Source organism: Echinicola strongylocentroti (genome assembly GCF_003260975.1).
Classification (GTDB): domain Bacteria; phylum Bacteroidota; class Bacteroidia; order Cytophagales; family Cyclobacteriaceae; genus Echinicola; species Echinicola strongylocentroti.
In genome coordinates, this window is the sequence record NZ_CP030041.1 from 1,845,001 (window position 1) to 2,306,373 (window position 461,373).

Below are 461,373 nucleotides of genomic sequence, written 5' to 3' on the forward strand. Positions count from 1 at the left end.
GATATAACCAATCCTTTAAAAGGCCGACCAGATCTTAAAGGAGACTTGTTTCTGGATTTTGGCTTTAATATGCTAAATAATAGACCGGAGGAAATGAACTCACGTTTTTTCCCTTCAAAGACTGTTAACATCTATTTTCAGCGTCCTATCAATTTAGGAGAAAAGTCTGGCTTCACCTTGAACCCCGGTATAGGGTTTGGCTTGGACAAACTTGCTTTTAAGAATGACATGATGTTAGTCAATGATCCCGACAAAGGAACAAACTCCAGTATGTTGGTAGATGTAGACGACGTCTATGGAGAAGGCATCTCTATTGAGAAAAACACAACAGCACTAAACTACATTGATGTCCCTATCGAATTGCGTTATCACTTTAATAGGAGTGATTACCAGCAAGGTTTCAGGATAGCATTGGGAGGAAAAGTAGGAATGCTATATGAAGCACATACTAAGGTGAAATATACAGATGCCGATGGATTGACCCAAAAAGTAAAAACATCTGGAGATCTTGGACTAAACAAATTCCGCTATGGGGTATACACGAGAGTAGGTCTCGGAGGATTTAACCTATGGGCTTATTACGGGCTAAATGAAGTCTTTAAAACTGGCCAAGGACCTTTCGAAACAGAGACAAAGCAATTCAACTTTGGAATGTCTGTAGCGCTGTTCTAAGCACACACCTCAAACTCATAAAAAAAGTCCTCAATTTTGATTGAGGACTTTTTTTTATGAGTTGAACCTTGGTTTTCTTTTTTCAATAAATGCGGTGATTCCTTCTATAAAATCCTGATGCTTGCCCGCTTTATGCTGATAGACCATTTCCATATCCAACACTTCTTGCAGCGACATCCCCGCAGATTCGTGGAGCATCTCTTTAATCAAGCCTACTGCATGGGCAGATGCATTCACATAAATCTCCACATATTGACTTATTGCGGCATCCAACTGGTCATGTTCTACAGCTTTATTGACCAATCCTATCTTTTCAGCCTCTTCGGCATACACTTTTCTACCGGTAGTTGCCAATTCAAATGCAAGTGGATACCCAATCCTCTTTGGCAAAAAGTAATTACCACCAGCATCCATCACTAATCCAATATGGGCAAAAATTTCGGGAAGATATGCTTCTTTGGACGCAACGATTACATCACTTGCCAAGGCCAGGGAACACCCCGCCCCTGCAGCCAATCCATTTAACTTACAAATAATGGGCTTCTGAAGAGCCTGCATCTTCAAAATAAGTGGATTATAATAATCTCTAATTATTTCCCTAAATGGAATGGCTTCCAAATCCTGCCCTACGGCCTTTAAGTCCTGTCCGCTACAAAATGCAGCCCCCATTCCTGTCAACACAACACATCGTATTTCACTACTCTTACCTGCTTTCTCAAAAGCAGCAAACAATTCCTTCAGTACCTCAAGGTTCAAAGCGTTATACACTTCGGGTCGGTTAATAACAATTTCCACCCAATACTCCTGTAAGGTGTAATTGATGTGTTTAAACTCCATACCAAATCACAATAGAAAGTAATAAAACGAGATAAAGCAAGTAGCAAATCCCAAACAAAAACCAGCAATTAACTCTCCCGGTCTATGGGCATTTAAATACAGCCTGCACGATCCGACAATACCGCAAAGCATTACCGTAAAGATCATGGGATATAGCAACTGGCTGGAAGGATACTTCCAGCTCATCACGATCGTAATAGCCAGTAAACCCGATAGTCCTGTCAAATGTGCACTGATTTTCCAAAAAAAAGTCACCAAGGTCAACAGGATAATGGTCCCTGTAATGGCTATGAGACTGTAGACAATCAACTCGTCGTAGTTGAGCCGGGCATAAAAGAAATACGTTACCATTACATAGAAAACGCTCACCATGACAAAAGGCACAAAGCGATCTTTTTTACCCGCCATATGGATACTAGGAATAGCGCTCATGTACCGTAAGCCAAATACGCTGAGCATCGGGATAAGCCATGTAGTCACCACTACCATCAGCAACATGGAGCCCTTTATTTCATCAGGAACATGCGTGGCATCAGGAATCAGGTACAAGACCAAGGCAAACACCATAGTAGGCACTACCAATGGCTGAAACAAAACAGAAAGGATAAGTGCTATCTTTCGGTACACTATAGTTCTTTTCTTAGTCTGGCCACCGGAATTTGTAGCTGTTCTCTATATTTTGCTACTGTCCTACGGGCAATATTATAACTTTTTTCATTTAATAGTTTTACGAGTTTATCATCTGAAAGCGGTTTTCGTTTATCTTCATTGTCCACCAGTTTTTGGAGTACGCTTTTCACCTCTCGGTTACTTACATCCTCTCCTCCTTCTGTGGAAATCCCCTCTGAGAAAAAGTATTTAAGTGGAAACACCCCAAACTCGGTTTGAATAGCCTTACTATTGGCCACCCTGGAGACTGTAGAAATATCCATATCGATCCGTTCAGCAATATCCTTTAGGATCATTGGTCTAAGCTTAGTCTCGTCACCTTCTTCAAAAAACTCCTCTTGGTATTCCAAAATCGCATGCATGGTCTTTAGCAGCGTCTGTTGTCGCTGTTTGATGGCATCAATAAACCACTTGGCTGCGTCTAGTTTTTGCTTCACAAAACTAACCGTATCCTTTAGCTTCTTATCTTTCTTATCGCTCTTATCATAGGCCTCGAACATCTCTGAATATGATCTACTAACCCGAAGTTCTGGTGCATTTCGGGAATTTAATGTGATCTCAGGTTTTCCGTTGACCATATTAAGCAGGAAATCAGGAATAATATACTGTGTCCGCATCAAGCCATCAGAACCTCCTCCCGGTTTGGGGTTAAGCCGGGTAATCATCTGGATAACTTCTTTGAGGTCATGTTCATTCAGATTACACTTCTTCAAGATTTTATCGTAATGCTTCTTGGTAAATTCGTCAAAGCAATCATTCACCACCTTGATTGCTTTTTGTACCACTTCATCTTCTTGGTGCTCTTTTCGTTCGAGTTGGATAATCAGGCACTCCTGCAGACTTCTCGCAGCAATTCCTGCTGGATCAAAGTTCTGTATCTTCCTGAGCACTTCCTCAACCTCGTCCAAATCAGTCTCCACATTTTGGCTAAAGGCGAGGTCATTAATTATAGCCTCTAAATCACGCCGGATATAACCATCACTTTCAATACTACCAATCAATTGTTTACCGATCAGTTTCTGATGGCCATCCAACCTCAAAAAACTAAGCTGGGAAAGCAACTGCTCGTGCAAGGACGTACCACTAGATAGGGGCATTTCCCGCTCTTCCTCATCTGGCGAATAGTTTCCATCCCCCTGCATCTTATAACCTCCATAATCATCCGATAGATAATCATCCAAGTTGATATCTTTATCCTCCTTACTTTCTTCTTCGTAGTTATCTGGCAACACCTCTTCCTGCCTGTCATCCGTCTCCTCTTTACCTTCTTCCAGTGCCGGATTTATTTCCAACTCTTCTTCCACTCTCGCTTCCAATTCGGCTGTAGGCACTTGCAGCAATTTGATGAACTGAATCTGTTGGGGACTCAGCTTTTGGGAAAGCACCTGATTTAAATTTAATTTTTGCATATATCGCTTCTACAATCGTTCCTTTAAGATAAAAACTTGAGTCTAGCCGGGCTCCGTTAATAAACCCAATTCACATATTCAAATTTAGGAAATTACAGCAAAATTTTGACAAAAAGGTGATTATATCGTTTTTTTGCATTCCATTTTAAAACATTGATTAGCTTTAAATCTTGAAAACTAAGATTTAATGTTTCAAACCTTCGATTCCTATGGCATTCAACAAACGATCAAAGATAAAATTATTGCTTGAAAGCAACAAAATAGGTGAAAAAATCACCATCATGGGCTGGGTGCGCACTAAAAGAGGCAATAAAAACGTCTCTTTTATTGCCGTAAACGACGGATCCACCATAAGTAATTATCAGGTTGTTGCTGACCCTAATATCATCAATGAAGACATCCTTAAGCGGATCTCTACTGGCGCCTGTATAAAAGTTTCGGGAGAAGTGGTAGCCTCACAAGGGTCCGGACAAGACTCTGAAGTGATCGCTGAAAACATAGAAGTACTTGGAGAAGCTGATCCGGAAAAATACCCTCTTCAACCCAAAAAACACTCCATGGAGTTTCTTAGGGATATTGCCCATCTTAGGATGCGAACCAATACATTTGGAGCAGTTTTTCGTGTACGACATGCCTTGGCCTTTGCGGTACATCACTACTTTAATAAAAAAGGTTTTTTTTACATCCATACACCTATCATCACAGCATCAGATGCTGAAGGAGCAGGCGAGACGTTTAAAGTAACGACATTGGATCTCAAAAAAACTCCACTTACTGATAACGGGGCCATTGACTATTCCAAGGATTTCTTTGAAAGGGAAACCAACCTTACGGTATCTGGTCAACTGGAAGGTGAATTGGCGGCCATGGCGCTGGCTGAGATCTACACTTTCGGGCCTACATTCCGTGCAGAAAATTCCAATACGACCCGCCACTTGGCTGAATTTTGGATGATCGAACCCGAAATGGCCTTTTATGACGCTGAAGATAACCAAGACCTGGCAGAAGACTTCCTGAAGTCCATCATTACTTATGCCATGGAGCACTGCAAAGCTGACTTAGAGTTCCTTGATAAAAGAGCTGCCGAGGAAAATGCCAAAAAACCTGTCAATGAACGAACTGACCTTGGCCTACTGGATCGCCTTAGGTTTGTGGCCGAGCATGCTTTTGAGCGTGTCACATACACTGAAGCCATTGATATTCTCAGAAATTCCAAGCCAAATAAAAAGAAAAAATTCAATTACCTCATTGAAGAGTGGGGCACTGACCTCCAATCTGAACATGAGCGATTCTTGGTAGAAAAGCACTTCAAAAAGCCCGTTATCCTTACCGACTATCCTAAAGACATCAAGGCTTTTTACATGAAGCAAAATGATGATGGAAAAACGGTCGCAGCCATGGACATTCTATTCCCTGGCATTGGTGAGATCGTTGGCGGCTCACAGCGAGAAGAAAACATGGAAAAACTCACTGGCAGAATGGATGAAATGGGCATAAGTCAGGAAGAACTTTACTGGTACTTGGACACCAGGAGATTTGGCGCCACACCTCATTCTGGTTTTGGTCTTGGTTTTGAAAGAATGGTGCAATTTGTCACTGGAATGGGTAATATCCGAGATGTAATTGCCTTCCCAAGGACTCCTGGAAACGCAGAGTTTTAACCCAAATCAATCCTGTGTATAGCGAATAAAATCAATAAAGCCTGAAGACACTCCACTTCAGGCTTTATTGATTTTATTCTATCCCGGATAATAAAACACCTCACTCGGAAGAGTAGATTTAACCCGGATTATGCGTTAGGAATCGTAGTGAGAGCTGAAATTGCAAGAAAATCAGTTAGTTTGGAGGCATTAGCGTAGCACCGCTACGGTTATGCCAAAAACTAAAGTGAAACGGCTGGTTTTGAAGCAGTTTAAGGTCGCAACAGATAGGCTAATGCATATTCCGGGTTTAATATTGATCCTCTTTAGCCTATATTACAATCAGTCAATCTTAAGTACCAAGTAACTTTTAGGAATAGCTCTGACAATGTCAGTGGCAATCGTCCCTCTTTTTTTGTAAACTGAAGCGATTTCTCCAGCCAGGCCGTGCTGGTAGACTCCACACAAAGTGGCGTTCTCTACAGAATACCCTTGCCCCAAAAAAGAAGTGATCATCCCAGTAAGAACATCCCCCGCCCCACCTGTTGCCATATGTTTGTTTCCTGTAGAGTTGAAAAATTGCCTGCCATCTGGAAAAGAAATGCACGTATGAGCACCTTTAAGAACGACTATACAGCGGTATTTTTTAGAAAAAACCATCGATTTGGACAAACGCTCCTTATGATTGGTGCAAGCCCCTACCAATCGTTCAAATTCTTTTAAATGTGGTGTTAAAACACAATTCTCGTCCAATTCATTCAACAGCTCTTTTTCCTTGGCCAATATGTTGATGGCGTCCGCATCAATCACCTTTGGTCCGTGATACCGGGTAAAAAAATCTTTTAAAAATGATACCGCATCCGAATTGGTTCCCATACCAGGGCCTACCCCTATTGCATCAAACCGTTTTAGTGAATCCTGTGGATAAGACTTACCCAGGTTATTTTCTGATTCAGCAGAAAGAACTTGTGCTTCCGGCAAGGCAATTTGAATGATATTCACTCCACATTGAGGAACTAAACAGGCAGCCAAACCACTCCCTGTACGTAAAGCCGCCTCAGCTGACATTTTGATTGCACCCATTGACCCGTAACTTCCTCCAGCTAACAGCACCCTTCCAAAATCTCCTTTATGCGAAAACCTACTAAAACTAATATGCCTATCTACAACATCCTTCTTTTGCAAATAGAATTTGTTTTCTGAAAACTGACTTAAAAAATTACGGTCAATGCCTATATTCACCACATGTAATTTACCTACGAAAGCAGCATGCTCTGGAAACATGAGGGAAAACTTTGGAAACTGAAAACTTACCGTAACATCTGCCCGAAAAGCCTCACCTTTCAGGCATTCATCGGAAGGTAATCCAGTAGGAATATCCACGGCAACCTTACTTACTTCAGAAAGCCCATTGAGCTTGGTGATCATATGAAGAATATTTCCTTCCAAGGGTCTGTTTACACCTATCCCCAACACGGCATCGATCACAACATTAAGATCAAACTCCATGTGCTTAATATCCTCATCATTCATGGTAATAGCGGGCAATTTATCAGGCAATAGCTCTCGGTTTAGCCTACAGTCTGCTGAAGCACGATCAAAGTCACCAACCAAAAAAACGATGATATCGTAACCTTTTCTCCACAGCAACCTACCAATTGCCAATCCATCACCTCCATTATTACCATGACCACAAAAAATCCCCACCTTGTCATTTCGATGATACTTCTTTTCAAACCATCCACAAAATGCCTGTGCGGCATTTTCCATTAGACGGTGAGAGGAAATCCCCCTATCCGCAATAAAATCTGCATCGAGCTTTTTGACTGACGATCCGGAGATTATTTCTAGCATCTTATTTTTATTAAGCTTTCACTAATTTATATTCGGGAAAGGTCACCCTAAACAGGAACAACATACCAATAATAAAAAAAATACCAAGAACTAGCGAGCTATCCCTCATACTTCCGGTATATTTCTCAATAAAACCATACGAAAATGTTCCAAACACAATAGCTATCTTTTCAGTAACATCATAAAAACTAAAATATGAGGCATTATCCTGACTTCCTTCTGGTATTAATTTGGAATAAGATGACCTGGAAATAGCCTGAATACCTCCCATCACCAAACCCACTACAAATGCCAGGCCATAAAATTCAACTTCGGTAGTCACAAAATAGGCTGATAGGCAAATCCCTACCCAAATAAAAACCATACTCATCAAGGAAAGTTTATTCCCCCTGGTCTTAGCTAACCAACCAAACAAATAACTTCCCGCTATCGCCACTACCTGGATGATCAAGATAGTTACAATCAACTTATCTCCTGCCAAATTCAACTCTTTATCTCCAAAAGAAGCAGCCATATACATGACCGTTTGTACTCCCATACTATAAAAAAGAAAAGCCAACAAGAACTGCTTAAGTTCTGTCCGTTTGGATACAAGCCCAAAAACTTTACGAATCCCCTTATATCCAGACCAAAAAAGTGACTGTTCCGTAAGATTACTTTTGGTATGCTTAGGCAAGTACTTAAATGGAATCGATGCAAAACCTAGCCACCAAATACCGGTGATCAAAAATGACCACCTGGCAGCAGAACTCCCATCTTCTAACATAAACCATGAAGGTTGCTGAATCATCACTAAATTAATGACCAGAAGAATAACACTCCCTATATACCCAAGCGCAAAACCACGGGCACTCAAAATATCATACTCTTCAAAAGTACTGATCTCCGGAAGGAAGGCATTGTAAAAAACAATACTTCCTGCATAGCCAACACTTGCCAAAACACTAAAAATAATACCAAGCTCTAAGTTGCTTCCATCGAAAAAAAATAACCCCATGCATGATGACGCCCCTAAAATGGCAAATATTTTCATAAACAATAACTTCCTACCGCCCGAATCAGCCATACCCGACAGAAGCGGAGACAAAAAAGCTATAACCAAAAACGAAAAAGAAATGGACCATGAATACAGTACCGTATTCACTATCTCAACTCCAAAAAATGTAACTACATCTCCCATTTCTTGCGAAGAAGTGGCATTATTAAAATAAACCGGAAAGATAGTTGAAGTAATGACCAAGCTATATACAGAGTTTGCCCAATCATACATCGCCCATGCAAATTGGACCTTCTTTTTATTTGGTACCATCGTATACAATGCTGTTTAAAACCAAAAAAAGCTATCCGCTTTTGCGGATAGCTTTTTTTCACTAATCAATATTTTTATTAATCTTATTGATCAACTTTCCCTACAGAAGCATACAGGATTTTCCTGGCATCAGCTTCTCTCAGTTCTGACTGAATATCACCTATAGGTCCCATTTTCACGTCCCTATCAGCTTTTAAAGATACATAAATTTGATCTCTCTCAGCTTCTGATAATTTATCCTTTTCTTGGTTTACCCAAAGGACAATATCATTGGTAGTGATCAATGCATCATTAGCTTGTATCCTAGGCTCTGTACCATAGACACTGGGATTTTTGGGTTTTCCTATAAACAAATAAGAAATCAACGATTTTTTCTCAAGCTTCTGAAGCTGCGATGCCTGTGGCAACTTTTGCTCTACTAAAAGCTCTTGCTCTCTCAAAACGGTCGTTACCATGAAGAAGAATAAGAGCATAAAGATGATATCTGGCAATGCAGAAGTCGGGATATTTTCTTCGGTCTTGGTTTTTTTCTTAAACTTTGCCATAATTATTCTCCTCCTTTATCTGGTTCTGCAATTGAAATCGCCATAGGAATATTTTCCTTACCTCTATCCATAAGCTCTTTTTCAGCAGCAGTTCTACTGGACAGTGCCCTGTATTCATCTGCTGTAAGGCCTACTCTTTCGGCATAGATTTCATAATACGCTTTCTTCACTTTGTCAAGTACCTCCAAGTAGAGGTCATAACTTGTACCACGATTTGTCTTAATGGACACTACTGCCTCATTTGGATGGTCGGAAGATTCAGGATCTCTATTTGCCTGCCCTTTAAGAACGGGTGGCAAGCTATTGAACAAATCAATATTCTCCTGATCCGGCTCACCGAAGTTCATCACAAATTCTTTGACTTCCTGATCCAGACCATCTGAGTTGTCCCTGAAATCATCCTCTACCAAGAGTTGGTCATTTGAGTTGATCAATATCTTAAAGATATTTCGCTCATTTTTATCAACTTCTGGTGGTGGTTGATTAGGATCAAGCTTTGGCGGTAGTACGTTGGTAATACCTTTGTCAGAAGCAATTGTCGTAGTTACAAGAAAGAAGATAAGTAGCAAGAAGGCGATATCCGCCATGGATCCTGCATTTACCTCCTGACTCATTCGGCTTTTCTTTCTTGGCATACTAAATTACTTTATAAGTTTATTAAGTTCTGTCGCTACAATACCGACAAGCGCTAGGGCGAACAATGCATAGGTAGTGAATAATATACCACCTACAGCCTTAGAGCTTGATTCGGTGATATTAAAAGGTGCCACGGCATATTTCGGAGCCACTTCATCACTTGCTAGAGAGTAAGCAAGGAAGAACAGTACGGCCACACCGATCACACCAACACCTATCTTAAGCAAACTTTTAGGATTATCAATTGATTTAACCAAAGGCATTAGAATTGCTGCTAGAGCGCCCAAGCCAATCAAAAGATATCCTACATATAACATTATATCGTAAGAATCCATATTGTTAAGTTCTTTGGTTGGTTGTATTTAATTAATCAATTTTTTAAAGCAACTGGCGACCTATTACTTAGTCAGCTTGTGCTTCACAAGGATATCAACCAAAGTAATGGAAGCATCCTCCATATCGTTTACCAAAGAATCGATCTTCGCTACACAATAGTTATAGAAAAGCTGAAGGATAATCGCAACGATCAAACCAGCAACAGTGGTCAAAAGGGCGATTTTAATACCACCTGCTACAAGGGATGGGGAGATATCACCGGCTGCCTCAATAGAGTCAAATGCACCGATCATACCAATTACCGTACCCATGAAACCAAGCATTGGTGCAAGGGAGATAAATAGGGAGATCCATACCAATCCTTTTTCCAAACGGCCCATTTCAACAGAACCATAGGCAATGATTGATTTCTCTACCATTTCGATACCTTCTGAGTATCTCATCAAGCCTTGGGTAAAGATGGAGGCTACTGGACCTTTTGTGCTCTTAGTCACGTCCTTAGCAGCTTCGATACCACCTTGATCAAGTGCATCTTCTACTTTAGCAAGAAGCTTTTTAGTGTTGGTAGTAGCAAGGTTCAGGGTAATGATTCTTTCCAATGCTACTGCAAGACCCAAAATCAAACAGATCAATACAGGAGTCATGAAAGTAGGATCACCTTCGATGAACTTGTCTTTGATTATTTGGTGAAATGGCTGTTCTTCAACTACAACTTCATCATCTGTAACTACAGGAGCAGGGTCAGGAGCCGGAGCTGCTGCTTCCTCCATCATTTCAGTAGTGTCTCCTGCAGAAGCTTCTTCTGAGGCGTCTTGTGCTTTTGTAATAACCGGAGAAATAAGCATTCCGGTAAGCATGAACAAAGCGATTAACTTTTTCATAATTTAGTTTTTAATAGACTTTAAATAAAGGTTAAACGGTTTCTAACTTTAATATTGAGCTTTTAAAGATATAATTTTTTCAATTCAAATAACAAGGGATAATGTTATAATTTTTTTCACCTCGCCTTTTTAATAAATGTTCTTACAAGGTAACTATCTTTTTATGAACTAAAAAAGCTTTACTTAATAAGAATGATTAGTGGTAATATATAAGAGATGGAGTAGTGGAAAGAAAGAACTTTTTTAACAATGGGCAATTAAGGGGATTTCAAAATATCTTTTCTTCAAGCTTTACGGCTTCAGCTAACCTCCCTAATATTAATTCTATAAATCTTCCGTTGGTCAATTGAAACCTTTAAAAGACGCCATAGAGGAGGGGGCTATTCGTGCCCGCTTGCCATGCTATACCACCTCTCGTGAATCTCCCGATGGTCGATTTCAAACCCGAGGGTTCTCATCCCTTCCATTTTACTGGAACCGGATATCAAAACCTATTGTGATTTCGCATCGCCAAAGGCAGAATTTACGTTGCAGAGAGGAAGGGATTCGAACCCTCGATACCCTTTAGGGGTATACACGCTTTCCAGGCGTGCTCCTTCGACCGCTCGGACACCTCTCTGTGTTTTTTTGGTCTCAATTGAGGCGACAAATAAATATATAATATTTAGTTCCTGCAAGGAAAACAGTGCTTAATTTCCCCCTTAACATTTGCTATTTTTCTTTTACGGCCTTCCAAACCCCACTACACTACTGAAAATCAAAAGATTGCTTTTACTAAATGTTTTTCCATTTTAAGCACCCAAAACAGGAACCATTTTGTCATTATTTGCTAGTTAAGGACATCTCACCAGCCAGAGGTGTAATCAATTTCCTTCTGATTTCATCTTCATCCGTTTCGTTGGCCAATAGAAACATCATCTTACATATAGCGGCTTCGGAGGTAATATCCCCTCCACTGAGCACCCCCAGTCGTTTAAGTTCCTTGCTTGTTTCATACCTCCCTTGGATCACTCGGCCACCATTGCACTGGGACACGTTCAGGATGATGATCCCTTTGTCCACTGCCTTCTGGATAGTATCTATAAACCAAGGCTCAGTAGGGCTATTACCTGAGCCATATGTCTCCAAAACCACTCCCCTCAAGTCTTTTATATTAAAGATGCTATCGATTACCTCTGCTGTAATCCCTGGAAACAACTTCAAGATCATCACCCGTTTGTCCAGCTTATTGAGGTACCTTAACTGCACTCCTTCCTTATAGGGTTTGATCGCAGCATAATTATAATCAATAACAATCCCTGACTCTGCCAAAGGAGGGTAATTCTCTGATTCAAACGCATCAAAGTGGACACTCTGCATCTTTTTGGCACGATTGCCCCGTAGCAGCATATGGTTAAAGAAAATACATACTTCAGGCACTATAGGCTTCCCGTTGGCTTTGCTAATGGCTATCTCCAATGAGGTCATCAGGTTTTCCCGTGCATCCGATCTCATTGCACTGATCGGAAGTTGAGCTCCGGTAAAAATCACCGGTTTGGTCAGGCCTTTTAACATAAAACTCAGCATGGAGGCAGAATAAGCCATCGTATCCGTCCCGTGAAGCACCACAAAACCATCGTAGGTATCGTAGTTTTCATAAACAATATAGGCCATATCTACCCAATGCTGCATATTGACATTCGAACTGTCAATCGGTTCAGGAAATGAGATGACCGTAATGGCAATGTTAAGGTTACCTAAATTGGGTATTTTTTCTAGGATTTGGCCAAAATTAAACGGAACCAGTGCTCCTGATTCGTCATAAGCCATTCCCAATGTCCCTCCCGTATAAATAATCAGCACTGAGGACTTAATCTCACTTTTTGCCGCTGTATTTAATCTTACGATTTTATAATTCATCCTTCAGGCCGGTTAAAGAGTTGATTTGCATTTACGTTCGTGGTTTTGGCGACCTTATCCATGGTGGATTCAGTAAGGTCCCCTACCCGTTCGGCAATAATCGGAATATACTCTGGTGAATTTCTTTTGCCCCTGTAGGGAACCGGCGCCAAATAAGGCCCATCTGTCTCCAACACTAAATGATCCAGGCCAATTTCAGGCAGCACCTTATCCAGCCCTCCGTTCTTGAAAGTGGAAACTCCTCCAATCCCCAACAAAAAACCCATTTCTATAATTTCCTTTGCTTGCTTCACTGTACCCGTAAAGCAATGGAAAATACCAGTGAGACGGGCATCGTTCATCTCGCGGATAATGGCTATGGTTTCATCGATTGATTCTCGACAGTGAAGCACGATAGGAATTTGTTTTTCTTTCGCCCAGCCCACTTGGATCTTGAGCGCTTCCTTTTGTATATCAAAAGAGCTCTTATCCCAGTACAGGTCAGTCCCGATCTCGCCGATAGCAACAAACGGACGCTTAGAAAGCCAATCCTCCATCACGTATAATTGCTTTTCAAAATCCTTATCCACATCACAGGGATGAAGCCCCATCATGGGTACGCACACAGCCGGATAACGCTGTTCGGCCTCCAACATGGCGTCGATCGATTCCACATCTACATTGGGCATGTAGATTTTATTCACCCCATTTGCTTTGCACCTTTCAATGACCTCATCTCTGTCATCGTCATACTTCTTGGAATAAATATGGGCATGGGTATCAATAAATTGCATCAGTATCTCCTCTCTTTCCAGTTAATTTTCGAAGGCCAAAAATAATACACTATTGTTGACCATGAAATTACTAGATAATAAACTTCAAAAATAAATAATTCCCAAACAGGAATAGAAATACTTGCTTTTTTTGCCAGAAACCACACAAAACATACCTGCAAAAAGACTTTACCCCCCCAAATAACCAGCCCCAAGCTTGGATCAAAAAAGATTATGCTTAGCACAAATGGAAAAAACAGTGCCTGTAGTGCCAATAATGCCTGCCAGTACCACCCAAGACTCAAAGCCCCCTTCATCCAGCGCTTGCGTTGCTTTAATAAATCTGCCACCCCTGTCTCCGCTTTGGTGGTCACAAGACTCTCTTCTACAAACTCAAATACCGGACGATACCCGGCCTCTTTGATGGCTTTGCCCATGGCAAAATCTTCGGTTACCGAAAATGACAACCCTTCAAATCCCCCTACCTTATGATAAGCCTTTTTACTGATCAGCATATTATTCCCTACTGCAGTAAGTAAATTTCCCCTGTCTGAAGTCACCTTTATCATTCCTAGGGTCAACCACCAATCTTGTCCTTGCATCTTGGCTAAAAGCCCCCTGCGCCTCACGTGTGTCACCCCCACCACCAGCCCGTACACTGGTTTATAGGCACTCACCATTCTTCTAACCCACTTTGGATTGACTTGACAGTCTGCATCTGTAAACAGCAACAAGTCTCCAGTAGCCACATGGGCCATTTGAGCCAAGGCATTGGCCTTACCGTTAAGATGTGAAAACATCGGCTCCACCCCTACTTTTACTCGATTGGGGGCTTGGCTTACCCACTGATCAATGATCGCTCCGGTACGGTCACTGCTTTGATCATCAGCTAATATGATTTGTATTTTCCGGGGTGGATAATCCAGTTCTTCCAAGGCAGTAAGGCATGCTGGCAGTGTATGCTCTTCATTACGGGAAGGGATAAGAAGGCTTACAGCAGGCCATATAGTCACTGTATCTGGTCTCCCATGCTCCTTGAATGAGCTTAGAAAATAATACACCAATAAGCAATCTTGAAAAATCAACAACAATACCACTGTACAGGAAAACCACCATATCATAATAATCCCGATTCAAATCCTTTAGCCTTAATAAAGGTCAAATACTCCGGCAATACCTCTTTGATAATTCCTTGGGTCTTCTTCTGGTCATGAAACAATACAATCGCTCCATTCTTAGTATGTGCCTTGGTTTTTTGAAGACAGGTTTTGGCTGATTGTCGTCGGTCATAGTCACCTGATAGGACATCCCACATTATCACTTCATAGTACTCAGCAAGCTGCACTACTTGTTTTTTTTTGATCCTGCCATATGGGGGGCGAAAAAAGCGGGGAAAATCTCCTGTCACCTCAAAAATAACATCACTGCACTCTTGCACATTCTTATAGTATCGGCGATCCTCAGTAGCAGTACCCTTTAGGTGATTAAAAGTATGGTTCCCGATCTGATGACCTTCTGAAATAATCCTTTTAGCCAATTCTGGATGCTTTCGCACATTATCTCCCACACAGAAAAAGGTCGCCTTCACTTGGTGCTTTTTCAATTCATCCAATACAAAATCAGTCACTCCCGGCACTGGCCCATCATCAAATGTCAGGTAAATGACCGGTTCTTTGCGGCTTCTGTTCCATGTAAGGTTAGGGAGAAGCCATTTTACTATTTTTGGCACATGATGAACGACCATAATATTATGCTCATTTAAACCGCATACTCAACAGTGTAATATCATCTCTTCTAGGGGCACCATCGGCAAATACATTCCACTCTTTAAAAAACTCCTTATGAAACTGTTCTGGCTCCTCACATAGATTTCGGTTTACAAAGTCCACAAATCGCTCATCACCATATTCCTCATCTTGTTGATTGAACACCTCCGTAAGGCCATCGGTAAAAAGATGGATGGTAAACCGGCTCAGCCCATACCTCTTTCCCACCTCCAGAAAGGGGAGCTCGCGAAAAGCCCCCAAAATGGTGGTCCCTGCATCCAGCAACTCGCTCTTTCCCTCATCCTCTCTGCAAAGCACCGGGGGATTATGGCCTGCGTTGATATACCGTAAGGTCTGTGTCTTATAATTATAGTATCCTAGAAAAAAGGTAATAAACCGTTCTCCATTGGTATTTTCAAATATGGTGTAATTCAGCTGATCCGCAATCATTTTCAGATCGGATGAACTTCGTAGCAGTGTCCTCAGTGCTGCCTGAAAATTAGACATCAAAAGTGCTGCTGGCATCCCCTTGCCCGACACATCGGCAATACAGAAAAAGACTTCGTTTTCGGATTTGCGAATAAGGTCATAATAATCCCCTCCCACGGTACTATGGGGAAAATAGGTGACAGTGGCATTCAGCCGCTCTGTCTCGGGAAGCTCTGCCGGAAACAACATCCGCTGCACATTACTGGCGATTTCTACTTCCTTTTTGAGCCGCTCTTGTTCCAGCTGCCTTCTGGCAAACCGCTTATTCTCCAAAGCCACCACCAGGATATTGGTCAATGCCTGGGTAAAATCCAAGTCTAGGTTTTTATCACTGTCCTTGGTCTTCAGCAGCAAAATGGCCAGCATTTTATCTTTATGGTACACAGGGACATAAATATCCAGTTCTGTAAAAGAATACTCTGGTGGCATAACCAGATTGAGCTTGCCTATATCCCTGTTATCATCTACATCACCATGAGGGATCATAGCCGGAATATTCTGCTTTACCCCATGCTTCACACGCTCTTCAAAACCATTTTGGTCGGCCACATAAAGTACCAATGCCTTGATATTCAAATGCACCAAACATGTAAACTTGAATATAGTGAACAACACCTCCTCATTCTTGTTTTCATTGATCGCCTGGGTGATCTCCAAGAGTGCTTTCAGCTCTAGTTCCTTTCTTTGGTATTTTACTGTCTCAGTAGTCAAAACCTTTCCTGTTATTTATAATGTATTGTGCTCCATCAAGCCCTTCTTCGTGGCCAAATAATAATAAAGTGTACCACTCTTCATGACCTCGACCTGATCAAAAATCTCTTGGTCAGGCACCAACAGACACTTGATCAATCTCCTCTCGTATAACCCCTGCAAGGTAGTCAAAAGGACTTCATCTTCCCAGTCAAGCACCTCTTTTAAGTAGCTATATGGCTGTACAAAATACAGCTCATCCATCAGCTCAAACTCTTCTTCTGACATTATTTATGATTGTTTTTGGTTAATTAAGCACCCACTGTAGACCTTCTTCCTCTCCACTTGGACGGGACAAAAAAGGAGGCAAATGCCACCCCTAATACATAAACTGGGTGACAAAAACTGGCAAACACAAAACTAGTCATTGGTGGTTTTACCTGATAAGTCTTTAATACTTTGTTCAGGCTAAAATACTCAAATATTATTTTCAAAAACCAATATATCGCAAACATCACCACAAAGCCCCCACCTCCAAAAAGCAATATTACAGTACCTATACTGACCAATGAAAACCCAATACTAGCCACAGCTCCAATGGCATTCCCCAAAAACTGGTGCTTGTTCCACTTGCTCGCCCAGCGGGATCGCTGGTTCAAAAACACCCGCCAACCACTGGACGGCTTGGTCTTCACCAACACCTTGCTTGCCGTCACATACCTAATAGACTGATGTCCAAACCGCTTCAACATTTTTTCCAAGAGATACGAGTCATCTCCTGACATTTGCCCACTGTTTCCCTGGTATCCGCCGAGGTGATAGAATGCCTCCTTTCGGTACCCCATATTCGCCGCACTACACATAATGGGTTTTCTTGTCCGAAAAAAGAAATTGGTCATCAAAAGAATACTCGCCCATTCTATTTGTTGAAAGTACTCAAAAACACCTCCGTTGGCACTGGAGACCACTGGGCCAGCCACCATTTGTACTTTCGGGTCATCAAATGCCCTGAGCATATTCTGCACCCAATCTGCCGGCAATGCACAATCTGCATCAGTAGTAAGGATAATGTTTGCATTGGCCATGACCACTCCATGCTCCATCGCCGCCTTTTTCCCCACACCTTGGCTATCGACCAGTTTAAAATTACTTTTCTTTTCTGCTTCGATCCATTGCCTCGCCAGCGTATCGCTTCCATCTTCACTATGATCATTAATAAGGATCACCTGGAGATTTGGGTAGCTGAGATTGGCCAAGTTTTGTAATAAGCCGGGTAGGTTTTCTTTTTCATTCCGAAAAGGCACCAATAAGCTCACCGGATAGTCCACTCCTCCTTCCACAGCCATTTTGGTGGCCTTTGGCCGCTTCCACTTCGACGACAATAATACCAAAACCAGCAGATAGACTGCCAGTGCAGCAAAAAAGAAAATTGGCAAAAGGTTCATGTCGATGGAAGGATTTCTAGTAAATTGCGCTAATGAGCAAAATAGCGAAAAAGGAGGTGAAAGAGCAAATCATTTTGGGAATAGATCCTGGAACGAATGTCATGGGCTATGGCTTGATACTGGTGAGAGGCAATAAGTATGAACCGCTCCAGTTTGGCGTGATCCATCTGAAAAAATACGGCTCTCACGAATTAAAGCTCAAGAAAATCTTCGAAAGGGTAACGGGCATCATCGATGAGTTCTTACCGGACAAGGTTGCCCTAGAAGCCCCTTTTTATGGTCAAAACGTCCAATCCATGCTCAAACTGGGCCGAGCTCAGGGAGTGGCCATGGCGGCGGCTCTGGCCAGGGACATCCCCATCGCTGAATATTCCCCGAAGAAAGTCAAACAATCCGTCACGGGCAATGGAAATGCTTCCAAAGAACAAGTGGCCGAGATGCTCAAAACCCTGCTGCATATCGATGTCCCCAAACTCTTGGATGCCACCGACGCCTTGGCCGTAGCGCTTTGCCACCATTTTCACGATGGACGCCTGCAGACCAGAGGCCGATCAGCTGGCTGGAAAGCCTTTCTGGATGAAAATCCCGGCCGAATTAAATAGAACTAAAGTCTCAGAAAGCGCTAGTTTCGTCAAAAAACCAGCTCCGCTTTCTGAGACTTTAGCCATTTTGATTACTTGGAATCACCCGGAAAATGCACCCACCCCTGGGCTTTCAGTTCCACGGCAGTTTCGCTTTTGGTTACCATAAACTTACCGCTTTCCTCTTTGGTGACATGACCGATGAAGTGGATGTCAGGATGTTTTTCCAATTTGCCAAAATCCTTTTGGTCAATCGTAAAAACCAACTCATAATCTTCTCCACCGTTCAGCACGCAGGTAATTGGATCCATATTGAATTCCACGGCCGTGTCGTAAGTCTGCTTATCGATCGGCAGCTTATCCTCGTAAATGGTTACGCCTACTTTTGATTGTTTACAGATATGAAAAAGCTCCGAGGCCAGCCCATCTGACACGTCCAACATGGAGGTAGGCACCACTCCAAGCTCTCTTAACTCATGAATGATATCCATTCTGGCATCTGGCTTTAGCTGCCTGCCCGTAACCAGGGTATATTGATCCAGCTGCGGCTGCATGTTGGGGTTGGCCATAAAGACTTCCTTCTCCCGCTCCAAGACCTGCAAGCCCATCAATGCTCCCCCGAGATCACCGGTCACACAGACAATATCATTCTCCTTGGCGCCTGAGCGGTACACTTCTTTGCCTTTTTCCACTTCGCCGATTGCTGTAATCGAAATCACCAATCCAGATCGGCTGGAAGTGGTATCGCCACCGATCACATCAATATTGTAGTGCTCAGCAGCGGCATTGATCCCGGCATATAAGGCTTCCACTGCCTCCACGGCAAACCTGTTGCTGATCGCAATGCTCACGGTGATCTGCTTTGGGATCGCGTTCATCGCTGCGATGTCCGAAATATTCACCGCGACGGCCTTAAAACCCAAATGGTGCAAAGGCGCATACGAAAGGTCAAAATGGACTCCTTCCAGCAATAAGTCGGTGGTCACCACCTTCACCTTATCGCCGGCATCCAGCACTGCTGCATCGTCTCCGATTCCTTTTAGCGTATCTTCGTGGCGAACTTTTATTTTTTCATTGAGCCGATCGATCAGCCCAAACTCGCCTATTTCTCCTATTTCCGTTCTCTTCTCGCTCATAAACTTATAGTCTCTAATCTATTATCTCTTTTCTCTTTGTCTTACGCTGATCTTACTATTTTGCTATTATCGGTCTAGTAATAAGGATAGTAGCGGATTTACACGCAGTAAACCTTCGGTTAAACACAGATCTTTTTTATAATTACTTACTTTTATTTTAGCGATTAAACCGCAATTATTTTTTACACATTGTTGTAAGCAGTGCTTTTTTATTCACTTACTTAATTTCAATATTCTAAACGCTCCTTGAATTACCAAAACAAAAACGACTGTTCCGATAATCAAATCAGGTTTACTTGAACTCAACCAATTTACCAAAAGTCCAGCGATTATTACTCCTAAATTGATAATCACGTCATTCGAGGTGAAAATCATACTCGCTTTCATATGTGCCTCTTCTTTACTCTTTGACTTTTGCAAAATGTAAAGACAAATTCCATTCGCAATAAGGGCAAAAATCGAAACGATAATCATTGTCGAAAAATCGGGAAGTTTCTCTTCTCCAAAAAATCTTCTTAAAACTTCTACAAATCCAATAATTGCAAGTGTGATTTGAAAATATCCAGCAAGTTTTGCAATCCGTTTTTTTTTAGTTAATGTTCCGCCAACCGCAAACAAGCTAATTCCGTAAACGAAACTGTCGGCAAGCATATCCAAACTGTCGGCAACAAGCCCCATTGATTTTGAGATTATCCCCGTTGTCATTTCGATAAGGAAAAAGGCAAAATTAATTGCAAGTACAGACCAAAGTAGTTTTTTTTGGTTTACATTTTCTTTAAATTCTGTTTGATCGGTTTGTTCAGTTGATATTATCTTACCGCCTAAATTCAGTTCGATAACGGACTTTTCGATTTGGTCGGATTCTCCGCGGTGAAATACAGTCAATTTTCGGTTCGGAATATCAAAGTCCAAATTCGCAATACATGAAATTCCGTCCAATTTCATTCGGATTAGATTTTCCTCTGAAGGACAGTCCATTTTGGTAATTTCAAATATCGTTTTATTCATTCAGTTTCAGGGTTTTTCGGTATTACTTACAACTTGGCACAATTCCACCAATACCCCATTGGTACTTCGGGGATGCAAAAATACAACTAATTTGTGATCTGCCCCTTTTTTTGGCACATCATTGAGCAATTCGAAGCCTTCTTCCTGCAGCCTCTCCATTTCAGCATGAATATCATCCACTGCAAAGGCCACATGATGGATACCCTCTGACCTTTTATCGATAAATTTGGCAATAGCACTATCATCCGAAGTAGCTTCCAATAACTCTACCTTGACCTCTCCCATTTGGAAAAATGAAGTCACCACGGCCTCTCCTTCCACTTTTTCTTCCTTATAGGCTTCCCGACCAAACAACCTGGAAAACAATTCATTGGATTTTTTCAGGTCTTTTACCGCTATTCCCAAATGTTCGATTTTTCTCATGGCTGAATTTTGTGTAATTTTGTATGTGGAATTAATTTTAAGGTAAGTATGTTTACGTTAAAACAGTTCCCAATTGATTAAAATTCCAGCACTAAGTCTCAAAGAACACTAAAATTCCCTTTTTTGGATTGTGTTCTTTTTATCGCTTAGTTAGTAAAATCTACATAAAAAAACATAAACATTAAGCAATATGATCATCGTTTCAGACCAAGCAAAAGAGCGGATTCAAGAATTGAGACAGGAAGAGGGCCGAAAGGAAAATGAAAATATCCGGGTCTCTGTCAAAGGCGGTGGCTGCTCAGGATTGATGTACGACCTGGGTTTTGATGAAAGCATCAAGGATAGCGACCAGGTATTTGAGGACCAAGGTGTCAAAATCGTCGTGGACAGAAAAAGCCTGCTCTATCTGGCCGGCACTACCTTGGAATTTTCTGACGGCCTCAACGGAAAAGGCTTCCAGTTTGTCAATCCCAATGCTTCCAGAACCTGTGGCTGCGGAGAAAGCTTCTCGATTTAGTCATAAGCTATATTAAGACGTTGATATTACAAGTAAAAGACCGGACAATCCGGTCTTTTTTTATGGATCAAGAAGTAGTGAGGACTGAAAGTGCACTAGACAGGGATCAAGCAATATTTCTGGGGGGAATAAATTTCGACACACTTTCTTGAATTTTTTCCCTATCGATTATTGGAATAAATCGCTATTGGTCTGTAATGGGTTTTAGCGTGAATTTATAAGCGCTAGGAAGATAATTGCTGCTAAAACAATGAAATCATTTTTGATGTTTACCATGGGCGTTGCCCATGGCTATGGATGTTACGCCCTTTCAGGGCTTTTTTATGCTACTTGGCTATTCCAATTTAAGAAAGAAATCAGCGCAAATCATAATCATCTGTGTCATCAGCGTTCCATCAGCCCCCAGATTTTCCGCTTGATCCATAGATAGGCCAATGCACAAATCGGGGTAAAGTGCCAGCGGCACGGATGATCACTATGCCTACACGAAAATTGTTTTCTTTCAACCCGGATTATGCGTTAGGAATCGTAGTGAGAGCTGAAATTGCAAGAAAATCAGTTAGTTTGGAGGTATTAGCGTAGCACCGCTACGGTTATGCCGAAAACTAAAGTGAAACGGCTGATTTTGAAGCAGTTTAAGGTCGCAACAGATAGGCTAATGCATATTCCGGGTTCCATATACTAAATGCGTTTGCCCTGCTTTTTCCCCAGGCCATTCGCTATGTTAGCAGGCTTTTACTACCTTTGCCAAAACTGAAATTAAACCCAGATATATGGAAAATACGATTAAAAAAATCGCGTTAAACGACAAGCACATTGAATTGGGCGGAAAGATGGTGCCTTTTGCAGGATATAATATGCCTGTACGCTATTCATCCGACAAAGAAGAACACAACACCGTACGGAATGGCGTAGGTGTCTTTGATGTTTCGCACATGGGAGAATTTATGGTCACTGGCTCCAATGCTTTGGCACTGATCCAAAAAGTCACTTCCAATGATGCTGCCAAACTGGTCATTGGCCAAGCGCAATACTCCTGTCTTCCCAACGAAACAGGAGGAATCGTAGATGACCTGCTCGTGTACAAAATGGATGAAGAAAAGTACCTACTCGTGGTCAACGCTTCCAATATCGAAAAAGACTGGGACTGGATCAATAAACATAATGACATGCGGGCTGAGCTGGAAAATATCTCAGATGAGATGTCCCTATTTGCCGTCCAAGGCCCAAAGGCAGTGGAAACACTCCAGAAAATAACCCCAGTAAACTTAGACGAGGTGAAATTTTATCATTTTACCGTTGGTGAATTTGCGGGCAAAAAAGACGTCATCATCTCTGGCACAGGATATACAGGTGCTGGAGGATTTGAAATATATGTCAAAAATGAAGATGCCGTGGATGTATGGAATGCCATCTTCGAAGCTGGTGCAACTGCTGATATCAAGCCCATAGGATTGGGCGCTCGTGACACTTTGCGAATGGAAATGGGCTATTGCCTTTATGGCAATGACATCAACGACACCACTTCTCCACTAGAAGCTGGCCTTGGCTGGATCACCAAATTCACCAAGGACTTCATCAACAGTGAAAACCTGAAAAAGCAGAAAGAAGAAGGCGTCAGTAAAAAACTGGTAGGCTTTAAGTTTAAAGACAAAGGCATCCCAAGGGCCCATTACCCAATTGTCAATGAATCAGGCAGACAAATTGGCGAAGTGACCTCCGGCACCATGTCTCCGAGCATGAACATCGGCATTGGTCTTGGCTATGTAGAGAAGGAATATGCCAAAGCAGGTACTGAAATTGCTATTACCATAAGAAACAAAAACCTAGCGGCTGTGGTAGAAAAGCTCCCACTGCTAAAGAAATAAAGTATAAATCAAACCAAGGCTGTCTCAAAAGCCCACGTCGTAGCGATAGTGAAGAGAAGTACCCTCTTCCTTTGTGCAACAAAAGGATGTCAGGACCACTTCGCTTCGCTCGCGATAGTTGATACCGAAAGCTCTCGGAGACGTAATTCACCTTTTGAGACAGCCTCTTCATACAATAATGAACAAAATCGAAATCTGTCTGAGTCCAGAACTGATCCATCTCCATGACCTAAAGGGTAAAATCGTGGTAGTGGTGGATATTTTTCGTGCCACTTCCACTATGGTCACCGGGCTGGCCAACAAAGTAAAATCCATTACCCCCGTTGCTGGACTGGAAGCCTGTCGGGCCATGAAAGAAAAAGGCTATATCATCGCTGGCGAGCGAAATGGCCAAACGGCAGCAGGTTTCGAATTGGGAAACTCCCCCCTCAGCTACCTTAACAATGCCTTCGAAGACAAAAAAATCGCCGTCACTACCACCAACGGTACCCTCACTATCGAAAAATCCAAAAAAGATGCTGCGGAAGTGCTGATTGGTGCTTTCTTAAACCTTAAGGCTACCGCCGATTACCTTATCCAGCAAGGCAAGGATGTCGTCATCCACTGCGCTGGCTGGAAAGGAATGTTTAACCTCGAAGATTCATTGTATGCCGGTGCTTTGGTAAACGTGTTGGCAGGCCACTTTGGCTATGATTGTGATGGTGCCATCGCCATGAAAGCCCTGTATGAACAACATCAAGATGATCTCAAAGACTTCCTCAGCCAAGCCTCCCACGCCAAACGACTCCAAAACCACAATATTGAAGCGGACATCGACTTCTGCCTTACCTTGGACAAATTTGACTTTATCGCCAAGCTTCAGGGAGAAGCGCTTGTGAAAGTAGACCTGCAGGTCGTTTAGAGCCACAGGAAGAACCTCCAAAGTCCAAAATTAAGGATATTTCATTTTCACATATAACCATAACTTATCAAAAGAATCTTGGTGATCTTTTGTGGAAATATTTTGGCAATTCACCCTTCTACACGATCAGGACAGAAATCAGGAACAGCTTTATTTGTCTCAACGACTCAATGCTTGCCAGTGCTTGCTGGGGCAGAGAGACATAACCCAGATGTATTTACAATGAGGGCTAAGCTTTGACATATCGGAAAATTGAGGTAAAACCTCAATGCTCATCGTACCGGGGCACAGCCCTCGGTACAACCGTGAATTGACTAATGATGTTAAGGATTTCAAATCAGGAAAACGAAGGGTATTTGAACCTAGGGATATACAACGCTCATTTGTCTCAAGACTCACGTCTCAGTACTCTTGTCTCAAGTCTCACATCTCACTACTAGCTCCTTGCTCCTTGCCACTTTTCAATTTACCTTTGTGCCCCATGGAAAAGCACCACCTATTTATCCAGGCCAAATTGGACCAAGCCTCCGCTTACAATCGGCTGAGGACGCTAAAAACTGCGCCTAGGGAAAATACCGATTTCTTTTCCAATGACTATCTGGGCTATGCTACCAAAGGCCTTTTGGAGCAGCAGACTTCCCCGCTCGCTCCTTCGCACTGGTCAGGGTCCACAGGCTCCAGGCTGATCAGCGGAAACCACCCAGAAATGGAACAACTCGAAAGAGACTTTGCCAGTTTCATGGACAGTCCTGCTGCTTTGCTGTACAATTCAGGCTATATGGCCAATACAGGATTACTCTCCTCGCTAGGAGAAAAGGATAGCCTATTTATCTTCGATGAGCACGTTCATGCCAGTATCAAAGAAGGCATGCGGCTTGGCTTTGGTCAGAAAACGGCCTTCAAGCACAATGATCTCAGGGATTTGGAGAAGAAATTGGCATTCCATGCGCAAAAAGACAAAAGGCTAATGGTGCTAACAGAAGGCCTTTTCTCCATGCATGGCGACAGCCCTGACATCGGTCAAATCCTCGGTATCTGTCAACAACATGGAGCAGCGCTGATCATCGATGAAGCACATTCCCTGGGCACTATAGGTGAAGAAAACAAAGGAGCTTCCTTTGGTTTTGCGCAGCATCCCAATTTACTGGCCAGGGTGATTACATTCGGAAAAGCTGCCGGTGGACATGGCGCTATGGTATTGGGAAATAACGATCTCAGAAGCTTTCTGATCAATTACAGCAGGGCCTTCATCTACACCACTGCCCCATCTTGGGATCAGCTGTGCAGTATTGGAGCAGCATTGAAACTATTGGCTTCCAAAAGCAATTTTGATGCGCTGGCGAAGGCGGTGGAGATTTATCTGGAAGTCGCTCCTGCCAGTTCCCCCAGCTTTTCCAATAACCAAAGCCCCATACAATACTGGCGATGCGACGACGTACCACTACTGAAAGAAAAGGTGGGGCAATTGCAAAAATCAGGCATTAATTGCTACCCAATTCTTTCTCCAACCGTAAAAACAGGCGAAGAAAGGATACGGATCGTATTGCATGCTTTCAACACAAAAGAAGAAATTACCCAATTGATCAATCTACTCAATGCATAAAATGAAGGATAAGGTTTTTGTCACAGGTATAGGCACGGGCATCGGCAAGACCGTCTGTGCAGCAGCACTCTGCAAGACCTTTGGACATGCGTACTGGAAACCGGTTCAGTGCGGTGATCTAGAGCAGTCGGACGCTATGTTTGTAAAACAGCATAGTCCACACACCGACATCTTACCGGAAGCCTATCGGCTAAAAACACCACAGTCACCACACCTGGCAGCCAAAATGGAAAATACCACGATCCAGTTGACCCGCCAGCTTATCCCAGACCATCCAAAATGCTGCATCGAAGGAGCTGGTGGGCTGATGGTCCCACTGAATGATGAAGAGACTTTTTTGGATTTTCTGGTTTCGAGTCGCCTTCATCCGGTGATCGTCATACGGCATTATCTAGGCAGTATAAACCATAGTCTTCTTACCTTGCAGGTTTTAATGCAAGCAGGTATTGAGGATTTTACGGTCATTTGGAACGGGACAGAAAACACTTCATCCGAAAGTGCTATCCTTGGCCGTTTCACTCCTACCGCACAGTTTCGTATGCCTGAATGGGATGATCAACAAAGCGGACTCCCCTTATTAAATCCTTTGGACTAACTCCTAAAACCGACACATTTACATGGGCAACAGTCATATCAGCATCACCAAGGCCATGGGCATCAATCCCCTTGGATTTTACGCTTCTGAAGAAAACGACCGATATACTTCTTCTCATCATGCACTTGATCAAAACGAACGAGGCGACTGGAAAGGAAGCATTTCTGATGAAATCTGGCGCGACATCAATGGCTACATAACTAGCCTCGGCCATAAGTCAGAGCGTTTTCCGGAAGAGGCTAAGCTGCTTTCATTTTTGATCCATCACATGCACCTGCAGCCCCATGAAAAGCAACTGATCAACGCCGCTACTTCGAGGGGAAGCATTGATTTTCTCAGCCAAATGCAAGTGGATCACCACAGTTTGCCAGTATGGACTTCTCCCCATTCCACCTTGGGTTTTCCCAGCAGCTGGCCAGCCTTGTTGCATGAAGCTGATGCTCCTTTGTTCTTTCAGTCATCAACCTGTAGCAGTTTTGGACTGACGCTCCAAAATGCCTTTGCCTGGCTCAACAGCGGAATGGCGGATAATTTTATCGCCGCAGCCGTAGAATGCCCCACTGCTGGACTGACTATTGACCAGATGAAGGCCATTAGGATCTATGCCAAAGATGAGGCAATACCCTATCCTTGCCAATCCATGGATTTTGAAAAAGCCACTAACACCATGGTCCTCGGCGAAGGTGCCTATGCTTTTCAATTAGAAAAAAACAACCCCAACGAATTGGCCCAGCTCAAAAGTGTAGGATCCGGAATGGAAAAAATCAACCATAGCACTGACCTTTCACCAACAGGAGATTGCATTGTTTCAGCTGCAGAAAATGTTTTTGGGGAATTTCATAAAGGAAAAATCGACCTGATCATCGGACATTTCCCAGGGACAAAGCTGGGTGATTTGGCGGAAAAAACCGCCTATGAAAGGATCTTTGATAACGTACCTTTTACCATCTCCAACAAATGGAAGATCGGCCACTCCCTTGGCTCCAGCCTAGCAGCCAATCTGGACTTGGCCATTAACGTCCTCCATCATCAGGAGCTGCCCAAACTCCCCGCCTACATCCAACAGGAAATTGCCCCTCCCACAGCAATCAATAATGTCCTCATCACGGCACTGGGCTTCGGCGGACAGGCCATTTGCGCTGTGGTAGGAAGGTAAGAGATTAGATAAAAGAAATTAGAAGCAAGATACTAGCAGCCGGAGTTGTGCGCCCTTAATTCGTGTTAGCCGGATTAATTATTGGTTTCATTGTCAAAAATTGCAATAACGGATCAAGCGGAAAAGTGGGAGGATTACGTAATAACCTGAGCTCGACTTATTTTTAGTATAAAAAACGTCATAGCGAACCCTTTTTAGGAGGATGTGGGTTGGAAAAGGGTGTGGCAATCCCCAAATACGAAGACTGCCACGGCTTCCACCCCTCAAACCTCCCCCTAAGCCTCGCAGTGACGGTTTTATAATCGAACTGAGGTTAATAGCCCGGATAGAACACTGATTTACTTCAGCGGGTCAGGTGGTGCAGCTGATTAAGATTTGTACTGGTTTTTTCTTAAACCCGCATTATGCCTTAGCCTATCTATTGCAACTTGCAAACTACTTTAAAACTGGCAAGTTCCCCCTTGGACTCGCTCGGGGATCGTATGTCGGTGCCTACTTCAGCTTATCATTGTTTCTATGGCGGTCCTTATCCCGGATATTTTTCTTTTCGAAGTTCTTTTCCAGTGCTTTGGTAAGGTCCACGCCAGTTTGGTTGGCCAGGCACATTAGCACCCACAGTACATCGGCCATTTCATCGCCAAGGTCAGCATCCTTATCGCTTTCCTTGAATGACTGCTCACCATACTTTCTGGCAATGATCCTGGCCAGCTCCCCCACTTCTTCTGTAAGAATGGCCATGTTGGTGAGTTCATTAAAATACCGGACGCCAACGGTATTGATCCAGTGATCCACTTGCTGCTGTGCTTCTTCTATTGTCATGGGTAGCTATTGATTATTGTGTTATTAGTTAAGCATTTATACATTCCAACATAAAACATTCAACCCGGATTATGCGTTAGGAATCGTAGTGAGAGCTGAAATTGCAAGAAAATCAGTTAGTTTGGAGGTATTAGCGTAGCACCGCTACGGTTATGCCGAAAACTAAAGTGAAACGGCTGATTTTGAAGCAGTTTCAGGTCGCAACAGATAGGCTAATGCATATTCCGGGTTCAACCTTCTAAGCTTTCTTAACCACTTTTCCCTCTTCCAAGACCAGTTCATGGTCCACCACGTTGGGAATATCCTGATCATAGTGACTGACATAGATCATGGACACCGCTGGATGACTGCCAATATGGGCGACCGTTTCTCTAAAAAGCAGTCGCTGCTCATCATCCATACCCTGCGCTGCTTCGTCCAACACCAGCAAAGCGGGTGACTTGATCATGGCCCTGGCAAGCAAACAAAAGCGTTGGTTTTCGAGAGGGATCTGTGTCAAACGCATCTGGGCAACATGCTCGATCCGAAATAGCCGCAACCAGTCCATCGCCTGCTTTTCCTGCTCCGCTGTCACTTTCTTAAACAGCCCTATGGTATCAAAAAGCCCTGAGAGCACCACTTTCAGACAGGTCTGATTAGCCGGAAAGTACCTGGCCAGCTCTGGCGATACAAAACCAATCGGGCGCTTGATATCCCAAATCGTCTCTCCAGTCCCTCTTTTCCGGTCAAAAAGCACTATATCATTAGCATAGGCCTGTGGATTCTCACCATTGATCAGACTTAGCAAGGTGGATTTTCCAGCGCCGTTATGGCCGCGGAGCACCCAGCATTCACCCTGCTTTACCTGCCAGTTGACATCATCCAAGATCACTTTTCCATTGTACTGGATATGTACATGGTTCATCTGGATCAGGGTCTCAAACTTCGCCACTGGCTTTAGCTTTATCAGTTCGTCCAGCTTCTTATGATCAAACTGGCTCAAAGCAGCATGATTGACCAAGTCCACTTGGTGAAAATCCTCTCGTTTGGCTACTTCAGTGACCTTCCCTCCGTCCAAAATAGCCACATGGGAAATGGCTTCTGGAATTTCATCTGGGGAAGTGGTCATGATCACCTGAATACCGGAATCGGTGATCGCCGTTAATACCTCCCCAAAATGTGCCCGTGTGTCCACATCCAATCCTGTCATGGGCTGGTCCATCAGAAACAATCGCGGATTGCGAAGTAGTGCACAGGCAATCGCCAACCTTCGGGACTCACCATTTGATAGCTTGATCAGGGATTTATCCTTAAGCTCCTCAAGTTCCAGCAATTCCATCACATTGTTCACCTTCCAATGGCCACGTTGTTTTGCTTGCACTCCTTCTAGTTCCTCCTTAACGGTGGCTGCTTCTTCTGATTCAGAAGAATTGAACCGCTGCTGGTAATAGAAGTTCTGGAGGTTGGACTTGTTGGTAAAGGTGTACTTTTGGGAAACCACTGCGATCAGGTCCCGAAAGCTATTGATCTTCCCTGCTGCAGTCATCTCTTGCTGATAATCCACCGCAAAATCACGCGTCACCCTTCCTGCAGACAAAATGGTCTTGCCAAGGATCGTCTCTAGGAAAGCGGTTTTCTCCGCCCCCGAAGCACTTAGGATGGCCCAGTTTTCCCCGGTGCTCATCGCAAAGTCCAGCCCTTGAAAAATCGTCCTGTCAAGGTACTTTACATTTGCGCTTTCTATGGAAAGAAATATATCCTGTGTCATTTATTTACTTGTTTCATGCCAACACCAATTAATCCCGATGTGGTATTCAGATAATGTACTTGTTACTTATAACTCCAAAATAACCTCGCCGAACCTTTTTGCTACGGCTGGGAAGAAAATCACTCCTTCGTACCTCGCCCTTTGTGCCTCATACTTCCAATACCTTCCTACACTTTATTTTTGGTATCGATCGTAATGGTCACAGGGCCGTCATTGACCAAGGCCACTTTCATATCTGCCCCAAACTCGCCCGTCTGAATCGGTTTCCCAAGGTCCTTCTCCACGGTAGCGATAAACTGTCTATACAGTGGAATGGCCACATCAGGCTTGGCCGCTTTGATATAAGAAGGGCGATTGCCTTTTTTGGTACTGGCATGAAGGGTAAATTGGCTGATCAGCAGTATATCACCGCCTATATCAATCAGGCTTTTGTTCATCACACCATTATCATCGCCAAAAATCCGGAGATTGACCATTTTTTTGCTTAGCCAAGCAATGTCCTCTTCGCTATCGGCATCTTCAATCCCCAACAGGACCATAAGCCCTTGGCCTATTTGCCCCTTGATATGGCCATCAATTTTAACCGAAGATTCAGAAACTCGCTGAATAACTGCTATCATTGTATTCCTGTGTTTAATAAAAAGTTGAAGATAGTTGAAATCAGGCAAGATATACAGTTTTACCGATGTCATTTTGGCAATGGCCCTTACACTGGGTGGCTTTATGATCTTCAGCGGACTACAAGCTCCCCTACAGCATGAGCTCAACCCACTCTTTGATGCCAATCAATACGAAAAGGCTTATGGGTATTTTACTGGAAAGGCAGATGACTACCTTGTAAACTATCCCTTTAGCGTCCGTATTCTGGTACCTTGGCTTGCAGTCCAATTACCATTCGGTGACATCACCAATAACTTCAAGGCCATCAACCTGTTGTTTTCCCTGGCTTGGGTTCCATTATGGTTTTTGGTTTCGGACAAAGTCGGCTTTGACCGTATCAAAATGTGGATAGGGTGGTTTTGGATCACTTTCCACTGGGTAGGCGTTTTAAAGGGAAACCTCTCCGACCCCATCAGCGTGGATGTTCCGATCTATTTTTTCCAGTTACTGTTATTTTATTGCTTAATCGGCAGAAAGTGGGGATGGCTAATACTGATCACTCCATTGATGACCATCCAAAAAGAATCCCTATTGCCACTGTTGCTGGTGCTCATCATTTATCCCGGAATACCATTATGGCGTCGTCATGACAAAAAAGCCCCGATAGCCCTTTTAGCTGCTTTTCTGATTAGCTTGGTCACCCTGAAAATAACTGGGCACTATTTTCCTCCAGCTAATACCGGAAAGAACGGAGCGGTAAACCTTTTCTATAACACCTTGGGATTACTTGGACACCCTGATCTATTCCTTCGCTGGATATGCGCTATCACCTTGGCTTATGGAGGATTCTTGTGGGCTTCGATCCGTAATCGTCACTTTCGGCCAAACCCTCTCCCTCAGCACCAACAATGGCTGATTCCACTGGTGGGCACTTATGCCTTTTTCAGTCTTTTTGCAGGAGGTGACTTTACGCGAATCGCTTTTTTAGGCAGTCCTTTTATCATGCTTTTGCTACTAAGCAAATTGGAATTGACCACTAAACAATGGGGGATTTTGCTGGCCATCAGTATCCCTGCCATGAGAGTACTAGGAGGCATTCCCGACGGGGGTGCAGATTTCGAAGCATGGAAGACGTGGTATCCTGCGTATGCCCCTTGGAAGTGGCTAGCGCTCTACTGCGTTTATACCGCAGCAGTCATAATAGTTTCTTGGAAATGGCTAAAAAACACTTTGCCACGCCAAAGATGAAAGAAATTCTAGCGTAGAATAACCTAGACTCCCTTTCTCACTCAAAAATCTGCATCTGCTTGGATTCAATGATTTTCACCACTTCCAGTTCATCGTTCAGTGCCTGATGGACCATGGCTTTGGCCACTTGATGGTCATAGATGGGTTTGTATTTCTTGAACAGCCCAACTGAGGTAATGGCCTTGGCGGCCACCTTCCCCAGACTTTCACCGATACGGGTTTCCTTGCGGTCGCCAAGCAATACGGATGGCCTGAATATCCCCAAATAACTGAAGGGGATCAACTTAAGGTCCTCTTCCACTTCGCCTTTCACTTTAGAATAAAATACAGATGATCGCTGGTCTGCCCCCAGTGAACTGACGTATAAAAACTTGCTAGCCCCCCACTGGTGGACCCATTTCGCAAAGCTGATCACATAATCATGGTCGATCTTATAAAAATTCTCCTTGGACTTGGCCTTTTTGATAGTCGTCCCTAAAGCACAAAAAGCGTGGATTTTCACTTTTTCTTTTTCGAACGCCTGAACCAAGTCATGGTTTTCTCCCCCAATATCGTTTTGGCGAAGCTTATCCAACAAACTCACTTGCTCCAAATGATCAAAGTCAACCTCCACCTGAATCAATTTTTGCTGTTTGAAAGCCAACGGTCTTCGGGAAACAGTGATCACATGATCATAAGTATTCTCCTTGAACAGCTGGTGCAGCAGCTGCACACCGATCAAGCCTGAAGCTCCCGAAACTATGGCGATGGTTTTCATTGTTGGATATTTTATTGGGATAATAAGTTTATAAATTCCCCTTCTAGGCTTTGATTTTTGTCCTTGGCATACCACAAGTGGATAGATTTTTTAAATTCCTCAGGAGAAACACCTTTTGGGTCAGCCTTATAAGCCAGTAACATTTCTTGCATTTCCTGTGGCCGTGGCCCCAAGTAAACAATATTTCGAGTGATGCAGCGTCCAAAGCAATCAATTTGGGAATGGACCGTCCGCCATTGGTCAAGAACTCATCCATCACTTCCAAATTCTCATCTCTCAGAATGTACTTAAGCTGAATTTTGTCGTTGAGTCCTGCGAGTTTTTCAATATACGGAATATTCTGGGCGGCATCTCCACACCAAGCTTCCGTAAGCACAAGCCATACCTGATTTCTATCTATTTTTTGTACTGACGCTGCAGCTGTTTCACTGACTTTGGCCGTTTTGTCCCAACGCTTCATCCGTTGGACGTTGATACGGGTATAGTCCATCATGGCTTCAGAATGATTATCGCCTGTCGTTTTATTCTCTAGAAGAAGTCGGTCTATCAGAGCACGGTAATCACTGTAATTTTGTGCTTGATCGATCAGCTCATGCGTGATCAAAGAGGTAATGGCAGTCATATAGTTTCCTTGTTTTTCAGCTATTAACAAGCTCACCTATGCCTTAGTTCTCTCCCATTCCAGAAAATCCTCGATATCGCCCTGCATGCTTTTGGTAATGGCCAAAAGGACAGAGAGATCATCTACAAAGCCAAGACCGGCTATAAAATCCGGGATAAAATCCAGCGGCATGACAAAATACAACAAGCCCAGCACCATTAACACCAAGGTTTTGGTAGAAAAAGCCCTGTATTCATTTTTGTAATAAGCCCTGACCATACGGATCACTGTTTCTAGGTAATAACGGGATTCCTGAACCGTAGGATTATCGGCTACCTGATGAAGTTTTTCTGACACTTTCTCTAGCAATTGATGTAGCTTTTCCTTGCTGTGAGCTATGCGCTCTGCTTTTTTATGATACACCCTTTTTGCTTTACCGAGCAAATTCCCTTGTTCATTTCTCCTGTTTTCCATAATCAACGTCGCTTAAAAGTACACTCTAATTTCAGATTTCACTTTCTTTAATGCAAAAGATATGCCGTCATTCTTTTGATCCAGAGAGCGTTGAAAGATCCTTTTGGCCAAATCCATGCCTTTATCATCAGGATTTACATCCTGCATGGAAGAATTGACCAGTGTGATCACTCCCTCCACGGCGCTCTTTACACTCTCCCAGGTATCATCCGAGAAATAAACCTGCTGGGAAAGGTTATGGTTATACTCTTCCCTGATCTCCTGCAATAACAGTCCATGAAGCTCCCTTGCTGAATAGGACTGGTCATTTACTCTTCTTACCAAATTATTGGGCGTAAGCCGTTCCAGCAAAAGACAAAGCCGCTCGCCTGCTTGTAACCTGATGGGTAAGACAACTTTCGTGTTTTGGGTTTTCAACTCCACCAGCTTCGACTCCCGGTCTTTGGAAAGGAAGGAGACCACGACCAGGTACATCCCATAAATCACAAGCCCCGCTGGCAAAATAATCTTTAACAGTTCTACTATGTACTCCATTTACTATTTTTCATTAATTCCCGAATATCTAAAATATTTCAAAGAGAAGTTGATTATTTGTCATTATTTTTGAACTATCCAATTGTCCGGAACATTTACTAAACATGCTGATTCCAATTACCATTACAGACAAAGCTCAAGAAGAGATCAAAAACATCATGGAGCACAAAAACATCCCTGCTGACTATTCCCTACGGGTAGGCGTCAAAGGCGGCGGGTGCGGCGGGATGTCCTATGCACTAGGATTTGACAAACCCAAAGAGGAAGATCAGCAATTCGAGCTGGGCGGCATCCCTGTGCTAATCGAAAAGCGGCATGTCATGTTTTTGATGGGAATGCAGGTGGATTTCTATGATGGCAATGAAGCCAGAGGATTTACCTTCGAGAATCCGGATATCCCCAAAAGGCATGATGCAACAGAATAAAGCACTGGATGGGACGGGCAGTAGTTTTACTTCCCCGTCAAACAGCCATTGTTCCCGGTTCTTTCCCTGACACTTCGAGCAGGGGCTTTTTGCCTAATGACAAACACCGCTGTACCTGTGACCGTTGTCTTTGCTCCGACTGTCCTTTCGGAATAGTTCCCCCATTCCCACAAAATTTCCCCCAAAGGATTATCGCTACTAAAACCCCTCAAAAGCAGGCTTCACATTGCTCCAAAACTCATCCAAGGCAATGATCCTAGGTTTTAAAAAAGAGATAATGGCCGGCCAGTCATCTTGGTGCATGACACTTACTCCATTGAGTTTTTTTTCTATTTTGGAAGCGGCCTTTCCGTACTCATCATAGGTATGGAGCTGCCAGTCCCATTCTTCTCCCAAGGTCCCATGAAGCATTTTTCTGAATGTTTCAAACTGCTCAAAAACCAGCTCCTGTAATTCAAGATCCTTAAAATTGATCTCAATTCCGATGGAAGCAAAACCACGGTCTGCTTTCATTCGAAAAAACACCTGAGGGACACCGGTTTTATAATTTTGCCAGTTAATCCGGCCACCTTCTGCCGAAGGCACTGGCTTCATGTACTGTCCAAAAGCCGTCCAAAAATCCTGCTTGGTCTTGGTGATTTCTGCTCTGCTATACACTTGTCAATTCTGGTAATCTAGGGGGTAGGACACTTTTACTACGGAATAATTCACTACGCCACCCAATGCTGGGTTATGCTTTTTGATAATAATATCTATCCGTTGGAGCTTTGGGTAGGCACTGAGGATATCTTGGACCATCAGGTGTGCCAAATGCTCCAAAAGCTTCACAGGCTCCTCCATATGGGACTTGGCGATTTGGTAGATGCGTGAATAATCGACCGTTTCATTCAGGTCATCATCCAGCATGGCTTTCTTAAAATCCGTCTCCACATGAATATCCACCGTAAACCGGTTGCCCAGCTTTTTCTCCTCAGAGAAAACACCGTGGAACGCATGAAATTCTATTCCTTCAAGTGATACTTTTCCCATAATCAATCAAACTGGTCAAAAAATGAACCCGACTCCTTTTTCTTTTCAATCTGAGTCACCTTTTCAGTAGCATCCGCAGGAGCTTTTTCATCAGTCTTTGCCTCGCTCTTTTTAGGTTCTGTCTCCTCGAAATCTTCTTTCATTTCAGGCGCATGAGGATCCTCCCTTTGAGCTACATGTTGGGATTGTTTATCCTTTGCTTGCTCCTTTTCTGTCGGAGCATGGGGATCCAGCTTTATTTCAATGTCTGAACTACTGGAAGTTTCTTTGGCTGTTTGTGGCTGTTCTTTTTTGGGCTCAATAACGAAGGTGTGAGACTTCTCCTTAGGCTGCTTGACATTATCTTCCGAATTAAAATGAGGTGACTTTCGACTCAGTTCTTTTACAGCTTTGGTATGTACATCCAGATCAATACGCTTGATGTCCTCTTGTGATTGCTTGACATTTTCGAGACTGTCACTGGCCATATTTTTGAGGTTCCGGATGACGATTTCCCGCTGGGCCAGTAGTTCTTCATAGCTCTCCACTAGGGAGCTGACATCCGCTTTAAGGTCTTCAATGATTCGTTTGGATCGACTTTCAGCTTCTTCGATGAGACTTCTTGACTTCCCTTTGGACTCTGCGATCATGGCATCTGCATTCATTTGGGCTTCCTTCAGAATGAGCTCGGCAGTTTTGTTTGCCTGTTCGATCATGCTGGCTCCGGTATCCTCTGCCGCCTTTAAGGTTCTGAAAAGCGAGTTTTCCACTTCTCTTAGTTTGGCAGACTCCTTTTGGACCTGCTCCAATTGCACTTGAAGCGATCGTTTCTCGTCCATTTCACGCTCCCACTCTTGGGACAGTGACACCAAGAAGGAACTGACTTCATCCTTATCGAATCCCCGGAAGTTTTTCTCAAATGTCTTTTGACGGATTTCTAGTGGTGTAATTTTCATAACTTTTCGTCTAATTCAATGTCCCAAATGGATACCGATCGATCATCACTGACAGCGATCACCTGCTGACTATAACGGCTCCAGATCACCTTGTTTACGGATGTCCCATGGCCTGCGTGACGGGATTTATCAATGACTTTCTTCAATTGAAATGTCTCCGTTTCCCAGAGCTTTATGGACTTGTCCATACTACAAGTTACAAAATATTTGCCATCTTCTCGAAAGGCCAGGTAGTTGATCGCATACATATGGGCGACGATATTCTCCACTTGGTGATAATCTTCAGCATCCCATATTTGGAGACGGGCATCCCGTCCCCCACTGATCAACAACTTCCCGTCAGGAGAATACCTGAGGGCAAATACAGAATTGGTATGTCCTTCTAGTTTTTTGATAGGGGTGTAGTCATTCAAATCGAGTATTTTCACAGTATTGTCACTGGCCCCTGCCGCTAGGTGTCTTCGGCTCCTGTCCACATCCAATACCCGTATATTCTCATTTCCAAGCTTAATATGCTTTAGTAGTGACCGTTCCTCAATATCCAAGACAGTAATCACCCCATCTCCAGTGCCGACATATGCCCTATCTCCATAAACTTTTATATCAAAAATGGCATGGTCTGTAATTTTTAACGACCAAATCTCCTTGTTGGTATGAAGGTCGATGACATGAACGCCCTCGTAATTATGTCCGATAAAAAGTAAATTACGCTGTCCATCCACCTCAAGGGCATATACTGAATTGGGCAGTTTGGCGACCAGTTTACCATCCTTGGGTGTGTCCAGATCCCACTCCACGACCATTCCATCTCCTGCTCCAGTATAAAAAAAACGCGGGTCGTCTCCCTCTACCAAGGCAAATATACTATCATTGTGACCTGTGAGTGTGTAAAGTTTATTTACTTGAATTTTTGACATATATTGCAATTAAAATCTTTCAATTCCGCGCTAAGCTATATGCAAGCAAAAATAGAAAAAATAAGTCCTTTATCAGCTTTGGCCATCAAGAATATTGAAGAACAGGAAGGTAAGCCCGTTGATTTTCTGAGCTTTCGCGAAAAACTGTCCTTTGCCAATATCAGCCATCCAGAAAAGCGCAAAGAATGGAAGGGAGCCCGTCTGGCCATTAAAGAAGCCCTGGACGCCATAAGCATGTCTTATCCTGGTTTTTACAAGGATGAACATGGTAAATCCTACCCCATGGATGGTTATGGCAACGTCTCCCTGACCCATACCAAAGGGCTTGCTGCGGCCATCTTCCATAAAGAAATGCCCGTAGGCATCGATATCGATTATGTCAAGGAAAAAGTCGTCCGGCTCGGGCCAAAATTCTTGGATCCTTCCGAGATTGATTTTCTGGACAATGACCCCATCCTCTACACCATTGCATGGTCCGCCAAAGAATCTATTTTCAAGTGCCAAGGTAGAAAAGGCATCAGCCTAAGGCAGCATATTTTACTTTCACCATTTAGTCAAGAAGACAAGGTCATCAAAGGCAAAATCCGCAATACTGATTTTGCTGACCACTATTATACCGTTAAAGTAGAAAGAACGGGCAATTTGATCATGACGTACACCATTTGGTAGTGCTGTCAGTTTGCCTGTTCTAGGTTTACCCCGGAACCAATGCCGTTTAGTTAAGGACATTTCCTTCTTTTCATATACCTAAAAGTCCTTTTTTTGATTGACTTTGGCTGGAGAAACCTGATCATCTTGGTGGATTTTATCCTTTTCCTTTTTTCCATTGATGAAAAAAGAAAGAAAAAAATCTAGGCCGGTGGTATGCCTTTTAAAATGGAACATGGATTTACCCTGCGACCGAAATCCGTCACCCATTTTAATTTCCACCCGATGGCTACGACCTAAAAGTGAGTGGGTCTCGCTGTTCCACGACGCAAGCCAACTCACTTTCTTAACGGCCTCCACCATCGGCTGGAAAACAGGCATACCAAGGGCCGTCATATGGAAACAACACCTTTTTGGGACTTATTAACTGAATCCGCCTTGCAGGTATTGGGCGTTAAGAAATTAAAAAGCGGGTGGGCAAGAAGGCAGGCTTGTTTGACGAAATACTAGTCAAAAAGAATGTTGGCTGCTAGAAAAGGAGGAGTTTGCCTGCATGAGGGGAGGTTTTAATTTTAGGCCAATAGATGCACAGCGGCGGGGTTTTTTGGTTACTTTTTTGACCTGAAGCAAAAAAGTAACAAAGGTAAACGGATGAAAAACACCTAGGAATTTAGCTAGAAAAATAACTGCCCAAGGAAAAAATATAGAACCCATATTTTCCAGATACACACTAACTAAACGGCATTGATCCCGGAACATGCATTAGCCTATCTATAACGATTCCTAATGCATAAATCGGGTTGAAAAAACTAAAGAATAGGTGGGTCTAGGATCTGAAGCAACTCCCGGATTTCTTCCACTTTCTCTGGCTCACCCAGCTTATCGAAAGCGACGATCAAGTTCCTCAACGTGCGCTTCGCAATATCCAAATGGCTACATGGTTCAAAAAACTCCTCTTTCGGAGATATCTTCAAATGCTCCAAATAATTATTGATGTCCTGTTTGCTGAAAATAAGCCCTTTGTTAAAGGCATTGATATAAATAGCCGCATCGGGGGCCTTATAAGTCAGCACAAAGAGGTTGGGTAAATTCACCCCATACACCGGCAACCCCAGCTTTTGCGCCACTAGATAATAAACGGCACATAAACTGATTGGATTTCCCCTCCGAGTATCCAGCACATTACTGATCATGCTATTGCCAGGGGAGTGGAAATTTTTGGTATTGGCAGAGAAGCGGAGTTGGCTAAAGAGAATATTATTGATCAGGCGGACTTGGTCGTAGGCTGACACATCTGTCTTGAAACCAGTCCAAACCTCAAAATAAATCTGGTTCATCTCCGCATTCAACTTATCAAATTCCAGATCAGGATACTGATAGGTATTGATGATCCAAAGCCCTCTAAGCAAATCTTTGCCTCCAGAAGCTTTCCATTGTTCCAGTCTTTCCTTTAACAAGTCAAACTGAAGCTGATGCACAAGTTCCTCGATTTCCTTCTGCACGTCGGGGTTAAAGCTGCTCTCCCACTTCTTTTCCAAAAAAGGGATCACATCGTTCCCCAAGGAGATGATCTTTCCTTTCACGTGATCTTTCACTTCATGATCCGTATCATCTAAAAGTGACACCAACGCATTCAACTCACTTTCACTCAAATTTTCCATATTATCCTACATAGCCGGGCGATTCCCCCATAAATTCACACTCTTTACAACACACAAATTTACGATCAAGTTTGTATAACTCCTACATTAAAGCGGTCCTTGATGGGAGCATGGTTAGCCGCTTCGATCCCCGTGGAAATCATCCCCCTGGTTTCCAGAGGACTGACCACAGCATCGACCCAGAGACGGGCAGCCGCATAGTAGGGGCTTAATTCTTCCTCGTACTTTTCGGTTATTTCCTTGAGCAATTGTGCCTCATCTTCGGGAGTGATTTTTTTCCCCTCTTTTTTGAGCGAAGCCACCTTGATCTGTAGCAAGGTCTTGGCCGCAGAAGCTCCAGACATCACGGCCATTTGGGCCGTCGGCCAGCTGAAAATCAGCCTGGGATCATAAGCCTTCCCACACATGGCGTAGTTACCGGCTCCATAAGAATTACCGATGATCACTGTAAATTTTGGCACGACCGCATTCGCCATGGCATTGACCATTTTGGCGCCATCCTTGATGATCCCCCCATGTTCGGCACGGCTCCCCACCATAAAGCCACTTACATCCTGAATAAAAACCAACGGGATCTTGCGCTGATTGCAGTTCATGATAAATCTGGCGGCCTTATCAGCCGAATCGGAATAGATCACTCCCCCCATTTGCACCTCTCCTTTTTTGGTTTTGACCATTTTCCGTTGATTGGCCAACATCCCCACGGCCCAGCCATCTATCCTGGCCGTGCCACACACCAACGTCTGGCCGTAGCTGGGCTTATACTCGTCGAAGCTTCCCGCATCCACTAGCGTCTCTAGCACTTGGTGCATGTCATAAGGTTTGGCCCTATCCACCGGAAAAATCTCAAACACTTTCTCTGATGCCACTGCAGGGGATTGGGGTGTTTTCCGATCAAAACCAGCCCTCTCTGTCGTTCCTAGTGTGTCAAATATCCGCTTGATAGCGTCTAGGCATTCTTCATCGCTTTCATATTTATTGTCGGTCACTCCGGATATCTCACAATGAGTAGTCGCTCCACCAAGGGTTTCATTGTCCACATTCTCACCAATGGCCGCTTTGACCAAGTAAGACCCCGCTAAAAAAATAGAACCCGTTTTGTCAACGATCAATGCCTCATCGGACATGATGGGAAGATAAGCTCCTCCGGCCACACAGCTTCCCATGATGGCCGCTACTTGGACGATGCCCATGGAGGACATTTTGGCATTATTTCTAAACTGCCTTCCAAAATGCTCCTTGTCCGGGAAAATCTCGTTTTGCATGGGCAAAAAAACCCCTGCGCTGTCCACCAAATAGATTATTGGCAATCTATTCTCCATCGCAATCTCTTGTGCCCGGAGGTTCTTTTTGGCAGTCATAGGAAACCAAGCCCCAGCCTTAACAGTGGCATCATTGGCCACGATGACGCACATCCTGCCACTTACCTGGCCAATTCCCGCAACGACCCCGGCAGACGGACACCCGCCCTCTTCTTGGTACATTCCATCTGCAGCAAAAAGACCAATCTCCAAAAAGTCATTTCCTTTGTCCAATAAATACCCGATCCGCTCACGGGCGGTCAATTTGCCTTTTTCGTGCTCCTTGGCTATTCGCTGTTCTCCTCCTCCTTGCTTTACCGTTGCCGTTTTTTCGATCAGCTGTTGGATCAACTCCAAGTACACTCCATTTGGATTCTCTAAATTGTTCATGGGTTTATATCTGAAATGGTTAGTAAGGATTTTTCAGTTTCTCCTTAATTTAAATATAAAAAATTACAGGGATTATCAATATACAATCCCCATTAAGTAGCGCTAATAAAGATCCTCCCAAAATGGCCTAGGGGGATTTCAAATCCCCCTTATCTCGGTTCGAGATTATAAATATCGAACCGCTAAGTTCATGTAATTGTGGTAGCTGGTGTGCTGATAGCAGCTTATACTGACGGCTATGGCCGCTACGCCACGGCGTACAGCGGTGCATTTATTGAGCCTACCCGATAATGTGGCCCTGCCCTAAAACGCCTCCACTTCCTCCTTATATGATTTGATGGATCGATAAATGGCCGAAGCGATATAGGCCTGTCCATTTTCACTGTTCAGATAGCGTTCTTCATTAGAATTGGACAAAAAGCCTGTTTCGATCAGGACACTTGGCATACTGGTCGTCCATAATACATACAATGGCAACTGCTTCACGCCTCTGCTGTGACGGTTGAGACGTGTTTTGAAATCAGTCTCTACCTTCTGTGCCAACGAAAGGCTATTGGCAAAGTAGGCTTTTTGCATCAGGTTTACCATCATATAGGATTCTGGAGAGTTTGGGTCAAACCCTTCGTAATTTTCCTTATAATCATCTTCTTGGAGAATTACAGAATTCTCTCGCTTCACCACATCAAAATTCCGCTCAAAGTGATTTGACCCCATCACGTAAGTCTCCGTACCGTAGGCATTGGAACCTCGGACGGCATTGCAGTGAATGGAGACAAATAAGTCTGCTTTATTTCTATTAGCTATATTCGCCCTTTCCTTCAGCTCGATAAATACATCTGTCTTACGGGTATAGATCACCTCCACATCTGGGACATACTGCTTGATATAATTCCCTACTTTGAGGGCAATTGACAAAGCCACGTCTTTTTCCTTGGAACGACTGCCCATGGTCCCGGGATCTTTTCCGCCGTGACCCGCATCAATGACCACCCTTCTCATCTTAAATTTCCGAGCACTCTCCCCTGCTGGTACAAACGCCGACAACAAGGTGATGCAGGTCAGAAAAAGAATTATTATAACATTTTTGACACTGGTTCGTTTCATAAACATTAATAAGCTTAACTTTACGCAAAATTTAAAAATTTTTGAAGCAAATAGAAGTAAATCGGTGCAGAATATTAAGGTAGCTTATCTTTCCCTTATCCTACTATTCATTTCTTTTCAGGGTTCCTTTGGACAGACCAAACTGCAAAGGCGTCCTGCAGAAAAGGAAATCGTAGCTCCGGACCTGACTCCTTTGACGGACACCATAGCACCGACTCTTCCCGACAGTCTTGTCCTTAATGATTCCATACCTGCTAGTGACACTACAAAGGTTGTGCCCAAAGGAGATATCGAAACTACCATCAAGTACGCTGCGCAAGATAGCATCTTATCTGATTTTAGGGAAAAGAAGGTCTATCTTTATAACAAGGCTTGGTTTGAATATGGCAATATCCGACTGGATGCCGATTATATAGAAATCGATTGGGAGAAGAATGAACTCTATGCTTCTGGAATTACAGATTCTACGGGAACGGTACAGGGAAGCCCTATTTTCAAGGAGGGGAACAGCACCTATGAGATCCGAAAAGAAATGCGCTATAATTTCAAAACGAGCAAAGCCATTATTTCGGACGTGGTCACAGAACAGCAAGATGGACTCCTCAGAGGTGAAGTGGTCAAAAAAGATGACCAAGGAAATGTCTTCCTCTCCCATGGCTATTACACCACCTGTAACTTGGCAGAACCTCACTGGCACATCTCTTCAAAGCGCATCAAATCAGTAGAAGGAAAACAAACCATCTCGGGACCCTTTAACCTCTATTTTAATGGGATCCCTACTCCTGTAGGGCTTCCGTTTGGCTTTATTCCTGACCAAAAAGAAGAGCAGGTTTCCGGCATCATCATTCCATCCTACGGAGAAGAGCGACGTAGGGGCTTTTACCTTAGGGATTTTGGATATTACTTTGCCTTTAACGATTATATCCATTCCCGTTTGACTGGCGAGATCTACTCTAAAGGAGGTTATGGTGCCAAGCTGGCCACTGCCTACAAGAAAAGATACCGATTCAGCGGTGGTTTTAATGTCGACTACCAGCAGTTTAGAAGCCCTGAAACGGACGAAAACCCGTTGGACTACACCACCATGTGGATCAACTGGAGCCATAGCCCAGAATCAAGGGGCAACTCCCGGTTTTCGGCGTCGGTCAATGCCGGTACCACCAACTATAACAACCTGGTAGTCAACCCTAACAACTACCTCAGAAATACCAATTCGGAATTCACCTCCAATATTTCCTATAGCAAAACCTTCACCGGAACGCCCTTCAGCATGTCTGCAAACCTAAGGCATTCCCAAAATGTGCAGACCAGTGAGGTAAGGCTCATCCTTCCAGATATCTCTGTCAACATGAACAGACAGACACCATTCAGAAGTTCGAGTTTCGAGCCACTGAAAACCCTGAATTTTGCTTGGAACTTCAATGCCCAAAACTCAATAGACAATGCTGAGGTACCGATTTTGGGTGTACAGGATGATTTTCTGCAGGATGATGCTTTTGAAGACGACCTGGAAGCCCCAGACGTAATACCGTTCACTTGGGCCAATCTGCCAAAACTGCTCAAACAAGCCGAAAATGGCTTCCGACACACCCTTCCGGTGTCGTCAAATTTTACCCTTTTTAAATATTTCACCGGCACAGCCAGCTTCCAATACACTGAGCTCTGGTACTTTGATCGGATCAACTATTATTACAATGCACCCGAGCAGCGCGTGGATAAGATCCTGGAAAACGGCTTCAGTCGGGTAGGTTACTATAACACCTCCTTTAACATGGCGACCAACGTGTATGGTTTTTACCGTTTCAAGCCAGACTCAAAACTCGAAGCCATCCGTCACCATATCCAGCCGACGGTGGGCATGTCTTTCACCCCTGACTTCAGCGACCCCAAATACGGGTATTACCAACAGGTACAAACCGATGCGGAAGGCAATACGCAGCTCTATAGTCGTTTTCAAGGCTATCTGTACGGTGGAGCACCAAGAGGTGAATCAAGATCACTGAATGTCTCAATCCGAAATACACTGGAAGCCAAGAAAAGAGTGGAAAACGACAGCACTGAAGCCACTACGGAGAAGTTTCCCCTGCTTCAGTCATTCAACATTTCTACCAGCTATAACTTCGTTGCGGATTCCTTTAAGTTGGCACCGATCAATATGAGTACGCGGACAACTTTCTTTGACAATAAAATTTCCGTAGCACTTTCTGCCACCCTGAATCCCTACGCTACTACCAGCTACATGGACGGGACCGAAACTTATTATAGAAAAGTCAACGAATACGCTTGGCAAAATGGCCAAGGAATCGGCTCTATCAGCCGGGCCAACCTGAACCTAAACGGCAGCTTCAACCCCAGTGGATCGCCAGAAAAAACCCCCGCAGACACACGGGAGGAACTCACCAATGAATACCTCCAGGATGGAGGTCAGATGAACGAGTTTGTCGAAAATGAGATCGACCGCATTTCCAATGACCCCAGCCAGTACATCGACTGGAGCATTCCATGGAATATCAACTACGGCTACAACCTGAGCTATAGCAAAAGTGACCGTACCGGAGACACCAATATCACGCAGGCCTTAAACGTATCTGGTGACCTCAGCTTATCAGAAAAGTGGAAAGTCAACTTTAATACAGGTTACGACTTCTCCACTGCCAAGATCACCCAGACTATGATCGGCATCGCCCGGGATCTCCACTGCTGGCAGATGAATGTTAGCTGGATACCTTTCGGCGCATTTACCAGCTATAATATCGACATCCGTGTCAAAGCCAGCATCCTCCAAGACCTGAAGGTATCAAGAAGACGATCTTTCTTTGATTATTAGTAGGGAGTAAGGAGGTTAAAGGTTGGAAGGTTAAAGAGTTCGGAGGTTTGAAGGTGGTAAAGCCTTTCTTATTTACTTGCCCCATTCATCTATTTCTTGATACGAATACACTTATCTCAAGTCTCAGGACTCATGTCTCAAGTCTCAAGTCTCATATCTCCATCTAAATCTTCGATCTACTCAATGGCATGGTCATGCACCTTGGCCCGCCCAGTCCTCGGGAAAGCTCGGAAGAAGGAATGTCAAGCACTTCCACGCCCATATCACGTAGTGCCCGGTTGGTGTGCTTGTTTCTTCTGTAGGAAATCACCTTTCTAGGCCCTATCGCAAACACATTGGCGCCGTCAAACCACTGCTCTCTCAGCGCATAGTCCTTGTTCCCGTCACCGCCAAGGTGAATGATCTCCAGATAAGGAATTTCCTTTTCCAGCACAGTCAGCAAGGATTCTTTCAGTACTGTCCGCTTAATATGAACTTGGTCACCGTCATTGCTCTTAAGCGTATAAAGTGACGTCTGCAACACCGCTTCCATGGCGTCTGGATAAGTCAGCACCAAGTTTTCGTCCAAAATGGTAAACACCGTGTCCAAGTGCATAAAATTACGCCTCTTGGGAAGGTGAACTTCGTAAACACGCTCTACCGTTCCCTCCGCTAGCAAGCTCTTTGCCACATGGTAAATGGCCTTTTCATCGGTTCGCTCCGAATTACCGATGGCCACTGCCTTATCGGAAATCACTATGACATCCCCACCCTCGATACAGGCGGGGTCCTTATGTCCGTCGATGGGATATATTTTGTTGATATTATCCTTAAAATCAGGATGGTTTTCAAACACAGAACGGATCACATTGGCTTCGCGCTGGCGTCCCTCCATCTTCATACTGGAAAACACCATGCCCCCAGGTGTCAATGCAGCAGGGTCACGCTGAAAATATAGGTTGGGACAGGGAGGAATGATAAACGCATAGTCCATCAAATCCACTAGCGGCAACTTGCTTATTTTTTTCTTAAGCTCATGCACTTTGATCCCTGCAATCAGCGCCGTGGCACACTCGGAGGTAGAAAGTCTCCCAAGAATACTTTCGGTAAAATGCGACAACCTGCTGAACGAAAGGGCCTCCTCCATCATTTTAAAGAGAATTTCATCATCGGCCATGGTCTCCATTAATAGCTCATGCAAACCATAAACTTTTGCCCCGGTGGTTTGTTTGATAATATTGGTAAAATAATCATGCTCCTGCTGCATGGCTTCCAAATATGGGACATCCTCAAACAGCAGCAATTCTTTGTTATAAGGTGTCAACCGATCTATTTCCTTTCCCGGCCGGTGCATCAGTACTGCTTTCAGTGTTCCAAATTCAGAATTTATTCTCAGATCCATAAAGTATTCTCTCTTCTATTATTTCAACAATACCAACAAAATAAGTATTATTTTACCAATACAGAAAAATAACCATTAAATAATTATAACATAAATAAAAAGGACGACATTAAATTTTGCCGTCCTTTCTGCATTAGTTCGATTGATTGTTCCGAAAAACCCAACATACCTCACCCGGACGTTGGGCACTACCTTTCGGTAATTTACCAAATCCTGACCCTATCGTCCGGCGCTTTATACATTTCATCACCTTCCTTCACGTCAAAGGCATCATAAAAACCATCAATATTTACCAGTGGCCCATTGCCTCGGTACTGGGCGGGAGAGTGTGGATCGGTTTGGATCTGGGTCCTAAGTGCCTCTTCCCTGCTTTTCATCCTCCAGATGGTTGCCCAAGAAATGAAATAGCGTTGCTCAGGGGTGAATCCGTCGATATTCTCGGGTCTTCCATGTTCTTCAAAATGACGCTGGAGCCCATCGTAGGCCACCAACAAACCTCCCAAATCGCCAATATTTTCCCCCAAAGTAAGTGCTCCTTTTACATGCACCCCTTCGATAGGCTCATAACCATCAAACTGCGCTACCAATTGACCGGTACGCTTGTCAAAATTCTCCCGATCCTCATCTTTCCACCAGTTTTTCAGGTTGCCCGCTGCATCGTACTGGCTTCCCTGATCATCAAAACCGTGCGAAATCTCATGGCCAATTACCGCTCCAATGCCACCATAGTTAACCGCAGCATCTGCCTTATAATTATAAAACGGCGGCTGAAGGATTCCCGCAGGAAACACGATTTCATTCCAAGTAGGATTATAATAGGCATTCACCGTTTGCGGCGTCATAAACCACTCATCCTTGTCAATGGGCTTGCCTAGCTTTTCGATGTTTCGCTCAAAATTAAACTGGGAAGATGCCATCACATTCTCAAAATAAGACGCTGTTTCGGGATCATCATTCACCTCAAGTGCACTGTAATCTTTCCACTTGTCAGGAAAGCCAATTTTCACATTGAACGTGCCCAGTTTTTCCAAGGCTTTCGTCTTGGTCTCTTCGGACATCCATGGCAGGTTTTTGATGCGCTCACCCATGGCCACAAGGATATTGTCTACCATCTCCTTGGCTTTATCCTTGGCCTCTTGTGGGAAATATTTTTCGGTATACAACTTGCCAATCGCTTCGCCGGCTGCCCGTTCTGTGGTTCCCAGCACTCGTTTCCACCTTGGGCGCATCTGGTCGGTTCCCTGGAGTTCCTTACCGTAGAAATCAAAGTTGTTCTGAACAAACGCATGGTTCAAATACGGAGATGCTGCGTCGATCACATGCCATTTCAGGTAATCCTGCCATGTCGCTACCGGAACCTCATTTAAGACCGCTTCTACTTCTTCCATAAATTTAGGCGTTGACACAATCACCTCGTCCACGTCAGCCCCGAGGGAAGACAGGTATGCTTCCCAGTCCACCGATGGCAGTAACGTTTTCATATCGCCCACAGCATACTTATTATACCGACCTTCAGGATCGCGCAGCTCGATTCTCGTCTTACTGGCATGTGCCAACCGCGTTTCCAACGCCATCACCGCTTTTGCTGCGGAAGCTGCCTTGGCCTGATCATAGCCTATCAGACCAAATGTTCTTTCCAAGTGAGCCAAATACTTTGCCCTGATTTCGGCAAACTTCTCATTATCTTCGGTATAATAATCCCTGTCGGGCAATCCTAATCCTCCCTGAGAAATATACAAGGCCATCGCATCGGAATTCTTCAGGTCCGTATTGACCCCAAGGCCAAAGAATGCGCCTCCACCATGTGTTTGTTGATAGACCAAATACTCCTGAAGGGATGGTTTGTCCGTGATTTTTTCTATCTGGTCAAAAACAGGCTTCACTGGATCAAGCCCTCGTTTTTCCGCCAAAAGCGAATCCATTCCAATCTGGTAAAAGGCCACTGCCTTGCCTTGGTCCGAAGTAGTGGAAAACTGCTCGTCATTTTTGGCTGCTTCCAAGACTGTCAGCACCGCCTCATTGTTAAAATCCCGCAGCTCATTAAAACTGCCCCACCGGCCTTGATCAGCGGGGATTTCAGTTTTCTCGATCCATTTGCCGTTGACAAAACCAAAAAAATCATCCTGAGGACGGATGGTACTGTCCATGTTGTCCAAGCTAATGGCCTGGACTTTTTCTTCTTCATGGGATTCTTTTGGTGAGCAGGCAATCATCATTGCCCCCACCAAGCCTAACCCCATGGCTGTTTGTAAACTTCTATTCATCTGTTATATATTGAAAGGTTTATAAGTGAAATTAATAAAAAAACCGAATCGGAGAGATTCGGTTTTCAATTTTTATCGTTGGCGCCTCTTAGGCCAGCCAGCTGGCTACCTCTTCTTTGCTCGGATTTTTCACCTCCAGCTTTAACTTTTTGCGTTTTCCGCACACATCGTTAAAGAGCTTGTTGGCATCTTGTTCCTTCAGCTGCTCGATGGTGTGGATGTTCAGCTCACGGATGGCAGGAATCAGTCCTGCATCGATACCAAGAGCAATAAAATCCTCATCGGTGGCGATCTTCACCTTTTTCTCAGGCCGCATCTGCGGAAAGAAAAGCACCTCTTGGATGGTGCTGTTATCGGTCAGCATCATGGTCAGTCGGTCGATACCGATGCCAAGTCCGGAAGTTGGCGGCATGCCATATTCCAGTGCTCGCAAGAAATCCTCGTCCATCGCCATGGCTTCATCATCACCCCTTTCGGCCAATTTCAATTGATCCTCAAAACGCTCCCGCTGGTCGATTGGGTCATTAAGTTCGGTATAGGCGTTTCCGAGCTCCTTCCCGTTGACAAATAGTTCAAATCGCTCCACCAAGCCTTCTTCGGTACGGTGTTTTTTGGCAAGAGGAGTCATTTCGATAGGATAATCTGTAATGTAGGTAGGCTGGATCAAGTGGTCCTCCACTTTTTCACCAAAGATCTCATCGATCAACCTTCCTTTTCCCATCGTGTCATCAACTTCAATATTAAAATCAGCGCAAACTTTTCTAAGTTCTGCTTCATCCATCTTGCTGACATCCACTCCTGCATACTCCTTAATGGAGTCAAACATGGTCAACCTTCTGTAAGGACCGGCAAAATCAATCTCCTGGCTTCCTACTTTCACCTTGGATTGGCCATGAAGGGTCACGGTTATTTTTTCCAACATATCTTCCACCATCTCCATCATCCAGATATAATCCTTGTAGGCTACATAAATTTCCATCGAGGTATACTCTGGATTATGAGTACGATCCATGCCCTCATTTCGGAACATTTTACCAAACTCATAGACCCCATCGAAGCCCCCAACGATCAACCGCTTCAGGTGAAGTTCGTTAGCGATACGCAGGTATAGCGGCATATCAAGTGAATTATGGTGCGTATTAAAAGGCCTGGCTGCGGCCCCACCGTGCACAGCTTGCAGGATCGGCGTCTCCACTTCCAACCATCCATGGTCATCAAAATACTTCCGCATATTGGTAATGATCCTGGAGCGCGTCAAAAACACGTTTTTCTTCTCGGGGTTTACCGTCAGGTCCACATACCGCTGACGATAGCGTAATTCTGGGTCGGTAAAACCATCGTACACGTTCCCGTCCTCATCTCGCTTCACCACTGGAAGTGGTTTTACTGACTTACTAAGCACCGTCAGTTCTGTCACATGTAGTGATATTTCACCTGTCTGTGTAGTAAAAATATAGCCTTTTACACCAATAAAGTCACCAATGCCCAAGAGCTTTTTAAACACTTTATTATAGAGCGTTTTGTCCTCATCTGGGCAGATATCATCACGACGTACATAAATCTGCAATCTTCCTGAGGAATCCTGGATTTCGGCAAAAGACGCAGATCCCATGATCCTTCTGCTCATCAACCTCCCTGCTATGGTAATGTCCTTGTAGTCGTTCTTGTTGTTTTCATAATTCTTATGAATATCTTCAGCAGATGCGTTGATGGGAAACTGGATGGCCGGATATGGATTGATGCCTAGCTTCATCAACTCTTCACGGTCTTTCCGTCTTTCTATCTCTTGTTCACTCAGTAATTGCATAGCAAAGTATTGTTAAATTATTGTTTTCTTGAGCGACGCCCTTCGCGCCATCTCATTTTTGATCAGTTCAAACTCTCTACTGCTTTGGCCAGCCACGCTGGTATTTTCTGACGCCCTTCTGTAAAGATAAGGCATCACTGCTTCCACAGGACCGTAGGGCACATATTTGGCCACATTGTAACCGGCAAAAGCCAAATTGTATGAAATATTATCACTCATCCCATACAACTGGGAGAAATAGACCTTCTTGTCCCCAGCCGCTACACCATGCAAGTTCATCAGCTCGGTAAGGATAATATTGCTCAGCTCATTGTGTGAGCCACTAACTAGGTAAATGCGGTCTTTGTGTTCCATAGAAAACTTCAACGCCTCATTATAGTCGTTATCAGTATCCTCTTTGGTATCTTGTATGGGGCTCGGATAGCCTCTTTCCTCGGCCCTGTCCCTTTCTTTCTCCATATAAGCACCGCGAACCAGTTTCGCTCCCACATGATAGCCTTTTAGCTCGGCCTCTTCGTGTGCCTGCTTCAGCAAGCCCAGCATATCCTTACGGTACATCTGGAAGGTATTGTACACGATGGCCTTTTCTTTATTGTACTTCTCCATCGCCTCATAGGCCATGTCGTCAATCACATCCTGAAACCAACTTTCTTCCCCGTCTATCATGATGCGAACATCATATTCATAGCCGGCCTTACAAAGCGTATCTACCCGGTCTTTTAACCGCTCAAAAGCCGCTTCCTCTTCTTGGCTTAGCTTCTCTCCTGCCTGTACCTTGGTCATGATCTTATAGCTCCCAAGCCCAGTTACCTTAAAAACCGAGAAAGGGATCTCTTTCGCTCCTGAAGACCGTTTGATCGTCCGCAGGATCTCATCCCTGGTAAAGTCATAACTCTTTTCCGTACCTTTGCCCTCTACCGAATAATCAAGAATGGTCCCAATGCCAAATTCCTGTAATTCCTTAATGGACTTGGCACAATCCGCGATACTTTCACCTCCACAAAAGTGGCCAAATATCGTTTTTTTCATGATCCCTTTTACGGGTAACTTCAACTTAAAGGCAATATCAGACAAGCCAGTGCCTATCTTTACCGCCCAATTCTTATCCATTACCGCAAAAAAAAGATACATTTTTCTGAGCTCTACATCCGTCCTGGATGCAAAGGCGATTTCAGTATTTTCAAAAGAAATGTTGGGTTTTGTATTCATCGTTTTGAATCAAGGTGCAAATATATAAAAAAACGCGTCCTGACTACCTTAGCCAGTGTAAATTAATCATACAAGAAACTTGCCACTCTCCCCTTCACAAAACTATCCTTATCTCTGATTTAACCAGAGATAGCCGTCCCTTCTCCAATCTAATATGCATTAATGGATTTATCTGCACCTTCAAACAAAAAAATCACCCCCATATAAAACCACCATATCACCCTCCATAGCAAGCCCTATCCAAATTTTATATGGCAACTCACCCTTCCCGCTATTTTTCTTCACACTACACCCCATCCCCTACGTGCCAAATTCCGTCTTTAACAAAAAATTAATTTAGATTTTATTGGTTTTTTAAAAATCACCAACTAATTTTGATGCCATGATAAAACAAGCAGCTAAATATTTTACCTTCTTCTTTTTTTACTTTCGTCCAAAAGTCGAATCGGAGCTGCTTATTGCCTGAATGAAAAACAAAAATTCAAACATAAACTAAGAAGCCCGATTCGAAAGAGTCGGGCTTTTTTTATTTAAAACCAAATCAATAATGAAAGATCACTTAAGAACATCGGAATGGGGACTGGGCCTTAAAGGACATGTCATCATCGCTGGCCCTTGTAGCGCAGAAACCCCAGAGCAGGTAGAAAAGGTTTGCCTGGAAATGAAAGAGCAAAACGTCATCCCTTCCATGTTCCGTGCGGGCATCTGGAAACCAAGAACCAGACCGGGAAGCTTCGAAGGAATCGGTGAAGATGGCCTGAAGTGGATGGAAATCGTACGCAACCACCTCAACATCCCTATCACCACAGAAGTAGGCAACACCGCTCATGTGGAGCTAGCCCTTAAGCACAAAGTGGACGTGCTTTGGATCGGTGCAAGAACGACCGTTAACCCATTTGCCGTTCAGGAAATCGCCGAAGCCCTACGTGGCACCGATATCCCTGTCATGGTCAAAAATCCGATGAACCCAGATCTTCAACTTTGGTTGGGCGCACTAGAGCGACTTCACGCGGTGGGCATCAATAAGCTTGCGGCTATCCACAGAGGATTCAGCGATGCTTACGACAAGCGTTTCAGGAACAAACCTAATTGGTCCATGCCTATTCACCTGAAAAGAGAATGGAAGGGAATGGAAGTGATCAATGACCCTAGCCACATCGTAGGTAAGAGAGACGGCATATTGGAGATCTCCCAAAGAGCCATTAACTTCGGACTGGACGGCCTAATGATCGAGACCCACCATGATCCAGACAACGCATGGAGTGATGCCAAGCAGCAAGTAACACCTGCCCAACTGAAAGAAATCCTCTCTAAAATCGACTTCAAGAACACCTTGGATGCAGAAAAACCGGGTGAAAAACTACATGATCTGAGAACAGCAGTGGACCATTTGGATGACCAACTGATCGACCTGCTTGTCGAGAGATTCTCCGTGATCGACCAGATCGGCTCCCATAAAAGAGAAAACAAACTTACCGTCTTCCAATCTGACAGATGGAAAGAAGTGATGGACTCCAGAACCGACAAGGGAGTTAAAAAGGGACTTAGTGAAAAATTCATGAAAGAATTGTTATTTTCGATCCATGAAGAGTCTGTAAAGAGACAAGAAAAACAACTGAGAGCCGGAGATCCGGTAAATAAAAACGTCTAACTGAGATTTTAAATATAATCGATCCATTGGAATCAATCATTTTCTCCACGCAGATCGCACCAGACTTGGAGAGGTTCTTGAAATCAAAGAGCTTCTCCAAACTTGGTGTCATCACTGATAGCAACACCTACCAAGCCTGCTACCCCCTCATTCAGGATACACTTCCGGCACATGAGCAGTTTGCTTTTGAAGCGGGCGAGGTGAACAAAACCCTGGACACTTGCCAAAAAATATGGCAATGGATGACCGATTGCGGCTTTGACAGAAAATCACTGATCATCAACCTTGGAGGTGGTGTGACGGGCGACATGGGTGGGTTTTGCGCCAGCACCTACAAACGTGGCGTAAAATTCATCAACATCCCCACCACACTGCTTTCCCAAGTAGACGCCAGTGTAGGCGGCAAATTGGGAGTCGATTTCAACGGCTTCAAAAACCACATCGGGGTCTTCAATGAACCTGAGGCGGTCATCATTTCCGCGGCTTTCTTGTCGACTTTGCCACTACCAGAGCTCCGGTCCGGCTATGCAGAAGTCCTCAAACACGGCCTGATCAGGAACGAAAACTACTTCAACAGCCTAAAGCTACAGCACTGGGAAAATCAAAGCTGGACGGAGATCATTGAGAAATCCGTTTATATCAAAAAAGAGGTGGTCTCCAAAGACCCCAAAGAAGAAGGGCTACGTAAGATCTTGAACTTTGGACACACCGTAGGACATGCGGTCGAATCTTACTATCTGGACACCGAACGACACCTCCTTCACGGGGAAGCTATCGCCATCGGCATGATAGCCGAGGCCTACCTTTCGCAAACCCACATTAGGCTCTCCAAAGAGGACCTAGAAACCATCTCTAATGCACTGCTCCATGTCTTTGGGAAAGTAGAAATCCCTGCTGATGACTTGGAAGCAATTGCGCAGCTTTGCTTTCAGGACAAAAAGAACGATGGCAAAACCATCAATTGTTCTTTGCTAAAAAAGATCGGTGACTGTGATTACAACATTGCCGTAAAACTGGAAGACATCATAGATTCCCTGCATTTTTACAACACCCAACATCCATGAACGACATCATATTGCCAACCAAAAAACACTTTGGCGAAGTAACCATACCACTACCTTCTTCCAAAAGCGAAAGCAACAGGGTGCTGATCATCGATGCCCTGACGGAAGGCCAAAACCAATTGTCCAACCTAGCAGAAGCCAGGGATACGCAGACCATGATCCGCCTGCTAAGTGAAGACCCGGAGACCTTGGACGTACTTGATGCAGGGACCACCATGCGATTCCTGACTGCTTATGCGGCCCTGACCAATCGCCACAAGACCCTCACCGGAACACCACGGATGTGCGAACGGCCTATCGGGATTTTGGTGGATGCCCTCAGAACAATAGGCGCAAAAATTGAATATAAAGGAAAAGAAGGCTACCCGCCCATCGAAATCCAAGGCTTTGAAAAGCAACTGACCAACAAAGTACAGATCAGGGGAGATGTCAGTAGCCAGTATATTTCCGCCCTTTTGATGAATGCCCCCTTATTGCCCGAGGGACTTACCCTTGAGCTTACCGGAAAAATCGGCTCCAGGACCTATATCGAAATGACCTTAGAGCTGATGAAGCAATTTGGGGTTTCCTACACCTTCGAAGACAACATCATTTCTATCACTCCCCAACGCTACAAGAATACTTCATTTACCGTAGAGAGTGATTGGTCTGGTGCCAGCTACTGGTTCAGCCTGCTTGCCTGCGCAGAAGAAGGAAGTTTCTTTCTGAAAGGCCTGAAAGAAAATAGTCTTCAGGGAGATGCCAAGATCGTTGAGATCATGGACAAGCTCGGCGTGCAGAGCGAGTTCCAGGAAGGCGGCATTCTACTCACCAAAAAACCTGTCACCGGACTGGTAAGCTTTGATTTCACGCATTGCCCAGACTTGGCCCAGACCGTTGCGGTCACTTGTGCACTGATCGGACAAAAGAGCCATTTTACAGGACTGGAAAGCCTTCGCATCAAAGAAACCGACAGGATTTATGCCCTCCAACAGGAGCTGGCCAAAATCAACGCAGACTTGAAGGAAGGTGAAAATGAAACATTTACAGTCATTCCCGCCAACAACATTCCCGAAAAGGTAAGCATCGAAACCTATGATGACCACAGAATGGGCATGGCATTTATGCCATTGGTAACACGCACAGAAGTAACAATAATAGATAAGGAGGTAGTCAATAAATCTTACCCAAGTTTCTGGAAACACTGTATATTAGCAGGAATAAAGGCCTAGGAAACTATCGCTTCAACCCGGTTTATGCCCTAGGAATCGTGACAGCCTGTCCCGACCGATGTCGGAGAGGGCTGAAAGGGCAATAAAATCAGTCAGTTTGGACGAATGAGCTTAGCAGCTGATTGGGAGACAATTTCAGGCACAACACCTGTTCGCCAGCTTCCCCACTTCAGCATGATGACGTGGATAGACTGGTGCATATTTCGGGTTCGACTCCATTATGCAAGGGAAAGGCACATCATTTCCCATTACAGTAAATTTATGCTGATCACGTTTTTCTACAGCCTTTAGTCCAATAGTTGTTCATATAATTTTCAAAATCAACGCTCAAACAAGTGACCTCGACTCCGCAAAAACAAAAAGTAGCTATCCAAGGCATCAAAGGATCGTACCATTACCAAGTAGCGCTCAACCAATTTGGGCAGGACATCAATGTGATCGAATGCCTCACCTTCGCGGATTTGATCAAAAAGATCACTTCCAAAGAAGCTGACATCGGTGTTTTGGCACTGGAAAACTCCATCGCGGGAGCTATCCTTCCCAATTACGACCTGATGGACCGAAACAACCTCCAGGTGATTGGGGAATTTTACCTCCCCATTTCACATCAGCTGATGGTGCTAAAGGGGCAGTCCATCGAAGACATCAAAGAGGTGCGTTCCCACCCCATGGCCCTGCTACAGTGCAAGGCGTTTTTTGAAGATTACCCGCATATCAGACTGATAGAAGACATGGATACGGCATCCGTCGCCAAAGAAATCAGCGAACAACACCTCAAAGGAGTGGGCGCCATAGCCGGCAAGTCGGCGGCTGATTTTTATGGACTGGAGATTTTGGCTTCGGACATCCAAACCATCAAAAACAACATCACACGCTTCTGCATCGTTAAAAATGCAGCCGATGCCAAGCAAGTCGAAGGTTTTGACAAGGCTTCCATCAAAGTCATCATCAAAAACGAACAGGGCAGTTTGGCTAAAGTCCTTACGACCATGAGCGCTTACCAACTGGACCTGACCAAAATCCAGTCGCTGCCCGTAATTGACCAACCTTGGCATTATGCTTTTTTCATCGACTTGCTCTTTAAATCCCTGGAAGATTACCAGCAAGCCTTGAAAGAACTGAAAGAAAGAGGCCATCAAATTAAAGTATTGGGAGAATACAAAAACACTAAATAACCACCATGATAGTTCCAGCAGATCGCCTTGGCAACGTAAAGGAGTATTACTTCTCCAAAAAGCTACGTGAGGTCGCCCAGCTCAAAGCGGAAGGCCATCCCATCATCAACATGGGCATCGGCAGCCCTGATCTGGCACCACATCAGGATGTTATTGATGCGCTGAACACTGCTAGCCAGCTGCCAACAGCCCACGGCTACCAAAGCTACCAGGGCATTCCCGCCCTTCGAGAAGCCATCGCTGGTTTTTACCAAAAGAACTATAGCGTCTCCCTCTCTCCGACCAATGAAATACTGCCCATGATGGGATCCAAAGAAGCCATCATGCACATTTCTTTGGCCTACCTTAACTCAGGGGACAAGGTGCTGATCCCCAATCCAGGCTACCCTACCTACTCTTCTGTCACAGAACTGGTCGGTGCCAAGGCGGTGTTTTATGACCTAAAAGGAGAAAACCAGTGGCTTCCTGATTTCGACCAATTGGAAACATTGGCAAGTACTGGTATCAAGCTGATGTGGGTCAATTACCCCCACATGCCCACTGGAGCCAATGCCCCAAAACAGACCTTGGAAAAACTTGTGGCGTTTGCCAAAAGACATCAAATTCTACTGGTCAACGACAATCCTTACAGCTTCATCCTTACCAATGAACCTGAGAGCATTCTTTCCATTGACGGCGCAAAGGACATCGCCCTCGAGCTCAATTCGCTCAGCAAAACTTTCAATATGCCAGGATGGAGAGTCGGGATGCTCTGCGGTCAGGCCACCTACGTGCAGGAGGTGCTAAAGGTAAAAAGCAATATGGACTCAGGAATGTTTCTAGGCATCCAAGAAGGCGCCATTGCAGCCTTAAACCTGGACAAGAGCTGGTTTGAAACAATGGATGCAGTCTATCAAAGACGTCGAGAGGCCGTTTGGAAACTGGCCGAAAGGGTCGGTGCCATTTGTGAACGCAATAGCTCAGGGATGTTTGTCTGGGCCAAACTAGCAGACCAGACAGACCCCATGGCCTTGGTAAACAAGCTCCTGTATGAAAACCATATCTTTATCACACCAGGCGATATCTTTGGCAGTAACGGCCATGGATACATCAGGTTTTCGCTATGTATACCGGAAAACCTCATCCAAAAAGCCTTTGACAGAGTAAACAGCTCGTGGACCAAATAAACAGAAAAAACAGATCCATATGAAGCACATTCATATTATAGGACTTGGGCTTTTGGGAGGCTCGTTTTCACTCGGCCTAAAAAAGGCTATAGCTGGAATTGAAGTTACTGGCTTTGACAAAAACAACGCTCACTTGCAGGAAGCACTATCCCGTGGCATCATCGACCAAAGCAGCGACCAAGTCCCTAAAAATGCTGACTTGGTCATCGTGGCCACGCCTGTGGATACGATCAGTGGCATTGTGGCCAGCTTGCTCGATGATGTATCACCGGAAACACTCATCCTGGATTTTGGCTCGACCAAGGAACACATCTGCACCACCTTGGCAGCACACCCCAACAGAGCAAACTTCCTGGCAGCACACCCCATCGCCGGGACGGAATATGCCGGCCCATCAGCGGCTTTCCCTGACCTGTTAAAGGACAAGATCATGATCCTCTGTGAGCCAGAAAAGACAGCCCTTCACCTTAAATCAAAGGCTTATGAGGCTTTTGAATCACTGGGAATGAAGATCCGATTCATGGAACCGCATGAGCACGACAACCAACTCGCCTTTGTGTCCCATTTATCCCACATCAGCTCTTTTATGCTTGGCAAAACGGTACTGGATAAAATGGAAGACGATAAGCATATTCTGAACATGGCTGGAAGCGGCTTTGCTTCCACCGTCAGGCTGGCCAAAAGCTCTCCGGCAATGTGGACGCCCATCATGAAAGAAAACAAGGAAAACATCCTTGAAGCGCTGAATGGCTATATCGAAAACTTGGCTACTTTCAGAAACCTCCTCACCAGTGACCAGTTCGAGCAATTGGCCGAAAAAATGAAAAATGCCAACCAGATCGGCGACATTTTGGATTTAAAAGGCTAGCTACCTGCTCCTATATCGACCTAAAATAATCTACGGCATACCGTAACCGACTACCATACCAAGAGAACATTTCACCATCCACTAGGAGAACCTTTGTGGCGGGAAGTTCCATTTGCAAGGCCTGCACATGTTTCTCTTTAAAGGGAAATGGCTCTGAACTCAACAACAAAAATTCAGGGGAAAGCTCTTTGATTTCTTCTACCGCTATTACGGGATATCGATTCTGAATGATCAAATTCTGAAAGCCCGCCTTGGCCAACATCTGATCAATGAACGTCCCACCGCCAGCAGCCATATACGGTTCTTGCCAAATCAAATAGACCGCAGAACCTTTTCTATCATCCTCTACTTGAAAACCGCGGCTAATTTCCCTCACCAGCAACTGCGACACATCTTTTTTCCCAGTGATTCCCCCAATCTCCTGTATCATTTGGAGGGCATCTTCCAGCGTAAAAATATCGCTCATCCAGACCGGATATTTTTCAGCCAGCTGCTCGATTCCTTCCCTATAATTTTCCTCTTTGTTTCCGATAATCAAATCCGGTTGTAATTCATCGATCGCCTCAAATCGGAATTTCTTGGTACCGCCAATGATGGTTTTTTTCTGACGCAGCCCCTTAGGATGCACACAAAACTTCGTAATACCAACCAACTGCTCTTCCAGCCCCAAGTCAATCAGCAACTCCGTCTGAGAAGGCACTAGGGAAACAATGCGCTTGGGGAAGACCGGAATGGTCACTTTCTGTCCCATTTGGTCGATGTACGGCTTATCTGTCATTTTCTATCATTCTAAGATCGAAGCTAAAAAAAATCCCCGAATGCTCCGGGGATTTTTTTGATATTAAACCGTATGAAGAAAATTTTCAACAATCAATCTTATCGTAATACATGGAGTGGAAAAACGGTCTCCTCGTCCCACTCCATTCTTTATTTATAATTGGGCTTATACCCTGGCGGGGTATGTATATCTCAAAAGTAAAAAAGTTTTTGAAACTTAAAAACTTTCGATTACCTATTTTAATATATTATTATTTTTTCATACCAGCTACAAACTGAAAAATTTCATCTCCTTTACTTTCACATTCAACAACCATTAGAAAATGTACTATCAACTATTTAAACCAGATCAAGCAATATTTCTGGGGGAATAAAGCGCTGTTGGTGCGTATTGGGTTTTAGCGTGAATTTATAAGCGCTAGGAAGGTAATTGCTGCTAAAACAATGAGATTATTTTTGATGTTTACCATTGGTGTTGCTCATGGCTAAGGATGTTACGCATTTTCAGGGCTTTTTATGCTACCTGTCTTTTCCGATTTAACCCGGATTATGCGTTAGGAATCGTAGTGAGAGCTGAAATTGCAAGAAAATCAGTTAGTTTGGAGGTATTAGCGTAGCACCGCTACGGTTATGCCGAAAACTAAAGTGAAACGGCTGATTTTGAAGCAGTTTCAGGTCGCAACAGATAGGCTAATGCATATTCCGGGTTCAATGCCGTTTAGTTAAGGGGATTTCCTTCTTTTCATATACCTAAAAGTCCTTTTTTTGATTGACTTTGGCTGGGGAAACCTGATCATCTTGGTGGATTTTATCCTTTTCCTTTTTTCCCCCGAAAGCCTTCGGGGCAGGCTATTGATGAAAAAAGAAAGAAAAAAATCTAGGCCGGTGGTCTGCCCTTTAAAATGGGACATAGATTTCCCATGCGACGTGGATCCGTCACCCATTTTAATTTCCACCCGATGGCTACGGCCTAAAAGTGAGTGGGTCTCGCTGTTCCACGACGCGAGCCAACTCCCTTTCTTAACGGCCTCCACCATCGACTGGAAAACAGGCATACCAAGGGCCGTAATAAGGAAGCGATACCTTTTTTGGCTCAGGGGGGCTTATAGTTCTCGCTCAACTTGGTTACTTAAGAAAATATACCACTACATGGAATAATGATGATAATTTATCCATAAGAAACTTATTAACCGGATCCGCCTTGCAGGTATTGGGCGTTAAGAAATTAAAAAGCGGGTGGGCAAAAAGGCAGGCTTGTTTGACGAAATGCTGCCCAAAAAGAATGTTGGCAGCTAAAGAAGGTTTACCTGGCTTTAGATAGGCCTGCTTGGCTTTAGACAGGAGGAGTTTGCCTGCATGAGGGGAGGTTTTAATTTTAGGCCAATAGATGCACAGCGGCGGGGTTTTTTGGTTACTTTTTTGACCTGAAGCAAAAAAGTAACAAAGGTAAAGGGATGAAAAACACCTAGGAATTTAGCAAGAAAAATAACTGCCCAAGGAAAAAATATAGAACCAATATTTCCAAATACACACTAACTAAACGGCATTGATTCCGGCTTAAAAAACAGGGAATTCCCGAATCTGCTGGTAAGCACCTGAATCAGCATCGAACTGCAAGCAAATATGCTGCATGCCGTTACTTATGGCCATAAATTGAGCTTGTATGGTCTTATTGTACACGCAGACCTGTTCCACGGTTTTTTGGTTGAGCTTCACTTCCGGAGCTTTACACTCGACCAGAAGAAAGGGAGCCCCTGACCGATCAAGCACAAGGATATCAAACCGCTTTTTTAAATGATTGTACTTCAGTCCTTTTTCCAGCGCAAAAAGACTTTTAGGATATTTTTTGAAAGCTACCAAATAATAAATGATATGCTGCCGCACCCATTCCTCAGGTGTCAAAACCAAATATTTCTTTCGTAAGGCGTCAAAAATAGTTAATTTCCCACCTTCTGCGGTAATTTGGAAATCAGTAGTTGGCAAATTAAGCGCAACATTAAGAAAAGGATAATCTGCTGCTGTCATGCCACAAATATCCAAGCTTATTAGATGATTTTAAAACTAAGTTCAACAAAAATGAAAAGAATTTATTCCCTCCTGATCGGTTTATCCTTTTTGCTATTGGCCTGCAATAAAAAAGAGCCCGCCGACCTTATCGTCCACAACGGGCTAGTTTACACCGTCAACAGCGATTTTGACCAAGCCACAGCCTTTGCTGTAAAGGACGGAAAATTCCTGGAAGTCAATTCCAATGAGAACATTCTCCAGAAATATTCCTCCTCAAAAACCATTGACCTAGAAGGCCAATTTGTATACCCTGGGCTAATCGACGCACACACCCACTTTTATCGGTACGGTACTGGGCTCAAGGTAGCCGATCTCACGGGCATATCGTCCTTCCAATCCTTAGTAGAAACCGTCAAAGAGCACAGAAAAGAACACCCTGACCTAGCTTGGATACTGGGCAGGGGCTGGGACCAAAATTTATGGCCTGAAAAGGAATTTCCTGAAAAAAGCTTACTGGACAAGGCCTTTCCCGACACCCCTGTGCTACTTACCCGAATAGATGGGCACGCAGCCATAGCCAACCAAAAGGCGCTGGATCTCGGCGGCATATCGGCCAATACCTCTATCTTAGGAGGCAAAGTGATACTGAAAATAGGACAACCGACCGGTGTATTGATAGACAATGCCATCGATCAGGTATCTTCAAAAATCCCTGACATCACCATCGATGCCGCTCGTCAAGCGCTCTTGGACGCACAGAAAAATTGCTTCGCAGTGGGGCTGACCACAGTGGTAGATGCCGGGCTGGACAAATCCACCATAGACCTCATCGAAAGCATGCAGCAGGAAGGTAGCCTCAAAATGCGCGTCTATGCCATGATCAACCCTACTGAGAAAAACAAAGCTCATTATTTCGAAAAAGGACCTTTCCAAAACGAATCACTTACCGTAAGGAGTTTTAAGATTTATGGAGATGGGGCTTTGGGATCAAGGGGCGCATCACTCCTTGCACCGTACCATGACGCTCCCAACGAACTGGGCTTTCTCTTGAATACTCCCGAAAACTTCCTATCCCTGGCCCAGGAAATCCACGCACATGGCTTCCAAATGAACACCCACTGCATTGGTGATTCAGCAAACAGAACCTTATTGGACATCTATGCAAAGGTGCTTATGGGAAAAAACGATCAGCGGTGGAGGATCGAACATGCCCAAGTCGTCCACCCTCAAGATATCCAGAAATTTGCTAAATTCAACATCATCCCTTCCGTCCAACCTACCCATGCCACCTCCGACATGTACTGGGCAGAAGACCGACTAGGACACGAGCGGATCAAACATGCCTATACCTACAAAGACCTCATGCAACAGAATGGATTGATCGCACTGGGAAGTGATTTCCCAGTAGAAAACATCAATCCACTATTTGGGTTTCATGCGGCCATTGCCCGTCAAGACGACAACAACTGGCCAAAAGGCGGATTCCAACCAGAAAACAGCCTCACTCGTGAACAAGCACTGAAGGGAATGACCATCTGGGCGGCATATGCCAATTTTGAAGAACACCTTAAAGGCAGCATTGAAAAAGGCAAGCTAGCAGACTTTATCATCACCAAAAAAGACCTGATGACAGCTCCAGAAGAAACCCTGAGGGACATCAAGGTACAAGCTACCTTCCTTGGAGGAGAAAAGGTGAATTAAGAACAGCTAAATTGAACCCGAAATAAGCATAAATTGTGTCGAAGACACATGGAAAGCTGGCATCAGTGACACATTCGCCCTACCTACTCTAAGTTAAGGTAGGGCTTCACCCTCTCCAGCCACTCCTTGGAAAAAATCTTAATACGGAGCAAGTCATCCAAGGACCGGTACTGACCGTGCTGTTCGCGGTAAGCGACAATGACTTTGGCCTCACCGTACCGAATATAAGGATGAGCAGCTAATTCTTTAGGACTGGAAGTATTCAATGGAAGCTGCTGATAGATGGCTGGCGTAAAGGAAAAGTACTCAAACACCCTTTTGGCCACATCCATCTTAAGCCCATACACGTCAAGCAATTGCTCCTTTTGGTGCAGCCCACCCAAGCTTTGGCGAAATTTCACTATCCTTCCTGCCAGTGTAGGCCCAATACCCGGAACCACTTGCAACACCGCCGAGTCAGCTTCTGCAAAATCCATTTTCATTAATTCAGGTCTTCTCTCCCGATAATCCTCCCAGCTCCCGGTATCGAAGACCGCCCGTCGATCTCCTATTTGCTGAAACAGCGCTCCTGAATCCCGCTCCACGACAGCGGACAAACTATCTACCTTCAGCAAATAACCTTGATAGATGTCCTCAGATGACTGATGGCCATACCACGCCAATAGCCTTGGAATGATCGCAAGGAAAGTCAATACAGGAATCACCAGCACAAACCCCTTGGATTCACGCTGCGTAAAGCCCAAATAGCTTCTTAAAAAGTATCGTAATTTCTTTTTCATAGTAGTTATTCTATCCTTTGGCATCTAAATTCTGCCAAATAAAAAATGCTGTACAAGGCACCTCTTCTCCATTACTCCCCTGCTCATAGATTTTGTCAATACCTCATAAAATAATCATATTGGAATTATTTTCAAAATTTTATCATTATTGCAGTGAATTCTGATCAAAAAACACCGAATTACTATTTAGACAGATTTTAAATTAATAAGAGCAGGTCGAAATAATTCATTTCGTGGAGTTTCTGTAATAAATTTGTAATATCTAAAAGTACCAATAATGCAGCATAAGTTTAGCGCCATAAGTCTTTCCTATAAAAACGCCCCGGTGGAAATCAGGGAAATTATAGCACTGGACGACAAGGCCATACAATCTCTACTGGTAAAACTGAAGGAGTTCTTCAACGTGAAGGACACCTTGATTTTATCTACCTGTAACAGGACAGAGGTGTATTATGCGCATGAGCTGGATCTTAGTACAGAGATCATTAAGCTGATCGGTACCGAAAAAGGCCTACATAATGTGGTCTCCTATCTTGAGTACTTCACCATTATCCAAGACGAAAAAGAGGCCATTGAGCACCTTTTTAAAGTCTCCATGGGGCTGGAAGCGCAGGTAGTGGGAGACATGCAGATATCCAACCAGGTAAAACGGGCTTATCAAGCTTCTGCAGACCTTGAAATGGCAGGTCCCTTCCTCCACCGATTGATGCACACCATTTTCTTCACGAACAAGAGAGTGGTACAAGAGACAGCTTTTCGGGACGGAGCGGCTTCTGTTTCTTATGCTGCAGTAGAATTGATAGAAGGGCTCACTTCCAACACTATCAATCCCAGAATCCTACTTCTTGGACTGGGAGAAATAGGTGAAGATGTGGCCAAAAACATGGTTTATCTCCCCAATGCCCAAGTAACCCTTACCAACAGAACCCACGAAAAGGCAATTCAAATGGGTGCAGAGCTAGGGTTTAAAGTTGTTCCTTTCGAAAAAGCACTTGAGGCCATGCAAGAGGCAGACGTAGTGGTTTCCTCCATTTCGGCATCCAAGCCATTCATCACCAAGTCCCTTGTCAAGGAATTTGACATCAAGAGCTATAAACTATTCGTCGACCTATCTGTGCCCCGTAGCATAGAAACGACCTTGGAAGATGTACCCGGCGTATTATTGTATAATGTCGACAATATCCAGAGCAAAGCTACAGAAGCTCTTGAAAAAAGACTCGCTGCTGTACCGCAAGTAGAAAATATTATCAAAGAAAGTATTGAGGAGTTTTACAGCTGGAAAAAAGAAATGATGGTATCCCCGACCATCAACAAGCTCAAAAATGCCTTGGAACAAATCCGCATGGAAGAACTGGAGCGGTACATGAAAAACGCCAGCAAAGAAGAATACGCTGTCATCGACAAGATCACCAAAAGCATGATGCAAAAGATCATCAAAGTACCTGTGGTACAGCTAAAAGCAGCATGCAAGAAAGACCAGGCGGAAGGAATGATCGACATCATTTCTGATCTATTCGATCTGGAAAGAGAAAACACCAATCACTAAAATAAAGGGACAGTCATCTCATAAACATCTGATGGTAATTGGAGCACCAATATGAGTCAGATGTTTTTTTGTTTATCAGACATTTTTTGAAAAACATAAGCATTAGGCTTACTTTAGAGACAAAATTAAAATACTACTTCAATGTCAACAGTAACAGGTAAATGGGCACTGGCCTTTTCATTGCTCATCGCTTCATTGGGATCGGCCTTTGCTCAAATGTACGAAGTGTACAACCCACAACTTGAGCTGATCCAAAAGATCAACAACGACCACATTTTCCTCCTGAGCGAATCCATCCGAGTAAGTGATAAAGATCAACACCTCAAACTTCTCAACCCTAACTACGAACCATTTTTGGAACTGGAAGGATCTTCCATTTACCAATACCTGAGCCCTTGGATCCTTGTAGAGCAAGACGGAAAACTTGGCGCTTATCATGAATATGGGGAGCTGATCATGAAACCCGATTATGATCACATCGATACGCGGTACAACGAACTTCTCGGCAAAAAGGGAAACACCTTTTACCACTATGACATCGGATCAAAAACCCTGCAGGCATTAGGCTCCTTTCAAGAAGCCCACATTGCCAAAAATGGCCAAATCATCGCAAAAACACCCGCTGGCTACCAGTTGCCCTTGTCCGACAGCCCACAACAGGTTTACCAACACTTGGAATCAGTATCCAATGGCACGATCCTTTCACATGGGTCCAGCGGATATGGCTTGATCAACAGAGAAGGAGAGTATATCCTTGCCCCCGTCCTCGACACTCTCCAACACCTGGAAGATGAATTTTTCTTTGGCTATAACGAAAACCAGTACATGCTCATCAAGGCCACTGAAGACGATGCCAAAATAGAGTACAGCAGCTACCATAAAATAATCGTGAAAAATGACGTAATCCTAGAGTACATCCACGGCCGCTTACGACGGATCATGAAAAACGACGGTATCCTCCTTGACATCATGGGCATGGCAGATGTAGTCAGAATCGATGCGGACCATTACAATGTCTATTTCAAAAACGGAAAAGTGGGGCTTTTGGACAGTAAAGGCATCTGGCAGGTGGTTCCAGCAGACAGTATTACAGCTATCCAACCCGGAAATGAAGAGCGTTTCGGGGCATTACAAGACAGGCATTATGGCTATGTAAACAGGGCTGGGAAATGGATCATCCCGCACCAATATGAAGGTACTAAAAAGTTTTCTGAAGGGCTAGCCGCTGTCAAAGACCATGGCGCCTGGGGCTATATCGACAGCCATGGCAGCATGATAATCCCTGCCCAGTATGATGATGCCAGCGAATTTCACAACGGCCTGGCCATTGTCAAAAAAGACGGAAATGCCAACCTTATCGATCGCAGTGGAAAAGAAATCCTTAAGGAGTATTATCAACATATCGCTCTATCGGACGACCACTATTATATTACAGAAAACAACGGATCCTTTGGAATGATCGACCCAACTGGTAAAGAAATCGTCACGCCAACATTCCAATCAGTAAGAAGGGAAGGCTACGATAAGATCATCGTCCAAAAAAACGGGCGTTTCGGCATTATCAACGAAACTGGAGAAGCTCTTTTGCCTGTTTATTACCAAGACATCATCATCGACAATAGCAACCAAAAAATACTCGCTGAAGACATCTATAAGCCAATTATCACGGAAGATGACAGCAAAAAGAAGAGAAAGAAAAAAGACTAAGCTACAAAAAACAATCGGTCATCAGTACTCAGCTAAAAACTGAATCTTGATGACCGATTTTATTTAACCCGCATTCTACCCAAGGCTTGGAATGCGGGTTTTATATTATATCAATCTATTTTTTATCTCCTTTGGACTTGTCATTGCCCTTGTCGTCAGGCTTGGCGATGGACTCCCTCATACCTGTGTCGGATTTGATGTTTTCCATTTTATAATAGTCCATTACACCGAGATTTCCAGACCTGAAAGCCTCTGCCAATGCCTTGGGCACCTCTGCTTCTGCTTCGATTACCTTGGCCCTCATTTCCACATTACGGGCTTTCATTTCCTGCTCAAGCGCTACGGCCATCGCCCTTCTTTCCTCGGCCTTAGCTTCGGCCACCTTAAGGTCAGCAGATGCTTGGTCGATCTGCAGTTTGGCACCAATGTTCGTCCCCACATCAATATCGGCGATGTCAATGGACAATATTTCAAATGCCGTCCCCGCATCCAGTCCACGCTGCAGCACTAGCTTGGAGATTTTATCTGGATTTTCCAACACGCTCTTGTGCGTAGCCGCCGAACCAATGGAGGTCACAATCCCCTCACCTACCCTGGCCAAAATGGTATCTTCACCAGAACCACCTACCAACTGGGCAATATTCGCACGAACAGTCACCCTTGCTTTGGCGATCAGCTGGATACCGTCGGCCGCTACAGCCGCCACATTGGGCGTATTGATCACTTTGGGATTTACAGAAATCTGCACCGCTTCAAACACGTCCCTTCCTGCCAAATCAATCGCTGTGGCTTGCTTAAAAGTCAAGGTAATATTAGCCTTATCAGCTGAAATCAACGCCCTGATGACATTGGGAACGTTCCCTCCTGCCAAATAATGTGTTTCAAGCTCATTGGTGGTGAGGTCCAAGCCTGCCTTGGTGGCAGTGATCAGGGAATTGACAATAATACTGGGGGGGACTTTCCGGATCCTCATCCCTATCAACTCACCTATTCCTACTTTTACATTGGCAAAAATCGCAGTAATCCATAAGTTTACTGGCACAAAATAAAGGAAGATGAACAGTAATATCAGTCCTCCAAAAGCTGCAATTAAGATAATTGCTGAATTAGCTATTTCCATAGTTTCTTATTTAATGATAATTCTGTTGTATTCAAGTTGCTGGATCTCTACGTCCTGTCCAGCAGGAATAAACCCCGAATTGGACTTTACTTCATAAATCGTATCACCAAACTCCGCCTTGCCATAGGGCTTGATATCAGACACTGTCTTCCCCCTTAGCCCGACTTGAAGCCCTTCCAAACGATCATCATACGTACGGCTAGAGATAGTGTCTTTCAGCGAAAATCGCTTCCACACGCCGGATTTGAAGCCATAAAAAATCACACCCACGTTGGTCATAGCCGTAAGACCCAGTACCCAAAGGGCTGTCGATGAATCATAATTTACAAAAGTAAGGTAAACTCCAAGTGCACTAAAGGCCAATCCCAAAATCCCCACCACGGTAGTTCCTGGAACAAAAATCACTTCCAGAAGGATAAGTATCAACCCTAGTACCAATAATCCGAGAATAAGCGCCCAAGTCATGGTTCGTTGTTAATTGTTCTGCTCAAATTAGATAGATTTTTTGGATTTAGGAAATCCACCCATTTAAATTCCCTTAAAAATAAAGAAGGCCAGAACCCAACATTAGCAAATCCTGCTATGTCACATTCCAGCCTCCCCATATTCTCTGATGGCTTATAAAAGTGAGGATTACAAATCCCCGCTATTCGAATCCGGAACAGCTTAATGGAGTCAGCAACTCAAAGCTTACCAGTACTAGAGCAGAGCCTCAGCACCGCTACGCATATACCTCAAGACTCACATCCCGCTACTTTATTCCAATCAATAAGCTTTGGCAAACAACACCCTCCCGCTGGAAGGATTACCGGTAAGGATACACTTCCCTGCTTCTTTAACTTGATCCAATGGAATGCACCTAATAGTAGCCTTGGTCAATTCTTTGATTTTTTCCTCAGTTTCGGAAGTCCCGTCCCAATGGGCTGACACAAAACCGCCTTTTCCTTCAAGCACCTCTTGGAACTCCTCCCAAGTCTCCACGGGGGTCGTTTTTTCTTCCCTAAACTGAAGTGCCTTCTGGTAAATAGACTCTTGAATCTCATCCAACTTTGCGGTGATATAACTACCTATATTCACCTCACCCAAATTGACCATTTCTTTGGTAAGCGTATCTCTTCGGGCTATTTCTATGGTATTGTTGGCGAGGTCCCGCGGCCCCATTGCGATTCTTAACGGCACCCCTTTTAGCTCATATTCTGCAAATTTCCAACCCGGCTTATGGGTGTCACGGTGGTCAAAATGCACCGAAATACCAAGTGGCTTCAATTCATCCATGACTTCATGAGCCTTTTCTTCCACTGCTAGTAATTCCTCCTCGCTTCTGAATATCGGCACGATCACCACTTGGATAGGTGCCAATTTCGGAGGCAACACCAAGCCGTTATCATCGGAATGCGCCATGATCAAGGCCCCCATCAAACGTGTACTCACGCCCCAAGAAGTACCCCACACATGCTCCAACCCTCCTTCTTTGGTGGCGAATTTCACGTCGAAGGCCTTGGCAAAATTTTGCCCTAAGAAGTGTGACGTGCCAGCTTGAAGCGCCTTACCATCCTGCATCATAGCTTCGATGCAGTAAGTTTCTTCAGCTCCTGCAAAGCGCTCGTTAGCGGTTTTAATACCCTTCACCACTGGAACGCCCATATATTCCTCGGCAAACTGTCCATAGATATTCATCATCAACTCCGTCTCCTCCTCTGCTTCCTTTCTGGTGGCATGTGCCGTGTGGCCTTCTTGCCATAAAAATTCCGCTGTTCTCAGAAACAGTCGGGTTCTCATTTCCCATCTCACCACATTGGCCCATTGGTTTACCTTTAGGGGGAGATCTCGGTAAGATTGAACCCAGTTTCGGTAGGTACTCCAGATTACGGTCTCAGAAGTTGGTCGCACGATCAACTCCTCTTCAAGTTTGGCATCAGGATCTACGATCACGCCTTTACCATCTTCATCATTCTTTAGACGATAGTGGGTCACCACAGCACATTCCTTCGCAAATCCCTCTACATGACTGGCTTCTTTGGACAAATAGGATTTTGGAATGAACAAAGGGAAATAGGCATTGCTATGTCCCGTGTCCTTAAACATTTTATCCAGTTGTTGTTGCATTTTTTCCCAAATGGAATAGCCATAAGGCTTGATCACCATGCATCCTCTAACGGCCGAATTCTCCGCCAGATCGGCCCTTTTCACCAATTCATTGTACCACTGTGAGTAGTCTTCACTTCTTTTTGGCAGTCCTTTGCTCATGAGTAAAATTTGTTGTTTTCGAAAAACTCTTTAACTTTCGTCCCTATTTTGGGGAGCAAATATAATTTAAAAAAATATAACCCTCCCCCCATGAGCACGTATATAGTGTTACGAGTTGTAAACTAAATGATTATGAAGAAAAATACCTCATACCGTTATCTCGCTCTCCTAGCAGCTGTAGGACTGGTTTCCTGTAGCAGCAGCTATAGCGCTATGCAAGGAGAAACAGATGACCTCTATTTTATGGCCTCTGATGACGCTGTAGTCACTTCTAATGCTGTAAATAATAACACTCCTGAAAATTTCAATGATTATTCTCAGGCAAGCGCTACCAATCAGTACCAGCAAGAGAGCTTTTCTGCCAAAAATGTCAACCCAGAATATGTCGCCAAATATCAGGTTCAGAATGACACAGTACCTGATGATGATATCGTGTATTTTGATGACAATACATCCACCCAAAGCACTACAACAGATGCTGAAGGCAATGTAAATGTGTACAACAGTTTTTACGGATATAATGATCCAAACGGGTCCAGTAGTCGAAACTCTTGGACTCCATATATGTCCATGAATATGATGTACGGCCCTTGGGGAATGTCCCCTGGCTTTGGCATGGGATTCTATGATCCTTTCTGGGGTCCCGGGTATGGGTTTAGACCAGGCTTTAACATGTCCATCGGTTTTGGAATCGGTTTCGGCATGGGCGGATGGGGATATAATCCTTACAGCCCATTCTACGATCCTTTCTATGGACCTCGCTATGCTTATGGTGGTGGGTATTACGGCGGTTACTATGGAGGAGGCTATTATGGACGTCCCATCATCGTAAACAATATCTACAACGGAGAAAGCCGTCGTATCGTCAGAGCTGCAAGAACAAGCAGAGGCAGTACCTCTCCGACCAGGGTGACCAGAAGAAGCGCTTCAGAGCCTAGCACTTCCCGTGCCATCGCTCGCAGAAGTGCTGTGAGCAGAGTAGACGGCAACAGATCCAGAAGCGATTTCAGCAGATCTGAAAACGACTATGTAAACGGAAGAAGCCGTGTAACTTCGGCATCATCAAGCAGAAGAACGACCAATTCCGCTGTTATGACCCGACCAAGTAGCTCAGAAAGATCCAGAAGTGCTTACACCCCAAGATCTTCCAGCACCCGAAGGGAAGTTTCAACTCGTCAATCAAGCACTAATAGATCACGATCAAGCTATTCTACTCCAAGTAGAAGTAGTTCTTCTCCTTCTTATAACACCAGAAGCAGAAGCTCTTCAAGCAGTAGAACATACTCTACACCAAGTAGGACAAGATCAAACAGCAGTTATACTCCATCCAGAAGTAGCAGCAGCCGAAGCTACAGCAGCAGCTCGTCATCCAGGAGCTCAGGAGGCACAAGCCGTAGTTCTGGAGGATCAAGAAGAGGGGGAAATTAATTCCCCCTTTTTTTACCACTTTTTCCACTATCACCGTTAAATAATCAGAACCTTATTAGCAAATCACCGCACAGCTATCTGCATAGCTGAATGGAATCATATTAGTTAAGCGAGTATGAAAAATATTAAAACAACTATTATAGGGATAGGTATTCTACTTGGAACCTCCTCGATAACACCCGTATTAGCCCAAACCCTTGAAGACGCATTAAGGTATAGCCAGTATAATGCTACTGGTTCTGCCAGAATAATGGGAATCGGAGGAAGCCAATTTGCCATTGGCGGGGATGTTTCCAATATCTCAGGAAACCCTGCTGGGCTTGGTTTTTTCAGAAAATCTGAATTTAGCTTTACACCGTCTTATGGTAACTGGAAGTCCACCTCCTCCTTTATGGGCCAACCTCAAGAGGACAATAAAGGCAACTTTTCACTACCCAATATTAGCATTGTAATGGCCAAGGTAAAGGATCCTCTCAACCAAGATGATTGGAGAGGACATTCCTTTGGCATCAGCTACAATAGAATTAACAATTTCAATAATACCTTTGGCTATTTTTCTGCAATTGGCAGCCCTACATCTTTACTTGATTATTATGCTGATGACTATAATATGTACGGAGAACCTGTTATCGGAGACCCCGCAGGTCTTCCTTTGGACGTAGAACTAGTGGTAAGTGATGGGGGCTCTTTCTACCCCTCTGATTACACCTACAACCCCAATGAGGATGGATCCCCAAACTACGACAATCCTATTGCTCCATTTCAAGATGAGCTAATTAGAAACGAAGGTAACCTAAGCCAGTTCACTTTTGCCTATGGCGGAAACTACAAAAACAAACTGTTCATCGGTGGATCAATGGGAATAACCTCTATCAATTACACCTCACGTAAAATATTCAATGAACAATTCACTGATCAAGACAATAATAACTCATTGTATTATTCCTTAGCAGAAAACCTGCACCACAGTGGTACCGGTATCAATTTAAACCTTGGTATCATCTACAAACCAATCGACCAAATTAATATCGGTGCATCCTTCAGTTCACCTACATGGGCACGATATGAAGAGGTGTTTGACTCAGACATTTTAGCTGAATTTTATGACCTTAACGGCAATCTAGAATCAGAAGATCAGGCATATAGCAACATATATGAATCCACCATCAATCTTACCACTCCAATGAAACTGAGCGGTGGTATGGCATTCTTTATCAACAAAAATGGTTTTATTACAGCTGATGTGGATTTCCTGAACTATTCATCAATGAATCTTTCCTCTTCGGACTATAGATTGAATGCTGCCAATGAAGACATAGACAATACAATGGGCAATGTCTTAAACTACCGCATTGGTGGTGAATGGCGCATCAATATGTTCAGACTAAGAGCTGGTACAGCTTTATACGGCGACCCATATAAAGATTCGGAATTGGACCGCTCCAGAACCCAATATACCGGAGGAGTAGGCGTGAAACTGGCAAAAATGTATGTGGATTTGGGCATCGTGCATAGTCAATTTGACTCATACTACACATCCTACCCAGGTGCTGAACTGACCACTATCGACAACTCAAACACTCAAGGTCTCCTCACCCTAGGGTTTAACTTCTAAAAAAACTCATCAATTCCGATACCAAATGCTCAGTGGAAATATCATCTCCGCTGAGCATTATTTTTGCCTGCTCATAATACATTTCCCTGTCCGCCAAAAGGTCCTGTAGCTTTAGCCTGATCTCCGCAGTATCCATCCCCCTAAACATTGGTCGCTTATCCGCCTCATTCTTCGTCAGTCGTAAAAGCAGCTGCCCAATGCCCACATTCAGGAATACAGAAATTCCGTGCTGGTTGATCAGTTCCATGTTTTCATTGAAACAGGGGGCGCCACCGCCTGTCGAAAGCAGAAACGAAGAATCCTTACTCAGGAGTTTTTGGATCACCTTGGTTTCCAAGCGCCGGAAATAGCCCTCCCCTTCATCCATAAAAATCTCGGGAATACTCCTACCTTCCTCCTTTACGATCTCTTCATCCAGGTCATAAAAATCAAAACCCAACTGCCTTGCGGCGGCTTTGCCCAACGTGGATTTTCCACTCCCGGGCATCCCTACCAAAACGATCTTTGCGGAATTATCCATTATTGACGGTAACTATTTTTTACCTCCTCTATACCGGGAGCATTGTTAATATGATATTTCTTCAGCACGGTGCCGTCTTTTAGCAGCACTACCCCCGGGTTAGAGCGGATGATGGTCTTGAGCACTGTGGCATCACCAAAATAATAAGGCACATCCCAGTCTCGACCAGCGATGACCTGCTCTATTTCCTCTGCAGCCATCGCAGTGACAATCACCGTTTCGACCCCTTCGACATCCATGATGACATCCAAGTTGCCTAGCTTATCCGCATCCATCTTATCATAACTGCTGATCAAAATCAGCAATTTGTTCCCTTCCAAAATCCCCTCGGTAAAGTCCCCTTCGTCATTCCATATACCAAAATCAGCTATCTTCGGCAGTGCATCGGGGTTCTTCAGCTGCATGTCCACAAACTCATAACTCTCATCGGAAGGATACTCATCCAAGACCACCTCTTCGCCGTTCTTTTTCATAACATAGCGGTACTCCAATGCACCGGATGGCTGCATGGCGTCTGGGATATTAACACCTTCCTTATACGCTCTAAAATCAATAAAAGGCAAATTGCGAATGGCCAAAACCGAGAGAACAAGACATGCCAACGCACTTCCCCCTACCAAAATGGAGGTGAATTTTGAGGTATTGTTTGGTAAGTCTTTTCGCAAAACAAACAACACGCCGATCATTATTACCAAGACAATATCCTTGTAAAAGCTCTGCCAAGGAGTGAGCTTAATGGCATCACCAAAACAACCACAATCGGTCACCTTGTTAAAATAGGCCGAATAAAAAGTCAAAAACGTAAAAAAGAGGATCAGTACCAATAATAGGCTTACGGTAAGGTTCTTCTTGTAATTTAAAAGCAACATAATGCCCAAAACCACTTCAAGGACGATCAGAAAAACGGATAGCTCTAGCGAAAATGGTTTAAACACCTCAAAGAACGAGGCAATATCATTCGAAAACACTTCAAAGTATTCTTCAAGCTTGATGGAAGTTCCCACCGGATCGTTTACTTTGATCAGTCCTGAAAAAATAAAAAGCCCCCCAACCAAAAGTCTGAACAGGGTCAATAAGATTTTTTTAAGCATGCTCTTGTTCGTTTAACTTAATGAGACAAAATATGGCATAATTGATCATGTCCTGATAATTGGCATCTACCCCTTCTGAAGCAAGGGTTTTACCACTGTTGTCCTCTATTTGTTTTACACGGTACAGTTTCATCAAAATGATATCCGTCATAGAGGACACTCGCATATCACGCCAAGCTTCTCCATAGTCATGGTTCTTATTTTCCAGCAGTCCTCTGGTAGCGTCCACCCACTTGTCATACAGCGGCTCCAACTCCTCATACCCCAATTCCAACCGCTCATCATTTTTCAAATCCAGTTGGATCAGGGCGATCAGGCAATAATTGATAATGCCTATAAATTCATCCTGCACTGGATCCTGTACCCGCTGAGTGCCTTTATCTTGGATAGAACGAATACGCTGGGCCTTGATAAAAATCTGATCCGTAATGGACGGTAAGCGCAACACTCTCCAAGCCGTCCCATAATCGACGGTTTTCTTCTTAAAAAGTTCTTTACAAAGGGCAATAACTTGATTATATTCGCTAACAGTTTGCGTTTTCAAAGCAATGATTGATTTTAATGAAAGATACTCCGAACTCCTCTTCAGAAACCGAAGATAAATTATTTCCCCCAAAAATAACACTCCAAGTAAAAGGAAAGCTCATTCAATTGGATGATCCCTGCGTAATGGGCATTCTCAACGTGACTCCTGATTCATTTTTTGCCGCCAGCAGAGTTACGGACAATGGCTCCCTACTTATCGATCAAGCCGAAAACATGATCCGAGAAGGAGCGGCCATACTTGACCTAGGAGGATACAGCAGCCGACCAGGTGCTGCCAATGTAAGCACCGAAGATGAAATACAACGCATCATTCCAGCAGTAAAACGACTAAAAAAGCACTTCCCTGACACCTTGCTTTCTATCGACACGTTCAGACACGAAGTAGCCAAGGAGGCATTTGCAGAAGGTGCTGACATCATCAATGATATTTCAGGTGGAGAACTGGACAGTGCCATGATCCCTACTGTCGGAAAGCTCAATATCCCTTATATCTGTATGCACATGAGGGGAAACCCTGAAACCATGCAGGCCCAAACTGAGTATAATGACATAGAAAGAGAAATTTTATTTTTTTTTAACGAAAAATTGAACCAATGTCATAAAGCTGGCATTAAAGATGTAATAATAGACCCAGGATTTGGCTTTGCTAAAACTTTAGCGCAAAATTATAGGATTCTTAAAAATTTATCTTATTTTAAGACTATAAAAAGCCCTATATTAGCTGGTGTCTCCAGAAAATCTATGATTTACAAAACTTTGGGCGTATCGCCCGAGGAGGCACTCAACGGGACAACGGCCCTCAATATGGCCGCACTCCTTAATGGAGCAAAAATATTAAGAGTACACGACGTAAAAGAAGCTAGTGAAACCATAAAATTATATAAACAACTTTACCCTTGAATCTACTTTTCAAAATAGGATTTTTAGACATTTCCATCGTCAATATTATAGATATCACCTTGGTGAGCATCCTGATTTATCAGGTCTATAAATTGATGCGTGGCAGTGTGGCCATAAAAATCTTTCTAGGGTTCTTGTCCATTTACTTGGTCTACTTGGTGGTCAATGCTGCCAGAATGGAGCTGCTTTCCAGCATATTGGGCCAGTTTATGGGAGTAGGTGTTATTGCGGCGATCATTCTCTTTGCTCCTGAAATCCGAAAGTTCCTTTTGATTATCGGCAGAAGTTCTATCCTATCCAATGAAAACGTCCTTCAAGAGCTCCTTTTTTGGAGAAAAAAGGAAACCAACGCCTTCAATATCACACCGATTATCGAAGCCTGTAAATCCCTCTCCGGAACCAGCACGGGAGCGCTTATGGTTATTTCCAGAAATACCGAACTAAAATTTTACGCTGAAAGCGGAGACCTCATAGATGCCATTGTTTCCAAAAGGCTTCTCATCAGCATCTTCAACAAGTACAGTCCACTCCACGACGGGGCAGTCATCTTATACAATGGTAAGGTAAAAGCAGCACGATGCATCTTACCCGTGACCGAAAAGGAAGTGCCTGCCAAATTTGGTCTGCGCCACCGTGCCGCAATAGGCATGTCCGAGGCCACCGACACGCTGGTATTGATCGTATCGGAAGAAACCGGCCAGGTATCCATGGCCAAAAATGGCAACATCCTCCACAACCTCTCCTTCCAAGAGGTACGTGAAATGCTTAATAATTACCTTACAGGAGTGGATATTGATGAAAAATTTGAACTGATCAATTCCTTCGAAAACAAAAAATTCAAACAACGACCAGCTGAAGCGTAAGGCGAAACTATCATCCGTACCATGACACCGAACCATGGTACGGATGATCCCACAGGCACTAAAGCCATTAAAAACTTGCTAATGCCCTCTTCAGATCACACCTAATTCCTTGCCTACTTCAGTAAAGGCATCAATGGCAGCATCCAAGTGCTCCCTATCGTGGGCAGCAGAAATCTGCACACGGATCCTTGCCTGGCCTTTTGGCACCACAGGAAAGTAAAAACCTATAACATACACCCCTCGCTCAAGTAGCTTCTCTGCCATTTGCTGGGACAGCACTGCATCATATAGCATGATCGGAACGATCGGGTGGACACCGGGCTTAATGTCAAATCCGGCTTCGGTCATTTTCTCCCTGAAATAAGTGGTATTCTCCTCTAGCTTATCCCGAAGTTCGGTGGTTTCTGATAATAGATCAAAAACTGCAATAGAGGCACCTGTAATGGCAGGAGCAAGGGTATTGGAGAAAAGATATGGTCGTGAACGCTGACGCAGAATATCTATAATTTCCTTTCTTCCGGAGGTGAACCCTCCTGAGGCACCTCCAAGTGCTTTTCCTAAGGTACCGGTAATAATATCCATTTTGCCCATCACGCCTTTCAACTCGTGTACACCGCGGCCAGTCTTTCCGATAAACCCTGTCGAATGACATTCATCGGACATCACCAAAGCACCATACTTCTCTGCTAATTCTACAATTTTATCCATTTGGGCGATGGTACCATCCATGGAAAAAGCCCCATCCGTTACAATGATTTTTTGCTTGGCCCCTTTTTCATTGGCGTCTTTCAGCTGAGCTTCCAAGTCCTCCATATCATTGTGCTTGTAGCGGAACCTCATTGCTTTGCAAAGGCGCACGCCGTCAATGATAGAAGCGTGGTTTAGGGCATCAGAGATAATCGCATCTTCAGCCCCCAATATAGGCTCAAAAACACCTCCGTTGGCATCAAAAGCTGCCGCGTAAAGGATCGTATCTTCTGTGCCCAAAAATTCGCTAATCTTCTTTTCCAACTCCTTATGGATATCTTGGGTCCCACATATAAACCTAACCGACGACATTCCGTAGCCGTGTGTATCTATCGCCTTCTTGGCTGCATCAATTACCTTGGGATGACTGGACAGCCCCAGGTAGTTATTGGCGCAAAAATTCAAGACCTTTTTCCCTCCCTCGGTGGTAATTTCTGCAGCTTGGGGGGAAGTTATGACACGCTCAGTTTTATATAAACCCGCATCACTTATTTCTTTCAATTCCTTTTCCAACTTTGGTTTTAAACTTTCGTACATGATATATTTGGATTTAATTTTGTATTATTGTAACTGAAAAACTTTCATATAAAAGTAGTTTAAAATATTTACAATCGGTAAAATTGAATTTATTAATTTTACGTAAGATCGGACTGTACTTTAAGCCACGTAAAGAGAGCCTAGAATACGTAAAAATCAGTTTCTGGCCACAGAAGAAAGGTTAACGTCTATTCCGAAGCAATATAAACCCTAAACATAAAAAAGCCCTTGTCTCCACAAGGACAAGGCTTATAGAGATTATGGAAACAATTCTTATCACTGGAGCCGCAGGACAACTAGGCTCCGAACTGACTTTGGCACTTGCCAACATGTATGGAGGTGATCGCATCATTGCCACAGACATCAATGAAGCCTCTTCCTATAAATTTGACTATTGCCGCTTTATGCCACTGGACGTTATGGACAAAGGCAGGATAGCAGATATTGTCAAAACCGAAAAAGTAACACAAATCTACCATTTGGCAGCCATCCTTTCGGCCACCAGTGAGAAGAATCCGCTTTTTGCCTGGGACCTGAACATGGAAAGCCTCCTATCCATTCTGGAAATAGCCAAAGAGGAAAAGCTCAACAAGATTTACTGGCCATCATCGATTGCTGTTTTTGGCCCGAATACACCGATGCAGAACACTCCTCAAGACTGCATTATGGACCCAAACACCGTTTACGGCATCTCCAAACAAGCCGGAGAAAGATGGTGTGCTTACTATTTTGAAAAATATGGCGTAGACGTCAGGAGCTTACGTTACCCGGGCCTTATTGGCTATAAGTCCATGCCTGGTGGTGGCACAACCGATTACGCAGTGGACATCTTCCATAAAGCCATCTATGGCGAGCACTTTGAGTGTTTTCTGAAAGAAGACACTTACCTGCCCATGATGTATATGGACGATGCTATCAAGGCCACCCTTGACCTCATGCATGCACCAGCAGACCAAATCAGCATACGCTCTAGTTACAACCTCGGAGGAATTAGCTTTTCTCCTAAGGACATCTATGAATGTGTCAAACAACACTACCCGGACTTTACCATCTCCTATAGTCCTGATTTTAGGCAACAAATTGCGGACACATGGCCTGACAGTATTGATGACAGTGCTGCCCATAATGACTGGGGCTGGCAACATTCCTTTGGATTGGAAGAAATGACTAAAGATATTTTGGCTAACTTACCGGCTTATTTGGTAAACCTAAAATAAAGTATAAATGAAAAAGCTACTGCCCTACTTTTTTTTATTGGGAACTGCGATGAGCTGTGATGAGCCTGCCCAAGAAACCACCAACGAGAACGTGGTATCAGAAAGCGCTGCATCACCAGCAGATAAAGTTCTTCAAAAAGGAAGCTCTACATGGTTCACCTACGAAGGCACTGTGCCTTGTGCTGACTGTAGTGGGATCAAGACTACCTTGCAGCTGGAAAACCGTCCTGAAAAAGAAGCCAGAGAATACAAACTCACTGAAGTGTACCTCGGCACTCCTGATGGAGATCGCTCATTCGAGTCGGCAGGGCTTTACGAAGTCACTTATGGAACGGATGGAAATCCAGGAGCCATGGTTATCACTTTGCTGGACGATCAAGGTAATCCTACCAAACATTTTCTTCAGGAACGTGACGCCAAAAAATTCACTCTGCTGGACAAAAACAAAAATAAAATAGCAACCGACCTGGATTATTCATTGACCATAAAGTAATGGTTGGCTACACGTATCGCAATCAGCCTCAGTGGGCCCATTGGACAAAAAATAAGCCTGAATAAATCAGGCTTATTTTTTGTCCAAAATGATCTCTTTCTGAAATCCTAAAACCACCTCTCCATCTGGATACACCATTACTGGCCTTTTGATCATGCTACTATTCTCCACCAATATCGGTAGAGCGGTAGCCTCTTCATCCATTTTTATTTTCTCATCATCCGACAGCTTTCTATAAGTAGTCCCTCTTTTGTTCACCAATTTGTCCAAAGGCACTTTTTCCAAGAAGCTCTCCAAAAGTGATTGTGTAGGAGGCGTTTTCTTATAGTCCACAAAATGGTAGGCAATGCCTTCTTCCTCCAGCAGGTTGAAGGTCTTTTTCATGGTATCGCAGTTTTTGATACCATAGACACTGAGCGTTGTTCCCATATTATTTTGAATCTGTTGATTTGCCAACAAAGCTAATTTTTCTGGCGATTGCTAGCCAATAATCAGGAAAAAATCTCCCCCGGATTCCTTCCGAAACTTTCTCCATTTACTATCTGGACTACCCAATTGCCAGTCACATCCTGGGCATTGTGATTTGTTCACCTTACTCCCTTGCCCCTAATATAAAAGGCCGCCCGTAAGAGCAGCCTTTTATATTTTACAAAATTTCTTTTAATGCGCCCTCATTGGCATCAATGATCTGGGCAATATGTTCTTCGGTCAACGCCGTACTCAAAAAGAGGCTTTCGAACTGCGATGGAGGAAGATAAACCCCTCGTTTTAGCATGGCTTGGAAATACTTACCAAACAGGGCTGTATCTGAAGACATTGCGGTTTCGAAATCAGTTACTTTCTCAGAGGTAAAAAACAGACTGTACATACTCCCAAGATGTGTCGTCGAATAGTCCAGCCCCATCTTTTGTAAAGTAGCTCTTACACCTGCAACCAATTTCCCACCGGTTTTTTCCAATCCATCATAGATTTCAGGGTGCTTGTAAAGGTAATTTAACATAGCCATTCCAGCTGCCATGGCCACAGGATTACCTGACAATGTTCCTGCTTGGTACACCGGTCCTACAGGAGAGACATAGTCCATGATTTCTTTTTTTCCACCATAAGCCCCCACGGGCATACCACCGCCAATGATTTTTCCCATTGTGGTCAAGTCCGGCGTGACACCGAAGACCTCTTGGGCGCCCCCTTGCGCTAGTCGGAAGCCAGTCATCACCTCATCAAAAATCAACACGATCCCTTCTTCATCACACAACTTTCTTAATCCTTCCAGAAAACCCTCCTCGGGCAATACCAACCCCATATTTCCGGGTACTGGTTCTAGGATAATGGCCGCTATTTCGTCTTTGTTGGCATCTACCAGCTCCTTCACGGCTACAAGGTCATTGTAAGGAGCCAGAAGGGTGTCTTTAGCAGTTCCTGTGGTCACTCCGGGCGAATTGGGCTCACCCATGGTAATAGCCCCTGAACCCGCTGCTATCAAAAATGAATCTCCATGACCATGATAATTCCCCGAAAACTTAATGAACTTATCTCGTCCAGTATACCCTCTGGCCAGTCTTATAGCTGACATCGTGGCCTCTGTGCCACTATTCACCATTCTCACCTTTTCTACAGAAGGGACCATCTTGGTGATGATTTCAGCAATATCTACTTCTTTAGCAGTAGGGGTGCCAAAGGATGTCCCCATCTCGACGGCCTTAATAACAGCCTCCTTGATCTCCGGATGGTTATGCCCCAAGATCATTGGCCCCCAACTGTTGATCAATTCAATGTAGCGGTTATCATCTTCATCGTACAGATAGGCGCCCTCTGCTCTTTTGATAAACAACGGATCTCCTCCCACGGCCTTAAAAGCCCTTACAGGAGAATTGACTCCTCCGGGAATAAAATTCTGTGCATTGGAAAAAAGCGCTTTACTATTCTTGATGTCCATTAATACAAATTATTTGATTTCTTCTATTTTACCTTCATTAAGCTTTAGCACTGGCACGTATTGATTGGACTGACTATTCCTGAAGTCCAATCCAAAACCCAAACCGGATTTCACCTCTCCTTGTCGATCGAGGTTTTTTCCAAAATCAAATCCCTTTCTGGAATTGACCGTTCCTGCCACCCAGTTCATCAGGTCAAACCCAATATAAGCATTGGCCCCTGGGTAACTACTGTACTTTTCGAAAAAACGAAACCTAAAATCTTCAGTTATTTCCTTGCCAAAGTTCACGGTATTGTTCCCGATATAATTCAAGTCCGTACCATCCAGCATCTCAAAGTTTGCAAAATTAAAATATAGCCAACTGTCCAAGACAAAGACGGGTGTGCTCGTACTGAGCGACTCCATTAAGGACAAGGTAGGTGAGGCGATATAGGGATCATCGGAAAATATCACAATCTGGTCAGCTCTTGACGTCTCACCAGGTTTCAACCCTACATTGGAAAGAAAATCCCTGATACTATTGGAACCAACTTTCTCATTGAACACCACCCTATATCCTCTCTTGGAAGCCTCAGCCGCAAACTGTCTGGCCATTAGCTCATCACGTGAGGAACCGCTATACGCCAAGGCAATTCGATTTCCGGTCACATGCCGCCGACTATAATCCAGCAACTTCTCCACTATCACTTCCGTAGATGGCCTAAAGAGGTATGCATACTTGGTATCGCCAAAATTCTCCTTGATATTGGAAAGGGGATTGATAAATGGGATCTGGTGTTTATCGGCAAAATCGGCCACCAAGGCTGTTTCTTCGGGATAGATCGGACCGACGATCACATCAGCCATTCTAAAATAAGGATCCGAAAGTATCTTCTTCACCACCCCATCATTTCTTTCCGTATCAAATGTCTTCACATTAATGGCCGCTCCACTTCGTTCTGCGTCCTTGATAGCCATGTCCAAACCTTGGTAGAGTTCAAAAACAAAATTCCCTCCTTCTAGATTGTTCACTCCGCTTCCCCCTTGGTAATTAAACGGAAGGATGATGGCTACATCCAACACATCATTCTCCACCTTTTCCATGCTTCCTCCTGTGCCTTCTTGGCCCTCCAAGTTCATACTTTCTAGTTCTGATAGCAGCTTTTTTTCATTGGAAGTGAGCGAAGATTGCTGTAGCAATTTTTCTTTGAGGGCTAGATCATAGCCTTTATTGGCTTTGAAAGAGGTATAGTGAGCCACCAAGAGACTGACTGTAGCATTATTGCTCAGGTAGTCATAGCTTGCTCTATACCCCTCTTCACGCAGCGACTCCCTTTTGATCTTACCGATCGCATTCAGTCCATCATAAGCCTGGTTAAGGGCAAATTCGGTCGTGCCCAAAAGATACAATGCTTCGTCTTCCTGCTCCCAATTGTAATCGGTCACTAGCTGCTCCAATGTTGCTTTGGCCAGCTGGTACTGCTTATTTTTGAAGGCCGCTCGTGCAAAATGAAAATGAGCGTAGAGTGACAGCTTCCCGTAATTAGTATAGTCCAAATAAGGCCGAAGCTGGTCCAAGGCCTCAGCAGGCTGTCCACTGTCAATCAACCGCACTGCCGAACGGTAACCTGTCCCTGTCTCCTGTGCTTTTAACGACCCGATACACATCAAGGCAAGCAGTAAAAGAATGTTTATTTTTTTCATGGGTAAATTAACTTACGATGATTCCTGAAGACATTAGCCAATGATCACCCGAACAGCTGAATGCTACCTTGGGTGATCGAAGAAGTGAACCCTCCAAAAACAACTAATGCCCGCCTACGGCTAAGCTCAAATTTTATACCTATCTCAGACGGATTACGAATTTAAGTGATTTTGATACAAAACCACACAAAAAAAGCCTGATTTACACCAGGCTTTATGCTTTATTCCCACTCGATGGTCGCGGGCGGCTTAGAGCTGATGTCATACACCACTCTATTGACTCCTTTTACCTTATTGATAATTTCATTGGATATTTTTCCCAAAAACTCGTAGGGCAAGTGCACCCAGTCAGCAGTCATGCCATCCACAGAAGTCACTGCTCTCAGCGCCACCACTTGCTCATAGGTCCGCTCATCACCCATCACACCTACAGACTGGACCGGCAGCAGTATCGCTCCCGCTTGCCAAACCTCATCATAGAGTTTGTCGTCTTTCAGTCCTTGGATAAAGATATGATCCACTTCCTGTAGAATGGCCACCTTATCTGGGGTAACGTCTCCCAAAATCCGTATCGCCAATCCTGGCCCAGGGAATGGATGCCTTCCAATGATATTCTCAGGAATCTGCAATGCACGGCCAACTTCTCTCACCCCGTCCTTAAACAAGGTATTCAGCGGCTCCACCACTTTTAGTTTCATAAAATCAGGCAATCCCCCCACATTATGGTGGGACTTGATCGTGGCAGAAGGCCCATTCACAGAAACGGATTCGATGACATCTGGATAGATCGTCCCCTGGCCGAGCCATTTTACACCTTGTATCTTATGCGCCTCGTCGTCAAACACTTCGATAAACGTATTTCCGATCGCCTTTCTTTTTTCCTCAGGGTCACTTTTGCCAGACAAAGCATCATAAAAACGCTGCTTCGAATCCACACCGATCACATTCAGTCCTAGATGTTTGTAAGAATCAAGGACTTCTTCATATTCATTCTTCCGCAATAGACCATTGTCCACAAACACACAGGTCAGGTTATCCCCGATGGCCCTGTGGATCAGGGTGGCCGCTACCGAAGAGTCCACCCCTCCAGACAGTCCCATGACCACCTTATCCTTGCCAATCTTCTCCTTCAGCTCATCGATCGTGGCATCTATAAACACATCCGAAGTCCAATCTTGACTACATGCACAAATCTGCACGACGAAGTTTCTCAGCACATTTTTGCCCTCTTCGGAATGGGTCACTTCTGGGTGAAACTGGATACCAAAGGTCTGCTCTTCAGGCACCTTAAATGCCGCCACCTTTACAGAAGCGGTACTGGAAATCACTTCCCAGCCATCCGGAAGGTCCTTGATCGTATCACCATGCGACATCCACACTTGGGAGCCATGGGAGACTTCATGAAACAAATCATTGTGCTTGTCGATAAAATTCAGGTTGGCCCGGCCGTATTCCCTAATTTCGGAAGGCGCCACATTGCCGCCATACTTCTGGGCGAGCAATTGGGATCCGTAGCAAACGCCCAAAAGGGGCAATTTACCTCTGAACTGCTCAAGGTCTACATCTGGAGAGCCTTCATCCCTCACCGAGCAGGGGCTGCCCGATAGGATCACGCCTTTGATGTCGGGTGTGATTTCTGGGATGTTATTATAAGGGTGGATTTCACAGTACACATCGAGTTCTCTTACTCTTCTGGCAATAAGCTGTGTGTACTGGGATCCAAAGTCTAGGATAAGTATCTGTTCTGCCATGCGCAAAGGTAATCACACTTCCATTAACGGAAAAGCCGGAACTGAAAATTTCGAAATTTTATTTGGAAAAAAAATATCACCCTGTGATTTCTCTCAGGGTGATATTCCAAATTCTATTTAGCAAGCTAAAAGATATAAAGCCTAACTATTTTTTTATATCCTCACGCCAGTGTTCCCTCCACCTTCAAGGGTAATACTCACCGGTGCATTGGTTTTCCAAGAACCTCCGGTAAAGTCTGGTACATCGATAGAAGTAGCCTTATTGGCGACAGACCATTCGGACAAGGGAGAAAAAGCACTCCAAAGCGCCGCATCATATACATCCTGATCCAATGGCAAGCCATTCCTCAAGCAATCTACCAGTCTCCAGGTCATCATAAAGTCCATGCCACCGTGTCCACCGATCTTCTTGGCCATTTCGCCGACTTTCTTGGTGATCTCCGGGGTATATTTCTCTTCCAATTCAGTCATCTGCTCATCAGAGAACCAACGGTGACCCGTCGCCACACCTTGCTTAGGCCACTTTCTGGCGATGCCTTTGGTACCGCTCACCAAGTGGATCCTTGAGTAAGGCCTTGGGGAAGTCACATCGTGCTGGATCATGATAGACTTGCCTTTTTTGGTTTTCACCATGGTAGTGTTCATGTTACCACGGAATTGCATATTGGCATAAGAAGCAAAGAAATCATCCTCCTCTGCCAGTTCTTGGGCGTGTTGCTGCATCATGAAGTCATTACTGGACAGTGAGGTCAGGTAATCCATTTGATCGCCCCTGTTGATGTCCATGATTTGGCAAATTGGGCCTAAGCCGTGTGTCGCATAAAGGTTGCCGTTTCTGTAGGCATTTTCCTTAAGCCTCCACATGTCTTCGTAACCGCCGTCTTTCTTGAAGTTCAGCCCCAGCAGATCGTGCAGATAAGCACCTTCTCCGTGGATCACATCTCCAAAGAAGCCATCTCTGGCCATATTGAGCGTCATCATTTCGAAGAAATCGTAGCAGCAATTCTCCATCATCATGCAGTGCTTTTTGGTACGTTCGGAGGTCTCCACCAGCTCCCAGCACTCCTCTAGCGTCTTGGCAGCAGGCACCTCGATAGCCACGTGCTTGTCTGATTCCATCGCATACACGGCCATCGGCACGTGCCATTCCCAAGGGGTGAGGATAAAAACAATGTCCAGGTCATCACGGTCTACCATCTTCTTCCAAGCATAGGCAGAACCAGAATAGGTGTCAGGGTCATGAGGAGAATCCTTCAGCATTTCCTTTACCTTGTCCACTTTCTCCGGCACCAAGTCACAAATGGCCTTGATCTCTACGCCTTTTATTTTACTCATCCGCTCCACATGACCAGGGCCACGCATTCCCAGGCCAATAAAACCTGCTCGTACCGTGTCCAGTTTTGGGGCACCGTAGCCCGACATATTGAACCGCTGGTTATTCTTTCTTTTGCTCTGTCTCAACACTTCGTCCAACTGTGGCTGGGTAAACCCGCTCATGCCAGCTCCTACCAACCCCATACCTGCAAGCCCGGATAGCTTAAGAAAATCTCTTCTATTATTGCTCATAATAATGACTTTTTTGGTTAGTGTAAATATAAATTTTCCAAAACAGCTTCGTTCAGGTCGTCATTCAAAACCATAAACCCTGGCCGCATTGGTATAGAATAGTTTCTGTAATACTTCTTCAGGCAAATTTAAGCCCCGAAACTTACCGGAAAACTCGGGTGCTTCCAGCTCCTTATCGGTAGCAAAGAAGTCCCAGTGAAAATTCCACAATTGCTCAAACCGGTCCGCCACTCCCTGATCACCAAAAGAACCGTCATCGATCACATCGGTACCGTACATGATCCTGTCCTGGTACTTGATGATGAAATCCCGTACATCCTCCCAGCGATCTTTGGCCTGTAACTGCAAATGGCAAACCCTCTCGGCCACATCGGTCAGAAGATTCGGATAGTTATCCAGTCTTGTGGCTACTTCATCGATACTCCATTCCATGCTCAGCAAATGTAAGCCTACGAATTGAAGTTTTGGATGGCGCTCCAAAATCCTATCCCGTGCATCCATTTGCTCCTGATACGAAGGATACTCCGGGTGCAGGTACATATGGTATTCGGGATGGCCACTAAAGTAATTTCGGTCAGAATCTACGGTCATTTCTTCCAAAGGAAGCCAGCAGTTTTTTGGCTCCCCCTGATGCCCGATCAGCAAGATGTCATTTTGTTCAAGATAATCCAGAATGGGTTTGACCCGCTCATCATCTATCATGATAAACTGACCTTGGCTGTCCTTCAGGTCCATGCCAATATTCTTCCATATCTTCACGCCTGAAGCCCCTATTTCCAAGCCACGCTTTATCTGTTCAATGGCTTTATTTGCCCAACCTTGCTCATTTATCCCTTCAGTAGAAAAGGACGTTACGAATTTTATACGGTTGGGATATTGGCTATCCAGCTGTTTGAGCACCTCTTGCTGTCCCTCAATGGAATCAAAAAAAGGTATCTCTGTATTGATCGAAAGAAAGGAAGCGCCATACTCCAGCGCTTTCTCCATTTTTTCGATAGAATGGGTGTTTAAATGTACGTGTGCGTCTATAAATGGACGAATCATTTTTTGTCATTTTTCATTATATCCAACTTATAACTCACCAAGTCGGTCACTTCTTTGGTGGCTTTTGGGAAGACTTTTCGGAGGTCGATTTCCTCATTTTTAAGGAGCAATTCTTGCAAAGTCTTCATGAATATATTTTTGATTTCTGTAGCCAAGTTGACTTTGCAGATACCTCGGCTGATTGCTTCTCGCAACTGCTCTTCAGGAACTCCTGAGCTGCCATGGAGCACCAAGGTCGCAGGAGTCACAGCAGCTATTTCACTTAACAAATCAAACTGCAATTTAGGCTCTTGTTTATAAAACCCATGTGCCGTACCAATGGAAATTGCCAATGCATCTACTTGAGTCTCCTCCACGAAAGTCTTGGCCTCCTCGGCTGTGGTGAATCCCTGATGCTCGTGGGACTGTCCCAGCTTGGCCACATAGCCCAATTCAGCCTCCACGTTTGCCCCATATTTGTGTGCTCTTTTTACCACTTCTTGGGTGATCTTTACGTTTTCTTCAAAAGGCAGCTCACTCCCATCGATCATCACGGAGTCAAATCCAGCGTCCAAGCACGCCTGTGCCAAATCCACGCTTCCTCCATGATCCAGGTGGATCCAGCCTTCCACGCCATATTCCTCCAATGCTGCACGCCCCATGGACACTGCGGTATGGAGCCCCATATAGTCGATCGAGCTTTGGGTCAATTGCAAAATGACGGGCTCATTCAAGGCTGATGCCGCATTCAACACCCCTTGAAGGGTTTCTAAGTTATAGAAATTGGTGGCCAGCAGTCCACGCTTCTGTTCGGTAAGTTCCTGTAATTTTTGCTTTAACTTCATGACTATGATTAGATTTCTTGATCAAATTGGGACTTGGCCCGTTGTTTTACAGCATCCAGTGAGACAAAAGCTCCTGTACCACCTGCTGCCGTTGTATTAAGCGCCCCTGTGAGATTGGCAAAGCGAAGGCATGCTTCCCAATCGGCCCCTTGGAGATATTTACAAATAAACCCTGCATTAAAGCTGTCTCCCGCACCAATGGCATCCACAAACCGGTCGTTCACAAAGGCCTTCACCTCCGTGACATGACCTTTTTCGTACACCAGACCACCTTTCATGCCCATTTTCAAGGCCACTGTATTGACATAAGGTGTTACCTCTTCAAGGGCTTCTTCTACCGATTCTTTTCCGGTTAGGGACAATAATTCAGCTTCGTTTGGCAGGAAGATATCCACATAAGGGAGGCACTTTTTATAGTCAAAACCCCAGTGGTCATCAGGGTCCACCTGCAAGTCCAGCGAGGTAGTCATCCCTGACTGTTTTGCTCGCTGAAAAATGGCGGTAATATCTTCTTGGATTCCTTTCTGGAGAAAATAATTGGAAAGATGAAAATGTTTGAATTCTCCTGCTTTTTCCCAAGGAATATCATTTATGGTCAATGCTTCCATTGCCCCACAATAGGTGACATTTGCACGGTCCTGATCATAATTCATGACCACTGTAAGGCCGGTCTTTAACTCATCAGAAGAGGAGATATAGGAAGTATCCACCTGCTTTTTGTCCAACGTCTCCCGCACCATCTCTCCAAAATCATCCTTCCCTACCTTGCCACAAAAAGCCGTCTCCACTCCCAATGTGGCAATATTTGAAGCAAAAATTGCCGATGAACTCCCCAACACCACATCCATCTTTTGGGCCACCTTTTCGCTGCCCATTTCAGGAAATCCTTGAATTTGGTTTAGAATCAAATCAATATTCAACTCACCGACAACTAGCAAATCCCTTTTATGCATAAGTCAATTCTTTAGTAATTATCTGAGGGAGCAATCGCTCCACATCGGCTTTATAAATCATCCCTAGATCTTCTCTAAGGCAATTGGCAGCACCAAAAGCAGCACCATATCTTGCGATTTCCTCTACTGACAGTCCCTTGCTGACTCCCAAGGCCACTCCTGCAGTCAGGCAATCACCGCATCCTACAGTACTGATCACTTTGTCTACTGTAACATTGGCGTGGATCAATTTACCCAGATAACTGAGAAACAACCCTTCTTTGCCCTTTGTCAATGCGATCAAGTCCACTTTTTCATGCAGCTTCCGCATGGCGGCATGTACATCTGAAGTACCACAAAACTGCAATGCTTCGTGCTCATTGAGGTGAAGCCCAAACACTCCCTCCTCGATCGCATGGCCCAGCTGCTCTCCACTACAATCCAACATGACCTTTTTCCCATTGGAGTTCGCTAGAGAGATAAGTTTTCTATATGCTGTGGCTTCGGATCCTTTTGGCCAAGACCCCGACATCACAACCATGCTTGCTTGACCCAGTTCTTGCATGAAGATGGACGTCAAGTCATCAAAATGCTCCGCAGTCATTTCCGGACCTGGCTCCATCATTTCCGTATTATGTAGAGAAGGATTGTCCGAAAGGAACGTATAACATTTCCTGTTTTCTCCCGGAAGTTTGGGGCCGACAGTGGACAGTCCTTTTTCCTCGCAGGCCGCCTTTATCCATTTTCCTGAATGCCCTGCCCAAGCGGCCAACAATCTGGAGGCATCACCCCATTCCTTGATTGCCATCGCCACATGCACGCCTTTCCCTCCTGGAAACTCGCGCTGCCACGAAACCCTGTTCGCTTGGCCAAACTTAAAATCTGGGAGCTGGGCATATGTATCGATCGAAGGGTTGGGACAGACAGATAGGATCATTTTATTTTTCTTTGTTATAAATAACCACTCCTTGCACCACTCTGCTGATGGCTCCACTTACAGAAGGATTGTCCGGTTTAAGCCCCAATTGTAGGCATTTGTAAAAGCCCAATAGTTGCCCCATCATCGTAGCAGGAAGCACATTAAAAACGGCCACCTCTCCCTTTCCTACAGCGGGAACATCCATGACCGAATGATACCCCTCCGTTTGCTCTGCAGCAAAGCTAATGGTTTTTATACCTCTCTTATCTTGACCAATGCTCGTCGCCAAATCCGTTTCGTAACGGACCACATGAGGATCTTTGGAGAATAAGTAAACAACAATAGCATCTTCATTGGCTACTGCACGAGGGCCATGCCTAAAGCCCAGAAAAGAATCGTGCTTGCATACTACCTGTCCATCGGTCAACTCCTGCAATTTCAGGTGACATTCCCGCGCAATTCCCAACATAGGACCTGAGCCCAAGAAAATCACCCTTTCAAAATCCAGTTTTGCCAACTCTTCAAACTCCTCAAGCTTTGAGGTCAGGATATTTGTGGCCGTCTGGACAGCATCATCAAAATCCGCCTTCAGTTCCTCCAACTGGTCGATACCGGCTACCAATAAAACCGCCAGCAACATGGAAGTAAAACTTCCCGTCATGGCAAGGCTATTATCATTTGCGCTTTCAGGCAATACCAACGCATAGCAATTCCCCTCGCAATCATTGGCATAAGCGGCTAGTTGCCCATCAGGGTTACAAGTGATGATCAAGTGATAAATCTCACCACAGTACTCATCAGCCAGCTTAACGGTCTCTACACTTTCTGGGCTATTTCCAGAACGGGCAAAAGACACCAACACCGTTGGCGCATCTTCAAGAAAAAACAACGCTGGATGGGTTACCAGGTCAGTTGTGGCAATTGCCTGAGTGTGAACACCGGTAAATTGCTGCACCACTCCCTGGGCAGACTCGCCTATAAAAGCAGAAGACCCAGCTCCTGTAAGAATAAGCCTAGCATTCTTTTTTGCTAAAATCGGAGCCAAAAAAGTCTGGATGTCGGTCTTTTCACTTTCAATTTGCGCAAACACTTGTCGCCATAGTTCGGGTTGTCCCGCGATCTCCTTGGCTGTGTGGAATGCACCCACCTCTTCGGCTTTGTCTCCATCCAAGGTCAAATAAGTCGTTTGTATCATATCTTATAGTAAAATAGTCCTTTTCATCTTGTATTTGAAACCATCCCACCCAAAACAAGGCGTAATCAACTTTCGTTTCACATACACATCAAATTAAACGAAATAAAATGAAACAAAAAAACTTCAATTTATTTTTATTCAATAAAATACAGGATCTGATTATTCTATTCGAAAATTCCACACCCTGCCTTGCATAAACGAAAAATAAACCAATCATATTCCCCTCAGTACAAATTTAACATATACTAACTTCCTCCTAACAATAGCTTAACACTACTCCAGTGAACCTATAGCTACTACATCTCAACATCAACATCCGCCCTTAAACCTTCATATTCTTTCGACATCTCCTACACCCTTGATCATGGAGCCAATATTTTTTAATCAACTTAGGCCTGATTAACCTGAGTTCGCCTCATAGAATAGCACGAAAATATCATTACAGGCTTTCCTAAAGCAGGCTAGCCCACTTTGGGACAGGTCGTGCGCAGAAAAAGGGCACGGCAGTCCCGTCATACAGTGACTGCCCCGAGTCAAATAAACCCGGAATATGCATTAGCCTATCTGTTGCGACCTTAAACTGCTTCAAAATCAGCCGTTTCACTTTAGTTTTCGGCATAACCGTAGCGGTGCTACGCTAATGCCTCCAAACTAACTGATTTTCTTGCAATTTCAGCTCTCACTACGATTCCTAACGCATAATCCGGGATCAATGCCGTTTAGTAAAGGGGGTTTCCTTCTTTTCATATACCTAAAAGTCCTTTTTTTGATTGACTTTGGCTGGGGAAACCTGATCATCTTGGTGGATTTTATCCTTTTCCTTTTTTCCATTGATGAAAAAAGAAAGAAAAAAATCTAGGCCGGTGGTATGCCTTTTAAAATGGAACATGGATTTACCCTGCGACCGAGATCCGTCACCCATTTTAATTTCCACCCGATGGCTACGACCTAAAAGTGAGTGGGTCTCGCTGTTCCACGACGCGAGCCAACTCCCTTTCTTAACGGCCTCCACCATCGGCTGGAAAACAGGCTTACCAAGGACCGTAATAAGGAAGCGATACCTTTTTTGGCTCAGGGGGGCTTATAGTTCTCGCTCAACTTGGTTACTTAAGAAAATATACCACTACATGGAATAATGATGATAATTTATCCATAAGAAACTTATTAATCGGATCCGCCTTGCAGGTATTGGGCGTTAAGAAATTAAAAAGCGGGTGGGCAAAAAGGCAGGCTTGTTTGACGAAATGCTGCCCAAAAAGAATGTTGGCAGCTCAAGAAGGTTTACCTGGCTTTAGATAGGCCTGCTTGGCTTTAGACAGGAGGAGTTTGCCTGCATGAGGGAAGGTTTTAATTTTAGGCCAATAGATGCACAGCGGCGGTTTTTTTTGGTTACTTTTTTGACCTGAAGCAAAAAAGTAACAAAGGTAAAGGGATGAAAACCATCTTGGAATTTAGCAGAAAAATAATAGAACCAATATTTCCAAATACACACTAACTAAACGGCATTGATTCCGGGATAAAAAAACCGGGGAAATCATCATCTCCCCGGTTGAGTATCACCGCTCGCATCGTGTAGAAAAACTAACAGTTGCTTCCTAAACCATGGCTTCGCTTTTTGGTCTGGCACTTGAAGCTATTCGATATACTTAAAGTTATAATCCGGATCAAGGTCCTCCAAAAAGCCAGTAATCAGGTCAATCACACTATCAATGTCTTTTTTACTTGCAGTTTCTACAGTCGTGTGCATGTATTTTAAAGGCAGCGAAATCAGTGCAGATGGTACCCCGTCATTAGAATAAGCAAAAGCGTCCGTGTCAGTCCCCGTACCTCTAGAGGCTGCGGCCCGTTGAAAAGGAAGCTTTCTTTGCTGGGCAGAATGTATGATCAAGTCCAATAACTTTTTGTGCACTGAAGCACCATAAGTGAGCACGGGTCCTTCTCCGGCAACCTGCTCTCCACTGTTGATTTTACTGTACATAGGTGCAGTGGTGTCGTGACAGACATCCGTAATTACAGCCACATTGGGCTTTATCTTCGCTGCAATCATCTGAGCCCCACGTAAACCAATCTCTTCTTGGACAGCATTGACTACATATAGGCCAAAAGGAAGCTTTTTGCCAGCATCATGCAGTTTCTTCAGCACTTGGGCAATCATGTATCCCCCTACCCTATTGTCCAAAGCTCTGCCAGCATAAAATTTGCCATTCAGGTCCAACAGTTCATCTTTGAATGTAACCACGCAACCAACATGAATCCCCATTTTTTCTAATTCCTCCTTCGACCGAGCCCCTACGTCGATAAAGATATTTTCGAGGGAAGGTTTGTCCTCCTTGTCTCCTTTCCTTACATGGATCGCGGGCCATCCGAAAACTCCTGGAATGATTTTTTCATCAGTATGGATATTCACCCGCATCGATGGGGCGATCATATGATCAGAGCCCCCGTTTCGACGTACATAGATATAGCCTTCCGGCGTAATGTAGTTTACAAACCAGCTGATCTCATCAGCATGTGCTTCGATAACCACCTTAAATGGGGCATCAGGATTGAGCACTCCCACAGCAGTCCCATAACTATCTGTAAAATACTGGTCCACGTAGGGCTTGATATAATCCAACCATATCTGCTGACCAGACGCCTCAAAGCCCGTCGGCGATGCATTATTAAGGTATTTGTAAAGAAACTTCTCGTTTTCTTGCATGAATTAGTTATTTAGTTATTAAGCTAGTAGGTTATTAGTTAGTACTCCTAATCCTACCTATCTGTTTTATTTTGATAGCTTGTTTTGGCTTTTGAAAGATAAGATATTAAGTATATCCGCAATGACACCAGTAGTAAATAAATAGCTTATCACAGAAACCACGGAAATCGCAGAAAAGCCTTATTTCATTCTGGATGTTCTGTGCGTTCCGTGAGCAATAAAATCTACTAGCAAGAACGCGAATAATCAAACAAGATATATCCATTCCACAACCTAAGACGATGATTATACAATAACGCATCCTCCACAACAACTCAACAACAAAGCTTTCTTATTAACCTAATCTACAGAGGGATATTCCCGTGTTTCTTCCTTGGGAGGTTATCCACCTTGTTTTGAAGCATTTTGAAGCCTGAGATGAGTTTTTCCCTTGTTTGGGAAGGAAGGATCACTTCATCGATATATCCTCGGTGGGCGGCTTTGTAGGGATTGGCAAATTTCTTGGTGTACTGATCGATTTTCTCTTGCAGCTTTTCCTCAGGATCTTCTGCCTGGGCAATTTCCTTTTTGAAAATAATTTCTGCTGCACCCTTTGCTCCCATTACCGCTATCTCTGCTGTGGGCCACGCAAAATTCAGGTCCGCACCAATGTGCTTGGAATTCATCACATCGTAGGCTCCTCCATAGGCTTTGCGGGTAATCACCGTTATTCTGGGCACAGTGGCCTCGGAAAAGGCATAAAGAAGCTTGGCACCGTTGGTAATGATGCCGTTCCATTCCTGATCTGTCCCAGGCAAAAAACCAGGCACATCCACCAAGACCAACAGGGGGATATTAAAACAATCACAAAACCGCACAAAGCGAGCTGCTTTTATAGAAGCGTCATTATCAAGTACACCCGCAAGTGACTGGGGTTGATTTCCCACCACACCAATACTTCTTCCAGCTATCCGAGCAAAGCCCACCACCATATTATCCGCAAAGTTTTTGTGCACCTCCAAGAAGGATTCCTCATCCACTATCCCACCCACCACCTTGCGCATGTCATAAGGGTGATTGGGGTTTTCCGGAACAACTTTATTTAGCACTTCCCTTGATTCATCCTCTAGCGATTCATACGGATAGGACGGAGCATCGTCCTCACAATTCTGGGGAATATAGCTAAGGATATCTTTTATGGTCTTGAGACATTCCACTTCATTTTGACAAGCAAAGTGGGTGACCCCACTTTTGGTGCTATGTGTACTCGCCCCTCCCAATTCTTCTGAACTGACATGCTCTTGGGTGACGGTCTTAACGACATTAGGCCCTGTAACGAACATATAACTGGTTTCTTCCACCATTAGGATAAAATCCGTAATGGCTGGCGAATAGACTGCTCCTCCGGCACAAGGCCCCATAATGGCCGACAATTGAGGGACCACTCCTGAAGCCCTTGTATTACGGTAAAAAATATCCGCGTATCCCCCAAGGGAATTGACACCTTCTTGGATCCTCGCCCCCCCTGAGTCATTCAAGCCAATGACAGGGGCACCATTTTTCAGGGCCATGTCCAATATTTTGCAGATTTTTTCAGCGTGAGTTTCAGATAGCGAACCACCGAAGACAGTGAAATCCTGAGAATATACATACACCAGCCTGCCATTTACCTCTCCATACCCCGTGATCACGCCATCACCAAGGTAATACTCCTTGTCCAAACCAAAGTCCTTGCAACGGTGCATTTTAAATTTATCGATCTCCTGAAAAGTACCTTCATCTATGAGCAAATGGATTCGCTCCCTTGCCGACAATTTACCTTTCTGGTGCTGTACGGCTATTCGGTCTTTTCCCCCTCCCTGCAAGGCCTCCTCATTCTTTTTCTTTAAAAGCTCCAGTTTCTCTTTGTTTCCTGGCAATGTATATACTCCTTTGGTCGAACTTTTCATAAAATCACTGTCTTGGGTTCTGGATACAATATAACGAACTGTTTTTAAGGAGAGAAATATTTTAATAACAGCCCAGGGCAAACGCATTTAGTATTAATTTCGTGTAGGGCGGCTATCATCCGTGCCGCTGGCACTCCTTCTGAAGGCTGATGAGTGCTTAAGCTCCTGCGGATGAATCCGCAGGTTACAAAATTTATCGTGCCGCTGGCACTTTGCCCCGATTTGTACATTGGAAACCGCAGTAGCTCTTACCGAATGGCAGGATGGGCTGAAAGAATGATTACACAAAAGGGTAAGTTCCTTAGAAACGGCAGATATAAATTCAAATAGGAACTTTTTTTTAAATGCCTTTGCCCTGCCTAGCACCGCTACGGTGACAGCAAAAACTAAAGTAAAGCGGCTGATTTTGTCCACCGCGCAGATCAGGTCGCCATACTTGTGCGCCCTGGCGTAGATAGGCTAATGCATATTCCGGGTTCAAAATAAAACTCGTTTTTAAGATGCTCGCTACGTTCCGCCAATTGTTGCAAAGGTCCCATCTAAAAGTACTGGGTAAATTGATTACGGAATTCCCCTATTGTGCACCATGTACCTACTGTCGTTATCAAATAAGGTAGCTACTTTATGTTACTCTTTTCCGATGTCTTAAAATTCAGGTTTAACTCTACGCAGAGCTACGCAATGTTACGTATTTGAGATCACCTTTATATTAATCTATCAATTATCTTAAAGCATTTTAAATAAACTTTTTATATTCGCACAACTAAAAATTGGGGCTACATGAGACATGAGAAGGCAGCCATTATTGACATGGGGACCAATACATTTCATTTGCTATTGGTAGATCTTAACGAGGAGGGATTTGAAATACTCTACAAGGAAAAAATCCCTGTGAAAATCGGCCAAAAAGGAATCAGTAAAAATGAAATACACCCTGATGCCCAAAAAAGGGCAATGCATACGCTTGGCCATTTCCGTAATTTGATCAATGGTGAAAAAATAGAAAACATTTACGCCTTTGCCACCAGCGCTGTACGGAATGCCCATAACGGGATGGAACTGGTACAGGAAATCAAAAACGAATTCAATATCGAGGTAAATGTGATCGATGGGGAGCAGGAAGCCCAGCTTATCTATGAAGGCATACGATTTAGCGGATCACTCGTCGAGCAAAATAGCCTGATGATGGACATTGGCGGTGGCTCAGTAGAATTCATCATTGGCAGCAACCACGAAGCCATCTGGAAGCAAAGCTTCGAAATTGGCGGCCAGCGGATGCTGGATCTCTTCCACTACCATGACCCCATTCTTCCCGATGAAATCGATAAGCTCAAGGCTTACCTTTCGGACAGGCTCGAGCCACTGATCAAGGCGCTCGAACAGTACCGTCCCAAAAGACTGGTAGGAGCCTCGGGTACTTTCGACACCCTCACGGACATGTACTATGCTACAGCTCAACTGACCAAAACCAAGTCCCAAACGGTCTTCCATCTACCAAGAAAAGAGTTTGCGCAACTCGCACAAAAAATCGTCACACTTAACAAGGAACAACGGCTCAACCTCCCTGGCATGATCCCCATGCGCGTGGATATGATTGTGGTTGCATCCTGCCTGATTGAATTTATCCTCCAATACGTGGACGCTGATGAACTGATCTGCTCCAACTATGCGTTAAAGGAAGGAGTCATCTCAAAAATCCTGAAAAAAGAATCCATTATCCCCTGCATGGGAATAGAAAAACCTTAAACCAACAGGGCTTGTCTCCTAAATAGACCAAACCGCCAAGGCAGCTATCGGGGCTGGAACTCCCGCTCCAACGTGGCAGATAAATATCCTCGATGTACGCCCGTGTAATCCATAGGGGAATTGTCCCCAACACTATCGGTACGATCGCAATAGCGAAATTTACGAGACGACCTGTTTAATTTTATAATGCACCATGAATTTTGACTTTAAAAGCCTATTTGCATTTACAAAAGAAATATTCATTAAAATGGGATGCCCAGAAAGTGATGCCCAATCAGCTACAGAAGTGCTTCTTTCTGCGGACTTGCGCGGAGTAGATTCCCATGGGGTAGCCAGGCTTTCCGGTTATGTCAGGCTTTGGGAAGCGGGAAGGATCAATCCCACCCCAAATGTCCGTATCGTCCATGAGACTCCCAGCACAGCTGTGGTGGACGGAGATGGCGGACTGGGACTTGTGGTCGCTCCAATTGCCATGCAAATCGCCATTGACAAGGCCAAAGGTGCCGGAACTGGCTGGGTATCTGTAAAAAACTCCAACCATTACGGTATAGCAGGCCATCATGCCCTGCAAGCTGTCAAGGAAGACATGATCGGCATGTCCATGACCAACGCCAGCCCCTTGGTAAGCCCTACCTTTTCGAAAGAAAGACTGCTGGGAACCAACCCAATCTCTGTCGCTATCCCAGCAGGCAAAGAACCTCCTTTCGTTGCCGATATGGCCACGACCACGGCCGCCAATGGTAAACTTGAAATCCTCCAGAGAAAACAAGAAGAAGCTCCTTCTGGGTGGGTGCAGGACAAAGAAGGAAACCCCACCACCAATGCCTTTGGCGTGAAGGAAGGCGGAGCCCTATTACCTCTGGGAGGGGACCGTGAGCATGGCTCGCACAAGGGCTACGCCTTGGGCTCCATTGTTGACATTTTTTCTGCCGTACTCTCCGGCGCCAATTATGGTCCGTGGGTACCTCCTTTTGTAGCCTTCTTGCAGCCAGACCCCAATCCTGTCGGTGAAGGTATTGGCCATTTCTTTGGCGCTATGCGTGTCGATGCTTTCCGACCAGCCGATGATTTCAAAAACCATATGGACAACTGGATCAATAGATTCAGATCTGCCAAGACCACACCCGGTCACGAAAAAGTCTTGATTCCCGGAGATCCGGAAAGAGAACTCGAAAAAGAACGAATGGAGAGCGGTATTCCCCTTCTAGAACCAGTGCAAAAAGACCTGAAAGCCCTAGGTGAAAAATTTGGGATACCTTTTAAAGAATAAAAAAAGCACCGGCCTTAGGCCTAGCCATTTCCGCCTGTTTCGGACCTAAAATCCGGAACAGGCTCAATTTTTACACTATTTTAATTTTTCAATATTCCATTTTTGCCTATCTTAATACCATGTCAAAATTCCATCATTACCAAACCTTAATCGAGTGGACCGGAAACACCGGCATGGGAACCAGGGGCTATCTTGCTTACCAAAGAAATTTCGATGTCACTACAGAGGGCAAAGCCCAAATAGCAGGAAGTGCTGACCCACACTTCCGAGGGGATAAATCCCGCCACAACCCGGAAGAACTATTCCTTGCCAGCATAGCGTCCTGTCACATGTTATGGTACCTCCATCTCTGCGCTGAAGCTGGCGTAAGTGTCGTCAATTACGAAGACCATGCTGAAGGAATCATGCAAGAAAATAAAAATGGCTCTGGTCAGTTTAATGAAGTAGTGCTTTATCCAGTGGTCACAGTGGAAAACGAAGACATGAAAACCAAGGCCATGCTCCTACATGAAGAAGCCCAAAAACACTGCTTTATCGCCAACAGTTGTAATTTCAACATCAGACATAAGCCAGTAGTAAGAATCGCCTCCAAAAAGCAAAGTTACAGCTAATAGCTCCTCCACAAGAGTAGTTTTCGCTAACACCTTGACCCAACCAATATCTCAAACCGGGAAAAACAAATCCTACATTTTTTGTAAACCCGGTTTTTATGTGAGGACTTCAGTATAGCCTGTTCCGATGGATGTCGGTGTTTTAGTAAAAAAACTCCTACAATCGATGGGGCAAACCTCCAGTTGGCTAGGTATATCCTTCTCCCTTGTTTTTGGCATCCGCCACAAACTCCTTGAATTTTTTCTCTGCATCCAGCTTACAGATCAACAATACATTTTCGGATTCGTTGATAAGGTAGTTGTCCAAGCCATGCACCACGACCAGTTTTTTAGGAGAAACTTTAATATAGCTGTTGGTCGTATCGTAGAGCATTGCGTTGGCATCCACCACATTATTGTTCCCATCTCTGTCTTTCAGCTGATGGATACTCATCCACGACCCCAGGTCAGACCAACCAAAATCCCCAAGAATCAGAAAAACATTCTCTGACTTCTCCATGATACCAATATCAATGGTGACGTTTTTCACTAATGAGTATGCCCTTCTGATAAACTCCTCCTCTTGTGGAGTGGAGTAATATGACTCTCCTTCCTCAAAAACCTCAGCTACTTCAGGCATGTACTTGCCGAACGCTCTGATGATGGACTTATTTTTCCATGCAAACATGCCGCTATTCCACACAAAATCGCCACTTTCCAGAAAGGTCTTTGCCAGATCAACATCAGGTTTTTCGGTAAAAGTCTTCACCTTTTTCACTTCATCATTACTGTCAATATACTGGATATAACCGTAAGCTGTATCCGGACGATTGGGTTTTATCCCAATGGTAATCAATTGATTGTCCTTTTCGGCTTCATTAAGCGCTAAGCGCATGGTATCCTGGAATGCCACCTCGTGGAGAATCAAATGATCCGAAGGGGTGACGATCACCCTAGCCTCAGGATCCTTTTTTTGGATCACATAGCTGGCATAGGCCACGCATGTGGCCGTATTCCTCCTTAACGGTTCTCTTAAGATTTGATCTTCTGACAATTCCGGCAATTGCTCCTTAACAATGTGCGCATAAGCGTGACTGGTCACCACATAAAACCTGTCCGCCGCCGACAACTTCACAAACCGATCATAGGTCATCTGCAACAAGGTCCTGCCAGTACCTAAAAGGTCTAAAAACTGCTTTGGAAAATTATTTCTGCTAAAAGGCCAAAACTTAGAGCCAATGCCTCCAGCAAGAACAACAATATATGGTGTATTTTGCATGATTTTTCTTAAACAATCCCCTCCTTCATTAAGTCATGGATATGGATAAACCCACGCACTCCCCCATCTTCTTCTACTACGAGCTGGGTAATGTTATATTCCCTCATGAAATTTAACGCCCTGACGGCATATTCATTGCGAGCGATGGTTTTTGGGTTTTTTGTCATAATATCTTTAGCGGTCACTGTGGAAAGATCCTGGTGTTTTTCGAGCATTCTTCTGAGATCACCATCGGTCACTATCCCTACCAAATGCTGGTCGCCGTTGACCACCGCCGTAGCCCCAAGTCGCTTACCACTGATCTCCAGAATCACTTCCGTCAAGTCCGCTCCTTCATTCACTTGTGGAACAGCATCTTTTACCATCAGGTCATCTACAGTGAGATAGAGCTGCTTACCTAGGGAACCTCCGGGATGATAGCGTGCAAAATCATCACTACTAAAGCCCCTGGCTTCCAATAGGCAAACGGCCAATGCATCGCCCATGGCCATATGGGCTGTGGTACTGGTAGTGGGGGCCAGATTTAGAGGACAGGCTTCTTCTCCAATTGTAGCATTCAACACAAAATCCGCCTGCTCTGCCAAATAACTCTCTGTATTACTTACCAAGGCCACCAATTTGGATCCCATCCTTTTGAGCATGGGCACCAAAACTTTTATTTCAGGTGTGTTTCCACTTTTCGAAATACAAATTACGAAATCTTCCCTTTGAATCATACCCAAATCCCCATGAATAGCATCAGCTGCATGCATAAAGAGTGCTGGAGTACCCGTGGAATTCAGTGTAGCCACGATTTTAGTGGCCACGAGGGCACTTTTACCCACCCCGGTAATGACCACTCGGCCCTCAGAACGTAGGATTTCTTTCACACAACTTTCGAAATCCTCATCAATATTAGGAATCAGATTCTGAAGGGCTTCCGCTTCTGTTTGGAGAACTTTGATGGCGCTATTTTTAATATTTTTTATTATATTCAATTTTACCGAGGTTATTATTAAATTTGTACAAAGGTAAAATTATTTACTTTAAAAATTTAATGAAAAAGCTTTCGGCGCATCATTAAAAAGAGATAATGGAGTGGATATAAAAATTAAAGAAAACCTCAAGAAGATTTTTGGCTTCAATCAGTTTAGAGGGAACCAAGAAGCTATCGTTGACAACATATTACAAGGTAACAACACCTTTGTCATCATGCCCACGGGAGCTGGTAAATCCCTGTGTTATCAATTACCGGCCGTCACCAAAGAAGGTACGGCTATTGTCATATCACCCTTGATAGCATTGATGAAAAACCAAGTGGACCAACTGAATGCTTTTGGCATCAATGCCCACTTCCTGAATTCCACCCTTAGCAAAACTGAATCCAATAAAGTCAAAAAACAGGTTCTCTCAGGAGCGACCAAGCTCCTCTACGTAGCCCCTGAATCACTCACGAAAGAAGAAAATGTCGAATTCCTAAAAACAGCCCAACTTAGCTTTGTAGCCATTGACGAGGCGCATTGTATCTCCGAATGGGGTCATGATTTCAGGCCAGAATACCGAAAGATCAAGAGCATTATCGGCCAGATCGGTGATTCACTGCCCATCATTGCCCTTACTGCCACTGCGACCCCAAAGGTGCAGCAGGACATCCAGCGCAACCTCAACATGGAAGAGGCCGACCTGTTCAAGTCGTCCTTTAACAGGACTAACCTTTTTTACGAGGTCAGGCCCAAGGTGAAGAACGATACCAAAAAGCACCTCATTAAATACGTCAAATCCCAAAAAGGCAAGTCCGGCATCATCTATTGCCTTAGTAGGAAAAAGGTGGAAGAAATCGCCGAACTCCTTAAAGTAAACGGTATCAATGCAGCTCCTTACCACGCTGGACTAGAAGCCGGCACACGTGTAAAAAACCAAGACAATTTCCTGAACGAGGAAGTCGATGTGGTCGTGGCAACGATCGCCTTTGGCATGGGCATAGACAAACCGGATGTACGCTATGTCATCCACTACGATGTCCCCAAGTCGCTGGAAGGCTATTACCAAGAAACAGGGAGAGCAGGACGAGATGGACTGGAAGGACACTGCCTGATGTTTTATAAGTACGAGGACATCGTCAAACTAGAAAAATTCAACAAGGACAAGCCTGTCAATGAACGGGAAAATGCCAAAGTCCTGCTGCAAGAGATGGCAGCATATGCAGAAAGCTCCGTCTGTAGAAGACGTGTGCTGCTGCATTATTTTGGAGAAACCTTAAATGAAGATTGTGGTTTTTGTGACAACTGTAAGAAGAAACGGGACTCTTTTGATGGTAAAGACGACATCCTTACCGCTATCGAAGCAGTCAAGGAAACCAATCAGCGCTTTAACCTAGAACACATTGTCAAGGTCATCCGTGGAGAGCAGAACGAATACATGGAAAGTTATCATCATAACGGGCTCTCCGTCTTCGGAAAAGGAAAAAATGACAGCGAAAGACACTGGAGATCCGTCCTACGGCAGACCATGATCAATGGACTTTTAGAAAAGGACATTGAAAACTATGGTGTTATCAGACTTTCGCCAAGCAGTGAGGTTTTTCTAAAAGAACCTTATGCCATCACACTCACCAAAGATCATGACTTTGAAGAAATGATCGAAAATGACGAAGCGGAGGAAATTGCCAATATCAACAAAGCTTACGACGAAAAGCTTTTTGAGCTGCTAAAAGTAGAGCGAAAGAAGGTCGCCAAAACCAAGGGGCTTCCTCCTTATGTGATTTTCCAAGACCCCTCCTTAGAGGAAATGGCCACTGTGTATCCGACCACTCGTGAAGAACTTGCTCAGATAAATGGGGTCGGAATGGGAAAAGTCATTAAATTTGGGGCTTCATTCCTTAAACTAATTGAAACTTATGTTGAGGAAAACGACATTATTACAGCTTCAGACGTTGTAGTCAAAACTGCAGGTACACGTTCCAAGGTAAAGATCTCCATCATCCAGCAGGTAGACCGCAAGATCGATCTGGATGAGATCGCTTCAAACCTGAATATTGACATGGCAGAATTACTTCAGGAAATAGAGCAGATCATCTATAGCGGCACCAAGCTAAACATCAATTACTACATCCACAACATCATGGATGAGGAACGGGAAGATACGCTACATGACTATTTCATGACTGCAGAGACGGACAACATCAGAGAAGCACTTGAAGAACTTGAGGACGAAGACTTTGGAGAAGAAGAAATCCGGGTCTACAGAATCAAGTTTATTTCTGATCATGCCAACTAAAATTTAGATTTAAATTCAATGAATATACTCTTGTTAGGAAGCGGAGGCCGAGAACATGCCTTTGCTTATAAAATTGCCAATAGCCCAAAATGTGAACGCTTATTCGTAGCCCCAGGAAACGCCGGAACAGCCAGCATCGCCACCAATGTATCCATTGGCATCACCGATTTTCCAGCCATGAAGGAACTCATTTTGACCAACACCATTGACCTGGTAGTCGTTGGGCCAGAAGAGCCATTGGTAAAGGGAGTAGCGGATTATTTTGCAGGGCAAGAAGAAACCAAAGGACTACCTGTCGTTGGCCCTAAGCAAGCAGGGGCTACCCTCGAAGGAAGCAAAGACTTCTCCAAGCAATTCATGCAGCGACATCAAGTCCCCACAGCTGCATCTGCCACATTTACCAAAGATACTATAGAAGAAGGTTTGGCGTTTATCAAAGAACAACAGCTTCCTGTGGTCCTGAAAGCTGACGGATTAGCTGCAGGCAAGGGTGTGCTGATCTGCGAAACAATGGAAGACGCGGAAAACTCCTTCAAAGAAATGCTTTTGGAAAGTAAATTTGGGGCTGCTTCCGAAAAAGTAGTGGTAGAAGAATTCCTTTCGGGCATAGAGCTTTCGGTGTTTGTAGCGACAGACGGCAAAAGTTATAAAATCCTTCCCGAAGCCAAAGACTATAAACGTATCGGAGAAAAGGACACAGGCCTCAATACCGGCGGAATGGGCGCCGTAAGTCCAGTACCTTTTGCAAAAGGAGATTTCTTGCAAAAGGTTGAGGAAAAAGTGGTCAAACCCACTATCCAAGGTCTTGAAAAAGACAATATAGACTATAAAGGCTTCATTTTCATAGGCCTGATGAATGTCAACGGGGAACCTTACGTGATCGAATATAACGTACGTATGGGCGATCCTGAAACCCAAGCTGTACTACCTCGTATCAAGAGCGATTTTCTAGACCTGTTATATGCGATGGGCACGGGTACTTTGGAGGATTACCATTTTGAACTGGAGGATTTCACCACCACTACCATCGTAATGGTAGCTGGCGGATATCCAGGTCCCTACCCAAAAGGTGACACTATCTCTGGACTGGATGGTGAACGAAACACCAGCGTCACATTTCATGCAGGCACCTCCACTAATCCCCAAGGAGAAGTCATCACGAATGGCGGCCGCGTATTGGGAATCACCGGCAAAGGAAACAGCATCGAAGAAGCGCTGTCCAATGCCTACACCAGGGTAAATGAAATATCCTGGAATGATGTCTATTTCCGAAAAGATATCGGTCAAGACATCCTAAATTATGGTAAATAAAACCATAATTTATTCACGAGGAATATGCTGAGCATGTTCCCTAAATTATATATGTGTTATGGCAGGATGTAGTAGCTGCTCTACCACCGCTGGAGGCGGAGGGTGCCAAAATAACGGCACCTGTGGTACGAGCGATTGTAATAAAATGAACTCCTTCGATTGGCTATCCCATATGGGCATACCAACCGTGGACAATTTTGATGTAGTCGAAATAAAATTCAAAGGTGGAAGAAAAGAATATTTCAGGAATGTCAACCACCTGAAACTTACCACTGGAGATCCTGTGGTCGTAGATGTCCCCAGCGGCCATCATATAGGGTATGTATCCCTTCAAGGCGAACTGGTAAGACTACAGATGCAGAAGCGTAAGATCAAAAATGACGACAATATCACAAAGATCTATCGCGTCGCATCGCCAAAAGATCTCGAGAAATGGGAGGAAGCCAAAAACAGGGAAGTCCCTACGCTCTATAGAACCAAGCAGATTATCGATGAGATAAAACTGGAAATGAAATTGTCCGACATAGAATACCAAGCGGACAATTCCAAAGCCACCTTCTATTACTCTGCTGATGAACGGGTGGATTTCAGGGAACTCATCAAAGTCTTGGCTTCTGAGTTTAAAATCCGTGTGGAAATGCGGCAAATAAGCCTAAGACAAGAAGCCGGGAGACTTGGGGGAATCGGTGTGTGCGGTCGGGAATTATGTTGTTCCACTTGGATCCATGATTTCAAAAGTGTCAGCACATCAGCAGCGAGGTACCAAAACCTCTCTCTCAACCCCACCAAACTTTCTGGGCAATGCGGCAGGCTCAAGTGCTGTCTAAACTATGAGCTGGACACCTACATGTCTGCCCTAGAAGACATCCCCACTATCGAAAAACCGTTGGTTACAGAAGCAGGACATGCCAAACTTCAAAAGACGGACATTTTCAGAAAACTGATGTGGTTCAGTTATAACAATGAAAATAACTGGCATTCGATTGATTGTGATAGGGTGAAGGAGATCATCGAAATGAACAAGGATGATAAAAAGCCTTTTAGCCTTGAATTTGACGATGTAATGGACTTGGAAGAAGACAAGACCAACTCCAATATTGACCTCGAAATGCTGGATAAAAAGTTCAGTTCGAAAAATAAAAAACGAAAAAAGCGCAAGCCAAGACCAAAGCGTCCTACAGACACCCCTGTAGCAACTAAAGGTGAAAAGCCTACTGGCCAACACCCCAACGAAAACAAAGGCAGACCGCCCCGTCGTAAACCTTCCAACAGGAGAAAAGGAGGAGAAAACAGGCAAGGAGCATCTCCACAACAGACCAAACCCAACACAGATAAGAATGCCCCCCGAGCTTCACAAGAAACCAGGGCCAATCCTGATCCAAAAAAACCGCAAAGGAGCAATCAAAAAGGGAACCGAAATAGAAACAACCGTAGAAAAGGAGGTAGGGGTCCCAATAAAAATGGCAACCAGCAAAATGAAAATTAGATCAATGGCCAATAATCTTTGTAGCTCATTGTTCGGGATATTCCTGTTGTTTTCGTGTAACAACAACAGGATCTACGAGGAACACCAAGGCTTGGAAAAGCTCTCTTGGCCCATTGCAGATACGGTCAGTTTTGACATTGATATTGCTTCAGGTCAAAAGACACTGTCCACCCTCCGTATCAAATACAACCAAGAATATGATTACTATAATCTTTATGTCCGGTATTTGGTAAGAGATAGCCTTGGTCAGATTGTGGACAATGAACTGTTGGACATGAACCTCTTTGACCCCAAGACGGGAAAGCCATTGGGCAGTGGTTATGGAAATAGCTTCACGCAGATCGACACCTTGGACTTGCAAGAGGTGAGCCAATACCAAAAACTCCAAGTGCAATTTGTACAGTACATGCGAAGCAACGATTTGGACGGAATCGAATCAGTAGGTATTAAACTGGAGAAGGAGTGAACGAGATCACTCCTTCTCCAGTTTACCATGAATTTTTGTCTGCAACAGATCTTCTCTGTCCATCCAGAATTGCCTACTGAAGATATGGGTAATATTCCACCCTTTTTCCTTTAGTGTTTTTGGATGATAGACGAACGCCTCTTTTGCTGATTTGGCAGAAAATAACCTGTTATCATCTGTCAGTACAGCCCCTACATATTTACCCCCTTCCAATAGTTCCAGATCCATTAGGCATGAAATGCTGCTGTTTTTCACCGAATGGTTTCCGTAAGTTCCTTCCAATTTATTCTTCAAGTACCAAGAAACCTCAAATCCTCCGGCTGTTTTTTCCTGTATGGTTACTTTTTTCCCATTGGCCACCTCCTCTGCATATTCCAAATAATCCCGCAACATCCTTATTCCGGGGTTATAAATCTGCTTGGTCTTAAAATCCTGTGCACTAATACTGGTCACTACATAAACTTGCTTCCGTGCCCGGGTAATGGCCACATTGAGCCGATTGGTCCCGCCATCCTTGGAAAGAGACCCAAAATTTGCTATAAATTTCCCTGCCTTATTCTTAGCATAACCTATCGAAAACAACACTATATCAAATTCGTCACCCTGAACATTTTCTATATTTTTCACCTTAATCCTCTTACCCTTTTGTCCACTGAGCTTTCTGTCCTTTTCCAACAGGTCATTGATTAGCTCCATTTGGAAATAGTTAAATGTGATAACGCCAAAAGAAAGGTCGGGATATTCTTTCTCCAGCGATTTGAGTTCGGTGACCACCCGCTCGGCTTCCACTACATTGGTCTGCTTATCCCAAGTTCCATCCACCTTGATCCATTGATAAGATTTCTCCCCCTTGTTGAGACTTTCCATTTCGGGAAGCATGGTCAGGGTGTTTTGATAAAAGTGTTCATTTGAGAAGGCGATCAATGACAATGAGCGACTACGATAATGCCCTTCCAGGGTATATTTCTTGAAATAATTAGAAGCCAGCCCCAAAAGTGATTCCACTTCTAGCGCCGTCTCTTCATGATCATGACTATCCATTTTTACCCGATAAAGGTCAAAGGGCTGTAGCTGCTGGCTATCTCCGGCAATGACAACTTGCTTGCCCCTAAGCATGGCGGGCAAGCCCCTTTCGGCAAAACACTGAGAGGACTCATCAAACACCACCAAGTCAAATCTGCTTTCAATCGGAAACAATGCAGAAACGGTCTCAGGAGAAGCCAGCCAACATGGCACCAAGCGGAACAGCTCAGCCTCAAACTTCTCAACCAATTTTTTGGTACTCCATATACGTTTTTTCTTGGTCACTTGATGCAATAATTCCCGGTAGGTCACCAAGTTATTCAGCCGATTATATTCAAGATTCCTAAACGTATTTTCCCGTAGTCGCTGCTCTGTCATAAATCGGCTTATGGTTAGTTTCTCGTCCACGGATTCGGAAAACTCCTCCAGCACATCCCTCACCTTATGCAAACTCATCTCCTGAAGCACTGGATATTTGGTTTCGATGTGTTCGATCCAGCTGATTTTCAGTCCTGCCAAGAAAATCTGTTTTAGCTCATCAAAGCTGCTATTGGGGTATTCATCCAATAACTTCCCGATAACTTCTAGGTCTATACTCCTCAGCTTCCGTTTGAGTCGGTCCAAAGCCACCATTTCAGTAAAATTCCCCGTGATGGTTTCTTGAATTTTATCCAGTTTTTCCTCATCTGAGGTAGTCAATAAATGCTTGATCTGAATAGTACTAAAATAGTTTCTCCACCCTGCTGCCTTATGCTCTATCAGTTCATTGATTCCAATCAGTTCTTGTAGTATCCTTCTAAAATGATCAAAATCTGCTTTTTCAAAAATCAAATACGGCGTGAGCACCCCCAGTTCTTCGAGAATAAACCGCGCTTTTACGGCTTGTGTCAGAATATGAAAATCATGATTGAAAGCGGTGAAATCAAATGGCTTTTCGAGAAGATTGATCCAAGGCTTTCTGTCCAGAAGGGTATACTGATGGTTCATGTTCAGCCTGTTTTCCAGCATTTTGGTCAGTACCTGCAGCCCCTCCTTGTCGTTATCGAGCTCATTGTGTTCTAGCAAAGCCCACACTTCCCTATATTCCTTTTTATAGAACTTCAGGGAAAGGGATTTCCACCAGGAATCTTTCATGGCTATCACATGGAGTACTTTTTGGTAAGTATCCTCTACTTTCCCATCTTGGATGGACCATTCCACTCCTTCTTCTGCCAAAAGGTTCTTGATGATATCCACCTTATTTTCTAACCACAGCAAGTCCATATCCGACTTTGGGTATTTCATCAATACTTTCAGTGCCAAGAAAATATCCTTATTGTTGATCAGGGCCTGTAATTCCTCCAGTCTTCCCTTATGCTCAAACGACTGGTAAACCAACGGAAATTCAAATGGCTGATACAACAGGTCTCCAAGGATTAGTTCTGCGGTACTTTTCAGCTCCTTGATCTCCAGCAAGTTCTCCTTAAAACGGTGAATGGCATTCGCTGTAAACTCTGCAAAGTCCACCCTATGAAGCCAAAAAGAATCCGCTTGCTCATACTTGGGATAATAATACAGGTACTCCTTAAGGTCCCGCAGAAATTCATCCAGAATATTCCAATGATAATGCTTGTAATACTGTGTGAGGTTAAGGTGCTCATCTCCCAAAGAAGAACTCATGTACAATTCCTTGATCGGCACACCGCATTCTTCAGTATTAAAAAGTGCATGTCTATAGTCTTCCAGAAAATCTCCGTGATTTTCTATCGTACGGACTATCTTGCTAAAATTCCTTTCCAGCTGGATAGCATCAAGGCTTCTGTTCAGCTCTTTATAGCCACCAAGGGAGTTGATTTGATCGGCGATTTTCTTGAACATAGACTCCCTGTCTGCCCTAAAGTCATGCACCAGTGCCAAAAAAGCACCAAACCCTTGGTCCACTAATCGGTCGTGGACCACATCCAATGCCGCTCTTTTTTGAGAGACCACCAGTACCCTCTTGTCCCTAGAGATAAAATCGGTCACCAAATTACAGATCAGCTGGGATTTACCCGTACCGGGAGGTCCTTCTACCACACAGGATCCCCCTTCCCGTACTGTCTTCAGCACTTCTTCCTGGCTTGCATCCAGCGGAAGGGTATTGAACAAATTCCCCTCCACTTGGGAGACGGACTCTTCTTCCTCATGAGCGAACCATTCTGTGAAAAGCTCCTCCAAATCCCCCGCCGAAAACTTATCCGTCAACTCCTCATAATCCCGGATCAAAAAGGAGCTTTTTTGTGAAAACTGTCCCAGCACCGCAGAAGGAGTCAGCCTCAGCATTCCGGTTTTATAACCTTTGTCGCATTCTGCAGAACTAGTCGCTGTAAAGGCCTCTAGTTTGTCCTGAAAAAGCTCTTGACTGAAGTTAAGTGACAATTCTTTTTGCAGGTACTGATAGAGCTCCGTTCTGAAAGGCGTAGGCTCCTTAGGAAAAACCTCCAATGGGTTTTCCCACCATTCCTTCTTAAATGGCTGCTGACTGGCATTGGCGTAAGCCAGTAAAAAGGCCCTGTTGAAGAACGGCTGATCGCCGGATTTTTTCTTAAGGTACCAGTGCTTGCCTTCCCGAGCTAACCGCACTGGAAAAAAAAGCAATGGACACCTAATAACCTGTTCATTAGGGAGCTTGCCTTCTATAAATGGCCAAGCAACATAAAGGCTTTTTTCACCACTTTCTTCCTCCGCCAACTTCACCCGCTGTTGGATCCGCTTTAAGCGAAGTGAAAGCTGATTGACATGACTATCCCTGGCATCCTCTGATGGGATAAGTGGAATTTTCTTTTTCCTCCCCAATAGCTCCACTATGTAGCTAAAGGTATTTTCATGCTGTAAAAACTGGAATTCCTTCAAGTCTATCATTTGGGTGCTCACCAGTTTTGGCAAGAAAATGGACCTGTTTCTTGCTGACAGATCCATTAACCTGTTCATATAGACCTGAAAGATGTCCTTTATCATAAGATTCTATTTAAACGGAGACTCCTTTTCCTTTGCCATGTGATTGTAAACGATTCCATCCATGATTCCTGGCATCCATTTATTCAAAAACACAGCCAATTTCCCCTCGCTCGTCAATACCAAATCACGCTTCCGCTTCAATGTGGCTTTTAGAATATGCTGGGCCACCTCATCAGCGGTCATCATATCGTCTTCGTTTCTGGGAGATTCTCCTTGTGCCCCACCATCGGCGGTCAAGGCATTGTTTCGGATATTGGACGCCGTAAACCCTGGACAGGCCACCAAGATATGAACGCCCCTTTTCATTACTTCTGTACGAAGGGATTCCAAAAAACCGTTCATGGCATATTTACTGGCGGTATAAGCTGTTCTGGCTGGAGTCCCGCGATACCCATTGATGGACGAGACACCAATAATTGATCCTTTCTGATCCAAAATCTCGGGAAGACAATACTTGGTCGCATAAACAGTCCCCCAAAAATTGGTATCCATTACCTTATGAAAAACAGCCGTATCAAGCTCTTCAAATAGCGCACGCATGGATATACCCGCATTATTGATCAAAATATCAATCTTGCCAAAATGGTCTTTTACTTTTTTGGCCATATTTTTATTATCCTCTTCTACTCCGGCATCCGCTAAAACACCTATACATTCCACCCCCACTTGCTGCAGTTTCACTAGGGTATTGTCCACTTTCACTTGGCTCCTTCCAGTAATTGCCACCTTAGCCCCTTCCTTTCCAAATGCAATGGCGCATGACTCTCCTATACCTGAAGTCGCTCCCGTCACTATAACTACCTTATCCTTTAAATTCATTACTCTTTCCTTCTTTAAGCCTAAATATAATCATTTCGGTCAAATTGGTTAAAGGCTTATTGGTTCATTATAAAAACTAGCAAGAATATCCGCTGGTCAGGAAGCGACAACGACCCCGAGAGCGGCACCCCGATACGAAGAAAATTGATCTCGCTGGGCCCCTTTAGGCCTGTTTGGCTCCAGACAACGCTTATGGTTTTTCTTTTTTGCCCCAAAACAACATCTCTTAACCTCTCCGCCGCAAGGAAGAGTCTTCTTCTTTGTCCTTTTTTCTTGTCTCATATCTCAAGTCTCACACCTTGATACTTATATCTAGCTACTTGGTACTTTACTACAGTGATTCCATTGCCACAATTCAGATAATATGATTAATTTTGCAGCCTATGTCGAGAAAGATGAAAAATAAGGTTATAAAAAACCTTACGATAGAGCGGATTGCCTCTGAAGGCAAAAGCGTCACTCACTACGAAGGAAAAGTAGTATTTGTCCAAAATGTGGCACCAGGAGATGTGGTAGACGTCAGGATCAGGCGTGGAAAAAGCAGTTTTATGGAAGGTGAAGCCATCCATATTCACGAGTATTCCAAAGACCGGGTGGAACCTTTCTGTTCTCATTTTGGCGTCTGCGGAGGATGCAAATGGCAACATATCAACTATGACCTACAGATGGAATATAAACGGCAGCAGGTCGTGGACCAGTTTCAGCGGATAGCCAAAGTCCCCATTCCGGAAGTCTTGCCCATCATAGGCTCTGCCGAGACCCAGTATTATCGTAACAAACTGGATTTCACTTTCTCCAATAATAGATGGCTTACACGAGAGGAAATCGATTCTGGTAAGGAATTCGAAAGAAATGCCCTTGGTTTTCATATCCCCAAGAGATTTGACAAGATCGTAGATGTGGAGCACTGCTACCTACAGGGAGGGCCATCCAATGATGCACGGAATGCCCTTAGGGATTTTGCCCTTGAGAAAGGACTTACTTTCTTTGATATGATCAAGCAAGAAGGACTCCTCCGAAACCTCATCATCCGTACCAGCATAACGGGAGAAACAATGGTAATCGTGCAGTTTGGAGAAGATCATCCAGAGCAGATCGAACAGGTGATGACATTTCTTTCTGAGCGCTTCCCTGACCTCACCTCTTTACTTTATATCATCAACCTAAAAAAGAACGAGACTTTCCATGATCAGGATATCCACACCTTTATGGGGAGGGATTACATTATAGAAGAAATGGAGGGGCTCAAATTCAGAGTTGGCCCTAAATCTTTCTACCAAACCAATTCTAAGCAAGCTTATGAGCTGTATAAAGTGGCTCGGGAATTTGCTGATCTCAATGGAGATGAAGTAGTATACGATCTATATACGGGCACTGGGACGATTGCTAATTTCGTAGCCAAGAAAGCCAAACAGGTCATCGGTATCGAATACGTCGAAGCAGCGATCGAAGATGCCAAGCTGAATGCCAAGGAGAATGGCCTAGACAACACCCTGTTTTATGCAGGAGACATGAAGGACATGCTTACTGATGAGTTTATCGCGTCACATGCCGCGCCGGATGTCATCATCACTGACCCGCCCCGTGCCGGGATGCATGAAGATGTCATAAACATGCTCTTAAAACTATCGGCTCCCAAAATCGTTTATGTCAGCTGTAACCCTGCCACGCAGTCCCGTGACATTGCACTTTTGGGTGAAAAATATAATGTCGACATCGTACAGCCAGTGGACATGTTTCCACAAACCTATCATGTCGAAAACGTGGTTCTGTTGACATTGAAGAAATCATAAATTAACCAAAGTGGCCGTGGAACCATCATGGGCGAAACAGGCTGTCCACTGTAATCTGTGCGCCATGTACTTAGCTGGTCGGGATTTATAATCCCAAATAGAGATAATGAAAATGTGACCTCCAGCCGACCACAGGCCACGTACCGAGACCAATAACTTAATAACGAACAACCGGTAACTTAATAATTAACATCATGAGAGACGATAATGATCCGGAATTGAACGGCAAATATCTAGGGACTATCACCAAGGATTTTGTCAAAGTGGCCGAAACGCTAAAAGAGGCCTCTTACCAAGTACGCTCCAGAAAATTCTCTGAATTCCCCATCTTCCCTGTATGTAAAACAGACCAACCCATCGGGCAGCTCTTGATAGGCAATACAGATGTAAAGGTCGATTGGAATTATTATATCACCTATTTGGATGAATTTATCCAACGCAAACTGGTAGACCAAGAGGCCATCGAGAACTTCCAAGAGGCCTATAAAAACCCTGATGAATACTGCTGTCTCTTCGTAGTCGATCAGGACTTCACCAATTTCGTCTACATCCCCTACCCAAACGAATAAAACAGAAAGTCATCCACCTAAGGCGGATGACTTTACTTTTTTCAGTTATCTAGGAATATAAAAATTTGATTATACACTTTCCTGCCAGTAGATTTTATTTCTCACTGAACGCCCAGAATGAAATACGCCTTTTCTGAGATTTCCGTGGATTCTGTGAGAGCCTATTTAATATCTCTATGATCATTGGTCTCATTGCGGGTATACATATCGAAAATTATATCATCTTATAATTCACTCGTATTACCATAAATTTCACTGTTTCCTTCCGGTACGCATGGCAGGATTGCTATAGATTCTTCTCACATAACAACTGCTTACCTCAGCATCCAAATACCCCTCCAGCATATAAGGAGCATTATCATACACCCCAACACTTTCGCTTTCTAGCTGGTCATGGAAACCATTACCCGGTCCTACCGTATCTCCTCCATTAGTGGGATCTAGCATAGCATTGGATATGGTGGTGGTGGTATTTTCGGAATCATCTATTCCGTTTCCATTTACCACTTCTCCATCAATTACCTGTACCAATTGGCCCATTGTTTTAAAATAGCCAAACACCCCCGCTTCGTTGATATCCGGACAGCCATCGCCATCGCTATCTAAATCAAGGTGGTTGGGGACACTATCACCATCGGTGTCTATTCCTTGACACTGTGCTGATGCCAAAAACAAATCGAATAAATAGGCATGTATGTTAGCTACCACTTTTTGAATATCATCTGAAACTGTAGCACTCGAGCTATTATTCTTCATTATTGTTGCATCTGGTAACAATACCATATTTGATGTGCTTGACGATAACAACGTAGCTTTTCCATTTGCATCTGTCATTACTACATTATAATTTTCTGTTGCTGAAGATGCAGTTAATTGCACAGTTCCCGTTTGGTTAAAGGAGTTACCATCCCAATACCCATTGGTGATTACTGACTCCCCAACTGGGCCGTACGCCGTATTTGGATTATCGTTATTATTTTCTATGCGATACCCGAAATCTATAGCGTTATTTTGAAGTACCAATACAGCTTTGTTGTGGTCTTCTACCCATTGTTTTACAATTAAATTTAAACTAGTGGGTAGTTTTTCAGACGTATTACTTTCATCATTAAGCAAATCTCCATCAGTGCTTGACCCTAAGTAAAATACATCTATTTCATCATCTAACAACGTTTCTTCAGTTACCTCATTAATTTCATAAGGTATCATCTGTACATTAGGAATTTTATCATAAGTCCCTGCAGGTCCAAAGTTATCTGGATTGGTTAACATATTTTCCATTAATCCAATTTTTCCTGTAGTCGTATTTATATAACCTATTTTAAAATCACCTTGATCGGGGCCTACACAAACAAAGCCTTCATCGGCATCTAAAATGCCGTCATTATCGTCATCTAGGTCAATAGAGTCTACTATTCCATCTCCATCGCTATCTGAACAAGTAGAGTTATCTAATGCTATTGGGTTATATTTACTCACATAATCTGGAATACTATTTAAATTGGCATCTACTACATCTGCTAGCCCATCGCTATTAGTGTCCGTTGCCGTACCTGCTTGAGAAACGAATTTAAAGTTTGGGGTATTTACACCAGTAGCTCCTGCCTCAAACGCATCTGGACAACTGTCTCCATCACTATCTAAATCTAAGTGATTAGGTATTCCGTCAATATCTGTATCGATTTCTGTACAGTCATCTCCAATAAATGTATCCATCACAAAAGCCCAAGTATTTGCTATTACTTTTGTAGCATTGTTGGTATTCGGGTCTACTGTATTTGATTCTGCATTGTAAATTGTTGCATCAGGAAAAATAACCAGCTTTAATGCTGTATCTTTTATTACAGTAGGGTTATTTTCGCTATCTACCATAAGCACATCAAAGTCTCTTGTCGCTGAACTAATGGTCATTTTTACTGTTCCCGTTTGGCTAATTGAAGATACTGGCCAATACCCATAGGTGTATACATTTTCTCCTAGCTCTCCGTTAGGTGAATCTGGTGGCACATCGTTGTTGGTTAGAGTATAACCATAGTCTACTGCATTGTTTTGTAAGACAAAAAGACCTTTATCGTGAGTCTCTGCCCAATTTAAAAGCGTTGTATTGGTTGCGGTGGAAAGTTTATAACCACTAGCGGTTGAATTAGTTGCAGATGAGCCTGCGTAAAAAATATCGATATTGTTTGCCAACAGGTTTGCTTCGGTTATTTCACTAGAACTAAAAGGTACCAATACAACACCATTTATAATCCTATTATAGGTTCCGTATTTTCCGAAATTATTTAAATTTAATAACATATCTGTTGCCAAACCATTGTCTCCTGCACCAGAATCCTGGTATCCTATTATAATATTCCTGTCTAATTTCCCGCAAAAGTTACCTTCCGTCTCATCTAATACTCCATCGTTATCATCATCTATATCAATAGCGTCACAAAGCCCATCACCATCGGTATCTAAAGGATTTAGATCGCACAAGTCAAGTAATTCGAAATCTAGCATACTACACGCTCCTGCTTCTTTTGTATCTACCAAAATATTGTTGGGGTTTGACGCTTTGTAAGCTCCGCTATACCTTGGCTGTAATATCAGTTTAGGAAACTCAGTGTATATGGTTACATTATCTATCCATACATATTCTGTATCTCCCGTTCCAGTTCTAAATTGAACAATTACATTACTTGCCCCTGCATATTCATTTATATTAATATCCTCACTTCGAATAGGCTGATCATCTATATCTCCATCGGTATAGGTGTATATCGTAGTATAAGTAGCTCCATCGTCTGTAGATATTTCTACAAAAAACTCATCTGAGGCATCAAGGTTGTTTTCAGTATCAAAATCAAAACTTAAATAGGCAGTGCTCAATTTCGATAAGTCGACTGCTCTGTATATTCGTGTACCATTGTGCATAAATATATGCTGAGAAGGTAAATTGTCATCTGAATTGCTCCCCGTTGGAGTTCCTGAATTCGAGCTATTACTTTGGCTCCAATCAGCATCTAGCCACGCATTATAATCTCCTGAACTATTATCATCTCCAGAAAATACATTCCCTGAAAAATCATCTTGTATGGTAAAATAATAGCTTTTATCATAGCTGTATGCTCCTAAACTATTTGAAGGGACGCTATTGATTACCCGATCTCCATCAGATATTTCTCCATTATCATCAAAATCTGCATATATTTTCACTTCTATTCCTTCTATAGGATTACCGTCGCTATCTGTTATAGTTCCCGACAACGCATCACAATTATTACAAGCCTCGGATACCTGCCCTATATTTTGGCTAGTTCCTAATGTTTGCCCACTACTTGTGGCTACTGTTGGCACCCCATTGGCGTCTACCTCTGTAGTTGTTAAGTTTTCGGTAACAGGCCCTGCAAAACCTACATAGTTATCTCCTTCATTTCCACCATCAATGCTTGAAGCTTCTAAAGCTGATAATGAAAAATCACTTCCCCCCTCTGCTGCATCAGGACAGCCATCGCCATCACTATCTAGATCAAGGTGATTGGGAATCCCATCATTATCATCATCACAAGGAAATAGCCCAGAACCTCTTGCAAAAGCTACCCTATCTATGATATAATCATTTTCAGTACCGCCATGACCTGCATTCATAAAGAGTAAATAATAGTTCCCTTCTGTAGGCACAGTAAATGATCCTGAAATTGTTATATAATTTGGTGTTGCACCATAAGAAGGTAAATTCTGAAGTGGAACTGAACTTAAAACAGCTTCTACTTCATCAGTATCCGCATTGTATAATTGCAACGTACAGTCTTGATCTTCAACTGCACCGTATCCTCGAAGCCCAGCATCATAACTAAACCTATAGGTCACCCCGGGTACAAGTTCTTCATTTAACCTAGTTACCAAGGCATCTGTAAGGCCATTTAGTTCCATTAATGCATTTAAGGTACCCGAATTTGCATTGTCCCCTTCAAGTTCATTAAATAAACCTGTGGTAAGGGTTGAGTTTTTTTGAGTTGACCAATAATAAAATGGATACCCCCCTGTGGAAGTCTCATAATTTGATGAGCTGTTTGAATAATACCAATTTGGAGTAGCTGGATCAACAACAAAACCTCCTCCGTCTACTAAATTTGTGAAAGCTGCAGGACATTCTACCTTATCCAAAATACCATCATTATCATCATCCAGATCACATGCATTTAAGACACCATCTCCATCAAAATCATCACAAAGCCCTTGCCCTCCTATTACTCCTGGAGATGGACATCTATCGCAAGCCAAGGTTGCTGAGGGTAATGTCCCATCCAGCTCACCACTAACCAATTCTCGTGAATATTCCCTATTGCGATCGCTAAGACCATCAAACATATTTAAACTTCCACGACCAACTAACCCGATCGTATTTCCCTTTTTCCCATTTAGTATGTTAACATCAGGTCTTGGCATACCAGACACTGATGTTAACACCATGAGGATAAGGGTAAAAAACACCTTATAGATTACTTTATACATAAATTTTATGTTATAGTCTATTTTTTATAAAAAGGCTGTTACTCTTTCACCACAAATACAATGTTCATAAATGCGCCTTCATACACCTCTACTCCATCGATGACATCATAAGTCAGTACATCAGCCTCGGACACCTTTACATTTTCAATACCTACCTTACCCATTTGATAGATGTCTTGGTTATTTTCAGTTGCTTTATTTGTTTGTAGTTCTAGAAATTTGCCAAGGCTCCACCACATTAGAATGTACCCAAGCAGCAGCATCTGTACCGGGATCACCATCAGGATTTCCCCTAAAGATACACACTATTCAGTTAGTTTCGTCAACATACACTCACCGGCTTTTCCAACAGCCCGTTATCACTCGGGTTGCCTGCGTGACATCGAAGCTCTTCTCCGTTCCGTCAACAGCCGTGTGCGTTACCTTACCGTCAACTACCGTCATGGTATCAAATGCTAGTAGTTTACAACCACTTGTACTACCATAAATTTCACTGTTTTCTTCCGGTATGCATGGCAGGATTACTATAGATTCTTCTCACATAACAACTGCTTACCTCAGCATCCAAATACCCGTCCAGCATATAAGGAGCATTATCATACACCCCAACACTTTCGCTTTCTAGCTGGTCATGGAAACCATTACCCGGTCCTACCGTATCTCCTCCATTAGTGGGATCTAGCATAGCATTGGATATGGTGGTGGTGGTATTTTCGGAATCATCTATTCCGTTTCCATTCACCACTTCTCCATCAATTACCTGTACCAATTGGCCCATTGTTTTAAAATAGCCAAACACTCCTGCTTCGTTGATATCAGGACAGCCATCGCCATCGCTATCCAAGTCTTGGTAATCTGGTAATCCATCCCCATCGGAATCAATAGATGTACAAGTGGGCTCATCACTTATTTGGGTAATATCTCCTAAAAAAATCACTTCAGGTATAACGTTACAATACCCATTAAGCCTCTCGAAGGTGATGACAACTTTTACAGTACCAGATGGTGTGCTTGGAGTAAAAGTATTGTATTTATAATCCTTTTCTGTAGGCTGACTATGGTAGTTCCAACCCGTTAATGAAGCGGTTCTTACCAATGTATTGTTAAGATAAACTCTAGAGGTTATCCTTACATTTGAAGTATTTTCATCTATTCCATGTCCACCATTTACATTAGAGTATAAAAGTCGGTGCCGGAAAGTAGTCTCCTTATCTGTGGGCAGACCCGAATAATTATACGTAACACTATAAGTACCTGTTATATCATTTTGTGTTTCCAAATACCCATCTGAAAAATTGGTATAACTATTTTCCAAATTACCACAAAACGGTGTACCCTGGGCGGGGATGGTATTTGTTCCACTCTCCAACACAGTATTGAGTGTGTTTGTCGTACAAACCAAGCCTTCATCCGTATCTAATATACCATCATTATCATCATCCAGATCACATATATTTAAGACCCCATCTCCATCAAAATCATCACAAAACCCTTGCCCTCCTATTATTCCTGGAGATGGACATCTATCGCAAGCCATGGTTGCTGAAGGTAATGTCCCATCCGCTTCACCACTAATCAATTCTCGTGAATATTCCCTATTGTGATCGCTAAGACCATCAAACATATATAAACTTCCACGACCAACCAACCCGATCATATTTCGCTTTTCCCCATTTAGTGTGTTAACATCAGGTCTTGGCATGCCAGACACTGATGTTAACACTATGAGGATAAGGGTAAAAAACACCTTATAGACCTCTTTATACATAAAGCTTATATTTTATGTGATAGTTTATTTTTATAAAAAGACTGTTACTCTTTCACTACAAATACAATGTTCATAAATGAGCCTTCATTTACCTCTGCCCCATCAATAACATCGTAGGTTAGGACTCCGGCCTCAGACACCTGTACATTTTCAAACAGTCCCTCGTCAAACCAAGTAATATGATACTCCAATTCATCAGCAGGAAGGATTGGAATACCTTCTACCGCATTGGCGCTACTTACCATGGGCGTCCCAAACTGTACCAAGTATTTTGAATAGAGATCAATAGTCCCGAAAGTATCTCCGGACTCTACTTGGTCTTCATTAACAGGTATCAACACAGAAGGCATAAAGAAAAACTTCTGTAACATCGCTTTCAAGGTCTTTAACGTACCATCAGCGGCGGCCACCACCACGCGGTCCTTTTGACCATCAGCGGCAGATTCTAGCGTACCTCTGTAAGTATCTTCTGTATCTGTTGGATTGATATCGTCCACCTTGACACCGCCATCACTTACATGCAAGCGTTCCGTAGGAATATCATTTCCAACACCAATCTTACCCATTTGATAGATGTCTTGGTTATTTTCAGTTGCTTTATTTGTAGTCCCAGACACTTGCCAAGGCTCCGCCACATTAGATTGCACCCAAGCAGCATCATCTGTACCGAGGTCACCATCAGGATTTTCTACAAAGGTATACACTGTTCCGTTGGATTCGTCGACATACACATCTCCGGCCTCTCCGACAGTCCCGTTTTCACCAGGGTTGCCAGTGCCGCTCCGCGTAACATCAAAGCTCTTCTCCGTTCCGTCAACAGCCCGGTGCGTTACCTTACCGTCAGCTACCGTAATGCCGTCAGTGGTCTGTTCCCACTCTCCCGTATCAGGGTTGATGACATAGGTCGCTCCCGTGCTGTTGTCGATGTAGACATCGCCGGCCTCACCGGGCGTACCGTTGTCGTTCGGGTCACCTTCGTCAACAGTGATCAAATCTCCTTCACCGCCTACTTTTGTCCATGCTGTCCCGTCGTGGGAATAGACATCACCGGTCGACTCGTCGACATACACATCTCCGGCCTCTCCGACAGTCCCGTTTTCACCAGGGTTGCCAGTACCGCTCTGCGTAACATCAAAGCTCTTCTCCGTTCCGTCAACAGCCCGGTGCGTTACCTTACCGTCAGCTACCGTAATGCCGTCAGTGGCCTGTTCCCACTCTCCCGTATCAGGGTTGATGACATAGGTCGCTCCCGTGCTGTTGTCGATGTAGACATCGCCGGCCTCACCGGGCGTACCGTTGTCGTTCGGGTCACCTTCGTCAACAGTGATCAAATCTCCTTCACCGCCTACTTTTGTCCATGCTGTCCCGTCGTGGGAATAGACATCACCGGTCGACTCGTCGACATACACATCTCCGGCCTCTCCGACAGTCCCGTTTTCACCAGGGTTGCCAGTGCCGCTCCGCGTAACATCAAAACTCTTCTCCGTTCCGTCAACAGCCCGGTGCGTTACCTTACCGTCAGCTACCGTAATGCCGTCAGTGGTCTGTTCCCACTCTCCCGTATCAGGGTTGATGACATAGGTCGCTCCCGTGCTGTTGTCGATGTAGACATCGCCGGCCTCACCGGGCGTACCGTTGTCGTTCGGGTCACCTTCGTCAACAGTGATCAAATCTCCTTCACCGCCTACTTTTGTCCATGCTGTCCCGTCGTGGGAATAGACATCACCGGTCGACTCGTCGACATACACATCTCCGGCCTCTCCGACAGTCCCGTTTTCACCAGGGTTGCCAGTACCGCTCTGCGTAACATCAAAGCTCTTCTCCGTTCCGTCAACAGCCCGGTGCGTTACCTTACCGTCAGCTACCGTAATGCCGTCAGTGGCCTGTTCCCACTCTCCCGTATCAGGGTTGATGACATAGGTCGCTCCCGTGCTGTTGTCGATGTAGACATCGCCGGCCTCACCGGGCGTACCGTTGTCGTTCGGGTCACCTTCGTCAACAGTGATCAAATCTCCTTCACCGCCTACTTTTGTCCATGCTGTCCCGTCGTGGGAATAGACATCACCGGTCGACTCGTCGACATACACATCTCCGGCCTCTCCGACAGTCCCGTTTTCACCAGGGTTGCCAGTGCCGCTCCGCGTAACATCAAAGCTCTTCTCCGTTCCGTCAACAGCCCGGTGCGTTACCTTACCGTCAGCTACCGTAATGCCGTCAGTGGCCTGTTCCCACTCTCCCGTATCAGGGTTGATGACATAGGTCGCTCCCGTGCTGTTGTCGATGTAGACATCGCCGGCCTCACCTGGTGTACCGTTGTCGTTCGGGTCACCTTCGTCAACAGTGATCAAATCTCCTTCACCGCCTACTTTTGTCCATGCTGTCCCGTCGTGGGAATAGACATCACCGGTCGACTCGTCGACATACACATCTCCGGCCTCTCCGACAGTCCCGTTTTCACCAGGGTTGCCAGTACCGCTCTGCGTAACATCAAAGCTCTTCTCCGTTCCGTCAACAGCCCGGTGCGTTACCTTACCGTCAGCTACCGTAATGCCGTCAGTGGCCTGTTCCCACTCTCCCGTATCAGGGTTGATGACATAGGTCGCTCCCGTGCTGTTGTCGATGTAGACATCGCCGGCCTCACCGGGCGTACCGTTGTCGTTCGGGTCACCTTCGTCAACAGTGATCAAATCTCCTTCACCGCCTACTTTTGTCCATGCTGTCCCGTCGTGGGAATAGACATCACCGGTCGACTCGTCGACATACACATCTCCGGCCTCTCCGACAGTCCCGTTTTCACCAGGGTTGCCAGTGCCGCTCCGCGTAACATCGAAGCTTACTTCCGTATTGTTCTCGGAGGTGTAAGTATACGTACCAACGCCATTGTCAACCAAGGTAGTCACCGTCTCGTACTCTTTTACAATCTCTTCTATATTGATAACGTGCTCATCACCTTCTTCATCCGCATAGGTAATATTATCACCATCATAGTATACATTTCCGCCAACGTTCTTGATCAGCTCCGTGATGGACTTATTTACAGTCTCATTGTTGACGATATCCCCAAATTTCTTGATTACATCAGCAGGCACGTTTATTATAGTCTCCAGTCCCACTTCGTTCGTATAGGAATACGTTCCATCACCGTTATCCACGAGTGTAGAGGTTGTTTCATCCAATAAGGATTCAATGCTAATCTCTACTAAATCTCCCTTTTCATTGGTATAGCTAAATGAATCACCGTCATAGTAGACATTCCCTCCATTTTTCTCAATAATCGTTACCAGTTCGTTCAGAATCTCAACATTGTTAATGATCTCGGTAAAATTATTCACAACGTCAGAAGGAACATTTATGATAGTCTCCTCTCCATTCTCATTGGTATACAGGTATGTTCCATTCTCCTTTTCTTCCAAAGTAGAAGTTGTTTCCTGCAATAAATCACTGATGGCTATATGTACCAAATCCCCCTCTTCATTTACGTAGAAGAACTGATTTTTTTCGGGATCAAAGATCACATTATTGGCATCATCACCAGTAGATTTCAACCCCATCCACTTATTTTCAAACCAGTAATAATAACCTGGCGAAATCAAATCGCTATCAGTGGTATTAAAAACCAATAAGCTCTCTACATTTCCTTGGGATATCGTTTCGTTATCCGTAACGCTCACAAGGGCTATCCTTGGGATCAACACCCCCCTATCCGATGAAACTATCTCAAGTTGAGATGATGGGTTTGGTGTGGTTGTCCCTATCCCTACTTGAGCATTTGCATACCCTGCTCCTAGGCAAAACAGCAACACTAAAAGTAAATTTTTCATGCTCATATTATTTTGTTCAAATTTCTTACAATTTTATTTTGTTATTTCAATGGGTCTGTTGTTACCTGAACCCAACCTTTAAACTCATCCTGTTCGCCATTTTCAAACAGGACCTCTAATACATAAAAGTAGGTTCCATCAACCAAGCCTTTAGCTGCCCAATCATTTTGATAATCTTCAGCTTCAAATACGTGGTCACCCAGCCGATTAAAGATGGTAATCCTATTTTCCTTAAATCTATTCAATCCATTGATGATGAAAGTGTCGTTCTCCAAATCGCCATTAGGTGTAATGACATTAGGAACAAAGAACTTATTTACTTTATTAATATCTTGATCTTCGTTATCCTCTGGATTTGTATCTTCTTCTGCTGAATTCACATTTACTGCATTCATGATCGTTCCTTCTTTTTCCGTGGTAATGATCAGTGTAATGACCATTTCGTCTCCTGCAAGAAATTCAGGAATGCTCCACATCAATGTCTGCCCAGACACTTCCAACTCATATTCTAAGAGCCCAAATGCCGACTCTACGGTCATCTCCTTATAGCGGGTTCCTGGAGGAAGATTGTCTACCAACACCACATCAGTAGCATTGGCCTCACTGTTATTTTGCACTCGGATTTCATACTCCAACTCATCCCCTTCCCATACCACTTTCTCAAATGAGGTCTTGGTAACCCGCAAATCGGTAGTTCCACTTTGTACCAAAGCAAAGGTATACACGCCTCTGACGTTAAGCTGCGCCTTGGCGGTGACAGTGTAGTTCTCAGCATCTACTACCCCACCTAAGTCCATCCATTGATCTTCTTCCTCATTCCATTTTGCGATATGGATATTGCTCTTTTCTTCACCTAGGATAAATGCCGGTGTGGTCACATCTCGCCAAGAGAGCATCACATCTATATCCTGCCCTCCACCGCTTATCCAGCTCAAGACCCAATACTCCGAATCATCAATAGCTTGAATTTGTGATTCTCTTTTTGCGCGTGGGTAGCTCGGGTCGGGGTCCTCAAAGAAATACTTGGTTTCGGCCGAATACAAAACACCAGCGGGGGAGTATGACATACCATCACGCCTAAAGTACCCCCCATCACCAACTGGGCACACAAAATCATCATTACCATTCTTCTGGATCAACCCGTCTACATGGCTATCATCCGAAGTATTGCTGTGGGTCGCACCATTTTCGAAAATGATCCGCCCTCCGTATTCGTCACCCTGGACAATCCCACGAGAAAAGTCTCCGTTTCCTGCAACACTCAACCCCCCTCCCAAATGGAAGGCGTATTGGTCATTGCCATTATCAAAAAGAACATCATTGAGCTCTGCAACCTGGCTACCGGTAATTTCTTGAATCCCCGAAAACCCTACAAATCGCGTCATTCCTCCATTACTTCCTTTCGTAAAACTGACCTTTCCATCATTTCTAAAATGGGAATAGACGTACAGGTCTCCATCATTTACCATGGATCCGTCTTTACTAATTTCCAAAGCAAACAAGGTAGAAACCGTTGTTCCTTCCTTGATAGTCATCAAGCCATGATTAGTAGTCTGTGCATTGGCTATGCCACCAACCACCATTAGGATCATAAGAGCCTGACTAGCTATAAGCGATATTTTATTTCTTCGTGGCATCATTTAATTTCAATTATTATTTCTTGTAACCCCATATCAAAAGAAGCCATCCGAGACCGATGCTTGGCCTCAAGAACACCATCTTCACTCTCAAACCATTTCTTGGACAGTCTTTGCGAGGAAATTCCCTTTCCCTTCAAATAGTCCACAGCCATGGATACCCTGTCCTCAAAGACCGCTTGATTGGAAGCTCCTACAAAAAGCAACTCAACTTCCCGATTCATCTCCAAAAACAGGTTCAATCGCTCTAACGTCATCAATTGCTCTCCTCCCAGGTATTCCTCTCCTGTCTTAAAATCCAACTTGTCCGCCTCCGCTTTCTTAAGCAACTCATCAAGAGAGCTAGTAAGTGAACAGTAGTCTTTGTACTCTTTTATATTGGACATCCAATCCTGGACAGAAACCTTAAGAACGAGTTCGCTTCGTCGGTTAAGTTGATGTTGGTCTTCGCTACAGTCTTTTCCATCAGGACAATCTACCGCCAAACTTTCCTCTCCAAACCAATTGGCATTTATCCGTTCTTTTGAAATCCCCTTCGCTTCCAAGTAATCCCTCACGGACTTTGCCCTGCTCTTACTCAATCGCTGATTATAGCGATGAGTAGCCCTAGAGTCCGTATGAGAAGATACTTCCAGTGCTAACTGGGGGTACATCCTCATCACCTCAGCTACATCATCAAGGATTTCATGCTCAGTCCTTCGGATATGGCTCCTGTCAAGATCATAGTAGATGATTTCTGTAATGGCCATATCAGCTGTCGGTATCTTGGCCAAATAATACGCTCTATTGATTGTCCCTGAATCCAACCCGACACTCGATATACTTTTATCGACCACTGGAAAATAGCCTTCGAGATCAATTTTGACCTGGAACCTTTGCTCTGCTGACAAATCGGCCAAAAATGTTCCTTCTTCTTTACTTTTCCATTCCACGCTTTCCCCGTCGACTTGTTGAAGGGCCACTTGAACATTATCCAAAACGTTTCCGTTGCAATCCATCACCTTTGCCAGTAGTTTTCTCCGAGCTGGAAGTAATTGATAAATATCATCTAGGCCTTCTTCCCCTTTTCTATTGGAGCTTATATAGATTTCATCTTCACTGTACTGCCGATAAGCAAAGTCATCACTTACCGAATTGATGTTCTCACCCATATTGACTACCTGGCCAAAGACCTCATCTGTGAGTGACTTGGTAGAAAAAATATCTAATCCCCCATAACCGGAATGGCCATCTGACGCAAAATAGAATTTGCCTTTATATGCAAATGGATCTCTTTCATTGGACTTTGAATTGATGTTCTCTCCCAAATTTGCAGGAGCCGAAAAAATCAATCTATCACCTTCTTTGAAATAGGTGACATAGTACAGGTCGTAGCCTCCATATCCGCCTTCCATGTTGGAAGCAAAGTATAACCGGCTAGTCTCTTGATCGGCATAAGGTGTGATCAGGCCATACTTAAGCGGCGAATTTCTCGGAAATGGCTGGGCAAACAAGAGTCTACCCCCCTTATTAATTTGCCCATAATACAGCTCCGGCTGTATCTCAAAATCCCGGCTTTTAACCTCGTCCTTAAGGTCCCTTGTAACGGAAAAGAACATATAGTCCACATCTTCGACAGTAACTAAGCTCGGATCACTTACGTGCATAAATCCACTCCCTTCCATATTCACCAAAGCAATATTACCCTCAGTATCCTCACGGTAAATTTTAAGGTAATCACGTCCGGTCCATTCATAGATGTCATCGTCGTACACTTTATCCTTAGCATCAAACCGAAGTTTTTTCACCGGAACGTCATTGCCAAGCTGCTCTCCCCTGTCAGATACAAAATAGCGATTCCCATTTGCGTCTTTAGCAAGGATAAAGTCGGCTGCCGGGCTGTTGATATCCTCCAGGTACTTTACCGGATCTCCTCCCTCATTGCCAGAAGCAGGCATTGAATCCTCCTGCTGATGCTCCTTTTGGGTTATCCCGTTTTCTATCAAGTAATCCGACATTTGGTCTCTTTTACCAACGGCTTGGGCCGCTGCTAGGAAACCTGCAATATCTTCATCCGTATATTCATCACTAAAAACAAATGCCTTCTTCCACCATTCAATGGCAAGGTTGTATTCATTGTTTTTTGAATGACAATAAGCTACATTTTTGGCGGAGGTGTAGGTAGCCCTTTTGTCAAAGGCCTTTTCATACACTTCTGCAGCCACCTTATAATTCATCTGCTCCTTTTGCTGACCAGCATACCTGAGCAGTGAATGTTGGGCATTAGCGGTCAAAGCCACCAATAAAACCGATATTATTACAACAATTCTCTTCATAATTAAAACCATCTTTGGTTCCTCATCTTGACTTTCTTTGGAGACAAATAATATCCCAAGGATATTTCATGGGAGTTGTGCCTTTTATTCTGCAGGACATTCATATTTACATCATAGGCATAGCCTACCCGAAAGTTTTCTACAGCGAAAATCTCCACGATTAATGCCACAGCATTTCGGTTGCTCAAATTCTCTTGTAGATTGCTTTTCCAGGCTTTTGTGTTTGTCCTATAAGATCCTCCCAACCATAGCCTATCATAGAACAGAAACAGAGCGTTCAAGTCTATATTGGTAGGTGCTCCCTTTACCTCTTTGACCAAAAAAGACGGCTTAAAGGATAAATTATCAGAGAGCGGTACCAAACCACCGGCTGTGAGATAGAAATGGAATGCCTGATAACCACGGCCAATCCCCTGCTTTTCAAACACTTTGTTATTTATAACATTGTAAGCACTGATTCCCGCATAAAAATTTGAGGTATGATAGAATAACCCCAAATTCAGGTTTGGATCCAATACATTGACAACCCCTTCACGAATAAGTTCATCATCTTCATGAACCGCCTCCAGCATATTAAAGTCTATCTGATAGTCAGAAACACCAGCACTGATCCCAAGTCCCAAGAATCCATCATAGCCTACCTGAATACGGTACGCATAGGTCAACATGGCTCCGATTGTCTTAGAAGGCCCTAGTTCATCATGTAAAAAAGAAACACCAAAACCCATTGTTCCTTCATTGGCACTGAAATCTGCTGATAAAGACATCGTTTTGGGAGCCCCAGGAAAGTTTGCCCATTGAGAGCGATAGGTAGACTGAATATACCCTTCCTCCTTATAGCCTGCGTAACCAGGGTTAATGGAAAGTCCATTAAATATGTATTGACTAAACTGGGGAAGTTGTTGAGCATGCCCTTCCATGATGCCCATGGCAAACACACAAAAAACTGCCACTTGTAATAATTTTCCCATAGCTCAAATAGTTTAATTCCTAAATTGGATTATTTTTATTCCATTGTTTATGAAGTATGTTGCTGAGACAGCATTAATAAGTAAAAAAGGCAATCACTATTTACCATCACTTATCAACTAGTCAAATACACTTAACCGTCATTAACACAAATGACTAAAGTTTTTTGTTCATATAATAAAAATCGCCTACGCACATATACGCAACTTGGTAAAGTATCCATACACACATATACTCAAAATTATTTTAATAATATTAAACAGTTAAATTATTACATTAACATTTCCATAATTCAAAATTATATAACTTTTACAAATTAAAGTAAAAACTAAAAATCACAGCTATCCATGGCAACTGGCAGTAATTAGAATAATCCTATTATACTGAAATATCTAAGCATTTTTCGTAATATCAATTGAGCAAAAATGATTTTGATTTGAGAATAAAATTCATGGTATTTGTGTAAAAATCACCAAAGTGAATGCCCATGAACAATCATTTTCATCAAGCTCATTGGCTATTATCGACATTGAAAAAAATCAAACCCCACTACAGGAAATAGCAATTCGCAGACCTTATTGACCTCAGTTTCTATAAATCGGCACCATGAAGTGTAAAGACGAAAGCCTCAAAAGTGGACATTGCGTCCAGTTTAACCCGGAATATGCATTAGCCTATCTGTTGCGACCTGAAACTGCTTCAAAATCAGCCGTTTCACTTTAGTTTTCGGCATAACCGTAGCGGTGCTACGCTAATGCCTCCAAACTAACTGATTTTCTTGCAATTTCAGCTCTCACTACGATTCCTAACGCATAATCCGGGTTTAAGAAAAAAAATCAGCGCAAACCTTAATCATCCGCGGCATCAGCGTTCTATTAGAGCCAACTAAAATTCCCTAGCTTTTCCGCTTGATCCTAACTAAACCTGAAAAATCTAAAAAACAAAAACAAATGGGGAAACTGCACGGCTTTGTAGCCTCACAACCTCCCCATTTTAGTATACAGATCGTTCCTTACAACTTAGCTTTGATACGGACAGCGATATCTGCCAGCTCGTCATCGTTTAGCTTTAACTTCGGCTTTGTAAAATTGATATCGTCCATGGTATTGAGCGGTACCAAATGGACGTGAACATGGGGGACTTCCAGCCCAATGACTGCTACTCCCACACGTGTACACTTGATGGATTTGTCAATGGCCTTGGCCACTTTTTTTGCAAAGACATTTAATCCGGCCAAGACTTCATCATCCAGGTCAAAGATATAGTCCACTTCCTTTTTCGGGACTACGAGAACATGCCCTCTTACAAGTGGCATGATATCAAGAAATGCCATGTAATCGTCATCCTCCGCCACGATGTGACCGGGGATTTCTCTGTTGATAATTTTCGTAAAAATACTTGCCATGGGGTAAAAATAAAAAATCCCGAATGGAATACCATCGGGATCATGCATTTTAATAAGCTATATCCAACACTTCAAACTCCACCACACCCGCGGGGGCATTGATCTGAGCGATTTCTCCTACTTTTTTGCCCAGTAGGCCTTTTCCAAATGGAGATGCCAGTGAGATTTTATTGGCCTTGAGGTCTGCTTCCTCTTCGGACACCAGCGTATAGGTAACCGTCATGCCGTTCTTGACATTTTTGATCTTCACGGTGCACAGGATGCCTACTTTTGAAGTATCCATTTTGGAGTTGTCCAGCACTCGGGCATTGCCGATCACTCCTTCAAGTTTGGCTATCTTCAGCTCAAGCAGTCCTTGGGCATCTTTGGCAGCATCGTATTCTGCATTTTCACTGAGATCACCTTTGTCCCGTGCTTCAGCTATTTGCTTGGCAATATCCTGCCTTCCTTTTGTCTTTAATTCCTGAAGCTCGTCCTTCAGTTTTTTTAATCCCTCTTCGGTATAATATTGTACTTGTCCCATAGTCTTATAATTTCTCAAAGTGTGAAAAATAAAAGAACGGTCTCATTTCTGAAGACCGTTTCTTTTTTCCACCTATATTTTGTGTATGACGCAAATATAGACATATCCTAATGATAAAGCAATTTTAACTATTAGATTTATAGGCTACCGACCCTTACTATTAAGGAAATTCAGCTGATATCTTCTCCACCAATACATTATTGATCTTTTCATATGACTGGTAAGTCCATCCTGCAATATGTGGGGTAAAAAGGACATTGTCACGGGCTGTCAATCGTTCAAAGGACAGCTTTTGGGCAGGAGTCAAGGTATGCAGCTTTTCATTCTCAAGCACATCAAGCAGTGCCCCCTTGAGGACACCTTGGGTCAGGGCCTGATTTAAAACATCCAAACTGATCACTTCTCCCCTAGCAGTATTGATTAAATAAAACGGCTTCTGAAATTGCGACAACACTTCTTCGGTAAAGAAATTCCTCGTTTCGGGTGTTAACGGCACATGGATACTCAATATATCTGCCTCTCTCTGAACTTCCTCAAAACTGGCTTCCTTGGCATATTCATCACTGTAGTTTTCCAGGTATTTGTCGTATGCCAATACCTTTACCCCAAAGCCGTTTAACCTCCTTGCAAAGGCCTTTCCCATATTGCCATAGCCAAAAACCCCTACTGTTTTACCTTGCAGCTCTTCACCCCTGTTTCCTTCCCGGTCCCAAATACCACGCCGTACTTCACTGTCTGCTTTCTGCAAGTTGTTAAACAACATCAATAACATCGCAATGGCATGTTCTCCTACAGCATCCCTATTCCCTTCAGGAGCATGGAACAGCCTAATTCCTTTTTGATCGATATATTCCATATCGATTTTGTCCAGTCCAGCCCCTGCACGCCCGATGAACTTAAGCTTGACGGCCTGTTCCAGCAAAGCCCTGTCCATGGGTGTCTTTGAGCGGATAATCAAGCCTTCATACCCCGCTATTCTCTCTTCGATTTCCTTTCTTGTTATTTTCGGACAGTAATCCACCTTAAAACCAGCCTTCTCCAGTAAGGGAGTGATGCTGGTATGCATTTCGTCTATTATCAGTATGTTCATTTATAACGTTGGTTCTCAAAATAGGCATTCATCTAAGCCCTCCTATTCCGGTTCATTAAAGGTTCAACAGCATCATGGCCACCAAGAAATATACTGCCAGACCCAAAAGGTCATTGGCCGTGGTGATAAAAGGCCCTGAAGCCATCGCTGGATTGATACCGAACTTATCCAAGACTATTGGTGTAACGGTCCCCATAAAAGAGGCAAGCAGGACCACGCTAAACAACGCAAAGCCTACCACAATTCCAAATTTCACCTCATTGCCATACACGAAGACTACAGTACCAAAAACGATCGCTCCCAGCACGATTCCGTTCAGGACGGCCACTAAAAGCACCTTGGCAAACCGTCTACCGATACTCTCGGCAAAAACCGATTTGGCAGCAAGGGACTGTACCACCAAAGAGGACGACTGTATCCCCACATTACCGCCCGTTGCGGTAATCAACGGAATAAAAGAGGCCAACTGAATGTATTTGCTCAGTCCGTCATTAAACACTCCAATGATCCTGGCCCCCATCAAACCACCAAAAATACCAATCATTAGCCAAGGCAAGCGAGCTTTGGAAAGTCGAAATACAGAATCGGACTCTTCCACATCATCCGAAATACCTGTCATGGCCTGCATATCCTCTTCTGCCTGCTCCCTGATCACATCCAACACATCATCGACGGTAATCCTTCCCACTAATTTATTTTTGGCATTCACCACAGGTAATGCCTCCAGGTCATACTTCCGCATGATTTCGGCAATTTCCTCCTCATCCATGTAAGTCGGAACAGCAATAATATCCTCTTCAAAGATATCTTTGATTTTCGTATTGGCAGAGCCCAAAATAATTTTTTTCAGCGCCACCCTTCCCAGAAGGTTTTCCTTATTGTCTACGACATAAATAGAGTATATCTTCTCCACATTCTCCGCTTGTCGGCGGATTTCATCGATGGTCTGTACCACCGTCCAGTTAAGGTTGGCTTTTATAAATTCTTTTGCCATCAGCGCACCGGCACTGCCTTCCTCGTACCGCAAAAGCTCCATGATATGGCCAGCCTTCTCTTTCTCTTGAAGATGGCTGATCACATCCTCTCGGTCTTTGACCACGAGCTGATGTAGGATATCCACGGCATCATCCGACTCTATCCTGTCCAACAGCCCCGCCAATTCGTCCGATTCCATAGCCTGGACAATCCTGAACTGCGGCTCTTCGTCCAACTCGATCAATACATCGGCGGCAAATTCACTTTCAAGTACCCGCAGCACATACAGTGCCTCTTCCATTTCCAGCTCGTCGAGCAATGAGGCCACATCGGCTTCATTGGCTCCATCGATAGATTGACGCAGCCCTTCTACATCTCCTTCTTCGATACTCGCTTTTAGGAATTCCAGGTATTCTCGCGAGAGTTCAAATTCTCTTATTCTTTCCAAGACATTTCCAGTTTATTGGTTAGTGAAATAAACGCTGGTACATCCAACTGCTCGGCTCTTTTGTCCAGAATGGGATCACTCTTCATTTCTTCAGTTAGCCCCATTGATTTCAGGGCATTCCTAAGTGTCTTTCTTCTAGTGCTGAAACCTTGCTTGACCACTCTAAAAAACAACTTTTCATTACAATCCAAGGTTATCGTTTCGTTACGCTTGAGCCTGATCACACCACTATTGACTTTAGGAGGCGGATCAAAAACAGTCGGTGGCACGGTAAACAAATATTCTATGTCATAATACGCCTGTAAAAGTACACTGAGAATACCGTAATCTTTATTTCCATGTGGAGAAGCGATTCGTTGGGCTACCTCTTTTTGGAGCATGCACACCACCTCTGTCACATTATTCCGTTGCTCCAGAACCTTAAAAAAAATCTGGGACGAAATATTATATGGAAAATTACCAGCTACTATATACTTACCATCAATAATCTTTCCAAAGTCGAATTTCAGGAAATCGGCATCGATAATTTTATCTCCTAACTGGGGGTATTTTTGGTGTAGGTAGGCAATGGATTCCTTGTCTATGTCCACCAAATACAGCTCCCAGTCTACTTGGAGCAGGAAGTCAGTCAACACCCCCATCCCAGGCCCGATCTCCAACACTTTTCTGACACCCCCATGACCAGTTACTGAACTTGCGATTTTTTCCGCTATCCCAAGGTCCTTAAGGAAGTGTTGCCCAAGGTGCTTTTTTGCTCTGACCTTCTCCATCTTTATTTGTCTGATAAAATTATACTAAATTGCCAATCAAAATTAAGACAATATATGCTAACTGCCATAACATTACTAGACTCTCCGGGAAATCTTCTTCACCAAAACGGAGTGGTATTTATATCAAATGAAAAAGACATCGAGCTTCTCCCTGTAGAAAACACCAGGTCGGCTTTCATCAGAACACAGCTGTTTGATAAAAACAAAACACAAGTACACCTTTCAAGCGAAACCAGCCAACTGATCTTCATAAAAACTAAAGATCACGAAAGCTCAAGTTATCAGCTAGAATTGGCCAGAAAAGCAGGTGCCTCCAGCTGGAAAGTGCTCAAAAACTGGGACATACCAAGGGTTTTTTACTTTGGAAAATCGGAAAAGTTACTTTTGGCTTTTTTAGAAGGCGCAGCTCTCGCCTCGTATAAATTCTCAAAGTACAAATCCTCTAAAAACAACTCCCCCTCTTCACTGGAAGTCTGTACGAACATTACAGATGAAAGCAATCTGGACGAATTGATCACTACTTGTCTGGCCACGTTTGTCGCCAGAGACTTGGTCAACGAACCGGTAATTTACTTAAACGCCATCCAGCTCAGCAAAGAAATCGAACAACTGGGTGAAAACTACGGTTTTGACACTGAAGTCTTGGACGAGAGTAAAATCACCTCCTTAAAAATGGCTGGTTTACTCGCCGTGAATGCAGGAAGTGAACTCCCGCCGACATTTACGATCATGCATTATAAACCCAGCACAGGAAAAAAATTCAAAAAACCTATCGTACTGGTAGGCAAAGGCGTGGTATACGACACCGGAGGGCTGAGCCTAAAGCCCACTCCAAACTCCATGGACTTCATGAAGGCTGACATGGCCGGTGCGGCAGCAGTCATCGGCACTCTCTGCGCGGTAGCCAAAATGGGGCTCCCGGTCGAAATAATTGGGCTTATCCCTGCTACAGACAATCGCCCCGGCCGCAATGCCATCACCCCTGGAGACGTCATTACCTATCCTAACGGCAAGAGCGTCGAAATCCTCAACACTGATGCGGAAGGCCGCTTGATCTTAGCGGATGCCTTGATATACGCCACCAAATACGACCCCAAGCTGGTCATTGACCTGGCCACTTTAACAGGGTCTGCCGCCGCAGCCCTTGGAAAAGAAGGTGCTGTAATGATGGGAAAAGCCTATGATGAAGAAAAAAGTTTTCTTAAAATTGCCGGTAAAGAAGTCTTTGAGCGTTTGGTCGAATTTCCGTTATGGGAAGAATACGGAGATCAATTGAAATCTACAGTGGCCGACATCTCCAATTTAGGAGGCCCCACTGCGGGAGCAATCACCGCCGGAAAATTCTTGGAGCATTTTACAGACTATAACTGGATACATATTGACATAGCAGGCCCCTCATTTAGCAAATCCGGAGAAGGCTACAAGCCCGCAGGAGGCTCTGGGTTTGGCGTCAGACTGATAACCCAGTTTTTAAAGAACATATCCAACTAGCCAGACATCTTAACACTGCCCCAGTTGGAGAATTAACCAACATCGATCGTGCTTGCCGAGTTTTGGAAATGTTTCAAGCAGTAGCAGCACACAAAAGCGACAAACATATTAGATGAAATGAACCAGAAAAAAAACAAACCCGTCATAGGAATCACCATCGGTGACATCAACGGAATCGGCGCAGAGGTAACGATGAAGGCACTGACCGACAACCGGATTTTGAAGCAAATCACCCCTGTCATCTACGCACACGGCAAAGCACTGACCTTCTACCGGAAGCACCTCAAAATTGAGGATTTTAACTTTATGCAAATCAGGTCCATTGACGAAATCCACCAAAAGAAGGTAAATGTCATCAATGTAACCGAAGAATGTCCTGAAATCATGCCGGGGACAGAAACGATCGAGGCCGGAAAAATGGCCTTGGCAGCACTTGACCACGCCATAGCGGATATCAAAAACCAAAAAATCGACGCCATCGTCACCGCTCCATTAAACAAAAACAATATCAATTCAGATACGTTGAGATTTGTGGGGCACACAGAATACCTCACGGCAGCTTTTGAAGCCAATGAAAGCATGATGTTTATGGTATCGGAAGACATGAGAGTAGGCCTGGTATCCGGGCATGTCCCCTTGGCTGAAGTAGTGAAAGAAGTAACTGTGAAAAAAATCCAGAAAAAGCTAAAAATAATGCTCCGTTCACTAAAGGATGATTTCGGTATACAAAAACCGCGTATCGCTGTATTGGGGCTCAACCCTCATGCGGGGGAAGATGGCCTGCTGGGCAATGAAGAAACAGAAATCATTCAGCCAGCCATACGGGAATTCAAAGACAAAGGACACCTGATCTTTGGCCCCTACCCATCAGACGGCTTCTTCGGCATGATGCACCAAAAGAAATTTGACGGTGTACTGGCCATGTACCATGACCAAGGCCTGGTACCCTTCAAGTCGTTGGCTTTTGACAGTGGCGTCAACTTCACAGCAGGACTCCCTATTATCAGGACTTCCCCAGATCATGGCACAGCCTACAACATTGCTGGCAAAAACGTCGCTGATGAAGGTTCCATGCGTGCAGCCATCTTTACAGCCTATGATATCCTTTGCCAAAAACACCCTTGGGAAGAAGAGTAAGAAAAATAAATCGTAAGCATATTTTATATTTAAGAAATAGTTCGCTAAATTTGCGGTCTTAAACAGGCAGGAGGAATGGCAAAATTCTGGAGAGCTTTTGACATTGACATCATCAAACTCAATGAAGGAACTCATGAGTTTCCCTTCGATATTGAGGATGAATTCTTTGAACATTTCAAAGACAACGACATTGTCAAAAAAGGAAACCTGAAGGCTACTATTCTTTTACGAAAGGAAGTCAACCTTCTAGAGGCAACATTTATCATAGATGGCACAGTGAAACTCACCTGTGACAGAAGTTTGGAGGAATTTGACCAAGCACTGTATACCGAGGAGAAGATCATCTACAAATACGGTTCCGAGGAGCAGGAGATCAATGAAGAAATCATCATGATCACCCGTGACACACCAAAGATAAATGTGGCCCAATTGATTTATGAATTTATAATACTTGCCTTGCCAGTCAAAAAAATCCATCCCGACTACAGGGATGAAGAAGAAATGGAAGGCGAGGGAAAGTTGGTATATTGGTCAGACGACATTAATGAAGAAGAGGAAGACGCCACTTCGGAACCCGATTCGGACGACCAGATAGATCCCAGATGGGAAGCATTGAAAAATATTAAGAAAAAAGATTAATCTAAAAACTGTATAGAGATGGCACATCCTAAACGCAAAATTTCGAAAACCAGAAGAGACAAGAGAAGAACGCATTACAAGCTAAGCGCCCCAAGCCTAGCCCAATGCCCTACTACCGGTGAATACCACTTGCCTCACAGAGCATATTGGCTTGACGGCAAACTTTACTACAAAGGTCAAGTGATCATTGAAAAAGAAGTTCTTGCCTAATCGGGCAACCGATGACGAAAGCGGACATTACCCACTGAGGTCAATGAAGATATTAAATCCATTTGGGAACATCCAAATGGATTTTTTTTTGTTTAACCCGGATTATGCGTTAGGAATCGTAGTGAGAGCTGAAATTGCAAGAAAATCAGTTAGTTTGGAGGCATTAGCGTAGCACCGCTACGGTTATGCCGAAAACTAAAGTGAAACAGCTGATTTTGAAGCAGTTTCAGGTCGCAACAGATAGGCTAATGCATATTCCGGGTTTAAGATCAAATAGACAACCCAAACCTACCGGGCTGTGGAGCCTCGTAACCATGAAAGGGGATCAAGCAGAAAAGTAGGGGCTGGAGCTAATAGAACGCTGATGGCGCAGATGATTATGATTTGCGCTGATTTTTTTCTTAAACTGGAAAAGCCAATTTGTATAACCAAAGGAAAGGGCGTCACATCCATAGCCACGGGCAACATCAAAAAAAATCTCATTGTTTTTGATACAATCATCTTCCTAGCGCTTTATTCGAACAATCAATTGGGAGAAGTAATTTTAAGAAAATGTATCCCCGGGGATATTGTGCTTGATCCACGAAAGGGAATGCTGCATCCAGCCGGATGAAACTCACCAAGCTTATTGGCAAAGGTAAAATCATCCACGGAAGCAACAAACAGCAGAAGGAAGTCAATTAACGTAAACCAGCTCATTTGTCACTTATGCCTCTACCGTGCCAAACCCACTCCCCTAGCGTCCAAGCCAATAGTATTTGCCCAAAATCTACCCTTTAAAAAGGGCAACTGTATTTTAATCGGTCAGAAAAAGCATTCTACTTTCAAAATTACTTGGTGGTAAGGCACATTTTAAATAATTTTGGAAGCCAAATTTATTTTGTGACTATTTCAATAATTGAGATTTCGCAAAATAGTACATAAGGAGCAAATGCCATCTTCCCTCCGATGCAATAAAGGTATTTGCCCAAAACAAAGAATAAATGGAAAAAACTAGAGCTGTCATTACCGGTGTCAATGGATGGGTTCCGGATTACGTATTGACGAACAAGGAACTTGAAACCATGGTGGAAACCAGTGATGAATGGATTACCACCCGCACCGGTATCAAAGAACGAAGAATTCTCAAGGGAGAAAACAAAGGCACATCGGATATTGGGGCCAATGCCATAAAAGGCCTACTCGAAAAGACCAATACCGACCCAGAAGATATTGACCTGATCATTTGTGCCACAGTAACCCCGGACATGCCGTTCCCGTCCTGTGCCAACATGATCGCCCACAAGGTCGGCGCCAAGAACAGCTACAGTTTTGATATATCTGCTGCATGTTCTGGTTTTATCTATGCATTGACCATCGGCAGCCAGTTTATCGAGACAGGCATGCATAAGAAGGTCATTGTAGTAGGGGCAGATAAAATGTCCTCTATCGTAAACTACGAGGACAGGACTACCTGCATCATTTTCGGTGATGGCGGTGGAGCGGTAATGCTAGAACCTACCACAGAAGAGGTGGGAGTCATGGACTCCTTACACCATTCTGATGGTTCGGGATCTCCTTACCTCCACATAAAGGCTGGCGGCAGCTTAAAACCTGCTTCAGAAGAAACCGTCAGGGCAAAAGAACATTATGCCTACCAAGAAGGGGCTACTGTTTTCAAGTTTGCAGTGACCAATATGGCAGAGGTCAGCGCCCAAATCATGGCCAAAAACAACCTAACAGGCGAGGATATATCCTGGCTGGTACCACACCAAGCCAATAAAAGGATCATCGATGCCACTGCCAACCGTATGAATGTGGGGCCAGAAAAAGTCATGATCAATATCGAAAAATATGGCAACACCACCGCAGGGACCATCCCCCTGTGTCTATCTGATTACGAATCACAACTTAAAAAAGGAGACAACATCATTCTTGCCGCTTTTGGCGGCGGGTTTACTTGGGGCTCCGTTTACCTCAAATGGGGATATGACCCCAAATAAATAAACTTAACAAACCAAAATCGTATGGCAAGTACTGCAGATTTCAAAAATGGTCTATGCATGGAGCTAAACAATGACATTTGGAGCATTGTGGAATTCCAGCATGTAAAACCCGGAAAAGGTGCCGCTTTTGTCAGAACCAAACTCAAAAGCCTCACCACTGGCAAAGTACTCGACAAAACCTTCAACGCAGGGGAAAAAATAACTACCGCAAGGGTAGAAAGAAGAGAACACCAGTTTTTGTATGCAGACGACCTCGGGCACCATTTTATGGACACTACCTCATTTGAGCAAATCCCTATTGAGAAAAAAATCATCCAGCGACCCGACCTAATGAAAGAAGGCCAGATTGTCGACATCCTCATTCATGACGAGACAGAAACACCACTAGGCGTGGAGCTACCTCCTTTTGTGGAGCTCATGATCACTTACACAGAACCTGGTATCAAAGGCGACACCGCTACCAACGCCCTAAAACCCGCGACTGTAGAAACCGGAGCCACCGTCATGGTGCCGCTATTCGTGGACCAAGACATCTTGATCAAGGTGGATACGCGTGACGGTTCCTATTCCGAAAGAGTAAAATAATTTCAAAAGCTATGTGATTTAGCTAAATTACATAGCTTTATGTTTTTATAAACCCATAAATTGCTTCTGGTATTGACCAGGACATTTGCTAAAACAGAATTTTATGAAAGCCAAAGAAATCCAAGAACTAATAGATTTTATTTCTAACTCGGGACTTGCCGAGGTAAAAATCGAAACGGACGAATTCAAACTGTCCATAAAGAAAAATGCAGAAGCACAGGCCGTAAAAACGGTAGAAGCCCCAGCTTCCGCCCCAGCACCAAGCCCTGCACCTGCACCATCAGAAGCTGCTGCTCCATCACCAGAAAAAGGGGGAGCAGCTACAGATTCCTCAAACTATCTGGAAATAAAATCTCCAATGATCGGAACCTTCTACACCACTCCTAACCCTGATTCTGACAACTTTGTCAATGTAGGAGACAGCGTAAAGACAGGACAAACCGTATGCATCATTGAAGCAATGAAGCTATTCAACGAAATTGAATCAGAAGTTTCAGGAAAGATCGTTAAAGTCCTGGTCGAAAATGCCACACCAGTAGAATATGACCAACCTCTCTTCTTGGTTGACCCAGCAGGATAAATTTATTTTTCCACCAATTTGTATCAATCGTGTTTAAGAAAATACTAATTGCCAATAGAGGAGAAATTGCCTTGAGAATCTTCCGTACCTGTAAAGAAATGGGGATCAAAACAGTGGCAGTTTACTCCACCGCAGACAAAGACAGCCTTCATGTTAGATTCGCAGACGAAGCGGTATGCATCGGAGCTGCTCCCAGCCGTGAATCTTACTTGAATATACCTAGGATCATCGCAGCAGCAGAAATCACCAATGCTGACGCCATCCACCCAGGATATGGTTTTCTGTCTGAAAATGCCGAGTTCTCAAAAATCTGTGAAGAATACAATATCAAATTCATTGGTGCAAGTTCTGAAATGATCGACAAAATGGGTGACAAGGCCACCGCAAAAGCCACGATGAAGGCTGCTGGTGTCCCTACCATTCCCGGATCCGAAGGACTTCTTGACTCCATAGAGGAAGGTATCGAAATCGCCAATGAAATGGGCTACCCCGTTATCCTAAAAGCAACCGCAGGTGGCGGGGGCCGAGGCATGCGGATCGTCCGCGAAGAAAGCGAATTCAAAAAAGCCTGGGACGATGCCAGACAGGAATCAGGTGCTGCCTTTGGGAATGATGGTCTTTACCTTGAAAAATTCGTGGAAGAGCCTCGCCATATCGAAATCCAAGTCGTGGGTGACAGCACGGGCAAAGCCTGCCATCTTTCCGAAAGAGACTGCTCCATCCAAAGAAGGCACCAAAAACTCGTAGAGGAAACCCCCTCGCCTTTTATCACCGACGAGTTGAGGGACGCAATGGGAAAAGCCGCTATCAAAGGTGCCGAAGCCATCGGTTATGAAGGCGCAGGAACCATCGAATTTCTCGTGGACAAGCACCGTAATTTCTACTTCATGGAGATGAACACCAGGATCCAGGTAGAACATCCCATTACCGAAGAAGTGACGGATTATGACCTGATCAAAGAACAAATAAAAGTAGCAGCTGGCATTCCTATCTCCGGCCAAAACTACTATCCAAAACTATACGCCATGGAGTGCAGGATCAATGCAGAAGACCCCTCCAACGGCTTCCGACCTAGCCCGGGAAAAATCAACAACCTTCACCTTCCCGGAGGACGTGGCGTGAGAGTGGACAGCCATGTATATGCTGGTTATGTCATTCCGCCAAACTATGATTCGATGATCGCCAAACTGATTGTCAGCGGACAATCAAGGGAAGAAGTAATCGTAAGAATGAAACGTTCGCTGGAGGAATTTGTGATTGATGGCATCAAGACCACCATTCCATTCCATATAGCCCTTCTAGAAGACGAACAGTTTAAAGCGGGTAACTTCACCACGAAGTTCCTGGAAACTTTTGACTTCTCTGTCATCAAAGGATAAGCGAATACTTATTTGATTTGACAACATCATATAACCGGCTGTCAGGTTCGGGACTTCCCTAACGAAACAGCCGGTTTTTTCACCTTATTTTTTATTGAAAATCCATGAAAAAACTACTAGCCCTTCTTGCTATTACAACCCTTTCCTTTTCAGTTTTTGCCCAGCAAAAAATTGAATGGGAGCAAGACCTGAAATTAGGTAAAGAATATTTCCAAGGCGAAGCTCCCACTACTCCCAAAACAGGAATCCAAGAGTATTACCTGTCCGCCAATATGGATTTTTCATACGCAATGGGCACTTATGAGTTCTTATTTAAGAAGAACTTCAACAAATACGTCAATGTATCCATTTCCCCGCATCATTCATGGATGCAAGACGGTGAATATACAGACCAGCTATTAGCTTACGCCCAATTACAGTTTGATCTATTGGAACTTTACGCCAGAAAATTCAGAAAGTCACTTTACGAGAACAAGAAGGCCTTTTCAGATTCAAACTTTGCCAACGAGCTTTACGCCCAAATAGGAAATGACTATTCACTTCACCTATCCAAGCTAAAGTCCGATTTGGTGGCCAATCCTCAAAATATCAGCCAGCACCAATTGGCAATAGACACAGCCATCATCGAACTCGACCAATTCTGCAAGGATTGTAAACCCAAGAAAAAGAAGTAGTAGAGCAGTACTCACTCTACCTATTCCTCACATGCTACTTCCATCTTGGCTCCTACATAAACAGAATAGAAAGCATATCTCTTTAGGATCACTTCATAGTATTCCCAATCATCACCACTGGCCACTTCTGCCACGCCTGTATGTGTATCAAACATAGAAGGATCAGTCTCCCCGGTAGGCTCACTATTATAGCCCTGCACCTTCACATTCTCTGTTTCTGGGCCAAAGTACCACGTAGGCTCATCGATTCTTATCATCAATTTCACAAATTCACCATTAGCAGCTCCTTCGGGCTTCTCTTCTTCCAATAGCTCTTTGATCTTGACAGCTCCAATATGCACATGGTCCTCGCCCTCATGCTCCAGCTCCAAGTAAAGCCATCTCACCTCTGTGCCGGGAGCATCCTCTGGATCATATGATTTAAGCTCAAAGTACTTGACCATTTCCTCGTGGTCCACTCCCATAGCCCAAGATTCCTTATCAATAAAACACTTGGCCTCTTCTGGCATTTCCTCCTCCTCTGTTCCTTCTGGATTATCCGGTTCCGTATCCGCATCACTGCAAGCCATCAAGCTACCAGCTAGAAACCCCATCAATAACAGACTCGAAATCCTAGATTTAAAAACACTACTCATGATCATTTTGGTTTAGTTATAAAATACTATAAATGTAATAAAACACATATTTATAACTCTAAATTACATTTTTTATTATTTAAACAACAATTAATAAGTAAAAAAAACTCCTCCTATAAATAGATCGGCCTTATAAGCACCGTCGTAAGTAATGAAGCAAAAAACCATCCACCCAGCAAACTTCCTCATTATAAACACCTTGCAAAACCCTATCTGCCAAGCACAAAAAATTAAGCTCACTTCACCAATTCGCACTGTTAACCACCTTATTGATCAATAGTTATTTTTGCCACCGAGCCCTAATTTCACCAAATTCCACTTCGACATTTGCCATAACTCTGTTATATTCAACTATCTTTAGACAAGTTCACTACCCTTAATCATAATGGCCTATGCAAACTATACTTGGATCAGGAGGAGTTATTGCAAATGAATTGGCCAGGGAATTGAGAACTTACACCAATCACCTACGACTAGTCAGTCGTCAACCCCAAAAGATAAATAATGACGATGAAACTTTCTCGGCAGACCTCACCCACCTTGATCAGGTCAAAGCAGCTGTAAAGGGCAGCACTATCGTCTACCTGACTGCTGGGCTAAAATACAAGACCCATATCTGGGAAGCCACTTGGCCCAAAATCATCTCCAATGTAATCGATGCATGCATCCAGCATGAATGCAAACTGGTATTTTTTGACAATGTGTACATGTACGACCCCAACTATATTGGTTGTATGAAAGAAGACACTCCTGTGCGACCAGTCAGCAGAAAAGGCACCGTCAGGGCCAAAATTGCAGATATGATACTGGACAGCATGGCCAAAAGAGACCTTAATGCCATTATTGCCAGATCTGCAGACTTCTATGGACCTCATATAACATTAAAAAGCATCCTTACCGAACTGGCTTTTAAACCAATGGTCAAATCGGGGACAGCAAAATGGATCGGTGACGCCCATCAGCCTCATGCATTCACCTTCACTCCCGATGCAGGAAAAGCCTTGGCCCTGCTGGGCAATACTGAAGATGCGTACAACCAAATATGGCATTTGCCCACCGCTTCCAATCCACCAACGGGAAAAGAATGGATTCACCTTATCGCCAAAGAAATGGGTAAATCTCCCAACTATCAAGTACTGGCTCCTTGGTTTTTCTCTGTTTCCGGATGGTTTGTACCATTCATGAAAGAACTAAAAGAAATGCTTTACCAATATGAAAGACCATATGTATTTGACAGCTCAAAGTTCCAGGAGAACTTTTTCTTTAAACCTACCAAATACCGTGACGGGATCAGGAAAATTGTTCACGAAGAGTTTCCAACCATAGAAAACAAAAAGGATGATAAGCTCTATTGACCAACAGCGCTTATCATCCTTTCTTTCGGGCCATCCCCTGCTCCATGGCCAATAGAGCCTTAGCAAAAAGTTATTTACCCTCAATATCGGCTACCAAGTCTTCGTACCATGCTTCGCCATATTTTCTGATCAGCGCATCTTTTACAAATTTGTAGATCGGCACATTTAGTTCTTTCCCCAGCCCACATGCGGGACTGCAGATATCCCATCGGTCATAATTCAAGGCATCGTATTCGTCATACTTGGTCACCCTTACCGGATAGAGGTGACAGCTGAGCGGTTTCTTATAGTCAATATCACCTTGGATATGCGCCTCTTCAATACCACACTTTAGGGTTCCATTTCCATCTCTAAGCGCATAAGCACATTCCCGGTTACCAATGGTGGGGGTTCCTTTCTCTCCCTCTTGGTCAATCACCCAAGTGCCTTGCTCCTCAATGGCCTTGATTCCCTCTTTTGTAAGATATTTCTTTATTTTGGGATAGAGTTCTTCCAAAACGGCCGTCTCGTCATCTTCAAGTGGCGCACCAGCATCTCCTTCTACACAACAAGCCCCTTTGCATTTTTCAAGATTGCAAACAAAGAAATGTTCCTTAAGGTCATCGCTAAGCACCGCATTACCTACTAATATCATAAATTGTCTCTTTTCCTGTGCAAAGTTAAAAAAAGTCAACTGCATATTGCCTCATTTGGAAAAAGCTTTCGGCAAGGAGTGAACAACATTTATGTTTATTCGTTAAAAATCAGCGGAAATTAACTTATTTTGCAAAGTGCAAGCCAACTTGTCGCTCCAATCCCTGCGATTGGTGAGGAAAGTCCGGGCAACATAGAGCGCCATACTTCCTAACGGGAAGGGGTCCAGCGGGAGACGGCTGGATTACAGCCAGTGCAACAGAAAACAAACCGTCCACCGTAGGTGGATAAGGGTGAAAAGGTGGAGTAAGAGCCCACCGGGCATCGGGTGACCGATGTCGCATGGCAAACCTTATGGGTTGAAAGATCAAATAGGCTCCGGTCCAAGAGCTGCTCGTTCAATTCCTGCCTAGGCGGGAAAACCGGAGTGGGTAGATCGATAGATCCTGTCCGCGAGGACAGGACCAGATAAATGACAAGTACCCGCCACGGCGGGGACAGAACCCGGCTTATAGGCTTGCACATTTATTACTAAACAATAAAAATTACTTATGCCGAAAATCCTGATTATCGATGACGAAAAAGTCATCAGGTCTACGCTAAAAGAAATTTTGGAATATGAAAATTATGAAATCCACGAGGCGCAGGACGGCGTAGAAGGACTAAAAAAAATCGAAAGCCAAGATTACGACTTGGTTTTATGTGACATCAAAATGCCAAAAATGGATGGATTGGAAGTACTGGACAAAGTCTATCAATCCGACAAACAGCCACAATTCATCATGATATCGGCGCACGGCTCTATCGAATCTGCGGTAGAAGCCACCAAAAAAGGTGCCTTTGATTTTATCCCCAAACCACCTGATCTCAATAGGCTTTTACTTACGGTCAGAAATGCATTGGAGAAGAAAGACCTGGTCACCGAAACCAAGGTCCTTAAGAAGAAACTTTCCAAAAAACTGGATATGGTGGGAGAATCCGCTGCTATTCAACAAGTAAAGGAGACCATCGAAAAAGTCGCCCCGACAGACGCACGGGTACTGATTACGGGCCCCAACGGAACAGGAAAAGAGCTGGTCGCACACTGGCTGCACCAAAAAAGCAATCGCAACAAATCACCATTTATTGCGGTGAACTGCGCAGCTATTCCTACCGAACTCATCGAAAGCGAACTCTTTGGACACGAAAAAGGTGCTTTCACTTCTGCTAACAAACAACGGCAGGGTAAATTTGAACAAGCCAATGGCGGAACCATTTTTCTGGATGAAATCGGGGACATGAGCCTCTCTGCACAGGCCAAAGTATTACGCGCCCTGCAAGAGCATAAAATCACCCGCGTGGGCGGAGACAAAGACATCAAAATTGACGTCCGGATCTTGGCTGCCACCAATAAAGACCTCAAAAAGGAAATCGAAGAGAGCAACTTTAGAGAGGACCTTTATCACCGTCTAAGCGTGATCCTAATTCAGGTACCTGCACTGAAAGAAAGAAAAGAAGACATCCCCTTACTTGTCGTACGGTTCTTGGAAGACATTGCGAAGGAGTATGGAACATCCAAAAAAGACATCGACGACCAAGCCCTGAAAAAACTACAAGAATACCCTTGGACAGGCAATATCAGGGAACTACGAAATGTGGTGGAGAGGCTGGTCATCCTCGGAGGAAACAGTATTTCACTGGAAGACATAAAAAAATACGCTGACTATTAAATCAGCGTATTTTTTTATCCTTTCACTTCTTGGTTATCCATTGCTTTGGCGTAAGCAGGGCAAGGCTTGCTTGACGCGCATGCTCCCAGTGCCAATAGGCCGGAAGCAAGAATAATAGCTACTAGTCTTCTCATGCTAATCTCATTTTTTATCCAAACCAAATATGTCTATTTATAAAAGGAATACAAAATTAATTGACCATTAAATTACAGCCTCTAACCTCACTATTATCGAACCTACCAAGAATCTCCAGCATTCCTTTATCATCAAACCGTCCCAAATCCTGCGTCTCTATAAATGCACAGGAATGGAAATTGGCCAAATCAACAACATTTACCCCGCCCTGGTTTCTTGGACTCCATGACAAAGGATCATTCACATCCCTAAGCATGACACGCATACTGGAAGGAAGCTGGTATTTGCCCTCTCCTAATGAATATGCCTGAGACATCAATTCCGTCATGCCGTACTCTGAGTGAACCCTGGGCTGTTTAAACGCCTGTGTAAGTACCGCATGCACCTCCTCACGGATCATTTCCTTTCTGCGTCCTTTCATGCCCCCAGTCTCCATCACAATTAAATCGTCCATCACGGGAAAATCCTCCCCAAACTGCTCTGCTAAGTCTAGCAAGGCGAACGTTACGCCCAACAACAACACGCTTTTCCCATCCTTCAATTGCCTCAGGTGATAGAGACGATCGATCAGCACATCATAATTGTACAAATAGAAGCCAGATTGGTCAGAACCTGATTGCTTGATAAAATGGTCAGCCATGGCCACCAGAGAGCTACCCTTCCGCTCAAGGTATGCTGGCAAAAGTGCCAGCACATGAAAACCCCCAAGTGGACCATAAACTTGCTCAAAAACCCTCTCAGAATGCCTTAGATAATATTCCTCAGACCAAATAAAATGCCTGCTAGTAACCTGACCAGTAGTACCGCTACTGGAATAAAACGACTCAAATCCATCCTCTGGTCCACTCACCACCTTATGTGATTTAAAAAAACGGATCGGCAAGAAGGGGATCTCATCCATGGCTTTCACTTCAACAGGATTGATGCCACGAGCATCCAAATACGCTTTATAGATCGTATTTTCTTTCGCTTGGAAATGAAACAGCTCCATCGCCAATGATCCGAAATCACCAGGCCCCATACGCTGCACCTGTTCAGAAAAACTTTTGAAATAATTCATCGTTTTATTATCTATAATGCACAAATTTAAGCAAATTTAAGATTGACTCTATATAATCAACTATTACTGGCCATATGAAAGCAAAAAGCTATGTATATATATTGGTTTTGATTTTTTCTGCGGGTGCCTGCGTGTCTCCACCTGACAATTTCCCCTCCGTTCCAGATATCAGTTATGCTGGATTGACCTATCAAGAACTTGACGGAGGTTCGGACTCTTTGAAGATCGCCATTAACTTCCGGGATGCGGAAGGGGATCTTGGACTTGACCCTAGAGAAGACAACCCTCCCTACAATCCCCTCTTTTTCCTCACTGACGATAATGGAGACTATATCACTTATTCCAACCGGCCCGCTGATGCCCCTGAATATAATCGAAGAGATTGGGCGGTAGAACCAACCATTAACAACGAAACCATCGAAGACACCCTCTGGGTAGAGCATAACCCGGACTACTACAATATCTTTGTGCGATTTTTCATTAAAAGAAACGGTACTTTTAACGAATTCAAATGGACTGACGCTCCATACTACACCACCTTTGACGGGCGCTTTCCGCTGATCCTTAATGACAACAACCAGAGGGCGGTAGAGGGTACCATTGAATATGCCATGCTTTCATTGGGTTGGCGGTCGATCTTTCGAAACGACACGGTTCGGCTGGACCTTCAGATCCAAGACCGCGCCCTAAACAAAAGCAATGTAGTTTCCACGCCGGAATTCACCCTTAATCAAATTCAGCAGTAATAAACCAAAACGGCTTAAATCAGCAATTGATTTAAGCCGTTTTGGTTTACGCTCTATTCCAAGGGCGTAACATTCTATTATTGATAATCTCTCCTATTACCACATTGGATAGCTTACCGGGTCCACTTCGTGCATGATACGATAGGCTTTTTCCACCACATCATCCACGCTAGGTTTGGAGAAGTAATCCCCATCCGAGGAATAAGCAGGGCGGTGCGGGTGGGCAGAAAGAGTCACTGGTTCAGAATCCAACTGATAATATGCCTTCTGCTGCTCCAGCACCTGCTGCATCATGTACGCAGAGGCGCCTCCAGGCACATCCTCATCGGCAAATATGACACGATTGGTCTTCTTAACAGAATCCACAATCACATGCCCCACATCAAATGGCAACAAGGTCTGCACGTCGATCACCTCTACAGCAACACCATATTCATCCAATTGTTCAGCGGCATCCATTACAATCTTGCACATAGCTCCATAAGTAACCACGGTGATATCTGTTCCTTCACGCAGGATCTCAGGCCTTCCCAAAGGCACAGTAAACTCGCCCACATTGGAAGGCATCTTTTCCTTTTGGCGATAAGCATTGAGGCACTCAATCACCAGCGCAGGCTCATCACTTCTCAAAAGCGTATTGTACATCCCCGCTGCTTGCGTCATGTTCCTTGGCACACACACCAACAATCCGCGCAGACTGCCCAAAATAGCGCTCATCGGCGAACCTGAATGCCACACACCCTCAAGCCTATGTCCCCTCGTCCTCACGATCATAGGAGCCTTCTGGCCTCCTTTGGTACGATAATGTAGACAAGCCAAATCATCTGTCAGGCTCATTAGGGCATAATATATATAATCCAGGTACTGGATTTCAGCAATTGGACGCAAGCCACGGAGAGCTGTGCCTATCCCCTGCCCAATGATCGTCATTTCACGGATCCCGGTATCCGTAACGCGCAACTCACCGTACTTCTCCTGAAGTCCTGCAAAAGCTTGGTTCACATCCCCGATCTTCCCTACATCCTCACCAAAAGCAAACACTCGTGGATCATTACTGAGCATTTTGTCGAAGCACGCTTGCAAGACCTCCCGGCCGTCCACCACGGGAGACCTATCAGTATAGACAGGAGCAACTGCCTCTACCCGTAGGTGGCTCTCGTCTGATTCACTGTATAGGTGACTATGGTAGCGGTCATAATTAAGCTTTCCCTGCTCTTCGTACCACTCCTTCAAACCAGCTCTGGCCTCTTCTTGATCAAACCGCATCAAAAACAAGGCCTTCCGCACCGCACTAAAAACATCCTTTCGGATCGGATTGAGCGTCTTGGACAGGTCTTCTGCCATTTGGTTCAGCGTGGACGACTGACTACTTCCTCCAGCTGCTGATTTGATCAGCTCTACAGCAAACTTAAGCTCTGACTTGATGCCTTCAGAAAATGATTTCCAAGCTTTCCCTTTTTCCTCGCGTACAATACGAACCGCTTCTTTATCTATTTCATCCAACTCCTCCTCGGTAGCAATCCCATTCTCCAAAATATAAGACCTGAACATCAGGTTACAATCATGGTCTGCTTCCCACTGCAATCTTTCTTTGGATTTGTATCTTTCGTGTGAGCCAGAGGTCGAATGCCCTTGCGGCTGTGTCATTTCGATCACATGAACCAGCGAAGGCACAGAATGTTCCCTGGCCAGTTCTTCGGATTTTTTATAGGCAGCATGAAGGGATTCATAATCCCATCCTTTGGCAACAATTATCTCCACCCCAGGCTTTCCTTCTTCCCGCTGATACCCAGCCAAAGCTTCCGAAATACTGCCTTTGGTAGTCTGAAACTCATTGGGCACCGAAATTCCATATTCATCATCCCAAACCGAAATGATTACCGGAATCTGCAAAACACCTGCTGCATTGACCGCCTCCAAAAACATTCCCTCCGCACAGGAAGCATTTCCGATGGTTCCCCAAGCAATTTCCTTCCCGAGTCCTTCGAACTGCTTCAGCTTCTGGAGTTTTTCATTTTCTTTGAACAATTTAGACGCATAGCCCAGACCAATCAATCGGGGAACCTGCCCAGCAGTAGGTGAAATATCACCACCTGAGTTTTTGGTATTTCTGATGTCTTTCCAAGTCCCGTCATCATCCAATGAACGTGTAGCAAAGTGACCGTTCATTAGCCTGCCCCCTGAGGCTGGTTCTTCTTTTACATCAGTATGCGCATACAGCTGAGCAAAATATTCCTGCAGCCGCAACTCCTCAATGGCCAACATAAATGTCTGGTCCCGGTAATAGCCAGAGCGCCAATCTCCCTTCTTAAAATACCTTGCCATCACCACCTGTGCCAACTCCTTGCCGTCACCGAAAATCCCAAATTTAGCTTTGCCCATAAAGACTTCCTTCCTCCCCATCAGGGAGGCTTGCCGACTTTGCTGAACTATCTTGTAATCAAATAAAATTTGATCTTTGTCTAAATCGAGATCAACCTTATGTGTAGGTAACGTTTCCACTTCTATCATATTTATATATTAATAGCTATTTTGGGTTTTTCAAGGTACTTCAAAAATACTGATTTTTAAGTTCTATGCAAATATTCCCGTCAAGTAATAACCTTAATTCCCGATAAAAAATTCCAAAAACAACACAAATTATCAAGTTTATTGAAATAATATTCCGACATTACCAAAATGATAGCAAAAATACATTATTTTAAAATTTTACTAAATTGAATTAAAGTAAGGTCATTTTTTAAAATATCTTATGCAAAATAAAAAACATCCAAAAAGAATTGTTTTAAAACTAAATATAAAACAAACACAATAAACAGAATTAAATTCTAAAAATAGACAAACTTCTTACCCTAGTCAAAATAATCAATAAGTATCTAACAACCAATCACCTCACAGTTAGTATATTTGCACTGTAAGTCGTACTTCCAACCAACAACAGTTATGATCATAGGGATACCTAAAGAGATTAAAAACAACGAAAACAGAGTCGCCCTTACACCCGCAGGCGCTCAAGAATTGGTCAAACGAGGCCACACTGTATATGTACAACATACAGCCGGTGACGGGAGTGGTTTCCCTGACCATCTTTACGAAGAGGCTGGAGCAAAAATCCTCCCCACCATCGAGGAAACATACCGGATAGCAGAAATGATCATGAAGGTCAAAGAACCTATTGAACCTGAGTATGACCTAGTCCGTGAAGACCAGCTTCTGTTTACTTATTTCCACTTTGCTTCCCACGAACCGTTGACCAATGCGATGATCAAAAGTAAGTCAGTTTGCCTAGCTTACGAAACAGTGGAAAAGCCAGGAGGAGGTCTCCCTCTCCTTGTCCCTATGTCAGAAGTAGCTGGTAGAATGGCCACACAAAAAGGTGCAAATTACCTAGAGAAGCCATTGGGCGGAAAAGGCATCCTGATGGGAGGCGTACCCGGAACATTACCTGCCAAAGTCCTGATTTTAGGCGGAGGCATAGTCGGCACACAAGCCGCTTGGATGGCTGCCGGCATGAAGGCCGATGTCACCATTCTGGATGTCTCGCTACCACGGATGAGGTACTTGTCCGACGTGATGCCGGCAAATGTAAAAACCAGGATGTCCAATGAATACAACATCAGGGAACTGATCAAAACAGCCGACCTGATTATTGGTGCGGTACTTATCCCGGGAGCCAAGGCACCACATCTTATCACGAGGGACATGCTGAAGGAAATGCAGCCTGGCACAGTATTGGTAGATGTGGCTGTAGATCAGGGAGGATGCATCGAAACCTGCAAACCTACGACACACCAAGACCCGACATTCACCATCGATGGCGTCTTGCATTACTGCGTGGCCAATATGCCTGGAGCGGTTCCCTACACCTCCACCATAGGCCTGACCAACGCCACACTTCCTTATGCCATACAATTGGCCGATAAGGGGTGGAAAAAAGCCTCTAAAGAAAACGTAGAGTTGGCAACAGGACTGAATGTGATAAAAGGAGACGTGGTCTATAAGGCCGTAGCCGATGCATTTGACCTACCTTTCACAGCAGTAGAAAAACACTTAGTAAACTAAAAATCAATCCCTTAAAAAGGATATTTCCCAAATATAAATAAAAAGACTGCCTTAGAAAGCAGTCTTTTTTATTGTTTGATACCAACCACAGCCCCTGTCACATTTAGAATCAAGCAGAAAACCAAGGGCATTCTACTCAATGAGGAAATCCGGGGAGAGGTAAAGCACAAGGTATGGTGTACAAGTATTTGGTAGCTGGTAATTGGTATGTAAGGGAAATCAATTTCCAAACTCCTCCACTTTTCTTTTCTTTAAAAACTGTATCGTCTTACTGATATCGGTCGACAGCACTCGATCTTGGGAATTAAAACTCACCCATTCCCTATAACAACCAACTAAGTCCTCCACAATAGCAGAACTTTTCGCTGGACGCCTAAACCCCAATGCTTGCGCAGCTGTCAAGAGCTCTATGGCAAGAATTTTTTCCAAGTTATCCAAAACACGCATGCACTTGGTAGCTCCATTGGCTCCCATACTGACATGGTCTTCCTGTCCGTTTGAGGAAACAATCGAATCCACCGATGCGGGCGTACAAAGCTGCTTGTTTTCACTTACCACTGACGCCGCAGTATACTGCGGGATCATCAGCCCGGAATGAAGACCGGGATCATCCACCAAGAACAACGGAAGGCCACGCTGACCGGAAAGCAACTGATAAGTCCTACGTTCCGAAATACTGCCAATTTCCGCCATCGCAATGGCAAGATAATCAAACCCCAATGCCAATGGCTGGCCATGAAAGTTACCGCCGGACAAAATCTCATCTTCGTCAGGAAAGATATTGGGATTATCGGTCACAGAATCCGCCTCACGCTCAAACGTCTTCTTCACAAAAGCCAAAGTATCTTTAGAAGCCCCATGCACCTGCGGAATACACCTGAAAGAATAAGGATCCTGCACTTGCTTTTCTTTCGACAACGCAATTTCACTTCCTTCAAGATAGCGCCGCATGGCCGCAGCCGTACTTAACTGTCCCTCATGCCCCCTCACTTGGTGAATGAGGGCATTAAAAGGCTGCAAATTCCCATTAAAACCATCTACCGAAATGGAAGCTATCAGGTCAGCCCACCTGAACAACGCTTCTGCCCTATGGGTAATATGTACCCCATAACTAAGCATGAACTGGGTACCATTGATAAGAGAAAGGCCTTCCTTTGACCGCAACGTAACAGGCTGCCAGCCAAACTTCTCCAACACCTGCGCACTCGGCAAAATCTGGCCTTCAAAATAAACCTCGCCCATTCCAATCAATGGCAAACTCAAGTGGGATAGCGGCGACAAATCCCCAGAAGCTCCCAAAGACCCCTGATTATAGACCACTGGAAGCACATCATGGTTATAAAAATCCACTAAACGCTGGACTGTTTCCAGCTGTACACCTGAATGACCACGAGAAAGGGACTCGATCTTGGTCAGCAACATCAGCCGCACCAGCTCCTTGGGCACCTTCTCACCGACCCCGCAGGCATGAGACTGCAATAGGTTATATTGGAGCTGCAGGATCTCCTTCCGATCAATCCTCACTTGCTGCAAATAACCAAATCCGGTATTGATCCCGTAAAACAACGCCGTCTCATCTTGGGAAATCTTATCATCCAGGTATTCCCTGCATCGCCGTATCCTTTCTATGGCCGCTGGCGACATTACCAAAAGCTCACCACTGGCTACCGCGTGGTGAATCCGCTCTAAAGTAACGGGCATTTCACCAACTTTATACTCTCCTCGCTTTACTACAACATCCATCATAATAGGTCGATCTATAATCCGTAGAAATAAATGGGGCAATACCCTGACAGCAACAAAGGTCAGGGAAATGGCTTTTAAACTATTAGTAAAGAGATGTCAGCCTGAGCGGAGTCGAAGGCTAAACGTTGGACCAAGACTCCGCTCGGTCTGACTCTTTTTGCCAGAATTAAATAACTTCATGGGGTTAAAAGCGATTCCCTGCAACAAAGGTCAAGATTATAACTAATAATAAAAAATAGTATTATATTCACTATTTGATAACTAAAAGTAATCAATCATGGAATTGAGACAGTTAAAATATTTTTTGGTACTGGCAGAAGAGCTGCATTTTCGCAAAGCAGCCGAACGACTTCATATCGTCCAGCCAGCTCTTTCGAAGCAACTCAAACTACTGGAAGAAGAGCTGGGAATCACCCTGCTCAAAAGGGACAAAAGAAACGTACAGCTCACGACTGCGGGCCAATACTTCAAGAAAGAAACAAAAGCCATTATCGACCAACTGGAACTGATAAAAAGCCATACTAGGCTTGTTCAAGAGGGCGAAAAGGGCGAAATCAGGATTGGCTACGTTGGCTCCTGCATCCATACGTTTTTACCCGACGTACTCACCGAAATGCACAAATCCCACCCACATATCCAAACCTATCTCAACGAAATGACCAGTCGCACTCAACTAGAAGCCATCAAAAACGGGGACTTAGACATTGCATTTCTCAGAAACCCTTATCCTCATCCCCAATACGGCAGTCAGCTGGTTTTTTGCGAACCCTTTTCGTTGGTCCTTCCCAAAAATCACCCGATCAACCAGGAAAACTTTAGCGGCTTACACCAATTCAGGGACGAAGAATTCATCCTTCCCACTAAAGCAGACGGAGAATTATACTACCGCCTCCAGCTGAGTATTTGCGAAGACAGTGGCTTTACGCCACACATTGCCCATGAGACCGTCCACGGACACACTGTATTGAACTTGGTAGGCCATGGTTTGGGCATTACTTTTCTCCCTGTTTCTTTTGAGAAGGTCACTAGTGCCGGCGTCAACTTCATCCACCTAGCCGACATCCCCCAAAAAGCAGAAATCACTGCCCTCTGGAACAAAGAAAATCCAAACCCAAGCCTTCAAAAACTCTTGAAATTTTTACCCACAGGAAATTGACCTCCACTATAAAACAATTGATTAATTTTCACAACCCTATTTAAATAACAAATTATTTTCGTTAAATTACTTTTCCAATTGACAAATACTTAATAAATAAATAAAACGAAAGAAAAAGTTTTTACACATTCCGGTTTTACGGTTTAAAAAACATTAACCATTTATTACAAATGATCATTAAAAAACTCAAACTGGCCGCACTGGCATTTTGCCTCATAGGCACAGCACACGCCCAACAATCTGCTGCGCAATTATCTATCATCCCAAAGCCATCGGAGACAATTGTTACAAACGGGCATTTCGATCTAAATGAAGAAGTAGTCATCCTTGCGGAAAGCGGTCAATCCAGGAAATCAGCTACTGTTTTCAATAACTTCCTACATCAGCTTTACGGCATCCGCCTCCCTATTGCCACCTTTGACCATGGCACCCCCTCCATAAAACTTTCCATCTCTAGTAACGAAGAAACAACTGAAGCTTACCAAGTAGAAGTAACAGAAGAGGGAATTGACATTTCAGGGTCTGAAAAAGGGATCTTTTACGGCCTCCAGACCACCTTACAGCTTATCTCTACCAACAATGGTAATCTCTCCATACCCACCGTCTCTATCAAGGACGAGCCGGAATTTGCTTACAGAGGCATCATGCTGGACGTAGGCCGTCATTTCTTTGAAGTAGCGGAAATCAAAAAAATGATCGACCTAATGGCCTATTTTAAATTCAACAAAATGCACTGGCACCTTACCGAAGACCAAGGCTGGAGACTCGAAATCAAAAAATACCCAAAACTGACCGAGGTCGGCGCTTGGAGAGACTCCACCATCATAGGTCAATACTGGGACTTTGACCCATTTGTTTACGACGGTGTCAAGCACGGTGGGTTTTACACCCAAGAAGAGGCGCGTGAAATCGTACAATACGCAGCAGATCGTATGATTACGGTCATTCCAGAAATCGAATTGCCCGGACACAGCTCTGCCGCACTTGCCGCTCACCCTGAATTTGGCAGTTTCAAAATGGACGGATACGAGCCAAAAGACGGAAAACCACTAACGGGATCTGTCATGGCCATGAACGAAAAAGGCGAGCCCTATGACAATGATCTCAACACAACCGTCCCCGGGTTTTGGGGAGTACAACCTAATATTTACGGAGTAAAGGAGGAGACCTTCCAGTTTCTCGAAGATGTCCTCACCGAGGTCATGGACATCTTCCCAAGTGAATACATCCATATAGGTGGTGACGAAGCCCCCAAAGACCACTGGAAAACTTCCGCCATCTCTCAAGACGTCATCAAAAAAGAAGGGCTGGAAGACGAACACGAGCTACAGAGCCACTTTATCACGAGAATTGAAAAATTCCTCAACCAGAACAACAGAAAGCTGATCGGCTGGGATGAAATCCTGGAAGGTGGATTAGCTCCCAATGCGACTGTAATGAGCTGGAGAGGCGAAAAAGGCGGCATTGCCGCAGCCCAGATGAACCATGATGTCATCATGACTCCAAACAGCCACATGTATTTTGACCACTACCAAGCAGAAGATCAAACCACCGAACCAGTAGCTATTGGCGGATTCCTTCCACTTGAGAAGGTCTACAGCTATTCACCAAGACCCGAAACCTTAACCACTGAACAGCAAAATCACATCTTGGGCGTACAGGGCAACCTATGGACTGAATATATCGCCACTAACAACAAGCTCGAATACCACCTATTCCCAAGAGCGCTCGCATTGGCCGAAGTAGCCTGGATGGGGAAAACGCAAAAAGATTACGACGAATTCACCACCTACCGTCTCCCACATCGTCTGGCAGAGCTAGAGCAGATAAACGTTTTCTACAGGGTACCTGAAGCAACGGTCTCGATCACAAAGGATCCAAACTCGGAAAGACATCAAGTGCAAATCACACCTTTGGTAAAAGGAAGCAAAGTATACTACACAGTGGACGGCCACAAAGCAGACCAAACAGCCACGGCCTACACAAGCCCCTTCCTAGCTCCAATCACAGGCCCTGATCATGACAATCTCACACTGCGCTACATAGTAGTAACACCCGAAGGAAGGCAAAGCAACGAATTCTCAACCACTATTGAATAATCGAACAGCTCATGAAAAGAACAGCCCTTTCATTCCTCCTTGCGCTTGTCTCCACAGCGATGCTACAAGCGCAAGAGACCACCTTCACCCTGATGACCTACAATATATACCATGGTGAAAAAGCCTATGAAGAAGGCGCACAGAACCTTCAAGAAATCGCTCAACTGATCAAGGAGATCAAGCCGGATTTTGTAGCCTTACAAGAAGTGGACAGCATGACACAGCGGACAGCTGCCATATACAATAACCAGCCAGTAAACCTGGTCCAGGAACTGGCCGAGCAAACAGGCATGCACGGGTTCTTTGCCAAAGCCATCGAGTACAGCAACGGCGGGTACGGCGAAGGCCTACTCAGTCGACAACCTGCAAAAATGACCAAAGTAGACCTTCCCATTCCAGAAGGCGGAGAAGGAAGAGCAATGGCCCTGGCTTCTTACCAATTGGAAAGCGGAAAACAGATCACTTTCGGTGCTACTCACTTATGCCACCAGTACGATGCCAACAGGATAGCCCAGACGAAAGCCATAGTTGCCCATATGGATAAAATCCCCGGGGCAACCATCGTAGCTGGAGACCTTAACTTCAGCCCTGACAGCAATCCCTACCCCATAATTGAAAAAGATTTCATTGATGCTGCAGCAACTTATGGGAACCCAAAACCGACTATCCCATATGACAATCCCAAATCTAGAATAGATTACGTATGGCTCTCTAAAAATGCCCATTGGGAAATAACAGAAGTAAAAGTACTACCCGTGGACTTCAGTGACCACATGCCAGTAGTGGTCACCGTAAGGATCAAAGAGTAAATAGAAAGAGGCTGTCTCACACACGCTGCCGCCATCCTGTAAACCAAAAGTGCGTAGCCCAATTTGAGACAGCCTTTTTTTTAGCTGGCAATAACTACCTCGACATTATTCCTTTCAAGCATTTTCACATGCTCGACTTCGATACGGTCATCTGTAACCACCTTATTCACCTTATTAAAGCCCGCTATAAAAGCCAAGCCTATTTTCTTGAACTTGGTGGAATCAGAAACCACTATTACCTCTTCTGCGATATCTATCATGATCTGGTTCAGATAAGCCTCTTCCATATAATGGGTAAACACCCCTACATCAGGTTTAAAGCCATCCACACCCAAAAACAACTTATTGCAGTGCAATTGTTTCAAATTCCTCTCCGCCATCGGCCCCACCAACGACATGGAAAATTCCTTCAAAAACCCACCCGGCATCATCACCTCCAAGTTATCGTAGCTTGCCAGATTATTGACAATATCCAATGCGTTACTTATCACCGTTAACCGCTCAAACTTGGCCAAGTTATTGGAAATCTCAAATGTCGTCGTACCAGAATCCAATATAATCGAATCATTTTCCTCGATCAAAGACACTGCTTTCTTCCCTATCTTTCGCTTTAAGTCTAAATTGATCTTCTTCTTCTCGGTCACTGGCAAGGCCATGTTATTGGTTTTGAACGCCCCCCCGTGGGCCCTTACCAAAAGTTTATTTCGCTCCAAGTTGGCGAGGTCATTCCTTATCGTCACCTCACTCACCCCCAAAGAACTGCTTAATTCACTGACATTGACCTGTCCATGTTCATCCAAAACCTCTAAGATCCTGGATCTACGCTGCGCCGTCTTTTTCATAGCATATTTTCTATTCTGTAGTTTTTAAATAATATCATTTCCTTAAAAAGTCTTACGAAAAATACTCAATATGTTTCATTTATCAAACACACTTTTCACACATACCCTTATGGTTGCCACCTAAACAACACATCTTTATTTTCGTTTGGGATTTATTCTATTTAAACGAACAGAATAACACAAAATTCTATTTTCGTTTCAAAACTACCTGAAAATTAAATTAGAAGTTATCTTATGCACACAGCAATTCCCACACACTTACTCCCCACCTCCTAGATACATACTTCATTTTCTTGCTATCCAATTGACAAAACCCTTCAAAAAATCACTTATTAGCGATAGAAATTAAAATAAATCCTATAATAAAAGATTTCAAAACTTTTTATATTTTCGTTTTATTTGTATTTCAAAAATAAATGTCGAAATTAGTAGTCAGATAAAGATTATCTGGTTTGTTAGGGTTATTTTTCGAAAAAGGCCGATCACTGCATTCCACACGTAGATGATCGGTTTTTTTTATGCCAATCCCGTTCTCCTTCCATCAATAAAAACTTAACTTTAGGAAAGACTTGTTTACCATCAATTTCTCCTACTGTTTTAATGAAAAAAATCACCTATTTACTTCTTCTTGCCATGATTGGGCACTCTACGCTTGAAGCCCAAGAAATCCCTGCTAATTTCCAGCTACTTTACGAACAAAGCTTTGACAATATTACCGCCTTGGAGGAATTCGAAATGACTGATCCCAAGGCTTGGAAGATTAGCGGCAAAAGCCAAGATTTATCCCTGGAAATCCATCAACAGAGCGAGTACTCACCTAGGGTCAGGTCACCTTTCAATATCGCCATCATCCGAGACAGGCTTTTTGGCAGCTTCGTACTCGAAGCTGACCTACAACAAACCGGAAAAGAATATGGCCACAGAGACTTATGCCTCTTTTTTGGCATGAAAGACCCTGCCAACTTCTATTACGTCCACATCGCTTCCATACCCGATCCGCATGCCCACAATATCTTCTTGGTTAATGACGAACCTAGAGTGGCGATTGGCAAAACGGTAAGTGATGGCGTGGACTGGGGCGCCACTGACGAATGGCATAAAGTAAAGATCGTTCGGGATATTGAAAAAGGCAGTATTGAGGTTTATTTTGACGACATGTCCACTCCAATCATGCAAACTGAAGACCACCACTTCAACATAGGGCACATTGGGTTTGGCACCTTCGATGATGTAGGAAAATTCGACAATATTAAAATTTGGGGCCCGGAGGAATTGGCTGAGCCAATGGATTTTTTCGGGAACTAAGCCCTCCTGCCCGACCGTAGACAGCCTACTATATACATTCAGCGATACTTGGCCAGCTCTTCATTTATGAGAGCATTCCATTTTTGCTGAGCAGCTTTATTTCTACCGTGATCAGTTTCCTCATCGTACGCTTCCTGCATACGGTTCATCTCCCGGTAGGTCTCTATGTACAAGTAACCGATCTTCCCATCATAATCATGCGGAGTCAACTCCATGGCCTTGACCTTATCCTTAAATCGCTCCACGACAATCTTGGTTATATCAAAATGCCTTTGTTCGTGATTTATACCATAACCATCTTTATGTCCAGGTTTTACCCATGAAGAGGATTTCAACATAAAGACCTTAACGATCAATTGAAGTTTGACCTTACCATCTTCTACGATGGGATCCCCCTCCCAAGAAAAGCTAGTAAAAATAGAAGCAGCAAAACCACTCCTTGGGTGTGGACTGGCCTTGAAATCATCCCAGTCAAGCCCCCTACCATAATGGTAAAAAACGGTGTCCCCCTTTTCCTGCACAGGATAATCCACGATTTCCATATCCAGTTCTTTGGCCAGCTTAATATTCCGTGACGCCTGCTGGTTCATCCATTCATTAAAGTAATTTAACGCATTCCCCAAGGACTGTTCCATGGCATTACCAATAACAGCATACCTTCCCAAGGACCTGGTATAGCGGGCTCCACCATCATAATCAAGCAAATGAACCAAACTATCCTCTTCTAACAAAAAACGTAAGGATAAACCTATCTCCCCCTTCACCTTACCATCACTTCCGCTCTTTTCTGCTACATCCATTTCTTTTACTTGTACCACCACAGGTCGCTTTGAACGATCTGTGTACAGCATCCCCTCGACAAAATCCTCTAAACTTTTCACTACCCCGCCTCTAACTTCCAACGATTCCTTTCTCAGGGATTGGGACGAAGTATAAATCTCCCCAATACTTGGCTGTGCCGTCCTAATATCCTGGACGCCACTAATAAAAAACTCTGCTGGACGAATGGATTGCTTGCTGGACTTCAGCACCAAGTACACAGGCGCGTCCTGAGCCTTCGCTACATTTATAAAACAAAGCAAAAACAATGACATAATGCCATTTACCAATATTCTAGTTGCCCACATTATACCTTTTTCCAACTGATCCTTTTACGAAAGATAATAAAAAACTGCCGTGAAGACACGGCAGTTCCCTTCCTCCTAAGAAAAGTCTTTTTTCAAGGCAAAATCACGGATAGTCACTATTCTTCCAACTCGTACCACTCGATCTCACTAAGGTTCGCTCTTCTGCCACGCTGGACTGGTGCATAATGTTCTGCAAGATAAGCCACGATGACCCCTTCATTCTGCCCAAGATCCCAAAGTCCCTGTGTCTCCTGCATCCAATCAATTAACTCTTCCCAGTGCTCTTTGTCTCCACGATTTTGGGTGATCAAATTGGCCGCATGACAATTGGTGCAATTGGCAATTACGGTTTCATACCCCTCAGCAGCCACCAGCCCTGTGGCCACATGCACACCATCTTTGACCAAATTTTCCGTCACCAGCGGCGGAGGGATAGCGGTATCTTCTTCTTTATGATCAACCAACAAATCAGGGTTTTGTTGCAGTGCCACCAACCCTACCAATAATAGCATTACAGTAATGCCCATAACCACTACTGCCGTAAAAAGCCTCTTTAATGACTTGATTATATCCTGATCCATCTTAACCTACTTTTACGGCAATTCTGTGACATGCATTGTTTAAGTATCCCTTCGGGTTCCAACCTGGAACCACCATGGGCTGACTGGCACCATTGCTATCGGTGGCCCTGGCCCACACCTCATAGTATCCGTCTTGAGGAAATTTAACAGTGGTTTTAAAATGTTGCCAGGCTAGCCGGTTCACAGGAGCCTCCACCTCGCAGGTTTGCCAAGTCTGTCCAAAATCAATGGAAACATGCATGGCACTCACCTCAAGCTCCCCAGCCCAAGCATGTCCCCTTACCTCCAACGAATCTCCTAAATCTATCTTGGCACCACTTTTAGGATAGGTAATCAGCGACTTCACCGGCATGGACTCAATGATACACATCTCCTCGTCGGGCACCTCCTCACCAGGAGAAACGGGCTTGCATGGAACACGGTAAGAGGGGGCTGCCATTTTGGCTCCGTCATGCACTTTATCCCTAACAGAAATCCCAGTAAGCCACTTTCCAGATACCGATGCGGGGAAACCTCCAGCCACCAGTCTTAGCGGATACCCATGCACTATGGGAATGGCTTCACCATTCATCTCAAAAGCCAGCAGCGTTTCCTCTTGCAATGCTTTTGCAATCGGAACGCCTCGGGAGATAGGCTCTTTATCGGGATTGCCGCTCAGGTGGGTATCAGCAGAATGGTAACCAATATATACGGCATTATCTCCAATGCCCACATCTTCCAGCACATCCTTGAGCCTCACACCTGTCCAGGATGCACAGTAAACAGCTCCTGTTTTCCACTGGTTGCCGCTAGCAGGAGGGTAAAATTCACTACGACCATTTCCTCCACACTCAAGGGTAAGCTGGTAGGTATATTGCTGAAAATCACGCTTCAGGTCTGTCAGTGAATAGGTCTTCGGAGAGGAGACCGCTTCTCCATCAACTACCAGTTCCCAATTGGCTTCTTCCAGCGAGTCGGGAATCAATCCATTATTTCTGATGAATATTTTATCCGAAGGCGTCACCTTATCGTCCAGCAGGTGCGGTTGTGACTCCATGTTCCAAGGTTTGTTATTGAGGACGATGAGGTCTTTATCTTTCTTGAAAAGCTTGTAGGGATCATCATCCTGTAATACTACCGGCACGTAACCCTCCGGCATGGATGATGCAAAAACTACTTTGGCTCCTGCCACCGCCGCCACGGTCGCTAATGTGCCATTCCTTAAAAACTTCCTCCTGCTATTCACAGAAGGCGCCTGCTTATTTTCCTTGGCCATAGGTATTGCTAATTTATTCTAAAAACTAAAGCTAACTGATTCTCATAGTAAAACCTCACCACCATTGTGGTAATTCAAAAATAAGAAAGTTTCAAATTCTTCCGAAACAAATTATATTGATCCTCCATAACTTTTTCGAATCCCCTCCCCAAAACAAGTCCAAACCACATTCCTAGATCTAAAATATTTACGTATTTCTACAATCTGTACAAAACATACTACACAACAGCTCGATAAAACCTAGTCAAGAGGGCAGTAAAACCCATTTCTCGTGTTGGCATAAAAAATGAACATTATCAATCCAAGCTTGCTCTGAAGATTAGCAGTAAGCCCATAAAAGTAGCAGAAGTATCCAGCTTGGAAAAACCTGAATCAGGTTTCACAGGCCAAATTAACAAATGGATCTTGGCTTCTCGCTACTACTAAATGAAAACTAACCAAACTAAAACAACCATGAAAAAGCTAGCATTAATATTCGCCATGGGGGCAATGATGTCCTTCGGAACAGTAAACTCTCCGTCTGCTATTTTACACGCTCAAACCACCATCCACCAAGACAATAGAGTAGAGATTGTTCCTGAAGATTTACCTCAAAAAGTAAAAGAAGCCATTCTGGATGACGAAGAACTAAAGACCATGCCCATTACGAAGGCATATAAGGTAACTGACATGGATGGCTCGATTACCTACGAAGCCCACTTCGGAATGGAAGAAGAGACCATCGTCAAAAAATACGATGAAGAAGGGGAGGAAATAACTGAAGAATAACCCTTTATTCACTCATAAAGCCACCAACCAAAGAAATCTGCTCGATATGAAGCAGATTTCTTTTTTTATCTCTAATCACTTGATTCAAATCACCTATACCTGATCCAAAACCAAGTAGAAAAGCTGAGGCAACCAATAAAGCAGACGCATTCCCTTCACAACTGTAAAAGTAACGTGTCCGCGTCTCCCCCTAACGTCCCTAAACAGGCCACTTCTCTAAGCGGTAGGCACTGTCCCAAAACATCCATTCCAGCTTAGATGCCATTTCAAATGCCTCAAACATCTCCTCGCGTGCTGCGGGGCTGGCTTTCTCTGCCAGTTGGTCGGTGATTTCGAGTGCCTTGGCGACTGAAGTGGCAAATTCCTCTCCGGCATAAGTATCTATCCAGTTTTTATAGGGATTTTCACTTGAACCTTGTTGTGCATAGATATAATCACCTACTTCTTTATAAATCCAAAAACAAGGCAATATAGCTGCCACTGCCTTCTCTATGTTGGCAAAACTTGCCTGATTTCTGATATAATTGGTATAAAGCAGGCAGGATGGTGAAGGATCTACTTCATCAGGCAATCCCAAAGTCTTGAAATAGCTCTCATGGAGTGCTCTCTCCACCACGATGGCACCAGCGGCAAATTCGGAAAATGCCAACACCTTATCCAAGTCGTTCAAACGACCGCTGATCGTGCTGAGGGCCTTGCCAAATTCGCCCAGGTAAAAAGCATCCTGAGCCATATAAAATTTAAACGTTTCCTTCGGAAGTGTGCCGCTCTGCAATTCTTGATTAAAAGGCATATGAATGACCTTGTCATAAAGGGGAGCGATTCGCTTCCATGCTTCACTGGTCCAGCTCATGGATAATCATTTTTTTTGGTTGGTGGAAGTGATTTAAAGGCCCACTTCCCTGACCTGTTTTGACGGTTTTCCCAGCATCAATTGCCTGAAAGACGAAGTTCCTCGCCAGCTCCACTGCTTTTTCCACTTCCATCCCTTTTGCCAGAAAAACGGCTATGGCAGACGACAACGTGCAGCCTGTTCCATGGACATTGCCAGTAGTTATTTTTTCACTTTTAAAGACCTGCATTTGGCCATCATGGCCACAAAGGACATCAGCCACGGAATCACCATTTAGATGCCCCCCTTTGACCAACACGAAGGCCGATCCGTATGTCAATAATTGGCTAGCTGCTTTTTCCATCTCAGGAAGCGAATCCACTGCCTTGCCTATAAGCACTGCCGCTTCGTCCATGTTGGGCGTGATGATATGCGAAATAGGAAAAAGTTCTTTTTTCAATACCTCCACCGTTTCCTCCTTGATCAAACGGTCCCCACTGGTGGCCACCATGACAGGATCAAAAACCACGGGAATATCAGGGTATTGACCGAGTGCTTCCACAATCACCTCAACCACTTCCGGCCGGTTGATCATCCCGATCTTTATGGCCTTCGGTCTGATATCCGAAAGCACCGCCTCCAGCTGCTCTTTTATATGCTGTACGGGAATATCATGGATACTCTTCACGCCTAAGGTGTTTTGGGCCGTCGTTGCCGTAATGACACTGGTACCAAAACAACCCAAGGCAGAAAATGTCTTCAGGTCTGCTTGAATGCCTGCTCCACCGCCACTGTCTGACCCAGCAATGGTCAGTACAGGAACATAGGTCTTTATCATATTGCTCATTTTACTTTTTCGATTTGGGTGCGAAAGCTCTCTGCTGCTTTGGCCGGGCTATCTGCACTGCAAATAGCTGACACCACCGCAAGACAGTCTGCCCCTGCACGGAGAACATCTACTGCGTTGAACACATTGATATTCCCGATGGCCACCAATGGTTTTGCAGTAGACTTTCTAAGTTTGCTTAACCCACCCAACCCCCATTCAAAACGGGTATCAGGCTTTGTCGGTGTAGAAAAGATAGGGCTGACTCCGTAATACCACGCTTTTTCAGCATCTCCGTCGTCCAATTCATCCATCTGCTCCAAGGAAAGTCCAACAGGGAATTGCTCGCCTAAAAAAGCTTTAGCAGCATTCATACTACTGTCCGATTGCCCGATATGCACTCCGTGGGCAGCTGTTTCTTTGGCTATTTCTAAACTGTCATTGATGATTAACGGGACTTCGTACCGATCACAAAGTGACTTTACCTTAAGTGCCTTATCTAAAAAGGCTCCCGCTGGAAGTTCCTTTTCCCGCAATTGCACCAAGTCCACGCCACCTTTTAGGGCCTCTTCCAGCACCCAAAAAAAATCCCTGCCAAGGCATGCTTGTTGATCGGTCACTAGATAAAGTCGGTAAGGAAATGGAGGTTCAGTCATCGCTTTCTTCCACTTTTGCCCATTGCTTCACTTCACTTTCCTTGAGGTGGTAGAGGGCATCGTATAAGTACAATTGAAGTGTCCCAGGTCCTTCTGCTTTTCTAGCAGCTATTTCACCTGCAAGCCCCATAACGGTCATTCCCGCAACAGTCGCCAGATAAGGATCAGGTTCCACTGCTGCGAATGCTGCCACCAAAGCAGTCGCAGTACAGCCCATCCCCGTTACTTTTCCCATCAGTTCGTGGCCGTTCTTGATCCGAGTCAACTTATCGCCGTCAATCACATAATCCACTGCACCGGAAATGCACACCACTGCGGATGCCTCCTTGGAAAGTTGTTTACCAAATGCCAAGGCCTCATCAGAAGAATGGGCGCTGTCCACTCCCTTGGTCTGCACATTTGCCTTTGCCAAAGCCATGATTTCAGAGGCATTTCCACGGATAATGGTCGGCCTAAAGGTCAACAGCCGCGTCAAAGTATCATTTCGGTACGGCGTAGCTCCAGCCCCCACAGGATCCAAGACCCACGGAGTATTCCGTTCATTGGCTTCCTTGGCTGCCAGTAACATGCTGTCCACCCAAAACTCGTCCAATGTTCCAATATTGACCACTAACGCATTGACGATTTTGACCATATCCGCCATCTCCAGCTTGGCATGTGCCATGATCGGAGAGGCTCCTATGGCCAATAGGGCATTGGCTGTATTGTTCATGACCACGTAATTAGTGATACTTTGCACCAAGGGGCCTTTTTCTCTCAGTATTTTTAGATTTTTTATTACAGATTCCTTCATATCCATTAGCTTAAAAAACTTTAGGGAACCTGCAAACCATACAGGCAAAAGCCTGTAAGAAAGGATAACTTTTTCCTTCGTCGGCATCATCCGCATCAGGTTCAAAGGGTCTCATCTCAGTCCCAGCTGGGACACCCCTAAAGTTTGTATTATGGTGAATTTACGATTTTAATCTCATGGAGCAAAGTTACTCCCAAGAAGATTCATCCTGTAGAACTCTGGGTCAAACTACTTTCGCTAAAGTGCGCAAATCAACGTGCATTCGCAGGCTCTCTAAAACATGATGCTGCCAACTCATAGGATTTTAAACGTGCTTCATGGTCATAAATATGAGAACAGATCATGATTTCATCTACTTGGGCAATTTCCTGAAAATGCTCCAAGTCTTCCCGAACTGTAGCGGCTGATCCTACAAAACTACAGGCCATCATCTGGTTGATCGCAGCTGCTTCCGCTTCTGTCCACAAACCGTCCATCGTATCCACCGGAGGTCTCAATGGATAGGATTTTCTTCTCACAATCCCCAACGCCATTTGGTAAAAGGAAGTAGCCATCTTATGGGCTTCTTTATCCGTTTCTGCAGCAATTACATTGACACAGGAAATCACATGGGGATGCTTTAAATACTCAGAAGGCTGGAAATTATCCCGATAATAGCGAACAGCATCCAAAAATTGTGCAGGTGCAAAATGACTCGCAAAAGCATAAGGCAACCCCTTCTTGGCTGCGAGCACTGCACTGCTCATGCTACTTCCCAACAGATAAATAGGGATATCTAGTCCTTCACCTGGAATGGCCCGAACCTTACCGTCGATGTTTTCATCGGAAAGATAAAGCTGAAGTTCTTCCAGCTCCCTAGGAAACTCCTCTACTGTCTCTAAACGATCCCGCCTTAACGCCCTAGCAGTTGTCTGATCGGTACCAGGAGCTCTTCCCAGTCCAAGATCGATTCGCTCGGGATAAAGGGATGCCAAGGTGCCAAATTGCTCTGCCACCATCAGTGGAGCATGATTAGGCAGCATGATCCCTCCTGATCCAACGCGGATACTTTTGGTCCCTCCTGCGATATGTCCGATCAAAACAGCCGTAGCAGAACTCCCTACGCTGACCATATTGTGATGCTCTGCCAGCCAAAAACGCTTATAGCCCCATTTTTCGGCATGCTTCGCTAGGCCCAAGCTCCTAGCGAAGGCATCAGTAGCATCATGCTGTTCTTTAATGATGGCCAAATCCAGTACGGAAAAAGCTATTTCACCCAGTGGTTTGATATTCTTCATTGCACTATTCATTGTCGTTTTCTTACCAACTGGATTACATCCAAAATCGTTCTCTCAACGCCAAAAATCAGTGTACAATTGCCAAATCCGGGAATGCACTTCTAAAAAAATTCACCCAAATAAATCAGAGCTCAGGTAACGGTCACCACGGTCGCAGGTAATGCAGACGATCACCCCATCATCCAATGTTTCGGCGAGCTTCACTGCGGCATGCAGTGCTCCACCGCTGCTCATACCTGCCAGTATTCCTTCTTCTTTGGCCATTCGTCGTGTCATTTCAGTTGCCTCATCCTGACTTACATCGATGATCTGATCCACGCGTTTGGAATCGTATATTTTGGGCAAAAACTCGGGTGACCATCTTCTGATCCCCGGTATACTAGAGCCATCGGTAGGTTGCGTACCAACGATTTGAATTGTAGGATCTTGCTCTTTTAGGTACCGGGAAACTCCCATGATGGTCCCTGTAGTCCCCATAGCGGAAACAAAATGGGTAATCTCACCATTGGTATCCCGCATGATCTCAGGCCCTGTCCCCTCATAATGAGCTTGATAATTATCAGGATTGGCAAATTGGTTCAAAATATAATACCCTTCCTTTTCAGCCATCTCTTCGGCAAGTGTCCTGGAGTATTCAATGGTTTTGGCTGCTGGGGTCAAGATGACTTCTGCTCCGTACGCCTCCATGGAAACGACCCTTTCGCGAGTCGAATTATCTGGCATGATCAAGATCATTTCCACACCAAGGACCTTTGCTATCATCGCCAAGGCAATGCCCGTATTGCCACTGGTCGCCTCTACTATTTTGTCTCCCTTTTTAATATCTCCACGATCCATGGCCCTTTTGATCATGCTATAGGCTGCACGGTCTTTCACACTACCACCGGGGTTTTGCCCCTCCAGTTTACAATAGATCTTTACGTTGGGGTTGGTGGGAATATGTTCTAGCTCAACAAGCGGTGTATTGCCGATCAACTCAAATAACTTCATGTATTAGGCATCATTTTTAAAAACATACATATCAGTGGTCTCTGCACTGGCATCGTACATTTTGGTCTGATAATAGATTTTGCTTTTGGCGGGAATACTTTTGGTAAGCCATACATTCCCCCCAATCACACTCTCCGCTCCGATGACGGTCTTTCCTCCCAAAATTGTCGCTCCCGCATAGATGACCACATGATTCTCAATGGTCGGATGACGTTGGATATCAGCATCTTCCTTATTGACACTCAATGCACCTAGGGTCACGCCCTGATATAATTTCACATGGTCACCTATCCTAGTTGTCTCCCCTACTACTACTCCTGTACCGTGATCGATGCAAAAGTAGCGGCCTATCTCAGCCCCAGGGTGAATATCTATCCCTGTTTTACTGTGGGCAAATTCCGTGATCATGCGAGGAATAAGTGCCACACCTTGCTCTTGGAGCAAATGGGCGATTCGGTAAGCAGCAATGGCATAAAACCCAGGATAACTCCTGATCACTTCTGTTTTGCTATTGGCTGCTGGATCCCCTTCAAACATCGCCTCAACATCCTCCTGTATAGCATCATAAACATCAGACAGCTTGACAAAAAAGGCATGGGCCACCTCCTCGCCATCAGCGTCAATAAGTTGCTTGTTCCTCCCTAGGATACCCTGTAATTGGACTTCATAAAACTGGAGTCTATCCGCTATCTCTTGCTTGTCTTGAAGAATTTTAACAGCATATTCTGGAAATAGTATTCCCAAAACCCCCTCAAAAAATTCTTGTACTCTCTTTGGAGAAGGACAGTCAGGACATTGTTTGTGAGCGTCATGAATTTTATCGATAAATAATTCTCTATGTTCCATTGTAATCGTTAGCAGTTATAGAACAAAACCTAGTCTGATCACATATGGTTCAGTATAGATCAAATTTTGATTATCATAAAGGACATTATACAGTAATGTAAAGTTCATTCCTCCACGTCTCCCAAAGGGCACAAAGTAGCCCCCTCCTAAAAACAACCCGGGCACCCACTCCCGTTCGGAGACTATTCTGCCAAAATCATCCTGCTTATAGGCTTCCACACTCAAATTTTCATATTCGGCATGGGCAAATAGATTGGGAAGTATATTATAACGGTTAAATATCCTTCCGCCATACACATTGGATGATTCGCCAAAGTCCTTATACTTAAGGTATTGATAAGTGATGCCCAGACCAGCCGAGTATCGGTCTGTGACCATCACTCCCACCAAAGGCGAAACTTCAATATAGGTTACATACCCAAACTGCAAGCCCAAGTTCCCTCCAAAATACAGTCGTTCACTAAGAGGCACCTTTTCATTTTCTTCCTGATAATACTCGATCTGAGCAAACGTTTTGGAATGGGAAACCATCAAAAATAGGCCCACCAAACATGTCAGCAGGACACTTTTATTCTTCAACAATAACATATAGGTCTTCAGTTTTTTTCTTCATCAAGTATCTTTCACGAGCAAACTTTTCCAAAAGTTCATAATTACTGAGTAATTCTTCTCTTTCGGCCTGTATTTTTTCTTTTCGCTCCTGATAAAACTCTTTTTGGTCCTGAAGACTGTTAAGCTTTGAGCGCAACTTAAACTGGCTGATAATATCATTATTATCAATAAACACCATCCAAACCACAAAAAGTACGGTGAATATAAAATAGAAGTTTTTAGTGTATTTGAGGTATTTGGCCATAAGACTCGCATTTGTACTTATGACAAATATATAAAATAGTGGGGACTAATCTTAAAACAGTTATATGCAATAAGGGTAATTAAGAGGTTTCAGTGTAGCACCGCTAGGTCAAATACAGAAAACTAAAGCAAAGAGCTGATTTTGTCCGCCGCGGATCAGGTCGCAATAGATCGGCTATATTCCGGCTTCACCATTCCAAATAAAAAAAGCACTCCGACTTCTCGGAGTGCTTCTACAGTTATTAGTTTGGATTGGACGTTTATTTCTTAGGGAAATAAGCAGTATCGCCCAAAAGCTCTTCTATTCTTAGCAACTGGTTGTACTTGGCCATTCTGTCAGAACGGGAAGCAGAACCGGTTTTGATCTGTCCAGTATTGCAAGCAACGGCAAGATCAGCTATAGTGCTGTCTTCTGTTTCACCTGATCTGTGGGACATTACAGCAGTAAATCCAGCCTTGTGAGCCAAATCAATTGCTTCCAATGTTTCCGTCAACGTACCGATTTGGTTTACTTTGATCAGGATAGAATTGGCAGATTTTTCTTCGATACCCCTTTGAAGGAATTTCACATTGGTCACGAAAAGGTCATCGCCTACCAGCTGCACCTTATCTCCGATTTTGGCAGTAAGCATTGCCCAGCCTTCCCAATCTTCTTCACCACATCCATCTTCGATAGAGTCAATCGGGTACTTTTCGGTAAGTTCGGCAAGATATGCTACTTGTTCTTCTCTGTTTCTGGTAACACCAGTATCTCCCTCAAATTTCTTGTAGTTATATTTTCCGTCCTCAAAGAACTCAGAAGCAGCACAATCAAGCGCAATGGTCACATCATCACCTGGCTTATATCCAGCCTTGGTAATGGCATCCAAGATGCAGTTAAGGGCCTCTTCAGTGCCTCCGGAGAAGTTTGGTGCAAAACCACCTTCATCACCTACGGCGGTACTAAGGCCTTTGTCGTGAAGGATCTTCTTAAGATTATGGAAGATTTCAGCTCCCGTTCTCATGGCCTCAGAGAAGTTTGGTGCGCCTACTGGTCGGATCATAAACTCTTGGAATGCGATAGGCGCATCAGAGTGTGAACCACCATTGATGATATTCATCATTGGCACAGGAAGGGTCTTGGCGTTGACGCCACCCACATACCTGAACAATGGCAGACCAAGGTCATCGGCTGCGGCTTTGGCTACTGCCAAGGACACACCCAAGATAGCATTGGCTCCCAATTTTGATTTTGTATCAGTTCCATCCAACTGAATCATCAACTCATCGATACCTCTTTGATCAAAAACAGATTGACCGATCAATTCCGGCTGGATGATTTCATTTACATTTTTTACTGCCTGTAGCACTCCTTTACCCAAGTATTTGCTTTTATCTCCATCACGAAGCTCTACAGCCTCATTGACACCAGTAGAAGCCCCACTTGGCACGGCGGCTCTTCCAAAAGCGCCACTTTCAGTTTCCACATCTACTTCCACGGTGGGGTTGCCCCTGGAATCTAAAATTTGTCTAGCATGAATTGCTGTAATCAAAGTCATAATGCTAAAAGGTTTATAGGTTGTATTAATTATTGTTGATTAAAGAAATAAAATCATCAAACAGATACCTGGAATCGTGTGGCCCTGGCGCAGATTCTGGGTGATATTGCACAGAAAATGCAGGTCTATCTTTTAATTTGATACCGGCTACCGTATTATCATTTAGGTGAACATGGGTGATCTCTATTCCTGGATGCCCTTCGCTGTCTTCCCTAACGATATTAAACCCGTGATTTTGTGAGGTAATTTCACTTTTTCCGGTTACTAAATTCTTGATAGGATGGTTAATTCCCCTATGGCCATGGTGCATTTTATAGGTCTTGATCCCTACCGCTTCGGCTATCAACTGATGGCCTAGGCAAATACCGAAAACCGGCTTGTTCAAAGCCAGAATCTCTTTCACGGTATCTACGGCATAATCCATTACTGCAGGATCCCCAGGGCCATTGGAAAGAAAATAGGCATTGGGTTGCCATGCTTCCATCTCTGAAACAGCAGTTTTTGCAGGAAAAACCTTACAATAAACCCCACGAGCAGCTAGGTTTCGAAGAATATTCTTCTTGATACCATAATCCACACAGGCCACTTTAATAGCTGAATTTTCATCACCTACATAATAAGGCTCTTTGGTACATACTTTAGAAGAGAGTTCTAATCCTTCCATGGAAGGTACACTCTCAAGTACTTTCTTCAGATCATCAAGGTTATCATATTCTGAACTGATAATAGCATTCATGGCACCTTTAGACCTGATATGCCTTACTATTTTCCGGGTATCGACATCAGCTATACCAGTGATGGAGTTACTTACCAAGTACTCTTGCAATGACTGTGAGGCATCAAGCCTACTGTACACTTCCGAAAAGCTATTGACCACTATACTGGCAATCGTTGGGCCATCAGATTCCATTTCAGAATCAATCACACCATAATTACCAATATGTGGTGTAGTGGTTACTACTATTTGCCCCGTATAGGAAGGGTCTGTGTAGATTTCCTGATACCCGGTCATACCTGTGTTAAAGCAGATCTCGCCACCGTTTGTACCATGCTTACCGATCAATGTACCGTAGAATACGGTACCATCCTCAAGAAGGAGTGTTGCTTTTTGTTTGTCCATTTATTGAAATTGAATGCCCAAATTTAAGGATTTTATCACTAAGAGACAGATATTTTTTGAAAAGGATAATAAAAAAGGGATTGAACTAAAGTCCAACCCCTTTTATATTTAATATAATGAATGCATCGATTATTCAGATTTTGTTTCCTCGTCTGAATCGGCATTACCTTCTGCAGATGAATCATCTGCAGGCTTTTCTTCAGCTTTTTTAGCCTTAGGTTCTGCAGCCTTCTTTTTAGCTTTAGGAGCTTTCTCTTCCTTAGCTTCAGCAGCAGGTTCCTCAGTACCTTCAGCCTTCGCTTCCGCAGCAGCTTCAGCTCCTTCACTGGATGCTGAACTCCCCGATCCACGACGGCTTCTTCTTGTCTTTTTCTTCTCAGGCTTAGCTTCTTTCAACATCAATTCGTTGAAATCAACAAGCTCAATGATACACATTTCAGCATTATCACCTAGACGGAATCCAGTTTTGATAATACGGGTGTACCCACCAGGTCTATTGGCCACTTTCTCAATCACTTCACCAAAAAGTACCTTGATAGCATCTTTGTCTTGAAGGTAGGAGAAGGCAATACGTCTGTTATGTGTAGTATCTTCTTTGGCTCTAGTCACTAGAGGCTCTACATATTTTCTTAATTCCTTGGCCTTGGCAAGCGTAGTAGAAATACGTTTGTGAAGAATAAGAGAAGCTGCCATATTAGAAAGCATAGCCTTTCTGTGGGAAGCTTTTCTTCCAAGGTGGTTGAATTTCTTACCGTGTCTCATCGTTTATTATTCTTCGTCAAGTTTATACTTAGATATGTCCATGCCGAACTGCAAGCCTTTCTCTTGGATAAGTTGTTCCAGTTCCGCTAAGGATTTTTTACCGAAGTTTCTGAATTTCATCATATCAGAAATCTCCAGTTTCGCTAAGTCTCCCAATGTTTTTACATCGGCAGCTTTCAGGCAGTTAAATGCCCTGACAGATAGATCCAGATCACTAAGCGGAGTTTTAAGCAACTTACGCATGTGAAGGAATTCTTCGTCTATCGGCTCAGGAGAATCTCCGCCTGGAGTATCAATGACCATGGTCTGGTCAGAGAACAACATAAAGTGCTGTATCAGAATCTTCGCTGATTCCTGAAGCGCTTTTTCAGGGTGAATAGAACCGTCAGTGCTTACTTCCAGAACCAACTTTTCAAAGTCGGTCTTTTGTTCTACCCTGGTGTTCTCTACGCTATATTTAACGTTTTTGATAGGAGTGAAGATCGCATCGATCGGAATCACTCCAAACACCTGCTCTTTTGGTTTTGATTCCTCTGCAGGAAGGTATCCTCTACCTTTCTCCACAGTCAGCTCAATCTCAAAGCTCTTGGACTCATCCAGATGGCAAATGACCAAATCCGGATTCAATACCTCAAAAGAAGAGGTGAACTTAGCGATATCTCCAGCAGTAAAAACATCTTGGTTCTTTACTTCCACAGTAATTTTGCCATCGATGGAATCATGGATCTTTTTAAACCTCACCTGTTTTAGGTTAAGGATAATATCAGTTACGTCTTCCACAACCCCCTCGATAGTAGAAAATTCATGAACTACACCAGGTAATTTCACCGAGGTGATGGCGTAGCCCTCAAGGGAAGAGAGCAAGATTCTTCTCAGCGCATTACCAATTGTAACCCCGTAACCTTTTTCAAGTGGCTTAAAAGTGAACAAACCATGGAAATCATCGGCTTTTTCCATCACCACTTTTTCGGGCATTTGAAATGCAAGTATGGACATATCAATAGTTCTTTTAAGTCAGAAAGTTTAGTTATTACTTAGAGTATAATTCGACGATAAGCTGCTCCTTGATATTTTCAGGGATATCCTCTCTCAAGGGGATACTTACAAACTTACCAGTTAATGAATTATTATCCCACTCTAACCAGGAATAACGGTTTGCTCTACCTGCAAGACTAGAGGTAATCGCCTCCAGCGATTTTGATCGCTCTCTTACTGACACAATATCGCCTGGTTTTAATGTATATGATGGAATGTTTACCAATTCCCCATTCACCAATATATGCTTATGAGAAACCAATTGTCTCGCACCTCTTCTTGTCGGGGCAATTCCCAGTCTGAAGACAGTATTGTCAAGACGGGCCTCCAGCAATTGGAGAAGGTTTTCACCAGTAATCCCTTGCCTTCTGGAAGCAATACCAAACATTTTGGCGAATTGTCTTTCCAACACACCGTAAATGTATTTTGCTTTTTGCTTTTCAGCTAGCTGAATTGCATATTCTGATTGCTTCTTTCTTCTTCCTCTTCCGTGTTGACCAGGAGGATAGTTTTTCTTCTGAAGTGCCTTGCTCTGTCCTTCGATAGGCTCTCCGAATTTTCTAGAAATTTTTGCTTTTGGACCTCTATATCTAGCCATTCTTATTTCTTCGTTAAATTAAACTCTTCTACGTTTTGGAGGACGACATCCATTATGAGGAAGCGGAGTCACATCGATAATCGTAGTAACATCAAGACCTACATTCTGCAATGTTCTGATTGCAGATTCTCTCCCAGAACCTGGACCTTTTACAAATACTTCTATTTTACGCAATCCCAAGTCATATGCCACTTGCCCGCAATTCTGAGCGGCCATCTGTGCAGCATAAGGAGTGTTCTTCTTTGAACCTCGGAAGCCCATTTTACCGGCTGAAGCCCATGAAATCACTTGACCTGAATTATTGGTAATGGAAATAATGATGTTGTTAAAAGAAGCTTTGATGTGGGCCTGGCCTACTGCTTCCACCTTAACAACTCTCTTTTTTCCTTTAGCTTTATCGTTTCTTCTTTGAGCCATAATCTATATCAAGATTTATTTGGTTGCCTTCTTCTTGTTAGCAACAGTCTTTCTCTTACCTTTTCTAGTTCTAGCGTTGTTCTTTGTCTTCTGACCTCTTACTGGAAGTCCTTTTCTATGACGAAGACCTCTATAACAACCGATATCCATCAATCTCTTAATGTTCAACTGAACCTCTGACTTCAAAACACCTTCCGTTTTGAACTCCTCAGCAATAATATTCCTGATTGCGGTAGATTCTTCATCTGTCCACTCTCCGGCCTTTTTCTCAAACGATATTCCTGCTTTCAAAAGGATTGCTTTAGCAGAACTTCTACCTATTCCGAAGATATAGGTCAAGCCTATTTCACCGCGCTTATTGTCGGGAATGTCAACACCTGCAATTCTAGCCATAATTTTAACCTTGTCTTTGTTTAAACTTAGGATTCTTCTTGTTGATGACGTAAAGCTTACCTTTTCTTCTGATCACTTTACAGTCAACACTTCTCTTTTTAATAGATGCCTTTACTTTCATGACACTTTATTTATATCGATATACAATTCTGCCTTTCGAAAGATCATAGGGAGACATTTCCAATTTAACTTTGTCTCCTGGCAAGATCTTTATATAGTTCATTCTCATTTTACCAGAAATATGGGCAATCAGTTGATGACCATTTTCCAGTTCCACTTTAAACATCGCGTTGGATAACGCTTCTATGATTGTGCCATCCTGTTCGATTGATGCTTGCTTAGCCATATTTAGAATTTAAAGTTTTCTTCTATGTATTGATGCGTAGTAAGTATTTCTGTCCTATCCTCAAATATTGCTATGGTGTGTTCATAATGTGCCGATGGCTTGCGGTCTGCAGTCCTGATCGTCCAGCCATCTCTTTCTTGAACTACATTTCTGGTCCCTAGATTCACCATGGGCTCTATTGCGATCACCATACCGTCTTTCAGCAATGGACCACTTCCTTTCTTTCCGTAATTGGGCACCTCTGGAGATTCATGAAGGCTCTTACCTACTCCATGACCCACAAGCTCCCTCACCACGGTGTACCCCCGTGCTTCGACAAACTTCTGGATGGCATTTCCTACATCTCCAATACGGTTGCCAAACACGGCTTTCTCAATACCTAGATACAATGACTCTTTAGTGTCTTTGAGCAATGACAATACTTTTGGGGAAACTTCACCGACAGGGTAAGTATAAGCGGAATCGCTATGAAAACCTTGGTGAAAGACTCCACAATCAATTGAGATTATATCGCCATCTTTCAAAACATTATCATTAGGAAACCCGTGAACCACTACTTCGTTCACAGAAATACATAATGATGCGGGAAAACCATTGTAGCCTTTAAATGAAGGTACTCCTCCGTGATCCCTTATAAATTCTTCAGCAACCTTATCAAGGTGTGAGGTCGTTACCCCTGCCTTTACTAGCTTGGCCACTTCTCCGTGAGCCTTGCCTAATATTTGAGCACTTTCTTTAATTAACTGGACTTCTTCTGAAGTCTTGTAATGTATCATATTATGCTACTGCGTAATTTGAAGGATTGTTCTTCATGTTGCCACTTTTCATCATTCCTTCGTAATGCCTCATCAGCAGGTAGCTTTCTATTTGACGTAAAGTATCCATAATCACACCTACCATGATTAGTAAGGATGTTCCACCATAAAATTGGGCAAACTGATTCCCTACTCCTGCTATCATGGCAAATGCCGGCATGATAGCTACTAGTGCCAATAATATTGACCCTGGTAAAGTAATTCTGGAAATAATATTGTCAATAAAGTCAGCTGTCGGTGCACCAGGTTTTACTCCTGGAACAAACCCTCCATTCCTTTTCATATCTTCTGCAATCTGTTCAGGATTTACCGTGATTGCTGTATAGAAGAAAGTAAAAAGAATAATCATCAAAGCAAATACTAAATTATATTGCCATGAAGTAGGGTTACTGAATGTGCTGCCGATATAATTAGCAATATCACTGTCTTGAGACCAAATCTGAGCTATCAGTGCAGGCACAAACATCAATGACTGGGCAAAGATAATTGGCATTACACCGGATGCATTTACCTTGATAGGAATATACTGTCGTTGACCACCGTAAACTTTTCCGCCGACTACTTGCTTGGCATATTGTACGGGGATTCTTCTAGTCGCTTCTGTCAAGGCGACAACACCTACAACAACGAAGAACAACACAAAGAATTCAATGATCAATAACAAGGCTCCAGAAGTTCCCTTGGAAACAACCTCGCCAAGTATAGCCCCTGGTAGATTAGAGATAATGCCGATCATGATCAACATGGAGATACCGTTACCGATTCCTTTCTCCGTAATTTTCTCGCCTAACCACATGCAGAACATAGTACCAGCTGCAAGAAGTATCAGAGAACTGAACATAAACAGTGTCTGGCTAACCAATATGGCTTCTTTAGGAATAGTAGCGGTAATATACCCTACTCCTTGAGCCAGCGTAATCAAAATCGTCAAAACCCTTGTGATTTGATTGATTCGCTTTCTACCTGACTCACCTTCTTTTTGAAGCTTCTGGAAATAAGGCACTCCAACAGTTAATAATTGCAGCACAATGGATGCAGAAATATACGGCATGATACCTAATCCGAAAATAGAAGCATTACTGAATGCTCCACCTAGGAATGTATCGATCAGGCCAAAGATCCCTTCTGATGAACCCTCTAGTTGATCAGGATCAACTCCAGGCAAAACGATATAAGAACCCAATCTGAATACAATCAGAAAACCAATTGTATTCACGATACGGATCCTCAAATCTTCAATAGAAAAGATATTCTTAACTGTTGAGATAAATTTTTTCATTTGTTAAATCTTGTTAACAGTTCCGCCCAGTTTTTCTATAGTTTCTGTAGCTGAAGCTGAGAAATAATGAGCACTTACGTTTAATTTTGACGTAAGTTCGCCTCTTCCTAGGACTTTTACAACATCTTTTTTAGAAACCAGTCCGTTTTCAACAAGGACATCAAACGTAATGCTATCAGTGTCAAGCTTTTCAGCCAGTGTCTGCAATACGTCCAAATTTATTGGTTTGTACTCAACTCTGTTGTGGTTTTTAAAGCCAAATTTAGGAACTCTTCTTTGAAGGGGCATTTGACCACCTTCAAAACCAAGCTTACGGCTATAACCGGATCTTGACTGAGCACCTTTATGACCTCTTGTCGAAGTTCCGCCTCTTCCGGATCCTTGTCCTCTACCGATTCTTTTACGGTTTTTTACGGATCCTTTTGCAGGTTGTAATGTATGTAATTTCATGATTAGGCTTCCTCTATTTTTACAAGGTGACTAATTTTTCTTATCATTCCAGCAATCTGAGGAGTGTTTTCCACTTCCACGGATTTGTTGATCTTACCGAGACCTAAAGCGACGATGGTTGCTTTTTGATCTTTCGGTCTGCTGATGGTGCTCTTTACTTGAGTAACTTTTACCTTCGTCATGTTCTTATCCGTTAAATACTTTAGACAATTTAACACCACGTTGTCGTGAAACGGCAATCGCATCTCTGATCTGCGACAGTGCGTCGATAGTAGCTTTCACCACATTGTGAGGGTTAGAAGATCCTTTGGACTTGGCCAAAACATCCGTAACACCAGCACTTTCCAACACCGCACGCATCGCACCACCTGCAATTACACCGGTACCTGGTGCAGCCGGTTTTATCAACACAAGTCCGCCGCTATATTTACCGATTGACTCATGCGGAATGGTTCCCTTTAGGATAGGTACTTGTACCAAGCTCTTTTTGGCATCCTCTATACCTTTGGTAATAGCATCGGTTACCTCATTAGCTTTTCCCAGGCCAAAACCAACAATGCCGTTGCCATCTCCTACTACTACGATAGCTGAGAAAGAGAATCTCCTACCACCTTTCACTACTTTAGCTACTCGGTTGATAGCAACTACTTTTTCTTTAAGCTCTGTATCTGTTGCCCTGATGGGTTTTCTTCTTAATTGCGACATAATTGATTAAAATTTAAGGCCACCTTCTCTTGCACCTTCGGCAAGAGCTTTTACATTACCATGATACAAGTAGCCATTTCTATCAAAAACTACTTCTGTTAATCCGCCTGCCACTGCACGCTCTGCTAACTTCTTGCCTACTTCCTTGGAAGCAGACACATTTATATTAGCTTTACTGCCAAGTTCTTTAGAAGAAGCTTGCGCAAGCGTGTGACCTTTAAGGTCATCTATCAGTTGTGCGTATATCCCCGTATTACTTTTGAATACGGACAAACGAGGTCTCTCAGTAGTGCCAGAAATCTTTTTCCGAACACTTCTTTTGATCCTAGATCTTCGTAAATTTTTATTAAAAGCCATCTTTCAATTATTTTTTAGCGGCAGTTTTACCAGCCTTACGTCTAATATGTTCACCTACAAAGCGGATACCTTTTCCTTTGTAAGGTTCTACCTTACGTAGAGACTTGATTTTAGCGGCTACTTGCCCGATCAATTCCTTATCAATACTTTCTAGTGACACCAAAGGATTTTTACCTTTTGGTGTTTCAGCACTAACTTTGACATCTTCAGGAAGGGCAAAGAAGATATTGTGGGAGTAACCTAGGGAAAGCTCCAACACTTGTCCCTGGGTAGTGGCTTTATAACCCACACCTACTAGTTCCAATTCTTTCTTATATCCTTCACTTACACCAACAACCATGTTGTTGACCAAAGAGCGATACAGGCCATGAAGTGACTTGTGCCTCTTCGATTCGGTAGGACGTGTAAATACAACTTCATTGTCTTCCACCGAAACGGCAATGTCGGGATTCACATCCTGAGTCAGCGTACCTTTGGGACCTTTAACAGTAACAACATTATCTGCTGCCACGTCTACAGTAACACCCGCTGGTAGATTTATTGGTTTTTTACCTATTCTTGACATAACGGTATTATTAATATACGTAACAAAGCACTTCCCCGCCTATTCCTTCAGTACGGGCTTCTTTATCAGTCATCACACCTTTTGAGGTGGAGATAATTGCAATTCCCAGGCCGTTGATCACTCTAGGGAGTTCATCCTTAGGAGCGTATTTTCTTAACCCTGGCTTACTCACTCTGGAAAGCTTCACGATGGCATTTTGCTTCGTGGAAGGGTTATACTTCAAGGCAATTTTTATACTTCCTTGAGGTCCTACTTCCTCGAACTTATAGTTCTGGATGTATCCCTTGTCATGAAGTACCTTTGTGAGCTCCTTCTTTATGTTTGAAGCAGGGATCTCAACGATACGGTGAGAGGCCTTAATGGCATTTCTCAACCTGGTCAAATAATCAGCTATTGGATCAGTCATATTAATATAAGTCTAACTGCACGCCCTAAAGAGCCTGCAAAGTTACACATTGATTCTTAGAATAAAAACTTTTATATGATTTTTACCAGCTCGCCTTAGTGATACCAGGAATTTTACCCGCAGAGGCCATTTCTCTAAAAGTCACCCTGTTGATACCAAACTTCCTCATATATCCTTTTGGACGGCCAGTAAGCTTACATCTGTTGTGTAGCCTTACGGGAGAAGCATTCTTTGGCAGTTTGTCCAGGGCTTCGTAATCTCCTGCTGCTTTTAGTTCGGCTCTCTTTTTGGCATATTTTGCTACCAGACGTTCTCTTTTTCTCTCGCGAGCTTTGATCGACTCTCTTGCCATAATTATTCTTCTTTTTTGTTGTTTACAAAAGGCATCCCGAAAGCTTTCAACAAAGCATAGCTCTCTTCATCGGTTTCAGCAGTAGTTACAAACGTGATATCCATACCAGAGATCCTGTTCACTTTATCGATGCTGATCTCAGGGAAGATGATCTGTTCTTCCACACCCAAAGTGTAGTTACCTCTTCCGTCAAAACCTTTATCACTGATACCTTTAAAGTCCCTAACACGTGGAAGTGCCACGCTGGTAAGACGATCAAGGAATTCATACATCCTATTACCTCTTAATGTCACCTTGGCTCCAATCGGCATATCCTCTCTTAACTTAAAGTTAGAGACAGATTTCTTGGCCTTGGTCATCACCGCACGCTGACCTGTGATCAACGACAGCTCTTCTACACCATGGTCAACCAACTTTTTATCAGCTACGGCTGCTCCAATTCCTTTGTTGATCACAATTTTGCTCAACTTTGGCACCTGCATTACTGAATTGTATTGGAATTTCTCCTTTAGTTCAGGAGCAATTTCCTTGACATATTTATCTTTTACTCTAGGATTAGCCATTGATCACCTCCCCGGTTTTCTTAGAATATCTAACTAATTTTCCATTTTCGCCAAGCTTTCTCCCTGTTCTGGTGGCTTCACCAGTTTTTGGATCGATCAGCATAAGGTTACTTATGTGAATGGCAGCTTCTTTCTTTTCGATTCCTCCTTGAGGATTAGCAGCTGTAGGCTTCACATGTTTTGTCACCATGTTAAGGCCTTCTACAATAGCTTTTCTCTTTTCTAGGTCTACCGAAAGAATTTTACCAGATTTACCTTTGTCATCTCCGGACAATACCTTTACAGTATCTCCTCTTTTGATGTGCAATTTAGGTTGCTTATTCTTTTTTCTTTCCATGATTACAATACTTCAGGTGCCAAAGATACGATCTTCATAAATTGCTTCTCTCTCAGCTCTCTTGCCACTGGACCAAAGATACGGGTACCTCTTGGCTCATCGTTATTGTTCAAAAGAACCGCTGCGTTATCTTCAAAACGGATATATGAACCGTCTTTCCTTCTAACCTCTTTTCGAGTTCTTACGATTACCGCTTTAGAAACGGTGCCTTTTTTCATATTGCTGGAAGAAAGAGCAGATTTTACTGTCACGACTACTTTATCTCCGATAGAGGCATAGCGCTTACCGGTTCCTCCCAGTACTCGGATAACTAGTACTTCTTTAGCACCTGAATTATCCGCAACACTTAATCTGGATTCTGACTGTATCATGATTATTTAGCTCTTTCTATAATTTCCACTAATCTCCAACGCTTGTTCTTACTCAGCGGACGAGTTTCACTAATTTTAACGAGGTCTCCTTTGCCACACTCGTTTTGCTCGTCATGAACCATAAATTTGGTAGTCTTAGCAACAAACTTACCGTACATTGGGTGTTTCACCCTTCTTTCTACGGCAACTGTGATGGATTTATCCATTTTGCTGCTGACTACTTTTCCAATTCTTTCTTTACGTAGATTTCTCTCAGTAGCCATCGTCTTATTATTTAGCTAGTTGTTTGGCAGTCAAGAAAGTCTTCAATCTTGCGATAAGCTTCCTTGTCTCACTAATTCTGTTAGGATTCTCTATAGGAGAAATTGCATGAGCAAACCTCAACTTCGTAAGTTTCTCTTGCTCAGCGGCAATACGCTCAATTATTTCACTCTCGGAGAGTGCTTGGATTTCAGAGTTTTTCATAGTTATTATTATCCTACGTAATCTCTACGCACTACAAATTTTGTACTCACTGGAAGCTTTTGTTGGGCTAGACGAAGGGCCTCTTGGGCCAACTCTCGGCTTACACCTGTTGCTTCAAAAAGAATGGTTCCCGGTTTGATTACTGCTACCCAGTACTCAGGGGCTCCTTTACCCTTACCCATACGTACCTCAGCAGGCTTTTTGGTGATAGGCTTGTCAGGAAAAATCCTGATCCATACTTGCCCTTCCCTTTTCATTGCTCTTGTCATCGCAATACGGGCTGCCTCGATCTGTCGAGAGGTAATCCATCCTGCTTCCAGGGACTTGATACCAAAGTTACCGAACGCAAGAGTATGACCTCTTTGTGCGATACCTTTGATGCGTCCCTTTTGCATCTTTCTATATTTAGTTCTTCTTGGCTGTAACATGATTTCTCACTTATTGGGTGAAAATTAGTTATTTCTCTTTCTTCTCTTAGGACCGCCTTCTCTTCTTCTTCGTCCTGCTCCTCCAGATTTTTCATTGGCTATTCCGGCATTTGGAGAAAGATCTCTCTTGCCATAAACTTCACCTTTGAAAATCCATACTTTGATACCGATGATACCATAGACAGTCTGTGCTTCAGAGAGTGCATAATCGATGTCCGCTCTCAATGTATGCAAAGGAATTCTACCTTCTTTGTACATTTCTGATCTGGCCATCTCAGCGCCTCCTAGACGTCCTGAAAGTTTGATCTTGATACCTTCAGCTCCTACTCTCATTGTAGCGGCGATGGATTGCTTCATCGCTCTTCTAAATGAAATCCTGGCCTGAAGTTGTTGAGCGATAGACTCACCTACCAATTTGGCGTCCAATTCTGGTCGTTTGATTTCAAAGATATTGATCTGAACATCCTTGTTGGTAAGTTTCTTAAGCTCTTCCTTTAATTTATCTACTTCCGCACCACCTTTACCGATGACTACGCCTGGACGGGCAGTGTGGATAGTAAGGGTTATTCTCTTAAGCGTCCTTTCGATAATTACTTTTGCTATGCCCCCTTTAGGAATCCTGGCATATACATATTTCCTGATCTTTTGATCTTCGTACAGTTTATCGGCAAAATCCCTGCCGCCATACCAGTTGGAATCCCAGCCCTTAACGATACCTAGTCTAAGACCAATAGGGTTAACTTTTTGTCCCATATTCTAATCTTAATTAGCGTTTTCTTTTGTTTCTAATTCATCAGCGGTAACTTCAGAGTTGAACGCATCTACTACCAAAGTCACATGATTTGATCTTTTACGAATTCTGTGGGCCCTACCTTGGGGAGCAGGTCTAAGTCTTTTCAACATTCGACCACCATCCACTTGAATAGTCTTTATATACAAGTCAGCTTCTTCAAGTTTCTCGTCTGGATTTTTTGCCTGCCAGTTTGCAATGGCAGATAGCAACAGTTTCTCCAGCTTTGCAGCACCGTGATTCGGTGTGTATTTCAATATACTCAAGGCGTTACCTACCCTTTGTCCCCTCACAAGGTCGGCGACAAGACGCATCTTACGAGGCGATGTAGGTACATTATTTAGTCTTGCTATTGCTTCCATGATTATCTTCTTCCTTTATCTTTTTTGGCAATGTGACCTCTAAAGTTTCTTGTAGGAGCAAATTCACCAAGCTTGTGACCTACCATATTGTCTGTTACAAATACTGGAATGAATTTATTCCCATTATGCACAGCAAAGGTATGGCCTACAAAATCCGGAGAGATCATTGATCTCCTTGACCAAGTCTTGATGACAGACTTCTTGCCGGATTCGTTCATTGCATCTACTTTTTTGGCCAAGTGATGAGCTATATAAGGCCCTTTTTTTAATGAACGTGCCATAATTATTTAGATCTTTTACTAATGATAAACTTGTTTGAATACTTTTTAGGCGATCTGGTTTTCTTACCTTTAGCCAGCAAACCAGTCCTAGATCTTGGGTGTCCTCCTGAAGAACGGCCTTCACCACCACCCATTGGGTGATCCACAGGGTTCATCGCTACACCTCGTACTCTTGGACGCTTGCCTAACCATCGGTTACGACCAGCCTTGCCCAATACCACGTTCATATGATCGGCATTTGACACTGTTCCTATTGTAGCTGTACATACACTAAGTACTAATCGCATTTCTCCGGAGGGGAGTTTGATGGCTACATACTTGCCTTCTCTTGCGACCAATTGTGCATAGCTACCCGCACTTCTTGCCATGGCACCACCTTTTCCTGGCTTAAGCTCCACGTTGTGGATGATGGTACCCAAAGGAATCTTGTTCATTGGAAGGTTATTACCCACCTCTGGAGCTGCATTCTCTCCGGAAACAACCGTTTGTCCTACTTGCAAACCTTCCGGTGCTATGATATAAGTCTTGGCGCCATCTACGTAATACAACAACGCCAAACGAGCTGTTCTGTTCGGATCGTATTCGATCGCCTTAACAGTAGCAGGCACTCCATCTTTATTACGCTTAAAATCTACAATTCTAAGTCTTCTCTTATGACCTCCACCAATGTAGCGAGCGGTCATTTTTCCTGAGTTATTTCTACCGCCTGATTTCTTCAACGGAGCCAACAACGACTTCTCTGGCTTGGACTTGGTGATTTCACCAAAAGTCGGCGCCAATCTATATCGGGTACCGGGAGTTACAGGCTTTAATTTTTTAACTGCCATGATTCTGATTCAATTAAATTTCTCCGTAAAAGTCAATTACTTCTCCATCGGCTACTTGTACAATAGCTTTCTTAAAAGCATTGGTATAACCGGATACTACTTTGCTCTTTGTGTAGCGTGTTTTCAACTTAGCGGCATAGCGCATCGTTCTTACTGACACCACTTTTACACCGAACATTTTCTCTACGGCCGCTTTGATTTCTGGCTTCTTAGCGGTTTTCTCCACTACAAATCCATAAACGCCTCTCTCGTTCATCGCCGAAATCTTTTCCGTAATCAAGGGCTTCTTTAGTATATCCATTGTCTTACTTCGATAAAAGGGTTTCCAACTTACTTACTGAACCTTCACAAAGTACCAACGTATCAGCATGAAGCACATCATAAGTATTGATGTCCGCTACCGTTTTTACTTGTGCTTTTGGAAGGTTTCTACTTGACAAATACACATTGTTATTAGCTTCTGGAAGCACTAGCAACGTCTTTTTATCCGCCAAAGAAAGACCAGACAATAGCGCCACGTAGTTCTTGGTCTTGATGCTGTCAAAGCTAACATCTTCCAAAACCGTCAAGCTGTTGTCCTTTACTTTGTAAGTAAGGGCAGATTTTCTTGCCAATTGTTTAACTTTCTTGTTCAATTTGAAAGAATAGTTTCTTGGTCTAGGACCAAATACTCTACCCCCTCCTCGGAACAATGGAGATTTAATAGAACCAGCTCTGGCACCACCCGTACCTTTTTGTTTCTTTATCTTCTTTGTTGAGCCGACTATCTCAGCCCTCTCTTTGCTCTTATGAGTACCCTGTCTTTGGTTGGCCAAAAACTGCTTTACATCCAGGTAGATCGCATGATCATTAGGCTCGATTGCGAAAATCTCGTCAGAAAGACTTATCTTTCTACCTGTCTCTTCACCGTTATGTTTTAATACTGCTAATTCCATTTGATTACTTCTCTAAAATAACGTAAGAATTTTTTGGACCAGGGACAGAGCCACTTACCAAGATCAAGTTCTTTTCAGCATAAACCTTCAATACTTTCAGGTTCAATACTTTTACACGGCTTCCGCCCATTCTACCTGCCATTCTTAGCCCCTTGAATACTCGAGATGGCCAAGAACATGCACCAATAGAACCTGGGTGTCTTTGACGGTTATGCTGACCGTGAGTCGCCCCACCTACTCCAGCAAATCCGTGACGTTTTACAACACCTTGGAAACCTTTACCTTTAGAAGTTCCGATAGCATCTACAAAGTCTCCTTCTTCGAAAACTTCTCCTGCTTTTACGGATTTTCCAAGATCCACTTGACCTTCAAATTCAATTCTGAAGTCTCTGAATTCTACAACTTTCTGCTTAGGTGTGGTACCGGCCTTTTTGAAATGGCCCAACAATGGCTTAGGAGTATTTTTCTCCTTACGCTCACCGTACCCCAACTGAACAGCGCTGTACCCGTCTGTTTCTACATTTTTTACTTGCGTCACTACGCAAGGACCAGCTTCTATTAGCGTGCATGCGACACTTCGTCCATCGGCACTGAAAATGCTAGTCATTCCTACTTTTTTACCTATTATTCCAGACATCTTCTGTTATATAATATAATTATGCACAAGTATTTACACACTTGTGCCTTTTTAAGGACTGCAAAGTTAGTAATTTAAATACAGCTTACAAATTACAACTCATATATTTTCAAACATTTACAAAAATTATCTTCCTCAAAACACCACAAGGGAGCGCTTCTTTCAAAAGATTATATGAGCATTCGCTAAAAAAGAAAAGACCCATCCGCGAATGGCGGACAGGTCCTTTTGCTATATTCTATTGGTAAAGGTCAAACTTTGATCTCTACATCTACTCCACTTGGAAGCTCGATCTTCATCAAGGCATCTACTGTTTTAGAACTGTTGGAATAGATATCCACCAATCTTTTGTAGGTACACAATTGATATTGATCTCTTGCCTTTTTGTTTACGTGTGGTGACTTTAGTACCGTAAACTTCTCCTTTTTAGTAGGCAAAGGAATCGGTCCAACCACCACTGCTCCGGTAGTTTTTACAGCTTTTACGATTTTCTCTGATGACTTGTCCACCAAAGTATGATCGTAAGACTTAAGTTTTATTCTTATTTTCTGATTCATGTTCAATTAAATTTAGGCCTTAGCTCCTTTTACTTCAGCGATTACACCTTCGGCGATATTATTAGGAACTGGTTCATAGTGAGAGAATGTCAAGGTAGCTGTCGCTCTACCAGAAGAAATTGTTCTAAGGTCAGTGATGTAACCAAACAATTCAGACAATGGCACAGCAGCTTTAACTACAGATGAAGTACCTTTGGTATCCATCCCTTTCATCAAGCCTCTTCTTCTGTTCAAGTCACCAGTGATAGGCCCCGTATATTCGTCAGGCGTAACCACATCAACAGACATAACAGGCTCTAACAACTGAGGTTTACATTTCTTAGCAGCCTCTTTGAAGCCTAACCTAGCAGCCAATTCAAAAGATAGTGCATCGGAATCGACATCGTGGAAGGAACCGTGGAACAATCTCACCTTCATGGCTTCAATTGGGTATCCTGCCAATGGACCGTTCTTCATTGCTTCTTGGAAACCTTTCTGGATAGATGGAATAAATTCCTTTGGAATCACACCACCCACAATACCATTAACGAATTCCAATCCTGGCTTCACCTCTCCAGTTTCTGGATCTTCTTCTTTCGGACTAAGCTCGAATACGATATCGGCAAACTTACCTTTACCACCAGTTTGTTTCTTATAAACTTCCTTGTGCTCTACAGAGCCAAACAAAGCTTCCTTATAAGCCACTTGAGGAGCTCCTTGGGTGATTTCCACCTTAAATTCTCTCTTCAAGCGATCAATGATGATGTCAAGGTGAAGCTCTCCCATACCTCTAAGGATCGTCTGGCCAGTTTCATGGTCAGTATTTACCTGAAGTGTAGGATCTTCTTCTACCAATTTAGTGATAGCCATGGACAATTTATCCACATCTGCCTTCGTCTTAGGCTCAATCGCATAACCAATTACTGGCTCTGGGAAGATCATGGACTCCAGTACGACTTTACGACTTTCGGAACACAACGTATCACCCGTCTTAATGTCCTTAAAACCAACTACCGCACCGATATCACCTGCTTCAAGACGTTCGATTTGGTTTTGTTTGTTGGCGTGCATCTGGAATACACGAGAGATACGCTCCTTGTTGCCAGAGCGGCTATTGAAGACATAAGAACCTGAATCAAGCACACCTGAATAAGCCCTTACAAAACACAGACGGCCCACAAAAGGATCCGTAGCGATTTTAAAAGCAAGACCAGCAAACGGCTCTTTCACATCAGGAGCAAGAGAAACTTCTTTCTCCTCATCATTCAGGTCACGGGCGATGACATTATCCTTGTCCAATGGAGAAGGAAGCAATTCCATCACCAAGTCAAGCATGGTCTGTACTCCTTTATTTTTGAATGAAGACCCACATACCATTGGTACGATCTTCATGTCTATCACAGCTTTTCTAAGAGCTGTAAGGATTTCATCTTCAGTTATGGAGCTGGAATCTTCGAAGAATTTTTCCATCAAAGACTCATCATAATCGGCCACAGCTTCGAGCAAGTGCTCTCTCCATTCTGCAGTCTCCTCTACTAGATCTTCGGGAATCGGCACCTCTTCAAATGTCATCCCGAAATCATCTTCATTCCATACAATTGCACGGTTGTTGATCAAGTCAACTACTCCGCGGAATCTATCTTCAGCTCCGATAGGTATCTGCAAAGGAACAGCATAGCTGCCTAGCATGTCCTTTACTTGTTTACATACGTCAAGGAAGTTGGCTCCCGCACGGTCCATCTTGTTGACAAAACCAATACGAGGCACATTATAGTTATCAGCTAGTCTCCAGTTAGTCTCAGACTGTGGCTCCACGCCATCTACCGCACTAAACAAGAACACAAGCCCATCCAACACACGCAGGGAGCGGTTCACCTCTACGGTAAAGTCCACGTGACCTGGAGTATCAATAATGTTGATTTGGTAATTATTATCTCTGTAAGGCCAGAAAACCGTCGTAGCAGCTGAGGTAATGGTGATACCTCTTTCTTGCTCCTGAGCCATCCAGTCCATCGTTGCAGCACCATCGTGTACCTCTCCGATTTTATGGGATACGCCTGAATAGAATAGAATCCGCTCTGTTGTTGTTGTTTTACCAGCATCAATATGAGCGGCAATACCGATGTTTCTTGTAAATTTTAAGTTTCTTGCCATCCTAATTAAAATCTAAAGTGAGAGAATGCTTTATTGGCTTCTGCCATTCTGTGTGTATCATCTTTTTTCTTCACAGCCGCACCTTCTCCTTTGGATGCAGCGATAATTTCGCCAGCAAGTCGGTCCATCATCGTCTTTTCGCCTCTTCTTCTGGCAAAAGTTATCATCCACTTAATACCAAGTGATGTCTTTCTTTCAGGTCTTACTTCCATTGGTACCTGGAATGTAGCTCCCCCAACCCTACGACTCTTCACCTCTACAGCTGGAGTTATATTGTTAAGCGCTTTTTTCCAAACCTCAAGACCATTCTCACCCAACTTCTCTTCTACTTTTTCTACTGCATCATAGAAGATTCTGTAAGCAATACTCTTCTTCCCGTCTACCATAAGGCAGTTCACAAACTTGGTCACCAAAGTATCATTGAACTTCGGATCAGGAAGAATATATCTCTTTTTCGGTTTCGCTTTTCTCATTGTTCAGTTTGTTTTCTAATGTTTATTTTTTGTCCTTAGGACGCTTGGCACCGTACTTGGAGCGACCTTGCTTACGGTCTTTCACCCCTGCTGTATCCAGTGCACCTCGGATGATGTGATAACGCACACCTGGAAGGTCTTTCACACGACCACCTCTGATCAATACGATAGAGTGCTCTTGCAAATTATGTCCTTCTCCTGGAATGTAAGCGTTCACTTCTTTTCCATTTGTCAATCTAACCCTGGCCACTTTTCTCATCGCCGAGTTAGGTTTCTTAGGCGTTGTGGTGTATACCCTTGTACACACTCCCCTCCTTTGAGGACATGCATCCAGTGCTCTAGACTTGGACTTTGTCACCAAAGTGGTTCTACCTTTTCTAACTAACTGTTGTATAGTAGGCATTAACTGATAAAATTTATTTTACTCCTTTAACATATGAAATTTGGATTGCAAAGGTAACGAAAACGGTAAAACAAACAAAATTAAAGAGTTATATTTTGGTTAAGCCTCACCAAGCGTCCCGCCGAAGTTCATCGGAAATTCCGGAACGTCGTTACCGGCCTCTATCTTGCCAAATGCACTTTCGTACTTTTCGATATTATCCTTAAGTGCTGTCAGCAACCGCTTCGCGTGGTCAGGGGTCATGATTATCCGTGATTTCACGCGTGCCTTTGGTACTCCTGGCATCAAACGGATAAAATCCAATACAAATTCAGAATTGGAGTGAGCGATCATAGCCAAGTTGGCATAAATCCCCTCTGCTACTTCATCGGACAGCTCCACATTGATCTGTTGGTTTTTCCCTTTTTCTTCGTCTTTGTGATCTTCCATTACTTTTTCGGTATTGGTTATTTGTTACTGTTTATTGGGTCAATCGAACAGTGGCTCGCCCGCTGTCCACTACGGTGCAATGGTGGTTGGTCTTTACAGTAATATATCCAGTTATTCACGTCACCGCTCACGAGACTTAACCAAAAAAGGCCTGCAATGAATACAGGCCTTTTGCACGTTATTTATTTGATATTACTTTACTGCCTCTTTAGACTTACGGGATTCTCTCTCCTTGTCACTAGAAGAAGAAAGCCTCTCGTATTCCTCTTTGGATCCCACGATGATGTGCTGGAAGTCTCGTTGTCCCGTACCTGCTGGGATAAGATGCCCAACAATTACGTTTTCTTTCAAGCCCAACAACTCATCTCGCTTACCTCGGATGGCTGCTTCACTCAAGACTTTGGTAGTCTCCTGGAAGGAAGCCGCAGAGATAAAGCTCTCTGTACCCAAAGATGCCGCGGTGATACCTTGAAGTGTTGGTTTGGATACGGCAGTTTCCGCATCTCTCACCTGAACAAGCTTAAGGTCCTTACGCTTCAAGCTGGAGTTTTCGTCACGAAGTCTTCTAGAAGTGATGATCATTCCTGCTTTTAGGGTCGCTGAATCACCTGGATCCATTACGACCTTCTTGTCTAGGATATTGTCGTTTTCTTCTCTGAAAGCCCATTTATCTACCACTTGTCCTTGTAGGAAGCCTGTATCACCGGCATCCAAGATCTCTACTTTCTGCATCATCTGGCTTACGATCACTTCGATATGCTTATCGTTGATCTTCACCCCTTGCAGACGGTATACTTCTTGGATCTCATTCACTAGGTATTCCTGAACAGCCGTAGGGCCTTTGATGGAGAGAATATCATTTGGAGTGATGGCTCCATCAGAAAGTGGCTCGCCAGCTCTGATAAAGTCATTTTCCTGTACCAAGATGTGCTTGGACAATGATACCATATAACGCTTCTTCACTCCGTCTTTTGACTCGATGAAGATTTCTCTGTTACCTCTTTTGATGCCGCCATAAGTTACGACACCGTCTATTTCAGAAACCACCGCAGGATTGGACGGGTTACGCGCTTCGAACAGCTCTGTTACCCGTGGTAGACCACCAGTAATATCACGGGTCTTACCTACAGAACGAGGAATCTTCACCAATATTTGTCCAGATTTCACTTTATCACCCTCTTCTACTGCCAAGTGCGCTCCTACAGGAATGTTATAGCTCTTGGTTTCGTCACCGTAGTTCACGACTACCGCTGGGTTTTTGGTTTTATCTTTGGTATCGATGATTACTTTTTCTTTGTATCCCGTCTGATCATCGGCAACCTCCTTAAAGGTCACCCCTTCAATAATGGACTCAAAAGAAACCTCACCGTCAAATTCGGAAAGTATCACGGCATTATAGGGATCCCAAGTACAAAGGGAATCTCCTTTGCTGATCTTCTGACCATCTTTTACGTTCAGAATCGCACCATAAGGAACGTGGTTTGAAGCCAGCGTCTTACCTGATTTGGCGTCATTGATCTTGATCTCTCCTGATCGGCCCATCACCACTGCTACTGGATCACCATCTTTGTTAGTAGTATTGATAAACCTGAATTCTTCTTCAAATTCTACAACACCATCAAATTTGGCATTGATACTCGCTTCAACGGAAATGTTAGATGCAGTACCCCCTACGTGGAAGGTTCTCAAGGTAAGCTGTGTACCTGGCTCACCAATAGATTGGGCAGCGATAACACCAACTGATTCTCCATTTTGGACCGCATTGCCACTTGTCAGGTTACGACCATAGCACTTGGTACATACACCTCTTCTGGATTCACAGGTCAAAACAGACCTGATCTCCACTTCTTCCACTGCTGATTCATCTACTTTCTTGGCCAGCTCATCGGTGATTTCTTCTCCAGATTGAATGATTACTTCCTCTGTAAGTGGATCCACTACATCATGTACTGAAACCCTACCCACAATTCGTTCAGAAAGTGGCTCTACGATTTCGTCATTGTCTTTCAGTGCTTGTACTACAAGCCCCCTCAACGTACCACAATCCTCTTCTGACACGATCACATCCTGCGCTACATCCACCAATCTTCTGGTCAAATACCCGGCATCGGCAGTTTTCAAGGCCGTATCGGCAAGACCTTTACGGGCACCGTGTGTAGAGATAAAGTACTCCAATACATCCAGTCCTTCCTTAAAGTTGGACAGAATCGGGTTTTCGATAATCTCTCCAACAGAACCTTGGAGGTTTTTCTGCGGCTTCGCCATCAATCCCCTCATTCCGCCTAGCTGACGAATCTGCTCTCTCGAACCCCTCGCACCGGAGTGCATCATCATATAAATGGCGTTAAAGCCTTGCTTATCCTCCTCCATCTGCTTCATTAGGATATTTGTCAGATTGGAGTTGGTTCTGGTCCAGATATCAATTACCTGGTTGTACCGCTCGTTATCAGTAATCAGTCCCATCAAGTAATTGTTCCATACTTGATCTACCTCTTCTTTTGCTTTGGTGATCAATGGATCCTTATCACTTGGGATAATCACATCATTCAGCCCCATGGACAATCCTCCCGAATAGGCCATCTGGAAACCAAGATGCTTAATATCATCCAAGAACTGAGCACTTCGTGCGATACCACATATTTTTACTACCTCGGCAATAATTTGCTGAAGTTTCTTTTTGGTCAATAATTCGTTGACAAACCCAACTTGTTCAGGAACAAATTGATTAAAGATCAACCTACCGGCTACGGTTTCTACTACCTTGTCTACCAATTCACCATTGGCTTCCCTTACTTTTACCTTACACTTGATATGTGCGTGTTGGGAGATGACCTTTTCGTTAAGGGCAATGATAACATCCTCTTCACCGTAGAAAGTCATTCCTTCACCAGCTACAGGCTCTTCCTCTGTAGTCCTTTTCCCCTTGGTTACGTAATATAGCCCCAATACCATATCCTGAGAAGGTACAGTAATAGGCGCACCATTAGCAGGGTTAAGGATATTGTGGGAAGAAAGCATCAAGGTCGATGCCTCCAAAATGGCCTCATGACCAAGCGGCACGTGAACAGCCATCTGGTCACCGTCAAAGTCGGCGTTAAAGGCCGTACACACCAATGGATGCAGCTGGATCGCTTTTCCTTCGATCAATTTCGGCTGGAAAGCTTGAATACCCAGCCTGTGAAGCGTAGGAGCTCGGTTAAGCAATACGGGGTGTCCTTTCAATACATTTTCAAGGATATCCCATACCACCGGATCTTTACGGTCTACAATCTTTTTGGCGGATTTCACTGTCTTCACAATGCCTCTTTCGATCAGCTTTCTGATAATAAAAGGCTTGAAGAGTTCTGCGGCCATGTTCTTAGGCAAACCGCACTCGTGAAGCTTCAGTTCTGGACCTACCACAATAACAGATCGTCCGGAATAATCCACACGCTTACCAAGTAAGTTTTGACGGAAACGCCCTTGCTTACCTTTCAGCATGTCAGACAGCGATTTCAGTGCTCTATTTCCATCCGACCTTACGGCATTCACCTTTCTGGAATTATCAAACAGGGAATCAACCGCTTCCTGAAGCATACGCTTCTCGTTACGAAGGATTACTTCTGGAGCTTTGATATCAATAAGTCGCTTTAGACGATTGTTACGGATGATCACCCTTCTGTATAGATCATTAAGGTCAGATGTGGCAAATCTACCACCATCCAAAGGTACTAATGGACGAAGCTCTGGTGGAATCACCGGCACCATTCTCACTACCATCCATTCTGGACGGTTTTCGATCCTAGTTCTGGCATCCCTAAATGCTTCTACCACCTTCAATCGCTTCAACGCCTCAGCTTTTCGCTGTTGGGAAGTATCAGTAGCTGCTTGGTGACGAAGGCTGTAAGAAAGGTCATCCAGATCCAATCTTGACAATAGCATCTCAATGGCCTCAGCCCCCATTTTTGCGATGAACTTATTCGGATCATCGTCATCGAGCATTTGGTTTTCCTTTGGAAGCTTGTCCATGATATCCAAATACTCATCCTCTGTCAAGAAATCAAGATATTGCAGACCATCTTCGGCCTTGATACCCGGATTGATAACAGCGTATCGTTCGTAGTATACAATTTGATCCAGTTTCTTGGTAGGAAGACCTAGCAAGTAACCTATTTTGTTAGGAAGGGATTTAAAATACCAAATATGTGCCACAGGAACGACCAATTCGATGTGTCCCATTCTTTCGCGGCGCACTTTCTTTTCGGTAACCTCAACCCCACATCTATCACAAATGATACCTTTATATCTTATGCGCTTGTATTTTCCACAATGACATTCCCAGTCTTTGACAGGTCCAAAAATCCGCTCACAGAAAAGACCGCCCATTTCAGGCTTGTACGTCCTGTAATTGATGGTTTCTGGCTGGGTCACCTCGCCATGAGAGCTATCCAGGATGGATTCCGGAGAAGCCAAACTAATAGTGACTCTGGAAAAGTCGTTGTTTAGTTTTTTATTTTTTCTGAACGCCATAATTTGTTTTGTGCTTATGTGAAGGGCCTCACGGCCCAATAAGATCTAATTTAGTCGAGTGTGATTTCTAGTGCCAAACCTCTTAGTTCATGAACCAATACATTGAATGATTCAGGAATATTCGGTTTTGGAAGGTTTTCACCTTTTACTATTGACTCGTAGGCCTTGGCTCTACCAATCACATCATCAGACTTCACAGTAAGTATTTCTTGAAGCACATGGGAAGCACCAAAGGCCTCCAGTGCCCAAACCTCCATCTCTCCAAAACGCTGACCACCAAACTGGGCCTTACCACCAAGTGGCTGCTGCGTAATAAGAGAGTATGGACCAATAGATCTTGCGTGCATCTTATCATCCACCAAGTGACCCAGCTTCAGCATATAGGCAATTCCTACTGTCACTGGCTGATCAAACTGCTTACCGGTAAGCCCATCAAACAGGTATGTCCTGCCAAACGATGGTAAGCCCGCCTTATCAAGTTCTGCTGCTACCTCTTCGGTAGTCGCTCCGTCAAATATTGGTGTTGCGTATTTCTTGTTCATCTTCTCTCCTGCCCATGCCAATACAGTCTCAAATATCTGACCGATGTTCATACGGGAAGGCACCCCTAACGGGTTAAGAACGATGTCCATTGGGGTTCCATCTTCCAGGAATGGCATATCTTCATCACGAACGATCTTGGCAATGATACCTTTGTTTCCGTGACGACCTGCCATCTTATCACCCACTTTAAGTTTACGCTTTTTGGCTACGTACACTTTTGCAAGTTTTACAATACCCGCTGGCAATTCGTCCCCTACTTCCAGGGTAAAGCGGTCTCGCTTAAACCTACCTGAAATTTCATTTCTCGTATTGGTATAATTCTTAACCAATTGTTGGATCAAACTGTTCGTATGCTCATCATTCGTCCAGTCATCCAAAATAATATCGGAGATCAAATTGGCTTCCTCAGGAACATTGTAGTTACTTTCATCCCTGTAAGGGTTCTTGGCAGGGAAGAGATTGTTCTCAATGTTTTGGTGGTTAAATTTCACACCTTTGCTGATTATTTCATCTCCAAACTTATGTTTCACACCTTGAGAAGTCATCCCGTCCAAGATGCTCACTAGTTTATTGATCATCTTAGCCCTTACTCCAAGCAGCTCTTTAGTATATGACTGCTTCAACTTTTCTACTTCAGCCTTGGCTTTGGCACGAAGCTCCTTGTCTTTCTTGGGGCGTGAGAACAGCTTTGTCTCTATAACCACACCGTTTAGGGAAGGAGATGCTTTTAGTGAGGCATCTTTTACATCACCTGCTTTGTCACCGAAGATCGCTCTAAGAAGCTTCTCTTCAGGTGTGGGATCAGTCTCCCCTTTTGGCGTGATCTTTCCGATAATGATATCTCCTTCTTTCAGCTCAGCACCGATACGGATAATTCCATTTTCATCGAGGTTTTTCACTGCCTCTTCGGATACATTAGGGATTTCAGAAGTCAATTCCTCTTCACCACGTTTGGTATCCCTTACTTCAAGTTGGAACTCCTCTACGTGTATGGAAGTAAAGATATCTTCTCTTACCACCCGCTCGGAAATTACAATCGCATCCTCAAAGTTATAACCTTGCCACGGCATGTAAGCCACTTTTAGGTTTTTACCCAAGGCCAGCTCGCCTTGATTAGTAGAATATCCCTCTACCAATACTTGCCCCTTGGTCACACGCTGTCCATTCAACACCAATGGTGTCAAGTTGATCGTGGTGTCCTGGTTGGTCCTTCTGAATTTGATCAAGTCATAAGACTTGTACTCGTCACTGAAGTTGACCAACAGTTCATCATCGCTAAGGTCATACTTAATGACTATTTTCTTCGCATCCACAAAATCTACCACACCATCTGCTTCAGCGATAATCAATGAACGCGAATCCACAGCTGCCTTCGCTTCCAGACCGGTACCTACGATAGGCGACTCGGCTTTGAGAAGCGGTACGGCCTGACGCTGCATGTTGGATCCCATCAGGGCACGGTTAGCATCATCATGCTCCAAGAAAGGAATCAGGGAAGCTGCCACAGATACAATCTGGTTAGGCGCCACATCCATATAACTGATTTCCTTAGGCTCAAGAACAGGGAAATCACCTTCATAACGCGCTTTAACACGGTCATTTACGAAAGTTCCGTCGTCCTCTAGCGGTGCATTGGCCTGTGCAATGTTATTATTGTCCTCTTCTTCTGCTGTCAAGAATACGATATCATCGCTTTCCATACCAGCTTTGCCTTCTCTCACTTTTCTATATGGCGTCTCCAAGAAGCCCATGGAGTTCACTTTGGCATGCACACACAAAGAAGATATCAAACCAATATTAGGTCCTTCTGGAGTTTCAATGGTACATAAACGACCATAGTGTGTATAGTGAACATCCCGTACTTCAAATCCAGCTCTTTCACGAGAAAGACCTCCTGGTCCCAAAGCGGACAACCTACGCTTGTGCGTAAGTTCTGCAAGTGGGTTAGTCTGGTCCATAAACTGAGAAAGCTGATTGGTACCAAAGAACGAATTGATTACCGACGACAGCGTCCTGGCATTAATCAGGTCTACCGGCTTAAAGTCCTCGTTATCTCTTACGTTCATTCGTTCCCGGATAGTCCGTGCCATTCTGGCAAGACCTACTCCGAACTGGCTATATAATTGCTCACCCACGGTCCGTACTCGCCTATTGCTCAAGTGGTCAATATCATCCACTACTGCCTTGGAGTTGATCAGTCCGATCAGGTATTTTACAATGTTAATAATGTCTTCGGTCGTAAGAACTATTTTCTCGGCCTCTATATCGAGTCCTAGCTTTTTATTGATTCTGTAACGACCTACTTCACCAAGATCATATCGCTTGTCAGAGAAAAACAATCCATGGATTACTTCTCTGGCCGTGGACTCATCTGGTGCTTCAGTATTTCTTAACTGACGATAGATTACCTCTACTGCCTCTTTTTCAGAGTTGGAATTATCCTTCTGAAGCGTATTATAGATAATAGAATAATCAGCGATATTCACATCATCCCTATGTAAGATGACACTCTTCGCTCCTGAATCTAGGATCAACTCAATATCTTCCTCACTAAGGACAGAATCACGCTCTAACAGCACTTCGTTTCTATCGATAGAAACTACCTCACCAGTATCCTCATCTACAAAATCTTCTACCCAAGTACGGAGGACACGAGCTGCAAGCTTTCTGCCTACGATCTTTTTAAGATTGGTCTTATTGGCTTCTACTTCTTCAGAAAGCCCAAACAAATCGAGGATAGCTTTATCAGAACCATAACCAATAGCTCTCAAAAGCGTGGTTACTGGGAATTTTTTCTTTCTGTCAATGTATGCATACATGACATTGTTGATATCCGTCGCAAATTCAATCCAAGACCCTTTAAAAGGGATAATCCTGGCAGAATAAAGCTTGGTACCGTTGGTGTGCTTACTCTGGGCAAAGAACACCCCTGGAGACCTGTGTAGCTGGGATACGATTACCCTTTCGGCACCGTTTATGACAAACGAGCCTTTTTCGGTCATGTAGGGAAGGTTCCCTAAGAATACTTCCTGCTCGATTGTTTCAAAATCTTCATTGTCCTCATCAGAGCACAGTAAGCGAAGTTTTGCCTTCAATGGAACAGAGTAAGTCAATCCTCTGTCGATACATTCACCCACACTATATTTAGGCGGATCTACGGTATAATCAATAAATTCAAGTGTAAAGTTCTCTCTGGAATCACTTATGGGGAAATTTTCAGAGAACACCTTGAAAAGCCCATCCTGTCTCCTCTTTTCTGCGGGAGTATCCAATTGGAAAAAATCCTTGAATGATTGTAACTGGATATCGAGGAAATCCGGATAGTCTTTGACCACCTTAATAGATGAGAAACTTTTCCTTTCGGTTTGATTCTGGATAGCCAAGGCAGTATATGTTTATAGTGATAATAAATAACTGAATGCGGCAATTTCCGCTTAGAATAGTGCAATTTTAAAACTGTGCACAAACAGGAAAAGACCTGACTTAAAAGTCAGGTCTAATCAATAACCTACATCTTATTAGATGAGGTTATTCAAATTATTTAAGCTCTACTTCAGCACCAGCTTCCTCAAGTTGTTTCTTAAGTGCTTCTGCTTCGTCTTTTGCAATACCTTCTTTGATAGCCTTAGGAGCACTGTCTACTACTTCTTTAGCTTCCTTAAGACCAAGGCCGGTCAATTCCTTAACCAATTTCACTACTGCAAGTTTTTGACCACCAGCAGCTTTAAGAACTACATCGAAAGAAGATTTTTCTTCTTCACCAGCACCTTCACCAGCACCACCAGCTACCATTACTGGAGCAGCTGCAGCAGCAGGTTCGATACCATACTCTTCTTTCAATATTTCGGCTAATTCACTAACCTCTTTAACAGTCAAGTTAACTAACTGCTCAGCGAATGCTTTAAGATCTGCCATTGTATTATTATTTAAAATTAACTGATTTTTTTACTTAATTGATTTGAATGATATTATGCTTCTTTTTCAGAAAGAGTCTTAACAAGCCCTGCCAATGTATCCTGTCCACTCTGTAGTGCAGAGATAACGTTTTTGGCTGGAGATTGAAGCAATCCGATAACTTCTCCCAATAGTTCCTCTTTGGATTTCAAAGCGGCCAGCATATCGAGATTGTTTTCTCCAATCACCAAATCGCTGTCTATGGAAGCGGCTTTAAAGCCCGGTCTAGCTTCTTTTGTACCTGATTTCTTTCTGTAGTCTTTGATGACTTTTGCAGGTAAATTTGCCGTTTCTGCAGCAAAGATAATTCCCGAAAAGCCTTTAAGAACACTATCTAATTCTGAGAAGTCTGCGTCAAGATTATCCAGAGCTTGTTTGATAAACGTGTTTTTATAAACACGGTACTCAACTCCATTTTCATAACACATCCTTCTGAAAGTATTTACCTGAGCAACGGTGAAACCTGATGCATCTGTGATATAGAAATGCGGAGTTTCTTTGAATTTCTCGGTAAGACTTTCGATTATTGCTTTCTTTTCCTCTCTAGTCATAATTAAATACCTTGAATACTCCCCTTATCAATTGCAATACCAGGAGACATTGTGCTAGATAAATGTATACTCTTGAAGTACGTCCCTTTAGAAGATGCAGGCTTCAATTTAGAAATTGTGTTGATGAGTTCTTGGGCGTTCTCTTGGATCTTATCTGGATCAAAAGAAACTTTACCTACACTTGCGTGTACAATACCGAACTTATCTACTTTAAAGTCTATTTTACCACCTTTTACTTCTTTCACCGCTTTCCCTACATCTAGGGTAACAGTTCCTGACTTAGGGTTAGGCATCAGGCCTCTTGGGCCCAGTACTCTACCTAATCTACCTACTTTTGCCATTACGTTGGGCATGGTGATGATCACATCGATATCAGTCCATCCACCTTCGATTTTGGCAATATAGTCATCCAAGCCGACGTAGTCAGCTCCAGCTTCTTTCGCTTCTTCTTCCTTGTCCGGAGTACAAAGTACCAATACTTTTACGTCTTTTCCGGTTCCATGGGGCAAAGCAACCACTCCTCTTACCATTTGGTCCGCTTTTCTGGGATCTACACCCAATCGGATGTCTACATCCACAGAAGCGTCAAATTTCACAGCAGTGATTTCCTTGACGATTGAAGAAGCCTCAGTAAGGGAGTACTGCTGGCTTGGGTCGTACTTAGAAAGAGCTTCTTTTTGCTTTTTTGTTAACTTAGCCATTGTTTTATGTTTATTCCTCCCAAGGAGCTTTTCCTGAAACTGTGATTCCCATACTTCTTGCCGTACCTGCAACCATTTTCATTGCAGATTCTACTTTAAAGGCATTCAAGTCAGGCATTTTCACCTCAGCAATTTCTTTTACCTGATCCCAGGTCACTGAGCCTACTTTCTTCCTGTTTGGTTCCGGAGAACCTCCTTTTAGTTTCGCTGCCTCTAACAACAAATTCGCTGCCGGAGGAGTTTTGATTACGAAATCAAAGGACTTGTCAGAATAAATCGTAACAAGGACAGGTAGAAGTTGACCCATTTTTTCCTGAGTTCTAGCATTGAACTGCTTACAGAACTCCATGATGTTCAAACCCTTGGCACCAAGGGCAGGACCAACAGGAGGAGATGGATTTGCCTGGCCACCCTTCACCTGTAATTTCAGATAACCAGTAATTTCCTTAGCCATTTCCTAGTCTTGTTTTTCTACTTGCATAAAGTTTAACTCAACAGGGGTGTTTCGGCCGAATATCTTAACCATAACATTAAGCTTTTTCTTATCCTCAAACACCTCTTCTATCGTACCCGAGAAACCACTAAAGGGACCATCCATTACTTTTATGGTCTCTCCGACTATATATGGCGTATCCAGTTTCTCAGCAAACTCGTCAATCCCTTCAACCCTACCTAAGATACGGTTGATTTCTGATTGTCGTAATGGTTCAGGAGTCTTGGAAGCTCCTCCTGCGTTTGCACCTAGAAAACCGATAACACCCGGGATGCTTGTAATCACGTGATTGGCTTCACCATGGGACAAATCCGCATTAACCAAAACATAGCCAGGAAAGAAGTTTCTCTCTCTGACTCGCTTTTTGCCATTGCGCATTTCATATACTTTTTCAGAAGGTATCAATACTTCGGGAATATAATCCTCTAGTTTTTGACGGGTAATTTCATTGTCCAAATAAGATTTGGCCTTTTTCTCTTGCCCTGCTACCACTCTGAGTACATACCATTTATGTTCTGCCATCAGTAATTGTTGATTCTATTTAGAATAAATCATAAAACCATTTCATGATGTTCTCAAAGCCCAAATTAATCAAGCCAATTACTATGGCAAAGATCAACGAGGCAACAAGAACCAGCACAGCATTGCTTTGCAATGAAGAATACTTCGGCCATGTAACCTTATTCTTCATTTCGTCTATTGACTCTACAACAAAGTTTTTTACGTTCATGTTCTATGATTTTAATTGCACGGGCAGAGAGATTCGAACTCCCATCAACGGTTTTGGAGACCGCTATTCTGCCATTGAACTATGCCCGTTTTTCCCTTTTACACATCCAAAAGGAATGCAAAAGTAGGTATTAATATATAAAGAAACAAATGCGATCCTGAAAAACATCAGAACCGCATTTATTTTTATATCTTGATCAATTATGATTAGTCAAGAATTTCAGTTACCTGTCCGGCACCTACTGTTCTACCACCCTCACGGATCGCAAAACGTAGACCTTTTTCCAAGGCAACTTTGTTGATCAACTGTACTTCCATGGTGATGTTATCACCTGGCATTACCATCTCAACGTTTTCTGGAAGCTTAACTTCTCCAGTTACATCTGTCGTTCTCAAGTAGAACTGTGGACGGTATTTGTTAAAGAATGGAGTGTGACGTCCACCTTCTTCTTTAGACAGTACGTAAACCTCAGCCTTGAACAGGGAGTGAGGAGTTACAGAACCTGGCTTACAGATGATCATACCTCTCTTGATCTGAGCTTTCTCAATACCTCTAAGAAGTAGACCTACGTTGTCACCAGCTTCACCTCTGTCCAAAATCTTACGGAACATCTCCACACCAGTTACGGTAGACTTAAGGCCTTCAGCTCCCATACCGATGATATCAACGGCTTCACCAGAGTTTACCACGCCTCTTTCTATTCTACCAGTAGCTACTGTACCACGACCAGTGATCGAGAATACGTCCTCTACAGGCATCAAGAAGTCTTTGTCAATAAGACGCTCAGGAAGTGGAATGTAGTTATCTACAGCTTCCATCAATTCCATCACTTTTTCTTCCCACTTGTCTTCGCCATTAAGGGCGCCAAGTGCTGATCCTTGGATAACTGGGATATCGTCTCCATCGAAGTCGTAGAAAGAAAGCAATTCTCTTACTTCCATGTCTACAAGCTCAAGAAGCTCTTCGTCATCTACCAAATCCACTTTGTTCAAGAAAACCACAAGAGCTGGTACACCTACCTGACGGGCAAGAAGGATGTGCTCTCTTGTTTGAGGCATTGGTCCGTCAGTGGCAGCAACTACTAGAATAGCACCGTCCATCTGCGCAGCACCAGTTACCATGTTTTTCACGTAGTCAGCGTGACCAGGACAGTCAACGTGTGCATAGTGTCTTGATTCTGTTTGATACTCTACGTGTGAAGTGTTGATAGTGATACCTCTCTCTTTCTCTTCTGGAGCGTTATCGATAGAAGAGAAATCTCTTAATTCAGAAAGACCTTTTCTAGCCAATACAGTTGTAATGGCAGCAGTCAAGGTAGTCTTACCGTGATCGACGTGACCAATAGTACCGATATTTACGTGCGGTTTGGAACGGTCAAAGGTTGCTTTTGCCATGCGTGAAAATCCTCTGTTTAGTTAATGATATGAATTAGTTAAATTATGCTAATGTCATTGAGCCAACGACGGGATTTGAACCCGTGACCTCGTCCTTACCAAGGAAGCGCTCTACCCCTGAGCTACGTCGGCTGATAACATCGATTATCTATGCCTTATAAATAAGCATAGAGCGGGAGACGAGGCTCGAACCCGCGACCTGCAGCTTGGAAGGCTGCCGCTCTACCAACTGAGCTACTCCCGCTTATTACTCTATCAAGTTTTTCTATACTGACCCTAACCTTAAATCACGGTAGTCATTACCACCATGACCTTACAGCTGGGTATTTTATTTACATACCAAAATCTTGCAAAAGAATATCAACTCTTGACAATAGTTTCAATCGTCGTCTTACTTTTTGAAGAACTTTTGCTGTATGATTCCCACAAATTTAGAAAATTTAATGGAAATATAAAGTGTGGGGGAAACAGGATTCGAACCTGTGAAGACATAAGTCAACGGATTTACAGTCCGTCCCAGTTGGCCGCTTTGGTATTCCCCCAAATCAGTATTTCAATTCGTTAAGCCCTTTTTTGAACACGTTTGTTCTTTTTTGTTTGTCTTAACGGATGGCAAAATTATACCCTTTTCTGAAACATTCAAAATATTGAACAAAAATTCCTGAAGTTTTTTTCAACCTTTTTATTAAGCTTTTCGAAATCAGGGAATTAATTTTCATCCTCATAAGGCGACAAAAAATACATTTCTTGGTTTTTGATATCTTCGTTGGTCTCCCGTCCGTAGATCGCTTTGACTTTTTCCAGTACATTTTCTTCGTCTATAAAACCAAAGAGTGACTGAAATGCAGCAAACCTCACATATGATGCGCTATGGTGCATCCCTGTATGGTACAATTTCTCAATAGCTCTTTCGCTGCCCTCCTCTGGCATTTTTGTGAAATAATCCCCATAATAACCTATCAGGTAATATAGGTCTTGACCAAATGTATTTTCATACACCTGATGCATCCAAGGTCCTTTCCCTGGTATTCCCTGCGCTGTAAAAAAATCGATCAGGGGAATAATCATTCGAATACTTTGCTCCTCTTGAAATGTTCTTGCTACTGCCTCCCTTTCTATTCCTTCAGCTTCCATTTGCAAGTATGCGTCCAGTGCCGCTCCGGATACGTAATACGATGAATCCTCCATCCAAAGAAGGTACTGATCTATATAATCGCCCTCATCAATCGCTGCCAGCGCAGTAATGGCGCTCGCCCTGACACTATTGTTCTTATCCTCATTTGCCAACTCCAACAATACATCCTCCATCCCAAATGATGAAATGCTGTCCCCAAAGCTATTCAAGGCAACTTCTCGAATCGGCCAAAAACTATCCTCTAGACCGGCTCTTACCAACTTCTCTACATCAAAAGACGCCAGGTTACGGTTGCGTAAGCTATCCAAAGCCTCATACCTCGCCACACCAAACTTAGAATCGGTAAATTGTGCCTTCAGCTGATCATCACTTCTGACCGTATGCTTTTCAGCGAGCAGCACTTTTCGTTCATCAAAATAGGCCTGTGTGATCGGGATAGTATTGCTCAGTTCAAATTGACCGTGCTTTTCCCTAAGGACAAATTCCCTGGTAAACCGCTCTCCTCCTGCATACCAGCTCACCTCAAAAGGCAAAACATACAAAGGGGTGTTTTCCAAGTCCTGCTGCTGTGATACTTTCAAAACCACATTTTCTGGATCGCTGTAATCAAAATCAATCTCCAAGACAGGGTGGCCGGATGCCAAAAACCATTGGTTAAAAAACCAATTCAGGTCTTTGCCGCAGACTTCCTCCAGTGCCAGCCTGAGATCGTGCACCTCCACAGCGCGATAAGCATGCTTGGTCAGGTAATTGTTCAGCCCTGCAAAGAACGCATCATCTCCCAAATAATCCCGTAACATATGCAACACCCTCCCCCCTTTGGCGTAAGAGTGGCTGTCAAACATATCCTCGTTATGTTCATATTCAAAGCGGATCAGGTCCACTTGTTTTTCATCCGCTTCCCATAGGTAGGTTTCCAGCTCTCCTATATGCTGAAGATCAGCTGCGTCCCTTCCTTCTTTGTGCTCGTACCACAAGTACTCCCCATAATTGGCAAAGGCTTCATTTAGTGGTAAATTTGACCAAGACTCGGTCGTTACATAATCGCCAAACCAATGGTGAAAAAGCTCATGGGCAATAATCCCATCATATTCCGAGTCAATTGCTTCCCGAGCGTTCATATTGAGCTCCTCCATAAAAATAGAGACGGTGGTGTTTTCCATGGCTCCTGACACAAAGTCCCTCACCACCACTTGATCGTACTTTTGCCATGGGTAATCGACTCCCAAAAGTCCCGAATAAAAACCCATCATTTCGGCCGTTTTTCCAAACACCCTTTTGGCTCCTTCAGCAAATGGCTTCTCGACGTAAAAGCCAAGAGGGATACCCTTCCATTTATCCTCTACTCTTACAAATTCCCCTACGGCAAAAGCCACCAAATAGGGAGCTGAGGGCTGTCGCATCACCCAGTGATCGGTACGAAAACCGTTTCGGAGCTGCTCTTGTGCCACCAGTTCCCCATTACTTACCGTGACAAACCTATCTTCCACAGTGAGCTTCAGGTCATGGGTAGCACGCTCATTTGGCGCATCAATGGTCGGAAACCACTTGGAATTATGGTCTGTTTCTCCCTGCGTCCATAGTTGGACCGGCTTGGTTTCTTCTCCGATGGGATGGATAAAATATAGCCCTTGTGTATCGGTGATCGCTTCACTACCATTTCCGCCATTCCTTGTCGGGTGGGCGGTATAGCGGATGTGAATAGTGAGGGTATCCTCAGCTGTATAGGTATGGGGAAGTAGAATTTCCAACTGCTGGGAATCATAACTAAAATCCAGTTCTTGGTGAGAATCGCCTAAACTGACCCTATGCAGATCAAAATCCTGCGCATCCAACGTCAGCTTGGACTGGGGATAAAAATAAGGCCTCAGCACCAACCCCGCCTCCCCATGCACCAACTCCCTCTCCCGGTCAAAACTTAAATCCAGCGAAGTATGGAGTAAATCAAACGTCCTATCAGGTGTGGCCCTATAGTTTTTTATGGCGGCTTCCTTCCCAGCCACCAAGTGCCGCACATCACCTGAATCCTTCTTTTCGATCACTGGTAACGGCTGCTCATTGGCAGAGGGAACGGTGGATCTACCAACACTGCAGGCACCCAACAGCACTATTCCCAATAAAAAAGGAAAAGAGAATCTAATATTCATAAAGGCCAATTAAAGATAAATTGTATATTTAACGACAAAACAGCACAAATGTACTCAGTTACTGTAAACGAAAAAAACTTTAGTATTGAGCAGGATGGTGGAGACTTTTTGATTAACGGAACCGCCATGGACTGGGAAGTAACCCCAATAGATAACCGTCATTTTCACATTATCAAAGGTCGCAAATCCTACCAAGTGGAACTGGTAAAAATGGACTTGAGCCAAAAAGAACTGACGCTCAAAATCAATAACAAATCCGCTAACATAAAAATCAAGGATAAATTTGACCTATTATTGGAAAAACTGGGCATGAACGGCAAAGCAAATTCCAAGTTGACTTCGGTCAACGCACCAATGCCCGGCTTGATCCTTGAAATCAACGTCCAAGAAGGCGATAAGGTCAAAAATGGCCAACCAGTAATGATCTTGGAAGCCATGAAAATGGAGAACATCATCAAATCACCTGGCGATGGAACGGTAAAAAAAATACACGTTTCGACAGGGGACAGTGTAGAAAAAAAACAAGTCTTGATACAATTTTAGAATCGATCGTTTAGTTTTCTGCTCTCAAGAATTTATATTTGTCGAGTTTATCTATTCATCAATAAATCAATAATTGGCAGGCTAGCTAACCAACTTTACTTATGAAATACAAACGAATTCTGCTCAAACTCAGCGGTGAGGCTTTGATGGGGCCCAATGGCTACGGCATTGACTCCAATAAACTAAAGCAATACACCCAGGAAATCAAAAAAGTGAAAGAACTGGGCGTCGAACTCGCCATTGTCATCGGAGGCGGAAACATTTTTAGGGGTGTCCAAGGCGAAAAAGTCGGCATCGACCGCGTACAGGGCGATTACATGGGAATGCTTGCCACACTGATCAACGCCATGGCCCTCCAGAGCTCCTTGGAACAAAACGACATGTACACCAGACTCATGTCAGGAATCAAAATCGAAAGTGTCTGTGAGCCTTTTATCCGTAGAAGGGCCATCCGTCACTTGGAAAAAGGTAGAATTGTGATTTTCGGAGCCGGAATCGGCAATCCTTACTTCACCACGGATTCCACGGCCAGCCTTAGAGCAATAGAGATCGAAGCTGAAGTAGTCCTCAAAGGAACCCGTGTGGACGGTGTATATACTGCCGATCCAGAAAAAGACAAAAATGCGGAACGGTATACCAATATCTCCTTCCAAGAAGTCTATGAGAAAAACCTGAACGTCATGGACATGACGGCATTTACACTCTGTCAGGAAAACAACCTGCCCATTATTGTGTTTGACATGAACAAGGCCGGTAACCTGGAAGATTTGGTAAAAGGAGAAGAAGTTGGTACTTTAATTACCTCAAATTAAGTAAACATAAAGATGGAAGAGATACAGTTAGAACTCGAGGCAGCTAAGGAACAGATGCAAAAAGCTGTCGATCATACCGCCAATGAACTCCTCAAAATCAGAGCTGGAAAAGCCATGCCCAACTTAGTGGATGGCATTATGGTGGATTATTACGGAGCCCCTACGCCCCTTCAGCAAGTGGCTTCGGTCAATACTCCCGATGCCAGGACATTGGCCATCAAACCTTGGGAGAAAAACCTCATCGGTGAAATAGAAAAAGCCATCATCAACTCTGACCTGGGTCTTGCCCCTCAGAATAATGGTGAAATCGTTATCCTTACCATTCCACCACTTACTGAAGAGCGCAGAAAAGATTTGGTAAAGTACGCCAAAAACGAATGCGAAAACGGCAAAATCAGTATCCGAAGTGCCCGGAAAGAGACCAATGACTCTCTGAAAAAACTCCAAAAAGAAGGCGCTTCTGAAGATGATGTCAAAAGAGCAGAAGACAAAGTCCAAAAATTAACGGACGACTACTCTGCCAAAATCGACACCCTATTCGATAAAAAAGAAGCAGATATCATGAAGGTTTAACCCGGATTATGCATTAGGAATCGTAGTGAGAGCTGAAATTGCAAGAAAATCAGTTAGTTTGGAGGCATTAGCGTAGCACCGCTACGGTTATGCCGAAAACTAAAGTGAAACGGCTGATTTTGAAGCAGTTTAAGGTCGCAACAGATAGGCTAATGCATATTCCGGGTTTAATCTACAGCCTTTACATTACAAAAGCAGGCCACAGCTACACGGGTATTTTATCCGTGTAGCTGTGGCCTGCTTTCTTTTCTCGTGGCTTCGGCAGTTAAGTATTTTGACAGTCACCTACTGTCTGTTACTGAGCCGACTCCCCCATCACCAACGATTACCCTCTATCATCCCCTACTCTTCAAAATCCACATTGATAAACGTCGCGATCCCCAGTCGCACACCTCCATGAGAATACTCACCATTTTCAAATCCTGCCCCCACTTCCACTCGGAATATGCGAAATAAATTGTCCAAGGAGTAGCCCACTTCCCAATAGTGCGGTGAATTCGCTGTCTTTAGGTAATTGAAAAACACATTTTCCCTGACGCCCGAAAAACGCAGCATCGGCAACTGGGTCAGCAGGAACTTCCTGAACTGATAATGCACAATGCCGCTAACATAACTGCCTTTGGTACTGAACTTATAGTAATCCAAAAACCGATAATTGCTCACCGTACCCATATTGCTAAAAATGGTCCTATTACCGCCAAAATGCTCAAAATCCGTAAAGTAAACCTGGTCATCATTCAGAAATGTCCCAGCCCTCACATTAAAGTCCAAGTCCCCGCTGACCCCAAACTCAAAGCTATGCTTCACTCCTAGCTCCAACTGGTCAAAATCCGCGCTCCCTTCCCCAAGTCCCACATTGGCAATTCCCTTATGATAGCTCAAACTCACTTGGGGAGCGGTATTGCCCAAGGGGTATTTCGTCCCATTGCGAACATAATACTTTAGCCCTGGGCGCCAGTGAAATACTGCGTCTAACAGTAAGGATTCGTTTGATTGAAAGGCGGTCTCGTCTGCCTCGATATTTTCAGGGACATTGGAAGTATACTCCCTACCCGACTTATTGTAAAAACTATAATTGGATTGATTCGTCAGCATTCCCCGGTCAGCATAGGTCAGTGACAATTTATAGGAAAACGCATCCTTGGGACGGTGGTCCATGTAGAGCTTCACAAATTGCTGATCATATAACTTCATGTAGTTTTTCCTCAACAATAAAGAATACGCTGCATTGACCAATTCATTGATGGGCTTGTCACCATTAAACTGGTAAATGTATTTTCCTGCTGTCAAGCCATACAGAAACCTGGCCCGATCTTGCTTCCAGGATTTTTGAAAATCCAAGGTTCCGTACCACTGCTTACTGGAAAATCCGTAACGCACCTCCGGACTTATCTTCCAATTGCTTATGCGCTTAGAAGCACTGTCCATCCGCGTCACTTGATAATCTCCCCCTAAACCAAACTTGAACCCTTCCACTGTATTAAAGGACAACTTGGTGAAATTGGCATCAAAGCCTGCAAACCTGCCACCTCCAAAGTGATAGGTCCCCCCTCCGAGGATATCCAGAGGATTGAAGGGTTTTTTGGCCTTATCGGCAATGGAATCCACCTCACTTTTTTTGGCCTCATCCACCATGGCCAAGCTATCATCCCGGTGGTAGCCGCTGATTTCCTTTTCGGTGAGTTTTACCGGGCGGATACTGTCCCAATAAGCTTTGCTGCGCTCATGGGCCATGGAGTCCACCTTATGATTCCTGACCACGGCCACATCAGCATCTTTTCGTTGCTTCTCCTGTTCCTTTTCGTATTGGTTGATCATCTTACGAAAGTCCTTCCGGGACATTTTATCGGCATCGGTGATCTGCTCCTGAGCCGGTTCCTTCCGCTCAAAAGCCTCCACTTCTTCAGGAATCTCCTCTACGTTTTCATCCAAAATCTCCGTCTCTGCCACCAAGTCTGGATTAAGCGTTATTTGATAGTCCCTAGTAGAAGCGAGGTATTTGTAGTGCCCCTTAAAACCAAAAAAACTACCTCCAAAAGTATACACATGTGTCAACGGCATCCACACTTTTTCCTCCACGGGCGCATACTGCTGCGTCACTCCCACGTCAAAGCCCATGATGGACGTTTTCAGCTTTAGGCTATGAATGGCCCATAGATCTTCGATAATATAAATATGCCCTTCAAAGACCTGTTCTCCCCGGGAGCGGGGTGTCACCCGGACCTTATTGATCAATACGCCGTTTTCGAAAAAAGTACCCTCATGCCGAAACCGATAATAGGAAAAGGCATACTTGCTCAGCGGCGAGACCACATCATTGATCTTATCCTGATAAAAAGACGCTCCGATGTAGGGTGCGGGATCTGTCTGGTTACTTTCTCCAGAAGCGCGAATGCTGATCACTTTTTCGCTCAGCTCGTTGGGCTGTTTGAAGGTAATTTCCGACACAGACTCCGAGGTATAGGCTTCATTGAGCGAAATCCCTTCCTCTTTCAGCTTTTTCTTCAAGAAAAATGGGGCATCAGTCAGCTCGCCGGTCCCTTTGATGTACACTTTCATGGTATATTCAGCCACTTGCAGTCGATGGTACTTAGCCTTGGCAATGGCCTTTCTCATCACCGTCAGCGCAGGATCTTCTGCACCTCCCTTTACTTCCACTTCGTCCATGGCATAGGTCTGGGAGGTCAAGGTCACCTCCAGCTGCACCCAACCATCCTTCACTTCCACTGTTCGCTGCTGGGTTTCGTAGCCCAAGTGCCTGATGATAATATCATAATGCCCCGGAGCCAATGCGTATTCAAATACCCCGTTTTGGTTGGTCGGAATGCCATCATTGAGGTTCCTCACAAACACCGAAGCATAGGCCACGGACTCTCCAGCCTCATCTACGACCTTTCCCCGGATGCCCTGCCCCAATACGGACCCCAATAGCCCAAGATTAACTATCGTAAAAATGAACAAACCACTTTTTAAAAAACCATCCATAAGAACACTGTAGATTTTTACAAGGAGAAATTAAGCAATTAAATCGAAACTCCTTCAAATACGGCCCATCTCTTGACATAGTTTAACAAAAAGGTAAGGGACAAGTCGGAGCGGGTAGAACACAGATTTACCTCAGCGCAACAGTGTGGTGCATACCTGGCATTAAACAATAATCCGAGTGGGTGAATAATTATGTTTATTTGACTCCCCTGTCTTTTCCAAATTTAGATAAAGAATCAGCGCAAATCATAATCATCTGCGTCATCAGCGTTCCATCAGAATCCATCTCGGATCAAGCAATATTTCTGGGAAGAATAAATTTCGACACACTTTCTTGAAATCGTTCCCTATCGATTATTGGAATATTTGATTATACGCTTTCTTGCCAGTAGTTTTTATTTCTCGCGGAACGCACAGAAAACCCAGAATAAAACAACGCTTTTCTGAGATTTCTGTGGTTTCTGTGAGGACCTATTTCATATCGCTGTGATTACTGGTATCATTGCGGATATACGTATTGGAATAAATCGCTATTGGTGTGTAATGGGTTTTAGCGTGAATTTATAAGCGCTAGGAAGATAATTGCTGCTAAAACAATGAGATTATTTTGATGTTTACCATGGGCGTTGACCATGGCTACGGATGTTACGCCCTTTCAGGGCTTTTTATGCTACTTGGCTATTCCAATTTAAGAGAAAAATCAGCGCAAATCATAATCATCTGCGTCATCAGCGTTCCATCAGCTCCCAGCTTTTCGGCTTGATCCAATTTCACAACAGAACGAAAAAAGTACAGGCATAAAAAAAGCTTCCTAAGAAGCCTCCAAATAAAGAACGGACAGCTATCAGCTGCCAATTCTTTCCTTTTATTTAAACCTTACGCATTAAATATAAGTCCATGTCCTAAGAAAACAAAATTTCCCAAACAGTAATTGGAGAAACGTACAGCGCGCCCAGCCCGATTACCCCGCTTCTCCTCAGTCTTTCATTCTAGATAAATGGTGTTCTTGTAAAAGATCCAACATTAAAAAAACAATACCCAAAGCGGTTTGGAACAGCACTTCAACCAACTAATAAAATAATATTTGTCACATAAACACTTTTAACAAATATTAACACAACAACCGATTTCGAACAATTATTCTTTAATGCATCAACCGCCCAATTAAAAATAATATAACAAAACAGCCAATTTCTACAAAATGCAATAACAACACGAGAGGTCTTGGCATTTCTAAATATTGCAAATCTCTAAATAAACATCCATTTTAGTAAAATGCTCCTATGGAGTAAAATCGATTTTAAAACCTTTATTAACAAAAACCCACATGACTCAAACTTTACGAAAGTTAAGAGTCCTCTTGCTATTTATGATTTTTACTGCCGGATGGCAGACGATAGCATTTGGACAGAGCAGAGAAGTGACAGGAAATATCATTTCTTCCGAAGACAAACTACCTTTACCAGGCGTTTCTGTATTGGTACAAGGCACCACTAAAGGCGCGATCACCGATCTGGACGGTAATTTCATCATCAACCTTAATGAAGGCGAAGATGTGCTTACCTTTTCCTTTATCGGATTTGAAACCAAAACTGTGGCCGTCGGCAACCAAAGCGAAATCTCCGTCATCCTCTCTCCTGACATGCAATCACTCGAAGAAGTGATAGTAGTAGGTTATGGTGAACAAAAGAAAGAAACCGTCACTGGTGCGGTAGCTGCAGTAAAAGGCACCGAATTGGCCAAATCCCCCTCTACCAATATCTCCAACTCCATCGCAGGACGTATGCCGGGTGTGGTAGCGGTAAACCGCAGTGGGGAACCGGGCAATGATGGATCAGGTATCCGAATTCGGGGTTCAAACACCTTGGGTAATAACGATGCCCTTATCGTAATTGACGGAATTCCTGCCAGGGCTGGTGGTTTCGAACGTCTCAACCCCAACGACATCGAAAGTATCTCGGTACTTAAAGATGCCTCCGCAGCCATTTATGGTTCCAGGGCAGCAAACGGGGTGATTTTGGTCACCACCAAGCGAGGCCGATCCGGAAAGCCAGAACTTTCCTATCAGTTTAATCAAGGATGGGCACAACCTACTGTCATCCCAGACTTGGCAAATGCCGCTCAGTACACCCAAATGCTAAATGACCTTAGCGTTTATGAGTTACCCGCCAATGAATGGGCAGCAGCAGATGATGCCTACAAAACATCCGGAGTCTACGTCCGCCCTAACGGCCAAGAAAGAGCAGCTCCATTCTCTCCAGAGGACATCGCGGCGTATAGAGCGGGAGGAGATCCCTGGAATTACCCCAATACCGATTGGTACGATGCCACCTTAAAAGAATGGTCCCCGCAGTCAAAACACAACCTTCAATTGATCGGAGGAAGTGAAAACGTAAAATACTTGGCCTCCCTTGGTTACCAAAACCAAGATGCCTATTATAAAAATTCTGCCACTGGGTATAAGCAGTATGACCTGAGAATCAACCTTGACGCCAAGATCAATGATTATGTCAGCCTAAAACTGGGCGTTCTGGGTAGAGAGGAATTCCGGTTCTATCCTACCAGAGGTGCTGGTGCCATCTTCCGGATGCAGATGCGGGGCAAGCCCCATCAACCTGCCTTCTGGCCCAATGGGCTCCCAGGCCCCGATATCGAAAACGGTGAAAACCCCGTAGTCATCACCACCAATGCCACTGGCTACGACCAAGACAAAAGAGACTACTTCCAGTCCAATGGCGAACTGACCATCAAAATCCCCGGAGTAGAGGGATTGAAGTTCATAGGTACTGCTGCGGTGGATAAGCTATCCAGAGACATTAAAAGATGGGAGACCCCTTGGACACTTTATGAGCGAGGCACGGGCTTCGAAGATGATGGCGTGACTCCTGTTCTCGTACCAAGTCAAAGAGGCCCAGCCGACCCTAGACTCAGGCAAGAGCATTTTAACCAACTGAACATCCTGCTTGGAGGCGTCTTTTCGTATGAAAAAACCTTCAACGAAGATCATAAACTAAACATCCTCGCCGGCACCAACCGTGAAACCGAAGAAGGAGATGACTTTTTTGCCTTCCGCAGGTACTATCTCTCTACGACAATCGATCAATTATTTGCAGGTGGCGAACTGGAAAAGGACAATGGTGGCGATGCTTACGAAAGAGCAAGGCTCAATTATTTCGGACGGGTAGCTTATAACTACAAAGAGAAATATTTGGCCGAATTCCTCTGGAGATACGATGCCTCCTACATCTTCCCTGAAGACACCCGATTTGGCTTCTTCCCAGGCGTCATGCTGGGATGGGTTGCTTCCGAGGAAGACTTCTTTAAAAATGCCATTCCTGGACTTGAATTCTTCAAAATCCGTGGTAGCTGGGGCCAGATGGGAAATGACCAAGTCTATTACGACACCAACGGAGACGGCACACAGACTTTACAGGAATATCAATTCCTTTCCACCTACCTATTTGATAGCTATATCATAAATGGTGTAGAGACCAAAACGCTTTACGAAAGCCGAGTACCCAACCCAGCCATTACTTGGGAAATTGCGAACAATGCCAATATCGGGATAGAAGGGCAACTACTGGACGGAAAGATTTTCTTCGAATTTGATTATTTCTATAACAAACGTACCAATATCCTCTGGAGGAAAAATGCCTCAGTACCTGAGACAACAGGCATCACCCTTCCTGCTGAAAACATCGGTGAAGTGGCCAACTCCGGTTTTGATGCTTTGATGGGCTATCGCGGAAGAACCAACGGAGGCTTTAACTACAGCGTCAGCGTAAATGGTGGCTATGCCAAAAACAAAATCCTCTTCTGGGATGAGCCGCCTGGGGCGCCTGAATGGCAGCTATCTACCGGCAAACCGATGAACACTTTCTTGGTGTACCAATATGACGGCGTGTTTCCTGACCAGCAGTCTATCGATAACGAAGAACTGGATTATTCTTCGATCACGAATGAACTCCGTCCTGGGGACATGAAATATGTAGATTATGACAATGACGGCGCCATCACACCTGATGATCGGGTACGGATGGACCAAAACAACATCCCGTTGTTTCAAGGTGGTATGAACATCACGGCTTCCTATAAAAACTTCGACCTGTCCATCCTCTTACAGGGAGCTTTTGGTGCCAGACAATATATAAGTGCTGGAGAATCCGGAAATATTGGTAATTACCTGCTGGACATCTATGAAAACCGCTGGACAGTGGACAACCCAAGCAGCGAACACCCACGAATCGCCAACAGAAGCGACCAGTATTACTCCAATGGCAACACCTATTGGTTTAGGCAAGCTGATTACATCCGATTGAAAAACTTTGAGATCGGCTATACCCTTCCACTGGAGATCGGAGAAAAGGTAGGGCTTAAAAACCTCCGGGTATTTGCCAATGGTCTGAACTTGTTCAACATCATGAACAAGCTGGAAGTAATGGACCCTGAGTCTTCCAACTCAACCGGTCAATACTACCCGCAGGCTAGAGTGATCAACACCGGTCTATCTGTTACCTTTTAATTCCTAAACTGACATGAAAATGAATAAATTCAAAAACATAACCTATTTATGTATCTTCACAGTCGGCCTATGGATCTTATCCAGCTGTAATGCTGACTTTGTCAATACAGTCCCCTTGGAAGAGGTGAATTCAGAGGATGTATGGTCAGATCCTGCCCTTGCTGAAGCGGCAGTAACTGGCGCATATGCCGGTCTGGGCCAGGGTGGTTTTGATGAGCAAATGCTCGCTTCTCTTACCGATGAAGCGATCTTCACCCACCCAGGAAGGGACATCACCGTCATTACCGAATCCAGGTCCAATCCCGCCGCTCCGGGCTGGATCAACAACACCCTCGAGTGGGGCAATATGTACAGCTATATCAGGGCATGTAATGTAGCCATCGAAAACCTCTCCGAACCGTTGATTGCTGATCAGGACCTTGTGGACCGCTTGATGGGAGAGGCCAAGTTTATGCGCGCCTATTACAGCCACCAGCTATTGCGCTATTACGGCGCTTTCCCTATCGTGGACAGGGCTTATGAACTGGGCGAAGATTCTTATGAAATACCGAGAAACACTTGGGAAGAATGTATTGATTTCATTATTGGAGACCTAGATGAAGCAGCTGCTTTAATGGAAGGCAAATCTATGGATGAAGGCAGGGCAAGCCGAATGGCCGCACTGGCACTGAAATCCAGGATACTGCTCTATGCCGCCAGTGACCTGCACGATATCCCTACGGCTTCCAGTCAATCCAGCTTGATTTCCGGTTATGCCAATCCCGAATACTTGGGCTACACTTCCGGCGATCGCATGTCCAGATGGCAAAGGGCAAAAGACGCGGCCAAAGTAGTGTTGGACAATGACCAAGGCAACTTGCTCAATCTCTCCGCACCTGTTTCCCACGAGGAAGGCATCCAGAACTACATGAACAATTCCCTTTCTAAAAACGGTGGCGAAGAAGAGTTGATCTTTGCGAGATACTTTATCAACGCCAAGCAGGAAAATGGTGGCCGACAAGGGCTATTCAATGGGCCAAATGGATATAACAACTGGGCAGGAAACACACCCATCCAGCATTTCGTGGACGACTATGAGATGATGGACGGTACGGAGTTTGACTGGGACAATCCAGCACATGCCGAAGCTCCTTACGAAAACAGAGACGCTCGTTTCTACGCTTCCCTGCTCTACGACGGTGCCCAATGGAAACCTCGGTCTTCAGCCAATCAGTCCAAAGACCCTCTGGGACAAATCCAGACCGGTCAATATGAAATCATGCAAAATGGCTCGGTAGAAACACACTTTGGATTGGACACACGTAATAGTTCTATCGAAGACTGGAACGGTTCTTACACCGGCTACTATATCAGAAAATTCACCAATCCGGATCCTGCCATCGTAGACCAAAACACCTGGCAAGAGATCCCTTGGCCTTTCCTCCGCTATACCGAAGCCGTGCTGAACTATGTAGAAGCCTGTATCGAACTCGGTCAGGAAGAAGAAGCCCGCACTTGGCTAAACAGGATTCGCTACAGGGTGGGCATGCCGGCTATCAACGACTCCGGTGAAGCCTTGATGGACCGCTACAGAAATGAACGACGCATCGAGATGGCCTACGAAGAACAGCGCTACCATGACTGTCGCCGCTGGATGATCCCCGAAGAAACACTGGGAAGAAAAGCCAACGGCATCAATATCGTGGGAGAGTTCAAACCCGGCGAAAGCCTGAGCCTCTATCGCTATGATACCGAAATTTATGATTACAGCTATCAAGTCACGCCAATTGACCCAGGTAAGGAAAACCGCCAGTGGTTGGATAAAATGTACTTCTTGCCGATTCACCAAAACGAGATGAACAGAAACGCCCAACTCGTGCAGAATCCAGGATATACCGAATAACCCTAACCTATTGTTTTTTTCATCTAAAAGAATCTATACCATTGCTTTGGATGGTATAGATTCTTTTTATATTTAAACTTGGAATATGCATTAGCCTATCTATTGCTACCTTAAACTGCCTCAAAATCAGCCGTTTCACTTTAGTTTTCGGCATAACCGTAGCGGTGCTACGCTAATGCCTCCAAATTAACTGATTTTCTTGCAATTTCAGCTCTCACTACGATTCCTAACGCATAATCCCGGTTAAACCCAAAACCCAACAATACCTGTATGCTAAAACTCTACCCTAAGTTGGCTTGTCTTGGTTTGCTGTGCAGTCTGCTCATGAGATGTAGTCAGCCAGAAGAAAGTAAAGCACCAGCCACACAAAAACCAACGCTATTCACCCTTCTCCCCTCCTCCCAGACGCAAATCACCTTCAAAAACCAACTCACTGAAGGACTGAACACCAACGTCCTGATGTACGAATACTTTTACAATGGCGGTGGAGTGGCCATTGGCGATGTGAACGGAGATGGTCTGGACGACATCTATTTTACCGGTAATATGATTGCCAATAAACTTTTCCTGAACAAGGGACAAATGAAGTTTGTAGATATTACGGCCGCAGCTGGCACTGCAGGGAGGAACGGCCCCTGGAAAACAGGCGTCACCATGGCGGATGTAAACGGAGATGGCAAACTGGACATCTATGTCTGCTACTCCGGCAACTTACGACCGGAAAAACGAAAAAATGAATTGTATATCAATGAGGGCAATGATGAAAACGGTATTCCAAAATTCTCTGAGCAAGCAGAAAAATTCGGAATTGCCGGCACCTCCACCAGTACACAAGGTATCTTCTTTGACTATGACATAGATGGTGACCTGGACCTGTTTCTCCTCAACCACAACCATAAATCGCTTCCCATTTTGGATGAAGCCAGTACCGCTGCTATCTTAAAGGAAAAAGATCCTGCAGGTTCACAACTTTTCAGAAATGACAAGGGAATATTCACGGAAGTAACGGAAGCCGCTGGCATTCAAAACTCCGCACTTTCCTATGGCCTTGGTGCCGGAACCGCCGACATCAACGGTGACGGCTGGACAGACCTATACATCTGTAACGACTACACAGCACCCGATTACCTGTACATCAATAACCAAGATGGCACATTCACCGACCGCATCGGCAGCAGCATGGGCCATACCTCCCACTTTTCGATGGGCAATGATGTGGCTGACATAAACAATGATGGGTTACCAGACCTATTTACTTTGGACATGCTTCCCGAGAGCAATGAGCGGCAAAAACTCCTCATGGCTCCGGACAATTATGAGAAGTTTGACCTAAAAGTAAATCTCGGCTTCCACCACCAATACATGCGAAACATGCTGCAGGTCAACAACGGCAACAGCACTTTCAGTGAAATCGGTCAGCTATCGGGGATTTCCAATACAGACTGGAGCTGGTCGGCCCAATTTGCTGATTTTGACAATGACGGCTGGAAGGACCTCTACATCACCAATGGCTACTTGCGTGATTATACCAACATGGACTTCCTGAAATTTATGGGCGACTATGTCCAAAACAATGATGGCAATATCAGACGTCAAAATGTACTGGACCTGGTCAAGCAAATCCCCTCTTCCAACCTCCACAACTACATGTTCCAAAACAATGGAAACTTAACTTTCGAGAAGGTAAGCAAGGATTGGGGGCTGGATTATTCATCCAACAGCAACGGAGCAGCTTATGCCGACCTTGACAATGACGGTGATCTGGACTTGGTGGTGAACAACATCAATTTGGAAGCTTTCATCTTCGAAAACCAAGCCAACCAGCAGCTTTCCAATAGTTATCTAAAGATCAAGCTGAATGGAGAAGAAGCGAACAAATTCGGATTGGGCACTAAGGTAACACTATACGATGAAGGAAAGAGCCTCTTTCAAGAACAGATGCCCGCCAGGGGCTACCAATCCAGTGTTTCTCCTGTGCTGCATTTTGGGCTGGGAGAGACGGAATTTATCGATTCCCTTCAGGTAAAATGGCTGGGAGGGAAAGCCCAAACTCTCCGAAACATCACCACCAATCAACTGATCACACTTAACGAGGCCGAAGCCGAAAATCAGGACCTCGGTAAAGAACTGCCGGTACCACTTTTCAAAGAAACCACCACTCCTTTTTCCGTTGAGTTTACCAAAAACCAACTTAATGACTTCAAACGGCAGCCCCTGATCGTGAATCCACTTTCCTTTGAGAGTCCTTCCTTGGCCAAAGCAGATGTCAACGGTGATGGATTAGAGGATATTTTTGTAGGCGCAGGGACTGGCGACATCTCCAAGCTCTTTATCCAACAGAAAAACGGGCAATTTATCGCAAAAGGAACGGGGGAGTTTGCCTTGGATAAAGCAAGCGAAGACAGCTACGCTGCGTTTGCGGATGTCAATGCTGATGGATTTCCGGATTTGTATGTTTGCAGTGGCGGATATGGTAATTATATGCCTGCTGACACCAAACTTCAGGACCGTCTTTACCTTAACGATGGAAACGGAAACTTCACCAAATCCTCAGCTTCATTACCTGAAATGCTGACCAGTACCAGTTGCGTCACTTTCTTGGATATCAATGGTGATCAAGCACTGGATATTTTTGTGGGAGGCAGAACAGTGCCCGGAAACTATCCAAAAATCCCTCGTAGTTATCTACTTATCAATGACGGCAATGGAGCCTTCACCGATCAAACCAACGATGTGGCTCCTTCATTGGTCTATCCGGGCATGATCACAGATGCCACAATGGCTGATCTTAACCTCGATGGCAAACCTGAACTACTTACCGTCGGAGAGTGGATGCCCGTTCAGGTGTACTCCATAGATCAAGGAAAATTAGAAGAGGTGACCAGTGAATATTTTGACAAGCCATACACCGGATGGTGGAACACCATTCACGTGGATGACCTAAATGGTGATCAAAAGCCCGATCTCGTATTAGGAAATCAAGGAACCAACACACAAATCCATGCCAGCGACAATGAACCCGCCAGCCTAATCTATAAGGATTTTGACCAAAATGGCTCCTTGGATCCGATTCTATGCTGTTATATCCAAGGAGAAAACTACCCTTACGTCACCCGGGACGAATTACTGGATCAAATGGCGAAAATGCGCACGCGCTTTCCCGACTATAAGAGTTTTGCCAGTGCTAAAATCGAAGACATCTTCACCGATGAGGAGCTTAAGAACAGTAAAAAACTCACTGCAAACCACTTGGCAACAGCTCTCTTTCTGAGCACTGGGTCGCAAAAGTTTTCCTTGGCCAAGTTACCCACCCAAGCTCAAAACAGCCCCGTGATGGCCATCGCCAGCGGAGACATGGACAGCGACGGAAACAAGGACATTCTCCTCTGTGGCAATATTGACAATGCCCGGTTACGGTTTGGAAAATATGATGCCAATTATGGACTTTTGCTTAAAGGCGATGGAAAAGGTAACTTTATTAGCCTTCCCCAATCATTATCTGGGTTTAGCCTAAAAGGCGATGTGCGCAGCATCCTTCAGTATGGCGATCGGTGGCTTTTCGGCATTAACCAAAAAGGCATCGTAGCCTATGCGGCCACCCAAAACCACTAACATGAATCAACCCCTGATAGTTATGAGACGAATTGCCCCCCACTTCCTATATTTCGCGCTGTTTGCAGCACTACTGAGCTGTGAGACCAATAAGCAAAACACTCCTGAACTACCCACCAGGTATATTGGAGAGGTGACACAGGAGATGACCGAGCTGATGATCCATGACGTTACCAACCCTCCTTTGGCTGCCCGCTTTTTCTCCTACGCCTGCATTACCGGATATGAGATCGTGTCCCAGAACGACTCGACACTACAGGACCTCCATGGGCTACTCAATCAATATCCCAACATCAAAAAGCCTTCCGATTTCCCTGAACAATCGTATCAGTTGAGTGCCGTACTCGGCATGATTCAGACAGCAAAGTCCATTCAGCCTTCAGGAACTGAACTCCAAGGATATGAAGATGCACTCTTGGATAGTTGTAGGAAAATGGGCTTTTCGGAGAATACCATCGATCAGTCCCTCGCATACGGTAAAGCCATGACAAAAGCCGTGCTCGAATACATCAAATCCGACGGATATAACCTAATAAGTAATTATCCACGATACACCCCATTGGGTACGCCCGGCAGCTGGTACCCTACTCCTCCCGGGTATTTTGCACCAGTCGAGCCTTATTTTGACACGGTTAGGCCTTTCTTTCTTGATTCTGCAGCACAGTTCAAGCCACTCGCGCCGGTAGCCTTTTCGGAGGATAAAGATGCTGAATTTTATAAAATCACCAAAGAGGTATATGATGTAGAATTGTCCGAAATAAACAAGGAAATCGCTGCTTTTTGGGACTGTAACCCCTTTGCACTACAGGACAATGGCCACCTCATGGTCGGCATGAAGAAGATATCCCCAGGTGCTCACTGGATGGGCATCACCAACATTGCCTGCCAAAAGGCAGCACTTTCCTTTACGGAATCCATCAAGATTCACACGATGGTGGCCACCACATTAATGGATGGGTTTATTGCTTGTTGGGATGAAAAGTATCGTAGCAACCGCATCCGACCGGAAACAGCCATCAGAAAATACATCGACCCTACTTGGACGCCATTTCTGCAAACACCGCCATTTCCGGAGTACCTCAGTGGCCACTCGACCATCTCCACGGCCGCGGCAGTCATCTTGACGCATTATTTTGGAGACAATTTCAGCTATTCGGACACTGTCGAAGAAAGGTATGGACTAAAAGCACGAAACTACACCTCTTTCAATCAAGCAGCCAACGAAGCAGCCATATCAAGGCTATATGGTGGAATACATTTTATGGACGCCATCACACGTGGACAGAAACAAGGAAGAGAAGTAGGTGCCTGGGTCATTGATAAACTCCCCTCCCAGCAGGGTGAAGCCAGCACTGCCCAAGCGCTGAAAAATTGATTTAGTAATTCGGTAGTTTAACCCGGATTATGCGTTAGGAATCGTAGTGAGAGCTGAAATTGCAAGAAAATCAGTTAGTTTGGAGGCATTAGCGTAGCACCGCTACGGTAATGCCTCCAAACTAAAGTGAAACAGCTGATTTTGAAGCAGTTTCAGGTCACAACAGATAGGCTAATGCATATTCCGGGTTTAACCCACAATATACATTAGACTATTATACATCCAGTACGATGGACCTGGAAGCAAAGCCCTTTTACACAAAAAATTTCTTTCCCTTGATATAATCTTCCACCAAGGGAGGCAGTAAGTACGTTACGGATTTGCCTGCTTCTACAGACTTCCTGATAAAAGTCGCGGATATATCGATCAGTGGAGCTTCCACATGACGCACATTAGGGTGGTCATAATCTACGGATTCTCCCGGCCGGGGATAGACATAAAGTCCATATTGACCAAGAATCTGTTCGCTATTTTTCCATTTGTGGAAGTGCGTCAGGTTATCTCCCCCAATGATCAATTTAAAATCATATTGGGGATGCTTTTCGGAAAGGTAAGTAAGTGTATCTATTGTATAACTGGGCTTGGGCATATGAAACTCCACATCGTTTGCACGGAAGCGGTAGTTGCCCTCAATTGCCAGTTCGACCATTCTCAAACGATCAAACTCATGGAGCAATGCTTTTCGTTTTTTAAACGGGTTTTGGGGGGAAACCACAAACCAAACTTCATCCAGATCCGTCCTGTCCTGCATGACATTGGCGATGATCAGATGCCCAATATGTATGGGGTTAAAAGAACCGAAAAATAAACCTACCTTCAATTTCCTTTATTTCTCGATGAATGCATTGATTAACTTCTCTGCCTCTTGAAATGACTTCTCCATATTGTCATTGACGAGCGTTGCGTCGAATTGCTCCTCAAAGGTCATTTCAAACTTCGCCTTGTAAATCCTCCTTGAAAGGCTCTCCTCCGACTCGGTTCCCCGGTCCTTAAGCCTTTCTTCCAAGGTATCCAATGAAGGTACTTTTACAAATACCGCAAGTGCCTTTTCGCCAAAATATTCCTTAAGATGCAGACCACCTTTGACGTCCACATCGAATATGACGTGCTTACCACTGTCCCATATCCGCTGGATCTCGGATTTCAACGTGCCATAAAAATTCCCTTCATAAACTTCCTCCCATTCGATGAATTCATCCTGATCAATTTTTTCTTTAAATTCTTGGGGAGACAAGAAGTAATAATCCTTGCCGTGCACCTCATGCCGGCCGCGCTTATCTCTGGTACAGGCAGAAATTGAGAAGCCCAAGTCACTACGGGAGGAAAGGAGATGTTTGACAATAGTCGTCTTTCCGGATCCCGATGGAGCCGAAAAAATAAACGCTTTTCCAGATGGCATAAGATAGGTGGTGATTGCTTATTTAATGTCTTCTATTTTTTGACGGATGCTTGCCGCCAATTCTCCAGGTACAGCTTGCTTGGTACATTTGGTTTTGAGCATCTCACGAATGGCTTGTTCCAGATGGTAATGCTCAAAGCATGGCTGGCATTTGGACAGTTTTTCCTTCAGGACTTCCTTGGAACCATCACAGTCTTCCCCGTCCAAAATACGCTCCAGTAGCTGAAAGCACTTACTCACATCACCACACTCAAGTTTCCTTTCTTCGGATGAGTTTACATTTTTCTCCATGTCACTTTATTTTCACTTTAAAACTCAAATCATTCTTCATCAGCATCATAGCCCATGTCCTTTGCATAAGAATGTAATTTATCCTTCAATAAGTTCCGGGCACGGTGCAATCTTGACCTTACAGTACCTATGGGAATGTCCAGAATCTTGGCCATTTCCTCATAAGTAAAGCCTTCTAGGTCACACAATATGATCACTGTTCTGAAGTCTACAGCTAAGCTGTTCAAGGCATTGGATATTTCATCCCCCAACATGTCCTTCACTGCATCCACCCTCAGATCAGAGGTAATATTGTAATCAACACTATCTGAGTTATAATAAGTTTCAACCTCTTGATAATCAACTTTGGCAGGCTGCTTGCTTTTCTTCCTGTATTCGTTGATAAAACTGTTTTTCAATATCCTGAACAGCCAAGCTTTGGCATTGGTACCCTGCTCAAATGAGTTGATAAAACGGTATGCTTTTAAGTACGTATCCTGTACCAGGTCCTTGGCATCATCCTCGTCAAATGTTAGCCTGAAGGCAAAATTATACATTGAGTCTATGTGAGGCATAAACTCATTGTCGAAGATATTATTCTTCTCTTTGTCGCTATATTTTTTCTTTTGTACCTCAGACATAAGTTTCAAAAATAATCATTGACTCAATTTATCACTAATTTTTTGAAAGAATTCGCTCCTTTTGATTTATTTTGGGCTTCAAAATCCGTCGTTTCATCCTTTCAATAGGACGGATTTAACGTAAGACAGCTATTAATGTTTGTATTCCGCCTAATTTCTTATCTCCCCTTGTGGGTCCTTTATATCTTTTCTGACTGTTTTTACTTGGTCGCCTATTACATCGTTGGTTACCGAAAAAAGGTAGTTTGGAAAAATCTCCAACACGCATTTCCCGAAAAAACCGATCAGGAATTAAAAAAAATCATGCGGGAGTTTTACCGCAACCTCACTGATTCCTTCGCCGAGACCATTAAATTGATGACGATGGGAAAAGCAGAAATAGCAAAAAGATTCCAGCTCGAAAACATGGATCTCCTCCGCGACCTTCTTAAGAAGGAGCAGGTCATCGTGGGGCTTACAGCTCATTTCTTCAATTGGGAAGGACACCCGCTTTCCGTAAGGGCTTTAGTGGACGAGCGGATCGAAATTGTCTATCAAAAAGTCACCAACCCGTTTTTCGAAAACCTTATGAAAACCATCAGAAGCAGGTTTGGCGGATATTTAGTGGAAAAGAGCAAATTCCAACGGCACTTTATCAAACACAGGCTGCATCCCCGCCTCATCGGCCTGGCCGCAGACCAACGCCCCAACAGAGAGGACCAACGCTACCATGCCAAGTTCATGCATAGGGAAACCGGTTTTTTTGAAGGTGCCGAAAAAATCGCCAAGCGGTTTGAGCTTACCGTGATCTTTTCTGAAGTCCACAAGCTCAAACGTGGCCACTATAAATTCACCTATCGTTTTGTCGCTGAGCCACCCCATGACACCCGTGAACACAGCATCACTGACCAGTTCATCGCCCTCACCGAAAAAAATATCCGGGAGGAGCCGGCGCTTTACCTCTGGTCACACAACCGCTGGAAAAACAGCTGAAATTAGAGAAAAGAAGGTAGACCCAAGAATAAAGACAAAATGAAAGGGCTGTGCTAAATCCCTGCCCCAGCACTGCCAAGCTTTGAGTCAATGACTCATTTAAGCTATTCAGGATTTGCCCCCCTAATGGATGTCCTTCTGCTAGCTATTGACCAGTCAGGGCGAACGCATTTAAAAAAGTGTTCCAGTTTGAATATATCTGCCGTTCCTATGGAAGTTAACTTCATATGCTTTATCAGACTTTCCTACTTTTTCCATTGATGAAAAAGTAGGCAAAAAATCTAGGCCATGGAGCATTCTTCACATTAAGTAGTTGGGTTTACGAGAACGAATTGGTTTGCCTTAATTTGATTTTGTGCCAGTTGCTATGGGCTAAAAATGAGTGGATCTCGCTTGTCCACTGCACGAGCTAACTCATTTTCTTAACGCCCCCATCAACTGTCCCAAAACCGAATGCTCCAAAGGCCGAATAACGGACTCACAGTGAATACTTCGTTTCTCCGAGGCTAAGTGTTGCGTTACGGATACACATAAACTTATCTAAACCATTCTCCCCACCTGGGCAGATAGGTGCGGTGGATTATTTGTTCTTTAGACCAACTGATGCCCTTGCTCTTTCAGTATTTGCCGGGAGAGGTTGCTGCTATTCCTAATGGACAAACTGCGGTAAAGTGCCAGCGGCACGATAAATTTAGTAACCTGCGGATTCATCCGCAGGACGTTAAGCACTCATCAGCCTCCAGAAGGAGTGCCAGCGGCACGGATGATAGCTGCCCTACACGAAATTAATACTAAATGCGGTTGCCCTGATTGACCAGTATTCTCCTTTTTTTTCACCCCAAAAAAGAGTATATTGAGTTCTTTTTCTACTAAGAACTCCTATGAAATCCAAAACTCTTTTGCTCATTCCGGCACTTTGAGCAAGTATCTTTGACATTGCAGTAACAATTTACCACCAGCCTGCCAGCTATTGGTCTGGCAATTTGAAACATTATAACGAAGGTAATCCAATAGGGGCCTTTTTTATGGGCAATCATGTCTATGGGCTTTTTCTTGTCTGCGGGGTTTGGTTAATACTGATTTTTTTTATCGGAAAATCCTTAAAAGGGACAGGTCAAAAATTCTTTTTACTTTTGTGGTCATTGCCCACAGCTATGGAGCATCAACTTGGCTTTCCAGCCGCCACGGATTCTGGTATGCAATGATGTTGATTGCATTCAATTCCGCCCTTTATATATTTATCAATGAAAACAGTCATTCGCTTGCCGATGTATCGCAAGCTGATGACGCAGATTTTTATGATATTCGCTGATCTGATTATGCGCTTTATTGCCAGTAGGTGTTATTTCTCACCGAACGCACAGAACACCCAGAATGGAATAAGGCTTTTCTGCAATTTCCATGTTTTCTGTGAGCAGCTATTTAACCCGGAATATGCATTAGCCTATCTATTGCGGTATGAACCTACTTCAAAATCAGTCGCTTCGCTGCTGTTTTCGATTTCACCATAGCGGTGCTATGCCTCAATCTCCAAACAGCCTGATTTTCTTGCAGTTTCAAACCTCATCACGATTCCTAATGCATAAACTGGGTTTAATTTCCCTGTGACTACTGGTAGCAATGCGGGTAATCATATTCGCTGATTTTTCACCGGGGACATTTAGGAAATCAGCGTAGTATCAATCCGAAATTTTCCAATCTTTCAATCTTAAATCCCAAATCCTTTTACGTAAATAAACTATTACTCTTAACTTTGAGGTTTATAGGAGGAAAAGAAGTATGGATTATTTAGAAGGTTTAAATCCCCCACAAAAAGAAGCAGTAGAACACACGGAAGGCCCACTGATGATTATTGCTGGCGCCGGATCTGGCAAAACCAGGGTGCTCACCTACCGGATTGCCCACCTGATCAAAGCCAAAAAAGTAGATCCCTTTCAGATTTTATCGCTGACCTTTACCAATAAGGCCGCCAGTGAAATGCGCCATCGGATTGAAAGGCTGATCGGATTGGAAGCGCGTAATACTTGGATGGGCACATTTCACTCTATCTTTGCCAAGATCCTTCGGGTAGAATCCGAAAAAATAGGTTTCCCTTCCAACTTCACGATTTATGACACCGATGACAGTAAATCCCTGATCAAAAGTATCGTAAAAGCCAAAAACTTGGACGAAAAGGTGTACAAACCGAACACCGTACTTTCCAGGATCTCCGGAGCCAAGAACAGGCTGATCTCATGGGAAAGTTACATCAACGACCCCTATATCAAAGCGGACGATGAAGCCGCCATGAAGCCCCGCATGGGAGAGATCTACAGAGCTTATCAAAAAAGGCTGTTTAAATCCTCGGCAATGGACTTTGACGACCTATTGTTCAATACCAACGTGCTCTTCAGGGATCATCCCGATGTGCTCAACAAGTACCAGCAGCGCTTCCGCTATGTGCTGGTGGACGAGTTTCAGGACACCAATTTATCCCAATACCTGATCACCAAAAGACTGGCTGCAGTCCATCAAAATATCTGCGTAGTGGGCGATGATGCACAAAGTATCTATGCCTTCCGTGGGGCTGATATTCAGAATATCCTGAATTTCGAGAAAGATTACCCAGACCTGTATGTGGTCAAGCTGGAGCAAAATTACCGCTCTACAAAGAATATTGTGGAAGCGGCCAATTCCATTATTGAAAAAAACAAAGCCCAGCTCAAAAAAAATGTCTGGACCCAAAACGACAATGGTGACCTCATCGAGCTGATCAAATCCGCTTCGGACAATGAAGAGGGAAGAATGGTGGCATCTACCATCTTCGAAGAAAAAAACAACAAAAAGCTCCAGAATAGCGACTTTGCTATCCTCTACAGGACCAATTCCCAATCCAGGGCACTGGAGGAAGCACTTCGCAAGATGAACATCTCCTATAAAATCGTGGGAGGGCTATCCTTTTACCAAAGGAAGGAAATCAAAGACCTTATGGCTTATTTCCGCTATGTGGTCAACCCAGACGACGAAGAGGCGTTCAAGCGAATTATCAATTACCCCAAAAGAGGGATAGGACTGAGCAGTGTAGAAAAGATGATGGTCGCCGCCTACGAGCACGACATCCCCCTATGGCAAGTCATTACTAATTCCACCAGTTTTTTGCCTGGCCGTGCCGCCAATGCAGTTTCCGACTTCTCTACGATGATCAAGAGTTTCCGCATGGAAACCGAGCGCAAAGACGCCTATGAAGCTGCTTCCATCATGGCCAAGCAGTCGGGCTTGCTAAGAGAACTGTACGAGGACAAGACGATAGAAGGGCTCAACCGCTATGAAAACGTCCAGGAATTGCTCAATGCCATCAAAGAGTACGTGGACAATAAGGACAATGAAGACAAAAGCCTCGGAGCCTTCTTACAGGAAATCGCCCTGCTGACGGACAATGACCGAGACAAAGATGAAACAGATGCCGTCACCTTAATGACCATCCACTCATCGAAAGGCCTTGAATTCCGACAAGTATTCGTCGTAGGTATGGAAGAAGACCTATTCCCTTCCCAGATGATGATGCAAAGCCGTGAAGACTTGGAAGAGGAAAGACGGCTATTCTACGTGGCTTCCACAAGAGCCATGGAAAAATTATACTTTAGCTACGCCATTACTCGTTATCGTTTTGGTAGGCTGTTGGATTGTGAGAAAAGCAGGTTTCTGGATGAAGTGGACCCCAACTGTATCAGGGTCACCAAAAGAAAGGGGCAAAAACCCATAGGTGATCACTTCGGCCAAAACAATGGCCGAGAAGGAAAAACCGGATTTGTAGGACTTAAAACCCCGTCGGTAAGAAAAAACACCACGGCCAAAGTCCACACTCCAAGCCCTGACTTCAAGCCTTCCAACACCAATAACCTGACAGAAAGCATGAAAGTGGAGCACCCAAAATTTGGCTATGGGAAAGTACTAAAAGTAGAAATCGAAGGTTTAAATAAAAAAGCAACGATTGGCTTTGACAATTTTGGAGAAAAGACTTTATTACTTAGCTTTGCTAAGCTGCGAATAGTGGAGTGATCAAAGCAATTATCTTACCCAATAGTCCATTCCCAAATCGTCAACTTATAACAAGTACTAAGCTCGACCAGCCCATTTAACGACATTTTTTCGTAACTTGAAACATTCGTTAATATAAAACTGGGGCATGGTATGGAAGAAAAAGAAAAGCATAAACACTCAGTAATTTTGAAAGAATACGGAAAAAACATTCAGAAATTAGTGGATTATATCATCACTGTTCCTGATAGAGCCAAGCGCACAGAGCAGGCTTACACGCTAGTAGAATTGATGAAGCAGCTCAATCCTCAGCTTAAAATCGAAAATGACCAAAAGCTTTGGGACGACCTGTTCATCATGTCAGGTTTTGAGCTGGATGTAGACAGTCCTTTCCCAATGCCTGAAAAGGAACTCCTTGGCAAAAAACCCCAAGTGGTGGGCTATCCTGAAGGTGAGGTGAAATTCAAACATTACGGTCGTAATATCGAAAAACTCATCGAAAGAGCAGTGGAAATAGAAAACGATGAAGAGCAGGAAGCTGCCATCATCTATATTGGTCAGCTTATGCGAAGCTTCCACTCCACCTGGAACCGAGAGAACTTCGATGATGGCATCATCATCGACGATATCAAAACCCTCTCCAAAGGAAAACTACACATTGACCTGGAAAAGGTAAGAGAAAACTCCCTTTTTGAAAGCAGCACCAGAAGGGACTTCAAACCCAGCTCCCAAGAGCAGTCATCCAACAACAACAATGGCGGTGCCCGTCGAGGTGGAAAAAGAAGGAACAACGGAGGTAATTACAAAAAACGCAGAAATTAATGTCCTCATTTCGAGTAAAAGGGGGATTGAAACTAAAAGGTGAAATCACCCCTCAGGGCGCAAAAAATGAAGCGCTCCAGATACTTTGTGCCGTCCTACTTACTGAAGAGACGGTCCATATCAACAAAATCCCCAACATCCGTGATGTCAACAAACTCATAGAGCTATTGGCAGACATGGGCGTTCAAGTATCCAAAACCGGGCCTGAAAGCTACCAGTTTAATGCCGCCAAAGTAAACCTTGACTATTTAGACACCGATAAATTTCTCACCAAAGCATCCTCCTTACGGGGCTCTGTAATGCTTTTGGGGCCACTTTTGGCCCGATTCGGCAAAGGAAAAATCTCCAAACCAGGTGGTGATAAAATTGGCCGTAGAAGACTGGACACCCACTTCGTGGGATTCCAGAAGCTTGGCGCCAAATTCAACTATGACACCGCAAGGGAAATATACAATATCGATGGCCATAACCTGAAAGGTGATTTCATGCTGTTGGATGAAGCCTCCGTTACAGGAACGGCCAACATCCTGATGGCAGCGGTAATGGCGGAGGGCAAGACCACCATCTATAACGCAGCTTGCGAGCCCTATTTACAGCAGCTTTGCGATATGCTCAATAGAATGGGAGCAAAAATAACAGGTGTGGGCTCAAACCTCCTTCATATCGAAGGTGTCAAAAAGTTAACTGGCACGGAGCACACCTTACTTCCCGACATGATAGAAATTGGCTCATTTATCGGACTTGCCGCAATGACCCAATCAGAAATCACCATCAAGGATGCCCAAATCCATCGACTTGGAATTATCCCAGACACCTTTAAGCGGATGGGGATAAAGATGGAGTTTAAAGGAGACGACATTTATATTCCCTCCCAAAAACACTACGAAATAGAAACATTTATAGACGGCTCCATCCTGACAGTAGCGGACGCTATTTGGCCTGGATTTACCCCAGACCTGCTCAGCATCGTCCTGGTCACGGCCACACAGGCCAAAGGAACTGTTTTGGTTCATCAAAAAATGTTTGAGAGCCGCTTGTTCTTTGTGGACAAACTTATCGACATGGGCGCCCAGATCATTTTGTGCGACCCTCACAGAGCCACCGTAATTGGACTGGACAGAAAATACCCTCTAAAGGGCATCAGAATGACCTCTCCTGACATCAGAGCGGGGGTTTCCTTACTCATAGCTGCGCTCTCAGCAGAAGGACAGTCCATCATCGACAATGTCGAACAAATTGACCGTGGCTACCAATACATAGACCAGCGGCTTAATGCCCTAGGCGCGGACATTGTTCGCATCGACTAGAACAAAAATAAGCACCGATAGACTAAACTACCGGTGCTCTTTTTTTAAAAAGTATCAGTTATCTCCTTGCTAATTTTTTCTCTTCCTCCTGGATCGCTGCTATATACTCATACAAGCTCAATACACGCTCAGATGGATAAATGGCTTTTGCCTTGGCCAGTTGCCTATAGGTCATCTCCTTATCCCCATCATTAAAATGGTGCACGGCATCATTATAATATTGTAACCCCGCTAATTCCCTTAAAGAAATCGAAGCATAAATGGTGCTTTCTTCCGAAAACTGGGATGTCACACTACCTAATTCAGCCAGCTGATCCACTTTTCCATTAATCACCTCAGTATTAAAAACTGAAATATATTGATTCACTGCTTCTTGGTCTTTTATGAAACCCGCCCGAGGCTCGGTACTTTCATAAATATACCTCCTATCACCTTCTCCGTGTATTAGTAAAAACACATGATAATCCGTTTCGATCACTTCATATTCAAAACCGTACCGATCCAACAACAAACCATAAATAGCAGACCCACTCACACAATCATAACTTCCCGTGGTCAGTGCTTCATTGAAGGAACTATGCTTTACATACTCTTTTAATACGTATTGATGGGCCTTATAAAAAACCTCACTTAAAAACCATTCTTTATAGGCTTTCCTTTTGGACCGCTTATCCAACTTACCGATCAACTTATCCAATTGTCCTGTCTTTACATCTGTGGAAGCATGTAAGGCCATCAACAAATCCATCGGAGCCGGATCATCCAAAAACAATCGTTGCTCTGTAGTGTTCTCAAACATGGAGGAATCAAAATCCCATCCTTGGGACATTGCATGACAAATCCCCGCAAACAACACTACTATACAAAACGCCAACTTTTTCACCTTCCCTCCTTTCTTTCTATGTTAATTTATTATTACTAAAATTAACAATTTGATAACATTGTATCAATAAAAACAAGCTAAATCATATGTTAAGTTTTTTAATCACCTGATTTTAATCTTTTTATATATTTCCGTATTGTTACCAAATAAAGAGTTTTTTATTAAAATAGCCAAGATACACTTCACCTCCCCCACCCTTCCTTATATTCAGGATGTGTGGAGATTGAAGCATCCGCCGCGCGAATGGTGAGCCTGTCTAGCGGCCGATAGCCGTCAGGCTAACACATGTAAGTTGCTGAAAATCTATGTCCTTATTGATGCTTGTGCTCTTCACAAATGGCCTAGGGGGGGGATTACAAATCCCCCTTATCTCGGTTCGATACTATAAACCTCAGTTCGATTATGAAACCGTTTCTGTACAGTGGTCGGAACATGCACTGCGTGCTTGTCTGGAGCCAAACAGGGCTTAGAGGGAGGCCTGAGCGGATGGAAGCCGTGGCAGCTCGCCGCGGCGAGTTGTCACACCCTTTTCCAACCCACATCCTCCTAAAAAGGGCCTGCCTGGGCAGACAGGTCCGCTATGACGTTTTTTATACTAAAAATAAGTCGAGCTCAGGTCAATACCTGTGCACCGTGGGATCGGCAAATGCATATTCCGGGTTTAAGAAAAAACAGCGTTCTGTCCAAACCATCCTCCAACTTTTCCGCTTGACCTCAGAACACTACCGAATACGCATAAAAAAAACCACGACCATTTTACAGATCGTGGCTTTGCATTTTCTTTATATAAAAGGTCTTACACGTAATTATTCAACATTACTGGCATTACCAACATTAGGATATCTTCATTTTCTCCTTTTTCACTTGGCACAATAAGACCTGCTCGGTTTGGAGCGCTAAATTTAAGTGTCACTTGTTTTGAGCTAATGTTGTTCAGCATTTCTACCAAAAACTTCGCATTAAAACCGATTTCAATATCTTCACCATCGTGCTCACAAGACAAGCGCTCATTTGCTTCATTGGAGAAGTCCAAGTCTTCAGCTGAAATTTGAAGTTCACTTCCAGTTAATTTCAACCTCACCTGATGCGTTGTCTTATTGGCATAAATAGCAATCCTTCTCAACGAGCTCAAGAATTCCACCCGATCAATGGTCATGTTATTCTCATTGTCCACTGGGATCACGTTTTCATAATCCGGGTAGCGCTCATCTACTAGACGGCAAATCATCTGGATATTCCCAAACTTAAAATAAGCATTGGAGTTATTGAACTCAACAGTTACAGGTACATTTTCGGAGGGAAGGGTAGACTTCAGCAAGTTGAGCGCTTTACGTGGCACAATGATGTTTGCAGCTTCTTCAGCAGCAATATCCACTCTCCTGTAACGGATCAGACGGTGACCATCTGTGGCCACGAAAGTCGTATTGGTATTGCTCAGATTCACATAAACCCCTGTCATGGCCGGTCTCAATTCATCATTGCTTGTCGCAAAAATGGTATTATTGATGGCGCTGCTCAGTACATCGGTGGACATATCCACTGCAGTGGCATTGCTCACAGAAGGGATATTCGGAAAATCAGTAGCGTTTTCACCGGCCAACTTATACCGTCCATTATCGGAACTGATCTCCACGCTATAGGTATCATGGTCAATGCTAAAAGTCACTGGCTGCTCTGGCAAATTCTTCAATGTTTCTATCAGAATTCTTGCCGGCACGGCTATATTTCCATCTTCCTTAGCCTCCACATCTATTTCTGTCATCATGGAAGTCTGTAGGTCTGATGCCGTAATGGTCAATTTTCCTTCTTTGATTTCAAAAAGGAAATTTTCAAGTATCGGCACTACCGGATTGGTGGTTACCACTCCATTGATTCCTGAAAGTTGCTTCAAAAGAGCTGAAGAAGAAACAATAAATTTCATGAGAATATGATTTAGTTATTCACGGTCAAAGCCAGCGATTATGTGGACGATTTCAAAAAAAACCAACATAACCTGACACTCCAAACCAATGCTTTTATTTCAATTAGTTTTCAACAGGGTAAATTTATAAATAAAATTAGAAAAGGAGGTACCTGCTGCCAATTTCTGCCTAAAAAATATTTAAAACCCATGAAATAGATCCTCTTCACAACACTGCATGCACATGGATAATTTCATTTATTGATCACCACCACTATTCCACCTTATTTCCGTACTTACGTCTTCGAAAATAAATTTTGACCAAGCCAATCAGCAACACCAACACAACAGGTAAGGCCACATTAAGCACCTGCCATTTTGCTTTGTCTTCTTGGACCTTCTTTTTGTCCAGAGGTCTTATCTTGAGCTCTTTGCTCCTAGTAGCCATGATTCCATTGGGATCGACCAGGTACTTGAGCATATTTTGAAGCAATTCCCTATTGGCAAAACTAGTTTCAGCATAAGGCACCACCCCAAGAGGCACCGGATCACCTGTACTCCTATCGTTAACGCTCTGCAACCAATCTCCATCCCCAGTCACGATGATCGCCCCACCATCCGATGTCTCGGCAAAATCCGGGTCATTTTCGAATGACTTGGGAAGGAACCGGTTTTGAAAAACAGAGGAAAAATCACCTTCCAGCAAATACACCAAGGGTAAATGTCGCTGGTCAAAAAGAGACACGTCAGGTTCCTGGGACATGTCCTCAAAAGCAACCCGTACAGGCTGTGACATGACTCGACTATATCGTCCACTATAAATAAGTGGTGTCTTTTGTACTCCAGAGGCTTTGACCGTATCTATGGTACTGATCATCCTAAACATGGCCTGGTCCAGGCCTTTGGTAATGACATGCTCACTCATTGTATTGGCCACCACATAAAAAGGCCAAGGAAGAGGCACCAACTGAGACTGGTCCCCAAACTCTCCGGCGACCACTGGGTAATAACCAAAGTTCATATCTTGTACCAAGTCCTTGTTGATCCGCACGCCATACTTGAAGAGCATCCTATCCAGCCCGGTTTCAAAACCAACAGCCACTGTCCCGTCACCACCGGCCTTTGCCAAATCCACCGCCAAAGGATCTACACAGAGCAGCAGCTTCCCCCCACGCATAAGGTACTGGTCCAGCAGGTAAACTTCACGGTCTGCATAGCCATCCCTAGGACCAGCCACAATGACCGCATCAAAACTCAATAGATCATCCACAGATTTTGCTTGCTGAAGAGGCACTTTATACACTTCATAATCTTCAGAAAGGGCTTCCACCACCCCATAACCTTGGTCTTCCTGAAGTTCTCCATGATTGGTAATCATGGCGACGGCCCGCTTTTTCTTACGGGTCAGTTTACGAATCATATTGATGAGTTCGTATTCCAAGTTTTCCACTGATAGATTAAGGATCTGATCTGGAGACATGCCCCTGTTCCCCTTCAATAACAACCCTCCTGTTTCATGGGTAGCATTGCGTATGATGACTCCAGGAAAAATCAACCGGGAAGTCTGGGCACCATTTTCTGTGGCAAATAGATTGGTTGGGTTTATTCCAAATTCGGCCAAATAAATAATGTATTCCTCCTTTTCTCCCTTGTCATTAATTTCCATCGGGTTAAAATACCTCACCGTAATAGGTGCATTACTGTAGGCATTGAAAGTCTCCAAGGTCGATTCTATGTTCCGCTGAAATCTCCGCATCCCCCCAGGCAACTTCCCCGACAATAGAATATCTACCTCCAGCGGCGTGTCAATGGTCTCTAAAACATCCTTGGTGAAGGGGTGTAGGGAATAGCGGTTTTCTTCTGTAAGGTCAATTCTGAACTGCGTAAAATGATCCAATGCCAGTATAAAAGCCAATACTATCAGGAGAAAAACAAGCGTGCCCCCCCAGTGCTTCTTTCTTATTTGACGAATATTTAACGGCTGCTCCCTCATTTTTTTCGGATCATTAAGGTGGTCAATACTAACAGGGAAATGATCCATCCCAAAAAGTAATACAAGTCTCCACTCACTATGACTCCTCGGCTCATACTTTCATAGTGATAGCTTAAGCTTAGTTCTTCAATCATTAGCACCAGCGCACTTCCTGACAACATATCCGCCAAGGCTGTAAAACCGAAATAAAGCACAAAACACAAAAATGCTCCAATGACAAACGCCGTAATTTGATTGTCGGTAAGCGCAGAACTGAACAGCCCAATGGCCGTAAACACAGCCCCAATCATCAGCACACCAACAAAGGCCCCAATAAAACCCGCCGTGTCGATATTTCCCACTGGTGACCCCAATTGAAAAATACTGAAATAATAAAGCAATGTAGGAAGGACTGCCAACACCATCACGATTACTGACGAAAAGTATTTGGCCAGAATAATTTGGTACGGCCGTAGAGGTACGGTCATCAAGAGCTCCCAAGTACCATTCTTACGCTCCTCAGCAACCGTCCTCATCGTAATGGCTGGCACCATAAATACAAAAACATAAGGCGTGTACACAAACAAGGCCTCCAAATCCGCAAATCCATACTCCAATACACTCGTCTCCGGAAACACCCATACCAATAATCCCAAAACGACTAAAAACACCGATAGAATCAAGTATCCGGTAAGGTGGTTAAAAAAGGCATTGAATTCTTTAAGTAGCAAACTGGTCATTTCTGCACACTGGTTAACTGACGAAAAATGGATTCAAGGTTTCTTTCTTCTTGACGCAAACTGAGCAAGGTAAGCGACTTCTCTTGGATAAGTATCATGATTTCCTTTCTCAGCAGCGAGACATTGGAAGCCTTAAGCTGATAATACCCTTCTTCCAACATCCGAAAACTATGACAACCATCCATCTGAGCGAACCATTCTTCTGCTAATTGTTCCTGGGTTTCCAGGTATAGTATCGCATTCGTATCTTCTGATTTCAGGTTGGACAAGAGATCTTGGGCCACGACCTTGCCCTGATGAATAATAACTACCTTATCACAAAGCGCCTCCACTTCCTGCATGACATGTGTACTCAGGATCAGCGTTTTTTCCTTACTGATTTCTTGGATCAACTGCCGAATATCTACCAATTGGTTGGGGTCGAGTCCAGAAGTGGGTTCATCCAAGATGATCACCTCTGGGTCATGTACCAAGGCCTTTGCCAGCCCAACCCGTTGTCGGTAACCTTTGGAGAGCGCTCCAATTTTTTTGTGCTGCTCAGGACCAAGCCCACAAGCCTCGATCACCTGTTGGATATTGGATTTGGCCTGTGTTCCTTTAATTCGGTAAAGCCCAGCTACAAATCCCAAAAACTCCCGCACATACATCTCCAGATAGAGGGGATTATGCTCTGGGAGATAGCCCACGATTCGACTGACCTCTTGGGGGTAGCGGATAACCGAAATCCCATCGACCAACACATCGCCCTCATCCGGGTAAAGATACCCAGCTGCTATTTTCATGGTGGTGGATTTTCCGGCTCCATTTGGTCCCAAAAAGCCCAGCACCTGACCAGGCTGTGCAGTAAAACTCACTCCATCAAGGGCTTTTTGTTGTTGGTAATATTTGCTCAGCTGCTTTACTTGCAAGGACATTTTATTGTTTCCCTTTTGGTCGTAATGGCCGGCATTCAACATCTGCCACAAAATAATTGGGGTGGGTCTCCAGTGTCTGCACCAGGGTGGTGGCCACATCTTCTGCACGCATCATGTTTTCATGAGCATCCACGCCCTCGATATCATCAAAGAAATGGGTCTGTACTGATCCTGGATAAATGGTGGACACTTTAACACCGAAATCCCTCAATTCCATATATAAAGCGTGGGAAATCCCCTTCACCGCATGCTTGGTACCACAGTAACCGGCCATATTCGCCACCCCATTTTGTCCGGCAATTGAAGCCACATTAAGGATATGTCCTTCATCCTGCTTCTTCATATTGGGTACTACCATCCTGGTGACATAAAAAATCCCATGGACATTAACATCGAACATCCCCTTCCAATCCTTCACTGACATTTCTTCGATTTTACCCATTTTACCGTATCCAGCATTATTGACCAAGATCCGGATATCGTCTCCTAGGGCTTTTATAGTTTCCTGATAAGCCTTCTCCACTGCTGATTGATCGGCCACATCACACGAAAAGAAGTGAAAACTGGCATGGTCCAAGGACGGTTTATTCCTCCCCCAGCCGGCCACTGTCACTCCTCTATCCAGTAATTGACGGACTACTTCCAGTCCTATCCCCTTGCTTACTCCTGTAACAATTGCTGTTTTTCCTTCTAAAATCATGATTAAGTGAATTTATGCTGATTTATGCAAAACCACCCCAAATTGTCCCTTTTTTTTGGAGTTATAAAACATTTCAAACTAAAAACTTATTAAAAGTTCTTAAGCACCTATTTTTATCCCTTTGATCTTTTCTTATTTTTATTGTTCAGCTAACCATACCACCATGTCAAAGAAAAGCCTTGTACCCTTACTCATCCTGCTCAGCGGAACTGTCTTTGGGCAATCCGGTCTTCACCAAAAAATCGATGATCAAGCAGCATCCATCGAATCCAAAGTAATCGAATGGAGACGCGATATACATGAAAATCCCGAACTGGGCAATCAAGAGACGCGAACCGCCCAGCTCATCGCTACCCACTTGAAGTCACTGGGAATAGAGGTAAAAGAAAACATCGCGGTAACCGGGGTGGTGGGCTTGCTCAAGGGCGGACTACCGGGCCCTACAGTGGCGCTAAGGGCAGACATGGACGCATTACCGGTAACAGAAAGAAATGACCTCCCTTTTAAATCCACTAAGACCACCACGTACAACGGCCAAGAAGTCGGTGTCATGCATGCCTGTGGCCACGATACCCACGTGGCGATTCTTTTAGGGGTGGCCGAAGTCCTCTCCTCCATGAAAGGTGATTTGCACGGAACGGTCAAATTCATCTTTCAACCTGCCGAAGAAGGAGTCTTTGAAGAAGGAGTTACTTCCTGGGGTGCCAAACAAATGGTCGAAGAAGGGGTAATGGAAGGCGTAGATGCAGTCTTTGGCCTGCACATCAACTCCCAAACGGAAGTCGGTGATATCAAATACCGGTCCGGGCCTGCCATGGCCGCCGTGGACAACCTCAAGCTTACCGTGAACGGACGCCAAGCCCATGGCGCCTATCCCTGGTCTTCTGTGGACCCTATTGTCACTTCATCCCAAATTATCAATGCCCTCCAAACAATCATCAGCCGTAACGTAAATATTACTGAAAACCCAGCCATTGTCACCATAGGCAGCATCCATGGCGGTGTACGCCAAAACATTATTCCCGAAAAAGTGGAAATGCTGGGAACCATAAGAACATATGGCACTTCCCAACAAGAACTCATCCACCAACGCATCCGTGAAATCGCTACCAAAACAGGAGAAGCTGCAGGTGCCAATGTAGAGGTGACAATAGATAAAATATACCCGGCCACCATTAATGACCCTGCCCTTACCGAGAAGATGGTGAACACTTTAAAAGAAGTGGCAGGAGAAGAGCATGTCATCTATCATGATCCTATCACTGGAGCGGAGGATTTCAGTTACTTCCAGCAGGAAGCCCCGGGGCTATTTATCTTCTTGGGCGGTATGCCAAAAGGTACCGATCCCACAGAAGTCGCTGCCCACCATACCCCCGATTTCTTTATCGACGAATCGGGATTACTGCTCGGAGTCCGTGCCCTCAGTTATTTGGCGGTAGATTATATGGAAACAAAGTAATACACCTGAGAACCTGCCACCAGGTAGAGAAAACTGACGAAGACCTTATCATGAAGCAATGCCCATTGGCACATTACTCTTTACTCTTGGCTCTTTACTCTTTGTTCTTGGTTCTTGGCTCTTGGTTCTTGGCTCTTTACTCTCATCTTGCTGGCTCCTTGATAACTCGTACTTTTATCTTCGTGCTCACCTCTACTGTTCAAATACCAACGTAGAAGGGTCAGCTCCGAGGTCTTTCAGTGATCCATTGACCACCTTCATAAATCCGGGAGGGCCACAGACATAGAAGTGCTGGTGTTCAAAATCCGAAATAGTTGACTTCAAATAGTCTTTATCGATAAGCCCTTTGTCATAGGCAGTATCTTTTTGCTTGGCAATGATATTGATAAATTTATGTCCTAAAATTGCCTTTAGCTCTTCAAATAGAATAATATCATCATTGGTTTTATTGGCAAAAATGAGAACACTTTTTCCTACTTGGTTCTTATTGCGCAAACTCCTTAAAATGGAAATAAACGGGGTAATACCGGCTCCTCCGGCAATAAAAACACCTTCACCCTGAAAGGAAATTGTCCCCCAAGGATCGCCAATTTCTACCTCATCACCTACTTCCAGCTCTGCCAGCCGCTTGGTGACCCCCTCATGGCTTTGATAGGATTTTATAATAAACTCCAAATGGTCTTCAGATGGTAAATTCGTAAACGTAAAAGGACGCTTTTCGGCCTCCCACCCTGCTTTTAGCAAACTTACCTCGGTGGCTTGACCAGGGGTAAACTGATAGCCTCGGGGCTTCTCTACTTTATACCGGTTGACATCGTGGGTCACCGGGCTTATTTCCAATATTTTTAGTCTGTAATTTGCCATACCTTTAACTTACAAAAAAGCAATTGCTTTTAAAATATCAAGCAGGGGTATTTCGGCCATCATTCCGCTAAAGAATTGGTTGTTCAACGCTCCTTTGCCCTTTATTCCCCATCGCTGATCAGCCCAGCTATGATCCGGGTCATCTTTGGTTCAGCTATCGCAGCGGCTGCGATGACTTCCTGAATCGAGATCTTTTTTACTTTTCCCGGAGCACATAGGTCGGTAATCGCAGACATGGCAAAAACCGGCAATTCCATCTGTCTGGCCACAATCACCTCTGGAACAGTGCTCATCCCTACAGCATCTGCCCCGATCGTCCGAAGGTATCGGTACTCTGCCTTCGTCTCCAAGTTGGGCCCTTGCACTCCTGCATACACCCCTTGATGGGCATTAATTTCTTCTTTACGGGCTATTGCCCAAGCAGCATCCAGCATATTGGAATCATAAGGCTCACTCATATCAGGAAACCGGACACCAAAGTCGTCGAGATTTTTGCCACGTAGAGGGTTTTCAGGAAATAGGTCTATATGATCATTGATCATCATCACATCGCCTACTTCAAATTCCGGATCCAAGCCACCAGCAGCATTGGATACAATGAGCTTCTTGATACCAAGGCGTTGCATTACTCTCACTGGAAAGGTGACTTCTTTCATAGAATACCCCTCATAATAATGAAACCTACCTTTCATCGCCACTACAGGCACTCCATTGAGCTCGCCAAATACCAATTCCCCAGAATGGGTCTCCACCGTCGAAACAGGAAAATGAGGGATGTCTTTATAAGCTATAGTGTGGTTTATGGTAATATTGTCAATCAATTGCCCTAATCCGGTTCCTAGAATCACCCCTACCGAGAGGCGTGTACTATATTCTTGGAGGATATGGCTAACGGCAGCTTCTATTTTGGCTGAATACGACAGGTTGGCTTCGGCTTTTTTCATCTTTGTTTGGTTAATGGAAATCTTTCCTTTTATTTTATTTGTTGTACCCTCAAACAGGTGCTCATCTTGTGGGCTTTAACCCGGTTTATTCATTAGGAATTATTATTCCGTAAAAAAGTAATAAGTACATCTACTCATGATAAAAATAATCATTGGTACCAATAGAAAAAATGCGGTATCGAAAACAATAGCTTTGCAATACCAACAAATCCTCAAAGAAGAGGGAATAGCGTCGGGAATTATTGACCTGCGGGAACTTCCTGATGATTTTGTTTTTTCGGCGCTCTATGAAAACAATGGACAAAACCACGCCTATAATGCTCTTCATGAAGAGGTAAAAGAAGGTAGCAAGTTTGTGTTTATTGTCCCCGAGTACAACGGGTCGTTTCCTGGAATCCTGAAGTCTTTCATAGACGGGATGACATATCCCAACACCTTCGGAGGAAAAAAATGTGCAATGGTAGGCATTTCTTCTGGAATAGGCGGTGGTGGCCTCGCATTGAGCCACCTTACCGACATATTCCACTACCTGGGCATGCATGTCTTGGCCAATAAGCCAAAACTTGCAAAAATTGAGGAAAACATGTCTAATAACTTGCTCACCAACAAGTTTTACATAGACCTTTTAAAAACCCAGGCAGCAATGCTGATCAACTTTTAGTTAATCAACATTATCATGTAAAAACCGGTTATTGCCCAGAATCTCATTATCATCATTTAAGTTGAACTTAGAGAGGTTGGATTCTGAGCTATGTTGCACATCCTGGAGTTTTACATTTTTCCTTAAATAAGCTGGCGTATCAAGCTTTTCCTTAAATTCCTCAGGAGTCTGATTGACAGCCCTTAGGTTTTTTAGTCTTTCAAAACGCTCATGTGCTCTTTGCATGGCTTTTTGCTTGATTTGCTCATAATAATCATTTGCATATCCAGTGGCAGAAGGGCTATTGGTCTCCTGAGACTGGGCCTTAGGCTGCTCTGGTTCATCATCGTACAGCGGTGTTACTTTCTTTTGTGGATTGGCAGGGACAAATTCAAACTCACCATCCTCATGGGCATGTTCATTTTCCGTATCCACTTGAGCATCCCGATTGACAGGTTGGGCAGACTGCTGTTCTTCCTTCTGGTGGCTGTTGGCCGGAGAAGGTTGCTGAATGGTAAAGGTAAAAGTCTGACCTGCAGAAGCGTCATTTTCCTCTTCTACTTTCGTAGTCTTTCCAGAATCCAGGTCGATCACCTTTTTAGTATTTTCTTCCTGTTGGGGCTTAGCTTCTTCCCCATAGGTACCTTTGGCAATCTCTCCTGCCTGAAAACCTGTGGCAATCACTGTCACACGGATAGACTTTTTCAAATCAGGGTCGATACCTTGACCAAAAATCACCTCTGCATCATCTCCTGCACGATCTTGGATGTATTCAGTGATTTCACTCAATTCATCCATAGAAAGCTCCTCTTCCTCACCGGACATAATGGACAGTAAGATCTTCTGGGCTCCTTTGATATCCACGTTGTTGAGCAATGGTGAAGCGATGGCTTTTTCGGCTGCCTTGATGGCACGGCCTTCCATTTCTTCTGTTGCAGAACCCATCACCGCAGCACCAGCATCTTTCATCACCGTCTTCACATCCTCAAAATCGACGTTTACATCTTGGTGAACGGTTATGATCTCAGCAATGGATTTAGCTGCTGTGGTCAAGACGTTGTCTGCTTTACCAAAAGCAGAACGGATAGGCAAATTACCATAAACCTCACGCAGTTTGTCATTCAGAATGACCAAAACGGTATCGCAGTTGGCACGTAATTCCTCGATTCCCTTCTGTGCGGCACCTGTCTTTTTGCGGCCTTCAAAGATAAACGGCGCTGTGACAATGCCCACTGTCAGGATATCCATATCCTTGGCGATTTTTGCTAGCACCGGAGCTGCGCCAGTACCTGTACCACCGCCCATTCCGGCAGTAATAAAAACCATTTTGGTGTTGTCCGCCAAGAGCTCTCTTATTTCTTCCTTGCTCTCAAGGGCAGCATTTTTACCTTTTTCGGGATTGGCACCTGCACCGAGCCCCTCGGTCAAGGTGGCACCGATCTGCAACTTTAGCGGAACGGGGCTGCTCTTCAGCGCTTGGGCATCGGTATTGACTACCACAAACTCCACATCCTTTATTCCCTGTCCAAACATGTGGTTCACTGCATTGGAACCACCTCCTCCCACACCTATCACCTTGATGATAGATTTGTGGTTTTTAGGAATATCAAATTTGTAATCTCTCATAATATCTGACATTATTTCCTCAATTTTTGGTGAACTGTATTTCTGTTTTTTTTAGGTGACTACTGCTGGTGTATTCATCCAAATCAGTAGTTTTCCTCATCTCCTAAATCGTCTGTTATAAAATCCTTTAGCCTCCTGCGAATGCTGCCAAAGATGTCTTTTCCCGGCAATTCTGCGCGCCTCTCTTGCTTACCTGTGGTAGTTTGACGCTGCCGGTATATATCCTCACGATCATCCAATGCTTTGAAACCCGCCAGCACCAGTCCTACGGTAGTCGCATACATCGGGCTCTTCACCTCTTCGATCTTGGATTTGCCAAGATGTTCATTGGGATAGCCAATTCGTGTATCGAGTCCAGTCATATACTCAAACAACTGCCCCACACCTTGCAGCTGGGACCCACCACCGGTAAGAACGATTCCTCCGGCCATTTTTTTGTACAAGCCACTGGCGACAATCTCCGATTGGACCATTTCGATGATTTCTTCCATCCTTGCCTCGATGATATGGGCCAAGTTTTTTACCGAAATCTCCTTTGGTGGACGGTTTCGCAACCCTGGAATGGAAACTATTTCATTTGGATTGGCTTCTTCAGCTATGGCACGGCCAAACTTCGTCTTCAGCAGTTCCGCTTGGTTTTGCATCACCATACATCCTTCTTTGATATCTGAGGTGATGATGTTTCCTCCAAATGGAATCACTGCTGTATGGCGAATAATGTTATCGTAGAAAATAGCTATATCTGTGGTACCACCACCAATATCCACTAGGCAACAGCCCGCTTCTTTATCCAAATCACTAAGAACGGACAGTGAACTTGCCAATGGCTCAAGAATCAGGTCCTTGGAAGTAAGATCTGCTCTTTTTACGCATCTGCTGATATTGTTGATAGCTGTGGTCTGGGCAGTGATGATATGGAAATCTGCCTCCAAACGGGCGCCGGACATGCCCACTGGATCTTTGATCCCATCTTCATAATCCACTGTATAATCCTGCGGCATCACGTGAATAATCGTATTTCCTGGAGGAACGACGATGTTCTCCATGTCATTGGAAAGACGCCGCACATCTTCGATCGTGATTTCGTCATCCTTGGTGTTTCGGATGATGACTCCATGATGCACAGAACTACGGATATGCTGACCTGCTATCCCCACAATCACCTCTCTAATATCTACTTCGGCCATATCAGAAGCTTCTCCTACTGCCTTCTGAATAGCGTTTACAGTCTTGTCGATATTGGTAACAATGCCCCGGATCACTCCATCCGACACGGCCTTGCCCATACCGAGCACTTCCAGCTTTCCAAATTCATTCTTGCGCCCGATGATCGCACAAATCTTCGTGGTGCCAATGTCCAGTCCTACGATTAATTTTTCAGTTTCCATAGCTATATCAATTATTCACAAATGATTTGATCCTTAAATTCCACATTTACCCGCGAATAGGCATCCCAGCCTTTCTTGGGAATAATCTCTTCATAAAACATGTTTATCCGTTCAAACTTATCAGCAATGTCCACAGGCTTTCCAAACTCAATACGTTGTCTTCCCACTTGCTGGTACAGGCTGATATCCCCATTTCTAGCTACTTCAATGGAGGCGATCTGTGCACTCCAAAATTCACTCCTATCTATAAAGTAGATCAGGTCCAATAACGCCTGATGCTCCTTGCTCAAATCTTTTGCGGCCAACAGGTCATCCACCCCATCTCCCTCTAGTATCAAAACCCGAGAGGTATAGTGTGAAGAGGTCGGCAAAATCAAACCCTCCGCCGATATGTACCCATCCGCTGCCAGTGGCCGGGTAATACGCGCCATCGGCCGGTACTGGTCTATCGTTACCAGCACCTCACCTTTCAGGTTATTATAAACCTCCGCATTTTTGACAAAGGGATGCCTTTCGACTCTTTCTTCAAGCTTGCTCAACTGGATATCCTCCAGCTTCGCCCCCTCCGTAAGGTGGGGAAATGTTTTAAGGAGCATAGAAGTGATTTCATCCTCTTCCACAAAATACACATCACTGATCCCGTGGACTTTTACAGAAAGCCCATGGTAACTCCGCTCTGCTCCCTTCTTCTCCACAAAGCCAATAAACCCGACCAGCACTAACAAAAGTGCGGTAAACACGGCCGATTGCTTTATTTTCACTTGCTTCAGTCCCATTGCTCCATCAGGTTATTGATTGGCTCCACTAATCTGTCAATATCTCCCGCCCCAAGTGTCACCAACACTTCGGGACGTTGCTTGTCCAAAAACTCCAGCAAACCTTCTTTCGAATGCAGGGATTTTTCCTTTGCACTGATCTTTTCCATAAGCATTTGGGCACTTACACCTGCTATGGGCTTCTCCCTCGCAGGATAGATATCCAGCAAGACCACCTCATCAGCCAAGCTCAATGCCTCGCTAAAGCCATCTGCAAAATCACGGGTTCTTGTGTACAAATGGGGCTGGAAAACTGCCGTGAGCTTTTTATCAGGATACATCGCCTTGACAGAGCCCAAAAACGCCTTGATCTCCTCAGGGTGATGGGCATAATCATCGATGAAAACCCCCTTTGCGTCCTGTCTTTTTATTTCAAAACGACGTTTGACTCCTTTAAATGTCACCAACCCTTTTCGGATCGCTTCTTCACTCACTCCAAAATGCAGCGCAATGGAAATTGACGCCAAGGCATTTTCCACATTATGAAAGCCAGGAACCTTTAAAACCAAGCCTTTGATCACCTTCTCTTCACTGATATAATCAAAGTCAAAAGAAGCTACTCCAGCCTTGATATTTTCAGCCCTTACAGCTCCCTCTCCCAATCCATATTGACGCAAAGTCAAACTGCCAAAATCATTCCTATCTAACTTTTCCAGGGCATTTTTTTGAATAAATAATAGCCCATCATCTGGCAGTAAATTGATGTATTTTTCAAAGTTTCTTGTAAGCTCCTGAGCATCACCATAAATATCCAAATGATCTGCATCCACACTGGTCACCACGGCCACATTGGGGTGCAACCTCAAAAAAGACCGGTCAAATTCATCCGCCTCGACCACGACTATCGGCTGCTCCTCATTTTCCTCATCATGTAGAATGAGGTTACTTTCATAATTCTGCGTGAGCCCGCCCAAGAAAGCGGCGATATTTTTGCCTGCGGACTTTAACATGTGCGCCACCATACTAGAGGTGGTCGTTTTACCATGTGTTCCAGCCACGCCGACGGTGTACATCGTAGAGGTGATCATGCCAAGTACTTCCGAACGTTTCTTCAGGTCAAAGCCCCCTTCAACAAAGAAGTTGAGCTGCACACTATCTTTTGGAATGGCCGGAGTCCAGACGATCAACACATGCGCAGCATCCGATTTGATAGCATCAGGAATCGTCTCCAAATTATCCTCATACGTAATTCGCATCCCTTCTTCTTCCAGCTTTCTGGTCAAAGGGGACGGTGTCCGGTCATACCCACTCACGGGGATACCGATATGGTTAAACCACCGGGCAATGGCACTCATGCCAATCCCGCCGATTCCCAGAAAATAAACGCTATGTAACTTATCCCAATTCATTTGATCAAAGCTTCCAGTTTCTTTACAATTTCAAGGGCAGCATCAGGCTTACCCATTTTCTTAATATTCTTACCCAGACGGTCTCTTAGTTCTGTATCGGCCATTAATTGATCTATGCTGTCCACCAAGTGCTCCACCGCATCTTCATCCTTTAACAGCACTGCGGCATCATTATTTACACAGGCCAGGGCATTTTTGGTCTGATGATCTTCCGCTACATTCGGTGAGGGGATAAAGATCACTGGCTTCGCCACCAAGCTAAGCTCCGACACGGACAAGGCTCCAGCACGGGAAATCACCACATCTGCTGCTGCATAGGCCAGGTCCATTTCACGGATAAACTCCCGTGCCTGAACATACGCCAGCCCCGCCTCCTCTAGCTTGACGGTCATCTCTTCAAAATAAAATCTCCCCGTCTGCCAAAGAACTTGGTACCCTTGCTTCTCAAAGTGCTTCATGGAAGCCACCACGGCATTATTGATGGTCCTGGCACCAAGGCTTCCCCCCAACACCAAGATCACTTGCCGATCAGCATCCAACCCAAAATGGTCTATTGCTTGCTCCTTCTTATCATCAAGGTGAAGAATGTCCTTCCTTACAGGGTTTCCCGTAAAGTGGATTTTATCCACGGGGAAAAACTTATCCATCCCCTCATAGGCAACACAAAATGCATCAGCCTTCTTTGCCAACAATTTATTGGTCAATCCCGCAAAAGAGTTTTGTTCCTGAATCAACGTAGGAACCCCTCTCTTCTGCGCCACATACAGCAACGGCCCACTTGCAAAACCACCTACTCCCACTACCGCATGAGGCTTAAAGCGCTTGATCAGCTTCTTGGCCTTGTTAACACTGTCCCAGAGCTTAAAAGGGAAACTCAGGTTTTGCCATGTAAACCTTCTCTGTAGCCCAGCTACTGGCAGTCCCTCAATGGCATAACCAGCCTCTGGTACTTTCTGCATCTCCATCTTCCCCTCTGCACCCACGAAGAGGATCTCGCTCTCAGGATACCTTTCTGCCCAAGCATTGGCAATGGCAATGGCAGGGTATATGTGCCCTCCAGTACCTCCTCCACTGATCATGATGCGATATGTTTCCTTTTCTTTGGTCAATCTTTTATTTATTGCGCCATCTGCATGGCATTTTTATTTCCTATATTCATTTCACCTGCAAAACCATCTTCATGGTCTCCACGGCTTACACTAAGGATGATCCCAAGTGAAACTCCCGTAAACAGCAATGAGGTTCCCCCCATACTGAGCAGTGGAAGCGGCTGACCGGTAATCGGCCCCAAGCCCACAGCCACGGCCATATTCACCATCGCTTGGATCACCAAGGCAAAACTGAGCCCCGCCGAAAGCAGGCCTCCAAATGGCCGGTTGGAAATCGCCACCACACGCATACCGCGATAGAGCAATGCCAAGTACAGGAACAGCACCACGCCTCCACCCACCATGCCATATTCTTCGATGATGATGGCATAGATAAAATCAGAGTACGGATGCGGCAGGGAATTTCGCTGCTCACTATTGCCCGGCCCTTTACCTGCTACCCCACCTGTAGCTATGGCCATGTACGATTGCTGTGCTTGATAGGGAATTTCCTCATCGGACATAAAATTCTCAATCCTTGAGAAGAACGTCCCCCCCCTTTGTCCAAGGAAAATGGCTGAAGTAAGGGCGAGAAACCCGATGAGACAGACCGCAATCAAAAACTTCACAGGTACCCTGCCAATAAACATTAACAGCAAACAAGTGCACAGCAACATCACCGCAGTGGACATATTGGCCAGACCAATTAACAAACAGATCATTCCTATCCAAATCATTACAGGAATAAAGGTCCTCTTGAAATCCTGAATGTTTTTCTGCCGCTTGCCGAGCATACCTGCTACCGCAGCGATCAAAGCCAGCTTGGCCAGATCGGACGGCTGGAACGCCTGGTTAATGATCGGAATCGTCAACCACCTGTTGGCATCATTTACATTGGACCCAAATAAATAGGTAAACGCCAACAAAGGCACCGACACCCAAAGGGCCATAAGACTCAATTTGGAATAATACTTATAGGGCAAACGGTGTGCTCCCCACATGACCACCAAACTCAACAAGATCAGGGAAGAGTGCTTGATCAAATACGCCTCGGTATTTCCTCCCATCCTGCGGTAAGCCAATGATCCTGTTGCCGAATAGACCACCAGGATACTGATGATAGACAGCACCAGTACAATCCCCCATATAATGGGATCGCCCTTAAGGTTCTTATCGATCCATGCTTTGACTGCTGTCATATTGCTTTTAACTTCAATTTTTTTACTGCTTCCTTAAACTGATCACCGCGGTCTTCATAATTTTTGAACAAATCAAAACTCGCACAGGCAGGTGACAAAAGCACCACGTCTCCGCTCGTCCCTCTTTCCAGACCCCACTCTACCGCTGAGCTGATATCCTGTGTTTCCAATATCACCGGAACCACTCCTTCAAAAGCCGCCTTCAGCTTATTATTCTCTTTGCCCAAGCAGATCAAAACCTTGACATGATCTTTCACCACTGGCATCAATGTTTCATAATCATTGCCCTTATCTACCCCTCCTGCTATCCAGATCAGCGGCTCCTTGTAGGTGGACAGCGCATATACCGTCGCATCCACATTGGTGCCTTTGCTGTCATTGATAAAGGTCACCCCTTCTAGCTCCTCCACCTTTTCCATACGGTGAGGGGCATTTTTAAAATCCGCCAAGCCGATCTTTAATGTCTCTTCCGGCACCCCCGCCAACAATGCAGCGGTAGAAGCACACATGACATTCAGCATATTATGGTTTCCCTTCAGGGCCATTTCGTTTTCTGGAATCGAAATCATCTGATTTCTGAAATTGAGCTTTACCTCAGCGCCGTTATACAAGCCGCCACCTTTTTCGATCGTCTCCAAGGATACTTCATGGACATTGGGACGGATATTCATGCTGCTCATTCCTCGCCAGATATGCTGGTCCTCTCGGTAATAAATAAAATCGTCCTCCTCTCCCATTTGCTTCAGCAAGCCTAATTTGGATTGGATGTAATTTTCCATTTCATAGTCATACCGATCCAAATGATCCGGTGTGATATTGGTCAGCACGGCGATTTTTGGTCGCAAGCTTCTAAACCCATCAATCTGAAAGCTGCTCACTTCCAGCACCCACCAGTCATGATCACCTTGTACCAGTTGGCTGGCCCAGCTTTGTCCTACATTACCGCCTAAACCTACATCCAAGCCTCCTCGCTTCATCAAGTGATAGGTCAGCATGGCGGTTGTGGTCTTTCCATTCGTCCCTGTAATGGCGATTACCTTACCACGGGAAAAACCAAAAGCAAACTCCAATTCGTCAATGACGGGAATTCCCTGCTCCACTGCTGCAGCCACCACAGAATGAGAATAGGGAATTCCGGGGCTTTTGATCAGCTCGGGATACCCCAACAGTTTTTCCACATCATGGCTACCTTCCTCATAATCGACCCCCGCTTCCTCTAGGAGGAGTTTTCTATTATCTGTTATAGTGCCTCCATCCGAGACAAAAACCTCATAGCCGTTCTCCTTGGCCAGCAAGGCTGCGCCAATCCCACTTTCTCCCGCTCCTAAAATGGCTATTCTCTTCATGACTTACCGTAATTTTAAAGTGGCCAGCGTAATGATCGCCAACAGAATCCCTACAATCCAAAACCGGGTAACGATCTTGGTTTCTGGAATTCCTCCTTTTTGATAATGGTGGTGCAATGGGGACATTCTAAATATCCTCCTGCCTTCACCGTATTTTTTTCTAGTGTACTTGAAATAGCTTACCTGCATGATCACAGACAGGTTTTCTATCACAAAAATCCCACATAGCACCGGAATCAACAGCTCTTTGCGAAGGGTAAGGCAGAGTACTGCTATCACCCCTCCGAGCATCAAGCTCCCCGTATCTCCCATAAACACCTGTGCAGGAAAGGAATTGTACCAAAGAAATCCTACACAAGCCCCCAAGAAGGCTGCACAAAAGATCACCAGCTCCCCGGAGTTGGGAATAAACATCACATTCAGGTATTGGGAGAAAATGGCGTTACCGCTGATATAGGCAAAAATGGCAATGGCCAAACCTATAATAGCTGACGAACCAGCCGCTAGGCCATCGATACCATCCGTAATATTGGCCCCATTGGATACCGCAGTGATGATAAAAATCACCAGCAATATGTACAGATAAGGGGTCACATCATCTCCCAAAAAGCCCAAGAAGTTCTCATAGTTGAGCTCATTGTTTTTCATGAAAGGAATGGTTGTCTTCATGGCTTTCACATCTTCAAAAGCCGGGGTCTCCACCACTCCCTCTTCAATAGATACCGGCGTCTGAAATTCACGAACCACCACATCTTCATGAAAATACAAGGTCGCCCCCACGATAATACCGATCCCAACCTGTCCAATGATCTTAAACTTACCGGCAAGCCCCTCTTTGTTTTTTCTAAATACCTTGATAAAATCATCCAAGAAACCGATCCCTCCTAACCAAATCACCGTCACCAGTAGCAGGATGATGTATATATTATAGACATCGGCAAATAGCAAAGTAGGGAGGATAATCGCTGCGATCATCATCAGTCCACCCATGGTGGGCGTGCCCTTCTTCTCCGTCTGGCCATCCAATCCAAGGTCACGGACGGTCTCACCGATCTGCTTCCGTCTGATCCAATTGATCATACTTTTACCAAATGTGATCGTGATGATCAGTGAAAACATCGCCGCCATCCCAGCACGGAAAGAAATGTACCTAAACACCCCTGCTCCAGGAAAGTCGTATGCACTGTCGATATAATCAAAAAGATGGTAAAGCATTCTCTATTTAGTATGTATCAATTCCATTAATTCTTTTACAATTTTCAAATCATCAAAAGGATGTCTTACCCCTTTGACTTCTTGATAAGTTTCATGGCCTTTCCCGGCCACGAGGATGATATCACCCTTCTCGGCCAAAACACAGGCCGTCTTGATCGCTTCTTTTCTGTCGGCAATGACTATGGTCTTCTTATAGGCCACAGGATTGACACCAGATTCCATATCCCTGATGATGGCCATGGGGTCTTCATCCCGTGGATTATCGGATGTCAGCACGACTTTATCGCTCATTTCAGTAGCAATCTTCGCCATCACAGGGCGTTTGGTAGTGTCCCGGTTTCCTCCACAGCCTACTACGGTGATTACCTTTTCGACGCCTGTACGAACCCCTTGGATGGTTTTGAGCACATTCTCCAGTGCATCGGGGGTATGGGCATAATCTACGATCGCCGTCACACCTTCTATGATCAACTGATCGAACCGTCCCTGTGCACCTTTGATACTGGAAAGCTGCATCAATACCTCTTCTTCCTCTTCACCCAGCAGCAGCGCCGTCCCCATCACACTGATGACATTATAGGCATTGAATTCTCCGATCATCCTGAACCAAGCTTGGCGGCCATTTAAATCCAGCTCCAAGCCATGTAGTGTATTGCTGAGTACTTTTGCCTTAAAATCCGTTGGGTATTTCAAGCCAAAAGTATGTTTGCTTGCTTTGGTATTTTGTACCATGACCATCCCGCGCTTATCGTCTGCATTCACCAGTGCAAATGCGCCTAGCGGAAGCTCATCGAACAGCTTTTTCTTGGCTTTAATATATTCGTCAAATGTCCCGTGATAATCCAGGTGATCATGGGAAATATTGGTGAAAACAGCTCCTGTAAGCTGCAATCCCGCCATCCTTTCCTGCACTATCGCATGGGAACTCGCCTCCATAAAACAATGTGTGCAGCCATGGTCCACCATGTCCGCCATCAGTTTATTAATGGCGACGCTGTCCGGGGTGGTGTGTGTCGCCGGGACCACCTCATCGTTGATCTTGTTTTCTACCGTACTGAGCATACCCACCATATACCCTAACTCCATAAACAGCTTGTGCAATAAGGTCACACAAGTGGTCTTTCCATTGGTACCCGTGACGGCAACTACCTTCAGCTTTGCTGATGGATGATCATAGAAATTAGACGCCATGATCCCCATGGCGTGGGCGGAGTTGACCACTTGCACATAGGTAATTCCAGGCACCAACTTCTCCGGTAAGGTCTCGCAGATGACACTCGTTGCCCCACTTTCGATAGCCTTGGCGATGTAGGAATGGCCATCTACCTGTGTCCCTTTTGCAGCCACAAAAACATCTCCTGTGCCTACCTTCCTACTGTCGAAGACAATATCCTTCACTTCCACTTCCATATCACCGGTAGTAGAGGTAAGGGGTACTTTGTACAATATGTCCTTTAATGTCTTCATTTATCCTAAAACGATACGTATTGACCCTCCTTTGGGCACATTGGTTCCGGCATGGATAGATTGGCTTCTTACTCTACCCTTACCGGAATAATTCACTTTTAACCCTTTGTTTTCCAGCACATATAATGCGTCCCTTAATGTCATTCCTGATACATCAGGCACCACAGGCGCTTCCACTTTATTGGACTTCCAAGTGATCGAATGGTTGACCAGGGATGACTGTACCCACTGCTCATCACCATTGTAATGGTTGGATAGGCCAAAGCGGTTACAAATCATCTGCAATTCATCCACTTTTCCTGCCTTGATATAAGGAAATACTTCATCTCCCTTTCTTGTTTCGGGAGAGGCTATTTCTTTATCCTTATTTACCTCCAGGTCCTGCGCATAAATTTTATCGGCTATTTCCTTGAACACCGGTGCAGATACATCACCACCATAAGCATTAAATCCCTTGGGGCTATCGATAACGATGATCATACTGTATTTTGGATCATCCGCAGGAAAATAACCGGCAAATGAAGTATAATATTTTCGGGTATACTTTCCATTGACCAGCTTTTGGGCAGTACCTGTCTTGCCTGCAATTTTATAATTGCTGTCACTGATATTTCTCGCAGTACCTCGCTCCACTACACCTTCCAACAACTCCTGCAACTGCCGAACGGTCCTGTCTGAAGCAATACTCCTCCTGATCACCTCCGTATCATAGGCTTCCTCCACGCTGTTTCCTCGTTGGATTCGTTGCACGATCATCGGCTTGACCACTCTTCCTCCGTTCGCCACTGCATTATACAAGGTCAAGGTATGGAGCGGGGTCAGTTTAAGCTCATAACCAATGGACATCCATGGCAAAGTGGTTCCGTACCAATTTTTCTTGTGCTTTGGATCTTTGAAATAAGGAACCCCTTCTCCCTTTAACTGAAATCCCAATGGCTTGTCCAGCCCAACTTGCTCCACATAGCCCAAAAACTTGGAAGGGGCTACACCAAAATGCTCATCGACCAATTTCGAAATCCCTACGTTGGAGGACTTTTCAAAAGCCTGACGAACGGTCAACTTACCATAGCCTCCATATTTGGCATCACGCATGGTCTGGTTATAAAACTTATAATTACCGTTTCCTGTGTCAACGGTATCACTCAAGTTGAGCTTTCCTTCTTCCAATAAGGCCAGCATCGAAAGTAGCTTAAAGGTCGACCCAGGCTCGGTAAGTCCCTGCTCGCCTATGGCGTAATTATAGTATTCACCATAACCATAGCCACTGTCTTTTTTCTCCAAATTCGCTATCGCCTTGATATGGCCTGTCTCTACCTCCATCACCACCACACAGCCATACTGCGCATCTTTGTTCAATAACTGCCTGAGCAAAGCAGATTCTGCCACATCCTGGATATTGATATCGATCGTAGTGACCACATCAAAACCGTCTTCTGGACGGACATCCTCAGCATCATGGACAGGCTTCCAGGTGCCTCCTGCAATCTTCTGGAAAAGAGCCTCCCCGTTTTTACCTTCCAGGTATCCATTAAAACTGTATTCGAGTCCGGCCCCGTAACGGTCTTCATTCAGAAAGCCAATCGTCCTCCCCGCCAGGTTCTTGAACGGGTTATAGCGCTTTTCCACTTTTTCGAAGATGACGCCACCACCCATTCTTCCTTTCCGGAAAATGGGCCAACTGGACATCGCCTGCTTCTCTTGGTAGCCGATCTGCTTTCTGTTGAGCACGATGTACCTTCTTCCCTCTAGGCGGGCATCGTTGATCATGCGCTTGTACGCATTGGCGGACTTATCTTTATAAAAAGCCGACAACTTCCTGGACAGTGAGTCGACACCTGCCCGGTAATCATCCTCATCGGCAATACCTGGATCCAATGCCACTCTATAAAAAGGCAGGCTGGTGGCCAATAGGCTTCCGTCATCGCTATAGATATTACCTCGGGTGGCACTTACTTTTCGGTATTGGAGATTAATATCATCGGCTTTTTTTCGCCATTTGTCCCCATCCACAAACTGAACGTGGGCTATCCTGTAAAGAATAGCCCCTGCGAAAAGTACAACTGCCAAAAAGGCAAGCCTTACTCTCAGTAATATGGATTTCTTAATGTTCATTTATCCTTTATGATCTTTTTCGGAGGTTCTTCGATTTCGTAAATGTTTAAAACTTTTATCTTTCTTGCTACTTCTGATTGCTTACTGCTAAACATGTATTCCGCTTCCAGTGTGGTCACATCGGCGCGGAGATCTTCCACTTCCTGCTGCAGCTCTTCAATCTCACGAATAGTGCTTTCCGCTTTGTGATTGCTCCAGATATAAATCAGTGCAATAAAGGCGGCATACAGAAATGGAGGCACCAACCTCACCGGAATCCCATCCCCCAGGATATTGCTCATCTTTAGCTTTTCCTCGATCAGCGCAAAGACATTCCTGCTATTGGCAGGCTTGCCTGGCGTTCGGTTTTCATTGCCTCCCCTTTTCTTTATTTTCTTCTTAAAAGTATTTCCTTCCATGTCTATACTTTTTTTGCTATTCTCAATTTGGCACTTCGTGCCCTGTTATTATCGGCCACTTCCTCTGGGCTTGCCTGTACGGCTTTCCGTGTGACAGGCTCCAACGGTCGAATCAGGTTTCCATAAAAATCCTTTTCTACCTCCCCTTGGAATTTCCCCTTGTTGATAAAATTCTTCACCAATCGGTCCTCTAGGGAATGATAACTCATCACCACCAGCCTTCCCTCAGGCTTGAGCACGGTTATAGTCTGCTCCAGCATATCCTCCAAAGCCCCCATCTCGTCATTCACTTCAATCCTCAAGGCTTGGAACACCTGAGCAAAATACTTGAACTCCCGTCCTCTGGGAGCTAGTTTTTTTAGCAGTTCCTTAAACTGCTCTATGGTTTCAATCGGCCTGTTGGCACGTTCTGTCACCACCGCTTGCGCCAGGGACTTTGCGTTTTTCACTTCCCCGTAAATACCAAAAAGCTTATGGAGGGCTGTTTCCTCATAAGTTTTCAGCACATCATGGGCAGTCAAACTTCCCAACTGGTTCATTCGCATGTCCAAGCTGCCATCAAAGCGGGTACTGAAGCCCCTTGAAGGTTCATCGATCTGGTGGGAGGAAATCCCAAGATCTGCCAAAATCCCGTCCACCTTACTCACCCCATACAGCCTTAGGTACCTGGCAAGGTCCCTGAAATTTGCCTGCACAAACGTGAACCGATCGTCATCAGGAGCATTGGCCAAGGCGTCTTCATCTTGATCAAATCCGTACAACCTTCCCTCTGGTCCCAAGTGTTTCAGTATTTCCTTGGAATGTCCGCCCCCTCCAAAAGTAAGGTCCACATAGACCCCATCTGGACGAATGGCCATTCCCTCCACGCATTGGTGAAGCATTACTGGTATATGATAGGCTGTTGCACTCATTTCTTAGCATCTGACAAATATTCCCTTGCCTGCTCGGCAAATACTTCCGGATCATTGATCAGGAAGTTATCGTATCGTTCCGGATCCCAAATCTCAATGGTCTTTCCCATTCCTACTACTATCACTTCCTTGCTTATGCCCGCAAACCCTAGCAAGGGCTTGGGTATCAAAAATCTCCCGGCAGCATCCAATTCTATTTCGGTATTACCGCGATAAAAACTCCGCTTAAAATTTCTTTGTTTGTGATCAAAGTCATCCAGCGCAGAAACTTTGTTATCTAGCTTGCGGTACTCGTTCATGGGGTAGAGCACCAGACATGGGTCAAAACCTCTACGCATAACAAGCTCATTACCAAAAGTCTCGGGTAATGCCGCCTTTAGCTTGGCAGGCAAAACCAGACGTCCTTTGGCGTCAAGCTTGCAATAATATTCGCTAGAGAAATTCCCCATGTTTCTATCGATCGATCTTCTTCAAATACAAAAGTAATAAAAGCAATCACACAATCCACCACCTTTCCCCACTTTTTCCCACTTCTTTATAAATGTATCTAAAAGTTTAATTTTTCCAAATAATTATACAAAAAAATATGTGAGTTATCAGTTGACTCCCACCCAGTTACGGCATAAAACAAAGGGGTGTGCTCTAGGCTAAAAGGGGCTTAGATCGTAAATAGAGTAGGTTATTGGCACAAAATCAAGAAATTCTAAAAGCTAAAAACAAAGCAAACCCATATCTAGTGGGGGGATTTCCCATAGAATTCTACAATTTCCCATTTTTTGTTCCTTTTTTGAGAAAATTATCGCTGAGCTACCATTTAAAAAGTTAACAAAAAAACAACAAAAAAACGTAAAAATCACCTGTTGTTTATACACAAATATCGAATTGTCCTACACAATTAACCTCGCTACTTTTTACGCTCTATGGTATATTTTACCAAATTCTCTAACGATTCCTTATAATCTGAATCTGGCTGGCTGTGCAAAATGCTTAATGCTTCTTCAAAAAATTGCGTCATCACTTCTTGGGCATACTCTAATCCTCCAGAAGCTTTCACAAAGTCAATCACCTGATTGACAGCCTTTTTATCTTCGTTTTTGTTCCGAATAAGGTAGATAATCCTTTTCTTGTCCGCCCAGCCTGCATGGTTCAAGGCATAGATCAGCGGCAGTGTCATCTTCTTTTCTTTGATATCAATTCCCACAGGCTTGCCCACCTCATCCTCACCATAATCAAAAAGATCATCTTTGATCTGAAAAGCCATTCCCACTTTCTCCCCAAACTCCCGCATTTTCTCCACCGTATCGGCATCCGCCCCAGAAGTGAGCGCACCGACGGCACAGCAAGAAGCGATCAAGCTCGCGGTTTTCTGACGGATAATGGTGTAATATACCTCTTCGGTAATATCAAGGTTTCGGGCCTTGGCGATCTGTAACAGCTCTCCCTCACTCATCTCCCTAACGGCATTGGACACCTCCTTCAAGAGGTCAAAATCTCCATTATCCACACTAAGGAGCAAGCCCCTGGAAAGCAGGTAGTCCCCCACCAGGACAGCAATTTTATTTTTCCAAAGGGCATTTACCGAAAAAAAACCTCGACGGTAATTGGCATCATCCACCACATCATCGTGAACCAAGGTCGCCGTATGGAGCAATTCGATCAGGGCGGCACCACGGTAAGTGGATTCACCGATCCTTCCCGTGACCCCTGCCGTCAAGAAGACAAACATCGGACGCATCTGCTTCCCCTTCCTCTTGACAATATAACTGGTGATATGATCCAAAAGCTTAACCTTGCTCTTCATAAAAGAACGAAACTTCTTTTCGAAGTCGATCATTTCCTCAGCTATGGGGGCTTGTATTTGTTTAAGGTCTGGCTTCATTACTATTTTGGAGATGCAATAATACAATCAATTAAGCCATTGACAAAATGGAGCGTGTGAATATTCATGAGATAAATTCACTGATATGCAATATAAGCCACTTCAAAAGGTATAATAAAAATACAGGCTTCCCAGCAGCTGTCCTTCTGCCAAGGTAGTCTCTTGGGTCCTGTAAAAAAACCGATAGGCAAAGCCCACTTTGGGATAGGCCACCACTAACTGGGCAAAGTACTCGCTGACACTTTTTATCGGATCCATTGTCGCCAGGTCAAAAGCAGAGGACTCACTCGTTCCTTGCAGCGTCGCATTCCAGTAGACACGCTTATAGTGAACACCAGCTTGAAAATACGCCTCCCGTCGCGCCGAACGACCTACCCTGCTCCCACTGATGAAACTGTTCTTTGCTGTATTGAATTTACCAATCCTAATCGATGGTGTCAGCCCCAAACTCCTATCATAATTCCCCATCGCCACATTTGGCTGAAGCCAAAATTCAAACTTCCGAGTCCTCACCACATTAAAGGCGGCCTGTAATTTTAAATTGACAAGACCTCCGCTCTGAATCTGGTACTTCCAACCCTTGGGCTGGGGAAAGCCAAACAAGGTGTGGTACCATACCTGTACATCCTCAGCCTTGGAGCCCGGCCCTATTTTGCCCAACAGCAAGTCCCCTCGCAGCCAGCCCCGATCCATCAGGTATTGGTAACCCACCTCCCCAAACAACACGCCAGCATAAGGCCGGTCATAGATCCTGATATCTTCTGAAGTGTACTTTTCGGGAGTATAGATCTGCTGCGAGATGCGGGCATGGAGCCGGCTATCACGAGAAAGGTAATGAGAATATGCCAAAAAAACGCCATGGGTATAATACCTGTCAAAATGGGTAAATGCCAAGGCGTCATTGTCCACTTGCAGCGAAAACTGGTGTTTCCGTATTTTCTCCTTTCCCTCCTGCGCAAAGGTAATTTGCAGGGAAAAATATAAAAAACATAAGAAAAAGAAGATTTGTTTGAGCTTCTTCAATTTTATCAGTGATGGTTAGGCAATCAACCTGTAAATTATCAAAAAAAACTTCAATCTGGCGATATTTACCAGTATTTGTTCAGGGCGAACGCATTTAAAAAATGTTCCTATTTGCATTTATATCTGCCGTTCCTATGGAACGGTTTCCCTTACTTTCTTACTTTTTCAGCCTATGCCCAAGCACGTCCCACCTACCACCCTCTCCCACATATCAGTAAATTTCAACACAGTTTGTGCATCAGGAACCCTTATAGCCAGTCCCGGCGGATGCCAGAAAAGTTTGAAACTGCAAGAAAATCAGCCGTTTGGAGAATGGGCCATCTGCCGCCGCAGGTCAGTTCGCAGTACCTGTGCGGCGTGGTGTAGATAGCCTAATGTGTCTTCCGCTCAAGGGGCTATAAGCACATTAACCCTGTAAGCATATTCCCATTTGGCATTGACAGCCCGTACCTTGACCCCAAATCAATTTCGCAATTCGACATTCCAACCATTCCACACCCCCGAAAGCTTCTTTTTTTCCTTATCTTTGAAAAATCAACAAAGAAAATCCCCTTGACTGACGATTATATCAAACAAAAATACGACCCGATTCTTCCCCGCAAAGATGAGTGGCCGGTGGTGAAGTTAGCCAAAAGCCGTAAGGATTTTATCCAAAGCGTGGCGACTATCAGCAAGGAAAAGATCATCAGCATGACGGGGAACAACCTCGACTTGCTCAAGGAAGAATTGGAGACAACGCTCTATCGGGAGAAGCTTCGTGTCAAACAAAACCCTTGGCTCGTCGACCCTGATGACGAAGATGAGTTCTGGTCGGGTGTAAAATCAGCCTTGGTACAGGCATCCTCCGAAAGCCATAGCTCCGAGGAGGAAAAAAAAGCGAATTACCACAAAATCCTGGACAGCATCACTACCCGGTACTCCGAAGAAATCGCCAGTAACTTCAAACACAGCCACTACAAAGCCACCCGAAAAATGGTGACCTTTGGGTTTTCACGGTTACTGAATGCGGCAAGGGTAAAAGGCTTTGGCTCCATCTTCAGTAAGCAATATACCCTACAGGACAAAATCCAAATCATCGGCGAGACCGAACAGCTGAGAAACCTGGCTGCCAAAGGAACCATCGTCATGGTACCCACCCACTTCAGCAACTTGGACAGCATCCTTATCGGCTGGACGATAAGCACTTTGGGCATGCCCCCTTTCTTGTACGGTGCGGGGCTGAACCTTTTCAACATACAGATTTTTGCCTATTTCATGGACGCCTTGGGCGCCTACAAGGTGGACCGAAGGAAAAAAAACCTGCTGTACCTGGAAACCTTAAAAACCTACTCCAGTGAAGCCATCCAATTTGGCTGTCACAGTTTGTTTTTCCCCGGAGGCACCCGTTCCAGAAGCGGAAAAATAGAAAATAAACTCAAACTAGGCCTGCTGAGCACAGCCGTAGAAGCACAACGCGCCAATTACGAAAAAGGCTTCAACGACATTAGCGGAAAAGTATTTATCGTCCCCGTCAGCATCAATTACCACTTTACCCTGGAAGCGCCAAGTTTGATCCGTGAATACCTCAGCCTCACAGGACAGGAGCGTTATTACAAGGAAACGGACGAGTTCTCGACCAGCTACAAAATCTCCAAGTTCCTGATCAAATTCTTCACCAAAGGATCGGATATTTCCGTATCCATAGGCCAAGCAATGGACATCTTGGGAAATTACGTGGACAAGGACGGCAGCAGCATCGATAAAGATGGCCGCATCATTGATTGCCGTGATTATTTCATGTCCAATGGCAAAGTCAGCGTAGATCCACAACGGGAAGAAGTCTACAGCCAACTACTTGGTGAACGGATCGTGGAAGAATTCCATAAGATCAACAGGGTATTCAGCAGTCACCTAGTGGCTTTTACGGCCTTTGAGATGATCAAAAAGCAAAACAGTAAGATGGATCTCTTCAGCCTGCTGCGCTTGCCAGAAGAAGACCTGGTGATCAGCTACAGTGACTTCCGCTCTAACTGCCAGCGGGTACTCAATCGACTAATGGAAATCCGCTCAAAGGGATTGGTCCATGTGGCTCCACACCTCAAGCAAGACATCGATGCGATCATTGCCCACGGCCTGGCCAATGTAGGGATGTATCATGCCAAAAGGCCGCTGATCAGGACGGACGACGACCTTATCACGACCCAGGACATGAGCCTTTTGTATTATTACCACAACAGACTGGATGGTTATGACCTCGAAAAACTCTTCAAATAACAATGAAAAACCAGTAGGTGTTATTGGTATCGGCAGCTTCGGTACCGCCATTGCCAATATCCTGGCGGAAAAGAACAATGTCATCGTCTATGCCCGTAAACAGGAAGTGGTGGACGAGATCAACCATCATCACAGTGCTGAAGGCAGGGACTTGAACCCAGGCATTACCGCCACTACTGATCCTGAGCACCTCTGCGAAACGTGCGAAGTGATGTTTCCGGTGGTATCCTCTTCCGGGTTTCGCGATGTCATGCGGAAGTTTGCCCCCTACTTGCATCCCTACCATATCCTGATTCATGGCACCAAAGGACTGGTGCTCAACCTCCCCGAAGGAAAAAACCTGGACAACGTATCCAAGATCCACCGCGAAAACATCTGGACGATGAGCGAGGTCATCCAAAACGAAACCGTCGTGGTCCGTGTAGGCTGCTTGGCAGGCCCTAACTTGGCCAAGGAGCTCGCCATGGGACAACCCGCCGCCACCGTAGTCGCCAGCCGCTTTAACGAAGTCATCCTCGAAGGCCAACGACTTCTCCGCTCGGACCGTTTTCAGGTCTATGGCAACCAAGACATCATCGGCGTAGAACTCAGCGGAGTACTCAAAAACACCATCGCCATCGCCTCAGGAGCACTGGCAGGACTGGGACTGGGAGAAAATGCCAAAGGGCTGCTCATCTCCCGCGGCATGGTAGAAATGATCCACTTGGGCAATGCACTGGGCGGCCAGACGCAGTCTTTTGTAGGACTGGCGGGCATCGGAGACTTGGTCACCACTTGCAGCTCCACCTTCTCCAGGAACTATACGGTGGGCTATCGGCTCGCCAAAGGAGAAACCTTGGACGCCATTAATGCCAGCATGGACGAAGTGGCCGAGGGGATCAATACAGTGAGACTGCTCCAAACCTTCCTAGAAGGAACCGGCATGCGCGCGCCCATCACCGAAAACCTGTACAAAGTACTCTTCGAAGGATTTAAGGTAGAAGATGCACTGTACTACTTGATGAAATATCCGTTCAATGTGGACATCGATTTCCTGTAACCCGTGCAAAAAAAACAACCCTTATGAATGCAAAAAGCCCCATGAAAACCTTATCATTTAGTATCCTTTCTACCTTACTGCTGGCGGCACTGGCCTGCTCTGCCAACAAGTCCGCACTACTCCTGACTGGCACGGCACCCACCTTGGTATCCGATGAATTCACTTTTACGGAAGGCCCTGCCGTAGCACCAAATGGTGACGTTTACTTCACCGACCAGCCCAACAACCGTATTTATCATTGGTCGGCAGAGACTGGGGAGGTGACGCTTTATATGGAAAACGCTGGACGTGCCAATGGACTTTATGTAGACCACCAGGGCAATTTGCTCGCTTGTGCTGATGAAAACTTCCAGCTTTGGCAAATTGATCAAAACAAAGAGGTCAACGTATTGGCAGATGGTTTTGACCAGAAAAACTTCAATGGGCCCAACGACCTGTGGGTGGACAAGAAAGGCGGTGTCTACTTTACGGATCCCTATTATCAGCGGGAATACTGGACCCGACAAGCCCCGGACATGGAGCAACAACGTGTCTATTACCGTTCGCCAGAGGGAGATATCAAGGTGGTGGCAGACCACTTCGTCAGACCAAACGGCATCATCGGCACCAAAAAAGGAAAGACGCTCTACATCGCTGATATTGGCGACAAAAAAACCTATCGCTATGACGTCCAAAAAGACGGTAGCCTTGGTGATCCCCAGCTATTTGTCAGCATGGGATCGGACGGCATGACCATCGATGAAAATGGAAATATTTACTTAACCGGCAATGGCGTGACGATCTTCAACCCTGAAGGTGAGCAAATCGGCCAAGTACCCATTCCCCAAAAATGGACCGCCAATGTCACCTTTGGCGGCAAAGAACGCAAAACCCTCTTCATCACCGCCGGACCTGCCGTCTACACCCTTAAACTAAACGTCTCCGGGGTACAGTAAAGCAATGTCCTCCGTCCGCCCTCCCCGCCCCCTGAGCGGTGTCGAAGGGAGCGGTGTCGAAGGGAGCGGGAAAGGAGGAGGCACTCATCTCAATGATACATTTCCTGGGCCTTGAACATCTCATATTCTTCCTCCCGAAACGGGTAATCCCAGCACCCCATCCGGTGAAAAAGCTGGCCACCAAAGCCTTTTTTGTAAAGGTGGACTCCGTGCAAGGGGTGGGAGCGGTCCAGGTTGGGCGCACAGCCAAACATATCATACTCTTCACACCCAAACTCCTTGGCACGCTTGATCGCTTCCCACTGAAGGGCATAGCTGGCCATGGCCTGCCGCTTGTCAGAGGCAGAGGCTCCAAAAAGATAGGTCGCCCGCTTATGGCTCAGCACCAGCAGCATCGAAGCCAGCTCCTGTCCTTCATGCGCTGCCATCAGCAAACACACCCGAACCTCCTCATCCTGCTGCGCAAACAGCTCCAAGAAGTAACCTTTCGTTTGGTAGGTAATTCCCTTCCGCAGGGCCGTTTCTTCATAGAGCGCATACCAGTCATCCAGCTTGTCCACGCCGTGCTCACGTACTTCCACACCCTTCTTACTGGCCTGACGGATATTGTAGCGCGTATTGTAGCGCATCTCATACAGCAGCTCTTCCGGCCCTCGTGCCAAATCCAGAAAGAAGGTGTTTTTCGGTAGGGCGTCACCCGGGCTCTTGCGAAGGTTCCAGTGGTCCGTATTGAAATTGACACGGAATTCCTGCGTCTGCGCAGAAGGCGGCCCCTGCCAGTTGCCTTGGGAATCGTAAAACTCCTCCTCACCGGCCCATTGGTTTTCCCAAAGGAGATCGTAGCGAATAAAAACGCAAGTTTCTGGCAAATGCGGCTTCAACGATTCCGACAGCTTCTCCAAGAAAAGCCCCTGGTGCTCAAACCGAGGCTCCAGCTTGGGGCCATAAGGCACATAAGCAAAACAATGCCCTTCCCCAATATCCTTGATCAGGATCAGCAAATCCTCCTCCAACTGCTGGGGAGAGGACGCATCCGGCTCCAACAGTTCCTTGGACACCGTCAGCCGAAAGCCATTCGGCTTGAAGCCCTGCTTATTTTTGACCTTTGCCCAGAAAGGAGTCTGTGGCAAAATATTGGTCGTATTGATTTGGTCAACTGATTTTCGCTCCGCAGTACAGGTCATCACTATTCAATTTTTCCACCGGCCAGGGAAGACATCGCCCCCACTCGCCATCAAACAAGCCGCAAAGCTAAAAAATCATCCAAACACCAAAAAATATTTCGTTTACTTTTCTAGGAGTCAAGGTATTCGGAAGAAATGCAGTTTAGTAAGTCAAAACAGTGACAGGAAATAGTTACAAAACCACTTTACTTTAAGGTATTAACGTGCTTTTGATTACTGACAATTTCCAGCAATTATGATAAGGTGGATTATTTGTTTCGGCCTTTATCACCTTTATACTATGTAAGAAATCAATCACAGCTCCCAATTCCTCTGCTCCATCACTTTTGACATTCAACGGCTCGATATAGGTGAGTAGCCCATCTTGATTAGTTGATATTTTGAAATCCCAATTTTGAGTAATTTCACTTTGTAACTGACCTGATACTTCCAGTGATGCCATCATTTCTTTTCCATACACAGTAATCTTCAGCTCATCATCTATTTGTATAGATTTTGAGTAGGAGGAATCAAAGCATTCGCTCTCTTTTTTTGGGGAATTATAATATTGGTCCCTCAAGCGAATTATATTCTTTAACATATTATTCTGAAGTGAATTTTGATAAAACTCCTCAAAATGTTGATTTGATGCATTAATTGATTCATAATAAAAAGTATCTATTGATGATGCATAATACTCAAATGCGCTAGAGGTGATCTTTGTATCGACATTTAAATAAACCCTTTCAATCTCAGTCATCCCTGTTTGCTCAAATTCCTTAGATGCATAGTTTATATCCACTACAATTGTAGCTGAATCATAGCCCTTTTCACTAAAGTTATTCTTTATGGCATTGTCGATGATCAGTCTGTGTTCATTCGATAGCTTAGGATAGTGCCTCCAGGACTTCTTCTTTAGCCCTGTCATAGCTGGAATTTTAATATCATCTTCTTTTGATATTTCATCTCGGTTATCATCTATTGTGATTTCTGTTATCTTTATGGGCACATCAAGTTTTACCTCATTTAAATCAAGCGGGGCGGAATACTTGTATGAAATACAACTTCCTACAACAATAAACACTAAAAAAAACAACCATATTGGTTTAAAATTCACTCTTCTTTTCATGCAATTTATCTTCTAAATTATTTGACACCTTAGCCCTTCATGCTGCCTATACACTGTTACTGATTCCTACTCTGAGCCTGTCGAAGGGTAAAATCAGGAACTTTTGAGAACAGGATTTGCAAAACCCATGAAGAAGAACCCACTCTCCCAGAAATATTGCTTGATCCTTAACCCGTGTCTACGACATTCCGTTTTCACTCCACATCCCTCCCTGATCCTTGGTCAGTACCTACGGCACTGGCGGGATGTTATTTTCATTTTCCGTCACCAAGCTTCTGCTCCTAACGGAGCATTATTGCGGCACTTTTCTACGCCCTACCGGCCCAATGCCCAAACTGACTTATGCGGCTAGGTATAAAAGCTTGGTAAAGTCATGCTGCTGCTATATTCCCTTGTGCCGTAGGCACAAAACTGCTTCTCAATTTACCTAGCTTGCTCGTAGTTTACCACCGAATAGCAACCATTAACACTCCAAAAGTACCGTATTTTTTTGCCCCGTACCGCCATAAATATAAAAAGGGAAAAAAGCTTTCCCCATAATTACCCCATTCCCAGCACCTTTCGTTCAACACGGCATTCAGGTTTGGCCGTTCCGGCCACCCGAATGCTTAGTTATTAGCTGTAGCTTTTTATTTTCCAAGTTCCAAAGCACTTTTTCCAAGTTCAATTTCAAGTAACTCGAGTTCCTTATCCCAAAGACTTTCTTGGGTTAACTTACTTTTTAAAGTACTATATTCTGTATCAGTTAGGATTATAGTTGCAGATGTAGCGGAATAAATTGCCGTAGGCAATCCTTCTTTCATAAGATTCTTTATTCCGTTTACAACTCTATTTTTTCGTCTTGTACTAGTTTGAATTCCGTTAATATAATCGTCAATTAATTCATTAAGTTGTTCTAATTTATCCTGAATTGCGTTACCAATTTCAAATCTTTTCTTCACTAACCTATCTTGGTCATTTAGATTTAATACTGATACAGTTAGTCTACCTAAGTCATCCACACCTTTAATCCTATACCTCCAATATTTTAGATGATTTTTAGGGTCAACAATACTTGGGTCAATTATAGGTTCAATTATAGTATCATGATTATTTTTTGTTCCATTACACTTTTTACATGAAGGCAACAAATTCTCCCATTCTAGTACTTCATCTTTATATTTATCTTTATGATGAAAGTGTTCGACTTCTAAATATTTGCTTTCTTCTTTTATGTTTGCTTCACAGTAACAGCATTTATCATTTGAAAATGATAACAACCCCTTTTTTATGAAATCTAAATTCCAAACTGATTTTCCTGTCAATTTAAACTCGGTAGTTAATTCTCCTTGTAGTTTGGTTGTAAGTTCGACAGGCCTTGGTATTCTGTCTAACTTAATCATCTGTCGAAAGTCCTGTTAATTGAATTTTTAATATTTTTCTCATTGAATTTTCTGGATGCAACATAGCATCTAAAATCACAAATTGAGTTTTTGCAGTTTTAAAATCATCTTTATCTACTGCTTCACTAAATTTACTTAACGCATTAATATAGTCAGGTGTTCTGGTTTCTGACATCCCCATAACATCAGTTAGAATTTCTTCAACAGTCCAACCTTGACAACCATATTCTTGATTTATTATTTTATTTAGCTTGATTTCATCTTTGCTATCAAGTGTCAGAGCAATTATTTCTTTTGGTTTTGCAACTTGAACTATATGAGGGCTGTGTGTAGAGGTAAAAACTTGAGCGTTTGGTAAAATTATTTTCAAGACATCATAAATCCTTGCTTGCCACTCTGGATGAAGGTGTAAATCAATTTCATCAATGAAAACAATACCATCAAAGTCTTTGATGAATTTACTGGGATTCTTGTACCTAAACTCTATTTCTTTTATTAATCCAATCAATACAGCCATGCATGATTTGTAACCTGATGACAAATACTCAAAGTAGATTTCTCCGTTTACAGTATTGAGCATTATGTCATTCGAATTTGGATTAACCTTATTGAATGAAATTTGAGGATTGAGAAGATTAAAACATTCCTTAGCAAGCTCAATGTTTTTTAATTGACTCTCGTCTAAGTGATTCTCATGAGCTGACCATAAGTGTCTATTTACAAACCAATTTTTCAGATCACTTGGTAATGATCCTGTCATTGTTTCTTTTGCAAATTTATTGTTGTCTTTCTGAGGGTCTGTACTTAATGAACTCAAGTGCTGATAGGGTATATCCCTGTGTGTTTTGAAAACTATTATATCATTTGAGTTTTCATAAAACCCAATTGAATTATATGTGTTTTCATTCGGATGAAATACAGTAATATCGAAAGATTTTTTTTGATTTTGACCTGAAATCTTCACTTCAACCGTCCAATTACCTTTGTCTAATCCTGCTGTTCTTTTGACCGATGTTCGATTTACTCCAAATGATTGAGCTAAACAATCTAATATGGTTGTTTTACCTATACCATTTTGACCACAGATAATATTGAAATGGTTATCAAAGTTCAGTTTCAACTCTTTAATTGGTCCAATTGCTGTGATGTCAATATTGTTTATTCTTATCATTTATAAAATTTGTATTTCAGTTACAGCTAACGTCTTAATATACTCTACTGGAGTATATATTTCATTGGCTATTTTTTTTTGAATTATTAATATCCAATTGATTATAATTTACGATCTGGTCGAATGGACTCTTAATGTTTTGCAAATTTTTTGGTCGATACATGTGTATAAATAGCCGTTGTATTGGGACTTTGATGCCCCAGCAATTGCTGAATATAACGTAAGTCCGTCCCCCTGTCCAATAAATGTGTGGCAAACACCTTTATTCCCACCATATCCCGTTTGTAAACGACTCTAATCGATTACTTCCGTTTGCAAACGGATATTCTCGAAAATTAAGGCTTTGCTAACTATTATAAAATACCACAAAAGGGGTGTTTTTTAGAGGTAGATAAGATGGATGCGGGGTTTTGCCCGTAAACTGACGGGCTATCTGGCCCAAAAAAGGAGTTGGGCTGCACCTCCTCAAGGCGTGACAAGTGTGTGGTTGCATAGTAAGCATGAGTAGTAGTGTATATGGTTAAAAACAACTATAACCAAATATAATACTTATTGATAATTATAAAAACAAAGTATCTGGTAATTTTTAACCTCAGTTCGATTATAAAATCGTCACTGCGAGGCTTAGAGGGAGATTTGAGGGGTGGAAGCCGTGGCAGTCTCGGTATTTCGGGATTACCACACCCTTTTCCAACCCACATCCTCCTTAAAAGGGTTCGCAAAGACGCTTTTAATACTAAAATCAAGTCGAGCTCAGGTTTCTAGTCTATGGTTGGTATTCGTTCTGCGAGTAATCTGTGCTCGGAAATGCATTTTATCCCGGCTTATGCTAGTACAAGCGCAAAAAATCAAGATCGTTCCTCCTGCTTTGAATGCTGGATATTATGAGATAACAGGGGAGTAGGCATCCGTAACAGTCGTTTATTGATGACCTTCCTATAAAATCACAAACTACAGTCGCCGGCGATGACGGCTTCCTTGGTGGGATTATAGGCGTTCTTTTCTACAACAAAACCTTCTGCCAGCCCATCATTCACCAGCAATTCCCTTATCGCACAAAAATCGGTTAGAGAGGGATTGTCGTAGCAGGTCAGCTCATGTCCCATTTGCGAGACGGACTCCAGCCCATCAAGACTTTTTAGCTGGGCGTTCTTGGCAATATACAATTCCCCAGCCACGGAATCCAGTGCTTCAAGTCCTTCAAAAGACTCCAAGGAAGGGTTAAAGGTCACAAAAAAGATATCACCGACATACTCCAGTTGCCCTAGGCCCTTTAGGTCTTTTAGCACCTCATTTCTGGTAAAAAAGAGCTGACCTTCAATTCGCTTCAGCCCACTCAGGCCGCCAATATCCGCAAGTCTGTCATTATACTGAATCAGCACATCTCCTTCCACCACCTCGATATGCTCCAATCCATCCAAGTCCACTATATCATCCTCTAGGTCTTGGATCACCAAGTCCCCTGTAATGCGGACGTAGTTATCATCAAACTCGTCAATCATTGCCTGCGAAGTCAAGGCCACCTTCCCTTCATAGACTGTTTCTACAGGCGGATCAGGAACCTGCTCCCCATTATTACAGCTCCAAAACAAAACAACTAAACCTATCGCAATTGATACTTTTTTCATTTACTGTACTCCTTTATTAATCAAACTCCAAAATAACCAACATTACCTCCGCCACGGGGAGGTATTTGTACTTCCCTGATTAGTGTTGACCGGATTAATATTAGTTTTCATTATTAAATATGGCAATATCTGGGAGGGTTTCAAATCTGGAACAGCTTAATTGAGTCAGAGACTCAAAGCTTGCCTGTACTGGGGCAGAGACCCAGCACAACCCGGAGGGGGGACTTGGATTCTCAAGTCTCACATCTCACATCTCAATACTACCCCTACTACTCCTCATGAGACAGCGGAACCAACTGAGCAGAAAGATCAGGGCGCTCCATCTCGGGGTCAAAGGGGAACATGGGGCGCTTGATCCGGTCATATTCCAAGCGCATCAAATCCTGATCCACACCACCCGGGGTGAGTGCAAGGAGCCAATCGGCCCGCATATCATACAGTTCTGGTACGAGATAGCCTATCTTTACCACTACTATATCCGTATCCCTGGGTTTTAATCCCAGTGCAGTAAAATCCTCCTCATAATGGTACGGCTTTCTTTTTTTGGTCACGATGACATTTACACTGCCGCATTTGACCACTACCTCTGTTTCGGCGTGGCGATCGCCTTGTCTGATCGACTCTACGGATCCTTTGAGCATAATCGGCCCTTCATATCGGTCATCCACAGCTGCTCCGACAGGAGCTTCCACATGTCCACCCACACCCACTTTTTCGGCCGCTTCGACCAATTTTGGCCCGGGAATGGAAGCATAAATCACTGAAGGCCCATTATCTTCCTTGAATTCTGGCCTGTTGAGTAGCTGACGAAGTGTCCAAGTGACGTCTCCTGCTCCACCGGCGGTGGGATTGTCCCCGGAGTCGCTGATCATAAATGGCTTTTCATCACTTGTAATAGCTGAATCCAAGGCTTCCTTTAGCGTCGCAGTGGGCGCCACAAACTCAAACTCCTCCCTTGCTTCCCAAAATTGTGCCGCCAGGTCCTCGGCTGTGCTGGTGACCTTCTCTTGGTCATCTCCCGTGACCATGACCACCCCATGATTTCGCGGCTCATCAGCCCATGCATAACCGATCCATATGGCGGCATCTACGATTCCTTCTTTATTGGCTGCTGGGGCCACTTCGGCGTACAGACTCTTTCCTGGCTCCACTCTCGTGCTCGTCTTTTCACCGGGCAATAAAATGGGAACAGGTACATAGGCCTTATACGCAGGCTTGCCTTTTCCACTCTCGATACGATGAAGTAAATTGTCCATGGCACGCTTTTTTGATTCCAGTGCGTCTTCATGGGGAGCCATCCGATAGCAGGTGATCAGGTCAGAATGCTTGGCCAGCCTCCACGAAACATTCCCATGCAGGTCCATAGAAGTCGAAATAATGGCCTCTTTCCCGATCACGGCACGGATGCGTTCTATCATATCCCCTTCCGGATCATCCAATCCCTGAACACTCATGGCACCATGAATATCAAAAAACAACCCATCATAAGGACCGTTTTTCTTAAGCATTTTCAAGGTTTTCTCCATCAGGGTTTCATACGCTTCCCTACTGACAATGCCGCCAGGAATGGCCTTCCCAGTCAATGTGGGCACCCATTCGGCACGTTGTCGGTTTTCACTATCTTCGACCATAAAGGGGTAGTTACTGTACACTTCCTCTCCGGTCTTGGCATGGAAAGCTGCCGCTTCGGTCACGGCTGGCGAAAAGGTACTGGACTCTATCGCCAGACCAGCTATCGCAATACGCGGGAGATTTGCCTCTTCCGTTTGCTGCTCGGAGGAACTGCTACAGCCAAATAACAATACCAGTGAACACAATACACTACACGTCAATACTAGGGGGAATGATTTTATCATAAATGCAATTAGGTTTTATCATCTTCTATTTAAATATCCTGCAAGACATGGAATTCAAGCAGTTGGGGATCAACAATCTGCCGTAGGGTCTTATTGCAAATGAATGGGCAGACTTATGTGGTTCTTGGTGGTCATCTGTGGTCCATGAGGTATTTTTGAAGCAAACACCATCAATCTATCCACCTAATTTAGGTAAAAATTCCCAACTACAAAGGACGGAGGGAATCATGGCCAGGACAAACGCATTTAACCCGGAATATCAATATCGTTTAGTTAAGAAGTTTTTCCAAAACGGATCGTCCTTTGAGAGGATTATGGTTTTAATCCATGGCCTTTTTTTACATGTACAAAATGGATCCGCCTTGCAGGTATTGGGCGTTAAGAAATTAAAAAGCGGGTGGGCAAGAAGGCAGGCTTGTTTGACGAAATACTGGCCAAAAAGAATGTTGGCAGCTAAAAAGGAGGAGTTTGCCTGCATGAGGGAAGGTTTTAATTTTAGACCAATAGATGCACAGCGGCGGGGTTTTTTGGTTACTTTTTTGACCTGCAGCAAAAAAGTAACAAAGGTAAAGAGATGAAAACTATCTTGGAATTTAGCAAGAAAAGTAACTAAACCAATATTTCCAGATACACACTAACTAAACGACATTGCCCGGAATATGCATAAGCCTATCTATTGCGGACTGATCCGCCGCGGCGGACAAAATCAGTTGCTTCGATGTGAGTCTATTATTCGACCGTTGGAGCATTTGATTTTGGGACAGTTGATGGGGCTAAGAAAATGAGTTAGCTCGTGCAGTGGACAAGCGAGATCCTCTCATTTTTACCCCATAGGAACGGCAGCTATATATTCAAAATGGAATACTTTTTTAAACGCATTCGCCCTGGAATCATGGCAGGGAAATCGCTTTTAGCCCCATGATGCAGCTATTTGCTGTTCGGAGGCAAGACTCAAATCTCATGTCTCACATCTCATTACTAAGCTGCTCCAGTCGCTCCAGCCTTTTCATCAGTGGCGGATGGGAATAGTTGACGAAGACATGGAGGGGGTGGGGATTGATCTGGGTGAGGGTCTTTACGGAAAGGGTCTTCAATCCTTCCGCCAGAGGTGCCGCCGCATAGGTCTCTTTGGCATATCGATCTGCCTCGTATTCATTCTTCCTGCTCAGCATGTTCATCCAGATACCCAACAAGGTGGAAATCGGCGAAAACAACAGCACAAAGCCAATCAAATTGAGGTGCACTGCTGCTCGTTCGCCACCCAAGGCCAAGCTGATGGTCTCGCTATTGACAAAAAGGGACAGTACAAACAGCATGGCACCTAGCTGCAGGACACTGATCACCATGCTTTGAAGGATATGTTTTTTCTTATAATGTCCGATCTCATGGGCCAGTACGGCAGTCAGCTCTTCCGTGGTATGCTGCTCGATCAGGGTATCGTACAGGACCACCTTTTTGCGCTTGCCTATACCGGAAAAGAAGGCATTGGCTTTGCTCGAACGGGTGCTGCCATCAATCACAAATACATTGTCCAGAGAAAACCCCACCGAGGAGGCATAGCCCATAATACTGTCCTTTAGCGCTCCCTCCTCCAGTGGTGTCAGCTTATTGAACAACGGCAGTATCCAAGAAGTATAAAACATATTCAGCAGGACCATAAAGAAAGCAGCCACCGCCCAAAAGTACAACCAAAAAGATGCTCCCAAGGTATCCACCAACCACAGCAATAAGGCCAACAGCCCTCCACCGAGCACTATTCCCAAGGCATAACCCTTTAGCTTATCTAGCACAAAGGTCTTTTTCGTGGTTTTGTTGAAGCCAAAATCCTCTTCGATCTTAAATGTATGATAATAGTCGAAGGGCAAGGCAAGTACATCTGAAGCAATGAACAACAGCCCGAAGAATATCAGGGACTGCCAAATGGGAGCAGCTACCCAACTGCCCACCAACGTATCCAGCCAACCAAAAACCCCCCATTGCAAACAGGCCACAGTGACCAAAAAGGACAGTCCACCGGTCAACAGGCCGAAGCGGTAATTGGTCCTTTGATAGGATTTGGACTCCTGAAGTTTTTCTTGGCTTAAGTGGCTGCGCAATGTAGCGGGCACATCGCCTACGCGCTGGCGGACATTGAGCCAGCTCGTCAGTTTATCAAATAAAAACCCGGCTACGACCAAGCCGATCAATAGGTATTTCAGTTGTTCTGCATTCATGCAGCAAAACTATTAAAATTTGGGACAAGGAAGAATAGTATTTCTTAGCCGTGGTGCCCCGGGGTTACGATCAGGGAATCGGTAAGACACGCTGATCTCGTGTGCCCCGCCAGATTGGATCCCCAGTTGGGACATGGTATAGTCAAAACTGTAGCCCACATCCAGCCCGGTGGGGAGGCTCAGCCCAAGTAAAAGTACGATAGCATCCCGATTACTTTCGCTATTGAGTGGCTTATAGGGCAGCCCCCTGTACCAAACCCCAAAGATCAACGGCTCGGCATACACATACGCCCCCACGTCCAGCTGTTCGAAAACACCTTGCTTTTTATAGTTGATCGTTGGGACAAAATACCGTTGTTTGTACGTATGGGTAAAGTCACGCTTCATGGCGCCACGGCCCAGCCCGATGCGGTAGCCACCGTGAAAGGAGAGTTTATAGGGCAGGGCACTTTCACCTTCCAGAAAAGACTGGTTGGGTTGGTTGATATGGTGAATGGCGCCTCCAAGCCAGAGGTTCTCTGTAAAGAGCAAACCGCCAAAGGACAGGGAAAGCATGTTGATCGGCTCTCCCAAGACAGTAAGATCCGTGCTACCGGGAATGATCGGCCCAAAAGGATCCTGTGGATTGATTTGATTGGCAAAGACCAGGTTTTCGTAATACCCCACCTCCCGGCGGATATAGCTACCTTCAAAGCCAGGGCGGAAATAAACGGATTCGCCAAGCTTCAGTTCATACGCATACATGGCCGAGATGGTCAGTGAGCGCAAATCCGCCGCTCCTTGGACATCATTCATCACCATCAGCCCGAAGCCGCTATTGTACTTTTCCAGAAAAGTATCGGCGTAAACCGAAAAGGTATTGTACTGGGCATCCAACCCTGGCCACTGGCTACGGTAATTGGCACCAATACGCGTCTGAAAATCCGATCCCGCAAAAGCAGGGTTCAGGTAAAGCGGAGCCGCATAATACTGACTGTATTGTGGGTCCTGTCCAAAACTATTGTTAGCTGAGAACGTTAATGCTAAGACGCAAAAAACTAGATATATATAAGACCTAAACAAATATTTGTTCGTTTATTTGAGTAACGTTAAGCTTATTAAACGGCTGTCCCGTGCATCGTGTTTTTAAAGCTCCCCGTAATATATGAAAAGGACTCCTTTTGACATAAACTTAAGATTCATTTATCTTTTTTTACTGGTATTACTGTGCCAAGCTACCAATATACCGGTCTATGGCCAAGGCTACAATGATAACGAATGGATCTTTGGATACTGTGGGCCCAACACGGAAAATAATTATATTTCTTTCGGAAAGGGCGACAGCCCCAATGTCAATACGCTACCTGGAAGTGTCGTGGTAGGTCAAGACAATAACGCCATTGCCATTGACCCGCTGACAGGTGAGCCACTTTTTTACACGAATGGAGAGTTGGTCTATAACTACCTAAACCAACCCATCCAAGGAGCGCCCAACGGCATCAATGGAGATTTTGAGGGCACACAGACCGCGGCCATCGCACCACTGAATTACGACCCCGAAGGGGAGCGCCTATTTTACACCTTCTATATCAGCCCCTCTGGTGAGCTCCAGTATTCCGTCATGGACATGAATGCCCAGGGAGCAGCACCGGCAGACTCTCCACCAGCCGGTGAAGTCACCACTCTTGACGAACCCATTGGGCCGGCCGCTGGCGCCATCGCCGTAGTGAAAACTCCCAGCTCTCCCAGCTATTTGATCAGCTTTGAAGGCGGGGAACTGATCTCCAGGGAAATCACGGAAACGGAAGGAGTATTCAATCAGGCGGGCAGCACGTCCCTAGCCTTTTCACCTGAAAAAATTGCTTTTGATGATCAGTCAGGCACCTTGGCACTGATTCCGGAAAATACCTCCGACCCGATCGTGCTGATGGACTTTGACACCAGTACGGGGAGTTTTGCGAATCCTCGATCACTGGACCAATCCACTGGTGATGCTTCCGAAAACTATGGAGGAACGGGACTTGCCCCCGATGGCGATTATTTCTATTATTCCAAAGATGACCAATTGCTAAGAATCCCTACTGACACGCTGGATGCCGAGCCGCAGGTGGTGCCCACCACCAGTCCATCCGGGAGCAATATCAGTCAAATCCACGACATTAAAGTAGGCCCTGACGGCCAATTGTATTATATCTATCAAGAGGAAAATGATGACGCCTTCTATGTGGGCACTGTCGAAGACCCCGACAACACCGTCCTGGAAGAGCTTACCGTGGACGACAATCCATTTGACGGCACGGACTTTTGTGGCGGCACCTTTCCTACCTTTGCCCCGAATGCAGACATCGACGTTTCCGTGGAAATGGAATATTCCCCAGAAATGCCCTGCATGAACAATCCACTGCAAATCACCTCACTACTTACCCCTCCCAATATACCCGTGGAATCTTACGAGTGGGAGCTCAGCCCTCCCCCTACTGACCAAGACGGGGAAGAGATCGAACTGGACCTGACCGAAGAGCATTTGCTTTTGCCTGCAGATGCGACCAGTGAACAAAACATCAACGTCACCCTGACGGTGACCTTGGAAGACGGAAGCACCCAAACGACCTCCCAATCCATCACCCTTCAGGAAAACAACCTACAGGCCAATTTCACTCCTTCAGATACGACGACTTGCCTGACCTGCATCGACCTCAACGAAATGCTGGAAGTAAGCTCCGGTGAAGAAGGGCAAGGCGGCTCCGGAGGCGGTGGTGGTGGCGGAGGATTTCCCGGGCCCCCAGGCGGTGGCGGTGGTGGCGGTGGCCAAGATGGCGGCTCCAGTTACGAATATTTCTGGTCCAACAAAAAAGACGAAGGCTGGATTCCCGAGGGAGCCAATGAAGTCTGTGATCCCGGCACCTACTGGGTGCTTGCCCGTGAGCAAGGTTCTTCCTGCTACGTCTACGCCGAGACGACCGTCAAAATGTGGGATCCTGTGGCCAACGAAAAAGTAGACGACCAAACCAATAACATCTGGTACTTTGGCAACAATGCAGGGCTGGACTTTAACCCTGATCCTGACGACCCCAATGCTCCTTCTCCACGTCCTGTAGAAGTCCCAGACGGACATCCCGGCTGGAGCATCCCAGAAGGCACGACCACCATTTCGGACCAAGCCGGGCAAGTATTGTTCTATACTGATGGACAGACCGTCTGGGACCTGAACGGCAACCCCATGCAGGATGGTGAAAATATCGGTGGTGACAATACCTCCGCCCAAAGTGTCATTGCCGTAAAAGTACCGCAGGAGCAAACCCTTTACTACCTCTTCACCACACAGACCTCAGGAGGTAATTCGACGACCAAATTTTCCCTAGTGGACATCAAAGGCGAAAACCAAAACGGCGTGGGCAGTGTGGTCAGTGGGGACAATTTCCTCTTCAGTCCCGGCACGGAGCAGTCTGCCGCCATCGCCTCGGGGGACACCACTTGGGTGATGTTTCACGAAGTGGGCAATAACACCTTCCGTGCTTACCCCGCCACTTCACAGGGAATCGGGCAAGCAGTGACCAGCGACGTGGGCAGTGACCACAGCTTTAGCAACTCAGCAGGAACGATGAAATTCAGCCCCGATGGGGAAAAGCTGGCCGTAACCGTTGTCGATGCTAACGGCTGTAGCTTCGTTGATGTCATGGATTTTGATGAGGAAACCGGGGAGATGAGTGAATACGCTACCATTGATCTGGGCTGTGATGATGAGGTTTACGGACTGGAATTTGGAGGGGACAGCAATAAGATTTTTGTTTCCTATCAGAACGGAAAAGGTATTGAGGAATACCAAATCCAAGCGCCCAGTGATGACGACGATGACGATGGCAATAACTGCCCGTCGTGCTTCGAAAATGCAGCTGGCCAAGCCGCACTGGAACAATGCATTGAGGACAATGTCAACCTGCTCGCCAATAGCGCTGGTACTAGCTTTGGTGCCATCCAAATGGGACCAAACGGCCAGGTCTATGTCGCCATCCCCGGCGCCACCAATATCGGCACGATCAACCCCGGATCGGACTGCGACAACTCCACCTACAGCCAACAACAGGCCGTCTCTACCGAAGGAGGCACCAGCAACCTCGGACTACCTGCTTATGCCCAAAACAGTGGCAGCAATATTCCCGACCCGGAAATTGCAGGCCCCGAAAGCCTGTGCTTGCAAGATGGTATTGCTTTGGGGGAATTTGAAGGTGCTGGCGAACCGGACATCGACACGTACACTTGGACTATTCTCGACATCGATGGCCAAGAGGTTTTTTCCACTTCAGGTCCTGGCGATGAATTCCAGGTGATGGAATATGAGTTTGACTCGGCCGGCACCTACACCGTCACCTTGGACGTGGAGCGCTGTGGCAACCCGGATTATTATAACGGTGAGTTGACCGTGGAAGTCATCGGGCCACCACCATTGACGCTGACCGATGACATTACGCTCTGTAGCGGCAGCCCGATTAGCCTGACCGCCATTGATGACTATGACCCGGCAGAAGGGCTCTATACCTTCGAGTGGACCAACGCCGCAGGAGAAATCCTGGGCAACACCAACACCATCGAAGTCACAGAAGAAAGCATCTACACGGTCAGCGTAGCACTGGCCAATACAGACGAAGAAGACCCCTCCTTTCAAGCCTGTTCTTCGTCATCCTCCGTTTTTGTCGGCCCTGCATTTGACTTTGAGCTGACGCAGGACGCTGAAGAATCCTGCTATGAGGAAAACTACATCAACTTTGCTCCGGACACGCCCGTTACCGGAGAATGGTCCTACCAGCTGCAGGGCACTACGGAAGCGCCGACCGTGCTGGGAGAGGGCTATGAATGGGAAGTAGCCGTGGAAGAACTTCCCGGCCCGGGCACTTATGACATTATATTCCGAGCAGAAGACCCGATCTTGGAAGGCTGCATCGTGGAGAAACGCGCCGAACTGGTCGTCGCTCCTTTACCGGAATTTGACGTCAATGTCATCACCCCCACCAGCGACTGTGACAACCCCAGCGGAAGCTTCGCATTCACCCTGCTTACGGATGCGGAAATGGTGAGGATAGAAGAACTGGATGAGGAATTTCTTAATGTAGCTGAAGGAGAAACCATTGGCCCCATAGAAGACTTGCCCCCCGGAGTGTATACCATTACCGCAGAAAACGAAGGATGTACCTATACGGAAACAGTGAGCATCGAGAATACCAATCCACCAGATGGCCTGGATGATTATAGCATTGTGACCACAGCTGAGCGCTGTACCGTTGACGGTATATTGGACGGAAGGATACTGATCTCGTTCCCTGCGGATGGCTCCATCACTTCAGCTGACTACGTCATCACTAGGGAAGAAGACGGGGAGCAATTTACCGGCTCCACAGACGATATGCCTTTAGCGGTTCCCCATGGCACCTACGCCGTTGAAATCTCCACGCCGGATGGTTGTGCTGTGACAGCTCCTCAGGTTTATGAAATTCAAGAAAAAGCATTGGTCAATTTTAGTGTTCCTTCGGCACCATTGGCTTGTGAGATTTTCTTCTTTGAACCCGAGAACGCAGACGATATCGACTACACCATCACAGGGCCTGACGGCACGGACATCAGTCCCCAGCCAAATGGCCTTTATGCATTGGACCAAGAAGGCATTTATTCGGTTCGGGGAGAAGATCCAAACGGGGTGGATTGTCCTCGGATCCGGGAAATGGATTTGACATTGACCGGCCAGGTGGACTATTCCTTGGAAGGGCCATTTTATGACTGTGAGACGGGACTTCGGTATGAGGCGGTAATCGACCCGGCCTTTGACGAAGCGGATTATATTTACCTTTGGAGGACATTTCCCCAGGGAGAAATCATCGGCCGTGAGCAAACGTTCACACCAAGCCGTGAAGGCACCTACACCCTGGACGTGCAGCCCAGAAATGGCACCAGCTGCCCAGCACCTTGGATTGAATTTGACGTTCCAGTCATCGTCCGAAACATTCCGGTCGAACTAACTTTGGAAACTGGCATCTGCTCGGACAGCCCAGAAGGAACTTTACGTGCCGACTTTGAAGCGCCCGCTTCCGCCAATCTCGAAGTGGTCTGGTTCAGAACCGATCAAAATGGCATCAATGTCCGAATGCCGGAATTTGATGGCGAATCCACCATTTCCGTTACAGCAGCAGGCACCTATCAAGTCCAATTGGTCAACTCTACCAATGGCCAACAATGCACCGTGGGCTCGGATGAAATCACGGTAATGAGTTCTGATGCCGAACCGCCGCAGCTAGAAGACAGCTATACCATTTGTGCCCCAGAGAATATTACCGAAACCTTGGAGGTGGAAGGAGACTGGCAGACCTATGAATGGTGGAGAGAGGATCAGCTCATCAGCACAGCCGCTACATTCACACCGACCGAAGGTGGAAATTATACGTTGGTCGTAACGGATGCAGCCGCCTGTTCATTTGCGATCACCTTCGAAGTCATAGGAGACTGTGACTTCCAGGTCACCACTCCTGACGCCCTAATACCTGGAGATCCAGATCGAAACTTTGTGGTTTATGTCAATGACTTTGTAGACGAAATTTCGGTATTGATCTACAATCGCTGGGGAGAATTGATATTCCATTGTACCCAGGAGAATATTGCCGAAAACGCACCATTCTGCGAATGGGATGGCTATGTAAGTGGAAAAAAAGTCCCTATCGGAACCTATCCGGTGGTAATCAAGTTAAAAAGCAATGCCCAAGGAATAGAACAAACCATTAAAAAAGCAATAGTTGTAATTGAATAAATATGATCGCATTGATTTCTCCGGCGAAGACGCTGGATATGAGTACTACTGATATTTCACTGGCCACGCAGCCAGACTTTAAGACTGACATCAAGGCGCTGGTCAGCATCATGAAGAAAAAATCCGCTGGGGACATTAAGCAACTGATGAAGGTAAGCGATAACATCGCCCAGCTGAATGAAGAACGCTACCATAATTTCCACAAGGACTTTACTCCCGAAAATTCCAAGCAGTCACTGCTGGCCTTCAAAGGGGACGTATACCGCAGCATGGAAGTGGACAATTACTCGGAAGAAGATCTGGCCTTTGCCCAAGACCATCTGCGCATCCTTTCTGGGCTTTACGGACTTCTAAAGCCCTTGGACCTGATCCAACCTTACCGTTTGGAAATGGGCATTAGCTTAGAAAACAAAAAAGGCAAAAACCTCTACGAATACTGGGGCACCAAAATCTCCAAAGCCATCAACAAAGCTGCAGACGGCCAGCCAGTGATCAATTTGGCATCACAGGAATATGCCAAAGCAGTAGACAAAAAAGCGCTTAAATCCCCCATGATCCATGTCAATTTTAAAGAATACCGCGATGGCAAGTACAAAGTCATCGGTATCTTTGCGAAGCAGGCAAGGGGCATGATGGCAGACCACATCATCAAGCATAAAATCACCGATCCTGAACAGTTGAAGCTGTTTAACCGGGAAGGCTATGAATTTTCAGAACCGCAGAGCAAGGAAAATGAGTGGATCTTCGTTAGGTAAAAGATTGAAGAATTGCGTATTGGAAAAGCCGAAGGCTAAACTTCCATTTAACCCGGGTTAATCCCGTTTAGTTAAGGAGACTTTCCAATACGATGTACAAAATAATTCTGTTTTTCACTTGCCTTCACCAGCAGCACAGTTCCTATATGAAAAAACAAGTATTGCTATGGAGCATTCTGTTGTTCCTGTTCAGCTCATGTGTGGCTACACGACCTTCCTCCAATCGTGTCGAAAAGGGTCAGGCGAGCTATTACGCCAATAAATTCAACGGCAGGAAAACGGCGAGTGGCGAACGCTACCAACCCGGTAAAATGACCGCGGCACATCGCTCGCTACCTTTCGGCACTGTCGTAAAAGTCAAAAACCTCCGCAACGGCAAAACCGTCAAAGTCCGCATCAACGACCGGGGGCCTTTTGTCCGTGGACGCATCATCGATCTATCAAAAAAAGCAGCAAGGCAATTGGACATGATCCGTGCCGGAGTGGTACCGGTGGAAGTAAGGTATTAAGGGAAAGATTGAAGGTGCAGACAAGACGCTAATATGATTCGGGGATCAAGTACTTGGTATGTAGTATTTGGTATATGGTATGTGGTATGTCAGTTAGCGGCTAGAATAAGACTTGAGGGTGTTTTAGAACGGTTCACCTGAAAGGGGAACGTAATCCAGCCCAATGAAACGCATTGGGTTAATTAATTTGGCGGGGAATATAAGCTGCAGCCTGTAAGGCTAGCAAAAAACCGCCACCGTTAACTGTATTTCGTCGAAGACGGTTTGGCTAGATGGAAGTGGAGAGCTGGTCTTTTGGCCTGCGGTACAGAAATATGGTACGGGATACTTTCCCAAGACAGAAAATCGATTTTTAACCCGGAATCAATGCCGTTTAGTTAAGGGCATTTCCCAGTTTTCACATGCTAGGAGTTTCTTTTCTATTTGACTTTAACTGTATGGCTTTGGCCATCTTGGTGGATTTTATCCTTTTCCTTTTTTCCCCCGAAAGCCTTCGGGGCAGGCTATTGATGAAAAAAGAAAGAAAAAAATCTAGGCCGGTGGTATTCCTTTTAAAATGGAACATGGATTTACCCTGCGACCGAGATCCATCACCCATTTTAATTTCCACCCGATGGCTACGACCTAAAAGTGAGTGGGTCTCGCTGTTCCACGACGCGAGCCAACTCACTTTCTTAACGGCCTCCACCATCGGCTGGAAAACAGGCATACCAAGGGCCGTAATAAGGAAGCGATACCTTTTTTGGCTCAGGGGGGCTTATAGTTCTCGCTCAACTTGGTTACTTAAGAAAATATACCACTACATGGAATAATGATGATAATTTATCCATAAGAAACTTATTAATCGGATCCGCCTTGCAGGTATTGGGCGTTAAGAAATTAAAAAGTGGGCGGGCAAAAAGGCAGGCTTGTTTGACGAAATGCTGCCCAAAAAGAATGTTGGCTGCTCAAAAGGAGGAGTTTGCCTGCATGAGGGAAGGTTTTAATTTTAGGCCAATAGATGCACAGCGGCGGGGTTTTTTGGTCACTTTCTTGACCTGCAGCAAAAAAGTGACAAAGGTAAAGAGATGAAAACCATCTTGGAATTTAGCAGAAAAACAATAGAACCAATATTTCCAGGTACATACTAACTAAACGGCATTGAACCCGGAATATGCATTAGCCTATCTACGCCACGGCGCACAGGTGTTGCGACCTTAAACTGCTTCAAAATCAGCCGTTTCACTTTAGTTTTCGGCATAACCGTAGCGGTGCTACGCTAATGCCTCCAAACTAGCTGATTTTCTTGCAATTTCAGCTCTCACTACGATTCCTAACGCATAATCCGGGTTTAAGGATAAGGCATGAACCTGTCCAGCCTTTTCAAATAAAAAAAGCCACCTCATCTGAAGTAGCTTTTCTGATTCATATCAAAATTAAGTGATCAAGGCACTAATGCCTTCACACCTGGCAATTCCTTTCCTTCCATGTATTCTAGCAAGGCACCTCCTCCAGTGGACACAAAAGACACTTTCTCTCCGTAACCGAACTTGTTCACTGCAGCAGCAGAATCTCCGCCACCGATCAAGCTGAACGCACCACCTTCTGTAGCGGCTACGACCGCCTCAGCTACCGCTTTGGTTCCTTTGTCGAAGCTCTCCATCTCAAAAACACCCATCGGGCCGTTCCAAAGGATGGTCTTGGAATCCTTGATGACATCGGCAAAAATCTCCCTTGATTCCTCTCCAATGTCAAGTCCCATCCAGCCATCAGGGATTTCGCCGCTCTTGGCTTTACCTTGCTCAGCATCATTGGCAAATTCCTTGGAAGTAATATTGTCCACAGGAAGGTAAAGGTTAACGCCTTTTTCTTTGGCTTTCGCTTCCAATTCCTTCGTCAGGTCCATCTTGTCCGCTTCCAATAGTGAATCACCAATGCTCCCGCCTTTTGCCTTGGCAAAGGTGTATGACATCCCACCACCAATGATCAGGTTATCGACCTTATCGAGCAGTTTTTCGATGATCAAGATTTTGTCGGAAATTTTGGCACCACCCATGATCGCTGTCAAAGGTCTTACGGGGTTACCCAGTACTTTATCTGCATTTTCCAATTCAGAAAGCATCAGGTAGCCACATACTTTGTCATTGAAGTTTTCTGCAACAATGGCGGTAGAAGCATGGGCACGGTGGGCGGTTCCGAATGCATCATTCACATAAATATCCCCAAGTGCTGCTAGTTTTTTGGCAAATCCAGCATCTCCTTTTGTTTCTTCATCATAAAAACGAAGGTTTTCCAAAAGCAAGACCTCCCCACCTTTCAGAGCAGCTGCTACTTGCACTGCTTCTTCTCCTATACAATCAGGGGCAAATTTCACATGTCTATCAAGGGCTTTTTCCAAATCCAACAGGATATGTTTCAGCGAAAACCGCTCATCAGCACCTCCCTTTGGGCGGCCTAGGTGAGACATCAAAATCACTGATCCCCCATCATTCAAGATCTTATTTATGGTCGGCAATGCCGCTTGGATCCTTGTATCATCAGTAACTTCAAAATTAGCGTCCAATGGCACGTTAAAATCCACTCTTACCAATGCTCTTTTACCTTCAAAACTAAGGTTGTCAACAGATTTTATCCTACTGTTCATGGTTAAATAGGTTTTATATGATTTATTTCTTTTAAGTTATTGTAAAATACCTGCCCCTCGACGCTAACTAGCGCAAAGCCATGCTTATACCTTGTTCACTGGACAATCTGCACAGTACTTTTGCCCATCTTGATACTTGGTTCTTTACTCTAATCTTGACACTAGCTACTGGGGTCTCCTATCCGGTACCCCAAGTCGCACATCTAACGTGCCGCCGCCCTTCTCAGTCGGTCATTAACGGCTTTCCCAAGTCCTTTTTCGGGCATTTCGCCTGACAAGATCACACTTACATCCTGTTTATCCAAATACCGCATAGCTGCAAACAAATTCTGTGCTGCTTCTCTAAAATCCCCTGTCTTGCTGAGAATCCGCTGGTGTTCAGGAGCTACATCATCATATGCTATATCAAAACTCAAAACACCAATTTTCTCTCCTTTGGAAAGGTAGTGAGGCACCAACTGGCTCAAATCACCTACCACAAAAGGAATCCTAGGGGCATAGTGGCTCTTCAGCATTCCGGGGGACTTGGGATTACTACTGGACTGGGGCAAGATCAATACATTCCCCACCGCTTTTTTTATTTCAGATACCTCGACTCCTCCAAGGCGATATATAGTGATCTGTCCCTCCTCTACGCCGACAATAGTACTTTCAAGACCTATCTGGCAGCTCCCGCCATCTAGGACATAGCTGATTTTGCCATCAAGCTGATCCACCACATGGCTGGCACAAGTAGGACTAATATAGCCAAAAGGATTGGCACTTGGTGCTGCCAAGGGAAAATCCAATGACAATAACAATTCTCGCGTCAAGGGATGACTGGGAACCCTCACTGCCACTTGATCCAATCCACTGGTTACTAAATCAGGCACAATGGACTTTTTGGGCAACAACAAGGTCAACGGCCCCGGCCAAAACTGCTCTGCCAAAACGGCCAATTCCGGCAATATTTCTGTCGTATATGCACTGATCTGTTCAACACTGCCCGTATGAACAATTAACGGATCAAAACTTGGGCGATTTTTGGTTTCGAAGATTTTGCCTACAGCACTTGGGTCCAACGCATTCCCTGCCAACCCATACACTGTTTCTGTAGGGATACCTACCAGCTCTCCCTTTTCCAGAAGCTGTTTGGCTTTGTTGATGTCCTTTCCGATTTCAGTCATTAAGATTCCGATTCTGTCTCACAAAACTCGTCAATCCACTCTTTAGCATCTGTATATCCTAAACCTAAAGCAGTCTTAAGGTGCATACAGCCTTCCTCTGTCTTACTTAGGGCACTCATTTCGGTCACTCCCAAAAGGTAAAAAGCCGCGCCATTTTGATCATCCAGTGCTACTGCTCGCTGCAGCGCATTGATGGCTTCCAGCGGATTGTTATTGCCCAATAGCGCTTTTGCACGATTAAAGTGCACCAACGCCTGATTGGGGTCTACCTGAAGCGCATTATCAAAGTCCAAAATAGCGTCTTCATATTCCTCCATCCCTAGCAGCGCCAAGCCACGGTTATAATAAATATCCGTCTGATTGGGATCAAGTGCACTTGCCATGTTATAATTGATCACCGCCTCTTTGAAAACCTTCTTTTCTAAATAGGCATTTCCGAGGTTTAGGTAGGGTTTATATGAAGTAGAATCCTTTTCCATCGCTAGTTGGAAATTAACGATGGCCTCATCCCATTTTCCTTGTTCAAAAAATGCTACTCCTTTGGCATTATGGGCTTCTGTGTTGGCTGGATTTTTTTCGATTACCCGATCAAAATAGGTAATCGCTTCTTTAAATTTCTCTAATCGCATTTCCTTAATTCCGGCATCGTATAGCTCCTGCTCTGAGGGAGAACATCCCCATAGCAAACCAACCATCAAAGGAAGAATAAATAGCTTTTTCACTTTTGGTAATTTTTCATACAAAGATACGAATTATAGGCAATTTGACAGCTTACTTGTTCGATCTTTAGCAAATATACAATCTTCCGGCAATAGCAGCAGTGGCTGGTCATCGACTAATCGGCAAAAGGCCCTGACATCCTGCTTTATTATCCTATTGCTACCAGCTTGAATGGAGAGAAATGCCTCAGCAGACAATCTCTGATTTGCTGGTTTTTTCAAGCATCCGCAAAATAGAATCATTGGCCTTGACCACATCTGGAACCGTCTCATAACTTACCCATGCCAGGTCCTTGCTTTCTTCACTGATCGTGAGCGGCTCATCCATAGCAGCCTCAATCAAAAACCTCACATCATAGTGATAATGCTGCTGGTCTTTACTATTAGCAGGAATGACATGCTTATCGATGTCAAAAATCCCTCTGTCCACCAGTTTTAGGGAAATCAACCCGCTTTCTTCCCGAGCCTCGTTCATGGCCACCTCTAGTAGGTTCTCATTGCCATCCGCATGTCCTCCCAGCTGCAACCAACGATTTAGCTTCTTGTGATGGGTGAGCAATGCATGTGTCCGTGTTTTGTTAACTATCCAAGCGGAAGCGGTAAAATGCCCCTCCTTCCGGTCTCTAAGAAAGGCCAACGGATCATCGGTCAACTGGATGAAGTCTCGAACAAACAATTTTTCTTCCTCAAATGGTGTCCGGTAGCTTTTCAATGCTTTCTTAAGTTCTTCTCTATTCATAGGCGATTACTGGGGATTAAATATGGCTTCTATAAAGGATTCAAATGAGCGGGCCTTGGTGTACAGCCTGTCCGAATAGACAGTTACCAAAATCTTGATCATTTGTGGCTTGTGATTGACCGACACTTTCTCTATAGCAACGTTTCCAAAAAGTTGGTCGGTCCGATCTGCCGTGAAGGTTGCTTTGGGCTTTAGGTATTGTTTTTCGGTGGTGTTTACTCCGGAGGCTTTTTCTTGAATAGTCCGGTCCAAACTCACCCTTTCATACCCTAAATCTACAATTCGCTGGCCAAAACCAAAGAAAAGTTGTGAAAAAGTTTCCGAATTGAGTGGTAGATCATAAAAGACAGCGATACCATTTGCATATGGTGACCTGAACACCTGCATTTCAGGGTTGGTTTCCTGGCCTTTTTTTTGAAGATGATAGTTGCTATGTATCAATTCAAAAACCTCTTTGCCCTTGGGTGATGCCATCCAAGACCGAATGGCTTCCTTCTCTCCTGCTTCTTGTACAAAGTTTTCTTTATGGGTCAAAGCCGTATTCTTATCAGAAAACAGCTTTTTCAAAATATCATCTACAAATTTCATTCAGTATTGATTTTTATCCTGCCATCACCCAGGCTTATGATTGCGCCCTCATCTTCCAAGGTCCTCAACAAGTCCACGACATATGCATCTGTTTGAGATAACTTGGCTTTGGCCAAGAGCTCTTGATAGGTAAACGCATCTCCATCCGCCAAAGTTTGCATGAGTTTTTCGCGCACCTGTTCTTGATAGTCTGAGACATTTGCGGCCTTCTTATTTTCCAGACAATTGTCGCACACCCCACATTTCTCATCCGTCTCCTCTCCAAAATACGCCAATAACAGTGCAGTCCGACACTGTCGACTATCGGTAACATATGCCACGATGGCCTTGGCTTTCTCTACACTGGTCTCTCTTCTTTCAGCTATTCGCTTTGCGTTCAGCGGAAGTCGGCCAGCATCATATCGATGGGTAAGAAAAGTCACTTGGGGCTGGTCTTTTTTCTTATTATAAGCGGCAATATCGAGGTTGTCCATCCGCTCTAGTAATTTGACCACTTCCCTTTCCGGGATATTGAGCACGGAAGCCAGTTTGTCCTCCCTGATTTTGAGGTACTCGGAAAAGAGCTCCCCCCATACATTCTTAGCAGCACCTTGATGACCGGGTCCAGTGCTGCATGGGCTATCTGGTATTCGTACAGCCTGCTTTGGCCTATCAGAAAATGAAAGGTACTGGGACTATAATAGCCTTCACTGAGCTCTACCAAACCTTCCTCTCGAAGGATCTTGAGTGCATTGTACGTCAGCAGCAAATCAAGGTTGTAAGTATTGGTAAAAGCAATGATGTCAAAGTCATAACTCACCATTAGGCTACTTCCTACCGCTATGCGGTAATAATTGGCCAAGCTTTGGTACACGCGCTTGATATGATCTATCGGCGGATAGGACTGTTCTGCACGATCCATCAGCACCTCCAGGTCCTTGTCATGGTAAATCAGCACCGCAAAAGCCTTCCATTCGTCACGGCCCGCCCTTCCGGCTTCTTGATAATAGTTCTCCAGATTTTCTGGCAAGTCCACATGGATCACCACACGTACATCTGGCTTATCGATCCCCATACCAAATGCATTGGTGGCCACGATTACGCGGACCTTATTGCTTTTCCAGTCTAGCTGACGTTGTTCCCGCACTTGTTTATCAAGTCCTGCATGGTAAAATGTCGCCGATATGCCCAATTGATAAAGTGCTTGGGCCAATTCTTTGGTAGCTTTTCTGCTCCGCACATAAATGATGGCCGATCCACCGACCTTCTGAAGGATCTCAATGGCTTTCTCCTGTTTGTTCTCCGCTTTCCGGACAGCATAGGATAAGTTTTTCCGGGCAAAGGACTTCACAAATACTGCAGGATCCTTTAACTCTAGCTTTTCCATGATATCTGCCTTGACAGGCAAGGTCGCTGATGCCGTAAGGGCAATAAAAGGCACCTTGGGATGATATTCCCGCAGAGCGGCGATTTCCAGATAAGGAGGCCTAAAGTCATATCCCCACTGGGAAATACAGTGCGCCTCATCTATCGCCACCATATTTACCTTCATTCGCTTAAATCGCTCAATGAACAGGTCTGACTTCAGTCGCTCAGGAGAGACGTACAGAAACTTATAATTTCCATAGATGCAATTGTCCAAGGTGGTGTCTATTTCCCGCTTCCGCATACCCGAGTAAATGGCCGTAGCCAGCACTCCCCGCTTCCGCAAATTATCCACCTGGTCTTTCATCAAGGCGATCAAAGGGCTCACCACGACACAGATACCCTCTTGCATCAGTGCGGGCACTTGAAAGCAAATGGACTTCCCTCCCCCCGTAGGCAACAGCGCCAAGGTGTCCTTTCCAGACGCTACTGAAAGGACAATATCCAGCTGCATGGGCCTGAAATCATCATAGCCAAACACCTTTTTCAACACCGAAAGCGCCTTTGTCTTCAATTTACCAGTCGATTTTTTTCTTGTCTAAAAATGCCTTAATCCCCTTTTTGCAATCAGCCGTTTCCCGGGCTTTTGCATTCATCATGGCCGCATAGTCCAGAGCTTCTCCCAAGGGCATGTCCTGAACTGCGGCGATCATCTTTTTGGTCATGGCCATGGACTCCCCTGAATTCTGCTCTATGAGCCCTTGGGCCACTTGGTAAACGCGCTCTTCCAGCTCATCTGCTTCAAAAACATCATTGACAAGCCCCATCCCCGAGCAACAGGTGCTTCCACCAATTCCCCGGTAAGCAAGAGCTCCTTGGCCTTCCCTTCTCCCAGCTTGCGCAAAAGAAACACCAGCACCATCGCTGGCACAAATCCTATCCTCACCTCTGTATACCCCATTTTGGCATAGGGCACGGCATAGGCAAAATCACACACCGAAAGCAGCCCACATCCACCCGCCAAGGCATGCCCCTGCACTTGGGCAATGACGACTTTTGGAAACGTATATATCCTGACAAATAATTTCTTTAGCCTTTCACTATCCTCTAGATTCTCTTCAAAAGTATTGTCCTGCATCTTTTCAATATCCTGCAGGTCAGCACCGGAGCAAAACACCTTGCCTTCTGCCTTGATAATGACAACCTTCACCTCATCGGTCGCCTCACACTTATCCAATGCCTGTTGAAGCCCACTGACCATGGCAGCATTCAGTGCATTCCGCTTTTCGGGCCTGGCCAAAATGACGTAGCCAACACGGCCTTTTTGCTCAAATTTTACTTGCTCTTCCATAATCCGGGGAGTTGGTTAAATGAAGATAGGGTGTCCAAGCTGTTCTTCCAAAAAAATCAATTCACTCACTCAAAAATAAGTCTTACAGCCCCTTTCTTAGTATAGAATTCACTCGTTTCATTCATTTTGACCCACTTATCGCCATCGTAAAAAGCCGCTGATACCGTTGTATTTTCCATCAACCTGACCCCTCCATTCCGTGCCTTCATCACATGGCCATTGGGCAAAAAAACCAGAAATTCATTTTCTTGACCTGCAAAAGCCATTGGTAAAAATGCGGAGGGTTGGTGGGCCATTCTGTGGGGAACGACCTGATAATCGAGGTCCTTTTCGGAAACAAATTGCTGAAAGGAACCTGCAAAATCCCTGGAATGATAATCCATCGCTACTCCCTCCCTGAGGCTATACACATAAAGCTGCTCTTGATGATCCCTGCCAAAGTACGACCACCAGCTCCCTGCAATAAGCCCAATAATGACCAAAACGGCCCCATAGGCAAATGCTTTTATTCTTCTTACCAAAACCAGGTAAAGGCAGGCCATCAGCCCCCAAAGCAAAAACACGGTAGTCACTTTTAGGGTAATTCCATCAGTCTGGGCATAAGGAAGGGTGTCAAAAAGGAAAACACCGCTGTTCATAACTTTCAGTAATTGTTCTAAAAGCCAGCCCAACGGCCCCCATGTCCAGCCGGCCAATGAAAGCAACATAAACGGCAAACCGACTGCCATGACCAAAAAGGCATTTGGGATGACCCACAAATTGGAAAGTAAAAAATAATTGGGAAAGACGTGAAAATAATAAGCTGACAATGGAAAAGTCGCCAGCTGAGCAGCGATGCTGACGGATGTAATTTCCCACAGGTAATACAGCACCTTATTTCTGGGCAGCCAAATGGACACAATGGCCGGCTGCAAGATCAAAATACCAAACATAGCCGCATAGGAAAGCTGAAATCCTACTTCGAAGATAATGAACGGATTAAACAGCATCAGCAATAATGCTGAAATGGCCAAGGTGTTGAATACTGAAGGGCTTCTGGACTGCATCTGGGCAAGTGAAAGCACCGTAAACATCGTCGCTGCCCGCATGACAGATGGAGACATTCCTGTAAGCATGGAGTACATCCAAATGAGCAGCACCACCATAGTCAAGTACACCACACGCTTCATCCTAGAAAGCTGCGAAGGTTTAAAAAACAGCAGAAAAAAACCATAGATCATCCCTACATGCAAGCCCGAAACCGCCAGCACGTGCATGGCTCCTGCCGTGATATAGGCCTCACTGACCGCTTCGCCCAAATCGGCTTTTTGTCCTAACAGCAGGGCCTTCCCCACCTCCAGCGCATGACTATCCTCAAAAGTTCCCTCTAAGTGCCTACCAAGTTTTTTCCGTGCCAGTAGCACCGGCTCATACAGCGAAAGCTTGTCAACTTCCCCCAACCGTAAAACCTTGTCTCCTATAAAGTGTTGGTGATACACCTGCTTCCTGGCCATAAATCTCCGATAATCAAAGGCCTTGGGGTTTTTGGGAGGAGCGATACGCTGGGGCGTACCGGCCACCCAAACCATATCTCCCGGTTGCAACGCATCGTCTAGCCGATGATAAATCAACACTTTTCCACTGGCTTTTTGATAGCCAACGTCCGTCTGGACATACCTGACAGCCAATTCATTCGCATAGGTACTGGGCTTGGCCTCATCCAGCGAAAGCACCTCTCCCATATACCCCTGCACTTCTCCAAGATGCAAAAGATGGTCATCGTGTGTAGTGACATCCTTCCTGCTGGCAAAAGTATAGCCACCAATCACCAACAGCAGGTATGCCAAAACTGGAAAAACCGCCCGAAACCTGTAACGCTTATTTTTACCATTAACGATCGCAAACCCAAGATAAATCAGTAAAACCACCACTATCACAGCCCAAAGGGACATAGAAGAAAGCATGCTCCCAATAACCGAATAGCCTACTATCCCAGCCATAAAAAACAGGACATACCTCAAAAAAGGAAATTCATTAAATTGCATAAATGCTGGCTTTTACGGAGCTGAATAACACTTAGAATTGGGCAGCAGAAAAGACTATTTATACTAACAGTATTCCGATTATCTTCTTGAACGCAAGCTAAAACCCGCACTTTCCTTGAACATAACAGGTTGTATAATAAGCAACTTAAATAGCCTATATCAATCCTTTGCCTTTCAATTTCCTTTGTAGATCCAGAAAGTGCTCTAGTTTTTTTTGTAACTCAAACTTTTCATCAATAGGACGAACTCTAGCTGGCTCGTTAAGCACAGAAGGATCTTTACGAATCCGCACCATCAATTCATCTCCAATAGTGAGCTTATCTCATAATGTGTCCTATTATCCCTAGAATAGCCCCCAAGACGAACTTTGATTTCTTTTTCCGTGCCCTGAGTAACCTTATCCAAACCAAATGTTAAAACACCGCTTTCATTCGCCGCTACGATTTTTCTGTTATTGTTAATGATTACCTCAAATGCTATCATGACTATATAAGATTTTTACTTTTCAGTTCCTTTTCAAGAACATAATAATATTTGATCTGACGCTTCAATTTTTCTTGATCGTCCTCCCCCGGCTTGACACTGATTGGGGAAGAAGCCTCGTACTTACCTTCATGAATCTTAATGCTCACCTCATCGCCATCCATTAGGTCTTCATCCAACCATTTAAAATGAAGGTCATTTTGGACATCATACCCACCCAGATACATTTTAACTATACTATTTGTACTTTCAGGAAGCTTGATCAAGCTAAATGAAAGCACACCAATATCGTTCAGCCCAATGACTTTTTTCCTTTTGTTTACTTCAACTTCAAATGCTATCATTACTCTTCTTTTTTTTACCAATTACATTTATAAGCTGAGCTCAACTTAATTTTTGTATTAAAAACGTTGCGAACCTGTCTGCCCAGGCCATAGCCGTCAGGCTAACGTCTGTAAGTTGCTGAATACTTACATTCATATTGGTGTCTGTGCTATCCGCAAATGGATTAGGGGGATTGCAAATCCCCGTAATCTCGGTTCGAGATTACAAATCCCGAACAGCTAAATTCTTGGAAAGTCATTTGTTATAAATGCATTTTTTTACAATTTGCTTAAGGTCTCTATTTTTTTGTTAGCAATTTTTTTATACAAACTTGGAGGATCTGTAGCGACAAATTCTCTTAACCCTAAGATCTGTTCCTCTTTTGCTTTTCCTTTTACTTTTGTCAATACGTTTTCATATTTCATGCTTGTATTATGATTTATCCAATGTATCTCTCTAATCTTCGCCTTTCTATCAACCATCTTTGAATGATAACCCAATTTGTCCATTGCATAATCCAAAAGTTGATCGTATTTCGCAAGATCTAGCTCTAAAGGAGCAAGTTCATCAACATACCAGAATAATAAAGGTGAAACATATGACAAAGGATCAATTCTTTCATCAACATGATATTTCTCTACCAATTCTATGGCTTCTTCTTTTCTATCCAACTTTATCAAGATTTTGAAGGTATCCATCAAAATATTTTGTAACTGCAAAGAACTAAACTCTTCCTTTCGCAGTAAATTATAAAAGATATCCAACGCCTTAATCAAATGACCATTTTCGTCATGAATTATTGCCATCCATATGAAACTTGTAATTCGAATATCTTCATCATCAGGATATTTTGATTGTAAAGCCTTAAAACTTTCCAGATAGCTTAAATCATACCCATTAAGCACCACCTGTCCTATAAGGGCGTGTTTTTCTTTTCGTCTATTCATGCTATTTAATTTTTTCTACTCTTTAAATTTTAAGAACACAACTCACTGTCCCACTCCCCACTGGACCTACATTTGTGCAAACAATCACCACATGGCTCCATCCATGAGTAGGTGATACAGTCATTAAATTTTGCCACACAATCATTTACTGTTAACCTGAGCTCGACTTAATTTTAGTATTAAAAACGTTGCGAACCTGTCTGTCCAGGCCATAGCCGTCAGGCTAACGTCTGTAAGTTGCTGAATACTTACATTCATATTGGTGTCTGTGTTATCCGCAAATGGATTAGGGGGATTGCAAATCCCCGTAATCTCGGTTCGAGATTACAAATCCCGAACAGCTAAACCCATGTATCTGTGGCAGTTGGTGTACCGATATCCGCTTAAACTGATGGCTATGGCCTTGGCTTTAGACAGGCCTGCCTTGGCTCCAGACAGGCTCGCAGTGCATGTTCCGCACTGTACGGAAACGGTTTTATAATCGAACTGAGGTTATAAGCTTTACCATTTCAAAATGTAGCTTGTGTAGCTTGACACCTCATTAAGAATCAAGTAGAAAATCGGCATCAAGACATCACCCCTCTGTTCCGAAATAGATTTGACACAGAAAAACACTTTTAATTTAAAAAAATGGCCTGCCGAACAACAGAGGAAAAAGCAACTAAATACCCAAAAAAACCACCTAAAAGCAGTGATTTATCTCAAAAAAGTAAAATTCATTGAATTGCTATTCCATTAAAAAAGGCTTTCTTTTCAGAAAACCCTTTTTAATAAAACAATTATTTTTTATTCAGCAATTTAAAACCGGTAACCGATACTTACACCAGCATTCAGCTCCACTGCGGAGAACCTGTCATTCACCTCGTCGCTGAAGCCTCTGGCGATATTAACGTAGGGCGCAATGGCAAACTTATCACTTTGCACCCATTTGTATCCTACACCAATACCGATCATGCCACTGTTCATATCTGTCACAATGGTGTTCCCGTTATCATCTGGCTCAGTAAAATCCCCAAACCGGTACTTGAAGAAGGGGTAAACATAGATATTTCCTTGCTCAGGATCATTGTTCAGGAAATAGAAATTATAGGAAACCAATAAACTACTGGTATTGAATTTCTTTCCTTTTCCTTGGCCATTATAACCAAAGCGGTCATTGATCAGGTATTCTACTCCAATGGACTGATCGTTGTCCACAAATCGCTCATAACCGATCTCTATAGACCCCTGAGCGATCGTATTCAAAATATTCAATTTGACCTCATTCTGGTTGTAATCCGTTTGGGCGTAAGCACCCATCATCATGCCTGAAAATAAGACAACAAGTAATAGCTTTTTCATAATGTAATAAATTCAAATAATAGGTATAAATAATAAAAACTTGGTAAAATTTAACCTGTAAAACAAATATCAATTGATATATCACAAATATCGCTCCATTTTGTAATGGAGAATGTCACATTCTGAAAAAATGTCTCCAACTTTCTCAAAACCAAACTTGGCGTACAGTGGAACCGCGTGTAGCTGGGCATGCAGATATAGACACTTGCCCTCTGCCTCCACGGTGGATTTGACATCCTCCAGGACAGCCTGTACCAGCGCTTGGCCCACGCCTTTACCTCGGACTTTCTCCAGCACCGCAAAACGCTCCAATTTCACTCCATGGTCTGTGAGCCTCCATCTGGCTGTCCCTGCAGGCTCACCATTCACTAATGCCAAAAAATGAGTAGAAAGCTCCTCAAACTCATCATATTCTTCGGCGGGAGGCACATTTTGCCCCACCACAAAAACCTCTTCACGAATCGCAAAAACCTGATCTAAGGAGGCTTTATTCGTTACCTTTTTGACGGTCACTTCGTTCATTGCTGGATTTATCTTTTTGTAGATCGTCCTGATCGTAAGCTGCTATGATTGATTTCACGAGTTTATGGCGGATGACATCCTTGCCGCTGAGATTGACCAGCCCAATGCCTTTGACATCTTTGAGCACGCGAAGTGCTTCACGAAGGCCGGATTTTTGCTTGGTGGGCAGGTCTACTTGGCTTTGGTCACCATTGATGATCACCTTGGAGTTTGGCCCCATCCGGGTCAAAAACATCTTGATCTGCTCCCTGGTCGTATTTTGCGCCTCATCGAGCAGCACAAAGGCGTCGTTCAGCGTTCTTCCCCTCATATACGCAAGGGGGGCGATTTCGATCACACGATTTTCCTGATAGAATTTCAATTTTTCTGCTGGCACCATATCACCTAAGGCGTCATAAATTGGCCTCAGGTAGGGATCCAGCTTTTCTTGTAGATCTCCAGGCAAGAAGCCAAGGTTTTCACCTGCTTCCACGGCCGGTCTTGTAATGATGATGCGCTTCACTTCCCGGTTCTTGAGCGCGCGCACTGCCAAAGCCACCGCTATATACGTCTTCCCAGTTCCTGCAGGCCCCAGGGCAAACACCAAGTCATTCTTAAAAGCAGCGTCCACCAGCTTCCGCTGATTGACAGATTTCGGCTTGATGGCCAGCCCCTTGTTGCCAAAAACGATGATGTCATTTTTAGGATCTTCCTCAAAGGGCACACCTTCGAGATCAATGTACTCTTTGACATTTTCGGGTGTCACCTGACCAAATCGGTTAAAATGCTGTAGGAGCATATTGAGCACGTCATTGATGCGGATGATCTCCGGTGCCCTTCCCTGAATGCGAATTTCATTTCCGCGAGAAACAATTTTGCTTTTGGGAAATGCCGCAGCGATCTGCCGGATGTTCTCATTCTCAGTGCCGAGAAAATCCAAAAGCGGAATATTTTCTAAAGTAATTACCTTTTCTACCAATCCGTTAATGTGTATTTAGGGTTGTCAGATTATTCTTACAAGAATAAAATTTCTATTTTTGTTTATACTTCACAAAAGTACAAAATTTTAATTGACTTCGTTCTATGGCCTTAGTAACATTCCTGTCAGATTTTGGAGATGGCGATTATTATGTACCTGCAGTCAAAGCCAAGATGTTATCCATTAACCCTCAGCTCAATATCATTGACATCACCCATAAAGTAGAGGCTTATGACATCGCCCATGCTGCCTTTGTCCTGAGATCTGTATATAAGGAATTCCCCAAAGGCACCATTCACTTGGTAGCCCTTAACAGCACCAGCAGCATGACAGATGGATATATTGGCATCAAACTGGAGGAGCACATCTTTGTAGGCCCCAATAATGGGGTGCTCAGCATGCTGGCGGATTATGACCCCGGCATTGTGGTAAAATTTGCCGACATCCACATCAAAGACAGCACCTTTCCTGCCAAGGATATCCTAGCCCCCATAGCCGCCAAAGTAGCCAGTGGGGCAGCGATCCATGATTTTGGCGGACCGCTACAAGCCATCCGCAAGATGATGCCGCGTCAGATCAAAGCGACCAAAAAACAGATCGTCGGCCATGTCCTTCGCATGGATGGCTATGGCAACCTGATCACCAATATTCCCAAAAGTGTCTTCAATCAGCTCAACCCCGGCAAATTCACCCTCGAATTTAGCCGTGAGGTAATGACGGAGCTCCATCCATCCTATGATAGCGTCGAGCCAGGTGATTGCTTTGCCGTGTTCAATAGCCTGGACTTTTTGGAAATAGGTATTAACCATGGTCATGGTGCCGATTTGCTGGGACTAAAATATGACAGTCCTGTGGTTATCAATTTTCATAGAGAAGAAGAATAAAAACACAAGACAAATAACCATATGAAAGCTAAGCACTTACCTGCAAATAGGATTATCACTATTGAAAAAAACAAAAATTAGTAGGGCAAAGCTATTGCATAGAAAAAAATCTTTGTCCATATTTGCATCCCGTTCGGAACGGAACAGGAAAAAGCATAGTGAAAAACTATCAAGCCTTGGTGGCGGAATTGGTAGACGCGTTGGTCTCAAACACCAATGAGGTAACACTCGTGCCGGTTCGACTCCGGCCCAAGGTACAGAAAACCCCTTCAGATGAAAATTTGAAGGGGTTTTGTTGTTTATAGAGCAAACCGATGTGAAATTTTATGGTTTTATGCTGGATCAAGCAATATTTCTGGGGGAATACTTTTCGACACACTTTCTTAAACACAGAATATGCATTAGGCTATTTATCTCGACCTGAAATTGCTTTTCCATTTAAAGAAAAAAATCAGCGCAAATCTTAATCATCAGTGTCATCAGCGTTCCTTCAGTCCCCAGCTTTTTCACTTCACCCTTTGACCTCCACTAAAACCCATCCCTTACTGTCTCCTTTCCCTGCGAATGCTTAAACAACAGATAGATGCAAGCAATATCAAAAACTGCCCAAGTCAATAGACCGATCACCTTAAACACCCAAGTAATAAATATCAAGCCAGTCAACAAGCCTACTCCTCCTATAACTTGATAATGCTGGCCGAAAGTCTTTTTGGACAGGATCAACCCAATGGAAAAAGGGATCAAGGAAACCCCAAAAGCCATCACTTCAAACACACCAAACCACACATCTTCTGCCCCCACCACCTTACCGGAATAGATATCAGTACCAATAATGCCTGCATTGACCAAGATCAGAAACACCACGCCAAACTGGAGCACTTTATTGCCTGTACGCTGACCGACCAGGTAAAACCCGTAGGCAAAGGCAGCATAAGAGATCAGCACAACGGTCTTGAGCAGTGTGAAATATTCAGGCTGCTCCACTCCTGCGTCCGCCATCAACACGATATTCCAAAACACCTCATAAGAAGACACCAAAAAATAGATCACTCCCGCAATCCCCGCCCACCACAATTGGCGTTGGTCGATTGTGGAGAAAGTAGGTTTTGCTGTTGGCCGGGGCTTTTCGGGATCATCGGTGGGCAGCTGGATATCGAGCACTTCCATGATGGTCTTTACGGTAAACGCTCGCGGTGTCACCTCTCCTGCTTCGATACGCTGGATGGTGCGCACGTTGATATTACAGCGCTCCACCAGTTCCTCTTGGGTCATTCCTTTGGAAAGTCGCTGCTGCTGAATGACTTTTCCCAATTCAGGTTGTTTCATCGTTAATAGTGTTTGATTGACCATCGCAAATTGGAGTTTATTCATCTAATATCACCCGAAAAGCAAGCGGATTTGACCCGACATTTGCCCGACATTGAGCCCAAAACCACCAAGAAGGCCGTTTTCGAAACTTCTCAGTTATCTAAGCAAATACATTTTCCCGTACCCTTTCTTGAAAGCTTTGTCACCAGCTGTGGCACGGTGCTCGACAAACTGCCCGTCCTTTCGCACCAGCACACGGTAAATATACACCCCATTGGCCAGCTGGTCACCAAACTCATCCTTGCCACCCCAGGCATATTCAGAAATGTTATTGCCTATTTTTACAGGCCCCAACTCCTCTTGTAGGATCTCGCGCACCACCTTGCCCGTCACGGTCATGATCTGGATTTTAATCTCATCTGGAGGTACCGCCCCAGTAACGGTAAACACAAAGCGCACACTCGTGCTAAAGGGATTTGGATAGGGATAAAAATGGGTAATGGTAGATGCATTGACCACTTCAAAACTCACTTCATATGGCTTCTCCCCTGCTTGATTCCCACTGGCATCCACCGCGTTCACCCGCAGGGTATAGACGCCATCTTCCAATGGTCCGGGACGGTATTCCATTCTAAAATCACTGTTTGCCGTTGCTTCAAACCATTTCAACGAAGGATTGCTAAAGGCTACTCTTTCAAAGACACAGTTCTCGCAGTCTCTCTTGAGGTACACTTCCACACCTGTGGTATCCTGCTTCAGGAGGGTTTCATTTTCATCCTTCACCGAAGCCGCAATCAGGACATTAGGCGAAACGATGTCCCCATCCATGATATATGCACCATCAAAACTCACATCCAGTACAGGGTTTTGGTGATCCTCTTCCACCACCAGGTAATCTGCCAGATCAAGCACGTTGTTTTTATAGGATTGCTCCAGGAACTCACGCGGGTTGACAGCTACATTCAGGGAGTTTTTACCTGCATGGCCATACGAGTCAAACTGCACCTCAAAAGCATGCGCCTCCCCAGCTTTTACCGCCGGTATCTTCTGCTCAAAATCCTCAATGGTATTGTGCTGTTTATTCTGCAGGGACCATTTTACTGTCAGGGAGTCTGTAAAATCGTATTTGGAGATATTAACGAATTCAAACCTAACTGCGGCTACTTCACCTTCTTGCAGTGGCACCTGATCAGCCTTGTCCTTCAGCACCAATACACCTTCTGGCACTCCCGTATAATTCACCTGCCAACGCATCAGCTGCCTTGGGACTCTTGTTTCCGAATCTGCCAAGCGAAACTGGAGCCTTAGATAAGGGTACCTGTCGGCATTGATATCTTCCAGCCGAACTTCGCCTTCCAATATATTTTCGAACAGCACCGTCTCTGCCCCCGAGGCATTTACACCAATAACATCAAATGCAAACTGCTCTTCACCCAACTCGCCATTTACCTTGGTCTGATTATAAAACCCCGCCCAAGAAGACGCCGGTCCCACACGCTTGCTCGCCACACTTCCGGCATCATAAAACCCTTGCATTTCGGTAGAAAAACTAATGGATTGCTCTGAGGCAGGCAATTCCGAAGCCTCATCAGCCACGATCTCCGTAGCCTCTCCCGGGGCTAGCCCTTTCCTCCCAAAAAGAATATACGGATTCCCATTTTGGAGATTTCGGAGTGTGGCCTCATTGGCACCTATTTCCTTCATCTTCAGAAATGCAGCATCTGGCCAATCTTCAAAATCCATTCTCCCAACGGAAAAAATCACGACATAATCCCCTTCTTTCAGCCCGTCGATATAATCCATCAGCACGGTCTGCCCTTCACCGGTGATCCAACCACTTCTGATGTTTTGAATGATCTGCGGAGTCTTCCCGCAGCTCTTCGGGTCAAGTACATCAAAATCTGTCAGTGGAATCACCAAATAAGGCGCTAAACTGCGCTGGTCAAAGGCCATCAAGCCAAAGGAATTATTGGTACATCGACGCTGAAATAAATCTTGATTATACGGAATACCATCCAACTCAATCTGCACTTGTCCATATTCCAGCCCTTCTGTCTCTGGCCCAAAGGTAAAGACATCCACCTTCCGCTTTGTCCCCAAATACTCCCACTGCCTTACTTGTTTGTCTATGGCAAGGTGATATAATTCATCTTCATAAAACTGCGCAAATTGCCGCTGAATCCAGCCTTCTGGCCCGTTTGGTATATATGAAAAACTGCTCACGGCCCATTCTTTGCTCTCCCCTTCCTCCTGCTCCAGGAACTTGGTCCGCCAATAGAAGGTGACGGTATCCTCGGTATTGATCCGGTCACCGATACCCTGCTGCCATTGGGCGATATTGCGGGTGGTCACCCTGTGTTCTTTGCGCCAGGAAGAAGTAAAATCAGGCGATGTGTCCAACTGAAAAACAATGGTTCTGTCCTTAGAAGCTTTGCCCGGCACTTGGGCAATCAACTCCACTGAGGGGCCGCTATGAATGGCATAGTTTAAAGGACTCAGGTTTTGGGTACCACTGGAAGGAATGAACTTACTCGCCACCACCGTATTATTGGCATAAGACATCTCCGGGACATCCCTTTCGGTATTTAGAGAAATCGTAAAGTAGTTATCCCCTGCAGCGACCAAACCGACATTTGGAACAGAAAAGTGGACCGTATCACGATAAAAGACAGGGGCAAGCTGTGCTGGATCATAATTGATCACCGTACCATCCGGAAGCTGCCTGCTCACCTTAAAATTCAGTGTATCTTGATTGACAATCCCCAAATTACGCACCACAAAAGCCAAATCAAGCGTATCTGTCAAGGAAGTCACCTGATCACCATTGGCATCCCCTAGCGTGACCTCCTCCGCATCCAGGGAATAATCGGCTTCTTTTGCTGGAAAAATACGCACTGCTGGATCCCCTAACATGATCATTTGATGGGCATGTGATTGATTGATGGAAGACGTCCCGTACCTGTCAAAAAACCGTGTATCACTCGTCAGCTTCACCTTTCCTATCGTCTGGTACACCATTGACGAATCAGCAAAAGCCACTTGATAAAACGACTCTGAATAGCGCCTCAAAAACACATCCACACCGATACTGGCGTGCGCCATAAAGTTAGACGCCCCCCGGTCCGGCGTCAGAATCCAGTCCTCCCCAAACGTATAAGCCCCACCAAAAGCATTCCCCGCATCACAACCATTCAGTAGCAGAACAGGATACTTCCCTTTGTTGTCGTACCCAAGTTCATCTTGGCTCACAAACCCAATATCAATATCAGTGGTAGAAGTGGCCGCATGCCCAAAAAACGTCACCATGCTCACGCCTTCATTGACCTTATCGGAGATGTTGATCAATTCCACTTCAGTATTATTGCGTTTCCTGTAAGTGGTGACCTCTCCGCCAAAATAAGGCCCTTCCGCAATGCTTTCAAATCCCCTTAAAAAATTATAGTAGCGCTCTAGCTCAAAAGCGGAAAGCCCTCCACTCAAATGCACCATTTCTTTCTGCCAAGAAGCCGTTGTGCCCAGCGCTTCTTTCTCTTTGATTTTTGCCAAATAATAATTGATCTCCTCGGGGACCCGAGCGGGAATCCTGCCCACGGCAATGGTTGCTGACAGGGAGTTTTCATTGTCCAGCCCCACCACAAAACGGTTATCATTATAGGGATAGCCAAAAGTGGGCACCAGGTCCTGCACAGAAAACAACTCGGGATGATCACGGTAGTAATACCTCTCGCCACCAGAATTGGTGTAATTGTACATACCGTATGCCCTTCCCATCAGTAGCAGGTATTCGGGGGAATAGCGTGCAGCATACTGGCGCAAAAATTCCTTTATGGCCAAAGGAGACTTCTCTCCATAGTTAAATTGATTGTAAAGCTCTTCCGCAGTAAAAGTCAATGTCTGATAGCCTCCACCAGCCGGAGATTCCCGGTACGACGCATATGCGGCTACTGGATCGGTATTGGTAGAAGTAGCTTCTTGCAAACTAGCGTGGGTAAGAATGAGGTAATTGGCCGATTGGGACAGTAAGTCCCTAAATCTCACTTTATCCAAAATGGTAGGCGCCATTACTTCTTTCTCTGATTGGATAAGTACATGGGCACTATCAGCTCTGTTGCCCACCGGCCAGCTTAGCTCACCCCCAGTTTTCTGGCCAACCAAGCGGACAGGGGCACTTCTATTTCCTATTTCATAGGCCACATATTCATCCGCTAGGCCCTTTAAGGTCAATTGATAATTACCTGGCCCCAAAGTCAGTTCCTCTCGGGTGAAATCGCCCGCTATTTTTTGTTTCCCATAGGTCAAGGAGGCATAGCTCACGGAGACATTGTCATTGCCTCCGGAAGTACTTACCGGAACTACCCTTACCACCATACGCCCGTCTACACCTATATCCGAAGGATGTAGGTCTGCCCTAAAAGGCACAAATTCGAACCCTTCCAAGGCTACGTCCGCAAGCTTCCGGAGGCTCTCCGTACTTGGCCCGGCGTATATTTCCACCAAATGGGCTACATCCGACCGACCCACAATGCCCAAGTCAATAAAGCTAGCCAATCCAGTCACAGCATTTCCCAGTTCCTTAAAGGTGATATCGTGACTTTCATTCCTCCTCACTACTTCACCTGTCCACCCTTGGCCTTTGTCATATATGCCTAGATGAACACCAAGGGAATAGGTCTGCCCCAAAGCATATTGATCCGCAAAAACCTGGGTAACACTGGTCTGATAGGCCTCTACGGCACTTGCATTGGTATCCAAGGCGCTTTCGGCCATCCGCATACCTGACTGCCCCGGGCTAACAGTAAGAAAAAAAGCACTGGCATCACTATGGGTATTATAGCGGGGATTGGCCATGTTTTCCGGATCAGGATACAGGGGCTTGTCTGACTCCCCATCATTGCGCCTGCCAATAAACTCCACGTAGTCTCCCTGGTCAAATTCACCGTCCTCCTCCCCATACACATAAATGGCGACTTCCTCCCCTCGATGATACATCCTCAGCGTGCGTGGGTCTACACCAGAAGGATTCATACCAGAGGCAGAAAGGGCCGCATAGCTCAGCCGATACACCCCATCAGTGGAAGTGGGGATTTTATAATACGTCTTGGAATAGTCAATCCACTCCGTTTGTCCCTGGGCTATCCCTGCCCAAATCACCACAAAGAAATATAATAAACTGGCTTTTCTCATCGGTATCAATTTTCTCCCCAACCTTTATGCAGTCTAAACCCTTCTGTCAATGGCTCTAGGCTTACCTTCAAACTAAAAACATGCGAATAGGGCGTTTCGGAAACAGCTCCGATATCGGTAAGTGCATAATCGACATAGGCTTTTTCATTCAGAAAAATCCCCAACCCAAAACTTGGCTTGACCGACAGTGACTCACTACCATCAAAGGCTTTGATATACTGAAAATTACTCACTCCTCCCCTGAGATAGGCGACCTGTTTATAACCGACCTCCAAACCGACTCTAGGATCTACACTAACAGCAGAAGTACTGATCAAGGTGTTTCTCTGCCCGTCAAAGGTCATATTAAGATCAACCACGGCCTGCACGGTAAAATGCTCCTGCAGGCTTACCGTCTTGGCCAAGCTAAGAATCGCTTGGGGCAATGTCAGTTCAATGGAATTCTGGGGAAGCTCGTTGTCGGTTTGGGCATAAATCTCGCGCACCATTTCGGCATTATGGGACCACGCATTAAAAGTCGTGGTAATATCCCTCAGCATGACGCCTATTTGCCAAGAATCCATCAAGAACATCCCTCCTACGTCAAAGCCAAAGCCCCAAGCTTTGGCAAACTTCCCTACATTACGGTGGATAATCTTGGTATTGATCCCTGCTTTGAACACATCACTGAAATCCCGCGCATAAGAGAGCAACAACGCATAGTCGGCTGCATTAAAAAACTGGATATTGTCATAGTTCAAAGCGCCATTGGCATCATACAAGAAACGGGTATCCGGAATATCATCGACCCCAAACCTGATCAACGACACAGCTACCTGGTTATCCTCCTCAATATTGGTGGAAAAACCCGCATAATCGTACTTGGCAATTCCAGCAAAATACTCCGCATGCATCATGGAAAACTCGTACTTATGCTCAATGGCCAGTAAGGCAGCGGGGTTCCAATAAGCCGCGGTAACGTCTTTTACTGCTGCCACCTGTGCTCCCCCCATCCCTAGACCTCTGGCTCCCACACCTATATTCATGAATTCATTGGAGTATTTCGGAGTGATGCCTTGTGCCACCACATTCAGGCTGGCCAATACCAGTACCAAGGCCGACAAGCCACGTTTTAATGCAGTAGTTTTCGTATTTTCCACGATTGCAAAGTAAAAAATAAATTTGCACAAACGAACAACTCTTATTTAAATTATACATCGTCACATCAATTTCACTGCTGTTCATAACCGAACATCCCCTGTTCACTTGAAAGACACCTTAGAGCATGACAATACACATAAAAAACACAGGTTCCTAAAATTCTTAAAAAAAACCAAGGAGCCTTATTTTTAGCTCAAACAGGTCAATAACGAGGATTTTTGGTCTAAAACGCTAATTAAGATACATTAAAAACATCCTTAGTTCACCTAGTTTTATGTATTACAAGGTAGCTGATTTAACTTTGGTATTATTTTTCGGCATAGGAATAGAGAAATGAATTGCCAAGGCAGGAAGTGAAAGATAAAAACCGATCACCCTGGTTTCATCTACACTATAAATAAACAATTGATGAAAGCATCCAACACACAAATACAAATGCGGAAAGGAATCCTGGAATTCTGCATCCTGCATATCATATCCCGTGGGGAGGTTTACGCCTCGGATATGATCGAAGAGCTGACAGAAGCAAAGTTAATTGTGGTAGAAGGCACCCTCTATCCATTGCTCAACCGGCTAAAAACGGCTGCGCTGGTTTCTTACAAATGGGTAGAATCCGAATCTGGACCTCCCCGAAAGTACTATTCCATCACCCCAGAGGGAAGTCAGTTCCTCGACCAGCTCAGCGGCACTTGGAATGATTTGGTCACTTCTACCACATTAATCACCTCGAAAAAATAAGGCCATGAAAAAGACGATTAGCATAAATATCAGCGGCATTCTCTTTCATATCGAAGAAGATGGCTATGACCACCTTAAAAAGTACCTGGAGTCCATTAATAAGCATTTCTCACATTATGAGGACAACCAGGAAATCATCAAGGATATCGAAAACCGTATTGCAGAGATTTTTTTGAGCAACCTCAAGAACAATAAGCAGGTCATCACCGCAGAGAATGTGGACAGATTGATCGAAAAAATGGGTACAATTGCTGATTTCAAGGCAGTGGAAGAAGAAAAACCAGCAGCGGCTGAGCAATCCCAAGAAGAGCCTGATAACAGTGACAGTGAGTTTTATAAATACATCACTCCCCCCCACGAAGATGCGGGAAAAGGCTATAAAAAGCTGACCCGACTGGAAAGAAGTAAAATTCTAGGTGGCGTATGCGCAGGGCTGGCCCACTACTTGGCCATCGATCCATTATGGACCCGGCTAGTGGCGATTCTCCTGTTGTTTAGCGGGGAATTTTCCTTACGCAATTTTGACTTCTTCCCTTGGGACTGGAACATCCACGTATCCTTAGGGTGGTGGGCTGTACTGGCATATATCGTGCTATGGGTCATTTTACCGGTTTCCTATGAAGAACCTGAAGACAAAAAAATCAAAAAGCTCTACCGAAATCCCGACGACCGGGTTATCGGCGGGGTCAGCAGCGGATTGGCGGCTTACTTTAAGATAGAGGTCCTTTGGGCACGATTGGCATTTGTGGGATTGATATTCGCTGGTGGTGCGGGATTGGTGATCTACCTGATTCTCTGGATCATCACTCCAGTCGCAAAATCCATCACCGAACGGATCAAGATGAAAGGGGGCGAAATCACCTTGAGCAGTATAGAAAATACGATCATCGCAAACAGGCAAACTCCTGAACCTCCCATTCCTCCCCAAAACAAAAAAACATGGCTGGCACCCTTCCGTTTTTTGGGAGACATCATTAACGGCCTGGGAAAGGCCCTAGGCCCCTTCGGTAGGTTTGTGCTCGATGTCATCAGAGTGGCTTTTGGTCTGCTCATATTTATTATTGGGGTAGTCGTTACGCTTACTCCTTTGGCATTTTTAGGGGTCTATTTTGAGCTAATCATCAATGACGGTTTTCTCTACATGATTGATAATGTACCCATCGAAATGATCTCGGAGTCCCTTCCTATTTGGCTGGCCATCGCTGTGAGTGTCGCCGTATTTATCCCTGGACTCATCCTGACATTGCTTGGCATCAGCGTAATCATCAGGAGGAGCTTGATCGAGTCAAGGTTTGGTTTGGTCACCTTTGGCATCTGGCTGCTCAGTATCATGGTGTGCGCCTTTCAGATCCCCAAGACTGTTGCAGAATTCAAGGACCAAGGTAAATTCACTAAAGAAACAGTACTCGATCCCAAAGGAAGCGTGTTTATCCTGCAAGGCGGTGACCGTGAGCAGACCATGGATGAACTTGAGCTGGTCGATATTCAATTAAGAGGTACAGCTGACAGCACTATTCGCTTGGTACAGGACTTCAAATCCCAAGGAAGCTCCAGGACAGATGCCATCGAAAATGCCAAAGCCATCCAGTACGACTATTCGGTAAAGGACTCCATCCTTACCTTCTCCCGTACACTGGAGTTTGCCAGCATGGCCAAATTCCGGGGCCAAAACCTGTACCAAACCCTGCACATTCCTTACAACCGCCCCTTTGTAATGGACAAGTCCATGATATCCATCCTCAGAAACACCATTTACTCCAATGGCTATAAGCTCAAAGATGTCACCAAGCACAACTACTGGGTATTCAATGAGGACGGACTGCTATGCCTCTCCTGCAATGATGAGCACAAGCAGAGCCAGGCCGACAGCCTTTCCAGGCTGCAGTTTAAAGATGCATTCTTCTTGAAAGAATAAAGATTCATATGCGTTGATTTGATTTTTGGAAAGGCAGGTGTGAGGTCGCACTTGCCTTTTTCTTTTTTGATTATACGCTTTCTTGCCAGTAGTTTTTATTTCTCGCCGAACGCACAGAAAACCCAGAATAAAACAACGCTTTTCTGAGATTTCCGTGGTTTCTGTGAGGACCTATTTCATATCTCTGTGATTACTGGTATCATTGCAGATATACCTATTTTCGTTTTATCTTTCTATAATTCCTACGTGTAAAAGTCAAAATAGACACATTCTCTCTTATCCTTTCAGGGCAAACGCATTTAGGATTAATTTCGTGTAGGGTAGCTATCATCCGTGCCGCTGGCACTCCTTCTGGAGGCTGATGAGTGCTTAACGTCCTGCGGATGAATCCGCAGGTTACTAAATTTATCGTGCCGCTGGCACTTTACCGCAGTTTGAACATTAGAAACAGCAGTAGCCCGTCCCAGCAAATACTGAAAGAGCACGAGCATCAGTTGGCCTAATGGACAAATAATCCACCGCACCTATCTGCCCAAGTGGGGAGAATGGTTTAGATAAGTTTATGTGTATCCGTAACGCAATACTCAGTCTCATAGAAACGAAGTAGTCACTGTGAGTCCATTATTTGACCTTTGGAGCATTCGGTTTTGGGACAGTTGATGGGGGCGTTAAGAAAATGAGTTAGCTCGTGCAGTGGACAAGCGAGATCCACTCATTTTTAGCCCATAGCAACTGGCACAAAATCAAATTAAGGCAAACGAAATCGTACTCGTAAACCAAACTACTTAATGTGAAGAATGCTCCATGGCCTAGATTTTTTGCCTACTTTTTCATCAATGGAAAAAGTAGGAAAGTCTAATAAAGCATATGAAGTTAAATTCCATAGGAACGGCAGATATATTCAAACTGGAACACTTTTTTAAATGCGTTCGCCCTGCTTATCCTTTCCATTACCACGGACTTGGCACAAAATATGTAAGTTCCAAACTAGCATTCACAAGACAACCTAACCATGAAAACCAAACAAGGATTATCGCCCTTCACTTTTTCTCTAATTGCCGCGACCTTCATTGCTGTGCTCCTCTGTGGATGTAAAGCACAGCGGGTAGACACCCAGGGAATAGTCGGCCAAGTGTATTGGATCGAAGGAAACCAGATGCCCACCATCACCGATGGCAGTGACGAAACCCCTGCAAAGCCGGAAAGAAAAAAAGTAAAACGAACTATCCGCATCTACGAGCGCACACACATCAACCAAGCGACTATGGGAGATCATCTTTTTAAGGATATCGAAACTCCGATGATCGCCGAGATAGAAACAGAAGAAGACGGCAGTTTTGCCATTGGACTTGCCCCTGGTGCCTATTCGATTTTTACGGTTGAAGAAAACGGGTATTTTGCCAATGTCTATGACCTGGACAGCTATATCCAACCCGTAGAAGTACAAGACAACGAATGGAACAATATACAAATCCTGATCAATTATAAAGCAGCTTATTAACCTGAGCTGGCATTAAACCCGAAATATGCATTAGCCTATCTGTTGCGACCTGAAACTGCTTCAAAATCAGCCGTTTCACTTTAGTTTTCGGCATAACCGTAGCGGTGCTACGCTAATGCCTCCAAACTAACTGATTTTCTTGCAATTTCAGCTCTCACTACGATTCCTAACGCATAATCCGGGATCAATGCCGTTTAGTTAAGGGGATTTCCTTCTTTTCATATACCTAAAAGTCCTTTTTTTGATTGACTTTGGCTGGGGAAACCTGATCATCTTGGTGGATTTTATCCTTTTCCTTTTTTCCATTGATGAAAAAAGAAAGAAAAAAATCTAGGCCGGTGGTATGCCTTTTAAAATGGAACATGGATTTACCCTGCGACCGAGATCCGTCACCCATTTTAATTTCCACCCGATGGCTACGACCTAAAAGTGAGTGGGTCTCGCTGTTCCACGACGCGAGCCTACTCCCTTTCTTAACGGCCTCCACCATCGGCTGGAAAACAGGCATGCCAAGGGCCGTAATAAGGAAGCGATACCTTTTTTGGCTCAGGGGGGCTTATAGTTCTCGCTCAACTCGGTTACTTAAGAAAATGTACCACTACATGGAATAATGATGATAATTTATCCATAAGAAACTTATTAATCGGATCCGCCTTGCAGGTATTGGGCGTTAAGAAATTAAAAAGCGGGTGGGCAAGAAGGCAGGCTTGTTTGACGAAATGCTGCCCAAAAAGAATGTTGGCTGCTAGAAAAGGAGGAGTTTGCCTGCATGAGGGAAGGTTTTAATTTTAGGCCAATAGATGCACAGCGGCGGGGTTTTTTGGTCACTTTTTTGACCTGCAGCAAAAAAGTGACAAAGGTAAAGGGATGAAAACCATCTTGGAATTTAGCAGAAAAACAATAGAACCAATATTTCCAAATACACACTAACTAAACGGCATTGAATCCGGGTTAAACGTCCCTCAGTACAACTGAAGGGACAACCGGACCGAGATGGATCAAACCCAAAATTGTTTTAAAATCAATCGCTACGCTTTTATAAAAAAAATTCCAATCCCCATGCAACCCTTTTTGTTTAACTTGTATCTACCTTATTGAAGCCCGCTTCCAGTCACGACAACGGCAGGAGTTGGTTTTCAACACCTTTAGAACGAACATTTTCGAGGGAACGCAAAAAGCATGTTTATCAGAAAAACTTTTACCACTGAATCTGCCATCATACAAGGATGCCTCAAGGGAAATCGCAATGCCCAGAAGCACCTGTATGATCACTATTCAGGAAAGTTTCTGATCATCTGCCGGCGGTACATCAAAGACCGCGACCTAGCCGAAGATGTCATGATCGAAGGGTTTATGAAGATATTCGAAAAATTGGATCAGTATGAAGCCAAGGGCAGTTTTGAGGGGTGGATGAAACGCATCATCGTCACCCAATCACTGCTTACACTTAGGAAAAACCAAAAACTGTCCATGGAAGTAAACCTGGACTACGAACTGGAGACGAGCTTGCCTCAGTACGAGTTTGTGGACATGGAAGCCGACGAACTGCTGGAAATGATCCACGAATTGCCACTCGGCTACCAGACGGTTTTTAACCTGTACGCCATAGAAGGATACAGGCATGCAGAGATCAGTGATCTTTTGGGGATTTCGGAAAACACATCCAAATCCCAGCTCAGCAGGGCCAGGGCCATGCTGAAACAAAAAATCACCCAGTTACAATTAAAAGAAAGGAGAATCAATGAATAAGCAGCAACATCCCATAGACAAATTGTTCCGCGACAAGCTGGAGCAGCACCAGGAAAAGCCAAGCGGTTTGGCTTGGGAACGACTGGAATCCCAACTGGAACCTACCAAATCCGACAACAAATGGGGCTGGATGCGCATAGCAGCCATGTTTATGGGTGTGATGGGCCTGGTCTATCTGCTCTGGCAATATGCACCTGTCCAACCACCCGCAGCACCTCAAATCGCTGAAAAAACAGTCGAAAAGCAGCAGCTACCAAATAAAGATGCCAAGAATTCTCCACAGCCAGCAGTGACTGACCAACCTACTTTGGCAGAAGCAGTAGAACCTGCTGCCAAGGAAGTAAATCCAGAAAGTACCCCTACCGCAAAACAGCCTGCTGATCAAAAACACCCAGCAAAAACGTCTAAAGCATCCGTGAAACCGGCTCAAAAAGAACCCCAACAGGTGCAGGTGGCTGAGCGCAACCAGAAAAACGCCACCATCCCTAAAGCGGATGTCACGCCGCTACCTCAACTTGAAGTACCGACGCCAGACATGGACGAACTTATTGCCGAAAATACCACCGTGACAACGGAGAAAGAACCAGCTGTTTCCTATAAGGTAAGCATCAAGTCCAGCGGCATCAGCGAAAAACCCAAAAAGGAAAAACTCGTCGAAGAAATCGGCGATAAGATCAATACACTCGGTGGCCTATTAGGCAAAGTAGACCAAGGATATGCAGACCTGCAGGATGCTAAAAACAATCTCTTTGCAGCACTGATCACCAAAAACGAAACAAAATAAGCAATAACATTAACTTTACGAACGATGAAAAGATACCTTTTGGCCTTGATTTTATTGGCCTTAGCACACACTTCCTTTGCCTCAGGAGGGACTGACAGTGTTTTCACAGCGGCAAAGGACAGCATTATCGTAGAATACGGTCATTCGGGAAAAATCGTCATCCTCGTCGATAACAAGGAGGATTTCGAAAAATTAAAAATCCTGGATGTCAACCAGATCATTGATGAACTGGACCTCGAGCTGGACGAAAACACTGGTGATCTTACCGTGGTAGAAATCAGTGACAAAAACGGCAATAGCAAAGAAATCGTCAAAGTGGAAGAAGGCGGTGCCGAAACGGCCGTTTCCGTAGGGAGGATAAAAGTAATCGTGGACGAATCCGGCCCTACCACCAAAGTCCGTGTGGAAAAAACCAAAAAACCAGAACCCAGCTTCAGAACCTATTTCAATGTAGACCTGGGCATCAATAACTACCTCAGGGGAGGCGGCGGTTTTCCCACCTCCGACCAGCCCTACGCCGTCAAAGGCTGGGGCAGCTGGAATGTCGGCTTGAACCTAATGGCCAGCCAGCGCTTGTCCAAAGGCTTCTATTGGGATTTTGGACTTGGCGTGCAATGGTACAACTTCAAGTTTGAAAACCGCGACTACCAAGCTGTCCGTGGAGACCAAAACATCGAATTTATTCAACGCACTGATGTGGATGGCTTCAAAAGTAAAGTATCCGCTTCCTACCTGACTGCCATGACCCTGCTCAAAGTGGATTTCGGGAGAATGAACGACAATGGCAACAAAGGCCTAAAAATTGCCGCAGGTCCCTATTTTGGCTATCGTGTAGGAGGTAGGAGCAAGTATGTATATCGCGAATTGGGTGGCTCAGGAAGGCATAAAGACAAGCTGAACACCGGTATCTACCTGAACAATATCCGCTATGGCATCCGTGGAGAAATCGGTATTGGCCGCGTCACATTTTTCTCTACTTACGATCTAAACGAGCTCTATCAGGACGGCAAAGGACCTTCGGGCGAATCCCTGCATCCGATTACCTTCGGCCTCGTTTTCTAAACAACCATTCCAACTCACTAAACACAATACCATGAAAAATCTTTTGACACATATCAGCCTGGTTGCTTACCTGTTTTTGGCTGCAAGCTCAGCGGCCTTTGGGCAAACAAAAATTGAAAAGAGCTTCGAAAACATCCATAAACTGGATATCGAGGGTGGCAGTATTGAGATTTCCTATCAAGGGAATGCGGGACAAGACCTGATCGAAGTGGTGGCAGATTTGGGCCATGACGAAGATGCCGGCAAAAACCTTGTCTTTGTGACCATTGGCAATACCCTCAAAATTTCCTACCAAACTCCTTCCAACAGCTGGAAAAACAATAATCAAGGCAAAAGATACGTGCGGATCACAGGACCTGAAGCAATCGACCTAAGTGCCGTCAATTCTTCCGGAAAAATGTACATCAGCACGGTAAAATCAGACAAAATCTACCTTAAAGCAAGTTCTGGAATGATCGAAGCCGAGGACCTCACCGGCGACCTGGACATCAAGGCATCTTCCGGAAAGGTATCCGTAAAACGCGTCGACGGAAATGTCCTCTGCAAGGTCAGCAGTGGCATGGCAGCACTTGAATACATCAAAGGAAACACGGACATCACCTCCAGTAGTGGAAAAATCGAAGCCAATCACATTGCCGGTGAGGTGAACGTCAGCGTCACTTCTGGCAGTGCTTCCCTAGAAGACATCGCTACCGTTGGCAGCATGAAGCTTTCTTCTGGTCATGTAAAGGCCAAAAAAGTAGGCTTCGGCCCCAACACCAGCTTTAACGGCAATTCAGGAGCCTTTCACATCAAAACCAATGCAGACTTGGCCATGTACAATTACGACTTGAGCGCCGGCAGTGGCATGGTCAAAGTAGGCGGAAGCAATTCCAGCGACCACTTGGTCATCAACAACCAAGGCACTTACACCATCACTGGAAAAATCGGATCAGGAATGATTTCCATTGAATAAAAATCGATTTCCCTTTTCACTGGGGAATTTTCTATTCTGCCTTGAGGTATTTGACGTTAAGAAATCAAAGAAGTGGGCCGGAAAAGGCGCAGGATTGTATGACATGAATCAGCACAAAAAGTTGATTGGCTGCTCATAGGTTTACCTGTCTGAAGCCAGGTAAACCTAGCTTCTAGACAGGAGGAGTTTTCCTGCGCGAGGGCTGGCTTTTATTTTAGTCAAATAGCTCACCGCAGTGGTTTTTTTTTTGGTTACTTTTTTCACCTAAAGGAAAAAAGTAACAAGGTAACGAAGTGAAAGCCACCTTAGAATTTGGCAAACAAAGTAAACGTTACCCACGGTAAATCATATAGAACCAATTTTTCTATCCTTCCCGTATTTTAAAACCTTCGATAGTCGCTCGATCTTCTTCTTTTAGCCGTAAAAGACGGATGATTCTATCCGGGGTAGGCTTGGCCAGCGAAGTCATGATCAGCGTCACCGCATAGGCCACCGTAAACCCAGGGTTTTCATAGACGATCAACCCAAATGCACACAAAAAGCATGCGACAAATAGCTGCCAAAAACGGGACATGGTCATCTTGCAGTACTGTTGTACTTTTTGTTCCAAAGGGATTTCAGCATTTCTTAGCTGCTTTATCCCTCCGTTAAATTTGAAATAACTAAATGCCAGCAGCAAGGGAATCCCCACCAGCAGAACCATACTCAGCCAAAGCGGAAAAGTAGGGATGGGCAGTTCCATATTTCCACTGGTGGTATACAGGTACGCAAAGGCAAAAGCCGGCAAGGGAATCGCTATCAAGATCAGAATATTCCTCTCCAGCTCCCAATATTTTTTCTTCATCTCCATGGCCTATCCAATATCCACTTTCACATCTCCAGATACCGGACGTGACACACAGCAAAGAATGTATCCCTCCTTCTTTTCACTGTCAGACAGCCCCGCATCCTGATCCATTTTCACTTCTCCGCTGGACAATCGCCCACGACAGGCAGTACAAAGCCCACTTTGGCAGCTGTAAGGCATATCATATCCTTCATCCAGTCCTGCCTCCAAAATCGTCTTATCCGGAGCCACTTCAAAAGTATGCATCTCTCCTTCCAAGTTAATGGTCACCTCTCTGGTCAAGGCCGGCTGGCCATCAGCATTCTCCTCCGCTTCTTTTTCTGCTTCTTCTGAAGAAGAGGTATAGAAACTCTCCCTGTGGATATTATCATGGGGCACGTCAAGTTTCAGCAAAGCTTCTACACTTGCTTCCATCAGCCCCTCGGGACCACAAAGATAGTAAAGCTCCTTGTCTGCTTCAGCGAAATGCTTCTCGGCTAAAACCTGCTCGATCATCTGTTCATTTAGTCGGCCTTGCAGACCGGACCATTCACCTGAAGGCCGGGAAAGGGTATGCACCACTTCCAGACGCCCTTGCTGCTCGGCCACTAGCTGCTGAAGTGACTGGTCAAAAATCACCTGATCTTCCGAACGGTTACAATAAATCAATGTCACCTTGGATTGGGGTTCATTGATCAGGACGGATTTGGTGATTCCCATGATAGGGGTAATGCCACTCCCTCCAGCGATCATGATGAAATGATTTTTGTTCTTGGAATGAAAGTCGGCCGTAAAATGCCCCATTGGCTTCATCACCTCGATGGTTTTCCCCGGTTTGATGGATTCATTGATGAAGTTAGAGACCACACCTCCTTCGATTCTCTTTACCGTAATACCAGGATGCGGATCCACATATGGTGAGGTACATAGGCTGTATGAACGGCGCTCCTCTTTCCCATTGATATCCAGGATCAATGTGAGAAACTGCCCCGGCTTATACTCCAAATAAGGCTCTGGCTGCTCAAAATAGATCGAAACGGCATCTGGGGTCTCCCGCACCACTTCACGCACTTTTAAGGACACATATTGACTACCTCTTTTCTTATCTTCTTTATTCTTCTTAAATAAATTGAATATCATTGCTTTATGTCGTATTTATTACACGCTACCTTTCTGGCATCAAAATTAAGACCGATTTTTTAAAAACCATTTTAAATCACCAAGTAAAATCCCATATCCCCCTGCAATAGGGAATAGAATCCGAATGGACAGCGCAAATGTATAATTAAGGTTAAAACACATCGTGCCGAAAGAGGTTCATATTCCGGTAGAAAAATAGCTTCACCACAAAATTATTTCCCTTCTGCTGTAGCGTTTTTACATAAGGTTACGTTTCGAGAACAAAACCTACTTAACAGAAAGAGAGTAAAATAGATTAAACCAACGTAATTATGTTAACGCGATTAAACAAAAACAATTTATTCACCAAATGGAAGAGAAGTCTAGGACTTTTCCTCCTTGCGCTATCCCCCCTTTTGATTACCAGCTGCTTGGATGATGACGACACGGAATACTATGAGGGTCCATTGGCCTATGTTTCCTTTTACCACGGTTCTCCGGAAACAGGCGCAGTGACCATCTATGCCGATGGCGTGAGCAAGCCTCCATACAGCACTTACGACTTCAAGTACACTGATTACTTTAACTACGCCAATTTCTATACAGGCGAAAGGACCCTTTCCTTCAAAAACAGGAATGCCAATAACTCTCTGCTGGACACCACGGTGACGTTAGAAGAAAATCACGTATATTCCTTCTTCTTCATCGACGGAGAAGAATCAGATATGGGCATCGTACAGGCAGAAGATGATTGGGATTTTCAGGAGGAGCACAAAGCGATGGTTCGGTTTGTAAACTTGTCCCCAGACTCACCGGCACTGGACCTATACATCAATGATGAAGAAACACCCGCCTTTCAGGGCGAAAGCTATAAGAGTGTTACCGATTTTGTAGAAATTGATGCTGATTTTACCACTTTTACAGTGGAAGGCGTCGGTGAGATCAATCTGACTGCAGAGGACCTTGACCTTCGTGAACAGCGCGTATATACGGTCATTGTCCGGGGATATGTCAATCCTGATAGCGGATCGACCTCAGAAAAAGACCTCAGCATTCAAGTAATCAGAAACTACCCCAACTACTAGAATTAGCTAAACCAACACGTTTGATTGCTGAAGAGGCCGCCTATTTGGGTGGCCTTTTTTTTATGTATACCAATACCGGCCCTTCGACAACGCTCAGGAGCCGGTTACAGCGCATAGCCGAAGGGCTGACTACCTTAAACCCGGAATATGCATAGCCTATCTACGCCACGGCGCACAGGTGTTGTGACCTGAAACTGCTTCAAAATCAGCCGTTTCACTTTAGTTTTCGGCATAACCGTAGCGGTGCTACGCTAATGCCTCCAAACTAACTGATTTTCTTGCAATTTCAGCTCTCACTACGATTCCTAACGCATAATTCGGGTTAAAGAAAAAAGCACCTAAATCAAGGCTACTTTTTTCGTAAAACCTCTATCACTTGAAATTACCACCAAATTAAGGGGCTTTTAAGCATTAAACATTTATTTTTGCATCGTCATACAATTTCAAAACAGCATCACCATGAATCTAAATACGCTGACCGCAGTATCCTCAGTAGACGGAAGATACGGAAGCAAAACGGCTCCTTTGAGGGCTTATTTTTCTGAGTTTGCCCTGATCAAGTACCGGGTAAAAGTGGAAGTGGAATATTTCATTGCCCTATGTGAATTACCTTTACCGCAACTAACAGGTGTTTCTAAAGATATTTTTCCCCAGCTACGTGCCATCGTAGAGGATTTTTCGGAAGAAAATGCCGAGGCCATCAAGGAAATAGAAAGAACCACCAACCATGATGTAAAAGCTGTCGAGTATTTCCTTAAGGAAGAATTTGACAAACTTGGACTGGAGGCACAAAAGGAGTTCATCCATTTTGGTCTGACATCTCAGGACATCAACAATACCGCTACGCCACTAATGCTGAAAGAAGGGGTCGAAAGGGTGATTTTACCTGTCTTGGTAGAAGTCATCTCCAAACTTCACAGCCAAGTGGATGAGTGGAAAGATATCTCCATGCTGGCCAAAACCCATGGACAACCGGCCTCTCCTACTCGCTTGGGCAAGGAATTCCAAGTATTTGTCACCCGTCTTGAAAACCAGCTCACACTGCTGCAGCAAGTGCCTTACTCTGCAAAATTCGGTGGCGCCACCGGTAATATGAACGCGCATAAAGTGGCCTATCCCAACCAAGATTGGAATACTTTTGCCAACAACTTTGTAAGCAATCACCTTGGTCTTGAGCGGAGCTTTCCGACGACACAGATCGAGCATTACGACAATCTTGCCGCTACTTTTGATGGATTGAAACGCATCAACACCATCCTGCTTGACCTCTCTAAGGATGTTTGGCAATATGTCAGCATGAATTATTTCAAGCAAAAAATCAAAGCAGGGGAAGTAGGCTCTTCCGCGATGCCACACAAAGTCAACCCTATCGACTTTGAGAACGCAGAAGGTAACCTTGGTATTGCCAACGCCTTATTGGAGCATTTGGCCGCAAAACTGCCCATTAGCCGACTTCAGCGTGACCTGACGGACAGCACGGTATTGCGTGTGATCGGAGTGCCTTTAGCGCATATGCTGATTTCTTTCGAGTCACTTAAAAAAGGGCTGGGCAAGCTTGAACTTAACAAAGCAGCCATTGATGCTGACCTGGAAGATAACTGGGCGGTAGTGGCCGAGGCCATTCAGACCATCCTCCGAAGGGAAGGCTATCCAAAACCATATGAAGCACTAAAAGACCTTACCCGCACCAATACCCGTATCACAGAACAATCCATTCAAGAGTTTATCGAAAACCTGAACGTTTCGGATGAGGTGAAGGCTGAGCTCAAAGTAATCACTCCGTTTAACTATACCGGTATTTAGCCTTCTAACCTGAGTCGATTATGAAACCGTCACTTGCGAGCTTGTCTGGAGCCAAACAGGGCTTAGAGTGAGGTCTGAGCAGGTGGAAGCCGTGGCAGCTCGCCGCGGCGAGTTGCCACACCCTTTTCCAACCCACATCCTCCTAAAAAGGGTTCGCAATGACGCTTTTTATACTAAAAATAAGTCGAGCTCAGGTTACTTGGTTTTCCAATTTAAGAAAAAAAATCAGCGCAAATCATAATCATCTGCGTCATCAGCGTTTCATCAGTTTCCAGCTTTTCTGCTTGATCCAGTGCTTTTACAGCAACCACTTATGAGACAGTCTCATTTGTTATCCAACCGCCTATTTTGGCAAGAAAATCTCTGCCATCATACAGCGGACACTGCCTCCTCCTATTTTTTCGATAGTAGGAATCTCAGGAATGATAAGGTCAGTATATTTCTCGATCACCTGTCTTTGCCCGGCCTTCAGGCCGTTGTAGGCTGTCTGCGACATCACGGTAAACCTTTTCCCCTGCTGGCCTACTAGCTCCAGCATATTTCCTGCAAAGGCAAATTTTTGAGGTATCGTAATTGGTACAATCTTTTTACCTGCGCTCTCCAAGGACTCCTTTACCTGTTGTTTTACGGATTTGCCCACGATGCTATCAAGGCAAACTACGGCAAGCTGGCTCCCCACATGCATCATGACATTGGTATGATAAATGGGGGTTTTATCCTTTGAATGAGACTGTATGGCATTAAAAGAGATTACTTTATATCCCATCAGTCGCTCAAAGTAATGTAAAGGTTCTCCATGTGTTCGTTCCGAAAGACAGGCATAAGCGATCTGATGTTGTCTGTCCAGAACCATGCTTCCGGTACTTTCCAAAAACTGTCCATCTTCTTCAAAAAAAGTAAGGTCTACGATATCATCGACCTTAAAACCTCGATCGGCAAGCAAATTCACCAAATCTTTTCTCCGCTCTTTTCTCCTTATGGCTGACATCATCGGATACAGCAGCAAATGACCATCTCCATGGGTACTGAACCAGTTGTTGGGAAAAACAGCGTCCGGCTTTGGCGGATGGGGGGTGTCTTCCACCACGATGACCTGAATACCGCTGCGCTGTAATAACTCCACAAAACCATCAAACTCCCTTAGGACTTGGGCTTGGATATCGGCCACAGGTCGCCCATCTACCTGCTGATAGTTATTGTCAACAGCGGTCTCGGGATTAAACCCAAAAGCAGCGGGACGAACCATTAAAACCATGGAAGTTGCTTGTGCGGACATAGTAAGCGTTTACTTTCATTGAGTCAACTTCCGGCAAGTTACAAAACGGCCGTGGCTATGTACTTGTTATTTTTGATAATATTGGTACAGCACAGGCTTAATCCGAAAACGTTCTTCACTAAGTGAGAAAAAACTGCTGCCATTTTTTGAAAATGTCAACGCCTCCCCTTGGGGCTCTGGCACATAAGGCAACTGCATTGGTGACCGGGACAGTGCTTCAGCAATGGATTCGCCCTCTTTACGTGTCCAGTGATAGATGACCCAATAGTTCTTGATGATGATTTCTTTACCATCAGGGGATATATCGCCCCCTACAGACATGGTGATGGGGAGCTTTTGCAATGGTTCCAGTTCCACTTCCTCGTCATCGAGCTTATCAGCTGGCGCACGATAGAGCACGTTACTGGAATCCCGCTTACTGACGATGTACACATCACCATTCCAAGGATCCACCATCAATGTTTCTGCATCCCTCGGGCCATCGGGGTAGGTAAGTTTAGTTTTATGCGGTTTGACACTTATCGACGTACTATCTTCCACAGGCTCCTCAAATCGCAGCAAGCTGATGGAAGGATATTTTCCGTCATTATCTCCAATTTCTCCTACAAAAACATAAGATTTATCTCCACTGGCATCGGGGCCTACCGCTATATCTTCCCAGTCGCGGTTTCGGGTTCCTTCCAAGTTGATTTCTCCTTTTACCCGACCGACAGAATCCAACTTGTACACTACCGGCTCTCCACCACTATCATTGTGGGTGTAGAGCATATTGTCGTATTCTCTGCTTGCTGCCAAGCCACTGGCTTCCTTCAGCAGCTTCCTGTCCACCAACCCTACTTCCTTGCCACTATAATAAAGCGTATCCACCACTTGCGGATTGATCCTTACGTGATATTTGTTGTAGATCTTTTCAGACAACAAATATGGCATCAGTGAAGCCAGAAAGGTAAGTTTCAATATAACCTGGAACATAAATTTCATCACCCAAAATTAACAAAAACAACACCAAAACAACTCACTGTCAAGTCAATGGAATGTTAAATTATGCAAATGGTACCATGATGTAGCTGAGATGGGTGAAAAAGTCAACGAATAAAAAAGTTGATAAAGAAGCTAATCACGAAATTGTCGGTCTCACCAGTCCCTTCGGCTCCGCTCAGGTAACGGATGAGACGAACATCATGTCTCTTTAACCCGGCTTATGTAATTATGGAATATTTCTATTTACCGGATTTAATTTAGCAACAAACAATTCAGCGTAAGCCTTAATAACCTCCACATCCTCCATTCTATCAGAACCGCCACAATCCCCATTTCACAGTTTGATCCGGTTTATGTTGCTTTTCGAATAGGCATAAAAAAAGTGGCCCACTAAGGAGCCACTTTAAAAATAAACCGTCTATTAAACTCTAATCTGCTTTTTCTTTCTTTTTGACAGCTATATTTAGCTCATCACCTTTTCCAGGATAATCGGCTTTGATCACATCACCTTCGGAAAGGTCTCCTTTGAGGATCTCTTCCGCAATGGCATCTTCCAAGTATTTCTGGATAGCCCTGTTCAGCGGTCGAGCGCCATACTGCTGATCATATCCTCTTTCAGCCAAGAAGTCTTTGGCCTTATCGGTCAATTCGATCTTATACCCAAGTTCCGTGATTCGACTGAACAGTTTTTCAAGGGTAATATCGATGATTTTATGAATATGATCCTTGCTAAGCGAGTTAAACACGACCACATCATCCAACCTGTTCAGAAACTCAGGGCTGAAGGCTTTTTTCAGGGCACTTTGGATGGTAGATTTCATTACTTCATCCATGTTTTCTTCCTTGGCTTTGGAAGCAAACCCGATCCCGGCACCAAAGTCTTTCAGATCCCTTACCCCGATATTGGAGGTCATGATGATCACGGTATTTCTGAAGTCCACTCTTCTGCCTAGCCCATCTGTCAAGATACCGTCATCCAGCACCTGAAGCAGTAGGTTAAAGACATCCGGGTGAGCTTTTTCGATCTCATCCAGCAAGACTACAGAATACGGTTTCCTTCTGACTTTTTCGGTCAACTGACCACCTTCTTCGTAGCCCACATAGCCTGGAGGTGCCCCTACCAATCTGGAAACACTGAATTTCTCCATATACTCTGACATGTCAATCCTCACAAGCGAATCTTCCTTGTCAAACAGGTAAGTCGCCAGCGTTTTGGCAAGCTCTGTTTTACCTACACCAGTAGGCCCTAGGAAAATAAATGAACCGATCGGCTTCTTAGGATCCTTCAGCCCCACTCGGGTACGTTGAATGGCCTTGGTCAATTTTTTGATCGCATCACTTTGACCAATCACCTTATCTTGCAGCTCATTGCCCATGTTCAGCAACTTATTGCCTTCTTTTTGGGCAATTCGCTTGGCAGGAATTCCAGTCATCATGGCGATTACTTCTGCCACATTATCTTCCTCCACCGTATAGCGCTTGGTTTTGCTTTCTTCTTCCCACTTGGCCTTTGCATTCTCCAGTTGTTCAAGGAGCTTTTTCTCCCTGTCCCTGAGCTGTGCAGCCTCTTCGTATTTTTGACTTTTTACTACGCGGTTTTTCTCCACCTTGATATTCTCCACCTCTTCTTCCAGTTTCAGGATTTCATCAGGCACATGGATGTTATTGATGTGCACGCGGGCACCTGCTTCATCCAAGATATCGATGGCCTTATCCGGTAGGAAGCGGTCAGAGATATAGCGGTCGGACAGTTTCACACACGCATCGATCGCCTCCGGCGTATAGTTTACGTTATGGTGATCTTCGTATTTGTCCTTGATATTGTTCAGGATCTGTATCGTTTCCTCAGGAGTGGTGGCATCCACCATTACCATCTGGAACCTTCTGGCCAATGCACCATCTTTTTCGATATACTGACGGTACTCGTCCAAGGTAGTGGCACCGATGCATTGGATTTCGCCCCTGGCAAGTGCCGGCTTGAACATATTGGATGCATCGAGCGACCCACTGGCTCCGCCAGCTCCCACGATGGTATGCAGCTCATCGATGAAAAGGATGACATTGGGGGATTTCTCCAATTCATTCATCACGGCTTTCATACGCTCCTCAAACTGGCCACGATACTTCGTTCCAGCGACCAGAGACGCCAGATCTAGCGTCACCACGCGCTTGTTAAACAGCACACGGGAGACTTTCTTCTGGATAATCCTCAGGGCCAATCCTTCAGCAATGGCCGTCTTACCCACTCCCGGTTCACCGATAAGGATAGGGTTATTTTTCTTTCTTCTGGAAAGGATCTGTGCCACGCGTTCGATTTCCTTTTCCCTTCCGATGATCGGGTCCAGCTTATCGTCTTCAGCCATTCTGGTAAGGTCCCTGCCAAAATTATCCAAGACAGGTGTCCTGGATTTTTCGGTAGAGCCTTTGCCACCACCACCAGAGGAACCTCCAGAACTACCAAAGAGTTTGCTGCTTTCCTCATCTGTATCGTCCGCCTCAGCACCAGAGCGGGGCGTTTGATCAGTTTGGAATTCAAGCATTTCTTTTACCGTATCGTAAGTTGTATCGAATTTATGCAGGATCTGGGTAGCAATATTGTCCTCATCCCTTAGGATTGAAAGCAACAAGTGCTCAGTTCCGATAAGTTGGCTCTTGAATATTTTCGCTTCCAAGTAAGTGATTTTCAGCACTTTTTCAGACTGCCTTGTGAGCGGAATATTGGCCAAGTTTTTCACATTGTGATTGGCCGTTCCTTTTACAGCACGCTCCACGGAATTGCGAAGCTCATCCAAAGGCACTCCTAATTTCTTCAATATGGAAACAGCGACACCTTCCCCTTCTCGGATCATGCCCAGCAAGAGGTGTTCGGTTCCTATATAATCGTGACCCAAGCGCAAAGCTTCTTCACGACTTAGAGAAATCACCTCTTTGACTCTATTTGAAAATTTTGCTTCCATTTAGTTCCTTTCTGAATTGTTAATAATTCTCTATATAATTTTACCGAATTTGTTTTAAAAACACAATTCTTTTACGGATTGTTCAGTTCTTTTTTTTTCGATTGTGAGATTATTTCACTGGCCATAGGCCCCTCACAAAACAACAAATCGATAATGCTCAAGTTAGGTACAAAGTCCAAGCCAAAGAGCTGTGTATACTTCCACGGTTGGTAAATATTTCTTTGCTCAAAAGGCTCCTTCGCAACGATTATTCCTCTCAGGTCCACGCAGGGAGAATATTCTTCCTCTTGAATGGCTACTGATACCTTGGTTTTCACCTTCATTAATTTCAGACAAAGTGTCAGTAATTCAAAATTAAATCTGTACAAATTGTCAATATCTTTTTGATAAATTAATTCAAAATAGGGAAAGAAGTATTCAAAGAAAGGTGCCTTTCCATAGGCACTGCGGATTCCTCGTAAGTGAACATTCTTCCATTTTTGTTTATAATCGATCTTTATTTCCTGGTATTTCACCTTTTTATTTCCTCCGATGACCGGGATACTTAGCGCCTCCACCTTATTGGCCAGCTGGATGTAGGTCCGGTTTCGGTAAGTTTGTTTTTGATACCTATCATTACCGGCCAACACCAAATGATCCGCATCCTGAACAGCCACGAAGAACTCTATGGGGGCAAGTAAAATAAGTCTGCACAAATCACTTTCTTTTCCATGCCCAAAAATAGTCAAAACTTTGAGCTATTTCCGCTAACCGACCCCTTACTAAAGTATCTCCTCCAGATTCCCCAGACCTTGCCGCAGTATTTCTATCTCATCTCCTGTACAGTCTACTACCGTGGATGCGACGTTATTGCCATACCCTCCGTCCACCACCACATCTACAAGATCCTTGTATTTTTCGTAAATCAGCTCTGGATCCGTACTGTATTCCAGCACATCATCCTCATCACGAATGGAGGTGGTCACGATGGGCTGGCCGAGCTCCTTCACCAATATACGTGGAATACCGTTATCAGGGATGCGTATTCCGACTGTTTTCTTTTTGCTGTGCAGTAGTTTGGGCACCTTGTTATTGGCATCCAGGATGAAGGTAAACGGCCCAGGCAGGGCTTTCTTCATCACCTTGAACACTGGCGTACTCAGTACGCGGGTATATTCTGAGATATTGCTAAGGTCATAACAGATAAAAGAGAAATTTTGTTTCTGGGGCTTCACTCCTTTGATCTGGCAAATTCTTTCTATGGCCTTTTGGTTATAAATATCACAGCCAATACCGTAAATGGTATCCGTGGGATAGATCACCACCCCACCCCTCCTGAGCACGTCCACCACACGCTGGACTTCCCTAGGATTGGGGTTTTCTGGATAGATTCTGATCAATGATGCGGCCATAATGTTTATGAGTTAAGTAGTTTTCTACTATGAATGTATCAAATTTAGCACCAAACAACTAACACTTTTTACCAGCTGCGTACATTTGTGTATGTATAAGTACCTTCACTTGTTTAATTTTATTTCCCTATTTTTGCGCCAAGCCTAGAAACGAGTCGTTATAAAAGCTATGATCACAAAAAAGAACCAAAAATATTACATGATAGGAATGATCGCCGTTTCGGTGCTGGTGAGTTCATTTGCCTTCTATTTCTATCAGGTTTTCTTCAGTCCCAACACCCTTACCGAGTCGGATGTTCCCGCTGAACTAAAAATCCCCAGTAACGCGACATTCCAGCAAGTATCTGACAGCTTGGCGTCAAACGAAATCATCACCGATGTGATATCCTTTAGCTTTGTATCCAAAGTGTTGAAATATCAGGAAAATGTCAAGCCCGGGAGGTACATTATACAGCCAAAAATGTCCAACAAGGAACTTGTTTCACTGCTTCGATCAGGAAGACAAACACCTGTAAACCTAACATTTAACAACATCAGGACCAAGGAAGACCTCTCCGAAAAAATAACCGACAACCTAGAAATAAACAAGGATCAATTCCTTTCCCTGCTCCAAGACAGTGTCTATATCCGCAAATTTGACTTTAACGAGGAGACGATCATGAGCATGTTTATTCCCAACACTTACGAGGTCTATTGGAATATCAGCCCAGAAACGCTCTTTGACAGGATGTACCGGGAGTACAATAAATTCTGGACCAAGCCGAGGATTGCCAGCGCCGACTCCTTGGGCATGAGCAGAACAGAGGTCGCAACGCTGGCCTCTATCGTTCAGGCCGAAACAGCCAAAAAAGACGAACGCCCAAAAATCGCAGGTGTATACATTAACAGACTAGAGCGCAACATTCCGCTACAAGCTGACCCTACCTTGGTTTTTGCACTAGGGGATTTCAGTATCAAAAGGGTCTTGAACGTACATAAAGAAATCGACAGCCCCTATAACACCTATCTGCACACGGGACTGCCTCCAGGACCGATCAACTTGCCCGACATCTCCTCTCTGGACGCTGTGCTCCATTACGATCAGCACAACTATCTTTATTTCTGCGCCAAAGAGGACTTTTCCGGTTACCATGTTTTCTCCACCAATCTGCGTGACCACCTGATCCAAGCCCGGAAATACCAAAATGCCCTGAACCAAGCAAACGTATATTAGCCTATGTTTACCTCCACCACCCAAGTAAGGGTACGCTATGCCGAAACCGACCAAATGGGGTATGTCTACTATGGCAATTATGCCATGTATTTTGAAGTCGCCAGAGTAGAATCACTTCGGGAGGCGGGTTTTTCGTACAAGGACATGGAAGACCAAGGTGTCATCATGCCGGTACTGGAGAGCTATAGCAAATACCTCAAACCTGGAAGATACGACGAGTTGCTCACGATCAAAACGACCATTAAAGAGATACCCGGGGTCAAAATCAGGTTTGAATACGATATCTTCAATGAGGCTGAAGAATTGATCCATAAGGGACATACCTTGCTGACATTCCTAAAAAAAGACGACCATCGACCATGTAGACCTCCTGCGGATTTAGTAAATTTATTGAAATCCTACTTTTAGCCTGAAGCACGAATGGTCAAAAAACGAGTGCACGACATATTGCAAAAACTGGACAGGTATGCCCAAAAGCTAAGGCGGATACACCTCAAAAACCCAGATCAAAACCTCTATGATGTAGGAAAGATATTTATCCACCAGATACAAAAGGACGAAATCGATGACCGCGCCAGTGCCGTAGCGTTCAATTTCACCGTTGCCCTCTTTCCGCTGACCTTGTTCTTGCTGAACATGCTGCCCTTTGTAGAGCTATTCTTTCCAGAAGTCACCCCTGAAAATATCCTATTATTTGTCAAAGAAATCCTTCCTGCCCCGCTATACGAAGGCACCGAAGCTACTGTACTGGACATCATCAGCAGGCCACGGCAGGGCATGCTTTCCTTTGGTTTCTTTATGGCCCTGTACCTGTCCACCAACGGCATCGTCTCCCTGATCAGTGCTTTCAATGCCTGCTACAAGACCAAGGAAAACAGGGGCTTCGTCCAGACGCGACTGATCTCGGTCATGATCATAGTATTCTTGGTGCTTAATCTCTGTGCGGCGGTGCTGGTCATGATCTTTGGGAACAAAGCACTCGACCTACTCACTGAGTACGGCGTGGTCTCCAGCAGCAGTAATATTATCTACCTCCTCCTCGCATCCCTCCGGTTCTTTGTGCTGCTATTCCTCTTTATGCTGGCCACTTCATTTATCTTTCACTTTGCCCCCGCAGTACATGACAGGTTTCATTTCTTCTCAGCAGGATCAGTGACGGCCGGATCGCTGATCACCATTGGGTTTTACCTGTTTTCGTTTTACCTGAACAATTTCGCCTCCTATAACAAGCTCTATGGGTCCATTGGTACCATGATCGCCTTGATGCTATGGATCCTGATCACCTCATTCATCATCTTAGTATGTTTCGAAATCAACGTCAGTCTTGCAAAAGCTGCCAAGAAGGAACTACCCAAAATTTAGTCAGCATAAAATCAGCAGGTTATATAACGAAGGTGATTTTAATTTCCCAAATCGTTGTAATTCACCTAAGAAGTAGTACCTTTGCAAACCGTAAGACAAACATAAATGTCCTACAAAGAAAACGCATCAGACCCAGAGGAGTGGCAGAGTGGTCGAATGCGGCGGTCTTGAAAACCGTTGTACCGCGAGGTACCGGGGGTTCGAATCCCTCCTCCTCTGCACAAACAAACCCTAACTCACTTAAAAGCAATGAGTTAGGGCTTTTATTTTTAATTCAGGGTCTTTTTCAGGGTCTTAAAGATTATTTTATGTTTTATTTCAGGTAATTGACATGGCAATAACTCTGACAAACTATCACGCACCTCAAACTTTTATAATTTACAGAGATCTGCCGTTCTGAATTGCCGATCAGTTAATCAATTGAAATGATTCTCCCTAAACCCCTGGCGTATTATAAGCCCAACCTATAATTCCTCTAGGTGCCTCATATTGTATTTCATTATCGAAACTCAAATCTGAATAACTCCCTTTTAATAACTTAAAACCAACCTTCTTAAGCCCCTCATGGTAGTCCATTTTGAAAACATCTATTCTTTTCGGAATCAGTAAATCTTTTGCAAATTCAGCTGGAATTGCATAATTAAGATCTTTAAGATCCATTTTGGTGCTTGGATACATTATTCCTTTTATTTCAGGACCACCCAAAAAATGTTTTGTTATGGCTATGGACTTTTTATAAAGAAACCCTTCTTCGGGCAGAACTGTTTTTGTAAACTCCTTAATTATAAACTCTTTTAAAGTTTTATCAAGTTTAATAAGATTATCATTTCCATTATAAAAATAGTGAGTGCCGTAATTATTGAGCGCTGCATATTGCTGGAAATATTTTTCCCTTTTGATATTTTGGAGTACTCCAATTTCAACTACATTAAATTTTTCTGCAACCTCAAATTCTACACATGTTACAGTATCCCCAATCTTAGGGTTTGTCTCAGACAAGCATGTATGACCTCCTCCAGAAACATACAACATCTGATCTCCAATATCATTACATCTCCCTAGTCTTGTGATTAAATGCTTTGGAGGGCACCATAAGTCATTTAATGAATAAAACAACTTATCCCCATCATTAATCCTAATCCTATGAACTTTAATTGTCTTAGGCACTACAAAAGTCAAAAAACCAAAATGGGCAGTGAGCTTACCAAATTCAACAATAAGATCATCAATACTGCAATTTTTTAAATCATGATTCTTAAATCTGTTAATAGCGATCGTAATTGTTTAGCACTTGGAAATTTATGTTTCGTCATTCACCACTCCTTTCAATGGATAAAAAAACAAATATTAAATAACGCATCTCTAAAGTTCAACCTTTTCAATAAGATATCTCCCCACTGAATGAGGCAATAATTTTCGATGCTGAAGCCTTCCTATAATAATTCCTGGATGAGTCTTAAATTCATTAGCAAAGTCAATAACCATCTTTTCTGTCAGCTGAGGAAATGAAACAATTATCTCTTCTTGAGCCTTCGTTAGTGTCCAATCTGCTGCAAAACTATCGGCTTCTTTCTCCTTTTCGAGATCTTTATCACTATACTCTACGTCCTCTAGAAATATATCCTTCTTACCATGAAGAAGAATATGACCAGCTTCATGGAAGAATGTAAACCAAAAAATATCATTCCGCTTATGCCTGCCCGTTAGTTGGATAACAGGACTATCATTCAACCACCTTGTAGCCCCGTTCAACGGTGCCTTAGGCAAGCAAGGGGTATAAACCACCTTAACCCCTACGGCTGCACAAGCCTGCTTAAGCTGTTCAAAGAAATTAGTGGGATGTGTAGCCATGATTGACTTTATCTTTGGCAATATATCCCTAAATGATTTAGCAGAATATTTACTTACAGCCATTCGTTCCGCCTGCAATTCCCCCATTCGTAGCCATGAGGATATAGCATAGGGCTGGCTGGTTGAGGCTAACGAAATCCTAAATGCTACTTTAAGTTGTTGTTCAAAATAGTATTCCGCCCAAGCAGTTTGATTCGCAAAACCAAAAAAAGACAAGAGTTCTAATGTCTTTTCTTCTATGGTTGTACGTTTTTCCATAAAGCCACATTTAACCAGTGCAGCAATTGGGAATTTTTTAGCCCAATCCGCTGCTTCTCTTAAGGCTTCTTTTTGTTTTTCGCGCGCTTTATACTCCTCAAATCCTTTTTGGTGATTGATCCAGAAATTAGCCGGAATTTGGGTTACATTTTCAAAAAGTATAGCCATATCGGTGGTAATGGCACTACCACCTTTAAGAATTGCGGAAATCGTTTTTTCAGGCTTTCCTGTTCTTACCGCAAATTCCTTTGGCCCCATTTGCATTTCTTCTAACTTTTCAGCTAAGGTTTCACCTGGGTGTGGAACTGATTGAGGTAAATATTGATTTTGCTTGGCCATAACTACTTCTCCTTGTGATAATTAGTAATCTCAATTACTTCTACTCCTTTTATTTCTACCCAAATATATTGCCCATCCTCATTTGTAGGGATCGGGTCTTCATGGGGAGTAAATATTAATCTGTATGGTTGGTCAAGATCACAAGCCCATTGCCCCTTTCTATTGTCTTTAAGTTCATGAAAGTTTCCGGGCAAATGCCTAACTTCTTCCAAATTACTGACATAGGACAGTTGGGCAAGCCTTTGTCTCAATTTTTGAGCTCTGACTTTCCCAAATTCCTTAACCATTTTTCGGTCGTCGTTAACAGCCTTGGCTAGTTTTTTAGTGGTAAAAGTAATGTTCACTGCAAAGTTATTATTTTTTTTTAAATTACATCAAGTGTTAATTGAAATTATTTAAAATACTCAAGCTTAGGCTTATTTGAATTTTTTTTTTCTTCAATCGGTGAAGGTTTCTCGTATCAGACTATCAACTACCTTACTTTTTAGAGGGGTTTGGACTAGGTTTAATTGAAGGCCTTGGAGTAGTTCTCCCTTTTCTAACTTCTCTACTTGGTGGGGGAGTGGTGGGATTCGGTTTTGGGTTATTTTGTTTAGCCATTATAATAAGCATTTAGTGATGAGAAAATTAGTACGAACAAAATCCCAGTGCCTAAAGAAATAATAGATGAAATATTTAAGCATGAAATTTTTTCATTTCTTTTATCGATATTCTCCAATAGCATAGAATAATCGATATCCATATCGATTTCATTGATTGTTTTTTCGTTGTATCTACTCGACAGGTAATGGGAGAATAAATTTAAAAACAGCGTCAGCGCAAACAACCCCCAGCCAAGAATAATAATCCAAACGTAAACAGACTCCTTTAAAGGACTGATTTTATCAATAAAAGTGACCGTAAGACCAAGTGCCCCAGAGCTTATATATGTTATGTATTTCTCAAAATCATCCTCACTTTTACTTTTCTGCTCTAAAATAGACAGCCTATATTCCTTCCATTGATTTTCTTCCTCTTTTGTTTTCATTCTACTTATTTAATTTGACATCGAATGATTTTTCTCCAAATTTGACAATTAACATCTATTGATTAAGTTAATTGCTCTTTGTTTTATTATCATGCTCCTGTTGAGAATGATAATCCAACGTAGACACTATTTTAAAAGTAAGAGTAATTATCATATCAATTAAATTATCTCCTCTCGGTTAAAACATGAAGTCCGTTTTGTTCACAACAGGCGATTGCTACAGCAGAGAGTTCTACTTCTCTTGAAGTCAGTTTTTTGATTTCATCTTTCAAGAATTTGACTCTGTTTCTACCAAAGTTTGAAACTCCATCTGGGTCTGTGGTTATTTTTCGAATTTCATCAATCATGCGTTGACAAAAATCCCATATTCTTTCCCTTAGTTCTTCTAGCGGTCCGTGATCGAGATGGTAAATCTTTATTGAAGTTTCTACTCTTACTTTATCACGTGGCTCCAAAATAGCATCTGCATTAGGAATTGCTTTTCCCTTCGATTCAAATGTTAGTAGAGGAGGGTCATTCTCATCACATGGATCAAGTAGCATTATCTCTTCATCCTGACACCTGGGTTTAGTTTTTGCGACAACACTTCCTTCAAATAATGGGAAATAAACCCATTTCCCTCTTGTTTCTTTATCCGTATTAAACTTGTCTTTTCTTAATTGGTTACAATATTGACTGCTAAAGCGAAAATTCTCAAAGTCAAATGCAAGCCACCAATATCCTTCTTCATCTCCTCTAGCAATTCCATCAACATTCTTCGCTTCATTTTTTGGTCTGAAATGATCGATATCTCTGTCAGACATCACATCCAATGCCTCAGAATACCAGCATTTGCCATTTGAAAGAGTACTTAGCGGAATGAACAATTCCTTCCATATTGGATTTTTTTTAATTATCTCTTTGCGTTCCTCAAGTGTGGCCACAGCAATTAACTGATCATTAAGAGCCTGCACTTTTTCAGTCCAGCCGTCTGGTAGCTCTATATTATTTAAGTTGATATATCTCATTAAGCTTTTTCTTCGTCCATTAATTGCTTAATCAGTTCAGCCATTTTCTGATTCTGTTCTTCTCTTTCTTCCTTATTACTAGGGGCTTTCTTTAGGTCAGGATTCTTATAAACAGCTTGGATGAATTTGTCATATAGTGGGTCACGTTGCACTTTGTCGAAACCAATTTTGGAAAGTTTGGCAACTAATTCTTGTAACTCGATTTTATCGTTTTCATCTAACTTGTTTTCTCTGTCCAAAACTTCAAGTTCTCGTTTTCTCGTAAGTTCCAAGAAAGTATCTTCATCCATGGCAGCAGGAAGATTGAAAAACTCACTTGTCAAAATGCCTGCAACACCTAATCCTTTTGGATCAAAATCTGGCGCCATTGTTTTGACAAGCATCAATTCTTTGTCCTCTTCGTCTTTGGATTTTTCGGTGTAGAAAATCCTGATTTCTTCTTTAGTCAACCCACCAATTACCAATGGGTCATGGGTAGTCATAATGATTTGACTAGTCTCAGGCTTCTGAACTACCTCTTCGAGAAGGTTCATGTACTTCCATTTCCAAAGAGGGTTTAAATGAGTGTCGGGTTCATCTAGAAGAATTAAAGATTCTTCTTCTTTCGTGAATCTCAGTAGCCCCAGCACAGTAAGCAACTGTTGTTCTCCTTCGGATAGTTCTTTGAATGTGATTTCGCCACCTACATGACGCTTTTTGACTTTTACCCGCACTTCCAGTATTAAATCAGAAATGTATGTGCTTTCCAGACGCTTGAAGAATTCAGCATTGTTGCCATATTTTTTGGCGATCTTTTCAAGTTTCTCTTGATTAGATATGTAAAGAAAGAGGTGTTCTTCTTTTTGCGATTTCCTAAAGTCCTTCCTTACAGTTTCAGTAGTTGATATTGGTGCCATTGCAGCATCATACAAGTCTTCAAGAAACTCTCTAACTACGCCTTTCGCACCCCAAAAATCGAGTACTTTGTTATTCCTGTTCCAATTGGGTTTCTTAATCACGAAGAGTATTGATTCCAAGCCTATAATATCAAGATAATCTTCTAAGAACTCATTTACTTCAGGTTGAGAAAAAGCGTAAAATGCCATTAGAACAAAATGGCTGTGTATTAACCTCGCATAGAATAATGGCCGCATAGGGTCATCCACTCCAGCGAGTAAGTCACGGTAAAACATATTCTGATGAGGGTCGAAATGTTCTAAAAGTCTATCACTTACACCTGAATAGTATGCGAATACGTAGCGTGGTAAATAGCTAAACTTGTCTTTGCTAATAGTAGATTTTGAAATAGGCTTCTTTGAAAAGTTGATTGTACCTTCTTTAGACGCCTGACCTTCATATACAGCATATCCACCTTTCGTATTCGGACCTCCAACAGCTTTAAGAAATTCATTTTTACACTGATATTCTATCTCAAAATTGAATGGAGTTGCTACTCCCAGTTCAAGATCACGGAAAATAATTACTAAGGCTTCCAAGAAATTGGATTTACCAGCTGCGTTCTCACCCAAAAGAACGGTTTGCATTTTGGTTTCATCCAAATCAATAGTGAATTGATGGAGGTTCTTGAAGTTTTCTATGTAAACCTTATCAATTCTCATACGAGTTCTAAATAGCCTTTTTCATTGCTTTCTTTTACTACTTTATTAAGCTCTATTTGCTTTTTCAATTCTGCATAGAAAGCATCAATGTCATTTGGGTACTTTGACATTTTCCATAATTCTTCGGCATGAAGTTTACCGTGCTTTTTTAATAGTTCTACAATTTCCATGAGCGTTGTATTTGGGTCAAATTTGCTAGTTATCTCTACCTTTTTAGAAGATATCTCAATAGGTTCTACCTTTTTGAGCGTCAGACCTAAAGATTCAGTTAGTACTTGCTTTAATAATAACTCATTCTCCAGTTGACTTTCGCTAATCCCTTTCTCTAGTTCATCACAATACGCTATTAACATATCTAACTTGGATACAATACGGTGCTGTTCCGTAAGAGGAGGTATTGGAACCAAAGTATTTTTTATTTTACCTAGATTAAGATTTGGTTGAGCTCCACCATATGCGAGTTCCCTTATTTCCAAATAGATTTTTTGAAAAAAGAGCTTTACGTATTTTCTTAAAATAATCTCATCTAAGTAGAATGATATTGTAGCACAAGCTTGGTTGGTTGCAGCATGTATCAATAATTCTGATATCTGACCTCTAGTTTTCCCTTGACCATACATTGCTACTACTAAAGTGCCAGGAGGATATACTTTGCAATTTGTTTCATCAATAGCCTTTTGTGTAATGTGTTTTTCAGCTTCATTAATGAATAGATTATTTGTTGCTGAACTTGTTATCCATGGGATAGTACCATTTTTATAGTAACTATCATTAGATGTCAAAGGAGTGGCACCCGTTCCAATATCTGCTATGTAATCTATCCTACACCAATACCAACTATCAGGAATTTCAAAAGGAATTTCATCTTCACTTATAGCATGCATTGGTTTTTGTTTCTTGATTTTTTTCTCTTTTACCAACCGTTCCTTTTCAGCGTTAATTTTCGCTAGGAGTTCGGAAGCTGGTTCCTCATTGGAGTGTTGAGCAACTAATTGACCTTGAAATGCTTCTTTCAAAAAGGCTTGGCGAAGCTGTTTGAGTATTTCTAATTGATGATTGAGTTCAGTATCTATTTTATTTGTCGAGTCTTGTGCATTTACAAATTTCTTCCTTGTATTTATTTGTTTATCAATATCATAGTAAGGGAGCTCATACTTGCCAAAAACAGTTAGTCCGATTGACTCTTTTGATGTTCCAGATTTTGTATTTCTTACTATTTCGTCTTTAAAGGCCTCAAAAATTAGGTGGTAAAACTTTAAATCGACAGGATATTTATCTGGGTCTTTAGGTGTGATTATAAAACACAAATCACTTGAGATAAATTTTCCATTTACATAATGAGTTCTTCCAAGAGAACCCGAAGCAGCTGCCGCAAATATGAGTGCTTCACAATCATGAGTAAATTCATTGTGAGTTTTCCAATCCGATGCTGCTGTAATAAAATCGTAATCTCCAGGTGTTGCCTTGGTACTTTGTAATGAACCTTTCTCAAAGTGAAATATGTCCTTTATTTTCATCAAGCTCATTTTATAGCCTCTTTAAGTTGGTTCAATAATTTGTTGCTTTCTGCAAATGAGCTTTCGAGCATTTTCATAAGTTCTTCACTACTATGCTCTATTTCCTCTTCAACTTTCACCGGATTCTTAATATCCAAGTCATAATTCCGATCAATAATGGTTTGAATATCCACTTTCCATGAAATGTCGCTTTCTTCTCGCTTCTTCCACCACTTCTTTATGGGGGCAAACTCTTTTAAAAGGAGTGGTTTGGTTTTGGAATATGCTTTTTGTCCTTCAGGAAGTCGATGCTCATAATACCAAATATCTTTTGTGGGCTCTCCTTTGGTGAAAAATAATAAGTTAGTAGAAACTCCTGCGTATGGTTGAAAGACAGAATTTGGTAGGCGAATGATCGTATGTAGATTACAATCCTCTAATAGTTTTTGACGAACTCGTTGTTTAATGCCATCTCCAGTTAGAGAGCCATCTGGTAGTACAATTCCTGCTCGTCCACCATTTTTCAAGAGGTGAACCATAAGGACTAAAAAGAGATCGGCACTTTCTTTTGTTCTATAATTCTGTGGAAAGTTCTTTTCGTTATTGTTAGCGACAATACCTCCAAAAGGTGGGTTTGCCAAAATCACATTTACACGGTTCTTCTCAGTGTATGCACTTAAAGGTTGATCAAGAGAATCACGGAATGAAATATTTGGTACTTCGATATCATGAAGAATCAAGTTAGTGGTAGCCAAAAGATATGGAAGAGGTTTGTACTCCCAACCGATAATATTTTTAGCAATGCTTTCAATGTCTTCAACGCTATTTGCTTGTTTTCTCAAGTGCTCAACTGCTGCTGTCAAGTAACCACCAGTTCCACAACTTGGGTCTAATACTTTTTCACCGAGTTGCGGGTCAATCATTTCGCAGATAAACTCCGTAATGGCTCTTGGTGTGTAGAATTCCCCGCTTTTACCCGCACTTTGTAGTTCCTTCAAAATGGTTTCATAGAGTTCGCCAAAAGCATGGCGGTCTTTAGCAATATTGAAGTCTATTTCATTGAGCTTGTTCAATACCTTGCGGAGATTGATCCCGCTTTTCATGTAGTTGTTATTGCCCTCAAATACCTCACGTACCAATAGCGCCCTTTGGTTAGCCAGATCCTCGCTCATGCCCACCTTTAGGTTTCGAAGTGTAGGAAAGAGTTTCTGATCCACAAAAACTTGTAATTCATCACCCGTAATCCCTTCATCATCCCCAGCCCATTCGTCCCAGTGAAACTCAGCAGGAATAGGGCTTTCGTAATCGTCCTTAATGACTTCCAGTTCCTTGTCCTTATCGGAGAAAATTTTCAGAAACAGCATCCATCCCAACTGTTCAATGCGCTGTGCATCACCATTCAGTCCGGTGTCTTGCCACATGATCTTGCGAATGCTATCTAATATTCCTTTTAAGTTGGCCATTTATTTCTTCTTGTTTTTTAGCTGCTTGGCAGTCTTGTCAATATTTTCAATAAAATCTTTCTCTACTTGAGAAAGCTCATTCTTAGTTTTTTCTTTGAACTTCTCATACTCCGAATGGGCTTTACCCAGTGCCTTTTGATGGCTGATCTTACCCGCATGGGTCAATATTTCATTCCCAGTCATGGTCAAAAAATCATCCAGCCTGGATACCCAGTCCTTCATATACATGGGCTTTCGGTTCATCGCCTGTAATTCTGCCATTTCGAGGTAAGCCGTAACGATCCTGTTTAGAATTTCCAATTCCTGCTCGTTCAGGTAATTCTTGGCTACCTCGATTTCCTTTTTTGTGGGCTTTGCCCCCTTAAAATTAGTAAGTCCAAGATTTTTTTTACCGGCATCTATCCTTTTGTAAATTACTTCTGCCGCTGTGTTTCCATGTGCAGCCCAGTGCATTTTATTTTGTACCGTTTTGAAAAAAGTGGTAGAAATTTCGGTGTTGGGATCGTAGTCTATACTGGTAGCATAGATATCCAGAACCTTTCTCCAAAACACCTTCTCGGAAGATCTAATGTCCCGAATTCTGGCAAGAAGTTCATCAAAGTAGTTACCGCCTCCGGCCTCTTTTAGGAGCTCGTCATTCATGGTAAATCCCTTAACGATGTACTCTTTGATTCTCGAGGTGGCCCATTTTCTAAACTGAACACCCCGATGAGATTTCACCCTGTATCCCACAGAAATGATGACATCCAGGTTATAGAACTTAACTGGACGGTCTGAACCACTAATGTGCAAAATCTGCACATTGCTTTTTTCGTCCAATTCTCCTTCTTTAAAAACATTCCCTATGTGCTTGGTGATCACACTTCGGTCCCGCTGAAAAAGGTCACTGATTTGTTCTTGGGTCAGCCATACGGTTTCGTTCTCCAATCGGGTTTGAATTTTGGTCTGCCCGTCTTCTGTTTGGTAAATTAGTATTTCCGAACTCATTAAGCTCCTGTATTATATAATTCTTGTTCCAATTCTTTTACGGCTTCTAAATATTTGGCTTTGCTTCCAAACTGCTTGATAATCTCCAAGGGGGAACCGTAATCCGTAAGCGGTTTGACCTTGAGGATATCCATGCTCTCAATATTGGTCACTCCTTCGTCTGCATACTTGTCCAAAAGCGTTTCCAAAACTTTCCTGGCTTGGTCACCATATTTAGTGAAATAATCACGCTTTTTAACATTATTGGCACGTTCCTTACGTGTGAGCGGGGGCTGCTCAAAAGCAACATGGCATATAAGATCAAAAAGATCAACCTCCCTGTTTACTGCATCTCGCAAAGCTTCCACCAAAACACCTTGTTCTTCCAGTTCCTTGATGATGATTTCTTTTTTGTCCGTACTGTTCCATCGAGCTAGGAAATCATCCAAGGATGCGTACTGACCTTTGATCAATTCTTTGGTATGGTCTTTTAGGCTGGTGGTAATGGGCTTTCCATTGGTGTCAAAATACATTTCACGGCTGATCAACACCGATACATCCACCCCATTCACGTACACTTTCTGACGGGGCTCATTGACTTTGCTGGTTCTTGTCTGCGGTTCCGGGTAGCGAATATTTGCTTCGATTTCTATCTCCTCCCCTGTCTCCTCGTCTATGATCGGGCTGTCAATGCTTTGTTCTTCATCAACGATATTGGTCAAATCGGTATCCTCTGAAACAGGTTTTACTCTTATAGGGTCTCCATCAAAGTCCTTGTCGGCAAAAAGATCAGTAACATTTCGAAAATCCAGAATAGTAAAAAACATTTTGCCGAATTCCTCATTAATCCTGGTTCCTCTTCCTACTATTTGCTTAAACTTCGTCATGGATTTGATTTCCGCATCCAATACGATAATCCTACAAGTTTGGGCATCCACTCCGGTGGTCATTAATTCGGAAGTAGTGGCTATCACGGGATATGTTTCTTCTGGATTGATAAAGTTGTCAAGCTCTCTTTTACCTTCATCATTGTCTCCCGTGATCTGCATGATATACTTGTGGTTCTTGGCCACTAAATCAGCATTCAGATTGGATAGGGCAAATCGCATCCGCTCAGCATGATCAATGTCCGAACAAAAAACAATGGTCTTAGCAAATCGGTCATAACCTTTCAAAAACTCAGTAAGCTTTCTAGCCACTGTTTGGGTTCGCTCATCGATGACCAGTGTTTCATCAAAGTCCTTCCGGTTATATACACGGTCTTCCACTTCCTTGCCATCCTTATCCTTTTTCCCTTGCTCCGGCCGCCAGCCTTCAGCATCAACGTTCAGGTTGACCCGAACCACCCGATAAGGAGCCAAAAAACCATCATCAATTCCTTGCTTAAGGGAATAGGTATAAATCGGATCTCCAAAATATTCAATATTGGATACCTCTTTGGTTTCTTTGGGAGTAGCTGTCAAACCAATATGGGTCGCTTTATTGAAATAGCGAAGTATCTCCCGCCAGGCACTGTCCTCTTTGGCACTTCCTCTATGGCACTCATCTATGACTATGAGATCGAAAAATTCAGGTGAAAAATCCTTGTATGCATCTTCTATATCGCTGGCATTGGTCAATCCCTGATAAAGGCCCAGGAACACTTCATAGGCCTTATCCTCTGTATCTATTCCCCTCTTATTATTACTTACAAGCTCTTCCTTTCCATCTGCCCTGCTCACCACCTTTTTTTTGATGATGGTCATCTTATCTTTGAAATGTTTGAAATCCCCCCTTCTGGTTTGATCTATTAGGGCTGTTCTGTCTGCTAAAAACAGAATTCTCTTCTTTGCCCTACTTTTCCAAAGTCGGTGGATGATCTGAAAAGCCGTGTAAGTCTTTCCCGTTCCGGTTGCCATGACCAGTAAAATCCTTCCTTGTCCATTTGCAACCGCCTCTACCGTTCGGTTTACAGCAATTTGTTGATAATATCGAGGCGACCTACCACTTCCGTCAAAATAATAATCCTGTAATGCTACTTCTTGAGCCTCGCTTGTATGGATTCCTTTATATTGTTTGTACTTTTTTAAAAGCTCTTCAGGACTTGGAAAGCTATCAATATCAAGTTCTGTCTCAATATTTCCGTCAGTAGCCGTCCGGTCATGGAAAACAAACCCGTCACCATTGCTACTAAAAACACAAGGTATATCCAGGATTTCGGCATAGTCCAAAGCTTGTTGCAGTCCTGCCCTTACTGAATGTCTATTGTCCTTGGCCTCAACAATTGCAATAGGGATATTGGGTTTGTAGTATAGGATATAATCTGCTCTTTTTCTTTTTCCCCTTGCGGTAAGCCTTCCCCTAACATAGATTTTACCATCTGTAAATGATACTTCTTCAAGTAACTGAGTGGTCTTGTCCCAACCCGCCTTTTCTATGGCAGGTGTGATGAATTTGGTACAAATATCACGTTCAGAAAGGGTTTTCTTGTCAATCATAATCACGCAATCAAAAAGGTCAAGTCAAACAAGGAAAATAATTACTTGGCCATTTCCCCTTGTACAAAATTTAAGGCTTTCAAACCTTGTGGCTCTTGGTCAATATCATCTATAATCTTATCAGCCAACCAAAGCAGTTCCAGTTCTTTTTCATCTACCTCCAAAAAAGCTGCGATTTTTTTTAGCTGATTCTTTTGAGCCTTTCTCTCCCCTCGCTCCAGTTTACTGACCAAAGCTGTATCCGCTTCAATATAGGCCGCTACTTGTCTAAGTAGAAAACCTTTAGCTTCTCTTAGCTCACGAATTCTTCTTCCCAAATAGGTCATAGGATACAGATTTAGGTTCTAAAATCCTTTACAAATCTATTATTATTTCTGAGACTTGTCAGAATTAGTCAAATATAAAAAATACCATGAAAATTAAACGTGTCACATTGGCCTTTTTCATATTTCAAGCTTTTTTAACGCTTAATAAATAATTGACTGATTCAACAGAATAAACGAAAACTGTATTTGTTATATGAATTTTTAATTGATGGTTCTTCCGCTTTCAATCAAACTTAAAGAGAAATAACAAAACCCATCATTTATCTGGGATCTTAATAAAACAGTAAATAGTTTTTGTACTACAAAGGAATTTCTATCAGCGAAGATGAAGCCTTTTAAATCCACCTCAACTTCTCACAAAATTTGGTAGGTAAAAAGTTATTTGAATTATATTTACTGGTCATTTTCACTTTGACTTTTCAAATAAAACAGCTTGTTCAACCCCTCATAACCCTCCTCCGCCAACTCCCTCAGCTCTTCACCTAAGCTGGAAATAGGATAATCTAGACATCTATCCATATAGCCCATATAAGTACCTAAAAAATCATTCTCCAAATGCTCTGGCACTTCCATCAGCCGCTTGACCAAACCCATAATACCCATATGATGGCGATGGCCGGCATCCAAGTCCAAATTATCCAAGCCTTTTATCAGCTGGTTATGCTTAAGATCTTGGCGGATCAATTTGATGATAAGCTCGTCTTTTTGAATATTGATTGGATCATAATGCTCTGGTTAAGTTAAACAATAGCCTCCTTTATCAGGCTTTTTTAAGGTCTCATTACTGCCTTTGAGTTCGCGGAGTATTTCGAGTAAGGAATCAAACTGCTTGCTATCCATTTGAACTTTTCTTTTTTCGAGTTCATCAAAATACTCAATCAGTTGCCCTGGCCTTATGGTCAAAATATGAATGGGATCAACCTGCACATAATCAGCATATCTTTTAATCAACTCCACGGTGATTTTGGTTTCTCCACGTTCATACTTGGTATAAGCGGCCTCGCTGATTCCTAAATGAAAAGACAGCTCTATGGCCTTTTGCCCTCTCAGTTTTCTAAAGGCCATCATATTATGTCCTATTGATTGATTATCAAGGAGCGCTTCTTTAAATTTGCTTGGATCACTCATATCTACATAGTTTAGGAAAGGATCATTATTATAAATCAATTTCCTCAACCTGCCTTTTCTAAACTATTCCTACAGGAATATCTTATTCCTTAATTCACCTAACCACCATTTTTAAAAACACATTTCCCAAATTCCTCCAATTTCCTTAACTTGTCTTTTAGTTTTTTAATAGCCAAGACTTATGACCAATTCAGCTGCACGAAATATCCATCAGGGACGAAATATCAAACGCTTTAGGGAAATGCTGGGCATCAAGCAAGATGCCTTGGCCCACGAACTAGGAGAGGACTGGTCCCAAAAGAAAATCAGCCTACTAGAGCAAAAAGAGAGCATAGAGGAAAATATTCTAAAGGAGGTAGCAGAAATCCTTCATATTCCTGTTGAGGCCATCCAGAACTTTGATGAGGAGCAGGCGGTGAATATTATTTCGAATACTTTTAACGACCAATCTAATGGTTATAATTACTACCCAACATTCAATATTAACCCATTTGAAAAGTGGATAGAGGCAATGGATGAAATCAAAAGGTTAAATGAGGAAAAGATCGCAATGTATGAACGAATGCTAAAGGAGAAGGATGAAATGATAGTAAGGTTGGAGCGGTTGACTGGGAAATAAGGATGACAAATTTATTTTCATCAAAGAACTACCTTTTACTTATGTTATGAATAGACAGTATTGAGTTATGGGAACAGATAGTTTTAAATTAACATAGTTAGTTTGCAAATTTTTGGGTTACCGTAAAAACAAATTAAGATGAGCCCCAATCCGCAGGATCTTATGCACTGAAGTTCGATGTGAATTTCCTTAACATTTATTAGTAGGGGGATCCAACAGAACTGCATGAATTCAACGTGAATATTAGAATGTATAGATGCTTCCCGAATAATTCCCGCTAAATTCAAAAATCATCATTTATTCCATACAGATATTGTTTGTGATTACCAGTAAATTCTCTAATTTCTTTAATAAACCCATAGGAATAGGACTCTATTGAATCAAGATTGCTTCTGAAATTTTCGATGAAGCTAGAAGTTGTTGGCTTTATCCCTTCGTTACGAAACAAAAATGGCGAAAAATATGTATGATGTTTCGACCCCATCAAAATGAACATATCCTTTAAACATCTTGTCCTTAAGCAGCATTGGTGTTTGCTTAATTCTATTGATTCGCCTTCATTTGTCTCAGCATAACCAGCGTCTAACTCTTCCGTTGAAATATAAAATTCATTGTCAACGTATCCTACTGTTTCAAAATCATATACACTTAAATAATTACTTAAAATATCTTCTTGCCTTTCTTCAATGCTAGGTTGGTATTCAGGATAGATACCAAATGATGGCATTGCTTCTGTTTGTAATATTAAAAAGTCATTATACATATTATTGTCAAAATAGGTCCATATATTTTTCACCCTTATTTCCATGTTCCCCAGAAGCCAAATACCATTTTCATTAACCAAATCCATATGGTCCCATCTACCATCTTCAATCTCATAAATTAGTGGATTCGAATTCAAATTTAATACCATATTACCTATCCTTTTTTCAACCCTTTTTTTATATTTTCGGATTGAGGATATTTTCTCTAATAGTCTATCAATTTTTCCCTTTGAATCCGTAGTGCTAAGTTTGTTTACTCCTCTAGGAAATGTATAGTTTAATGCATTATTAAATAAACTTACGTAAGAAAGATAATCGTTGTAAGGTATAAATTTCGACTTTTCTATTAGGTCTTCAATTTCTGAAATATTTCCAAATCTATGGGATGGATCATTCTGCAAACACCTATCAATTACTATATCAATTGTATTAACAAACGGTGAATCAAAATAGCTTGATATTGAAACTCTTCCATTACCATGATGGGTTTCATGTGTTACAAACCACTGCAATATTTGTCCAATCGCCCAGATACCCATACTTTCATGAGCTCTAACATTATTTTCTGATTGTTCAGGTGCAGAAAATATTCTGTTACCTAGCCTTGTATCTTTGGTTATTGAGGAAAGCGAAAACATATCAGGGTTGAATTTAGCAATTCCAAAATCTGCAAGAACATAATTCCCAAACTCGTCAATCAAAATATTTTCTGGTTTTAAATCACGATGTATTATTCCATTATCATGAATGAATTTCACTGATTTAATAAGAAATTCGAATAATTTTTCAACTTCATCAAAACTAGGTTTCTTGATTTTTTTCCTAATCGTTTTCAGATTATATTGGTATTTCTTCATCAATATAATAGAAACAACTTTATCTTCAATATTTACCCTATCGAACGATATATTTTTGATGATATAATTATTTGAAGGAAGAGTCGACACGTTAAAAAATTCTGAAACAAACCTTTCTGTTTTCTCTGAACTTTTAATTATTGTCAGGAATTTTATAGCAAATGGTTCATTTCCGCCTTCACCTTTTCCCAACCTACCCTCATAAACTACACCATTTCCACCCTGGCCGAGATAAGGTTTGTCAATTATTACTTCACCAACTGCAGTATCTATTTTTTTCTCCTTCTTGATGAACTTAATAACTTTATTTTTAATATCTTCCATTTTTTTAAAATCATCAAATTCAAGTAGGAAATTAATTGAGATTCGGTAACATATTTTCAAATTGGCACGTGCTAATCCCTCCTCCAGCCTTTTCTCTCAGGCCCCATCTCTCAAATCTATTCTTTTGATAAATAAGCATCGATAATTTAAAATTGCCTGAAAGAGCTTTGAAGATACTTTCTAGTAAAACTTTCTTGTTGAAATTTATTCCAACATACACAGTTTTTAAAGCACCAAGTATTGGAATATAAAATGGTTCTTCGCTATTGGTAAACACTAATCTTTTCTCATCTTCATTACTCCAGTATTTTGATTTACTAAGGGTCATTGGTTTACATAAATTCTGAAAAATATCATTCATATTCTGTTCATATGATATTCTTGGGTTCCAATGTACCCAAGGCTCTAGTTCGGTATTTGAATAATCAATGTCATCTATTTTGAAATTTGTATTAGGGTAAGCCTCTTTGATGTTTTTCATAAGAGAATCCTCATCAAATTCTAAGCATACTCCTGAACTCAAGCCACCATAATGCGCCCACATCATTTCATTATTCCAGCCTGCTTCTTTTGCTCCTGAAAAACACAAAACCTGATAACTATCCCTAATAATATTTCCGAATTTATACTGACAATCGAAATGGGTATTCTCATTATAATATCCATTAAAAATCTCCTCATAAGGTATATTAGTTCCTCCAAAAGACCAATCGACAGATTCTCTAGGATCATTCATATACCTTAAGGAATTCGTCCTTATTTTCCCTGTTGGAAAAATATAAGACATGAAAGTCTCAAATTTTGTATAATGGTATATCAACCCCATGAAAATATATTTATCAACAACAATTAAAAATAATTATTCATATCGATCTCAAATCCATTTGCCTTCAACTCTTTCACCAATCTTACTTTCCATGCTTCATTGTAATCATAAGGAATATAGATAATTCCCGAAAAGTCGGAAGGAATCTCTACACCTTTTTCATAAATAACTGAAACATGCTTACGACCTAATTTACCTAAAAAGTACCCCAATTCTAATATCACATTTTGTCGGGCACGCTCTTGGAGAGTATCAGTTCCTTTTCTCCGGCCCTCATCATCACCAGTCATAAGTACTATAGCGTAGTCTACGTCACCGTACTTTTCGATTTGTTCAATTATAGTATTACTTTCAGAGGGCAATTCATTAATAATGACAGGATTCAAATCAAATTTTTCTAAAAATCTTGCAACGGATTGCTTTATCCCTTCCTCATGCCCATGAACAATAAATATTTTTGACTTTGACATTTTACCGTTATTAAGATGAACAAAATTTTTAGTTTGCTTTAGCTCCTCGACTTTCTCCGAATTTAGGTTGATTTCCAAAAGAATTTGACTCAATTCTTCTTCATCAAACCAACTTAGAGACAAGCTTTCTTCTAAATGTTTTAGATTTTTTTTGTATTTGAAAGATTTAATAAAACTATAAACAATAAATGTTGCCACTTTTTCCCATTTTTTTTCAGAGGATATAGCATTTAGAAGATCAGCAAAAGCGGTTAATGAATCAAAATATTCATGATCATGTCCTACGGCAAAAAATGTTCTCTTATCGGCCGCAATATTTACTATATTATCCCAGAAATCAAATAACCCTTTTTGCGACATCGACAATTTAAAATCTCTTGATGTTAAATAGTTTCCTAAACCTAAATTATCCAGGTCATCATAGACGATTTTGTACCTGCTTATAACATCTTTCATGTTTTTACTTTGCAATATGTAAAATCAATTCAATCATTTATTTCGTTAATACCTACTTCTTTTATATTTTACGTGGTATTTCCGTGTTATTTATTCTTTCCACCCCATTCGATTAGGCCACTTCACTGACCTCATTCCACCACCTCCCCCTAAAAGCCATATTCAAAATCAACAAGGTCAATTAATCTAATTATTGTGTCTGTTATGTTTCCCGTATCAAGGTAGTAACTTAACATTTATGCGACTCCATTAATTTTAGCAGTTGGTTCACATCATTTCTCCAAGGTGTCCTCACTTTACATTTTTGACATTGGATAGAGTAAATCAATGGGTATTTATAATGAGTTGAAATGCTTTTGGTATGAGACAAATCTTGTAACAGCTCTAATTTTTCCGATTTTCTCTCTTTATAAAATTGCTTTGATGCAGCAATATCTGACCTAATGTACTTTTTTCTATCATCAGGCAATCCCATAGAATCACACAGAGTATCAACAAAGTAATCAATATTACTTTCGTCAATTTCTTGAAATGCCAAATCAACTGGTTTTTTTTCTCTTTTTAATAAGGGAATAGATTCCATTACGACTGATTGAAATGAATTATACTCCATTTTTATTTCTATTTCCCTAATGTTTATTTCAATTTTTTCTGGATCATTTTTTATTGTCTCCCCTCGTAAAACTTTATAAAGAAGTGTCAATTCATGAGCAAGAATAAGAGATAAATAGGCTTGGTGGATTTTTGCTATATCGAAAAACATCTTGTATGCGCTAAATGCAAGATTTATGTACTTTGTGAACTCTTCCTTGTCTCCAACCTTTTCAGCAATATTATTCCAACTTAATAGAGCAATATTAAAATTAAAAATAAATTGATAGTTAGTGAAATTATACATGGAAGATGCCACAAGAAACTTATCCTCTATCTTTGATCCGTATTCCCATGTTTCAAAAGTTAATTTCTTAAAAAATTCGATCTTAGAAATTATGTCCCTTACTTCTTGCCCCCTTTCATGTATGGGAACATTTACTCCCATACTTTCTTTTACTTTAAATTTGGATAGTTTTTTCCTAACATAGTCAGTGACAAAAACGACAAGGTTTGAAATGTGGTATATTTTTAAATAGTGCTTCTTCTTAACTTCTATTTCAGAACTTTCTATTTTTTTAAACAACCCTACAATCAGCTCAAAGCTATCAGAATTGGTACTCACTGAAGATATTTTTTTAAGAAAACTTATAAAAGTAATGTTTATTTCGATCAATAGTTTATTATATGAATCTGAGATATTTTTGCTAAGTTCTGTAAGGTTTATTATAAATTCAGAGTAATCAACCTTCCCTAAAATAAAGTCAATCTTGTTTCGAAGAAATATTTTTCGCGATAAATCCGAATCAGCCGCATGGCTTAGTTGGTCATATTTGGATAAAAAAAAGTCGGCATCAAAATGGTTGCCTATTTCACAACTTACAGTTGCTTTTAGTAAACATAATCTTGGGTCATTTAATAATTCATGGTATGACAAAACACTCAACATCGAATCCACAAAATTCAAATCATTATCGTCAATCAAAGACCATCCGTATTCAACCAATACCTTTTTTACATCCTGAGGATTCCTAAAATCAAAGTCCTTTGTAGAGGGTTTTCTAAATGATGGAATATTATAAGATTGGCCATGATTTAATATAAGACTTTCGGCATTTTCATGTCGGTTGCTGAAAAAATCATGAATAATTTTAAGTGAATCTAAACTAAGTTCGTTATTTAAAGGTATATAAATAGTAGGTTGCTTTTTTTCTTTCCAGCTTTCTCCCTGATGAAAATCATTAAGATTTTTATATATCTCTTCTGCATAATCAAAGTACGCTTTTTTTGAAAATGCATCATATAAAATTATCAGACCATAAGCAGGAGCAAATTCAAGTAAGTATTTTAATCGTGAGGATTTGAAGCTGATTTTAATAAAATTTTCACCACTTTTCTCCATAATCTTGTCTTCTGAAATCTTTTCTATTGATTTCAATTGTAAGACAAACCTTTTATTTGTGGCTTGATTGTAAGTACTAGAATCTCCGTCAAACTTTAATAGCTCAACTAATTGGTCTACCCCGAAATCTGGATGGTCAGTCCTGCAAATAAATCCATTTCTCTGACTGAAAATCGATTTTACAAAAAGTACTGATTCTTCCGAATTTTTGGAATTATCATCAACTATAGGATTTTCATCAAAGGCCATTATTTATTTGATTTTTTCTATATTATTCCAAGTCTGGTTTCTCCGCTGTGAAGAGCCAATAAAAATTGGATTGGTCCAAGTTTTGTAATCGGCTCCTACTTTTGAAACCCATATCCAAACACTTGAAAAATAGATACTTACCTATTTTCAATCGGATTCACAGCACAAAAGGGATTTATCGTATTCATGATTGAGATCTAATTTATTTAAAAAATTGATTCTTCTGTAATTACATAGGTGTATTTTAAAATGGATATGGCAATATTATGACAAAATAAGTCAAGATTTCATTGTTATATAGATGGTATGTGTAGTAAGTCCTTATATCTTTTTGATTCTAAAATATCCCTTGACAGAATACTTTATCCCATAATCAAATATGATCTTAAATCGCGTAACATAAAATGTACTGCCATGAAAAAGAAAAAATCTAAAGTGATTGTAGTTGACAAATACAAAAAATACACTGAGATAGGAAACATGTATTCTTCCCGCTGGAGAAAGTTGGACCTATTTATCCCCAGTAACTTCCGGTTACTATGTGCCATTCTAAAAGTAAAGCCAGAAGACATCTTAATGGATTTTATGTGGATGGTATGTTATGGAAATAAGGATGCTACCGACAAGCAAGCCAAATCTGCTCAGAAATACTTTCTGACGGCTCAGTTTGGTCAACCCTCTTATTCTAAAAAAGAAATCAAAAAGATGTTTAAGGAATTAAAAGCTGTCAGAACACTCATTAACACCACCGATAAAATGAATGAGGAAGACCAAGAGCTATTCTGGAAAAATAAGCATATGTATCTAGAATTCTGGTATAAAAGGTGGTTTGAGAAAAACACGAGGAAGGAGGATTTTTCCGTTTTGGAGAAATTCTAGGCTACAATGCATGGTCTGAACTTTTGCCAACATCAAGCGGATTGTTAGGTTTTATGCGGGAGTTATATGGTCTTATTAGGGAGCTTAAACGAAGGTTGAGTTTACACTGGTTATTAAAACAAGGGTAAAAAAATGATCTAATTTACCCTCGTTAATTATGTAAACCATTACCTAAAATCACTAATTTAAATACTTCTACCCTTTTTCCGTCTCTTTTTTTTCTTCTTAGGAATTTGACCTACCTCCCCAGAATCAGGAACAGGCCTAAGCAGCAAATCAAGAATATCAATGGTGCCACTAACAATTTGATGACCAAGGTCAATTTCTTTTCGATCTTTTGTTGCTGTTCGTGCTTGTTTTGAAGATCCATCTTTATCACCTCGAGTTTGGAATTCATTTTGATTCCGCACTGATAATTGGTCTCGATCTGATCGTTCTGTCTGTCCAGTTTTCTGCTGATGTGCAGGAGACTGTCCTGCATCTTGGGAATGTATCCCATAAACTCGAGTTGTTTTTTGACCATTTCCTGATAGCCCTCTTGGGTATTTTGATGTTGTTCTTGCGTTTGCCTGGCCAATTGCTTGGCGATCTCTAGTTTGCTCATATTGTAAGGTATTTGCGATGTTCTTCCATTTGAATTGGTTGCCCAGGGATTGTCCTTTGGCCTTAAAACCATCATAACAATAAGCCACTCCTGAAACCCTGCCAGTGCTGGCTTGGTTGAACCAAAGGTTGGCTCCGGAAGCCTCAACTTGATGAATAAAATCCTCAATGGTATTGGTCTGTTTTAAGGCCTTTGCAATAATTTGCTGCAGCACCATTTTCTTGGAGGGTTTACCGGTTCTCATTACCATTTCAATTTCATCCTTATTGGGCGCTTTCACCTTGGACTCTTTGCTGCTTTTCACTTGATGGAGGCCGTATTTCTTTTCCAGTTTGCGCACCAGACTTTCACTTCTTCTATAATTGTTGCTATCTGAGACCACGGTTCCATCAAATCGGTTTCTCAGTGCCAGCAAATGGCAATGGGGATGATCGGCATCATGATGCCTGAAAATAAAATAGGCATTGTCATCGAAGCCCATACCTTTCAGGTATGCATTGGCTATAGACAGCATTTTTTCATTTGATATTTTTTCCTCCTTGCCATAGCTTAGACTGACATGATAAGTGTTCCGTTTTAGCCTGGGATTCATACTCTTCATCAGCTCTACTTCTTTCTTTACCATTTCCCTGTCCAAACTGGTGAAATTGGTTTTCAGGACTTCAGCACGTTTCCATTCATCACTGGTCAGCATCTTTTTAAGATTGTAATCAAATGCTCCCATAAAGTTTTTGCCGATGGACTGTTTAGCGATCATAGAGCAGCAGTTTAATGACCTGGTCCAGTTTTGCAGAAAGTGTTTCAATCGCCTTCATCCTGTCTGCTGGCACCTCAAATTTTGAATTGAGTTGCCTGGCAATTTGGTTGATGTTATTGCCAATTCTTTTGAGTTCCACATAGGTCTGTCTGTCCAGTTTGGGGACCTTCGCCTTGGGCAACCTATTTTTGAATACGCAGGCCCTGACCACGTCAGCGGCCGGCATCGCTGCCACCTCGCATAAACTCCCCAATAGCCGGACCTCCTCTTCGGTCATCCGGAAAGTAAACTTTATATTTCTCTTCTGGTCTACGGGTTTCTTTGGTCTTCCCATGAGTGAAATGAACGGAGTGAATTTCAGCCTGAGCGTAGCGAAGCAAGCCGTTTTGGTCTTACCAAAACATGGCTTGCTTCGCTACGACTTGTAAAAAGTTTCTACCTTCGCATGCCAGTGCTTTTTGACCTTCGATGGTAATCGTTTAGATCTTTATGCCCCAAATAATTGCCTGATTGATCGGTGCATTGGCTGAAGTCTTTCAGCAACCTTTTGGTCCACGCCTTGCCCTGTATATCGTTGTCCAGGTAAAGGTATACCCGTGGAAACTCTGCCAAAATCTTTTTTGCCGCATCCATGTTGGACAGGGAGTTCAGCACCAGAAAGTCATCGGATTCGACCTCTTTTTTGTTTCGCTCATAGAAGCTGAGCAGGTCAAAAATCCCTTCGAACATATGGAGGATATTGCCTTCCCCTAGATAGTAACTAATACCCTGGGCACTGCTGCCTTTCCAATAGGCATTCCTAATGGCCCAGCCATTCTCGTTCTTATTTCCGATCCCGAAATACTTTTTGTCCCCAATGGAGTAATACACTTCCATGCAAAACCTGGATGCCGTCTCGGCGCTGACCTTCCGATGGAGAAGGTAATCCATTAAGGCCGGATTGCTTCCAATGGCTTTTACTGATCGGATAGTTATTTTTGGTTCCTGCTCCTTTTCCATGGATACCTGTGGATGAAAAGAAAAAGAGTTACCAGTAATATCTTCGATGTAATGAAGGGCATCGGAAACGGACAACCCTGGTTTCAATTTCATGACCAGATCAAGCACCTTTCCCCCATAATTGTCATCTCCAAAATCAACCCATAGGTTCTTGGAGGCACTGACCTTAAAGGAAGGTGTATTTTCTTTTCTATACGGGGAATGATAGAAGTAACTGTCCCCTGAAATCTTTGATGGTTTGATGCCAAGCTTTCCCAGAAAACCAATAATGGAAAGCTCATTGGCTTGTTTGATGTTCATGGTAAGGTTGTTAAATGGTGAAAATGTAAAAACATGATTACTACGGGTACTACTAGTGCGGGAAGTGGTAGGCTTTATTAATTTTCCTTTCAATTGCCCATCCTATCTAATAGCTTTAATCTTCGCAGTAGGAAGTACCCTGAAATTCTATTTTTTAAAGCCGTTCTTTTGCCTGCCCGCATTCATGACCTCCGACTTTTTGAAATAAACCCTGGTATTAAAGACATGCTCCTTTAAAAACCCTTCCTTTCGCCAATTATTGATCGTCGTGCGGGACCTACCCAAAAGCTTCATAACTTCAGGGATCTGGATCAATTCATCATCCGGCTCTTGGGCAGGTAAAACGTCCGAAAGCCGAGAGGCAACCGCATCGGCGATTTCATCTACCAATACCTCCTTTTCAATTTGTGTTAAGATTACATCGTTCATGGCATAACTGTTTGATTACACTCCAAACTTGCCAAAACTATCTTTTGGGTAGTTAATCCGGGTATACCCAAGTTTTCAAAAAAGTTAGGTTTCTACCTAGATCCCTATCTCATGCTTGATCCTCTTTTGAAAGTTCCCTTTAAGTTTTTTGAACAGATGGTATTAAAATTTTGGAAAGAGAATTCATGACACGAAAAAAAAGGGCCATTAAAGCCCTCCTTCATCAGCATAAGAATAATAGGATTCACTGGTAACAATTATATGATCCAGAACTGGCAATTCCATCAATTTACCTAGGTTGACCATTCGTTCAGTCAAATTGTTATCGGCATTACTTGGGAATCTATTTCCAGAAGGATGGTTGTGGACCAAAATCATTCCTGAACTATTCGATTTTACGGCAGCTGCAAAAATGATTTTTGGATCAGCAACAGTTCCAGAGGTTCCGCCCGTCGAGACATCAACGACTCCAAGAACTCTGTTAGAACGGTTAAGCAACATCACTTTAAACTGTTCTATAAATTGAAGTTTCGTTTTGTCCCAGTTTTCCAAAAGGACCTCGTAGGCTTCTTTAGAGGAAGTGATTTTTGGAACTTGGAAAAGTTTGACTTTGGGCCGATAACTAAGAACGATTTCGGCTACTTTGTTGGAAACGTTGATTTTGCTTTGGGTATCCATAACATTTCAATTTAAGGTTAGAAATTAATTTGGATACCATCCCAGCTTGAGGGCAATAAAGGCCAAGTGGCAACGGAATAAATGAAAGCCTAGCGGGCAGTCCAGTGTTTATGCCGAACGCTCTTGGCACGCTACAGCAGCCCGAAAGCTAACTTTGTATCTGATTAATGAATAAAATTAAGACTTAATTATTTTGAAATTATCCTATATGCGATTGGTATCTATTTTTCCAGGTATCCTTAAATCGATCTTTATCTGACCTTCCATTCCCAGACCATCAATATGGTCTCATAGATCGTATACGTTTCCCTCTGGCTTCATATCCTTCCAGTTTTATAGATACTGCAAAAAGTACATATTAAAAGTTAGGGTGGTATTCATCTTTTTAGAATTTTAATAAGATAATTATGGAGCGATTTACAAACATTAGATAAGTTTAAAACAATAAATCCGCTTAGTAACGGCTTTTAAATTGTGTTCAGAAACACATGTCCATTTTAGAATAAAACAATGATAACACAAAGTGGTCTCTGAGAAACCAACATCGGGACTCCCACACGTGCGATCAATGGAAATTAAGAGTAGGATTTTTCTATTTCTTTAATCCATCTAATACATCTAAAAATTTGTAAATGGTGGAACTCGGGTTTTGGGGCGAATTCAACACTTTTGCCCTTGCAATTGCCTGGTCCTTTTTGGCTATCAATTTCTCTCGAAGCACTTTATCCATGATGCCTTTTTTATAGTTTCTATTTCGCTTGGAAAGTTCATCACAACAATCCTTACTTTTTATCTGTCCAGTCTGCTTTTTAAAATGCAATAAAAACCAAAGTTCCAAACATGGGTTTGAAAGTAACAGGATAGTGTCACTCACTTTTTTCAAGCGTTCCCTGATCCCCTTGACATCCAGATCATACATTAAAAAATCCTGATCCTTTTCATGAGTGGGTTTGTCCTGCTTGTACTTTTGGATAAATTCATTGTCTATATTATTGCTACCAACCTTTGCGTTTATTTGTATGGAAGGGAGCCGGTAATGGGATTTAAGTAAGTTGACATAGGCTTCTTCCGACTCCCCTTCACAAAAAAAAAAAGGTTGGATTGATCTGCTTTCCTTTTGGCTTTCTTCTTGGTTTGGCCATAAATCAGTCTTCTATAATGGTATGTAAATTATGAATGGAATCATCCACGATGGGAATCGAATCGAAACGCCCCTGCAGGTAGGCTTTCTCAAGATCCATTGTATCCCTAAAATCGCTATAATCGTAAAGTGAATACAAATCCGAACTTCCGTCCTCCCTTTTGTTCACAAACCAAATCTGATCCTTCCTAAACTTGTTTAGGTTCAATAGATGGGTATTATGTGTTGAAAATATTAATTGGCCATGACGGCTGGCATTGAAGAGTTGAATAATATAGTCAACTATTTTGGGGTGAAGACTATCTTCAATTTCATCGATCAATAAAACCTTGTCCCGGTTAATAATATCCAGTATGGTAAGCATCATAAAAAACAGTTTCTGGGTACCATTGGATTCCTCCCTTAGGAAATCAAAATGTATTTTTGGTGCCCCTTTATGGAAGGTCTTGATCTCAAGGCTTTCCAATTCATCATCCTCCAAGTAGGCTTCCTGCGTGTCGATGTTGGCACGAACTCGTTTTCCTTTAGATTTAATCACACGGTATTTAAAATCCACTATATCACTGTCAGCAAAACGAAGGGCTTTGAGAAGTTGCGGTTTATAACTCCCGATCAGTTGATCAATATTTCTGATACTATAATGGGAGTGTCTTAAAATAAACGCATTATGGAAGAACCGGAAAATCCTTTTTGGAATGTCCCTATCCATTTGACTGGCTCTGGAAATGTAAAGGGTCTTATTGGAAGTGTTCTCAGCGACATCCATAGGTCTTTTAATTACCCCAGTACCAAATGAATATCTTTCCCTTTTTGTTTTTCCCTTTGTTTCATCCCGTTCAAATACTTTAGCTTTCCGTCCATTGGGATAATGGTAAAGGCTCTCCTTTAAAACCTTATCCGGGGTTAAGGAAAACTTATAGCGGTATTCGGTTCCTTCTGCCACAAACCGGATATAATAGGTACTTGGACGGTTTTCATATCCCTTAAACTTAAAAGGCCTGAAATTAAAAGTGGTATTTTCATTATGCTTATGGGATTCGTAAACCATAGCATGGCAAAACCGGATGGCTTTAATAATATTGGATTTACCCGATGCATTGGCTCCGTATATGGCCAAGACCTTAAGTACTTCAATATCTTCAAAAGAAAACAGGTTGTCCCCAAGCTGTTTGGATTTTGCTGTATTGATTGTCCCTGCCCTCATGTCTAGGACCACTTCTTCGGCAATAGTGAAAAAGTTTTTTATCCGGATTTCTAAAACCATTTTATATCTATTATTTGCAATATTTTTACAAATACATCTATTAAAACGATAACCAATCAAGTTTAATTTAGATTTTCTCATTTAAACAAATCCAAAAGCCCTTTAGTATCCAGTGACTTAAAGAGCCCCTCCTCAGTCTGAATCAGCCCAGCAGCCAATTCTTTCTTTTCATGCTGCATTTGGAGGATTTTTTCTTCTATGGTATCCTGGCATATCATGCGATAGGCCATCACTTTTTTGTCCTGGCCAATGCGATAACAGCGGTCGATGGCCTGTGATTCCACGGCCGGATTCCACCAGGGATCGACCAAAAACACGTAATCCCCTGCAGTAAGGTTCAGCCCGGAACCACCAGCCTTGAGGCTTAAAAGAAATACTCTTACCGAATCACTTTCCTGAAACTGCTGTATGGCCTTCTTTCTGGAAGCCTCGGAGGTCTGGCCGTCCAGGTAAGAATAACAGACTCCTTGTTTTTCCAGTGCCTTTCCGATAAGCTTTAACATGCCCGTAAACTGAGAAAACACCAAGAGTTTATGATTCCCTGTCTTTTCAACAACCTGCTCCATCAATGCTTCCATCTTGGCAGAATAGCCCTTATAATTATGATGATCCGGTACTAAAACAGGATGGTCACAAACCTGCCTTAGGCGCATTAGCCCTTCCAAGACCTTAAATTTTGATTTGTTAAGCCCCTCTGTGGAGATTTTGTCTTCGAGTTCCCCCTTATAATAGTTCCGTAAGGTCTCATAGGCCTTACGCTGCTGGGGTTCCATCTCACAGTACATGACCATTTCGGTTTTTTCTGGCAGGTCTTTGGCTACTTTTTCCTTGGTTCTTCTTAGGATAAAAGGCTTGATGGCCGTTTGTAGTGCTTCCATTCTTGGTGATTTGTCCACCCTTCCTTTCTCCAGAAAGATATTTCTGAAATTCGCCTCGGTACCGAAGAACCCTGGATTGACAAAATTCATCAGGGCATATAAATCCATCACACTGTTTTCAATAGGAGTACCTGAAAGGGCCAGCCGGAATTGGGCATTAAGCAAACTCATGGCTTTATAACGGTCGGTGCCTGTGTTCTTAATGGCCTGGGCTTCATCGGTGATGAGGTATTGGAATTCCATATTGCCAAAGAAACGGATATCGGACTTTACTGTATCGTAAGTAGTGATAATCAGGTCATGGTGGCGCAGCTCTTTCTGCAGTTTTTTCCTTGATTGCCCATAATACTTGCAAAAGGTCAAATTAGGAGTGAATTTCGCTGCCTGTTCTTCCCAATTGTATAGTAGGGTTTTAGTAGCCACTATCAAATTGGGCTGCTTTCCTCCCGTTTCTTTGGTATGGAGCAGCAAGGTCAATACCTGTAAGGTCTTACCCAGCCCCATGTCATCGGCCAGTATCCCGCCCCATTCTTCCTCCTGAAGGGCTTTCATCCAATAAAACCCGGCTTTCTGATAGGGCCTTAGTGTTGCCTTAACCAACGGTAGTTTCACATTTCCCTTGGCAGCAGGCTTTTCCAATCGCTTTCTTTTTGTTTTGACCCATTCAGTGATATCCTTGGGGGCATTCTTTCCGTACAGTTTTGCTACCATGGGAAAATGGACCTTTGAAAGGCTCAACTTGCCATTCTTCTCCTGTCCCATGGACAGCATTCCGCTCAACTTGTCCTGCCAGTCCATTGGGATCACCCCTTTCTTGCCATCCTTTAACTTGACCTTCCCGCCCTGTTTGACGACCGCATTTCTCAATTGTTCCATGTCCAACAGCTTGTCTCCAAACCTGACCTGCAAACCAATATCAAACCACCCTTTTTCAGCCCTCACATCCATTTGGATATCCGGACGGTAAGGGTGGTAATCAAATCCATCGAGTTTTTCCAGCCCCTTTATTTCCACTCCGGCTTCCTTCAACTTAGAAAATGCATCCAAGAACCAATAACCTTCCATAAATACTGACATATCCAGCTCTGGATGGTCATTAAGGAAATGTCCTTTGAACAATGGGTGTAGGCCAAGCAACAGCTCCTGAAGCTTCCTTTCCGCTTTATTGTCCCTGATCTGTAAAGTCCGTTCGTTCCCTTCAAACCTGGCCCACAAGGTTCCGTCTTGAAGGGCATCCACCGGCTCTTCCACTTCACGGTACTTTAGATAGGGAACAAACATGATCTTGCTGTGGTGTTGGGACAATTCCATCCACCTACTTTCTACTGTCAACATTTCATTTTTAACCTCCAATCCCAGCTTTTTGGGGATCTTGACCTCTACAGGAAAATAGGTACACAAGGTTGGCAGGAACCTTTCCAAAAAGGAATCTTGGGATTTCGGATGTTTGTATACGGTCATTTGCAGCTCTTTTGAAAGCAATGTCCCTACCCTTATGTCCTTAAGAGTTCCCATGGCCTTAATGGTTTTTGGTTCCCGTGGATCGTCCATGGTAAAAAGAGGACAAAACCGGGGAAATGAGACATTGGCCTTGGTAATTTTCCCATTTTCATATCCCCTACGGCTCAATACCCACCGGTCTTCCTCCTCCTCCAATAGAAATGCAATTCGGACCGGGGTTTCATCGAAACTGACCTTATGCATTTCCCTCCTTCCGGGTTTTATATTATCCTTTGGCATTTTGGATTTACTGAACATGTACAGGAACGGTTCATCTTTCAAAAGCGGAAAAGCCCTTTTCCAGAGTTTCAACATTAAGGGCTCGTCCTCGCAATTGGGAATTTTAAAGATCCCCTGCCTGGCTCCCTTGCTCTCATCCGACAGTTTTCTCAGTTGGTTGGCGATTTCAAAAAGTGCCAGTTGCCTTTCCGATAGCAAGTGGGTATAGAGGGCAAGTCTTTCCGGGTCGATGGAAATGAACGATTTTATACTGGCCTTGTCCTTGGTAGTCTTTCCAAGAAAAGGAAAGAGCAAGGGTATCCCCTCGTTCCACCAAAAAGTAGGAATGCAGAAACCCATGATGAGATCGGATTCCCGTCTTGCCCAGGTATCCATTTTATGGATAGCCTCATTTAAATACTCTCCGGTTTTCGGCATATAAATGTGACCAAGATAACTGGTCGGAGTAATATCTCCGTAAGATATCCTGTAGTCCTTGGGGAAATTCATCATGAACTCATAAAGTTCATGTTTAAAATACTTGGTGATGTCAGCAAGATATTTGACCGTTACAATCCTTTCAATGGCATAATATTCCATGAGGGACAGCTTTTCGTTGCCTTTGGTTTCCGATCTTGGGTTTCTGAGGATAACCAGTTGGTCGGGGTAAACTATAAATTTCACCAGGAAGGCCTCCTGTTTGTAATGGATTTCGGCCCTAAGCAAAAGTCCTTCCTTACCCAAGGTTGTTTCCAATTTGATCCAAATATCACTTTTGTGGATATTTTCTTTCCGGGATACCTTTTCAAATAATTTTGTTAGATCGACATCCAGGTTCTTCCTTTTCAGGGGAATTGCAAAGTGGCGATTACTTTTTTTAAGTTCCTTGTCCATAGCATTTGTTATTATTGAGAGAAAGATGGTTTTCGGTGTGATTTGGTTATGCAGAATTTGCCTTTTCTCCATTTAATTCTAACTGTTTGATTTTTTCTTCATGCAGGTTTCGAAGCCTATCGTTCAGTTTGGGGATCCGATCAAAAATTGCCGAAACATGTGAAGGATCAACCCTGTATCCTGATCTGAACCGGGCACCGGAGAAGCTGGAACACAGGGATTTCAGGAGTTCTTTCCCGAGGAATTCTTTACTTTGAAAAATATCTGAAAAACCAGATGTGAAATTCCCACATAGGGAAAAAAGGTAGGAAAGCGATCTGAATTTTGGAATATAGCCCATATAAGTGTAAATGATGCCCAGAGCTAGCTGTTCGAGACCGAGGTGGATAAGAAACATGACCACTTCCGGGCACCCGTTTTTCGAACATTCCGCTGCATAAAGGTATTGAGAGGCCCTCTTGTTTCTGGTATCCCAATGGGTTCTGATGCCCTGAATGATGTACTTGTAATCCGGTGTGATAACTTTAAAATCCAACCCATCAGGGTTTCCGTAAAACAATTGCCCATTTTGGATGATGGTATTGAAGAACCTGGGTTCTTTTTTCAGGCCATCGTCCACTTCCTTTTTATGGTGGACGATGGCAAAGACACCTATCCCCGCTGCCTGTGCATCCATACAGAATTCCTGGATGGGAGAAGTGTCAGGTTCCGTTGAAATAATGAGAAGGTCATATCTTGATTCCGCTGAAGAGTTGGCAAACATAAAGGGACTGAAGCCTTGGCCTTCACGGGTCTGAATACCAAAACAATAGACATAATCGATTTCAAATTCACTGGCCAGGTGTTTCAAAAATGATTGGATGTTTTCATTGAGCCCTGACTTGATCAGCGTACTTGTATTCTTTTGGTTACTTTCCATAACGGTTGATTTTTTGGTTGGAGACTGGACTGTTTGAGGAGTAAAAGCGGTTATCGCGGTTTTATAGGAACCGGGAAGCTGAAATAACCGGCTGAGAAATTCCTCTACAAGGTCCGGTAAGTCGGCAATATCATCTTCGGAAATATTGAAATTGGTGCGGTACCTGGCCCCCAGATAGGCTTTTTCCAAAAGTGGTATGGGAGAAACGGTTTGGTGGTTTACATCCAGAAAAACATCCGCAAGGGCAGGGGCATAATACTCAGCAGAGAGGATATGGCTGTAGAGCTTATGGCTTTGTTTCGCCTTTCCCAAAGCAAACACCTCGGATGCGTGGAACCCCAGTTCAATTGCTTGGTGAAACATAAAAGCAGCAGTGGTGAAATCCCTTTTTTTCCAATAGTCAAGGGCTCCTTGCTGGAAGGCTTTGGTTTTATGGGCAAATACATCGAACGGCAGTAAGAACTCCGCATATTTATTTTCCATGAGGGATTTGGAAACTTCTTTAAAAGGAAGGGGAATACCAGGAGATACCAGTCTTTCTTTTGATAGGTGCAACAAATGGAATAGGCCATCCCTTTTCATGCCTGCCTTCAAACCTTGGAAATGGCAAAAACCAAGGTTGGCCAGCCTCTTAGGAAAACAATCTGTGGCAGTGATTTTTTCCCTTGCCCTTTTGATGGACAACGTTCCTCCATTGGGAAGTGCTATCAAAAGAAAAGGCGGAAACGCCTTCCCTTCAAAGGGGATTGGGTCCACACAAAAAAGAGCCTTTGCCTCAACATTTTGCTGAATTTCGACAAGGTCATCCTTTGTGATTTTATAAGTACTGTGTTTCTCCATAAAACCGCTGTTTTACCAGCAAGGAAGAAATAGAGGGATTTCTATCCTATCCGGGAGAAGAATAGGTTATTCAATTAAAGAGATGTTTTATTCTTGTTGCTGAAAAACAATCTGACTTGAAAAGCCTCTGGTATTTACCGAACACCGTTATTACATTTTAGCACCTTGATAACTAACTTTGTTCTTCCTATTTAATGCCATGAATATCAACCTCCCCCTGAATGGTTATTCATATTCATAACGTAGTTAAAGTGAAGACTGACAAAGTTGTTTCAAAAGAAATTGAAATCCTCGATGTTCTATGAAGCTCCAGACATTTTGTAATCGTAGCCTCAAATGGGACAGGAGTTGACCTGGTTGTGGTTACTCAAAACCTAGGGAGCAACAGGAATATTTTTTTTCTTATTTTTAAACAAAATTATAACGATGGAAGCATCCTTTTTTGAAAACATATACAACCACCCCAGTTTAAAAAAAGTAGACTATGAAAGCATTATTAATGCTCATAAAGAAGTCCAATTCAAAAAAAATGAGACCATACTAAATGAGGGTAAAATAAGCAATGCCTACTATTTAATTAGAAAAGGTCTGTTCCGTTCTTATGTCATCGATTATAAAGGAAATGAAATTACTACTGACTTTTTTGGCCCCAATGACATTCTCATTGAGGTAGCATCATTATTTCTTCGTAGTCCTTCAAAAGAAACCATTCAAGCCTTAACGGATGGTGAAGTTTATAAAATTGGCTTCAACGATTTTCAAAAGCTGTACAGTACTATTGAGGGCTTTACCGAATGGGGTCGTAGTTGGATGTCCCACCAACTATTCATCGCAAAACACCGTGCTGTGAGTATGCACACACAAAGTGCTTCACAACGGTATTTAAATTTGGTAAAAGAAAAACCTCAAATTTTAAAAGAGGTGCCATTAAAACACATCGCTACTTATTTGGGAATTACCGATACTTCATTAAGTAGGATACGCAAAGAAGTACTGTCTCAAACTGAGAACTTGCCATAGGACAAGTTTTTTTTCATATCCTTTTTTCACTTTTGTAGGACCAACAATAAAAAAATCCAAAAGATGAAAAAGTTTAACCCTGTGGTGTGGTTTGAAATATATGTTATCGACATGGATCGAGCTGCCATATTTTACGAAAAAGTGCTTCAAGTCGTATTGGAAAACATGAGTGACCCAACAGATGGATCTGTACAAATGAAAGGTTTCCCCAGCGATATGGAAAATTATGGAGCTTCCGGTGCTTTGGTGAAAATGGAAGGGATAAAACCTTCGACCAATGGAAATCTAGTTTATTTTGGTTGTGAGGATTGTAAAGTGTTAGAGGATAGAACTGCTGAAAATGGAGGTGAGGTAATCCAGTCCAAAATGGCTATTGGAGAGCACGGTTTTGTTTCCATTATAAAAGATACCGAAGGAAATTCCGTAGGTTTTCATTCATTGAAATAAGTCGCGTGTTATGGAAAGCATAGAACACATCAATTATATAAAAGCACCTGTAGAAAAGGTTTATCAAGTGCTTATTTCAGAAGAAGGATTGGGGAACGTCTGGACAAAGAAGCTCAAAGTAAAACCTGAAATTGGTTTTGTAAATGAGTTTGATTTTGATGAAGGATATATTACCAAGTTTAAAACAGTTGAACTGGAAGAAAATAATAAAATTGTTTGGGAGTGTATTGCTTCTGATGAAGAATGGATAGGAACTAAGGTTTCCTTTGAACTCACTGATAAAGAAAACGTCACAACTGTTGTTCTTAAGCACTTTGACTGGAGAGCGCGAACAGACTTCTACCGTTGGTGCAATTATAATTGGGGGATGTTTTTGTATAGATTAAAGCGATATTGTGAAAAATGAAACTGATAATTATTAAATATAGATTATGAAATCAGGAATATGCACCTTTTTAACCTTTCAGGACCATAACGCCGAAGAGGCTATGTGTTTTTATGTTGAACTATTCGACAACTCTAAGGTGGTAGCTGTACAACGATATGGTACAGATGGCCCTGGAAAGGAAGGAACGATTATAAGCGCTATTTTTGAATTGAACGGAACGCGGTTTATGTGTAGTGACAGTTTTATTCAACACGATTGGAATTTTACGCCAGCAATATCCAATTGGGTGGAATGTGAAACTGAAGAAGAGCTTACTAGACTTTATAATGCCCTCATGGAAAACGGTGATGTTAAGATGCCTATGGATAACTACGAATTTAGCCAACAATTTGCTTTTGTAGAGGATAGGTTTGGGGTGTCTTGGCAGTTAAATTTGGAATTTGAAGGATCAGGGTCAGTTTAGCCTGCCCCATTATCCAACTATTAGCAGAAAACCATTAAGGATTAATCACCCAAACCAAATAGCTTTCTAACATCCTTATAGGGAAGCTCGGACAGATCACTAACATTTCTGTCACGTATTGCTGTGCTTACTGCCCCTTTGGGAATCATTATAAATCGGAACTCTGGCCTATCTGTACCAAAAACCAAGCTTTTGCTGGCGAAGGTATATGCCCCTTCGGACATATTATCGACCTCAATTATTATGCGGTTTTGCCAACCTTGAGTTCCATCTAAGGTCCAGTAAAGACTGGATTTTATTTCCCATGTCCCAATAGGGCGAAAACTTGGCAACGAGAAAAGACCGTCCACTGGATTTCGATGATACACAAGCAAGGTACCATTCTCATTGTTAACAAAGTCATACAAAGAACTCGCTCCGGTGACGCTTATCAAATGGTTTCTGGTCGCTGAGGGCAGGTACGCATACACCACCGCCTTAGTAGGTGATAAGCGGTCGACATTATAGGCCGTCCAATTGGAAGCTATCACATTCGCAGTTCCAGGCTCACCCTGCGGCCCCTTCAGACTGATCCCACTTCCCCATCCTGTACTTCTCTTGGGACCATAAAGTACACCTATTGTGGTTTGGAAGTAAAAATCTCCCAATTCCCCGATGTTCAGAGAAGGTGAAATGGAACCACTATAAATCCTGGAACCATCCTCACCATCCTTCCCTGGCTCTCCCTGCAACCCCGTGGGATTACCCCAACCGAAAGCGGTTTTCGGGCCGTACAGTTCACTACTATGGGTATCGATATAAAAATCACCTTCCTTTCCGTCAGTTGGTCCCGGAGGCTGATTTCCATAAAGCAAACTATTCCCATCGACACCTGGAATACCCTGCTCGCCCTGTTCACCCTCTATACAGGAAGAAACAACTATCATGAGACACAATGCTCCAAGCAAACTATAATATTTCGTTTTCATAAACTTATAATTTGTTATCTATCCTGTGTTCTCTTTACCACAAAGATATCCGCTGCATGCCCTCGGTGGTCGTCATGCGACAACTGCATTGCCTTGCCATTTTCCCAATACATCGCAGCGACGGGTTTTCCGGAACTCCCAAAATCAATACCGGCAACATATACCTTTCCATCCAGTACAAAGATGGCATTTGCTTCTGCACGGTATAATCGATCTGTCAAATCTACCGCCTCCCCATTTTTCCAGTACCTTGCCACATTTACGGTACCCGTACCCGACTTATGCAATACCTTTTCATACCCCGCCACGTACACATCACCATTTTCCACAAAAACAGCACGAGCCTCCGAATCTCTCTCGCCTGTCCCTAAAACAACCTCTTGTCCATTTTTCCAATATTTGGCAACGGTTACATTTCCATTCGATCCATGACCCGAAATAAACACATCGCCTTGGTCAGACACTGCAATATCGGTCACCGTTCCTGTTCCTTCCATTGAAACCGCTTCACCGTTTTTCCAGTAGGTGGGCGCAGCATTCAATACACCTGCTACGTACACATCATCGCCGGATACCGTAACCACACTATTTCCTGTTTGACCTAAGGTACCACTCGCTACATGAACAGGCGACTCTCCACTATTTTCCCAATACACAATATCCATCATATTGTTTGTCTTAGCTTTTATTCCCGCCACATACACATCCCCTTCTGAGACACAGATATCGTAAGCTATGGCATAATCATCGGAATCATTAGGATCTGACAACTCCACATAGGTATCATTTTCCCAATAGAAAGCTGAAGCGATAGCCCTTGTAAATTGTCTTTCACCAGCGATATACACCTGATTATCTGCCACCACCATCTTGTTGTAAATCATGTTTTCAGATGACTCATGACTGTAAATAGCAGGTTCGCCATTTTTCCAATACAAAGGTCTAATGCCACCTGAACCTTCGTCATATCCACCCCCGAGCACATAAATATCCACCTCGGCCATTTGGTCCAGAACCGTGATAGTCACCGGCTCACTATCCCTATACCCCTGTATCTTTGCTACGACTGATTGGGTACCCACTTCATCAAAAACATGCTGATATCCATTTATCTTATTTCCATCGATATAAAGGTCGGCTCCCGTGATCGCCTCCTGCGTTTCCATGGTAGTCACCTCAAAAGTGACGGTTGATAATACCGTGACACTTGTTTCGCTGGCGCTAAGCTGCAAGGTTAACTCTTCCTCCTCTGCTGGCGGAGCCGGTTTCTGCTCTTCAGAACACGCACAAAACCAGACAGACATAATCAGTATTGTCTTTGCTAATAGCTTTTTCATTTCAACAGTTTGATCTAAGGTGCGGCTATGACAACCTCTCCTGTAACAGTTACTTCTTCTCCGTCATCTCCGAGTTTAAAATCCCCCTGAAATGTCAAAGTGTACGAGGCAGCCGTTGCCTCTTCTCCGTACATAGAGATATTATGCTCTTTGTAGTTTTTCAGGGTCATGCTTACTGGCCCCACGGGACGATATTTGTCCTCGGTGCCCCATTCGCCAAAAACAAGGCCGGGACCAGTTCCCACTATACTGGGCCGCTTGTTGTCACCCAGGAGAAGTCCTGCCCCAAACTGAAACTTTCCCGCGTCCACCAGAATTCCCGTCAGCAGCTCTCCATTGGCCTCCTCGTTGAATTCGACAAACATCACCGGATTATAAGTCCCCATCACTTCCTTGGGTACTTCTCCGGAGAATTTGCCCCCGCCTTCCAAGGTAATGTCATAAGTGTGCGCGCCATTGCTATTGATGGGGTCGACACCGTCCTCATCATTGCTCGAGCAGGCGGACATCAGGCATAGAGCCATCATGCCAATTAGGGTTTGAATCATTGTCTTTTTCATGTGTTTATAAATTGTTTTTTTAAAGTCCGTAGGGAATCTCGTTTTCTATCCTTTGTCTTTGTTTCTACTTCGGGAAGCACAAGGCATAATCCCTACATTTTATTTTCATTGCTGTACGCGCACCTCATCGATGACCAATAGAATTTCTGGATAATCGGATAGGTTCGTGAAGGCTATTTGCTCCCTGTAATTTCCCGGGTCCCGATGAACAGGCACTTTGGGGAATTTAAAAAAGCCGTCTGCTGTGGCTAGGGCATCGGAGACCTTGTGTTTAATGGTCACCTCTACTCCTGTTGCACAGATTTTCTGGAGTGAAATCTCCGCCTGAAAGGCTTCCGAGGATATTAATTCTTCAGTCACGTTTTTTCCTGACCGGGCATCCAGTAGCTTAAACTGAAAGTCCAGGTACGCAGCTTCGGGCATCGCCATCGAGGGCGTAAATAGTTTTCGCTTGTTTTTGTCGCCTTGATGTAGATGCATTTCAATTGCTTTGGAACCTCCGAGGCCTTTGTTTGAAATTAGCAGTGAATCCGGCAAATAGCTGTAGTTCCAACCCTGTGCTGCCAAATCCACCTCGCTTTGCGCCCCTTCAAAATCAAACACCTGCAAGGAATTTTCCGACAATGATGCGGGGGCAATGACTTTGCTCAGGTACACCACTTTATTATCCGACACGTCCGTGTCCAATGGTTTCAAAGACTTGTCTTTGATATAAGCTGACAGATCAATGAGGTAAGACTCGACGGTGACTTCATACAGTCCCACTTGGGACAGGTCTATCGGGTCAAAGCGAAAACGTACCCAACCGGGGGTGAAAGCCCTGAATTCAAGTACTGCTTCTTCTTGGAGCAAAAGCGCTCCATCCTCCAGTCTTTTGACCTGGACGGCTCCGAAGATGCCCTTGCCCTTTTTGTCGAAATCTGCCCCCCTGTTTTCCACACGAAATTCAAATTTCGTAACCTGATCTTGTGGGCAATTGGAGAAGGGAATATAATCGCCACGTGGGTACTCGGGTATCGTAATGGACTTAATGCCAATATCGATACCCTGCGCCAGTGCTTCGGTTTCGATATCGGTAATTTTCGAGGGTTCAAAATCCTCCATCCTCGATAAACCCTCCATCATTTCTTCAACCGCTTCCTCTGTATCCAAGCTATCGTTTTTGTTCCGCTCCTTACTATAACCACAAGCAAGTAAGTCTAGCGGGGAAAGGGCCAATAGCATCAGACATAATATGAGTTGTTTCGTTTTTATCATTTTTGTTATGGTTAACAAGTTCTTTCCATGCAATTTTAAATGAGACATTAAAACCAAATTCCATAGACGAAGTCAAATTCACCATTTTGGATATTGATGGTTTCGCTGTTCATGTTGCGCATGCCATAACGCTCAAAAGTGCCTTTTACCCTATAAAAAGTGGTATCCAGTTTTGTCCCTATTTCTTTATAATCGGTGACATCTATTTGGGAGGTCTTCTCCCTGTTAAATCCATACCCGTTTTCATTATTGAATGTGATCACTTCATAATTCACATCAAATCCATTATCACTGTGGTCAAATGTTCCTGTAGTTGGCTCCAAGGGCACAACCACCCGTACCTGATTGGTAGTATCTTCGTGAACCTGATCGCTCCCAACGATTCCAACTGTGTTGGAGCCACCATAGAGCACCACTTTTACCTCAGGATAATTCACCTCTTTTCCATTTACCACTCCACTGATCGAACCACTCACCTCCAAAGCATTTTGCTTTTCAGGCTCGACATCATCATTTGAACATGCCATTGCCAACCCCAATCCAAGCAGGAAAATTGCTTTTACATAATTTTGTTTCATGAACTTCATAATTATTTAAATCAATATGGAAGAATATATTTTCATCCCTGGCAACCAGAGATCTGCCCAATACTTGAGATATCGTATTGGGCAGAAATCTTGTCTTTTTTTCTGGAATTATTATGGTTTATTGTTCCAGCCCAAGTAACCTAAACCAGCTTCTCCTTTGGCCACGTTGATATAAGTGTTACTGGATCTGTTAAGGTTAGGAAGCTCCGGTTGCGAGGAACTTGCTCCCGTATAAGCAAAAAAAGCATAGTTGGGCAAGTCCTGAAATGTGGTATTGGTAACGGTAAGCATGGGATCGGCATGCATATAGACCGCTCCAGTATTCTGGATATTGCCCACAGGGAAGTCTCCTTTGGCATGTTCGATAACGGCATGTTCGATTACATTGTCCTCCTCGGTAAAGCCATAGTAAATCCCTCCCCAGTCGGTACCATTATGGGCCTTCAAATGAACAGGATCGCTTTCCGTACCCTGGATTTTCAGGCTCGGGGCGTCGGTTGCCCAGCCAGATGAAACCTGTAGGTATGCCTCACTTCTAAACTGCATTTCCGTTCCTGCCTCTATGGTCAAGTGGCCATTGGTAGTAATTTGTACCCTACTGTCCACCAAGTACGGCACATCCAATTGTTGCCAAGTGACCGTCTTTTCTTCAATCTCGTAATTGGATGAGGTAATGTTCAGAAAGTCTGATGCATTTCCTGCATAGGACGACGTATTATCAAATATATGCGCCATCTCTGCGGACACCTTCACGGGTACGCCCTCATTTCCAGTAATGACAAGATTGGAAGCTGAAACAGTGGCATTTGTCTTGACACCGTGAAAGTCCAAACCAACGCTTCCCCCGTTGCGGATTTCTACATGGCTTAAGGAAAGGGCTTGCGGAGGGGTGCCTGAAACGCCCCTTAAGGCCAGGGAACCTTCGTAAACCGGAGAAGAGGACGTGAGGTTTTGTGATCCAGCGTATTCGATCACGGTGTGCTCTATGGTATTGTTAAGATTGTGGGCTTCGGTAAAAAACAGGCCTCTCCAATGCCCTTTCTGTTGGACAGTACCCGTGAAAACCACCGGCTCTTCCTGTCTCCCCACTACTTCGAACAAATTATTGTCAAGGTTTACATATAGCCCTGCGTCCTTTTCAAAAGCAACCACTACCCCTGGGTTAATTCTAAGGGCTCCCTGAACGTTAGCCCAGCATTCAATGACATAATCAACTGGTCTTCGAGGATCATTTTCCAAGACCCGGTCTTCATTAAAATAATCACAGGCCAGCACAATGGGGGGTAGAATTTCCTCCTGAGGTTGTTCATCCTCGCTGTCACTACAAGCGGTCAGGACTAAAAACAAACCCATCACAAGGGCGCAAATAATTTTTGCCTCCGATAAATACTGCATTTTCATCATAATACGGTTTAGTTAAGTTTAAATTGATACCCGACTCGGAACCCAATGAATCCAAGCCCTTGACTGGAAAGGGAAAAACCCTGATAGCTCAGTGAAAGATCCACGTCACCCAATAGATAACCAATGGAGGCGGCATAGCCGAAAGAAGTATCCGAAGCGCTTCCTGACAAGTTTCCGGCATCTCCAAAGTCTGCTTTCAGGTTACTGCGGTTTACAGAAAGTCCCAATTGGGGCTCGAGGTACAGTTGCCCCAGCTGATGGCGATACCCTGCAAATACGGGTATAATACCCAAAGATCCTTTTAGGTTTTCGTCGTAGGTATCTTTCAGCCCAAACTGAGAATAGCCGGTGGAAAGGGTTACTTGACCGACTGAATTCAAACTGTACAGCCCTTTAAGGGATACCCCCCAGCCCATACCATAAGCATCGCCAAAATCACCAGTGGGCAAACCTGCCATAGCCGCTGTATTTAGGCCCATGTCTCCCTTTTGGGCATTGGCGTTAAAGGTAAAGGCGCTCAAAAACACGCAAATGATCATTAATTTTTTCATAACAAAAGTGATTTACTTTAAAAAGAACTTGATTGATCGGCCCATGCTTGATTCTCTTCAAACATTTTTAAAGCTCAAGGGATTGCGACATGAACCTTTATATACTTCATGTGAAATGTTGGAAAAAGTAAACATGTACATGAAAAAAAATTGTAGTTTTGGCCACCAAGTGTTTACTTTTTACCTGATTTTACCATAAATGAATAAAGAGGAGCGACTCATTCAAAGTATACGTAACGGTAATAAAAAGGACCTGGGGAAGGTTTATACAATACACAAGCCCCAATTTGTTGATTTTGCCAAAAAGTACACTAAGGAAGAGGATATGATCCTGGACATTTACCAGGACAGTGTCATAATACTGTACGAAAATATCCTAAGTGGAAAATTGGCAACATTGCAAAGCAGTCTCAAAACCTACCTTTTCGCTATTGGGAAGCATAAACTCATGGAATATTCGAGAAAAAAGGGGAAGGCTCCTCACGTAAACATTCCAATAGAGGAAATCAACCTATTTGAGGAAATTGATCCGTATGGAATGGACTTGGAGGATGAAAAGGCAATCCTACTTCAAACAGCATATCGAAAACTTGGCCAGAAGTGCAGAGAGGTTTTACGCCTATTCTATTACGAGGGCAAAAAACTGGATGAAATCCAACAGACCCTCCGCTATGATTCAAAGGATACGGTAAAAAGTCAAAAATCAAGGTGTTTAAAACAATTAAAAGAGATTGTGGGAGCTTATGAAAAGCAGTAGAAACGAATTGATCGAAAAATATTTTGAAAACAGTCTCAGCCCCCATCAACTGCACGAATTTGAGGAACTGATGGCTATCGACAAGGAGTTTTCATCAGAGGTTGAATTCCAAAAACAGCTAAAAGCTGCCATTATCCGTGAAGAAAGGGCCAATTTGAAGGCAGATTTACAGTCACTGGACAATCCCACAAAGACTTACAGTCTCCGTTGGTGGTATGTTGCTGCAGGGGTGGTATTATTGATTGGCCTGACCTGGTTGGCCAGTACTATAATCAATTCCCAACCAAACCAGCTTTATACGACCTATTTTGAGCCTTATCCTAATGTGGTGGCCCCTGTAGTCCGTGGAGATGACAATGTAGAGAATGACTTAAAATCACATGCATTTCACCTATATGACCAAGGTCGATACAAAAAAGCAGTTCCTGTATTTGAGCAGTTGTATCGGGATGGCGGTAAAGAATATGCACTTTTGTACCAAGCCGTTTCCCTGATGGCTTCCGACAGGACCCAAGAAGCCATTCCATTGTTGGAACAGCAAGACTGGACCCTAGAGGAGCGCTATACCGAAGTAGCCCATTGGTACTTGGCCCTCGCCTTCCTGGACAATCAACAAATACCAAAGGCAAAAATCTATTTGCAAAAAGTCGAACAAACCAGTCACCCCTTGGCCAACCCAGCTGCCCAGCTCTTGAAAAGTCTCCGGTAGGCTTAGTTTCCTGTCCTTGTTCCTTTCTTCTTGCGATAAGTATAAACTATTACCCCCAATAGAAGCAGCAAAATGATCAGATAACCGCCCCACTTCCAGAATTTTCCCGAACGGTCCTCAAGTGATAGGGCTTCCAAATTCCCGTTCAGAACGAATCCCGCCCAATAAAACGGATGCCGTTTCATGGGAAAATCATCCAAAAAAGTCCTTTTGGCCATAGCAAGAGCTTCTTCTTTACCGTATCCTTCTACCAAATACTTATAAAAGGACTTCATCAATATGGAAGTTTCTTCATCAGGAACCTGCCATAAGCTATATACAGAAGTTCTTACCCCGGCATAAGTAAGTGCACGGGAAAGACTCATCAAGCCTTCCCCTTCATGGAGTTCACCTATTCCCGTGTTGCAGGCACTTAGTACCACCATTTCAGCCGGGAAACGCATTTGATATAATTCGGAATAGGAAAGGGTCTCTCCATCCTGAAAATAAATACCCGATTTTTCATAATTGGTATGATCTACCATGGCGTGGGTAGCAAAATGGTAAATTTGGTAATGACCTATGGAAGCTATAAAACGATTTTTATTGGCAGCATCTTTATGGAAAACATCTCCTCCCAGTTTATCTACAATATATTGGGCTTCCGATAAAGCCCCTTCCAAATACGTCAAACGGCCACGGGTTACATGGTCCTCTTCCATAGCGGCCAGATAGGACTTGGGGTATTCAGGCACAAAAGCTGCGATACTATTTTTATGGGAAGAATATGCTCCCGCATTTTGTTGCAATTCCCAAAGCTTTAATGAATACGCATAACTTAGTTCATAATCCTCCACCATCAAACGACCAGTTTTGGAATTCTCCAAACTCTCAAAAGCCAGTAAATTAAGATTACTTTGCGGAACAATGACCAAGTGCCTAATAGTCTGTTCGTTCAGACCTAACGGCCTTATCAACCGATCATACAATTCTCTTGACAATCCTACAGCCTGATCCCGTATGGATTGTACTTGATCATGATAGCTTTCGACCAACTCAAAAACAGGCTTCTTTTCCCCAATTTCCACTACACTGACATTTGAAGAGTTCACCACAATAGCAAAAAGCTTTTTATCCGTTGCAATATACCTAATGATCGCCTGCTCCCCGGAGAGACGCGTCCGTAATTCATTAATATCCAATTGTCCGGAAAAGAAGGAAAAATATTTCTTATCATAGGATGAGATGGCAGCTTCATTTGCCAAGAGCTCCCTATCCAACCTTTCCAGTTCCTCGGCCAAAACAATCGTATCATTTTTTGCCCTGGCCAGACTGGCCTTAAGCATATTGTTTTTTATAAGCAAACTGTCAGGCACGGATAAGAATTGCTGGTATTTGGCCTCAAACTCCTTCCATAGGTGTTGGGACATGTTTCTTTCCAAGGTATTTACCAGCTTGTCATGATCGGTGATCCCAAGTGCGAGATGCATGGACAACACCCCTTCGGTGATATCCTTATTGGTCATGTCCAGCCAAGGATTGTAAACACCCTTTTGGTAATAAACATGAAAAAGGTCTGCGGCTATGGTGTAAAAGTGATAGGCCAATTGGGCATGTGCAGTATTTCCGCCTTTACGAAACTGGTTTTTGTAAATTTTGGCCACCTCCCGAAGCGCATCGACGTAATATATATCATTGCGTTGGGCAAAATCTTCTCGTTGTATTGTAAACAAATCACTCACAGGCTCCCCCAACAACAGGGAAAAACCATGATAGGCCATTTCCTCCGCTTCTTCAAAACGTCCCAATTTTTGTAGTATATCTCCTCTCTTGAGATAAATATTGAGCAAATTGAACTCACGGATATCCATTTCCTTTCCGATCTGTAGTGCGCTATCTAGATGGATGAGTGCATTGGCGAAATCTTCAGTAGCATATTCATAAAAGGTCACCAGCCGGGTATGGAATATCATTTCATAATACCGATCTCCCAATCTATTGCTTTCCTTCATTCCAAGATCAATAAACTTCCTTTCCTCCGCTCTCTCGCTGACATTATCCTGATCTACCATCAAGGTGGCAACACGATAAAAGCCATTTAAGAGGTACTCGGAATAACGTTGCTGGTCTTTTAGGCTCATGCTATTGAAATACGTCCTAAGGCTGTCCCAATGCGCCAATCCACTGGTTCTATCGTTTGTAAACCCCAAATATTGAAGATTTAACCTGTGTTTCTGTACCTGATAAATCTGCGGAGGGTGTTCAGCCTGCAACTCCTTCCTTCCCTTGCCAAATGAATCTTCAGCCATCCATTGGTCAAATTTGTCATTTATCATCGTTATCAGCTCCTCGGAAGCCTCTCGATCCCCATATTTGGCATATAACCCCAATAAGTTGCCATATAATGAAATCAAGTTACTTTTGTCCACCTCGTCCATGGACTCCCAAAGCGCTTTGGCCTTTAAGTAGCATTCCTTTCGCTTGGTAAAAAAGCCCGTATGGGCATGTATCACACCGATATTGTTATATGCCAGTGCCAAATCATTACGTAAGTCCAGCCGTTCGACATCATGTATGGCTTCATAGCGTTCAATGGAGCGACGGTAATAATTTAGGGCTTTCAGGTATTGCTCATTCTTATCGTAAATGTGTGCAATATTGTAAATAAGATCGGCCTGTTCCTTATCCTCTAGCTCTCCAATAAAAATGGCTTCACATGCCAGTGCTATTTGGAGAGCCTTCTTTGTATCATTTTGGTATTCCAGGTCAACGTATTGCTGTTTATACCCATCATAAATAGAAAAAAGCAAACTATCGTACCGAGGATGCTCCTTTGTATAATAGCTCTGTAGGCTGTCAATACGATCTGAAATTTCCGACTTGTATGAATCAACAGTATTGGAAGTATCGGACAGGGTTATTTGGTTATATTGCAATTCGTCCGTTTCCTGTGCCCCTGCCTCCCCATAGATTGGAACACACAAAAGTAGCATGAGAGGGTATAAGTTTTTACATGATAATAGCATAAAAAAGTACTTTTATATTCAAAAATCCAGTCATTTATAATTTCACCACCTAAAAGAGCTATGTTAAAACGCTCCAATTTTAAGTCAAAAATACTCATTTCGTTCTTATTGCAAAATCTTGGGCCAGAGATAGAATTTTTTGTAATCCAGACAACAAAGCATGCTATCCAAACATTGGTTAAAAGGTCTCATGGTCTATCGCTCATTTTAATTTCCCCCCTAACTGTTATCTAATGCTTGATTGTGGACAATACCAAAATGGTCATCCTTCCATTAATCAAACTAGGATAGTATTTTTTAATCCGGTTTTCATTTTAATTCAACGCCTTGTACCAATAGAAAAATGCTGCCTTATCTCTCGACTTTTTAAGCTTATTCAGGAAGTTCAGCTCGCCGGTGATTTCTAGTTTACTGATGTCCTGACCATTAAATTTTTCATAGGCAGAATAGTCTTTGTTCTTTAATTGTTTAGCTAGGTAAGCTGTTTTACCTGCAGCTAGTATGGCATCTTCAATTTTAAAGTTTTCAGCTATCAAAAAGCTTTCAAACCTCCGTATACCTGTGGTGAGTTCAGTAAATCGGGTTTTGTCTAGTTCTACGGTATTTTTAGTTCGCCTGGCGATGAGTAAGGAAGTGGTAAAAATATCATCCAGAATATCCGTTAAACCAATTTCAAGTTCACGGTAGTTGATCTCCTTGGTTCCAATTTTCTCAAAGCTCAAAGCTATTTCATCTACGTTTTCTGCTTCATCAAACAGACAACCTATATCAAAAAGCTGTTTGATGATTTCCTGCTCTTTATCCTTGCCGTACAATATCCCGACCGTATTCGGTGCAAATGCCGTTAGTTTATCTCCTAAAATGGATTCAATGGAAGGCACAGCCACTTCCAATACTTCCTCTGATTCTATCCATTCCGACTGAATAGGAACCGATAACAGCTTTGGGTAATCGATTTTCTCAAACAAAATATCCAACAACACAAAATGAGCACTTTGGTTGAGACTGGATTCATAATCAAATTTGTAATGAGCTTTGGGAACACCTTCTTTATAGCTCCTTCTATCCTGTAAGTCCCAACTATTGAAATGTGAGTTTGCTACCACTTTGTCCAGGATAGCTTCTACTTCTTCACGACTTTGGGTGGTAATGATGTCAATATCCACCGAAAACCGTCTTGATTTGGCAAGTAACAAAACAAGGCTTGTACCACCTTTAAATGTGAACTCTAGACCATGGGCTTTGAGTTGCTGCAACAAAGAAAGGGCTTGTATCATTTTCTCCATTATCGGAGGATTGATTCGCTTTAAATGCTTTTGCTGCTTAAAGCTGTTGATCCATTCTTTTGTAAAACAATGTGCTTTTATCATTCTAAAATGTCCTTTACAAAGTCACTAAAGTTGTTCTCTAAGTAGCTTTTAATTTGTTTCTCTTTATTTCTTCTTCCAGCGTAGGTAATTAACTTGGTAAAGTTTATCTGATAGTGTTTTAAAGCAGTTTCAAACAGCGTGTCCATTTCACTTCCTTGTATAGCATAAAAGGTTACTGCATCGCTATACACGTCAATCAATATCTTCTCCAAGGTGGGTACATAGATTTTATCCTTTGACTTCTCCTTTACAGCAACTCTCTGCTTTGGTGAACGACTTATAAGCGGCTTTATAACGATGGAAACTTCACTTTCCACATAGCGTTCCATGATGTCCTCTTTGGGATCCAAGTACACTCTGTACTGCCTAGATTCTGAATAGGCATTGAATACTTCCTCTACAAAATCCTTCTCCACCTCCAGTATGTAAAAGAAGGTTCCCAATTGGTGTCTGGTAAAATCATTGAGCCACTCGGTACTCCAAAGGCAATAATCCAGATCATCAAACTCCTTGGCTACAATCTTGGATAGACGAGCCAGTTTATCAGATACAAATGGTCTGTAGATTTCTTTGTCGGAAATGACATAAACCCCCAATTTCACTTGATTAATTACTTTTCGTTTTACCAAATCATGTATTCTCCAGGTTAAAGCACTTTCGGTGATTTCCGGATCCAAATCAGTCAAAAAGGAACTGAGGGTATCTCGGTCGAAACTTCCTTTACTTTTAAATTGCTTCAATATTTGACGGTCAATGATTTTAGACATAGCTCAGATTTGTCAGTATTTAAATTTATTGGCATTTTTTTGATTTACTCAATTTTGCCAATAAAGCAAATATAATGGCATTTTTTAAAAACACTCATTTTTGCCAGAAAAACTTGTTTACTGGCATTTTTGAGTAAAAGCTCAATCGTCAAATCATCAATCAATCAAAAGGAGGTTTAAATCATTAAATTTTATAATTAAGTACGCCGCATCCCTACCTACTTCTATTTAACACGCTCACCACAAGCCTTTTCACTACATCAACCTCTTCTGGCTTACTGGACGCAATAAATAAGGTCAAACTGGCCAACGCTTCATTACTGATGATTAAATGTTCTTGTTCGTTTTGCAGAAGTCCATTTTTCTCCAAGAACAGTAAAAAACACGCTGCTGCAATTCTCTTATTCCCATCAACAAACCCATGATTTTTAACAATCAAGTATAACAATGTGGAAGCCTTTTCCTCTAGCGTCGGATAGAAGTCTTCATCTCCAAATCCTTTTGCAATCTGGGCAACGGCACTTTGGAAAGAAGCATCCTTTTCCTTTCCAAAAATGGATGAATCAAAATCTGCTTTCATCATTTCAATAACCTCTTGGTACTCGGACATTGTTGGATAAATAGCTTGAACATTGCTTACCCCCTTTTGATCAAGATTCTCATGGTCATAATCATCCAATAACTCCAATCCTTTCGCAAACTGGCCTAGCCAACGGTAGTTTGTATCATCTATTTTTTCTTCAATTGCCCTGCTTAATATCCGAATCCCATTTTTCAAGGTCTGAACCTCTTGTTGCTTTTGTGCTAGTCTTTTTTCATTAATGGCATACCCTTTAATTAGATAGTCCTTCAATCTGGAGGTAGCCCATTGCCGAAATTGTGTACCTTGAATGGATTTCACTCTATAGCCGACAGAAATAATAACATCTAGATTATAATGATCTACTTGGTAGGATTTCCCATCCGAAGCAGTTGTCGCAAAATTTGCGACAACTGCTTCTTTTTCCAGTTCCCCTTCATTAAAGATGTTATTGATGTGTTTACCAATGGTTTTAATATCCCGACCAAATAAAGAAGTCAATTGGTTTCTATTTAGCCATACAGTATCTTCTTCAAACTTTACTTTAATCTCAGTTTTCCCGTCACTGCCTTGATAAATTTCTATTTGCTTTTCCATTTAATTGTTTAGGTAATGTTTAAGAAAAATTTAGAACGTGATTTTCGGCCAATACACAGTTCTAAACTATTCTTTCCCAGCATAAGATATTCACTCATAACTCATTTCCATATTTTTCCAGCACATCGTCAATCCTTTCAATTATCAGAGGCATGTTAACACCATTAGCATAATTTTTATCCGTGCATGAGAAGAAGGTTTTGGCAATTTCCAGGCACTCTTTAGTTTTCTCTCCATCTTTGTTAAAAACGCCCTCACCAAAGTCATCAAGGTGCTGATGGATCCTTCCTTGGGCCTTTCTGATATTGTCCTTATTGGCACCCAGTATCTCCTGCAACACTCGATATATTTTTTCGGTACCCCATTTATTCTCACTGTGGTCTGCTACATATTGAACCAAACCATGAAGATTATTGAATTCATAGGTCAACAAATGAAGGTATACTAATTTCTGTCTAAGCGTATTCTCATTTGCTTTATCCCTCTTGAAATCGCCCCTATAAACGGGGCTCAAAAATTCACCATAGAATTCCTCAAATCCTTCCATATCGTCTAAATCCAGTAACAAGAATCTACTTAGGTTATTTCCAGCTCTTAGATACTTGAAAAACGAGACCGTCTCTACCAAATTCTTTGCAGACTTTCCAAACATTAAAACCATTAAAAATGCTACCGGACATATGAATACACCAAGGAACACAAAAAGATAGGACCATGCTGGTATATCCAATTGAGCCAACGCATAAAACACCAATCCAAAAGCCCCTATAAGCAAGGAAAAAATAAGCAGTGGTAAAAAAACCAGCCTAAATCCACACAACTTTGGGTACCAGGATCGTAGAACATCCTCTTTTTGGAAGATATCAAACCCAAATCTGTAAATCCAAATTCTTTCCACCCCGGGTCGGCCATCATAATGTAAAAATAACTCTCCAAAAATGTATCTTTTAAGCCCAATCCCTTTATTAAAATTATTCATATCAAAAACATTAGTTAGCTCCAAGCTTTCGTCATTTCATCTCTTTTGCGCTGTTCATCCACTTCAATATAACGCTTAAAACTCTTATAATCAGAATGCCCGGTAATTTTCATCACAACCTCAGCTGGTATTCCTTTGGCCAAAGACAATGTCACAAAAGTTTTTCGCCCAGTATGGGCACTAATCAATTCATACTTGGGGAACACTTTCGCCTCTCTTTTTGCTCCTCTGTACCTGATAATCTCTACAGGCTCGTCAATGCTAGCGAGCTTACAAAGCTCCTTTACATAATTATTGAATTTCTGATTGGATATGATGGGCAAGGGTTCAAGGCGTTCCTCATATTTAGCTAAGATTTCCCGGGAATACCTATTCAATGGCACTACTGAAGGCTCTTTGGTTTTGGTGATGGTCAGGCGTATCTCATCTCCCTTGATATGCTCTCTTCTCAATTGCCTCAAATCGGAATACCGATAACCCGTAGCACAGCTAAAAATGAAAATGTCCTTCACCTGTTGTAGTCTTCTATTCTCTCTCAAATCCAAATTGTACAGTGAATCAAACTCCCTTTGGTTAAGGGCAATTACTTCAAGCCGTTCTTTCTTAATGGTAAACTCTTTGTAGCCATCATGGACTTTGATTCCCCTTCTCCTGGCATAACTTAAAAAAGTCTTTAGCGTACTAAGTTGTTTACCAATGGAAACGTTGTTAAGAGTGGTCACCCTTCCCGTTTTCTTATTCACTTCCTTCCATCCTACCAAATAATTCTGAAAGGCTTGCATGAAAATATAATCCATGTTCTCGAACCGGATTTTCTTTCTGGATTTCTTCTGAAAGTTTTTTAGGTGCTTTCGTAGGGATTTATACACCACTAAACTGCCTTTAGCCCTGATCAATTCATTATCCTGGATATATTGATCAATAAAATCATAAACCAAACCCTCCGGCTCAGGTTTCTCCACCTTCTCTTCATTGGTCTCCTTGTAACTATCTACTATTTTTGATGCACTATAGGGAACCCCAGAGAATCTAAATTCTTCCTCAATTTTTTGAATCTTGAATTTAAGCTCGTTTAGTTCAGACTCGTACTTGATAAGTACTGCTTTCGGAGGGACTAAATCTCCATGGATCTTTTCTAATTGGGTCCTTTGCTTTAATGTCAGAGCCAGTATATTTCTACTTGACTCAGACCACAATTCAGGAAGAATTGATATACCAGTAGATATCTTTCTTTTCTGGCCATTCAATGTAATTATAAGGGAAATCGGCATTTCCCCTCTTTTGTTGATCAAGTCCTTCCGCAGCGTAAATCTTAATGATGCTTCCATTTGGTATAGTTTTTTATATCAAGGAGTTAGTCCAAAAGTCAGGGTCTTTTTCAGGGTCCTTTTCAGGGTCCCGAAGGCCAAATTTAGACTATCACAGCTTGTCAAATATTCACACCAAACATACACAAACAACTGATTTAATGCAACTTACATCAATTAGTGCAAAATACTAAATAGTAGGTTCATTTTCCTCCTCCTCTGCACAAACAAACCCTAACTCGCTTAAAAGCAATGAGTTAGGGTTTTTGTTTTTAAATCATAGGGCGGACCAGCCTTGTTTAAGAACAAGTTTTTTTTGAAATTTGAGCTATCTTGAGCCAAGCAGAAAAGCTGGGGGACTGATAGAACGCTGATGACACAGATGACTATGATTTGCGCTGATTTTTTGCTTAAATTGGAAAAGACAAATAGCATAAAAAAGCCCTGAAAGGGCGTAACATCCTTAGCCATTGGCAACACCAGTGGTAAACATCAAGAATAATCTCATTGTTTTAGCAGCAATTAACTTCCTAGCGCTTATAAATTCACGCTAAAACCCAATACACACCACCAGCGCTGTATTCCAATAATCAATAGGGAATAAATTTCAAGAAAGCGGGTCGAAATTTATCCCTTCAGAAATATTGCTTGATCCCTCAGATTCCCTTGTTTTTTGTATCCATGATTATTCTCTAATAAAGTAACTCAAACGACATCCACTTAAATCGCCCTTATTTTTCACATTATACTATGAACCTGAGCTCGACTTAATTTTAGTATTAAACACGTCATACGAACCTGTCTGCCCAGGCCATAGCCGTCAGGCTAACGCATAATCCGGGTTAAAACCTATATCCCTATTGATGTCGATGCTCCTCACAAATGGTCTAGGGGGATTTCACCCCCCCATTATCCCGGTTCGGGATTACAAATCCCAAACAGCTAAATTGTGGCAGTTCGCTGCGGCGAACTGCCACGGCTTCCATCCCTCAAATCTCCCTTAAACCCTGTTTGGCTTCAGACAGGCCTGTCTGGAGCCAAAGCAGGCTCTCAGTGCATGTCCCGACCACTATACGGAAACGATTTTATAATCGAACTGAGGCTTCTAGCATATATTTCACTTGGTTTATCCCGCATTTCATAAATAATACAAAACAACTCATCCAAAGGAAATCACCCTGACCTCTTCTTGATCATTGGTTGGTGTCAATCCTTTCAGCACTTTCGACGTACCTGATTCCATTTCATTGATCACTGCGGTGTATTTTCCATCTTCAAATACCTTTGGCCTGAAACTATTTCCTTTAATTCTTAAACAGTATTCCGTCTCACCGGTACCTTCATTGACCAGTTTTAAAACAGGGTCTGGCTGGCCTTCTATTTTCAGTAATGGAAGGTACCCATAAACTCCCCTGGCATAATTATCATCTTGATTAATTTTAATTGGCCAACCCTCATATTGGCCATTTGGATTTTTATTTGGATCCTCATACCGGGGCCAACATTCCATCACCATGGTTCTTGCAGCCTTGTCAAATGTCACTATCCCATATCCAGTCGCCCTATCATAAATAAGAGCAGGCTCTCTTCCACTTTGGGAAGGGTTGGCCACTGCATGAACGGTCATTTTATTTCCAAATCCATCATGAAAATCACCAGTATTCTTTGGTTTTCCTGGAATGGACTGATGATCTCCGGTCAATTTGGGCCACCACCTCCTCGGAAAAAGATTGTTGAGTGCTGGCCCTGCAAAGGCAAAACCAGCATCTCCGAAGTCATCCACGCCATAATGCACGACGCTGGCCAAATGCTGGTCGCCTGCTATGTGTAAGGCAAAAGACTTTCTGATAATTCTCAAAGCTTCATCCCTTCCCTTTTGTGGCCATCCGTTGGAATCCATGTCCGAGGTAGGCTCGTCTCCCGTGACATACTCTCCCGGCGCTGGAATAGGCAGTTTTGGGACTATACTGTCAATAATACTGCCTTCAGGCAATGTAGCTACAGTACAGAAATTAGTTTGGGACAAAACGGCCTTCATCTGCACTGACCTTGGCCAGTTTACAGTCCAATTTTCAAGAAATTCCAGCTGTCTCTTTCCCAGTAATTCTGCTTCGACAGCATAGTGTTTTTTAATATCAAAATCAGGGTTTTGTATAAAACCATTCTTAACCTTTGCCTCTTTTGGAAGGACGTTTTGTGGCGCAGACTTGAATTTTCTGTCTTCTAAAATCGCAAAACTTACTCCGCCGTATATCCAATCGGTATAATAGGTGCCAATTCCTTGTTTCACCGGACTGGGGTCATAGGGATCAGGCAAATGCCCTGTTTGGGTACGCTGCACCATATTCACCCACTCAGGTGGCATTTTATACCCACCTTGGTCTTGAGCCACATACCCCCATCCTTCATCCGATGGAGCGTGTTTTCCTCCTTCACCCCACACGTTCCCATGATAGACATCATGATCGTCAGGGATAAAAGCGCTGGGAATATGACGGAATATTTCCGAGTACGACCAGCCAAACATGTACCATTTTCGGAGATAGTCCAAAGAAGCCTTCTCTATGGGGGAAGTTTGTATCCCAAATCCTCCCGTGCCTTCATAAAACTGATCACCTAAAAAGACCGCAAGGTCTGGCTGATGCATGGACACATGATCACTTACCTCCCCATCTGGAAAGCCGTAATCAGCATTACAGCTGAATACGGCCATTTTCACTTGGGACTCACCTACAGGTTCTTTGGCAATAGTCCCCTCGTATGTAAAGACCTTAACCTCCTCTAAAAGTGGCAGCTCAAGATGTACCTGATAGGAAACAGCCTCGGATGCCTCCCAGTTTTCTACCCTAAAAGGCACCACCCTCCCCATGGGATCCACTGTGCCTTCCTGAATGGTTTTCCACTTTCCATCCTTTCTAACTTTTAGCCATATCTTATGGCCAGAAACGTCTTCCACTGGAGCAAGCTGGGCATTCAGTTTAAGCACCTTATCATGAAGGGTATATTGGGCAAAGCAAATAGGCCCAAATTCACGATCATCAAATTGTAAAACTTTGCTTCCTTTCAGCTCCCAATGGGAAAAGGCCACCGATGGGTTTTCCAGCTCCTGTTTGGACTCGTCGGGAAAATGAGCCACCAACGCCAATCCTCCTGACACCGCCTTAGATGCAATGCCCCCAACCTGATGAACAGCCAACACATCTTCTTCCGAAAGAGCTGTCAACTTAAAATCATAAAGCCCCGCATTGGGTTCTGCTTCTAATTTCAGCCTCAAAGGTCGATTCAAGCTTACCGAGCTTACTTCTTGGTCTCCTTCACTGTCGCCAATAAACAGTGTTCCATCCCCTCTGACACCTACATCAAGGCCTTTGCCAAATACCACAGCTGATCGGTAGTCATCCATTTTACCTTTTGCCCCAATGCGAAAACCAGCATATGCACTTGGCTTGGCGCTCTCGCCTTCTCCAAACCAGTCCATTGTTACAACGACCTCAAACCGGCCTTCTTGATCTCCTAATTCATGGGACAATGTGTACAGGGTTCTATTTTTACCATGAACCACACAGGTGGCCTGCCCATCCCTAATCTCCCAGTCCTGAAGCCTGTTTCCCCAATATCCCGGACCAATCCACTTCATGTTTGGCCAGAGGTGCCAAGGGCTTTCATGGCTTTTATTCTTAGCGAGGGCTATAGGTCTCCCCTTCGCCTTGTTCATTGCTCCCCCAGCCAATAAAACATGTGGAGCAACAGAACTTAAGGCAATCGCTTTTACAGCATGTCTTCTTTTCATATTGCTAATATTGATTATTGGCCAAGACTAGGGTTGATATTCACCTCAGTCTCTGGGACAGGCCATTGGTCATCCACCCCGGGCCTAAAGTTCTTAGAGGTCACATACCATCTATAGGCTGGGTCGAGCTTCTTGGAGGTAGTGGCGTATTTTTCAGAATCGGGAAAAGGAGCACCCCAAAAATCCCCAACCAACACTTCTCCACCAATTTCCCACCTAAAAATATCCCATAGGCGTATCCCCTCAAAGGCCAACTCTATCCTTCTTTCATTTCTCAAGATCGGACGTAAAGCCTCCGCATTGGTCTCCTCAATCGGAGGAAGCCCCACCGAAGCGCGTCCACGGACCGCATTGATAGTCAAGTCAAGCAATTCCTGGGTAATAGGGTTTCCCGCTTCCAGCTCCGCTTCTAGATAGCTCAGCAATACTTCCGCATATCGAATAATTGGAATATTTCCTCCATAGTCATTCCTTAGATTTCCAGAAAAGGATTCGTCAAAAAACTTCCTTAGACCATACCCACTTCTGGTGGCTTGCTTTGAGTAAGTGAGCTGATCTACCGAACTGACCGCATCAGGGTGACAGTTATATACATTTGAGCCAAAGGTGCTGTTGTTCCACAGGAAATTATACCTAAATCGAGGATCCCTGTTCTCTCCCATATTATCATAATTGAACCTTGGGTCCTCATAGGAAAGAGGGCTTCCATCATCAAAACCATAGGCATCAGTCAAGCTGCCCAGAGGATTGACAAAATGCCATCCCCCAGCAATGGCCGGATAACTATGTTGCGGCAAAGCGTTTGGTGCCTGCCCCGGAGTGAATTGTGAGCTGAAAATATTTTCGGTACTATTTTCTCCATTGGGGTTAAACAAGGATTGGTAGTCAGGATCAATTTCATTGTCTCCCAAATCGATAATTTGCTTATAGACCCCTGAAGCTTCTGTAAACATTTCCTCACTAAGGTACATCCTGCCCAGAAATGCCAATGCCGCCTGTTTGCTGGCCCTTCCTATTTCTGAGGACTGTAGTTCCCCATAGGCCGGCAGGTCTTGAACCGCTGCGGAAAGTTCATCCATGACAAATTTCACAATAACCGACTTCTCCTCTTTCATTACATTATTGGCTTCCTCTGGTGTCAAGGTCTCCGTCACCAAAGGCACCGACCCCCAAAACTGAGACATGTAAAAATATTGGGTTGCCCGTAAAAACCTGGCCTCGGCAGTCATGCGTTGGATTTTCTCTGTGGACATATTTACGCCCCCTATATTTTCCAGAAAATCGTTACATATCGCAATTCTTTTATAGGATCCTTCCCAATACCCATTAATGACATTATTATTGGGCAGCAAGGTACCGTTGGTCAATCTGTTTATAGTCGAATTATCTCCTCGACGATCATAAGCATTGTCAGTAGCCAACTCCAAAAACACGATTCCACAATATGTCCACCAATCACTGGGCACGACTTGTGTACCAAACTCAATGGACCCACGGTACATACCGGTCAAAGCAATCAGAGCGTCCGATTCGGTTTTCCAAAAGTTCTCTTGGGCAAAAGCGTCTGATGGGTATTGGGAAAGTTTATCCTCACAGGAAATGGTCAAGAGCAGAACAATGCTCAAAACCACCGGGGATGTAAAACTATGTTTTATATTATCAAGTATTATTTTGGGAAATGTCATGGTCTTAGAATTTAATATTTACACCTAAAGTATAAGTTGCCAAGATAGGATAGTATGCACCGGAAGTATTGATTTCCGGATCCCATCCCTGCCTGTAGGAGTTAAAGGAGAGAAGATTTTCTCCACTCAAATACAGTCGCGCATTTTGAAGCCCTATTCTCTCAACAGCCGCCTCGGGAAGGGTATAGCCAAGCTGTAGGTTTTTCACTCTAAGGTAAGCCGCATTCATTACCCAAAAATCTGAAAGCACCGTATTGGGTGTGCCACTATTCGTGATGACCTCCAGTCGGGGATAATCGGGGTAACGCTGAGGGTTGTTCGGATCAAACCGTCCCTCCATCTGCCATCTTTGGATATTACCTAAGTTATAAAAGGCCCATCCTGCATAGTTATTCAACAGTCCTTTTACTCCCGCCGCACCTTGCATCAAAGCAGAGAAATCAAAGCTTTTGTATTTTAGGCCAAAACTAAATCCAAAGGTGTATTTTGGAATACGGCTTCCTAAATAGGTTCGGTCATATGTAGGATCTACTTGCCCGTCTGGCACTCCATCCGGACCACTGATGTCCATGTACCGAATATCCCCTTCTTGAGGATTTGGATTGACTGCAGTCTGATCCGCCCAATCACCTATGTCCTCTGGGTTAAGAAAAACCCCGTCTGATTGATAGCCATAATACATTTCCATGGGGTATCCAATAAACAGGTTGGAACCATTCCCTACAAATCCGTTCGGTTGCTCCACATTACCTAATCCAAGGGTTACTACTTCGTTATTGATCAAGGAAAAATTTCCTGCAAAAGAATACTCAAAATCTCCGCTGCTATTTCGGTATCCCAAATCAAATTCGAATCCTGAGTTTTTGGCTTCACCGGTATTGGTTTCGCTCATACTGACCCCCAAGACGGTAGACACACTGGCGGAAGGCTGGAACAAAATATCAGTAGTGGCCCTATTGAAATAAGTGGCATTTAAGGTGAGCTTCCCTTCCAAAAAACCAGCTTCAAACCCAACATCCGTAGTGGTGGTGGATTCCCACTTAATATTTGCGTCTTTGTACGTGGAATAAGCCGCGCCAGTCGCTATGCCACCCCCAATAGGGTAATTCCTCCCTGACTGCAACACTCTTTGGTAAGGATAATTGCCAATATTCTGATTGCCCAATACCCCCCAAGAAGCTTTTAGCTTAAGATCGGATACCCAGTTTACATTTTGGAAAAAATTCTCTTCCGAAAGCCTCCACCCCAAGGCCATTGAAGGGAAGAGGGCATATTTGTTGCTTTCGGGAAATCTTGAAGAGCCATCATAGCGGACTGTGGCTTCGACCAAGTACTTCTCATCATGATTGTACCTTACTCTCGAAAACAAAGACTGTATCGCCCACTCATCGTCATACCCTCCTGAAAGCTGGTTGTCTGCACCTCCCATGCCAAGCACGGTATAGTCATTACTTGGAAAATCCTGACGGTAACCATTAAAGTAACTAAGGATTTGGTTTTCGAAGGAGTAGCCCACCAGGAGGTCCAAAGGATTATTATTTATCTCCTTGGTATACTCTGCTAAAAACTGGGTGGTTTTATACACCTCTTTGTTGCTGTACTGATTCAAATAGGATTGGGCAAGGTACACCTCATCATTGAGTCTCTGAGAGGCCAAATAAGAGCGTTCCTCAAGCAAGGTAAAATTATAACCTCCGATTCCAGTTAGCACCAGCCCTTTTATCGGCTCCCAGGCTAACCTAATATTGACGCCCATTCTTGATTCTGGGTTCTTCAGGTAAGAGGCTGACTGTAACCAAGAGACAGGAGTACCTCCACTCTCAGGACCAATGCCAAAATCCCCATTTGAAGCCTGCCCCAAATACACCGCCGGATAACGCAAAGAATTCTGGATCAATTGATCGGAAAGTTCTCCTCCTTTATTGGCTGTAGCCTGGGGTTCATTTCGCTCTTCATAGGTACCAAACAACCTGGTGGTCATTGTAAGGTTTTCCGCGAGGTCACTTTCCAAATTCAACCGGATATTATATCGGTTATAATTGTTCTTTTCAATGATCCCTTGCTGCCCAAGATATCCCGCAGATAAAAAATATTTGTGTATATCGCCTCCACCGTTCAGGCTAATTGTATGACCGGTTTGTACTCCTTTTCTGGAAAACAATTCATCCAAAAAACGGGTGTTGGGATAATTATCTGGGTCAGATTGATTTCGGTATTTTTCAATATCCTCCTCGGTATAACTGTTACTTCCTGAAGCAATATTGTACATCTCTGCGTACTCCCACGAGTTGACCAAGTCAGGCAGCTCTGTAGCTTCATTGAAACCAACATAACCATTATAGCTTACTGTCAATTTACTTTCGCTACCACTTTTTGTAGTTACCAGGATAACACCATTTGCTGCTCTTGCCCCATAAATAGCTGCAGAGGAGGCGTCTTTTAACACCGAAACTGACTTGATATCATTTGGGTTGATATCATCCAAGGTGCCAGGTATCCCATCGATGATCACTAGGGCATCCGGAGTAGCCCCAAAAGAACCAACTCCCCTTACACGAATGGATCCACTACTTTCGCCGGGACGACCGGAGCGCTGGATAACAGTAACTCCAGGCATCTGCCCCGCTAGGGCTTGGGTTGCATTCGGTACAGGTCGGTTTTCAATGCTCTCGGATGAAATCTGAGAAACGGACCCAATCACATTGACTTTTTTCTGGGTACCATAACCGACCACTACCACCTCGTCCAACGATTTCATATCTGGTGACAAAGAGATATTGAGCACTGTCTGATTACCTACTTCCACCATTTGCTGTTGGTAGCCGATAAAACTAAAAATAAGAACCGCTCCCTCTTCTACCTCAATACTGTATTTCCCATCAATATCCGTCACACTGCCCCGCGTGGTACCCTGTACTTGTACCGTGGCACCTGGAATAGGCTGCCCGTTTTCGTCAGTGACGGTTCCGGTGACGTCAATCAAGTCTATCTTTTGTTGTAAATTTTCTTCATCCTTTTTAGTTTTTTCTTTTTTTCTAATGATTACAGTCTTATTGTGGATTTCATAGACAAATGAATAAGGGATCAAAAGCTGATCCAATACCTTTTCCAAACTTGCTTTATTCAAGTTGATGTCCACTTTTGGGATTTCTTTGATCAGATCCGAGCGATATAAGAAACTAAATTCACTTTGGTTTTTAATTTCTTCAAACACTTGCTCTATAGAGGCTTGATGTAAATCCAGTTTGAGTTTCACATTTTGTGAATAGGCACTTGCCGAGACTTTCATCACTCCCACCATCACTAGAATCAGGGTGAGCTTCATGATTAATAGCATTTTACCCCTCGGCCCGAAGGGTAGGTTAATGGGTTTTTTTTTCATAATTTTGGGTTGTTAAGTGAACAGATTTGATTTATTCGAATCGTTTTCAGGGGGATGTTGGTAGCATCCTCCGTTTTTATTTTATAATAATGGTCCTCCTTTCTATTTCGATTTGTACATCTCGGGTTTTTTCCAATAAAACCAATACTTCTTTCAGGTCTTCGTGTTTTCTAATCCGCCCCGTAAAAGGAAGCTCCTTTGTTTTCTGGTTTTCAAACTTCACTTCCACATCATACCAGCGGGCAAGGGACTCCATGATTTCCCCTAAAGGTTTTTCTTTAAAGTAAAACCACCCATCTTTCCAAGCGATATATTCGCGGACGTCAACGGTCCTTTTTTCGATACGTTTTTCTCCTTTGACCCACATGCTTTGCTCACTAGGCGTCAAAACTTGCTTTTGTAGGGGCTTATCCTGAACAAATACGTTTACCTTCCCCTCTACCAAGGTGGTAAGGACAGAAGGCTCTTCTTTATAAGAGGAAATGTTAAATGCTGTCCCTAGCACTTCTACGATTTGCTGGTCTGCTATTACTCGAAAAGGGCTGTCGGGGTTTTTGGTCACCTCAAAATAGGCCTCACCACTTAATTCCACCTCTCTTTCTTGGCCAGTAAAGGCAGTAGGATATCTCAGCGTAGAACCTGAGTTGAGCCAAACTTGGGTTCCGTCCACCAAGCTAAGGGTAAAAACAGCTCCTCGGGGGACTAAAAGTGTATTGTATTTTACTTCAACATCCGCAGATTCATCCATCTTATATTGAAGGGATTTTCCTTGGCTTGTGATCTGAGCCCCTCCATCTTCCAGGTCCAGGGACGTCATGGACGAAAGATCATAAGAGGTCCCGTCATCCATCAGGAGAATAGCCTTTTCGGTCCCTGGCCCAATGATGGCCTCCTTATTTTCTTTGGAGTCATTAATATACAAGGAAGGCTTCAGTATCGCTGCCAATACCAGCAACAAGGCAAAACCTGCGGCGATTGAAGCAGCATAACTGCCGATGCGCCATTTTCTTTTCTTGGAAGGATGTAGTCTACCAGTAAACTCGGGCCAACTTTTCTTCGCTATTCCATCTTCAACCTTAAACTGAGACCCGTTCTTGTAGAAGTTGGCCAAATGCTGAAAATAAGCTTGATGATCAGCATTTTCTTCAATCCATGCCTTGAATTGTTCTTCTTCCTCTTCGCTCAGTGAATCATGCACCTTCTTCCAAAGAATAGAAAAGTCAATATTTACCAGATTTTTATGCACCTATCCTGTTATTTAACCATAGGACACATGAGATTCAAAAATGGGTGACAAAAAATGTAATTTTATTTTACAATCAATCAAAAAATCAAAACAAGAGAACAATAAAATCAGCAACAACAAACTTTAAGAAAAGCTAATTCGATTTATTCGGTTATAGGAAAAAATTCAAATTCAAGGATTCCCTCAGTGATTTCCTCAATTTCCCCTTGGCCCTAAGCAGATGCGTTTTGATGGTATTTTCGGAAATCTCAAGCTGCTGGGCGATTTCTCGTACGGATTTCTCTTCCATGTACTTCAGCCGGAAAATCTCACCAATTCTAGGAGGCAGCGCTTCAATGGCACTTTCGACTTTTTTGTTGATCTCTGCCTCTTCCCAATCTACATCAGAGTCGTTTAAACTTGCCTCCAAATAAAGCAAATGGTGCTTGTCCTGGATCTTAAGATTTCTAATATGGTTTAGGCAGCGGTTGCGGACGGATGCATAGAGGTAGGATTTAAAGGAAGTAGTAATAGTTAAATATTCAGCTTGTTCCCAAATATGCACAAAGATATTCTGAACGATATCCTCGCATAATCCACCCTCAAACACAAACCCCTCTGCATACCTCAACAGACTCGGGTAATAGTCGTTAAAAAGCGCTTCGAAAACATCTTTGTTTTGTTTTTGAATTTCCCTTAATAGTATTTTATCCTCTATTCTCAAACCTGGGTGATATAATTACTTACTTATGGTGCAAAATAGAAAAACTAAGCGATAATCCATTCTTCTAAGACGCAATACCTGTGCCCCGTAGCGTAGATAGGCTAATGCATATTCCGAGTTTAATTTCCTCCCGATGGCTACAGCCTAAAAGCGAGTGGGTCTCGCTGTTCCACAATGCGAGCCAACTCCCTTCCTTAACGGCCTCCACCATCGGCTGGAAAACAGGCATACCAAGGGCCGTCATATGGAAGCAACACCTTTTTGGGACTTATTAACTGAATCCGCCTTGCAGGTATTGGGCGTTAAGAAATTAAAAAGCGGGCGGGCAAAAAGGCAGGCTTGTTTGACGAAATTCTGGCCAAAAAGAATGTAGGCAGCTAAAAAGGAGGAGTTTGCCTGCATGAGGGAAGATTTTAATTTTAGGCCAATAGATGCACAGCGGCGGGGTTTTTTGGTTACTTTTTTGACCTAAAGCAAAAAAGTGACAAAGGTAAAGAGATGAAAACCATCTTGGAATTTAGCAAGAAAAATAACTGCCCAAGGAAAAAATATAGAACACATATTTCCAGATACACACTAAACTAAACGGCATTAATTCCGGGTTTAATCGGAAAATATAAGATAAAATCCAAAAAGCCGATGAGTCATCCTCATCGGCTTTACTATTAAAAAGGTTTATAGGTTAATTAGTAACCAGCATTTTGCTCCAGGAAGCCCGGCTCACTGGAAGCGCCGTCCATGGCTTTTTGGGGGATGGGAAAGAGTCTTTTGTGCACATCGGCATCGTTTTTCTCTGTCCAGCTGTCCTCGTATTTGCCATAACGGATCTGGTAGTTTCTTCGGTGGCCTTCCCAGTACAGTTCAAAGCCACTCTCTCTGAACAAGATATCCAAATCAATATCATCCAAAGGAGCAGGTGTCTGCGCAGCGCGTGCATCTCTGGATGTTCTTAGGGTGTTCACATCCTCCAGTGCGCCAGCATTGTCGCCGTTTCTTAATTTGGCTTCTGCACGCATCAGGTAGATCTCACCCAGTCGTACCAGCACCAAGTCCACACTACTGTAATAGCAGCAGTTAGGAGCCGTGTGGCTAAATTGGTACTTAGAAAACCGGTAGCCAGCATTGTGCAAGCTTCCCTCCGTGGTAAAGTCCACCTTGAGGGTATGGTCCACGTAGCGGATGTCTGCACCACTGCTTCTCCTATTGATCACAGGATAGATCCTTACAGAACCATCCTCACAGGTCATGATATTACCACTCTCATCCTTTCTAGGACCCCAGATGATATTACGGAGAATACCCCTATCCACTTCGAATTCCGTGGCTTCTACACAGTAATAGTGATCTGCATCATTGTTGGGGTTGACACCGGTAAGGTCCCTAAGTTCTTCTGGAATGACCGTATTTTCTTTAAAGAAACGGGCATCGGCATCAGCAGGATCTACGTCTCCATATGCATCCACCCAGCTCTGAAAGAAATCAGGGGTGGCGGCTACAGCATCGGTACCCCTGGTATTTGGAAACTCCGGTCTTGGCACTTGGTCACCGGACATGGACCAGTATGCCCATCGGCTGTGCTCGTTCTGGAGCACGCCTCTTTGATCCAATGAAAAAATGATTTCTGGATTGTTGTTATTATCATCACTGAACAGGTCAAAATACTCCGGAGACAAGGAATACGGCCCATCGATGATATTGCTTGTGTACTGGATCACCTTGTCCATATCTTCTTGACGAAAATCAGGAGTACCATATGGATCACGGTACACTGCCGCATTCAGGTACAGCCGAGCCAGCAAAGCTTCCACGCCATATTTGTTCAGCCTGCCTGGCCCCTTGTCACTATTGATCACATCGACTACGGACAGCAACTCGCCTTCCAGGTACGCCACTGCTTCTTCGCCCCGAAGGATTTCGGAAAACTCGTCAGAGTTGTTCTTCCTAAAGACCAGTCCCCAATTGTCCAGTGCCAGCATATTGAGATACGCCTTCATGGCGATCATTTCGTACAAAGGATCCTGAGCCGCCGAATTGCCATTTTCCACTTCCAGTTGTAGTCTTTCCTCTGCCAAGATCGCTCTGGACAATGTCTGTGTAATATTGGACCATGTATCCCCTACCAGGCTGTTTCCCGGTGTCATAAGATGCTGGTGAATGGCGATAAATTTACCGCCATCAAACCAATCCGTACCTCCACGATAAGGGAGAATGCCTTCGTCAGAAGCCACTTCTTGAAGCCCAAAATTAACCGTGTGCAACCATACCTGACGGAGATTTCCATATACAGGGGCGATCGAACCACTGATTACTTCAGCTTCCCCTGTCCCTGTCAAGGACTCATCCAGTATTTCCTCTTCTAACGTCGTACAGCTTAAGAATGCAAATATCATTGCAACGATCAGAAGTGTCTTGTTAAACATGCAATTTTTCATTTGATTAAGATTTTCTATATGATTGAATAATCATTTTTATGCGCTAGCAATTGTAGATCAATTCGTTTCTGAACCTAGTTTCGGCACCAGAAATCGTAGTGACGTTTACTTACTTCAACCTGAGCTTAAAAAGCCAAATTCAGGTTGATCGAATAAGTCCTTGCTCTCGGATAAGTAAACCTGTCGATCCCGAAAGTCTGAATACCTCCGGACGTGGAGCCGGTGTTCACTTCTGGATCAAACCCACTATAATCCGTGATCACGAACAGGTTTTGACCCGTTACGGAAATGCGGATGTTCTGGAAGGCATCTCCCAATCCAATCCTTTCAGCGTCCAAATTGTAGCCCAAGGTGGCATTGTTCAGCCTGAAGTAAGACCCATCTTCCAAAAAGCGCGTGGATACCGTGTTGGAATTGTTAAAAGACTCTTCCGGATACTGTGTCGCAAAATCCGTCGTGTTATTGGACCTGGCCAACTGGGCTTTGGTAAAGATGGACATGGTGGTATGGTTATACACCTTGCTTCCTGCCGAACCATTGAAGTTTAGGCCTAAGTCAAAAGACTTGTAGTTGAAGTTCATGTGTGCACCATAGATCGCTTTAGGGATAGCGCTTCCGACCACGGTACGGTCATTGTCCAGTACTTCACCATCACCATTGGTATCCTTAAATCTATTGACACCATCTTCTGTAATGCCGTCAAACTGCAGCATATAAAATGCACCAATAGGCTCACCGTTGATATAGCCGTTGATGGTGGCACCTGTCTGTCCGGCACCTTGTGCAGCTCCTGTAGTCAATACCGAATAAGGGGAATCTTTTACCTCATTCTTGATGAAAGTAACATTACCACCGATCGAATAAGAGAAGTCTCCGCGTTTTAAACTTGCATAATCCAAGGCCAGCTCAATCCCGCTGTTGTGGATTTTCATATTCTCGATATTGTCCCAATAAGTAGGTGTAGGCTCTACTGGATCGGCAGGAACGACTTCCAGTAAGATATTTGACGACACTTTGTTAAAGTAGTCCAAGGTACCCGTCAAGCTGTGGTCAAAGAAGGCAAAATCAATCCCGAAATCGATCTGGGTGGATACCTCCCACTGCAGGTCAGGATTGGCCAATCTGGTAAAGACGATACCATAGGGATAACCTTCCAATGATGTGGCATCGGTATCAATAGGGTAAGTATTCCAACTGCTCGATCCTTCTGATAACCTATCTTCTGAATAACTTGCCTTGGTGATTTTGGAAGGAATTTCCTGGTTACCGGTTTGTCCCCAGCTGGCTCGTAGCTTAAGGTTATCAAAAAAGGAATCTTTCATAAAATCTTCCTTGGTAATGTTCCAGCCCAATGCAACGGAAGGGAAGTAACCGTATCTGTTGTTCTCCCCAAATTTGGAAGAACCATCAGCCCGGAAAGTACCAGTAAACAAATACTTCTCGTCAAAGGTATAATTGACCCTCGCAAAGAAGGATTGCAGCTCATTCTTAACGGCGGAAGAGCTTACCGTGGTTGGATATTCGTCGGTACTGTTATGGTCTTGGTACCTTGGCTCGATATTATTATCGGCAAATCCCCTAGCTGATGTCAACCTGTACTCATCCAAAAAGGTCTGGAAGGAATGTCCTGCCAAAAAAGTCAGGTTATGCTTATAGTTATGCCAGTTATAAGTCAATGTATTCTCTACTAGCTTGTTGGTGTTTTCGCTGATTCCCTCATCCAATGTACCATCGGAGATATTGGACTCATTAATGACCGCCGTATACGGACGGTACTGCTGATAACGATTGGTACTGGAATAATCCACCCCCAAATTCAGCTTGTATGTCAAGCCATCAATAATCTCAAAAGAAGGGGAGATCGTCGCCAAGATCCGGTTATTTGCCGCATCATCACTGTACAGCTCGTATCGTTTCAGCGGGTTCAGTGCATTAGTTTTGAGCAAAGTAGGCTCACCATCTGTATAAGTTGGCACCGTTGGGTTCAGGCTCAACATATCGCTGATGGTAGACCCAATGCTAGGCCGTAGGTTTGTGGTATGAGAAGCGGTCAAGTTATAATCTACGTTCATCCTGCCGTCAAAGGCTTTCTGGTTCATGTTCAGCTTACCAGAAAAACGCTCCAATTCACTGTTCTTTAGGATACCTTCCTGATCTTGGTATCCCACTGAAGCGAAGTAGGAAAATTTACTGGAGCTGGCACCACTCATCGAAAAGTTGATGTTTTTCGAGAGACCTACTTGGGTCAATTCATCCTGCCAATCGGTATTCCCACCATAATCTTCAAGGTCACCCCCAACAGCAACTACCTGCTCACGAAACTGATCAGCGCCAAACACATCTATTTTATTGGCCATGGAAGACCAGGCAGTAGAAGCGGATAGATTAATTTGCGTTGCTCCAGATTTTCCTTTTTTGGTAGTGATGACCACCACACCATTGGAAGCTCTCGAACCATAAAGTGCCGTGGCACTGGCATCCTTCAGGACATCGATACTTTCGATATCATTTGGATTCAGGAAGTTAAGTGGATTAGAAGCAATCCCAGTATCCGCATTGTCGAGCAGGAAGCCATCCAGCACATACAATGGCTGTGTACCAGAGCGTAAGCTACCGACCCCCCTGATAATGACGTTTTGGGCAGCACCTGGCTCACCACTGGTAGAGGAGATATTTACCCCGGCCATTTTACCTTGCAGGAGATCTACTGGATTAGAGATCACACCTTTATTAAATTCTCCTTCTTTAACGGATCCTATGGCGCCGGTAATATCCGAGCGCTTTTGGGTACCATAGCCTACGACGACCATTTCGTCCAGTTGAGTGGCATCCGCCTCCAGCTGGATGGTAAACGTGGATTGGCCATTTACAGGAACCTCCTGCGCTACAAACCCTACAAAGGAAACCTGAAGCACTGCACCTTCTTCTACTTCGATGGAAAACTTGCCATCAAAATCAGTCACGGTACCATTGGTGGTTCCTTTGACACGAATGGTAGCACCCGGTAGCGGTGCACCTTCGTCGTCTTTGACAGTACCTGAGATCACCTTTCTCACTGGCACTAAATCCGAAAACACGTCGCTACTCTTTACAGCAAGCTCTTTTTCAAAACCCTTGGCGGTTACGCCATGGGGGACAGCACACATGCCTGCCCATAAAGCCAAGGATGCCGAGGCATAAATGACTTTAGAAAATCGTAATTTTGAAATCATAAAATTTAAGTGTTGGTACTAAGAAATTTTCAATGCTTATTTTAGAGAGCCTGCCTTATTCATTGTCCTTTTGACGACAGGGGAAACATCACTTTCTTTTATAAGTGTGGTTTTAAAATCCCTTTCTATATCAAAATGACAGACAATTAGACTTGTGATCCAGCTCTTCTTTATTCGACCCAAAAGTAAATGATATATCACGCTGGCCAGTTACGGGTATTTTAGCGTTATATTAATTATCCCTACTCAAAAATAGGCTCCTCTTAATATTGATCACAATTGGGTAATATTACTTGCCAAATCGATTTAACAACAAAAAACATCCTATGCTAGCCTCCGCTACACATGAATATACTGGGCAATGAAATAAAGAATCGTTTCCTGCTTGATCCGAGGTGCATTCGCCCCCTCAAACCGTCGCAATAGCACCTCTATTTACTTAAAGGTATTAGCGAAATTTGAAACTACAATCAATCCAGTACTTCCAAAAAAACGCTGTTATGAAGACCCTATACCAGACAATCGTCCTCATCTTCTGTCTGACCACCAATACCATTGCACAGACCTCCGAAGCAGCAAAATCTGGCTACGCTCCGGTAAATGGTCTAAAGATATACTATGAAATCCATGGCGAAGGCCATCCGCTGGTACTTGTTCATGGGAGCTTTATGACCATTCCTGCCAATTACGGCCAGCTTATTCCTGAACTCGCCAAAACCCACAAAGTCATTGCCCTGGAACTCCAAGGTCATGGACGAACAGCTGACATTGACCGGCCTTTTTCATATGAAAATTTTGCAGACGATGTGGCTGGGCTCTTGGATTATTTAACAATCGAAAAAGCCGATTTTATCGGATATAGCCTTGGAGGGACTATCACCATGCAGACCGCCATCGCCCATCCCGAAAAAGTAGGAAAGATCATTTTCATCTCCTCTGCCTTCAAGGACACCGGATGGTCCTCGGATATCCAAGAGTCCATCGCTAATTTGACAGTGGAGCAGTTTGAGGGGACTCCCATCCAGACGATATACGCGGAAGTAGCCATAGATCCGGGCAACTGGCGTGACTTTATGTCCAAGATGATCGCCTTCGAAAAGCAGCCCTATGATCTTGGACTATCAAACATCAAAGCAATCCCAAGCCCGATTTTGATAATAAAAGGCGATTATGACGGTGTGGACATGACACACACCATGGAGCTATTTGGGGCTTTTGGAGGGGGAGGCACTGGAATGATGGAACCCTTGTCACCGTCTGGCCTAGCGGTCATCCCCAGCACAACGCATATCACACTAATGGAAAAAACGGAAGACCTCCTTGACTTCATCCAACCTTTCTTAGCTGTAGATTAAACCCTTACATCAAGTTAGATGGTTCTATAAAATTATGATCAGTAAATACCCAAAAAGTGTTGTGGAACAAGCCACTTAGGCCACAACTCATTTGGATAAACTCAACCCAATGGATAAAGAAAAACCAAAACCCTTTGCGTCTTCGAGTCTTTGTGGCAGAAAAAAGAACACTAAGCCTCATAGACTTTTAGATAACTTCACTACATTCCTATAATTCACATTTTAAACTTAGTTAAACACTATGGCAGCAGTAAGCACTTATTTGAATTTTGAAAGAGACACCGAAGCGGCATTTCTCTTTTACAGGTCCGTCTTTGGAGGCGAATTTTTCGGTGATGGCTTTATGCGGATGGGCGATGTACCACCACAAGAAGGCATGCCTCCCCTCGCTGATGAAGACAAAAACCTCGTGATGCACGTGGAGCTAAAAATCCTCGGTGTACATAATCTCATGGGAACGGATTCTCCCGAAAGCATGGGCTTTCAGCTGAACAAGGGAAACAATGTCAGTATCAACCTTCAGCCCGACACGCGAAAGGAAACTAAACGGCTCTTTGACGCCCTCTCAGAAGGAGGAAAAGTGACGATGGATCTCCAAGAAATGTTTTGGGGAGACTACTTCGGAAGCTGCTTTGATAAGTTTGGTGTACAGTGGATGGTTAACTGCGGCGAAAAACCTGCCCCTTAACCAAAACAACCTAAGTCCTGCATATTGGAACAGGGACATCATGAAATTTGTTACCTATCGTAAGAGTAGATCGATTTCTAATCTTTCGTGACATTTTCATAATTTTCACCTAATTTCATTACATCATGAAATATAACTATGTAGGCAACACAGGGCTAATGGTTTCTGAACTTTGCTTCGGCACCATGACATTTGGTGGGCAAGATGCCGGGATGTGGACACAGATCGGCCAGCTGCAGCAAAAAGAGGTAAACCAAATGCTTCGGGCGGTCATCGATGCGGGGATCAACTTCATCGATACCGCCAATGTGTATTCCTTTGGACAATCGGAGCAGCTTTTGGGCCAAGGCCTGAAGGACCTCTCCATCCCCCGTGACGAAGTGGTCATTGCCACCAAAGTAATGGGTAAGATGAGCGAGCACCCCAATAGTGCCGGTCTCTCCCGATATCATATTTTCAACTCCGTCGAAGCGAGCCTTCAGCGCCTTCAGCTGGATTTTATTGACATTCTATATGTTCATGGCGTGGATCCAGCCACCTCTATAGAAGAAATCGTCCGCTCACTGAATGACATCGTCGATAGCGGCAAGGTTCGCTATGTGGCCATCTGCAACTGGCCTGCTTGGATGGTGGCACAGGCGCAGACCATTGCGCAGTATAACGGCTGGCACAAGTTCATTGGCCTCCAATACCATTATTCTGCTGCGACCAGAGACATTGAACACGAACTGGTCCCCATGGCTGAGGCACATCAGCTGGCTATTTTTCCTTGGAGCCCACTGTCCGGAGGGTTTCTTACCGGGAAATTTACCCGCAAAGGCAGCCAATCGGATAATGCCAGAAGGGCAAATTTCGACTTTCCTCCCATCGATAAGGAAAAAGCCTATGACCTGGTGGATGTGATGGCTGAAATCAGCAAATCCCACGGGGCAAGTGTTGCCCAAGTGGCATTAACTTGGGTGCGGCAGCAGCAGGGCATTACCAGTACCATCATCGGGGCAAAAAACCAAGATCAGTTAACATCCAACATCGAATCCACTAAGCTGACTTTGAGCAACGAAGACCTCGAAAAAATCAACGAAGTCAGCCCGCTACCATCTCTCTATCCCGGATGGATGGTCGAGCGCCAAAGTGAATACCGAAAACCTAAAAAATGAGCATATATGCATCCATCCATAACTCAAAATAAACCACTATGAGACACAAAATCCTAAACGTCGTCGCCATTTTGTATGCACTCCTCATGGTCAATTCCGGCCTGAACAAGTTCTTCAATTACATGCCCATGCCCGAAGATTTGCCTGAAAAAACCATGGAAGTCATGGGTGCATTTATGCAGATAGGCTGGCTATTTCCATTGATCGGTATAGGAGAAGTGGTCGGCGGAGTGCTTTTTGCCATTCCGAGATTCAGGGCACTGGCGGCCATCATGCTCTTCCCGATCGTCATCGGCATCAACTTACACCACGCCATGTATGCCCCAGAAGGAATGATTATCGCGCTTATTGTATTGGCCATAGACCTTTGGGCCATTGCCGAGAACTGGCACAAATACCTCCCAATGGTGAAGCGATAACCACTGTCCTGGCCTTAAGGCAATGCAGCCGCTCAGAATTGCCCAGTAATGCTAAATTAAGGAGGAAATTGACTACGAATAAACTTGGAGAGCGCTACTATGACAATTTTCTATCATAGCAGTGTTCTCCTGTTTCTTTTTGGGGTTGCCACAAGTATATGCTCTCTTCTAATTCACCCCTGAAATGCAGTAATTGATTACCTATAAATAGCTAATAGCTCCAACCAACGTCCTCTCCAATTATATAAAAGCACTTTTTTGAAAAAAATATTTTTCTCGGAAGATATTAACCCTATCATGAATTGCTTAAATTAAGGGAATTGAAGCCCTGTACGTCAGGAGTAATACTCCTGAAAAACGCCCAATAACCTTAATTCACCAACTTTTATCAAAACACATCAACTATGCAGCTCTTTATCATTGGAGACGTTCATGGATGCTATCACACGTTCCAGCAACTGCTGGAACACTGGAACCCAGCGAAGGAAAGATTGATCCAAGTCGGTGACCTGATCGACCGGGGAAATTATTCAGTGGAAGTCCTCCAGCTGGCGCAAAGTTTACATAAAAAACACCAAGGAGACGCGGTTTTCTTACGGGGAAACCACGAACAAATGATGATTGACCATATCGAAAATGGCAAAATCGGCGGAAGCTGGCTCTTCAACGGCGGACAAAAGACCCTCCAGCAGTTCGAAGCAAAGGAAATACCCGTCGACAGCATGCTCCACTGGCTCAGGAACACCCCACTCAAATGGGAAAGCCCAAGTCTGCTGGCCACACATGCCGGCATTGGCAAAAGTGCCCTAAATCCCTATGACGTCCATAGTCCGGACGGCATTCTTTGGAACAGGAAAAGGCTCAAAAAGCTCCCTAAAGTCCAGGTGATCGGCCACACGCCCCAGCAAAACGGACGCGCCAGCTTTACCACCGCCAGCCAGCATTGGAACATCGATACGGGAGCTTACCGGGGCATCTGCCTGACAGGTCTTAAACTACAGGAAAATGGCAATTATATCGAGGAGATCAACATCCCTACTGATGAACGGGATGTTCAGACGTAACTAGGATTTTTCTGTCCAAGGCATCTTCCAGCACAAAACAGTTGCGCATGGCATCCCATATCTCCAGATCGGGATTTTCCTCCCCTACGACCAGTATATGGATCTCCGCATCACTGATTTCGCATTGCAGTGTTTCCACCCATTGGTTTTTGGTCTTGTCCAGACCAATGGCAATACGAAGGATTCCAGCGACCACTTGGATCATTTTACGTTGTTTTTTGGAGAGTTTCTTATATCGCTTGTGCCGTTTTCGTGGGCCTGATTTGCGGTGATAACGAACGATCACCCCAAGCAAGGTGATCTCTTCATTGGTAAATCCCCGCAGCCTACTGTGCTCTATGATATAGCGGGAATGCTTATGGTATTTTGGGTAACCGATAAAATGGCCCACTTCAAAAATAAAGCTGGCAAAATCCAATAAATCACGGGCATATCCATCCAGCTCATGTAACGGCTCCAGCTGGTCAAAAAGAGCGAGGGCCAATGAAGAAATGTGCTTTTTCTGCTCCACATCACTCTTATACTTCACCGCCAAGTTCATGACACTACGAAACCGTAAATCCTTTTCGGGGTACAGCACCGTTTGTTTCTTGCCCATGCTGTCCAAATAGCCCAAAATCAATCCTTCCCGCAACGACGCATCGCAGAGGGTGATTTCCTTTGCTTTGGCCATCTGAAGTAAGCGCACGAGAAGCAAACTCCCCAAATGAATGGCGTCCACCCGGTTGGCACTGATTCCGGGGACTTTTTCACGCTTTTCGGGTGTCATTTCCAATAGCTTCTTGGAAAGTTTTTCCAGTTCTTTGGTGCTTACCACTTCGGCATTGACCGTGGTAATCGAACTTCCTTTGCTGGCCAGATGAGCCGCTTCTCCCAGTGTCCTGATCGTGCCCGAAGTACCGATCACCTTGGTAAACCCCGCCTCTACGGCTTTTTTCATCACCTCTTCGGCCGCAAGGTTAATGTGTTCTTCCAGTTTTCCAATATCGCTGTTCTCTAATGTCCCTTTGCCTCCGGCCATGTCCAAGAGCCTGAGCACGCCCAGTTTGATACTTTTTTTGAAAAAAATCTCCTCTTGGTCACCGACGGTAGCTTCCGTAGATCCACCACCTATATCCAGCACGAGCACTTTTTCATCCCCAAAAGCAATGGCCCTTCTCACTGCCAGAAAAATCAGCCTCGCCTCTTCTTTACCAGAGATCACCTTGGGTGTCAACCCCGTTTCTTCCGCCACCTTACCGAGAAATTCACCTCCATTTTTGGCCTCACGAGTGGCACTCGTGGCAGCGGTAATGATTTCTTCCACGCCATATTGATCTGCTAGCTGTACGTACCGTTTGATCACCTCTATACCTCGGTCATAGGCGTCTTTGGAAAGCCGGTTGGTCGCAAACACCCCCACCCCAAGCTTGACCATCTCTTTCTCATCGATAAGTACTTTGATGGTCTGGTGCTTTGTCACTTCTGCGATCACCAAGTGAATGGAATTGGTCCCGATATCTATAGCTGCTAAATTCATGGAAAGGTTAATGGTTATTCGGTTATTGATTTACTAGGTAATTGGGCATGGGAAAAGGGCATGGTTCTGGTACATTTTGGAATGTGGCTATTGCTAAATTCTATATACCACAATACCTCATACTTTATACTTTTGCTTTACTTTCCATCCATTTGTTACGGTGTACTTTTCCAGAAGGATCATCGATCAAGCGATAGCCATGCTCACCAAAGCAATCCCTCAATGCCTGTACGAGATTGGCGGCAGACTGGCCTGTGCTCATTCCATAAAAATAATTAATGGCTGCGGACATGACCGGCATGGCGACTCCGGCTTTGAGCCCTGCACCGACTATTTCTGCCAAGGCTTTGGAGTCTTTTTCAAACGTCTCTTTCAGTGCCGCAGACGCCATCAGGCAATCGGAAGACTTAAACACACCGGACAGCTTTTCCATCAAACTGGATTGAATGATGGATCCATTCGTCCAGCAACGGGCTATTTCACTCAAATTCAGCTCCCAGTTTTCGGCATTTCCTACTTTCTTGATCAGGCTAAACCCTATTTCGTGATTTATGAGGCGCGCCATTTGATAGGCTCCTTTTAGTGCATTTAGTATTTCTTTTTGGTCTATTTCTCCTGCTTGACGAGGATAGGTCTGTGCCATCGAAACCCTGACATCCTTATGGGTGGAGATCAGCCTTGCAGTGACAGCTGCTGTCAAAGGGGCGTAGGGAACACCATATTTGGCAGCTGCACTTACCGCCCAACCGCCTGTGCCCGTCTGACCGGCCACATCCTGGATAGTATCCAATAGCAACTCGCCGTCTTTCTCATGGGCCAAAATCGCCAACGTAGCCTCCATCAAGTAACTGTCAGCGCCTTCCTTGCTCCATTTTTGGAAGGTCTTCACCATTTCATCGATGGATATCCCAAGCCCTTTTCGCATAAAAGCATACATTTCTGCCAATACCTGCATCTCCCCGTACTCAATGCTATTGTGCACCATTTTGATAAAATGGCCAGCACCTTCCGGGCCTACATAGTGCAGGCAAGGCCTACCGCTCTGGTCTTTTCCGGCTATTTTTTCTATAAACGGCTTGATCAAATCAAAACCTTCTTGGCTGCCTCCCGGCATGAGTGATGGTCCTTTTCTGGCCCCAGCCCGACCACCGGAAATCCCCATGCCTACAAAGTGAATCCCGTAACCTTGCAGGTATTGCTGGCGTTTGGCACTGTCCTCAAAGAAGGAATTGCCTCCGTCGATGATCACATCGCCTTTGTCCACAAACGTCAGTAGCCGTGCTATTTGCTGATCCACGATCTGCCCTGCAGGTATCATCATCAAGATCTTCCGGGGCTGCTCCAAGGACTCCACAAATTCATCCAGTTTATCAAAAGGCAAAATCCCCTTTACTTCCGGATAGGCCTCTACCAGCTTTTTCGCCACATCTTCCTCCACACCTTTGAGGGTACGGTTATACACGCTGATCTTGACGTTCTTTTCGGCCATATTAAGTGCCAGGCTACTGCCCATGACACCCATACCGATGATACCAAAGGAGGATACTGCTTTGTTGTTTTTTAAGTTGCTCATAATGTCTTCTACTATTTTTTCAGGTATTTGGTCTATAGCAATGGTGGTCGCATGACGGGGAATCTCCAAGGTCTCGAGCTGAGACCTGAGCAATGCCGGAGGCATATAGTGTCCTTCACGTTGTTGCATACGCTCAGCGATCAGCTCTTCATCTCCCTTCAAAAAAAACCAATGGATCTCCACCGCATTTCTCCGCAAGACCTTCCGGTAGTCGGCTTTCAGTGCCGAACAGGCCAGCACGGCTCCTCCATTCCCCTCCCACTTCACCATCTCATCAGAAAGCTTCTCCAGCCAAGGCGCCCGGTCTCTATCATCTAGAGGAACCCCCTTTTGCATTTTTTCAACGTTCTTTTTCGGATGAAAATCATCGGCATCGTAAAAGGGAAGGCCAGCCTTTTTGCTGAGCATCCTGCCAATTGTAGTTTTTCCACTTCCGGATACTCCCATTAACAAAATAATCATGCTTTAATTTATGGAATAATTTCAAAATAGTAGTATCCTCTATGCTTAAAAATTGAAGCTTTTTGGGTCTTTAAATAAGATGCAGGAAAAATTATTACTATTATAAACCTGCACCGAAAATGTCACAAAATGAAAGGCTCCCCTTTTTAGCGGCGCAAAACCTCCCTGACCAAGCATTGCTCCCCATCCCCAATTCCTCCTATATGACGCTTAGATTACCGACTAGGTAGCCCCGCACTGTTGCCAGTAAACGGTTTACATAAGAAGAATGTCTCATGGATTGCAGGGATGAGCACAGGTTTTTTTGATTCTTTATCCCGGTTTATCTGTGACAATCCGAGAAATCCGTAAGAAACTTTATTACTGCCATGAAAGCGGATAATCAGATTACCTGCAGGGCAAACGCATTGAACCCGGAATCAATGCCGTTTAGTTAAGGCTATTTCCCAGTTTTCACATGCTAGGAGTTTCTATTTGACTTTAACTGTATGGCTTTGGCCATTTTGGTGGATTTTATCCTTTTCCTTTTTTCCCCCGAAAGCCTTTGGGGCAGGCTATTGATGAAAAAAGAAAGAAAAAAATCTAGGCCGGTGGTATGCCTTTTAAAATGGAACATGGATTTACCCTGCGACCGAAATCCGTCACCCATTTTAATTTCCACCCGATGGCTACGGCCTAAAAGTGAGTGGGTCTCGCTGTTCCACGACGCGAGCCAACTCACTTTCTTAACGGCCTCCACCATCGGCTGGAAAACAGGCATACCAAGGGCCGTAATAAGGAAGCGATACCTTTTTGGGACTTATTAACTGAATCCGCCTTGCAGGTATTGGGCGTTAAGAAATTAAAAAGCGGGTGGGCAAAAAGGCAGGCTTGTTTGACGAAATGCTGCCCTAAAAGAATGTTGGCAGCTAAAAAGGAGGAGTTTGCCTGCATGAGGGGAGGTTTTAATTTTAGGCCAATAGATGCACAGCGGCGGGGTTTTTTGGTTACTTTTTTGACCTGAAGCAAAAAAGTAACAAAGGTAAAGGGATGAAAACCACCTAGGAATTTAGCAAGAAAAATAACTGCTCAAGGAAAAATATAGAACCCATATTTTCCAAAGTCCAATAAAGCATAGGAAACTAAATTCCATAGCAACGGCAGATATATATTCAACCTAGGATACTATTTCAAATGCGTTCGCCCTGAGATTACCTGTTATCAAAATGAAAAAACTTTATCGATTTAGTATATTTGAACCTTCACTTAAAAGAACCTAATGATGACCTCACCAATAAAAATCTTAGTAGTCGGCTGTGGCAATATGGGGGCTTCCCACGCACTGGCCTATCACCAAATGGATGGCTTCAAAATCTGCGGATTGGTAGCCCGGGGAGACAGTAAAAAGGAGCTGAACAGCAAATTGAAAGCCGATTACCCACTTTTCTCCAGCTATGAAAAAGCATTGGAAGAGTGCAAACCTGACGCTGTCTGCATCTCCACTTACCCTGACACCCATGAAGAATATGCCCTGATGGCCCTGGATGCAGGCTGCCATGTGTTTATCGAAAAGCCGCTAGCAGATACCGTAGCAGGATCAGAGCGCATCGTCCTAGCGGCACAAAAAGCCAACAAAAAAGTAGTGGTCGGCTATATCCTTCGCCACCACCCTTCTTGGATAAAGTTTACAGAAATCGCCAGAGGTCTCGGCAAACCGCTGGTGATGCGCATGAACCTCAACCAACAAAGCCATGGCCGCATGTGGGACGTGCACAGAAACCTCATGAAGAGCCTTAGCCCCATTGTGGATTGTGGTGTCCACTATATCGATGTCATGTGCCAAATGACCCAATCCAAACCCAAAAAAGTCAGCGCCATCGGTGTCCGGCTAACTGATGACATCCCACATGACAACTATAACTATGGCCAATTGCAAATCACTTTTGAAGATGGTTCGGTCGGTTGGTACGAGGCTGGATGGGGGCCCATGATCAGTGAAACTGCCTTCTTTATAAAGGATGTTTTCGGGCCTAAAGGTGCTGCATCTATCGTCGCCAAAGAGGCTGGCGGTAGCGGCAAATCTGACTCGGTGGACGACCATACCAAAACGGAATCCATCAAGATCCATCACGCAGACATCAATGCAGCCAATGAATTCACCAAGCCTGACGAATGGGTAGAAACAGCCGATGAACCCGACCACAATGCCCTTTGCCTGCGGGAGCAGACTTACTTTCTGGAAGCCATCCAAAGCGACATTGACCTTAGCCAACACTTAGAAGATGCCATTAACAGCCTAAAAGTAGCTTTCGCCTGTGATCAGTCGGTAAAAACGGGTGAAATAGTGGAGATCAATTAAGGAGAAATTCCTAATAATTTATTTATCTTCATGTCTGTGAAGCACTCACCAATCTCGAAAAATAACATGATAAAATCCATATCTATAATTAATTTCATGGGCTATTCTCAGTTTAAGGCTAAAGAATTTGCTCCTATCAATGTTTTAATTGGGAAAAATGATACTGGTAAAACAGGTTTACTGAAATTATTATACGCTTCCACAAAAGGAGTCGATACATATAGTAGAAAAAACGAAACTGAAGATATTAGTTTCAAAAAGGTAATATCAGAAAAGCTTTCCAACACTTTTCAACCTGGAAAAAAAGGATTAGGCGAACTTGTCAGCAAACATGAAAGAGGGAAGCTATCTGTTGATATGGAGTTTTCTCACACTAAACTATCTTATAATGATAGACTTTACTTTTCCTTCGGAGATAGTACGACCAAAAACATTATTGATTGTCAAGACAAAATAAACCCTATTTCCACAAATTTCAGATGTCTGTTCATTCCCGCAAAGGAAGTGCTAACACCTCTCAAAGCGATAAGGGCAACTAGGGATAATTTACACATGCCAGGATTTGACGACACCTATCTTGACCTAATAAGAGCTTTGGTAATCCCCACTCAAAGAGGCAACATAGCGGAGGAGCTAAAGGGTGTGAACAAGAAATTAGAGGATTTGTTCGAAGGAAAAATTGAGCAAGGAATCGATGACGACTTTATTTTCAAAAAAGGCCATAGTGAATTTCACATTAACCTTACAGCGGAAGGAGTGAAAAAGATCGGCATCCTCACCACATTAATAAGAAATAGGCAGCTTAACTCTAACTCTGTCTTATTCCTAGATGAACCGGAAACAACTTTACACCCTGAAGCTACGAGAGAATTAGTGGAGATGCTGATGCTAATGGCAAAATCAGGAATCCAGATTTTTCTTGCCACTCATAATTATTTTGTTCTGAAGCAAATGCACTTATGTGCTCGCCGAGATGAAATCGACGCAAAATGTTTTGTACTCGAACGAGAAAAAGGACAAGCAATAACTTCTAAAGAATACCTATTGAACAAAGATTTTCCTGAAAATGCAATTTCAGATGAGGCTCTTAAAATGGCAGATGAAGAAGCTAAAATAGATTTAGGATTATAATGGGCACCATCAATGACAGAAAAAATAGAAGAAAGTAATATTACCTTAAACTTTTCGGACAACAACTTTTTTAGGTTTGAAGATTGCTCTGGTTACAAGGCACTGTCTGCTTATAGTTTTAAGGAAATGGATGCATGTTGGTTTGATGAAGATCAAAACACTTTGTGGCTCTTTGAGCTAAAGGACTTTACAAAAGCTAATTTAGCACCATTAGAAAATTTAAGGTCAAGGGCGGATAACCTTGTAAAAAAAGCTGTTGACAGTTTAAACATGTTACTTTCAATAAAACACAGCTATTCTTATTCACAAACATTAAAAAAGTGTACTACTGATAGGATCAATAATGACACAATAATAAAATTCACATCTATCATACACTGTACTTCTTCTCAAAAGCCATCCATTAGCCACATTAACGACCTTTTTCGACGTAAGTTTACTCCGTATGCCAAACTATTTGACATCAATTATTATAGTGTAATAGAACATTCAAGAGCAATCAATCTTATACCTAATCGTATTGTAGGTTAATTTATCGTACTTTTCCCCAAATAGTCTTAGCAAGTTTTACAGGAAAGATTCGATTCTCTTCAACGTCTCATTTACCCCTACCCTTTTGCTCTATCCAAGCAGTGGGGGTCATTCCTTCAAATTGACGAAAGACCCTCGAAAAATAATTCACACTGCTAAAGCCGCTTTCATAACAGGCCTGGGTAATGTTTTTTCCCTTCCACAGCAATTCTTTTTTCGCACGCTCCAGTCGCTCACGATTGATAAAGCGGACAGGTGTCTCTCCTAATTCACGCTGAAAGGCCCTGAAAAACTGGGCCCTTGACAGGCATGCCTGATTTGCCAGATGATTCACATGCAATGGCTGCTCTAAGTGCTGCCGAATGTATTTTACCACATGGGCAAGCCTGTTTCTAGTACTCAATTTATCCAAATTATGAAGCAGGTAGTGCCTTGCCTGTGTTTGCATCAAACTGGCAATCAGCTCCCGTGTGGTATTGGATGCTTTCATTTGTTTCCCAAAATCATTGTCCACCATCACCCGGATAAGGGAATTCAGGTTTTGCTGTACAAGCTTATTGTTCAGCAAGGTAAAATTATCTTTTGACCAATTCCATGAAGAATCATCCACCCGCGGAAAATACTCGTTGAGCCACACCATTGTTTCCCGTAAAAACCCCTCACTGATCTCCAGCGCCAGGCATTGGGTCGGTGATGCTATAGTCGCTTCCGGAAAATCGATATACATCAACTCGGAAGCCGGCATGACGATGGACTGCCCCGGCAAAAATTCAAATGGCGCCTCCGATCGCAAATTCATGATTTTCTTGCCCTGGATCATTGCCACCACCGCGGGATTATCAAATTGCAAATCAAAATTATAGGCATAGCGGCTCGTCTCATATAAATTCAAAACGGCATGATCGGCCTGATGAGCCGTACGATGCTCCACCTCAGATGTGGGTGAGCTGAAGATTTTGTACTTCTCCTTAATATTTATGGCATCTAACATGATTTGGGCTTATCGATTTTCTAAGCATAAATTAGCGAAAAAGCCCCTAGCCTCCAAGGCTTCTCCCAGAATGCGACTATTGTGCTAATAGATGAAATTATCATGAACGAGAATATCCTGACAATTCACCACCTTCATGCTTCTACCAAAAATAACCAATAAACATGAGTACAATAACCCAAGAAAAACCAGCTACCCTGCTGGATCGCCCTGATTTCAAACCGCATTATGACAATTTTATCGGTGGAAAATTTGTACCTCCCGTGGACGGAGAATATTTCGATGTCATCAGTCCCGTGGATGGTCAGGTCTTCACCAAAGTGGCCCGTGGCAAGGCTGCTGATATCGAATTGGCACTGGACGCTGCCCATAAGGCTTTTCCGGCATGGAGCCGCACCTCCGCCACCGAGAGGAGCAACATCATGCTCAAAATCGCAGATCGAATAGAAAACAAACTGGAATACCTAGCAGCCGTAGAAACCATTGATAATGGTAAACCAGTAAGAGAGACCATCAATGCCGACTTGGCGTTGGTGGTCGATCACTTCAGGTATTACGCTGGAGTGATCAGGGCCGAAGAAGGCAGTATCGCAGAGCTTGACGAGCACACCGTTTCGATCAATGTCAAAGAACCCATTGGCATCGTCGGACAAATCATCCCATGGAATTTCCCCATGTTGATGGCCACGTGGAAAATGGCCCCTGCCATGGCCGCCGGCTGCTGTACTATTGTCAAACCTGCCGAACAAACTCCTGCCTCTATCATGATCCTGATGGAAATCATCGGTGACCTGATCCCGCCCGGTGTCCTCAATATAGTCAACGGATTTGGGCCTGAAGCGGGGAAGCCACTTGCCCAATCACCACGACTCGACAAGGTCGCCTTCACGGGCGAAACCACCACAGGGCGACTGATCATGCAATATGCTTCCGAAAACCTCAATCCTGTCACCATGGAGCTTGGCGGCAAATCCCCCAATGTCTTCTTCCCATCCGTAATGGATGCCGATGACGAATTTTTGGACAAATGCCTGGAAGGAGCCGCGATGTTTGCACTCAACCAAGGGGAGGTCTGCACCTGTCCGAGCCGGATTTTGGTACATGAAAAAATCTATGACGCTTTTATGGAAAAAGTAGTCGCCAGAGTTGAGGCCATCCAAATGGGCCATCCACTGGACAAGACCACCATGATGGGAGCCCAAGCTTCCAAGGACCAGTTTGAAAAAATCCTTAACTATATCGACATCGGAAAACAGGAAGGAGCCGAAGTACTGACCGGTGGTGGAGTGGCCCAGCTGAACAGTGGCCTAGAGAATGGCTATTATGTCAAGCCTACCCTGCTAAAAGGCCATAACAAAATGCGGGTATTCCAAGAGGAAATTTTTGGCCCGGTATGTTCCGTTACTACATTCAAAGATGTCGAGGACGCCATTTCGATATCCAACGACACGCTTTATGGATTAGGAGCCGGCGTATGGACCAGGGATGCCCACGAAGCCTACCAAGTACCACGTGCGATCAAAGCAGGCCGTGTTTGGGTCAACTGCTATCATGCCTACCCTGCCCACGCACCCTTTGGCGGGTACAAAAAATCAGGCTTTGGCCGCGAAACCCACCTGATGATGCTCAATCATTACCGTCAAAACAAAAATATGCTCATTTCTTATGACAAGAACAAGCTCGGTTTCTTTTAACCCGGTTTATGCATTAGGAATCGTCATCGCCTGTCCCGATAGCTATCGGGAAGGTTTGAAACTGCAAGAAAATCAGGCTGTTTGGAGATTGAGGCATCCGCCGCGGCGGATGGTGAAATCGAAAACAGCAGCGAAGCGACTGATTTTGAAGTAGGTTCATACCGCAATAGATAGGCTAACGCATAATCTGGGTTTAATCAACTGACTTATTATGAACAAAAGGAGCTATTCTATATGGCTCCTTTTTTCTTTACAAAAATCAACCAACATGACATATAAACGAATAGATGTCTCAAAGGAAGCAGAAGCCTTGGTGGACAAGATCCGTGAACAACACGGCCCGCTGATGTTTCACCAGAGTGGTGGTTGCTGTGACGGATCCAGCCCCATGTGCTATACCAAAGGCGACTTCCGCACAGGAGCTTCTGACGTCTGGATGGGCAACATCCATGAGTGTGATTTCTTTATGTCCAAAGATCAATTCGAATATTGGAAGCATACCCATCTGACGCTGGATGTCACCGATGGCCGTGGAGCGAGTTTCTCACTGGATATCCCTTACGGCAAGCGATTCATCATCCGAAGCAGATTGCTCAGCAAAGAAGAACTGGCTGACCTCGAACCTGTAAAGAGTGGTGAACTGGATGATCTTTCACTAGGGAAGAATACGCTTCAATGATTAGATTCCTTTGGGCCTTCCAGCCATTCCAAGGAAAAGAATTATTCCTTTGTTACAATGATCGGCATTTCTTTCATTGTGACCACATCAAAAACCAACTCACCATTATACCATATAGCTTTATTTGATTGACTACATTCATTCTGCATATGTTCCACTTTTAAGGTATCCACATCATCAGGTGAAAGCCTGAGATAATATTGGTAGGTATTTTCACTGACCATATTACTTTTTCCTATATTATTAATATGTAGCATATAAGAGTGCCCTGACTCCGCATCTGGTTCGATAAATAGGCCTTCCTCTTGGATTACCTGCTCATCTTCTTTCTCATCCAATTCAAAGATATAAATATCCGCCTTACGATATCCGTCAATGGTTGCAGGATCCAACAAGTCATTTCCAGAACTGTTATTTAGTGTAATCCAATAATCATATGAAACATTAAAGCAGGGAGCTGATTCTATATCGGTTGAACAGGATTGTATGATAAACAAAACTACACATGACACTAACATTAGATTTTTCATAGTTATTTCGATTTCATGGTTTTATCCCAGTGATCATCTTATTCTTATATTGGGAACTGGCATTCTTCCCTTCAATTTGTAAATCATTGTATTTAAACCCTGAAATAATTGTAAAGGAGGATTTCATAGAACTACTATTTATATTTTGTAATCCTATAAATATACCTTAATAAATTCTCCCTTAGGAGACCAAAAAAAACCATCTTACACTGTTTTTATACCTAAAATATGCAAATGGATAGTGATCCGAAGCAGATTGCTCAGCAAAGAAGAACTGGCTGATCTCGAACCTGTAAAGAGTGGTGAGGAGCAATGATGTTTCCGAACCTGCAAAACGTCTCATCAAAAGACAATCCCCATACTTAGAGAACCTTCTAGCCTGTCATTGGTAGGGCCATTATGATGAAATATGGTTAAATCTTCCTTTGCTTGGATCCATCTACCTTCCAAGCGGACATAACTGATGGAACTCGGTTTATATTCGGTGCTCAGTGTGTATCCCGTGAGCTGGAGCCCGTTCATATTGCCAAACCTGTCCTCATAAGTCCCGGAGATGAACCCTTCTGGATCCTGAAAGGTCTCCACTCTCCCTGTCACCGAATAAACATCCGTAAACTGGTACCTTAGTGTCGCCAATGCATTGTACATGAGGGCGGTATTATCTGGTTTTGCCAATTGGGAGTGGCTCTGCGTGCCCACATCTCCACCCACAGTAAGGTAGATTTTTGGAGAGGGATTATAGTTCAAGTACAAATTATGATAGGTACGGTATTGCTTTGGAGTGATGCCATCCAGCGATTCACGACCAAAAAGATTGGTATAGGTGAGTTGTAAATCTTCCCGAAGGGAATATGAAAATAAAAGGCCAACGGACTTGGCATTATTGGCATCCAAGAAGTAGTTATAGCCATTTACCACCCAAAACTGGAAATCGAACTTATCGCTCCCCTCATAAGCTATCCGTACACCACTTTGGTAAAACGGCTCGTTATAGCTCGCCACGGTGGTAGATGTCGTATAATTGTCCTTTGGCAAAAAGCTCTCGGTACCAATATGGGTGCGAAAGAAACCGGCATCAACCCACCATTCATTGGCCAGCTTCACCCCGACATTAGCTTCTTGCGGCACTGGAAAATTCGGATCCCAAATGGCCTTGGGAATATCCCCGTAATGCAGGGTGAGGTTTCCGCGTATCCGTTCGTCCTGATAGTGGATTCCTACTTGGACGATATTCAGACTGAACCGCTGGTCACGTGGTGCCGTCGTGGCAAATTTCTGCAGGGCATTGGCTCCCAAAGAATCGGAATAAGCCGCATAATATACTTCCGCATAACCCGAAAAGTCAAAATTTTTCCAGATACTGGTCTTTTCTTGCGCCTTGGCAAAATGAAAAAAGCAAAGCGTCAATGCTGCCAAAAAAACGGTTTTTTTTCTAATAGATTTCATAAAATTATAATTACTGGTTTTCTCTTGTGGAGTGAGTATATTCTAAAAAAGAACAGGCTGAAAAATATCTATTGGCCATTCATCGGCCATCGAGTTCCTTTCCTCACTGAAAGAGGAGACCTCATCCCAAAAGTTAAGTGAAGTCTTCTAATGTTATTTTGTTGTAAATTTAACAATTTTCTTCAAATAAAAAGATTCAAACCGCTTTCCGACAGGAAAAATGCATTTAGTGTTTTGAAGGGAAACAATTTTCGTGTAGGCATAGTTATCATCCGTGCCGCTGGCACTCCTTCTGGAGGCTGATGAGTGCTTAACGTCCTGCGGATGAATCCGCAGGTTACAAAATTTATCGTGCCGCTGGCACTTTGCCCCGATTTGTACATTGGAAACCGCAGTAGCCTAGGGTCAAGTCAACGCTTAAATGACGGGTAAGGCGGTAGTGGATTTTGGACGAGATCAAGGCGCAAAAACGCCCCTATCCGTAGCTAAGGAAGTCTTTTTGCAACGTAGAGATAGGCCAAAAGACACACCGGATTACACGTAGGTTTAGGTTTGGCTTGACACTAGATTGCCGAATGGCGGGATAGGCTGAAAGAATGATTAGTTGATTTGGATCGTACAAGCCATCGCAACTATCTGCTCATGTATAGTGGTTGGCTTGGTTGAGGTTAAACCCTGAATATGCGTTAGCAACTGAGCATCCTGCCTCATCCGCCTTTGGCGGAGGGTCATATAGAAGGTGCAGGTGACAACCTGCACCAAAAATGATTACACACAAAAGGGTAAGTTCCGTAGGAACGGCAGATATATTCAAACTGGGATACTTTTTTAAATGCGCTCGCCCTGGTCTAGGGGGGGATTTCAAATCCCCATTATCCCGGTTCGGGATTACAAATCCCTAACAGCTAAGCTTTTTTATGCTACTTGGCTTTTTCAATTTAAGCAAAAAATCAGCGCAAATCATCAACATCTGCGTCATCAGCGTTCCATCAGCCCCTCAACTTTTCCGCTTGATCCCATATCCGCTTAAACTGACGGCTATGGCCGTGGCGAGAGGCTCCATGGCCTAGATTTTTGGCTCTTCCCATCAATGGAAATGTGTTGCATTCATGAAGACCTTTTGAAAACATTATTACACTTGAATAAAAGAACAGAAAACAATAAGAGCATTTAATTAATAGTTGCTTACGTGCAACATGGAGGATACACCTATTTAGCATATTAATTACGGAATCCCCCTAATTGTGCCTTATATGCCTAGTAGTGTGGTTATCAAATAAGTTAACCACTTTACGTTGCTTTCTCTACGTCTTAGAATCCGGGTTTAACCTTCCGCCTTGTCGCTTTGCACTAATCAAATCCCTTCCACGGTAGGCTCCACACGAATGATCGCTCCATCCTCACCGAAAGTCAGTCGGTCGATGCACACTTCCCGGTGGAAGCCGGCTGCCCTGCCCATGGCGATGCCATGAGGACGGGTAAACCGGTGGTAAACAATGTACCATTCATCTTTCTCCGGCACTTGGATAACGGAATTGTGCCCCGTTCCATAAATGCCCTTTTCTGGGGCTTTGGCGATTACCAGATTATCTTCAGGAATAGTCAGTGGCCCCATCGGCGAATCAGCAAATGCATACCTTACCCGATAATCTTCACTTCGGGTATCGTTCTCTGACCAAAGGAAATAGTATTTCCCATTCCTAAAAAACACTTCCGTCCCTTCGCGGAAAGTCCCATCTTCAGGCGTCAACAACTTGACCTTGTTTTTGTCAAAGCTGACCATATCCTCGTTTAAAGGAACAGCCGCTAGGTAGCCATTGCCCCAGTAGAAAAAGTCCTTTCCACTGACAGGGTCATGAAATACATCCGGATCGATTTCCTGCCCACCACGCGCTCCTTCTGGTTTAAAATCCACCAATGCTTTTCCGGTATCCTTGAACGGGCCTGCAGGATGGTCCGCTACGGCGACGCCTACTTGTTGGGCAGCGGTGAAATAGTAGAAATACTTATACCCTCCATCCATTTCCTTCTCGATGGCACAAGGTGCCCAAGCGTTGCGATTGGCCCAATCGACATCTTTGTGCAGATCGAGCATAACGCCATCATCCTGCCAATCGGTCAGATCCGCAGAGGAAAATGATTTGAAATAGGTCCCTGACCATGAATCGAAGCCATCACTGGTAGGATAGAGGTGAAATTTCCCGGTCTTGTGGGAATAGATAATTTCCGGATCAGCATAATAGCCTTTCAGCGCGGGATTATTGTCCTTTTTGGCCTCCACCAGAAATTCCTGGCTGCTTCCATCTGGCTTTGAAAGGGTATAAGATACAGGGCCATTACTAAAATCCTGCTCGCCAGATGGCTCCATAGCATACCCCACCATCAGGTCAAACCCGGGGTCCAGTGTTGCCAAGTCTGTTTCATTTTTGACAGGAAGGTAAATCGTGCTTTTTTCCTGATCCACCATGACATTTTTTTCATAAACCTGGTCGCCGTTCGTTCCCGTGATCCAGTTTTGCTCATCGAGACCAAAGGCATTTTCCAGTCGCTTGGCTTCTTCCAATGTGATGGGCAACACAGAACCATGACGCGGATGGAAATTCATTTTCACCTGATCATCTATCACCTCAAAGTGTTCCAAATCGGTGCTTTCCGTGAATTGATATTCGCCTTTGATATACACATCATACATCAGAATGTACGTATCACTGTCGATCAGTTTAAAAATCCCGGAACCCTCCACGGCTTCCTTGGTCTGCTGGAGGTATTCTTCCTGCATCTTATACTCGCCAGTCAATTGATCCGCTACGGCTTTTTTGATGCCATTGCCATACCCTTCTGTTTTGAAAAACAAATGGTACTTCCCGTCTTTCTCTACTATATCCCCGTCAATGCAGGATTTGCTCTCTGGATGAATGAAAAGCTGTTTCGGCTCCGTCTCCAGGCTGGTGAAGTCATCATTAGCATAGGCATAGTATATGATATCCGGATCATCACCCTGCTTCATGGAGAAATACACCATGTATTTGCCTGCTGCGGGATCATAGATGGTCTGTGGCGCCCATACCCTGCTTACGTCACCAAATTTTTCTGGAAATAACTCGGGAATAAAAACTGTACTATGTTCCCAATGTACCAAATCGTCGGAGGTCAGGAACACCATCCCCTGATTGGTCCAGCCATCTTCAGGCACATATAAATCTGTCAGCACCATGTAGAATTCACCATCTTCCCCACGAAGGATGTGGGGATCACGAACACCGCCCCTTTTACTGATCGAGTCAGCACTGATCACTGGCTGGTTATCATTCAGAGCACGGTAGTCAAAACCATCTTTGCTAATAGCAAAATGGACAGCTTCCTCCCCTGGTCCATTTCCAGCAAAATACGCGAAGAGGTAGGCTTTTTTTGCCTGGTCTTGGGAAGAGCAGGACATCGTCAGTCCTAATCCCAAAACCAAGCACAATAGGTTAAGTAGGTTTTTCATAGTTAATTTCATACCATTTTGATGCTTTCTTTAAGTACAATAATAATAAATGTTTCATAAACACTTATACTTTATTGTATTGGCATCATTATATCATTAATCCAAATACCGTAGCATCGCCTCCACCAGATAATAATCTCCATAGGTCAACGGCACATCCACTTCTGAATTTTCAGGAATATGCCCTACGCCGTGCTTGAGGAGAAAACCACCATTGGTCCCTTGCTCAGCGATGTACTCATCGGTGGTCAAGGTTTGGAGCATCGTCTCGGCATCTTGGTAATAGCCTTTTCCTTTGTCGGCATCCACATAACCTGAAAGCTCCAAAAGTGCCGAAGCTACGATCGCACCTGCCGAAGAATCTCGCAGCTCATTCGGAATATTGGGCGCATCAAAGTCCCAATATGGGATCTTATCTTCGGGAAGATTGGGGTGAGTCAGGATAAAGTCCGCTATGGCCACCGCTTGGTCGAGGTACTTTTTATCCTTGGTCACACGGTACATCACGGTGTAGCCATAAAGCCCCCAAGCCTGCCCTCTTGCCCAAGCAGACTCATCCGCATATCCCTGTGCGGTACGCTTTTGCTGCACTTCTCCCGTCTCAGGGTCATAATTGATGACATGATACGAACTTTTATCTTCTCTGAAGTGGTGCTTGATAGTAGTATCTGCATGCTTGATAGCGATGTCATAATAGGTAGAATCACCCGTTGCGGCAGTAGCCCAGAACAACAATTCCAAGTTCATCATGTTGTCAATGATCACTAGGTAATCACTCTTTCTGGAATCCCATGATTTGATCGCACCTACTTTTTCGCTAAAGCGACTGGAAAGGGACTTGGCACTCTGGATCAGGATCTCTTTGTACTCCGGCTTGGGGTCCATCCTGAATGCATTCCCAAAGCTGCAATACATCATAAAACCCAAATCATGAGTGGATGTATTGTACTGCTCTTTTTTCAGCATGGCCAGGGCTCTCATCGCCTCCTTTTCCAGCTGCTCATCTTTTTGATATTCATTCAGGTACAATAAGGTCCCAGGATAAAACCCACTGCACCACCAGCCAGACCCACTGCCCTCAAACTTGTCCGTATCTGGGTGATAGGTCTTCGGAAATTCGCCCTCAGGCAATCTGGTCATCATGTACTTATATTGTTCTTCAGCACGATCCAGCGTACTGTTGATCTGCTTTTCCAAGCCTGCCTTTTCGGTAGTCACCTTTGCTGAATCCACTTTCTCCGCTGTACTTCTACCACATCCTGCTACCATTAATCCAGCCGCCAAGGCCAGAAAACACCATCGCTTTGTCATTTCTATTTGTGTTTAATAGGTTATTGTTTATTTCTTACTGTTCTTTATTTTTCTGCAAATCCTCATTATCACGAGTTCACGATTACACCCTTCGACACGCTCAGGACAGGAATCAGGACCAGCCAAGGATACCTGACCGCAGCCGAAGGCCACCCTTGGCACCTCAATGCTTGCCAGTGCTGGGGCAGAGGCCCAACACACCCCTATTGCAAGACTCAAATCTCATGTCTCACATCTCATTACTAGCTACCTTACTTCCAGCACCCTCACTGGGCTGGTCTTTCCTTCGGCTAGGCCTTCTCCATCTATTTGCTCTACTTTTTGGACAAACAAGTGAAATTTCCGTTGGTTTTTCCAAAGTTCGATATCATAGCTTGGCTCCCATTGCCCCACACTTTGTGGGGTCAGGTCCTTAATATCCCACGGCTGATGGCCCAGTGCTGGCGTATAAGCCATGGAGACTTTATGGCCGCGCTCCTCATCATTGAAAATAAGGTAAAGAGCAGTCTTATCTCCATGTGCATCTACCAACACCTGTGGTCTGGAGATGGGGATTCGCTTGGTCCCTCCACCTCCCAAGACAAACTCACTTTGCCGGAACCCGGGGCTGACCTTCTTCCAAGAGCCATTTTCTTGATAAATGACCTGATACTGGGTCACCCCACCGTCATTCCAGTACGTGGCGATATAGGGATTGCCATTCTGGTCAGCGGTAACGGCAGTTTGGTTGATCAAACTGCTGTTTTGAGGAATCTTCCAGGCGTACTCCGCACTTCCCAAGTTGATCGGTAGCGTATACGCTTCTCCAGTGGATTTCTCCCACGTCCTTCCTCCATCTGTGGAGCGGGCATAGGCCATGTCATGATTGGTGCTGACATCATACGTCTCCCGCCATACCCAAGACAGGTGCACCGTGCCTTGTTGGTCCACGCAGGCCTGCCAATAGGCATTGCGCTCCCCTTCACCATCGATCAGATTATGGTGCATTTGTTGCCATTTACCTGTTTGGCTGTTGTAGCGGTTAAGGACGAGATTGCCCCGGCCTGATTCTCCCGACCGGTACAAAAACAACAGGTCGCCATTGGGCAAATTATGGAATTCAGGATAGGTAACATCTTCCTCCAACTTATCTGTCATCGGCTGCTGCTCTCCCAGCTCCAGACTCAGCGGCGCCACACTTTTGGCGTACCGAAGTGGGTTATTATGGTGATCCCAGCTGACGTGCAAATAACCGGCACCATCCACTGCGATACTGATGGTATTATGGGCATCTGCAGTGTTTCCGGTATATTGGGTTTGGTGGACCTCCCAGTCCTCTTCCCCCAACTTTCTTTTGGCCAATACCAAACGGCCGCTCGGATCATAATAAGCAGTAAACTGAGTATCCTTATACGTGGTCAGGGAGTTTCTCCGGAAAATCACCGCATTCACAGAGTTATTGGCCCAGCCTTCGCCCACCACCGTAGCATCTACCGTTTCGCCCAGTGGTCTCTGGCTTGAACAAGCCGTCAAAAAAACGCCTGCCAATAATAGTCCCATTAGGACATTAGTCATCTTCATATCGGTACTTAGTTATGTTATTTTATCAATTTGGTTGAGAAGGACTGCACATCCAGTCCAACAAGCCCCCCTAAAAAGGGGGAACTTATGTCTCAAATCTCATATCTCAAGACTCAATACTCACACCTCTTTCCTTAAGACAAGCTGAATCCCTTTAATGTATCACCCCTAGTCCCCTAACAATGCTCTTACCTTAATAAAATTAAGTGAGGTCAGGCCGAGCGGACCTGTCTATCCTCCAGGTAGAGTCGAGGTCCTACACTACCCTTCGACTCCGCTCAGGGTGACAAGCGTGTTGTACTTCCCCTAACTTAAGAGCATTGAGCCCCCTAAGAAGGGGGGACTTATTGTACTTCCCTGATTAGTGTTGACCGGATTAATATTAGTTTTCATTGTCAATTATTGTAATCGCTAGTCATTTACTAAAATCCTATTGTGTTTCTCTTTGCTCCAAAATAACCCCACCTAACCTCCCCGCCGCGGCGGGGAGGATGACTCAAGTCTCACGTCTCATATCTCACTACAGGAAACTTATGTCTCAAGACTCATATCTCATGACTCAAATCTCATGTCTCAATCCTCACACCTCTCTAAAGGCAGCCCAAGTACTTAATACCAGCTATTTCCCCGCCTTATCCCTTGTGGCATCACCACCGCTCCAGATACGCTTTTGCGTCCAAGGCTCTTCAGCATCCGACCAAAAAGGCGCGTCCTTGGGCAGCCCGAGTACCAAAAACACTTCCGCACAGAGGTAAAGGCTTCCCGTAGAGATATAAGGCTCTGCCACCTCCGGCTGGTGGCCATAGAAGCCCAGTGTCAGCCAACCCTCCTCATCAAACATATCCGTAGCTTCCATGTGTTTACGGATCACCGCTTCCAAGGCTCCTCTCACTTGCGACGGCTTTACCTTTTCTGGCAGCTGCTGCCACAGGGCTATCTGACTCAACGATTGGAAAGCACCAAAACGGTAAGCCATGGACCTTCCGATGATGGGATACGTCCCGTCTGGGCCGATCAGCCTTTCTTGGATGGCGGCATAGCGTTGTGCCCTTTTCAAAAACAGGTCGAAATCCCTGCCCATATTCCTCTCTTTTTCCTTGAGGACCTTGGTGATATCCAGCAACATGGGCTGGATCACAAAGCTGTTGTAGTAATCCCAATGAAATTCCGGACCATCGCCGTACATGCCATCTCCCAGGTACCATTCCTTATGTTTATTGAGCGGATAGGCCAATCGAACCATGTCCGCTTCTCCATCAAATTTCAGCAAGGCCGCTTCTACCATTCCTGTAAACAACAGCCAATTGCTGTAATAGGGAGAAATCGCTCTTGACGACTTTAGCGCAGCAATGACATTGGCCTTGGTCTCCGCTGAAAGAGGCTCCCAAAGCTGCTCTGGTGCTCTCAAAAGCCCTTGTGCAAAAAAAGCGGCATCCACCAACGGCTGCCCATGCTGGGTAAAATTCATAAAATCAGCCCCTTCGGGATCCGTAGCATTGTGGATTGCCTTCCGCGCCAAAAGAATGTACTTCTCTCGCAGCTGACCTTCCGCTGTCTCATCAGGTCCTAGCTCCAACCAAGGTGCCATTCCGGAAAGTAAACGGCCAAAAGCTTCCAAATAGGTTACTTCTTCCCTGCCGTCATAGTGGTCTTTCGTTTTCTCCACTGGCATTGTAGCCTTCAGCTGATTCTCGCTCAGCGCCACCAAAACTGGATCGGCTATCTTGGTCAAGGTGTGGACATAGTATTTCCGGCTTCCGCTGGGTGTTTTTCCCTGCTGGGCGAATGCTGTTTGCAAAGCGCCCAGTAGGCAAAGACATAGTACAAATGGTATTGTTTTCAGTACTTTCGTCATGCTATTATCATTTCTAAAATCCAATATCTTACGTCTCATATTACTTTTACTCCAAAAATTGGCGGATATTTTCCCCTTCTTCAGTTCTCCCGTATTCGAGTGGACCCTACCTGCCAGACTAAAGCGAATCCCTTTATACCGTCCCTAGTCCCCAACCAAAAAACGGGAGGATGTCTCAAGTCTCACTTCTCATATCTCATGTCTCACTATTCACTACTTTGCCTGATAAACCCGCACATAATCCACTTCATAGGTCCTTGGTAAATTGGTAGCAGAAGGATCTCCTCCATTTGACCCAATGGCCAAGTTCAGCAGGATATAATGGGGCTGGTGAAAGGGGTTAAAACCATCCGGGTTGACCGTGTGAGTAAGGTCAATTTCATTCAGAAGCTGTTCATCCAAATAAAGCTTGATGTGTTTCTCGGTCCATTCCATTTTCCATATGTGAAACTTCGTGGGCCAATCTGGATCCTCTTTTGTGAAGTTGGATAAAGGCAGCTTCTGTTCATCCCACTTGGAGTCCCATTGGCCTCCTTCTTTTTTCCAGGCGGCATTCGCCAAAATAGTAGGCTGATCATCCACACGATAAAACTCCATGATATCCACCTCTCCATTGGAAGGCCAGGGACGATCCGTGCCCAATGTCCAAATCGCTGGCCACATACCTTTAGCGGTATCGATCTCTGCCCTGACTTCTATGATGCCATATTGAAAGGCTTTCTTGCCTCGGGTATTGATGCTGGCAGAACTGTACTGGGCCACTTCCTGATTTTTCCTCCAATCCTCACTGGTTGCCTCATACCGCTCATTGCGAACCTGCTCTCGCCTTCCTTCGATGATCAATAGGCCATCTTTTACAGTAGCATTGGCTTCTTGGTAATATTGCAGTTCGTGGTTTCTTACAAAGCCTTCTTCAAAAGACCAAAATGCTTCATTGGGCTTCCCCGCATCATTAAATTCCTCTTGCCAAACCAAGTCATAACCAGCATACCTATCGGCGATTTCCACAGGGACATCTTGGGCAGTGGACACTGTCATCAAACAGCACAAAACGATTAAAAGCATGCCTGTTTTAAGGAGGTAACCTTGGTTCATTTTTTCTATCTTTAAAGGGTCGGGCGCAGCATTTTATTGCTCGCTGATTTTCATTTTCTGACTTCTGTTTCTCTGTGCATTGATATTGGGGATTGCAAATCCTCCTCTCGCGAGTTCCAGATTTCACCCTTCGACACGCTCAGGACAGGAATCCGGAACAGCCTAATGGAGCCAGGCACTCAATTCTCCACCATACCGGGACAGAAACCCCGCACAACCCACTTACGGCACTTTTTCCTTAACACCTAGTTGCCCCAAGACTCAAATCTCATATCTCAAGACTCATGTCTCAAAACTCACTATTCCCCCATTAATCTGTTGACAAATCCTTGATCTGGATATTCCTGAACATTACACCCTGTCCTTCGGACTGCAAGCCGATATATCCTTCCTTCAGCAGTTTTCCGTCCACCTTAATGGCCGGGTCATAGCCATTGGCCACTCCTCCTCCGATCTGCGGTTGGGTATAGCGTAGCACGGTGTCCCCATTGACCATATGGATCACCAGTGAATCCTCAAAAACAATCAAATCTGCCTTCACCCATTCATCCCAAGGGTAAGTAGCCGAGGTAGAATTGATGCAATGCCGGGGATCCATTTCCCCTTCATAATACACTTCGGTGCCGGGCGAGCACATATTGCCTGTAGGTCTTTCCACTCCTGCTTCCGCCTCGGCCAGCATTTGGTATTCTACTGAAATAGGCCAGTCTTGTTCTTTTAAGATACTTTCGGGAGATTGGGAATGGAACATCACGCCGCTGTTTCGATAGGTGTAACTCGGCGCATCCTCCAGCCATTCTTCCGTAAATCGGTATTCCCATTTTAGATGAAAAGTAGCATAAGGCTGTTCGTAAAACAAATGCCCGTAGCGCTCATCAAATCCTTCATTATACTCGTCATAGCTGACAAGAATAGCATCGTCTTTCACACGAAAGGTATTGCGATAATTTTCACCTGTTTCGTGGTGGTGGATTTTGGGCACCCATCCATCGAGGCTTTCGCCATCAAACAGTGATTGCCATTCCTGAACAGGTATTTCCTTGGATTTCCCCTTGGGGCTGGAGCAAGACACTCCTGCCAACACGCAGCATGCTACTGCTAATAATAGTTTGTTTTTCATATTGAGCTGATTTTAGCAACCCTCTAAAATAGGTCAATCCATATTAACAGAAAAATTGGCCACTTGAAGATTCAACCCGGAATATGCATTAGCCTATCTGTTGCGACCTGAAACTGCTTCAAAATCAGTCGTTTCACTTTAGTTTTCGGCATAACCGTAGCGGTGCTACGCTAATGCCTCCAAACTAACTGATTTTCTTGCACTTTCAGCTCTCACTACGATTCCCAACGCATAATCCGGGTTCAACAAAACATTATTCAAGCAGCCAATTCCAAACCCTAATTAATTAATAGCCTTCATTTTGCGTCAGCTCAGCATCTTTGTTAAGGTCTATCTCCGTTTGAGGGATAGGCATCAGTAGATTATCTTCCGTCAGCCCGATGGTCGTTTCCAGTGCACCACCTGCCAAAGGCTCCTCTCCTGTCAGTCTTTTGGCGCGCTCCACCAATGTACCCGTCCGCACAAGGGTCTTCCTCCTATTTTCCTCAGCCAGCAGCTCTCTCACCCGCTCATCCAAGATAAAGTCCAGGTCAATATCCGATGCACTTACCATATTGGCATTTGCCCGATCGCGCAGCACATTGATATCTGCGGCGGCACCATCCAGATTGCCTTGCTTCATTCTGGCTTCCGCCCTGAAGAGATAGGTCTCGCCAAGACGCATCAGGATAAAGTCCTTCCACATTCCCCAACCGAAATTATCTCGCTCATCATACTGCCCCCATTTTAGGGTATAAGGAACGTATTTATAAACCGTATCGGCAGCAAAGATATTCACCGAAGAACCATCGCTAAGGATAAACTCCGCGTCTTCACCATAAGGGACTTCCTGCCCCCTAATCTCATCGTATTTCGAGTCGGGGTTGTTAAAATACAAGGTGCGCTTGAGGCTAAACTTGCTGTTCCTCATGTCATTTTGATCATAAAGATCATAGACCACCCAGTTGTTCAGCCTCATTCTGGCAATGCCCCTACCTCCAGTAGTGTCAGATGGGTGCATCCCTGGCAGGTCATGGTAGGAAGCTACCCATACCCTCCGCTGCTGAGGTGATCCTGAACTTCCTCCATTCACGTCGGAAGGATTCTCCGTTTCCAGTACCCAAATACCTTCCGTGTTTCCTTGGCTCCTTCGCTGGTTTCCATAAAGGAACATGTCCGAAAAGGCATCTCCGGGATCATTGGCGCGGACACCATAGCGCTCTTTTACCAGACTCAACCGGCCGCCGTTAATGATTTCCGTACACTGCGCTTCGGCTTTGGCGTCTTCCCCCGTTCTCAGGTACACCTCTGCCAGAAGTTGTCGGGCCATTTCCTTGTTGGCACGGCCATCTTCCGCCGCTTCACCGATATTTGGCAAAAGCTCCACCGCCTCGAGCAAATCCTCCTCGATGACATTGTCCACTTCTGCTACTGCCGTGCGAACGAAATCCGTCTTCGGTGCAGACAGGGGCTCTGTCAACAAGGGCACATCGCCAAAATGCGTCACCAAATTGTGATAGGCCAAGGCCCTGAAGAATTTTCCTTCAGCCCTATAAATAGCCATTTCTTCCTCTGTGATGCCTGCTACTGGCCCACCAGAAGTACTCTGGATCAAGATATTGGCATTGTTGATCAGTCGGTAATAAGATCCCCAGATTTTACGGGCTGCATTGTCAGTAGAATTCAACACCGCATAGTCAAAGTGAGGCCTGGCATCGCCATTGGAGCGACCTGCCGGTGCCCATGCGATATCAGTCCCCAGCTGCCATACGCCACGGATAGTCTGGTCATCTGTGGTGGTAAACATCGTTCCGTATTGGTAATGCAGACCAATCACCGCAGCTTTGAACCCAAGCTCGTCTTTCAGCGCCTCCGGTGCATAGCTGTCCAGTACTTCTTCATCCAGAAAATCTTCGCCACATCCGGACAAAACGCCCATCAAACACAGGCCACTGAAGAATAGTTTGATATGTTTTTTCATTGGAATATTCATAATTCAACGGGTTATTAAAGGGTTAGATTAAGACCAAAGGAAATTGTTCTGACCAATGGGTAATTGTTTTCCCATCCATCCGATCCACGCGAAACTTGCGTGTTTTCAGGATCCCAGCCAAACCAATCGGTAAAGGTGTGCAGGTTTCTGCCCGCCGCATAAAGGGTCAAACCTCCGATATTGTACCTTTCCAAAAAGGACTGTGGTACCACATAGCTCAATCTCACATCCTTGATCCGTACATAGCTGTAGTCCTCAGCAAACTGGTACCCCCTGTAGCGATTATACGCCGCCAAAGATGGCCAGTAGTCGCTAGGATTATCAGGCGTCCAATATCCGTAGTCAGCAGGGAGGTTTCTTCTCCACGCCTCATCCGCATAGGTCAAGTCCCTATTGGATTTCAATCCACCCTGAGAGGTCTGGATAAAGATACTTAGGTTCCAGTTTTTGTAGCGGAACGTATTGGTCAATCCGCCCATCCATTTTGGATCCCTTTGGCCCAACACCACACGGTCTTGCTCTGTAATCTGTCCATCGCCGTTTTGATCTTTGAACTTAAGGTCTCCGGGCTGGGATACTGGATCCACTGAGGCAATGTCCTCTCCCTCTTGCCAGATGCCGAGCTTTTCATAATCAAAAATCACCCGCAAAGGCTGTCCGATAAACCATTGGTTACCGATATCATCCCTGCCATCGCCATAGAGATCTACGATCTCATTCTTATAGGTAGAAAAATTCAAGGAAGTCTCCCAGGTGAAGTCTCCCGTCTCGATATTTACCGTATTCAAGGTCAGCTCGAAACCTTTGTTCTGCATTTCACCTAGATTGGCCCATACGTTATTGTACCCGGTAGTGGTCGGCAAATTCCTTTCGAGCAGGATATCTTCCGTATTGGTTTTATACACCTCCACGGTACCGCGAATCCTGTTCTGCACAAAACCAAAATCCAAGGCCAAGTTAGCAGAAGTAGTGGTTTCCCAAGTCAGATCAGGATTTCCCAAGGTGTTATATAATACCCCAACCTGAGCATCTCCTCCAAATGGCTGTAGCACCGTATTGGCTGAGGTCACGGTCTGATTTGGATCAATCGCTTGGTTACCGGATTGACCGTAAGAAAACCTCAGCTTCAGTTCTCCAAGCCCGGGATGATCTTGCATAAATTCCTCATTGTGGATATTCCAGCCCAAGGCCATGGAAGGAAAAAGACCATACTTACTGGTATTGGCACCAAAAGCAGAGTACCCGTCCCGTCTTGCCGTCACGGTAACCAAATATCGGCTGTCATACGAATAATTCAACCTCCCCATTTGGGAAAGCAGCGTGTAGTTATTGGCATCCGACCAAGTGGACTGGGTAGTACCTGCTTCCATGCCATTATAAGATAGGGCATCATTGATAAAGCCCCTCGACTGGCCTTCTGATAGAAAATAATCCACACTCTGTGCACTGTACAGTGCCGTAATGTCAAAATGGTGCTTGTCAATGTCCTTGGAGTACGTCAGGATATTTTCAATCACCCAGTTGGCCCTTTCGGTATTGGACACGTCAGCGGTACCGTTCAGGTCATAAATCGGCCGTCCGGTATAGCCAGCAAAACGGTCAAAATTGTACACATAAGTGGCATTGAACCGGTATTTCAATCCCTCGATAAAACCTGGGGTAATGTCTGCATAGCCAGACCCTGAAAGTGTTCTTCTTCTGTCCAAGCGGTCTGTGGTCAAACCCAAAAGTGGGTTTTTGAACAATTGCTCTGGATCCATTGGGAAAGTGATATACTCGCCGTTTTCGTCATAAGGAACCGAGTAGGGGCTCATCGCCGTAGCTTCCAGCCAGTTTACTCTTCCGCCGTCATAGTTGTTATCGGTAAAGAAAGAAGAAGTACCCACTTTCAGCCAATCCGTGATGGTCGCGTCGATGTTCGTCCTGAAGTTGGTACGTGCGTACTGGTAGCCTTTTACCACCCCTTTTTGCTTCAGGTGGCTACCGGACACATAATATTGGATTTTCTCCGTCCCGCCAGATATGCTCAGGTTATGCTCTGAAATCCTTCCTGGCTGTGTAGCTTGGCCCAACCAATCAGTGGTGATTCCAGCCTCATAATTGGCTACCTCCGAAGCATTGGGAAGGACATCTGTTTGAGGCTGATTGTTGGCCGTCAGGTAATCGGCATATTTTTGTACATAAGCATCCGGCCCCATTGGCTCCAGCACATTGGACATGCTTTCAAAGCCCATATAGCCGCTGTAGTTGATTTTAGGGGTTCCATCGGTTTGATCGCCTCTTTTGGTCGTCACCAAGATCACCCCATTAGCGCCACGGGTACCGTAAATGGCCACCGCAGAGGCATCCTTCAAGATTTCGATAGACTCAATATCATTGGCGTTCAAGTCATTGAGCGTACCGAAATAAGGTGAACCATCCACCACGATAAAAGGACTGGTGTTGGCATTGATGGAGTTCACGCCCCTGATCTGCATTCCGCCGGTACTGCCCGGAACGGAAGAGCCTTGATTTACGGTTAGCCCAGCTGTAGTACCCTGAATCGCTTGGGTAAGATTGGTCACAGGAAGGTTGGACAGTCGGTCCTTTGGTACGGATGCCACTGAGCCGGTAATGTCCGAACGCTTTTGGGTACCGTACCCGACGACTACCACTTCCTCCAGCTGGCCCATGTCCTCGCCAAGGCTAATGTCCAATTCGGAAGCGTTTCCTACAGGTACTTCTTTGCTACTGTAACCGATAAAAGACACCGTCAAAACGGGGGCTTCTGTCGTAAGTTCTAACGTGAAATTTCCGTCAAGGTCTGTTGCTGTTCCATTGGAAGTTCCTTTTTCCAATATCGTCGCCCCTGGGATGGGCTCCCCTGTCTCTTCATTGGTGACGACTCCCGTCACCGTTTTGCCACTGGACTGGGCAAATGAAAAACTGATACATAAGCAGAACACCATTAATGCGCCTGCCGTTTTTAATAAAACGTGCTTCATAGTTTTTTAGGTTAATTGTTAATCATTACCACATCAGCAATAAGCTCCTTGCTACGATTGATCGAAAACATTTCTGGTACTTCCGACCTGTTTTATTTGCTGATGATTATGGTCGAAATATGGAAATTTGAAACTTTAAATGTAAATTTAACACTCATTTAACGGTAATCTTAACCGTTACATACTCGGTTGCAGACGTCTAAAACCGCGAAATAAACACCCACCTCCTCACGCTAAAACCGACTGATAATCAATGGACAACCATGAAAAACTTGAAATAATAGCACAAGTCACCTCCAGCAAGACCTTTAGCCGGGCTCCCTCCAGCTGTGTCCTGTTGAGATTTCTTACAGAAGCCACCATCGACGGCAGGGACCTTAAAGAAACTACCATCGGAATGGAGCTTTATGGCAAATCTTACGAGGACGAAAAGAGCGCAGCACATATCCGGGTCAATGTCTATCACCTAAGAAAAAAGCTGGAAAAATATTACCAGGAAGAAGGCGCAGATGACCAGTGGCAAGTCCGCATCAAAAAGGGACAATACCAAGTGGATTTTATCAAAAGTAGGGAAGATGAACCGGCCACGAACAGGACAAAGTATGGCATTGCCTTGGCAGGTTTTATACTATTGCTGGCAGTGGGCTTTTGGTTGATCAGCAGAAAAAGCTACACCCCACTTTGGCAAGCTTATTTTGAGAGCGGTAAAGGGACCACGCTTTTCATCGGTGACTTTTTTGGCATCATGGGCACTACCGCGACTGGGGAAATAGGCTGGAACAGGGATTATAACATCAATAATATCGAAGATTATTACCGGTACTTGGAAGAGCATCCAGAAAAAAAAGGGGAGATCAACCCCGCCAATTATCCGTATGTCACGGGCATGGCTGCCAATGGGACCATGAATATTTCAAGGCTCTTTCACCGACAGGACAAGGACTTTGACATCCTCTTCAGCTCTCAGACCACGATCAAGGACATCACCGAGACCAATTCCATCTATATTGGCCCCATCAAAAATGGTAATTCGTTCATTGATTTTTTCAACGACGCCAATCCACATGCTTCCATTAACCATGGCATGTTGGATTTTCAAGATCCGGAAAGAAACATCGACACACTGGTCAACCTGAGCGTGGATGACGGCCAAATTTACGAACACGCCGTCGTCTCGCGCTACAAAGGCCCCAACGAGACAGAACAATTTGTATTCTTCTCCGATCATGACATCGGCGTCAAAGCCACCACCGAAAAATTTACGGACATCGAATGGCTGGAAAACGATTTCAAGCGACTCCTTAACAACTCCAATTATTTCACCGCTATTTTCCTTGTAAAAGGCAAAGACAGGACCAGCATGGAGCTCGAACTGTTACTTTGGGATGTCCTTGATGACCGATGAAGGTAGGAGTACGAAGTGGGAGGTACGAAGTGGGAAGTAATCGGGCCATGGGCGGATCAAGGCTGTTCGGGATTCCTGTCCTGAGCGTGTCGAAGGGTGTAATCTCAAACCGAAATAAAGAGGATTTGTAAAGCTCCCTATCAAATTCCTTTCACAGCAAATCGGTTGTTCCTGCAGCTATGCTGCGGAACTGCGAGCCTTGAGTTGGTAACTCAATACACCTACTTTGTCATAGGTTTTACAGATGAAACGCCCCATTAAATTACCCCACCGTACTGTACTGTTTTTTGCTTTATGCTTTTTCACTCGCTATTTTCACCAGTACCATCTAATTATCCCATTATGAAAAAATCCGTCCTGACCACCTTCATGGTCTTATGCGTCACGCTCTCCCTTCAAGCCCAGCATGATGATATTTATCTTTTTTCCTACTTTATGGGCAATGGCGAAGATGGGCTCCACCTGGCCTACAGCGAGGACGGCCTGCATTGGAACGCCCTCAATGATAATAAAAGCGTGCTCGCTCCGACAGCTGGTGGCGATAAGCTAATGCGTGACCCGTGCATCATCCGAGGTGGAGACGGAAAATTCCACATGGTCTGGACGGTAAGTTGGAATGAAAAAGGCCTTGGTTACGCCTCTTCTGATGACCTTATCCATTGGTCTGAGCAGCAGTTTGTTCCTGTCATGGCACACGAAGAAGGAGCGCACAACACCTGGGCCCCAGAAATCATCTACGATGACCAAAAAGACCGCTACATGATTTTTTGGTCCACGACCATCAAAGGACTTTATCCCGAAACCCAAGACACCTTGGAAAATGCTTACAACCACAGGATGTACTACACGACCACCAAGGATTTCAAAAAATTCTCCAAGACCAAATTATTTTATGAGCCCGGTTTCAATGTGATCGATGGTACCATCATCCAGCATGAAGGGGAGTATGTGATGTTTGTAAAAGACGAAACCAGAACCCCACCAGCAAAAAACATCCGGATCACCAAAAGTAAAAAACTCACCAAGGGCTATCCTGTTGCCGAAAAGCCGATCACAGGTGACTATTGGGCAGAAGGTCCCACACCACTAATGGTAGACGGAAGATGCATTCTCTTCTTTGACAAATACCGTGACCACCACATGGGCGCCGTAGCCTCCACGGACTTCGAGCACTGGGAAGACATCTCTGATGAGATAAGCTTTCCCAACGGGACACGTCATGGAACAGCCTTTAAAGTCACCCAAGAGGAATTCAAAAAGCTCCAAGAAGCCTTTTAAGTTAAAGAGGCAGATGATGTCAACAGAAATGTCCCGCTAGGAGCACTAGCTTGGTAACAGAAAGTAGATAAAGCACACTAAAAGTGCCGGAGGCACTGGACAGAAGCAAAGTAAGTATGATAACTAACCTACCGAAGCGGGCTTTTGAAAAGCTTAATTGGTCAAATGTGATGTACCTACGGCACATTATAGAGAACTGATAATCGGGGCTGTTACCAAGCTTTCATGCCGACGGCATGAGGTTCTTAAGACTATGGTAAAGGTTTGGTGTCACTATTCCTTAGCAAGATTTCCATAAAACCATCCAATAGGGGGGGATTAAACCCGGGTTCAATGGGTTCAATGCCTTTTAGTTAAGGGAACTCCCTCCTTTTCATGTACCTAAGAGGTCTTTTTTTGATTGACTTTGGCTGGGGAAACCTGATCATCTTGGTGGATTTTATCCTTTTCCTTTTTTCCCCCGAAAGCCTTCGGGGCAGGCTATTGATGAAAAAGTAGAAAAAAATCTAGGCCGGTGGTCTGCCCTTTAAAATGGAACATGGATTTACCCTGCGACCGAGATCCGTCACCCATTTTAATTTCCACCCGATGGCTACGACCTAAAAGTGAGTGGGTCTCGCTGTTCCACTACGCAAGCCAACTCACTTTCTTAACGGCCTCCACCATCGGCTGGAAAACAGGCATACCAAGGGCCGTAATAAGGAAGCCATACCTTTTTGGGACTTATTAACTGAATCCGCCTTGCAGGTATTGGGCGTTAAGAAATTAAAAAGCGGGCGGGCAAAAAGGCAGGCTTGTTTGACGAAATGCTAGCCAAAAAGAATGTTGGCAGCTCAAGAAGGTTTACCTGGCTTTAGATAGGCCTGCTTGGCTTTAGACAGGAGGAGTTTGCCTGCATGAGGGAAGGTTTTAATTTTAGGCCAATAGATGCACAGCGGCGGGGTTTTTTGGTTACTTTTTTGACCTGAAGCAAAAAAGTGACAAAGGTAAAGAGATGAAAACCATCTTGGAATTTAGCAAGAAAAATAACTGCCCTAGGAAAAAATATAGAATACCTATTTCCAGATACACACTAAACTAAACGGCATTAAACCCAGAATACACATTAGCCTATCTACGCACAGGTATTGCGACCTGAATTGCAGGATAAATTGATTAATTGTGCCCTATGTACCTGATGTGGTTGTCAAATAAGTGAACTACTTTACGTTACTTTCTCAGCGTTTTAGAATCTAGGTTTAACCCCACTTATACTACTAAATAGAGGTCTTAAAAAAACGGCCTTTGAAATAAAAGAGAATTATTGTTAGCTTTAGTTTGACCAAATTGTTGATCACTCTATCAACAATAATCCAATTATTCAACAATTCAGATGCAGCAATCAAGGGCCATTCTTCTTTTTATATTTTTCATTGCAACCATCTTGGCTTCCTGTCAGGATGATGAACCAGTAGATTTCAATGCAGAAGTGCGGCCTATTATTAATAATAAATGCATCACTTGCCATGGCGGTGTAAAGCAATCAGGGGATTTCAGCCTCTTGTTTGAATCTGATGCCTTAGCAAAAACCAAATCCGGCAAACCGGCCATTCTTCCTGGCAATGCAGCCGAAAGTGAAATGATCAAGCGGATTCTTCACGCCGACCCTGACGAGCGTATGCCTCCTGAAGGCCCACCACTCAGCGAAGAGGAGGTAAAAACCCTCAAAAAGTGGATCAATGAAGGAGCCAAATGGCAAGATCACTGGTCCTTCGTAGCCCCTCAGCAGCCCAACCTACCGGAGATAGACCTAGCGGAATGGGAAAGCAACCCCATCGATCAGTTTATTTTGGCCAAAATGGACGAAAAAGGCCTTCAGCCTTCTCCTGAGGCAGCACCTTCCACACTTGCGAGGAGACTTAGCCTGGACCTCGTGGGGCTTCCTCCCACTGCAGAAATGATCAAAAACCTCCAAGAAGACCCCTCCTCTCAAAATTACGAAAAGCTGGTCGACGAACTCCTTGCCTCTGATCACTTTGGAGAAAAATGGGCTTCCATGTGGCTCGACCTGGCCCGCTATGCAGACTCCAAAGGCTATGAGAAAGACGCACACCGAGACATGTGGAAATACCGCGACTGGGTCATCAATGCGTTCAATGAGGACATGCCTTTTGACCGATTCACCATTGAGCAGCTGGCCGGAGACTTGCTTCCCACGCCCACAAAAGACCAGCTGATCGCCACGGGATTCCACCGCAATACCATGACCAATGATGAAGGCGGTACCGATGATGAAGAATTCAGAGTGGCCGCTGTCCTGGACAGGGTAAACACCACTTGGGAGGTTTGGCAGGGCATCACCTTTGCCTGTGTGCAGTGCCATAGCCACCCCTATGATCCCATTCGTCACGATGAATATTACGAGTTTTATGCTTTCCTAAACAACACCGCCGACAAGGACGCTTCGCCTGTTGAAAGCCCTGTGCTTCCTGTTTTTACTGAAATCGGCCAAAAGAAAGAAGCGGCACTCATCCGCTGGATCGACTCTGTCAAGTCCAGCAAGCCCCAATTCGAACTTGCCTCGCTCGTAAAATCCAAAGAGGAAGAGTTAAAATCCTTGAAGACCTATTACCTGCCCATCATGCGGGAATTGCCAGATGACGAAAAACGGACTACGCATGTCTTTGAACGGGGAAACTGGACTGTGCACGGAAAAGAGGTGTCGCCGGATGTGCCTGGCTCCATGCCTGATCTCCCAGAGAACGCTTCCAAAAACAGGTTGAGCATGGCGAAGTGGCTGGTAGCTCCAGAGAATCCGTTGACTGCCCGTGTCACGGTCAATAGAGTCTGGGCACAGCTCTTCGGGAAAGGCATCGTCCTCACCCAAGAGGATTTTGGCAGTCAAGGAACACCTCCCACACATCCGGAGCTGCTAGACTGGCTCGCTGTCAACTGGGTAGAAAATCAGCAATGGCACTTCAAAGCCCTAATGAAATCGATCGTCATGTCATCCACCTACCGTCAAACTTCCAAGGTAACAGACGAAAAACTCCAACATGATGCGGCCAACGATTACCTCTCTCGCGGACCAAGGGTCAGGTTAACCGCTGAACAAGTTCGGGATCAGGCACTGGCCATAAGTGGATTGCTGAGTGACAAAATGTACGGCCCCTCCGTCATGCCCCATCAGCCAGAAGGCATCTGGCAAGTCGTCTACAGCGGAGCAGAATGGCAAAATGACACGGGGAAAGATGCCCACAGAAGAGCCATATACACTTATATCCGCCGTACCAGCCCTTACCCATCCATGGTCACCTTCGATGGACCTAGCCGGGAGTTTTGTGTCAATCGCCGCATAGAGACCAATACTCCTTTGCAGGCCTTGGTCACGCTCAATGATCCCGTCTATATCGAAGCGGCCCAGGCACTGGCCAAAAAAATGGAAACTGCTGGAAACACTCCAGAAGCACAAATTGCCAAAGGCTATGAGCTGGCTTTGTTTTCCCCTCCCAATACCGCCGAACTACAAACCCTCATCACGCTTTACCAAAACGCCCGATCCCATTTCCAACAATCCGGCGAAGGACTGGAAAATCTGGGCAATACCGAAACCGACCCCAAACGTAACGCCCTGACCACCGTTGCCAACGCCATCATGAACCTGGATGCTTTTATCACGAAGGAATAATCAGTCTTATCCTGTGCCACCTTTCCCTATTCGGTATAGATCCTACAAAGCACATCACGAAAACGATTCCGTAACTAATACAAAAGCTACTTGAAAATAAAACTATAAATAACCATTTTAGAACACTACAGTTATTTACTACTATAAAATAACTCACTTAAAAATACAATTTTAAAAAACACACATTAAAACATACATTTAACACGTTGAGCAACCATTAAAAAAAAGAAGTAAACGAAAGAAATATGCTTCTGGCATTTTTAATCCAAAAGCCCTAAATTACATTTCAGCAAAAATTTTGGAAACCAAATCCATCTACAGGACAAAAACACAGCATGCAGCAAAAAAACCTCAATAACCGCCGAGACTTTATCAAAACTACCTCTACATTAATAGCTGGAGGCTTACTCTTTCCCCACATCAATTTTGGCAAAGCCCTGGATCCCAAGGCAGCCATCGTCGGTCACGGTGATTTTCGGTACAAGGTCAAAAAGGAATGGGGCACGCAGGATCCATCCATCTACCCTGTAAAGGACTGCCATGAAATGGTCCAAGATAAAAAAGGTAGGCTCATCCTGCTGACCAATGAGACCCAAAACAACGTAATGTTTTATGACCGTTCCGGAAAAGTCCTGGATACTTGGGGACATGACTTTCCCGGTGCCCATGGGCTGACATTACACGATGAAAACGGCGAGGAATTTCTCTATATCACCGATCACGACCGCCATCAAGTCTTCAAAACCACCTTGGACGGAAAGATCCTCCTCACCTTGGATTATCCCAAAGAAACAGGCGTCTATGACGGCCCAGAAAAATACAAGCCCACTGAAGTGGCCATCAGTCCGAATGGAGATATCTATATCGCTGATGGTTATGGACAAAGCTATGTCATCCAATATTCCTCCACAGGAGAATACATCCGGCATTTTGGTGGCAACGGTGACGCAGACGACCAACTCAAGCAAGCCCACGGCATCTGCTTGGATACCCGAAAAGGAGGCACTCCTGAGCTGATCGTTACGTCACGAATTGCCCATGAGTTCAAGCGGTTTTCGCTGGACGGGAAACAGCTCGAAACTATCGCTGTCGGCAACTGCTGGATCAACAGACCTGTGATCAAGGGAGACAATCTTTACTTCTCCGTATTGCGCACCGAAACGGCTGAAGGCGATGATGGCATCAGCTTGGTTTTGGACAAAAACGACAAGGTCATCTCTGCCCCCGGCGGTTCTGCGCCTACTTATGTGGACGGAAAGCTGCAAACCATCACCTTTGACGGCAAGACCTTCATGAATCCCCATGATGTGTGCATCGACAATGACGAAAACATCTATGTTCCCCAATGGAATTCTGGAAAAACCTACCCGGTACTGCTTGAAAGAGTATAACGAGTAGCAAACGACCCAAAATGGCCCTTCGCAATTCCCATAGCAACATCCTTCTATCCAGCCTTACCGGTATGGCAATGCTAATGGTATGTGGCCTATCCTGCTCGGAAAGCCGGAACACGGACACGGTGGATTTCAATGCAGAGGTCCGGCCCATCATCAATTCCAAATGCATTTCATGTCATGGCGGAGTCAAACAGTCTGGGGGATTCAGTTTGCTTTTTGAAGAAGATGCCCTAACGGCTACCAAATCAGGCACTCCAGCCATCATCCCCGGAAAGGCACATATCAGCAAAATGATCCAACGTATCGAAGCTACTGATCCCGATGAACGCATGCCTCCCGAAGGAGCACCGCTGAGCAAGGAAGAAATCACCACCCTCAAAAAGTGGATCAACCAAGGAGCCCAATGGGAAGACCACTGGGCCTTTATCCCTCCCGAACGCCCAGAACTCCCCGCAGTCGATCAGGAAGATTGGGTCAACAACCCCATCGACCAATTCGTGTTGGGAAAATTGGAAAGCAAGGGCTTGACACCGACTGATGAGGCTCCTCCTGCGGAATTGATCCGAAGGCTGAGCCTTGATGTGATCGGACTACCGCCCACGCAGAAAATGGTCGAGCGCTTTCGGCAAAACCCCAGTGACAAGGTCTATGAAACCATCGTAGATGAACTGTTAGCCTCATCTCAATACGGCGAGCACTGGGCGGCGATGTGGATGGACCTGGCACGCTATGCGGACACCAAAGGCTACCAAAAAGACCGCCACCGTCCTATGTGGAAATTCCGCGACTGGACCATCAAGGCCTTCAATGCCGACATGCCCTTTGATCAGTTTACCATTGAGCAAATAGCGGGCGACCTTCTCCCGGCACCTTCCAAAGACCAGCTGATTGCCACGGGCTTTCACCGAAACACCATGACCAACGACGAAAGCGGCACCGACGACGAAGAATTCCGCGTGGCGGCTGTACTGGATCGTGTGAACACCACTTGGGAAGTGTGGCAGGGAATCACCTTTGCCTGTGTACAATGTCACAGCCATCCCTATGACCCCATTCGTCATGATGAATATTATGAATTTTACGCTTTCTTTAACAATACACGGGATGCCGATACTTGGACAGACAGCCCCACGATGCCGGTCTATACGGAGATAGAAGCTGCTGAGCGAAAAAAAATAATGCACTGGCTAGATAGTGTAAAAAGCCAAAATACCGCCAACTACCAACTCGCGAGTCTCGTCCAAGAAAAGGAAACCGCCTTGGCAAATATCAAGCCCGATCCGCTTCCAGTGATGGCCGAGCTTCCCGCTGAGGAAAAACGGAAAACGTATGTTTTCGAAAGGGGCAATTGGATGACCCATGGAAAACAAGTATCCCCTGACGTCCCTGGCTCCATGCCCCAATTACCAAAAGACGCCCCTAACAACCGCCTTGGACTTGCCAAATGGCTGGTAAGTGATGAAAATCCGTTGACGGCAAGGGTCACGGTAAACAGGATATGGGGCAAACTCTTTGGGAAAGGCATTGTAGAAACACAGGAGGATTTTGGCTCGCAGGGCATTCCTCCCACACATCCAGAATTACTGGATTGGCTGGCTATCCACTTTAGGGAAGACCAATCTTGGCATATCAAAAAACTGCTAAAAACCATCGTGATGTCCGCCACCTACCGTCAATCCTCTGCCGTCACCCCTGAGCTACTGGAAAAAGACCCGGCCAATTACTGGCTGGCAAGAGGCCCTCGGGTGAGGCTTTCGGCCGAGCAAGTCCACGACCAAGCCTTGGCTGTCAGCGGATTGCTCAGCGAAAAAATGCTCGGTCCATCCGTCATGCCACCACAACCTGATGGAATATGGCAAGTCATCAACAATCCTGAAAAATGGGTCCAGAGCACCGGAAACGACCGTCACAGGAGGGGCCTTTATACCTATTGGCGTAGGACCAGCCCTTATCCATCCATGATGGCTTTTGACAGTCCCAGCAGGGAAGTCTGTGTCAATCGCAGGATTTCTACCAACACGCCCTTGCAAGCATTGGTGACACTCAATGATCCTGTGTATATTGAAGCAGCACAAGCACTTGCAAAGAAAATGAGCCTGTCCGAAGAGTCGGTAAAGGATCAAATTGCCTACGGGTATGAACTGGCGCTTTTCGAAGCTCCTACTGAAGCAACCCTTGGAACACTCATATCCCTTTACGAAGAAGCCAAGACCCATTTTGGAAACGGTGAGTTTTCATTGGTCAATTTAGACCAAGAAATAAAGGATCCCGACATGAATGCCAAAACCGTCGTAGCCAATGCCATTATGAATTTGGATGTATTTGTAACAAAAAATTAAAAAAGCCACTTCGATGAAACGTTTACCCCTACTTCAAGGACAATCATTGACGAAGTGACCAACCACCTAATAACGAAGACCATGAATCTCTTGGAAGAAATAGCCTATCGAAAAGCGGAACTGAACACCAGAAGGCACTTTATGAAAAAATGTCTTTCGGGCATGGGCACTATGGCCCTAGGGTCACTTATGGGGAGTAGCCTAAGTTCTTGCGAAAGGGCCACGGACGCACTTGGCCAGCTTAGGGACAGTGCCAATCCGATGAACCCTTTACCGCCTCATTTTCTTCCCAAAGCCAAAAGGGTGATCTACTTGCACATGGCCGGTGCCCCTTCCCAGTTGGAGCTGTTCGATTTCAAGCCAGAGCTGCAGAAGCTCCATGGACTGGATTGCCCACCTTCGTTATTGGAGGGGAAAAAATTTGCATTTATCCAAGGGACACCCCAAATGCTCGGGCCGCAGTTTAATTTTAATCGCTACGGTGAATCCGGTGCCTATGTATCCGACAGGTTGCCCCACTTCAGCCAGTGTGTGGACGACGTGGCTTTCCTCAAGGCCATGCACACGGATGAATTCAACCACGCCCCGGCCCAATTGCTGATGCAGACAGGAAGTGCCAGGCTGGGAAAACCAAGCATGGGGTCTTGGGTCACTTACGGGCTGGGCTCCGAAAACCAAGACTTGCCGGGATTTGTAGTGCTGGTTTCTGGTGGGACGACACCAAGTGCAGGCAAGAGTATCTGGGGAAGTGGTTTTCTCCCTACCGTTTATCAAGGTGTCCAGTGCCGCTCCAAGGGAGACCCAGTCCTCTACCTCTCCGACCCAAAAGGGATGAGCCGAGCACTCCGAAAAAAATCCATCGAGGCCATCAATGACATCAATCGCACCCAATTTGAGGAGGTCGGTGATCCAGAGATCATGACCCGCATAGCCCAATACGAGATGGCCTATAAAATGCAAATGTCCGTCCCCGAAACCATGGACATCAATGACGAGCCAGACTATATCCATGAAATGTACGGCACGGAACCTGGCAAGGCCTCCTTTGCCAACAACTGCCTTTTGGCCAGAAGACTGGCCGAAAAAGGGGTTCGGTTTATCCAACTGTATCACTGGGGATGGGATGCCCACGGTGCTGCCAAAAGCGAGGCCATCAACCATGGCTTCAAAAACCGCTGCCAAGAAATAGACCAGCCCATGTCAGCACTCCTCAAAGACCTCAAACAACGCGGACTACTGGACGACACATTGGTGGTCTGGGGAGGGGAGTTTGGCCGTACGCCTATGCGTGAAAACAGAGGCGGCAAAGAAATGAAATTTATCGGCCGGGACCACCACCTAGAGGCCTTTACCATCTGGATGGCCGGAGGAGGCATCAAGCCCGGCATCACTTATGGGGAAACGGATGAAATCGGCTATTACGGCATTAAGGACCGTGTACATGTCCATGATCTCCAAGCCACCATCCTCCATCAGCTTGGCCTAAACCACGAGCAGCTCACTTATCATTTTCAAGGGAGGGATTTTAGACTGACCGATGTCCACGGCAATATCGTTGAAAAAATCCTCGCTTAAACCTTTCACTGACCACATAAAACCAGTACCGCTATTCCTCGAATGAAAAAGCTATCGCTAATCCTCCTGATCACCGTGATTGCGGTCTTACCAGCCTTCGCCCAGTCGATTCCGGAACTACAGGAAAAACCCTCCGACCTATCGCTATTTCTGGGAAGGTTTCATCCCTTGATCGTGCACTTGCCCATTGGATTTATCCTTTTGGCATTTTTGATGGAAGTGCTTTCCAGCCTTCCCAAATTCAGGCATTTGGGAGCCAGTGTCTCCTTCGTGCTTGTATTGGGTATCCTAAGTGCTGTGGGGGCTGCGGTGTTGGGGTACTTGCTGTCGCTTAGTGGAGAATACCAAGGTGCTACGCTAGACTGGCACTTATGGCTTGGAATCGGCACAATTGTATTGGCCATTGTCGCGTTGCTTCTTAAGACCAAAGGGGTTTCCAAGATTTATTTCCCGGCCCTGTTTGGTGCAGTGGTCTGTCTTAGCTTTACTGGACACCTGGGAGGCAATCTCACCCATGGATCGGACTACTTGGTAAAGTATATGCCCACCCCCATGCGAAAGGTCGTCGGGCTACCGCCAAAAGTGAATGACGAAGGTCCTGTCATCACCAATTTAGAAGAAGCCGTTATTTTTGATGATGTCATCAAGCCCATCACCGATGGCAAATGTGAAAGCTGCCACAATCCCGAAAAAACCAAAGGTGACCTGAGGCTTGACGCCAAAGAAGGCTTTCAAAAAGGTGGTGAAAATGGCCCCGTATTTACCGCCGGACAGCCAGCGGACAGCGAACTGATCAAACGTATCAAACTCCCCCAAGACCATGATGATGTCATGCCTCCAGAAGGCAAAAACCCACTTTCCAAAGAAGAAATACAGCTATTGGAGTGGTGGATCGAAAACGAGGCCTCCTTTGATAAAAAAGTAACAGAAGTAAAGACCTCACCGGAAGTACAGGAAATCTTGGATGCCCTGGTCAATCCTCCCCAAAAAGAAATAAACCCCGTATTTACCATGGACATCGATGCGGCGACAGAAGACGATCTACAGGATTTACGAAAAAATGGCTTTTCTGCGGCGCCTATCGCATCGGGCATTCCATTGCTCCAGGTCAGCTACCTTAACACCAACGCTCCACTGAGCGCTCAGCAACTAAAGGTCTTAAGCAACCACAGTGATCAAATCGTCTGGCTGAACCTTTCGAAGGTCAGGCTGGAACAAAAATTGGATTATGGCTTCCTGAAGGACTTTGAGCATTTGACGGAGCTCCACATTGACCATACTGCCATCACTGACGAGGAGCTAAAAGCTCTTAAGAACATGAAATGGCTGGAATACATCAACTTATACGGAACGGAAGTTTCGGACAAGGGATTGGCCAACCTCCATCTGCTCAAGCACCTAAAAACGGCCTACCTCTGGCAAACCAACGCTACACCAACCGGCATCTCCACGCTTCAAGAAAAGCTTCCTGAACTACAAATTCACACACAAGCCCCTTCCCTGATATTGGTCAGCGCTGATACCACGGAAGAAGTAACCACCAAAAATTGACTGGGTGATGCAGGGAAATGGTTTTGAAAAACATTCATATGAACTAGTAGTATGGGTCGATCGTTTGCAGGGATTTCCTTCTTTTCATATACCTAAGAGGTCTTTTATTTGATTGACTTTGGCTGGGGAAACCTGATCATCTTGGTGGAATTTATCCTTTTCCTTTTTTCCATTGATGAAAAATGAAAGAAAAAAATCTAGGCCGGTGGTATGCCTTTTAAAATGGAACATGGATTTACCCTGCGACCGAGATCCGTCACCCATTTTAATTTCCACCCGATGGCTACGACCTAAAAGTGAGTGGGTCTCGCTGTTCCACGACGCGAGCCAACTCACTTTTTTAACGGCCTCCACCATCGGCTGGAAAACAGGCATACCAAGGGCCGTAATAAGGAAGCGATACCTTTTTTGGCTATGGGGGGGCTTATAGTTCTCGCTCAACTCGGTTACTTAAGAAAATGTACCACTACATGGAATAATGATGATAATTTATCCATAAGAAACTTATTAATCGGATCCGCCTTGCAGGTATTGGGCGTTTAGAAATTAAAAAGCGGGTGGGCAAAAAGGCAGGCTTGTTTGACGAAATGCTGCCCAAAAAGAATGTTGGCAGCTAAAGAAGGTTTACCTGGCTTTAGATAGGCCTGCTTGGCTTTAGACAGGAGGAGTTTGCCTGCATGAGGGGAGGTTTTAATTTTAGGCCAATAGATGCACAACGGCGGGTTTTTTTGGTTACTTTTTTGACCTGAAGCAAAAAAGTAACAAAGGTAAAGGGATGAAAACCACCTAGGAATTTAACTAGAAAAATAACTGCCCAAGGAAAAAATATAGAACCCATATTTTCCAGTTACACACTAACTAAACGGCATTGACAACGGGTTTAATAAAAGAGCTATTAGTGTTTTTTATACACTTAAAATTTTTTATCTGGAAAAGCTATGCTATTTTTGAACAGGTCAAAGATCAAGGGATCATGGCCTTCTTAACCAAAATAGACCCCAAAATGAACATCAAAACGTTATTGTGCGCTACCGTACTGTTATGCACGGCCGTTGCGGGATTTTCCCAAAGTACCATTACAGCAAAAGATCCGATCACACCGGGCAATCCTGTCATTACGGAAAAATACACCGCAGATCCTGCAGCCATTGTCCATGATGATACGGTATTCCTCTACGTGGGTCATGATCAGGCTCCTAAAGAAAAAAACTTCTACGAGATGCATGAATGGCTCATCTATTCCTCCACCGACATGGTCAACTGGGAAGAAAGGGCCGCTGTCAATGTAAAAGAGACCTTTGACTGGGCTGCCGGTGATGCCTGGGCTGCTGAGGTGATCGAAAAAGACGGGAAGTTCTTTTGGTACGTAACGGTAAGCCACAAAGAAATCCATGGTAAGGCCATTGGCATTGCCGTATCCGACAGCCCGGTGGGACCTTGGAAAGATGCCCTTGGCCATGCCTTGATCACCAATGACATGACTACGGATACCAAGATCAGTTGGGATGATATTGACCCGTCGGTATTTATCGATGACGATGGTTCTGCCCACCTTTTTTGGGGCAACACGATCTGTTACTATGCCAAACTAAAGGACAATATGCTCGAACTGGATAGCGATATCCAACACATCGACCTGCCCAACTTCACCGAGGCACCTTGGGTACACAAAAAGGGCGATTTCTATTACCTTTCCTATGCGTACAAATTCCCTGAAAAAACCGCCTACGCCATGAGCGAAAGCATCACCGGACCATGGAAGTACCAAGGCATCCTGAACGAGGTGGCAGGCAATACCAACACCAACCACCAGGCCATCATCGAGTACAAAGGCAAGGATTATTTCATCTACCACAATGGCAGTATTCCCACCAATGGCGGTAGCTTCAGAAGGTCCGTCTGCATCGATTACCTATACTACAATCCTGATGGCACCATAAAAAAAATCATCATGACCTCTGAGGGAATCGACCCTGTGGAGTAAGTGCATAAAATTGCTGTCTCCTAATTAAGCTATTTTTATTAGGAGACAGCTCATATTTTTAACGTGATGCGTAAGGACCAAAAACTGCTTTCACCATTCGCTTTTCGTCCCTATCTTCCAAAATAATGACTTGATACGTTTTGCCTCTCGGAGCTACTCTTACCAGAATATGCCCTCGCTGCGAACCATAAACGTTATCTATACGGTCACCTATCACGAGCTTATTCGCTTCCAGCATTCCCGTAGTAAAAATATCCCGGTCGCCAGGGTACAATTCTTTGGATGAAATTCTCCTCAACACATCATCCCCAGGATGATCCGATGACCAAGATTGTTGTACCCATACTCTTGGTCGGATAGTACGTACATAATAAGCGGATTGTGAATCCCTATTGCCGTGATGGTTTAGCGTAGCCACGTCCACTGGCCCTATAACTGGAGCAATCTGCGCTTCTACACTGTTGAACCTTCCTTCGCCATAAGGCCCAACTCCACTGATGTCACCTCCTGTCCAATAGTCAAATTCTCCGTAAGACACACGAAAGCCATTACTTAGATCATTTTCATTGGAAGCACCTAGTGGGAACACCGCTTCTCCCTCACCAGTCCACGCCCAGCCATTGCCAACGATGTTTCTTATCCCAAAAGTCGGATAATCAGTTGCCTCAGACAGTTTCACCTGGTTGTTCTTGCCAGGCAAAAACTTAGAAACTTCCATCCCATTTTCCTTTTCTTGATATTCTAGGAATTTCCAATAATTGCTTACGGAACAAGCATATACCGAATCGCGACTTCCAGCTTCCAATGCCAGTTGTATTTTCTCCTTCGAAAACTTCACTTGACTGTTTTCATAGCTAGGGTAATCTCGGTCAAGTACCCTCTTGACCGGAATCAAGGTCCCCACGCCTACCAAACCTGTCAACTGATAGTTCCCTTCTTCACTCCTAGGGCTATAGGAAGTACAAGTCCCAAAATGGTCGGAATGAAAGTGGGTAAGTACCGCATAATCTATGTGGGTATCCCCTCCCAATGGGCCAAACTGAAAAATATAATCTGCAATCCACTCATAGGCGTATTTATCTGTATTGGGTAACCTTGGAGTGTTTCTAGCAGACAAGGTCCTCGGATCGTCCTCGGATGATTCGCCGGCATCTACCAACATGGTGATCCCATCGGGCAAAACATAAAAAGCAGCATCCCCTCTACCCGTATTGATGTGATGAAGGTCCAGCATACCTAGTTCCCATTTGGGTAACGGCTGACCAATATCCTGTGCATTTGACACGTTTCCCAACATGATCAGGGATAAAATCAAAATTAAATTTCTCATAACTTTTTGTGTTTTCTTAATACGAAAGAGGCTCCCCAAAAACAAGGAACCTCTTCAATGCTAAATATCGATTACAAAGTAAGTGACTCTTTGAAAAACATATCGTAGTCAGAATCTATCTGAAAAGAAGTCACTCCCATGGATCTGTTGTACTTGATATCTCTACCAGCTCCAGTTTTATGAAATTCCAGTTTATAATGGCCAATATTAACGGAAGGAATCACTTCCATGTACATTTTCTGGGCCATCCTTATGGATTGTGCAGTGAGCTCTGTCCCATGGTCAAACAGAAAGAAATGACAAGCCACATCCTCTGCACGCTGATACCTATTGACGATCTCTGGCAGTTCACGAACACGTACTCCAAACCGTGCCTCACCCCAAAAATACCGCCGTGCTTCCCTATCCAAAAAGATGAGGTTTTCCATTAATCCATGTTTCTCCAGTACCGCTCTCAGCTTTTCATAGTAGGCAGGTGTTTTGTTCACCGACTTAACATCCACCATTAAGTCAAACCTGCCTTCACAAAGCGCTGCGTACTCATCAAAGGTCATAGGGCTAAATCCCGCTCTGAGTGATCGGTAGTGTTTTAGCTCATCCCAGGTCACTTCCGTCACCTCCTTATCCACCCCATAAACCCGCTTAAAGTCCCTGTCATGATGTACAAACAGCACTCCGTCCAAGGTTTCGCAGACATCCACCTCTACCATTCCATATCCACGCTTATAAGCTTCCTCCAAGCCCTGGGGATCGTACTCTTCATACAGCTCCTCCACTACACCTCCCCTATGGGCGATCAAGTACGGATCAGGCAAGGCTTTGCTGTTTTGAAGGAGAGAAGCAAAGACATCTGGATTATCCAAGTTCATCATATCAATATCATATTGCAACAAATCCAAATAGGCTTTTCGCTGGTCCTGAGCTATCCAGCCCATTACCTTTACCCCTTTGGCATGCGCCTTATCGATAAGCTCCTTGCTAACATTGGCTGGCTCTACCTCAATGATCTCTGGATGGAAGGCTTGATAGAGTGAATCAAAATCATCTTCTTTGCCCACTTTGATTTTTAGCGGCAAGCCAGTATCCAAGGCCACAAACTCCTTGGCCATTTCCCAGTCACCAAAGTAGAAAAAGGAATTTTCGGAAGTAACACCCCAGGCCTTGGCTTTGGTGACAAAATCAGCAATATCTCCCGCTTTAAAATCAACATATAGCTTCATGCGGGAATCCTTGTACAAGCCTACCAACTCCTCGATAGCAGGAACATGCTCGTCTTTGAATCCATGCCTATACCATGAGCCTGCATCCAACTGCTCTATATAACCTGAGGTCAAGTCAGCCAGTTTTCCGATACCATCAGTTGTTCTATCCACGGATTCATCGTGCATATTATAATAAACACCATCTTTGGATTGGCGAACGTCCATTTCCAAATAATCAGCTCCCATCTTCTTGGCCGCCTCTGCCGCAGCCAAGGTATTTTCAGGTGCATGCCTATTTCCCCCTCGGTGCACCACCAATTCTATATCCCTTGCAGCTTGGGCATCAGCATTAAGGCTGGTAAAAAAGGCCATGACGCCAATAGCCCAATTGACCAATTTTCTGTTCCCGTTCATTAAAAAACGTATTTTAAACCAAACTGAATGGTGTAAGGATTGTTGACGGTATAATATTTCTTTCCGGCATTTTCCCTGATTTGATAATCGTAGGCCTTATTGCCCACATCAAACCCCGTCACATCATATAGGTCGGTATTGGAAATGTAATGATACCCTCCCCACTCCTTGTTCATTAAATTAAGCACATTAAAAATATCCCCTCTTAGGATCACTTTGTGTTGGCTTTGGAAAGTGAAGGTTTTGGAAGCACTCAAGTCCCATGATGTCCGGACAGGATTGATCCCTGCAAAAGGCTGCGCCACTTGTCCCATATTATTCATCAAGTATTCCCTGTACTCAGGACTGGTATTATCCAAAAGCTGCTGATAATCTGCACGAAAATCCTCTGTAAGGCCGGGATCATTTATATCAAAAATATATGGCTGGATGTAATTTGTACTGGAAGAATTGGTGGCCACTCCCACGATATCATATCTCCTGTGCATGGTCGCATGAAAACGTTCGCTCTGTACCATCATGAATTTGGTACTGATGTTAAATCCATGAAAAGTAGGAGAAACTGCCGTAATCAGGAATTTATGTTTCATATCGTCCAAATCATAAGACCTGCTCATCAAATCACCAAACCCATCGTAAGACTGCCCTACGTAGTGATATTCACGGGCATTTCCTGAGTTATAGCGTACCCCACCTTTGGAAGCCCCCCTGGTATAGGAAATATTGACACTTCCATCTTTCCACTTCATATTGGCTTCCAGCACCAACGCCACATAGGTATTGGCCCAGTCCGCTGAAGTATAGTACATCACTTGGTTAAATTTGTCCGATTTTCTGGCATCTAGCCAGTTTACAGAAGTCGAATTTTGATCCAGTGTGCTCAAGGGTGCATAGACATCCCTACCTCCCTCTTGGTCAAGGGTAAACTCGGGATTATCCTTGAGGTTAATATTGGTATAATAAGAATTGTTTAGCGTGGAATTATAATAACCTGAAACACCGACATTCAGCCAGTTGTTCACTTTGTGAAAATAGCCCAGGTTAAACTTCCAAGTATAAGGGTTTTGGAGGTTTTCGTCAATGGCCACCACATAAGCAGGTACATCGGTACTTAGGATTCCCTTTTCCACCAATTCGTTGACATACTCTTCACCAGGGACATTGTCAAAATTCTCATAATAAGCATCCCAGTCCGGGGTAGGCAGATCTTCTTGGGTCACTACCCTGCCAGAACCGTCTGCATAGGGCATACCTACTTCGATTACCGGCCATGCATAATCTACCCCATTATCGATATGCGACATGGTCAGCGCCTGCGTCGTAAACTGGGAGACAAATCCCCCGCCACCTATTTTGATCACATCGGTACCTTTACCATTGATGTCCCACACGAGGTTGATACGAGGTTGGATATTGTTCAGGTCCATTGGTGCCACATCGTTACGAATGCCCAGTTCCTGTTCGAGCAAGGCATTATAGGTAGGTTTGACAGGGATTAAAGATGCATCCCACCTCAAACCAGCAGTCAGCTCCAAGTCATCATGCAAATAAGTCTGGAGCTGTCCATAAACGCCCGTTTCGAATATAGTTGGTTTTACCCTTCCGCCTGCATCGCCAAGGGGAGTCTTCCTTTCGTACCGATAAGGTGTCCTATTTTCCAAATCCTCCACACTGGCAAAATAAAATTCACCTTGCTGATAGTGGGTCAGCTGGTCAGAAATACGCTCATGATAGATATCCAGACCTGCTGTAATCCTGCTCTTCCCTACCAGCCAAGTATAGTTGTCGATCAGTTGATAAGCCCTCTGGCTGATGATCTCCGGAGCCCAGTATTGATTTCCCCAGAACACTTCATCCCCGTCTGTGTCACCATTGCCAAAATCCGATTCTACATATACTCGTCCGATGGCCACCCTTCCGTTATACGGCTCTCCTGGACGGAGCATATAATTGGTAGATAATCGAAGGGTGTTCTTCTGAGTGGGGCTGATTTGAGAATTAAGGTTCAGCTGAACACTGTGGTCATATGACTCTTCTCCATACTGTGCAGAGAATATCCCATTGCCAATCAGCTTACGCGGATTGGAAAAACTATGGTAATTGTACTTTAAAGTGGCCGAATGAACACTATTGATTTTCCAATCCAGCTTTCCTAAGAATGAAATGGTTTGTTGCGGAACCCCTGGCGCTACGCCATACTGCTTGTCATATCCTCCCAGCTTATCCTTCACCACACCAGGAATACCATATTGGTTTTCCAGAATATCGATCACATTTACCAAATCCTGTTCTTTTACGCGCAAGTCTCTTTCGGAATTGTTTTGATAATCCCAGTGGCTGGCCCACGGTTGGTTTTTCTTATAATAATCCCCGACCACAAAAAAATGAAGTTTGTCCTTGACAAGAGGGCCCGAAAGGCTTACGCCAAACTGGGTAGTCGTATAGGTGTCTCCTTCATTGGTATTCCCTCGACACTATCATCGTTTAATAGTCCGTTTTTTGAAAACTTATCCCCAGTCAATGCATCTCCAGCGTAGTATCCCCAAGCACTGGCATGAAACTCATTGGTCCCTGATTTGGTGATCGCCTTGATGGTCCCCGCACCACCTCTGCCGGAAGTGACATCATAAGAATTGGTAGCCACTTCAAACTCCGCTATTGCTTCCATGGAAACAGGAAATGCTCCGCCCGACAGGTCTCCAAAAACCCCGCGTCGGTTGGACACACCATCTATGGTCAAACCTGTCATCCCTGGCTTTGCCCCTGCCATTTGGGTCCCTGACTTCGCCAACGGTGAGAGCTCAGCAAAGGATGCATAATTACGCGTAGGACTTGGCAATGAATTCATCATCTTGGAATTGATCTTCTTCGCTGCTCCCATTCGGTCTTTTTCCACTGAGAAAAAATCCGGCTCGACGATAACACTCTCCAAATCGGAGACATTGTCATTCAGGGTAATCTGCCCAAGGTTTATCCGATCTCCCTGCGACAGGTTTATTTTCTCAGCCCTGAAATCACCATAACCCAAATAACTCACTCTTAGCGTATATGGACCTCCGGTAGGAATATTTTGGATAACAAACCTTCCATCCAGATCGGTTACGCTCCCAGTGGTAAAGCCAGTACTTTCATTCTTCACGAAGACATTGGCCCCCACCAATCGCTCTTCAGAAAAATCCCGAACCACCCCCTCAATGAGGGTTCCTGTTCCTTGTGCCAACACCCCCGAAAGTGTGCTGCCCAAGAGCAATAAAATAGTAATGATTTGTTTCATGGATAGTATTTGGTTAATTATTAAGAATTCGACGCTAATAGCCTCCCAAGAATAGCCTAGGGACAATTGCTAAAAGTATCTGTTGTGAAAGTTTCTACGGGTGAAAGCTGATCTATAGATTTTTTACTATCCCAAAAAACCATATAAAATTTCCCTATGTAAAGAATTACACATAATGGTTTTGTTAAAAAATATCGACACAATAGTTACCTATGTAAAGGGAATATCAAGCAATCAATGATACACAGCGTCTTCATTCTCAAAAAACAACAGGAAAGGACTAAAATAGGCCTTTCGACCCTGATACCAATATTTGCTTTTTTAAAAAAAATGTCACATTCCAGTATTAACTGGGTTAAGTTCTGGTTACTTCATCCAAAAATATGCTGACTTAACAATGAGAAGTCACCTGACATACCCATAAAAAACACCTCGCCTATACACTGAATGCTCCTTCAGCCATTCTTCAAAAAAACTCCTACAAAATCCTCCCAAATCGTAATCCAAAATATCCGAAGGCTTTACCCAAGCATATTCATCGGCCTCATCATTGAGCACGACATCGTATTGGGCTGTCCGACAGGTATAATCGATAAAAATAAAATGACGCTTTTCGCTAAAATGCTCGCTGTTTACACTTTCCTGCACACTCGCCAGCTGTAGGTCAAAAACATCCAGGCCGGTCTCCTCCTTCACCTCCCTGACCAACGCATCTTCCATACGCTCGCCTTTTTCGATGTGCCCACCAGGTATGACATATTGGTCATTCCACTTGGCAGATTTGCAAAGCAACACTTCTCCTTTGGGATTGAAAATAATCGCTCCTACGGTAGGTTCTGGATAGATTGAATTCATTTTAGCTAGCTTATTTTTTTTGCAAATTTAAGGATAATGCTGTATCGAGGGTCATGTAGGCAGGGCAAATGCGTTTAGTGGTTTGAAAGGAAACACTTTTCGTGTAGGCATAGCTATCATCCGTGCCGATGGCACTCCTTCGGGAGGTTGAGGAGAGCTTAAGCTCCTGCGGATGAATCCGCAGGTTACTAAATTTATCGTGCCGATGGCACTTTGCCCCGATTTATACATTGGAAACCGCAGTAGCCTAGGGTCAAGGCAACGCTTAAATGACGGATAAGGCGGTAGTGGATTTTGGACGAGATCAAGGCGCAAAAAACGCCCCTAGCCGTAGCTAAGGAAGTCTTTTTGCAACGTAGAGATAGGCCAAAAGACACACCGGATTACACGTAGGTTTAGGTTTGGCTTGACACTAGATTGCCGAATGGCGGGATAGGCTGAAAGAATGATTACACACAAAAGGATAAATTCCGTAATCAATTTCCCCAAGGCAAGGCCTTAGGGAATGTGTCCATAAAATATTGCCCTCACTCAGGCTAAAAGCTTAGTTCAACCAGGTTTATGCATTAGCCAATCTACGCCATGACCACAGGTATTACGAGATGAAATTGCTTTAAGATAATTTCTATAGGATTAATTACTACAAAAAAGTATTTTTTACTATTTAACTATACTTTTATACTATTTTAACTATTTATGTACTTTATTATTTTTATTTAAATATTATTTTTAATTATTTGACCATAACAAGTACGTCCTTTGGTCTTATTTGGCTACGACTATTTATCTATTAACTTTAATAACCTCTTCTAGCATGAAAAAGAAACCAAGCTCTCGGTATTGCCCATGTCTGTTAATATTAATTTTTACGATGATCTTTTTTTCTTGTCAAAAAGTGGAAATGGAACCTATCGCAGATGAAGAAACCCCATTCGAAAGTGCAGGAATGGCAAAGACCTTACTGGGCAAAAAACTGGAGAACCCCTATTCCGTCACCAATATGCGAAAGGCCCTGGAAAGTTTCAGGAGTTCGGATCCCAAGGGGCGGGAAGCGGCTGACTTTGAGATAGAAGCTACACACTACTATGTGAGGCTATTTACGGAGTCGGACGAACAGCTTCTTCGACTTGAAAAGGACTCGCTATATCTATTTGATTACCCACTTGACTATGAGATTGACTCCCTGGGGGATTATTATATGGATCCGGAGGTAGATCCCGAAGAGGGCAAGTGGTATTATACATCCGTACCCGTCGATTATCGGTTTCCCGATATCCAATATGAGATACTGGAGGAGCTATTTCTCCTCGATGAAGAAGACACCACTGCCGCTAACGGAAAGCTGGCATCTTTGGATTTTCTTTACGAACTTGAAGAGGAATCCCTCAGGCTGACGGGCAACCTAAAGGAGCCCGAATACGATAAAGGGACATCCGGGGAGGCAAGCAGGGCAAAGATACATCCCCAGGGATATGTAAGGGTCTGGGATACCGAAAGACGAAAGCTTGTAGGAGTGGAGGGCGTGAAAGTAAGGACCAGGCGGTGGTTCAAGTACGGCAGGGACTACACCAATTCTTTGGGGTACTACAGGATAGACAACAGGTATAAGCGTGACGTCCACTATACGGTGTTCTTCGAAAACGCATCGGGCTTTAAGATATGGAGCAGTACGGTGGACATTTCCAAGGCGAGCCACCATGTGGGCAAGCACAGCAGATACGACCGTAATATCGACATGTATACCGATTCCAGAGCTTGGCGGTTCGCCACGGTAAACAACGCAGCGGTCAAGTACCGTAACTACTGTGGACGGTTCGGTATAGGCCTGCCGCCTTCCGACCTGAGGATCGTGGCATCGGATGGAAGTGGGGGAGGTGCTGCGCCGATGCTCCGAAGGGTGTGGGGCTTCTATGGCTTTACCTCCAAGTCCAAGGTAGTGTCATTCCTCGGCAAGGTCGCGGGAATGCCGGCGACTATTCTGGGCAATACCCTGCTCCGGTTTATCCTTCCAGACATCATCGTCAAGGCCAATTCAGCACAGGGCACCGCCGCCGTGTACGAAACAGCCTTTCACGAGCTGGCCCATGCCAGTCACTATGCCAAAGTGGGAAACAACTACTGGATCCGGTACATCAACTACATCGTTACCTACGGGGTTTACGGTGACGGTACGGGGAATAATGCCGGACTATGTGCGCTGGGAGAAGCCTGGGGGTATCATATGGGATATAGGCTTACCTTGGAGGAATTTGGGAATACCAATAGCAGGGTCTCTTTAAGTGCTTTTGAAAATTTTGATCCGCTGAAAACAGGGGATAAAAATGATGACATAAGGCCGTTTAAACCATTATTCTCATATTGGAACGGTTGGATTCCCGCTGGTATTATGTATGACATTATCGATACCAACAGAGATTGGTTAAGGTCTGGATTTTACGATGATGTGGCCGGCTATACACATAAAGACTTGTTTAATGCACTTGACAAGGATGTGGACACT

385 protein-coding genes, 7 tRNA genes, 1 other RNA gene, 2 pseudogenes and 1 riboswitch (2 of these 396 cut by a window edge) are annotated in these 461,373 nt (G+C 44.0%); of the genes and pseudogenes, 118 read left to right on the forward strand and 277 right to left on the reverse strand.

Features of this window, described 5'->3' with window-relative positions:
- Positions 1-672, forward strand: partial view of a porin family protein gene (locus DN752_RS06895; RefSeq protein ID WP_112783262.1) — the 3' portion only. It extends 66 nt beyond the left edge of the window; the window shows 672 of its 738 coding nt (coding positions 67-738); the start codon falls outside the window, past its left edge; the stop codon is at positions 670-672.
- Positions 673-726: 54 nt separating this feature from the next.
- Here the strand turns inward: DN752_RS06895 and DN752_RS06900 are convergent, their stop codons facing one another.
- The 3 genes from DN752_RS06900 to rpoN are packed head-to-tail and all read right to left on the reverse strand — an operon-like array spanning position 727 to position 3,587.
- On the reverse strand, positions 727-1,509 hold the full coding sequence (locus DN752_RS06900) for an enoyl-CoA hydratase/isomerase family protein (RefSeq protein WP_112783263.1): 783 nt from the start codon (positions 1,507-1,509) through the stop codon (positions 727-729).
- 6 nt (positions 1,510-1,515) lie between these two features.
- Entirely contained in the window at positions 1,516-2,136 is a 621-nt protein-coding gene (locus tag DN752_RS06905) for a PA-phosphatase (protein ID WP_112783264.1), read from the reverse strand.
- Positions 2,136-3,587, reverse strand: a complete 1,452-nt coding sequence (gene rpoN / locus DN752_RS06910) for an RNA polymerase factor sigma-54 (protein ID WP_112783265.1) — start codon at positions 3,585-3,587, stop codon at positions 2,136-2,138. The genes DN752_RS06905 and rpoN overlap by 1 nt, the downstream gene beginning before the upstream one ends.
- 209 nt (positions 3,588-3,796) lie before the next feature.
- Here rpoN and asnS point away from each other — a divergent pair, with 209 nt between their 5' ends.
- Entirely contained in the window at positions 3,797-5,248 is a 1,452-nt protein-coding gene (gene asnS / locus DN752_RS06915; RefSeq protein WP_112783266.1) for an asparagine--tRNA ligase, read from the forward strand.
- Between the two features lie 321 nt (positions 5,249-5,569).
- Here the strand turns inward: asnS and DN752_RS06920 are convergent, their stop codons facing one another.
- The 14 genes from DN752_RS06920 to DN752_RS06985 form a co-directional block, all read right to left on the reverse strand.
- A complete protein-coding gene (locus DN752_RS06920) occupies positions 5,570-7,081 on the reverse strand; it encodes an NAD(P)H-hydrate dehydratase (RefSeq protein ID WP_112783267.1) in 1,512 nt (503 codons plus the stop codon).
- A gap of 10 nt (positions 7,082-7,091) precedes the next feature.
- A complete protein-coding gene (locus tag DN752_RS06925) occupies positions 7,092-8,390 on the reverse strand; it encodes an MFS transporter (RefSeq protein ID WP_112783268.1) in 1,299 nt (432 codons plus the stop codon).
- 83 nt (positions 8,391-8,473) lie between these two features.
- A complete protein-coding gene (locus DN752_RS06930) occupies positions 8,474-8,935 on the reverse strand; it encodes an ExbD/TolR family protein (RefSeq protein ID WP_112783269.1) in 462 nt (153 codons plus the stop codon).
- Between the two features lie 2 nt (positions 8,936-8,937).
- Positions 8,938-9,570, reverse strand: a complete 633-nt coding sequence (locus DN752_RS06935) for an ExbD/TolR family protein (RefSeq protein ID WP_112783270.1) — start codon at positions 9,568-9,570, stop codon at positions 8,938-8,940.
- Positions 9,571-9,576: 6 nt separating this feature from the next.
- Positions 9,577-9,906 carry a hypothetical protein gene (locus tag DN752_RS06940; RefSeq protein WP_112783271.1) on the reverse strand — a complete coding sequence of 110 codons (330 nt, stop codon included), beginning with the start codon at positions 9,904-9,906 and terminating at the stop codon, positions 9,577-9,579.
- Positions 9,907-9,969: 63 nt separating this feature from the next.
- On the reverse strand, positions 9,970-10,788 hold the full coding sequence (locus DN752_RS06945) for a MotA/TolQ/ExbB proton channel family protein (protein ID WP_112783272.1): 819 nt from the start codon (positions 10,786-10,788) through the stop codon (positions 9,970-9,972).
- 531 nt (positions 10,789-11,319) lie between these two features.
- Positions 11,320-11,407, reverse strand: a tRNA-Ser gene (locus tag DN752_RS06950).
- Positions 11,408-11,610: 203 nt separating this feature from the next.
- Positions 11,611-12,687 carry an asparaginase gene (locus DN752_RS06955; protein WP_112783273.1) on the reverse strand — a complete coding sequence of 359 codons (1,077 nt, stop codon included), beginning with the start codon at positions 12,685-12,687 and terminating at the stop codon, positions 11,611-11,613.
- On the reverse strand, positions 12,684-13,460 hold the full coding sequence (locus tag DN752_RS06960) for a TatD family hydrolase (RefSeq protein WP_112783274.1): 777 nt from the start codon (positions 13,458-13,460) through the stop codon (positions 12,684-12,686). The genes DN752_RS06955 and DN752_RS06960 overlap by 4 nt, the downstream gene beginning before the upstream one ends.
- Positions 13,460-14,560: a glycosyltransferase gene (locus tag DN752_RS06965; RefSeq protein ID WP_112783275.1), complete on the reverse strand. Its 1,101-nt coding sequence runs from the start codon at positions 14,558-14,560 to the stop codon at positions 13,460-13,462. The genes DN752_RS06960 and DN752_RS06965 overlap by 1 nt, the downstream gene beginning before the upstream one ends.
- Entirely contained in the window at positions 14,557-15,183 is a 627-nt protein-coding gene (locus tag DN752_RS06970) for a polysaccharide deacetylase family protein (RefSeq protein WP_112783276.1), read from the reverse strand. Before DN752_RS06970 ends, DN752_RS06965 begins: the two co-directional genes overlap by 4 nt.
- Positions 15,184-15,193: 10 nt before the next feature.
- Positions 15,194-16,405 carry a PP2C family protein-serine/threonine phosphatase gene (locus DN752_RS06975; RefSeq protein ID WP_112783277.1) on the reverse strand — a complete coding sequence of 404 codons (1,212 nt, stop codon included), beginning with the start codon at positions 16,403-16,405 and terminating at the stop codon, positions 15,194-15,196.
- 15 nt (positions 16,406-16,420) lie between these two features.
- Positions 16,421-16,672: a hypothetical protein gene (locus DN752_RS06980; RefSeq protein ID WP_112783278.1), complete on the reverse strand. Its 252-nt coding sequence runs from the start codon at positions 16,670-16,672 to the stop codon at positions 16,421-16,423.
- A 23-nt stretch (positions 16,673-16,695) separates the two neighbouring features.
- The gene (locus DN752_RS06985; protein ID WP_112783279.1) at positions 16,696-17,829 is read right to left on the reverse strand and encodes a glycosyltransferase; all 1,134 of its coding nucleotides are present in this window, start codon (positions 17,827-17,829) and stop codon (positions 16,696-16,698) included.
- 32 nt (positions 17,830-17,861) lie between these two features.
- Here DN752_RS06985 and ruvC point away from each other — a divergent pair, with 32 nt between their 5' ends.
- Positions 17,862-18,431, forward strand: a complete 570-nt coding sequence (gene ruvC / locus DN752_RS06990) for a crossover junction endodeoxyribonuclease RuvC (RefSeq protein WP_112783280.1) — start codon at positions 17,862-17,864, stop codon at positions 18,429-18,431.
- 71 nt (positions 18,432-18,502) lie between these two features.
- Here the strand turns inward: ruvC and thiL are convergent, their stop codons facing one another.
- The 3 genes from thiL to mce all read right to left on the reverse strand — a co-directional run bounded on the left by thiL (position 18,503) and on the right by mce (position 20,977).
- Positions 18,503-19,546 (reverse strand): thiamine-phosphate kinase, encoded by a 1,044-nt coding sequence (gene thiL / locus DN752_RS06995; RefSeq protein ID WP_112783281.1) that lies wholly within the window; start codon positions 19,544-19,546, stop codon positions 18,503-18,505.
- Positions 19,547-19,759: 213 nt separating this feature from the next.
- A complete protein-coding gene (locus tag DN752_RS07000) occupies positions 19,760-20,554 on the reverse strand; it encodes a cation transporter (protein WP_112783282.1) in 795 nt (264 codons plus the stop codon).
- A gap of 6 nt (positions 20,555-20,560) precedes the next feature.
- The gene (gene mce, locus DN752_RS07005) at positions 20,561-20,977 is read right to left on the reverse strand and encodes a methylmalonyl-CoA epimerase (protein ID WP_112783283.1); all 417 of its coding nucleotides are present in this window, start codon (positions 20,975-20,977) and stop codon (positions 20,561-20,563) included.
- Positions 20,978-21,167: 190 nt separating this feature from the next.
- Between mce and DN752_RS07010 the strand changes: the two genes are divergently transcribed.
- The 6 genes from DN752_RS07010 (at position 21,168) to DN752_RS07035 (ending at position 27,617) form a co-directional block, all read left to right on the forward strand.
- Entirely contained in the window at positions 21,168-21,494 is a 327-nt protein-coding gene (locus DN752_RS07010) for a HesB/IscA family protein (protein ID WP_112783284.1), read from the forward strand.
- A 773-nt stretch (positions 21,495-22,267) separates the two neighbouring features.
- A complete protein-coding gene (gene gcvT, locus DN752_RS07015; protein ID WP_112783285.1) occupies positions 22,268-23,362 on the forward strand; it encodes a glycine cleavage system aminomethyltransferase GcvT in 1,095 nt (364 codons plus the stop codon).
- Positions 23,363-23,540: 178 nt separating this feature from the next.
- Complete coding sequence (locus DN752_RS07020) at positions 23,541-24,263, forward strand: 2-phosphosulfolactate phosphatase (protein WP_112783286.1); 723 nt, start codon at positions 23,541-23,543, stop codon at positions 24,261-24,263.
- A 481-nt stretch (positions 24,264-24,744) separates the two neighbouring features.
- The gene (locus tag DN752_RS07025; RefSeq protein WP_112783287.1) at positions 24,745-25,866 is read left to right on the forward strand and encodes an aminotransferase class I/II-fold pyridoxal phosphate-dependent enzyme; all 1,122 of its coding nucleotides are present in this window, start codon (positions 24,745-24,747) and stop codon (positions 25,864-25,866) included.
- Positions 25,859-26,461 (forward strand): dethiobiotin synthase, encoded by a 603-nt coding sequence (bioD, locus tag DN752_RS07030; protein WP_112783288.1) that lies wholly within the window; start codon positions 25,859-25,861, stop codon positions 26,459-26,461. Before DN752_RS07025 ends, bioD begins: the two co-directional genes overlap by 8 nt.
- Before the next feature lie 22 nt (positions 26,462-26,483).
- Positions 26,484-27,617, forward strand: a complete 1,134-nt coding sequence (locus DN752_RS07035) for a beta-ketoacyl-[acyl-carrier-protein] synthase family protein (protein ID WP_112783289.1) — start codon at positions 26,484-26,486, stop codon at positions 27,615-27,617.
- 492 nt (positions 27,618-28,109) lie between these two features.
- Here DN752_RS07035 and DN752_RS07040 read toward each other — a convergent pair whose 3' ends face one another.
- The 3 genes from DN752_RS07040 to dtd all read right to left on the reverse strand — a co-directional run bounded on the left by DN752_RS07040 (position 28,110) and on the right by dtd (position 30,803).
- Positions 28,110-28,436, reverse strand: coding sequence for a nucleotide pyrophosphohydrolase (locus DN752_RS07040; RefSeq protein WP_112783290.1), 327 nt, complete (start codon positions 28,434-28,436; stop codon positions 28,110-28,112).
- 238 nt (positions 28,437-28,674) lie between these two features.
- Positions 28,675-30,183, reverse strand: a complete 1,509-nt coding sequence (locus DN752_RS07045; protein WP_112783291.1) for an ATP-binding cassette domain-containing protein — start codon at positions 30,181-30,183, stop codon at positions 28,675-28,677.
- A gap of 167 nt (positions 30,184-30,350) precedes the next feature.
- Entirely contained in the window at positions 30,351-30,803 is a 453-nt protein-coding gene (gene dtd / locus DN752_RS07050; RefSeq protein ID WP_112783292.1) for a D-aminoacyl-tRNA deacylase, read from the reverse strand.
- 34 nt (positions 30,804-30,837) lie between these two features.
- Between dtd and DN752_RS07055 the strand changes: the two genes are divergently transcribed.
- Positions 30,838-32,031, forward strand: coding sequence for a hypothetical protein (locus DN752_RS07055; protein WP_162633147.1), 1,194 nt, complete (start codon positions 30,838-30,840; stop codon positions 32,029-32,031).
- 37 nt (positions 32,032-32,068) lie between these two features.
- Here the strand turns inward: DN752_RS07055 and DN752_RS07060 are convergent, their stop codons facing one another.
- The 4 genes from DN752_RS07060 to DN752_RS07075 are packed head-to-tail and all read right to left on the reverse strand — an operon-like array spanning position 32,069 to position 34,397.
- Positions 32,069-32,788: an NAD-dependent epimerase/dehydratase family protein gene (locus DN752_RS07060; RefSeq protein WP_112783294.1), complete on the reverse strand. Its 720-nt coding sequence runs from the start codon at positions 32,786-32,788 to the stop codon at positions 32,069-32,071.
- Between the two features lie 43 nt (positions 32,789-32,831).
- The gene (locus DN752_RS07065; RefSeq protein ID WP_245949482.1) at positions 32,832-33,410 is read right to left on the reverse strand and encodes a thioredoxin family protein; all 579 of its coding nucleotides are present in this window, start codon (positions 33,408-33,410) and stop codon (positions 32,832-32,834) included.
- Between the two features lie 36 nt (positions 33,411-33,446).
- Complete coding sequence (locus DN752_RS07070) at positions 33,447-33,863, reverse strand: YkvA family protein (RefSeq protein ID WP_112783295.1); 417 nt, start codon at positions 33,861-33,863, stop codon at positions 33,447-33,449.
- Positions 33,864-33,875: 12 nt separating this feature from the next.
- Positions 33,876-34,397, reverse strand: coding sequence for a DUF7935 family protein (locus DN752_RS07075; RefSeq protein ID WP_112783296.1), 522 nt, complete (start codon positions 34,395-34,397; stop codon positions 33,876-33,878).
- A 104-nt stretch (positions 34,398-34,501) separates the two neighbouring features.
- Between DN752_RS07075 and DN752_RS07080 the strand changes: the two genes are divergently transcribed.
- On the forward strand, positions 34,502-34,822 hold the full coding sequence (locus DN752_RS07080) for a HesB/IscA family protein (RefSeq protein ID WP_112783297.1): 321 nt from the start codon (positions 34,502-34,504) through the stop codon (positions 34,820-34,822).
- Between the two features lie 198 nt (positions 34,823-35,020).
- Here the strand turns inward: DN752_RS07080 and DN752_RS07085 are convergent, their stop codons facing one another.
- Genes DN752_RS07085 through DN752_RS07100 form a run of 4 tightly spaced genes read right to left on the reverse strand, consistent with a single transcriptional unit; the run spans position 35,021 to position 37,703 of the window.
- Positions 35,021-35,479, reverse strand: coding sequence for a DUF4268 domain-containing protein (locus tag DN752_RS07085; RefSeq protein ID WP_112783298.1), 459 nt, complete (start codon positions 35,477-35,479; stop codon positions 35,021-35,023).
- 3 nt (positions 35,480-35,482) lie between these two features.
- Entirely contained in the window at positions 35,483-35,851 is a 369-nt protein-coding gene (gene folB / locus DN752_RS07090; RefSeq protein WP_112783299.1) for a dihydroneopterin aldolase, read from the reverse strand.
- A 2-nt stretch (positions 35,852-35,853) separates the two neighbouring features.
- Positions 35,854-36,786, reverse strand: a complete 933-nt coding sequence (locus DN752_RS07095) for a DivIVA domain-containing protein (protein WP_112783300.1) — start codon at positions 36,784-36,786, stop codon at positions 35,854-35,856.
- On the reverse strand, positions 36,783-37,703 hold the full coding sequence (locus DN752_RS07100; protein WP_112783301.1) for a WD40 repeat domain-containing protein: 921 nt from the start codon (positions 37,701-37,703) through the stop codon (positions 36,783-36,785). Before DN752_RS07100 ends, DN752_RS07095 begins: the two co-directional genes overlap by 4 nt.
- A gap of 39 nt (positions 37,704-37,742) precedes the next feature.
- On the opposite strand from DN752_RS07100, the gene DN752_RS07105 reads away from it, so the two are divergent.
- Positions 37,743-38,372, forward strand: a complete 630-nt coding sequence (locus tag DN752_RS07105; RefSeq protein ID WP_112783302.1) for a 4'-phosphopantetheinyl transferase family protein — start codon at positions 37,743-37,745, stop codon at positions 38,370-38,372.
- A gap of 78 nt (positions 38,373-38,450) precedes the next feature.
- Here the strand turns inward: DN752_RS07105 and DN752_RS24410 are convergent, their stop codons facing one another.
- From DN752_RS24410 to DN752_RS07120, 4 genes are all read right to left on the reverse strand, one after another.
- Positions 38,451-38,732, reverse strand: a complete 282-nt coding sequence (locus DN752_RS24410; RefSeq protein WP_162633148.1) for a hypothetical protein — start codon at positions 38,730-38,732, stop codon at positions 38,451-38,453.
- A gap of 428 nt (positions 38,733-39,160) precedes the next feature.
- Positions 39,161-40,012 (reverse strand): transglutaminase-like domain-containing protein, encoded by an 852-nt coding sequence (locus DN752_RS07110; protein WP_112783303.1) that lies wholly within the window; start codon positions 40,010-40,012, stop codon positions 39,161-39,163.
- Between the two features lie 65 nt (positions 40,013-40,077).
- A complete protein-coding gene (locus tag DN752_RS07115) occupies positions 40,078-41,703 on the reverse strand; it encodes an acyl-CoA carboxylase subunit beta (protein ID WP_112783304.1) in 1,626 nt (541 codons plus the stop codon).
- Positions 41,704-42,006: 303 nt separating this feature from the next.
- Positions 42,007-42,807: an N-acetylmuramoyl-L-alanine amidase family protein gene (locus DN752_RS07120; protein ID WP_112786455.1), complete on the reverse strand. Its 801-nt coding sequence runs from the start codon at positions 42,805-42,807 to the stop codon at positions 42,007-42,009.
- Positions 42,808-42,871: 64 nt separating this feature from the next.
- Between DN752_RS07120 and DN752_RS07125 the strand changes: the two genes are divergently transcribed.
- Complete coding sequence (locus DN752_RS07125) at positions 42,872-45,634, forward strand: putative LPS assembly protein LptD (protein WP_112783305.1); 2,763 nt, start codon at positions 42,872-42,874, stop codon at positions 45,632-45,634.
- Positions 45,635-45,797: 163 nt separating this feature from the next.
- On the opposite strand, the gene DN752_RS07130 is transcribed toward DN752_RS07125, so the two are convergent.
- From DN752_RS07130 to DN752_RS07145, 4 genes are all read right to left on the reverse strand, one after another.
- Positions 45,798-47,015 carry an arginine deiminase gene (locus tag DN752_RS07130; RefSeq protein ID WP_112783306.1) on the reverse strand — a complete coding sequence of 406 codons (1,218 nt, stop codon included), beginning with the start codon at positions 47,013-47,015 and terminating at the stop codon, positions 45,798-45,800.
- 203 nt (positions 47,016-47,218) lie between these two features.
- The gene (locus DN752_RS07135) at positions 47,219-49,279 is read right to left on the reverse strand and encodes a M13 family metallopeptidase (protein ID WP_112783307.1); all 2,061 of its coding nucleotides are present in this window, start codon (positions 49,277-49,279) and stop codon (positions 47,219-47,221) included.
- A gap of 88 nt (positions 49,280-49,367) precedes the next feature.
- Positions 49,368-51,086, reverse strand: coding sequence for a lysine--tRNA ligase (lysS, locus tag DN752_RS07140; RefSeq protein WP_112783308.1), 1,719 nt, complete (start codon positions 51,084-51,086; stop codon positions 49,368-49,370).
- Positions 51,087-51,098: 12 nt separating this feature from the next.
- Positions 51,099-52,295, reverse strand: a complete 1,197-nt coding sequence (locus DN752_RS07145) for a proline dehydrogenase family protein (protein ID WP_112783309.1) — start codon at positions 52,293-52,295, stop codon at positions 51,099-51,101.
- Between the two features lie 547 nt (positions 52,296-52,842).
- Here DN752_RS07145 and DN752_RS07150 point away from each other — a divergent pair.
- The 6 genes from DN752_RS07150 to DN752_RS07175 all read left to right on the forward strand — a co-directional run bounded on the left by DN752_RS07150 (position 52,843) and on the right by DN752_RS07175 (position 59,430).
- On the forward strand, positions 52,843-53,946 hold the full coding sequence (locus DN752_RS07150; RefSeq protein WP_112783310.1) for a chorismate mutase: 1,104 nt from the start codon (positions 52,843-52,845) through the stop codon (positions 53,944-53,946).
- A 26-nt stretch (positions 53,947-53,972) separates the two neighbouring features.
- Positions 53,973-55,010, forward strand: a complete 1,038-nt coding sequence (gene aroB / locus DN752_RS07155; protein ID WP_112783311.1) for a 3-dehydroquinate synthase — start codon at positions 53,973-53,975, stop codon at positions 55,008-55,010.
- Positions 55,007-56,221 (forward strand): 3-phosphoshikimate 1-carboxyvinyltransferase, encoded by a 1,215-nt coding sequence (locus tag DN752_RS07160; protein WP_112783312.1) that lies wholly within the window; start codon positions 55,007-55,009, stop codon positions 56,219-56,221. Before aroB ends, DN752_RS07160 begins: the two co-directional genes overlap by 4 nt.
- Positions 56,222-56,556: 335 nt before the next feature.
- Complete coding sequence (locus tag DN752_RS07165) at positions 56,557-57,396, forward strand: prephenate dehydratase (protein ID WP_112783313.1); 840 nt, start codon at positions 56,557-56,559, stop codon at positions 57,394-57,396.
- Positions 57,397-57,401: 5 nt separating this feature from the next.
- Positions 57,402-58,562: a pyridoxal phosphate-dependent aminotransferase gene (locus DN752_RS07170; protein WP_112783314.1), complete on the forward strand. Its 1,161-nt coding sequence runs from the start codon at positions 57,402-57,404 to the stop codon at positions 58,560-58,562.
- A 19-nt stretch (positions 58,563-58,581) separates the two neighbouring features.
- A complete protein-coding gene (locus DN752_RS07175; RefSeq protein ID WP_112783315.1) occupies positions 58,582-59,430 on the forward strand; it encodes a prephenate dehydrogenase in 849 nt (282 codons plus the stop codon).
- 10 nt (positions 59,431-59,440) lie between these two features.
- Here DN752_RS07175 and DN752_RS07180 read toward each other — a convergent pair whose 3' ends face one another.
- The 3 genes from DN752_RS07180 to DN752_RS07190 form a co-directional block, all read right to left on the reverse strand.
- Positions 59,441-60,208, reverse strand: a complete 768-nt coding sequence (locus DN752_RS07180; protein ID WP_112783316.1) for an ABC transporter substrate-binding protein — start codon at positions 60,206-60,208, stop codon at positions 59,441-59,443.
- 721 nt (positions 60,209-60,929) lie between these two features.
- Positions 60,930-61,262, reverse strand: a complete 333-nt coding sequence (locus DN752_RS07185; protein WP_162633149.1) for a hypothetical protein — start codon at positions 61,260-61,262, stop codon at positions 60,930-60,932.
- A 502-nt stretch (positions 61,263-61,764) separates the two neighbouring features.
- Positions 61,765-62,232, reverse strand: coding sequence for a type I restriction enzyme HsdR N-terminal domain-containing protein (locus DN752_RS07190; protein WP_112783318.1), 468 nt, complete (start codon positions 62,230-62,232; stop codon positions 61,765-61,767).
- 51 nt (positions 62,233-62,283) lie between these two features.
- Between DN752_RS07190 and DN752_RS07195 the strand changes: the two genes are divergently transcribed.
- Entirely contained in the window at positions 62,284-63,915 is a 1,632-nt protein-coding gene (locus DN752_RS07195) for an amidohydrolase (protein WP_112783319.1), read from the forward strand.
- An 83-nt stretch (positions 63,916-63,998) separates the two neighbouring features.
- Here the strand turns inward: DN752_RS07195 and DN752_RS07200 are convergent, their stop codons facing one another.
- Positions 63,999-64,694 carry a ComEA family DNA-binding protein gene (locus DN752_RS07200; RefSeq protein WP_112783320.1) on the reverse strand — a complete coding sequence of 232 codons (696 nt, stop codon included), beginning with the start codon at positions 64,692-64,694 and terminating at the stop codon, positions 63,999-64,001.
- 277 nt (positions 64,695-64,971) lie between these two features.
- Between DN752_RS07200 and hemA the strand changes: the two genes are divergently transcribed.
- Complete coding sequence (hemA, locus tag DN752_RS07205; RefSeq protein ID WP_112783321.1) at positions 64,972-66,240, forward strand: glutamyl-tRNA reductase; 1,269 nt, start codon at positions 64,972-64,974, stop codon at positions 66,238-66,240.
- Between the two features lie 141 nt (positions 66,241-66,381).
- Positions 66,382-67,947, forward strand: a complete 1,566-nt coding sequence (locus tag DN752_RS07210) for a WG repeat-containing protein (protein ID WP_112783322.1) — start codon at positions 66,382-66,384, stop codon at positions 67,945-67,947.
- Between the two features lie 115 nt (positions 67,948-68,062).
- Here DN752_RS07210 and floA read toward each other — a convergent pair whose 3' ends face one another.
- From floA to proS, 3 genes are all read right to left on the reverse strand, one after another.
- Positions 68,063-69,067, reverse strand: coding sequence for a flotillin-like protein FloA (gene floA, locus DN752_RS07215; protein WP_112783323.1), 1,005 nt, complete (start codon positions 69,065-69,067; stop codon positions 68,063-68,065).
- A gap of 6 nt (positions 69,068-69,073) precedes the next feature.
- Complete coding sequence (locus DN752_RS07220) at positions 69,074-69,532, reverse strand: NfeD family protein (RefSeq protein WP_112783324.1); 459 nt, start codon at positions 69,530-69,532, stop codon at positions 69,074-69,076.
- A 300-nt stretch (positions 69,533-69,832) separates the two neighbouring features.
- Positions 69,833-71,314, reverse strand: coding sequence for a proline--tRNA ligase (gene proS, locus DN752_RS07225; RefSeq protein WP_112783325.1), 1,482 nt, complete (start codon positions 71,312-71,314; stop codon positions 69,833-69,835).
- A 132-nt stretch (positions 71,315-71,446) separates the two neighbouring features.
- On the opposite strand from proS, the gene DN752_RS25240 reads away from it, so the two are divergent.
- The gene (locus DN752_RS25240) at positions 71,447-72,742 is read left to right on the forward strand and encodes a hypothetical protein (protein WP_112783326.1); all 1,296 of its coding nucleotides are present in this window, start codon (positions 71,447-71,449) and stop codon (positions 72,740-72,742) included.
- A 115-nt stretch (positions 72,743-72,857) separates the two neighbouring features.
- Positions 72,858-74,357 carry an OmpP1/FadL family transporter gene (locus DN752_RS07235; protein WP_245949483.1) on the forward strand — a complete coding sequence of 500 codons (1,500 nt, stop codon included), beginning with the start codon at positions 72,858-72,860 and terminating at the stop codon, positions 74,355-74,357.
- On the opposite strand, the gene DN752_RS07240 is transcribed toward DN752_RS07235, so the two are convergent.
- From DN752_RS07240 to DN752_RS07250, 3 genes are read right to left on the reverse strand one after another with little or no spacing between them, the layout of a single operon-like run.
- A complete protein-coding gene (locus tag DN752_RS07240; RefSeq protein WP_112783327.1) occupies positions 74,347-74,877 on the reverse strand; it encodes a shikimate kinase in 531 nt (176 codons plus the stop codon). The two genes, DN752_RS07235 and DN752_RS07240, sit on opposite strands and share 11 nt — an antisense overlap.
- Positions 74,877-75,968 (reverse strand): BT_3928 family protein, encoded by a 1,092-nt coding sequence (locus tag DN752_RS07245; RefSeq protein ID WP_112783328.1) that lies wholly within the window; start codon positions 75,966-75,968, stop codon positions 74,877-74,879. Before DN752_RS07245 ends, DN752_RS07240 begins: the two co-directional genes overlap by 1 nt.
- On the reverse strand, positions 75,961-76,512 hold the full coding sequence (locus DN752_RS07250) for a DUF1599 domain-containing protein (protein WP_112783329.1): 552 nt from the start codon (positions 76,510-76,512) through the stop codon (positions 75,961-75,963). Before DN752_RS07250 ends, DN752_RS07245 begins: the two co-directional genes overlap by 8 nt.
- A gap of 17 nt (positions 76,513-76,529) precedes the next feature.
- On the opposite strand from DN752_RS07250, the gene folP reads away from it, so the two are divergent.
- Together folP and cdaA are read left to right on the forward strand one after the other, a co-directional pair.
- Positions 76,530-77,414: a dihydropteroate synthase gene (folP, locus tag DN752_RS07255; RefSeq protein WP_112783330.1), complete on the forward strand. Its 885-nt coding sequence runs from the start codon at positions 76,530-76,532 to the stop codon at positions 77,412-77,414.
- Positions 77,411-78,277: a diadenylate cyclase CdaA gene (cdaA, locus tag DN752_RS07260; RefSeq protein WP_112783331.1), complete on the forward strand. Its 867-nt coding sequence runs from the start codon at positions 77,411-77,413 to the stop codon at positions 78,275-78,277. Before folP ends, cdaA begins: the two co-directional genes overlap by 4 nt.
- 90 nt (positions 78,278-78,367) lie before the next feature.
- On the opposite strand, the gene kbl is transcribed toward cdaA, so the two are convergent.
- Positions 78,368-79,561: a glycine C-acetyltransferase gene (gene kbl / locus DN752_RS07265; protein ID WP_112783332.1), complete on the reverse strand. Its 1,194-nt coding sequence runs from the start codon at positions 79,559-79,561 to the stop codon at positions 78,368-78,370.
- 260 nt (positions 79,562-79,821) lie between these two features.
- Here kbl and DN752_RS07270 point away from each other — a divergent pair, with 260 nt between their 5' ends.
- Positions 79,822-80,778: an NAD-dependent epimerase/dehydratase family protein gene (locus tag DN752_RS07270; protein ID WP_112783333.1), complete on the forward strand. Its 957-nt coding sequence runs from the start codon at positions 79,822-79,824 to the stop codon at positions 80,776-80,778.
- A 7-nt stretch (positions 80,779-80,785) separates the two neighbouring features.
- Positions 80,786-81,271, forward strand: coding sequence for a copper resistance protein NlpE (locus DN752_RS07275; protein WP_112783334.1), 486 nt, complete (start codon positions 80,786-80,788; stop codon positions 81,269-81,271).
- Between the two features lie 72 nt (positions 81,272-81,343).
- Here DN752_RS07275 and DN752_RS07280 read toward each other — a convergent pair whose 3' ends face one another.
- The 13 genes from DN752_RS07280 to DN752_RS07335 all read right to left on the reverse strand — a co-directional run bounded on the left by DN752_RS07280 (position 81,344) and on the right by DN752_RS07335 (position 97,750).
- Positions 81,344-81,700, reverse strand: a complete 357-nt coding sequence (locus DN752_RS07280; RefSeq protein WP_112783335.1) for a Spx/MgsR family RNA polymerase-binding regulatory protein — start codon at positions 81,698-81,700, stop codon at positions 81,344-81,346.
- Positions 81,701-81,917: 217 nt separating this feature from the next.
- The gene (hemL, locus tag DN752_RS07285; protein ID WP_112783336.1) at positions 81,918-83,207 is read right to left on the reverse strand and encodes a glutamate-1-semialdehyde 2,1-aminomutase; all 1,290 of its coding nucleotides are present in this window, start codon (positions 83,205-83,207) and stop codon (positions 81,918-81,920) included.
- 9 nt (positions 83,208-83,216) lie between these two features.
- Entirely contained in the window at positions 83,217-84,890 is a 1,674-nt protein-coding gene (locus DN752_RS07290) for an ABC transporter substrate-binding protein (RefSeq protein WP_112783337.1), read from the reverse strand.
- A gap of 221 nt (positions 84,891-85,111) precedes the next feature.
- The gene (guaA, locus tag DN752_RS07295) at positions 85,112-86,641 is read right to left on the reverse strand and encodes a glutamine-hydrolyzing GMP synthase (RefSeq protein ID WP_112783338.1); all 1,530 of its coding nucleotides are present in this window, start codon (positions 86,639-86,641) and stop codon (positions 85,112-85,114) included.
- A gap of 153 nt (positions 86,642-86,794) precedes the next feature.
- The gene (locus tag DN752_RS07300) at positions 86,795-88,207 is read right to left on the reverse strand and encodes a Gfo/Idh/MocA family protein (RefSeq protein ID WP_112783339.1); all 1,413 of its coding nucleotides are present in this window, start codon (positions 88,205-88,207) and stop codon (positions 86,795-86,797) included.
- Positions 88,208-88,267: 60 nt separating this feature from the next.
- Positions 88,268-89,251 carry an amidohydrolase family protein gene (locus DN752_RS07305; protein ID WP_112783340.1) on the reverse strand — a complete coding sequence of 328 codons (984 nt, stop codon included), beginning with the start codon at positions 89,249-89,251 and terminating at the stop codon, positions 88,268-88,270.
- The gene (locus DN752_RS07310) at positions 89,248-90,075 is read right to left on the reverse strand and encodes a class II fructose-bisphosphate aldolase (RefSeq protein ID WP_112783341.1); all 828 of its coding nucleotides are present in this window, start codon (positions 90,073-90,075) and stop codon (positions 89,248-89,250) included. The genes DN752_RS07305 and DN752_RS07310 overlap by 4 nt, the downstream gene beginning before the upstream one ends.
- An 8-nt stretch (positions 90,076-90,083) precedes the next feature.
- Entirely contained in the window at positions 90,084-91,028 is a 945-nt protein-coding gene (locus tag DN752_RS07315; RefSeq protein ID WP_112783342.1) for a carbohydrate kinase family protein, read from the reverse strand.
- Positions 91,021-91,944 (reverse strand): 1-phosphofructokinase family hexose kinase, encoded by a 924-nt coding sequence (locus tag DN752_RS07320; protein WP_112783343.1) that lies wholly within the window; start codon positions 91,942-91,944, stop codon positions 91,021-91,023. Before DN752_RS07320 ends, DN752_RS07315 begins: the two co-directional genes overlap by 8 nt.
- Before the next feature lies 1 nt (position 91,945).
- Positions 91,946-93,121 (reverse strand): SIS domain-containing protein, encoded by a 1,176-nt coding sequence (locus tag DN752_RS07325; protein WP_112783344.1) that lies wholly within the window; start codon positions 93,119-93,121, stop codon positions 91,946-91,948.
- A 751-nt stretch (positions 93,122-93,872) separates the two neighbouring features.
- Positions 93,873-94,136: a hypothetical protein gene (locus DN752_RS24415; protein WP_162633150.1), complete on the reverse strand. Its 264-nt coding sequence runs from the start codon at positions 94,134-94,136 to the stop codon at positions 93,873-93,875.
- A 618-nt stretch (positions 94,137-94,754) separates the two neighbouring features.
- A complete protein-coding gene (locus tag DN752_RS07330; RefSeq protein ID WP_112783345.1) occupies positions 94,755-95,822 on the reverse strand; it encodes a M20/M25/M40 family metallo-hydrolase in 1,068 nt (355 codons plus the stop codon).
- Positions 95,823-96,166: 344 nt separating this feature from the next.
- Positions 96,167-97,750, reverse strand: coding sequence for an acyl-CoA carboxylase subunit beta (locus DN752_RS07335; protein ID WP_112783346.1), 1,584 nt, complete (start codon positions 97,748-97,750; stop codon positions 96,167-96,169).
- Between the two features lie 780 nt (positions 97,751-98,530).
- On the opposite strand from DN752_RS07335, the gene DN752_RS07345 reads away from it, so the two are divergent.
- From DN752_RS07345 to DN752_RS07355, 3 genes are all read left to right on the forward strand, one after another.
- A complete protein-coding gene (locus DN752_RS07345; RefSeq protein ID WP_112783348.1) occupies positions 98,531-99,496 on the forward strand; it encodes a Ppx/GppA phosphatase family protein in 966 nt (321 codons plus the stop codon).
- Positions 99,497-99,689: 193 nt separating this feature from the next.
- A complete protein-coding gene (locus DN752_RS07350; protein WP_112783349.1) occupies positions 99,690-100,766 on the forward strand; it encodes an Ldh family oxidoreductase in 1,077 nt (358 codons plus the stop codon).
- 119 nt (positions 100,767-100,885) lie between these two features.
- Positions 100,886-101,377 carry an OsmC family protein gene (locus tag DN752_RS07355; RefSeq protein WP_112783350.1) on the forward strand — a complete coding sequence of 164 codons (492 nt, stop codon included), beginning with the start codon at positions 100,886-100,888 and terminating at the stop codon, positions 101,375-101,377.
- Between the two features lie 187 nt (positions 101,378-101,564).
- On the opposite strand, the gene DN752_RS07360 is transcribed toward DN752_RS07355, so the two are convergent.
- Both DN752_RS07360 and DN752_RS07365 read right to left on the reverse strand, forming a co-directional pair.
- Positions 101,565-102,635 (reverse strand): mannose-1-phosphate guanylyltransferase, encoded by a 1,071-nt coding sequence (locus tag DN752_RS07360; RefSeq protein ID WP_112783351.1) that lies wholly within the window; start codon positions 102,633-102,635, stop codon positions 101,565-101,567.
- An 8-nt stretch (positions 102,636-102,643) separates the two neighbouring features.
- Positions 102,644-103,612, reverse strand: a complete 969-nt coding sequence (locus tag DN752_RS07365) for a KpsF/GutQ family sugar-phosphate isomerase (RefSeq protein WP_112783352.1) — start codon at positions 103,610-103,612, stop codon at positions 102,644-102,646.
- A gap of 100 nt (positions 103,613-103,712) precedes the next feature.
- Here DN752_RS07365 and recQ point away from each other — a divergent pair, with 100 nt between their 5' ends.
- From recQ to DN752_RS07385, 4 genes are read left to right on the forward strand one after another with little or no spacing between them, the layout of a single operon-like run.
- Entirely contained in the window at positions 103,713-105,890 is a 2,178-nt protein-coding gene (recQ, locus tag DN752_RS07370; RefSeq protein ID WP_112783353.1) for a DNA helicase RecQ, read from the forward strand.
- Positions 105,891-105,908: 18 nt separating this feature from the next.
- The gene (purD, locus tag DN752_RS07375; protein ID WP_112783354.1) at positions 105,909-107,201 is read left to right on the forward strand and encodes a phosphoribosylamine--glycine ligase; all 1,293 of its coding nucleotides are present in this window, start codon (positions 105,909-105,911) and stop codon (positions 107,199-107,201) included.
- A gap of 58 nt (positions 107,202-107,259) precedes the next feature.
- Positions 107,260-108,687, forward strand: coding sequence for a PSP1 domain-containing protein (locus DN752_RS07380; RefSeq protein WP_112783355.1), 1,428 nt, complete (start codon positions 107,260-107,262; stop codon positions 108,685-108,687).
- On the forward strand, positions 108,677-109,153 hold the full coding sequence (locus tag DN752_RS07385) for a gliding motility lipoprotein GldH (protein ID WP_112783356.1): 477 nt from the start codon (positions 108,677-108,679) through the stop codon (positions 109,151-109,153). The genes DN752_RS07380 and DN752_RS07385 overlap by 11 nt, the downstream gene beginning before the upstream one ends.
- 6 nt (positions 109,154-109,159) lie before the next feature.
- Here the strand turns inward: DN752_RS07385 and DN752_RS07390 are convergent, their stop codons facing one another.
- A complete protein-coding gene (locus DN752_RS07390) occupies positions 109,160-113,152 on the reverse strand; it encodes an AAA domain-containing protein (RefSeq protein ID WP_112783357.1) in 3,993 nt (1,330 codons plus the stop codon).
- A 6-nt stretch (positions 113,153-113,158) separates the two neighbouring features.
- Complete coding sequence (locus DN752_RS07395; RefSeq protein WP_112783358.1) at positions 113,159-113,971, reverse strand: SDR family oxidoreductase; 813 nt, start codon at positions 113,969-113,971, stop codon at positions 113,159-113,161.
- 383 nt (positions 113,972-114,354) lie between these two features.
- Here DN752_RS07395 and rlmD point away from each other — a divergent pair, with 383 nt between their 5' ends.
- Both rlmD and DN752_RS07405 read left to right on the forward strand, forming a co-directional pair.
- Entirely contained in the window at positions 114,355-115,764 is a 1,410-nt protein-coding gene (gene rlmD, locus DN752_RS07400; RefSeq protein WP_112783359.1) for a 23S rRNA (uracil(1939)-C(5))-methyltransferase RlmD, read from the forward strand.
- Positions 115,765-115,958: 194 nt separating this feature from the next.
- The gene (locus DN752_RS07405) at positions 115,959-116,333 is read left to right on the forward strand and encodes a hypothetical protein (protein WP_211324176.1); all 375 of its coding nucleotides are present in this window, start codon (positions 115,959-115,961) and stop codon (positions 116,331-116,333) included.
- 252 nt (positions 116,334-116,585) lie between these two features.
- Here DN752_RS07405 and DN752_RS07410 read toward each other — a convergent pair whose 3' ends face one another.
- From DN752_RS07410 to rsmA, 12 genes are all read right to left on the reverse strand, one after another.
- A complete protein-coding gene (locus DN752_RS07410) occupies positions 116,586-120,830 on the reverse strand; it encodes a hypothetical protein (protein ID WP_112783361.1) in 4,245 nt (1,414 codons plus the stop codon).
- 38 nt (positions 120,831-120,868) lie between these two features.
- Positions 120,869-120,994, reverse strand: a complete 126-nt coding sequence (locus DN752_RS25140; protein ID WP_262511697.1) for a hypothetical protein — start codon at positions 120,992-120,994, stop codon at positions 120,869-120,871.
- A gap of 326 nt (positions 120,995-121,320) precedes the next feature.
- Positions 121,321-122,598: a hypothetical protein gene (locus tag DN752_RS07420; protein WP_112783363.1), complete on the reverse strand. Its 1,278-nt coding sequence runs from the start codon at positions 122,596-122,598 to the stop codon at positions 121,321-121,323.
- A 44-nt stretch (positions 122,599-122,642) separates the two neighbouring features.
- Positions 122,643-126,419, reverse strand: coding sequence for a hypothetical protein (locus DN752_RS07425; RefSeq protein ID WP_112783364.1), 3,777 nt, complete (start codon positions 126,417-126,419; stop codon positions 122,643-122,645).
- A 41-nt stretch (positions 126,420-126,460) separates the two neighbouring features.
- Positions 126,461-128,011 (reverse strand): T9SS type B sorting domain-containing protein, encoded by a 1,551-nt coding sequence (locus tag DN752_RS07430; protein ID WP_245949485.1) that lies wholly within the window; start codon positions 128,009-128,011, stop codon positions 126,461-126,463.
- A 44-nt stretch (positions 128,012-128,055) separates the two neighbouring features.
- Positions 128,056-130,371, reverse strand: a complete 2,316-nt coding sequence (locus DN752_RS07435) for an OmpA family protein (RefSeq protein ID WP_162633151.1) — start codon at positions 130,369-130,371, stop codon at positions 128,056-128,058.
- Positions 130,372-130,373: 2 nt separating this feature from the next.
- Positions 130,374-131,342 (reverse strand): PorP/SprF family type IX secretion system membrane protein, encoded by a 969-nt coding sequence (locus DN752_RS07440; RefSeq protein WP_112783367.1) that lies wholly within the window; start codon positions 131,340-131,342, stop codon positions 130,374-130,376.
- A gap of 1,010 nt (positions 131,343-132,352) precedes the next feature.
- Positions 132,353-132,745 (reverse strand): HIT family protein, encoded by a 393-nt coding sequence (locus tag DN752_RS07445; protein ID WP_112786457.1) that lies wholly within the window; start codon positions 132,743-132,745, stop codon positions 132,353-132,355.
- Between the two features lie 49 nt (positions 132,746-132,794).
- Positions 132,795-133,268: a transcription elongation factor GreA gene (greA, locus tag DN752_RS07450; RefSeq protein ID WP_112783368.1), complete on the reverse strand. Its 474-nt coding sequence runs from the start codon at positions 133,266-133,268 to the stop codon at positions 132,795-132,797.
- Positions 133,269-133,428: 160 nt separating this feature from the next.
- Positions 133,429-134,358 (reverse strand): 2-hydroxyacid dehydrogenase, encoded by a 930-nt coding sequence (locus tag DN752_RS07455; RefSeq protein WP_112783369.1) that lies wholly within the window; start codon positions 134,356-134,358, stop codon positions 133,429-133,431.
- 55 nt (positions 134,359-134,413) lie between these two features.
- Positions 134,414-135,781 carry a magnesium transporter gene (gene mgtE, locus DN752_RS07460; protein ID WP_112783370.1) on the reverse strand — a complete coding sequence of 456 codons (1,368 nt, stop codon included), beginning with the start codon at positions 135,779-135,781 and terminating at the stop codon, positions 134,414-134,416.
- Positions 135,769-136,551 (reverse strand): 16S rRNA (adenine(1518)-N(6)/adenine(1519)-N(6))-dimethyltransferase RsmA, encoded by a 783-nt coding sequence (gene rsmA, locus DN752_RS07465; protein WP_112783371.1) that lies wholly within the window; start codon positions 136,549-136,551, stop codon positions 135,769-135,771. Before rsmA ends, mgtE begins: the two co-directional genes overlap by 13 nt.
- A 54-nt stretch (positions 136,552-136,605) precedes the next feature.
- Here rsmA and DN752_RS07470 point away from each other — a divergent pair, with 54 nt between their 5' ends.
- The 9 genes from DN752_RS07470 to DN752_RS07520 all read left to right on the forward strand — a co-directional run bounded on the left by DN752_RS07470 (position 136,606) and on the right by DN752_RS07520 (position 145,231).
- Complete coding sequence (locus DN752_RS07470) at positions 136,606-138,042, forward strand: leucyl aminopeptidase family protein (RefSeq protein WP_112783372.1); 1,437 nt, start codon at positions 136,606-136,608, stop codon at positions 138,040-138,042.
- 117 nt (positions 138,043-138,159) lie between these two features.
- Positions 138,160-139,179, forward strand: a complete 1,020-nt coding sequence (pdxA, locus tag DN752_RS07475; protein ID WP_112783373.1) for a 4-hydroxythreonine-4-phosphate dehydrogenase PdxA — start codon at positions 138,160-138,162, stop codon at positions 139,177-139,179.
- Between the two features lie 75 nt (positions 139,180-139,254).
- Positions 139,255-139,818 carry a YceD family protein gene (locus tag DN752_RS07480; RefSeq protein ID WP_112783374.1) on the forward strand — a complete coding sequence of 188 codons (564 nt, stop codon included), beginning with the start codon at positions 139,255-139,257 and terminating at the stop codon, positions 139,816-139,818.
- An 18-nt stretch (positions 139,819-139,836) separates the two neighbouring features.
- The gene (rpmF, locus tag DN752_RS07485) at positions 139,837-140,028 is read left to right on the forward strand and encodes a 50S ribosomal protein L32 (protein WP_112783375.1); all 192 of its coding nucleotides are present in this window, start codon (positions 139,837-139,839) and stop codon (positions 140,026-140,028) included.
- Between the two features lie 983 nt (positions 140,029-141,011).
- Positions 141,012-142,010: a beta-ketoacyl-ACP synthase III gene (locus tag DN752_RS07500; RefSeq protein WP_112783378.1), complete on the forward strand. Its 999-nt coding sequence runs from the start codon at positions 141,012-141,014 to the stop codon at positions 142,008-142,010.
- A gap of 24 nt (positions 142,011-142,034) precedes the next feature.
- The gene (efp, locus tag DN752_RS07505; RefSeq protein ID WP_112783379.1) at positions 142,035-142,598 is read left to right on the forward strand and encodes an elongation factor P; all 564 of its coding nucleotides are present in this window, start codon (positions 142,035-142,037) and stop codon (positions 142,596-142,598) included.
- Positions 142,599-142,701: 103 nt separating this feature from the next.
- Complete coding sequence (accB, locus tag DN752_RS07510) at positions 142,702-143,178, forward strand: acetyl-CoA carboxylase biotin carboxyl carrier protein (RefSeq protein WP_112783380.1); 477 nt, start codon at positions 142,702-142,704, stop codon at positions 143,176-143,178.
- A 29-nt stretch (positions 143,179-143,207) separates the two neighbouring features.
- Positions 143,208-144,557 (forward strand): acetyl-CoA carboxylase biotin carboxylase subunit, encoded by a 1,350-nt coding sequence (accC, locus tag DN752_RS07515; RefSeq protein ID WP_112783381.1) that lies wholly within the window; start codon positions 143,208-143,210, stop codon positions 144,555-144,557.
- Between the two features lie 104 nt (positions 144,558-144,661).
- On the forward strand, positions 144,662-145,231 hold the full coding sequence (locus DN752_RS07520; RefSeq protein ID WP_112783382.1) for a hypothetical protein: 570 nt from the start codon (positions 144,662-144,664) through the stop codon (positions 145,229-145,231).
- A 20-nt stretch (positions 145,232-145,251) separates the two neighbouring features.
- Here the strand turns inward: DN752_RS07520 and DN752_RS07525 are convergent, their stop codons facing one another.
- The gene (locus tag DN752_RS07525; protein WP_162633152.1) at positions 145,252-145,866 is read right to left on the reverse strand and encodes a hypothetical protein; all 615 of its coding nucleotides are present in this window, start codon (positions 145,864-145,866) and stop codon (positions 145,252-145,254) included.
- Between the two features lie 392 nt (positions 145,867-146,258).
- Between DN752_RS07525 and DN752_RS07530 the strand changes: the two genes are divergently transcribed.
- Positions 146,259-147,221, forward strand: a complete 963-nt coding sequence (locus tag DN752_RS07530) for an NAD-dependent epimerase/dehydratase family protein (RefSeq protein ID WP_112783384.1) — start codon at positions 146,259-146,261, stop codon at positions 147,219-147,221.
- Between the two features lie 70 nt (positions 147,222-147,291).
- Here DN752_RS07530 and DN752_RS07535 read toward each other — a convergent pair whose 3' ends face one another.
- Complete coding sequence (locus DN752_RS07535) at positions 147,292-147,855, reverse strand: DUF3109 family protein (protein WP_112786458.1); 564 nt, start codon at positions 147,853-147,855, stop codon at positions 147,292-147,294.
- Between the two features lie 135 nt (positions 147,856-147,990).
- On the opposite strand from DN752_RS07535, the gene rnpB reads away from it, so the two are divergent.
- Both rnpB and DN752_RS07545 read left to right on the forward strand, forming a co-directional pair.
- Positions 147,991-148,382, forward strand: an RNA gene (gene rnpB / locus DN752_RS07540) — RNase P RNA component class A.
- 23 nt (positions 148,383-148,405) lie between these two features.
- A complete protein-coding gene (locus DN752_RS07545; RefSeq protein ID WP_112783385.1) occupies positions 148,406-149,563 on the forward strand; it encodes a sigma-54-dependent transcriptional regulator in 1,158 nt (385 codons plus the stop codon).
- A gap of 190 nt (positions 149,564-149,753) precedes the next feature.
- Here the strand turns inward: DN752_RS07545 and DN752_RS07550 are convergent, their stop codons facing one another.
- A complete protein-coding gene (locus DN752_RS07550; protein WP_112783386.1) occupies positions 149,754-150,758 on the reverse strand; it encodes a LuxE/PaaK family acyltransferase in 1,005 nt (334 codons plus the stop codon).
- Between the two features lie 74 nt (positions 150,759-150,832).
- On the opposite strand from DN752_RS07550, the gene DN752_RS07555 reads away from it, so the two are divergent.
- The gene (locus DN752_RS07555; protein ID WP_112783387.1) at positions 150,833-151,504 is read left to right on the forward strand and encodes a hypothetical protein; all 672 of its coding nucleotides are present in this window, start codon (positions 150,833-150,835) and stop codon (positions 151,502-151,504) included.
- A 96-nt stretch (positions 151,505-151,600) separates the two neighbouring features.
- Here the strand turns inward: DN752_RS07555 and DN752_RS07560 are convergent, their stop codons facing one another.
- Positions 151,601-154,015, reverse strand: a complete 2,415-nt coding sequence (locus tag DN752_RS07560) for an alpha-ketoacid dehydrogenase subunit alpha/beta (RefSeq protein WP_112783388.1) — start codon at positions 154,013-154,015, stop codon at positions 151,601-151,603.
- A 432-nt stretch (positions 154,016-154,447) separates the two neighbouring features.
- Here DN752_RS07560 and ald point away from each other — a divergent pair, with 432 nt between their 5' ends.
- Positions 154,448-155,566 carry an alanine dehydrogenase gene (gene ald, locus DN752_RS07565; RefSeq protein ID WP_112783389.1) on the forward strand — a complete coding sequence of 373 codons (1,119 nt, stop codon included), beginning with the start codon at positions 154,448-154,450 and terminating at the stop codon, positions 155,564-155,566.
- 219 nt (positions 155,567-155,785) lie between these two features.
- On the opposite strand, the gene hutH is transcribed toward ald, so the two are convergent.
- Positions 155,786-157,312 (reverse strand): histidine ammonia-lyase, encoded by a 1,527-nt coding sequence (hutH, locus tag DN752_RS07570; protein ID WP_112783390.1) that lies wholly within the window; start codon positions 157,310-157,312, stop codon positions 155,786-155,788.
- Between the two features lie 277 nt (positions 157,313-157,589).
- On the opposite strand from hutH, the gene DN752_RS07575 reads away from it, so the two are divergent.
- From DN752_RS07575 to DN752_RS07585, 3 genes are all read left to right on the forward strand, one after another.
- Positions 157,590-158,468 (forward strand): LysR substrate-binding domain-containing protein, encoded by an 879-nt coding sequence (locus DN752_RS07575; RefSeq protein ID WP_112783391.1) that lies wholly within the window; start codon positions 157,590-157,592, stop codon positions 158,466-158,468.
- 170 nt (positions 158,469-158,638) lie between these two features.
- On the forward strand, positions 158,639-160,567 hold the full coding sequence (locus tag DN752_RS07580) for a beta-N-acetylhexosaminidase (RefSeq protein ID WP_112783392.1): 1,929 nt from the start codon (positions 158,639-158,641) through the stop codon (positions 160,565-160,567).
- An 11-nt stretch (positions 160,568-160,578) separates the two neighbouring features.
- Positions 160,579-161,376, forward strand: a complete 798-nt coding sequence (locus DN752_RS07585; RefSeq protein ID WP_112783393.1) for an endonuclease/exonuclease/phosphatase family protein — start codon at positions 160,579-160,581, stop codon at positions 161,374-161,376.
- Between the two features lie 80 nt (positions 161,377-161,456).
- Here DN752_RS07585 and agaR read toward each other — a convergent pair whose 3' ends face one another.
- The gene (gene agaR / locus DN752_RS07590; RefSeq protein ID WP_112783394.1) at positions 161,457-162,218 is read right to left on the reverse strand and encodes a transcriptional repressor AgaR; all 762 of its coding nucleotides are present in this window, start codon (positions 162,216-162,218) and stop codon (positions 161,457-161,459) included.
- 600 nt (positions 162,219-162,818) lie between these two features.
- Between agaR and DN752_RS07595 the strand changes: the two genes are divergently transcribed.
- Positions 162,819-163,523, forward strand: a complete 705-nt coding sequence (locus tag DN752_RS07595; protein WP_112783395.1) for a hypothetical protein — start codon at positions 162,819-162,821, stop codon at positions 163,521-163,523.
- Between the two features lie 38 nt (positions 163,524-163,561).
- On the opposite strand, the gene DN752_RS07600 is transcribed toward DN752_RS07595, so the two are convergent.
- The 3 genes from DN752_RS07600 to DN752_RS07610 form a co-directional block, all read right to left on the reverse strand.
- Entirely contained in the window at positions 163,562-164,617 is a 1,056-nt protein-coding gene (locus DN752_RS07600; protein ID WP_162633153.1) for a hypothetical protein, read from the reverse strand.
- Between the two features lie 149 nt (positions 164,618-164,766).
- The gene (locus DN752_RS07605) at positions 164,767-165,231 is read right to left on the reverse strand and encodes a hypothetical protein (protein ID WP_112783397.1); all 465 of its coding nucleotides are present in this window, start codon (positions 165,229-165,231) and stop codon (positions 164,767-164,769) included.
- A gap of 1 nt (position 165,232) precedes the next feature.
- Positions 165,233-166,486: a sulfite oxidase gene (locus tag DN752_RS07610; RefSeq protein WP_112783398.1), complete on the reverse strand. Its 1,254-nt coding sequence runs from the start codon at positions 166,484-166,486 to the stop codon at positions 165,233-165,235.
- Between the two features lie 453 nt (positions 166,487-166,939).
- Between DN752_RS07610 and DN752_RS07615 the strand changes: the two genes are divergently transcribed.
- Positions 166,940-167,254 carry a hypothetical protein gene (locus DN752_RS07615; protein WP_162633154.1) on the forward strand — a complete coding sequence of 105 codons (315 nt, stop codon included), beginning with the start codon at positions 166,940-166,942 and terminating at the stop codon, positions 167,252-167,254.
- A gap of 199 nt (positions 167,255-167,453) precedes the next feature.
- Here the strand turns inward: DN752_RS07615 and tenA are convergent, their stop codons facing one another.
- From tenA to DN752_RS07910, 59 genes are all read right to left on the reverse strand, one after another.
- A complete protein-coding gene (gene tenA, locus DN752_RS07620; protein WP_112783400.1) occupies positions 167,454-168,107 on the reverse strand; it encodes a thiaminase II in 654 nt (217 codons plus the stop codon).
- The gene (thiD, locus tag DN752_RS07625; RefSeq protein WP_112783401.1) at positions 168,091-168,933 is read right to left on the reverse strand and encodes a bifunctional hydroxymethylpyrimidine kinase/phosphomethylpyrimidine kinase; all 843 of its coding nucleotides are present in this window, start codon (positions 168,931-168,933) and stop codon (positions 168,091-168,093) included. The genes tenA and thiD overlap by 17 nt, the downstream gene beginning before the upstream one ends.
- The gene (gene thiE, locus DN752_RS07630; RefSeq protein ID WP_112783402.1) at positions 168,930-169,568 is read right to left on the reverse strand and encodes a thiamine phosphate synthase; all 639 of its coding nucleotides are present in this window, start codon (positions 169,566-169,568) and stop codon (positions 168,930-168,932) included. Before thiE ends, thiD begins: the two co-directional genes overlap by 4 nt.
- Entirely contained in the window at positions 169,561-170,361 is an 801-nt protein-coding gene (gene thiM / locus DN752_RS07635; protein ID WP_112786459.1) for a hydroxyethylthiazole kinase, read from the reverse strand. The genes thiE and thiM overlap by 8 nt, the downstream gene beginning before the upstream one ends.
- 55 nt (positions 170,362-170,416) lie before the next feature.
- Positions 170,417-170,510, reverse strand: a riboswitch (TPP riboswitch).
- Between the two features lie 102 nt (positions 170,511-170,612).
- Positions 170,613-171,638, reverse strand: a complete 1,026-nt coding sequence (locus tag DN752_RS07640; RefSeq protein WP_112786460.1) for an LLM class flavin-dependent oxidoreductase — start codon at positions 171,636-171,638, stop codon at positions 170,613-170,615.
- Positions 171,639-171,749: 111 nt separating this feature from the next.
- Positions 171,750-172,628: a cysteine synthase CysM gene (gene cysM, locus DN752_RS07645; RefSeq protein WP_112783403.1), complete on the reverse strand. Its 879-nt coding sequence runs from the start codon at positions 172,626-172,628 to the stop codon at positions 171,750-171,752.
- Positions 172,629-172,631: 3 nt separating this feature from the next.
- The gene (locus tag DN752_RS07650; RefSeq protein ID WP_112783404.1) at positions 172,632-173,474 is read right to left on the reverse strand and encodes a serine O-acetyltransferase; all 843 of its coding nucleotides are present in this window, start codon (positions 173,472-173,474) and stop codon (positions 172,632-172,634) included.
- Positions 173,475-173,489: 15 nt separating this feature from the next.
- The gene (locus tag DN752_RS07655) at positions 173,490-174,062 is read right to left on the reverse strand and encodes a hypothetical protein (protein ID WP_112783405.1); all 573 of its coding nucleotides are present in this window, start codon (positions 174,060-174,062) and stop codon (positions 173,490-173,492) included.
- Positions 174,043-174,330, reverse strand: a complete 288-nt coding sequence (locus DN752_RS07660) for an FtsB family cell division protein (protein WP_112783406.1) — start codon at positions 174,328-174,330, stop codon at positions 174,043-174,045. Before DN752_RS07660 ends, DN752_RS07655 begins: the two co-directional genes overlap by 20 nt.
- A gap of 259 nt (positions 174,331-174,589) precedes the next feature.
- Positions 174,590-175,867, reverse strand: a complete 1,278-nt coding sequence (gene eno, locus DN752_RS07665; RefSeq protein ID WP_112783407.1) for a phosphopyruvate hydratase — start codon at positions 175,865-175,867, stop codon at positions 174,590-174,592.
- Positions 175,868-175,892: 25 nt separating this feature from the next.
- Complete coding sequence (carA, locus tag DN752_RS07670) at positions 175,893-176,987, reverse strand: glutamine-hydrolyzing carbamoyl-phosphate synthase small subunit (RefSeq protein ID WP_112783408.1); 1,095 nt, start codon at positions 176,985-176,987, stop codon at positions 175,893-175,895.
- A gap of 129 nt (positions 176,988-177,116) precedes the next feature.
- On the reverse strand, positions 177,117-177,749 hold the full coding sequence (gene rplQ, locus DN752_RS07675) for a 50S ribosomal protein L17 (RefSeq protein ID WP_112783409.1): 633 nt from the start codon (positions 177,747-177,749) through the stop codon (positions 177,117-177,119).
- A gap of 6 nt (positions 177,750-177,755) precedes the next feature.
- Positions 177,756-178,745: a DNA-directed RNA polymerase subunit alpha gene (locus tag DN752_RS07680; RefSeq protein WP_112783410.1), complete on the reverse strand. Its 990-nt coding sequence runs from the start codon at positions 178,743-178,745 to the stop codon at positions 177,756-177,758.
- A 34-nt stretch (positions 178,746-178,779) separates the two neighbouring features.
- Entirely contained in the window at positions 178,780-179,382 is a 603-nt protein-coding gene (gene rpsD / locus DN752_RS07685; RefSeq protein ID WP_112783411.1) for a 30S ribosomal protein S4, read from the reverse strand.
- A gap of 18 nt (positions 179,383-179,400) precedes the next feature.
- Positions 179,401-179,799 carry a 30S ribosomal protein S11 gene (gene rpsK / locus DN752_RS07690; protein WP_015264093.1) on the reverse strand — a complete coding sequence of 133 codons (399 nt, stop codon included), beginning with the start codon at positions 179,797-179,799 and terminating at the stop codon, positions 179,401-179,403.
- A 15-nt stretch (positions 179,800-179,814) separates the two neighbouring features.
- Positions 179,815-180,192: a 30S ribosomal protein S13 gene (rpsM, locus tag DN752_RS07695; protein WP_112783412.1), complete on the reverse strand. Its 378-nt coding sequence runs from the start codon at positions 180,190-180,192 to the stop codon at positions 179,815-179,817.
- A gap of 4 nt (positions 180,193-180,196) precedes the next feature.
- Entirely contained in the window at positions 180,197-180,313 is a 117-nt protein-coding gene (gene rpmJ / locus DN752_RS07700; RefSeq protein ID WP_009034194.1) for a 50S ribosomal protein L36, read from the reverse strand.
- A 6-nt stretch (positions 180,314-180,319) separates the two neighbouring features.
- A complete protein-coding gene (gene infA, locus DN752_RS07705; protein ID WP_015264095.1) occupies positions 180,320-180,538 on the reverse strand; it encodes a translation initiation factor IF-1 in 219 nt (72 codons plus the stop codon).
- A 2-nt stretch (positions 180,539-180,540) separates the two neighbouring features.
- Positions 180,541-181,314, reverse strand: coding sequence for a type I methionyl aminopeptidase (gene map, locus DN752_RS07710; protein WP_112783413.1), 774 nt, complete (start codon positions 181,312-181,314; stop codon positions 180,541-180,543).
- 1 nt (position 181,315) lies between these two features.
- A complete protein-coding gene (gene secY / locus DN752_RS07715) occupies positions 181,316-182,632 on the reverse strand; it encodes a preprotein translocase subunit SecY (protein ID WP_112783414.1) in 1,317 nt (438 codons plus the stop codon).
- 3 nt (positions 182,633-182,635) lie between these two features.
- Positions 182,636-183,082: a 50S ribosomal protein L15 gene (gene rplO, locus DN752_RS07720; RefSeq protein ID WP_112783415.1), complete on the reverse strand. Its 447-nt coding sequence runs from the start codon at positions 183,080-183,082 to the stop codon at positions 182,636-182,638.
- A gap of 2 nt (positions 183,083-183,084) precedes the next feature.
- The gene (rpmD, locus tag DN752_RS07725; protein ID WP_211324178.1) at positions 183,085-183,264 is read right to left on the reverse strand and encodes a 50S ribosomal protein L30; all 180 of its coding nucleotides are present in this window, start codon (positions 183,262-183,264) and stop codon (positions 183,085-183,087) included.
- Between the two features lie 4 nt (positions 183,265-183,268).
- Positions 183,269-183,787 carry a 30S ribosomal protein S5 gene (gene rpsE / locus DN752_RS07730; protein WP_112783417.1) on the reverse strand — a complete coding sequence of 173 codons (519 nt, stop codon included), beginning with the start codon at positions 183,785-183,787 and terminating at the stop codon, positions 183,269-183,271.
- A gap of 6 nt (positions 183,788-183,793) precedes the next feature.
- Positions 183,794-184,144: a 50S ribosomal protein L18 gene (gene rplR / locus DN752_RS07735; RefSeq protein WP_112783418.1), complete on the reverse strand. Its 351-nt coding sequence runs from the start codon at positions 184,142-184,144 to the stop codon at positions 183,794-183,796.
- A gap of 7 nt (positions 184,145-184,151) precedes the next feature.
- Complete coding sequence (gene rplF, locus DN752_RS07740) at positions 184,152-184,709, reverse strand: 50S ribosomal protein L6 (RefSeq protein ID WP_112783419.1); 558 nt, start codon at positions 184,707-184,709, stop codon at positions 184,152-184,154.
- Positions 184,710-184,719: 10 nt separating this feature from the next.
- A complete protein-coding gene (rpsH, locus tag DN752_RS07745; protein WP_112783420.1) occupies positions 184,720-185,115 on the reverse strand; it encodes a 30S ribosomal protein S8 in 396 nt (131 codons plus the stop codon).
- Between the two features lie 82 nt (positions 185,116-185,197).
- Positions 185,198-185,467: a 30S ribosomal protein S14 gene (gene rpsN, locus DN752_RS07750; protein ID WP_015264104.1), complete on the reverse strand. Its 270-nt coding sequence runs from the start codon at positions 185,465-185,467 to the stop codon at positions 185,198-185,200.
- 2 nt (positions 185,468-185,469) lie between these two features.
- Positions 185,470-186,030, reverse strand: coding sequence for a 50S ribosomal protein L5 (gene rplE, locus DN752_RS07755; protein WP_112783421.1), 561 nt, complete (start codon positions 186,028-186,030; stop codon positions 185,470-185,472).
- Positions 186,023-186,367: a 50S ribosomal protein L24 gene (gene rplX / locus DN752_RS07760; RefSeq protein WP_112783422.1), complete on the reverse strand. Its 345-nt coding sequence runs from the start codon at positions 186,365-186,367 to the stop codon at positions 186,023-186,025. Before rplX ends, rplE begins: the two co-directional genes overlap by 8 nt.
- A gap of 2 nt (positions 186,368-186,369) precedes the next feature.
- On the reverse strand, positions 186,370-186,738 hold the full coding sequence (rplN, locus tag DN752_RS07765) for a 50S ribosomal protein L14 (protein WP_015264107.1): 369 nt from the start codon (positions 186,736-186,738) through the stop codon (positions 186,370-186,372).
- 2 nt (positions 186,739-186,740) lie between these two features.
- Positions 186,741-187,001, reverse strand: coding sequence for a 30S ribosomal protein S17 (gene rpsQ, locus DN752_RS07770; RefSeq protein ID WP_112783423.1), 261 nt, complete (start codon positions 186,999-187,001; stop codon positions 186,741-186,743).
- Between the two features lie 7 nt (positions 187,002-187,008).
- A complete protein-coding gene (gene rpmC, locus DN752_RS07775; protein ID WP_015264109.1) occupies positions 187,009-187,203 on the reverse strand; it encodes a 50S ribosomal protein L29 in 195 nt (64 codons plus the stop codon).
- Between the two features lie 8 nt (positions 187,204-187,211).
- On the reverse strand, positions 187,212-187,631 hold the full coding sequence (rplP, locus tag DN752_RS07780) for a 50S ribosomal protein L16 (RefSeq protein WP_112783424.1): 420 nt from the start codon (positions 187,629-187,631) through the stop codon (positions 187,212-187,214).
- Between the two features lie 24 nt (positions 187,632-187,655).
- The gene (rpsC, locus tag DN752_RS07785) at positions 187,656-188,384 is read right to left on the reverse strand and encodes a 30S ribosomal protein S3 (protein WP_112783425.1); all 729 of its coding nucleotides are present in this window, start codon (positions 188,382-188,384) and stop codon (positions 187,656-187,658) included.
- Positions 188,385-188,393: 9 nt separating this feature from the next.
- Positions 188,394-188,783, reverse strand: a complete 390-nt coding sequence (gene rplV / locus DN752_RS07790; RefSeq protein ID WP_112783426.1) for a 50S ribosomal protein L22 — start codon at positions 188,781-188,783, stop codon at positions 188,394-188,396.
- Positions 188,784-188,785: 2 nt separating this feature from the next.
- A complete protein-coding gene (gene rpsS / locus DN752_RS07795; RefSeq protein WP_015264113.1) occupies positions 188,786-189,064 on the reverse strand; it encodes a 30S ribosomal protein S19 in 279 nt (92 codons plus the stop codon).
- 2 nt (positions 189,065-189,066) lie between these two features.
- On the reverse strand, positions 189,067-189,891 hold the full coding sequence (rplB, locus tag DN752_RS07800) for a 50S ribosomal protein L2 (protein ID WP_112783427.1): 825 nt from the start codon (positions 189,889-189,891) through the stop codon (positions 189,067-189,069).
- Between the two features lie 13 nt (positions 189,892-189,904).
- The gene (rplW, locus tag DN752_RS07805) at positions 189,905-190,192 is read right to left on the reverse strand and encodes a 50S ribosomal protein L23 (RefSeq protein ID WP_112783428.1); all 288 of its coding nucleotides are present in this window, start codon (positions 190,190-190,192) and stop codon (positions 189,905-189,907) included.
- Positions 190,193-190,196: 4 nt separating this feature from the next.
- Complete coding sequence (rplD, locus tag DN752_RS07810) at positions 190,197-190,826, reverse strand: 50S ribosomal protein L4 (RefSeq protein ID WP_112783429.1); 630 nt, start codon at positions 190,824-190,826, stop codon at positions 190,197-190,199.
- Between the two features lie 4 nt (positions 190,827-190,830).
- On the reverse strand, positions 190,831-191,463 hold the full coding sequence (gene rplC, locus DN752_RS07815) for a 50S ribosomal protein L3 (protein WP_112783430.1): 633 nt from the start codon (positions 191,461-191,463) through the stop codon (positions 190,831-190,833).
- Between the two features lie 251 nt (positions 191,464-191,714).
- Positions 191,715-192,020, reverse strand: coding sequence for a 30S ribosomal protein S10 (gene rpsJ, locus DN752_RS07820; RefSeq protein ID WP_015264118.1), 306 nt, complete (start codon positions 192,018-192,020; stop codon positions 191,715-191,717).
- Positions 192,021-192,032: 12 nt separating this feature from the next.
- On the reverse strand, positions 192,033-194,153 hold the full coding sequence (gene fusA, locus DN752_RS07825) for an elongation factor G (protein WP_112783431.1): 2,121 nt from the start codon (positions 194,151-194,153) through the stop codon (positions 192,033-192,035).
- A 5-nt stretch (positions 194,154-194,158) separates the two neighbouring features.
- The gene (gene rpsG, locus DN752_RS07830; RefSeq protein ID WP_112783432.1) at positions 194,159-194,626 is read right to left on the reverse strand and encodes a 30S ribosomal protein S7; all 468 of its coding nucleotides are present in this window, start codon (positions 194,624-194,626) and stop codon (positions 194,159-194,161) included.
- Between the two features lie 22 nt (positions 194,627-194,648).
- A complete protein-coding gene (gene rpsL / locus DN752_RS07835; RefSeq protein ID WP_015264121.1) occupies positions 194,649-195,029 on the reverse strand; it encodes a 30S ribosomal protein S12 in 381 nt (126 codons plus the stop codon).
- 99 nt (positions 195,030-195,128) lie between these two features.
- Positions 195,129-195,458: a DUF3467 domain-containing protein gene (locus tag DN752_RS07840; RefSeq protein ID WP_112783433.1), complete on the reverse strand. Its 330-nt coding sequence runs from the start codon at positions 195,456-195,458 to the stop codon at positions 195,129-195,131.
- A 192-nt stretch (positions 195,459-195,650) separates the two neighbouring features.
- On the reverse strand, positions 195,651-199,967 hold the full coding sequence (gene rpoC / locus DN752_RS07845) for a DNA-directed RNA polymerase subunit beta' (protein WP_112783434.1): 4,317 nt from the start codon (positions 199,965-199,967) through the stop codon (positions 195,651-195,653).
- A 50-nt stretch (positions 199,968-200,017) separates the two neighbouring features.
- Positions 200,018-203,893 (reverse strand): DNA-directed RNA polymerase subunit beta, encoded by a 3,876-nt coding sequence (gene rpoB, locus DN752_RS07850; RefSeq protein ID WP_112783435.1) that lies wholly within the window; start codon positions 203,891-203,893, stop codon positions 200,018-200,020.
- A 154-nt stretch (positions 203,894-204,047) separates the two neighbouring features.
- A complete protein-coding gene (rplL, locus tag DN752_RS07855) occupies positions 204,048-204,425 on the reverse strand; it encodes a 50S ribosomal protein L7/L12 (RefSeq protein ID WP_112783436.1) in 378 nt (125 codons plus the stop codon).
- Between the two features lie 53 nt (positions 204,426-204,478).
- Positions 204,479-205,015, reverse strand: a complete 537-nt coding sequence (gene rplJ, locus DN752_RS07860; protein ID WP_112783437.1) for a 50S ribosomal protein L10 — start codon at positions 205,013-205,015, stop codon at positions 204,479-204,481.
- 2 nt (positions 205,016-205,017) lie between these two features.
- Positions 205,018-205,716, reverse strand: a complete 699-nt coding sequence (rplA, locus tag DN752_RS07865; RefSeq protein WP_112783438.1) for a 50S ribosomal protein L1 — start codon at positions 205,714-205,716, stop codon at positions 205,018-205,020.
- A 10-nt stretch (positions 205,717-205,726) separates the two neighbouring features.
- A complete protein-coding gene (gene rplK / locus DN752_RS07870; protein WP_112783439.1) occupies positions 205,727-206,170 on the reverse strand; it encodes a 50S ribosomal protein L11 in 444 nt (147 codons plus the stop codon).
- 3 nt (positions 206,171-206,173) lie between these two features.
- Positions 206,174-206,731: a transcription termination/antitermination protein NusG gene (gene nusG / locus DN752_RS07875; protein WP_015264129.1), complete on the reverse strand. Its 558-nt coding sequence runs from the start codon at positions 206,729-206,731 to the stop codon at positions 206,174-206,176.
- A 19-nt stretch (positions 206,732-206,750) separates the two neighbouring features.
- Positions 206,751-206,939 (reverse strand): preprotein translocase subunit SecE, encoded by a 189-nt coding sequence (secE, locus tag DN752_RS07880; RefSeq protein ID WP_112783440.1) that lies wholly within the window; start codon positions 206,937-206,939, stop codon positions 206,751-206,753.
- A gap of 18 nt (positions 206,940-206,957) precedes the next feature.
- Positions 206,958-207,028: transfer RNA gene (locus DN752_RS07885), tRNA-Trp, on the reverse strand.
- A gap of 117 nt (positions 207,029-207,145) precedes the next feature.
- Complete coding sequence (tuf, locus tag DN752_RS07890) at positions 207,146-208,333, reverse strand: elongation factor Tu (RefSeq protein WP_112783441.1); 1,188 nt, start codon at positions 208,331-208,333, stop codon at positions 207,146-207,148.
- 60 nt (positions 208,334-208,393) lie between these two features.
- Positions 208,394-208,465 (reverse strand) — tRNA-Thr (locus DN752_RS07895).
- A gap of 39 nt (positions 208,466-208,504) precedes the next feature.
- Positions 208,505-208,577: transfer RNA gene (locus DN752_RS07900), tRNA-Gly, on the reverse strand.
- Between the two features lie 215 nt (positions 208,578-208,792).
- Positions 208,793-208,875: transfer RNA gene (locus tag DN752_RS07905), tRNA-Tyr, on the reverse strand.
- Positions 208,876-209,041: 166 nt separating this feature from the next.
- Positions 209,042-211,615 carry a M1 family metallopeptidase gene (locus tag DN752_RS07910; protein WP_112783442.1) on the reverse strand — a complete coding sequence of 858 codons (2,574 nt, stop codon included), beginning with the start codon at positions 211,613-211,615 and terminating at the stop codon, positions 209,042-209,044.
- Between the two features lie 48 nt (positions 211,616-211,663).
- On the opposite strand from DN752_RS07910, the gene DN752_RS07915 reads away from it, so the two are divergent.
- From DN752_RS07915 to frr, 3 genes are all read left to right on the forward strand, one after another.
- Positions 211,664-212,158, forward strand: coding sequence for an acetyl-CoA carboxylase biotin carboxyl carrier protein subunit (locus DN752_RS07915; RefSeq protein ID WP_112783443.1), 495 nt, complete (start codon positions 211,664-211,666; stop codon positions 212,156-212,158).
- Positions 212,159-212,259: 101 nt separating this feature from the next.
- A complete protein-coding gene (gene pyrH / locus DN752_RS07920; RefSeq protein WP_112783444.1) occupies positions 212,260-212,970 on the forward strand; it encodes a UMP kinase in 711 nt (236 codons plus the stop codon).
- A gap of 12 nt (positions 212,971-212,982) precedes the next feature.
- Positions 212,983-213,543, forward strand: a complete 561-nt coding sequence (gene frr, locus DN752_RS07925; protein ID WP_112783445.1) for a ribosome recycling factor — start codon at positions 212,983-212,985, stop codon at positions 213,541-213,543.
- Between the two features lie 342 nt (positions 213,544-213,885).
- Here frr and DN752_RS07930 read toward each other — a convergent pair whose 3' ends face one another.
- Entirely contained in the window at positions 213,886-216,528 is a 2,643-nt protein-coding gene (locus DN752_RS07930; protein ID WP_112783446.1) for a DUF5686 family protein, read from the reverse strand.
- A 1,327-nt stretch (positions 216,529-217,855) separates the two neighbouring features.
- Here DN752_RS07930 and DN752_RS07935 point away from each other — a divergent pair.
- From DN752_RS07935 to DN752_RS07950, 4 genes are all read left to right on the forward strand, one after another.
- The gene (locus DN752_RS07935) at positions 217,856-221,050 is read left to right on the forward strand and encodes a SusC/RagA family TonB-linked outer membrane protein (protein ID WP_112783447.1); all 3,195 of its coding nucleotides are present in this window, start codon (positions 217,856-217,858) and stop codon (positions 221,048-221,050) included.
- A gap of 19 nt (positions 221,051-221,069) precedes the next feature.
- On the forward strand, positions 221,070-222,932 hold the full coding sequence (locus tag DN752_RS07940) for a RagB/SusD family nutrient uptake outer membrane protein (protein ID WP_112786461.1): 1,863 nt from the start codon (positions 221,070-221,072) through the stop codon (positions 222,930-222,932).
- Positions 222,933-223,202: 270 nt separating this feature from the next.
- Positions 223,203-226,544, forward strand: a complete 3,342-nt coding sequence (locus tag DN752_RS07945; protein WP_112783448.1) for a VCBS repeat-containing protein — start codon at positions 223,203-223,205, stop codon at positions 226,542-226,544.
- Positions 226,545-226,566: 22 nt separating this feature from the next.
- A complete protein-coding gene (locus DN752_RS07950; RefSeq protein WP_112786462.1) occupies positions 226,567-227,919 on the forward strand; it encodes a vanadium-dependent haloperoxidase in 1,353 nt (450 codons plus the stop codon).
- A 253-nt stretch (positions 227,920-228,172) separates the two neighbouring features.
- On the opposite strand, the gene nadD is transcribed toward DN752_RS07950, so the two are convergent.
- From nadD to DN752_RS07970, 4 genes are read right to left on the reverse strand one after another with little or no spacing between them, the layout of a single operon-like run.
- Positions 228,173-228,739: a nicotinate (nicotinamide) nucleotide adenylyltransferase gene (nadD, locus tag DN752_RS07955; RefSeq protein ID WP_112783449.1), complete on the reverse strand. Its 567-nt coding sequence runs from the start codon at positions 228,737-228,739 to the stop codon at positions 228,173-228,175.
- Between the two features lie 6 nt (positions 228,740-228,745).
- A complete protein-coding gene (gmk, locus tag DN752_RS07960) occupies positions 228,746-229,318 on the reverse strand; it encodes a guanylate kinase (RefSeq protein ID WP_112783450.1) in 573 nt (190 codons plus the stop codon).
- Positions 229,319-229,336: 18 nt separating this feature from the next.
- Positions 229,337-229,609, reverse strand: a complete 273-nt coding sequence (locus DN752_RS07965) for an anti-sigma factor (RefSeq protein ID WP_112783451.1) — start codon at positions 229,607-229,609, stop codon at positions 229,337-229,339.
- Between the two features lie 29 nt (positions 229,610-229,638).
- Positions 229,639-230,229, reverse strand: coding sequence for a sigma-70 family RNA polymerase sigma factor (locus DN752_RS07970; RefSeq protein WP_112783452.1), 591 nt, complete (start codon positions 230,227-230,229; stop codon positions 229,639-229,641).
- A gap of 135 nt (positions 230,230-230,364) precedes the next feature.
- On the opposite strand from DN752_RS07970, the gene DN752_RS07975 reads away from it, so the two are divergent.
- The 4 genes from DN752_RS07975 (at position 230,365) to murA (ending at position 237,347) form a co-directional block, all read left to right on the forward strand.
- A complete protein-coding gene (locus DN752_RS07975; RefSeq protein ID WP_112783453.1) occupies positions 230,365-231,201 on the forward strand; it encodes a lysophospholipid acyltransferase family protein in 837 nt (278 codons plus the stop codon).
- Positions 231,202-232,980: 1,779 nt separating this feature from the next.
- On the forward strand, positions 232,981-235,239 hold the full coding sequence (locus tag DN752_RS07985) for an ATP-dependent helicase (RefSeq protein WP_112783455.1): 2,259 nt from the start codon (positions 232,981-232,983) through the stop codon (positions 235,237-235,239).
- 132 nt (positions 235,240-235,371) lie between these two features.
- Positions 235,372-236,040, forward strand: a complete 669-nt coding sequence (locus DN752_RS07990) for a DUF4290 domain-containing protein (protein ID WP_112783456.1) — start codon at positions 235,372-235,374, stop codon at positions 236,038-236,040.
- Positions 236,040-237,347, forward strand: coding sequence for a UDP-N-acetylglucosamine 1-carboxyvinyltransferase (gene murA / locus DN752_RS07995; protein ID WP_112783457.1), 1,308 nt, complete (start codon positions 236,040-236,042; stop codon positions 237,345-237,347). The genes DN752_RS07990 and murA overlap by 1 nt, the downstream gene beginning before the upstream one ends.
- A gap of 58 nt (positions 237,348-237,405) precedes the next feature.
- Here the strand turns inward: murA and DN752_RS08000 are convergent, their stop codons facing one another.
- The 6 genes from DN752_RS08000 to DN752_RS08025 form a co-directional block, all read right to left on the reverse strand.
- A complete protein-coding gene (locus DN752_RS08000) occupies positions 237,406-238,230 on the reverse strand; it encodes a hypothetical protein (protein WP_162633155.1) in 825 nt (274 codons plus the stop codon).
- Between the two features lie 796 nt (positions 238,231-239,026).
- Positions 239,027-240,151 carry a DNA polymerase III subunit beta gene (gene dnaN / locus DN752_RS08005; RefSeq protein ID WP_112783459.1) on the reverse strand — a complete coding sequence of 375 codons (1,125 nt, stop codon included), beginning with the start codon at positions 240,149-240,151 and terminating at the stop codon, positions 239,027-239,029.
- Positions 240,152-240,404: 253 nt separating this feature from the next.
- The gene (gldG, locus tag DN752_RS08010; RefSeq protein WP_245949486.1) at positions 240,405-242,171 is read right to left on the reverse strand and encodes a gliding motility-associated ABC transporter substrate-binding protein GldG; all 1,767 of its coding nucleotides are present in this window, start codon (positions 242,169-242,171) and stop codon (positions 240,405-240,407) included.
- A complete protein-coding gene (gene gldF, locus DN752_RS08015) occupies positions 242,120-242,842 on the reverse strand; it encodes a gliding motility-associated ABC transporter permease subunit GldF (RefSeq protein ID WP_112783461.1) in 723 nt (240 codons plus the stop codon). Before gldF ends, gldG begins: the two co-directional genes overlap by 52 nt.
- Positions 242,839-243,756, reverse strand: coding sequence for a gliding motility-associated ABC transporter ATP-binding subunit GldA (gene gldA, locus DN752_RS08020; protein WP_112786463.1), 918 nt, complete (start codon positions 243,754-243,756; stop codon positions 242,839-242,841). Before gldA ends, gldF begins: the two co-directional genes overlap by 4 nt.
- A 1-nt stretch (position 243,757) precedes the next feature.
- A complete protein-coding gene (locus DN752_RS08025; protein WP_112783462.1) occupies positions 243,758-244,456 on the reverse strand; it encodes an SDR family oxidoreductase in 699 nt (232 codons plus the stop codon).
- A 163-nt stretch (positions 244,457-244,619) separates the two neighbouring features.
- Between DN752_RS08025 and DN752_RS08030 the strand changes: the two genes are divergently transcribed.
- Positions 244,620-245,915, forward strand: coding sequence for an amidohydrolase (locus DN752_RS08030; RefSeq protein ID WP_112783463.1), 1,296 nt, complete (start codon positions 244,620-244,622; stop codon positions 245,913-245,915).
- A 192-nt stretch (positions 245,916-246,107) separates the two neighbouring features.
- On the opposite strand, the gene DN752_RS08035 is transcribed toward DN752_RS08030, so the two are convergent.
- Together DN752_RS08035 and DN752_RS08040 are read right to left on the reverse strand one after the other, a co-directional pair.
- Positions 246,108-246,779 (reverse strand): FAD-binding oxidoreductase, encoded by a 672-nt coding sequence (locus DN752_RS08035; protein ID WP_112783464.1) that lies wholly within the window; start codon positions 246,777-246,779, stop codon positions 246,108-246,110.
- A 101-nt stretch (positions 246,780-246,880) separates the two neighbouring features.
- Complete coding sequence (locus tag DN752_RS08040; RefSeq protein ID WP_112783465.1) at positions 246,881-247,723, reverse strand: purine-nucleoside phosphorylase; 843 nt, start codon at positions 247,721-247,723, stop codon at positions 246,881-246,883.
- Between the two features lie 136 nt (positions 247,724-247,859).
- Here DN752_RS08040 and DN752_RS08045 point away from each other — a divergent pair, with 136 nt between their 5' ends.
- Positions 247,860-248,384, forward strand: a complete 525-nt coding sequence (locus tag DN752_RS08045) for an NADPH-dependent FMN reductase (protein ID WP_112783466.1) — start codon at positions 247,860-247,862, stop codon at positions 248,382-248,384.
- Here DN752_RS08045 and ftsZ read toward each other — a convergent pair whose 3' ends face one another.
- The 15 genes from ftsZ to DN752_RS08120 all read right to left on the reverse strand — a co-directional run bounded on the left by ftsZ (position 248,385) and on the right by DN752_RS08120 (position 266,179).
- Positions 248,385-249,989: a cell division protein FtsZ gene (gene ftsZ / locus DN752_RS08050; protein ID WP_112783467.1), complete on the reverse strand. Its 1,605-nt coding sequence runs from the start codon at positions 249,987-249,989 to the stop codon at positions 248,385-248,387.
- 83 nt (positions 249,990-250,072) lie between these two features.
- A complete protein-coding gene (gene ftsA / locus DN752_RS08055) occupies positions 250,073-251,377 on the reverse strand; it encodes a cell division protein FtsA (protein WP_112783468.1) in 1,305 nt (434 codons plus the stop codon).
- A gap of 11 nt (positions 251,378-251,388) precedes the next feature.
- Positions 251,389-252,153: a cell division protein FtsQ/DivIB gene (locus tag DN752_RS08060; RefSeq protein ID WP_112783469.1), complete on the reverse strand. Its 765-nt coding sequence runs from the start codon at positions 252,151-252,153 to the stop codon at positions 251,389-251,391.
- Entirely contained in the window at positions 252,144-253,541 is a 1,398-nt protein-coding gene (gene murC / locus DN752_RS08065) for a UDP-N-acetylmuramate--L-alanine ligase (RefSeq protein WP_112783470.1), read from the reverse strand. The genes DN752_RS08060 and murC overlap by 10 nt, the downstream gene beginning before the upstream one ends.
- Entirely contained in the window at positions 253,538-254,650 is a 1,113-nt protein-coding gene (gene murG, locus DN752_RS08070) for an undecaprenyldiphospho-muramoylpentapeptide beta-N-acetylglucosaminyltransferase (RefSeq protein WP_112783471.1), read from the reverse strand. Before murG ends, murC begins: the two co-directional genes overlap by 4 nt.
- Positions 254,651-254,658: 8 nt before the next feature.
- Positions 254,659-255,828, reverse strand: coding sequence for an FtsW/RodA/SpoVE family cell cycle protein (locus DN752_RS08075; protein ID WP_112783472.1), 1,170 nt, complete (start codon positions 255,826-255,828; stop codon positions 254,659-254,661).
- Positions 255,825-257,174, reverse strand: a complete 1,350-nt coding sequence (gene murD, locus DN752_RS08080) for a UDP-N-acetylmuramoyl-L-alanine--D-glutamate ligase (protein WP_112783473.1) — start codon at positions 257,172-257,174, stop codon at positions 255,825-255,827. Before murD ends, DN752_RS08075 begins: the two co-directional genes overlap by 4 nt.
- A 3-nt stretch (positions 257,175-257,177) precedes the next feature.
- Positions 257,178-258,389, reverse strand: coding sequence for a phospho-N-acetylmuramoyl-pentapeptide-transferase (mraY, locus tag DN752_RS08085; RefSeq protein WP_112783474.1), 1,212 nt, complete (start codon positions 258,387-258,389; stop codon positions 257,178-257,180).
- A 3-nt stretch (positions 258,390-258,392) separates the two neighbouring features.
- Positions 258,393-259,856, reverse strand: coding sequence for a UDP-N-acetylmuramoyl-L-alanyl-D-glutamate--2,6-diaminopimelate ligase (locus DN752_RS08090; RefSeq protein ID WP_112783475.1), 1,464 nt, complete (start codon positions 259,854-259,856; stop codon positions 258,393-258,395).
- A complete protein-coding gene (locus DN752_RS08095; RefSeq protein ID WP_112783476.1) occupies positions 259,857-261,968 on the reverse strand; it encodes a penicillin-binding protein in 2,112 nt (703 codons plus the stop codon).
- A complete protein-coding gene (locus DN752_RS08100) occupies positions 261,965-262,366 on the reverse strand; it encodes an FtsL-like putative cell division protein (protein WP_112783477.1) in 402 nt (133 codons plus the stop codon). Before DN752_RS08100 ends, DN752_RS08095 begins: the two co-directional genes overlap by 4 nt.
- 2 nt (positions 262,367-262,368) lie before the next feature.
- Positions 262,369-263,277, reverse strand: a complete 909-nt coding sequence (gene rsmH, locus DN752_RS08105; protein WP_112783478.1) for a 16S rRNA (cytosine(1402)-N(4))-methyltransferase RsmH — start codon at positions 263,275-263,277, stop codon at positions 262,369-262,371.
- Positions 263,274-263,726 (reverse strand): division/cell wall cluster transcriptional repressor MraZ, encoded by a 453-nt coding sequence (gene mraZ, locus DN752_RS08110; RefSeq protein ID WP_112783479.1) that lies wholly within the window; start codon positions 263,724-263,726, stop codon positions 263,274-263,276. The genes rsmH and mraZ overlap by 4 nt, the downstream gene beginning before the upstream one ends.
- 455 nt (positions 263,727-264,181) lie before the next feature.
- Entirely contained in the window at positions 264,182-265,156 is a 975-nt protein-coding gene (locus tag DN752_RS08115; protein WP_112783480.1) for a polyprenyl synthetase family protein, read from the reverse strand.
- 102 nt (positions 265,157-265,258) lie between these two features.
- On the reverse strand, positions 265,259-266,179 hold the full coding sequence (locus DN752_RS08120) for a lipid A deacylase LpxR family protein (protein WP_112783481.1): 921 nt from the start codon (positions 266,177-266,179) through the stop codon (positions 265,259-265,261).
- A gap of 552 nt (positions 266,180-266,731) precedes the next feature.
- Here DN752_RS08120 and DN752_RS08125 point away from each other — a divergent pair.
- Genes DN752_RS08125 through DN752_RS08135 form a run of 3 tightly spaced genes read left to right on the forward strand, consistent with a single transcriptional unit; the run spans position 266,732 to position 270,406 of the window.
- Complete coding sequence (locus DN752_RS08125) at positions 266,732-268,432, forward strand: 1-acyl-sn-glycerol-3-phosphate acyltransferase (protein WP_112783482.1); 1,701 nt, start codon at positions 266,732-266,734, stop codon at positions 268,430-268,432.
- The gene (locus DN752_RS08130) at positions 268,407-269,471 is read left to right on the forward strand and encodes an NAD(P)H-dependent glycerol-3-phosphate dehydrogenase (RefSeq protein WP_112783483.1); all 1,065 of its coding nucleotides are present in this window, start codon (positions 268,407-268,409) and stop codon (positions 269,469-269,471) included. Before DN752_RS08125 ends, DN752_RS08130 begins: the two co-directional genes overlap by 26 nt.
- A gap of 23 nt (positions 269,472-269,494) precedes the next feature.
- Positions 269,495-270,406, forward strand: coding sequence for an SMP-30/gluconolactonase/LRE family protein (locus DN752_RS08135; RefSeq protein WP_245949487.1), 912 nt, complete (start codon positions 269,495-269,497; stop codon positions 270,404-270,406).
- Between the two features lie 89 nt (positions 270,407-270,495).
- On the opposite strand, the gene DN752_RS08140 is transcribed toward DN752_RS08135, so the two are convergent.
- Both DN752_RS08140 and DN752_RS08145 read right to left on the reverse strand, forming a co-directional pair.
- Positions 270,496-271,590 (reverse strand): lipid II:glycine glycyltransferase FemX, encoded by a 1,095-nt coding sequence (locus DN752_RS08140; protein ID WP_112783484.1) that lies wholly within the window; start codon positions 271,588-271,590, stop codon positions 270,496-270,498.
- Positions 271,591-271,780: 190 nt separating this feature from the next.
- Complete coding sequence (locus DN752_RS08145; RefSeq protein WP_112783485.1) at positions 271,781-272,698, reverse strand: hypothetical protein; 918 nt, start codon at positions 272,696-272,698, stop codon at positions 271,781-271,783.
- Between the two features lie 127 nt (positions 272,699-272,825).
- Between DN752_RS08145 and DN752_RS24420 the strand changes: the two genes are divergently transcribed.
- Complete coding sequence (locus DN752_RS24420) at positions 272,826-273,050, forward strand: hypothetical protein (RefSeq protein ID WP_162633156.1); 225 nt, start codon at positions 272,826-272,828, stop codon at positions 273,048-273,050.
- Positions 273,051-273,327: 277 nt separating this feature from the next.
- Here the strand turns inward: DN752_RS24420 and DN752_RS08150 are convergent, their stop codons facing one another.
- The 7 genes from DN752_RS08150 to DN752_RS08185 form a co-directional block, all read right to left on the reverse strand.
- Positions 273,328-274,080, reverse strand: coding sequence for an HNH endonuclease (locus tag DN752_RS08150; RefSeq protein ID WP_112783486.1), 753 nt, complete (start codon positions 274,078-274,080; stop codon positions 273,328-273,330).
- A complete protein-coding gene (locus tag DN752_RS08155) occupies positions 274,073-275,251 on the reverse strand; it encodes an AAA family ATPase (protein ID WP_112783487.1) in 1,179 nt (392 codons plus the stop codon). The genes DN752_RS08150 and DN752_RS08155 overlap by 8 nt, the downstream gene beginning before the upstream one ends.
- A gap of 131 nt (positions 275,252-275,382) precedes the next feature.
- A complete protein-coding gene (locus DN752_RS25330) occupies positions 275,383-275,526 on the reverse strand; it encodes a tyrosine-type recombinase/integrase (RefSeq protein WP_162633157.1) in 144 nt (47 codons plus the stop codon).
- 669 nt (positions 275,527-276,195) lie between these two features.
- The gene (locus DN752_RS08165; RefSeq protein ID WP_112783488.1) at positions 276,196-276,879 is read right to left on the reverse strand and encodes a hypothetical protein; all 684 of its coding nucleotides are present in this window, start codon (positions 276,877-276,879) and stop codon (positions 276,196-276,198) included.
- 269 nt (positions 276,880-277,148) lie between these two features.
- Complete coding sequence (locus tag DN752_RS08170) at positions 277,149-278,735, reverse strand: M81 family metallopeptidase (protein WP_112783489.1); 1,587 nt, start codon at positions 278,733-278,735, stop codon at positions 277,149-277,151.
- A 965-nt stretch (positions 278,736-279,700) separates the two neighbouring features.
- Positions 279,701-280,948 (reverse strand): M48 family metallopeptidase, encoded by a 1,248-nt coding sequence (locus DN752_RS08180; RefSeq protein WP_112783491.1) that lies wholly within the window; start codon positions 280,946-280,948, stop codon positions 279,701-279,703.
- A gap of 12 nt (positions 280,949-280,960) precedes the next feature.
- Positions 280,961-282,010 carry a PorP/SprF family type IX secretion system membrane protein gene (locus DN752_RS08185; RefSeq protein ID WP_112783492.1) on the reverse strand — a complete coding sequence of 350 codons (1,050 nt, stop codon included), beginning with the start codon at positions 282,008-282,010 and terminating at the stop codon, positions 280,961-280,963.
- 82 nt (positions 282,011-282,092) lie between these two features.
- Here DN752_RS08185 and DN752_RS08190 point away from each other — a divergent pair, with 82 nt between their 5' ends.
- From DN752_RS08190 to DN752_RS08200, 3 genes are all read left to right on the forward strand, one after another.
- A complete protein-coding gene (locus DN752_RS08190; protein WP_112783493.1) occupies positions 282,093-287,717 on the forward strand; it encodes a T9SS type B sorting domain-containing protein in 5,625 nt (1,874 codons plus the stop codon).
- 2 nt (positions 287,718-287,719) lie between these two features.
- Entirely contained in the window at positions 287,720-288,472 is a 753-nt protein-coding gene (gene yaaA / locus DN752_RS08195; protein WP_112783494.1) for a peroxide stress protein YaaA, read from the forward strand.
- 146 nt (positions 288,473-288,618) lie between these two features.
- Positions 288,619-288,981 carry a septal ring lytic transglycosylase RlpA family protein gene (locus DN752_RS08200; RefSeq protein ID WP_112783495.1) on the forward strand — a complete coding sequence of 121 codons (363 nt, stop codon included), beginning with the start codon at positions 288,619-288,621 and terminating at the stop codon, positions 288,979-288,981.
- Positions 288,982-289,378: 397 nt separating this feature from the next.
- On the opposite strand, the gene DN752_RS24425 is transcribed toward DN752_RS08200, so the two are convergent.
- The 15 genes and pseudogenes from DN752_RS24425 to DN752_RS08275 form a co-directional block, all read right to left on the reverse strand.
- Complete coding sequence (locus DN752_RS24425) at positions 289,379-289,690, reverse strand: hypothetical protein (RefSeq protein WP_162633158.1); 312 nt, start codon at positions 289,688-289,690, stop codon at positions 289,379-289,381.
- Positions 289,691-290,404: 714 nt separating this feature from the next.
- Positions 290,405-291,604 carry a phosphoglycerate kinase gene (locus DN752_RS08210; protein WP_112783497.1) on the reverse strand — a complete coding sequence of 400 codons (1,200 nt, stop codon included), beginning with the start codon at positions 291,602-291,604 and terminating at the stop codon, positions 290,405-290,407.
- A 203-nt stretch (positions 291,605-291,807) separates the two neighbouring features.
- Entirely contained in the window at positions 291,808-292,770 is a 963-nt protein-coding gene (locus DN752_RS08215) for an L-threonylcarbamoyladenylate synthase (RefSeq protein ID WP_112783498.1), read from the reverse strand.
- Positions 292,770-293,465, reverse strand: coding sequence for a tetratricopeptide repeat protein (locus DN752_RS08220; protein WP_112786465.1), 696 nt, complete (start codon positions 293,463-293,465; stop codon positions 292,770-292,772). The genes DN752_RS08215 and DN752_RS08220 overlap by 1 nt, the downstream gene beginning before the upstream one ends.
- Positions 293,466-293,676: 211 nt before the next feature.
- Entirely contained in the window at positions 293,677-294,228 is a 552-nt protein-coding gene (locus DN752_RS08225) for an NUDIX hydrolase (protein WP_112783499.1), read from the reverse strand.
- A gap of 6 nt (positions 294,229-294,234) precedes the next feature.
- Positions 294,235-294,816, reverse strand: coding sequence for a hypothetical protein (locus DN752_RS08230; protein WP_112783500.1), 582 nt, complete (start codon positions 294,814-294,816; stop codon positions 294,235-294,237).
- A pseudogene (locus tag DN752_RS08235) lies at positions 294,813-296,734 on the reverse strand (RecQ family ATP-dependent DNA helicase). Before DN752_RS08235 ends, DN752_RS08230 begins: the two are co-directional and overlap by 4 nt.
- Before the next feature lies 1 nt (position 296,735).
- Positions 296,736-297,511, reverse strand: a pseudogene (locus DN752_RS08240) (enoyl-CoA hydratase/isomerase family protein).
- A 65-nt stretch (positions 297,512-297,576) separates the two neighbouring features.
- Positions 297,577-299,535: a ComEC/Rec2 family competence protein gene (locus tag DN752_RS08245; protein ID WP_112783501.1), complete on the reverse strand. Its 1,959-nt coding sequence runs from the start codon at positions 299,533-299,535 to the stop codon at positions 297,577-297,579.
- Between the two features lie 294 nt (positions 299,536-299,829).
- Positions 299,830-300,018, reverse strand: a complete 189-nt coding sequence (locus DN752_RS24735; RefSeq protein ID WP_112783502.1) for a hypothetical protein — start codon at positions 300,016-300,018, stop codon at positions 299,830-299,832.
- A 2-nt stretch (positions 300,019-300,020) separates the two neighbouring features.
- Positions 300,021-300,362: a hypothetical protein gene (locus tag DN752_RS08255; protein ID WP_112783503.1), complete on the reverse strand. Its 342-nt coding sequence runs from the start codon at positions 300,360-300,362 to the stop codon at positions 300,021-300,023.
- 258 nt (positions 300,363-300,620) lie between these two features.
- Complete coding sequence (locus tag DN752_RS08260; protein ID WP_112783504.1) at positions 300,621-301,289, reverse strand: hypothetical protein; 669 nt, start codon at positions 301,287-301,289, stop codon at positions 300,621-300,623.
- A gap of 798 nt (positions 301,290-302,087) precedes the next feature.
- Positions 302,088-302,630 carry a DUF3575 domain-containing protein gene (locus DN752_RS08265; RefSeq protein ID WP_112783505.1) on the reverse strand — a complete coding sequence of 181 codons (543 nt, stop codon included), beginning with the start codon at positions 302,628-302,630 and terminating at the stop codon, positions 302,088-302,090.
- Positions 302,631-302,711: 81 nt separating this feature from the next.
- Entirely contained in the window at positions 302,712-303,152 is a 441-nt protein-coding gene (locus DN752_RS08270; protein WP_112783506.1) for a GNAT family N-acetyltransferase, read from the reverse strand.
- Positions 303,118-304,110, reverse strand: a complete 993-nt coding sequence (locus DN752_RS08275) for a PhoH family protein (RefSeq protein WP_112783507.1) — start codon at positions 304,108-304,110, stop codon at positions 303,118-303,120. Before DN752_RS08275 ends, DN752_RS08270 begins: the two co-directional genes overlap by 35 nt.
- 104 nt (positions 304,111-304,214) lie before the next feature.
- Here DN752_RS08275 and DN752_RS08280 point away from each other — a divergent pair, with 104 nt between their 5' ends.
- Together DN752_RS08280 and DN752_RS08285 are read left to right on the forward strand one after the other, a co-directional pair.
- Positions 304,215-304,994: an SAM hydrolase/SAM-dependent halogenase family protein gene (locus DN752_RS08280; protein ID WP_112783508.1), complete on the forward strand. Its 780-nt coding sequence runs from the start codon at positions 304,215-304,217 to the stop codon at positions 304,992-304,994.
- Between the two features lie 173 nt (positions 304,995-305,167).
- Positions 305,168-305,251: transfer RNA gene (locus DN752_RS08285), tRNA-Leu, on the forward strand.
- 271 nt (positions 305,252-305,522) lie between these two features.
- On the opposite strand, the gene DN752_RS08290 is transcribed toward DN752_RS08285, so the two are convergent.
- The 3 genes from DN752_RS08290 to DN752_RS08300 all read right to left on the reverse strand — a co-directional run bounded on the left by DN752_RS08290 (position 305,523) and on the right by DN752_RS08300 (position 312,589).
- The gene (locus DN752_RS08290) at positions 305,523-306,320 is read right to left on the reverse strand and encodes a helix-turn-helix domain-containing protein (protein ID WP_245949488.1); all 798 of its coding nucleotides are present in this window, start codon (positions 306,318-306,320) and stop codon (positions 305,523-305,525) included.
- A gap of 138 nt (positions 306,321-306,458) precedes the next feature.
- Complete coding sequence (gene porU2 / locus DN752_RS08295; RefSeq protein ID WP_112783509.1) at positions 306,459-311,486, reverse strand: putative type IX secretion system sortase PorU2; 5,028 nt, start codon at positions 311,484-311,486, stop codon at positions 306,459-306,461.
- Positions 311,487-311,491: 5 nt separating this feature from the next.
- On the reverse strand, positions 311,492-312,589 hold the full coding sequence (locus tag DN752_RS08300; RefSeq protein ID WP_449389520.1) for a putative type IX sorting system protein PorV2: 1,098 nt from the start codon (positions 312,587-312,589) through the stop codon (positions 311,492-311,494).
- A gap of 445 nt (positions 312,590-313,034) precedes the next feature.
- Between DN752_RS08300 and DN752_RS08305 the strand changes: the two genes are divergently transcribed.
- The 3 genes from DN752_RS08305 (at position 313,035) to DN752_RS08315 (ending at position 316,780) form a co-directional block, all read left to right on the forward strand.
- Complete coding sequence (locus tag DN752_RS08305; RefSeq protein ID WP_015264211.1) at positions 313,035-313,364, forward strand: PadR family transcriptional regulator; 330 nt, start codon at positions 313,035-313,037, stop codon at positions 313,362-313,364.
- Between the two features lie 4 nt (positions 313,365-313,368).
- Positions 313,369-315,279: a PspC domain-containing protein gene (locus DN752_RS08310; protein WP_112783510.1), complete on the forward strand. Its 1,911-nt coding sequence runs from the start codon at positions 313,369-313,371 to the stop codon at positions 315,277-315,279.
- Positions 315,280-316,291: 1,012 nt separating this feature from the next.
- Positions 316,292-316,780, forward strand: coding sequence for a carboxypeptidase regulatory-like domain-containing protein (locus DN752_RS08315; RefSeq protein ID WP_112783511.1), 489 nt, complete (start codon positions 316,292-316,294; stop codon positions 316,778-316,780).
- 226 nt (positions 316,781-317,006) lie between these two features.
- On the opposite strand, the gene DN752_RS24430 is transcribed toward DN752_RS08315, so the two are convergent.
- A complete protein-coding gene (locus tag DN752_RS24430; protein ID WP_162633159.1) occupies positions 317,007-317,288 on the reverse strand; it encodes a hypothetical protein in 282 nt (93 codons plus the stop codon).
- A gap of 671 nt (positions 317,289-317,959) precedes the next feature.
- On the opposite strand from DN752_RS24430, the gene DN752_RS08320 reads away from it, so the two are divergent.
- From DN752_RS08320 to DN752_RS08335, 4 genes are read left to right on the forward strand one after another with little or no spacing between them, the layout of a single operon-like run.
- Complete coding sequence (locus DN752_RS08320; RefSeq protein ID WP_112783512.1) at positions 317,960-318,529, forward strand: RNA polymerase sigma factor; 570 nt, start codon at positions 317,960-317,962, stop codon at positions 318,527-318,529.
- Positions 318,522-319,313, forward strand: coding sequence for a hypothetical protein (locus tag DN752_RS08325; RefSeq protein WP_112783513.1), 792 nt, complete (start codon positions 318,522-318,524; stop codon positions 319,311-319,313). The genes DN752_RS08320 and DN752_RS08325 overlap by 8 nt, the downstream gene beginning before the upstream one ends.
- A gap of 24 nt (positions 319,314-319,337) precedes the next feature.
- A complete protein-coding gene (locus DN752_RS08330) occupies positions 319,338-320,375 on the forward strand; it encodes an outer membrane beta-barrel protein (protein ID WP_112783514.1) in 1,038 nt (345 codons plus the stop codon).
- A 31-nt stretch (positions 320,376-320,406) separates the two neighbouring features.
- The gene (locus tag DN752_RS08335) at positions 320,407-321,330 is read left to right on the forward strand and encodes a DUF4097 family beta strand repeat-containing protein (protein WP_112783515.1); all 924 of its coding nucleotides are present in this window, start codon (positions 320,407-320,409) and stop codon (positions 321,328-321,330) included.
- Between the two features lie 364 nt (positions 321,331-321,694).
- Here DN752_RS08335 and DN752_RS08340 read toward each other — a convergent pair whose 3' ends face one another.
- On the reverse strand, positions 321,695-322,174 hold the full coding sequence (locus tag DN752_RS08340) for a hypothetical protein (protein WP_112786468.1): 480 nt from the start codon (positions 322,172-322,174) through the stop codon (positions 321,695-321,697).
- 9 nt (positions 322,175-322,183) lie between these two features.
- Positions 322,184-323,296 (reverse strand): ferredoxin--NADP reductase, encoded by a 1,113-nt coding sequence (locus DN752_RS08345; protein ID WP_211324180.1) that lies wholly within the window; start codon positions 323,294-323,296, stop codon positions 322,184-322,186.
- 311 nt (positions 323,297-323,607) lie between these two features.
- On the opposite strand from DN752_RS08345, the gene DN752_RS08350 reads away from it, so the two are divergent.
- Both DN752_RS08350 and purB read left to right on the forward strand, forming a co-directional pair.
- Positions 323,608-324,360, forward strand: coding sequence for a DUF4397 domain-containing protein (locus DN752_RS08350; RefSeq protein WP_112783516.1), 753 nt, complete (start codon positions 323,608-323,610; stop codon positions 324,358-324,360).
- A 459-nt stretch (positions 324,361-324,819) separates the two neighbouring features.
- Positions 324,820-326,163, forward strand: a complete 1,344-nt coding sequence (gene purB / locus DN752_RS08355) for an adenylosuccinate lyase (RefSeq protein WP_112783517.1) — start codon at positions 324,820-324,822, stop codon at positions 326,161-326,163.
- Between the two features lie 343 nt (positions 326,164-326,506).
- Here the strand turns inward: purB and ctlX are convergent, their stop codons facing one another.
- The 5 genes from ctlX to DN752_RS08380 form a co-directional block, all read right to left on the reverse strand.
- The gene (ctlX, locus tag DN752_RS08360) at positions 326,507-327,439 is read right to left on the reverse strand and encodes a citrulline utilization hydrolase CtlX (RefSeq protein WP_112783518.1); all 933 of its coding nucleotides are present in this window, start codon (positions 327,437-327,439) and stop codon (positions 326,507-326,509) included.
- A gap of 66 nt (positions 327,440-327,505) precedes the next feature.
- Positions 327,506-328,420, reverse strand: a complete 915-nt coding sequence (locus DN752_RS08365) for a hypothetical protein (RefSeq protein WP_112783519.1) — start codon at positions 328,418-328,420, stop codon at positions 327,506-327,508.
- 428 nt (positions 328,421-328,848) lie between these two features.
- Complete coding sequence (locus DN752_RS08370; protein WP_112783520.1) at positions 328,849-331,377, reverse strand: ATP-dependent Clp protease ATP-binding subunit; 2,529 nt, start codon at positions 331,375-331,377, stop codon at positions 328,849-328,851.
- 71 nt (positions 331,378-331,448) lie between these two features.
- Positions 331,449-332,072, reverse strand: coding sequence for a WbqC family protein (locus tag DN752_RS08375; protein ID WP_112786470.1), 624 nt, complete (start codon positions 332,070-332,072; stop codon positions 331,449-331,451).
- A gap of 66 nt (positions 332,073-332,138) precedes the next feature.
- Entirely contained in the window at positions 332,139-332,768 is a 630-nt protein-coding gene (locus DN752_RS08380; RefSeq protein WP_112783521.1) for an L-threonylcarbamoyladenylate synthase, read from the reverse strand.
- Between the two features lie 169 nt (positions 332,769-332,937).
- On the opposite strand from DN752_RS08380, the gene mltG reads away from it, so the two are divergent.
- From mltG to DN752_RS08400, 4 genes are all read left to right on the forward strand, one after another.
- Positions 332,938-333,981 carry an endolytic transglycosylase MltG gene (mltG, locus tag DN752_RS08385; protein ID WP_112783522.1) on the forward strand — a complete coding sequence of 348 codons (1,044 nt, stop codon included), beginning with the start codon at positions 332,938-332,940 and terminating at the stop codon, positions 333,979-333,981.
- 3 nt (positions 333,982-333,984) lie between these two features.
- Positions 333,985-334,389, forward strand: coding sequence for an acyl-CoA thioesterase (locus tag DN752_RS08390; protein WP_112783523.1), 405 nt, complete (start codon positions 333,985-333,987; stop codon positions 334,387-334,389).
- A gap of 12 nt (positions 334,390-334,401) precedes the next feature.
- Positions 334,402-335,343: a YihY/virulence factor BrkB family protein gene (locus tag DN752_RS08395; RefSeq protein ID WP_112783524.1), complete on the forward strand. Its 942-nt coding sequence runs from the start codon at positions 334,402-334,404 to the stop codon at positions 335,341-335,343.
- 134 nt (positions 335,344-335,477) lie between these two features.
- Positions 335,478-335,562 (forward strand) — tRNA-Ser (locus DN752_RS08400).
- Positions 335,563-335,778: 216 nt separating this feature from the next.
- Here DN752_RS08400 and DN752_RS08405 read toward each other — a convergent pair.
- The 13 genes from DN752_RS08405 to DN752_RS08465 form a co-directional block, all read right to left on the reverse strand.
- The gene (locus tag DN752_RS08405; protein ID WP_162633160.1) at positions 335,779-336,510 is read right to left on the reverse strand and encodes a hypothetical protein; all 732 of its coding nucleotides are present in this window, start codon (positions 336,508-336,510) and stop codon (positions 335,779-335,781) included.
- 195 nt (positions 336,511-336,705) lie between these two features.
- Complete coding sequence (locus DN752_RS08410) at positions 336,706-337,791, reverse strand: ImmA/IrrE family metallo-endopeptidase (protein ID WP_112783526.1); 1,086 nt, start codon at positions 337,789-337,791, stop codon at positions 336,706-336,708.
- 2 nt (positions 337,792-337,793) lie between these two features.
- Positions 337,794-338,135, reverse strand: a complete 342-nt coding sequence (locus tag DN752_RS08415) for a type II toxin-antitoxin system RelE/ParE family toxin (protein WP_112783527.1) — start codon at positions 338,133-338,135, stop codon at positions 337,794-337,796.
- 248 nt (positions 338,136-338,383) lie between these two features.
- Positions 338,384-338,818: a hypothetical protein gene (locus DN752_RS08420; protein WP_112783528.1), complete on the reverse strand. Its 435-nt coding sequence runs from the start codon at positions 338,816-338,818 to the stop codon at positions 338,384-338,386.
- A gap of 164 nt (positions 338,819-338,982) precedes the next feature.
- Positions 338,983-339,825, reverse strand: coding sequence for an HNH endonuclease family protein (locus DN752_RS08425; RefSeq protein ID WP_112783529.1), 843 nt, complete (start codon positions 339,823-339,825; stop codon positions 338,983-338,985).
- Entirely contained in the window at positions 339,825-341,423 is a 1,599-nt protein-coding gene (locus tag DN752_RS08430; RefSeq protein WP_112783530.1) for an AAA family ATPase, read from the reverse strand. Before DN752_RS08430 ends, DN752_RS08425 begins: the two co-directional genes overlap by 1 nt.
- Entirely contained in the window at positions 341,420-342,940 is a 1,521-nt protein-coding gene (locus DN752_RS08435) for a restriction endonuclease subunit S (protein WP_162633161.1), read from the reverse strand. Before DN752_RS08435 ends, DN752_RS08430 begins: the two co-directional genes overlap by 4 nt.
- A 5-nt stretch (positions 342,941-342,945) precedes the next feature.
- Positions 342,946-344,382: a class I SAM-dependent DNA methyltransferase gene (locus DN752_RS08440; RefSeq protein ID WP_112783532.1), complete on the reverse strand. Its 1,437-nt coding sequence runs from the start codon at positions 344,380-344,382 to the stop codon at positions 342,946-342,948.
- Complete coding sequence (gene rhuM / locus DN752_RS08445) at positions 344,383-345,369, reverse strand: virulence RhuM family protein (RefSeq protein ID WP_112783533.1); 987 nt, start codon at positions 345,367-345,369, stop codon at positions 344,383-344,385.
- On the reverse strand, positions 345,369-347,825 hold the full coding sequence (gene hsdR / locus DN752_RS08450; protein WP_112783534.1) for an EcoAI/FtnUII family type I restriction enzme subunit R: 2,457 nt from the start codon (positions 347,823-347,825) through the stop codon (positions 345,369-345,371). The genes rhuM (DN752_RS08445) and hsdR overlap by 1 nt, the downstream gene beginning before the upstream one ends.
- Before the next feature lie 41 nt (positions 347,826-347,866).
- A complete protein-coding gene (locus tag DN752_RS08455) occupies positions 347,867-348,151 on the reverse strand; it encodes a helix-turn-helix domain-containing protein (protein WP_112783535.1) in 285 nt (94 codons plus the stop codon).
- A gap of 393 nt (positions 348,152-348,544) precedes the next feature.
- The gene (locus DN752_RS08460; protein WP_245949489.1) at positions 348,545-348,793 is read right to left on the reverse strand and encodes a hypothetical protein; all 249 of its coding nucleotides are present in this window, start codon (positions 348,791-348,793) and stop codon (positions 348,545-348,547) included.
- 93 nt (positions 348,794-348,886) lie between these two features.
- Positions 348,887-349,279 carry a helix-turn-helix domain-containing protein gene (locus DN752_RS08465; RefSeq protein ID WP_112783537.1) on the reverse strand — a complete coding sequence of 131 codons (393 nt, stop codon included), beginning with the start codon at positions 349,277-349,279 and terminating at the stop codon, positions 348,887-348,889.
- Between the two features lie 181 nt (positions 349,280-349,460).
- On the opposite strand from DN752_RS08465, the gene DN752_RS08470 reads away from it, so the two are divergent.
- A complete protein-coding gene (locus tag DN752_RS08470; RefSeq protein WP_112783538.1) occupies positions 349,461-349,898 on the forward strand; it encodes a helix-turn-helix transcriptional regulator in 438 nt (145 codons plus the stop codon).
- 283 nt (positions 349,899-350,181) lie between these two features.
- Here the strand turns inward: DN752_RS08470 and DN752_RS08475 are convergent, their stop codons facing one another.
- From DN752_RS08475 to DN752_RS08490, 4 genes are all read right to left on the reverse strand, one after another.
- The gene (locus tag DN752_RS08475) at positions 350,182-351,843 is read right to left on the reverse strand and encodes a protein kinase family protein (RefSeq protein ID WP_112783539.1); all 1,662 of its coding nucleotides are present in this window, start codon (positions 351,841-351,843) and stop codon (positions 350,182-350,184) included.
- 31 nt (positions 351,844-351,874) lie between these two features.
- Positions 351,875-352,579 (reverse strand): DUF2971 domain-containing protein, encoded by a 705-nt coding sequence (locus tag DN752_RS08480; protein WP_162633162.1) that lies wholly within the window; start codon positions 352,577-352,579, stop codon positions 351,875-351,877.
- Between the two features lie 113 nt (positions 352,580-352,692).
- Positions 352,693-353,595, reverse strand: coding sequence for a TIR domain-containing protein (locus DN752_RS24905; protein ID WP_245949490.1), 903 nt, complete (start codon positions 353,593-353,595; stop codon positions 352,693-352,695).
- Positions 353,596-353,824: 229 nt separating this feature from the next.
- Positions 353,825-355,837, reverse strand: a complete 2,013-nt coding sequence (locus DN752_RS08490) for a DUF4365 domain-containing protein (protein ID WP_112783541.1) — start codon at positions 355,835-355,837, stop codon at positions 353,825-353,827.
- 414 nt (positions 355,838-356,251) lie between these two features.
- Here DN752_RS08490 and DN752_RS08495 point away from each other — a divergent pair, with 414 nt between their 5' ends.
- On the forward strand, positions 356,252-356,716 hold the full coding sequence (locus DN752_RS08495) for a hypothetical protein (protein WP_162633163.1): 465 nt from the start codon (positions 356,252-356,254) through the stop codon (positions 356,714-356,716).
- 185 nt (positions 356,717-356,901) lie between these two features.
- Here DN752_RS08495 and DN752_RS08500 read toward each other — a convergent pair whose 3' ends face one another.
- From DN752_RS08500 to DN752_RS08540, 9 genes are all read right to left on the reverse strand, one after another.
- Positions 356,902-358,077, reverse strand: a complete 1,176-nt coding sequence (locus DN752_RS08500) for a relaxase/mobilization nuclease domain-containing protein (RefSeq protein ID WP_112783543.1) — start codon at positions 358,075-358,077, stop codon at positions 356,902-356,904.
- A complete protein-coding gene (gene mobC / locus DN752_RS08505) occupies positions 358,067-358,411 on the reverse strand; it encodes a plasmid mobilization relaxosome protein MobC (RefSeq protein ID WP_112783544.1) in 345 nt (114 codons plus the stop codon). Before mobC ends, DN752_RS08500 begins: the two co-directional genes overlap by 11 nt.
- 101 nt (positions 358,412-358,512) lie before the next feature.
- The gene (locus tag DN752_RS08510; RefSeq protein ID WP_112783545.1) at positions 358,513-359,376 is read right to left on the reverse strand and encodes a toprim domain-containing protein; all 864 of its coding nucleotides are present in this window, start codon (positions 359,374-359,376) and stop codon (positions 358,513-358,515) included.
- A 147-nt stretch (positions 359,377-359,523) separates the two neighbouring features.
- Complete coding sequence (locus DN752_RS08515; RefSeq protein WP_015264249.1) at positions 359,524-359,805, reverse strand: helix-turn-helix transcriptional regulator; 282 nt, start codon at positions 359,803-359,805, stop codon at positions 359,524-359,526.
- 207 nt (positions 359,806-360,012) lie between these two features.
- Positions 360,013-360,483, reverse strand: a complete 471-nt coding sequence (locus tag DN752_RS08520) for a JAB domain-containing protein (protein ID WP_112783546.1) — start codon at positions 360,481-360,483, stop codon at positions 360,013-360,015.
- A 592-nt stretch (positions 360,484-361,075) separates the two neighbouring features.
- Positions 361,076-361,585 (reverse strand): RloB family protein, encoded by a 510-nt coding sequence (locus DN752_RS25335; RefSeq protein WP_112783547.1) that lies wholly within the window; start codon positions 361,583-361,585, stop codon positions 361,076-361,078.
- 43 nt (positions 361,586-361,628) lie between these two features.
- Positions 361,629-362,888, reverse strand: coding sequence for an AAA family ATPase (locus tag DN752_RS08530; protein ID WP_112783548.1), 1,260 nt, complete (start codon positions 362,886-362,888; stop codon positions 361,629-361,631).
- A gap of 77 nt (positions 362,889-362,965) precedes the next feature.
- The gene (locus DN752_RS08535; RefSeq protein WP_162633164.1) at positions 362,966-366,379 is read right to left on the reverse strand and encodes a DEAD/DEAH box helicase; all 3,414 of its coding nucleotides are present in this window, start codon (positions 366,377-366,379) and stop codon (positions 362,966-362,968) included.
- Positions 366,380-366,425: 46 nt separating this feature from the next.
- Positions 366,426-368,138: a hypothetical protein gene (locus DN752_RS08540; RefSeq protein ID WP_112783550.1), complete on the reverse strand. Its 1,713-nt coding sequence runs from the start codon at positions 368,136-368,138 to the stop codon at positions 366,426-366,428.
- A 426-nt stretch (positions 368,139-368,564) separates the two neighbouring features.
- Here DN752_RS08540 and DN752_RS08545 point away from each other — a divergent pair, with 426 nt between their 5' ends.
- The 4 genes from DN752_RS08545 (at position 368,565) to DN752_RS08560 (ending at position 370,456) form a co-directional block, all read left to right on the forward strand.
- On the forward strand, positions 368,565-369,158 hold the full coding sequence (locus tag DN752_RS08545) for a Crp/Fnr family transcriptional regulator (protein ID WP_112783551.1): 594 nt from the start codon (positions 368,565-368,567) through the stop codon (positions 369,156-369,158).
- A gap of 63 nt (positions 369,159-369,221) precedes the next feature.
- Positions 369,222-369,605, forward strand: a complete 384-nt coding sequence (locus DN752_RS08550) for a VOC family protein (protein WP_112783552.1) — start codon at positions 369,222-369,224, stop codon at positions 369,603-369,605.
- 10 nt (positions 369,606-369,615) lie between these two features.
- On the forward strand, positions 369,616-370,011 hold the full coding sequence (locus DN752_RS08555; RefSeq protein ID WP_112783553.1) for an SRPBCC family protein: 396 nt from the start codon (positions 369,616-369,618) through the stop codon (positions 370,009-370,011).
- Between the two features lie 25 nt (positions 370,012-370,036).
- The gene (locus DN752_RS08560) at positions 370,037-370,456 is read left to right on the forward strand and encodes a VOC family protein (protein ID WP_112783554.1); all 420 of its coding nucleotides are present in this window, start codon (positions 370,037-370,039) and stop codon (positions 370,454-370,456) included.
- Between the two features lie 41 nt (positions 370,457-370,497).
- Here DN752_RS08560 and DN752_RS08565 read toward each other — a convergent pair whose 3' ends face one another.
- The 7 genes from DN752_RS08565 to DN752_RS08595 form a co-directional block, all read right to left on the reverse strand.
- Positions 370,498-371,424, reverse strand: a complete 927-nt coding sequence (locus DN752_RS08565) for a hypothetical protein (protein WP_162633165.1) — start codon at positions 371,422-371,424, stop codon at positions 370,498-370,500.
- 14 nt (positions 371,425-371,438) lie between these two features.
- Positions 371,439-372,761 (reverse strand): hypothetical protein, encoded by a 1,323-nt coding sequence (locus DN752_RS08570; RefSeq protein ID WP_162633166.1) that lies wholly within the window; start codon positions 372,759-372,761, stop codon positions 371,439-371,441.
- Between the two features lie 14 nt (positions 372,762-372,775).
- On the reverse strand, positions 372,776-373,321 hold the full coding sequence (locus DN752_RS08575; protein WP_112783557.1) for a hypothetical protein: 546 nt from the start codon (positions 373,319-373,321) through the stop codon (positions 372,776-372,778).
- A 105-nt stretch (positions 373,322-373,426) separates the two neighbouring features.
- The gene (locus DN752_RS08580) at positions 373,427-374,578 is read right to left on the reverse strand and encodes a hypothetical protein (protein ID WP_162633167.1); all 1,152 of its coding nucleotides are present in this window, start codon (positions 374,576-374,578) and stop codon (positions 373,427-373,429) included.
- 47 nt (positions 374,579-374,625) lie between these two features.
- The gene (locus tag DN752_RS08585) at positions 374,626-375,156 is read right to left on the reverse strand and encodes a hypothetical protein (RefSeq protein WP_162633168.1); all 531 of its coding nucleotides are present in this window, start codon (positions 375,154-375,156) and stop codon (positions 374,626-374,628) included.
- 120 nt (positions 375,157-375,276) lie between these two features.
- Positions 375,277-376,569, reverse strand: coding sequence for a hypothetical protein (locus tag DN752_RS08590; RefSeq protein ID WP_112783560.1), 1,293 nt, complete (start codon positions 376,567-376,569; stop codon positions 375,277-375,279).
- 8 nt (positions 376,570-376,577) lie between these two features.
- A complete protein-coding gene (locus DN752_RS08595; protein WP_162633169.1) occupies positions 376,578-377,120 on the reverse strand; it encodes a porin family protein in 543 nt (180 codons plus the stop codon).
- A 199-nt stretch (positions 377,121-377,319) separates the two neighbouring features.
- Between DN752_RS08595 and DN752_RS08605 the strand changes: the two genes are divergently transcribed.
- Entirely contained in the window at positions 377,320-377,877 is a 558-nt protein-coding gene (locus DN752_RS08605) for an RNA polymerase sigma factor (protein WP_112783562.1), read from the forward strand.
- A complete protein-coding gene (locus DN752_RS08610; RefSeq protein WP_112783563.1) occupies positions 377,864-378,586 on the forward strand; it encodes a tetratricopeptide repeat protein in 723 nt (240 codons plus the stop codon). Before DN752_RS08605 ends, DN752_RS08610 begins: the two co-directional genes overlap by 14 nt.
- A gap of 2 nt (positions 378,587-378,588) precedes the next feature.
- Here the strand turns inward: DN752_RS08610 and DN752_RS08615 are convergent, their stop codons facing one another.
- The 14 genes from DN752_RS08615 to DN752_RS08675 all read right to left on the reverse strand — a co-directional run bounded on the left by DN752_RS08615 (position 378,589) and on the right by DN752_RS08675 (position 403,641).
- Entirely contained in the window at positions 378,589-381,558 is a 2,970-nt protein-coding gene (locus DN752_RS08615) for a CHAT domain-containing protein (protein ID WP_162633170.1), read from the reverse strand.
- Positions 381,559-381,905: 347 nt separating this feature from the next.
- Complete coding sequence (locus DN752_RS08620) at positions 381,906-382,877, reverse strand: nucleotidyl transferase AbiEii/AbiGii toxin family protein (RefSeq protein ID WP_162633171.1); 972 nt, start codon at positions 382,875-382,877, stop codon at positions 381,906-381,908.
- A gap of 80 nt (positions 382,878-382,957) precedes the next feature.
- Positions 382,958-383,728: a DUF6577 family protein gene (locus DN752_RS08625; protein ID WP_112783566.1), complete on the reverse strand. Its 771-nt coding sequence runs from the start codon at positions 383,726-383,728 to the stop codon at positions 382,958-382,960.
- A gap of 214 nt (positions 383,729-383,942) precedes the next feature.
- Positions 383,943-384,905 carry a RhuM family protein gene (gene rhuM / locus DN752_RS08630; protein WP_112783567.1) on the reverse strand — a complete coding sequence of 321 codons (963 nt, stop codon included), beginning with the start codon at positions 384,903-384,905 and terminating at the stop codon, positions 383,943-383,945.
- A gap of 94 nt (positions 384,906-384,999) precedes the next feature.
- On the reverse strand, positions 385,000-385,884 hold the full coding sequence (locus DN752_RS08635) for a hypothetical protein (RefSeq protein ID WP_112783568.1): 885 nt from the start codon (positions 385,882-385,884) through the stop codon (positions 385,000-385,002).
- Between the two features lie 14 nt (positions 385,885-385,898).
- Positions 385,899-387,212: a site-specific integrase gene (locus tag DN752_RS08640; RefSeq protein WP_112783569.1), complete on the reverse strand. Its 1,314-nt coding sequence runs from the start codon at positions 387,210-387,212 to the stop codon at positions 385,899-385,901.
- Positions 387,213-388,350: 1,138 nt separating this feature from the next.
- Positions 388,351-390,981, reverse strand: coding sequence for an alkaline phosphatase D family protein (locus tag DN752_RS08645; RefSeq protein ID WP_112783570.1), 2,631 nt, complete (start codon positions 390,979-390,981; stop codon positions 388,351-388,353).
- A gap of 14 nt (positions 390,982-390,995) precedes the next feature.
- The gene (locus DN752_RS08650; protein WP_112783571.1) at positions 390,996-392,666 is read right to left on the reverse strand and encodes a RagB/SusD family nutrient uptake outer membrane protein; all 1,671 of its coding nucleotides are present in this window, start codon (positions 392,664-392,666) and stop codon (positions 390,996-390,998) included.
- A 4-nt stretch (positions 392,667-392,670) separates the two neighbouring features.
- Positions 392,671-395,991 (reverse strand): TonB-dependent receptor, encoded by a 3,321-nt coding sequence (locus tag DN752_RS08655; RefSeq protein ID WP_245949491.1) that lies wholly within the window; start codon positions 395,989-395,991, stop codon positions 392,671-392,673.
- Positions 395,992-396,124: 133 nt separating this feature from the next.
- A complete protein-coding gene (locus tag DN752_RS08660) occupies positions 396,125-397,294 on the reverse strand; it encodes a FecR family protein (protein ID WP_112783572.1) in 1,170 nt (389 codons plus the stop codon).
- Positions 397,295-397,445: 151 nt separating this feature from the next.
- A complete protein-coding gene (locus DN752_RS08665; protein WP_112783573.1) occupies positions 397,446-397,997 on the reverse strand; it encodes an RNA polymerase sigma factor in 552 nt (183 codons plus the stop codon).
- A gap of 64 nt (positions 397,998-398,061) precedes the next feature.
- A complete protein-coding gene (locus DN752_RS24435; protein ID WP_162633172.1) occupies positions 398,062-398,226 on the reverse strand; it encodes a hypothetical protein in 165 nt (54 codons plus the stop codon).
- 457 nt (positions 398,227-398,683) lie between these two features.
- A complete protein-coding gene (locus tag DN752_RS08670; RefSeq protein ID WP_112783574.1) occupies positions 398,684-400,429 on the reverse strand; it encodes a RagB/SusD family nutrient uptake outer membrane protein in 1,746 nt (581 codons plus the stop codon).
- Positions 400,430-400,554: 125 nt separating this feature from the next.
- Positions 400,555-403,641: a SusC/RagA family TonB-linked outer membrane protein gene (locus tag DN752_RS08675; protein ID WP_112783575.1), complete on the reverse strand. Its 3,087-nt coding sequence runs from the start codon at positions 403,639-403,641 to the stop codon at positions 400,555-400,557.
- A gap of 500 nt (positions 403,642-404,141) precedes the next feature.
- Here DN752_RS08675 and DN752_RS08680 point away from each other — a divergent pair, with 500 nt between their 5' ends.
- From DN752_RS08680 to DN752_RS08700, 5 genes are all read left to right on the forward strand, one after another.
- Positions 404,142-404,996, forward strand: a complete 855-nt coding sequence (locus tag DN752_RS08680; protein ID WP_162633173.1) for an alpha/beta fold hydrolase — start codon at positions 404,142-404,144, stop codon at positions 404,994-404,996.
- A gap of 241 nt (positions 404,997-405,237) precedes the next feature.
- Positions 405,238-405,684 carry a VOC family protein gene (locus tag DN752_RS08685; RefSeq protein WP_112783577.1) on the forward strand — a complete coding sequence of 149 codons (447 nt, stop codon included), beginning with the start codon at positions 405,238-405,240 and terminating at the stop codon, positions 405,682-405,684.
- 125 nt (positions 405,685-405,809) lie between these two features.
- Positions 405,810-406,841, forward strand: a complete 1,032-nt coding sequence (locus DN752_RS08690) for an aldo/keto reductase (RefSeq protein ID WP_112783578.1) — start codon at positions 405,810-405,812, stop codon at positions 406,839-406,841.
- Positions 406,842-406,879: 38 nt separating this feature from the next.
- Positions 406,880-407,260: a DoxX family membrane protein gene (locus DN752_RS08695; protein WP_112783579.1), complete on the forward strand. Its 381-nt coding sequence runs from the start codon at positions 406,880-406,882 to the stop codon at positions 407,258-407,260.
- Between the two features lie 404 nt (positions 407,261-407,664).
- Complete coding sequence (locus DN752_RS08700; RefSeq protein ID WP_112783580.1) at positions 407,665-408,324, forward strand: metallophosphoesterase; 660 nt, start codon at positions 407,665-407,667, stop codon at positions 408,322-408,324.
- On the opposite strand, the gene DN752_RS08705 is transcribed toward DN752_RS08700, so the two are convergent.
- The 3 genes from DN752_RS08705 to DN752_RS24440 form a co-directional block, all read right to left on the reverse strand.
- Positions 408,296-409,843, reverse strand: coding sequence for a Ppx/GppA phosphatase family protein (locus DN752_RS08705; protein ID WP_112783581.1), 1,548 nt, complete (start codon positions 409,841-409,843; stop codon positions 408,296-408,298). The genes DN752_RS08700 and DN752_RS08705 overlap by 29 nt on opposite strands.
- A gap of 124 nt (positions 409,844-409,967) precedes the next feature.
- Complete coding sequence (gene gndA / locus DN752_RS08710; protein ID WP_112783582.1) at positions 409,968-411,878, reverse strand: NADP-dependent phosphogluconate dehydrogenase; 1,911 nt, start codon at positions 411,876-411,878, stop codon at positions 409,968-409,970.
- A 460-nt stretch (positions 411,879-412,338) separates the two neighbouring features.
- Positions 412,339-412,638 carry a hypothetical protein gene (locus tag DN752_RS24440; protein ID WP_162633174.1) on the reverse strand — a complete coding sequence of 100 codons (300 nt, stop codon included), beginning with the start codon at positions 412,636-412,638 and terminating at the stop codon, positions 412,339-412,341.
- A gap of 501 nt (positions 412,639-413,139) precedes the next feature.
- Between DN752_RS24440 and DN752_RS08725 the strand changes: the two genes are divergently transcribed.
- The 3 genes from DN752_RS08725 to DN752_RS08735 all read left to right on the forward strand — a co-directional run bounded on the left by DN752_RS08725 (position 413,140) and on the right by DN752_RS08735 (position 415,878).
- A complete protein-coding gene (locus DN752_RS08725; RefSeq protein WP_112786473.1) occupies positions 413,140-414,216 on the forward strand; it encodes a Gfo/Idh/MocA family protein in 1,077 nt (358 codons plus the stop codon).
- 66 nt (positions 414,217-414,282) lie between these two features.
- Complete coding sequence (locus DN752_RS08730) at positions 414,283-415,347, forward strand: AAA family ATPase (protein ID WP_162633175.1); 1,065 nt, start codon at positions 414,283-414,285, stop codon at positions 415,345-415,347.
- A 12-nt stretch (positions 415,348-415,359) separates the two neighbouring features.
- Positions 415,360-415,878 (forward strand): hypothetical protein, encoded by a 519-nt coding sequence (locus tag DN752_RS08735; protein ID WP_112783586.1) that lies wholly within the window; start codon positions 415,360-415,362, stop codon positions 415,876-415,878.
- Between the two features lie 67 nt (positions 415,879-415,945).
- On the opposite strand, the gene DN752_RS08740 is transcribed toward DN752_RS08735, so the two are convergent.
- Complete coding sequence (locus tag DN752_RS08740) at positions 415,946-416,869, reverse strand: helix-turn-helix domain-containing protein (protein WP_112783587.1); 924 nt, start codon at positions 416,867-416,869, stop codon at positions 415,946-415,948.
- 164 nt (positions 416,870-417,033) lie between these two features.
- Here DN752_RS08740 and DN752_RS08745 point away from each other — a divergent pair, with 164 nt between their 5' ends.
- Both DN752_RS08745 and DN752_RS08750 read left to right on the forward strand, forming a co-directional pair.
- Positions 417,034-418,563, forward strand: a complete 1,530-nt coding sequence (locus DN752_RS08745; RefSeq protein ID WP_211324182.1) for an aldehyde dehydrogenase family protein — start codon at positions 417,034-417,036, stop codon at positions 418,561-418,563.
- A 268-nt stretch (positions 418,564-418,831) separates the two neighbouring features.
- The gene (locus DN752_RS08750) at positions 418,832-419,242 is read left to right on the forward strand and encodes a DUF779 domain-containing protein (protein WP_112783589.1); all 411 of its coding nucleotides are present in this window, start codon (positions 418,832-418,834) and stop codon (positions 419,240-419,242) included.
- A gap of 41 nt (positions 419,243-419,283) precedes the next feature.
- On the opposite strand, the gene DN752_RS08755 is transcribed toward DN752_RS08750, so the two are convergent.
- From DN752_RS08755 to DN752_RS08800, 10 genes are all read right to left on the reverse strand, one after another.
- Complete coding sequence (locus DN752_RS08755; RefSeq protein ID WP_162633176.1) at positions 419,284-419,772, reverse strand: hypothetical protein; 489 nt, start codon at positions 419,770-419,772, stop codon at positions 419,284-419,286.
- A 342-nt stretch (positions 419,773-420,114) separates the two neighbouring features.
- Entirely contained in the window at positions 420,115-421,218 is a 1,104-nt protein-coding gene (locus DN752_RS08760; RefSeq protein ID WP_112783591.1) for an outer membrane beta-barrel protein, read from the reverse strand.
- A gap of 1,354 nt (positions 421,219-422,572) precedes the next feature.
- Positions 422,573-424,705 (reverse strand): family 43 glycosylhydrolase, encoded by a 2,133-nt coding sequence (locus DN752_RS08765; RefSeq protein ID WP_112786474.1) that lies wholly within the window; start codon positions 424,703-424,705, stop codon positions 422,573-422,575.
- Between the two features lie 96 nt (positions 424,706-424,801).
- On the reverse strand, positions 424,802-426,016 hold the full coding sequence (locus tag DN752_RS08770; RefSeq protein ID WP_211324184.1) for a glycoside hydrolase family 88 protein: 1,215 nt from the start codon (positions 426,014-426,016) through the stop codon (positions 424,802-424,804).
- Positions 426,017-426,262: 246 nt separating this feature from the next.
- A complete protein-coding gene (locus tag DN752_RS08775; RefSeq protein ID WP_112783593.1) occupies positions 426,263-427,576 on the reverse strand; it encodes a BNR repeat-containing protein in 1,314 nt (437 codons plus the stop codon).
- Between the two features lie 619 nt (positions 427,577-428,195).
- The gene (locus tag DN752_RS08780; RefSeq protein WP_245949492.1) at positions 428,196-429,470 is read right to left on the reverse strand and encodes a DUF2264 domain-containing protein; all 1,275 of its coding nucleotides are present in this window, start codon (positions 429,468-429,470) and stop codon (positions 428,196-428,198) included.
- Between the two features lie 174 nt (positions 429,471-429,644).
- A complete protein-coding gene (locus DN752_RS08785) occupies positions 429,645-430,526 on the reverse strand; it encodes a glycoside hydrolase family 16 protein (protein ID WP_112783594.1) in 882 nt (293 codons plus the stop codon).
- Between the two features lie 310 nt (positions 430,527-430,836).
- Complete coding sequence (locus DN752_RS08790; protein ID WP_112783595.1) at positions 430,837-431,646, reverse strand: 3-keto-disaccharide hydrolase; 810 nt, start codon at positions 431,644-431,646, stop codon at positions 430,837-430,839.
- 286 nt (positions 431,647-431,932) lie between these two features.
- Positions 431,933-433,618 carry a RagB/SusD family nutrient uptake outer membrane protein gene (locus DN752_RS08795; protein WP_112783596.1) on the reverse strand — a complete coding sequence of 562 codons (1,686 nt, stop codon included), beginning with the start codon at positions 433,616-433,618 and terminating at the stop codon, positions 431,933-431,935.
- Positions 433,619-433,632: 14 nt separating this feature from the next.
- On the reverse strand, positions 433,633-436,602 hold the full coding sequence (locus DN752_RS08800) for a SusC/RagA family TonB-linked outer membrane protein (protein WP_112783597.1): 2,970 nt from the start codon (positions 436,600-436,602) through the stop codon (positions 433,633-433,635).
- Between the two features lie 253 nt (positions 436,603-436,855).
- Between DN752_RS08800 and DN752_RS08805 the strand changes: the two genes are divergently transcribed.
- The 7 genes from DN752_RS08805 to DN752_RS08835 all read left to right on the forward strand — a co-directional run bounded on the left by DN752_RS08805 (position 436,856) and on the right by DN752_RS08835 (position 449,814).
- Positions 436,856-438,007, forward strand: coding sequence for a helix-turn-helix domain-containing protein (locus tag DN752_RS08805; protein WP_112783598.1), 1,152 nt, complete (start codon positions 436,856-436,858; stop codon positions 438,005-438,007).
- A gap of 342 nt (positions 438,008-438,349) precedes the next feature.
- Entirely contained in the window at positions 438,350-439,285 is a 936-nt protein-coding gene (locus DN752_RS08810; RefSeq protein WP_112783599.1) for a glycoside hydrolase family 43 protein, read from the forward strand.
- A gap of 1,372 nt (positions 439,286-440,657) precedes the next feature.
- Positions 440,658-442,952, forward strand: coding sequence for a PSD1 and planctomycete cytochrome C domain-containing protein (locus DN752_RS08815; RefSeq protein WP_112783600.1), 2,295 nt, complete (start codon positions 440,658-440,660; stop codon positions 442,950-442,952).
- Positions 442,953-443,287: 335 nt separating this feature from the next.
- On the forward strand, positions 443,288-444,343 hold the full coding sequence (locus DN752_RS08820; RefSeq protein ID WP_112783601.1) for an NHL repeat-containing protein: 1,056 nt from the start codon (positions 443,288-443,290) through the stop codon (positions 444,341-444,343).
- Positions 444,344-444,363: 20 nt separating this feature from the next.
- Complete coding sequence (locus DN752_RS08825) at positions 444,364-446,688, forward strand: PSD1 and planctomycete cytochrome C domain-containing protein (protein WP_112783602.1); 2,325 nt, start codon at positions 444,364-444,366, stop codon at positions 446,686-446,688.
- A gap of 81 nt (positions 446,689-446,769) precedes the next feature.
- A complete protein-coding gene (locus DN752_RS08830) occupies positions 446,770-448,263 on the forward strand; it encodes a DUF1501 domain-containing protein (RefSeq protein WP_112783603.1) in 1,494 nt (497 codons plus the stop codon).
- A gap of 42 nt (positions 448,264-448,305) precedes the next feature.
- The gene (locus DN752_RS08835; protein WP_112783604.1) at positions 448,306-449,814 is read left to right on the forward strand and encodes a c-type cytochrome domain-containing protein; all 1,509 of its coding nucleotides are present in this window, start codon (positions 448,306-448,308) and stop codon (positions 449,812-449,814) included.
- Positions 449,815-449,898: 84 nt separating this feature from the next.
- Here the strand turns inward: DN752_RS08835 and DN752_RS24445 are convergent, their stop codons facing one another.
- A complete protein-coding gene (locus DN752_RS24445; RefSeq protein ID WP_162633177.1) occupies positions 449,899-450,189 on the reverse strand; it encodes a hypothetical protein in 291 nt (96 codons plus the stop codon).
- A 628-nt stretch (positions 450,190-450,817) separates the two neighbouring features.
- Between DN752_RS24445 and DN752_RS08845 the strand changes: the two genes are divergently transcribed.
- Positions 450,818-451,798 carry a glycoside hydrolase family 43 protein gene (locus tag DN752_RS08845; RefSeq protein WP_112786476.1) on the forward strand — a complete coding sequence of 327 codons (981 nt, stop codon included), beginning with the start codon at positions 450,818-450,820 and terminating at the stop codon, positions 451,796-451,798.
- Positions 451,799-451,856: 58 nt separating this feature from the next.
- Here DN752_RS08845 and DN752_RS08850 read toward each other — a convergent pair whose 3' ends face one another.
- The 5 genes from DN752_RS08850 to DN752_RS08870 form a co-directional block, all read right to left on the reverse strand.
- A complete protein-coding gene (locus tag DN752_RS08850; RefSeq protein WP_112783606.1) occupies positions 451,857-453,128 on the reverse strand; it encodes a ComEC/Rec2 family competence protein in 1,272 nt (423 codons plus the stop codon).
- Between the two features lie 71 nt (positions 453,129-453,199).
- Positions 453,200-454,744, reverse strand: coding sequence for a glycerophosphodiester phosphodiesterase family protein (locus DN752_RS08855; protein ID WP_112783607.1), 1,545 nt, complete (start codon positions 454,742-454,744; stop codon positions 453,200-453,202).
- Complete coding sequence (locus DN752_RS08860) at positions 454,744-457,122, reverse strand: TonB-dependent receptor (protein ID WP_112783608.1); 2,379 nt, start codon at positions 457,120-457,122, stop codon at positions 454,744-454,746. Before DN752_RS08860 ends, DN752_RS08855 begins: the two co-directional genes overlap by 1 nt.
- 41 nt (positions 457,123-457,163) lie before the next feature.
- Positions 457,164-458,018 (reverse strand): carboxypeptidase-like regulatory domain-containing protein, encoded by an 855-nt coding sequence (locus tag DN752_RS08865; protein WP_112783609.1) that lies wholly within the window; start codon positions 458,016-458,018, stop codon positions 457,164-457,166.
- A 405-nt stretch (positions 458,019-458,423) separates the two neighbouring features.
- Entirely contained in the window at positions 458,424-458,873 is a 450-nt protein-coding gene (locus tag DN752_RS08870; RefSeq protein ID WP_112783610.1) for an NUDIX domain-containing protein, read from the reverse strand.
- A gap of 814 nt (positions 458,874-459,687) precedes the next feature.
- Here DN752_RS08870 and DN752_RS08875 point away from each other — a divergent pair.
- A protein-coding gene (locus DN752_RS08875; RefSeq protein WP_162633178.1) for a hypothetical protein crosses the window boundary here: on the forward strand, positions 459,688-461,373 show its 5' portion. Its footprint extends 93 nt past the window's final position; 1,686 of the gene's 1,779 nt are visible here — the first part of the coding sequence; its start codon is at positions 459,688-459,690; its stop codon lies off the right edge, out of view.

Excerpts from the sequence above, each read along its gene's own strand:
- DN752_RS08790 (WP_112783595.1), bottom strand. The coding sequence starts at position 431,646 with ATGAAAAACAAACTATTATTAGCAGTAGCATGCTGCGTGTTGGCAGGA.
- hemA (WP_112783321.1), top strand. The coding sequence starts at position 64,972 with ATGCAGCATAAGTTTAGCGCCATAAGTCTTTCCTATAAAAACGCCCCG.
- DN752_RS08390 (WP_112783523.1), top strand. The coding sequence starts at position 333,985 with ATGTTTACCTCCACCACCCAAGTAAGGGTACGCTATGCCGAAACCGAC.
- DN752_RS08640 (WP_112783569.1), bottom strand. The coding sequence starts at position 387,212 with ATGGAAGCATCATTAAGATTTACGCTGCGGAAGGACTTGATCAACAAA.
- DN752_RS07610 (WP_112783398.1), bottom strand. The coding sequence starts at position 166,486 with ATGGCCAAGGAAAATAAGCAGGCGCCTTCTGTGAATAGCAGGAGGAAG.
- DN752_RS08645 (WP_112783570.1), bottom strand. The coding sequence starts at position 390,981 with ATGAAAAGAAGACATGCTGTAAAAGCGATTGCCTTAAGTTCTGTTGCT.
- DN752_RS06940 (WP_112783271.1), bottom strand. The coding sequence starts at position 9,906 with ATGGATTCTTACGATATAATGTTATATGTAGGATATCTTTTGATTGGC.
- DN752_RS07405 (WP_211324176.1), top strand. The coding sequence starts at position 115,959 with ATGAGAGACGATAATGATCCGGAATTGAACGGCAAATATCTAGGGACT.
- DN752_RS07385 (WP_112783356.1), top strand. The coding sequence starts at position 108,677 with ATGAAAATTAGATCAATGGCCAATAATCTTTGTAGCTCATTGTTCGGG.
- DN752_RS08100 (WP_112783477.1), bottom strand. The coding sequence starts at position 262,366 with ATGGAAGGAAATACTTTTAAGAAGAAAATAAAGAAAAGGGGAGGCAAT.
- DN752_RS24440 (WP_162633174.1), bottom strand. The coding sequence starts at position 412,638 with ATGCCTGTTTTCCAGCCGATGGTGGAGGCCGTTAAGAAAGTGAGTTGG.
- DN752_RS08850 (WP_112783606.1), bottom strand. The coding sequence starts at position 453,128 with ATGAGAAATTTAATTTTGATTTTATCCCTGATCATGTTGGGAAACGTG.
- DN752_RS08040 (WP_112783465.1), bottom strand. The coding sequence starts at position 247,723 with ATGAAAAAAGCCGAAGCCAACCTGTCGTATTCAGCCAAAATAGAAGCT.
- DN752_RS24410 (WP_162633148.1), bottom strand. The coding sequence starts at position 38,732 with ATGCCTGTTTTCCAGCCGATGGTGGAGGCCGTTAAGAAAGTGAGTTGG.
- DN752_RS08560 (WP_112783554.1), top strand. The coding sequence starts at position 370,037 with ATGAAATCAGGAATATGCACCTTTTTAACCTTTCAGGACCATAACGCC.
- rpsC (WP_112783425.1), bottom strand. The coding sequence starts at position 188,384 with ATGGGACAAAAAGTTAACCCTATTGGTCTTAGACTAGGTATCGTTAAG.
- DN752_RS07095 (WP_112783300.1), bottom strand. The coding sequence starts at position 36,786 with ATGAAAATTACACCACTAGAAATCCGTCAAAAGACATTTGAGAAAAAC.
- DN752_RS08795 (WP_112783596.1), bottom strand. The coding sequence starts at position 433,618 with ATGAATATTCCAATGAAAAAACATATCAAACTATTCTTCAGTGGCCTG.
- DN752_RS08540 (WP_112783550.1), bottom strand. The coding sequence starts at position 368,138 with ATGGAGAAACACAGTACTTATAAAATCACAAAGGATGACCTTGTCGAA.
- rpsK (WP_015264093.1), bottom strand. The coding sequence starts at position 179,799 with ATGGCTCAAAGAAGAAACGATAAAGCTAAAGGAAAAAAGAGAGTTGTT.
- DN752_RS08570 (WP_162633166.1), bottom strand. The coding sequence starts at position 372,761 with ATGAAAAAGCTATTAGCAAAGACAATACTGATTATGTCTGTCTGGTTT.
- DN752_RS08440 (WP_112783532.1), bottom strand. The coding sequence starts at position 344,382 with ATGGCCAACTTAAAAGGAATATTAGATAGCATTCGCAAGATCATGTGG.
- DN752_RS08150 (WP_112783486.1), bottom strand. The coding sequence starts at position 274,080 with ATGATTAAGTTAGACAGAATACCAAGGCCTGTCGAACTTACAACCAAA.
- DN752_RS07615 (WP_162633154.1), top strand. The coding sequence starts at position 166,940 with ATGAAAAAGCTAGCATTAATATTCGCCATGGGGGCAATGATGTCCTTC.
- thiE (WP_112783402.1), bottom strand. The coding sequence starts at position 169,568 with ATGACTGAACCTCCATTTCCTTACCGACTTTATCTAGTGACCGATCAA.
- DN752_RS08620 (WP_162633171.1), bottom strand. The coding sequence starts at position 382,877 with ATGGAGAAAATGATACAAGCCCTTTCTTTGTTGCAGCAACTCAAAGCC.
- DN752_RS08435 (WP_162633161.1), bottom strand. The coding sequence starts at position 342,940 with ATGAAAATAAAGGACATATTTCACTTTGAGAAAGGTTCATTACAAAGT.
- DN752_RS08635 (WP_112783568.1), bottom strand. The coding sequence starts at position 385,884 with ATGAATAATTTTAATAAAGGGATTGGGCTTAAAAGATACATTTTTGGA.
- DN752_RS08325 (WP_112783513.1), top strand. The coding sequence starts at position 318,522 with ATGAATAAGCAGCAACATCCCATAGACAAATTGTTCCGCGACAAGCTG.
- DN752_RS08780 (WP_245949492.1), bottom strand. The coding sequence starts at position 429,470 with ATGAGACGTAAGATATTGGATTTTAGAAATGATAATAGCATGACGAAA.
- DN752_RS07965 (WP_112783451.1), bottom strand. The coding sequence starts at position 229,609 with ATGGAGAAAAATGTAAACTCATCCGAAGAAAGGAAACTTGAGTGTGGT.
- DN752_RS08835 (WP_112783604.1), top strand. The coding sequence starts at position 448,306 with ATGAAAAAGCTATCGCTAATCCTCCTGATCACCGTGATTGCGGTCTTA.
- DN752_RS07105 (WP_112783302.1), top strand. The coding sequence starts at position 37,743 with ATGCAAGCAAAAATAGAAAAAATAAGTCCTTTATCAGCTTTGGCCATC.
- DN752_RS08765 (WP_112786474.1), bottom strand. The coding sequence starts at position 424,705 with ATGAAAAACCTACTTAACCTATTGTGCTTGGTTTTGGGATTAGGACTG.
- DN752_RS07220 (WP_112783324.1), bottom strand. The coding sequence starts at position 69,532 with ATGACTTGGGCGCTTATTCTCGGATTATTGGTACTAGGGTTGATACTT.
- DN752_RS08290 (WP_245949488.1), bottom strand. The coding sequence starts at position 306,320 with ATGAAACAACCTGAATTGGGAAAAGTCATTCAGCAGCAGCGACTTTCC.
- DN752_RS08870 (WP_112783610.1), bottom strand. The coding sequence starts at position 458,873 with ATGAATTCAATCTATCCAGAACCTACCGTAGGAGCGATTATTTTCAAT.
- gldG (WP_245949486.1), bottom strand. The coding sequence starts at position 242,171 with ATGGATCATTTCCCTGTTAGTATTGACCACCTTAATGATCCGAAAAAA.
- DN752_RS07145 (WP_112783309.1), bottom strand. The coding sequence starts at position 52,295 with ATGAATACAAAACCCAACATTTCTTTTGAAAATACTGAAATCGCCTTT.
- tenA (WP_112783400.1), bottom strand. The coding sequence starts at position 168,107 with ATGAGCTGGACCAGTGAAGCATGGAAGCGAATCGCTCCCCTTTATGAC.
- DN752_RS08335 (WP_112783515.1), top strand. The coding sequence starts at position 320,407 with ATGAAAAATCTTTTGACACATATCAGCCTGGTTGCTTACCTGTTTTTG.
- DN752_RS08515 (WP_015264249.1), bottom strand. The coding sequence starts at position 359,805 with ATGAACGATGTAATCTTAACACAAATTGAAAAGGAGGTATTGGTAGAT.
- DN752_RS08770 (WP_211324184.1), bottom strand. The coding sequence starts at position 426,016 with ATGACAAAGCGATGGTGTTTTCTGGCCTTGGCGGCTGGATTAATGGTA.
- rplA (WP_112783438.1), bottom strand. The coding sequence starts at position 205,716 with ATGGCTAAGTTAACAAAAAAGCAAAAAGAAGCTCTTTCTAAGTACGAC.
- thiD (WP_112783401.1), bottom strand. The coding sequence starts at position 168,933 with ATGAGCAATATGATAAAGACCTATGTTCCTGTACTGACCATTGCTGGG.
- rsmH (WP_112783478.1), bottom strand. The coding sequence starts at position 263,277 with ATGAGTGCAACAGCCTATCATATACCAGTAATGCTTCACCAATGCGTG.
- DN752_RS24445 (WP_162633177.1), bottom strand. The coding sequence starts at position 450,189 with ATGCCTGTTTTCCAGCCGATGGTGGAGGCCGTTAAAAAAGTGAGTTGG.
- DN752_RS07345 (WP_112783348.1), top strand. The coding sequence starts at position 98,531 with ATGAGACATGAGAAGGCAGCCATTATTGACATGGGGACCAATACATTT.
- DN752_RS08060 (WP_112783469.1), bottom strand. The coding sequence starts at position 252,153 with ATGGGACTGAAGCAAGTGAAAATAAAGCAATCGGCCGTGTTTACCGCA.
- DN752_RS07135 (WP_112783307.1), bottom strand. The coding sequence starts at position 49,279 with ATGAATAGAAGTTTACAAACAGCCATGGGGTTAGGCTTGGTGGGGGCA.
- DN752_RS08825 (WP_112783602.1), top strand. The coding sequence starts at position 444,364 with ATGGCCCTTCGCAATTCCCATAGCAACATCCTTCTATCCAGCCTTACC.
- gcvT (WP_112783285.1), top strand. The coding sequence starts at position 22,268 with ATGGAAAATACGATTAAAAAAATCGCGTTAAACGACAAGCACATTGAA.
- DN752_RS08500 (WP_112783543.1), bottom strand. The coding sequence starts at position 358,077 with ATGATCGCTAAACAGTCCATCGGCAAAAACTTTATGGGAGCATTTGAT.
- DN752_RS24435 (WP_162633172.1), bottom strand. The coding sequence starts at position 398,226 with ATGCCTGTTTTCCAGCCGATGGTGGAGGCCGTTAAGGAAGGGAGTTGG.
- DN752_RS08830 (WP_112783603.1), top strand. The coding sequence starts at position 446,770 with ATGAATCTCTTGGAAGAAATAGCCTATCGAAAAGCGGAACTGAACACC.
- DN752_RS08310 (WP_112783510.1), top strand. The coding sequence starts at position 313,369 with ATGAAAAAGACGATTAGCATAAATATCAGCGGCATTCTCTTTCATATC.
- DN752_RS06965 (WP_112783275.1), bottom strand. The coding sequence starts at position 14,560 with ATGATATGGTGGTTTTCCTGTACAGTGGTATTGTTGTTGATTTTTCAA.
- DN752_RS08200 (WP_112783495.1), top strand. The coding sequence starts at position 288,619 with ATGAAAAAACAAGTATTGCTATGGAGCATTCTGTTGTTCCTGTTCAGC.
- DN752_RS07555 (WP_112783387.1), top strand. The coding sequence starts at position 150,833 with ATGAAAGCAAAAAGCTATGTATATATATTGGTTTTGATTTTTTCTGCG.
- DN752_RS08865 (WP_112783609.1), bottom strand. The coding sequence starts at position 458,018 with ATGAAACAAATCATTACTATTTTATTGCTCTTGGGCAGCACACTTTCG.
- infA (WP_015264095.1), bottom strand. The coding sequence starts at position 180,538 with ATGGCTAAGCAAGCATCAATCGAACAGGATGGCACAATCATAGAAGCG.
- DN752_RS08535 (WP_162633164.1), bottom strand. The coding sequence starts at position 366,379 with ATGGACAAGGAACTTAAAAAAAGTAATCGCCACTTTGCAATTCCCCTG.
- rpsN (WP_015264104.1), bottom strand. The coding sequence starts at position 185,467 with ATGGCAAGAGAGTCGATCAAAGCTCGCGAGAGAAAAAGAGAACGTCTG.
- DN752_RS08690 (WP_112783578.1), top strand. The coding sequence starts at position 405,810 with ATGAAATATAACTATGTAGGCAACACAGGGCTAATGGTTTCTGAACTT.
- mce (WP_112783283.1), bottom strand. The coding sequence starts at position 20,977 with ATGAGAAAAATCGAACATTTGGGAATAGCGGTAAAAGACCTGAAAAAA.
- rpsH (WP_112783420.1), bottom strand. The coding sequence starts at position 185,115 with ATGACTGATCCAATAGCTGATTATTTGACCAGGTTGAGAAATGCCATT.
- DN752_RS07305 (WP_112783340.1), bottom strand. The coding sequence starts at position 89,251 with ATGATTCGTCCATTTATAGACGCACACGTACATTTAAACACCCATTCT.
- DN752_RS08590 (WP_112783560.1), bottom strand. The coding sequence starts at position 376,569 with ATGATGAAAATGCAGTATTTATCGGAGGCAAAAATTATTTGCGCCCTT.
- DN752_RS08580 (WP_162633167.1), bottom strand. The coding sequence starts at position 374,578 with ATGATAAAAACGAAACAACTCATATTATGTCTGATGCTATTGGCCCTT.
- ctlX (WP_112783518.1), bottom strand. The coding sequence starts at position 327,439 with ATGTCCGCACAAGCAACTTCCATGGTTTTAATGGTTCGTCCCGCTGCT.
- DN752_RS08615 (WP_162633170.1), bottom strand. The coding sequence starts at position 381,558 with ATGCTACTTTTGTGTGTTCCAATCTATGGGGAGGCAGGGGCACAGGAA.
- ftsZ (WP_112783467.1), bottom strand. The coding sequence starts at position 249,989 with ATGAGAGATTACAAATTTGATATTCCTAAAAACCACAAATCTATCATC.
- DN752_RS08490 (WP_112783541.1), bottom strand. The coding sequence starts at position 355,837 with ATGGCCTTTGATGAAAATCCTATAGTTGATGATAATTCCAAAAATTCG.
- DN752_RS07185 (WP_162633149.1), bottom strand. The coding sequence starts at position 61,262 with ATGCCTGTTTTCCAGTCGATGGTGGAGGCCGTTAAGAAAGGGAGTTGG.
- DN752_RS08565 (WP_162633165.1), bottom strand. The coding sequence starts at position 371,424 with ATGAAAACGAAATATTATAGTTTGCTTGGAGCATTGTGTCTCATGATA.
- porU2 (WP_112783509.1), bottom strand. The coding sequence starts at position 311,486 with ATGAGAAAAGCCAGTTTATTATATTTCTTTGTGGTGATTTGGGCAGGG.
- rpsL (WP_015264121.1), bottom strand. The coding sequence starts at position 195,029 with ATGCCTACTATACAACAGTTAGTTAGAAAAGGTAGAACCACTTTGGTG.
- DN752_RS08695 (WP_112783579.1), top strand. The coding sequence starts at position 406,880 with ATGAGACACAAAATCCTAAACGTCGTCGCCATTTTGTATGCACTCCTC.
- DN752_RS24420 (WP_162633156.1), top strand. The coding sequence starts at position 272,826 with ATGAAGAAGAACCCACTCTCCCAGAAATATTGCTTGATCCTTAACCCG.
- DN752_RS07580 (WP_112783392.1), top strand. The coding sequence starts at position 158,639 with ATGATCATTAAAAAACTCAAACTGGCCGCACTGGCATTTTGCCTCATA.
- DN752_RS07020 (WP_112783286.1), top strand. The coding sequence starts at position 23,541 with ATGAACAAAATCGAAATCTGTCTGAGTCCAGAACTGATCCATCTCCAT.
- DN752_RS07575 (WP_112783391.1), top strand. The coding sequence starts at position 157,590 with ATGGAATTGAGACAGTTAAAATATTTTTTGGTACTGGCAGAAGAGCTG.
- DN752_RS08465 (WP_112783537.1), bottom strand. The coding sequence starts at position 349,279 with ATGAGTGATCCAAGCAAATTTAAAGAAGCGCTCCTTGATAATCAATCA.
- DN752_RS06955 (WP_112783273.1), bottom strand. The coding sequence starts at position 12,687 with ATGAATTATAAAATCGTAAGATTAAATACAGCGGCAAAAAGTGAGATT.
- DN752_RS07655 (WP_112783405.1), bottom strand. The coding sequence starts at position 174,062 with ATGTTATTGTTGAAGAATAAAAGTGTCCTGCTGACATGTTTGGTGGGC.
- DN752_RS07650 (WP_112783404.1), bottom strand. The coding sequence starts at position 173,474 with ATGGAACATAGAGAATTATTTATCGATAAAATTCATGACGCTCACAAA.
- DN752_RS07355 (WP_112783350.1), top strand. The coding sequence starts at position 100,886 with ATGTCAAAATTCCATCATTACCAAACCTTAATCGAGTGGACCGGAAAC.
- DN752_RS08090 (WP_112783475.1), bottom strand. The coding sequence starts at position 259,856 with ATGAAGACATTAAAGGACATATTGTACAAAGTACCCCTTACCTCTACT.
- DN752_RS07445 (WP_112786457.1), bottom strand. The coding sequence starts at position 132,745 with ATGGCAAGTATTTTTACGAAAATTATCAACAGAGAAATCCCCGGTCAC.
- DN752_RS08255 (WP_112783503.1), bottom strand. The coding sequence starts at position 300,362 with ATGATAGCATTTGAAGTTGAAGTAAACAAAAGGAAAAAAGTCATTGGG.
- DN752_RS07470 (WP_112783372.1), top strand. The coding sequence starts at position 136,606 with ATGCTAACTGCCATAACATTACTAGACTCTCCGGGAAATCTTCTTCAC.
- DN752_RS07975 (WP_112783453.1), top strand. The coding sequence starts at position 230,365 with ATGTTTGTATTCCGCCTAATTTCTTATCTCCCCTTGTGGGTCCTTTAT.
- DN752_RS07235 (WP_245949483.1), top strand. The coding sequence starts at position 72,858 with ATGAAAAATATTAAAACAACTATTATAGGGATAGGTATTCTACTTGGA.
- ald (WP_112783389.1), top strand. The coding sequence starts at position 154,448 with ATGATCATAGGGATACCTAAAGAGATTAAAAACAACGAAAACAGAGTC.
- rplR (WP_112783418.1), bottom strand. The coding sequence starts at position 184,144 with ATGGCTTTTAATAAAAATTTACGAAGATCTAGGATCAAAAGAAGTGTT.
- dnaN (WP_112783459.1), bottom strand. The coding sequence starts at position 240,151 with ATGAAATTTATTGTTTCTTCTTCAGCTCTTTTGAAGCAACTTTCAGGA.
- DN752_RS08340 (WP_112786468.1), bottom strand. The coding sequence starts at position 322,174 with ATGAAGAAAAAATATTGGGAGCTGGAGAGGAATATTCTGATCTTGATA.
- rhuM (WP_112783567.1), bottom strand. The coding sequence starts at position 384,905 with ATGGAAAAGCAAATAGAAATTTATCAAGGCAGTGACGGGAAAACTGAG.
- DN752_RS08655 (WP_245949491.1), bottom strand. The coding sequence starts at position 395,991 with ATGAAGCTCACCCTGATTCTAGTGATGGTGGGAGTGATGAAAGTCTCG.
- frr (WP_112783445.1), top strand. The coding sequence starts at position 212,983 with ATGGAAGAGATACAGTTAGAACTCGAGGCAGCTAAGGAACAGATGCAA.
- tuf (WP_112783441.1), bottom strand. The coding sequence starts at position 208,333 with ATGGCAAAAGCAACCTTTGACCGTTCCAAACCGCACGTAAATATCGGT.
- DN752_RS08595 (WP_162633169.1), bottom strand. The coding sequence starts at position 377,120 with ATGAAAAAATTAATGATCATTTGCGTGTTTTTGAGCGCCTTTACCTTT.
- rplB (WP_112783427.1), bottom strand. The coding sequence starts at position 189,891 with ATGGCAGTTAAAAAATTAAAGCCTGTAACTCCCGGTACCCGATATAGA.
- DN752_RS08140 (WP_112783484.1), bottom strand. The coding sequence starts at position 271,590 with ATGACCTGTACTGCGGAGCGAAAATCAGTTGACCAAATCAATACGACC.
- DN752_RS08420 (WP_112783528.1), bottom strand. The coding sequence starts at position 338,818 with ATGAAAACAAAAGAGGAAGAAAATCAATGGAAGGAATATAGGCTGTCT.
- DN752_RS08190 (WP_112783493.1), top strand. The coding sequence starts at position 282,093 with ATGAAAAGGACTCCTTTTGACATAAACTTAAGATTCATTTATCTTTTT.
- rplL (WP_112783436.1), bottom strand. The coding sequence starts at position 204,425 with ATGGCAGATCTTAAAGCATTCGCTGAGCAGTTAGTTAACTTGACTGTT.
- DN752_RS08810 (WP_112783599.1), top strand. The coding sequence starts at position 438,350 with ATGAAAAAATCCGTCCTGACCACCTTCATGGTCTTATGCGTCACGCTC.
- DN752_RS07935 (WP_112783447.1), top strand. The coding sequence starts at position 217,856 with ATGACTCAAACTTTACGAAAGTTAAGAGTCCTCTTGCTATTTATGATT.
- DN752_RS07290 (WP_112783337.1), bottom strand. The coding sequence starts at position 84,890 with ATGAAAAAAATAAACATTCTTTTACTGCTTGCCTTGATGTGTATCGGG.
- DN752_RS08480 (WP_162633162.1), bottom strand. The coding sequence starts at position 352,579 with ATGAATGATCCTAGAGAATCTGTCGATTGGTCTTTTGGAGGAACTAAT.
- DN752_RS08215 (WP_112783498.1), bottom strand. The coding sequence starts at position 292,770 with ATGACTGAAATCGGAAAGGACATCAACAAAGCCAAACAGCTTCTGGAA.
- folB (WP_112783299.1), bottom strand. The coding sequence starts at position 35,851 with ATGGGAAAAGTATCACTTGAAGGAATAGAATTTCATGCGTTCCACGGT.
- DN752_RS07110 (WP_112783303.1), bottom strand. The coding sequence starts at position 40,012 with ATGGAAAATTTGAGTGAAAGTGAGTTGAATGCGTTGGTGTCACTTTTA.
- DN752_RS07245 (WP_112783328.1), bottom strand. The coding sequence starts at position 75,968 with ATGCTTAAAAAAATCTTATTGACCCTGTTCAGACTTTTGGTTGGGGGG.
- DN752_RS08425 (WP_112783529.1), bottom strand. The coding sequence starts at position 339,825 with ATGAGATATATCAACTTAAATAATATAGAGCTACCAGACGGCTGGACT.
- mraZ (WP_112783479.1), bottom strand. The coding sequence starts at position 263,726 with ATGGGGAATTTCTCTAGCGAATATTATTGCAAGCTTGACGCCAAAGGA.
- ruvC (WP_112783280.1), top strand. The coding sequence starts at position 17,862 with ATGAGCAAAATAGCGAAAAAGGAGGTGAAAGAGCAAATCATTTTGGGA.
- map (WP_112783413.1), bottom strand. The coding sequence starts at position 181,314 with ATGATACATTACAAGACTTCAGAAGAAGTCCAGTTAATTAAAGAAAGT.
- DN752_RS07455 (WP_112783369.1), bottom strand. The coding sequence starts at position 134,358 with ATGAACATACTGATAATAGACGAAATGCATACCAGCATCACTCCCTTA.
- DN752_RS08095 (WP_112783476.1), bottom strand. The coding sequence starts at position 261,968 with ATGAACATTAAGAAATCCATATTACTGAGAGTAAGGCTTGCCTTTTTG.
- DN752_RS06930 (WP_112783269.1), bottom strand. The coding sequence starts at position 8,935 with ATGGCAAAGTTTAAGAAAAAAACCAAGACCGAAGAAAATATCCCGACT.
- agaR (WP_112783394.1), bottom strand. The coding sequence starts at position 162,218 with ATGAAAAAGACGGCGCAGCGTAGATCCAGGATCTTAGAGGTTTTGGAT.
- thiM (WP_112786459.1), bottom strand. The coding sequence starts at position 170,361 with ATGAAGGAATCTGTAATAAAAAATCTAAAAATACTGAGAGAAAAAGGC.
- DN752_RS25240 (WP_112783326.1), top strand. The coding sequence starts at position 71,447 with ATGAAGAAAAATACCTCATACCGTTATCTCGCTCTCCTAGCAGCTGTA.
- DN752_RS08760 (WP_112783591.1), bottom strand. The coding sequence starts at position 421,218 with ATGAAATCTATTAGAAAAAAAACCGTTTTTTTGGCAGCATTGACGCTT.
- DN752_RS08315 (WP_112783511.1), top strand. The coding sequence starts at position 316,292 with ATGAAAACCAAACAAGGATTATCGCCCTTCACTTTTTCTCTAATTGCC.
- DN752_RS07025 (WP_112783287.1), top strand. The coding sequence starts at position 24,745 with ATGGAAAAGCACCACCTATTTATCCAGGCCAAATTGGACCAAGCCTCC.
- DN752_RS08245 (WP_112783501.1), bottom strand. The coding sequence starts at position 299,535 with ATGCAATTTAATGAATTTCCTTTTTTGAGGTATGTCCTGTTTTTTATG.
- DN752_RS08805 (WP_112783598.1), top strand. The coding sequence starts at position 436,856 with ATGGACAACCATGAAAAACTTGAAATAATAGCACAAGTCACCTCCAGC.
- DN752_RS08330 (WP_112783514.1), top strand. The coding sequence starts at position 319,338 with ATGAAAAGATACCTTTTGGCCTTGATTTTATTGGCCTTAGCACACACT.
- DN752_RS08745 (WP_211324182.1), top strand. The coding sequence starts at position 417,034 with ATGAGTACAATAACCCAAGAAAAACCAGCTACCCTGCTGGATCGCCCT.
- DN752_RS06970 (WP_112783276.1), bottom strand. The coding sequence starts at position 15,183 with ATGGTCGTTCATCATGTGCCAAAAATAGTAAAATGGCTTCTCCCTAAC.
- eno (WP_112783407.1), bottom strand. The coding sequence starts at position 175,867 with ATGACTTTGATTACAGCAATTCATGCTAGACAAATTTTAGATTCCAGG.
- DN752_RS24905 (WP_245949490.1), bottom strand. The coding sequence starts at position 353,595 with ATGAAAGATGTTATAAGCAGGTACAAAATCGTCTATGATGACCTGGAT.
- rplF (WP_112783419.1), bottom strand. The coding sequence starts at position 184,709 with ATGTCAAGAATAGGTAAAAAACCAATAAATCTACCAGCGGGTGTTACT.
- DN752_RS08230 (WP_112783500.1), bottom strand. The coding sequence starts at position 294,816 with ATGAAATTTGTAGATGATATTTTGAAAAAGCTGTTTTCTGATAAGAAT.
- rpmJ (WP_009034194.1), bottom strand. The coding sequence starts at position 180,313 with ATGAAAGTAAAGGCATCTATTAAAAAGAGAAGTGTTGACTGTAAAGTG.
- DN752_RS06985 (WP_112783279.1), bottom strand. The coding sequence starts at position 17,829 with ATGAACCTTTTGCCAATTTTCTTTTTTGCTGCACTGGCAGTCTATCTG.
- DN752_RS08575 (WP_112783557.1), bottom strand. The coding sequence starts at position 373,321 with ATGAAAAAGACAATGATTCAAACCCTAATTGGCATGATGGCTCTATGC.
- folP (WP_112783330.1), top strand. The coding sequence starts at position 76,530 with ATGAAAGATACTCCGAACTCCTCTTCAGAAACCGAAGATAAATTATTT.
- DN752_RS07270 (WP_112783333.1), top strand. The coding sequence starts at position 79,822 with ATGGAAACAATTCTTATCACTGGAGCCGCAGGACAACTAGGCTCCGAA.
- DN752_RS08320 (WP_112783512.1), top strand. The coding sequence starts at position 317,960 with ATGTTTATCAGAAAAACTTTTACCACTGAATCTGCCATCATACAAGGA.
- DN752_RS08170 (WP_112783489.1), bottom strand. The coding sequence starts at position 278,735 with ATGATAAAATCATTCCCCCTAGTATTGACGTGTAGTGTATTGTGTTCA.
- DN752_RS08180 (WP_112783491.1), bottom strand. The coding sequence starts at position 280,948 with ATGAATGCAGAACAACTGAAATACCTATTGATCGGCTTGGTCGTAGCC.
- rpsS (WP_015264113.1), bottom strand. The coding sequence starts at position 189,064 with ATGGCACGTTCATTAAAAAAAGGGCCTTATATAGCTCATCACTTGGCC.
- DN752_RS08815 (WP_112783600.1), top strand. The coding sequence starts at position 440,658 with ATGCAGCAATCAAGGGCCATTCTTCTTTTTATATTTTTCATTGCAACC.
- rpmF (WP_112783375.1), top strand. The coding sequence starts at position 139,837 with ATGGCACATCCTAAACGCAAAATTTCGAAAACCAGAAGAGACAAGAGA.
- DN752_RS07480 (WP_112783374.1), top strand. The coding sequence starts at position 139,255 with ATGGCAAAATTCTGGAGAGCTTTTGACATTGACATCATCAAACTCAAT.
- rpsQ (WP_112783423.1), bottom strand. The coding sequence starts at position 187,001 with ATGGCTACTGAGAGAAATCTACGTAAAGAAAGAATTGGAAAAGTAGTC.
- DN752_RS07520 (WP_112783382.1), top strand. The coding sequence starts at position 144,662 with ATGAAAAAACTACTAGCCCTTCTTGCTATTACAACCCTTTCCTTTTCA.
- DN752_RS08625 (WP_112783566.1), bottom strand. The coding sequence starts at position 383,728 with ATGTCTAAAATCATTGACCGTCAAATATTGAAGCAATTTAAAAGTAAA.
- rlmD (WP_112783359.1), top strand. The coding sequence starts at position 114,355 with ATGTCGAGAAAGATGAAAAATAAGGTTATAAAAAACCTTACGATAGAG.
- rpsG (WP_112783432.1), bottom strand. The coding sequence starts at position 194,626 with ATGAGAAAAGCGAAACCGAAAAAGAGATATATTCTTCCTGATCCGAAG.
- DN752_RS08350 (WP_112783516.1), top strand. The coding sequence starts at position 323,608 with ATGTTAACGCGATTAAACAAAAACAATTTATTCACCAAATGGAAGAGA.
- rplQ (WP_112783409.1), bottom strand. The coding sequence starts at position 177,749 with ATGAGACACGGTAAGAAATTCAACCACCTTGGAAGAAAAGCTTCCCAC.
- DN752_RS08740 (WP_112783587.1), bottom strand. The coding sequence starts at position 416,869 with ATGTTAGATGCCATAAATATTAAGGAGAAGTACAAAATCTTCAGCTCA.
- DN752_RS08675 (WP_112783575.1), bottom strand. The coding sequence starts at position 403,641 with ATGATTTCAAAATTACGATTTTCTAAAGTCATTTATGCCTCGGCATCC.
- DN752_RS08305 (WP_015264211.1), top strand. The coding sequence starts at position 313,035 with ATGAAAGCATCCAACACACAAATACAAATGCGGAAAGGAATCCTGGAA.
- DN752_RS08730 (WP_162633175.1), top strand. The coding sequence starts at position 414,283 with ATGATAAAATCCATATCTATAATTAATTTCATGGGCTATTCTCAGTTT.
- DN752_RS24425 (WP_162633158.1), bottom strand. The coding sequence starts at position 289,690 with ATGCCTGTTTTCCAGCCGATGGTGGAGGCCGTTAAGAAAGTGAGTTGG.
- rplX (WP_112783422.1), bottom strand. The coding sequence starts at position 186,367 with ATGGAAAGAAAAAAGAATAAGCAACCTAAATTGCACATCAAAAGAGGA.
- DN752_RS07440 (WP_112783367.1), bottom strand. The coding sequence starts at position 131,342 with ATGGGAAAATTATTACAAGTGGCAGTTTTTTGTGTGTTTGCCATGGGC.
- DN752_RS08210 (WP_112783497.1), bottom strand. The coding sequence starts at position 291,604 with ATGAACAGTAGGATAAAATCTGTTGACAACCTTAGTTTTGAAGGTAAA.
- DN752_RS25330 (WP_162633157.1), bottom strand. The coding sequence starts at position 275,526 with ATGGTGGGAATAAAGGTGTTTGCCACACATTTATTGGACAGGGGGACG.
- guaA (WP_112783338.1), bottom strand. The coding sequence starts at position 86,641 with ATGGCAGAACAGATACTTATCCTAGACTTTGGATCCCAGTACACACAG.
- cysM (WP_112783403.1), bottom strand. The coding sequence starts at position 172,628 with ATGAAGTTATTTGAGTTGATCGGCAATACACCGCTTGTTGAGCTAGAA.
- rpsE (WP_112783417.1), bottom strand. The coding sequence starts at position 183,787 with ATGTCGCAATTAAGAAGAAAACCCATCAGGGCAACAGATACAGAGCTT.
- DN752_RS08370 (WP_112783520.1), bottom strand. The coding sequence starts at position 331,377 with ATGGAAGCAAAATTTTCAAATAGAGTCAAAGAGGTGATTTCTCTAAGT.
- DN752_RS06920 (WP_112783267.1), bottom strand. The coding sequence starts at position 7,081 with ATGCTAGAAATAATCTCCGGATCGTCAGTCAAAAAGCTCGATGCAGAT.
- rpmD (WP_211324178.1), bottom strand. The coding sequence starts at position 183,264 with ATGACGAAGGTAAAAGTTACTCAAGTAAAGAGCACCATCAGCAGACCG.
- DN752_RS08585 (WP_162633168.1), bottom strand. The coding sequence starts at position 375,156 with ATGAAACAAAATTATGTAAAAGCAATTTTCCTGCTTGGATTGGGGTTG.
- DN752_RS07380 (WP_112783355.1), top strand. The coding sequence starts at position 107,260 with ATGGCAGGATGTAGTAGCTGCTCTACCACCGCTGGAGGCGGAGGGTGC.
- DN752_RS08670 (WP_112783574.1), bottom strand. The coding sequence starts at position 400,429 with ATGAAAAATTGCATGTTTAACAAGACACTTCTGATCGTTGCAATGATA.
- DN752_RS07075 (WP_112783296.1), bottom strand. The coding sequence starts at position 34,397 with ATGGAGTACATAGTAGAACTGTTAAAGATTATTTTGCCAGCGGGGCTT.
- DN752_RS08365 (WP_112783519.1), bottom strand. The coding sequence starts at position 328,420 with ATGAAATTTATGTTCCAGGTTATATTGAAACTTACCTTTCTGGCTTCA.
- DN752_RS07315 (WP_112783342.1), bottom strand. The coding sequence starts at position 91,028 with ATGCATAAAAGGGATTTGCTAGTTGTCGGTGAGTTGAATATTGATTTG.
- DN752_RS07190 (WP_112783318.1), bottom strand. The coding sequence starts at position 62,232 with ATGACAGCAGCAGATTATCCTTTTCTTAATGTTGCGCTTAATTTGCCA.
- DN752_RS08530 (WP_112783548.1), bottom strand. The coding sequence starts at position 362,888 with ATGGTTTTAGAAATCCGGATAAAAAACTTTTTCACTATTGCCGAAGAA.
- DN752_RS07545 (WP_112783385.1), top strand. The coding sequence starts at position 148,406 with ATGCCGAAAATCCTGATTATCGATGACGAAAAAGTCATCAGGTCTACG.
- asnS (WP_112783266.1), top strand. The coding sequence starts at position 3,797 with ATGGCATTCAACAAACGATCAAAGATAAAATTATTGCTTGAAAGCAAC.
- DN752_RS08685 (WP_112783577.1), top strand. The coding sequence starts at position 405,238 with ATGGCAGCAGTAAGCACTTATTTGAATTTTGAAAGAGACACCGAAGCG.
- DN752_RS08030 (WP_112783463.1), top strand. The coding sequence starts at position 244,620 with ATGTCAAAGAAAAGCCTTGTACCCTTACTCATCCTGCTCAGCGGAACT.
- DN752_RS06945 (WP_112783272.1), bottom strand. The coding sequence starts at position 10,788 with ATGAAAAAGTTAATCGCTTTGTTCATGCTTACCGGAATGCTTATTTCT.
- DN752_RS07060 (WP_112783294.1), bottom strand. The coding sequence starts at position 32,788 with ATGAAAACCATCGCCATAGTTTCGGGAGCTTCAGGCTTGATCGGTGTG.
- DN752_RS07840 (WP_112783433.1), bottom strand. The coding sequence starts at position 195,458 with ATGGAAGATCACAAAGACGAAGAAAAAGGGAAAAACCAACAGATCAAT.
- DN752_RS07605 (WP_112783397.1), bottom strand. The coding sequence starts at position 165,231 with ATGGATCAGGATATAATCAAGTCATTAAAGAGGCTTTTTACGGCAGTA.
- DN752_RS24430 (WP_162633159.1), bottom strand. The coding sequence starts at position 317,288 with ATGCCTGTTTTCCAGCCGATGGTGGAGGCCGTTAAGAAAGGGAGTAGG.
- DN752_RS07045 (WP_112783291.1), bottom strand. The coding sequence starts at position 30,183 with ATGACACAGGATATATTTCTTTCCATAGAAAGCGCAAATGTAAAGTAC.
- DN752_RS07070 (WP_112783295.1), bottom strand. The coding sequence starts at position 33,863 with ATGGAAAACAGGAGAAATGAACAAGGGAATTTGCTCGGTAAAGCAAAA.
- DN752_RS07175 (WP_112783315.1), top strand. The coding sequence starts at position 58,582 with ATGAAGCACATTCATATTATAGGACTTGGGCTTTTGGGAGGCTCGTTT.
- DN752_RS07150 (WP_112783310.1), top strand. The coding sequence starts at position 52,843 with ATGAAAGATCACTTAAGAACATCGGAATGGGGACTGGGCCTTAAAGGA.
- DN752_RS07000 (WP_112783282.1), bottom strand. The coding sequence starts at position 20,554 with ATGAATAAAACGATATTTGAAATTACCAAAATGGACTGTCCTTCAGAG.
- thiL (WP_112783281.1), bottom strand. The coding sequence starts at position 19,546 with ATGAGCGAGAAGAGAACGGAAATAGGAGAAATAGGCGAGTTTGGGCTG.
- mltG (WP_112783522.1), top strand. The coding sequence starts at position 332,938 with ATGATCACAAAAAAGAACCAAAAATATTACATGATAGGAATGATCGCC.
- DN752_RS07180 (WP_112783316.1), bottom strand. The coding sequence starts at position 60,208 with ATGACAGATAAGCCGTACATCGACCAAATGGGACAGAAAGTGACCATT.
- floA (WP_112783323.1), bottom strand. The coding sequence starts at position 69,067 with ATGGAAATAGCTAATTCAGCAATTATCTTAATTGCAGCTTTTGGAGGA.
- DN752_RS07430 (WP_245949485.1), bottom strand. The coding sequence starts at position 128,011 with ATGATCCTAATGGTGGTTGGTGGCATAGCCAATGCACAGACTACTAAT.
- DN752_RS08725 (WP_112786473.1), top strand. The coding sequence starts at position 413,140 with ATGACCTCACCAATAAAAATCTTAGTAGTCGGCTGTGGCAATATGGGG.
- DN752_RS07130 (WP_112783306.1), bottom strand. The coding sequence starts at position 47,015 with ATGGATCTGAGAATAAATTCTGAATTTGGAACACTGAAAGCAGTACTG.
- murC (WP_112783470.1), bottom strand. The coding sequence starts at position 253,541 with ATGAATTGGGATAAGTTACATAGCGTTTATTTTCTGGGAATCGGCGGG.
- carA (WP_112783408.1), bottom strand. The coding sequence starts at position 176,987 with ATGGACAAACAAAAAGCAACACTCCTTCTTGAGGATGGTACCGTATTC.
- rplE (WP_112783421.1), bottom strand. The coding sequence starts at position 186,030 with ATGGCTAATCCTAGAGTAAAAGATAAATATGTCAAGGAAATTGCTCCT.
- DN752_RS07660 (WP_112783406.1), bottom strand. The coding sequence starts at position 174,330 with ATGGCCAAATACCTCAAATACACTAAAAACTTCTATTTTATATTCACC.
- gmk (WP_112783450.1), bottom strand. The coding sequence starts at position 229,318 with ATGCCATCTGGAAAAGCGTTTATTTTTTCGGCTCCATCGGGATCCGGA.
- rplO (WP_112783415.1), bottom strand. The coding sequence starts at position 183,082 with ATGAAATTACATACATTACAACCTGCAAAAGGATCCGTAAAAAACCGT.
- DN752_RS07160 (WP_112783312.1), top strand. The coding sequence starts at position 55,007 with ATGAACGACATCATATTGCCAACCAAAAAACACTTTGGCGAAGTAACC.
- yaaA (WP_112783494.1), top strand. The coding sequence starts at position 287,720 with ATGATCGCATTGATTTCTCCGGCGAAGACGCTGGATATGAGTACTACT.
- DN752_RS24415 (WP_162633150.1), bottom strand. The coding sequence starts at position 94,136 with ATGGTGGAGGCCGTTAAGAAAGGGAGTTGGCTCGCGTCGTGGAACAGC.
- DN752_RS08775 (WP_112783593.1), bottom strand. The coding sequence starts at position 427,576 with ATGAAGATGACTAATGTCCTAATGGGACTATTATTGGCAGGCGTTTTT.
- DN752_RS07390 (WP_112783357.1), bottom strand. The coding sequence starts at position 113,152 with ATGATAAAGGACATCTTTCAGGTCTATATGAACAGGTTAATGGATCTG.
- secY (WP_112783414.1), bottom strand. The coding sequence starts at position 182,632 with ATGAAAAAATTTATCTCAACAGTTAAGAATATCTTTTCTATTGAAGAT.
- mobC (WP_112783544.1), bottom strand. The coding sequence starts at position 358,411 with ATGGGAAGACCAAAGAAACCCGTAGACCAGAAGAGAAATATAAAGTTT.
- DN752_RS07560 (WP_112783388.1), bottom strand. The coding sequence starts at position 154,015 with ATGATAGAAGTGGAAACGTTACCTACACATAAGGTTGATCTCGATTTA.
- DN752_RS07100 (WP_112783301.1), bottom strand. The coding sequence starts at position 37,703 with ATGTCAAAAATTCAAGTAAATAAACTTTACACACTCACAGGTCACAAT.
- bioD (WP_112783288.1), top strand. The coding sequence starts at position 25,859 with ATGCATAAAATGAAGGATAAGGTTTTTGTCACAGGTATAGGCACGGGC.
- ftsA (WP_112783468.1), bottom strand. The coding sequence starts at position 251,377 with ATGGAAACTGAAAAATTAATCGTAGGACTGGACATTGGCACCACGAAG.
- rplK (WP_112783439.1), bottom strand. The coding sequence starts at position 206,170 with ATGGCTAAGGAAATTACTGGTTATCTGAAATTACAGGTGAAGGGTGGC.
- DN752_RS07680 (WP_112783410.1), bottom strand. The coding sequence starts at position 178,745 with ATGTCCATACTTGCATTTCAAATGCCCGAAAAAGTGGTGATGGAAAAA.
- DN752_RS07010 (WP_112783284.1), top strand. The coding sequence starts at position 21,168 with ATGATCATCGTTTCAGACCAAGCAAAAGAGCGGATTCAAGAATTGAGA.
- DN752_RS08380 (WP_112783521.1), bottom strand. The coding sequence starts at position 332,768 with ATGGCCGCATCATTGATCAGAATCTATCCAGAAAACCCCAATCCTAGG.
- DN752_RS07985 (WP_112783455.1), top strand. The coding sequence starts at position 232,981 with ATGGATTATTTAGAAGGTTTAAATCCCCCACAAAAAGAAGCAGTAGAA.
- DN752_RS06980 (WP_112783278.1), bottom strand. The coding sequence starts at position 16,672 with ATGTCAGAAGAAGAGTTTGAGCTGATGGATGAGCTGTATTTTGTACAG.
- DN752_RS08455 (WP_112783535.1), bottom strand. The coding sequence starts at position 348,151 with ATGACCTATTTGGGAAGAAGAATTCGTGAGCTAAGAGAAGCTAAAGGT.
- rpoC (WP_112783434.1), bottom strand. The coding sequence starts at position 199,967 with ATGGCGTTCAGAAAAAATAAAAAACTAAACAACGACTTTTCCAGAGTC.
- DN752_RS08520 (WP_112783546.1), bottom strand. The coding sequence starts at position 360,483 with ATGGATACCCAAAGCAAAATCAACGTTTCCAACAAAGTAGCCGAAATC.
- gldF (WP_112783461.1), bottom strand. The coding sequence starts at position 242,842 with ATGACCAGTTTGCTACTTAAAGAATTCAATGCCTTTTTTAACCACCTT.
- DN752_RS08135 (WP_245949487.1), top strand. The coding sequence starts at position 269,495 with ATGAATGCAAAAAGCCCCATGAAAACCTTATCATTTAGTATCCTTTCT.
- DN752_RS07950 (WP_112786462.1), top strand. The coding sequence starts at position 226,567 with ATGAGACGAATTGCCCCCCACTTCCTATATTTCGCGCTGTTTGCAGCA.
- DN752_RS08510 (WP_112783545.1), bottom strand. The coding sequence starts at position 359,376 with ATGAACATCAAACAAGCCAATGAGCTTTCCATTATTGGTTTTCTGGGA.
- DN752_RS08735 (WP_112783586.1), top strand. The coding sequence starts at position 415,360 with ATGACAGAAAAAATAGAAGAAAGTAATATTACCTTAAACTTTTCGGAC.
- DN752_RS07035 (WP_112783289.1), top strand. The coding sequence starts at position 26,484 with ATGGGCAACAGTCATATCAGCATCACCAAGGCCATGGGCATCAATCCC.
- DN752_RS08680 (WP_162633173.1), top strand. The coding sequence starts at position 404,142 with ATGAAGACCCTATACCAGACAATCGTCCTCATCTTCTGTCTGACCACC.
- DN752_RS08145 (WP_112783485.1), bottom strand. The coding sequence starts at position 272,698 with ATGAAAAGAAGAGTGAATTTTAAACCAATATGGTTGTTTTTTTTAGTG.
- rplW (WP_112783428.1), bottom strand. The coding sequence starts at position 190,192 with ATGGATATACTAAAGAAGCCCTTGATTACGGAAAAGATTTCGGCGATG.
- rpsJ (WP_015264118.1), bottom strand. The coding sequence starts at position 192,020 with ATGAATCAGAAAATAAGAATAAAACTTAAGTCTTACGATCATACTTTG.
- rpsD (WP_112783411.1), bottom strand. The coding sequence starts at position 179,382 with ATGGCTAGATATAGAGGTCCAAAAGCAAAAATTTCTAGAAAATTCGGA.
- DN752_RS07080 (WP_112783297.1), top strand. The coding sequence starts at position 34,502 with ATGCTGATTCCAATTACCATTACAGACAAAGCTCAAGAAGAGATCAAA.
- DN752_RS07530 (WP_112783384.1), top strand. The coding sequence starts at position 146,259 with ATGCAAACTATACTTGGATCAGGAGGAGTTATTGCAAATGAATTGGCC.
- DN752_RS07525 (WP_162633152.1), bottom strand. The coding sequence starts at position 145,866 with ATGAGTAGTGTTTTTAAATCTAGGATTTCGAGTCTGTTATTGATGGGG.
- gldA (WP_112786463.1), bottom strand. The coding sequence starts at position 243,756 with ATGTCCTTGCAAGTAAAGCAGCTGAGCAAATATTACCAACAACAAAAA.
- DN752_RS07240 (WP_112783327.1), bottom strand. The coding sequence starts at position 74,877 with ATGGATAATTCCGCAAAGATCGTTTTGGTAGGGATGCCCGGGAGTGGA.
- murA (WP_112783457.1), top strand. The coding sequence starts at position 236,040 with ATGTCCTCATTTCGAGTAAAAGGGGGATTGAAACTAAAAGGTGAAATC.
- hemL (WP_112783336.1), bottom strand. The coding sequence starts at position 83,207 with ATGGACATCAAGAATAGTAAAGCGCTTTTTTCCAATGCACAGAATTTT.
- DN752_RS07360 (WP_112783351.1), bottom strand. The coding sequence starts at position 102,635 with ATGCAAAATACACCATATATTGTTGTTCTTGCTGGAGGCATTGGCTCT.
- dtd (WP_112783292.1), bottom strand. The coding sequence starts at position 30,803 with ATGATAGCAGTTATTCAGCGAGTTTCTGAATCTTCGGTTAAAATTGAT.
- DN752_RS08270 (WP_112783506.1), bottom strand. The coding sequence starts at position 303,152 with ATGAACGAAGTGACCGTCAAAAAGGTAACGAATAAAGCCTCCTTAGAT.
- DN752_RS07280 (WP_112783335.1), bottom strand. The coding sequence starts at position 81,700 with ATGGGAACAACGCTCAGTGTCTATGGTATCAAAAACTGCGATACCATG.
- DN752_RS07350 (WP_112783349.1), top strand. The coding sequence starts at position 99,690 with ATGAATTTTGACTTTAAAAGCCTATTTGCATTTACAAAAGAAATATTC.
- DN752_RS08555 (WP_112783553.1), top strand. The coding sequence starts at position 369,616 with ATGGAAAGCATAGAACACATCAATTATATAAAAGCACCTGTAGAAAAG.
- DN752_RS07115 (WP_112783304.1), bottom strand. The coding sequence starts at position 41,703 with ATGAACAATTTAGAGAATCCAAATGGAGTGTACTTGGAGTTGATCCAA.
- DN752_RS08650 (WP_112783571.1), bottom strand. The coding sequence starts at position 392,666 with ATGACATTTCCCAAAATAATACTTGATAATATAAAACATAGTTTTACA.
- pyrH (WP_112783444.1), top strand. The coding sequence starts at position 212,260 with ATGAAATACAAACGAATTCTGCTCAAACTCAGCGGTGAGGCTTTGATG.
- DN752_RS25140 (WP_262511697.1), bottom strand. The coding sequence starts at position 120,994 with ATGGGTAAGGTAGGTATTGAAAATGTAAAGGTGTCCGAGGCTGATGTA.
- DN752_RS08785 (WP_112783594.1), bottom strand. The coding sequence starts at position 430,526 with ATGAACCAAGGTTACCTCCTTAAAACAGGCATGCTTTTAATCGTTTTG.
- DN752_RS08820 (WP_112783601.1), top strand. The coding sequence starts at position 443,288 with ATGCAGCAAAAAAACCTCAATAACCGCCGAGACTTTATCAAAACTACC.
- DN752_RS08265 (WP_112783505.1), bottom strand. The coding sequence starts at position 302,630 with ATGAAAAAGCTATTACTTGTTGTCTTATTTTCAGGCATGATGATGGGT.
- DN752_RS07550 (WP_112783386.1), bottom strand. The coding sequence starts at position 150,758 with ATGAATTATTTCAAAAGTTTTTCTGAACAGGTGCAGCGTATGGGGCCT.
- rplJ (WP_112783437.1), bottom strand. The coding sequence starts at position 205,015 with ATGACTAGAGAGGAAAAGAAAGCAATAATCGAAAGTCTTACCGAGAAA.
- DN752_RS08045 (WP_112783466.1), top strand. The coding sequence starts at position 247,860 with ATGATAAAAATAATCATTGGTACCAATAGAAAAAATGCGGTATCGAAA.
- DN752_RS07420 (WP_112783363.1), bottom strand. The coding sequence starts at position 122,598 with ATGTATAAAGAGGTCTATAAGGTGTTTTTTACCCTTATCCTCATAGTG.
- DN752_RS07435 (WP_162633151.1), bottom strand. The coding sequence starts at position 130,371 with ATGAAGAGAATTGTTGTAATAATATCGGTTTTATTGGTGGCTTTGACC.
- DN752_RS07320 (WP_112783343.1), bottom strand. The coding sequence starts at position 91,944 with ATGATCCTATCTGTCTGTCCCAACCCTTCGATCGATACATATGCCCAG.
- DN752_RS07990 (WP_112783456.1), top strand. The coding sequence starts at position 235,372 with ATGGAAGAAAAAGAAAAGCATAAACACTCAGTAATTTTGAAAGAATAC.
- DN752_RS07325 (WP_112783344.1), bottom strand. The coding sequence starts at position 93,121 with ATGATACAAACGACTTATTTGACCTTGGATGGAGACAAAGCCGAAGAG.
- DN752_RS08155 (WP_112783487.1), bottom strand. The coding sequence starts at position 275,251 with ATGATAAGAATAAACAATATTGACATCACAGCAATTGGACCAATTAAA.
- DN752_RS08220 (WP_112786465.1), bottom strand. The coding sequence starts at position 293,465 with ATGGTTGGTTTGCTATGGGGATGTTCTCCCTCAGAGCAGGAGCTATAC.
- DN752_RS08470 (WP_112783538.1), top strand. The coding sequence starts at position 349,461 with ATGACCAATTCAGCTGCACGAAATATCCATCAGGGACGAAATATCAAA.
- DN752_RS07210 (WP_112783322.1), top strand. The coding sequence starts at position 66,382 with ATGTCAACAGTAACAGGTAAATGGGCACTGGCCTTTTCATTGCTCATC.
- DN752_RS08395 (WP_112783524.1), top strand. The coding sequence starts at position 334,402 with ATGGTCAAAAAACGAGTGCACGACATATTGCAAAAACTGGACAGGTAT.
- DN752_RS07200 (WP_112783320.1), bottom strand. The coding sequence starts at position 64,694 with ATGAAAAAGAAATTACGATACTTTTTAAGAAGCTATTTGGGCTTTACG.
- DN752_RS08800 (WP_112783597.1), bottom strand. The coding sequence starts at position 436,602 with ATGAAGCACGTTTTATTAAAAACGGCAGGCGCATTAATGGTGTTCTGC.
- DN752_RS07910 (WP_112783442.1), bottom strand. The coding sequence starts at position 211,615 with ATGAATATTAGATTCTCTTTTCCTTTTTTATTGGGAATAGTGCTGTTG.
- gndA (WP_112783582.1), bottom strand. The coding sequence starts at position 411,878 with ATGATTATTTTGTTAATGGGAGTATCCGGAAGTGGAAAAACTACAATT.
- mraY (WP_112783474.1), bottom strand. The coding sequence starts at position 258,389 with ATGCTTTACCATCTTTTTGATTATATCGACAGTGCATACGACTTTCCT.
- rplN (WP_015264107.1), bottom strand. The coding sequence starts at position 186,738 with ATGATACAGTCAGAATCCAGATTAAGTGTTGCGGATAATTCAGGTGCT.
- DN752_RS08280 (WP_112783508.1), top strand. The coding sequence starts at position 304,215 with ATGGCCTTAGTAACATTCCTGTCAGATTTTGGAGATGGCGATTATTAT.
- DN752_RS08260 (WP_112783504.1), bottom strand. The coding sequence starts at position 301,289 with ATGAATAGACGAAAAGAAAAACACGCCCTTATAGGACAGGTGGTGCTT.
- proS (WP_112783325.1), bottom strand. The coding sequence starts at position 71,314 with ATGAGCAAAGGACTGCCAAAAAGAAGTGAAGACTACTCACAGTGGTAC.
- kbl (WP_112783332.1), bottom strand. The coding sequence starts at position 79,561 with ATGTACGAAAGTTTAAAACCAAAGTTGGAAAAGGAATTGAAAGAAATA.
- DN752_RS08025 (WP_112783462.1), bottom strand. The coding sequence starts at position 244,456 with ATGATTTTAGAAGGAAAAACAGCAATTGTTACAGGAGTAAGCAAGGGG.
- rhuM (WP_112783533.1), bottom strand. The coding sequence starts at position 345,369 with ATGAGTTCGGAAATACTAATTTACCAAACAGAAGACGGGCAGACCAAA.
- DN752_RS07535 (WP_112786458.1), bottom strand. The coding sequence starts at position 147,855 with ATGATATTAGTAGGTAATGCGGTGCTTAGCGATGACCTTAAGGAACAT.
- DN752_RS07600 (WP_162633153.1), bottom strand. The coding sequence starts at position 164,617 with ATGTCATTGTTTTTGCTTTGTTTTATAAATGTAGCGAAGGCTCAGGAC.
- murD (WP_112783473.1), bottom strand. The coding sequence starts at position 257,174 with ATGAAGAGAATAGCCATTTTAGGAGCGGGAGAAAGTGGGATTGGCGCA.
- rplC (WP_112783430.1), bottom strand. The coding sequence starts at position 191,463 with ATGTCTGGAATAATAGGTAAAAAAGTAGGAATGACTAGCATTTTCAGT.
- DN752_RS08700 (WP_112783580.1), top strand. The coding sequence starts at position 407,665 with ATGCAGCTCTTTATCATTGGAGACGTTCATGGATGCTATCACACGTTC.
- DN752_RS07970 (WP_112783452.1), bottom strand. The coding sequence starts at position 230,229 with ATGTCTGAGGTACAAAAGAAAAAATATAGCGACAAAGAGAAGAATAAT.
- DN752_RS08035 (WP_112783464.1), bottom strand. The coding sequence starts at position 246,779 with ATGGCAAATTACAGACTAAAAATATTGGAAATAAGCCCGGTGACCCAC.
- DN752_RS08075 (WP_112783472.1), bottom strand. The coding sequence starts at position 255,828 with ATGACAGCAGTCAAAGCATGGATCGATAAGAACCTTAAGGGCGATCCC.
- rsmA (WP_112783371.1), bottom strand. The coding sequence starts at position 136,551 with ATGGAGAAGGTCAGAGCAAAAAAGCACCTTGGGCAACACTTCCTTAAG.
- DN752_RS08410 (WP_112783526.1), bottom strand. The coding sequence starts at position 337,791 with ATGGCCAAGCAAAATCAATATTTACCTCAATCAGTTCCACACCCAGGT.
- DN752_RS07195 (WP_112783319.1), top strand. The coding sequence starts at position 62,284 with ATGAAAAGAATTTATTCCCTCCTGATCGGTTTATCCTTTTTGCTATTG.
- hutH (WP_112783390.1), bottom strand. The coding sequence starts at position 157,312 with ATGATGGATGTTGTAGTAAAGCGAGGAGAGTATAAAGTTGGTGAAATG.
- DN752_RS08475 (WP_112783539.1), bottom strand. The coding sequence starts at position 351,843 with ATGGAAGATATTAAAAATAAAGTTATTAAGTTCATCAAGAAGGAGAAA.
- DN752_RS06935 (WP_112783270.1), bottom strand. The coding sequence starts at position 9,570 with ATGCCAAGAAAGAAAAGCCGAATGAGTCAGGAGGTAAATGCAGGATCC.
- DN752_RS08845 (WP_112786476.1), top strand. The coding sequence starts at position 450,818 with ATGAACATCAAAACGTTATTGTGCGCTACCGTACTGTTATGCACGGCC.
- DN752_RS07310 (WP_112783341.1), bottom strand. The coding sequence starts at position 90,075 with ATGAAGTTAAAGCAAAAATTACAGGAACTTACCGAACAGAAGCGTGGA.
- purB (WP_112783517.1), top strand. The coding sequence starts at position 324,820 with ATGAATCTAAATACGCTGACCGCAGTATCCTCAGTAGACGGAAGATAC.
- hsdR (WP_112783534.1), bottom strand. The coding sequence starts at position 347,825 with ATGATTGACAAGAAAACCCTTTCTGAACGTGATATTTGTACCAAATTC.
- DN752_RS07335 (WP_112783346.1), bottom strand. The coding sequence starts at position 97,750 with ATGAAAAGTTCGACCAAAGGAGTATATACATTGCCAGGAAACAAAGAG.
- rplD (WP_112783429.1), bottom strand. The coding sequence starts at position 190,826 with ATGGAATTAGCAGTATTAAAACATAACGGTGAAGAGACAGGTAGAAAG.
- DN752_RS08430 (WP_112783530.1), bottom strand. The coding sequence starts at position 341,423 with ATGAGAATTGATAAGGTTTACATAGAAAACTTCAAGAACCTCCATCAA.
- DN752_RS07915 (WP_112783443.1), top strand. The coding sequence starts at position 211,664 with ATGTACTCAGTTACTGTAAACGAAAAAAACTTTAGTATTGAGCAGGAT.
- nusG (WP_015264129.1), bottom strand. The coding sequence starts at position 206,731 with ATGGCAGAACATAAATGGTATGTACTCAGAGTGGTAGCAGGGCAAGAG.
- DN752_RS07945 (WP_112783448.1), top strand. The coding sequence starts at position 223,203 with ATGCTAAAACTCTACCCTAAGTTGGCTTGTCTTGGTTTGCTGTGCAGT.
- DN752_RS08495 (WP_162633163.1), top strand. The coding sequence starts at position 356,252 with ATGAAAAAGAAAAAATCTAAAGTGATTGTAGTTGACAAATACAAAAAA.
- pdxA (WP_112783373.1), top strand. The coding sequence starts at position 138,160 with ATGAACCAGAAAAAAAACAAACCCGTCATAGGAATCACCATCGGTGAC.
- secE (WP_112783440.1), bottom strand. The coding sequence starts at position 206,939 with ATGAACGTAAAAAACTTTGTTGTAGAGTCAATAGACGAAATGAAGAAT.
- DN752_RS08545 (WP_112783551.1), top strand. The coding sequence starts at position 368,565 with ATGGAAGCATCCTTTTTTGAAAACATATACAACCACCCCAGTTTAAAA.
- rplV (WP_112783426.1), bottom strand. The coding sequence starts at position 188,783 with ATGGAAGCAATAGCAAGACTAAATAATGTACCTACATCGCCTCGTAAG.
- DN752_RS07275 (WP_112783334.1), top strand. The coding sequence starts at position 80,786 with ATGAAAAAGCTACTGCCCTACTTTTTTTTATTGGGAACTGCGATGAGC.
- DN752_RS07170 (WP_112783314.1), top strand. The coding sequence starts at position 57,402 with ATGATAGTTCCAGCAGATCGCCTTGGCAACGTAAAGGAGTATTACTTC.
- DN752_RS06925 (WP_112783268.1), bottom strand. The coding sequence starts at position 8,390 with ATGGTACCAAATAAAAAGAAGGTCCAATTTGCATGGGCGATGTATGAT.
- DN752_RS08165 (WP_112783488.1), bottom strand. The coding sequence starts at position 276,879 with ATGAAAAAAGTATCAATTGCGATAGGTTTAGTTGTTTTGTTTTGGAGC.
- DN752_RS08550 (WP_112783552.1), top strand. The coding sequence starts at position 369,222 with ATGAAAAAGTTTAACCCTGTGGTGTGGTTTGAAATATATGTTATCGAC.
- DN752_RS08225 (WP_112783499.1), bottom strand. The coding sequence starts at position 294,228 with ATGAATAGAGAAGAACTTAAGAAAGCATTGAAAAGCTACCGGACACCA.
- DN752_RS24735 (WP_112783502.1), bottom strand. The coding sequence starts at position 300,018 with ATGATAGCATTTGAGGTAATCATTAACAATAACAGAAAAATCGTAGCG.
- DN752_RS08750 (WP_112783589.1), top strand. The coding sequence starts at position 418,832 with ATGACATATAAACGAATAGATGTCTCAAAGGAAGCAGAAGCCTTGGTG.
- DN752_RS07120 (WP_112786455.1), bottom strand. The coding sequence starts at position 42,807 with ATGAAACGAACCAGTGTCAAAAATGTTATAATAATTCTTTTTCTGACC.
- DN752_RS08115 (WP_112783480.1), bottom strand. The coding sequence starts at position 265,156 with ATGAAGCCAGACCTTAAACAAATACAAGCCCCCATAGCTGAGGAAATG.
- DN752_RS08130 (WP_112783483.1), top strand. The coding sequence starts at position 268,407 with ATGACCTCGAAAAACTCTTCAAATAACAATGAAAAACCAGTAGGTGTT.
- DN752_RS08705 (WP_112783581.1), bottom strand. The coding sequence starts at position 409,843 with ATGAATTTAGCAGCTATAGATATCGGGACCAATTCCATTCACTTGGTG.
- DN752_RS07500 (WP_112783378.1), top strand. The coding sequence starts at position 141,012 with ATGGAAAAAACTAGAGCTGTCATTACCGGTGTCAATGGATGGGTTCCG.
- DN752_RS08855 (WP_112783607.1), bottom strand. The coding sequence starts at position 454,744 with ATGAACGGGAACAGAAAATTGGTCAATTGGGCTATTGGCGTCATGGCC.
- DN752_RS07425 (WP_112783364.1), bottom strand. The coding sequence starts at position 126,419 with ATGAAAAATTTACTTTTAGTGTTGCTGTTTTGCCTAGGAGCAGGGTAT.
- DN752_RS08610 (WP_112783563.1), top strand. The coding sequence starts at position 377,864 with ATGAAAAGCAGTAGAAACGAATTGATCGAAAAATATTTTGAAAACAGT.
- DN752_RS06900 (WP_112783263.1), bottom strand. The coding sequence starts at position 1,509 with ATGGAGTTTAAACACATCAATTACACCTTACAGGAGTATTGGGTGGAA.
- DN752_RS07410 (WP_112783361.1), bottom strand. The coding sequence starts at position 120,830 with ATGTATAAAGTAATCTATAAGGTGTTTTTTACCCTTATCCTCATGGTG.
- rpsM (WP_112783412.1), bottom strand. The coding sequence starts at position 180,192 with ATGGCTAGAATTGCAGGTGTTGACATTCCCGACAATAAGCGCGGTGAA.
- DN752_RS07065 (WP_245949482.1), bottom strand. The coding sequence starts at position 33,410 with ATGACTGCCATTACCTCTTTGATCACGCATGAGCTGATCGATCAAGCA.
- fusA (WP_112783431.1), bottom strand. The coding sequence starts at position 194,153 with ATGGCAAGAAACTTAAAATTTACAAGAAACATCGGTATTGCCGCTCAT.
- efp (WP_112783379.1), top strand. The coding sequence starts at position 142,035 with ATGGCAAGTACTGCAGATTTCAAAAATGGTCTATGCATGGAGCTAAAC.
- greA (WP_112783368.1), bottom strand. The coding sequence starts at position 133,268 with ATGGGACAAGTACAATATTATACCGAAGAGGGATTAAAAAAACTGAAG.
- purD (WP_112783354.1), top strand. The coding sequence starts at position 105,909 with ATGAATATACTCTTGTTAGGAAGCGGAGGCCGAGAACATGCCTTTGCT.
- DN752_RS07930 (WP_112783446.1), bottom strand. The coding sequence starts at position 216,528 with ATGGATGGTTTTTTAAAAAGTGGTTTGTTCATTTTTACGATAGTTAAT.
- DN752_RS07640 (WP_112786460.1), bottom strand. The coding sequence starts at position 171,638 with ATGAAGAATATCAAACCACTGGGTGAAATAGCTTTTTCCGTACTGGAT.
- DN752_RS08605 (WP_112783562.1), top strand. The coding sequence starts at position 377,320 with ATGAATAAAGAGGAGCGACTCATTCAAAGTATACGTAACGGTAATAAA.
- lysS (WP_112783308.1), bottom strand. The coding sequence starts at position 51,086 with ATGCAATTACTGAGTGAACAAGAGATAGAAAGACGGAAAGACCGTGAA.
- DN752_RS07300 (WP_112783339.1), bottom strand. The coding sequence starts at position 88,207 with ATGAGCAATAATAGAAGAGATTTTCTTAAGCTATCCGGGCTTGCAGGT.
- DN752_RS08345 (WP_211324180.1), bottom strand. The coding sequence starts at position 323,296 with ATGATATTCAATTTATTTAAGAAGAATAAAGAAGATAAGAAAAGAGGT.
- DN752_RS07040 (WP_112783290.1), bottom strand. The coding sequence starts at position 28,436 with ATGACAATAGAAGAAGCACAGCAGCAAGTGGATCACTGGATCAATACC.
- DN752_RS07940 (WP_112786461.1), top strand. The coding sequence starts at position 221,070 with ATGAATAAATTCAAAAACATAACCTATTTATGTATCTTCACAGTCGGC.
- rplP (WP_112783424.1), bottom strand. The coding sequence starts at position 187,631 with ATGTTACAGCCAAGAAGAACTAAATATAGAAAGATGCAAAAGGGACGC.
- accB (WP_112783380.1), top strand. The coding sequence starts at position 142,702 with ATGAAAGCCAAAGAAATCCAAGAACTAATAGATTTTATTTCTAACTCG.
- DN752_RS07395 (WP_112783358.1), bottom strand. The coding sequence starts at position 113,971 with ATGAATTTAAAGGATAAGGTAGTTATAGTGACGGGAGCGACTTCAGGT.
- DN752_RS08755 (WP_162633176.1), bottom strand. The coding sequence starts at position 419,772 with ATGAAAAATCTAATGTTAGTGTCATGTGTAGTTTTGTTTATCATACAA.
- DN752_RS07585 (WP_112783393.1), top strand. The coding sequence starts at position 160,579 with ATGAAAAGAACAGCCCTTTCATTCCTCCTTGCGCTTGTCTCCACAGCG.
- DN752_RS06960 (WP_112783274.1), bottom strand. The coding sequence starts at position 13,460 with ATGCAATTTATTGATACCCATGCCCATATTTATTCCAAGAAGTATGAC.
- DN752_RS07595 (WP_112783395.1), top strand. The coding sequence starts at position 162,819 with ATGAAAAAAATCACCTATTTACTTCTTCTTGCCATGATTGGGCACTCT.
- rpoN (WP_112783265.1), bottom strand. The coding sequence starts at position 3,587 with ATGCAAAAATTAAATTTAAATCAGGTGCTTTCCCAAAAGCTGAGTCCC.
- rpmC (WP_015264109.1), bottom strand. The coding sequence starts at position 187,203 with ATGAAAAACTCTGAAATCCAAGCACTCTCCGAGAGTGAAATAATTGAG.
- DN752_RS07330 (WP_112783345.1), bottom strand. The coding sequence starts at position 95,822 with ATGCAAGAAAACGAGAAGTTTCTTTACAAATACCTTAATAATGCATCG.